The sequence below is a fragment of the Phaeobacter gallaeciensis genome, from assembly GCF_001678945.1.
GTDB classification, from domain to species: Bacteria; Pseudomonadota; Alphaproteobacteria; order Rhodobacterales; family Rhodobacteraceae; genus Phycobacter; species Phycobacter gallaeciensis_A.
Genome location: NZ_CP015124.1, coordinates 963,759 through 1,421,178 on the forward strand (window position 1 = coordinate 963,759; position 457,420 = coordinate 1,421,178).

Genomic DNA, 457,420 nt, shown 5'->3' on the forward strand with positions numbered 1-457,420 from the left:
GTCCTTTGGCGGCGCCGAGAAGAAGGCATCCAGCGCCTCCAGCAGCTCTTCGCACATGGCGTTGCGCTTGTCCGGGCGGTTCATCGTCAGGGTGGCGATGCTGTCATTGATGTCGATTTTGAGTATCTGATCGCTCATGCGCGAGATCCTTCAGCGTGGCGGCAGGCGCACAGCGCCATCCAGCCGGATGGTTGTTCCATTGAGAAATGGATTGGTGACGATCTGCTCGGCCAGAAGCGCGTATTCCTCGGGCGCGCCCAGCCGGGCAGGAAAGGGAATATTGGCAGTGATCTGCGCCGAAATCTCGGGCGGCAACCCTTCCATCATCGGGGTCTGAAACAGGCCCGGTGCGATGGCCATGACGCGGATGCCCGATTGCGCCAGCTCGCGCGCCGCAGGCAGGCACATGGAGGCAATCGCCCCCTTGGAAGCCGCATAGGCCGCCTGCCCCAGCTGGCCATCCTCGAAAGCAACCGAAGCGGTGTTGATGATCACCCCGCGCTCGCCATCCGCCAGCGGGTCCAGCTCGGCCATCAGGCGAGCAGCATGGCTCATCACATTATAGGTGCCAAAAAGGTTCACCCGCAGCGTCTTTTCAAACACATCGAACGACAGCTTGCCGCCACGACCAACGATGCGCGCCGCCATACCGACCCCGGCGCAGCTCACCGCGATACGGGGAGCGCTACCCAGCTGCTCTGCGATGCTGTCGAGGGCTGCACCGACGGCGGCCTCATCACTGACATCTACATGTAGGGCGATGCCGCCGATCTCATCCGCGACCGCCTTTGCCCGTTCGATATCGAAATCCAGAATGGCGACTTTCGCGCCTTTTGCGGCAAGATGCCGGGCCGTCGCCGCACCAAGGCCACTGCCGCCACCTGTGACCAGCGCCACATGTCCATCTATCTGCATAGTTCCTCCCCGAACTGGATAACTGATATGATAGTTATCCTGCATATCTTCTTTTCAATCGTTATACGAAATACCTATTTCGCGCCAACAAAATTTTCACAAACACTTAAGCTACTAATTTTGAATACGTTCTCAGGACCACCTCGGGTCTATCAGCACGAATCCATACTACTGCGCAGCTCGCACCGCTGTCAGGTTTGATCCTGTTTCGGCTCGGATTCGCCGTCCAAAACCTGCGCCAGACGGGTCAGCGCCGCGTCGATTTCGGGGATCTCCATGTGGCAACAGCCCAGAACGAGACCATTCAGCCCGGTCACCTCGGCGGCAAATCCCGAAAGCGGGCGCAATCCCAAACCGGCGCCCCGCGCCCGTTTGCAGATCTCCTGATCCTGCCAAGCGTCGTTCAGATGAAACACCAGCTGCATGCCCGCACCGTGGTCCGGCGCGCTGCCATAGGCGGAAAACTCCTGCTGCAGCCGCGCCAGCAAATGCTTGCGCCGCTCACCATAGATACGCCGCACCCGGCGCAGATGGCGGTAGAACTCGCCGCTGTGGATGAACTCAGCCAGGGCCTGCTGCGGCATGCCGCTGGCCCGGGTGCCAAAGCGCAGCAGGCTGTCGTGCAGCGGCGCAATCAGTGTCTCGGGCGCGACCACATAGCCGATCCGCAGCGCGTTCGAGAAGGTCTTGGAAAAACTGCCCAGGTAGATCGTCCGGTTCAGCCCATCGAACCCCGCCATTGCCGGAATGGGGCGCCCCGCATATCGGAACTCGCTGTCATAATCGTCCTCGATGATCCAGGCGCCGGTCCGTTTGGCCCAGTTGAGAAATTCCAGACGCCGCCCCGGCGCCATCGCTCCGCCCAGCGGATGCTGATGCGATGGCGTCAGTACCACCGCCTTCAGGTCGGCATCCTTTTCAGGAACACAGGCGCCAAGAGCATCGACGCGGAGGTAGTGCGAGCGCAACCCCTGCGACTGCACGATACGGTTCAGAGGCGGATACCCCGGATCCTCGATCCCGATGGCGCTGCCGCGTGGTGCCAACGTGCGCAAGCAGAGCTCAAGCGCATCCGTCGCCCCCGCAGTGATAATGATTTGCTCGGCGCCTGCCTCGATCCCCCGCCACTCTGCCACATAGGCCGCAATGGCCCGGCGCAGCGCCGCGTTGCCCCGGACCGCGCCACCATCCAGCATGGTTTCCGGCGCCACCCGGCAGATCCGCGATACGCAGCGCGCCCATTGCCGGTGCGGGAACAACCGCATGTCCGGCTCTCCACTGTTGAAGGGCAACAGGGCACGCGGCGTCTCCTTTGCAGGCTCCGGGGGTGCAGGATGCACCGGCTGCAGTTCGACCTGCCCCATGGCGCAGACGGTAAACCCCGACCCGCGTTTTCCCGCGATATAGCCTTCGGCTTCCAGCTGCTCATAGGCCGCCACCACGGTCGAACGCGACACCCCCAGCTCTACCGCGAAACTGCGGGTGGCCGGCAGCTGGCTGGCCTCCGGGATCTCTCCTGCCGCGATCCGCGTCCGCAGCGCCGTGCAGATCTGCTCGAACACTGGCACTGGCAGAGTGCGGTCAATGGAAAAGGTCGGCCCGGGTACCTGCTGCACGGTATTGGTCTCCACGTTCCGCCCAATACTGCCCCATTGCGTCAGTCCGGTCTACTGTCCCACCCACGCCGCAGATCCACAAAGGTTTCGTTATAGCAGGCGCCCCCGGCAATATCCGTGCGCAGGGCCGAGGGAATCAGCGCATTCGCCGTGCGGCCGCTGCGCGAGCTGGAAAGCCAGGTGCCCTTGGGGCTGTAGACCACGCCGGGCCGGGTGGCAGTTGTCACCTCCAGCGTAAAGGTCACCTCGCCCCGGGCATTCCAGACGGTGACGGGATCGCCATGGCTGAGCCCGCGTGCCTCGGCATCCTGCGGATGCACCTGCACCACCTCAGCCCCCGCCGACAGCGCATGATGGCCAAAGGTCGCGTTGGTCCGCTTGTCCGAACTGGGGGTGACCAGCACCAGCGGCAGATCCTGCGGGGCGGGGTCATAGCGCGGCACACCGCATCCGAACCGATCCTCAAGATCCTGATTGAACAGCTCAATCCGCCCAGACGGCGTCTGCGGCATCACCGAATGGCACAGCACCAGCTGACTGCCATCCCCTGCGGTCAGCGCGATGGCCTGGTCGCAGGACATCTCGCTGGGTGGCTTACCCCCGAACACCGGATGCGACGCGTCCATGGCCTGATCCATCAGGTCCTTGTCACTGTCGCGGAACTCGCGCTCCTGATACCCGAACCGGGCTGCCAATCGGCGAAAGATCTCGGTATTGGGCAGGCTTTCCCCCACCGGCGCGATCACCGGTTCGGCCCTTTGGATGTAGTTCTGCCCATAGGCGCCATAGATGTCATCATATTCGAAATGGCTGGCGGCAGGCAGGATCACGTCGCAATAAGCCATGGAATCCGTCATCACCACATCCGCGCCTGCTATGAACAGGTCCTCTTGTGTCAGGGCCTCGATCATCCGGTCTTGATCGGGGTGCGTTGCAACAGGGTTGTGGTTGTAGATCATCACGGCCCCGACCGGCACATCAAGGCTCCGGTCCAACATCTTTTCCGCCACATCGACGATATTGAAACACCGCGTGCCGGGCCGGATCAGATGATCCCCCTGCAGGCGGGCCGTGGTCTTTGGCGCGGCGACCCCGGATTTCGCGACCACCCCGGCACCGAGGCGCCCGTGATGGCCTGTCAGCGCATTCAGAGCCATCGCCGCCCGCAGCCCGGCACCGCCCGAGCGGGTCCGTTCGATCCCGTTGCCAAAGGAACTAGCCATCCGGCGGGACGCGACGATCCAGTCCACCAATTGGTGCAGCTCTTCCGCAGGCAGGCCGCAGATCTCAGCGACACGATCCGGGGTATAGGCGCGGGCCTCCTCCATATAGGAGTCAAACCCATGGGTCCATTTGCCGATGAAGGCCATATCCAGCGCATCGCGCCGCTCCAACTCGGCCGCCAGTCCCAGGGCAAGAACCACATCGGTCCCCGGTCGCAGTTGCAGGTGCATATCGCATTGCTCGGCCAGCTTGATCCGCTTGGGATCAATCACCACCACCCGCGCGCCGGATTTACGGGCCTCTTTGATCACGCGCATAAAATGCAGGTTGGAGACCGTGACGTTGTTGCCCCAGACAAGGACCAGATCGGACTGCACTGCCTGCTCCGGCGGCATGCCCGGCGCGCTGCCAAAGAGGCTGGCGTAGGCCTCTCCGCGCACACCGCCACAGAGCGGCCCACGATCCAGCAGCGTCGCCCCCATCCGGTAGAAGAACCGCCGGTCCATTGAGCCCCCGGCCAGTTCACCATGCGGCCCGGCATAGTTAAGCGGCAGAACCGATTGCGGCCCATGCGCCTCGATTGCCTGGTTGAAACCTGCATGGATCAGGTCCAGCGCCTCCTCCCAGGTGATCCGCTCATAAGACCCCGATCCCCTCGGGCCGGTCCGCTTCAAGGGGTGCCGCAGGCGGGCCGCGCCATGCACGAAATCCGGATAGCAGCGGGCCACCTTGTTGCAAATCACCCCGGCGGTGAAGGGGTTCGCTGTCGATCCCCGGACTTCGGAAATCCTGCCGTCCTCGACCTTGACGGTGAGGCTGCAGGTATCCGGGCAATCCAGTGGACAAACGCTTGGGCGAAAGGCGGTCAGGTCTTGATTGGTCATCTCGGCCTCTGAAAACAACACTCAAAGGGCGGATACACCGGCAACTGGGAGGGCGTTAAGCTCCAATTTGGGCAAAAATGACCAGACCAATCTGGTGAAAGCATGGGACTGGAGGGCCAAACTGGCCCGCTATCTGGCCACCACACGCGCTTTTGGCGCCTGCAAGAGGCGCCAAAAATCAGGTGACGAGGAAAAGAACCTACGGCAACAGGCAGACAGAAACGACGGAATTGGGCCGATCAGTGATCGAGGGCCAGAACCTTGTTTTCCATGCCTTTTTCATAGAAGCAATGCTGTGCTCGGCCAGACCCCTTGGCCGCATAAAGCGCGACATCCGATTCATTCAGGATTTCCGCAGCGGTAAAGGTGCCGCTGTGCCAAGCCGAAAGCGTAGTGCCCGCGCTCGCCGAAATCTTGCACATCTTACCGCCATAGGGAATCGGCACCTCCAATTCGGAGATCAGCCGTCTCGCCAGCCCTTCGATCTGGCGCAGATCGCGCAGGTCATTGAAGATCAGGACAAATTCATCGCCGCCAACACGCGCAACCGTATCGGACTGGCGGGTGCATTCTACCATGACACGGGCCACATGCTGCAACACCGCATCCCCGGCGGCGTGTCCCAGCGTGTCATTGACCTGTTTGAAGTAATCGAGATCCAGATGCATCAGGGCAAAATCCCGGCCGCCGCTGATCAACCGATCCAGAATGTGATCCATGGCGCGGCGGTTCTTGAGGCCCGTCAGCGTATCTGTGAAGGCCTGTTCCTCGGCCGCGATCTTGGCCCCTTGCAGACGCAGGTTCAGCTGGCGCGAGGCCTCCATCGCGGCGGACTTGGCCTCAACCAGATAAAGCATCTCGATGGTGAGATCGGTTGGAGAAAAATCCGCGCTGGTCAGATCATAATCCCGCACAGCTTCCAGAACCGAGATCCCGAAGGACAGGTTGATGATCGCGCCCTGCCCCTGTGGCAAAGGCACGAGAACGCCTTTCAGGCTGGTTTGCGGCGTGTCCCGAAAATGCAAATGCAATTTGGACCCGGCCGTATTGACCAGGTCCGCCATGGACCGAACCCGGCGCGGGCGCGACAGATCAAAGACACGGAAAAACCGGCGCCCCTCCCATTTCAGATCGGGTCGGAGCTTTCTGAGCGTGGGGCCGACGCGCTGGATATACCCCTTGGCATCCACGATCGCATACATCGGGCAGATCTGATCCGCGATGACGGCAAGCTGTTCATTGGTCATCATAGGGAATGCGCTCCCAGATCAAAGGCCCGCCCTTCGGCAAATTCTCTTTCCACCAGGGTGATGGAAATCACCTCTGCCCCGTCCTGCGCACCGCTTGAATCCAGAATAACGAGATCTCCGTAATCGTCGGCCATGGCCCGCAAAACACCCATCATGACATTTGAATAGCCGGGCAACCCCGGCTGGCAAACCAGTTCGAAATGGCCCGGTGACTGTTCCAATAATTCCAAGCCCGGCAGATAAAGATCGGATACGGCAAGACGGGCACGCCCCGGAAGGTCATCCAGAGAATGCAAAAACTCAACATAATTGACCCCGCCGAACCGCAGCAGGCGGCGCAGGGCTTCGACCTGAGGGTTGGACACCAGAAAGGTCCCCATATCCTCAAGCATCTCAGGCAGCGGACGCTCCAGCACCGTTTCCATAGCACTCAGCATCTTGTTCGACTGGTCATCCGTATAGGTCAGCATGGCCTCGAATTGTCGAAACCCAAGCCCAGCCACATCCATGATTTCATACCAGCGGTCCGCGCCATAGGTGCTGGTCACAAAAGCCTGGATCGCCCTGTTGATCAGACCATGCATATCTTGGCCCCTTTTCCTACCGTGTCCCATTAATGGGCCCTGTGTGTTAAAAAACGCCCAACATCGGCAAAATTCATCCAAACAGCACCACGTTCCGGGCACATCCACGTGCCTCCCCCGAAACAGACCGCAGCCTCTAGGTATCCCTTACCGACAGGACAAGCCCCCGGAGGTGGTCGTACGCACACAGCCCGGTAAACTCCCGGTGAAACGGCATAATCCGCACCAGGCTCACAGGACACGGGCACCTGATATCTTAGCGCCAAGAGCAGGCGCCGACGCGACATCATTTGCTTGAAAGAGTTCCGGCGCGGACCCTAGCGATGCCAACCCGCACCCGTCAAGCCAGATGGCATCTTGCTTGCATCCTTTCCTGCATCAGTCGCGGGGCGGCAGCAGTGCCCGCACCCGCGCAAGGGTTGCCGTGCTGACCGCGACCCCGGCCTGTTCTGCCCGCGCCCGTGCTGCGGCACGCCCATCGCCCGGCAGGCGCGCGCCTTCCTGCGCCCGGACCGAGGCCACAAGCGCACCCATGCGGTCTGCATAACCTCCACCCGAGGTCGCGCCCGGATCGATGGCAATGAAGAACTGTCCGGTGCGGGGCGGCCCGCCTACCGGCCCCGAAAACGGGCTGGCCTCACTGCCCAAAAGGGCTCCGGTCATCGCCGCCGCCATCATCTCGACCATCAGCGCGACGCCAACGCCCTTGTACCCCCCGGCAGGCACCATGGTGCCCTTCAGTCCCGCCTCCGGGTCCGTGGTCGGATTGCCCGTCGCATCTAGCACCCAGCCTTCGGGAACCGGTCTGCCTTCGCGGGCGTGTTTCATCACCTCGCTTTTGGCGATGGCGCTGGCGGATTGGTCGATCAGAACCATGACCTGCCCATCGGGGCCTGGTGCTGCGATAGAAAAGGGATTGGTGCCCAGAACCGGCTGAGCGCCACCTGATGGCGCGATCGAAGCCGGCGCATTGGTAAAGCCGATGCCCATCAGCCCCGCCTGCGCCAAGCGCTGCGTGTGGCAACCCAGAACGCCGCAATTGTAGGAATTGCGGATCGCAAGTACCGCAACACCCTGCTCCAGCGCCATCGGGATCAGATGTTCAAACCCAAGATCGATCGCGGCATGGGCAAACCCGGTGGCTGCATCCACAGTCACCACGCCGGGCCGGGATTTGGAGACCTGCGGCTGGGCCTGACCGTCCACCTTGCCGCATGTCACATGCTCGGCGTAGATCGGTACATAGGCCAGACCGTGGGAGGCAACCCCATCCGCTTCGGTCATGGCCGTAGCCCGGGCCAAAGGTGCGGCATTTTCACGGCTGGTCCCCGCCGCCATCAGCGCCCGGAGCGCCAGATCTTCGATCTCTGCCAGAGAGAGGGTTTCTGTCGCGCTCATCTGTCTCCGCTTTCTATCCGTTTCCGTTTGTCGTTCCGCATCAGTCGTTGTCCGTCAGCCCGGCGCCCGCACCGCGCAGGCGTGATGCCTCGCTTGCCGGGGCGTAGGTGCGGTGGGCAAAGGCCGACAGCTGCGCCCAGACGTCCTCTGCGACCTGGCCACGCTGAACGGGCGCAAGGGGGCGCCCCAGCTTTGCCTCCATATGACAACACAGCCAGGGCACATGATCGCGTAGCATCTGTTTCGTGGCGCCTATCACGCTGATCTGGCGTCCATCCGTCACCAGCCTCAGGTCCGGCCAGTCGAGGGCCACAGGACGGTCCAGCCGCTGCGCCGCCGCCGCCGCAAAGGGCAACAGCAGCAAGGGCAGATCCACCTCCTCCATCTCAAAGACCGCGCCGGTCTCCAGCTCAGCCGCCCGGTCGCTGAGCACGCTGCCCGCGATCACGGGACAAAGCCGCCCCGACACGGCACGCCAGCATCCCTCTGCCGCCATGGGGGCAAGCATGGCCACGGGGCGGCGATCATTGCGCTCCAACAGCCTGGCCAGCATGTCAGCACCGGGCAGCGCCACCTCAGTCAGGAACCGGCTGGCGGCGGCGGCCTCCTCGGCCAGCCCCCAGGGCAGTCCCGCGCCCCGCGCCGCGCGTTTGCACATGACTTCGATCTCGTTCAGCGACAGGTTCATGCGTCCGGCGTCTCCGGCGGGTCCGGATAGATCCAGAAATCTCCATCGCGCGCCGACAGCTCTTCGGGATAAGGCGCATTACCGAACATGCAGATCCGCACCCAGCGATCGGACCGCGGATCGAAATGCATCGCCCCGAAGAAAGACAGTTTGCAGCGCAGCATGTCGATCGGCAGAAGATCGCAGGCAATCGTATTGTCCCGGATTTCGGCATAGGGCGCCTCGGCGACGATCTGTACCCGCCGCACCGCGTGTCTGTGCTCTGAGTGGCGCAGCAGAAATTCCGCCACGCTCGCTTCCTCGGGCCAGCCTTCCATCGCGTGATACAGCGCCGCCACATCGCGCCCCGGGGCCAAAGGCTGCTCATAGGGGGCGATAGGCTCCTCGGCCCGTTCACCCAGGCGTGGTTCCAGTTTTTCCTCAGAAACATACCAGACGCGGGCAGTGGTTTCGGGAAGATCCCAGTCGATGGCCAGCGCCCAATCATGGGAGCGCTGCACGAGTTGCCGCAGACGTCCCAACGTCATAGCGCCAGCAATCCGCCGGGTTTCCCCCTCCCCACAGGCCATCGCGGAGGTCAGATCATCGACCAGCGCGCCATAGGGTTCCAGCATCAGCGACACCAACCATTCCTGCCCTTCGCAGGACAAAGATCGCTCTGCCCAGAGGTACAAACCATCCCAGGGGTGCGGGGCCGATAGAACATCGCTCTCCAGATGCCCGGCCAGATGGTCGATATCCGAGATCAGCACGGATCGCTTCCACGCCTGCCCCGGGTGCCCGGTCTGCCAGTGCGCCACGGAACGGCGGGCGCGGGCAAAAAGGTCACGAAACCGGGCCACCTCTTGCGGGCTGGCCTGCGGCAGGCTCCGCACCCGCTCCAGCGCGGTTTCCCGCGCGGTGATCCAGTTGTTGAACAGGACCGGGTGGTTCAGCAAAAAGGGCGCCATGCCAAGGCCGGTGGAATTGCCGATGCCCAGACGCCGGGCCAGCGCCGGATCCAGACGCGCCGCAGTCCCACCCGAGCGAGTACGGGCGCGGGCATCCGCCATGTGCTGCACCAGATCCCGAACAAAGGTCCGGGTCAGATACACTGACAGCATTTCGACCTGAAACGGTGCCGCGCATTCCGGCCTGTCCGCGATCATCTCGCGGTCGGCAGCGCCCAGTTTGCCCGAGCCATAGACTGCCGTGGTCCGCATCAGGTAGCCAACCGCCTCGATCTGCACCGGGTCGGGCTGGCAGCCTGCCGCCAGCGCCGAGACCACATGTTCCCAAAGGCGCACCGAGCGGTTCGCCCGCGACACCGACAGCTCGCGCTCACTCACCCGGCCCGCTTCTTGCAGCGGCACGTTCTGCGCCAGGCGGGCAATGTCGTCGGCGCCCGGAACACCATCGAACAAGGCAAAGGTCGCATCCCAGGCCTCGGCTATCACCCGGTCAGAGCGTTTTTCCGGCGGCAGGTCATGGGCAAAGGCCACAAGGGAATAGCTGCGTTCAGGGCCATGGGCGCTGTAGACCGCGTGTCCCGTCCCGTCGTCGCCAATCTCGAACACCGGCCTGTCAAAGCGCCAGCCCTCGGCCTGCATCCGACGGGTCAGAATCCGCATGAAGGACAGCCGCGACTGATGGAAAGATCCCAGCCGTGCAAGGCGCATCACGGTTTCAGGCGGACGCAGCCCAGCGGGTCGGTGATCCGATGCTTCCCTTTCCAAGCTGCCCTCCTTCTTTGCTTACCCTTATTTTCCAGTGTTTTCCTCTGACCCGGTGCAAATGACCTATGCCGGGCCGAACCCCTCGCTGAAAAAGCGGTACCAGTTGCCGCCCATGATCGCGGCGACCTCACCCGCGTTCATGCCAACAGCGCGCAAGCCGGTTTCGATATTGCCAAAATCGCGGTTGTCGCGGAACCAATCCGGCATCGGCGGAAATCCGGCGGCGTCAGCGGAGCCTTCGCCATAGTCGATCTCCTTGCTCCAGCGCCCGACGCGCATCCATTCCACCACGCTGTCCGGCTGATCCTGGCACAGGTCCGTGCCGATCCCCAAATGCTCCACTCCGAAACTATCGGCGGTGCGGGCGACCATGCTGCAGAAACTGTCCAGCGTGCAGTCGGATTTGTCCTTCAGATGATGCGGGTAGAGCGAAAAGCCAATCATGCCGCCGTTCTGCGTCACCGCCCGGATTACATCGTCACGCTTGTTGCGCAAGGCGGGCATCCAGCCGTGCGGGTTGGCGTGTGTGATGGCGATGGGACGCTGCGACAGATCTGCCGCTTCGATGGTGGAACGGTCGGCAGAATGGCTCATGTCGATCACCATGCCGACACGGTTCATCTCGCGGATCACCTGCCGCCCCATGCGGGTGATGCCGCTGTCCTCGGCCTCGTAACAGCCCGTCGCCAGCAGCGACTGGTTGTTATAGGTCAGCTGCATGAACCGAGCGCCGAGCGTGTGCAGGATTTCGACCAGACCGATGTCATCCTCAATCGGGGACGGGTTCTGAAACCCAAAGAAGATGGCGGTGCGCCCGCTGTCCCGCGCCCGATCGATATCGCTCGCCTGCGTGCCTTTGAGGATCAGATCCGGGTATTGCTCGAACCAGCGGTTCCATTGTTCAAAGTTCAGAACCGTTTCACGAAATCCTTCGTGATAGGCGATGGTGACATGCACCGCATCAACGCCACCTTCGCGCAGCTGGCGAAAGATCTTTTCGGACCAGTTGGCATATTGCAGCGCGTCGATCCGCATCAGGGCCGACCCCATGCAACACGGCGCAGTGCAGATAGGTCCATATGGCGTTTCTCCGAGTCCGATATTTGCCCTGGATGAAACTATGGACTCGGCATCCACTTTCACACAAACTCAAACAACTCAAACTCATTTCAGAAATTTTGAAAATGGCGCTGAAAATTGAGATGCTTCGATGCTTTGCCACGGTGGCCCATTCCGGCACGCTGACCGGGGCGGCACAGCAGTTGGGACGCACGCCATCAGCGGTTTCGATGACGCTGAAACAGCTGGAGGACCATCTGGGCGAGCCGTTGTTCGAGACCGGACGCAAGAACAAGCTGACCGCGCTTGGCGCCTTTGTGCTGGAACAGGCGGACCGGGAGTTGCAGCAATTCGACACCACGGTGCGCGCAATCGAAGGCTTTGCCAGCGCCAGAACCGGCAGGGTGCGCGTGGCAGCGGTACCCTCGGTGGCGGGCAGCATCCTGCCGCAGGCGATTTCCAGTTTCATCGCGCGGTTTCCCGGTGTCCAGATCGAGGTCTGGGATATGGAATCACGCGCCATCATCCGCGAGGTGAGCCGGGACCGGGTCGATATCGGCATTGCCACGGCCGGGTTGCCGGATTCAGATGCGATGCCCGCGCTGGATCCGCCAACGCATACCGGCCTTCATTGCAGCAACCTGATGTCAGATGCCTTTGGTCTGATCTGTCCCGACGGGCATCCGCTGGCAGCGCCCGGCGGGCCGGTGTCGTGGCGCGACATCGCCGAACAGTCCTTGATCGCCAATCCCCTGTCCGCCGGGATCCGGACCAAGGTCGCGCAGAGCCTGCACAGGGAAGCCCTGCTGCAAGGACACAATGTGACCTCTCTTCTGGCCATGGTGCGCGCCGGTCTGGGCATTACCATCCTGCCGGAAATGACCATGCTGTTGCTCGGCTCCTCTGGTCTGGTCTTTCGCCCGCTGGCCGATCCCGAAGCCCGGCGCCACATTCACCTGCTGCGCAAGGCCGACGCCCCGCTGCTGCCGGTGGCCCGCGAGCTGGAGCGGCAGATCCAGCTGACAGCCGCCCCGTTTCAAACGTGACCGCTGTCGTTCCACCGCCCCCTGCTCGCGAAGAGTTCATGACCCTGTAGGGTGGCTTTTCTTGACCGGGCAGAGTTTGGCGGGCATGCCCTATTGCACTCAGACAACAGAACACGGGTAGACCTGCGGTGGTACAGGCAACAGAAGCGCAGAACGGAAACGAGCTGACGGACCGGCTGGCGCAGGCCAGCATCCTGGTGGTGGATGACGAACCGGGCATGCGCAACTTCCTGGTCAAAACGCTCGCGCCCCACTGCCGAGAGGTCGCCGAGGCCGCGACGACCGAAGAAGCCGGAGAGCTGCTGGCCCAGCGGCATTTCGATGTGATGATCCTGGACAACATCATGCCCGGTCAAAAGGGCATCGACTGGCTGGCCCATCAGCGCAGCGCCGGCGGGTTTACCGATACCATCATGATCACCGCCTATGCGGATCTGGAAACCGCGATCGAGGCGATGCGCGCCGGGGCCGCGGATTTTGTTCTGAAGCCCTTCCGCTCGAACCAAATGCTGAATGCGGTACAACGCTGCATCCAGATGGCTCAGCTGCGGCGCGAGAACGCCCTTTTGCTGCACGAGCTGAACAGCGCCGACACCGGGCGCAGGTTGCGCAACCAACTGATCGGCAGCTCGGACGCGATAGCCGATGTGCGGCGGGTGCTGGATCAGGTCCGCGATGTCAGCACGCCGGTTCTGATCACCGGCGCCTCTGGCACCGGCAAGGAAGTCGCGGCGCGGCACCTGCACGCAGCCTCGGACCGGGCGGCGCATCCCTTCGTGCCGATCAACTGCGCTTCCATTCCGGCAGAGATGATAGAATTCGAACTCTTCGGCCATGCGCCCGGCGCTTTCCCCGGCGCGCAAGGTGGACGTGAGGGGCTGCTGCCCTCGGCACAGGGCGGAACCGTGTTCCTGGACGAGATCGCAGGTCTCAGCGCGTCGGCGCAGGCGGCATTGTTGCGGGTGCTGGAGGATGGCTTGGTCCGCCCTGTTGGCACCGAACGCAGCACCCAGCTGGATGTGCGCTTTGTCGTCTCGACCAGCAAATCGCTGAAGGACGAAGTCGCCGCCGGGCGTTTCCGCGAGGATCTGTTCTTTCGCCTCAATGTGATCGAAGCGGTGATGCCCCCGCTTAGCCAGCGCGGCACCGATGTGGTGGAACTGGCCGAGTTGTTCGTGCAGGAGATCGCCGAGCAGTTGACCCGCGCGCCCCTACAGATCGATCCCCGTACCCGCAGTGCCCTGCTGCGCCACAAGTGGCCGGGCAATATCCGTGAGCTGCGCAACTTCATCGAGCGCTCTTTGATCTTTGGCAGCTTTCCCCTGGAAACGCTGGCCCACCCGGCGGATGGCAGCGGCCAGATCGAACCGCTGGATCAGATCGAGCGGCGCGAGATCCTGCGCGCGTTGGAGGCTGTCGATGGCAACCGATCGGAAGCCGCCCGCAGGCTGGGCGTCTCGCGAAAGACCATCGACCGCAAATGCGCCTCCTGGGGATTGTAAGCCGGGAATCGTCCATCCCCTCGCGCTCTGGCGCCCTCTGCCGACACCGCTGCTGGCACCTGATCACGCATATTTTTACCGAATTGAACAACCGGACAAACTGGCGCAAATTTTACCCCCTGACTGGGAAACAATTTCCAAAATGTCCAAATTGTCCCGGGTCGCGACTATAGCGCTCTGACAAAACGTCAGCGTAAGTTACTGTTTTTTATATTTAAAACATTGACGCACCCCTTCACAACAGCCGAAGACTACCACGTCGCATGCGCTCGCATGCCCAGCTTCGGCAGCCGACCTCGGGGAGGAGAGAGACGCCAGCCGGTCAATAATTTGGAGGATAATCCATATGAGTTCCGCACCCAATCGGGGGCCGCTTTCCTTTCTGCTGAAGGAAAACATCGTCGCAGGCCCCGGCTTCAACCGCTGGCTGGTACCCCCGGCCTCGATCGCCATCCACCTGTGCATCGGCTCGGTCTACGCCTGGTCCGTATTCAACCCTGCTCTGACGCGCCAGCTGGGCGTTGTCAGCCCCGCTGCTGACGACTGGAGCCTGACCTCGGTGGTCTGGATCTTCTCGGTCGCCATCGTGTTCCTCGGCCTGGCTGCTGCCTTTGCCGGCAAATGGCTGGAAAAAGTTGGCCCGCGCATGGTCGGCACCGTTGCTGCCTTCTGCTGGGGCGGCGGTTTCCTCATCGGCTCGGCAGGGATCGCCAGCCATCAACTGTGGCTCGTTTACCTTGGTTATGGCGCCCTCGGCGGCTGCGGTCTGGGTCTTGGCTATGTTTCGCCGGTTTCGACCCTTCTGCGCTGGTTCCCGGACCGTCGCGGCATGGCAACCGGCATGGCCATCATGGGCTTTGGCGGCGGCGCGATGATCGCAGCCCCGGTCAAAGGCTGGCTGCTGTCCATCTATGCCAAGGCACCTGAATACCTTGGCACGCGCGAAGCCATCGACACCGTGATCGAAGGCGGCCGAGTATTTGCCCAGACCGCAAACGGCATGGTTGAGGTCGTCATCGCATCGGCGTCCCAGGCGGCAGCCCTGCCCGGCGGCGGCGAGGCTGGCGTCTATGTGGTTGGCACCGGCGACACCGGCGCATCCTCCACCTTCCTGACCCTTGGCATCGTCTATTTCATTGTGATGATCATCGCCTCCTTCAGCTATCGCGTTCCGGCAGAGGGCTGGAAACCTGAAGGTTGGGAGCCGAAACCGGCCGCTTCGGGTCTGATCACCAAGAACCACGTCCATATCGACCAGGCGCTGAAAACACCGCAGTTCTGGCAGCTGTGGGTGATGCTGTGCTTCAACGTGACGGCTGGCATCGGTGTGATCGGCGTCGCCAAGACGATGATGTCGGAAATCTACGGCACCACCATGCCGCTGATCGTGACCGCGGCTTTTGCCTCGACCTATGTTCTGATGATTTCGGTCTTCAACATGGTCGGCCGCTTCTTCTGGGCCTCGACCTCTGACTTCATCGGGCGCAAAAACACCTATCACGCCTTCTTCATCCTTGGCACGATCCTGTACCTGTCGATCCCCTATTTCGCGACCGCAGGCGCAGCAAACCCGTCGATGTTCTACCTGATCGGCTTTTACGTTGCGACGATGATCATCTTCTCGATGTATGGCGGCGGCTTTGCCACCATCCCGGCCTATCTGGCGGATATGTTCGGCACCATGCACGTGGGTGGCATTCACGGCCGGTTGCTGACCGCATGGTCCACCGCCGGTGTGCTGGGTCCGCTTGCGATCACGTCCTTGCGTCAGATGTCGGTGAACAATGCGATTACGGATCTTGCCGCCAAGGTAGATGCGCAGGCCTTTGAAACCGCCTTTGGCGCGCCGGTGTCGCAGCTGGACGCTCTGGTGTCCGCGAAGACGGTGACAATCGCCAAGCTGATGGAGATCGCGCCGCAGGGCATCGTCGATCCGACGCCGAGCCTTTACAATACGACCATGTATTGCATGGCGGGTCTGCTGGTAGTGGCCTTCTTTGCCAACCTCCTGATCCGGCCGGTGGGTTCGCACCACCACCACCCGGAAACCGGCGCAGCACCCTCGCCCGCCGAGTAACTCCAAAAAATCCCAGAACCTGAAGGGGGCCTGCAAGCGCAGGCTCCCTTTTTGCATTTATCGCCATGCACGGCCCGTGCGCCGGTCACGCCCGTAAGGTTCGCGTAAGCGGCACCACCCATATCGGGCGCCAACCCTGTACAAATATCGCAAGGAGCGTGTCATGCAGATCCTCAGGAAACTCGCCGTTCTGGTCACAGCCATCGGGCTGGCAACGCCGGTATTGGCCTCTTCCCCACCCAGCCAGGGCGCATTGCGCTTTGACGTTATTCGCAAGGGCAAGGACATCGGAGAGCTCAGCTACAGCTTCTCCGGCTCTGCCGCCAAATACTCCGTTCAGGTCGTCACCGATATCGCCGTCAAGATCCCGCTGATCCGCGTCAATGCCTATGCCTTCAAGCAGAACAGCGTCGAGACATGGGCAAATGGCAAGATGACCTCGATCCGCTCGGCCACCGATGATGACGGCGACGCGCATCAGATCAGCGAAAAGGGGCGCGGCCTGCTACCCGCCAGCCTGTGGAACGATGATATTCTGAAACGCCGCCAGTTGCTCAACACCATCGACGGCAGCGTCATGTCGGTGCGGGTAATTGATCTGGGCGTTCAGAATGTCCCCACCCGCAGCGGCCAGCTGCGCGCGCATCACTATCGCATTTCCGGCGATCTGGAACGCGACGTCTGGTATGATCAGAACGGAGACCTTGCGCATGTTTCCTTCAAGGCCGATGATGGGTCAACCGTGACCTACCTGCGCAAATAGGATCGCAGCCCATGCGGCTTCTCTATGTGGAAGACAACGAAAGGCTGGCGCGCAACACCTGTGCCAGCCTTGAAAGCAATGATTTCGTCGTCGACTGGGTGGCGACTGGCGCGGATGCGGTGCATTCCGCGCGCAGTTATTCCTATGACGCGATCATCCTCGATCTGGGCCTGCCGGACATGGACGGGCTGTCGGTGCTCGATGGGATCAAACAGGGTAATGCCGACACCCCGGTGATCATCTGCACCGCCCGTGATGCACTGGACGACCGGGTAAAGGGGCTCAACGCCGGTTCTGACGATTATCTGGTCAAACCCTTCGACAGCAGCGAGTTGATCGCCCGCATCCGCGCCGTCCTGCGCCGTCCGGGCGGCGCGCTGGGGTTGAAGCTGAGCCTTGGCAACATCCGCTTTGACACCAACGATCGTTCCGTTGAGATTGCTGGCCAGCCCGCCCGGTTTTCCCGTCGCGAGCTGGATTTGCTGGAGGTCTTCATGCGCCGCAAGGGACGTATCCTGTCCAAGGACAGCATCGAGAACGCGCTCTACGGATTTGATGCGCCGCCGACCCCGAACGCCATCGAAGTCGCGATTCACCGGCTGCGCAAGAAACTGCAGGATCTGGGCGCCGCAAGCACCGTCCACACGCTGCGGGGCATCGGCTACCTGATGGAAGACGACGGTCAATGAAGGCCCTTACCCAGTCTGCCCATGCCCCCCTTGGCGGACCGGGCTCACTGCAGCGCAAGCTGACGGTCAATATCGTCCTGGCGCTGCTGCTTGCCATCGCAATGTCCGTCACGATCCTGATCTCCGAGTTTTTCGAACATCTGGAAGAAAACCTCGAAGAGACGCTGCTGCGCGAAGCAAACGAGGTTCTGGTTCAGGCCGACCCGGAGGCGGAGAATTATGGCCTGCCGGTGCAATCGCTCCGGTTTCGCGGCGCCGAGGGCGCCTATCGCTATACGGTGTTTGGTCCGGAGATGGAGCTGCTCGCGGGCGGTGAGACCTCTCCGCAGATCAAGGCGCAGATTGCACCGCTGCCGCTTGGCACCGCTGCCGAGATTGACCTGCCGGGAGAGCGGCGCGGCATGGCGCTGTGCGGCATCAATGCAGGGCTGAAGATCTGCGTTCTCGCCTCGGCCTATGCCCCCATCGCCGATACCAGCATCCTTGATGCCATGTGGCACGAGGTAGAAGAGCAGATCATCTGGATCGTTCTTGGCGCGGTGCTGGTACTGTCATCGGCGCTGCTGGCGGCGCGGCTCTCCCTGCGGCCGCTGGATCGCGTCATGCAGCAGGCTGGCAGTATCGGCCCCGACGCCCCGGACCAGCGCCTTTCGCCCGAAGGGTTGCCGTCCGAGATCGTGCCCCTCGTCGCTGCCGTTAACAGCGCCTTTGCCCGGCTGGAAAAAGGCTACCGGTCGCAGCGCGAGTTTTCCTCCAATGTGGCGCATGAGGTCCGCACGCCTTTGGCGGTGCTGCACTCCAGCGTCGATACCATCGGTGACGCCGAGGTCCGCCAACGCCTCAAACAGGATCTGAAACAGCTAGAGCAGATCTTTGAACAGCTGATCGATCTGGCCCGCGCCGATGCGCTGGAACCTTCGACCTTTCAGGAGATTGTTCTGGACGATCTGGCGGTGCAGATCTCCTGCGCTCAGGCCCCGAACGCCATCCGCGCGGGCAAAAGCCTGGCCGTCACCGGCGCCAAGGGCGTCCGGATCCGCGGCAATGAGGGCCTTCTGGCCATCGCGCTGGACAATCTCGTGCGCAATGCGCTGATCTATTCGCCCGCCGGAACCGAGGTTGAAATCTGCGTCATGGCAAATCCACCCGGCATCGCGGTTCTGGATCGCGGTCCCGGAGTGCCCGAAACGGAACGCGAGGCGCTGTTCGAACGCTTCAACCGCGGCTCCGAGCCGGGCCGGGGCAAGGGCTCGGGAATTGGCCTGGCCATTGTGAAGGCCGTGGCCGAAGCCCATGGCGCCCGGGTCGACATTGCCGACCGGGATGGCGGTGGCAGCCGGTTCAGCATCGAATTTTCATAAAAAATCACAGATACTTGACCTGCTCCGCCCATGGTTCTGCGAACCTGTAAGCGGGCTGTAAGCCTGGCGGGCGATTTCCCTAGACAACAGGAAATCCAAGCGAGGCGCTCCATGCGAATTGAGTTTTTGACGCCGACCTCTCCCGGCCGTAAAGCCGCTGAGGCCCATATCCGTGACGTTTACGACACCACCTATGCGGCGCAGGTCAAAGGCTTTGCCCCGGTTCTGGCAGCAGCCTCCAACGCAGAAGGTAAGATCCTCTGCGCGGCAGGGATCCGCACGGCGCAGGACGGGTTTTTCTCCGACTGCTACCTGAATGGCGATTTCTGCGAGGTCCTGAAGGAACGCACCGGACGCGATATCCACGCCAGCCAGATCATGGAGGTCACGTCCCTGGCCTCGGTGTCGCCCTTTCCGGTGTTGCCCCTTCTCGACCGCATGATCGACTGGGGACGGCAGCAGGGCGTGGTCTGCGGCGTCTTCACCGCCACCCTGCCCCTGCGCCGCCTGCTGACGCGCACCGGGCTGGGCTATATCCCCCTTTGCGCCGCTGAGGCGGACCGCGTGGCGGACCCAGACAACTGGGGAAGCTATTACGACACCGATCCCTGGGTCTGCGCCTTTATCGAGACCGAGACGGATCTGGCGTTGTTGACGCCCGGCACCGCTGCGCCCGCATCGCTCCCGGGCCTTCAGGGAGGCGCAGCATAATGGACATGGTATTCGAGGCCCTGTGGAGTCACGCGGCAGAGCGCCCGCAAACGGTTGCCTTTTCCGGCGATGGCGACAGCCTGACCTGGGCCGATCTTGCCGCCGAAGTCACCGCGCTTGCGGCGCGGCTGGACGGTGCGCCGCGTACCGTTGGCATCGCCCTTCCGGGCGGCTGCGCCTATGTCGTGGCCGATCTGGCGCTAACCCTCACCGGCCGTCGGCAGGTGCCGCTGCCGTTTTTCTTTGCGCCCGAGCAGATTGCCCATGTGATCAAGGACGCCGGGATCGGCGCGCTGATCACCGCACCCGAAACCGCCGGGCAAAGCGCTTTGCCGGAGATCCCCCTGTCGCTCAGCCACACCGATGCCGCAGCACTACCAGCCCCGACCTCGGCAGCCTCCAAGGCAGAGCGGATCATCTACACCTCCGGCTCGTCCGGGCGCCCCAAGGGCGTTGTCATCGGAAGCAGCCAGTTGCAGGCCTCGCTGAATGCACTGCTGCCCGTGGTGGCCCCGACGCACACCGACCGCCACCTGTCGATCCTGCCCTTGGCGCAGCTTCTGGAACAGATCTGCGGCATATTCCTGCCCATTCTGGTGGGCGCGGAAACCCGGTTTGACTTCAACGCCACCCGCACTCTGTTCGGCGCCGAAATCGGACCATTGACCGCCGCCTTTGCCCGCGAAAGGCCCACCACCAGCCTGCTGGCGCCCGCGCTTCTGGGGCGCTGGGTTCAAGACCTCAGCAGCAAGGATGGCCGAGCTCCCAACTCGCTGCGCTTCGTGGCCGTTGGCGGCGCTGCCAGTTCGCCCGCGCTGCTGCACGCCGCCGAGGCTGTCGGCATCCCGGCGCACGAAGGCTACGGTCTGTCGGAATGCTGCGCCGTGGTGGCGATGAACCGCCCCGGACACAATGCCATCGGCACCGTCGGAGAGATTCTAGAAGGGCTCGACGTTCAGATCATCGACGACGAGATCACCGTCGCAGGCCCCACCGTGATGACTGGGTATCTTAATGGCGATCCGCCCCCTGCCCGCTGGCACACCGGCGATCTGGGCCGCATCGAAAACGGGCGTCTGATCGTGGACGGGCGCAAGGACGCGCTGATCGTCACCGGAGCCGGGCGCAACATCTCGCCCGAGTGGGTCGAGCAAAGGATCAACGCCGATCCCCGCGTCGTCAGCTCTGCCCTTGGCCTGCACCAGGACGGATCGCTGGTTCTCGTGGTCGTCGCCGCGGCTCCGATCAGCAGCGCAGACATCACCGCCGCACTGGAAGGGATCCCGCCCTATGCGCAGCCTGCGGCGGTAATCATGACCTCTCCGGCAGAGCCGGGCCTGCTCTTTGCGGCAGGCACCCCGAACCGCGGCGTCGCCGCCCGAATTATCAAGAACCGCCCGGCGCAGCCTCTTTCCCAGACAGCCGAAAGCCTTGCCTCATGACCCAGAAAAAGACCGTTCTCATCACCGGCGCGGGATCCGGCATCGGCCGGGCGCTGACGATGGAGGCCGCACGCCTCGGCCATGTGCCGCTGATCACCGGACGCAATCGGCACAAGCTGGAAGATACCGCCACGCTCGCAGGATTGCCTGAGAGCGCCATCCTGCCCGCAGACGTGACCCTTGCTGAGGATCGCGCAAGGCTGGTGGTGCAGGTCGGTGGGCGGCTTGATATCCTGATCAACAATGCCGGCTGCCTGACCGTCGGACGGCTGACGGATCTTGGCGACGCTCAGCTGCAGGCGATGACCGACACCAACCTGATGGCCCCGATCGCGCTGACCCGGGACCTGTTGCCCGCGCTACGCGCAGGTCAGGGACGCGTGGCAAACATCGGCTCTGTCTTCGGCGATATCGCCTACCCCTATTTCGCGGCCTATTCGGCGACGAAGTTCGGTCTGCGGGGCTTTTCTGACGCGCTGCGGCGCGAATTGTCTGGCAGCGGCGTTGGCGTCACCTACATCGCCCCGCGCGCCGCCCGCACCGCCGCCGAAAGCGAATTCGGCGCCCTAATCGAACCGCTGGACATGACGCTCGACAGCGCGGAACGGGTGGCTACAGAAGCCTGGGAGGCAATCCGCAAAGGCAAACGCGAGAGCTTTCCCCGCGGCAAAGAGCGGTTCTTTGTCAAAGTCCAGCGGCTGTTCCCGCAGCTGGTCGACCGCTCTGTCGGGGCTCAGGCCCGCGCCGAGAAAACCATCGCCGCCCTGGACAGCCTGCGCCGCGTCTAGACCCTTCTGATTTCAAGTAGAAAGACCAATCATGACCTATACTGTGATCCGCGCCGCGCGCACCGGCAGCCAGATCGACGCCCCCGCCATTGCCGCCGTCCGCGACCATCTGAGCCGCGACGGCTGGGCGCTGCTGCGGGGCTTTGACGTCGACATGGCCGCCTTCAGCGCCCTGACAGCCGAGCTGTGCAGCACCATCACCTTTGACCCCGCGCGGGAATTTTCCGAGCGCAACACCCAGATGGTGGATGCCGGGCTTGGCCCGATCGGGTTGCATATCGAAAACGGCAACACCCCGGTCTGCCCCGATATCGTTGCCTTCTACTCCGCCAAGGCCGCCTTTGAAGGCTCGCAAACCACGATCTGCGACGGGCGCGATGTGCTGGCCAGCATGTCGGAGGCGCAGCGCGCGCGCTGGAGCCAGCCGATGACCGTCTCGCGCAAGTTGCCGGAACTTTTGTGGAAACGCTACCTGGCCAATGAACACCCCGCAATCTCGGAGCCTGAAGAGGTGACCGAAGAGCATATCCTGCAATTCAAGGCAGCGATCCCGAACCAGGATTTCGACATGCACGAGGATGGCTCGCTCACCTATCATATCACGCTGAACCCGGTGCGGCCCTCGGCCCTGTCCGGCGCTGCGGGCTTTGCCAATGCGGTTCTGGGCCCGTCGCACAATTACGAGCCGCCTGTCTACCGGCTGGCAGATGGCAGCCTGGTCAGCGCCGAAGAGATCGAGGAGCTGCGCGAACTGGCCGAAGGCAGCACCACCGAGATCAACTGGCAGGACGGCGATATCGCTGTGCTCGACAATACCCGCATCATGCACGGGCGCCGGGCAATCAAGGATCAGGATCGCCAGCTGTTCATCGGCATGGGCCGGGTCTGATCATAGTCCCTCTGTGCCCTCACCCGTTGCCGGGAAACCGGCTGCGGGTCCGGTTGGCAAAGGCCACCAGCGACAGCATCACCGGCACCTCCACCAGCACACCGACCACGGTGGCCAGCGCGGCGCCGGAATTCAGCCCGAACAGCGAGATCGCAACCGCGACGGCCAGCTCAAAGAAATTCGAGGTCCCGATCAGCGCGCAAGGCGCGGCGATCCGATGCGGCACCTTCAGCGCGAAGGCCGCGCCATAGGCTAGCGCGAAGATCCCGTAGGACTGGATCAGAATGGGCACCGCGATCAGCGCGATAACCTCGGGCCGGTCCAGGATCACCTGCCCCTGCAGGCCGAACAGGATCGTCACCGTCGCGATCAACCCGATCACCGACCAGGGTTTAACGTGGGCCTGAAAGCCCTCAATCCGCGCCGCGCTGCCCAGCCTTTTCCGGGTCCAGATCCCGGCCAATAGCGGCAGCAGCACAAAGAGGACCACCGACAGAACCAGCGTTTCCCAGGGCACTTCGATATCTGTGACGCCCAGCAGGAAGGCGACGATGGGCGCAAAGGCAAAGACCATCACCACATCATTCAGCGACACCTGCAGCAGGGTGTAATTCTCATCCCCCCGCGTCAGCTGCGACCAGACAAAGACCATAGCCGTGCAGGGCGCCGCGCCCAGAAGAATCAGACCGGCAATGTACTGTTGCGCATCCTCGGGCGATACCAGATCGGCAAAGATGCCTTCGAAGAACAACAGCCCCAACAGCGCCATGGTGAAGGGTTTGATCAACCAGTTGACCACCAGCGTGATGCCCAGACCCCGCGGCTGTTTGAAAGCATCCTTCACCGCGGCGGGATCGACGCCGACCATCATCGGATAGACCATCGCCCAGATCAGCACTGCAACCACCAGATTGACCCGCGCCAGTTCCGCCGCCGCGATCATCTGCACCAGCGCCGGTGCGATATTGCCGATGACGATACCCGCCACCATGGCCAGCGCGACCCAGACGCTCAGATATCTTTCAAAGATGCTCATGGCATGACCTCCGCGCCTTCAACGTGCAGCTTGCCCGCGGCAAGCGCCGACAGCGCCACCATAAGTGCCGCCGTCCCCAGAACAAGCGCGAGCCCGCCAACCTGATAGGTCAGCCCGGACAAGAGCGTACCAGTCAGGCGGCCGCCCGCATTTGCCATGTAATAAAAACCCACATCCATCGTGACCCGCTCGGCCTTGGTGAAGGCCAGGATCAGGTAGGAATGCAGCGAAGAGTTCACCGCGAACAGCGCGCCAAAGGCCAGAAGGCCAAGGACAAGAACCGCCGTCAGCCAGGGCTGCGGCGTCGGCGACATCCAGACCGCAAGGGTCAGCGCCGCAGGCACGGTAAAAAGCGCCAGCGCCCAGCCGCGCGCGGCGCGGATCAAGGCGCCCTCGGGCCGTTTGGCTGCGCCCAGCAGCCACGGTGCAGCGGCTTGCACCGCACCATAGAGGATGATCCACACCGCCATGAATGTGCCGATCATGAAGAAGGCCGCGCGGTTACCCGCCTCGGATCCATCCGACAGCACCGCGTAAAAATAGATCGGGATGCCCACCACGAACCAGACATCGCGCGCGCCGAACAGGAACACCCGCGCCGCCGACAGCCAGTTCACATTGGCGGATTTCGAGAACACCTCGGAAAACTTCGCGCCCTTGCGCCCGGTCGGTAGTCCCGGTGGCATCAGCATCACGATGGCGGCAAAGACCAGCGCCAGAACCATGGCCATGGCCATGATCGACCAGCTAAACCCAAGCGTCGCCAGCAGCGCCGCACCGAGCAGGAAGCCCAGCCCCTTCACCGCGTTCTTCGATCCGGTCAGCACCGCCACCCAACGGAACAATCCGCCGTTTGCCGAGGGCGCCAAGAGCTTCACCGCCGATTTCGACGACATCTTGGCCAGATCCTTGGCCACGCCCGAAATCCCTTGCACACACATCACGAAGACAACCGAGGCACCAATGGCCCAGTCTGGATCAAGCTGCGTCAGCGCGCCCAGCGCCACGATCTGCAACGCCAGCCCGGCATAAAGCGTCGCCGCCAGTCCGAAGCGCGCCGCGATCCAGCCCGCCGAAAGGTTCGTCACCATCCCGGCGATCTCATAAAGGACAAAGAGATAGGCCAGCTGCACCGGAGAGAACCCCAGCGTGTGGAAATGCAACAGGACCAGCATCCGCAGCGCCCCATCGGTGAGCATGAAGGCCCAATAGGCCGCCGTCACCGCGATATAGGCCGACAGACCCTCGGGGCGATGGTTCACAGTGAGGCTCCGACCATCAGGGCCACATCGACAAGCCGCCAAGCGTAGCCCATTTCATTGTCATACCAGGCATAAACTTTCACCTGGGTGCCATTGATCACCATGGTCGAAGGCGCATCCACGATCGAAGAGCGCTTATCATTGGTGTAATCGGTCGAGACCAGCGGGCGGGTCTCATAGCCAAGGATGCCCTCCAGCTCCCCTTCGGCGGCGGCCTTGAACAGAGCGTTGACCTCTTCGGCGGTGGTTTCACGCTCCACCTCGAAAACGCAGTCGGTGAGCGAGGCATTCAGCAGCGGCACCCGCACCGCATGGCCATTGAGGCGCCCGGTCAGTTCAGGATAGATCAGGGTAATTGCCGTGGCGCTGCCGGTGGTTGTCGGGATCAGCGAATTCAGCGCCGAGCGCGCCCGGCGCAGATCCTTGGCGGGGCGGTCGACGATAGTCTGGGTATTGGTGACATCGTGGATTGTGGTGATGGAGCCGTGCCGGATACCCAGGTTTTCATGGATCACCTTGACCACCGGCGCCAGGCAGTTGGTGGTGCAGCTCGCCGCCGTCACGATGCGGTGGCGTGCCGGATCATAGGTGTCTTCATTGACGCCATAGACGATATTGGCCGTATCGCCATCCTTGACCGGGGCGGAGACCACGACCTTTTTCACGCCCGCGTCGAAATAGGGGGCAAGCTTGGCCTCTGTCTTGAACACACCGGTGCAGTCGATGACCACATCCACGCCGTCGAGCGGCAGTTTGGACAGATCGGAGGTGCCGATGAAGGGAAGACGCATGTCATTGATCGTCACGCTGTCTGCATCATGGGAAAACTCTGCATCCCAGCGTCCATGCACCGTGTCGAACTCCAGAAGATGTGCGTGCATTTCCGGATCACCCACCGCGTCGTTAATCCAGGCGATTTGCGCGCCCTGCTCCAGCAGCGGTTTCAGGGCAAGTTTTCCGATCCGGCCAAGGCCGTTCACAGCATATGTGGTCATTGGGTGTCTTCCTGTGCTTGGCTGGCGATATCATCCACCGCGTGTTGCAGGGCGATGCGGTCCAGTGTTTCGATGGGCAGCGCCGTAAAGGCCTCGATCCGGCGTTTCAGCGCGCCATAGGCCTGATGAAAGGCGAGGCTTTTTTCGGCATCGGTGCCCTCGGCCTTGACCGGGTCCGGCATGCCCCAGTGGCCACTGATCGGCTGACCGTCCCAGGCAGGGCATTCCTCATTGGCGGCCTGATTGCAGACGGTAAAAACGAAATCCATCTGCGGCGCATCCGGTCCCGTGAACTCGGCCGTATTCTTGGCCCGCAGATGCGCGGTGTCATGCCCCTTGGATTGCAGCACCTCCACCGCAAAGGGGTTCAGGTCTGACTGGGGCCGGGTTCCGGCGGAGTAGACGTTGAAGCGATCCGAAGCGCGATCGCGCAGGATGCTTTCGGCAAAGATCGAGCGGGCGGAATTTCCGGTGCAAATGAATAACACGTTGTATTTGCGCGCGGTCATGGCGGTGTGTCCTGTTTGGGGGGAAGTGGCGGCGGGCAGGCAAAGGTCCGGACGCCCGCGGCAACAATCGAGCATCAGATAGTCAAAGGTCTGTTGCACCGCTGACATATCGACGGTGTAGAGCAGCGAGGTCCCGGCCCGTTCCTGCGTCACCAACCCCGCCTGCATCAGCGCAGACAGATAGGTGGAAAGGGTGCTGGCCTTCAGATCCAGCGCCCCGGCGATTTCACCTGCGGGCATCCGGTCCGGATAGCGCCGCATCAGCAGCCGGAAAATGGCCAGTCGCTGTGGATGGCCTAGCGTGGTCAGGCGGGAGGGAATCTCTTTTTCCATATTTCATGAATATAGGAAATAAAGGGCGCATGACAGTGAATATTTTGTAACGGCCTGATGACACAGGCCTGATGACACAGGCCGAAACAAAAACCGCCCCCGGGATGGAGGCGGCTACAGGTTACAGAAGGGCCAGCGGGGTTATTCCCACTCCATCTCCTCATAGACCGTCTGCGCATTGCGCCCGGCCAGACTGTCGAATTGCTCAAGCCCGGCAAAAGCAGACTGATCAACCCCGGGCGCGTCCATGATATCACCGCCCTCTTCGATCAGGGCACCGATTTGGGAGCGCAGGTTCACAAGGTATTCGTAGGTGTCAGCGCGGGCCTGTTCCAGCGTGGTGGCATGGCCATGGCCGGGAACCACATGGGTCGGCTCATAGGCCGCCATCGCCTCAAAGGTCTCGATCCAGCTTTTGGCATTTGACTGCGGCCCGACGCCAAGGATCCGCTCCACATAAACAATATCCCCGGTGAACATCACATCCCGGTCCTTGAGCCAGACAAAACTGTCGCCCGGCGTATGGGCCTGCCCGTGATGGGTGATCTGGAAGGTCAGACCACCGACCGTGAGATCATGACCCGTTTCAAAGGTCACATCGGCATAGCGCGGCTCGGTGCCTGCCAGTTCATCCCCCAAAAGCTGCGAGAGCATCGTCATCTGCATAGACTGGCGGTCCTTGTGATCGGCCACCGCGGCCTCGGATGCGATCACGGTTGCGCCCTGCGCCTGCCAGTAACCATTGCCCAGCCAGCGGTGATCCTGCCCGCCGGTGTCGATCACATAGGTCACCGGCTGATCGGTGATCTGATCTATGGTGGCGTCAATCATCTCGGCGCCTTTCCACGAACCGCCGGGATCCATCAGCACCACCCCCTCGGAGGTGACCACCACGCCGAAGGTGGCATTGTTGCCAAGGTTTTCAGTGTTGCGTTGGCTTTTCGGGCCGACCAGCGCCCAGACATCATCGGTAACCTTCTGCACCTCCAGCACATCCGCGAAGGCGGCCAGCGGCAGGACTGACAGAACAAGGGTCAAGGTAAGTGATTTCATGTGCAGCCCTCCCGGCATCTGCGCGCGTTCCCGTCAGACCCTGCCAGAGTGGGCGAGCGTCAGACAGAGGACCATCCGACGCAGACAAAAAAACTGGCCCGGCATGTCCGCCCGGGCCAGTTCATAATTTCAGGGCTAATACTCAGTCGCCGTCGGACACCCCTGCCTGCCGCAGCCGTGCCCGGCGCGCGCGATAGCTTGGCAACAGCACCAGAAGCCCCGCCAGCACCAGAAGCGCCAGCGTCATCGGCCGGTCCAGCAGGAAGCCCAGCCCGTCATAAAGCTGCATCGCGCGGGCAAAGTTGTCCTCCAGCATCGAGCCAAGGATGAAGCCGATCAGCAAAGGTGCCAGCGGGTAGTCGGCGAACCGCAGCACCGTGGCGCAGATACCAAGACCGACAAGGATAAGCAGTTCGGTCGCATTGTTCTGCCCGATGTAGGCCCCCATCAAGGTGAAGAACAGGATGAAGGGGATCAGGTAGTTGCGCGGCACCGCCAGCACCTTGGCAATGTATGGAATCAGCGGCAGGTTCAGCACCAAGAGCACCAGATTGCCCACATACATGGAGATGATCACCGCCCAAAAGATCTGCGGCTCGTCGATCATCAGGCGCGGCCCGGGCGAGACATTGAGCGCGATGAGCGCACCCAAGAGGATCGCCGTGGTGCCCGATCCGGGAATGCCCAGCGTCAGCAGCGGCACGAAGGATCCGGTGCAGGCCGCGTTATTGGCGCTTTCCGGTGCGGCCAGCCCCTTGACCGAGCCCTTGCCGAACTGCTCCTGCTCCTCCTTGGGCGCAATATTGCGCTCCACCGCGTAGCCCAGGAAGGACGCAATCGTGGCCCCAGCCCCAGGCAATACCCCGATCAAAAACCCTTGGATCGATTGGCGACCGATCACCGGGGCAATCGCGCGCGCCTCGTCCCGCGTGATGCGCAGCTCCTTGATCTCGCTGCTGCCGCCCTCCGTCTTGGACCGGCTGGGATCCAGCACCAGATACAGCGCCTCCGGCAGGGCGAACATCGCCATGGCAAGCGTGATAAAGCCAAAGCCGGACTGCAGATCCATGATCCCCATGGTGAAACGCGGCATGTTGAACAACGCGCCCTCGCCCACGGTGGCCATGATCAGCCCCAACAACGTCATCAGCAGCGCCTTCACCACCTGCCCGGTTCCGGCAAAGGCCGCGATGGCCGACAGCCCCACCACCATCAGCGCAAAATACTCTGCGGAATGGAACAGCAGCGCCACGGTTGCCAGCGCGGGCGCAAAGATCATCAACAGCACCGCGCCGATGCTGCCTCCGCAGAAGGACGAGATCGCCGCCACCGTCAGCGCCTTGCCGGCCTTGCCCTGCCGCGCCAACGGATAGCCGTCAAACGAAGTCGCCACGGTCGAAGCAACCCCCGGCGCATTGATCAGGATCGACGAGGTCGAGCCGCCAAAGATCGCGCCATAATAGACCCCGGCCAGAAGGATCAGCGCCGCAGAAGGGTCGCCGATGGTGATCGCCACCGGGATCATGATGGAGATAATGCTCATCGGGCCTAGGCCCGGCAGCATGCCGATGAATGTGCCGATCAGACAGCCGCCGATCACCATCATCAGGTTCGTCAGGGAAAAGGCGCTGGAAAGGCCAATCATGATACCTTCGAACATATCAGCCTCCCACGCCAAAGAAGATCGGCCAGGGGCTGAGGAAGATCCCCAGAACCTCTTGCACCAGATACCAGACGCCGCCCGCCGCAAGCGCCGCAATGGGCAGCAGGACGTGCAGCTTGCGCTCACCCAGGATCACCGCGCCAAGGGTCAGGAAGCCCACCGTGGAGATCAGGAACCCGGCGGGCCGCAGCAAGAGCGCATAGGCCACCATCAGGGCCAGCAGCGCCAGCGCCTGCCCCAGCTTATAATCGCCAAGCCGCCGGTGATCGATATCGCCGACCTTGGGCCCGCTGTCGCCCTTTTGCGGGCTCAACACAATGATCAGGGCGCAGATTGCCGCCAGCACCGACAGGACCTTGGGAAAGGTGCTGGGCCAGATGGCATTGAATTTCATGAAGGGCGGAAGGCCTGCGTCCATGGTGAAATAGGCCGCATAGCCATAGGTGAGGCTGATCAGCAGGATGACCAGCGCGATCCATCGATCAAGCGCCATGCTCTCCTCCGGGTACGTCTTGGAAAATGGGATGGCGTCGCCTGCCGGGCAGATCTATCGATGCCCGACAGGCGACGCCGGTTTGGAAACACGGGATCAGAGGAACCCGAGTTCCTGCATCAGCGATTTGATGACCTCTTCCTGACCTTCCAGGAACTTTTCGAAGTCTTCGCCGCTGTTGTGGATGTTGACCCAGCCGTTGCGAGCCCGCACCTCTTCCCATTCGGGCGTGTCGTACATCTTGGCGATGGCTGCCTGATAGGCTGCTTTGCGCTCTTCCGGCAGGCCGGGGGCGCCGAAGAAACCGCGCCAGTTGACAAAGCTCGCGTCTATGCCCTGCTCCTTCATGGTCATAGCATCGGCATAGGCCGGTACGCGGTCATCTGCGGTAACACCGATGATCTTCACCTCGCCCGCGTTGGCCAGATCGATGGCCTCGGAGAACCCGGTGGAAAGCGCCTTGATCTCGCCCGACAGCAGCGCCGCCATGGCCATACCGCCTGCGTCATAGGGGATGTATTTGACCTCAGTCGGGTTCTCGCCCGCTGCCTTCATCACCATGGCCGCGACCAGATGATCCATTCCGCCCGGAACCGAGCCGCCGCCGATGGCAGTGCCGCGCGGGTCTGCCTTGTAGGCGGCGATCAGGTCGGCCATGGAATTGATCGGGCTGTCCTTGCCCACCACGATGGCGGCGTAGTCGCCGATGGTGCCAGCGACCATCGTGAGGTCACGGAAGTTATGTGGGAAGACCCCGGTCAGCGAGCGGATCACGATGGGGGTAGAGTTCACCATCAAGGTACCGTGGTTGCTGTCGGCGTTCTCGATCAGGTAGCCGATGGCCTTGCCGCCGCCACCACCCGACATGTTCTCGAACGATGCCGTGCCCACAAGACCTGCCTTGGTCAGCGCCTCGCCGGTGCCGCGCGCGGTGCCGTCCCAGCCACCGCCGGCGCCGCCGGGAATCAGGAAATGGATGCTGTCGACGGCCATGTCTTCGGCCATCGCGGGTGCGCCAAGGGCAAGGGTCGCGGTCGCCGCAGCCATCAGGGCCCGTCGGGTCAGGGTAAATGTCATGTGTTGTCCTCCCATTTGACAAGTGGCGGCCAAGCCGCTCATGACTGAATGAAGAACACGCAAAGCTGACACGGACCTGTCACAGACCTGTCAGCATGCGCCGGATCAAGGACAGGGATGGGATGCGATTTCTGCTGGTTGAGGACAACATGAGCCTGGCAGCTGCGGTCTGTGACCGGTTGCGGATGGATGGCCATGTTGTCGACCATGCGCCAGGCGCCCGGGACGCCGAGGCATTTTCCGCAACCACGGATTACGATCTGATTTTGTTGGATATTATGTTGCCGGACGGAGATGGCCGCAACTTCCTGAAAGCCCATCGCGCCCGCGAGGGAAAGACCCCGGTGATCGTGCTGACGGCGCGATCAGAAGTGTCGGACCGGGTCGGCGTGCTGGACCTTGGCGCTGACGATTACATCACCAAACCCTTTGATTTTTCCGAGTTGGAAGCCCGCTGCCGTGCGGTTCTGCGGCGTCAGGGCGGCAACAGTTCCAACCAGCAGCGATTCGCGAATCTGGTCTTTGATCCGCTGGCCGGCACGCTTGTGGTGGCCGGAACCCCGGTGCCGCTGCGCAACAAGGAACTGCGGCTGCTTGAGATCTTTCTGAGCGCCCCGGACCGAATCCACTCTAAGGCAAAGCTGGTGGATCGGCTGTTTTCCTATGACGAGGATGTCTCGGAGAATGCCATCGAGGTCTATGTCGCCCGGCTGCGCAAGCGCCTTGCCGGATCCGGCGCTGCCATCGTGACCGTCCGCGGGCTGGGCTATCGGATGTCGCTGGCATGACCCTGCCCCCGCCCCCCGCGCCAGTTCGCACCAGCGGTTCTTTGCGCCGCCGCTTGATCCTGCAGGTGGTGATGAGCGCGGCCTTTCTGGCTGCAATCCTGTTCTTCACTGTGCTGATCTTCACCCGCGACGTCTCCCAGCGCACCCATGACAGTATCCTGCTCGCCTCGGCCACCTCGATCATGGATTCGGTGCGGGTACAGTCCGGCGCGGTCACCCTCGACATTCCCTATGCGGCGCTGTCGATGTTGGGAAATGTCAGCGACGACAGGGTGTTTTACAGCGTACGTCAGGATGGCCAGCTGCTGACCGGATACGAAGACCTGCCGCAGACCGCCCAGCGCCCCGCCCCGGGAGATCCCGCCTTTGACACCGAAAGCTATCGCGGCAGCAGCCTGCGCATGGTGGCGCTGGTCCGGCGCCTGTCCCTGAACAGCGGGCCGGTCGATGTGGTCATCACCGTGGCCCAGACCCGTGAAGGACAGGCGGCGGAGCTGGGGCGGCTGACCCGCTGGGCCATGTTGATGGGCGCCGGATTTTTCCTGATCTCCGCCCTGCTTGGCGTCTGGGCCGCGCAATCCAGCATTCAGCCGCTGCACGCGCTCAGTGCCGTTGTCTCGCGCCGTGGTCCCAAGGACCTGCGCCCGGTCCGCCATGCGGTGCCCAGCGAAATGCTGCCACTAGTGCAATCGCTGAACCGGTTCATCGAACGCTTGCGCATCTCGCTCGCGCGCTCAGAAGACTTTATCGCCGAGGCCGCGCACCGGGTCCGCACGCCGCTGGCCACGGTGCGCGCGCAGGCCGAAATCACCCTGCGCCGAGTGGACAAGGCAGAAAACCGAGCCTCCTTGCGTGAGATGATCCGCGCTATCGACGAAAGCTCCCGCGCGGCGGGGCAGCTTTTAGATCATGCCATGGTGACCTTCCGCACCGACAGTCTGGAGCGTAAGGAGGTGGCCCTTGACACGCTGACCCATGACCTGGTCGACCGGCTGCGGCCCGTGGCGGATCTGAAGGATATCGACCTGCAGTTTGCCTGCGACGGGGTTGCGCCCCTCTGGGGCGATGCCATTCTGATCCAGAACGCAGTGCGCAATATTCTGGATAACGCCATCAAATACGCCCCTTCGGAAACCAATGTTGAGGTCACGGTGCGGCAGGGACCGCTGGACGCCATCGTCTCGGTCCAAGATCAGGCAGGTGGATTTCCCGAAGACACAGACACAGCCGCCCTGACCGAACGGTTTGTGCGCGGCAGCAATGCCGCCGGGACAATCGGCTCCGGCCTCGGGCTGACCATTGCCCGCGAAGTTGCCGAAGCCCATGGTGGTAAGCTGATCATCGCCCCTTCAGATACAGGAGCCGGAGCATGCGTTTCCTTGTCTTTTCCCTTGCGCTGATGGTGTCGGCCCTGGGGTTGGCCTTGCCCGCATCCAGTTTTGAAGTAGAGGAATTCCGCCGTTTTGGCCCCGAGGGCGCCCCGGCGCTGCGGGTATTGTCCACTACGGACATGGATGTTCTGGCGCCGCTGGTCGAGAGTTTTCTTGCGGACAGGCCGGGCACCGCCATCGAATACACCACCGTCAGCAGCGCTGTTTTGATGGAGGTGGTGACCACGGGTTCGGGCCCGCAGGCACGGTTTGATATCGCCGTCTCTTCTGCCATGGACCTGCAGACCAAACTGGCCAACGATGGCTACACCCGGCACCACAGGTCTGCTGCCACCGACGGCATGCCGGACTGGGCGAACTGGCGTGATCATGTCTTTGCCTTTTCGCAGGAGCCTGCGTCCCTGCTGTTGTCGCGCGCCGCCTTTAACGGGCTGGAGCTGCCCCGGACCCGACAGGATCTGATCCGCCTTCTACGACAGCACCCCGATCGATTCCGGGGCCGTATCGGCACCTATGACATCGCCACCAGCGGCCTTGGTTATCTGTTTGCCACCCAAGATGCGCGGACCTCGGATTCTTACTGGCGCCTGATGGAGATCTTTGGCGGGCTAGAGGTGCGGCTGTACTGCTGTTCGGGGCAGATGATCCGCGATGTCGCGCGCGGAGATCTCGCCATCGCCTATAATGTGCTGGGCAGCTACGCGCTGGCGCGCACGGACCTGACAGACAGTATCGTGATCATCGATCCGCAGGATTACACCAACATGATGCTGCGCACTGCCGTAATCCTAGAAAATGCCCAGCAGCCGGATCTGGCCGGAGCCTTTGTCGATCATTTGTTGCAGGCAGCCTGGGGTTCTGATCCCGATCCCGGCTACCCGTTTCACCGCTACCCGGTCGAAGCCAGCGATCACAGCGCGCCCCTGCGGCCGATCCAGCTGGGGCCTGGGCTGCTGGTGTTTCTGGATCGACTGAAGCGGGCGCGATTCCTGAACGAATGGCACAGCGCCGTCAGTCAGAAATAGCCTGCGCGCGCCGCGTCACATCCAGCGCGGATCATCCACCTCTAGCGGGAAATGCCGCGGCAGCAACCCGGCTTGAAACCAGTTGATGAAACTATAAATGGAATAAACCGGTACCCCGGTGACCTTGCGCAGGTCCCGCGCATAAGGGACCATATTGGTGCATTCCAGCACGATGGCGCCAACGTCCGGATAGCTTTGCATCATGCCAAGACCCGCATCGATCATGTCGAGACGGCAGGCCGCGAAGTCGATTGTCGGCTTGTCCCCCAGAAAATCGCGGGTCATGCAGCGCCCGCCATCGGTTCCCACCACCGGCGTGTCCGGCGGCGCCCCCGCAGCGGCCAGATGTTCCGGGCCCAGTGCCTCTTCGGAGATCGTCAGAACGCCACAGCGTTTCCCGGCGGGCAGCAGGCTTTGCACCATCGGCACCTGCATCAATGAGGATGTAGCCACCGGCACGCCAAGCGCCGATTTCACCTCCTCCTGTATCAGCGACAGGAAACCGCAGGTGGTGGTGATACCATCGCAGCCCGAGCGGATCAGGTCATGCCCCGCCTCGATAAAGCGCTCGGCCAGGTCGGATGGGTCATTGCGCACCACCCGGTCGGGACTGGCGCCTTCGACAACACGATACTGCACCGGAAAATCCCAGGTCAGCGCATTTCCGACATCGCCATGCACCCGTGGAAACTGCGTTTCCAGCATCAGGATCCCAACAGTCGCTCCGTAAACCGTCTTGCCACCGCGCTCCATATCCGTGCCCTCCCGCTTTGCGTTCTCAAACAGCCATAAATCGTAAAATTATCATAAATTCACGCGATAGCAGGCCCTCAAGTCAACAGATAAGCGTCGTTGAGATAACCCGTTGTGGCCTCTTCGATGCAGGTATGACCGCGCGGGGTCAATCTGACACGGCCAGGGTATAGGGCACCAGCGCGGTTTTCAGCCGGTCCAGAAATTCCTGACCGATCGCCGAAAGCGGTCGTGCGCTTGAGGTGATGACGGCCATTTCCATCAGGATTGCAGGCTGAAACCGGCGCGAGACAAAGCCGCCGTCCCGGTCGAAATCCAGCACGAAGGGATCAATGATGGCAACGCCCATGCCTTCTTTGACGAAACTCAGCAGGTTCTTGAACAGATGCGCATGGACCCGCGCCCGCAGCGGCACCCCCGCCTGCAGAAACGCTTCACGTGTGCGGCGGTGGGTCATGTGGTCCGGCCCCATCACGATAAACGGTTCGCCCTCCAGCAATTCGGGCGTGATTACCTCGTGCCGGGCCAGCGGGCTGGCCTCCGGCATGGCAATGCGGCATTCCACGGTGACCGGATGCACATCCAGCGCATCATACAGAAGCGGCATTTCGCAGATGCCGATCTCGAACAGGCCCGACAGCACCCATTCCTGTATCTTGGACGAATATTGCGACTGGAAGGAAATCGACAAATCCGGCCGGTCACGGGCGAATTCGGCGATCAGCCGCGGCATGAAACCAAAGGACATCGAATGCTGCGAGGCAACCTGCAGTTGGCCGACCTGCTTGTTCTGCAAATCGATCACCGCCTGGGTCACATGATCAAAGCCCCGCACCACGGTGTCGATTTCCCGGAACAGCAACGTTGCCTCGGGCGTGGGGGTCAGCCGCCCCTTGACCCGTTCGAACAGCTTGATCCCGGTTTGTCGCTCCAACTGGCTCAGCAAATTGGAAATGCCCGGCTGCGAAATCCCAAGGGTCGCCGCCGCGCCGGTGACGGTTCCGGTTTCCATCACTGCATGAAAAGCCTGCATCTGTCGGAATCTGAGGTTCATATCACAATCATATCATTTTTCCTGATACCCCTGCCAGATAATAGTATTTGAAATGATATAATTCCCTATGCATGGTTGGCCAAAACCAGCAGAGACGATGACAGAAATCATGACCACCTACAGTTTCGCAGAACGGCCCCCCGCATGAGCGCGCCGCAGACCATCGTGATCGGCGCGGGCATTGTCGGCGCCGCCACCGCCATCTGGCTGCGCCGCGCGGGCCATGAGGTGACACTCATTGACAAGGGCGAGCCGGGCATGGGCGCGTCCTATGGCAACGGCTGCATTCTGGCCAGCTGCGCCATTGTGCCGGTCACCACGCCCGGGCTGCTGCCCAAGGGGCCGAAATACCTGATGGACCCCAATTTCCCGCTGTTCATGCGCTGGTCCTATGCACCGAAACTGGTGCCCTGGCTTGTGAAATACCTGTCGCATGCCAACGATGGTGACACCCGCCGCATCGCCAAGGGGCTGACCAATGTCATCGGCGACAGCGTCGAACAGCATCAGGCCCTGACCCGTGGCACCCCCGCGGCCAAATGGGTGCAGGAAAGCGACTATTGCTTTGCCTATGAAAACCGCGCGGCCTTTGACGCGGATAAATACGTCTGGGATCTGCGCCGCGAGGCCGGGTTCGTGCCCGAGCTGATCGAAGGCGCCGAAGTACAGGAACGGGAACCGATCCTTGCGCCCGAGATGAAGTTGCTCGCGGTGATGAAAAATCACGGCTTTATCCTCAACCCCGGCAAATATGTTCAGGATCTGGTGAAGTTGCTGCAAGAGATGGGCGGACGCTTCGTACAGGCCGAGGTTAAGGATTTTGACCTGTCCGGTGGGCGCATCAGCGCCGTGGACACCGACAAGGGCCGCTTTGAATGCCGCGAGGCGGTGCTGGCCACCGGCGTCTGGTCCAAGCCACTGATGCAGAAACTGGGACTCAACGTGCCGCTGGAGGCGGAGCGCGGCTATCACATCGTCTTCAAGGGGCCCAGCCAGACCCCCAACAACCCGATGATGCTTGCCTCAGGGAAATTCGTTGCGACCGCGATGGATCAGGGGCTACGCTGCGCGGGTGTGGTGGAGTTCGGCGGCCTCAGCGAAGAAAAATCCAAGGCACCGCTGGCGCTCTTGCGCCGCAAGGTCAAGCAGTGCTTTCCGCAGATGGTCGCGGAGAGCGAGGAAGAATGGCTAGGCTATCGCCCCGCGCCCTCGGACAGCCTGCCGCTGATCGGCGAGGTCGGCAGCACCGGCGTCTATGCCGCCTTTGGCCATCACCACGTGGGTCTGACCGGCGGCGCCAAGACCGGCCGCATGGTCGCCGATATGATCGCAGGCCAGCCCAGCAATATCGACCTGCGCCCCTATGAACCGGACCGGTTCGCCTGAGGCGCCAAAATCATAAGAACCATAAAAAAGACCAACCAAAACAGGGAGATCAAAATGATCGCTAATTTCACAAAGACCGTTACCTATTCCGTCTCTGCCCTGGCCCTGTCGGCTGCGGCAGCCACGGCGGAAAAATGGGACATGCCGATGGCCTATGCCGCGACCAACTTCCATTCGGAAATGGGCGTCGTTTTTGCCGACAAGGTCCGCGACTATACTGGCGGCGAGATCGACATCACCGTGCATCCGGGCGGCTCGCTGTTCAAAGGCGGCGAGATCAAGCGCGCCGTGCAGACCGGGCAGGCCCCCATCGGCGAACGCTTCATGTCCGCCCATGCCAACGAGGCGCCGCTTCTGGGCTGGGACAACCTGCCCTTTGTCGCCACTACATACGCGGACAACGAAAAGCTGTGGGCCGCCGCCAAGGACAAGGTGAACGCCCAGCTGTCCGATCTCAACCTCGTGGCGCTTTACACCTGCCCCTGGCCCGGTCAGGGCTTCTACTTTAACAAGGAAGTCAGCTCTTCGGCCGATACTCAGGGGGTGAAGTTCCGCTCCTATAACACCGCCACCGCCACCTTTGCCGAAGAGCTGGGCATGATCCCGGTGCAGATCGAAGCGGCAGAGCTGTCGCAGGCGCTGGCCACCGGCGTTGCCGAGGCCTTCATCTCCTCCGGCTCCACCGGCTATGACCGCAAGGTCTGGGAGCATCTGAGCCATTACTACAAGGTCAACGCTTGGCTGCCGCGCAACTATGTCATCGTCAACAAGCAGGCTTGGGAAGGCCTTAGCGATGATATGCAGGCCGCTGTTCAGAAGGCCGCCGATGAAACCGGTGCCGCCTGCGCCGCCAAGTCCGAGGAACTGGCCAACTGGTATTTCGACCAGCTGAGCGAAAATGGCATGACCGTCACCGACGCCAGCCCCGAATTCCTGGGCGAGCTAAAGGCAATCGGCGCCAAGATGACCGAAGAATGGCTTGCCTCGGTCGGCGATGATGGCAAAGCCATTCTCGACGCCTATAACGGCAACTGATCCGTCCAAGCGGGCGCAATGGCTCCGCCCTGCCTGGTGCGGGCGGAGCCTAATCTTTTCTGACTTTCTGGGGGTGTCGATTTGCGCGACTGGCAACCGTTTCTGGGCCTGCCGCTCTGGCTGTGGCTGTTTGTAATTCCAACCCTTGTGGCACTGGCCTGCCTGCTGGTCCCCGGCCCCGCCGGGCGCATACTGCGCCCCCTCCAGCGGCTGGCGGACCGGATCTATCTGGGCTCTGGCGTTCTGGCGGCGGGTTTCATGCTGCTGATCCTTCTGCTGATCGTGGCGCAGATGGTCGCCCGCTGGAGCAACCTGACCTTTCCCGGCTCCACCGAATACGCCGGCTATGCCATGGCCGCGACATCCTTTCTGGCGCTGCCCCATGCATTGACGCGCGGCGCCCATATCCGGGTGTCGATCTTTCTCAACATCAGCCCCCGGATCGGTTTGGTGCTGGATGCCGTGGCGATGTGGATCGCGGCCATCACCGCAACATACTTCGCCCGCTACGCGATCAAGACCAACATCTTTTCCAAGATGCTGAATGACCGCACGCAGGGGCAGGACTTTGTGCCGGAATGGCTGCTGTCCTTTTTCGCCATGTTCGCGACCGCCCCCAGCAAATGGGGGGAGCTTTGGGCCAAGACCGGGTCCGAATGGGTCTATACCCCGGTGTGGCTGCCACAGCTGCCCATGTCCATCGGCACCGTCCTGCTGGCGCTGGCCTTGTGGGACTACCTGTGTCGCCTGCTGATCACCCGCCGGTCCAGCATCACCTCGGAGGCCGTGGAATGAGCGAGATCTACACCACAATCATCTTTCTCTTTGTGCTGTTTGCCCTGCTTGGCAGCTCGGTCTGGATCGGCCTCGCGCTGATGGGCGTGGCATGGGTCGGGATGGAGTTGTTCACCACCCGCCCCGCAGGCGACGCGATGATCACCACGATCTGGACCGGCGCCTCCAGCTGGACGCTGACAGCGCTGCCGCTCTTCATCTGGATGGGAGAGATCCTTTATCGCACCCGCCTTTCCGAGGATATGTTCCGTGGCCTTGCGCCCTGGATGCGCTGGCTACCGGGTGGCTTGCTGCACACCAATATCGCCGGCTGCACCATCTTTGCGGCTGTCTCGGGCTCCTCCGCCGCGACGCTGACCACCGTTGGCAAGATGTCGATCCCCGAGCTGCGCAAGCGAGGGTACCCTGAGTTCATGATCATCGGTACGCTGGCGGGCGCGGCAACGCTGGGCCTGATGATCCCGCCTTCGCTGACGCTGATCGTCTATGGCGTGTCGATCAATGAATCGATCACCAAGCTGTTCATGGCAGGGATCTTTCCGGGTCTGGTACTGGCCGGTTTGTTCATGGCTTATATCGTCGGCTGGCATTTTTTCTACAAAGGCGAACGCCCACAGGAAGAGCCGAAAATGACCCTTGGGCAGATGCTGGCCGAAAGCCGGTTCCTGATCCCGGTGCTGCTGCTGGTCGCAGTTGTCATCGGGTCGATGTACCTGGGCTATGCCACCGCGACCGAGGCCGCCGCGGTCGGTGTCCTTGGTTCGATGACGCTGGCATTGGCGCAGGGCTCGCTTACCTGGAACACCTTCTCGGCCTCGCTGATGGGCGCGACACGCACCTCGGCGATGATCGCACTGATCCTGATGGGCGCCTCCTTCCTGTCGCTGGCCATGGGGTTCACCGGACTGCCGCGGGCACTGGCTGGCTGGATCGATCAGATGAACCTGTCGCCCCTGGTGCTGATCATTGCATTGACACTGTTCTACGTAGTGCTGGGGATGTTCCTTGATGGTATTTCCTCGGTCGTGCTGACCATGGCCATTGTCGAGCCGATGATCCGTCAGGCCGGGATCGACGTGATCTGGTTCGGCATCTTCATCGTCGTGGTGGTGGAAATGGCGCAGGTGACACCGCCCATCGGCTTCAACCTTTTCGTGTTGCAAGGCATGACCCGGCACGAGATCTCCTACATCTCGAAGACTGCCATTCCCATGGTCGGCCTGATGCTGGTGATGGTGGTGATCCTTGTCGCCTGGCCCGAGCTGGCCACCTGGCTGCCGGAGAACATCCGCAGCACGCCGTCCGGCTAAGGGGCGGGCTGAGGGCATGCTGACTGCGCTTGCCTTTGTGGCCCGGCACGGCCGGGCCGCTTTGGTTCTGGGCCTTGTGGCAGGGCTTTTCCTGCCGGATCTGGCTCGGCTCCTGCGCCCTTGGCTGCCGCAGATGGTGGCGGGACTGTTGTTCCTGACCGCCTTCCGCATCGGTGCCCGCGCCGCCCTTGGCGGACTTTCCGAAGGGCTGTCCTCGCTGCGGGCGGTTCTGGTTCTGCAACTGATGCTACCTCTGGCGGCGCTGCTGCTCCTTTGGCTCACCGGTCTCGCCGGAACGCCCGCGGCAATTGCGCTGGTTCTGATGCTGAGCGCCCCGTCGGTCACTGGCGCCCCCAATATCACCCTCCTGCTGGGACACGCGCCAGAGCCTGCCTTTCGCGTTCTGGTGCTGGGCACGGCGCTGATGCCGCTGACGGTGATCCCGGTCTTCCTGCTGGTGCCCGATCTTGGCGGGCTGGAAGCTGTCCTGTGGGCCACACTGCGGCTCATCGGCACTATCGCTCTCACGGTCATTACCGCTTTTGCCCTGCGCCACTTGGTCCGCCCCGATCTGCGTCAGGAGCAGGTGCAGGCGCTGGACGGGATGACGACCCTGGCGCTTGCGGTCATCGTGGTGGGATTGATGGCGGCGCTGGGACCTACGCTGCGACAGGATCCCCTCTTGGTCGCCAAATGGATGACCTTCGCGCTGGCCGCCAATTTCGGCATGCAGCTGCTGACCTATGCCGTGCTGCGCCGCCGGGGCCACGAAGCGGTTGCCGCACCCTATGCCGTGGTCGCGGGCAACCGCAATTTTGCTCTGTTTCTGATCGCTCTACCCGCAAGCACCACCGATCCGCTGCTGATCTTTCTCGGCTGTTATCAGGTGCCGATGTATCTGACCGCTGTCGTGATGCACCGCGTCTATGCGCGCTCTCGACCCGAAAAAAAGGCCGGGTAACACATGGCCCGCTGTCAGCCTGGGAAAAGCTGCGCCATTTCCTTGTCGAACTTGGCCCAGCTCAGCACTGCCTTATTGCCCGCCAGACCGTGATAGTAGGACTTCCCGCTGGAGGTCGGCAGACCGGCCCAGATCTTGGCCAGATTGTTCATAAAGTCATGACGGCTCATATCCCCTGCCACGGTCGCGCTGAAGCCGGCCTCTTCGAGAAGCTGTTGCGCCAGCCGGTCTTGAAGCTGTGGAGAGAACCGGTCAGAGCGGTTGGCCCCCACATGTTTCACCAGCCGTTTCAGGGTGGCCGGAATGAACTGATAGCGGCCGATGGCATGCTGCTGACCAGGGGTGTCGTCGATCCATTTGTAAATTTCGCCGATGGTCATATGCGTCGGCAGTTTCGAAGGGCGGATCGTTGCGGCGTATTGCACCGCATCATATTGCGCCTTGCCTGCCTCGGCGCTGGCAATCAATTGCATCAGCCTGCGCGCAGCATCGCCACCGACAATGCTGCGGCGCGTTACATCCCGGAACATGCTGGTGCCGCTGCGCCCCCGGAAGAGGCTGGCCAGATTGGCCTGCACCGCCTCCATCTCAGCCTCCAGATCGGGCTGTGCCCGTGCCTCTGTGGTCGTGCGCGGAATGATCTCTGCCTTGGCAGGGATGGCCAGAACCGGACGCCTGTCTCCCCCGCCCTTCTGAAAGAACTGTTCACTGACGATTGAGAACTGTTCGCTCGCCCCCAAACCGGTGGCAAGAAAAGAGAACGACAGGGCTGTAAACGCCAGTGCAGAATTGCGATGGGCCATGGAAACCTTCTGTTTCGAGCGACAAGCAGCCCTCATCCTGACCGGACAGAATTGATATTTCCTTTAATTGCATTCGAGAAAATACGCGAACCGCCCCTAAAACGGACAGGCAAAGGCCACCGCCCCGGGTTAGCCCGCCTCTGACAGGACCTTCTGCATCAGCACCAGATCCAGCCATTGCCCCCATTTGCGCCCAACCTGTGGCATGCGGCCCACCTCGGCAAAGCCAAGCGAAGCATGAAAAGCTATGCCGCCGGGGTTGGCGCCACTGACACCGGCCACCAGCACATGGATGCCGTCGGCGCAGGCGACATCCTCAAGCCGCGCCATCAGCCGCCGCCCCAGCCCACGCCCCTGCGCAGCCGGAGCGAGCTGTATCGAATGTTCCGCCGTGTGCCGATACCCCGGCCCGCCGCGAAACGCGCCATAGGTCGCAAATCCAACCACCTGCCCGTCGATTTCGGCCACCAGATAACGCGGACCGCGTTCCCCGATGACGTCCCGAAGTGCAGCGGGGGTCTTTTCCTCGCAGGTAAAGGTGATCAGCGTATCCCGGATCATGTCATTGGCGATCCTTGCAATCGCCTCGGCATCCTCAAGGTCGGCCTGACGGATAAGCTCGGCCATCCTGTCTCCTCTGAGCTGTTCCAACCTGTTGTCGCCGCAGACCCTGCGCCCGCAGCATCGCATCCTAGGAGCAGCCATAGCAACGGACAAGATCAGGGCATACCGAGAAGGAAGATCGGGGGTTGATCGCAACATGCAATCGGTGGCGGGGAGACAGGGATTCGAACCCTGGGAACGCTCTCACGTTCAACGGTTTTCAAGACAGAGGAAGATTGCACCACTTCAAACACATAGGTCGGATTTTTCCCAAGACATTTGCAGAACATTTGGTGACCATGGGAAACGCATATGGAAGGTCACATTTACACTTGCGCCCTGTATGACACAGCATTCCTAATGTGCACAAAGCGCAGATAGCGACATCTGCAAAGTCGGCGCGACCAGTCATGTCATAAGCGCCCAACGGCCCAAAGCCGCCTTCCACCCTACAAGCAGGTGCCGCGCCGCAGCTTCATCAAACCGGCCATTCTTCCATGATGCAGCATTTTCGGAGGATGAAGGTCGGCAGAGCGGACATTGCGGACTTTCAGGGCTGTCAAATAAAGAGTCCGCTTTGGATTAAAGTTTTAAGTCTTACAGACTAATCGTCGCCACTGGCCCGGCGAAATTCCATAGCCAGCTTTGAATTGCCGCGTCATGTGCGACTGGTCACTGAAACCTGCCCGCACGGCAGCATCAACCAAGGATGCACCGGCTGCGATGTCGCCTCGCACCTGATCTAAACGACGCATTGTCAGGTACCGATATGGGCTTGTTCCAAACGCCTTTCTAAACTGGCGGGACAGTGAATATCGGTCCAGGCCAGTGACTTTTTCCAACTGTTCAGAATGAACAGCTTGATCAAGGTTGCCGTCCAAATACTCTTTCGCCCGATTGGTCGCCGTGAAGTCTATCAAAGACCGCGTGGTTCGCTGAGCGGATTCATCGTTGGCAAGCAAACCATCCGCCAGCAACACTGTCAGCTCGTCCATTGCCACTTTCTCCAGCAAAGTATCCATATCAGTAAAAGCGGCATGGATCGCTTGCATCAAACGCGGATCAGTCAGAACAGCTTTACGCAAAAACGGAAGTGCGCTTGCCTGCCGCCCCAGGGCGTCACGCACCAACGAAGGTTCAACATACAGCATTCGATAGTGAAATCCGGCTGCTGTTCCAGCCTCGCCCGTATGAAATTCGTCGGGGTGAAGGACGATCACCTGTCCAGCGACACTGTCAGTACGCGCACCACGATAGCTAAAGCTCTGGACGCCCTTGATTGTGTATCCGATCGAATAAGTATCATGGCGATGCGGAGCATATGCCTCTCCAGAGAAATACGCCTCAATCCTTTGGATGCCGGTTTGCCACGGCGCCGCCACCACCCAATCATTCGCGCACGATCGTTCAAGACCCGGTGTCAGGCCGTGTGATCTTACTTCGTCGGGTCGTCGGTTGCTTTGAATGAAAAGCCTCCTGATGGCTTCGAAAATTTACTCGCAACACTACCTGGAAGGAAATCATCAATGAAGTCAGTAAATCTCTCGGAAAAGTTGGCGCATTTTTCGACGCATTGGGAGCCTCATGTCGTCGCTGACTACAACGAAAACGAGGTTATGGTAGTCAAGTTTGTCGGTGAATATCCTTTCCACAAACATGACAGCACAGATGATTTTTTCTACGTCCTGGAAGGCGAGATGCAGATGGACATTGAGGGGGAACCATCGCACACGGTCCAGGCGGGCGAATTGTTCATTGTGCCGAAGGGCGTGGTTCATCGGCCACGGGCACACAGCGAAGTAAAAGTGCTGCTGATCGAACCCAAAGGGGAACCCAATTCCGGTGACTCGGATCGTGAAGCTGCGCCGAAGACCCGTATCTGATTTATTTTGGTGGCGGGTTAGCTGACGTTCATGCCCGCCGCAGCATCCGTAAAAAGGGCTCACACCGGACTTGCGGCGATGCGGCGGCGGCACCCCAGGTCGATGACCGCCTCGCCCCCACCGCCAGATGACGCTAGGCAGCCCTGAGCGGACATCGGTTCTCGACAGAGCGGAGGGCGACTTCCGGCATCTAGGTTTTTCAAACGGCAGAAAGCTGGCGGAGCCAATTGCACGCTTCTACGACACGCCTTCTGGTCACAAAATTGCCCTAACCTCTCGATAAGAGATGGGCACATCAAGTTTAGATTTGGAGATATTCATGCCCCACCTATAGAGGTGGTCGCGGAAATTCGGACCAGTCGTTAAGGTGGATCGCATGACGAAAGAAGTGATCCAGAATGAAGAAACGAAAGAACCATTCGCCTGAGTTCAAAGCTAAGGTCGCGCTTGAAGCGATCCGCGAGGAGATGACGCTGGCGGAACTTTCCAAGAAATACGGCGTGCATCCGACCCAGATCGGCACTTGGAAGCGGGCAGCGATAGAGAACATGACGACAGCATTTACGCGCCGGGGTCCGGCCCCTGGGCAGGTCAGTGCCGTCGACGTGGACAAGCTGCATTCGAAGATCGGCCAGTTGGTGGTGGAACGGGATTTTTTAGCCGAAGCCTCGCATCAGTTGCTCGGGACGCGAGGCAAGAAATGGTGAGCCGGGATCATCCGTTAAGCCTTCGTAAACAGTGCGAACTGTTGCAGTTGTCGCGGTCACGGCTTTACTATCGGCCCGTTGGCGAAAGCGCCGAGAACCTGCGGTTCATGGAAATCATCGACAAGCAATTTCTGGAAACGCCTTGGTACGGATCGCGTCAGATGGCCCGTTTTATGAAGCGTAACAATCATCGCTGTGGCCGACACCGCGTCCGGCGTTTGATGCGGCTTATGCGGTTGGTGCCAATCTACCAGGAACCCAATACCAGCAAGAAGCATCCACAGCATAGGATTTGGCCATACCTGCTGCGCAATATGGTGATTGATCGTCCCAACCAAGTCTGGTGCGCAGATATTACCTACATACCGATGCGGCGCGGGTTCTTATACCTTGTGGCCATCATGGATTGGTACAGCCGCAAGGTTTTGTCCTGGCGGCTGTCGAACAGCATGGATGCGAACTTTTGCGTCGAGGCTTTGAAAGAGGCCATTACCAAGTACGGTACGCCGGAAATCTTCAACAGCGATCAAGGCAGTCAGTTCACCAGCGGTGCGTGGATCGACGTGCTGACAGACGCAAAGATCAAGATCAGCATGGACGGGAAAGGCGCTTGGCGCGACAATCGCATGATCGAACGGCTGTGGAGGTCGTTGAAATACGAGTGCGTCTATCTGAACGCCTTTGAAACGGGATCAGAAATGCGGACTGGGATCGGCAAATGGCAGACCTATTACAACTCCGAGCGCCCGCATTCGACCCACGGCATATTGACCCCCAACGAGGCCTATGAAAGCAAAACAGAACCGATGAGAATGGCAGCCTAAATGAAACCCTGATCCACCTTAAAAAGGCTGCAAACTGGTCGAAAAAGCAGGACCACCTCTTATTTCGGTTCATTTCAGCTCTAGGCATTGCACTGTTTCTCACGACGTTCGCCAACGCGGAGACTATCGCACCTCGTGAGGCCGCTCAGAATATCGGAAGTTACGAAACGGTTGAAGGAGTGGTTTCTCAAGTGTCAAAAAGCCGTGGCGGGACGACCTTCATCAACTTCGGCGGACGATTTCCCAATCATGTGTTCTATGCGGTCATTTTCAAGAAATACGCGCATAAGTTCCAAAGCTTGGACAGATTGGTCGGGAAATCCGTAGCCATTAGTGGAACGATCGACCTCTACAAAGGCAAGCCCCAGATCATATTGTTTTCACCAGACCAGATCGTGCAACGATAAGACAGCGGAACGGTTGTCCGGCAAGTACCTGTCTTTAAGAGGCATTTCCTCCTGATCGTTTTGACGCTTCAACATCGGTGATGGCGTCTGTCAGCCCATAGCGGTCATTGCAGTGAGCCGAGCGACGCATGGGAAGCCAAACAGGTGCGAGATCTCAGTCCTCATGCTTGAAGTTGCACAGGCACAACAAAGAAGCTCGGCGCTGCCGAGGCCGCGGTTCATGTTCACCGTCAACTCGGTGTCTATGGACGTTTGAGCCTTCCTACAGGCAAAAAGCGCTTGGCTAGACAACTCAATGCCCGTATCTTCGAATTGCGACGAATTCTTTTTCTGAGTGTTTACGGTAACCTAGTTTGACAGGATTTTATACGCATGACAGTTGAGGTCACGCTTCAGGACCTGAATGGCCTGATTGAATACACATTTGCCGATGTAGATCTGAAATTCTTTGCCGGTGGCGGCGCCAGGTTTGATTTTGGTTTATCAGACACAAACTACCTGACTGGACAGGCCGAAACCACTCCGGCAACATTTCTGCCCGAGGGGGTCTTTCGCCTAACATATTACAGTGATGCCACGGGATCGGTCACAGCTGATTTCATTGGCGACTGGCCTGACCCTCTGACCTTGTCGCAAGCCGACGAAAACGTCGCCTGGGTCGAGAGCACAGCGAATATCGAGATCGAAGAAGTGACGGTCATTGTGCCGCACGCCTATCGCATAACCATCGATTTCAACGGCGAGGGACCGACGGTAAAAGATTTTGTCGAGAACTGGACCGAGCAGGATCTCACTGCCCTGAACCCTTTGGTGAATGGTGAGTTCGCAATCGAAGACGGCTGGTCCGGCACCAGCGGGCGCGACCGTTATAACGGCACGTCTCAGGCTGATATCATCGAAGGTCTGGGTGGCCGGGATATTCTGAAAGGCGGGCGCGGGAACGACGAAATTCTTGGTGGCAGTGGCAATGACAGGCTGTTCGGTCAAGCTGGCAAGGACACGTTGGAAGGAGGGGCTGGTAAGGATAAGCTATCTGGAGGCGGCGGCCGTGACGTGCTGAGCGGTGATGACGGGAATGACCGGCTGATTGGTGGTGGCGGCAACGACAGGCTTCAGGGCGGCGGCGACAGGGATGTCTTGTCCGGCGGCCGTGGATCGGATGTATTGCAAGGCGGTGAGGGCAACGACCGCTTGATTGGCGGGAGTGGCAATGACACGCTCTCTGGAAGCTTTGGCAATGACACACTGATAGACGGGCGTGGGGATGACTTCCTGCAGGGCGGCGGCGGCGCTGACTTGTTCATTTTCGAGAAGAACGTAGCGGGTGGCACCGATCTCATCACTATGCAGCGTTTCGGCGGCGATATCCTACGCCTGCAGGGATTTGGTGTCGATGTTGACACCTCAACGGCAAGCGCCGTTGAAATAGAAGCTGCAATGGCCACGCAAGGCATTCATGTCACCCGGGATTCCAGTAGTGGCAATTTCGAAATCGGCTTTGGCACAACCGGTGATGCCATCACCATCAGTTTCGACCAAACTGTGTTGCAGGGGCAGATCTGGGATTATTTCGAGTTCGTTTAAATCCACCAACTGGACACTCCAGATGTCCGGGTAGATCGGCCCCTAGGCAGAACACGGCCTGCGCTTTTCCCCGCAAGGGCTTTGGGCGCGCTTCTGATTGTTCTGAGCGCTCAGTATTTGCCGCCAGTTCCAATAAGTGCAATATATGTCCGCTCTCAGCCCAAAGCGGACATGGCCTTGATCCAGGAAAATTAGGAAAGCCGACATTCTTCGTTGGTGCCGACGAAGTAGCACGGACTAGGACAATTCGAGCATTCGCCGCAGGTGTAACCAATCCAGAGGCCAAGTTTCGGCGCGCAGCTTAACGGCCCGCTAAAATCCGCAAAGCGGGAAAGCAGCGAAACTTACGCTATCTTTCCCGTGTCGTTGTGGAACTAGTCGGAAAGCTGGTTCGCCACGCGGTTTGCTAGAAACTCTGGAAACATCATTGCAACTTGGCAACCCGATCTTCGAACCAGACCAAGGATCGCCGGTAAAGAGCAAAGTCGGCAGTATCCCATTCCTTTGCATGGGCGTCTGGACGGTCATTTATTAGTCCAGCATTCGACTCAAACTCTTTCTTATCTCCGAAAATAATCTCAAACAGGGGCCAGTTCTTGGAAATTAGTTCCATTAGTTCGAGCCACATTATTTTCTGAAAAAGACTATCAAGAGGGTACCCAGTTAAAATCTTTCTGCGCCCAGGCGCCATCGATTTCAAAATTACATCTGAAAGCCCCTCCAGCTTTTTGTTTTGTATGGCATTCATTCGTAGGAAGTTCAGCGCAATCCCCCGGAGCTTTCGTTCTATAAGGTTGCGTCTTTGCCCAAGTGCAGCGAGCTCCTCTGCCCATTCTGATAGAGAGTCCGCAGGTGCTGCTTGCCTGGGCAATAGAGCACTCTCCCCATCCTCTGAGAGTTCGAGAACTGAGCTGACCGCACTCTTAAACATACTTCCAGAGAATAAACCGTCGCCGTTGATCACTCCATACTTCCTGAGTGTTCTGCGGACAGCTTCTGGTATATCTTCCGGTTGTTCCTTCAAGATAAGCTCACTGGCACCTCTCATCTTTGGGTGCACCCGAAATAGATGGCTGACCGCAACTTCTGCAATTTGACAGCCTTCATTTCTTACGAATTGATCAACGAGAGGTTCAATGTCCAAGCGATCCAAGGACGTTGGTCTGTCGGACACCGGGATTTGACGGTGTATATAGGAGCAGCATTTTCTTGCCCAATAGGGCATGTTTCCGGTTTCTTCTGCTATCCAGTCAGCAGCCGCTTCGGAAAAGCTAATACCAGCGACCTTTCCAAGCCTGCGCAACATAGCGACAGTTGCTCCCTTCGGCATAGGACTCAGAAACTCTTCAGGAATAAAAGACAACGCGGCATTCTCAATTTTATTGATTTCGTCAACTTTGAACCAATGAGTGGAGACTCCGCCCACCAATAGAGAAAAGAATTTATTCTGCCTTTCACATTCTTGGTAAATTACCCGAAGGTTTCGCCAAAATTTGTTGAACTCACTTTCCCAATGCTTTGCGGTGGGGCTGCCCGGGGTAATATAATCGACCTCATCAAAAACGAGAAGAATAGTGTTTTGAGCCTTAAGTACAACCTCCTCTAGATTCTTTCTGGCTTCGGGCAGAGATATGTTTCGAGTTTCCGCGTTGATGTTGGCATAGCTTGAGCTGGAAAGCTGCATGGATCGCAATGTTTCGGAAATTGAAGAAAGTAGTTCGCAGGCCTTCAAGTCGAAAACGTCATCCTTCGAGCAGTCTATCATAACCGTAGAGCAGTCGAAGCTGCTAGGTATCTCTTTAAGCACACGGTTAATAATGGATGTCTTGCCAACCTTTCGGATCCCAAGACAAGAGCGAATCTGTCCCGTTTGCAACTTCCTCGCCAAATCAATGGCTTCATCTCGGCGCCCAAAAAAGTTGTTGTCGCCAGATACTGGTCCAGTTACGTCGAATGGGTCGTGAGAAAAAATCTGATGAGCGAGATTTCTTTCAATGTCACGCGCCTCCCCAAACCCATTCCTGGCATCTATCGGCAAGATGGAAATTCCCAACTCCCGTCCCCAGTTTTTGAGTTTAGAGTTTCCGTTTGGATCAAGATGCACTGCTAGGGCAAGAGTAGGTTCAAGGCGCCCGTTTGAGGTTGCAATCTCGGACTGGACGAACTTAATTGTTCTTTGCTGATGGTCGGCAAAGGTGGTTGCAATAATTAACACTTCGCGATCAATCGCCATTGTCTGCCGTAGCCGACGAGACGGTGTCAAATAGGCACACGCGTACTTACCGCCTTCAAATTCCCGGATGTAGTAGTGATTCTGCCTAAACAAGTCAGAGGCCGAAGTCAGAAAACTGGACAACAAATCTTCAAGTTTTGCATCTAGATTTTGCTCAGATGTGGTTTTTGGGGGGGGCGCCATAATTGGCCTCATCTTAGGGTCGTATAGTATTCAAAATACATGCCTATGAGCTGAAGGCAATTAGAAACGCGGCTTGACCGTTCTTCACGGAAGCTCAACCTGAAGAGGGAACGTTTTGGCCTATATGTACTCTGAAGAAATGCCTCAAAACTGAATGCTGTTCACTTAAGTGGGGCTCGAGTACACTTTTAGCTTCCTGAGATGTAGCGTCCATTCAAGTTGGGAACGGCAGCTAGGGGCTCCGGCGGCTGAATTGAAAGGTCTGCGGAATGGCCGCTTTGGGAGAACGGTCTGACTTTGCAAATGTCGCTATCTGCGCAAACCGGTCAAAACCACATGACCCCGCCCCACAGGGGACGAGGCCATGACTTCACCACCTCAAAACAGCCCGACACGCGGCTCGAAGTTCGAGATGATCAACTCGGCCGCATCCGTCGCCCCACCTGAGGAGACGGTGTATTTCAGCGCCACCTCTTCAAACCGGAAGGCCGCGAAGATCTCGCGGACCTCCGGCCGGTCGTTGATCGACAGGATGAACTTGCCGCGGATCCCGGCCAGCTGATCGGCCATCGCCTGGAAGTGATCACGCTCGAACATGCCTTTGCCGTAGTCGCTCTCCCCTCCCCAGTAAGGCGGATCGAGGTAGAACAAGGTCTGCGCACCATCATAGCGGGCGATCAGATCGGACCAGTCCAGGTTTTCGAAGATGACGCTTTCCAGCCGCTCGTGGGCGGCATCCAGAATCGGCTCCAGGCGAGACAAGCTGAAGCGGGCCGGACGGTCGGCAGCCACGCCAAAAACGCCGCCCGGCTTGCCGCCGAAGGCCTGCCGCTGAAGGTAGAGGAACCGGGCCGCGCGCTGCAGGTCGGTCAGGGTTGAAGGATCTGTCTTGCGCAGGCGTTCGAACTCCCGGCGGGAGGCGATCTGATAGCGCATCACCTGCAAGAGCTGCGGAAGGTGCTGTTGCAGGATCCGGAACAGGTTGGTGATTTCACCATTGAAGTCGTTTGCGACCTCGCATTGCGGGCGCCAGCTGCGCCGCAGGAAGACACCGCCCATGCCGACAAACGGCTCTGCATAGGTGGTGTGCTCGACGGATTCGATCCGCTCGATGATCTTTGCGCTCAGGGCTTTCTTGCCACCAAGCCAAGGGGCTACGGGCGCGGCAGGCCGCACCTTTGTCATTGTTATCATTTGTGATTCCAGAATATGTAGCGCCCACTCTCGCGAGAGTCGGGCGACATCTTCTGTAGGGTATGTCGGCGCAGCCTCTTTGAACGGATGGCTGCGTGGGAAAGGGTGTTACAGCACCCGATCCCCCCGCCCGACGGGCGGAAGGATCCATATCTATATCGGGGAGCAGGCCTTAGCGCCCTGCCCCGATCTCCTTCAGCTTGCCCATCACCAGGCGGCGCAAGACCGCCTCACTGGGCCGCAGCCGCGCGATCGCGTCGGGCACGGACTCTCGGGCATAGGTGACGGCCTGCTCGACCAGCACATCCTTTCCGGCGCCGGGTCCGTCCTCGATCGCGGCGCGGGCGCCGCTCATCAGGGCGCTGTGCAGGGCCTCGCGGTGGCGGGCCTCGATCTCAAGGCCAAAGCGTTGTTTGGCCACCTGCGCAGCGCCGCCGATCATAACGGTAAGGAGTAAGCTCAGGCCACTGATCAGCGCGGGCTGAAGCTGTTGCAGAATGTCATTCCAGTTCATGGGTTTGTCCTCTGTTTTGGAGTGGGAAAGAAACTGTCGGCGGATTAGTCCGCCAGCCAGGGCAGGAACTGCGCAAGGAAGGCGCGGATCCCGGTGGTTTCGATTTTGGGTTTGGGTTTCTCGGGATTGACCGGCGGCAAGGCCAGCAGAGTTGCATGCAGGGCCGCATGGGATTTCGGGCCGGGAATGCCATCCACCACCAGACTGGCAGCGCGCTGGAAGGCGCGCAGATCCGTGGTGCCATATTCCAGCAGCACCAGCTGCGCGCACAGGGTCCAGCGCTTGCGTTCAGAGAGATGATTGTATCCGCCATTGATCCGGCGGGTGACGGCCCGGACATCCCCCCGGTCGGCCAACGGGTTCAGGCCGCGTTCGGACCAGTACCAGAGCGGCCCCAGCCCCTCCCAGGGATCGAGGTTCACCGCATCCGGATCCGCCTCAAAATCTGGCGCGGTGGGATCGAGGCGGCGCACCCAGGCGGTAAAGGCGCGGTAATTGGCGCGCCCGGTGATCTGCATTCCGGTGCGCCCCCGGAACCGGTAGCCATCGCCATCACGTTCCGGCGTGTTGCCGAGATCCGTGCGAGTGTCATAGCGCGCCTGCGCAGGCGTCGGCCCCCAGATTTCCCGGTCATAGCGGAAGGCGCCGCATTCCAGCAGCACCTGCCCCAGCAGGTAGGCCAGCCGGTGCGGTTGGTTCAGGCCCAGATCGTATCCGTGCCGGTTCAACGCCAGCAGGAAGGACTGCGCATTGCGCGCCTGGTTGCTGCCCGGCGCGATCGGGCCGGTGATCCTCTGCAGGGTTTCAAAGGTGAGAATGTCAGGCATGGAAAGCCTCCAATGCAAAAGCCCCGCGCAAGGGCATCCTTGGCGGGGCGGTTTCAGGGTTCGGGGGATCAGGTCAGGGTTTGGCGCGGGTCAGCCATTTGGCCAGCAGCACCTCAGCGCCGCGCGGGCCGATGTAGGCGGCCAGTGCTACGATGCCTGTGCTGACCGTGGCGCTGGCGCCAAGGTAGCTGGCGATCGCCTCACCGATGATGGCCATCCCAAAGGCTACAGGGATTTCCCAGAGAAGTTCCGGGCCGAAGAAGCGCCGCTGCCCTTTGCGCACCTCGCCGGAATGCCACATCAGGCGCCCCAAGGAAGCGCCCACCAGCGTTGTTGCCGCGCCGCCGATCAGATTGGACAGCCAGTCCACCAGGCCGGTTTCATCCATCAGAAGTCCCCCGCCAGCTCGGCAGCGCCCGCAGGCACGGCGGGCCAGTTTGCATCATCGGCGAGATCCGCGCCGGAGGCGGCCACAGCGGGCCAGGCCAAGCGCATCTGCATGATCCAGGTGAGGCCGGCCACATAGGCGCTGTGCTGTTCAGGGGTGAGTTGATCCGCAGCTGCGGCCGCGGCCAGATTGATCTGCGCGGTCTCATTAACGACTGCAAGGATCCGGCGGCGGCACTCGGCCTTGGCCTCTCCCATGGACAGCGCCAGATCCTGTTCGGCTTTCTCTGCGGCGGTGGTGATGGTCATGGCAAAGGTCATGCCAGTTCCTCCTGGGGTTCTGGCTGCGGTGCAGGTTTACGGATGATGGGATCGGGCACGGCCCCGTCGATGACAGTCAGGACGGGCGCGGCGGCGGGCTGGATCGGCTCTGCCGTACCCGTGTCATAGATCCAGCGCAGCGACAGGTGCAGCTCGCCCCCGATGCGGGCGATCCGGCCCGCGAAGGGATGCTCACCTCCTGGTTCGGCAAAGCCACCTTCAGGGATTGCAGACAGGTCATAGGCCACGCCATCCACGGTGATCGTGTCGCCATTGACGCTAGCGGTGGTTTCAGGTTGGCCAGGCAGACCAGCGATGCAGGTGCAGGTAATTTGCATAAGGACTCTCCTTCAGAACCAGCGACCAATGGCACGCAGGTGCGCCACCGGAGACACGTCGGCAGCCGAACCGGTTTTTCGAATGACGTTGATCGTGGAGGCACCCGTAACATTTACGGAAGTGGCATGGACATCCAGCGCACGGTCGTAAACGCTCCCGGTCCCCGCCAGCGCAGATCCAGAGAAGTTGGGAAGATCAATGAAGGACGCAGGAAAGGTCCAGGCAAATGTCGCTGTCGAGTATGGCTCAGCAAACGTTCCGACACCAACCGAGAGGATAGAACCGGCATTGATCTCGCCCCAGCAGATCTGCGTCCCGTCCGCAAAGCGCACATATTCGCCATTCGCGTTGCTGCCGCGCTCGATGATTGCGCCGGTCGGAACGCCTCCGGATTGGGACACGGTGCCGAGGATGCTGTTCTGGTGGAAAAACTTCTGCCAGGAAGACCAACTTGAGCCGCTCCAATAGCGGATAAAAATGGAGTTGCTTGATTGCTCCATTGCAATCTGGTGAGCGCGCAATCCGCCCTCTAGCTGCACATGAATCCAGATACCATCAACACCTGCCGGAACTGTTCCGGGCGTGGTTGCAGTATCATACCGGTAGGTGCCGTTCGGCAGCGAGCTGTCGTCTATACTGATGCCCGCGCTCGGGGAAATTGCTTCTCCGCCAAGACCGAAGGCGCCGACCTTCAAAAGCTTGCCAGCGGCGGCGTCCGTCGCGTTACCCTGCACCGCCGCCCCGCCGAGGCTATCTGCCTCCAGCCCGGTAAACTTCCCCGCTGCGGGGGTATCCAGCCCCACGGTGGTGGCATTCAGCGCCCCGCCAATGATGGTGCTGCCCGTCTTCAAAAAGTCGATCAGCGCGATCAGCTCCGCCCGGTGGGTGGTGGCAAAGTGCTGGAACAGCGCTGACATCTTGGTGTCAAAATCCGCCTCCGCCGCCGATCGCTGCGGGATCGGCGGGAAGTCGGAGAACTCCGGATAGCTCATGGCTCTCGTGTCCTATTTCAGTGTTTTCATGATCAGGGGGAATGTGCTTTCGCCCGCCACATCCAGCGGCTGGCCGTGATCATCGAGGAACCCCAACCCCTCGATCCCGTAAGTTGGCCCCGTGCCCGAGGCATAAAAGGCCGTCGCAAGACCATCGATCTCGGCCATGATGTCCATCACGCGCGGCGCCTGGATCGTCGGCACCAGCAAGGCCACCTCGATCTTGCGGGTGGAGCCGCGCTTCACCAGGATCTCATCGCCAAAATCATCATAGCCCTTGCGGCTGTGACTGACGAAGGAGATGCGCGGCAGGTTCATCACCTGCCCCAGCAGATGGTTCCGGCCGAGAACGATGTGGCCAACCTTCGCCGTGGCCCCGACCGCCGCGATGGTGATGTCGATGCGGTGGCCGATGTAGCCGGGAAAGCCGTTCAAAACCTTCTGGCGGGTGTAGACAATGCCGCCGAAGAACCAGGTGTAGACGCTGACCACATGGCCGGTGTCGACCATCACGAAGGTCTGATCATAGATCCGGCTTGGACCATCCCAGACCTCGATCCGCACCGACCCGGCGGTAAGGCCGAAGAGCGCGATGGCATCGCAATCCTGCGTCGGGGTGATCGAGTAGGTGATCTGGTCCGGATGAGAGGCCGTGTTGGAGCGCCGCTGATCAAAGGCAGACCAGCGGTTGGTGGCCCGAAGATCGAACCACCAGCTGCCATCATCGGTCAGAGGATCATTGCCCAGGTTGCCATCCTGCATGCTCTGGTAGATCCGGTGCGAGGTGAGCGAGATCACCAGATCGCCCTTGGCGTAATTGGTGCCCGCCGCCCATTCCGGGTGATCATCCTCGGGGATATTGGAGGCGGTCAGCTCGACATCGGTGACCGCCATCGGCGCGATGATGTTGAAGTCCATCAGACCCGCACCTCCGGCTGCCCGGCTTCATCCCAGTCCTCCAGGAACTGCGCGATCTTGCGCACAAACAGCTCCATGCTCTGCCCCTGCACCCCAACCTGTTTGGCCAGGGCGTTGACGCTCTGCACCACGAAGCGGTTATCCAGCATCGCCACCGACTCCGCATGGCTATGAATGCGGGAGGCGCCAGTGCGTTCGATCTCCCAGCCGCGTTCCCCGACGATGCGCAAGCCGCCCGCATGGGCACCGCCCGCGGCAAACTGAGGAATGCCGCCCAGCCCCCGGATCTGCGCCCGCAGGCGTTCCAGCCGGTCGTTCCTGCCGCTGATCCGCTCATTATAGGCCGCGATCTTGGCTTCCAGACCGTCCGCGCCCTGGAAGGCCGCATTGAAGGCCGCCAGCCCCGCGCCGCCGCTGGTGTAATCCGCGCGATAGGCAATGGTGCCATCCTCCCGCTGGCGCAGGATGGCGTCCTCGCCTGTCCCCCGCAGCAGCTTGATCCCCGTGGAGGCCTGCAGATCCTCGATCTGGCCGATCAGCTCGGCGCCCCCTGCCCGTTTGACCTCTGTGCGATCCGCCAGCCCGGCGCCGCGGATCTGCAGGGAGGCAACCTTGGACTGCGCCAGCCGCTCTGCCGTGTCCAGCCGCACCGCCGCGCGCAGATCCCCCAGCATGGCGCGCAGGTTTTCCATCGGCTGCAGCAGATCCCCGGTGGCCGAGGTCAGATCGCTGAAGACGGTATCCGCCGTCAGGCGCACCGCGCCGCCAAAGCTGATCCGCCCGGCCTGCCCCCGCGCCCCGATCAGATCCTGCAGGCGGGTCAGCCGCTCCACGGTATCGCCGCCCTCCCGGGTCAGCGCCACGTTCACCCGGCGCGACAGGTTGGCGCTACGGGTCAGCACCATGGCGCGGGTGCCCGGATCCAGATCCCGGCCCAGCTGCAGCATCAGCTTGCGGCGCAGCTCTTCGGTATTGGTCAGAACAAGCTTCCGGGTCTGCCGGTCCAGATCCTCGCGCAGCACCAGGTCAAGGCTGGCTACATGCTGCGAGAGAGCATGGGTGGCAATCCAGCGATCCGCCGCCGTCAGATCATCGCGGCGGATGATGAAGTCCAGCGTGGTGCGGATCCCGCTGTCCGCCTGCTCTACCATCCGGCGTAGCCAGCGCGGCGCATCATCGGCCAGCGTGACCGCCACATCCAGCGCGCCGACCAGGTCGTCATAGCTGAAGGCCTCGGCCTGGCTGATGGCATCCTCCAGCGCCCCGAGGGAGGTTTCAAATGCGCTGACGGTGCCGTCCCAATCCGCTGCCAGATCCTGCACGCCCTGGCTCAGATCCGCGATCTGATCGCCGGTCAGCCCTTCAAGCTGCAGGAAGCTGCCAAGCGAGGTCAGAACCTCGATCTGCTGCTCATAAAGACCGGCCAGAACCTCATCATTGCCGCTTTCCAGATCCGCCACCCCAGCCGCAAACCGCAGCTGACCCTGCACCTCTGCCGCGATGCGCCGGTATTCCAGCGCAGATCCTGCACCGGCCCGGGCCGATTGCAGATAGGCGCGGGCCAGCTCCGGCAGGCTTTCCGTTGCCGAGAGATCCCCGCCGCGCACCGCTGCCAGCGCTGCATCAAGCCGCGCCCGCTGCGCCGCCTCTGCCTGCGCCGCGCTTGCGCCGGTCAGATCGCCGGTGATCAGACCATCCACCAGGTCGCGCAATCCGCTGCCCGCACGGCGCCAGCTTTCCGCCGTGGCGCGTTCTTCCGAGACCCGGGCGCGGGCCGCATCGATCTGCGCGCCAAGTTCGCCGCCGATCTCCCCCACCATGCCCGCCAGCTCGGCGGAATAGGCGCTGACCTGCGGCAGCACCTCGGCCATGGCGCCGGACATCTGCAGAAGGCCTGCATAAAGCTCGCGCCCGTGTTCCGTGGTGGTATCGATCCCCTCCACCAGCTCGCGGAAGCCGTCCCGGCTTGCGGGCATGGCCACGCCCAGCTCCCCGAACTCTTCGCGCAAACGCCGCAGGATCACCTCCGTGCGCTCGCCTTCGGAGTAGAAAGCCCCGAAGTAGGCCGAGACAGATCCCGCCATGGCCTCGGCGCCGCCAAAGAGATCAACCAGATTGGAGGCCGCATCGCCGCCCTTCAGCGAGACATCAAAGAGACCATGGCCGAGGAGATCCGCCGCATCGTTGACTGCAGTGAGGCTGCCCGACAGGCGCCCCAGCGTATCAAGCGCGGTTTCCCCGGCGCGGCTGAAGCGATCCGTGCCCAGGACCAGCTCGGCCATTTCCGCGCCGGTCTCTTCAATGCGCGCCTGCAGTTCCTCCTGGATCTTTTCCTGGCTCTTGCCATTGGTCCAGAGCGTGAAGCCTTCACTGGTAAAGCCCTCCAGCGCCTTGGTGCCAAGGTTCAGCGAGGCCGCCATATCCTTGACGCCATCGGTCAGCCCGGTGACGCTCTGATCCAGTGCCGCCTCGAAGTCTGCCTCCAGCGGTTTGTAATCGGTGCGGTTGGAGCGCAGGAACCCGCCCTTGTAGAAGTCGATCGAGGAGCCTTCAAAGCCATCGGCGCCAAAGCGCCCCCGGATCCCCGAGCCAGCGTATTTGCGGCTGAGACCCTTGGCGAGGAGCGCAATGCCGCCAAGCACAAGACCCGCTGCGGGCAGAGCCGCGCCAAGCGCGCCCCAGCCACTGGAGGCGCCGCTGGCCAGCCCGCCGAGGTTGGCAAAGCTGGAGCCAAGGCCACCGCCTGTCAGAACACCGCCGAGGCCGGATCCGATCCCGGCGGCAATACCGCCCCCGCCAACGAGACCGCCGACATTGCTCAAGATCCCCAGCGGGTTCACGCCACCGCCGCCACCGCCCAGCACGGCAGTGCCTGCGCTGGCCGCGCTGCCGGATCCCGTCACCGACAGCCCCAGCGCCACCTTCAGCGTGTTCTGCGCAAAGGAGGACGCCAGATCCGCAAGCCCACGTTTTGCCGCCTGTTTGATCCCGTCCCAGAGACCCTCAAAATCCCGCAGGCCATTCGCCACCCAGTCCCCGAAGGAGCGCGCAACGCCATCCACCGCAGAGGACAGCGGCCCGTTCAGCTCCGCGGACAGGTCCTTTGCCTTTTTCTTCGTCTTATCCAGCTTGCCCTTGGTGCCACCGCCCGATCCGTCATCCAGCGTATCGTTCAGATCCTCGAGGCTGTTCTTCAACGCATCGGCGCTGTCGTCGCCCGCATCCAGTTCCGCATTGGCGCTATCCATCTGCAGCGTCAGGGTCTTGAGCGCAGCCGTGGCCTTAGCCCAACCCTCGCGCATCAGCCCCTTGGCCTCTTTCTTCAGCGCCGCGCTGCTGTTTGCAGCCCGCACCGCCAGCGCGTCGTACCTTGCAACGCCCTCAAAGGCCCGGCCAGAGGCTTCATTCAGCGCATCAAAGGCGCCCGACATGCCCGGGATGTTCTTCACCCGAACCGCAAGCCCCGACAGGAAGGCAGACCAGTTTTCCGAGATCGTGCCCATCATGCGCAGAAAGCCTGCCTTGACGGCCTCCCAAACCGCGCCAAGCGCCGGGCCGATCGATCTGGCACTGGTCTTGATCCCCAGCCAGACGCCCGAGGCGAGATCGCCAAGCGCCTGTAGCGCCATGCCCCAGCCACCGGTCGCGGTGACCAGCTGGTGGAACTTCATCGCCAGGTACCCGGCGCCCACAACCAGCGCGCCGATCCCGGTGGTGATCACCGCACCGCGCAACAGCACCAGCCCCCGCGACAGGCCCTTGATGGCAACACTGCCTAGCGCCGCCCTTGTCGTGGTGGCCCCGAGCGCCATCTCCAGCGCCACCGTGGACTTTGCAGCCGCAAGGAACCGCACTGGCGCCAGCGCCACGGTGGAGAGCATCCCCGCCATCGCCACACCGAGCGGCGCGGTCAGCTTGAGGGTCAGGCCCAGACCCACCGCCAGTGGCCCCAGCGCAGCCGCGCCTGCTGTGCCAAGCGCAATCACCCGCTTGGTGCCCTCGCCCAGGCCGTTGAACCATTCCGCCACCGAAGCCGCGCCATCGCTCACCGTCTGCATCGCAGGCACCAGCGCGATGGTCAGCTGGTTGGCCAGACCACGCCCGGCGAGCCCCATCCGCGACATCGCATCATTGGCCGTCTCCAGCCGGTCCGCATCCACTTCGGAGATCGCCACGCCAAAGCGGCCCACATCCTCTGCGGCGAGTTTCAGAGTGGCGCCATCAATGCGGGTGAAGATCAGACCGGCCCGGCTGCCGAAGAGATCCGAGGCCACCGCTGCGCGCTCTGCCTGCGGCACATACTCCGCAAGCGCGCCCTGGATCCGGGCCAGACGCTCATCCAGCGGCAGGCGCTGCAAATCGGAGGCGTTCAGATGCAGCCGCTTCAGCGCCTTGGCCGCCGCGCCGGATCCGCCCGCCGCCTGGCTCAGCCGCTTGGTCAGCTGGATCGTCGCCTGCTGCACCTCCCCGATCGACACGCCAGACAGATCCGCTGCCCGGTCCAGCACCTGCATGGATTTGACAGTGGTGCCGAGGGATTGCGCCATCTTCGCCTGCGCATCCACCATCTGCAGGCTGGATTTGACCGCCACCGCAGCGGCGCCCGCCAGCGGCAGGGTCAGGCCCAGCGACATCCGCCGCCCGGCCTTCTCCATATTGGCGCCCATCCGCAGCATGCGCCGCTCGGTTTTGCCCATGGTGGACTGGGCCCGCTTGGCGCCGCTTTCAAAGGCAGCCGAATCCATGGACAGAACGCCCCGAAGAGCGCCAATAATCGCGGCCATCTCATGCCCCTCTCTGATTGTGGAAGTGCAGGCTCATCAGCGAGGCGCGCAGCTGCTCGACAGCCTGCGCATCGCTCTTCTTGTCCCGCTTGGTTTTGCCGGAGTGTTCCGCCCCCGCCTTCGTAAAGTCGGGGATGGTTTTTGGACTGTGGACCGCATGGCTGAACAGAACCGCCAGCTCCTGCTGCAGCACCCGCCGCGCCTGGACCTCATCGTTCTTGCCATCGATCACTGCCCGGGTGATCTGATCGTATTCCCGCAGGGTGACCGCGCCAAAATCATCGTGGTGCAGACCCAGCCTGCACCACGACCGATAGAGCGCCTGCCAGTCTACGCCCCTGCGGCCTGCCCGTTTCCCTCGCTGTTTCCCTCTGCGTCCTCATCTGGATCAGCGCCCGGATCTGCCTCTGCAGGGAAGGCAACCGCGATGGCCTCACCAAGAGAGGTCAACACCTTGCGCACGCCGCCTGCCCCATCGACCAGGGCAACGGCCTCGTCCCGCTCGCCGCCCGCGCCATCGTTCATCACGGCGGCCAGCACAGAGACAACAAAAGACGCGCCGCCCTTGCCGGTGATCAGATGATCCACCAGCGCATCAAAGGGCTGGCCGTCATTTTCCGCTTCCATCCGCATCAGCGCGGCGGTCGAGAACTTCAGCTTGTGGGTGGTCTTGCCCACCTTCATCTTCGCGTGATTGATCATACCGCTGCCGTCCCTTCTACCCAGTCAACCGCGCCGGTGGTGCGCAGCTTGAGATCGGTCATCAGATCGCCGTCCTGGTCGGTGGTGGGGATCGTCGGCACCACATAGGCCTTGTAGGCAAAGAGATCGCCCGTGCTCTGCCCCTCGCCCGGCGGGAGCGTCGCCCGGAAGAACACCGGTTTGCCTGCCGCGTTATAGGCTGCGGCCTGCTTGTAAAGCTCGGTCGAGTAAAAGCAGTTGAGGGTGATCTCCCCGCCATCCTTGAGGCCGAGGCCCCATTCCTTGAACCGGCCCGGGCTGTCCAGCGAGGTCCGGTCCCGGTATTCCTGGTCAACCTCCGGGATCCCGATCGTCTTGCAGCCCTTGATCACCGCAAAGTTCCCGTCCACCCCGTCGACGGACCATTCCATGTCAACGAGATCGCCCGGAATGACATTCTCTGCCATTGGCTTCTTCCTTCCATCATTTGTTGATTGAGCCGGTCACCCGGCCAGAGGTCAGGCGCGGTAGCGCACCTGAATGTCCAGCATCTGAAGCCGGATCACATCGCCGCCGGAGGGGGTCGTCCCATCCCGGCGGGATATCTCTTTGCAGCGGATCACAGACCCGCCGCGATAATCTGTCAGGGTCTGCGAGACCTGCCGTGCGAGCGCAAAAACCTGATCCGCGTCATCCGAGTAGACATTCACCTGAATGCGCGCGGTCTCGACATCAGCGCGGCTCTTCAGCGAATACCCCGTCGCATTGCTGATCCGCTGGATCGTGATACGCGGGAACGCCTCCCCGGGGCCAAAATCATCGAACCCGCCCCAGAGCGTCGGATGGCCAAGCGGCTCCAGCGCCGCATAGATATCGGCTTCCATCATGAGCCCGCCCGCGCTGCCTTGCGCCGCGCCCGCTCCACGGTCTTTTCGATCTCGGCCCAGGTCTCGCGCTTCAGGGTCTCCAGCATTTGGGCCTTGTTGGCGTCCCAGGCGGGCCGCATGAAGGGCCGCGCGGGCATCGCACCGACAAATCTGCCGGTCGAAGCCTGCACCCGTGGCCCGGTGCCGAACTCGTAAAGGTGGCCGTGTGGTGCATCGCTGCCATCCGGCTGCACCGGCCCCACATAAAGCACCACCTTGCTGCGCCCCCGGTCCCCGCGCGCCTCACGCGCCTGCCGGGCCGTCAGCTTGCTGGTGACCTTCACCGTGAAGGGCGACAACGCATCGGCCATCGTCGCAACCGGCTGCAGCGCCTTCTTCATCGCCCGCCGCTGCACGCCCTTGGCCGTGCCCCGCGCAAGCTGACCCAGCGCCCGCTCGATATCACCGGCACCTTCGATCTTCATTTTGACTGACATGTCTGAGATCCTTGCCCCATCAAAAAAAGGCTCAAAAAATTCAACCCGTTAATCTCAACGCAATTCGAACATTGTTAGGTAAGGAACATCCCTACTAAGCTGCAGCCCGTGATAATCTCCGCCCCTACTGAGCAACATCGCGGGCTGCACGCTTTGGGACGCAATCCCCCCAGCTACCGGATCTTCCAGGCGGTGATTTCAATCCACCGGCGCCGCCCGATTTCCTTGCTCCCGGTGATTTCCCAATCCGCGCCCTCAAAGCGCAGCCGGTTCGCGCCGAGGATCGCCGCAGACCGCGCTGAGTAGCGCACCGTAAAGCGCGCCTCTGCCTTCTGCTCGACCGCACCGGCCCGCCAGCGCTCCCCGTCCGACAGCGCCTGATAGCTGGCCGCAACCGGGAACAGCTCATTCCAGCCGGTCCTGGTCTTGTTGCCCGTGGGGGATTTGCTGGTTGCCGCCTCAAGGAAGGTCACCGTTCGATCCAGCCGCCGCCCCATCAGGCCACCTCGCAAGGGCGCTGATAGCGGGCCTGTTTCATCAGCAGGCGCACTCCAAACGACAGGCGCGGCGCCTCCTCCCCCTCGATCGAGATCCCGGCCTCAAACCATTCTTTCGCCAAAAGGAAGATCGCCTGCCGCGACCGGTTCACCACACTGTTGTCAGCACCACCGACCCGGGCCTGCACCCGCAGCAATTCGCCCGGCACCCCGTGCCCGGCCCAGCTGGCCCCAAGCACCAGCTGCGGCTCATCATGGGCCTGCTGAACCCATGCACCATCAAGCGGCTGATCGATCCAGCCGCCCGCGCCATCATCCACCGCCAGCGCCAACAGCTCCTGCACCGGCAAAACCGGGAACCACCAGCGCCGCCAGGCCCCGCGCACCACGACAAATTCAACAGCGCGCGGCGCCAGCGGGCGACCGGTGGCCGTGGCGACAACGGCTTCCGCCGATTGCAGCGCCAGCTGCAGCGCCCCGTCATCGTCCAAATCCTCCGCAGCAATGTGAACCGACCGCTTGAAGTCGGCCAGATCCACACCTGCCGGGATCTCCCCGGCCTCGATCACCCGCATCAGCCCGGCCCCTTACGCCTTGGCGCCCTGTTTCGGCGGCGCGCCGGCGGTCTTTTCCGCCGCACCGCCAGCTGCCGGATCTGCGGGTTGCGCAGGGGCGGTGATGGCCTCGGCTTCGCGTTCCATCAAAGCGGCCTCACGCGCGGCAAGCTCATCCTCGCGGGCCTGCAGTTCGGCAGCGCGCACCGCCAGATCCTGCGCATCAGCCTCCAGATCCGCCGCTTCACCTTTGGCGGGCTTGGGGCGATCCGGGTCATAGGGCATGCAGGTGCCCTTCGGCCAGTTGGCGATCACCGCCGGTTCGAACCCGGCAATGTCGCCCTTCACGTAGCGGCCATGGGTTTTGAGGAATTCCACGATTTCTTTTGCCATGTCAGCAATCCTTGATATCTGGAGAAAGAGAAAAGCCCCGGCGATCACCGCCAGGGCCGAAGCTGCATCCGCTTTGAAGCGGCCTTAGAGGGTCCAGCCTGCGCCGTTCAAACCCGCGATCGCGGCGTCATGGGCCGGTGCCATGTCATGCTCTGCAATGGCGCGCATCAGGGTCAGATCGTTCTGGTAGGCCGAGACCGTATCGCCCGCCTGGTTGACGTAAGAGGCTTCGGTGCTGGACGCCAAGGTGATCTGCTGGGAGTCACCGATCATGATTTCGCTGAAGTCGGCAAAATAGATTTCGGTCTCATCGCCGCCAACGCCAAGGTTATCAGGAACCTGCGAGGTGGTGCGGATGGGCGCGCCGTGCAGGGTGCCATTGTCATCGATCGACGGGAAGACCTTGAAGCCATTGGCCCAGCGAAGGCTGGCGAGGAAGTTCTTGGCGCTGGCCCGCATGATCCAGCCCGGATTGATCAGGCCGACATCGGCATCCTCCACCTTGCTGACGATCGCGCGGATCGCCGCCTCGACCGTCGCCGCATCCTTCACCGCGATGGTGGCCCAGTTGGCAACCGGCGCCCACTGGCGCAGGCCCTTCGGCAGATTGCCGGTGCCATCAAAACGCAGGAAGGCCAGATCGTTCTTCAGGCCCATTTCCTTGATGATATCATCCCGCACCATCAGCGCGATCGAGGCGCTGGTATGACGCAGGAGGGAATTGCCGATCGGCACCAGCGAGGTCAGCTTGCGGAACTTCTCCTCGACCTTGTCAAAGGTCGGCTCGCTTTCCACGATGGCCGCGTTTTCCCCGGCATAGGCCGCGCTGGAGGGCGTCGCCTGCCGCGCATTGCGCAGCTCGCCTGCGGGCATGTCATGCACCCGGGCGCCCGATGCGCGCACCGTCACCTTCGGGCGCAGCAGCTCGATCACCGCCTGCCCCTGTGGGCGCGGAAGGGTCACACCACCAGCGCTTTCGCTGGCCCCCGACAGGGCCGCAGAGATGGCGCTGTGCCCGTCCTGCTCCAGCCGCTCCACCGCCTTGTCCCGGTCTCCCTTGGCGTTGATCAGGGCATGGGCCATGAACCCGACCTCGATCCCCTCCTGCCCCGCGGCCTTGGCCTGTGCGGGCGCAGGGGCGCCGGTCCCGGCGCCCGGGTTGCTGCCGCCAGTGTTCAGCTCCGAGGTCGCGGTCTCAGCCTTTGCCTGCTCCACGGCTTCGGCGCGCTGAACGCGGGTCTGCAGCCCTTTGAACTCCGCCTCGGCAGCGTCAAATTCAGCCTGCGCCGCCTCGATCGCGCTGGCCTCTGCGTTACCCGCAGCCTCCAGATCCTCGATCGCCTGGGCGGTGGTTTCCATCTTTCCCGCTGCCGCTTTCAGCATGCGGCGCAGATCATTGATATCCATGGTGCTTGTCTCCTTTGTCACATGGAACAGGCTGCAATCACGCAGCCCAAAGACCCCGCCGCCTGCGCTGCGAGGTGATCACCGGCAAAACTGCCAATGAGAAGTCAGAGAGAGGCTTGCGCCTGTGCGGCCCGGGCCTTGGCCAGGTAGGCGCCCGACCGGCGCCGGGTCTGTGATTGCGGCTGCGGCGCGTAAACTTCCGCGATGCGGGTCAGGAACTCCGCAAGGGTTTCCTGACCATCGGCCAGACCGCGATCAATCGCGTCCTGCCCCCAGAACACATCGCCCCCGTCCGCATCGCTGTCCGTGCGGCTCATCCGTCCCGGCACATCGCCCGCAGCAATGCCGCGTCCCTCGGCAACATCCGCCAGGAACTCCGCCTCCATCTGGTCCAGCCGGATCTGCGACAGGCGCTGCCCCTCTTCACTGGACAGATCAGGCCGCTTGGCACCGGCATGGGCCGAGGTCTGGATAAAGACCTGATCGCCGCCCGATCCCGGCTGCATCGGCTGCGCGCCGGTCAGCATCGTGCCAACCGATCCAACCCAGCCCCCGGGCGTCAGGGTGATGTCGCTGCACTGGCTGGCCAGCCAATAGCCCGCCGAGGCCGCCAGCGGGTTCACCAGCGCATGCACCGGCTTGACCAGCACCGCCGCGCGGATCGCCTCGATCGCCGCCTGAATGCCGACCACCGATCCGCCGGGCGTATCAAACAGCAGCGCCGCCGCCTGCACCTCATCGCTGGCCATGATCGCAGCCATGGTTTCCGCAAGCCCGTGATAGGTGGACCAGCCGAGGAAACGCTCCAGCACCGCAGAATTCGGGGTCAGAATGCCGTTGACCGGCACGTAGGCAATGCCGCGGTGAATGGCGAAGCGCTGGCCCCGTTCAAACGTGATCCCCTCACCAGCCGCCTGGATCGACGGCAGCGCCGCAACCTCCTGTGCAGGAAGGTTGAGACCCAGCATCGGCAGGCCGATTTCGGAAATCGCCAGCGGCGCAGCGCCCATCAGGGCGGCAACAGTCGTGCGGCTCATTTGTCTTTCCCTTTCGTGTCCTTGCTATCGTCCCGCGTCATGTTCGGCGCCGGGTTCATCTTGTCCCCGCCCTTGGTCGGAGGCAGGCCAAGCTTCGCGCGCCCCTCGTCTGGCGTGTAGACCGGCCCGCCAACCGCCTTTGTGACGGCCTCGATCTGATCCTTGATCGTCGGCTGAAGCAGCGCGCCGAAGTCATGGCGCAGGAACAACCCGCGCTCCCGCTCGCCCCGTGTCAGGATCGACAACGCCAGCGTCTGCTCGGCCAATCCGGACCAATGCAGAAGGCAATCGGTCAGATAGTCGATCGCCTGCTGTTCGCCGTTCGCTTTCACGCCATATTCCAGCATCTGCAGCTTGGACGGCGGCATGCGGTAAATCGCGGCCAGCTGCTCGCGATCGAACTTGCGGCTGGCCAGCAGCTCCTGGTCCGCAGCCGTCAGGTCAAGGCTCTTGATGTCATCATCCGGCCCCAGAACCGGGATCCCATCGGACTGCGGATTGGTCAGATGCTCCTTCAGGCGCCGCGCATTGCGGCTGCGCGCCTCATCATCCTCATAGTGATCGCCCAGCTTCATGAAGGCCTTGGCATGGGCGCCCGAGACCGACCGCGCCGCCGATTCCTGCCCGGCAAAGGCAAGGCCAACCGATTCCGCCGCAACCTGCAGCGGGGACCGGCCTGCCCAGCCATCCAGCGCCAGGTAGCGCAGATGCACCATCGACCGGCTGGCCGCGCGCCGCTGTACCCCGGCCCCATCGGTGAAGTCATAGAACCGCGACCGGCCAGCCCTCAGCGGGGTGCAGGCGGTCTGGTCGATCAGCTCGATCATCTCCAACTCGCCGCCCCCATCGCGCGGCCCATAGGCAAAGCTGTTGCCGCGCAAGGCCCAGGCATAGACCAGGGCAAAGCGCATGATTTTCGCGGGCACGCCGTCCGAGGCCTCGACGTTCAGCAGATAGGCCGCCGGGTGATCACGCACCCGCACCTCCTGCCCGTCGCCTTTGCGCTCCCAGATCTTCAGCGGCACCTTGGAGAGATCCCCGGCGATGTTGTTGCAACAGGCAAAGACCGTGCCATGCTGCTCACCCCGCTGCGGCGTTACGCGCGGCAGCCGCTTGTTCACCGGGCCGCCCCTGCCACTCCAGCCGATTTCCGTAATCCAGGGCTGCGGGCTGGCCGTGCCCGAGGTCTCCGCCGCCGCAGCCATGACAGGCGGTTCAACGCGCTGCACAACGGTCTCATCCGAACCGCGCGCAATATCCCATCCAAAGAACCTCATACGACCTCGACTTCCCGCGCCTTGCGTTTCTCTTCCCCGACCTCGGCGCGCCCTAGCGCCATGATGGCGGCAACCGCCGCATCAATGCGGCCCGTTGATTTCTTCTTGTTCGGCTTTACGTTCTCGGCGGCATCCTCGTCCCGGTGGACGTTACCAACCTGCCAGCCCAGCACCGGATTGCCCCCGTGCCGGATCTTGTTCTGGGCGACCTTCTCTTCAAACCGCTTCATCGGGTTCGACATCGAGGCATAGCCCTGCCGGTGCTCGACCATCGGGAACCGTCGCTTGTCCAGCTTGTCCGCCAGGTACTTCATGCCCCATGGGTCATAAGCGACCTCCTGCAGATCAAACGCCTTGCGGATCCACTCCAGCCGGTTGACCAGCTGGTCGTCATCGATCGTCCCGCCCTTGTGAACCTCCAGCCAGCCCTGATCGCGCCAGCCGACATATTCCCGCTTCTCCGTCTGCGCCCGCTGAATGAACCCCTTCGGCCCCTCCGGAATGAAGGTATAGGTGATCAGGTAGATCAGCCCATCCACCGGCACCGCCACCACGATGGCGGTGGTGTCCACCTTGTTCGACAGATCCAGCCCCACCCAGGCCTTGCGCCCGTAGAGCATGGCCGGATCAAACGGCGCGCAGGCCATGCCCTGGTCCCAGACATCCCGCGCGATCCACGTCTCTGCGCCCTCGGTCCAGAGGTTCAGGTGGAACCGCTTGAAGTTCGGCATCCGGCCCGCAATGGCCAGCGCCTTTTTCAGCGTGTCCTGCATCGCCTCGACCTTCTTGCTCACCCCAAGGTTCGGATTGCCCATGGCCCAGAACTTCGGATCTGCCGGATCGCAATCGGCCGGCGGTTCCGCGATGAACCCGAAAAAGCTGTCATCCTCGACCGCGCCCCGCAAAACGCTTTCGCCATAGTCGCGCAGCTCGCCGCACAAGGACGCCCGGTCCTGCCCGGCGGTGGTGATCACCCAGTCAATCGGCTGATCCCGCGCGATCATGGATTCAACGATCGTGTCCGCCAGTTCCCGATCGGTCCAGCGGTGCATTTCATCCCGGGCCAGAAAGCTCGGGTTGATCCCGTCCGACGAATTGCCATCCCGGCTCAGACAGGCGATCAGCCCATCCGTGCGCGGCGTCTCGATCGAGGTCCGCCAGACCTTCATCACCTGACCAAGGAACGGCGATCGCTTGATCATCCGCTTCATTTCCTTGAACAGCAGCCCCGCCTGATCCTTCGTCGTGGCCGCGCAATATCCCTGCGGCGCTGCCTCGCCATCAAACAGCTGCGTGTAGAGCATCGGCACGCCCGTGTCGGTCGTCTTGCCGTTCTTCTTGCCCACCTGGTGATAGGTGGACCGGAACCGGCGCAGCCCGGTTTCCGCATGCTTCCAGCCGAACACCGACCCGTGCCGGAATTCCTGCCAGGGTTCCAGCTTCAGCGGCCTACCCGCCATCGGCCCGGTGGTGTGCTGCAGCATCCCGCCCCAGCGGATGATCCGGCTGGCCGCCTCGCAGTCAAAGACCAGCCCGCGATCGGCGCCGGTCTCCAGATCCATGAGGTGCCGCTCGCAAGCCATCCGCACCAGATCACCGGCGACGATATCGCCCTCCACCACCCCGATGGCATAGCGGGATACCGGGTGATCAATCGGTTCCATTCAGTTGCGCCATAACCTGGTCGAACAGATCACCCTGGCCACCGGCGCCGAGGCGCGCCTCATCGACCGGAGACAGACCGAACAGCGCCGCATCCCGGCGCATGCCCGCCATCGCCTCTTGCTGGATCCCCCAGGCAGCCCGCTTCTTCTGCTGGATCCCGTTGCGGGTCTTGGTCTCATAATAGAGGCCTTCGACCGCCAAGCAGGCCGAGGCCGCGATGAAGTTCGCAACGCACACGCAGTAGCTCGCAAACTGGTACTCATAGAGCGGCTCCAGCCGGTCTTTCTTCACCAGCTCCGGCGCCAGCTCATCCCAGACCTTGCGAGCCTCATCCTCCAGAAACTCCGGCGCCTCCGGCACATGCTTCTGAATGTCGCCTTTCATGGGAACCACGTTCTGCAGGTTCGGTTTCTTCCCCTTCATCCCGTTTTCTCCATCATCAAAGGGTGGGCTTTTTTCTCCAAATTCGCGCTTGTGAAAACAAAGGTTCCCCCGCCGGTTTGGGGCAGATTGGCCTTAGTTTTCAGATACCCCCCGGGGGGTGTGAAAGACTTCGCGCGCCGTCTTTCGACTGTGGCAGCGATGGCAAAGCGCCTGCCAGTTCGACCGATCCCAGAACACTCTGCGATCGCCCTTGTGCGGTTTGATGTGATCCACATCCGTTGCCGGTTCGATCGCGCCCAACTCAGCGCAATCCATGCATAGCGGGTGCCTGCGCAGGAAAGCCTTTGCCGCGGCTCTCCACTTGGCCGAGGCATAGAGCCTGCGCCCGGCGAGCGCCGCCTCCGAGGTCTGCGCCTTGGCCCGCCGCTCCTTCAGCTTGGCCTGCCGCGCCGCCTCGTGTTCCTCACAATGCGGCAGCCCAGGCAGTGCGAATTCCTCGCAGCCCGACGCCGCGCAGATCTTCAGCCGCGCCACAACATCACCTCACATTTCGGGAAGCACCAACGCAAAAGCGCCCGCCGGTTTCCCGTGGGCGCATTTCGTGATGATGCATATCTACTGGCATGCAGTTGAGGTAACGGTCAAGCCCCTTTGTGCAGCGTGTGGATCCTGCCGGTTCGAACCGGGCCAGCCATCCGATCCAAAACACTAGCCAGAGCAGCACGTACCGCCTTCACTGTCTCGCCATAAACAGACCAGCCATGCGCCTCCAGAACCTCGCGCAAGCTCCTGTCTTCAATGCAGACCATATCGACCAGCCGCCGGTTTGTGATCGAGACCCTAGAGCCGCGCTTTGACGGACGCACCCGCCGGACCTCAATCGCAGACCCGGTCCCGATGCGCCGCCGCAGCAGATCAATTTCATCGCGATCCCGCAGAACTGCGTCGATAAACTCACCGCCCTGGCCGCTGCCACCTGTCCGCAGCGCCTCCACAGATGAACACCGCACCCCGGCAGTCGCATGACGCTCTACAAGATCGCGATAGTGGCGCCCCATTGCGATTTGCCCAAGCGTGAAGGGCGCCGGCTTCTTCTTTCGCGCCGCCGCTGCCGCCATCACATCGAACACATCCGCATTGCGAATGGCCGAGCGGCCCCGATATCCGACCGGCTGCGCCTCATAATCATCCGCGCCAACCGGGCAAAGCCGCATAGGTTCAAACACCTGAAAGGCCCCGCGCGCAGGCGCCTCTGGGATCGCGTCACCACATTGGCGCGGAACAGCGCCCCGCGCCTTGATCGCCGCGATCCGCTCGGCCTCCCTTTGGAGACGGGCGACACCGGACGGCGAGACAATCACAACCTGTTCCGTCACTGCACCCCCTCCGAGACCAGACGAACAATCTGCCGACATTTCTCTGCAGCTCGGGCGCGACCCGCGCGGAGCCTCTCATCCTCATCGCTCGGGCTGCGCCCCCTGCCCTCGTTCTCTTCGATCATCGCGATCCGGCGCCGGGCATCCGCTGCCCTTTCCCGGATAAACCGCATATCGTGACCCTTGGGCCAGGCACGGCTTCGACGCACATGCACCAGGAGTTCCGGCCCAAAGTCCTCTGCCATGGCTGCCCGACCCAACTCACCGGCGAACACAGCCCGCAAGAGAGGCGATGCGTCATCGGTGGGAGGCTGGATGTCCGCCGCCCATTTCAGGATCTTGGCCGCGATCGGGAACCGATCCCTGTTCTTCCCGCCTGCCAGGTTGCCGACATGCTCAGCCAGGGCCTGCAGGTTCAGCTCTGTCATATAGGCCAGCTTTCCCCGCACTTCTTCCAGCATCACATCAAACTGCGCCACCGTCATGCCCGAAGGCTTGACCAGCCCCAAACGAACCAGCCGATCAATCAGATGCACCTGCACCCGCTTTTCGCCCGCCGCCTGCTCCTTCATGTCCATCTCTAAACCTCATTTCTCAGCAATTCCGAGTTATCCACAGCCACCGGCCTCAGACCGTCCGGCGACTGGCCTTCTGTTTTGTTATGTCTCTGTCTCTATCCCTGTCGTGCAGGACAGTCTGAGACTGTCCGAGACTGTCTTGAACTGTCCGCCGGACAGTCTCGGACAGTGTTGAGACAGTTATCGGAGGGAGCCGTTGCGCGCCTGACCGAGGTCGAACATATGCGTCGACCAGGACCGCATCGCGCGTTCAATCCAGCTGGCATTGCGGTATTCGCAGCCCTCCTGGACCAGCCATTCGTCCATCCAGCGAATGGCCGCATCGTTCTTTGCAAGCTCGGCATGGTAGCCCGCCACGGTGATCCTGAGCCGCTGCAACCGCTTGGCCGCATTCGCGGCCTCGTGCTTGGCACGATTGTCTTCCTTGCGAGACAGCGCCTCGGTCAGCGTGCGCAACACCATGGGGTGCATCAACCGCACCTCACCACCCTCGCAGATACAGGGCGTCCACTTGTGCAGCGGGCCATAGTCCAGCTTACACAGCGCCCGGAAGTGACCCGGATCGACCATCAGCAACTTGGCCAGCGTTTCCAGATCCTGCGGAACCGTGCCCACCGGCGTCTGGTCATAGGCGATGTTGATCAGGTCAAAATAGAGCGCGCGGCACTCGGGCGTGCCCTTCAAGCGCATGTCGGAGTTCAGCCAGCGCCGCCGCTCCCATGCCATGAAGTAATGGCTATCAAGCCGGTCCTCGGCCCCCAGCGGATACTCAGGAAGCTCATCGGCTTCGACCATGCGGAATGCACGCTCCTGGTTCATTCCATTACACTCCCGATAAAAAGCCCCACAGGAGTTACGCAGACAGCAGCCATCATCTTGACTCCCGTTGTGCGTCGCTATTTGACTCACCCATACGTTGAGTGATTTTAGCCAGTGGAGAGTTTGATGCCTGAACGACAGATTGCACAGCTGAAACAGCGCCTTGAATATCTCCAAGCGCAGAATGACGAGTTTGAAACGGCCTTAAACGTTGTACGGCCCCTCCTTGCCGGAAGGGTATCTCACGCAGAGCGCCAGCTACTTCGGCGGGCAATGGCAAAGAAAAAATCGCCGCTTCGAACGCAGATCTGGCGCTTTCTTCTGGGGGAGGAAGAGACGCTGAAGCAGGATCGTTTGGATCTGGGCAGATAGCTGCCAAAAGATGCGCCCCAACACCTTGCGCGGCGTCATACTCGTCATGAAACCGGACGCAGATTTCGGCAATCCATTCAAAAAATGGCACCAGTCCAGCGGGCTGAGGCGGATAGTTTCTGGTCATGCCGCCTCCCCGCTCAATACGCTCAGCTCATCATCGAAAGCGCCGATCATCTGCGGGCCATTGTCCACCGCATGGCTGCACGCCATCTTCCGGTACCGTCCGCTCCAGCCGCGATACCGGCAGATCTGAGAGCAGGAATGGATCGAGGCCCCGGTGAACGTGGTCATGTCCCGCAGGGTGCATTCCCCCGAGGTCTCCTCGATCAACCACCAAATCTGATAGGCGATCCGCGCAATGCGAGGTGAAGGGATCTGCGCCATCACGCCGCCCTCCTCATCTCATCCTGGAAAAACCCCGGCGCGCCGGGATCCGTCAGCATCACCAGCAACGCGATGTGGCTGGTAGGGGCTGTAACCGCGCCCCACCAGTTCAGCGCCGTCTGGAAGCTGACATCACAAAACAGCGCCACCTCGCGCGGGCTGTTGAACCGCTCGTGGAAATAGGCAGACCATAGATCCGCTGCGGTGGATTTCAGCGCATAGGGGTCAAACCGATTTGACCAAGACGCTGTATCGTCAGACGTGCCAAGCTGTTTGCATGGCACATCATTGCTCACAATCAGGGTTAGACGCGGGCGGCTCATGCTGCAGCCCCCTTACCCGAGGACGGCTGAACCATCGCAAACCAAGCTGTTTCGCACTTCAGGCCCCGTGCCTCGCACAAAACCTTTATGCTCAAGTACCAAGACGCAGGGAAAGCACCCCGCGCGATGGCGTTGCTTACGGCTGTTGGTCGAACGCTGACAGTGTCGGCGATTTCTTTTCGGCCGATCGCATCGGCTATCTGGGTGACATTCATCATGCTGGCAATATCCACGTTTTGTGGATTATCTCAAGTCCACATTTTGTGGTTTGCCTAGAATTCACAAAATGTGATCCAAAGAACCCATGAACATCGCCAACAAAACCTACCCCGAGATCGCTGATCGCCTGGTCGCCATTCGCAAAGCGTTCGCTCCCGACGCGAACCAAAAGGAATGGGCGACCAAGCACGGGTTCAATGCGACTCAGGTCAACAACTGGGAAAAAGGGCTACGGCGCATTCCCGTAGAAAACGCCGAAAAGCTCTGTGAGACCTACGGCGTGACTCTGGACTTCATATATCGTGGGAGAAGAGACGGCCTTTCAGAGACCGCCTCAAAGGTGCTCTGATTGCACCTGCCTATGTGTTTCACGACGTGATCCAAGGGAACGCCTAGCTCGTCTGCGATTTCAATCATCCTGTCCAATCTCTTGTCTACTGCCTTCATACGCTCTTTGCCCGAAAAGTGTTCCCGCTTTGTTCTCTTTTTTAACCCAGAAGTAGAACTTCCAACACATGCTGGTCAATCGGTCTTCTGAGGCCCCGCTAGCACCAGTATTTTCCTGCCCCGATGCATCCCTACCTCCAAAAATCCACTTTTTGTGATTTTATTATTGCAATATCCACTTTTTGTGAATTATCAATACATCCATCAACCGATGGAGGATTGAATGCAAGATTTTAAGAACACCGTGCTGCGGGACGCCCGCCGGATCGTGGGATCCCCGGCAGACTACATTGACGACCCTGACCAGTTCGCCGCAGCATGGGCGGCCATGAAAGCCGGGCGCGGCCAGGGGTTTGATCCTGCTCGCCTGCACCCCCAGCACCTTGTGGACCGGCCCGGCCCCGCGCCAGAACCGACAGAGCAGATCCTGGCCCGCGCGGGCCAGAAAGCCCGCGCTGTGATCGAGGCGAAAAGCCTGACGATCCGCCGCCATGTGGCCTGACCCGGCCCGGTCTGTCGCTCCTCCTGCTGTCACTCACGGCAAACATCGAACGACACAGGCAACTCAGCGCGGCCCACCCGCGCCCTCCCACTGACACAACCACCTAAGCGGCGCGGGCTGGAGGATTGCCTGCGCCGCTGATCAACAGAGTTTCCGCGCCCGGTCCCCGAAGGCGCGGATCAGCGCGGGCGGCGCAATCCTCCAAATCAAGTCGCCCGCGCATCAAAGACGAGGCCCCAATGCGAAACACCGCATCTCCACACCAACAACAAATCTATTCAGACATGCAGCAGCTAGCGAATACGCCCCTCTTCAGACGCGCCGCCCTGTTCAGGAAGGCAGGCGGCACTCTGACCCCGCCACACGCGGACTGCCGCTGGGATTATGATGCAAGCCACTGGTGGGCCTCTTTGCACGGCATGACGGCACATGGTGCCAGCCGGACCGATGCTATCCGCGGATGGCTACGCGCGGCCCGGCAAGGTTTTCGGGCCGACCCGTCCCGCCGCGCAACAGATGACCGCCCGGACTGCCCCTACAATGGGCAGGCTGCGCTTTGAACAGAACGACAGAAGCAGAACGCTGTACACCACCTGCCGCTGTACAGTCGAAAAGCACAAGGCCAGCCTCGGGAACACAGCCCTTTGGCCTACGGGCGTTGTGGCTGCATTTCGCCAATGATCTGGAAGTCAGACGACTGGCAAAACTCCATACGCGGATCCAGCGCAAACAGGATGCCCTGAACCAGCTCATAAATGAACGACAAAAAATCATGAACCGATGCATCCGCCGTATGCGCCGCGCCAATGGCAAGAACTAATGCATGCCGGATCCGCACGAACCACACGCAAAAGAATGACCCGGAGGAAAACAGATGGCTAACCTCACACCCTTAGCTGTCGGGGAAAAGTCAGCTGCAAAACTTCTGGACATGAAGGTGCCCGAGTTCCTCTCGCTCGTGGCGGATGGCGTGTTGCCCGGCCCTCGTAAGGTTGGCCCTTTTCAACGATGGGACACGGAAGAGCTCCGAGCCGTGATGCGCGGCGACCTCGTTGACGGTTTCGAGGATGTGAAATGGTGAGGAAGAAGTTCACTGCGACCAAAACGGTCAAGGGCCGAAAATACCAATATTTCCGCAAGGATGGGCAGTATGTGCGCCTGCCAGACGATCCGAACAGCGAAGAATATGATCGGGAATATTGGCGCCTGATGCGCGGCGGCGGCAGCCTGTCCCAGAAGTTCACCTTCGAAAAGCTGATCCTGAGTTACAAACAATCGCCCAAATGGGACCGCCTGGCCCCTCGCACCAGGGCGGATTACTCCAAAGTCCTTGAATATTTGTCAGACACAGTGGGCAGCAAGAACCCGACCAAGATGCGCCGATCCACCATCATCGAGGCGCAGATGGCAAACCGGCACCGGGCGCGTTTCGCGAACTACATTCCCCATATGCTGTCCATCTTGTTCGAACATGCCATTGACCTGGACTGGCAGCGCGACAATCCCGCAAAGGGTATTGCGAAGATCCAAACCGGCGAAGGGCACAAGCCCTGGCCTGCCTCGGCAATTGAACTCTACCGCGAACATGCAGACGGCCTTGAGCTGCTGATCTTCGAGTTGGCGCTGGGAACGGGACAGCGCGCCTCCGATCTCACACGCATGGAATGGAGCCATATTGAGGATGACGGGATCTGGGTAACCCAGGGCAAGACCAAAGCCCGGCTTTGGATCCCCTTTACGGCGCGCCTCGCAGCCGCTCTGGCAGCGCCCCGGCGCGACAGCGCGCGCCATATCCTTGCCAGCGATACCGGGCAGCCGCTGAAGTATGACCAACTGCAAAAGAAGGTGATGGCCGTTCGGAAATCTGCCGGGTTGACCGCATATTCGCTGCACGGTTTGCGTTACAGTGCTGCCGGTGAACTTGCAGAAGCAGGTTGCACGGACCAGCAAATCGCCGCGATCACAGGCCACAAAAGCCTGTCGATGGTGCAAAAGTATTCGAAAGGCGCGAGTCAGAAACGCCTGGCGAAAGAGGCCCAAAGCCTCCGGGAACAGAGCAAAAACAGATCGTGAACGCGGGAAACTTTTTGGGAAACCCTGAAATTCAGCCTGCGGAGCAGGCTAGTCAGGTGGCAGCTAACTATTTGATTTAGTGGCGGGGAGACAGGGATTCGAACCCTGGGAACGCTCTCACGTTCAACGGTTTTCAAGACCGCCGCATTCGACCACTCTGCCACCTCCCCGGTCCGCTGGCGGTTTAGGCCGCGCCAGCACATCGTGCAAGAGAAAATCGTGCCATCTTTTTCGAACAAGGAGCTGCGCCCGATGTAAACGCACGCGAAATAATGCCAATTGCCATGCTTTTGTGCCGCCCGCTTGGGGACAGGGTTTTCATGCAAGAAGACGCAGGCTATCATTTGCAAAATCAAACGATGACCGGGAACCCGGCAAGCAGCGCATCGCCGCTTTGAGCACAGGCAAGGGAAGAACCATGACACAGGCCAGAACTCGGGCCACGCCAATCGGAAAAACCGGCGCGCGGATCTGCGCGTCTGCTTTATGTCTGCTGATGCTGACCGCCTGTGAAGACGGCGCCGGGCTGCCGTTCCTGCAGCCCAAAGCCTCTGCGACCGACACAGCGCCGACATCCGCCAGCAGCACCAAACTGGTGGAGCGCGACGTGGAATCCCCGGATGTGTTTCAGGTGACCGAGGCCGGGCTTTGGGACGGGCGTCCCTCCCTTGGTGGTGTCTGGGTGGCCCACCCCGATGCGCAGGATCCGGAACGGGTCATCATCCGCAACAGCGCCAATGGAAAATTCGTAATCGGCGCCCTGTTCCGCCGCGAGCGTGAAATTCCCGGACCGCGCATTCAGGCCTCCTCGGATGCGGCTGCGGCTCTGGGCATGCTGGCAGGCGCCCCGGTCGAACTGAACGTCACCGCCCTGCGCCGCGAAACCGCACCGGAAGAGGTCGCTGCAGAACCGGCGGAGGATGCCGCAGATACCACGGCACAGAGCGAGGCACTGACGCCCGATGCGGTAGCAGAGGCACCGCTGGACCCGATCGCCGGGGCTGCAGCAGCTATCGATGCGCCCGCACCTGATGCAGCCCCAGCGGCTGCACCTGCAAAACCACAGCCCACGCCCGCGACGCCAAAAACACGCGTTTCGCCGCTTGAAAAACCTTACATCCAGATCGGCATTTTCAGCGTCGAGGCAAACGCCAATCGCACCGCAGGTCAGATGCGCAATGCAGGCATGATCCCGATCGTTTATGAGCAATCTTCCAACGGCAAACCCTTCTGGCGCGTTGTCGTCGGACCGGCACAGACCAAGAGCGAGCGCAGCCAGCTGCTGAAAAGCGTCAAACAGGCTGGCTTCTCGGATGCCTACGCGGTGACCAATTGACCTGCATGACGCTCCCAGCCCCGCGTCGCCTGCACACAGACCAACAAGGATGACACACCGGTGATCGATCTTGTCAAATCCGCACTGAAACTGACCGCCTGCGCCGGGCTTATGCTGAGCATTGCCTCTGTTCCGGCCTCGGCCTTTGATACAAAGGCCCGCGCCGCCTTCGTGCTAGATCAAAGCACCGATACGGTTCTGCTTTCGAAGAATGCCGAGGTGCCTTTGCCCCCGGCCTCCATGTCCAAGCTGATGACGCTTTATGTGGCCTTTGAAGCCCTGCGCGATGGGCGGCTGACGCTGGATGAACAGCTGCCGGTCAGCGAACACGCGATGAGCTATGGCGGCTCCACCATGTTCCTGGACACAACCGACCGTGTCCGGGTCGAGGATCTTCTGCGCGGCATCATCGTGCTGTCGGGCAACGATGCCTGCGCGGTGATCGCCGAGGCACTGAGCCCGGACGGAACCGAGGCCGGTTTCGCCCGTTACATGACCAAGCGCGCGCGCGAACTGGGCATGGCCAATGCCACCTTTGCCAATTCCAACGGTTGGCCCGCCGCCGGGCATCGCATGTCGATGCAGGATCTGGGCATTCTCGCTCAGCATCTGATCGAAGATTTTCCGCAGTATTACCCGCTGTTTTCGGAAAAGACCTTTGAATTTGATGGACGCGCGCCGTCGAACACCCGCAACCGCAATCCGCTGCTGACGCTGGGCATTGGCGCCGACGGTCTAAAAACAGGCCACACCAGCGAGGCGGGCTATGGCCTTGTTGGATCGGCCAAACAGGGCGACCGACGGGTGATCTTCGTGATCACGGGGCTGGCCAGCACCAAGGCGCGTGCAGAGGAGGCAGAGGCCCTCGTTAACTGGTCGTTTCGCCAATTTACCAAGAAAACCATCGCCAAAGCTGACACCCCTGTCGCCGAAGCCGAAGTATGGCGCGGCGCTGCACGATCGGTAGGCCTGGTGCCGGCCGAAGATCTGGAAATCCTGGTGCCCGCCCTGACCGGCAGTGAGATCAACGCCGAGGTGGTCTACACCGGCCCCATCGACGCGCCGGTCCGCAAGGGCGACAAACTGGCCGAGCTGGTCTTCCAGCCCGATGAGTTGCCCGAGGTGCGCTTGCCACTGGTGGCGGCGAATGACGTGCCCGCAGGTGGCTTTCCGGTGCGGGTCAAGACCGCCGCGCAGGTTCTGATCAAACGCTTTCTGAACGGCCCCGAGGACGCGCTGTGACACCCGGTCCCGAACGCGGATTGTTCATCACCTTCGAAGGCATCGACGGGTCCGGCAAATCCACCCAGTGTCGGCTGCTGGCCGAGACGCTTCAGGCGGAAGGGCGCGAGGTGGTGCTAACTCGCGAGCCCGGCGGCTCCCCCGGGGCCGAAGAGATCCGGCGGCTGGTGCTGGAGGGCGATCCCGACAAATGGTCGGCGGAGACCGAAATCCTGTTGTTCACAGCCGCGCGCCGGGATCATCTGGAGCGCACCATCGAACCGGCGCTCGTCGCTGGAAAGGTGGTGATCTGCGATCGGTTTGCCGACAGCACCCGCATGTATCAGGGGCTGTCGCGCGGCGATCTGCGCGCTACGGTGGACCAGCTGCATGACCTGATGATCGGCCGTGAACCGGATCTGACCATCCTGATTGACATGGACCCGGCCACCGGCCTCTCGCGCGCCAAGGGGCGTCAGGGCACTGAGGAACGGTTCGAGGATTTCGGCCTGTCCTTGCAGGAAAAGATGCGCGCCGGGTTTCTGGCACTGGCGCAGGAATTCCCCGACCGGTTCCGCGTTCTGGACGGCGACCGTGCTCTCGATACGGTCGCGCAGGACGTTCTGTCGCAGGCGCTGGCGGCCCTGTCCCCCGAAGGACACCCGGTATGAGCGCGCAGGACGAGCTGCCGCGGGCAGATCAGGCCGCAGGCGCGCCACACCCGCGGGAAACCCCGCAGATATTCGGCCAGAACAAGGCAGAGCAGGATTTTCTTACCGCCTTCAACTCGGACCGGTTGCATCACGGCTGGCTGTTGACCGGGCCGCAGGGCATTGGCAAGGCGACGTTGGCCTGGCGCATCGCGCGCTTTCTTCTCGCAACACCCCCTGCTGAGGATGGGCTGTTCGGCGCGCCGCCGCCAGCGACCACGCTCGACATCGCCCCGGATCACCCGGTATCGCACCGGATCCACGCCCTGGCCGAACCGGGGTTGGCCGCGATCACCCGCAGCTATAACGACAAGGGCAAGCTGCGCGATCAGATCGTTGTAGATGATATCCGTGCACTGAACCGGTTTTTCGGCCTGTCTGCCACTGATGGCGGGCGCCGGGTGGTGATCGTGGATGCCGCCGACGACATGAACCCCAGCGCCGCCAACGCCCTCTTGAAAATGCTGGAAGAGCCGCCCGCGCGGACCACCATGTTCCTCATTTCGCATCAGCCCTCGCGCCTGTTGCCGACGATCCGCTCGCGCTGCCGCACGCTGCGCCTTGGCCCCCTGTCGGCAGAAGATATGCAGGCCGCCCTCAGTCAATCCGGGGCCGAACTGCCAGAGAACGCCGATCATCTTGCGGCGCTGGCGGCCGGATCGGTCGGCGCGGCGCTGCGTCTTCTGAACCTTGGTGGGCTGAAGACATACGCCGAACTTGTACAGATCCTCGATTCTCTGCCCCGTCTGGACCGTCAGCGCGCCATGGCGCTGGCCGAAACCGCGGCCCAGCGTGGCGGCGCGGAAAAATTTGAGCTACTGCTGACCCTGACCGAGGTCGCCATGGCCCGGCTGGCCCGTACCGGCGCCACCGGACAGCCGCCCCAGCCAGAGGCCGCACCCGGTGAAACCGCCATGTTGCAGCGCCTCGCCCCTGATCCGCACAAAGGCCGGGCATGGGCCGACCTTTCTGCCGAAGCAACGGCACGCGCCCGCCACGGTCAGGCCGTGAACCTTGACCCCGCCGCGCTAGTCCTAGATACGGTTTTCAAGATGCAGGAAACCGCGTCGCGCTGATCCCGACTCGTCCGGGCTGGTCTGGGCAGGTCCGGGGCTGCGGCGCACAAGACGACGAAAGACAGGCATGAGCAGCACACCCCTTCCCCAGATCACCGACAGCCACTGCCATCTGGATTTTCCGGATTTCGCTGGCGAGCTGGATCAGGTGATCGCCCGTGCCACCGAAGCCGGGGTCACCCGGATGGTCACCATCTGCACCAAGATGAAGAATGAACCCTCGGTGCGCGCCATCGCCGAAACCCACGCGCCGGTGTTTTACGCCGCAGGCACCCACCCGATGAGCGCGGCTGATGAGCCGCTGGTCAGCGTGGATGAACTGGTGGCGCTGGCCAAACACCCCAAATTCGTCGGCATTGGCGAAACCGGGCTGGACTATCACTACACCGCGGACAGCGCCGAGATTCAGCAGGTCTCGCTGCGCAATCACATTGCCGCCGCCCGTGAAACCGGCCTGCCGCTGATCATCCACGCCCGCGCCGCGGATGACGACATGGCCCGCATCCTGTCCGAAGAAATGAAAAACGGCAGCTATTCCTGCGTGATGCATTGTTTCTCCTCCTCGGCGGAACTTGGCCGGGCGGCGCTGGATCTCGGGTTTTACCTGTCGATGTCCGGGATTGCCGCCTTCCCCAAAAGCCAGGCGCTGCGCGACATCTTTGCCGCCGCGCCCATCGATCGCATTCTGGTGGAAACCGACGCACCCTATCTGGCACCGCCGCCGCACCGGGGCAAACGCAATGAACCCGCTTATTCAGCACTGACCGCCAAAGTCGGCGCCGAGGCATTTGGCATGGACTACGCCGATTTCGCGGCCCAGACGCAGGAAAATTTCGACCGGTTGTTCTGGAAAGCAGCGCAATATCAGGCGGCCGCCTGATGGCTGAACTGCGCTTTACCATCCTCGGCAGCGGCTCTTCGGGCGGGGTGCCGCGCCTTGGCGGCCACTGGGGTGATTGCGACCCTGAGAACCCGCGCAACAGACGGCGGCGCTGCTCCATGCTGGTTGAGCGCGACGGCCCCGATGGCACCACCACGGTGCTGATCGATACTTCGCCGGATATGCGCAGCCAGCTGCTGGATGCAGAGGTCGGACGGCTGGACGCGGTCGTCTATACTCATTCCCACGCGGACCACGTGCATGGTATCGACGATCTGCGCATGATCGTCTTCAACATGCGCAAGCGGATCCCGGTCTACGCCGATGGCGATACCCAGAACGCCCTGCTGTCGCGCTTTGGCTATGCCTTTGTGCAACCCGAAGGATCGCCCTATCCGCCGATCCTGGATCTGCAAAGCATCAATGGCCCCTTTGTTATCGATGGCCCTGGCGGCGAAATCCCCTTCCGCCCCTTCGAGGTCGGGCATGGGTCGATCGACGCGCTGGGGTTCCGGATGGGCGGGCTGGTCTATCTTCCCGACGTGGTCGACATCCCCGACAGTGCCCTGCCCGAGCTGCAGGATATGGATTGCTGGGTTCTGGACGCCCTGCGCCGCACCCCACATCCCACGCATTTCAACATGACGCAGGCGCTGGAGTGGATCGAGCGGATGCAGCCCCGGCGCGCGGTGCTGACCAACATGCATATCGATATGGATTATGCCACGGTCGAGGCAGAAACCCCCGATCATATCTCTGCCGCCTATGATGGCATGGTGATCCGCAGTCCGATCTAGGGCCGCCCAACCGGGCGAGCGCCCATTAGGACTACGACTATATGCTGCAAAGCCTGATCGACGTCATTCTGCCCGTTTTCCTGGTGGTCGCTGCGGGCTATGCCGCAACGATGAAGGGATATTTCACGCACAGCCATATCGAAGGGCTGATGAAATTCACCCAGAGCTTTGCCATCCCCTGCTTGTTGTTCCGGGCGATTGCCAATCTGGATCTCTCTAGCAGTTTTAACCCGACATTGCTCGTCAGCTTTTACACCGGGGCGGGGATCTGTTTTCTGATCGGCCTCTTCGGTGCGCGGCTGATCTTCAAACGCGACTGGGAAGACTGCGTGGCCATCGGCTTCTGCTGCCTGTTCTCCAATTCGGTCTTGCTGGGCCTGCCGATCACCGAACGCGCCTTTGGTCCCGACAATCTGACCGGCAACTATGCGATCATCGCGTTCCATTCGCCCTTTTGCTATGGCATCGGCATCACCGTGATGGAGATCGTCAAGAACCGCGGCAGCGGCAGCATGAAGATGGCACGCTCGGTGCTGACTGCGATGTTCCGCAACGTGCTGATCCTCGGGATTGCACTGGGATTTGCCGCCAACCTGATCGGCGTCACCATCCCCGGTGCGATCGACGATGCCCTGCAGCTTCTGATACGCGCCGCGCTTCCGGCGGCGCTGTTCGCCCTTGGCGGCGTACTGGTGCAATACCGCCCCGAGGGTGATCTGCGCACTATCGCATTTGTCTGCGTGACCGCCCTGATGGTGCACCCGGCCATCGTCTGGTCCCTTGGCAGCACTCTTGGCCTGAAACAGGATCTGTTCCGCTCCGGTGTTCTCAATGCTGCGATGGCGCCGGGCTTTAACGCCTATATTTTTGCCAATATGTACGGCCGCGCCCGGCGCGTCGCCGCTTCCTCGGTATTGATTGCAACCGGGGCCTCGGTACTGACGGTGTGGTTCTGGCTCGTGGTCCTCACCTGAGGCACCACCCCTGCCCGCCTGGGCCTCGCGCAGGTTCAGCCGGGCAGTCGCACCGCCCAGAGCAGCGGCTCATCAAAGTTATACATGACCAGCTGTCCGTCCTCGGCCAGTTCCATCCGGTTGACCAGACCCAGCTGCTGTAGAAACTCGCGCTCTGCGATCATCGTTTGTTCGTCACAGAGCCCGCCGCCGATATCAAACGGCGTGAACATGAGGTTCTGCAGGTCCGGCCCATAGGTGGTGGTGAAGCTGCGGCAGGGGCTGGAGCCGTAGAGCGTGCCCTCGGCAAAATCGAACCGCATTTCGTCAAAGCCCGCAATGTCGATGCCCTTTACCCGCTGCACGATCCAGGCGCCATCGAAACTCTCTGCCGTGGGTGAAACCATGGGGACCCCTCCACTGGGTGCATTGGCGTGCTCCGAGGCATAAGAAAATCCCGCCAAACTCCAACCGCAAACCCCGGCACTGACTGCCAGGATCACGGCCAGAAAGGGACCTGAAATCCTCATGTGGCAGAGCCGGTTATCTGGAAAATCGGCATAATCTCACCTTGGTGCATATGCCCCCAGAGTCTGCGCAGTCTGTACGGTTTCACAAGAAAAAAATTCTTGCCGAAACGTTAACCGCGTGCGACCCTGAAAGAGGCAAGTGTGTAGTGTGCTATTTTTAAACAGTTTTTCAGTCCAGGAGCTGCCCAATGCCTCTTGATGGATCTGCCGCGAAAGAAATCAAACAACAGATGGCAATCGCCCGCAAACGCGAGCTGGCCTTTGGTTTGTGTTTTGGCAAGAAGATCGAAGACTCGGTCTTTCTCACCCACAAGACCAAAGCCGCCAAGGTGCTTGGCAAGCAGGCGAAATCCGATGGAGAGACGCCGCAATTCACCTTTGGACGGCTGAAACTGGACGGCAAGGAACTGACCCTCATTGTCGAAGGAAAGATCCCGCCGGGCATGGCCCGCAAGACCAAGAAAATGTTCATGGTCGTCGGGCTGAAATACAGCATCATCATTCAGGACCCAGACGGAAAGGTCGTCGAAGCGGAGAAAGATGAGGACGAAGAAGGCCCGGCTGCGAAAGAGGCCGCAAGCGGCGAGACGGCGACGGATACGGCAGAACCGGACGGCCCCGCGGCGCCCTCGGGCACGCCAGATCCGGCAGAGGAGAAATGGGCTGCAGCCGCGAAAAAGGTCGAAGCCAACCTCGTAAAGCTGCGTCAGATCGCCGGGATTGATCTTTCCCGGGTCGAGACGCTTTGGAAGGCGTTGCAGGCCAAGGCGGACACCGGCGCCTTTGCCACGGCGCTAGAGCATGTGGCCAAGCTGTCAGCGGAGATGAAGACCGCGGCCCAGGACGCCGCTGCGCGGGCCAAGCGGCAAACCCTGCTTGAGGCAAAGTGGCAGCAGGCAGAAGCCAAGCTGAAGCCGCTGATCGACGAGGTTCTCTCCTTCAAGACAACCCAATCCGAGAAAATTCAGGCGGTCTGGGCTCAGATCACCGCGAGGGTGGAAGCCACGCCGCCTGATTTCGAAGGCGCGCTGAAGGCGGTCGGTCCGCTGGCACAGGCCATTTCCAAGGCCCGTCAGGCCGCGGCCGAGGCACCTCAGGAAGAACCGGCCCCGCCAAGCGGAGGGGCCGAGGCGGCGGAAGGCGGCGACACGACAACGATCCCCCGCCCGGACGCACCGGAAAAGGAACCCGAACAAGCCGCACCGCCATCGGGCGAGGCCACCGGCGATACGGATGATGCCGATCTTGCGGAGCAGATTGCCCGTATCGAAGCCTCGCTGAAGGACCTGCGCGACGGCTCCGTGAAGACCTACAACACCATGATCCCTGAGGCGGTCAGCCAGACCCCGGACAAATGGAAAACCGCCCTGGAAAAGGTCGAAGCGCTGGCGAACGAAGCCAAGGCCAAACCCGAAAGCAGCAGCACGGCCAAGCTGGAGGCTGGCGAAAAGGCCCTTGCCGGGCTGAAAAAGGCAGTTGCCACCGACACCGAAGCCAAGACCGGTTTTGGCAAGGCGCTGGCGATCTTTGACCTACGGATGGTCCCTCTGACTAGCCATCCAAAGGCCGGGGCCCCGGAAATCGCACCCGAAATCGCCACGATCAACGACACCCGCACGGACGCCATCGCAAAGGCAAAGGCTCACGATCTGAAAACCGCGACTGAGGCGCTCACGGCTGCTGAGGCCGAGATCACCAAGGCCGAAGTGCTCGCCGATGACTTTGCCCATTTCATGGCGCTGGACCCCGACCGCAAGGAGCTGGCCGACGCTGCGCGTGGGGTGACGGTCGGCGATCCAGCGATCGACGATGCCGCCCGCGAGATGGAACGCCTTTACGATGCCGCGCAGCAGGACAAGGCCGCGAAGAAATTCAAGGATGGCATCAAGAAGCTGGATGAGATCGCCGCAGTTTACGCCAAAACTGCCCGGGTGCGGACGCTGCGGGAAAGCTATGAAGACGCCCGGCCCAAGGCCAAGACTTGGGTCGATTACTGGGCCACGCTTCCCGGCGCTGTAAAAAACCTGCTCACGGTCAAGCTGGCCGAGGCGAACGGCTATTACAACGATTCCGATGTCGCCACGAGCAAGGACTACGCCGAGTCACTCAAGACCCTTGGCAAGTTCTGGCACCTGCGCGCGTTTCTGGAAACCGAAATTCCGGTGGTGCAGCAATACGCGCCCAAGCTGACCGCCTTTGAGGCCAAGCTGAAGGAATTCAAGGACCACGATGGCGCCTCGGGCATTCAGGTGATCATCCTGAAAATGGAAAGCGATCTCGCCTCGGCCAAGGCGGAAGCGGCGCTTCACAAATACTCAACGGCCATATCCCTGCTTGATGCCACGGCCGGGGATTGGGCAGCGACCACTGCGCAGGCGGACGCCTGTAAGGCCTACAAGGAAAAGCGCCAGGTCGTTCAGGGCAAGATCGCACCGCTGAAGAACGTACCGCAAGCCGCAGGCATGCTGGCCGATGCCGAGGCGCTGCTGGCCGAAGCCGTGGCCCATGCGCTCAAGCTCGACTTCACCACGGCCAACACCTGTCTGGCGGACGCGGAAAAACGCATCGACAGCGCTAAGGCTGCGGCAGAGGCCTCGGTTGAACTCGACGGGCTGACCGATACCGCCGCGCTGGATAACCTGAAAAAGAAATGGGATCCGGCCTTCAAGGTCTTTACAGATATCCGGGACAAGGTGGTCGCGGCGGATACCGGCAATGATTTCACCGTGCTGATCGCCAAGGCTCAGGTGCCTGCCGCGGAGGCTGAAAAAGCCAAGAAGGCCAAGAAATATGACGATGCGCGCGCCCATCTGGACAGTACCATCGCCAATCTGAAACTGGCCATGGTGCTGGTCCATCAGCATCACGCCTATGAGGAACTGAAGGCCTCGCTGGCAACACGCGTGGCCGGACTAACGCCGCTGAACGATGCCAATTGCCTGCAGCCGCAACTGGATGACATCACCCGTCTGACCGGCGAAGCGGACGATCTGATCAAGCCCGAAGCCTATGATTACGATGGCGCCGAGGCCAAGCTGGCCACTGCACGCGCTATGGTCGACCAGGCCCGCGCGGAAGGTGAGCTCTATAAGACGATCAAGGCCGACAGGGCCAAGGCCACCGCGGTGATCGCCAAGATCACCACCGAGGGAGGCGATGTAGAAACACAGCTGGAGCATCGAAAGACCGAGATACAGGCGCTGATCGACGAAAGCATCCGGCTGCAAACCGCGCGGGATTTCAAAGGCGCCGCGGAGAAGGCCAAGGATGCAGCCGGTTGGGAAAAGGCCACCGACGCGGATCTGACGACGCTCAAAACCGTGCTGGGCTGGGAAGGTCCCTATTTCAAGGTGCCCCGTGCCACGCTGATCGGCCCGGGCAAGGAAGCCGGGGTGCATCAGATCGCCCGGGCGGATGCGGATTTTGCCAAATATGAGGCGATGAAGGCCGCGCATACCTACACGGCCGCGCGCGGGATGTTCGAAAAGGCCTATCAAAAGATCGAGGCCTGCAAGGTTCTTCTCGCAGCGGCGGCCCCCTACCCTCAGGCGGTAACCGATGCGCAGGCGGCGGTCGTTGCATTGGCCGCCGAAAGCAACGATGCCACCAAGGACCGGATCAAGGAGATGACAGACCGGCTGGCGGCAGCCAAGCTCGACACCACCCGGACCGACCTGACGGAAAACGATTATTCGCAAGCCGTGAAGGAGTTGAAGGCACTCACCGAGGCTGCCAAGGCGCTGCTGACCGCGATCACCGGATCATCCGAGTATGAAACCGCCCGGGCAGAGGCAAAGGCCAAGCTGGACGAGGCGCAGGCGCACAAGCAGGCCGACGCCATCGCCGCGCAGCTGACCCGGCTGACAGCTAAATATGACGCGCTGGTCAAACTGGCACCAAGTGACTACGCGACGGCAAAAACCATGGCAGAGGAAGTTGCAACCTCGGCCGAAGAGGCCCTGTCGACCGCCAAGACGCATGGCATCCTTGAAGTGGTGAATTCTACCATTGGCGGGGATGAGGACAGCGCCCCGTGGTGGCCGCAGGTGCAGGCGGCGAAACTGTCGATCAAAGTTGTTGGCAGCCGCGAAAACGCCGATGTTGCAGCGGTGCACCTGAAGACCGCAACCACGGAAATTGAAAACTGCCAGAAGGACGGGTTGGCGCCCAAGGTCGCCAAGGGGCATCTTCTCGCCGCGCTGGAAGCCTGCAACACGGCGGATGAGGTGATTTCGCAATATGCCTTCATCACGCAGGAAATCGCCCGCGCCCGCACGGCCCTGACCCCGGTCGAGGACCACGAAGAAGCCGCCTATGTCGCCGCCGAGGTCGCCGAGATTGAAAAGCTGCTGACCGGGGCACAGACCGCTGCCAGAGGTGGCCAGAACTATGCATCGGTCAGCGCCGATATCGAAAAGGCCATCGCCCTGACCAAAACCGCGTTGGAGCTGGCCAAGCAGCATAAGACGTACAAAGAGCTGCGCGCCGAACCGGAAGTGGAGCCCCGTCTGGCCGTGCTCGAAGGGCACGAACACCGCTACGCCATCAAACCCAGCATCGACACCATGCGCAAGAAACTGGCGGATGCCGCGGCGCAGGACGCAGGTAAACAGCCTGCAGATGCTATCAAGCTGCTGGAAGAGGCACGCGCCATTGGCACCAGCGCCTATGTCATGGCGCAGATGCGGGCCAATACGCCGCCAGACCCGGCAGACATCGAGAAAATCCTGGCACGCCCGGGTGGCACCGCCGAGCTGGATGCGATGATCGACAATCTGGAGCCGGAAGCCCAGCGCGCGGTGGTCAAGGTCGCCTTTAAGGCGCGCTTTGGCTGCGATATCAAGAACTTCAGCAACAAGAACTTGGCGCCAGCCACCGAAATCGCCGATGGCGATCTGAAAGGCCCCAATATCGTGGCCTTCTACAAGGCGATGCAGGACCTACCGCTGGACCACACGCTCAACAATGACTCTCTGAAGAAATTCGCCATCAACGAAGCCGACAAAGGCGGCTCCATGTATCAGGGCAACGAGAAACGGATCGTGATGCACGAAGGCGATGCGGGCCTGTCGCCCAACTATGCCTTCGGCAGCGATGACGCGGTCGGCAGTCTGGATGATGCCACCACTCCGGAAGAGCGCGCCGAGCTGGAAAAATGCAAGCCCGCGAACGAAGAGCCGGTGACCTTCTTCAACTGGAACACCCTGCATGAGGTTGGTCATGCCGTGGACGACAAACACGGGTTCATGAACAGCAACGGCAGCAAAAAGGATTTTGGCGGCTGGACAGAATACGGCATGGCGATTTCGGACATCGCCGAGAAATTTGCCAAGAAGTTCAAATATGACAAAGACTATATCACCGAATACATGGCCCATAACACAAGCGCCCATGCCCCGGACAAACCCGCGGACGAGACCTGTACGGACGAAGAATGGGAAACCCGGCGCGTTCAGGTTCAGGCGCATATCGATAGCGCCTCTGAGCCCGCAAAACCATGGTCCAGCATGACCTCTGCCAAGAAGCTCGCGATTGACGGTGTTGTGTATCAGGAGAGTTATACCAACAGCTGGACCTCCTATCTTCTTGGCGCACGCGCCAAGGGCATGACCGGCTACCAGTTCCGGGCGCCGGGCGAATGGTTTTCCGAACTTTATGCCGCTTATCACTCGGGCAAGCTGAAACCGAACCATCCGGCGATTGACTGGTTGTCCAAACTCTGACTGATCGAAAGGCTGCCGACCGATGTCCCTGTTTCATCCCGTCAATCTGCTCTGCCCGCAATGCGAGGCGCCCGTGTCCATGTCCGCCGTCGGCAGTGTCAACGCCGACCGTCGTCCCGACCTACGGGACGACATCCTGGAAAACCGGTTTCAGGACGCGGCCTGCCCCGCCTGCGGCGAGAGTTTTCGCCTGCAACCGCAGTTCAATTACCTCGACGCCGGGCGCGGGCAATGGATCGCTGCGATGCCTGCCAACCGGTTGCGCGATCATCTGGAGCTGGAGGATGAGGCCAATGATCTGTTTTCCACCAGCTATGGGTCGCAGGCCCCCGCTGCCGCGCAGGAGGTCGGCAAAGGGCTAACCGTGCGACTGACCTTTGGCTGGCCAGCGGTGCGGGAAAAATTGCTGCTGCGGCAACTGGAGTTGGACGATGTGATCGTCGAGATGATGAAGCTGCATATCCTGCGCAGCGTCGAAACCGCCCCCTTGGCTGAAGGCATTGAACTGCGGCTTGTCGATGTGGACGAAGAGACCGGCAGCTATGTCTTTGCCTGGCTGGAAACCGCATCGGAAAAATACATTGAATACCTGAACGTGCCATCAGAGCTGTATGTGGTGATCCACGACAACCCTGAGGGATGGGCCGCGATCCGCGGTCGGCTGGAGACAGGACCTTTCGTCGATATGCAGAAACTCTACATGGGTGAAGGCCGCCATACGGGCGATGAACGCCAGGCAGGCTAACACCGCGCAGCCGACACTCAGCGCAAACCGCGGCGGCGGGAGGCAAAAACGTTCCTCTTTTCCGGCAGACATCAGGCGATCTGCCCTGCCACTAGGTGCGGTTAAACCCATCCGTGCTCTGCCCATCGCGGCTGGAAAAGCAGGGATGGAAGGCGCTCTTCACCGTAGAATGCATCAAAATTTGGCTCAAAACCGACAACTTGTAACATGTTTCCGGCACTAGTGTTGCGTGGCAGCTACGGCTGTGTATGCTCCCAGACACATCCGAAATGACAGAAAGGTAAGTGGGCTTCATGCAGGATCTGACCCCGGCGACACTCGACAACAATGCAATCGAAAGCGCGGAGGATCTGTCGTCCATCGCTTTCAGTTTCATGGCATCAAAGGCGCTGTTCACCGGTCTGCATGTCGGTATCTTTTCACTGCTCGCGGACGGCCCCAAGACGGCCAAAGAACTGTCAGAGGCCGCAGATGTGCCGCTCAACCGCATCGTCACGCTGACAACCGCGCTGGCCAGCGTCGGGCTGCTGAGCAACACGGACGATGACAAGATCAAGAATTCCCCCGCCGCGCAGAATTTCCTTTCGAAAACATCGAAATACGATTTCGGGGATTATCTTCGCTATCAGATCGACCAGCAGATGTACCCCTTCCTGCTGCAGTTGAATGCGGTGATGAAAGGCGAACTCTCCGAGGATGCAATCGCCTCTTACCGGCACTGGATGGCGGATGAAGAACAGGCTTCGGTCTATTCCGAAAGCCAGCACGCCGGCTCTCTTGGCCCGGGGCGCACACTGGCCCGCACTGTGGACCTGTCCCATGCCAAGACCCTCTTGGACGTGGGCGGCGGCACCGGCGCGATGACCATCAGCCTGTGCAACGAATATGAGAACCTTGAGGCCACCATCATCGACTTCCCCAACGTGGCAGAAATCGGCTGGGGTTTTGTCTCCGAGGCCGGTCTGATCGACCGGGTGCGCTATATTCCAGGCAACGCCATCGAAATCCAGTGGCCAGGCAACCAGGACGCCATCCTGATGTCCTATCTGATGAGCGGCGTTCCCGGCGACGACGTCGAGGGCCTGCTGACGAAAGGCTTTGAGGCGCTCGCCCCCGGTGGCAAGCTGATGGTGCATGACTTCATGGTGGAAGAGAACCGCCGCGGACCCGCGCTGGCCGCACTCTGGCAGTTGCAGCACATGGCCTTTACCCCCGACGCCCGTTCGCTATCGGTGGGCTGGCTGACGGAAATGGGCAAAACGATCGGTTTCGAGGTCGAGACCGTCGACAACCTGATCCCGGCGATGACCAAACTGGTCGTCTTTTCCAAACCTGCCTGAGCCGGGGGAGCGGAGATGTCGACATTTCGCGTACACGAAGAGCCGCTTCAGCAGGAGTGGCTGGATGCCTATGGCCACCTGAACGAAGCCTACTATCTGGTCCCGTTCAGCAATGCGACCTGGAAACTGCAGGACCGTTTCGGGATCGGCACCGCATATTTCGAGGAAACGGGCTGCGCGCTATATACGCTTGAGACGCACCTGCGGTACGTGGGGGAAGTGCGCGCTCCGGCAACCCTGTCAATCGAGGCCGCGATCCTGGGCGTGGACAGCAAACGTTTGCAGATCGGGCACACCATGTGGTCGGCCGATCAGGAATGCGCGACGTTTGAATGCATGCTGCTGCACTACGATACACGCCAGCAACGGGCCACGGCCTTCCCCGAGGCGATCTATAACAGCCTTTTGGATGCGGTTCTCTCCCCGGCCCCGGAATGGGCCGGACGGGCAGTGCGCCAGTTGTGCGGAGCTGTCGCCGGTTGATACTGGCCCGGCCAACTAGCCTCCCAACACCTGCAATGACCATGGCCGCGGTTGCGCTTGGCCTCGCGAATGCGAGGCCAAGCCAATCTGTGTCCGAAAACCGGAGGCGATTTCGGTCACAGTACAGCCTCAAAGGCATCAAGGTGCGCATATGAGCCCTGAAGCAGGTTTTCATAGATATCCGCCAGGGCGGTGTCCTGCACGGCTTCGGCCGCTGCCGCGATATCGACGATGTCTTTCTCCTCGATCGCCACACCGACCTCCAGCGCGTCTTCTAGCGAGGTCAGCCCCTGCTCCAGAAGCGTGTCGTACATCTCCTGCAACTCGGGATTGGAGAATTCGCCAGCGGTGTCGAAAACGAAGGAATCGACATCGACGCCGATCTTCTCTGCATAGTCGACAAGCGCGTCAAAGTGCTGGTCTTCGGAGACCTCGATATTGGCGAAGATCTCCTCTCCATAAACATCGTAAAAGGCCTCGTAGAGATCGCCCGCAAGCTTCTCCTCTTCGATCATGAACTTCAGCTCTGCGATGGCCTCAGCGCTCAGCGTCACAGCAACAGAGGTATCATCGGTTGATACCGTTTCAACCTGCTGTGTCTCAGCTTCGTTGCGGTGCCATTTGCCACCGCCAATACCTGTATCAAGGCCGGTTTCGGCGGACAGTTTAACACCGTCGGTGCCTTCGAAACTCACTGTGTACTCGCGGTAGGAAACACTGTTCATGCTCATGTCTTTCTCCTGTGCCGGTTGCTGATCTCAAGGTGAACGAGGCCCGGCGCGCCCATTACATTCAGAAAAATACATATGTAAATTGGCTCGCGAATTGAAACTGGCCTGCCAGCAGACCGGCGTTGCGCCGCTGATTTGGCAGCGAAATTTTGCCGTGCACCCTCTGCAACGACTGCACTCGTGACGTCGTGCCGCAAGCCTTGGAAGCCGATTGGCAACCTCTGCATGCTGCCAGACATGCCAGCGCATGCGTTCTGACAACAGCCATTAGAATGCTCAGAGCACATTTCAAGATCGCATTGGAGAGATCGGAGCCAAGCCTCACTGCTGAGAGGCCCACTCACGTCGAGTACCTAGGCGATCGGGATCTTTGCGACCTCGGATTTGAACCATTCGCCAAAGGCAATGAGCCGCGGATCGGGGAAATCCGTATCCGGATAGACCAGCCACATCCCCCGTCCGGTGGTCAGGCGGGTCTCATTGAGGCGCACAAGATGCCCGGCAGCCACGTCGGCAGCGGTCAGGCTGACATCGGCCAGCGCAGCACCATGCCCGGCAAAGGCAAGGTCCACGACCCGCGCCCGGCTATCATAGGCAACCATGTCCTGTGGTGGCGACCCCGCATAACCCAAAAGGTTCAGCCAGGCCTGCCAATCGTCCTTGCGGCCCTCGATATAGGCCAGGGTCAGCTTGGCAATCTCATCGGCGGACAGTGGCAGACGCCGCCCCGAGACAACCGAGGGCGCCGCCACCGGCACCAGTTCATCACGGTGCAGTTCGACTGCGGTCAGCCCGGGCCACTCCCCGGTGCCATAGCGCATGCCACCATCAAGATCCGATTTACGAAAATCGGTATCCGTGGCGCTCATCTCCGGTTCGACCGTGATCTCCGGATACATGGCATGAAACCGCGACAGGCGCGGCAATACGATGCGATTGCCGTAAAAGGGCGTGACCGCCAGCCGCAATGTCCCGCTCATCGGGTTGCCCTGCAGTTCAATCGCAGCGGCCTCGATCGTGTCGAAGGCCTTGCCGATCCGGTCGGCAAACCGTTTGGCGGCGTCCGTCGGCTGAACGGCACGCCCACGCCGCCGGAACAGGCTCATGCCAAAGGCTTCTTCAAGCGATTTGACCTGATGGCTGATGGCGGCATTGGTCACGTTCAGCTCGGCCGCAGCCTCCTTGAAGCTTTCATGCCGCGCGGCAGCTTCGAAGGATCTGAGGGCATTGAGAACAGGAAGACGTCGAGGCATGGCACTATGGTCAAATTTTTCTCATCCATAGTGCTAGAATGTTTCATTTTTATCAACCGCGGGATTTTGATAGCCATGGTGCCGCAAAACTTTAAAGGCGCCCGCCCATCGGGCAAAGCCGATCAGCAGCCCCCTTGCCCCGCCGCCGCCAAGACAGCGCAGCGCGGCCTGTCATGGCAAGGACGGCCCGGCGCGCGCAAAAAGCGGCCCCGCCCTTATGGCGACCGCTGTGGAACCGATTGAGGACCAAGAACCATGTGTGGATTTGTTTGTTTCTGGAATATCAGCGACGCCGGACTGGCCGAGGAGATGATCGCCAAGATCGCCCATCGCGGCCCCGACGAGGTGCATGTCCTCCGGCATGCGGATACGCCTGAGACAGAGCCCCTTGCAACAGAGACCGCCTTCACCATGGCCCATTGCCGGTTGTCTATCATCGGCCCCGAGGACGGCGCCCAGCCCATCCACCAGACAGGTGACATGCTGGTTGCCAATGGCGAGATCTACAACCACGCCGATCTGCGGGCAATCTTAGGCGATGCGGCGTTTGAGACGGCTTCTGACAGTGAAACGATCCTGCACCTGTTCCGCTCCGGGCGCTCCCGCTGGGTCACCCAGCTGGATGGCATGTTCGCCTTTGTTCTGATTACCAAAGACCGCATCATTGCCGCGCGCGATCCACTGGGGATCAAACCGCTATACATGGCGCGGCTGGGCAATGGGCTGGTCTTCGCTTCCGAGCTGAAGGCCTTTGACGGCGTCCCGGTCGAGCAGGTCGAAGCGGTCCCGCCCGGGCATCTGTTCGACAGCCGCACCGGCTGGCGGCAATGGTACCGCACGCCTCAGGGCGCTGCCGCAGCGGGCCCGGATCTCGATATCGACGGCACTGCGCAGGAACTGCGTCTGGTACTGGAGGGAGCCGTTGCCAAATGGATGGTCGCGGATGTGGAGGTGGGCAGCTTCCTCTCCGGCGGGCTGGACAGCTCGATCATCGCGGCGCTTGCCCAGAAGGCGCGCAAGGCACAGGGGCTGGGTCCGCTCAAGACCTTTGCCGTCGGCACCAAGGGCAGCCCCGATCTGGTTGCCGCGCGCGCCGTGGCTGAACATATCGGATCAGACCATTACGAGACGGTCTTTACCGCGCAGGACGTGGCCGAAGCCCTGCCGCATGTCCTTTATCATCTGGAATCGGCTGATGTGGATCTGGTGCGCTCGGCCCTCCCTACCCTGTTCGCAGCACGGCTGGCCCGGGCCAGGCTCAAGGCGGTACTGACCGGCGAAGGCGCCGACGAATTGTTCGCCGGCTATACCTATCACCACGGCTACGTCGACGATCCCCGAGCACTGGCAGATGAGCTGACCCGGTCCCTTGGCACCATGCACAACATCAATCTGCAACGGGTCGACCGCGTCACCATGTCCGAGAGCCTCGAGGCCCGAACTCCGTTCCTGGATCGGGAGCTGATCGATTTTGCCCAGTCCATCCCCGCAGATCTGAAGATGCGCCGCACCGATCCTGCGGCTCCGGATGCAACCGGCGCAACGACGGAAAAGTGGATCCTGCGCAAAGCCTGCGAAGACCTGCTGCCGCCGGATCTGGTCTGGCGCAAGAAGGCGCAATTCGACGAAGGCTCCGGCACGGTCGATGCGCTGGAAGAGGCTCTTGCAGCGCTGATCGGCGGCCCCGTCACGCGGCAGTCAGAAGGCGCGCTGTATGAACGGCTGCTACGCGATGCCTATCGCAATCCCGAGCGGATCCTGGAGGCTGCTGGGTCCTGGGAGGCAGACCGGGTGGTCGCCTGAGGCACCGCCTGCCCGGTTTCCGGACCCGATTGCGCGCGCCTTGCAGCATCATCCACCTCAAGGCGCGCGCCATAGCAAATCGGTCTGGGCCGCCTCAGGAGCCGCCCGGCACCACGGTCAGGCCCAGCATGTTCCAACTCTGCATGCCACCGCGATAGTAGTAGATCTTCTCGGCCGGGAAGCCCGCCTCGATCATGCGGCGCGCGGCCGTCGGGGACTGGCCGCACCATGGCCCGTTGCAGAACAGGACCACCGACGGCACCTCGCCCTCGCAGATCCAGCCATCGAAATCCACCTCGCAGCCGAATTCCTCCAACCGGTCGGCAGCCTCGGTGTAAGGCACCGACATGGCACCCGGAATTGTGCCCTGCTCGTACTGCGGGCGAACGCGCCCATCGACAAGCAACGCCTCCCCGGATTTCAGGAACTCCAGCACCTCCAGCTCGCCAATGGTCGTCACCCCGGGTGCCGGTGTCATCGGCTGGATGCAGAAATTGGGACAGGGGCGCGAGGTCTTTGTCCAAGGTTCACCCAGACGCGCGTCGGGATCCTGATTGCGCTTGATCTCAACCGCGCCGCCAGGCGTTGTCACGGTCACGCTCATCATGTCCTTGGTGATGCCGACCTTATCCGCCAGTGCAGGCGCCGCGATGGCGGCTATACAAAGGCCCAATAGCATTCCACGCATGTCTGAATCCTCCCTCATCTCGTGTGCTTATCACATTCTAAAATTCGAATAACACACAGTCGAGGCATTTTTGATGCGTTCAGATCTCTCTCACTGCCTATGCCCGACGATCCTTGCAACGGCTATGATCCTTGCAGCGGCTATATGGAAGCTCCCCCAAGCGGCCCGCAAGCTTATGAAATCAATAATTTTTGCGCGCGGCGTATTCTTATGAATCGATTTCGCCACGGGCAAATCGCATATCGAGTTCGGACTGCGCGCCGGACGCTTTGCGCTGCGATGACGTCCCGTCGCCCCCGCGCACCAGCCAGATCAGCCCGGCGACCACCAGACCCAGGTCGGTCATCCAAAGCACGGGGCCAAAGATCATTCCGACCCCGTGACTATGGTCCCAGCCCACCATGTGCCCGTATTCTCGCGCCCTAACTGTCGCGGGCACGCCAAGCAGAACCGACAAATAGACCGGCGGGACCACGGGCCCCACCGGTTGTTTCAGTATCGGCCGATCCTGAAGGCGCCGCTTACATCTTGCCGCCGTAGACCGGGAAGAAACTATGTTCGCCGTAGTCCTTGATCTTCTCGATGGACTTAAGTGCATCCATATCTGTGTCGGAGATTTCGAAATCCACCGCCGCGTTGTTGGCCATGTGATCCGGGTTTCCGGTCTTCGGCAAAGGCAGCAGGCCCAGCTGCAGACAATAGCGAATGCCAAGCTGCGGGATGCTGACGCCGTATTTCTCGGCCATTGCGCCGACCTCGGTATTCTTGAACAGCTCACCATGACCGACAGGCGAATAGGCCTCGACAAGGATCCCTTTGCTCTTGGTGTGGTCGATCAGGTCAAAGGGCGTGTTGCTGATATGGGCCAGGATCTGGTTCAGCATCGGTTTGACGGTGGCGTTCTCGATCAGGTTGTCGAGATCTTCCTTCTGGAAATTGGACACACCGATGGCGCGCAGTTTTCCTGCTTCAAGCGCCTCTTCCAGCGCTTTCCACGCCGCCAGATTGCCTTCGAAGTACCGGTCGTCGCCTGCAAAATTTTCCCACGGCTGCGGGCTGTGGATGATCATCAGATCGATATAGTCCAACCCCATCGTGGCAAGAGAGCCGTCGATGGCTGCCTTGGCCTCGTCATAGGTCTTGATGCCGGCGTCCAGCTTGGTGGTCACGAAAATCTCGTCGCGGGCCACGCCGCAGTCACGGACTCCTTCGCCAACACCGCGTTCGTTGGCATAGGCCTGCGCGGTGTCGATGTGGCGATAGCCAAGGTTCACAGCCGCCTTGACCGCATCCGCAACTACCGCGTCGTCGATCATCCAGGTGCCAAGACCAAGTTTCGGAATCTCGACGCCATTGGAAAGAGTGTAAGTTTCTTGAAGGATCATTGGGGTTTTCCTTTGTCATAGTGTATCGCCAATGGCTCCCCTGCCGTCGATCGAGCGGCAGAAGTTCCAGTGCGTATCTGATGGGGTGGAACTTATGGCAGGCAGGCTCCTGCGATAATCCATGCAGAATTGAACCCACTGATGAGTTCAGATCATTAATGGCGGAACGCCAAGGCGGCGCTCACTGTGCCATGCGTCCTTGATGCCCGCGGCAACTATCGCCGATGCAAGACCCTTGGGCAGCGAGCAGGTCTAACCCGCCTGCTCGCCCCAAAGATCAGCCGTTGTAGTCTTCGTCGCTGACCTTCTCCATCCAGTCAACGGCGACACCATCGATGCTTTCCTGGATGGCGTGGTGGCTCATGGCGGTGTCAGGCGATGCGCCGTGCCAGTGTTTTTCACCAGCCGGGAACCAGACTACATCGCCTGCGCTAACCTCTTCGACGGGGCCGCCTTCGCGCTGCACACGTCCGCGGCCAAATGTGATGATGATGGTTTGCCCTGCCGGATGAGTGTGCCACGCGGTGCGGGCGCCGGGTTCGAACGTCACATGGGCACCGCTGACCCGCCCGGGGTCTTCGGCCTGAAACACCGGGTCGATCCGGACCGAGCCGGTGAACCAGTCTTCGGGGCCCGGTCTGGACGGCGCGCTGCCGGAACGGATGATTTTCATGGTTGATCTCCTTTCATGCGCGGTCAGCCGCGCAGTTTTTCAAATCGATAGGTCAGCGCCGGACCGCCGGGCTGCACATAGGCCAGCTCGACCGTCGCCATGGCAAAGGGTTCGACAAAACGCCCATTGCGCAGCCCCCCGGTTTCAAGCGGTTCAAACCCGATGTCCCGGATCAGCGTCCCCGCGATCTCCTTTGCCTCCGCATCATCACCATAGGTAAAGACCTGCGGCGAGGGCGTTTGTCCCTTGCGGTCAAACACAGGCCGGAAACTCTCGGACGGGATGGTGTTGAAACACGACACCCAGCGGGCTTTGGGCCGGGCCTTGGCCAGTTCTTCGGCGCCCGAGGACGTTGTGCCCACCACCAGCTCTGTGTTGCTGTCATTCAGCGGCACGCAGCAATTGAGCACGACCTTTCCCGCCAGATCTCCGGCCTGCTGCAGGGCATCGTCGATGCGTGACCAATGCACCGCAAGAAGCAGCACATCCGCTCCTGAGACCGCTTCGGCAACCGTGCCCGATGTTCCGCCGCAATCGCCTGCGAGACGCGCGAGCTTGGCAGTGCTGCGAGAATAGGAGAAACACACGTCATGACCACAGGCTGCCCAGAGTGCGCCAAGCTTGGCGCCCATAAGGCCGGAGCCGAGAATTCCGATCTTCATGCATCTCTCCTTCTGACTTTGCCGCCTTTCCCAAACCTTCATGCGGTCTTATTGCCCGCGATTTTCAAACACCTCTTTGGCAATGGGCATGGCCGAGAATACCTTTGGCCAGCCCGCGTAGAAGGCAAGGTGCGACAGCATGGCCCCAGCTTCCTCCTGCGAGAGACCATTGTCCATGGCGCGGTTCAGGTGAAAGGTCATCTGCTCGGGCTGACCTGCGGCGATCAAGGCGGCGACGGTCACAAGGCTGCGGTCGCGGGGGGCAAGATCCGGGCGCAGCCAGAGGTCCAGAAAAAGCACCTCGCGGGTGTTGTCGACAACACCGATACTGACGTCGCTATAAAGGCCACTGACAAGCTTTTCACGGGCGGCTTCGGCCTCTTCATTGAGCGGCAACAGATCCGGGGACACGGGCGGCAAGGCATCGATCGACACGCCGCGGGCGGCAAACACAGGCGCTGCGGCGTCGGACGCTGCGGTTGCATTGCCAAAACCAGTGTAGAAGGCCATGTGGGTGATCGTCTCGGACAACTCTGCCGGGGTCACGCCCGCGTCCAGTGCCAGCGCGACATAGCTGCCAAGATTTTCCGTTTCGTGACGTGTCACAAGCGCTGCGAATGTCAGCAGTGCACGGTCACGCGTCGACAGCGCCTCATTGGTCCATTCCGAGCCGAAGATCGTATCCGTGGCATAGGCTTCCAGCGCCGGGGAGACTTGCCCCACTGCATCGGGCAGCGTGGTTTTCACATCCTGGGCAAAGGCCGGGCTGGTCATCAGCGCAAAGGCAGAGGCGGCAATAGAGGTCTTCATCGGGATCTCCTGTTGGGTTGCTTCTGCCTAATGATGTGGCCCCTTTTCCCGAAAGCTTAATGCCCGTCCTGATCACCCCACTCATGATGCCATTTCATGAATGCCTAGCCTCATACCCTTCCTTTGGTCTCAGCCGCGTTCACGCAGAGCCTCCAGCACCACGCTGAACGCCGAGGACGGGCGTTGGCGGCTGGGGTAATAAAGGTGGAAGCCCGAAAAATAGGGAGAATAATCACCAAGGCACATCTGCAGCGCGCCACTGTCGAGACGCGACTGGGCAAGGCGTTCCGGGATGAGGGCAAGACCATGCCCATCCGTGGCCGCCTGCATCACTGGATTGACCGTGTTGAAACAGGCCTGACCTTTGACTTTGACGTTGATCTCGTTGCCGTCCTTGTCCTCAAACTCCCAGGCATAAAGCGCGCCGTGGGTGGAAAGACGCAGGTTGATACAGCGGTGATCGGACAGGTCCTGTGGCACCTGCGGTGTGCCCATTTCCTTGAAATACTCAGGGGCACCGACACAGACCATCCGCTCATCCGGGCCGATCCGCATGGCGATCATCCCCTCGCTGACCTGATCACCATAGCGCACCCCTGCATCGCATTGTGAAGCCGCCAGATCGGTATAGCCGTAGTCCATGACAAACTCGATATTCACCGAAGGATACTTCTTGAGCACCGGCGACAGCTTGGGCCACAGGATGCTTTCGATGGCGTATTCCACTGCCACGATCCGCACTGTCCCCGTTGGCTGATCCTGCGCGTCATTCAGCGCCTGCAGCCGGTTTTCGATCTTCTCGAAACAGGGGTTGAGCGTGGCAAGCAGGTCCTCTCCCTCGATGGTCGGGGCAACGCTGCGTGTGGTGCGGGTCAGAAGGCGCAAGCCCAGCCGCTGCTCCAGCCCCTTGATTGTATGGCTCAGCGCGGATTGCGACACGTTCAGCCGTGCCGCAGCCCGCGTGAAACTGCGCTCTTCCGCAACAGCAGCAAAGGCAATCAGGTCGTTGATGTTCTCGCGTATCATGAAAGGGGCCGGGATTTGTGTGTTGTTGCTCATGGTCGTTCTTCCACAATCTATGTCCGGCCTTCATGAAATCGATGATTAAGTTGCGCTTTAGTCCAGGTATTCCTGCTCCGTGACCTGGTCGCCCCAACTGACGGCCGAGCCCTCGACCACCGCCTGAATGGCGTAATGTGTCACCGATGTGCTGTCGCTCGCGCCGTGCCAGTGTTCAACACCGGGCGGGCACCAGACCACATCACCGGCCTTGATGACCTGCTTGTCCTGACCGCGCTCCTGGGTCCAGCCGGTGCCATGGGTAACGACCAGCATCTGCCCTGCCGGATGCGTATGCCAAGCAGAGCGGGCGCCGGGAAGAAACGTCACCTCGCCAGCGCTGACATTATTCATCTGGGGGCCGAATACAGGGGAGATATAGGCCGTACCGGTAAAGACCGTGCCGCTTCCAATTTGGCCGGGCCGGTCTTCGTGCCGGCTGATCTCCACGGATTGGGCAAAGGCGGTTGAGGCGGCGAGCATGAGCGCGGGGGCCGTGAGCATGAGTTTCATGGCATTTGTCCTTTTTGGTTGATCGCGTTGGATAGGACAAAAGGTAGAGAGCTCCGCCAGCCGGATCATGGGCCTGTTCTGCACAGCATTCATGATGGCTTCTCATGAATGCTGTGCAGCAGGCCGGGATTATCCAAGGCGGAGAATGGAGTATCTTGGTCCTGTACCTCGTAGCCAACCGTCCAAGGAGATCCCCATGTGTGAAGCCTGCAACCAAAAGGCCGAAATCCTGACCCGCGAGGGCGAAAGCCGCCGGTCCTTCCTTGGTGGCACCGCGGCCATGGCAACCGCCCCGCTCGCCGCTGCGGCCCTGTCCAGCGAGGCCAAGGCGCAGGAGGCCGCAAGCCCGCTTGGCGCCAGCAATGTACAAAGCTGGGCCGCCTTCGACACCAGCGGATCCTTTGCACCGCACACCATCCCTCGCCGTGCAGCCGGTCCAAAGGATGTGGTGGTCGAAATCCTGTACAGCTCGATCTGCCACTCGGACATCCACACCTACAAAGGCGACTGGGGGATGCCGACCTTTCCGCTGGTCCCTGGCCATGAAATGGTGGGCCGCGTCACCGGCGTCGGCGCCGAGGTGACCAAGTTCCGCGAAGGCGACATCGCAGGTGTAGGCACCATGGTCGACAGCTGCGGCGAATGTGCGAACTGTCTCGCTGATCGGGAACAAAATTGCCTGAATGGCACCACCTTCACCTACAACTCCCCAGACAAGATCTCGGGCGGGGTCACATATGGTGGTTACTCGAAGAAGATCGTCGTGAAAGAGGACTTTGCGCTTCGCATTCCGCCGGGAGTGGATCTCGCGGGTTTTGCGCCTCTGCTGTGCGCAGGTATCACGACTTTCTCGCCGCTCAACCACTGGGATTTGCAGCCCGGGCAGCGCTATGGCGTGATCGGCATGGGTGGTCTTGGCCACCTTGCGGTAAAGCTCGCCGCTGCAAAAGGTGCCGAGGTTGTCGTTTTCACCACATCCAAGGACAAGCTGGAGGACGCGAAATCCTTTGGTGCGTCCGAGGCTTATCTCTGGTCCGATGAAGACGCCATGCGCCGCCAGATGGGCAGTTTTGATCTTATGCTCTCCACGGTGCCGGTGGCCTACCCGATGCAACCATTCCTCAATATGCTCAAGCTCGACAAGACCCTGGTCAATGTTGGCGCGCTGTTCCCCATCGAAGGGGCGCATGGCATGATGATGGGGTTCGGCCGTCAAAGCCTGGCAGGTTCGATGACCGGTGGCATCGCCGAAACGCAGCGGGTCATTGATTTTGCCGCCCATCACGGCATCGCAGCGACCTATGAAATGATCACTCCTGATCAGATCGGCGCGGCTTGTGAAAAGGTCGTCAGAAAACAGGCCCGCTATCGCTATGTCATCGACATGACCAAGGCCTGATCATCATGGCCAAGGCGGGACACTCAATTACGCCTTGGTCGCATTTCAGGAAATCTGAGGAGGACAATGAACGTGAACTGGCTCAAAACTCCGGCTTTGGCACTGATGAGTGCGCTCGCGCTGTCCGCTCCCGTCGTGGCAGAAACATCTGGTACAGCGACACAGAAAGAAGGCACCATGACCAAAATCGAGTTCATATTTGGCGAAGACCGCCTCTCAGCAACGCTGGACGATACTGCTGCCGGACGGGATTTTGCGGCGATGCTGCCGCTTGAGCTGACCCTTACGGATTACCACGGGGTCGAAAAGGTCGCAGACTTGCCCCGCAAACTTGACACAACAGGCGCACCGGCAAGCTACAAGCCCGAAACCGGCGACATCACGTTATATGCGCCTTGGGGCAATCTGGCGATCTTCTACAAACCGTTCCAGAACTCCCGCGGCTTGGTGCGTCTCGGGGCGTTCGATGGCGATATCGCACCTTTGGTGCGTTCCGCCCCCTACACAGTCCGCTTAGAAATCGCCGACTGACACGATTGCCGGTCAGCAGGTTTCCAGCGGTCATCCAGTGGCACAGAAATGCGTCCCGACCGGCATGTCCTGCGCGGCATTTACTGTACTCCTTGTTCCTGTCCCGAGGACGCTGAACTGCAAGCGTCACCTAGTGAAACGGGGTGAGAAATCGAAGGTATAGGTACCCGGCGCCAGCGCCTTGGGAGCACGTGGGTACCGTGTTTTTTGCGCCGCCTGCAATGCGGCATGGTCCAGCGTCGAACTGCCTGAGCTGCGCACGACAGAGGCCCCGATCAGCCGTCCTTGGGTCGAAACTTTCAGGCGCACGCGGGCTTTGCCCTGATCGCCGCCACGCGGGCGCCGCATCTGGCGTTCAATCCTAGACAGGATGGCCGCACCCCAGCGGCGTTTCAGCTTGGCTTCCCGGGCAGCGTTTCCGGTGCTGGTCTCGTCGCCCCCATTGTCACCACGGGCGCTGCGCTGGCCGCTGCCTGCGGCCTGCTGGTTCACGGCCACCGAAGCCGCTGCCGGTTTTGCCTCTGCCGGAGCCTCAGCCGCTGGCGCCGGTTTGGGCGGCGGGGCTGGCGCAGGCGGTGCTGGAGCAACCGGCGGAGGCGCAGGCGGTGGGGGAGCAGGCGGCGGCGGTGGGGATGCGGGCTTTTCGGGTGCGGCCTCCGCCTGGGCCGCCGGGGCCAGCACGGCCGGAGCGGAGGTTGGAAGGTCCGGCACAGAGGACGGGCTGGCAGACGGGACGGGCTGCGGATTGGCGATTGGAACAGGCTGCACTACGGCCGACACCTGAGTGGTAATCTCCTGCGGGCGCCGCCATTTGGACACCTGCTGGGTCAGCTCAGCCGAGGCCGCCACCAACGTGATCTGACCGGTGCCGCCGCTGCCCTCTGCCTCTGTACCGCCATCTGAAAGCGCCACAAACGGCAGCGCGTGCAAAAGCGCCGCCGAGGCAAGACATGCCGGAAAGAGCGCGATACGGCTCATGATCCGGTTCCGGTCAATGTCACCGATGCGATGCCCGCCGCCCTGAGCCGGGCGATCAGCGCCGCGACTTCATGCGCCGGAACCTCGGCATCGGCCCGCAGGGTCAGCACCCCGATCTGCCCGGCTTGCGCCGTCACCGCAGCAATGGCGCCCTCGTCCTGCGCGCCCGCGAAATGCAGGCGGCCATCGGCGGCCATGAACAGCACGGCCTCGGGCGCCGAGGGATCACCGCTCTCCAGTTTCGGTGGCACCACCGCAAAGGGCGCGCGCGGGGCGATTTGCGAGGACAGGAGGAAGAAGATCAGCAGCAGAAACACCACGTTGATCATCGGCAGGATCGGCTCACCTGTCTCGCGCTTTTTCGGTGTGGAGAAATCCATGCCGCTCACTCCATGATCACAAGGCCGGTAAAGCCCGCATCAGTCAGAAGCACCGCAGCATCCATCAGCTGCTGGAGCGACGCTGTTTTGTCCGGTTGCAGTATGATGGCGTCCGACATCTCCTGCGTCAGCGAGATCAGCCGCGCCGCCAAGGCATCAGCTGCGACCGGAACTCCGTTCAGATGCAGCCCGTCCGCTGTGACCAGCACCAGCCGGGGCGGCCCCTGATAGACGGCTCCTGCCCCGCCCATAGTGAGCGGAACCACCCGGTCGCGGCCGAATTGCGAGGCCAGCATGAAGAACACCAACAGCAGGAACACCACGTCGATCATCGGCGCGAGGCTGATGCGCTTTTTCCGGCGCGGTGCTCCGAAGGCCAGTGTCATTGCGCGGCCTGCCGTTGTACCGGTCGGGCAGCGGCTGCGGTGAAGACGCGGGTGGCGGCATCCTCCATCCGGGCCTGTTCACGCTCGGCCAGCCCTTCGATCCAGGAGGCCAGCGCCGAGGCCGGGATCGCCACGGCCATGCCCGCAGCCGTGGTCAGCAGCGCCTCCCAGATGCCGCCAGCGAGCACGGAAGGATCCGCGCCACTGCCGCTTTCCTGCAGGGCCTGAAAGGCGCCGATCATGCCCAGAACGGTGCCCAAGAGGCCGACCAGAGGCGCAATCGCCGCGATCAGCTCCAGCGGGCGCAGACCATGACGCAAAGCGGCCAGCTCGGCCTTGGCGATGCGGGTGGTTTCCTTTTCTGCGGTTTCGGGACTGAACTCGGGCGTCAGCAGCGCCATCATCGCCGACCGGGTGACCCGGTCCAGCGGCGTGCGCCCGGGTGCGACAGGTACTGCCCCTCCGGCCCGCCATTGATCCAGCCATGTTTCGGATTGCGGCCTGCGCCAGACCCCGACCTGTGCCAGCCCGATCAGGCGCCACAGAAACAGGGCGAGTGTCAGAACCGACAGCGCGCCGATGACCCAGAGGGCGGGGCCGCCGCGGGCCATGAAATCGAAAAGAGGGGCAAAGGACATAGCAGCCTCCGTCAGTGGCCCGGAAGTCCCGGGTTGGTTTGCTCAGCGCCGCGGTCAAAACGCGCCGAATGGAAGTCTGCCGGACGGTCGTGACCCGGCCAGATGGTGCAGGCGCGGCCCGCCTGCGTCAACGCCGCTGTCGGCATATTCACGCGCTCAGGCATCGACCGCCCTCCGGGCGTTGGATGCCTTCCACTCCAGCGCGCCGGTGTGGACGGCCGTGTAGACAGCTTTGCCGATGGCTTCGCCGGTGGCCGTGTGCAGCCCGGCATAGGGATTTGCCCCGACAGGTGCAGCAACCGCGACGCAATCGGTGCCGGTGCCGGTTGCGGTTCCACCGCCCCCCGGCAGCTCAAACCCCGCATCCATCACGGCTGCGGTGCGGGCCTGAACCACGATGCTCAGCGCTTCGATCAGCCCGGCCTGCGTCAGCCCTTCGGAAAGGCGCAGCGCGACATTGATGGTGCCCCAGTCGCGGCGGGAGTAATCCACCCGGTTGCCGATCCGTTCACCGTTTGACAAGCCGACGGTGGCCACCGCTTGGGCCGAAATTCCCTCGACCGTGGCCAAGGCTTCGCAATAGTGCCGCACATCCCGTGAGGTGAGGAAAGCGACCGCGTCGCTGCCGCCGCTCTGTGCCAACTCGCCTGCGAACCATTCGGTGACATCCAGATCGCGCGGCAGGTCGCTGTTCCTGACCTCGCGCCACAGGATGCGGCGAGCGGTGACAAATCCGGGCCGGTTCACCGCCCAGCTCAGCACCTGCATCTCGGCGCCGAGATCAAACTCGATCCATGGGCGCTGCAGGGTGACCGCGCCCATCACAGCACCTCCAGCGGCTGGAATATCGGGCCCTGCGCTGTGGTCTCGTGCCAGACCGAGATGCCAAAGGCGCGCGCCATCAGATCGGGCGTCAGCACCTCGGCGGGCCGACCATCGGCCATGATACCGCCCTCGGCCAGCAGGATCAGCCGCGTACAGTGACGAGCAGCCAGTCCCAGATCGTGCAGGGACACCAGCGCCGCGCGCCCTTCGGCGGCGAGGCTGGCAAAGACCTCCATGGTGGAGATCTGATGCGAGGGATCCAGCCCGGCAGAGGGCTCATCCGCCATCAGGAGTGGCGTATCCTGAGCCAGCGCCCGGGCGATCAATGCGCGGGCCTGCTCGCCGCCTGACAGGCGCGATGCGGCGCGCTTGCGGAACGAGTCCAGCCCCATGCGAGAGATTGCCTGATCCACCAGAGCCTGATCGGCGGCTGGCAGTCGCCGCCCCTGCGGCAAATGCGGCAGACGGCCCAGCGCCACAAGTCGCTCCACCGGGATCGGCCAGGCGATCTCGCGCGATTGCGGCATCCAGGCCACTGTGTGGGCTCTTTCAGAAGCATTCATTGTGGCCAGCGAACTGCTGCCCGTAGCCGGGATGAGCCCCAGCGCGGCCCGCATCAGGCTGGTTTTCCCGGCGCCATTCGGACCCAGCAGGCCGACGAACTCACCCTTGCCAATCTCAAAGGACACATCGCGCAGCACCGGACGGTCGCGCAGGGTTACAGAAAGGTTCCGGACCGAAAGCACGCTCATGCCAGCCCCTTCCGCGTCTTGTAGATCAAGTGCAGGAACAGGGGTGCGCCAACCAGCGCGGTGACCACGCCCAGCTTGAGATCGCGGGTGGGCAGGATCAGCCGCACGGCAATATCCGCCAGTTGCAACATGATGGCGCCGCCAAGGGCCGAGGCCCAGAGCAGCCGCGAGGGCTGCCCGTCGACGAACGGACGCAGAATATGCGGCACCACAAGCCCGACAAAGCCGATGGCGCCCGCAACTGCCGTGGTGCCACCGGCAATGCTTGCAGTGCCGACGACCAGCAGCCAGCGCAGCTGCCTCAGGTTCACGCCCATGGTCTGGGCAGCATCCTCGCCCAGAGTCAGCGCATCCAGCCCGCGCCCCAGCGGCAGCAGGATCACCATCCCGGCCAGAACAAAGGGCAGCGCCAGCCAGACATGCTGCATCGAGCGGTCCGACAGCGACCCCATCATCCAGAAGACGATCTCATTAGCAGCAAAGGGATTGGGCGAGAGGTTCAGAACCAGCGAGGTCAGCGCCCCTGCCATTGCCGAAATGGCGATACCCGCAAGGATCAGCGTCAGTGATCCCCCATGCTGCCCGGCCAGCGCCATCACCAGAAACACACCGCCCAGAGCGCCAGCCAGCGCCGACAGCGGCAGGCCCAGCGTGGCGGTGGCAGCGAGGCCGGTGTTGATTGCCAATACCGCCCCCAGCGCCGCCGAGGAGGACACACCGATCAGCCCCGGCTCGGCCAGCGGGTTGCGCAGGTAGCCTTGCATCGCCGCGCCCGCCAGCCCCAGCCCGGCGCCGATGACCGCGGCCAGGATTGCCCGCGGCAGTCGGATTTCGCGCATCACAAGGCTGAGCGGGCCATAGCCATCGTCAAACAGGGCCGCCAGGCTTTCGCCCACACCGACATCTGCAGGCCCCACCGTCAGGGAGATCAGGAACAGTGCCAGCACCGCCGCCGAGAGGCACAGCATGAGCCGGGTCATTGGCGGGCCTCACGTTCCATGAAGGCGCGGCGCTCTGCCGCCAGTGTCTCTACCGCGCGCAACACATGCGGTGTCGGGCAGATCCAGTCGGCATTGCGGATTTCCCCGGCGCCGCTGCGCCCGGCCAGCATGCGCACCAGCGGATGTTTCAGGATTTCCTCGCTGCGGGAATTGCGCGGATAGGCGGTGGTGCCGACCAGCAGATCCGGCTCTGACAGCACCAGCAGCTCCAGCGGCAGCTGGCCGGAATGGGAATAGCCCAGTTCATCGGCGATGTTGCGAAATCCTGCCGCCTCCAGGATTTTCCCGGCCAGCGTCTGGCTGCCTGCAGTATATCCGTTGGCCGCATAAAGCGCGGCGCGCGGGCGGTTGTCCGGGGCATCCGCCCGCAGAAACTCCAGCTGCTGGTCAAAATCCGCCAGCAACCGGCGCGCGGCTTCCTGACGGCCCAGCGCCTCACCTACCTCAACGATGCGGGTTCGGACATCCTCCAGCGAAAAGGCTGGCCCGAATTCCGCCACCGGCACGGCAAGGCGGCGCAGCATATCCATCGTTGCAGGCGCCGAAGATGCGCCAGCGATCACCAGATCCGGCTTCAGCAGGTAGATTTCTTCCGCCAGCCCGTGATTGACCGGATAGGCCTGCGCCTCTTCGGCCATGGCCGAGGCCCGCGGATCCCGGGCGACGAAGGAAATCGAGATCAGCTGTCCCGGCGCGGCCAGCATCATCGCCATCTGATCCACGCAGAGATTCATCGTAACAACGCGCGACGGCCCGGCAAAGGCTCCGGTGGCGGCCCAGAAAAGGGCCAGGGCTATACCGGGCAGCCAGCGCATCGATCAGAAGGAGGCCCGGACGCCGATATAGGCGGCGCGGCCGCGTTTCGCGTAGCCCCAGACGTCCGAGTATTCCTCGTCAAACAGATTGGTGACACGTCCGGTCAGGACCACATTCGGGTTCAGCTCATACTGGGCCGAGACATCGACGGTGGTGTAATCCGGCAGCTCGGCCGTGGCATAGGTGCCAAAGAACTGGCTGTCCCAGTTGCCTGCCACATGGCGGACATCCGCAGTGATGGAGCCGCGACCATTGAAAGTGTCGAGCGTGGCGCTCAGCAGCAGTTCGTGTTCGGGGCGGCGCACCTCGACCGTACCATTGGGGTTGGTGGCATCCAGATAGGTGTAGGACAGACGGAGATCGAGGTTTTCAGTGGCCTCAAGGCTGGCCGCCAGTTCGACACCTTTGCGCTCGCTGTCTCCGGCCTGATTGCGGAAGGAGAAGGTGGTCGCATTCACCATATAGGCTTCGATCTCACCCGTCAGCGTCTCGTCGAAATAGGTTACATCAACCAGCCCGCGCCCCTGCAGGAACGGCACCTCGACACCCAGATCAAAGCTGCGGTTTTCTTCGGGCTGCAGGTTCTGATTGCCCAGATAGGTGGTGGCACCAAAGGTGCTGTTGGCAAAGAGCTCAAAATAGGTCGGGTTCACGATACCGGTGCCGGCCGAGCCATGCAGCCGTACACCGCTGCCCGCAAAGGTATAGGACGCACTGGCGTTCCAGCTGGTGGCATCTTCGAAGGCATTGTTGTTGTCGCGGCGCAAACCCAACTGCAGATCCAGACCATTGGCAAAGCTGCCACGGTATTCCAGCGCGATCGAATTGGTCTTGCGCGCAAAGGCCGGGTTGGAACGGCTGGAATCCTCTTCCCATTCCAGAATGGCGTTCAGCAGGTGATCTGTCAGCTCTACCGACTGGCCATCAAGGCCAAAGCTCAGCAGGTATTTCGCCGCTTCCGTCTTTGTCTCGGTCAGGGCGCCGCCGTTGTAGGATTGGTCAAAATCCGTACGCTCGTAAGACAGACGATGTTTCAGGCGTCCACCCAACGTGTCGAGCTCGGCAAAGATCTGAGCCAGCTGTTCATCGCGGTCGCTGAACTGGGTGGGATCATCCACCACATAGCTGGCCGCATCGGTGGCGGTGAAGGAGGTGCTGTCGCTGTCGAAACGCTCTTCCGAGGCACGCAGGTTGATGCCCAGCTTCAGCCGCTCGGTGACAAGGTAGTCGCCTTTCACCTGCGCGGTGTTGCGGCGGATGCCATCCTCTTCGCCGCCGCTGCCGGAGAAGTCGTAGCCATCGTCATTATCATGGGCGAGGTTGAGCGAAATGCCTCCGCGTTCGGTCCGGGACGACACCCGCGCCGAGGCCCGGTAGCCGTCCGAGCCGACTTCGGCGCTGCCACCGTATTCGGTGCCGATGCCGCCACTCTTGGTGATGATGTTGATCACACCCGCCGAGGCGTTGGATCCGTAGAACACCGATTGCGGACCGCGCAGCACCTCGATCCGCTCGATATTGGCGGTATCAAGGCCAGACAGGATATAGTCGCTGTCGCCGCCCGAGGCCTCGATGCCGTCGATCAGGATCAGCGTGTGGTTGGCTTCGGCGCCACGAATGCGGACCTGTGTAAAGCTGTCACCTGCACCGGTGACCATCAGACCAGGAACCGAGCGCAGCGCATCCTGAACCGTGGTGATGCCGCGCTGTTCGATCTCTTCGCTGGTCACGACCGAAACCGAGCGACCGTATTTCTGCGCCTCGACAGGGGTAAAACCACCGGAGACGATGAGTTCGCCCAGATCGATGATCTCCGCCTCCTGGGCGGTTGCCAGTGCCGGGGGGATGGCCATCAGGGTGGCGGCCAGGGACAAGCTTACCTTGTGCATCGTTTCAGTTCTCCCAGCCTGCACATTCGGTGCAGGAAAAGTGGCTGCCCATAAGCGGGCAACATGTACAAATCATCGGTCCTTGGAAGGCAGTGCTTCCACAGACAGTTCAATTGCCACCACTACGGAAGTCCGTTGTCCCCGGCGCGCCCCGCACCCGGACTGGGTGATCCTTCTGGCAGGTCTCCTGACTCGCGGGTCGCAGCTTTGCCGCGCCTTCCCGCCCCCTCTTGGGGCAGTGGCATATCGCAGCATTGCTCTCCGCTCACAGTTGCGGGGGCAGTCATGGTTTTGACGTCTTGTTCCGACGCCTTACCATGTTCCCTTTTACCCGGATGGTATTCCCAGCCGGACCAGAATGGCCGGACTTAGGCAAACTGGATTTACTCTGTCAAGAAGGAGTAGACGCCGCCAAGGATGGAGTTTTCAAACAATGCACCGCGCACACCAGCAACAATCGCCTGAAATCAACTGCTAAGTGATGGTTTCAATGCTGCAAACGCAATGCTGTGCCGCATCGACCGCAACCTTTGCGCAGGCGATATTCCACGCTACGGCATGGTTCCCCGTTCCGATCTCCACCGAATCCAATGGCTGGGGTCGTGGCTGTCCCCCCTGCCCCGCATCACGGACAGATTTCCCCTGGCAATGCCCCTGCGGTGGCAACGCGCCTCTTCCGCATCCCGGCGGAGCTATGGCGTTTCCATCTTCGCCCAAGCGTTCCAGTACGAGACCGCGCATGAACGCCCAGATCTTCGCAAAGGTCTGTCGCGGGCACAGGCTCAGTCCGGCGGCCGGTTACAGGCTCCGGTTCAAACACGACGGAAAACCAGCTTGCGCGGCAGTCTATTTCATTGATGCTGCACTGACGGGCAGCTTGCTCGACGCCTTCATTTCTTTCAATGATAGGTTGGACCGAATGCTGGTGACACCGGGTAGCCGCCTCAGAGTGCTGTCGACGAAACCACTGTAATCATCGAGATCACGGGCAACCACGATCAGCAGGAAATCATCCGCGCCGGTCGTGTTGTGGCAAGCCAGGATGTTCGGTGTCGTCTCAACGATGCGCTGAAATTCTGCCGTCGCGGCTTGATCATGCTCGGAACAGCGCAACTGGACGAAGGCCATAACGCCGAGGCCGAGCTTTCGACGGCTCAGATTGGCTTGATAACCTTCGATGATGCCGCTTTCTTCAAGACGTTTGAGCCGCCTCCAACAGGGGGTCTCGCTCATCCCCAGATGCTCGGACAACTTGGCATTGGTCATGCGGCCATCCTCCTGCAACAGGGTCAAGATCTCGGCATTGACGGCGTCGATGTCAGGCATGGGTAGATATCTTTCAATAATGACGATTCCATAGGGAATTCCACTCCAGATTTGCGCAATATGGGGAGGATTGGCAAAGGTATTTCCCTCATCCAGACTATGATCTCGTCCAAAATACTCTTCAGCGAAAGATCCTGCCATGAAAGCCGTCCTTTTCGAAAAATTCCAAAGCGCGCCAAAGCTGGTTACCGTGGACGACCCGACGCCAGAGCCGCATGGCGTTGTCCTCAGGGTTGCGGCCACCGGCGTCTGCCGCAGCGACTGGCATGGCTGGATGGGACACGACAGCGACATCGACTTGCCGCATGTGCCTGGCCACGAGTTAGCTGGCGTCGTCGAGGCCGTTGGGAATGACGTCACAAAATGGAAGGTCGGCGACAGGGTCACCGTGCCATTCATCTGTGGGTGCGGCAGCTGTTCCGAATGCCATTCCGGCAACCAGCAGGTCTGCCTGCAGCAGGAACAGCCGGGTTTTACCCACTGGGGATCCTTTGCGGAATACGTAGGCATTCATCAGGCCGATCTGAACCTTGTCGCCCTACCCGAGACCATGAATTTTGCCACTGCCGCGAGCCTTGGTTGCCGCTTTGCAACCTCATTTCGGGCGGTGGTAGATCAAGGGAAGGTCAGCGCAGGACAATGGGTGGCTGTGCATGGTTGCGGCGGCGTAGGCCTGTCCGCCGTGATGATCGCCTCGGCTTGTGGGGCCAACGTGATCGGCGTGGACCTTGATCCAGCTAAGTTGACGCTGGCGAAGGAGCTTGGCGCCGTGACGGTGCTAAACGGTAGGGAGGCCGACGTGCCGGAGGCCATCCGGGAGATCACCCGCGGAGGTGCCCACGTCTCTCTCGATGCACTTGGTCACCCGTCAACTATGACCAATTCAATCCTCTGCCTGCGGCCGCGGGGCAAGCATGTGCAAGTGGGTCTGATGCTGGGTGAGCACGCGGCACCGACCGTTCCAATGCCAAAGATCGTCGGGCAGGAAATCGAATTGCTTGGTTCACACGGGATGCAGGCACATCGCTACGGCGCGATGCTTGACCTCGTCGCCAGCGGCAAGCTGGATCCGGCACGACTGGTCGGAGAGCAGATCAGCCTTGCCGATGCCCCTCAGGCCTTGATGGAGATGGATAAATTCCGCTCCGTGGGTGCAACTGTCATAACCCGCTTTTGAGCCATGGAGAAAATCGCATTCATCGGAAATGACACCTTGGCCTGCGTTATCGCTGACGGTCAAAGGCGATATGCCAACGGAAAAATCGCCCGGCGCGTGACGCAGCCCAACATGACGCCCCATGTGGCTGAAAAGGTAATGACTGACGACCGAGGCGGCACGATGATGCCCCGTGCGATCACAGCATGCCATAGTCGTACCGTCGAACTGGGAAAGGGTGAATAATGTTTGAGCAGGTGGAAGAATACCCTGTAGATCCAATCATGATCGGGGCAGAGTATTTCGCTCAGGACCCGCGGCAGGACAAGCTGAACTTGACGGTTGGCATCTATCAGGACGCGCAGGGACAGACGCCGGTCTTGAAGGCCGTCAAGCAGGCAGAACAGCGGCTGGTCGAAAGCCAGACCAGCAAGTCCTACCTCGCGCTCACGGGCGATGTGGAGTATTGCGCGGTACTCGGCCACGAGATCATGGGCGACGCCTACAGCAGCGACTGGATCGCGGCGCAAACCTCCGGCGGTGCGGTTGCCCTGCGGGTGATCGCAGATCTTCTGGCTCAAATGCCCAAAAAACCCACGGTCTGGCTGCAATCTCCGACCTACGGCAACTATGTCCCGATTCTCTCCGCGGCGCAGGCGAACTTCCGATCCCTGCCCTATTACGATTCGATCCGCAGCGAGCTCACTTTTGACGAAATGCTCGACGGGCTCAGGGCCGCCAGCCCCGGCGATGTCTTCCTGATGCAAGGCGCCTGTCACAACCCGACCGGAGCGGATATGACATCAGAGCAAATCGCAGCTCTGCTCGACATCCTGGAAGAGCGCGGCATTGTGCCGTGGATCGACCTCGCCTACCTCGGGTTCGCCCGCAGTTTCGATGCAGACTGCGACCTCGCTCGACAAATTGCGAAACGGTTTCCCGAGTGCATTGTCTGCATCACCCTGTCCAAGTCGTTTGGCCTTTATCGTGATCGCGCCGGGGCACTTTTTGTCAAAACACGCACCCTAGATCGCAATCTCGTTAAACGGGCTGTCACCGCAATCGTCCGCTCGGGGGCATCACACGCGCCCGACCATGGCTGCTCTGTTGTTCGCACCATCCTGCAAGACCCCAAGCTCAAGGCGCTCTGGCAGGATGAACTCGAACAGATGCGGGATCGTGTGGCACAGATGCGAGAGACGATCGTCAAAGCGGAACAAGATACCTATGGCACAGGAACCCTCACGTTTCTCGGTCGGCAGAAGGGGATGTTCTCTTTGTTGCCGCTGACCAAATCCCAGGAAGTCGCGCTAACCCGCGACCATGGCATTCACGTCGTACAAGGCGGGCGCATCAATGTCGCACGGCTACGTGATCAGGACGTCCTGTGGCTGGTCCGTGCGGTCCAAAATGTCATGGCTGACTGAAACTCACTAGGAATGGTGTCGATTGTACCACGCCATCTTGGTCTGACGGTCACGCTGTATCTTCCTAGTGGTGCTGGTCGGACGCTTGCCGCGTCAATTGCAGGGACTATCGAAAGCGTGAACAGGACGGGCGCCAAACGGCGCCCGTCCAAAAGCAAGTTATGTTGTTCGCTTATCCCCAGAGGGTGAAGGTATCCCCGCTCAGGTCCCACTCTCCGGGCGACACCAGCACATCTTCCAGCAGGACGCTGCTTTCGTGGCTGGTACCCGCTTCTGCGGTAAGCAGTGTATCTGCTCCGCTCTGCGTGACGCTGACAGACAGGTCGCCAAGGCCCCATCCCTTGATTTCAAGCGTATCGCCGACCTCAAAATCGGTGACGACATCCGAACCGAAGTCGAATGTATCAACCCCGTTGCTGTAGAGATCGAACTGGAAATGATCGGCGCCGGATCCGCCGGTGATCACGTCGTTGCCATCGTCACCGAAGAGCTGATCCGCACCGCTTCCGCCAATCAGGCTGTCATCACCCGATCCGCCGAACAGGAGATCCCCAGACTCGCCCGCAACCAGCGTGTCATTGCCAGCATGGCCATAGAGCTGATCAACACCACCATCGCTGCCGACAATATAGTCATCGGTTGCAACACTATATCTGTCCCCGACGATGGAGAAGCTCCCGTCGAAAGTCCCGTCCTGCGGAAGAAACGAGCTGTGCAGGTGATAGTTCTGCAGCGTCACCGTGCTCTCATAGGAGGTGCCCGCCCCAAGGGTCAGGATCGTGTCGTTGCCCACGTGCTCGAGCGAGATCGTCACGGCAGCATCCGGACCAAAGCTGTTCAGCTGCAGCACATCGCCGTCATTGAACCCCTCGATCACGTCATGGCCGGAGCTGGTGCCTTCGCCGTTTGCGTCCGCAGGCACCACGTCAATGTAGTAGGTATCGGCCCCCTCGCCGCCACGCAGCGTGTCATTGCCCCATTCACCGAAAAGCAGATCCGAGCCGCTTCCGCCAATCAGGCTGTCATCGCCCAATCCGCCGAACAGGAGATCCCCAGATTCGCCTGCAACCAGCGTGTCATTGCCAGCATTGCCATAGAGCTGATCAACACCACCGTCGCTGCCGACAAGATAGTCATCGGTTGCAACACTATAGCTGTCCCCGACGATGGAGAAGCTCCCGTCGAACGTCCCGTCCTGCGGAAGAAACGAGCTGTGCAGGTGATAGTTCTGCAGCGTTACCGTGCTCTCATAGGAGGTGCCCGCCCCAAGGGTCAGGATCGTGTCGTTGCCCACGTGCTCAAGCGAGATCGTCACGGCAGCACCCGGACCAAAGCTGTTCAGCTGCAGCACATCGCCGTCATTGAACCCCTCGATCACATCCTGGCCGGAACTGGTGCCTTCGCCGTTTGCGTCCGCAGGCACCACGTCAATGTAGTAGGTATCGGCCCCCTCGCCGCCACGCAGCGTGTCATTGCCCCATTCACCGAAGAGCAGATCCGAGCCGCTTCCGCCAATCAGGCTGTCATCGCCCAATCCGCCGAACAGGAGATCCCCAGATTCGCCTGCAACCAGCGTGTCATTGCCAGCATTGCCATAGAGCTGATCAACACCACCATCGCTGCCGACAATATAGTCATCGGTTGCAACACTATAGCTGTCCCCGACGATGGAGAAGCTGCCGTCGAACGTCCCGTCCTGCGGCAGAAACGAGCTGTGCAGGTGATAGTTCTGCAGCGTTACCGTGCTCTCATAGGAGGTGCCCGCCCCAAGGGTCAGGATCGTGTCGTTGCCCACGTGCTCAAGCGAGATCGTCACGGCAGCACCCGGACCAAAGCTGTTCAGCTGCAGCACATCGCCGTCATTGAACCCCTCGATCACATCCTGGCCGGAACTGGTGCCTTCGCCGTTTGCGTCCGCAGGCACCACGTCAATGTAGTAGGTATCGGCCCCCTCGCCGCCACGCAGCGTGTCATTGCCCCATTCACCGAAGAGCAGATCCGAGCCGCTTCCGCCAATCAGGCTGTCATCGCCCAATCCGCCGAACAGGAGATCCCCAGATTCGCCCGCAACCAGCGTGTCATTGCCAGCATGGCCATAGAGCTGATCAACACCACCGTCGCTGCCGACAATATAGTCATCGGTTGCAACACTATAGCTGTCCCCGACGATGGAGAAGCTGCCATCGAACGTCCCGTCCTGCGGAAGAAACGAGCTGTGCAGGTGATAGTTCTGCAGCGTCACCGTGCTCTCATAGGAGGTGCCCGCCCCAAGGGTCAGGATCGTGTCGTTGCCCACGTGCTCGAGCGAGATCGTCACGGCAGCACTCGGACCAAAGCTGTTCAGCTGCAGCACATCGCCGTCATTGAACCCCTCGATCACGTCCTGGCCGGAGCTGGAGCCTTCGCCGTTTGCGTCCGCAGGCACCACGTCAATGTAGTAGGTATCGGCCCCCTCGCCGCCACGCAGCGTGTCATTGCCCCATTCACCGAAGAGCAGATCCGAGCCGCTTCCGCCGATCAGGCTGTCATCGCCCGATCCGCCGAACAGGAGATCCCCAGATTCGCCCGCAACCAGCGTGTCATTGCCAGCATGGCCATAGAGCTGATCAACACCACCATCGCTGCCGACAATATAGTCATCGGTTGCAACACTATAGCTGTCCCCGACGATGGAGAAGCTGCCATCGAACGTCCCGTCCTGCGGCAGAAACGAGCTGTGCAGGTGATAGTTCTGCAGCGTTACCGTGCTCTCATAGGAGGTGCCCGCCCCAAGGGTCAGGATCGTGTCGTTGCCCACGTGCTCAAGCGAGATCGTCACGGCAGCACCCGGACCAAAGCTGTTCAGCTGCAGCACATCGCCGTCAGAGAAATCCGTAATGACTTCGGCGCCAAACCCGTCGTAGTCCATACCGTTCCAGAGAAGATCCGCCTGGAAGGTGTCATTCCCGGCTCCGCCCGTCAGCGTATCGTTTCCTCCGGCGCCGTTAAGGGTATCGTCAAACAATGACCCTTGGACTAGGTTGTCACCTTCGTCTCCAAACGCTGTGCCGCCAGCAGAAGGTGCGTTTACGGTGTTGGGTGATGTCATTAGTATCTCCAGAATTTAACATTTTGCAATCCAGGGTTGAACAGCCCAAATATTAACAAATAGTTAAATCCCAAGCGCGTGCGTTAATATTCTCCGTTAGCGCTGCGCTCGATGCGATTAATTAAATGTAAAGTGAGGTTATCTTTGCATTAGGAATGCTCTGGTCAAGACGCGCATTGCGACAGTGTGTAACGCGTTCATTCATGTTGATCGCACAGGCGTTTTGTCTTTCCGCACTTGGTCAATGCAGCGGGATAAGTCAAAGCACTGCGCTTCGGGATGTCATGATCCCACATTGCAATGAGTACTGCCTCCCGCCGTTCTTCCGGTACCGTCAGGTTCGGCCTCCCTCTCGCGGCAATGGCGGGTCGGTAGCCTCCTTTCCCAGCAGGTCTTTCAAAACGACGTTGTCGAGCACTGTGTCTGCCTCATCTAACTGATCCAAATTGACTTTCACGGGCGTCCATCGCATCGCCAGATCCATCGACTTTTCACTTGATGCGTCCTGCGCAAAGCTGACCTTCAAGCCAAACGCACGTGTCCTTGCTCAGTGTCGCTGATCCGAAGGTCCGCTTCCAGAAAACCCAGCATGATCTATTGCGCCTGCAGCAGAACCTTCGCTGAACCTCGCATGCAGGTCGTGGATGGGCGGGCTGACGCAATCCGGCGAAAAAGTCTGCCCGGTTTTATCTGCGATCGGGCAGCCGCGCCGCCGCACGTCCGATCTGCCCCTGCAGCGGACATGCTACGATCTCTCATTAAGAAAAAGCAGCCGTCTTGTCGACAAAACCAATGAAATCGAGCTTCCTGGAAGTATTACAAAAACAACCCTAGGAAGTTCGAAAGCCCGCAGATTGCACGCATGTTCGCACTTCAGGACAAGGCTGCGGAACCGGCATTCCTTTCGAGAAGATCCTGCACCAGAGCATTCGGAAACCGCCGTCGCTGGGTGATGGCGAAAAAGGTTTCCTTGATCCGGGGATGTTCTTTGGCCTCGACAAGCCGACCCGAGGTCAATTCGTCTTTCACGACGATCGGTGCGACCAGCGCCAACCCGATGTTTTCCCGGGCCAGAAGACGCATCATCGCCATATCGTCGACCTCGGCGGCGATCTGCGGCCGCACGGATAACCGGCTGGCCATCGCGTCAAATGCGGTGCGTACGCTGCTGTCGGTGGTTGGTAGGATGAACGGTTGCTCGGCGAGCAAATCGCGGATCGGTCGATCCGGATCAAGCCGCTCGGGCGCGCCGACGATGCTGACCTCCTGCTCTCCGATCTGATGGGTTTCGTAAGGCGTCAGGCTGTCGTCGGGGGGTGGGCGGTTCATCAGCACCAGGTCCAGGTTGAGCGTTCCCAACCCCTCAAGCAGTTCGGTCGGACTGCCCGACCGCAGAATGACCTCGACGTCCAGACGTGACAGGATCGGCCTCAGGAAACCGATCTGAAAGTTGCGCGACAGGGTTGCAAGCGCGCCGACGCGCAGCGCCTTGCGATCCCGCACCGTGCCTTCAAGGGTCGCGACAAGTTCCTGTCCCGTCGAGAAAATTGCATCCGCGTGATCCAGCGCGATCCGCCCAGCTTCGGTCAGGTGCAATTGTCGCCCGCGCCGGTCGAACAGAGCGTGCCCAAGCCGTTCTTCCAATTGCTTGATCTGAACTGACAGAGCGGATTGCGAGAGGTTCAGCCGCTGCGCCGTACGCGTCAGGTTTCCGTCGTGCGCGACGGCCCAAAAGTAGCGGAGATGGTGATAGTTCAACGGCATTCGTTAGATTTTATAGAACGCAAAATGAAAAACAATGAATTTTTACTATCAGGCGGTCTCCCCTAAGCCATTGCGAAAGGTCGCTGACCGCGAATTTCAAAGGAGGCCGATGATGGCTTATCTGTTTTTTCCCCTTCTGAGCCCGCTCGTCCTGCTGGTGGCCGCGTTCTATGCGGCGCGCCATCCCGGGAAACGCCCCGGACGAGTGCCTGCCCTGACCGAGGCCGCTTCATTCGCCGCATTCGCGATGGCGGCCGTGGCTGCAACGCTCCTTGTGGTCAAAGGCTCCGGCACCTCGGCCCTGATCGGGTTATTCGGTGTTGGACTGTCGGTGCGGCTCGATGCGGTGAGCGCGGTGATGCTGGTTCTGGTCAGCTTCATCGGCTGGATCGTGCTGCGCTATTCCAGGACTTACATGGACGGTGAGGATCGGCAAGGCGCCTTCACGGGCTGGATGTCTGCGACATTGGCCGCCGTCCTGCTGCTGGTCATGTCCGGCAATCTCTTTCAGATGTTCGCGGCCTGGACGCTGACCAGCCTGTCGCTAAACCGGTTGCTGCTGTTTTATCCCGAACGCGCTACAGCACAGCGCGCCGCCCGAAAGAAAGCCATCGTCGCACGGTTGAGCGAGGGCGCGTTGGCCGGTGCCGTAATCCTGCTGATCGCTGCAACCGGGACCACTGATATCGAAACGCTTCTTACCAGCGCTGAGGCCGATTGGCTGACTATGGGAGCAGCTCTCCTGCTTGCCCTGTCGGCCGTATTGGCCTCGGCGCAATTCCCGATACACGGATGGCTGACCGAGGTGATGGAGGCGCCCACGCCGGTCTCTGCCCTGCTGCATGCGGGCGTCATCAATGCGGGCGGCTTCCTGTTGATCCGCTTTGCCGACGTGATGCTGCTGGCCCCGGGTGTCATGGCGCTCCTCGTCATGCTCGGAGGGTTCACCGCACTGTTTGGTGGTCTGGTGATGCTGACCCAACCGGCGGTCAAGACCTCGCTGGCCTGGTCGACCATCGCGCAGATGGCTTTCATGATCATGCAATGCGGCCTGGCGCTGTTCCCGCTGGCTCTCCTGCATATCGTGGCGCATTCGCTCTACAAGGCGCATGCCTTCCTCAGTTCCGGTGAGGCAGTGCGCAATGTCGCGGCAATCGCCCGCCCCGGACCAATTGCGGTTCCGAGCGCCCGCAACGTCGTGCAAGCCTTTGTCATTGCCATCGCGATCTATGGTCTGGTTGGCACGGTTATTGGGTTTGACGGCAAGTCGGTTCAGGCCATCGCCCTGGGCGTCATCCTGATCTTCGGTGTCGCCTACTTGCTGGCGCAGGGCTTTGCCGATGCGGCGCCGCGCGCGCTGACGCAGCGCATCGTTGTCTACGCGCTGGTGACGTCGGTGAGCTATTTCGCCCTTCAGGTTATCGCCCAGTCTCTGACCGCTGGCAGCCTGCCTCCGACCCCAAACCCCGGCCCGCTGGAATGGGCTCTGATCCTGCTCGCTCTGATCAGTTTCGGAGTGGTCGCTGTGGCACAGGCGACCTTCCCCCTGTGGGCATCGCACCCGGCCGCAACAGGTCTGCGCGTGCACCTGACCAACGGCCTTTATGCCAATGCAATCTTCGACAAGCTTCTGGACGGATGGTCCAAGCGGTCTGCAGCCTGAAAGGAACCGACCTCATGTTTGCCAAACTCGAGACCTACCCCGCCGCCCTGCTGGAGCTCGTCGCAGAGGCCAACACGACTGCCAAGGCGATCCCGCCGTTGTTCCCTCTATCTGCCAATGTCGCAGTGAACCCGTTTCTGGGTCAGAGCGATGAGCCGCTTGCAGTCACCGCCGCGCGTCTCGCGCGGGTCGGTGGCGCCCGGGCGATCCCACCACGTACGCATTGGGCAGGCAAAATCAACGCGGGCGAAATTTGCGACACAGATCTGAAGGAGGCATTGGCTTCGATCCAAGGCCAGTTCAACGTGCCAAGCCTGCAGGAGCTGAAAGCGTCTCTCAACGATGAGAGCCCCGCGCCCGAAGCCCTTCCTACCGTGGCAGAACTGGCAGCGGATGTCTCCGGCATCGACTGGCCCGGGCTAATTGACAACCGCATCGGCGTTTGGGCCGCCAGTCACTTCGATCAGGGGCAGGCTCTCTGGAAACAGGCAGGCAGCGGCGGCCCCTTCAGGGCTTGGCGCGACTTCGCCTCGCGCGATCTGACGCCCGAGATTCAGGGTCTTACGGGCTTTTGCACTTTTGTTGCTGACACCAACCGTTCGCATTGGCGCGCTATTGGCCGCGCTTCGGAAAGGCTTGGCGTCACCACTGCTGCTGCGCCCACCGCGTTCCACCGCTGGCTGATGACGCTGGGCGGATGGGCGCAATACGGGCGCTATCTGTTGTGGCAGGCGGAGCTGGAAGGCACAGCAGACAGCAGCGTGACCGAACTTCTGGCCATCCGGATGGTCTTCGACGAAGCTCTGTTCGACCTCTACGAAGACCAGATTGCAGCACGTTGGGCAGATGTGGTCGCGGCCCATCAGAGCCCAGTTACTCCGCCCCGGGATCTTGTCATCGATGCAGTGCTGCAGGACGCCGCAGAACGGGCCGAGCAGCGCGTGCTGGCCGACAGGCTGTCCTGCGGGACAGCGCGCAAGGGCGAGGCGCGCCCGGACGTGCAGGCGGCCTTCTGTATCGATGTGCGTTCGGAAGTCTTCCGCCGCGCATTGGAAGCGCAGGATGAAAGCATCGAGACGATCGGCTTTGCCGGTTTCTTTGGCCTGGCCAGCGCCCATAAGGCCGCCGGATCGGATGTGACCGAATTCCGCGGTCCGGTTCTCTTGCAGCCGGGGCTGAATTCACAGGCGGCCGAACCCGAAACGGCCAACCTGAGCCGCCGCTACGGCGCCAGGGCCAAACGCGCCTGGGGCCGCTTCAAGCTGGCCGCAGTGTCCTCCTTCGCCTTTGTCGAGGCATCGGGGCCGCTCTACGCGGGCAAGCTTGTTCGGGATGCTCTCGGTTTCGGCAATAAAACCACGGAAGACCCTGTGCCGGAGATGGACCCCGCGCTCAATCTCGAAACCCGTGTAGGAATGGCAAAATCGGTGCTGACCGCCATGTCTCTCACGGATGAATTTGCGCCGATCGTATTGCTGGTTGGCCACGGCGCCGATGTCACCAACAACCCTCATCAAAGCGCCCTGCAGTGTGGCGCTTGTGGCGGTCACGCCGGGGACGTGAATGCCCGCCTGCTGGCGAGCCTGTTGAATGATCAGGACGTCCGGACCGGGCTGCGTGACAGCGGGATCAATATCCCTTCGGATACGGCATTCCTGCCCGCGCTGCACCATACGACCACCGACAAAGTGACCCTGTTTGAACAGGATCTGCCGCCGGAAACGCCCATTGACCTCACCCAGCTGAAGGCCTGGCTTGCCGCCGCCGGAGCGCTCACCCGGGCGGAGCGTTCCCAGCGCCTGCCGCGCGCCGCAGGCGCAGCGCATGTCGCGCAGCGGGCCCGGGACTGGGCCGAAACCCGCCCCGAATGGGGCCTGGCCGGATGCCGTGCCTTTGTAGCCGCGCCGCGCCACCGCACCGATGGGGCAGACCTGTCCGGGCAGGCTTTCCTGCATAATTACGACTGGCGGCGGGATGATGGCTTTGGCGTGCTTGAATTGATCCTGACGGCGCCCGTCGTGGTCGCCAGTTGGATCAGCCTTCAGTATTACGGTTCAACCGTGGCGCAGGGCTTGTTCGGTGGCGGCAACAAACTGCTCCACAACGTAGTGGGCGGTATCGGCGTTCTGGAAGGCAACACGGGCGCCCTGCGCCCGGGTCTGCCGTGGCAGTCAGTGCATGACGGTGACGGCTTTCAACACGATCCGCTACGCTTGTCGGTAATCGTGGAGGCTCCGCGCGAAGCCATGTCCGAGATCCTGCGGCGCCATCCCGGCGTCCGGGCCTTGTTTGACAATGGCTGGCTGCACCTCATCGCAATGGATGACGAAGGCAAGCTGGCTTGGCGCTATTGCGGCGACTTGGAATGGTCACGCTTCAAGGATCAATCCGCCGACGCGCGCGCAATAGCAGCGGAATAGTCCGTTTCCCCCCGCCTGGAAATAGCTTTGGCGCACCTTCGTTCTGCTTCATGCAGAATGAAGGTGCCTCGCATTGGTTCTTATCGGTAATTTCAGGGGGCTAAGACGCTATAGGTACAGAGATGCAGCGGGCCAATAACCTCCCTGCACGCAATTTCATCCACTTTGCCCCGCTGAACAGCCCATCTGACATGTTCCAAGGCCGCATGTGCGACGAAGGGCGCTTTTTTGATGCCGCCACGCGGCGAATAGGCCCGGCTTCAACCGGCTGAAAGGCTGAGTTTGCAAATGACGCTGTATGCGCCAAAGTTACCCCGGCGCACGGATCCGGGTCGCCCCTCGTGCCGATGTCCGCATTGTCGCAGCTGAAGTTGCGCGGTTGCGATTTACACCGGTTCTGCTATCGACCTTTGATATGAAGGTAATGCACTCCATCTGGTGGCTCCGCACGCTGGCCGTGCTGCTGACGGTTGCCTTGGCAACGTCGGGTTTTGCGCATCGCTTTGCAACACCGGAACAGCAGGCTGCACTGGATTATGCCCAAACCTATGGGCTGGACATCTCGTCGATCTGTGGAGATTTCGAGGATGCCGACAGCACGCAAACCTGTGACGCCTGCCGACTGCATTCGGCTATCTCCCTGCCAGAGCCAGCTGTTGCCCTCATCCTTGCCGAATTGTCTTGTGATCCGGCAGATTGGGTGCCGCAGCCACCTGTTCTGAACGCCCTCACCGCCGAAGCAGCACGCCCGGCACGAGCGCCTCCGACCGTCTGAATTTTCCCGACCTATTGGTGAAAAATCCGGCCCGTGCGCCGGAGCAGACTCTGGAGACATCCATGAATATCGCTCCTATTGCGGCTCTTGCCGCCACCTGTGACGTCACTGCGCGCTCTACGGGAATAAGGTAGAAACGGCGTTCATGGGCGATCCCGCCGACAGGCTGGGGCGCTCCTGGATGGACCATTTCGGTCCCTGATCCTTGTTCTTTCTCAGTCTCATAACACGCGCGCTGCTGCTATTGGCGTTGCTCGGCTCGTCCACCGTGCCGGACGGGCTTATGCGCGCTCAAGGCCCCGAAGGCATGCGGTTGGTGCTTTGCACGCCCGACGGCACGCAGGAGGTCTGGCTGACCGATGCGGGCGAGATCATCCCTGCTGAGGATGATCAGCCTGCCCAGGACGATCACGGCGGGCCTCATTGCGTCCAAGTCAGCGTCGCCGGGACCGTGCCCTCTTCGAACGTCAGTCTTTTGATCCAAATGCCGCTTCGGCCTTTGGCGCTGCCAACAGGTTCGGCGCAACGTCCAGTTTCGCAAGATCTTTCAAATCAACATCGCAGCCGCGCGCCGCCTCTTCCCGTCTGATCCTTCAGCCGGGGCCCCGCGCCCCTTGTCCGTCAGTCAAAGACAAGGAAACCAACATGACTGCGATGATACACCCGTGGCCTGACCACAGGGCCTTCAGAATTGCCCCAAGACTCGCCCTGTTCCGGGGAATGAGGTCTGCCGAGATGCGCAGTATCCAGCGCAAATTCACAACCGAAAATTACCGTGATGGCGAAACACTGGCCTGCAAGGGCGTGGATGCGCCCTTCATGGGGATCGTCCGATCCGGCATGCTGCGCGAGGACAGGCCGACGCCGCAGGGGCGCACGCATCTGCTGGCCCTGACCTTTGCCAACGAAGCGCTGGCGCCGCAGGGCTGCGTCCGTGCCAAATGCACGCTGACCTCCGTCGGTGAGACCGAGGTCATGACCTGCGACCAACGCACATTCGAGGAACTGGCCAGCGCCATTCCCCGGCTGCAGCTGAACCTCTTGCATCTGATACAGGACCAGCTGGCACAGGCGCAGGACTGGCAGCTGCTGCTGGGGCGCAAGACTGCCAGCGAACGCGTGGCCTCGATGCTGGTCTCCTTCCATCAGCGCCACGGGCGACCGGACGAGATGCACCTGCCGATGAGCCGCGCTGATCTGGGACAGTTGACCGGCCTGACGCTGGAAACCGTCTCACGGCAGATGCGGGCGCTGGAAAAGGCGGGGCTGATTGCCATGCCGCTACCGACCCGTGTCCGCGTTCTGGATGCCGTAGCCCTTCACGAGCTGACCGGCGATGCGCCTGCACGCGTCGCCGCCTGACCTTTTCATGACACAGGGAGAAACCATGAAACTTGCACTGACAACCTGCCTCGCCACGCTGCTGACCACCGCCGCATGGGCCGAGATCACCATCACCGACCTGCGCGACCGCACCCTCACGCTCAACGCTCCGGCGGAACGCGTGCTGCTGGGGTTTTACTACGAGGATTACCTCGCTGTCGTCGGCGACGGCGCGGTGGACAAGCTGGTCGGCCTGTCGCGCGGGCCTTGGGCCGACTGGCGCCCGAAACAATGGGACGCCTACACGCAGGTCTTTCCGCAGCTGGCTGAGCTGCCCGATGTGGGCGACACAGAAAACAGCACCATGTCCATCGAAGCCGCTATCGCCGCAGACCCGGATCTGGTGGTCCTTGCGGGCTGGCAGTACGACGCGCTTGGTGAAAGCGCGGCGCAGTTCGATACGGCGGATATTCCCGTACTCGTACTCGATTTCAACGCCCAGACGCTTGAGGCGCACCTGGCCTCGACCCGCGCGCTGGGGATGGCGATGGGCACTGAGGAGCGCGCCCAGACGCTCGCGACGCTCTATGCCGAGATGACAGCAGACACTGCTGCGCGGGTAGAACAGTCAACTGAGGCACCAAAAGTTTATGTAGAACTGGCGCAGAAAGGGCCGGACGAGGTCGGAAACTCCTATGCAGGCGGCATGTGGGGCGGAGTTGTCGACCGGCTCAAGGGGCAGAACATCGCCAATGGCCAGATCGAGAACTGGGGGCCTCTTTCCCCGGAATACGTGCTGTCCCAAGCGCCCGAGGTGATCCTTCTCTCCGGCTCTGAATGGCTGAACCGTCCTGCCTCCGTGCCGTTGGGCTTTGGCGCGGACAAGGCGCTCGCGAATGAACGCATCGGTGCCTATCTCGGTCGCCCCGGCTGGTCAGACCTGCCCGCAGTCGAAAACGGCAAGGTCTACGGCATCTATCACGGCGGCTCGCGCACGCTGTCGGATTTTGCCTATTTTCGGTTCCTTGGAAAGGCGATGCACCCGGCGACCTTTGCCGATGTCGACCCGCAGGCCGAACTGGCGAAGTTCTACGGCGACTGGCTGCCGATCACGCCCGAGGGCACCTTCATGATGCAGGCAGAATGAGTATCGCGGTGAGGGAAGGGAGCGGTTTCGACCGCACCCGCATCACCCGGATGGGGGCGGTCTGTGCCGCCCTCACCATCCTGGCGGCCCTGATGGTGGTGGACCTTGTGACCGGTCCCGCCGGTCTGCCTTTGTCCGATGTCCTGAAGGGCCTGCGCGATGGCCCGGATGCAGAGAACCGCCGCCTCGCGACTATCCTGTGGCATCTTCGCATGCCGCAGACCCTGATGGCTGCGCTGGTGGGGGCTGCACTGGGGATCGCCGGACTGATGATGCAGACCATCCTCAACAACCCTCTGGCCAGCCCCTATACGCTTGGCTTTTCCGCCGCTGCCGGTTTCGGCGCAGCACTGGTGATCCTGTTCGGTACGGCACTGCCGGTGGCGATGTGGATCGGCGTACCGCTCGCGGCCTTTGCCGCCACGCTGGTCGCAGCTGGACTTGTCTACCTCGTCGCGCACCTGCGCGGCGCCTCGCCCGAGATGCTGGTGCTGGCGGGCATAGCGGTGCTTTTCCTGTTCCAGTCACTGCAATCGCTGCTGCAATTCATGGCAGCCCCCGAAGTGCTGCAACAGATCGTCTTCTGGCTGTTCGGCAGCCTGCTCAAGGCGACCTGGACGTCGGTGCAGGTTTTGTCCGCGATCCTTGCCGTGACCCTGCCATTGATTGCCCGTGAAGTCTGGAACCTGACCTCACTGCGCCTTGGCGAAGGCAATGCTGCAAGCCTTGGCCTGAACGTCGAAAGGTTGCGCCTGCGGGTGCTGGTGATAATCGCGCTTCTGACTGCCGGTGCCGTCAGCTTTACCGGCACCATCGGTTTTGTCGGCCTGATCGCCCCGCATGTCGGGCGCGCTCTGGTGGGCGAAGATCACCGTTTCGGCCTGCCGATGGCAGCGATCATGGGCGCTGTGGTGCTGGTCGCCGCCTCCGTACTGGGCAAGATCATCTCGCCCGGTGCGGTCATTCCGGTGGGCATCATCACCGCCATCGCAGGTATTCCGATGCTGCTTGCAATCATCCTGCTGAAAGGGCGCACATGAGTTTGGTTCTGGAGAATTTCACCGTTGATGCCGGGCGCCGCCGCTTGCTGCGGATTGAAAAGCTGGAGCTGCCCTCAACCGGGCTCGTTGCGGTAATTGGCCCAAACGGTGCAGGCAAATCCACGCTGCTGAAGGCTCTTGCCGGGGTTCAGCGCCACGGCGGCAGCAAGGCGCTGGACCAGAACTGGCCTGCGCCTGAACGCATCGGATTTATGCCACAGGATTTTACCGTGAAGGCAGCCATGAGCGTCGCGGAATGTGTGCTGCTTGGGCGGCGCGAAAGGCTCGGTTGGCGCATCACAGCGCGGGAGCGCGCCGAAGTTGCCCAGATGCTGGAGATGTTAAACCTGTCACACCTCGCCGATCATCGGATGGATCGTCTGTCAGGGGGCCAGCAACAGCGCGTTCTTCTGGCGCAACGCCTGATCCGCAATCCCCGCCTGCTGATCCTCGACGAACCCACCAGTGCGCTGGATCTGCACCACCAGCTCGAGGTGCTCGACCAATTGCAAAGGCTTGCACAGACCAGACTGGTGCTCGCTGCCTTGCACGACCTCACCTTGGCGGCGCGCTATGCAGATCAGACCGTCTTTCTGGAAACCGGCAGGCTGGCCGTGGCTGGACCAACCTCGCAGGTTCTGCGTTCGCCCTGCCTGGACCGGGCCTATCACATCGCCAGTGAGATTCTCCTCGATCGCGATGGCGGGTCGGTCTTCGTCGCGCACCAGGCTCGGTCGCCGAAATGTTGAAGTATTGTAGATCAGCGCTCCCAAGTGTGAGCCCAAGACGCCGAAGGTTTGATCTAGCAGGTTGTCAATCTCGACGCGGCAGATCACTCAGATACCGCATGTACCCGCCGCACTAGCCTTTACCCTGCCGCATCCTTTGGTCGCGCTTTGAAAATGCCTTAGGGGTCTCGCGAAAACAGCACTTTCTCCGCGTCCGAAAGCCCACCCCATACAGCACCCGCGAATTCACGCTTGCCTCATCAACGCACCACAGGCTCCCCAATATTTTCGTCAGTCGTGTTTCGCGCCAGATCCTTCAGGATGGGGCAATCCGGGCGGTGATCTCCCGCGCAGGCGTGCACCAATTGATCCAGCGTGTCACGCATCGACTGGAGCTGCGTGATCTTCTCGTCGATCTGGGCCAGATGCTCTTCGGCAATGCGCTTGACCTGTGCGCTTTCCCTGCCCTCGTCCTCGTATAGCGCCATCAGCGCCCGGCAGGTTTCAATGGTAAAGCCAAGCGCGCGGGCGCGGCCGAGGAAGGCCAGCTTGTGCAGGTCCTGTTCACGAAAGCTGCGATACCCGTTCTCGCTGCGCTGCGGGTGGATCAGGCCAATATCCTCGTAGTAGCGGATCGTTTTTGCGGGCAGTCCTGATCGCCGTGATACGTCACCGATATTCATTCCAGCCTCCTGTCATTCCGCCGGAACATGCGCGTTGCTTGCGCGGGCGCCGCTGGCCCCGGCTTTTTCATCCATGGCCGGTGCTACGCGGCGCAGGCGCAGCGCGTTGGTCAGGACAAAGACCGACGACAGTGCCATCGCACCTGCCGCCAGCATCGGAGACAACAGCACACCGAAGGCGGGATACAGTACGCCCGCCGCAACCGGTACCAGCGCAGTGTTGTAGCCGAAGGCCCAGAACAGGTTCTGGCGGATGTTGCGCATAGTGCGGCGAGAGACCTCGAAGGCGTTGACCACACCGCGCAGATCGCCCGACATTAGCACCACATCAGCGCTTTCGATGGCCACATCCGTGCCGGTACCGATGGCGATGCCGACATCGGCATGGGCCAGCGCAGGCGCGTCATTGATGCCATCCCCGACAAAGGCGATCTGGCGCCCCTGCCGCAATTCGTCCAGCGCCGCGACCTTGCCGTCGGGCAGAACCCCTGCGATCACGTGGTCGATGCCGGTTTCGCGGGCGATGGCCTCTGCTGTCTCGCGCTTGTCGCCGGTGATCATGGCAACTTTCAGCCCCTTTTCGCGCAGCGCAGCGATGGCCGCGCGGCTGGCCGGTTTCACCGGGTCGGCCACGCCGATCACTGCCGCAAGCCGCCCGTCAACTGCCGCGTAGAGCGCGGTACGCCCGCGTTTGGCAAGCTCGGCCTCCTGCGCCGCCAGCGCCGTCGTGTCGATGCCTTCACGTGTCATGAACCGGTCGGCGCCGACCAGCACCTGCGCCCCGTCCACCATGGCGCGCACGCCGTGGCCGGTGACCGAGGTGAAATCGCCCGCCTCAGCGCGTGGTGCGCCCTCGGCGCGGGCGGCGCGAACGATGGCTTCGGCGATCGGATGCTCCGAGCGCTCCTCCACTGCGGCGATTTTGGACAGCACCTCCGCCCGTTCAAAACCTGTCGCGAGAACAAGGTCGGTCAGTTCCGGACGGCCCTCGGTCACGGTGCCGGTCTTGTCCAGCGCCACGACCTCGACCGTGTCCAGCTGTTGCAGCGCGTCGCCCTTACGGAACAACACGCCCATCTCAGCGGCGCGGCCGGTGCCCACCATGATCGAGGTCGGCGTGGCCAGACCCATGGCACAGGGGCATGCGATGATCAGCACCGATACACCTGCGACCAACGCCAGCGTCAGCGCGGGCGACGGGCCAAAGATCAGCCAGACGAGGATGGTCAGGGTCGCGGCGGCCATCACCGCGGGCACGAACCACAGGGTGATCCGGTCAACCAGCCCCTGGATCGGCAGCTTGGCGCCCTGCGCCTCTTCGACCATGCGGATGATCTGGCTGAGGGTGGTATCACCGCCAACCCGCGTGGCGCGGAACTGCAGGCTGCCTGCGCCGTTCACGGTACCGCCGGTGACGGCATCACCAGCGGTCTTTTCCGCTGGAACCGGCTCGCCTGTCAGCATGCTTTCGTCGACGTGGCTGTTGCCCTCGATCACCTCGCCATCCACGGCAATGCGCTCGCCCGGGCGGACGACGATGATGTCGCCCTGCACCAGCTCATCGACAGAGACCTCGGTGCTCTCGCCGCCCCGCATCACGCGGGCGGTGCGCACCTGCAGCCCCAGCAGCTTCTGGATCGCGGCGCCGGTGCGCCCCTTGGCGCGCGCCTCAAGGAAGCGCCCCAGCAGGATCAGCACGACGATGACCGCTGCCGCCTCGAAATAGACCGCACGCACCGCGTCCGGCAAAAGCGCAGGCAGGAAGGTTGCAACAACGGAGTAAAGATAGGCCGCCCCGGTACCCACCGCGACAAGGCTGTTCATGTCCGGCGCGCCCTTCAGCAGCGCGGGGAAGCCTTTGAGATAGAAGATCCGACCCGGCCCGATCAGCACCAGCGTCGTCAGTGCGAATTGCAACAGCCAGCTGGTCTGCTGACCGATGGTGGCGTTGATCCAGTGGTGAAAGGCCGGAAACACATGGCCGCCCATCTCAACCACAAAGACCGGCAGCGCGAGGGCAGCGGCATAAGCCATGCGCCGGGCAAGGCTACGGGCTTCTTCCGCCTTGCGGGCGGTGCGATCCTCACCGCCCGCCGCCTTTGCCACGGTCGCGGGATAGCCGGCGTCCTTGCTGGCCGCGATCAGTTCGGCGGGAGTGACCGCGCCTTCGGCATAGCGCACGGTCGCGGTTTCAGATGCGAGATTTACATTGACGTCAAGCACGCCCGGCACAGCCTCCAGCGCCTTGTCGACGCGTCCGACGCAAGAGGCACAGGACATCGATTCCACGTTCAGCGTCACCGACGCCACCCGCGCCGGGTAACCAAGCTTGTCGAGCGCCGCAATGGCGTCTGCGATGCGATCCGGGTTGTCGGCGACCAGTCGTGCGGTTTCAGATGCAAGGTTGACCGAGACGTCATGGATGCCCTCAACCGCCGTTAGGCCGCGGTCCACGCGCCCAACGCAAGAGGCACAGGACATGCCTTCGACGGACAATGTAACAGGGGTTTGTTCGGGCATGACAGCCTCCTCGATTCTGTGTGGCTGTGCCTTACATGGTGGTTCTAGTCACTGGAAGGTCAAGGGCGCGTCAAAATTTTATCACAGGTCAGATCACGTCTTGACCTTCCCCTAACTGGAAGCCCCATCTCTCGCCCTGTAACCAAACCAGAGAGGGTTCGAAATGGAATTCAAGGTTCCGGACATGAGCTGCGGCCACTGCACTGCCGCCATCGAAAAATCCGTCAAGGCCGCCGATCCGGCCGCCACGATTGCCTGCGACCTCGGCGAACGCCTGGTGAAGATCGACAGCGCACTGTCGGCTGATCAGCTTGCCGCCGTGATCAAGGACGCGGGCTACGACTCGCAGCCCGCTGCCGCCTGATCCAGTCCCGCGTCGGCCCCCTCCGGCGCGGGATCCCCGTTATTCGGCGCGGTCCCGGGCTGTGCTCACCAGTTCGGAAAGCTGGTCCTTTTCAACAAACCCCGGCACCAGCGCATCCCCGACAACGAAGGACGGCGTTCCGTTGAAGCCAAGCGCCTGGGTCAGACGCATCGATGTGGCGATGTGTTCAGCCACTTCCGGCGCCTCCATGTCTTTCTTCAACTGCTCAAGATCCAGCCCGACCTCTTCGGCGACGCGCAGGACCGTGGCCTCCTGGGCGCGGCCCTTGATCGCCATCATCGCCCAGTGGAATTCTTCATATTTTCCCTGCGCCCGCGCCGCGAGCGCGGCCTTGGCGGCAAAGACCGAGCCGTCGCCAAGAATGGGCCATTCTCGGTAGACAAGTCGGATATTGGGATCTTCCTCGATCAACGCCCGGACCTCGGGTTTTACCCGGCGGCAATAGGGGCAGTTGTAGTCGAAGAACTCCACCACGGTTACATCCCCCTCCGGATTGCCGAGGACCGGCGCATTCGGATCGCGTTCAATCAAGTCGCGCTGGCTGCGCAGCACCTCTGCCTGGGTTTCTGCCTGTGCATCCGCCTGTTGTTTTTCCAGCAGAGCAACGGCCTCCATGACGATCTCGGGGTTCTCCCGTATCGTCTCCAGGACCAGCTCCCGGACGCGGGCCTCGTCGAGTTCCTGCGAGAGTGCGGGTATCGGCAGCAACGCGGCCATCGCCAGTGCAAGGATCGGTGCCTTAAGGGGCATGTCAGTTCTCTCCATTTTCCGCATTGGTTCGCGCTTTCTGAGCTTCCTTTACATGCTCCGGCCAGGTGGACCGGATATAGCCCAGCACGTTGCGGATCTGCTGATCCGTAAGGCTGTCGCCAAACCCCGACATGCCACTGTCGAACTCCATGCCCTGCTGGGCCATAAGGGCCTTGCCGCCTAGCTTGGTATAGTTGAACAGCAGGCTGTCCGAATGATGCCAGGTGTGCCCCGTTTCATCATGCGGGGGGGCCGGCAGACGCCCGTCGGGGCCGCGTGTGCGCCAGTCCGGCTGGCCTTCCAGCTGAGCCCCGTGACAGGCAGCGCAGGCTTCGGCGTAAAGGGCCTCGCCCTCGGCAATGTCCAGCCCCTCGGCGCCGGAGGCCACCGCCGGATCCTGTCCTTGCAGCATCCAAACGCCGCCAGCCACTGCCGCTGCCAGCACGGCGATGATGACTTGCACCCTCATGTGACCCGCGCCCGTGTCTTCATGTCCGAGGCCGCATGGGTGAGCATTTGGAAATGCATCAACCGGTCGACGGGATTGTCAGCGGCAAAGGTAGTGCGCGGTGCGACCACATCGTTCATTCGGCTGCTCCCCCATCAGCGTCGAGCAGATAGGTGGCGATGGCTTCACGGTCCTTTGGAGTCAGGAACCGGGTGCCTTCGCGGACCACCTCGGCCATGCTGCCGCCAAAGGCATCGCCCGATGGCGTCAGGCCCGTCTGCAACGCGTAGGACAGCGACGAGACTGTCCAGCCATTCTTGGCTAGATTACCGGCCCGGATCGAGGGTGCCTTGCTGCCGCCCGGAAGCGCGTCATTGCCGACAAAGGCTGCGTCAGGATCGCGGCCCCCCGCCAGATTGCGCGGCGTATGGCAGGCCCCGCAATGGGCCGCACCGCGAACCAGTTCCCTGCCCCGGTTCCAGGCCGCACTGCGCCCCGGCAGCGGTTCCGTCCCCGGGTCGTGGAAAAACGCGGCCCGCCAAAGCTTCAGTCCCCAGCGCTGATTGAAGGGAAAACCGATCGCATGATCCGGCGCGGCCTCAGGCACCGGTGCCACGGTCTGAAACGCTGCCCACAGATCGGCGATATCCTGATCGGAAAACTCTGCGTAGAAGGGGTAAGGAAAGGCCGGGAAATAGGGTTCCCCATCAGGTCCGATCCCCTGACGGATGGCTTTTGCAAAACTCTCGGCAGTCCAGCCGCCGATGCCATGTTCGGGATCGGTGGTCAGATTCGGCGGATAGAAGGTGCCGAAATCCGTCTTCAGCGGCGCCCCTCCCGCCAGCGGGGCGCCGCCCGCTTCGAAATTCGAATGACAGGCGATACAGCCGCTGGCACGTGCCAGGTAAGCACCCCGGTTAACGTCGCCCTCGGTCGTGATCGGCTTCGGAGCGCTGCCGACGGGCCATGCGATTACCGCGGTCAGGGCAACGGCAACACATGCCGCAGTCCCTCCAGACAAAAATGCGACCCGGCGCATGCTCAGTGGTCTTCCGCCCGGAACCGGGAATGACAGGCCGAGCAGACCCGTGTCGTCATCGCAAAGGCCGCATCCGCAGGCATCGCGGCGATATCTTCTGCGCGCATCATCCCGGCACTGCCACCCATCATGCCGGTGCCTGACCCCATCATGGATCCGTTGCCCATCATCGAACCCGATCCCATTCCGGAGCTATCCCCCATCATCGACCCTGCGCCCATGCCTCCGCCACCAGCGAGGCCATTCCCGGCAGCGCCCTCCAGGCCCTCGGCGTAGATTTCCAACTGCCGTGCCAGCGCCGCGAACCGATCCCAGTCTGACCAGACCGCATCCTTGGCCTCAGAAGGGGCACCGCCAGACCCTTTCGGGAAAAGATCGGTCAGGGCCTCGCCTGCGTGTTTCTGGAAAATCCGGGCTGTGTTGCGCATGGCAGCGGCATCATAGGTCCTCTCGCCGCGCATCATCGGGGTGACCGCCTTCACGGCATCCCCCATTGCCTCCATCGATTCCATCCGATCCCTGACGATACCCTTGGCATTGCCGTGCGCAAAGGCTGCGACTGCTGTGCCGGTGATGACGATTGCTGCCAGAATGGGTGTTGTCTTCATCGTATCAATACTCCGTTGATGCTGAATTTTGCTGCCCTTGGAGATCAAGAACCCAGGAGCATCACTCGATCCCGTTCGCACGTTGCAGTTCACGCACGTAGGCAATGACCATCTTAACATCACCTGGCGTGACCCCCTCGACCGGTGGCATATTGCCAAAGGGCCAATGATGGGCGCGCACCCCGTTCTGCGCAGCCAGGATAAAGGCCATGTCGGAATGGTGGCTGGGTTCATAGACCTTATGCACCAGCGGCGGCGCAACCCCGTTCTGCCCTGCTGCGTTTTCCCCGTGACAGTCGGCACATTTGGCTTCGAAGATGGATTTTCCAAGCTGGGCATTGCCTGAGAGTTCTGTCGGCAGCGCGACGGTCGCAATCGGTGCGCCGGGGGAAAGCGCGCCCGTGTCAGGCGACGCCATCGAATGCCCCACCGGTGCGGCCTCGGGTTGCAGGTATTGCCAGCCACCGACTCCGATGCCCCCAGCCAGAATGACGGCTACCACAACAGTCAACTTGTTCATTTCGTGTCTTTCTTTCGCTTTGCGTTGTGCAGATGAGTCCTAGCCTGAGGTCCGGCGTGCGCGCTACCGAGTGAATGAGACGTGCCTGTCCTCCGCCTGCTTTCAGGAAGTGAATATCGAAGACGCCCTGTGCGGCAAGCTGAGACGGCCGCGAGAAATGTATCGGTTTGTATCCTTGACCAGATCCGGCGGTGGGACGGCCTGACGAGCACAGCTTTTCGGGAGCATCATCACATCCATGCTGGCAAAAACCAATCTAGCGACCCTGACCGCAACCGGGTTCTATGACACGCGTGAGGATCAGCCTCAGCGGTCCTGCCTCCTAGATCTGCGCCCGGCCTGTGCTGTTTGAGCGTTTGACCTGATGGGTCAGGTTATTCCTCAAGCGTGGCCTTGCGACGGCGGAATTCATCCTCGTCGATTTCGCCCTTGGCGAGCCGTTCCCGCAGGATATCGAGCGCATCGGAGGACCGGGCGCCACCCGGGCGGCTGTCCCTCAGCCAATGCACGGCCAGCACGATCAGGGCGATGACAACGCCCCAGAAGACCAGCATCATCAGCCCGCCGAATACGCCATAGCCGCCGCCCCACATCATATGCCCGTCCCAGTGGCCTTCGGGATCTGCCATTGCTGTTGAGGCGAAAAGGCCCGCCGCAGCAGTCATACTCCAGAGTTTCAGGGTCATCTTTCTCTCCTTTCATCGGGTGTTTCTCCGGCAAGCGGGATCGTCACGATGGCGCGTAGCCCGCCTGTTTCACGGTTCCTGAGGGTGATGTCGCCGCCATGCGCCTGGATGATCGTCCGCGCAATCGACAGGCCCAGCCCATGCCCCCCGGTTTCCAGCGATCGCGACGCCTCAAGCCGGTAGAACGGATCAAAGACTTTCTCGGCCTCGTCCTCCGGAATGCCGGGGCCGTTGTCGTCAACCGTCAGGACAACAGTATCGCCCACGCGCTGCCAGCCCACCGAGGCGCCGCCGCCATAGCGATTGGCGTTTTCGATAAGATTGCGCAGCGCCCGCCGGATGGCATTGGGCCGCAAGCGCGCCTTTGTGTCAGGCCCGGCGCCAAGATCGAAACCGCCTGGTATGTCGGCGCGCAAGACCGAAAGAAAATCATGCAGTTTTATGGTTTCAGGGCGTTCGGATCCGGTCAGCCCTCGGGCAAAGGTCAGCGTTGCATCGACCATGCCCTGCATCTCCTGCAGCGAGGCCACAAGGCTGTCGCGGGTTTCTTCATCATCGACCATCTCCGCGCGGACCCGCAGGGCGGTCAGCGGTGAGCGTAGGTCGTGCCCGAGGGCCGCGAGCATCCGCGTGCGGTCCCCTACAAAGCGAGTCAGGCGGTCCTGCATCCGGTTGAAAGCACGGGTAAGATCGCGCACCTCGCTTGGGCCTGCGACGAGCAGTTCGGCCACATCTTCGCCGCGTCCAAGACTGTCGGCCGCACGGGCCAGCCGCCTGAGGGGGCCAGTCAGGCGCGCCATCACGAACCAGATCACCACGACCAGCAATACCGCCGCCGACAGGGCGAAGGTCAGCATCGAATAGAGCGGCCACTGGATCGGAGGCCGTTCAAAACGGGTGCCCACGTTCAGCCATTGACCGCCACGGATCGCGATAGAGAGGTTCATCTCGACCGCCGTCAGCTCACCCCGCATCATCGCCATATGCATGTCGGTCATTTCCGGCGACAGGTTGGGCAGCGGCATCAGCTGCCCTTCGATCTGGTGCAGCTCGACACGGATATCCCGGCTGAAACTGTCGTCCAACAGCGTGCGGATACGGGCTTCGACCAGGCCGCCGTCAGAGTGGTCCATGTGCTGGACCGACGCTATATCCGCCAATTCGAAACGCACCAGCGGCGAGTTCGCGGCCCGCAGGATCGAAGCATGCAGATCGCGAGGCGCTTCCTCGATCAGCCGCGCCACATTTGCCGCGCGCCCGGCGGCTTCAAAGCCAAGCGCGGCGCGGATCGCGAGGCTGCGTTCATCCGCGAACAGGAACAGGCTGAGCAGTAGCGCTGCGACCAGTGCCGCAACGACCAGCAGGGTCAGCTGCACCCGCAGCGACATCCGGCGGCGTAATATCACGCCTCCTCCTCCACATCCGTGGCCAGGCAGTACCCGCCGTTGCGCACCGTCTTGATGATCCGGGGGCGCAGGACATCGGGCTCGATCTTGCGCCGCAGGCGGCTGATCTGGTTGTCGATGGTGCGGTCCAGAGGGCCGGCAGTTCGCCCGGCGGTAAGATCGAGCAGCTGATCGCGGCTCAGCACCATGCGCGCCCGTTCCAGCAGGACAACCAGCAACCGGAATTCCGAACTGGTCAGCGGGATTTCATCTGCGTTGTCATCAATGAGGATCTGCCGGTCGGTGTCGAGCACCAGATGTTCGAACCGCACCCTGTGCCCCGCCAGCCGCCCGGCCAGAGGGTCCTGCCGCCTGCTCCGCCGAAGGACCGACTTGATCCGGGCCAACAGCTCGCGCGGATTGAATGGCTTTGCAAGGTAATCATCTGCGCCGATCTCAAGACCGGAGATACGGTCGCTCTCTTCGCCAAGCGCGGTCAGCATGATGACTGGTACGGTGCCGTCATCGGCCAGCCTCCGACAGGCCGACAGGCCGTCTTCGCCGGGCATCATCACGTCCAGCACGACAAGATCGAAATGCCCCGCCGCAAGCTGCACGTCCATATCGGCGGCGTCCTTGGCCGCTGTCGCCCGCATCCCGTTCTTTTCAAGGTAGCGCTTAACGCTTTCACGGATCTGCGCGTGATCGTCGACGACAAGGATATGCGGCTGGGGTCCCATGCTGTTGTCCTACCGGAAAGACCGTTTGAATTTCACCATCGCAATTGTAGCGGATTGTATCAGACAGTCGGCTTGCGACAGACCGTTACAATTCTGATGATGCGACGGCCTTCCATTCTGCGCAATCATCCCAAGGTGATGGGTATCGACCCGAACCACAGGAGGATTTCATGCCGACATTTGCAAAAACCGCAAGCATTCTCGCCGTTTCCCTGCTCACCGCCGGAGGCGCTCTGGCCGACAGCCGCCATCACGGAGGCAATACCGGCGGGGCACATATGGGGGATGAAAAGCCGCAGATGCAGGGCGATCACCACGAGATGATGATGAAACACATGATGCGCAAAATGATGCAGATCCACGGCGGCGGCGCCGAACGGCACGGCATGTCCCGGATGGACCGCGACATGATGCGGACCATGATGGGGGCGGACATGATGGATGGCATGCCTGGCAAAAAGATGCAGGCGGGCCTGAAAGACTATGACGCCGACGGTGATGGTACCCTGTCCCTTGACGAATTTTCGGTCTGGCACGCCGCGATGCTGCGCGAGACGATGGTAGACCGTTTCCAGCATCTGGATGCGGACGGGGATGGCGCCATCACCTCTGATGAAATGAGTGCTATCGCCAATCGGATGAAACGGATGCATGGGAACGGGATGAACGACGGCGGCATGCACGGGACAGGCATGGGTGGGCATCAGATGATGCAGGGCATGTCGGAACAAGAGTAATCCTGCATCGGCGCCTTTACCTTGGGTCCGGTCACATCGGCCGGGCCACTCCCCTATCGCTCGGGAACCGTTCGACGCACCCTCGGCACGACCGCCGTCTGAGTGAAAAGCCCGACGAAAAGATGCTCTGTCCCCTGAAAACTGGACCGTATGAAGCTGGAGTTTTCCGCTAAGTTTCCCCAGCTGGGAGAGGCGCGGAATCGCATGAAAGCATCTAAGTTCACGGAGGCGCAGAAGGCCTTCATCCTGAAGCAGGGCGAACAAGGCACGCCGGTTGCGGAGATCTGCCGCAAGGCGGGGATCAGCCAGGCGACATATTTCAACTGGAAGAAAAAATACGGGGGCCTTCTGCCGGATGAGATGCGTCGGCTGAAAGCGCTGGAGGATGAGAACACCCGGCTGAAGAGTTCGAAGGGACCGTGGCCCCAGTGGGGCCGCGTAAGCCCGTAGAACCGTGGCCGATCTGACGCTCGATCGGGAAATGCTTCAGGATGTCATTCGGCGAAAGCTCTGAAGCCTGGCCGTTTGCGCGAAATCGTCACTGGGATGTGCGTCGATTGGGGCGTGTCGATCCGGAGGGCCTGTGGGGCCATCTGCTTCGACACATCCAGCTCCCACTACGAGTCCCGGCGGACGGATCAGGCTGCCGTTGAACGGCGGATCAAAGAGATTGCAGAGACGCGTGTGCGCTATGGCTACAGGCGCGTTCACGTGCTTCTGAGACGGGAGGGCTGGGTAATCAACATGAAGAAGACACACAGGATTTACAACGCGTTGGGCCTGCGGCTCAGGAACAAGCACCCGAAGCGCCGGGTGAAGGCAAAGCTCAGAGAAGACCGTCAGGAAGCCGTCGGGCCGAACGATGTCTGGGCGATGCCTTGCCCGAAAGGCGATTGCGCAAGCGCAATCTGCCGGAAGGGACTTCGTTCACGACCAGCTCGCCCTGGACAGGAGGTTGCGTATCCTGACCATCGTCGACACGCATTCCCGGCTCTGCCCTGCGGCCGATCCGCGCTTCACCTATCGGGGCGAAGATGTTGTGCAGACGCTCGAACGGGTCTGCGGGCAGATCGGCTACCCCAAGACGATCAGAGTCGATAACGGCAGCGAGTTCATCTCGCGGGACCTCGATCTCTGGGCCTACGCCAACGACGTTACCCTCGACTTCTCACGGCCTGGAAAGCCCACGGACAATGGCTTCATTCAGGCGTTCAACAGCAAGCTCCGGGCGGAATGCCTGAACGCACACTGGTTCATGAGCCTTGCAGATGACCGCGAAAAGCTGGAGGATTGGCGTCGGCACTACAATGAGGATAGACCCCACAGCGCAATCGGATACAACGTCTCGATTGCCATGCATTATCCCGATGGCGTCACCAGCCCGTCATCGTGACAGAGCCGGAAAATCCAGCTTCTGGCGGTCCAAGGTTGGGGCTCAGAGCATAAGCGCATCATTCTGCGCTTGCAGTGTTAGTAATTTTGGGCTCAGAGCCGCCTTGCGGCGCTGCGGCAGCAGGGGCGCAGCGAAGGCGCGCCTCGTTCCCGTCCCCAGATGACGCCAGACAGCCCATTTTGTTGAAAAACTCTGCTTGCGTGAAGCCCTGAGCGCTGATTCAATTTCCACGTGGCAGGTGGACGTGAGCGGCGATGATGGGTTCCCGACAGCAAGCGCAGAGCGCTCTGTTCTACGAGTTCTCGATCGAGACACATGTCCCGGTCGGCCACATGCTCCGGGCGGTGGACCGGTTTGTCGATCTGGCCGGGATCCGGCAGCATCTGGCGCCGTTCGACAGCTCCACCGGGCGACCGTCGGTTGATCCCGAACTGATGATCCGGATGCTGCTTTTTTGGCTACATCATGGGTATCCGTTCGGAACGTCGGCTGTGCGAAGAGGTCCATCTCAACCTCGCCTACCGCTGGTTCTGCCGCCTCGATTTGACCGCCCCGGTGCCGGACCACTCGACCTTCTCCAAGAACCGACATGGGCCGTTTCAGAGACAGCAATCTGCTGTGCCATCTGTTCGAAACGGTGGTTGCCCGCTGCATCGCGGAGGGACTGGCAAGCGGCCAGCGCTTTGCGGCAGACGCCAGCATCATTCAAGCTGACGCGAACCGGCAGAACTCGACGCCCAAGGCGGATTGGCAGCCGGACAAGATCGATCCCAAGGAGGTGCCGCGGGCGGTCAGGGAATACCTGGCCACGCTCGATGATGCGGCGTTCGGTGTGGCCAGCCCGGTCGAGCCGAAGTACACCTCGCACTCCGATCCCGCGTCGCAATGGACCGGGGCAAGGGGTGGGCCAGCCTATTTTGCATATTCCAACAACTACTTGATCGATACCGACAACGGCGTGATCCTTGACATCGAGGCCACCCGTTCGATCCGCCAGGCCGAAGTCGGATCGGTGCGCACCATGATCGATCGTGTGAGCGATACCTTCGCCCTACAACCAGAACGCCTGATCGCCGACACTGCCTACGGCACGGGCGAGATGCTGGACTGGCTGGATCGCCAGCGCGGGATCGCACCTCATATCTCGGTATTTGACAAGTCGGCGCGCCGGGATGGAACATTCGAACGCACCGACTTCACCTATGATGCCGAGCAGGACACCTACACCTGTCCGGGCGGCAAGGAGTTGAAACAGAACCGTCGGGCCTTCACGATGGCCAGAGAGCAGAAGCCGGACGAGCATGGGATGCTGCGCTACCGAGCCAGCAAGGCCGACTGCGATGTCTGCGAACTGAAAGCACGCTGCTGCCCGAAGGCGCCTGCACGCAAGGTGCTCCGGTCGATCTACGAGCCATCCCGCGATCGGGCCCGTGCGATCGCTCAGACCACGGAATACGCGATCTTCTGCAAACTGAGGAAGAAGGTTGAGATGCTGTTCGCCCATCTGAAGCGGATCCTGGGACTGAACCGTCTTCGATTGCGGGGCCCTCTCGGCGCGCGCGACGAATTCCACCTCGCAGCCACCGCCCAGAACCTCCGGAAGCTCGCAAAGCTCCTGCCGCCACCACAAATCGCCTGCTGAAGAGAGGCGGGCCAACGCGCGCTCAATCTCGGGGGACACCCACAGCGGCTACCGGGCCGCGTTTTTCAACGGAATAAGCCCAATCACGACATTCATGCAGGATGCAGCGAAGGCGCTGCTACCTGCGCGAAAGATTTCCCGCAAGCGGACCTTCAAGCCTGCTCAATGGACCCAGGTGATGCTGCGTCCGGCTCAAAAGTCAGCGAAGCGCAGAAAGCGACATTTGCAAACTCGGCGGATCTGGCGACATGGCGAGCAATCCATGCCGCAGGCGCACAAGGAAGAGCTGACCTTCGCCGCAGGCGCAGCCGCCGACCACCTTCGAACGGCGGGAACGCGGACAAAGCGGTGATTTGAACTCAAGGCCCCTACTCCAGTTCCTTGGCTAGATACTGGATTTCCTCGCTTGAGCAAACAGAACCGCTGGCGAGGCGAACGACTGCTTCCGAAACAAGTTTGGGATCAACGTTTAGGGCTCTTTCGGAATTGGCTATTACGGAGAAGTCCTTTGGTTCACAGGAAAAAATACTCCTTCGCCCAAAGTCATCAATAAATTCTATGAAGCCCGCAAGGTTCAGAACTGTCGCAGATTTTTCAAGGTCGCCACTGCACATATTGTCAAAGACCTTCATCGGCCCGCTTCCGCGTGGGTTTTCTATGCAGAAGTGCATGTCAAAGATGCAGCGAGCGATCGCAAGAATTCTGCCTGCGTGTGTGTTTTCCGGGGCTGGCAACCAAGGCGGATATTCCATGTTTCAAACTATGACGACGCAATTTCTGGGAGGCAAGCACCGCTCCGGGCTCGACACCGGACCTGCGCCGCTGCGGCAAGGGGCGCGTAGCGATATCGCACCTGGTCCCCGCCATCAAATGCCAGCCAGCCCTTATGTATGTGCAAGGTCACAAAGCCCTTGAGGGATTTCACATAAGCTTGGTCTCCAATTTAGCACTTCCTTAGCAAACCTCACGGTAATGTTCCCTCGCGCCTTGGGAAACGGGGGGGCGCGGAAGCCGGATGGCTTAACGCATAGTCAGAAAGACGTCAGAGACGCCCTTCGGGGCATCAAACACGCGAGACGAAACGTCTCATATTGCTAAAGGAATAAAAGCTATGACCAGCATTCTGACGAACAACGGCGCAATGGTCGCTCTGCAGACTCTGAACTCCATCAACATGAACCTGGAGAGCACCCAGAACGCGATTTCCACCGGTAAGGACGTCGCAACTGCCAAGGACAACTCGGCCATCTGGGCGATCTCGAAAGTCATGGAATCGGACGTTGCAGGTTTCAACGCCGTGGGCGACTCGCTGGCTCTGGGTGAATCCACGGTGGCGGTGGCAACGGCCGGGGCCGAACAGATCACCGACCTTCTGAAGGAAATGAAGGAAAAAGTGGTCAATGCAACTGGGGAGAACGTGGACAACGGGAAACTCGAAGCTGAAGTCACCGAGCTGAAAAACCAGATCACCTCGATCATCACAGGGTCGCAGTTTAACGGTGCGAACCTGCTGAACACCGCTGGTGGCGACCTGACCGTTCTGTCCTCGCTGGACCGCGATTCCACGGGTACAGTCACCGCGTCGAACATCACCGTAAGCTCGGTCGATTTTGAAGCCAGCCTGGACCTGACAACCGTAGTGGTCGACACGGCCGCAAACGCTGAAGCTTCCATCGACGACATTGAGGCTCTGATTCAGACTGCGGTTGACGGCGCCGCCGCCCTGGGGGCTTCGGCAGCCCGCATCGAGAAGCAGTCCGAATTCGTCTCAAAGGTGTCCGACGCGATGAAGAGCGGCATCGGTGCGCTGGTAGATACTGATATGGAAGAAGCATCCGCCCGATTGAAGGCGTTGCAAACCCAGCAACAGCTGGGTGTACAGGCTCTGTCGATTGCCAACTCGGCGCCACAGACACTGCAGCAGCTGTTCCGTTAAGCGATCTGATCCGGGGCGCGCCAAGCGCGTCCCGGTATTTACCCCAGCCCCTCACCGATGACTTGGGCTGTTCATAGCAGCCCTTACCAGAGTTTAGGCGCTGGAATAGTTTCTGCCAGTCTTGCGGGGCGGCGCTCCAGCCCCAATCACGACATTCATTCAAGGCGCAGCGAAGGCACTGCTGCGTGCGCGAAAGGCTTCCTGAAGGCGGACCTTCAAGTCTGCTCAGTTGCCCCAGGGGATGCTGCGCCCGGCATCAAGGTCAGCGAAGCGCAGGAAGCGGATTTGCAAAGTATGTAATGAGTGCCATGCAGTAGGGCATAGCGACCGAAAACTACCGTTCAGCCAGAGGTCTACGCATCGGCTGTCTCGACCGACGTGGTCGCTTGAATTGACCACTTTAGAACGTCGTTTCAGATACCGGGCACGACCTATTCAGTGTTCCATCGCTCACTGCCCGGCGCGAATTGCCTCCCCGGGATGAACATCCGCGTTCAATTCTCCATCACGGATCACCGGATGTCCGTTGACAATAACATGTACGAAGCCTTTGGAGGCGAGGCTGTTCGTCCCAGCATCGTACCCTGCCATTCCATTCACTTCGTCTGGATCGAAGATAGTGATATCAGCGAATGTTCCCGCTTGAAGCCGACCACGTTTTGCCATTGACGGGGCGAAAGGCTCAAGGAATTCAGCTTGCAAATAGGCTGTTTTGGCGATGATCTGCGGCATGGTCAGGGTGCCATCGTCGATCGCGATCCTGAGGTATTTGCCAAACGTGCCTGCGCTGCGTGGGTGGCCAAGACCAGCTCCGAATGGTGCGTCAAAAGGCAATGAATGCCCGTCATCATCAACCAGAGGCATACCATCGCTGCCGATGATGATGTCCGGGTGCAAGATGGCGGCCATCATGTCGGGTTCTTTTATGTGCTCCATCACGAAGAAGCCGTCGGGACGTTCGGTGCGATATTTGTTGAAAGTCTCCTCGGTCAGCGTTTCCCCGGTTTCGACCCAAATCAAATCCGAATAGTCCATGCCGGTCCGTTCCTGCCACCCCGGAGAGAGGATCTCGGCGGCGATGAAGCTTGAACCTTTCACATAGGGAAAGGCTTCTCCCAGGATCGTCGCGCCATTCGCGTTGCCCCGGTCAACCATGGCAAGCGCGGCTTTTGTATCGGATAGGGCGTTTGTCGGAATGTGGTGCAATACCAGTGGCACGTCATATGCCATCGACAAGGCAATGAATTCTTGCTGCCCTAACACTCCACTAGGGGCGATGTTGCTAAGGTAGCGGGGATGCGTGGTTAGGAAACTGTGGTTGTCAGACGCAACGCGCGCCATCCGAGCGATGCCTTCACTGCGGGCGGATGGATAGTATCCGACCATGACGCCAATCCCGAGTCCACCATTATGAATTCCGTCGGTAACCAAATCATCGATCTGATCCAGTTGTTCATCCGTGGCTTGGTTGACGGACCATTGATTGCCAGTCTTACCCGCCTTTTGCAGAGCGTGGGTCATCATTGGGCTGCCGTGGGACTCTACGCCATCCATCAACAATAGACGGGCAGAAGCATGGCCAACCGACGCTCCATAATTCGCCAGCGAGATTCCGGCCTTGGCTTCATAGTAGTCCGAAAGCGGCAGGGCGCCCGCTTCAAGGTCCATTTGTGTCGTGCGACCGTCGAAGATGGAAACCTTCTCGCTGTAGGGGTCCTGGCCATGGGCATGAAAATCGATGAAACCCGGAGCGGCGATCAACCCGCTGGCGTCGATCATGTCAGCACCGCTGATCGCTTCTGGTGTGACGATGGCGATCTCTTCGCCAGAAATGCCGATATTGCGAACTTGGTCCAGCATCGTTTCGGGATCGACGACGCGCGCGCCGGTGATGACCAGATCGTAACGTTCCTCTGCTGAAACAATATTGGACATCACTCCGATGGCGACGGCCATGGTGATCGTACGTATCATATCAAATCTCCAAACTTGTAGAAAAATGGGCGGACTACCGACAGGCGAAGTCCAGCAAATCTGTATGTGAACGAGCAGCAGCCACCGTGTAGAATCCAAACACTGGACCGCACCCCAAAAGGGCGATGTGAGTTTTGTTCGCTTCAACATTGGACTGTGGTACTGAGGCGGACTTTGACCGAGATCAAACCGCTTGATCAGCAACAGGACCGATGTGGGATCCGGTCAGCTCGGCGCGCCATGTTCACTGCCACGCATGATCTCGGTTCGTTCCACCTTTCTTGACCTTTTTGCCTCAACAAGAATGCTAAACACCAGCTGCGTAAGGGCGCTGGCTGAATGGTTGCTTTGGGCAGTTCCTCTCCGCCCACAATGCTCATGTGCTTGCTGCAGTCTGTCCTAAAGGCAGCGTACGAAGCAGTTCGTACTTCACGCGATTAGCGCTGACCTGGCGATAAAAGGCGATCAGAAATGCCGTCGGCGCTTGCAGCCGACTCAATCCTAGGGTCGCGGCCACGATCGTGCCGACATCCGTTCGACCCTCAAGAACAAGCGCTCCGCCCAGCATGAAGACAAAGACCGTGCCCGCACCGTTGATGGCGCTCAGAATGAACTTCGTCGACAGCTTCCAGTGAAACATGGTGCGTCTGGTTTCATAGATACGGTCGAAGTCTTCCTTCACCGAAGTCACGACAGCGCGCAGCTCAGTCTCTGTCAGCTGGTCAGCCGCGCGCCGCAGGATCTTCACCCGCTTGGCTAGCAACATGTTCACCTTGCTCTGAGAGAAGACCACGATCCCGATCTGCGGAACCAGCATCGAAAGCGCTACGACACCCAGCACGGGTTGCGTTGATGCGATGAAGCCGATCACGCTGATCAAGGTCCCCAACTGCATCACCGGTTCCGAGATGGCGGACCCGGTGAACTTGCCAAGCTCTTCGGCTTCGGCCGAAATCGCGGTCGACAGTGCGCCGGTGCGAACACGACCGTTTATTCCTTGTTCACTGACGGCCCCATCCAGCAGTCTGCTGCGAAGTAGACGAATGACGTCCTCCCCAAGGATCTGAGATCGGTATCCCATAAGCCACTTCAGGCCAAGGCTGAGCAGGACCACGCCCATCATGCCGCCCCCGAGAATGAAGAGCTCCGACGTGTCAAAAGAGCCTTCGGTCAGAAGGTTCACGATGTCCTGCTGAAACTTGAGCGGCGCGGCCGCGAGTGCGGCTATGGACAGAGAAAGCAGGATCAGTACAATTTGGCGCGGACCGCTTACGCGCCAGATCGCGGAATAAAGCTGAAGCATCTTGCCCCCCTTTGCGTGGTCGACCAGAGACACAGTCGCGCCAAGGTCGGCATAGCACAACTCTGAAACATTCGCGTCCCTTCACCAACCGGCCTGTTTGTCCCCCTAGGCGCAATGTGGATTGTAGGGTGCGTTACTGGTGAGAACGGCCCACACTTGGCACAGCTGCCAAGCAAAGAGTTGCCAATTTGACGATAGGAACGGATTGGCAATGTCCATTTTCTGCACTTCGCTTAAGCGTGAGCGAAGTGCGGGATCACGGAAAACGGATATCCGAACCCGGCATGGAAGCAAACGAAGCGCCACGCTCTCTGCCTTGGCGGAATAGTCCTGTGGCGCCAAACGGCTTGTCTGAACTGGCCACGCCAACGAAATGCTTGTCCCAAGCAGTAGGCTCATTTCAGTTCGAACAGCCTCTCTGAAATCCGTTGTCACAATGCGCTTTCAGACGTTGGGTATCGTCGCTTGTCCAGCCCTTGGGTTCTGTAACCTGCACCCACGGGCCGATATAGTCCTGTGCATAGTAGGCATGGCCGTGCCCGGGCGGCGAGCCGAAGGACAGCGCCAGATCCAAAGCCAACTGAAACTGGGTCACTATAGGCATAAAGAAAAAGTGCTTGGACATATCATCCGCGGGCGGGTCACGCATCCATTGAGGTCGACGCCAAAGAGACGCCGGATCGTAGAAGACGACCGGATCACTGGAATACTGCAGAAAGACAATGCGCATAGGGCCCCAGGCGGAAGGTGACCCGGACGCATCGCTGGTGCGTGAAGCGTAGCGCACCAGCGAACCATCTCCGATCTGCGGTAAAACCCAGGAACTGCCCGGATTGCGATGTTTCTGGACGTAGTTCCAAAAATTCGAGGGAAACGGCGGACCTGCCCAGAAAGCCCCATCAATCGGGTCGTCCAGAAGCCGAAAAAGATTGGTTGCATGCATTGAGGACCAGGCACCGAGGCTGAGGCCATGCATGTAGAGCCGCGGACGGGCGCCCTCTGGAAGTGTTTTCCAGTACCGGTGAACAACCTCCTGAAGCGCAGTAGCTTGCTCGAGACCGGTGCTGGTCTCAAGGATCAGCGCCAGTGGCGACTGCAGATACGAATACTGTACGGCAACCGTGGCGATGTCACCGTTGTGCATGTATTCGACCGGATCATGCGACCCAGGGTCCATCCAACCGGTTCCGGTGGGGCTCGCCACGATCAGAACCTCACGCTCGAAGGCGCCCAGACGGCGCAGTTCAGCCAGTGCCAATTCCGCACGTTCGCGGGGCGTGGCCGCATTGGCACGGCCGACATACACCCGGATCGGATCGCGCGCTGGCCGTCCTGTGAATGCCGATATGTCTTCCGCATCAGGCCCCGACATAATGAAATCCCGGCCCGGCTTTCCGATTGCCGTCCAGTTGATCAAGGAGGCCGTACTTCCGGTTTTCCGCAGATCAGTCGGCGGTGGCGGGGCGTCATCGAACAGAGCCTGCGCCGCTTCATAGCTTTCATCAAGGACTGCGATGGTCCGGTCCAGAATGCCATCTCGTGTGACCACGAAGAGGATCAGTACGACTGCGATCAGACTGAACACATTCGCCCTTCGTGGCGGCATCACCCGATAGAAGCGCGCCCGGATCAGCCGAAACAGCGATGCGACGAGCCGCCCGAGCACAAAGGCGCAGACGAGTGTCGCGGCCGCAATGATCGAGATCCACGCGAGGTGCAAAGCGTCGGCTGGCTCCATCCCCATTTTCTGGCGGAGATCGTTCTGCCAAGTCAGGCTGGAAGCCAAAACCCACAGGAACATCACAACAATCGCCCCGGATACGATCCAGATCAGCACATTCGCCGGACCGCGCGACAAGCGCGGCAGGTCACCGGCGTTCCACATGAGTGCAGCGATCTGGCCGACCAGATATCCGAGCGCCGTGACCAACCCGCCAAGCACGCCCTGCAACTCAGGGCCACGTGGAATCAGGGACGGCGTCAGAGAGGCCGCGAAGAACAACAGGCCAAGCAGAAGGCAAGGAACTGAAATCGGGCCGAAGATTAGTGAAAGGATTCTCTTAGTCATCCAACTTTGTCCTTGGTGCCAACGCGCGGCTGCAGAACTGAGCTTTCGCAAAACCTAGCCAGTGTCGGTTGCATGCGAAACTGGGGCAGAGCCCATTCCGTCAACAGGCCCAGCTGCGTGTCTGCTGGCCGAAGCGCCAGTCGCACCAGGCTGTTCGATCCACAGGACATCAGAACCATCGCTTTGACCAGCTAAAGAGCGGCAAACACGCCGACGAGCAGTACATTGGCGAGGTCAATAAAAAACTTGGAAACGAGGGGCAGGACGATGAAGACCAAAGGAGCGGGCCCAAAATGCTTGGTGATGCGTTCAGGACGAGTAGACCCTTCTACCATCCATCCAGGTTTCGAGAACGCTGATGTTTTTGATAGCGTCGGGAGGTACATCGCGCGGATCCTTTTCGAGGATGACCATGTCGGCAAGCTTGCCCGGTTCAAGACTGCCGACCTCGTGATCGGAAAATAGTTGCCATGCGGCCTCGGAGGTGAGCGCCCGGATCGCAGATTCAACCGATATCGTCTCCTGCGGCGCCAGAATGTAATCCGGCTCTTTCCAGGTGCGCCGGGTGACGGCCATCTCAATCATGTGCAGCGGGTTCGGGTCGGTCACCATGAAATCCGAATGCAGAGTGAAACCAACCCCGGCTTCTTCGACGCTTCGGCATCGGTCTAGCAACTGCGCCTTTTCCTCCCCAAATACCTCGTCACGCATCGCGACGCCCCAGTAGTGAACGTGACCGATCAGAAAGCTCGCCGACACACCGAGCTGCTGCATCCGTTCGATCTGGTCGTCGTGAAGTATCGAGCAATGCTCGATCCGCGGACGGACCCGGGAGATGTCGACACCAGCATCAACAAGCGCCTGACAGGTGTCCAGCACATTATCGATCGCCGCATCGCCATTGCCGTGGATCGCAAGGTGCCAGCCCTTCCCGGCCCGCTCAAGCGCCATTGCGGTCAATTCATCAGGTTCCATATAGGCAAGGCCCCGGTCTTCGCTGTTCAGGTATGGTTCGCGCTGCAGTCCGGTGAACCCCTGGTTCGAGCCATCTGCCACCAGTTTGAAGCCCGCGATGCGGGCCATGGCATCCCCGTCCCCCTGATGGATACCCGCCTCGTCCCAGGCTTCGGTTCCCAAGGTATAGAAAGGATAGGCGCGGATACGCGCCTTAAGGCGCCCGGATTGCGCCGCTGCAGCCATCACCTGCGCGTCCGCAGGCGACTGCGCTAGCGCGCCAAGGCTGAGCTCCGAGACCGTCGTGAGGCCGACCGCGCCCCATTTTGCCAGCAGCCCAATCAGGCCTTCCACAGGATCGGCCTCCATCATGCCCGGGTAGTGCGAGGCAACCTGCAGGAACGCCACGTTGTTCTTCATGAAGCCGTTCAGGTTACCCTCAGCATCGCGGACAAACTCTCCGCCCGAAGGATTTTCGATGTCATTGGGGATCCCAGAGACTTCGAAGGCCTTGGAGTTGGCATAGGCCAGGTGCCCCGAGGCGTTTAAAACGAAAATCGGGTGCTCGGTTGAGATTGGATCCAGCTCGGCAAAGGTCAGCGCATCCGGTCCTTCCTGAACCGCAGGGTCGAAGTTGCGGAAAACCAGCCATTCACCCGCAGGCGTTTCCGCTGCGCGCTTTGCGATGTGGTCCAGCACTTCGGCGGCGGTCGTGAAGCGGGCCATGCCGACATAGTCCATGATGGAGTCCACCACGGAACCGGAAATGACATGGGCGTGAGCATCGATGAAGCCGGGCAAGACAGTCTTACCTTCAAGGTCGACGATCTTGGCATCCGCGCCAGCCACTGCGCGAACCTCACCGTCGGTTCCCACTGCCAGAATACGGTTGCCGCGAAGAGCAATCGCTTCGACCTCGGAGAAATCATCATCGACGGTAAGCACATTGCCGTTGGTAAAGACGGTGACTGACTGCGACTGCGCTCTGGCGCCCCTTCCCATAACGGCTGCCAACCCTACACCGGCGGCACTCGTCTTCATGAAATCCCGGCGCCCCATGCTGGTCCAGTTGATACCCCAGTTGCAGGACCAGCCTGTGCCACTCTCAGCCGCGGCTTTCAGCTTGCTGACGTTTCGGCTCACTTCAAACAACTTTCCAAAGGTGCCACTGCAGCACGGGCAACCAAACTTGTCATGGGTCATGGGCTCATTCCTTTTCGGTTCGTTCAAGTTGTTGGCATTGCAGGAAGGATAAGTCGGTCCTGCACAATATTGCAGCGGTTCAGCTGTGGTCTTGCGACGAGTTCCAAGGCTCCGAGGTGCCAGATATCACGACCCGATCTGCTGCAACCTGGTTCCAGCGCTCCGTTTAGACTAGCCAAAAGATGGCGGGATCGCGAAGGCTTTCGCCAACTGTAGGCATTCACGCCAACAATGCACATCTTCGACGGCGCAGCCATCGCGAGCCTACTTTGTGAACGGAATTTCGTCAGCACGGGCATGCGATGCGACGTGCGGCGTCCTGAACAAAGCGTCCCTAGAAAATGAGAAGGCAGCTTCATTGCGCTTATGCCCCATAAAAATCTTTCGCAGAATAGCAGTGTTCTCGATTGGTGGTTTTGACGCAAATCAACACCAATAGCTCAAAACACGTTCAAGCTGTTTTCCAAAGTACTTCATGTGATCGCCAGCGGGGCGCGGCATTTTCTCTTGTCTGCTCGAATGCCGCGATTTGTTGCACTCAGCTCAGGTAGCCTAATAGCAGGCGGCCAGAGGAATTTTCCCGCATGGCGCATTGTCCAATAAGAGGTTTGATTATGAGGATCGATATCTTCCGTACTGAGCAGGCGCGACATGCCGATGGCAGCTTTCACCCCGGATGGAAAAGGATGTCATTGACCGGACTCTTCGCCGCAATAACAGCGTTGATAATCCCCGGCAGTGTCCTTTCGCAGGACACAGATGACCTCGCCAAGCAACTTGCCAATCCGGTCGCAGATCTGATCAGCGTACCGCTTCAGTTCAATTACGATCGCTATGGCGGCCATACTGATCGGTATCTCCTGAACATCCAACCGGTCATCCCCTTTGATCTTGGGGATGACTTGAACCTGATAACGCGCACGATAATACCTGTCGTCTCTCTGGATGGGCCTGGCATCAACCAGAATGGCGTCGGCGACATTGTCCAGAGCTTCTTCTTGTCACCGAAGGTACCCACGGCGGGGGGCTGGATCTGGGGGGCCGGTCCGGTGTTCCTCTACCCCACTGGTGGGGACGGGGTGTCTGCCGACACCTTTGCTGCAGGCCCAACAGCCGTGGCTCTCCGCCAGCGGGGTCCCTGGACCTACGGCGGCCTTGCCAACCACCTCAGGTCGCTTGACGACAATCCAGGGACTAAGATCAACTCAACGTTTCTAAACCCATTCCTCTCTTACACGACGCCTACAGGGACCAGCTACGCTCTGCAGACCGAGGCAACTTACGACTGGGAGGTCAAAGAATGGTCAGTTCCAATCGGTGTTGTCGTGACACAGGTCTTCACGATTGGCTCGCAGCCCGTGTCCATAGGGGGCGGGGTCAGGTACTGGGCCGCATCACCCGGGAACGGCCCAGAAGGCTGGGGCGCCAGGTTCAACTTCACCTTCCTTTTTCCAAAGTAAAAAGCCCTTAATAGCTTTCCTATGCCTAGCAGGAATTACCGCGCAGGTGCTTGACGTGGTGGGCAAATTATTTGCTGGTGCTGGGAGGTATCTGGCAAATTGCACCGAACATGAACAGAATGAGACATCTTGATTGAAAGGAGTATGGCGGGTTTTATGGAAGGGCATTCTGCGCACGGATCTTCTGAAGCTTTGGTCTTCGCGCGAACCGCATCACCCTCGCCTGCTTGGGTGTAGCGCAAGGTCCTCTCATTGCATTAAGTGACTTGGATAATGTCGATGGCGCGTTTTCCAACACTGGCCACTGACCAGGTTAAAAGAGCAGACGCCTCGACAACTTTCTGACAGGGCATAAATTTATGGGACAGCGTAACACTAAATGCCCGCCCGGCCGCAGGAAGAGTAGAATAAATTGACCGCCTTAACTCGGAGCCGATCTGGAGCACTTGCCAAAAGACGTGTGGACTTCAGACCGATAGCGTCGGGCCAACAAGCACCGGATCAAAGTATTCTTGGACAGCTTCCAGCTTTCAGAGCCTTATGTCCTATGACACAGTGCAGGCAGACGGGGGATTTGACCCTAGCGGTTCAGCCACCGCTCTCAGACAACAAACAGGACGGAGAACAGATGACACGCCTGCTCATTGCTTTTGCAACAGCTATCTCGCTTGTGCTTCCGGCATTGCCAGCTTCCGCCCAAGGGGGTTCGATTGCACGGCAACTGGCGCGAACTGGACTAACACAAGATGACATCAACATCATGACGCGCGCGGGTAGCGAGCTTTATGCTTCCAAGAAGGCTGTCGTTGGTGTCGATACAATTTGGTCCAATCCCGATACCAGCGCCTTCGGATTGGTAGAAGTTGCTGATGTAGAAGGGAATTGCGTCACACTGGTCTACAAGTTTCAGACGAGTAAACAGCCGTCAATCCAGTCGGTCCGGTTGCGCCGCTGCCTCAATGACGGCCGCTGGGTTCTAACACCCTGAGTCATTGCAAAGGATCACAGGGCAGTCCTTCTCCACAGGAGTCGGCCCCTTTTCCAGGTCATGCTAACTGCGCCACAGCCAAGGGGGCGAGCTATGGAAGCTTCAGTTGACGTTCGCCTAGCGGATACAACCGTCCGGAGCCGCACACCTCGAAACCCGGTTGACCGCTCGCAGCCCAAACGCGACATTTATGCGAGGCGCAGCGAAGACCACGCTGCGGGCGCAAAATATCCGGCCAAGCACTCCCGAGAGCGGACCTTCAGATCAGCTGGATCGATCAAGACGACGCGGCGCGGTGCTTGAAGGTCAGCGAAGCGCAGGAAGCGCCCTTTGCAAACTCGGCCGTTTGGTGCAACCAGCCGAGGATATATGCTGCGGTGCAGCCCGCCATTCCTGCCGTTCGCTGCGACTGCAAAATTCCGGAACCGATCAACTCACGCGCCGCGGAAAAAGCGCACTTTTACTACAACTGCGTCAAAGACCGCTGTCGGACACCAGGCACCACCAATCGTTTTTCTGGCTGGTACAAACGTATGATTTGTTGTCAAACTTTGCGGAGGTCTTCTAGGGTTAGGATTCATAACCAGTAGATGACGGTTGCAGCGAGGGCGATGGCTGAGAGGAATACCTTGGGACAGCGGTCATAGCGTGTCGCCACACGCCGCCAGTCCTTGAGTCTGCCGAACATGATCTCGATGCGGTTGCGTCGTTTGTATCGGCGCTTGTCGTATTTGACCGGGGTCTTGCGTTGCTTTCTGCCGGGGATGCAGGCGCGTATCCCTTTGTCTTTCAACGCGTCCCTGAACCAGTCGGCGTCATAGCCACGATCCCCGAGCAACCAGTCGACCTTTGGCAGGCTGCTGAGCAGCGCCCGCGCGCCGATGTAGTCGCTGACCTGACCGGCGATGACGAACAGGTTGAGCGGCCGCCCTTGGCTATCGCAGATGGCATGCAGTTTGGTGTTCATGCCGCCCTTGGTCCGACCGATCAGGCGTCCACGCCCCCCTTTTTCGCGGCCAGGCTGGTCGCAGTGCGATGTGCCTTCAAATAGGTCGCGTCGATCATCACGGTCTTTTCCTCGCCGTGTTCGGCAGCCAGGCCGACCATCATCTGCGCGAAGATGCCTTTTTCGCTCCAACGCTTCCATCGGCTGTACAGCGTCTTGTGCGGACCATATTCCCGCGGCGCATCCCGCCAGCGCAACCCATTGCGATTGATGAAGATAATCCCACTCAACACCCGTCTGTCATCAACCCGTGGCTTGCCGTGCGACTTCGGGAAAAAGGGGCAAGTTTGGCCATCTGCTCGTCGGTCAGCCAGTAAAGGTCGCTCATGTCACCGCTCCGCTTTCCGAGCCGTGAATCACGTAGCGCGTTGAAAATCAATGCATCCTGACCCTAATGCGAAGATCCAACTGTGACCATTCTCTACTCATATATGCTTCGCAAAAAGCATCTACTTCAAATGTGGTTCTCCACCAGAAACTGCGATCCTGCGCCTTTTTTCCACCTTCCTTGGTGAAGGGGCGTTTTGAGACGAAGCGTTCGATTCCGGCGAAGAAACCGATCCGGCAACTTCCATGTCGCCTCCTCCCGAAAGGCTCGCATCGTTCGCTTTGTCTCTTAGATAGCTAAAAAAGTTGACAGCATCATCTGCTGGCAACGCACACCGAAAAGCCGGAATGAAATTGGGCGCTGCGCCCGCTTCGGGGACCATCTCGCCGAGAGAAAAATGAAAGATCCCCTGCTCGATCCTGACATCCATGACTGCATTTATAAAGACTGCGTTAGACTTCATCACCATCCTCAATTGAGATCACTAAGTTTCTTGGACGTCGTCGAGCGGCCTCATCCATCACGGAGAAAGTGTTGGAAGTAAATTTTGGCATACCATCGATACCTTTTCGAAATTGGCGCACTTCTTCGGTTTGCTTTGCTCGCACCAAACGAACAGACCTCTCAGGGTTGTCGCCTTCAAACATGAAATAGCAAAGAGGTTGCCCTCGCCTTAACTCAAGGCAACTATTCAAATCACAAAACTCAAATGCGAAATTCAATATTCGCGGCCAGTTTGTAATTTCAAACCTACCTGCGATCATCTGGCCCGGCCATGTGAATTTATCCAAAAAAGGCGGAAACTGTGTTAAGTAGCACTTTTCGTCACACAGGAATACATATGGCAGAAGAATTTGAAAAACGGGGCGCTTTGGGGAGCGCCACAAGTTCTGCGGCATAAATGTAATGAACCGGGAAATAACGTCTGGGTCAACACGTGTCCGCTGCTCATCGTAAAAAAGCTCGTAATTTTCCCCGTCCTTCTCAACCCCAATTTTGATGTCGAATGGTGCTTTGACGACAAAAAGACGTTTTTCAAGCTCGTTAACTGCGGGGCACGCCTGCACAGCGCGACCGGATAAGGCGGGACTTCTATCTTTTCGTTTTGCTTCTGGTGCTTCAAAAGCAAAATCTCCAAAAGGTGCATCTACAATCCAGCCGACGGTTAAAGGTTCCACCTTGGGCATGCCGTTAATTCGACCAATTGCCGTATATCGAATTTCCGGAAGAGTAGGCGCTGAACCCATTGTTCCCGTAAAAGGAGTTGCCCGAAGAGTAGCCGCTGAACCCATCGCTTCCATATATGGAGTTACCCGAAGAATACGAGGAATACCCGTCGCTTCCATACGTGGAATTGCCCGAAGAATACGAAGAATACCCATCATTCCCGTAAATGGAATTTCCGGAAGAGTATGCTGAATACCCATCGCTACAATATACTGAATTTCCTGAAGTGTAGCAGGACTGACCAAGTGCTGTTGTAGCAGGAAGCGCAACCACACATGTCATAGCAAGTGCGGTCGCGATTGTTCTCTTTTTTGTCATGAAACTGGCCTCTTGTCGCAATCGCTCTCATCTGACGCATTTTTCAAACGCATGCGCAACATGATCCAGATCGCTTTAATTTTAGCGTTTCCCGTTGGCGGGCGTTCCCAAGGCGCAGATAAGACAGTCACAGCCAAGCTTGCCAGCGGCAGCCAAAAAGTGCTTCGTCCGCAGTCTGTCAGTTCGACCGGCACCCGTTTTTGCGCTCGTGGCGAAAGTCCGGTTTGGTGAAGCCGCGGCTGGCGCGATCTGAACCGGCGAATGGCTGTTATGGGCCGTCCCCGACGCAGCAAGATCAGATCGCCACACCTACTTCGCTGCGTTACCACACGACAGCTCCAATCCCTATTAGCTTAGTCCACTGGATGTTTTGAAGATCACTATTCGTATAGTTCTTCGCGGTAGTCTGCAATTTCCTTACTGGCGCAGAGTGCCATTTTGACAGGCAGGCCCGCTGGATTGTAGGAGGGACCATGAAGAAGATCGCCGGATTTTTCTTGTTGTTTTGCATTGCTGCGATCGCACTGGTCTTTTTCGCCTGGTCCCAGCCGTCTCAAATAAAGCATTATACCGCCGAAGACCTTATAGGATTAACCTGCGCAGAGCTGAGCACACGGCATGACGACTTCATTTTCGCATATCATGATGCCGAAATTTCCAACCATAGGCGAACAGGTGGTTTTCACGATGATCTGGGCCTGCCGCAGGAAGAGACCTTGCCGTTTATCGTTCTCATAAGATGGTTCATGCAAGACAACGACATAATTGAGGCGGATCTCGTGCATTCTTCTTTTCCTTCGAAAACACTCCAAGGCACGAAATTCTACTATGAAATATCTGCTGCATGTGCCTCAGCTTCCCCGTTGAGGGCGGTTGACGTGATGCAGCAAGTGGCAACGAAACTCAATCTGATTGATCCGGCCGTGTCTCCATAAGAGACATTCCTATCAGATATGAGGGCCATGAACGGCATGATTTCTTTGAGGAAAGGATTGGCGCTTTGCGCCAGTTTTTGGGAGCCTATCTTATCGGCTTCGGGGCTTTGTTTCACAAACGGCGCGAGGGATTCCCTGTTTAAATTCAGTCGGGTAGCAACGGCGCATGAGCAGTTGCCCCCCTACGACGTACAAGACCAGGAACTGGCCTTCATACAACACGGCGCTGAGGCAGCGCGGTTCGCTATCGATCTGGTTTGATCCTGATATGGAATGGTATGCCCGGTCGACCGGCAAGCGCGGTCGTCAACACGAGCTCAGCGACGCAGAAATCCAGGTTTTTCTCACGATGAAGGTACTATTCGGCATGCCCCTTCGCCAGACGACCGGCTTCGTCGAAAGCTTGTTGCGGCTGGTACGCTTTGACTGGAAAGTACCGAACTTCAGCACTCTGGAGACTGTGCCGAATTTTGTGCCTGACGCGTTTTGTTAGGCCATCGGGAAGCGGTCTTCGAACATGATGGCGAACTGGCTTCTGACAGCGTGCCATTCGCGCACCGAACGCTTCCACTCGGACGATGTAGCATTGAGCGCGAGATAGATCAATTTCGCCGCCGCGTCGTCGCTTGGGAAATGGCCCCGGGTGCGGACGGCGCGCCGGATCTTCGAGTTCAGCGCCTCAATGGCGTTCGTGGTGTAAATCAGCCTGCGGACCTCAGGTGGGTAGTCGAGGAACGGGATTACCTCGTTCCAAGCACGCCGCCAACTCGGTGCGATCGCCGGATACCGTCTTGCCAGATTGCTTTCCTCGAACTCAGCCAGAGCCAGTTCTGCAGCATCGGCATCCACCGCCGTGTAGATCGCCTTGAGGGCGGCCGCGACGGCTTTGCGGTCTTTGTATGGCGAAGTTCATGGAATGGCGCAGGAGGTGGACGATACAGGTCTGAACTCGCGTCTGGGGGAAGGCCGCCTCGATGGCCTGCGGGAAGCCCTTCAGCCCATCCACGACGGCGATCAGGATGTCCTGGACGCCGCGATTGCGAAGATCGCTGAGAACCTTTGCCCAGAACTTTGCGCCCTCATTGGCCTGAAACCACAGACCCAGAACGTCCCGAGTGCCATCCGGAAGCACCGCGAGGGCCACGAAGACCGCCTTGTTCGAGACCGCCCCGTCACTGCGGATATTGACCCGGATCGCGTCCATGAAAACGATCGGATAGCAGGGTTCAAGGGGGCGGTTCTGCCAAGCGGTAACCTCCTCCATCACCGCGTCGGTGATCGCGGAAATCAGGCTGGGCGAGGCCTCGACGCCGTAGATTTCCTCGATATGGCCCTGGATCTCGCGGGTGGTCATGCCGCGGGCATACATACTGACGATCTTGCGATCGAACTCGGGAAAGCGGCGCTGATACTTGGCGATCAGCATCGGATCGAAGGTGCCGTTCCGGTCGCGGGGGATGTTCAGAACAACCTTGCCGCTGTCGGTGGTCACAGTCTTCTGGCTGCGCCCGTTGCGGCGATTGGGGGGCTGGTTCTGGCCCTCAGGCGGTTCCTCCCCGCGCTCTTCATCAAGATGGACGTCCATCTCCGTGCTCAGCGCACGTTCCGCCAGTGCCTTGGTCAGTTCCGCCAGGATGCCGGTCTTGCCAAACAGATCGCCAGGGGACCGGCCTTCCATCAGCCGGTCCAGCAGGTCTTTATCAATGCTCATACGTGGGTCTCCTCTGTGAGCAGTTACCACGTCAGCGCACAAAATTCAGGATAGTCCCAAGGTTCTCAGCGATCTGCGTAACCGAGGCGTCCAGGACATCCTCATCGCCGTCGTGGACGGGCTGAAGAGCTTCCACCAGGCTATCGAGGCTGCCTTTCCCCAGACGCGGGGTCAGACCTGTATCGTCCACCTCCTGCGCCATTCCATGAACTTGGCCAGCTACAAAGACCGCAAAGCCGTCGCGGCCGCCCTCAAGGCGATCTACACGGCCGTGGATGCCCATGCTGCAGAACTGGCTCTGGCTGAGTTCGAGGAAAGCGGTCTGGCCAAGCGATATCCGGCCATCGCACCGAGTTGGCGGCGTGCTTGGAACGAGGTAATCCCGTTCCTCGACTACCCGCCTGAGGTCCGCAGGCTGATCTACACCACGAACGCCATTGAGGCGCTGAACTCGAAGATCCGCCGAGCCGTAAGAACCCGAGGCCATTTCCCAAGCGACGACGCGGCGGCGAAATTGATCTATCTCACGCTCAATGCTACATCGTCCGAGTGGAAGCGTTCTGTGCGCGAATGGCACGCTGTCAGAAGCCAGTTCGCCATCATGTTCGAAGACCGCTTCCCGATGGCCTAACAAAACGCGTCAGGCACAAAATTCGGCACAGTCTCAACGTAGGACCAGCATACGGTCCCTTCTCAGGAGCGGGACCGTCTTCCCCATCAACGGCCGCCTGCGAGACGAGTGCCTCAACGAGCACCTGTTCGCCAACCTGCGCCACGCCCGGGAGCTGATCGCGTCTTGGCGTGACGATTACAATCACCATCGCCCCCACACGAGCCTCGACGAGCTCACTCCGTGGGAGTATCATCAACGGCCAATAGAGGACCAAACACTGAACAGAGCGAACTAACAACCGCGGACTCAAAGGGGAGCAGGTCACCTTGCCCGCACAATGACGGACCTAGCAAGGGCAACAACGAACCACTTCGCACACGAGACGTAGAATGCTCCGGTCACAACGAGCAGATACTAGGCTCGAAGCTAGCATGCAGCATTGCAGCGATAGGTACGCGGCCATGATGCGTCGGGTGGACCAGCAAATGACGGCAATCAGCCCAAACAAGACATTGGTGCTGAGTGCAGCGTGAGCCACGCTGCATACGCGAAGAGAAGGAACGGATTTCCCGAAAGCAGTCATTCAAGAGGAAACCTCGGCCATGGGAGATGGTGCAACCTAATTTTCGGGATGCTGCCGTTCAAAACCGACGCGACGTCTCGGAACAGGGCCAACAGGAGGTGCGAAAAACCTCATGGGCAGCACTTACGACACGCACTCCCCCAAAATACCGCAGGAAACATTGGCGGTAGAAAACCGCTCTCTCGGCAATTTCGGCTTGCGGGTGGAGCTCCCCTGCCGTCTGGAGACATAGAAACGGCAATATCTCGGTCCGGCTGTCAGAAGGGATTTGTCCTACCGATCGCCGTGTTCATATTGCAGTCGGGATCGTCTGAGGCGCTCATTCTTGGCTCGGCGCATTTCGTTTTCGTCATCCAGAATTTCACGCGCTGCACGGGTGGTTTTCTCCATCGCTGTTTCCTTGCGGCGAACACCGACGAGTTTCAGCGCCTCAGTATCAAGCTTGGTCATGGTCTTGCTCCGTTGAGATCGATTGTGCGGCAGGGCGGTATTGCGAAAAAATTCAGTCCGTTTTCTATCGGGTGGGCTATGGGATGGATGGAAACGGCTGCGCGGCCATGGCGCCAACTAGCGGTGGCTACCTAAGCAGCCGCAGGAACATCCGCCTGAAATCCAGCGGTGTCCACTGCCAGAAGGAATGCGGCGCGCGCAGCTCCGACAGGAGCAAGACAGTCCATGGCCGCATCGATCTGCTCGAGTGCGACGTCTCTGTTTCTGTCAGAAACAGGCCATGCTTTCTGCAGCCAAAAATGGGCTTGTTCGATTGTGGAGATTTTCCGCGTTCGCCCTTCGGACGGCAGGAAAATGGTCATGGGGGTGCCCCAAGAGAGTTCTATCAAGTGTATTCTTTCGGTACTTTGGGAAAAACCGCATCTGGAACATGATCACTGAAGATGCAGGAAGCGAGAGCATTGCAGAATGCTCCCGCTGAGTGCTTGAAACCTGTAAAGGTTTAGGCGAGTGCAAGATTGCTGGCGGACTCGCGTCCGTCGCGACCGGCCTCGACATCAAAGGTCACGGCTTGACCATCGTCCAAGTGCTGGATGCCAGAGCGTTCCAGAGCGGAAATATGGACAAAGATGTCTTTCGATCCGTGCTCGGGCGCGATAAAACCAAAACCTTTTTGAGAGTTGAACCATTTCACGGTGCCATTGGCCATCGTGTCGTCTCCTTGAAAAAATGCCATCCGCAACATGCGATAGCCCGGCCCAGTGTCGACATAAGAACAACTGGGGCCGCTAGGAAACAGAAGAACGTAGGAAGAAGCTTTGCCCAACCTACATGGGGGAGGTCCCCGGCAATTGCAAGGATTTTCAAGTGTTTTGCAATAAACCGCATGCCCGCGCCGGAGCCCAATCCCGTTGCGACGGCATGTTTCCGGTTCGATTGCATCGCCGATCAAGATCGGGTCTAAAGAACTTTAGCTGGCTCCGCAGGCAATCATAGCAAGGCTGAAGACAGCCGTATCATTTTGCATACCCATGGGTTTGTCCTCGTGGGACAGGTCAACACGACAGAGAGTTTACCCCATGCTGAGCACATCCAAGCCACCGCTCCTGGCCGTCCTTATTGACGCAGACAACATATCTGCCAAACACGCCGAGATCATGTTTGAGGAGATCGCATCCCTGGGAGAGGCGAGCATTCGCCGTATTTACGGCGATTTCTCGGGGTCCGGCGCTCAAGGCTGGACCAAGGAAAAGCTTGCCTCGTTGGCAATCGTGCCGCATCAGCAGTTTTCCAATACCACAGGCAAGAATGCCTCTGATATCGCGCTGGTCATCGATGCCATGGATATTCTTCATTCCGGTCGCTTCGACGGGTTTGTTCTGATCTCCTCGGACAGCGATTTCACGCGGCTGGCCAGCCGCATACGCGAGCAGGGATTGGATGTTTTCGGCATGGGGATGCGCAAGACCCCAACTGCGTTCGTGAAGGCCTGCAAACGGTTCATTTATGTTGAAAACCTCATCTCAGAGCCAACAAAGACAGCACCTAAGTCAACGGCCCCAAAAGAGGACAGCCAGGACGGTGCTCCGACGCATCTGGAAGATCCAAGCAAGCTTGTGAAGCGGGCAATGGATGCGATCAATCAGGACGATGAGTGGATTCCGCTTGGGCAGATCGGGCAATATCTCTCCACTGCTGCTCCTGATTTTGACACGCGCAGCTATGGAAAGCGAAAGCTCAGCGAGCTGATCGCCACATTGAAAACGCTCGAGACCAAACGCGGCGAAGGCAATCAGATTATGGTGCGTCGTCTCGACTAGGGGTTAAGCTCGCCTTTGCCTAACGTCGTTTGACCGCTTCCCGCTGTACGACCCGTCGTGCTGCACATGGCTCGAATGCGCCACGGCCAAGGTCTGCTTGTGAGTGCGGCGTCACAGCGGTGAGGACCTATTGAACTGGCCCGAAGGCCAGACTTTGCAAATGTCGCTATCTGCGCTTCGCTGACTTCTGCACTGATTGCAGCGTCGACCTGGTCAACTGAGCGGACCCGAAGGTCCGCTCTTGGGAAACCTCTCGCGCCTGCGGCAGAGCCTGCGCTGCGCCCTGCTGGAAGGTCGTCTTTGGGCTGGACAACTGCCCTTTAACTCGCAGGTTCTCCGACAGAATTTCTTAATCCTCGCTGGCTAAGCTCACCTTTGGGAAAACGATATCTGACCGCTCTGGCCCTATGCGTTGGGACTGAGCCGGGCGGAGTGTTGCGTTGCAGGTGCAACACACTGCTTCAGCAGTAATCTGGTACTTGGGGTGTTTGCGATGTCAACAAATCAAGAGGTTAGGTCAGATGCGCTATCACGGCTCATCGCCGAGCACGTGCGTGACAGTATTATCCTGATGGATGCCGTAGGTCGGGTTGTTTGGGTTAACCCAGCCTTTACCGAACTCAATGGTTACGCCTTGGAAGATGCGATGGGTAAAAAACCTTCGGAGTTGCTGTGCGGCTCCGCGACCACGCTGGAGAGCAGTAAGGCTCTTGCCAAGGTTACCTCGGAACGGAGTGTCATCCAGGTTGACGTTGTCACCTATAAACAGAGTGGGCAGACCTACGTAGCTGAAACCAAACGCATTCCAATTGTTGATCACGATGGAGAGCTGATTCATCTTGTTGATATTCAGCGAGATGTTAGCGAAGAGCGAACGCTCAAACAGGATAGCATTGACTTCAAAGCCTATCAGCGTGCGCTAGATCTGCAGGCGATTGTTTCGGTTACGGATGCACGGGGAAAAATTACCTTCGTAAATCCCAAATTTACTGAAATCAGCGGCTACAGCGCGGAAGAACTCATCGGTAAGACCCACCGTATCGTGAACTCCGGGTACCATGACAGATCACTCTTTGTGGAAATGTGGCGGACAATCCGAAGAGGAGAAACCTGGCATGGTGAGGTGTGTAACCGTAACAAGGCAGGAGATATCTATTGGGTCGACACCACCGTTGTACCAGTTCAAGGCCCAGACGGTAAAATTCTACGCTATGTGTCGACCCGGTATGACATAACCGACCGGAAACGGTCAGAACTTGAGCTTGAGCGCCTCGCCCTTACTGACGGCTTGACCGGACTAGCCAACCGCACCCGGTTATTGTCCATGCTGAAGGAACTGCTCGCTACAGAGGACGGTTGCGGCCTGATTGCACTGATCGACCTTGATCACTTCAAGGCGCTCAATGACAGCAAAGGTCATTTCATCGGCGATCTGCTTCTAAAAGAGACAGCCTCGCGCATGAAAGAATTCGTCGGCAAGTATGGGACTGTCGCACGGCTAGGCGGTGACGAGTTCGGCGCAATAATACATTGCGATGCCGTAGCACGCGCGCCGAAAGCCTTTATTGATACCATGCATAAGAAGCTGAGCGAACCTACATCGCTTGAAGGGGCTCCATATGTCCCTTCGTTTTCACTAGGGGTAGCTCAGTACCCGCAGGACGGGGCGTCCGCGGAAATGCTTTTGACCAATGCCGACATCGCGCTTTACGACGCGAAGCGAAACGGACGCGGTGCGTGGCGGTTTTTCGACTCTTCGGCACAAAAGCGCATTGATCATAGAGAGCGCCTTGAGGCCATTGTGGTGGATGCATTGGCGAACGAGGGCTTCACTATTGCATTGCAGCCGATCTGTAGTGTCACGAAACAGGAACATGTGGGTTTTGAGGTGCTGGCCAGATTGTTCCATGATGGGATATTCGTGCCGCCGGATCAGTTCATTCCGGTCGCCGAGGAACAGGGTCACATCCCTGCAATCGGTAGGCTGGTTCTTGAGAAGTCATTTGCCTTCTTTGGCGAAATGAAAAATCATGGCCTGCACCCCGGAAGGCTGGCTGTCAACGTATCACCTGCGCAGTTCCGCGAACCGGGATTCGCTGAAGAAGTTCAGGACCTGTTGTTTCGGTATTGCATTGCTCCGACGGACCTTGTTCTGGAGATCACAGAGACTGCACTAATCGGACGCTCCAAAGAACTCGTGGAGAAAACTCTGTGCCGATTGCGCGCAATGGGCATCAGCATATCTCTGGATGATTTTGGAACGGGGTTTTCGTCTCTTTCTCATTTGCGCGACTTTTCCGTTGATGAAATTAAGGTCGACAAAAGCTTCGTTCAGGATTTGGAAGCTTCGGCCGGAGACCGCGCACTTATCAAGGGCTTGGTAGAACTTGCGCATTGCCTGGATCTAAGCGTAGTGGCTGAAGGCGTGGAGACGCTGGCGCAATTCGAGTATGTCCGCGACCTTGGCGTCGATTTTGCACAGGGTTTCTTCCACGCTCGGCCACTCTCACCTCGCGAGGCGGAAGAGTTCTTATCCCAGTCACAAACCTCCAGCATGCTTCAGATCGGGTAAATGCTGTGCCAGCGGATTGCTAGAAAACTAGTAGAGCCGCCAGATCACCGTGCGAAGCAAAAAACGAGCGGATTAGTATAGCAGAGCGTCGGTCAACGGAGTGGAGACTCGGCAGCTCTTTGACTGCCGTTTCGCTATGCGCCCCTTGCCGCATCGCCGCAGGCCTGGTTGGAGCCCGAACCGGCCTAACCTGATTCGACACCTCTTCGGGGTTACTTGATCCGGCGTTTCATCAAGAAATAAATTGTTTAGCTTTTTGTGCTTGAATACATCATCGAACCTCTTTTCTGACAAAACTGGCTTCCCATGCACCTTATCCGTTCGTTCTTCGAGAAGGCTTTGAACAAAAAAGGCCTGAATCTGATTCACGACAACGATGTCCCGTTCGGTGTAGATTGGACGCTAGACATCGCGGCTTTAAGGGAGACTGAAAGGACGCGATTTGTCGCCCTTGATGTAGGGGCTAATACTGGTCAGACACTTCAAGCCTTAGCCAACCGGTTTCACAACAGACAGATATTTTGCTTCGAGCCCGTAAAGAATACCTTTGCCGCATTGCAGACCAAAGCGGCAGGTTATGAGGGCGTCGAGGTCTTTCACACGGCAATGAGTGATAAGGTCGGCACTATTGAAATGCTGGCCGAGGGAACAAGCGGGCTGAACAGGGTCTTGGAGGCGGATGTACCTGGCGGCTCCCAACAGCGTATCGAAACGGTGCATGCCACCACCGTAGATCAGTTCTTGGCGGAGCGGCAGTTGTCCAGGATCGGTTTGCTAAAGATTGACGTAGAGGGTTATGAGATGAACGTTCTGCGCGGCGCGCAGCGTGCTATTGCCAGCCGCAGCATTGATTTCATCCTGTGTGAATGCGAATTTCAGGACCGACCCGGCGAACCGCACGGTGACTTCTTTGAAATTTTTTCTCACCTTACCCAGCAAGGCTTGCGATTGGTCTCAGTATACACGGGCGGAGTGGATCAAAATGGCTGGCGCTTCGGCGACGTTCTATTCAGGCTTGAACAATCTGAAAATGGAGCATTCATGAATGCTCCGCGCAGCATTTTGGCCAAACGCTGATATCGCATTTTGTTCTCTGATCAGTTGATAACGACCTTCAACGCTCCGCGTCGGCGTATCCGATGACAAATTGATTTGGACAGCCGCAAAATTTCAAAGAAAAATCGGTTTAAGTTTCCAGATAGGTACAGCTGTTTTGCCAACGGCAAAATATATGGCGCTCGAGGGTCATCTGATCACGACTTGAACAGCCGCAAAGTCCGCATCCCCGCCGTTCGAAGGTGGTCGGCGGCTGCAACTGCGGCGAAGGTCCGCTCTTGGCAGTGCGCCTGCGGCACGGATCGCCTGCCATGTCGCCAGATCCGCCGAGTTTGTAAAGGTCACTTTCTGCGCTTCGCTGACATCCGTGCCAGGCACAAGCATTGCCTTGGCCACCTGGGCAGCCCGATGGTCCGCTCATGGGAGAACCTTTGCTCATGCAGCATGGCCTATGCCGCACCTTGCATGAATGTCGTGTTCGGGCTGGGCTGCGGCCGTACTATGTGTCTCACACGAAGGGCTTTGACGCGCCGGACTGGGCGGCGTTCTATACTCCAAACACCAGGTCTACTTCCTGCGCCTAGTCGGCCGGTCATGCCAGACGGCTGTAGGGGCAGTATAGCCGCGCTGTTCCCAATGTAGGCTGCCAATTTCGCCCAAGATAACGGTCTGGGTCTATGGCTCTGAGAGTGATCGAGAGCTCAGAAGCCCAAGTATTTGGATGGAACGGATGGGGTAAGCCAAACGCCGTTATCCGTTCTCCAGATGATGAGGCCATCTGCGTGCATGGCCGCAGTGTTGACCCGCAGGACGACCGGGCGGCCGTGGCGCGTGCCGACCTTCAACGCAGTGTCCTGATCGGGTGACAGGTGGACGTGCTGTCGGCGGCCAGGGATGAGGCCAGATGCAAAGATCGCATCAAGGTTAGCGCTTGCGGTACCGTGGAACAGTACGGTCGGGGGCTCGGAGGGCGTCAATTCCAGTTCGACAGGAATACTGTGACCTTGCGCCGCCCGGATGCGACGCCCGTCGCCGGACAGCGTGAAGCGCTGCTTGTCATTCTCCGCGACGATCTGGTGAAGAGCGTCGCGCGTGATCCGATGTCCTGCCTTTTTCAAGGCGCGCAGCAGGTCATCCACCTGGATCCAGCCGCCCCTGCCAAGTGTCAGCCCGACCAGGTCAGGTTCATGCCGGAGGATGCGTGATAAAAGCTTGCTCTGTCTCGACATGGTCTTTGTGGTACCTCATCTCACTTCATTCCAAGGTGGGGACGATTTCATCAATGCCCCTGTAAATATGTACGTTCTACAGAAAGGATCGCGGATCCGGGTGTGGGTTACTCGTCAACCGTCCTGTTCATGATCTCGGTCAGGAAGTCGTAGGTTTCTTCGGTGACCTTCAATGCATCCAAAGTCAGGAGATCAAAGAAAAGATACCATGCCAGGAAACCTGGATCTCTCCGCGCGGGCTTCGGATATGCGGCTCCTTTTCTGTGGATGAAGTGGGCGCAGAACTGTGTGCTCAATGACGAATTCCAGCCACCTCCATCGCTTCACCCCGTGTCAGCATTCGGGTCACATGCCTCAGGTTCAGCTCCGCACCTCGCCCAGCGATGTCCAACGTCTCGACGACGGCCTCGACCGAAGATTGCGTTAGTCCACGCCTCATGCCCTCCCGACGGGCAAAATCGGTTAGTTCAGCAACAGGAATCGCTGGCAGGCGCATAACCTCCAGGCGGCTCAGCAATGGAGCAGGCAAAGTCGCCAATGTGTTGGAAGTCAGCACCCAGCTAATCCAGGACATGTCGAACCCCACCTGGTAATAGGGGCACTGCCACGAGATCGCGGAAGATGGCTCCAAAAGAGATAACAACCCCTCGGTCAGGCCAAAGCTGGTCCCTTTGGTCGAGTTGGCAGTCCCGGCCTTTTCAACTTCGTCCACAACAACCACCGGGTTCGCAATCAGATGCTTCAGGATTGTCGTCAATGGGCGTCCCGGAAGTGCGCTGGCCCAGCCGCGCTGCGCCCCCACGATGCTAAACGACGCCTGCTCTGCCGTCGCCTCCACGCCACAGCGGGGCACACCAAGTGCTGTGCTCAACTGGCGGGCCCACATGCTTTTTCCGATCCCCGGCGGTCCGTCGAGGAGAACCGGAGGAAGGCGGAAGCCCGCGTCGCCATTGCGAAATGAGCGTCGCATCGACTTCCAGAGAAAATCTGTCGCGGGCGCCATCCAAGGCATGTTTTCGTGGATCCCGGCAGCGATTTCATCCGCCTGCTGCTCCGACCGGATCCGGATCAGCTCCGCACCGTTGCGCAAAACCTTCAGGGCCTTTAAGTCCTCGTACTTGAGATGGGAGAGACCTGCGAGCGCAGCCCGCGTTTCCACCACCCTACCAGCCCGGCGATCTATCCGCCCCTCAACTTCGCGCCCGAGCTCAACAAGGGCCAAATCGCTTTCCCAACGCAGGAGATCACTCGGAGCATCCGGATCGGGCGGCACGATCCCGCGCTCTGGAGCGCGGCGTACTTTCAGGAACCGTTCCAGGCGCCACCGAATTGCTCGCTTGTCTGCATTGGCATCATAAAACTCCGCCTCGATGAATTTGATCTTAGACATCATTGGTCCTTTCCCGACGCACCGCGCCGTTTGGTTCCCGAATGCAAGGAAGTGCGTTCAGGAAGTTTGGGGAAGAACCTGGCCAGGTATTGAGTTCAGTCCTGCTCAATACGGTCGCCTCGGTCAACAGGTGCCTTTGTTGCTCAAGGAAGTAGGGCCTCCTTCAGCAGGCAAATCGAGGACCTCACCTAAGCCATTGTTTACAAACAAAACCACCGGCTGCAGCGCAGCCGGTGGCAATTTATCTCGTGCGGGAATGGCAAAAAACCCCCATCAATGGCAGTTTATTAGTGGTCCCGACACTCTTGGTCACCCCACACTCAGCCGCACTTGGAATGGCCGCAGCTGCGGCAGGTCATGCAGCCCTCGACCATCTGCATCTCGAACTGGCCGCAGCTTGGGCAGGCCTTGCCGCGCGGGGTATTCAGAGTGACGACTTCCGCCTTTGGATCCGACTTCAACCCCATGCCCTCCCCTTCGAGGAACCCGGTTGCTACCATGTGGGTTTCGATCACCCCACCGATAGCGGCCAGGATCGATGGGATGTATTTGCCCTGCACCCATGCCCCGCCACGTGGATCGAAGACGGCTTTCAGCTCTTCCACCACGAAGGACACGTTGCCGCCGCGGCGGAACACGGCCGAGATCATCCGCGTCAGCGCCAGCGTCCAAGCGTAATGCTCCATGTTCTTGGAGTTGATGAAGACCTCGAACGGGCGACGGTGGCCTCCAATGATGATGTCGTTGATAGTCAGGTAGATCGCGTGCTCGCTGTCGGGCCATTTAAGCTTGTAGGTATGGCCTTCCAGGCTTTGCGGACGGTCCAGCGGCTCGGACATATAGACCACTTCTGCGCCGTTCTCCGTGTCGCTTTCGTGCGGTGCATCCGCAGTTTCACCCGGCGCAGTATCGGCGCTTTCGCTGACCGACAGGACCGATCCGGTGACATCATTGGGGCGGTAGGTGGTGCAGCCCTTGCAGCCCTGGTCCCAGGCCTGCATGTAGACATCCTTGAAGTCATCGAACGAGATGTCTTCCGGGCAATTGATGGTCTTGGAAATGGAACTGTCGATCCACTTCTGCGCCGCTGCCTGCATCTTGACGTGATCCGCAGGCGCCAGGGTCTGGGCGTTGACGAAATAGTCGGGCAGTTCCGCATCGGCGCCGAACTTGTCGCGGTACATCTTCACTGCGTAGTCCACAACTTCCTCTTCGGTGCGCGAGCCGTCCTTTTGCAGCACCTTGCGGGTATAGGCATAGGCAAAGACCGGCTCGATCCCCGAAGAGACATTACCTGCATAAAGGCTGATGGTGCCGGTGGGCGCGATCGAGGTCAGCAGCGCGTTGCGGATGCCATGTTCGCGGATCGCGTCGCGCACGTCCTCGTCCATGTTCATCATGTTGCCCGACGCCAGGTATTTCTCCGCATCGAACAGCGGGAAGGCGCCTTTCTCCTTGGCCAGGTCCACCGACGCCAGATAGGCGGCGCGGGCGATCTGGTGCAGCCACTCGTCGGTCTGACGCGCCGCCTCGTCCGAGCCATAGCGCAGGCCCAGCATCAGCAGCGCATCGGCCAGCCCGGTGACACCAAGGCCGATCCGGCGCTTGTTCTGGGCTTCGGCAGCCTGCGCGTCCAGCGGGAATTTGGAGACGTCGACGACGTTGTCCATCATCCGCACCGCCGTGGCGACCAGCTCCTGCATCGCATCAAGATTCAGCTCGGCATTGGCTTCAAACGGGTTCGACACCAGCCGCGCCATGTTGACGGAGCCCAGAAGGCAGGCCCCATAGGGCGGCAGGGGCTGCTCGCCGCAGGGGTTCGTGGCGCAGATTTCCTCGACGTAGGAGAGGTTGTTGGCCTTGTTGATCCGGTCGATGAAGATCACGCCCGGCTCGGCATAGTCATAGGTCGCCTGCATGATCTTGTTCCACAGATCGCGCGCCTCAACCGTGTGGTAGACCTTGTCGCCAAAGACCAGATCCCAGGAGCCGTCAGCCTTGACCGCATCCATGAAGTCATCGGTGACCAGAACGGACATGTTGAACATACGCAGCCGCGCCGGGTCGGATTTAGCGGTGATGAACTGTTCGATATCCGGGTGATCGCAGCGCATGGTCGCCATCATGGCGCCGCGGCGCGAGCCTGCGGACATGATGGTGCGGCACATGGCGTCCCAGACATCCATGAAGGACAAGGGACCTGATGCATCCGCTGCCACGCCCTTTACGTCGGCGCCGCGCGGGCGGATGGTCGAGAAGTCATAGCCGATGCCACCGCCCTGCTGCATGGTCAGGGCCGCTTCTTTCAGCATGTCGAAGATACCCGCCATGCTGTCGGGCACGGTGCCCATGACAAAACAGTTGAACAGGGTCACCTGACGCGCAGTCCCCGCCCCTGCGGTGATGCGGCCTGCGGGCAGGTATTTGAAATCTTCCAGCGCCTCGAAGAACTTTTCCTCCCAAACATCGGGCTTGTCCTCGGCCCGTGCCAGATCGCGCGCAATCCGGCGCCAGCTGTCTTCGACAGTGACGTCAATCGGGGTCCCATCCGCCTGTTTAAAGCGGTATTTCATGTCCCAGATCTGCTCGGCAATGGGGGCGGCAAAGCGGCTCATACAGCGAATCCCTCGTGGCTGGTCGTTACGGCGTGGCGCTCTCGATACTACACGGTTTAGAGAAGCCTCAACGCAAATTTACGATTTCGACATAGATTTTTGCCCTTGACCCTACCACATATTGACGCCTACCCCCAAACGAAACACTAGATGCTGTTGCCTGCGGGGAGAAACCTGTGGGCAGCCTGTGGATAACTGTGGGAGAATTTTCGAACGCCTCGCCCGGACCTGCACATGACAGCAGCGCAGGTGTCTCCCACGCAAAAGCGATTTGCAGTCGCTTGCCGTGCGCGGCAAAAGGCCTAGACTAACGAACCCTGTCACTATGACTGGGCACTTGGGGGACGACCTTGGAAAAACACATCAATCTGGTCAAACTTTCGGTCGGAACCGAAAGCGTGGAAACCCTTCAGGCCTGGCAGGAGCAGTACCGCCAGACGCTGCCCGAAGGCCTGCCCCGCCACGTGACCCGCATGTGGCCGAAACGCGAGGCCGAGCTGCTGAATGGCGGCTCGATCTTCTGGGTGATCAAGGGACTGATCCAATGCCGCCAGCGCATTCTGCGACTGGATGAAGTCACCGGCGAGGACGGAATTCGCCGCTGCGCTATCGTGCTGGACCGCGACCTGCATCGCACCAATACCGCGCCCAAACGTCCGTTTCAGGGCTGGCGCTATTTAAAACCCGAAGACAGCCCCGCGGACCTGCCCGAGGGGCGCGAAGAGGAACAGCCCCTGCCCGCCGAACTGTCGCAAGCGCTGGCGGAGATCGGCGTCCTGTAACGCGCCCTGCCGCGGAACCCGGCCCCCGCAAATGCGGGAGCCGCAGGCCGACTTGAGAGTTTATCCAATCATGTCCAACAGGGTATTCAGCGCGGCCTTTTCATCGGCGCTGTATTTTGCCTCGCGGCTACGCCACAGGGTGGCCTGGGATTTCAGCACCAGACCGTCGCTCAGCAGCTTCAGGTGGTTGGCCCTGAGGGTTTCCCCGGTCGAGGTGATATCAGCCACCATTTCAGCGGTCTCGTTCTTCACCGTGCCTTCGGTGGCACCCTGGCTGTCGACCAGCTGGTAATCGGCTACACCGGCCTCGGTCAGGAATTCACGCACCAGCCGGTGGTACTTCGTGGCGATCCGCAGCCGGTGTCCATGGGTCTGGCGAAACGCCGCCGCAACCGCGTCCAGATCATCAAGCGTATCCACGTCGATCCAGAACTGCGGCACCGCCAGCACCAGATCGGCAAACCCGAACCCCAGTGGCTCCAGCTCTTCGACCTGCTGTTCCCAGCGGGGCAGTTTTTCCTGCACCAGATCGGTGCCCGTCACCCCAAGGTGAATCCGCCCCGCCGCCAGTTCGCGCGGGATCTCTCCGGCGGAGAGCAGCACCAGTTCCATCCCCGGCACGCCTTCGATTGCCCCGGCATATTCACGCTCTGACCCGGTGCGCGACAGAGTCACGCCCCGTTTCGCAAACCAGTCAAAGGTCTTTTCCATCAGCCGCCCCTTGGACGGCACGCCAAGCTTCAGGCTCATGACTGCACCTCCTCGAGCATCAGCATCAGATCGGGGCGCAGTACCCCGCCCACCGCCGGGATTTCATCTCCCTGCCCCAACTGCCGGGTCAGCGCATCATAGCGTCCGCCACTGGCGACCGGCGGCAGTCCGGGTTTGGTTTCGGCATAAAAACCAAAGACGAAGCCGTCGTAATATTCCATCGAGGTGCGCCCGTAGGAGGCTTCGAAATCAAGGCTGTCGACATCGATCCCGCGCGCCTTCATCGCGGCACTGCGTGCCTCCAGCCGATCCAGCGCAGGCAGGATCTGCGGCAGGTCCACCGCGATATCGCGCATCTGCTCGATGGCATAGGGGATGGTTTCGCGCACTGCCATCAGCGCTTCCAGCGCCAACAGCTCATGCTCGGAAATCGGCGGCATGGCGGCGTCGGCGCGCAGCAATTCAACCCGCGCGTCAACCTCGGCGGCGCGGCGTTTGCCAATCGCCGGGGCGGATCCGCTCAAGGAACCTTCGGTGGACAACAGCTTCTTGCGGCTTTCCGGCACGGTGCCCCGCCCGGCATAGCGTTCCAGCAGGCTGCGGAACCGGCGCGGCCGCCAGATATGCCGCATCAGCGCGGATTTACGCTTGTCGGTGGTGTGGAGCCCCTCTACCGCGGCCATCAGGATACCGATATCGCCAGTCGCGGCGCGCAGCGGCAGGCCCCGGAGCTGCAAGGCGATCAGGGCAAAAACCTCGGCATCGGCCCCGGCGGGATCGGCGCGGTCAAAGACCTCATAGCCGACCTGCACATATTCATTGGCGCGGTCCGGGTCATGTTCCTGACGGCGAAACACCTCGCCCGAGTAGGTATAGCGGGCCGGATCGGCGCCTTGGCGCATATGCATCTGCACGACGGGCACGGTGAAATCGGGGCGCAGCATCTGTTCGCCGCGCAGCGCATCCGAGGTGATATAGGCGCGGGCGCGGATGTCCTCGCCGTAAAGATCCAGCAGCGTTTCCGCAGGCTGCAACAGCGGCGGCTCGACTGCCTGGGCACCGGCCGCCTCGAAATTCATCCGCAACCGTGCGGCGCGGGCCAATATTTCTGAACGTGTGGGCATCGGACTATCCCTGACTTTCGAGGATCTCGCGCACCTTCGCGACAAGATCCGTGCGCGGCACTTCGAACTGGCTGGGCCGTTCTTTCCATTCTTCCAGCGTGGCGTTTTCGGCAATCTTTGCCCCAAGGATTAGGTCCTTGATCTGCACCACACCGTTTTCCTTTTCGTCGCCGCCTTCGATCACGGCGACGGGGGAATGGCGTTTGTCCGCGTATTTCAGCTGGTTGCCGAAATTCTTGGGATTGCCCAGATAGACCTCGGCCCGGATGCCTGCGTTACGCAGTTCGGTTACCATCGCCTGATAATCGGCCATGCGGTCGCGGTCCATCACGGTGACCACCACGGGCCCGGTCGGCTGGGTGGCAAGACGTCCCTTTTCGCGCAGCGCCGCCAGCAGACGGTCGACACCGATGGAGACCCCAACGGCCGGCACTTCCTGCCCGGTGAACCGTTTCACCAGCCCGTCATAGCGTCCACCGCCCGCAACCGAGCCGAACTGCCGCTTGCGCCCTTTTTCATCAAGGATTTCAAAGGTCAGCTCGGCCTCGAACACCGGACCGGTGTAATAGCCAAGCCCCCGCACAACAGAGGGGTCGATCTCGATCCGGTCGGGGCCATAGCCTCCCGCCGCCAGCAGCGCGCCGATCTGTTCCAGCTCGGCAATGCCTTCGGCGCCGATCTTGCTGTCGCCCACGGCAGCGCGCAGGTTTTCCAGCGTTCCAGCGGTGTCGGCGGCCTTGGAGGTCAGGAAGGCCAGAACCGGCGCGGCCTGTTCTTCGCTAAGGCCAACACCGTCGATATAGGCACCGGAGGCATCAAGCCGTCCCTTGGTCAGCAGCTGGCGCACGCCCTCTTCGCCGACCTTATCGAACTTGTCGATGGTGCGCAGCACGTCATCGCGGGAGGCAGCGCCTTCCTCAAGTCCCATGGCCTCAAGCACACCGTTCAGGACCTTGCGGTTGTTGACCCGCACCAGATAATCGCCGCGCGGAATGCCGACGGTTTCCAGCGTGTCAGACAGCATGGCGCAGATTTCGGCGTCCGCTGCCATCGAAGCGGTGCCAACGGTATCGGCATCGCATTGGTAGAACTGGCGATAGCGGCCCGGTCCCGGCTTTTCGTTGCGCCAGACCGGCCCCATCGCGTAGCGGCGATAGGGGGTGGGCAGATCGTTGCGGTGCTGGGCATAAACCCGCGCCAGCGGCGCCGTCAGATCATAGCGCAGCGCCATCCAGTCGCCCTGGCCGCTCTCGTCGGTTTCCTGCCAGGCAAAGACACCCTCGTTCGGGCGGTCCACATCCGGCAGGAACTTGCCCAGCGCCTCCACCGTTTCCACGGCCGAGGATTCCAGCGCATCAAACCCGTATCGATGGTAAACCCCGGCGATCGCATGCAGCATCTCGGTGCGCTGGGTGACCTCGGCGCCGAAATAATCGCGGAAACCCTTGGGCGTGATGGCCTTGGGGCGGGGTTGTTTCTTGACTTTGGCCATTGTGGCCTCCTCACGGGTGTCGTTGGTCTGATACGTGCCGCGGGGTCTAGCCGATGCATGTAACAACGGCAAGGTAACGATACGCGCGAAGGCAATGTCGCGGCCTTTGCGCCTCAGCTGCGATTGAGTACGACAGCCTGTCAGATATTGGCAAAGTCTCCGCCACGCCCCTTGCCTGCGGCAAAGCGCGCCGCGCCGTCGCGCCCTTCGGCCACGAAGCTTGCGCGCGATTGCCATTCGCGTTTCAGTGCCGCCGCCAGTTCCCCCGGTGCCATACGGGCGGAGAGATGATCGGCCAGCATGCAGGCCTGCGGATAGCGCACCAGATCGGCGGCCAGCGCCTGCGCCACCTTCAGGGCGGCCCCCGGTGCGCAGACCCGACTTGCCAACCCCATCGACAGCGCTTCCGATGCCTGCACCGGGCGTCCGGTCAGGATCAGATCATTTGCGCGTCCCTGCCCCAGAATGCGCGGCAGGCGCACCGTGCCGCCATCGATCAGCGGCACCCCCCAGCGACGGCAGAATACGCCTGCGGTCGCGTCGTCGGCCATCACGCGCAGATCGCACCAGGCGGCCAGTTCCAGCCCCCCGGCGACGGCAGGTCCTTCGATGGCAGCGATCACCGGTTTGCGCAGCATCAGCCGCGAAGGTCCCATCGGTCCGGGCAGCGGATCGACCATGGGATCAGACCACCCTTCAGGAATATCCAGTCCGGCGATCCAGGTATCGGCGGCGCCCGATCCGGCGGACTTCAGATCAAACCCGGCGCAGAAATAACCGCCCTGCCCGGTCAGCACAGCAACCCGAGCGCCCGGATCTGCGTCAAACGCCAGAAACGCCTCGAACAGCGCGCGGGCCGTATCCGGATCCACCGCGTTGCGCACCTCGGGGCGGCAGATGGAGATGGTGGTGACACCATCCCGTGTTTCGCTGCTGACTGTCATGACCTGTCCTCCCTGTCGATCCTGTGCCTAGTCGATCCTGTGCCTGTCGGCCGTCTCCCGTCGGCCCACCGTGGTAGCAGGTTGGCGTTTCCCCCATGGACCGGCAAGCCCGGCGCGCGTATGACGTTGCGCAGCCAAGGAGACACATCATGCAGCACCTGGAAGAACAGATCGCGCATCTTACCCGCACCGTTGACGAGCTGAGCGATGTGATTGCCCGTCAGCAAACCGAACTGGACCGCCTGACCCACCGGGTTCAGATGCTGTTCGAGCGCGAGGCAACCCGGTCTCAGGAAGGCACCGGCGGGGTGATTTTCGGAGATGAACGGCCGCCGCATTACTGAGCTGCTATAGGATTGCAGGCAAGGCTGGAAAGCCCCTTCCCCGGCCACGGTCACCCGTTTCCGCCCCGCCGCTGCGGCGTTTCAGGCATGCGGCGCTAGCCTGCCTTGGAGAACCGGTCCTGCTCCGGATCAGAACTGGAGCGCATGCGCCGCAGCGATGACCACTTTGTTTCCAGCATCCAAGCCACGTCTTCCCCCGACATGGGGCGGGCGAAATGATACCCTTGCCCCATTTCGCATTTCACCGACTGCAAGAAGTCGAAATCCGCATCGGTTTCCACTCCTTCCGCCGTCACCTCCAGATCCAGCCCATGCGCCAGGGCCAGGATCCCCGATACGATTCGCTGGTTTTCGGGCCGATCCTTGATGTCGGAAATGAAGCTGCCATCGATCTTGATACTGTCGAACGGCAATTGCCGCAGGTTTGACAGCGACGAAAAACCTGCCCCGAAATCATCCAGCGCCACTGTGACGCCCAGTGCGTGCAGCTGTCTTAGGGTGGATTGCGCCATGGCAAAATCCGACATGATTGCGGTTTCCGTCAGCTCGATTTCCAACCGGCGGGGATCAAAGCCCGTTTCCTCGAACACCTCTTTCATCCGCTCGACCAGATGACCGTCGCGGAACTGGGTCGGCGATACATTCACCGCCAGCCGCACCCGCGGATCCCAACTGCGCGCCACAAGGCAGGCCTGGCGCAGGACGCTCCAGCCCAGCGGGGCAATCAGCCCGACATCCTCGGCGATTTCAATGAACAGATCAGGCGGCACCACGCCGCGGGTGGCGTGGGTCCAGCGCGCAAGCACCTCAAAGCCGCGCAGCCTGTCGGTGGCAATATCAAAGACGGGCTGAAAAAAGGGTGCGATTTCGTCATTCGCTACGGCCTCTTTCAGATCCAGCTCCAATGCGCGCCGCTCCCGCGCCTCCTGTTCCAACTCTGCGTCGAACCAGGCAAATTGCCCACGGCCGCCTTTCTTGGCCGAATAGAGCGCCTGATCCGCGTATTGCAGGGCGTCTGACGCCTTATGCCGGGGTGTCAGCAAGGCCAGTCCGACACTTGTGCCGACGGACAGCCGGATACCATCCACCAGAATCGGCTGTGAAATCGCAGTCAGCAAACGTCGGGCGACGCTTTCAGCGCGCGTCGCGGTGGTCTCTGGATCCAGCGCGATTGCAAATTCATCTCCGCCCAGACGCGCAACAAGATCATCCGCAGTGAGTTCTGCCCGCAGCCGCGCTGCACACTCCATCAGGACCAGATCGCCATAGGCATGTCCGTGGATGTCATTGACCGCCTTGAACCGATCAAGATCCAGCATCAGCACAACCCCGCCCGATGCCCCGTCTGCGCTGTCGAGCGTAGCCAGGTGATCGACGAACGCACGCCGGTTCGGCAGGCCCGTCAGGGGATCATGCCACGCGAACTGCTGCGCCTCTTTCTCGGCCCGGTCCCGTTCCCCTGCAACGCGGGCCAACTGGCGGGACCTTACGATCAGCGCAACAAACGACCCGAAGGCCAGGTTGAGCACCAGAATGGCGATCTCGTCCAGCTCCCAGTCCTCATGCGCGCGACTGTACTCGTAGAAGGTATCGAATGCATCGATTTCAACGCTGATCACAAAGGTTATCATCGTCCCTGCACAGATCAGCAGGTAGACCCAGTAGTCTTTCAATCTGGCGAAAAACGATGACACGAAGCAGCCCTAGTGCAAAAGGTTTCCCTTTGACTATGCCAGTTATCCTAAAAACACGTTCAGCAAGAAGAAGACGTTTATCTAAAGCTTTAACGGTTCCCTCCCCACATCCCGGCGCGGTGGTTTCCCGCCGGGTCTGGGGTTAGATTTCCTCGACGTCCAGAACACCTTCCAGCGACTTCAGCGCGCCCTTGATCTGCGGGTTGATCGGAAAGATCTGCCCCAGATCCATTTCCACATCGCCCGGAAGACCGGGATCCTGCAGATACATTAGCACCTCGCCCCGGCTGGCGTTGCGGGCGGCGGATTTTGCATCCTCCAGCACGCGGGCCACAGTGCCGATGGCGCTGGCATCGCTGACATAGACCCTGAGCGAGCTTTTCCCGGCATCGGCAATGGCCGCATCCACTGGCCCGACCGAGCGCACCAACAGTTTCAGCTGATCGCTTTCCATGGTCGCCTCGGCGGTGATCACCACCTTGGCACCGGTCTCAAGGAACTCGCGCGACTTTTCCAGAACTTCGGAGAACAGGGTCACCTCGTAGGCGCCGCTGGTATCGCTGAGCTGGGCAAAGGCAAACCGGTTGCCGCGCGCCGATTTGCGCTCCTGCCGCCCGGCGACAACCCCGGCCATCTTGGCCATGAAGGGACCGCGCTCGGCCTTGGCGGTGACCTCATCCAGGGTCATCACGTCCTTGCGTTTCAGGGCGGGCATATAGTCGTCCAGCGGGTGACCGGACAGGTAGAAACCGATCGCCTTGAATTCCTCGCCCAGCCGTTCGGCAGGCAGCCAGTCCGGAGTTCCTGCGAGGCGTGGTTCCGGCAGGTCATCCCCCGCCTCGCCGAATAGCGAAACCTGGTTGGAATTCTTCTGTTCGTGGATCGCGGCAGAATAATTGACCAGCCCCTCAAGGCTTTCGAACAGGCGGCGGCGGTTGCTGTCGAGCTGGTCAAAGGCTCCGGCCCGCACCAGCATTTCCAGCGGGCGCTTGCCGACCTTCTTCAGATTCACCCGGCGGGCAAAGTCGAAAATACTGACAAAGGGCCGTTCCGTGCCATCCTCGCGCCGCGCCGCTGTCACCAGCCGCATGACATCGACGCCGACGTTCTTGAGCGCGCCCAGCGCATAGACCAGTTCGCCGTTCACCACGTTGAACGTCGCCTCTGACCGGTTCACGCAGGGCGGCACGTAGGGCAGGCTCAGCCCCTTTCGAACCTCTTCGAAATAGATCGCCAGCTTATCCGTGAGGTGAATATCGCAGTTCATGACCCCGGCCATGAACTCCACCGGGTGGTTCGCCTTCAGCCAAGCCGTCTGGTAGGACACCACCGCATAAGCCGCCGCGTGGGATTTGTTGAAGCCGTAGTTGGCGAATTTCTCCAGAAGGTCGAAAACCTCCGAGGCTTTTTTCTTGTCGACGCCATTCTCCGCCGCACCCTTTTCGAATTTCGGGCGCTCGGCGTCCATCGCCTCCTTGATCTTCTTACCCATCGCGCGGCGCAACAGGTCCGCGCCGCCAAGCGAATAGCCCGCCATGACCTGGGCGATCTGCATCACCTGTTCCTGATAGACGATGATGCCTTGGGTTTCCTCAAGGATATGGTCGATCAGCGGATGTACCGAGGTGATCTTGCGCTGGCCGTTCTTCACCTCACAATAGGTTGGAATATTCTCCATCGGACCGGGACGATAGAGCGCCACCAGCGCAACGATATCCTCGATGCAGTTCGGCTTCATGCGCTTCAGCGCATCCATCATGCCGGTGGATTCCACCTGGAACACGGCAACCGTCTTGGCCGAGGAATAAAGCTTGTAAGAGGCCTCGTCATCAAGCGGGATGGCGTTGATCTCGTTCACCGCGCCTTCGGGCGGCTCATAAAGCTGGGTGCCATCGGCTGCGATGTGCAGATCGCGCCCGGACTGGTTGATAAGATCCACCGCGTTTTGAATTACGGTCAGCGTCTTCAGGCCCAGAAAGTCGAACTTCACCAGACCGGCCTGCTCCACCCATTTCATATTGAACTGGGTCGCAGGCATGTCCGACCGCGGATCCTGATAAAGCGGCACCAGCGCATCCAGTGGCCGGTCGCCAATCACCACCCCCGCCGCGTGGGTCGAGGCATTCCTGAGCAGACCTTCGACCTGTTGACCGTATGTCAGAAGCCGGTCCACCACAGGCTCATTGCGGGCTTCTTCCTTCAAGCGCGGTTCGTCCTGCAAGGCCTTTTCGATGGAGACAGGTTTCACCCCTTCCACCGGGATCATCTTGGACAGGCGGTCCACCTGGCCATAGGGCATCTGCAAGACGCGCCCGATATCGCGTACCGCCGCCTTGGACAGGAGCGCACCGAAGGTGATGATCTGGCCTACTTTGTCGCGGCCATATTTTTGCTGCACGTAGCGGATCGTCTCTTCACGCCGGTCCATACAAAAGTCGATGTCGAAGTCGGGCATAGAAACCCGTTCCGGATTCAAAAAGCGTTCGAAAAGCAGGCTGTAGCGCAAAGGGTCAAGGTCGGTGATGGTCAGCGCATAGGCCACCAACGAGCCCGCACCCGAGCCACGGCCAGGCCCGACAGGGATATTGTTATCCTTGGACCATTTGATGAAGTCCGCAACGATCAGGAAGTAGCCGGGGAAGCCCATGCCCTCGATGATGTCCAACTCGAAATCGAGCCGTTTCTGGTATTCCTCGACGCTAACCGCATGCGGGATCACCGCAAGCCGGTTCTGCAGGCCCTCGTTCGCTTGTCGCCTAAGTTCCTGCACCTCGTCATCGGCAAATTTCGGTAGGATCGGGTCGCGCCGATAGGCCATGAAAGCACAACGTTTGGCGATTTCCACCGTGTTCTCGACCGCCTCGGGCAGATCGGCAAACAGCGTGACCATCTCCTGCTGGCTTTTGAAATAATGCTGTGCGGTCAGGCGGCGGCGCGGCTCGGACTGGTCCACATAGGCGCCTTCCGCGATGCAGATCATGGCATCATGCGCCTCATACATCTCGGTCTTGGGGAAATAGACGTCATTGGTGGCGACCAGCGGCAGCTCCATCGCATAGGCCATTTCCACATGGCCGCGCTCGGTCAGCTTTTCCGCATCGGGCTGCCCGTCCTCGCCCGGATGGCGCTGCAATTCTACATACAGCCGATCCGGGTAGATCGCCTTCAACCGCTGCATCAGCGCTTCGGCCGCCGGGCGCTGTCCCTGCTGCAAAAGCTGTCCCACCGGCCCGTTCGGCCCGCCGGACAGACAGATCAGCCCCGCCGAATTGGCCTCCAGATCCTCCAGAGTGACCTGCGGCAGCTGCCCACCCTTGTCCACGTAAAGACAGGAGGACAGCTTCATCAGATGCTCGTAACCCTCCTCGTTCTGGGCCAGCAGAACGATGGGGGCCGGCGCCTTGGGGCGCTCTCCCGGTTCGGTCTTCTCGAAAGTCAGATCCACCTGACAGCCGATGATGGGCTGGATCCCGGCGCCGGACAGGGTGACCGAGAATTCCAACGCGGAAAACATCGCATTGGTATCCGTCACCGCAATGGCAGGCATATCGTTTGCCTTGCACAGATCCGGCAGCTTCTTCAGCCGCAGCGCCCCCTCCAGCAAAGAGTATTCGGTGTGGGTGCGCAGGTGAATGAATCGGGGAGCGTTGGTCATGGCTGCAAGCTATCCGATCCCACGCGCAGGAGAAAAGCGCATTCGTGCCGCGCCCGGCAGTTTGCGCGCTGCCGCCTGTCACCGCAGATTCTGTCTTTTCGCCTGAATAATGGGCTGTATTCTTCGCCTCTTTTTGAAAGTGTTTTCAACAGGCGCGGCAAGCCAGCGCACTCAAATCCCCGCTACCGCACTAATAACAAATGGAAATCATTCGACCGGACGATTTCACGGCCAAAAGCTTTTGCCGCCCGTAGTGTCGCTTTTTCTTGCCAGAATCCGCTTGGGCTTTCTAGGCTATGCTTAACAAGCATGCATATATCCCGCTGGCTCTTCTACGTCGCATCGAAGGGTTGGCAGTACGGGAAAACAGGGTAAGGCGACGGGTTTCACAAGATGACAATCACCTTTCATCTGAACGGTGAGGAGGTAACGCTGAGCGATGCGAATTCGTCGGCGACGCTGCTCGATTGGCTGCGCGAAGAGCGCGGCCTGACCGGCACCAAGGAAGGCTGCAACGAGGGCGACTGCGGCGCCTGCACGGTGATGGTGACCGATGAACAGGGCGCAAAGCCGCTGAATGCCTGCATTCTGTTCCTGCCACAGCTGAACGGCAAATCGGTGCGCACCGTCGAAGGCGCTGCCGGGCCGGACGGCAGCCTGCACCCGGTTCAGGATGCAATGATCAACCATCATGGCAGCCAGTGCGGGTTCTGCACCCCCGGCTTCGTCATGTCGATGGTCACCGCACACAAGAACGGCGCCCACGATTTCGACGACCAATTGGCCGGAAACCTGTGCCGCTGCACCGGCTATGCGCCCATCATCCGCGCGGCCAAGGCGGCAGCCGACCAGCCAGTGCCCGACTGGATCGCATCCGAGGCCCCACCTGCGGCCACAGCCCTTGATAACATGCCGACTTCATCCGACGATCTCGCCGCGCTCTTCGCCGCTAACCCCGAGGCAACGCTGGTGGCCGGGGCGACGGATGTCGGTCTCTGGGTGACCAAGGGCCTGCGCAATCTGGAGCATATGATTTTCCTAGACCGCTGCACCGACCTGAAACAGATCGAGATCAGCGAAGAGACCGTGCGCGTCGGCGCCATGGTCGACATGAACCGGATGCGGGCTGCCATCGCCCCGCTGCACCCGTCCTATGCCGAGATGATCCGCCGCTATGCCTCGCAGCAGGTGCGTGCAGCCGCCACGGTCGGCGGCAATATCGCCAATGGCTCCCCCATCGGGGACAACCCGCCCGCGCTCATCGCGCTTGGCGCCACGCTGCATCTTCGCAAGGGCGACACCCGGCGCGATCTGCCGCTTGAAGACTTCTTCCTTGAATACGGCAAACAGGACCGTCAGCCGGGCGAATTCGTCGAGGCGGTTTCTTTCCCGCGTCAGCCCGATACCCTGCGCGTCTATAAGCTCTCCAAACGCTTTGACCAGGACATCTCGGCCGTGCTCGGCGCTTTCAATGTCACGGTCGAAGATGGCATCGTGCGCGCGGCGCGCATCGCCTTTGGCGGCATGGCAGGCATTCCCAAGCGCGCGTCCAATGTTGAGGCCGCTCTTTCCGGGCAACCCTGGACACCGGCAACCATTGCCCTTGCCCAAGCGGAATTCGACAAGGACTTCACCCCGATGCGGGACATGCGCGCCTCGGATGAATACCGCCTCGACTGCGCCCGCAACATGCTGCAACGCTGTTTCGCGGATCTCGCGGGCGAAACCGTCAGCGTGCTGGAGGTGGGCCAATGAGCGTTGCAAAACCCCTGCCCCACGACGCCGCCCGCCTGCATGTGACCGGCGCCGCCCGCTATGTGGACGACACCCCGACGCCGCGCGGCACCCTACATTTGGCCTTCGGCTTGTCGCCCATCGCCAAGGGGCGCATCACCAAGATGGATCTGGAGCCCGCCCGCCAAAGCTCCGGCGTGGTCGCGGTGCTGAGCGCCGGTGATCTGCCCTTTGACAATGATGTCTCCCCGTCGAACCATGATGAGCCACTGCTGACATCCGGCGCGGTCAACTATGTCGGCCAGCCGGTGTTTCTGGTGGTGGCAACCAGCCACCGGGCCGCGCGCATCGCCGCCCGCAAGGCCGTGATCGACTACGCCGAGGAAACACCCCTGCTGACGCTGGAGGCCGCATTGGCCGCCGACAGCCGGTTCGAGGCAGGCCCGCGCATCTATCAAAAGGGCGATGCCGCCGCAGCCATCTCCGCCGCCCCTCGTATGGTCGAAGGCAGCTTTGATCTTGGCGGGCAGGAACATTTCTATCTCGAAGGACAGGCTGCGCTGGCCCAGCCACAAGAGGATGGCGGCATGCTGGTCAATTCATCGACCCAGCACCCGACCGAGATCCAGCACAAGGTGGCCGAGGCCATCGGCTTGCCGATGCATGCGGTGCGGGTGGAGACCCGGCGCATGGGTGGCGGATTTGGCGGCAAGGAAAGCCAGGGCAACGCGCTGGCCGTCGCCTGCGCCGTGGCCGCGCGCCACACCGGGCGCCCGTGCAAGATGCGTTATGACCGCGATGACGACATGGTCATCACCGGCAAACGTCACGCCTTCCGCATTTCCTACCGGGCGGGGTTTGACACGGACGGCCGCCTGTTGGGGGTGGAGTTCACCCATCTGGTGGATTGCGGCTGGGCGCAGGATCTGTCGCTGCCGGTGGCTGACCGCGCCATGCTGCACGCTGACAACGCCTATGCGATCCCCGCGATCCGCATCGAAAGTCATCGTCTCAAGACCAACCGGCAAAGCGCCACCGCCTATCGCGGCTTTGGCGGCCCTCAGGGCATGGTCGGGATCGAACGGGTGATGGATCATATCGCCCATGATTTGAAGCTGGACCCGGTCGAATTGCGGCAACGCAACTACTACGCCGCCCCCGGCACCGCCACGGGCGACAACACGACCCCCTATGGCATGGAGGTCAGCGATTTCGAATTGCACGAGATGACCGCGCAATTGCTGGTGAGCGCGGATTATGCCGCCCGCAAGGCAGAAATCGCTGCCTGGAACCAGGGGCAGACACACCTCAAACGGGGGCTTGCCTTCTCTCCGGTCAAATTCGGCATTTCCTTCACCCTGACCCACCTCAACCAGGCTGGGGCACTGGTTCATGTCTATCAGGATGGCTCGGTCCACCTGAACCACGGCGGCACCGAGATGGGACAAGGATTGTTCCAGAAGGTCGCGCAGGTAGCCGCCAGCCGGTTTGGCATCTCACTGGAGAAGGTGAAAATCACCGCCACCGACACCGCCAAAGTGCCCAATACCTCCGCCACGGCGGCCTCTTCCGGGTCTGACCTCAACGGGATGGCGGTCAAGGCCGCCTGCGACACCATCCGTGCTCGCATGGCCGAACATCTGGCTAACCTGCATCAGGCGGCGCCTGCGGATGTGATCTTTGCAGATGGCGTGGTTCGGATCGGCGACGCTCTGGAGCTCAGCTTCGTTGCGGCGGCGAAACTATGCTACGAGGGGCGGATCAGCCTGTCGTCGACCGGCTTCTACAAGACCCCAAAACTGGAGTGGGACCGAATCAAGGGACAGGGACGCCCCTTCTTCTACTTTGCCTATGGCGCCGCCCTGACCGAGGTTGTGGTGGACCGGCTGACTGGCGAAAACCGCATCCTGCGCGCCGATATCCTGCATGACGCAGGCGCCTCGCTGAACCCGGCGCTGGACATCGGCCAGGTCGAAGGCGGCTATGTGCAGGGCGCCGGATGGCTCACCACCGAGGAGTTGGTCTGGGACGACAAGGGCGCTCTGCGCACCCATGCGCCTTCGACCTACAAGATCCCCGCCTGCTCTGACCGCCCGGATGTCTTCTACGTGGCGCTTTTTGACGGGCAGAACCGCGAAGAAACCATCTACCGGTCCAAGGCGGTGGGCGAGCCGCCCTTCATGCTGGGGATTTCGGCTTGGCTGGCGCTGTCGGATGCGGTGTCCGCCTTTGGTGCGGCCTATCCTGCCCTTGATGCACCGGCCACCGCCGAAGAGATCTGGCGCGCGGCGCGGAGGACCAGTGATGGGGGTTGATCTGGACGGGCTCAAGGCCGCAGTAACGGCACACGGTCGTGTCACCCGCGTAGTGATCGCCGCCATCCGCGGCTCCTCCCCGCGCGAAGCGGGCGCCGCCATGCTGGTCTGGCGCACAGGGGACGGTTTTGCCCAGTCCGGCACCATCGGCGGAGGCGCGCTTGAATATGAAGCAGCGCAAAAGGCCGTCGTGCAGGACAGGGCATCGGTTCTCAGCACCCACGCGCTTGGCCCCGATCTGGGCCAGTGCTGCGGCGGATCGGTAACGCTGCTGAGCGAGGTCTATCAGGCGAATGACCTAGAACGCCTCGACACCGAGGTGATCGCGCGCCCTGCAGGACAGGACAGCCCGATGCCGCTCACGGTGCGGCGTCTGCTGACCCGGCAGCGCAATCAGGGCCAGCGCCCGGCCCCGCAGCTGATCGACGGCTGGATGATCGAAGCCAGGCACCGGCCAGAGCACCCGTTGTGGATCTGGGGCGCGGGCCATGTCGGGCGCGCGCTGGTCGATGTTTTGGCGCCCCTGCCCGATCACGACATCACCTGGGTCGACACCGCCCGAAACCGGTTTCCTGAGCATATTTCGGACACCATAACCCCCTTATGGGCTGAAAATCCGTCGCTTTTGGTGGCTCACGCGCCGTCAACTGCCCGACATCTGGTTCTGACCTATTCCCATGAGCTGGATCTGGCGCTATGCCACGCCCTGCTGAAACATGACTTTGCCTTTGCCGGGCTGATTGGCTCCGCGACCAAATGGGCGCGCTTCCGTTCCCGGCTTGCTGCCCTAGGCCACGCCCCCGCGCGGATCGACCGGATCACCTGCCCAATTGGGGATCCGGCCCTGGGCAAGCACCCGCAGGCAATCGCGGTCGGTGTGACGGCGCAGCTGCTGGCGCTGGATGCAAGAGGCAGCGCAGAACAGGAACTAAGAAAGGACCGGCACGCGTGACTGTACCCCTTCTGAGCCTCCAGGGCCTGACCAAGGCCTACCCAGGCGTCGTTGCCAACGATCAGGTGTCCTTCGACATCGGCGAAGGCGAGGTCCACGCCCTTCTGGGCGAAAACGGCGCCGGCAAATCCACCCTCGTGAAAATGATCTACGGGCTGGTGAAGCCGGACAGCGGCCAGATGCTGCTGCGCGGAGCGCCCTTTGCCCCGGCCGAACCGCGCGCCGCCCGCGCCGATGGCATCGCCATGGTATTTCAGCATTTTTCCCTGTTCGATGCGCTGAACGTGGCGGAAAACATCGCCCTTGGCATGGAAAACCCGCCGCCGCTGCGCGATCTGGCCAGCCGCATCCGCGAAGTCTCTGAAACCTATGGTTTGCCGCTCGATCCGTTCCGCACCGTGGGCGATCTCTCTGCCGGGGAACGCCAGCGGGTCGAGATCATCCGCTGCCTGCTGCAGGACCCGAAACTGCTGATCATGGACGAGCCAACCTCGGTGCTGACCCCGCAGGAGGTTGAGATCCTGTTCGAGACCCTGCAGAAACTGCGCAGCGAAGGCACCTCGATCCTTTATATCAGTCACAAGCTGGAAGAGATCCGCACCCTGTGCGATCACGCCACGATCCTGCGGCTGGGCAAGAATGTCGGCGAATGCACCCCTTCGGAAACATCGGCCCGCGACATGGCCGAGATGATGGTGGGCACCGCACTCAAGACCCCGGAACGCGCTGGCCGTGACCTCGGCGACGTGGCGATGGACATCAGCGGTTTGTCGGTTCCCGCACCTTCGGCCTTTGGCACCGCGCTGAAAAACGTACACCTCAGCGTGCGCAAGGGAGAGATCCTTGGCATCGGCGGCGTGGCCGGCAACGGGCAGGATGAACTCCTTGCAGTTCTGTCGGGTGAGACCCTGTCGGTTCCGGATGCTGTGAAACTTCACGGGAAGCCCATCGGCAAGCTGGGTCCGGTTGCGCGGCGCCGCCTTGGGCTGCTGTCGGCCCCCGAAGAACGCCTTGGCCATGCGGCAGCGCCGGACATGAGCCTCACGGAAAATGCCATGCTGACCGCCGCCGTACGCGAAGGTCTGGTCAGCCGTGGGTTCCTCAATTGGCCCGCTGCCAAGGCGTTTGCCAAACGCGTGATTTCCGAATTCGACGTGCGCACGCCGGGACCGGAAAACGCGGCGCGCTCCCTGTCCGGGGGCAACCTGCAGAAATTCGTCATCGGCCGCGAGGTGCTGCAACGCCCCGAGGTGCTGGTGGTGAACCAGCCCACTTGGGGCGTCGATGCCTCTGCCGCCGCCGCGATCCGGCAATCGCTGCTGGATCTGGCCGCAGGTGGCACCGCCGTCATCTGCATCAGTCAGGACCTGGACGAGCTGATGGAGATTTCCGACAGTTTCGCCGCTCTCAACGAAGGCCGCCTGAGCGCTCCGCGCCCGGCTGCGGGGCTGACGGTGGATGAAATCGGCCTGATGATGGGCGGCGCCCACGGCATGGAGGTGGCGCATGTCTGATCTCTGCCAGTATTTGACTATCAATGAAGGAGCCCACGCATGATCCGGCTTGAGAAACGGCCACAGCCGTCGCGCGCCTGGTCGATGGCCACGCCGCTGGTGGCGGTGCTGGCAACGATGATCGCGGGCGGGCTGTTGTTCGCAATCTTGGGCAAGGACCCGGTCGAGGCGATCCGCACCATCTTCTGGGAACCGCTGTTTGGCGAGTTCGCCTTCTACTACCGCCCGCAGTTGCTGATCAAAGGCGCGCCGCTGGTGCTGATCGCCATCGGCCTGTCCTTGGGCTTTCGCGCCGGGATCTGGAACATCGGCGCCGAAGGGCAGTACATCATGGGCGCGCTGTTCGGCGCCGGGATGGGGCTGGCCTTTTATCCTCACGAAGCCTGGTACATCTTCCCACTCATGGTCCTCGCAGGGGCCTTTGGCGGCTGGATCTGGGCGATGATTCCGGCCTTTCTGAAGGTTCGCTTCGGCACCAATGAAATTCTCGTCTCCTTGATGCTGGTCTATGTGGCCGAACAGTTCCTCGCCTCCATGTCGCTGGGATTGCTGAAAAACCCCGAAGGCTTTGGCTTTCCCGGCAGTCGCAACCTGCAACAATATGAAAGCGCCCATAACGCCGATCTGATCGCAGGCTCCGGCATGCACTGGGGTGTGGTTGCCGCGCTGATCGCGGTGATCTTTGCCTATGTCCTGCTGAACCGGCACATGCTGGGCTATCAGATCCGCCTGACCGGCGAAGCGCCGCGTGCCGCGCGTTTTGCCGGCGTGAACCCGGCGCGGCTGGTGCTGTTCTGCCTTGGCACCTCCGGCATGCTGGCCGGCCTTGCGGGCCTGTTCGAGGTCTCCGGCCCGTCGGGTCAGGTCTCGATCGATTTCAACGTGGGCTATGGGTTCACTGCCATTATCGTGGCCTTTCTTGGTCGCCTGCATCCCGTCGGGATCCTGCTGGCAGGAGGGCTGATGGCGCTGACGTATATTGGCGGCGATATCGCGCAATCGAACATGGGCCTGCCCTCGGCAGCGATCCAGGTCTTCCAGGGGATGCTTTTGTTCTTCCTCTTGGCCTTTGACCTGCTCACCAATTTCCGTATCGCAATCGGCAAGCCGGAGGTGGCGTAAGATGGATCTATCCGCAATCAACCCAGTCCTGCTGATCGCCTCCCTCATGGTGGCGGCTACGCCGCTGCTGCTGGCCGCCGTGGGTGAACTGGTGGTGGAAAAGGCAGGCGTTCTGAACCTCGGCGTCGAAGGCATGATGATCACCGGCGCCATCGCCGGCTTTGCCACCGCCGTCGAAAGCGGCTCGCCGCTCCTCGGCTTTGTCATCGCCGCAGTGGCGGGGGCGACGCTGTCCACCCTCTTCGCCATCCTCACCCAGTTTGCCAAGGCCAACCAGGTCGCATCGGGCCTGTCACTTACGCTCTTCGGGCTCGGAATCTCGGCGCTGATGGGACAAAGCTATGTCGGCATCAAACCGCCGCAGATGCAAGACATCCATATCCCGGTACTGAGCGATCTGCCCGTCGTTGGACCGATCCTGTTTGGCCATGACATCATCCTCTATTTCGGCATTGTCCTGACAGCGGTGGTCTGGGTGGTACTGAAATACACCCGTGTGGGTCTGATCCTGCGCGCGGTGGGGGAGAACCACGATGCGGCCCACGCGCTTGGCTACAAGGTGCTGCGCATCCGGGTGCTGGCGATCCTGTTCGGCGGCGCCTGCGCAGGCATGGGCGGTGCCTATATCAGCCTGATCCGGGTCCCCCAGTGGACCGAAGGCATGACCGCCGGCATCGGCTGGATCGCCCTTGCGCTGGTGGTCTTTGCCAGCTGGAAACCCTGGCGGGTGCTGCTGGGCGCCTATCTTTTCGGCGGTGTTACCGTGGTGCAGCTTAATCTTCAGGCAGCAGGCGTTGCCATCCCGGTCGAGTATCTGGCAATGTCGCCCTATCTGATCACCATTGTGGTGCTTGTCATTCTATCAGCGGATAAGAGCAGCGCACCCGCTGCCCTTGGCCGCAATTTCCATGCCTCCCGTTAGGATTTGACGGCAGGCCAAACACCCTGCCCGGGCATCCGGGCATATTATAAACAACACGGGGGATCCCTTTGATGAAACTGACGACACTTCTGACCAGCGCCGCCATGGCGCTTGGCCTTGCGACCGGCGCGATGGCCGAAGACAAGACCAAGGTAGGCTTTGTCTATGTCGGTCCCGTCGGCGACGGTGGCTGGACCTATGAGCACAATCAGGGCCGCCTGGCCGTAGAAGAGGAATTCGGCGACAAGGTCGAAACCGTCTATGTTGAAAACGTCGCCGAAGGCCCCGACGCCGAGCGCGTGATTACCCAGATGGCGCTGCAGGGCGCCGACCTGATCTTCACCACCTCCTTTGGCTACATGGATCCGACCATCAACGTCGCCAAGAAGTTCCCGAACGTGAAGTTCGAGCACGCCACCGGCTACAAGCGAGCCGACAACGTCTCGACCTATTCCGCACGTTTTTATGAAGGCCGCGCCGTTCAGGGCACCATCGCGGGCAACATGACCGAGAGCAACATCGTCGGCTACATCGGGTCCTACCCGATCCCCGAAGTGATCCGCGGCATCAACTCTGCCTATATCCACGCCAAGAAAGTGAACCCCGACGTCACCTTCAAGATCGTCTGGGCCTTCACCTGGTTCGACCCGGCCAAAGAAGCCGACGCCGCCAAGGTTCTGATCGAACAGGGCGCCGACGTGATCCTGCAGCACACCGACTCCACCGCGCCGCAGGCCGCTGCACAGGCCGCAGGCAACGTGATCACCTTTGGTCAGGCTTCCGACATGGCCGAGTATGCGCCGAAACCGCGCGTCTCCTCGATCATCGACAACTGGGCGCCCTATTACATCGCCCGTACCAAGGCCGTGATGGACGGCACCTGGACCTCGGTTGACACCTGGGACGGCATCGGCCCGGGCATGGTCGGCATCGGTGAAATCTCCGACGCGGTTCCCGCCGACGTAAAAGAAGCCGCGCTGGCGCTGAAAGCCTCGATCGCGGACGGTTCCTACCACCCGTTCACCGGCCCGCTGAACAAGCAGGACGGTTCGGCGTGGCTGGCAGAGGGTGAAACCGCCGATGACGGCACCCTGGCCGGCATGAACTTCTTTGTTGAAGGCATCGAAGGCGACATCCCGCAGTAAGCGCCTTGCCCAGACGAGTTACGGAAAGGCCCGCCAGATTGGCGGGCCTTTTCTTTTGGTGGCTGCAGTTCTCCTCTGCACAGCCACCCCGCAAATCTTGGGCGACCCCAACTTCTGCAGCAAAGCAACCTTTTGCAGACCACGACCAACTCTCCTAGTATTCTCATCGCACCAGCATCGGCGGGGCGCGAGACTGGGAGGCCTAGAAAAGGATGGAGTTTTTCGATTACGGCTATCTTTTGGCGGGCGACTGGCTCCCCTACTCCATCGCCCTTGCCGTGGTTGCTTGCGCAGCGTCAATACTCACGATCCGGCGTATGCCGAACCAGCCATGGCGCGCATTTTTCCTGTCCTGCCTGATCGCCTTTTGCGTGGCGTTCCTGCTCTCCGGAACCAGGTTCGGTTTTTCGGGCGGCGCCGAGGCGCTGTTCTGGAACGTACTGGGCGCAGGTCTGCTTGCTCAGATCTGGCTTCCGGTCTGTGCGGTCACTCACATTATCGCGCGACGGGATCGGATCAGACGCCGATAAGCTGGCGCATAGACAGCGCAGCCTCGACAGTAATCACTGGGGGCCTAGCGCTTCTTCGAGAACACCCGATAGGCCAACAGCACACGTGACGCAGCCGTCACGAAGCACAAGGCGCCGAACACCCAGGCCATCAGGGCAAAGGCCCCCGGAAACAGGCACAGCGCCACGAAGAACCCGATTGTCTCCGCCCCTTCCAGCAGCCCCCCGGTAAAGTAGAGCGTTTTGACGCCGCGCGCGGTGCTGGACATCTGGTGCCGCTCGGCCAGGACGGAATAACCAAGGAAGCTGGCACCGTTCACGTAGAAAGACATGAGCAGAAAGGCACCTGCCGCGCCATTGGCCCCAGGGTTCGCCAGCACGAATGCCAAGGGCACCGCTCCGTAGAACAGGAAATCGCAGGTGATATCGAGATAGCCGCCAAACCCCGTCGGCGCGCTGGCCCGCGCCACCGCCCCATCCAGCCCATCGGCAAGGCGTGACAGCAACAACGGCAGCAGCGCCCAGCCAAACATCCCGAGAGCAATCAGCGCAGCAGACAGAAGCCCAAGCGCCAGCCCTAATAGCGTCACCTGATTGGCACTGATCCCCCAGCGCGCAATGACCCTTCCCTGCGCGTTCAACGCAGGGTCGATCAACGGGCGGATACGGGCATCAAACATGGCTCTGTTGTGCCCTGCAAACGCTGCGCGCTCCAGTCACAATTGCGCGCGGCGGCGTTTTTGGCAGAAGCCTGTTGTTGCGTCATCTTCGCTCTTTTCCCTGTTCCCACGACGTGGCAGGTTGCCGCCATGACACGCATCCTGACCACCCCCGACCACGCCCCCGTCAGCCGCTTTGCCTTTGGCACCATGCAGTTCGGAGGCCGCGCTGACGCAGCGCAATCGGCCGAAATGTATGACGCCTGCCGCGCAGCCGGGATCACCCATTTCGACACCGCCTGGGTCTATAACGAGGGCGAAAGCGAGAAGATCCTCGGCCGCCTGATCAAGGGGGAGCGCGACAAGCTGCTGATCGCGACCAAGGTGGGCTATACCGGCGGCGCAGGCGCGGCCAACATGCGGGCGCAGTTCGAAACCTGCCGGGCGCGGTTGGATCTGGATATGGTGGATGTCCTTTACCTGCACCGGTTCGATCCCGAAACCGACCTAAACGAAACGCTGGAATGTTTTGCATCCCTGAAACAACAGGGGCTGATCCGTTACGTGGGCCTGTCGAATTTCGCCGCCTGGCAGGTGGTCAAGGCGCAGATGATCGGCGCCAAATATGATCTGTCGATTGATATCCTGCAGCCGATGTATTCGCTGGTCAAACGTCAGGCCGAGGTCGAGATCCTGCCCATGTGCGCCGATCAGGACATCGCAATCGCGCCCTACTCTCCGCTGGGCGGCGGGCTGCTGACCGGCAAATACGCCGCGGGCAGCGGCGAAGGCCGCCTGCAGGAAGATCCCCGCTACAACAGCCGCTATGGGCAGGACTGGATGCACCGCGCCGCTGCCGATCTTGCCACGCTTGCGCAGGAGCTTGGCACAGATCCGGCCACCCTCGCCGTGGCCTGGGTGGCGGCCCATTCCAGCGGTCCGATGCCGATCATCTCGGGGCGCACCGCAGAACAGCTTGCGCCGTCGCTTGCGGCGATGGATTTCGATATGAGCGCCGATCTTTATGCGCGGATTTCAGCGCTCAGCCCGCGCCCGGCGCCGGCGACAGATCGGCTGGAAGAACAGGACGAAGGTATTTCGGCATGAGTGATTTTATCGTCATCGGCGGCGGCATCGCAGGGATCAGCGCCGCCGCACGGCTGTCGGAGCTCGGCAGCGTCACGGTACTGGAGGCGGAAGAGGCGCTTGGCTATCACGCCTCGGGGCGCTCGGCTGCCATGTTCGAGGAAAGCTATGGCAACCCAGCCGTTGTCGCGCTCAACAAGGCCAGTTCCGACTACCATCACAACGCTAACGGCGGTTACCTGACACCGCGCGGTTTCATGCTGGTGGCAGGCCCCGGCGAAGAAGACGGTTTTGCGGCAGATATTGCAGAACTGGATCTGCACAAGATCCATATCGACGATGCCTATGCCCGGGTGCCGATCCTGAATCCGGCCTCCGTCACCATGGCCGCCCTGCACGAGGACGCGCAGGATCTGGATACCGATCGGATGATTCAGGATTTTGCCCGCGTGGTGCGAGGTGCAGGCGGACAGGTGATCACACGGGCCGAAGTCACCGCGATCCAGCATAGCGGGTCAGGCTGGCAGGTGACGGCAGGCGGTCGGGCCTATGAAGGCAAGCAACTAATCAATGCCGCCGGGGCCTGGGTTGATCGGATCGCCACCCTTGCCGGGGTTGCGCCCATCGGGATCACTCCCAAACGCCGCTCCATGGCGCGGCTGCCCGCGCCGGGCGGTCACGATGTCACCAAATGGCCGATGATGATGGGCGTCGGGGAATGCTGGTACGCCAAACCCGATGCGGGCAAGCTGTTGGTCTCCCCTGCGGATGCCGACCCGGTTGATCCGCATGACGCCTTTGCCGATGATATGGTGCTGGCCGAGGGGCTGGCGCGTTATGAGGAAAAGGTGACCGAACCCGTCACACGGGTCGAAAGCAACTGGGCCGGTCTGCGCAGTTTCGTGAGCGATGGCGCGCTGGTGCTGGGCGCGGACCCTGACCGCCCCGATTTCATCTGGTGCGCGGCGCAGGGCGGCTATGGCTTTCAGACCGCACCAGCCGCCTCGCGCCTGCTGCGCGACCTGGTCGGCGGCAAGACGCCCGAACTGGACCGCGATATCATCGCCGCCCTGTCACCGGAAAGGCTGCGCTGATGCCCGTTCGCTCTGTTCCCGGCACCGCCTCTGTCGCCGCTGCGCAGGATGGCAAGCTCTTCGCCCCTTCCGCTGAGCGCAATATCGATCCCCTGTGCGATCTCTTGGCCGACATCGCCCCTGAAACCGGCAGCGCGCTGGAGATCGCCAGCGGCACCGGTCAACATGTGGTGGCCTATGCCCGGCGCCTGCCCGGGTTGATCTGGCAACCGACCGAGGTGGACGCAGCCCGGCGCGCCAGCATCGATGCCTATGTCGCAGAGGCAGGCCTTGATAACCTGCGCCCCGCCGCAGAACTGGATGCGACGGCGCCGGGCTGGGCCGCAACGGTCGGGCCAGTCGATTTCATCATCCTGTCGAATCTTCTGCACCTCATCACCGAGGAAGACGCCAAGACCCTGATCCGCGAAGCCGCACGCGCGCTGGCCCCGGCCGGAAGGATCGCGATCTATGGCCCCTTCATGCGCGCTGGTGAGCTGACAAGCGAAGGCGATCAGAGGTTCCACGCCTCTCTGACGGACCATGATCCGCAGATCGGCTACAAGGACGATTTCGACACCATCGACTGGCTGCAGGAGGCGGGCCTTGATCTGGCCGAGGTGATCGAAATGCCAGCAAACAATCTGGCCCTGGTGGCGCAAAAACCGGATTTCTGACCCAGATCAAAGCCGCAGTACTGCAGCCACCCTACTCCTTCAGAAAAATGAATATGATGAAGGACAGATCATGGGCTGGCACGAGAAACTGGACGGAACCCGCAACGGGCTGCGCAATCTGAACCGGGCGATCCCCGAGACCGCGCAGGCCTTTGGCGCCCTTGGCAAGGCGGTGAAACAGGGTGGCACGCTGGAGTTCAAGCAGAAGGAATTCGTGGCGCTTGGCATCGCGGTCGCCCTGCGGTGTGAGGACTGTATCGGGCTGCACGTGGAAACCCTGATCAAGGCCGGCGCCACCCGCGAAGAAGTGGCCGACGTACTGGCGATGTCGATCCAGATGGGCGGCGGACCCGCGATGATGTACGCAGCCAAGGCGATGACCTGCTTTGACGAGCTGACCGCCGCCTGAGGCGTGGATCACCACATACAGAATGGCCTGTTCCATTCGAAAAACAGCGGCTAGGCTTCCGGAAAAGATCAACCGGGAGCCTGCCATGAAAGATCAACGTCACACCCCCACCTGGACCAGCTTTGAAGAGGCTGGGAAAGCAGACTGGGATGCGGTCATGGAGTATGAGGAGGCCTATAACGCCGCCCTGCCCGACCGTATTCTGGACGCGATCCGCTCGCTTGACGAGGACTGGACACCCTACCCGGTGAACCGCTTCCAGCATTGTCTTCAGGCCGCCACCCGCGCCCATGCCGATGGCGCCGATGACGAAATCGTCGTTGCGGCGCTGGTGCATGATGTGGGCGATATCCTGTCGCCCTATAACCACGGCGAACTGGCCGCCGCGATGATGAAACCCTATGTCAGCGAACGCACCTGGTGGATCCTGAAACACCACTGCGTCTTTCAGGGGTATTACTACAATCACCACCTTGGCGGCGACCGCCACGCACGCGACAAATACCGCGACAGCCCCTATTGGGAAGACTGCCGCAAGTTCTGTCACGACTATGATCAATGCGCCTTTGACCCAGATTACCCGACGAAACCGCTGGAATTCTTCGAACCGATCCTGCGCCGGGTGCTCGCGCGCGGCGAAGGCCACATGGAGCTGAACGAGACCAGCGACAGCTGATCCGGCTCAGCCGCCCATGATCCACAGGATGCCGCTCCAGATGATCGGCAGCAGCAGCGCGGTTGCGAGCGCGTTGAGGCCCATGGCAAGGCCGGAAAAGGCGCCAGCGGTCTCGTTCACCTGCAGCGCCCGAGCGGTACCGATCCCGTGGCTGGCGGTGCCAATCGCCAGCCCCCGCGCGCGCCAGTCGACCACGCCGGTCACGTCCAGAACCTTCGGTCCCAGCATGGCGCCAAGGATACCGGTCACGATCACCAGAACCGCGGTCAGCGACGGCAGGCCGCCCAGTTTCTCGGCAATGCCCATTGCCACGGGCGCCGTCACCGATTTCGGCGCCACCGATGCAAGAACCGCCTCGGAACTGCCTGCAAGCCAAGCCACCGCCACGGCGGACAGGATGGCGGTCAGCGATCCGGCAACAAGGCTCACCACGATAGCCAGAGCCGAACGGCGCACCCGGTACCATTGCCGATAGAGCGGCACCGCAAGGGCCACCGTGGCAGGCCCCAGCAGGAAGTGCACGAACTGGGCGCCCTCGAAATAACTGCCATAATCCGTCCCGGTCAGCATCAGCACAGCCACAACGATCAGCACCGCCCCCAGCACCGGGTTCAGCAATGGGTTCCTGCCGGTTTTCTCAAACAGGAAACTGGCCAGCTGAAAGGCAACCAGCGTCAGGGTGAGATGAAACAGCGGCGATGCGCTGAGATAGACCCAGGTGTCCTGCAGGTTATCCATCGGCCGACCCTGCCCCCAGCCACTGCATCAAAAGCCCGGTGACCGCGATGGTCGCCAAAGTCGAGACCACCAGCGCCAGCCCCAGCGGCAACAGCGCCTGTCCCAGCAGCTGGAAATGCAGGATTACCCCGGTCCCGGCCGGCACAAACAACAGCGACATTGAGCGCAACAGACCGTTTGCCGTCTGATCCAGCTGCGCGGGCACCCGGCCCAGCAACATCAGAATGACAAACAGAAACACCATGCCCAGCACCGGCCCCGGTATAGGCAGCGCCAAGGCGCCGGTGATGAACTCCCCAGCCAGCTGACACACCAGTATAAGCGTAAGGAAACCCAGCATCTTATCCCTCCTGCACCTGATGAGGTGACTGTGGCATCCCTCTGGCATCCAAACAAGCGGCGTGCCCTCTCACCGGGTCGGACAAGGCAGCAGGCCTACGGGGAATAGGAAATCCGGTAGACGGCACCGGCAAAATCATCCGACACCAGAATGGAGCCATCCGGGTGCTGGATGACATCCACCGGGCGACCATCATATTCACCGTCTTGGTTCAGCCAGCCTTCGGCAAAGGGTTCGATGGCCGCGTTCCCCTGCGCGTCGATGAAGGTCACCATCACCCGTGCGCCCACCCGCTCGGACCGGTTCCAGGATCCGTGCTGGGCCGAAAAGATCGCGTTGCGGTATTTTTCGGGAAACATGTCGCCGGTGTAGAAACTCATGCCCAGATCGGCCGCATGGGCGATGGTTTCGACGGCAGGCATGACAACCTCGACCGGAACCTCCTGCCCCGCATACTCGCGCGTCCGGGTTGATCCGCCACCGTACCAGGGAAAACCGAAATGCTGACCCTTCTCGGTCTGGCGGTTGATTTCGCCGGGTGGAATGTCGTCGCCCATGCCATCAACCTGATTGTCGGTCCACCACAGCTCTCCGGTTTCCGGGTGAAAGTCATGCCCAACGGAATTGCGCGCGCCATAGGTATAAACTTCGCGCCCACTGCCATCGCGGTTCATGCGGATGATCCCGCCAATCCCGGTTTCATTGTAAAGCGCCAGCTTTTCCGGCGGCGCCACGTTGTAGGGCTGACCCAGCGAGATATACAGCTTGTTGTCCGGCCCCAGTTTGATGACCCGCGCCGTGTGATAAGAGCTTTCCTCGGCCTCGGGAATCAGGCTGCCCTGCGGCACGATTGGCACCGCGACCATGTCAGCGTTCTGATCGAAGGCCTCGGCGCCCGCAATGCGCAAAACCCGGTTACGTTCGGCGATGAACAGATCACCGTCCGGAGAAACCTCCACGCCATTGGGGATATCAAGGCTCAGGGAGGGCGCGAAATCCTTTACCTCGTCAACAGCGCCGTCGCGGTCACGGTCCAGAACCGCCCAGACCTTGTGCCGCCTTGTGCCGACGAACAGGACTGTGCCACCAGGGGAAAGCGCCATGTGGCGGGCACCGGGAACCAGCGCATAGAGTTCGATCCTGAACCCCGTCGGCAGGCGGATGCCCTCCAGCACCCGTCGCAAAGCATCGGCATCTGCCGTGTCTTGGTCGATATAGGTGTGTTCGGCGGATCCGGTGATCCTGATCGCGTCCGGATCTCCGGGGGCAGACTGCGCAGATGCAGACGCAGCAAACATCAGGCACAAAGCTGCACTGCCAAAGACCTGTCTCATCCTCTTCTCCCTGAAGCCGCAAATTCGATCACCAACCCGCAGACGCCACAGCCATGCACGGCACCTCGCAAAGGGTAGTCGGAAAAAGAAGCAGGACAACCGGCAGCAAAGCGCGACCAGTCCGTCATTCCAACAAAAAAGCCCCAGCACGGTGGCCGGGGCTTTGCTGTTTTATCCGTTCACACGGATCTTTTCGTTCTTCGGATCATAGGGGCTGTCGCAGGTCACAACCGCATCCCACAGCTGGTCCAGCATCTTGACCTTCAGCTTGGTCCCTTCCACCGCGTATTCCGGTTTCACATAGCCCATGCCGATGCTCTTCTCGAAGGCCACCGAATAGCCGCCTGTGGTCAGGCGCCCGACGCGGATGCCATCCTCGGCATAAAGCGCCTCGCGACCCCAGGGATCGGTGTCGGCCGGACCGTCGATCAGAATGGTACAGCATTTGGAGCGGATGCCCTTGGCCACCATTTCGTCCTTGCCATAGAAATCCTTCTCCAGATCGACAAAGCGCGGCAGGTCTGCCTCAAGCGGGGTCGCGTCGCGGCCCAGCTCGTGCCCAAAGGCGCGGTAGCTCTTCTCCTGACGCAGCCAGTTCTGGGCGCGGGCGCCGACCAGCTTCATACCGTGCTTCTCGCCTGCCTTCTCCAGCAGATCGAACAGGTAGTTCTGCATCTCGATCGGGTGATGCAGCTCCCAGCCCAACTCGCCCGTATAAGCCACGCGGATCGCATTCACCGGGCACATGCCCAATTCGATCTGCTTGGCCGACAGCCAGGGGAAGCGTTTGTTGCTGAGAGCGGTCTCCGGATCAGCGTCCTTGATCACCTCTTTCAGCACATCGCGGGACTTCGGCCCGGCGATGGCGAAGACGCCCCACTGGGTGGTCACGTCCTGGATCTCGATATAGCCGAACTCCTCCATCTTGTCCTCGGCCGCTTTGCGCAGGTAATCCGCGTCATATTCGGTCCAGGCACCCGCAGAGACGAGGTAATAGTTGTTCTCGCCGTTGCGCACGATGGTGTATTCGGTGCGGGTGGTCCCGGCCGAGGTCAGCGCATAGGTCAGGTTGATACGGCCCACCTTGGGCAGCTTGTTGCAGGTGAACCAGTCGAGGAACTGAGTGGCACCGGGGCCCTTAACCACGTGTTTGGTGAAAGCGGTCGCGTCGATCAGGCCGACGCCTTCACGGATCGCCTTGGCCTCTTCGACCGCGTATTGCCACCAGCCACCACGGCGGAACGAACGTGCATCGTGATCAAAGTTCTCCGGCGCGTCCAGCGGACCGAAATAGTTCGGGCGTTCCCAGCCGTTGACCCAGCCGAATTGCGCACCGCGGGTCGCCTGGCGGTCATAGGCCGGCGAAGTTCGCAGGGGGCGGCAGGCCGGGCGCTCTTCGTCCGGGTGGTGCAGGATATAGACGTGCTCGTAAGCTTCCTCGTTCTTGCGCGCGGCGAACTCGGTCGTCATCCAGTTGGAGGAGTACCGCTTGGGGTCGAGCGACGCCATGTCGATCTCGGCCTCGCCATCGACCATCATCTGCGCCAGGTAATAGCCGGTGCCGCCCGCAGCGGTGATGCCGAAGGAGAAGCCTTCGGCCAGCCACATGTTGCGCAGACCGGGCGCCGGGCCGACCAGCGGGTTGCCATCGGGGGTGTAGCAGATCGGGCCGTTGAAATCGTCCTTGAGGCCAGATTCGGCACAGGAGGGCACGCGCTCTGCCATCGCCATGTACTGATCGGCGATCCGGTCCAGATCCAGCGGGAACAGGTCGGCACGGAAGCTGTCCGGCACACCATGCTCGAACCGCGCGGGCGCGCCATGTTCATAGATGCCGAGGATCCAGCCGCCACGCTCTTCACGCGCGTAGGATTCATTGTCGGCATCACGCACGACGGGGTGCTCCGGGTTGCCCGCTTCACGCCATTTGACCAGCTCGGGGTCCTTGTCCATGACGATGAAGGTGTGCTCGACCGGGATCGCGGGCATCTTGATGCCCAGCATCTTGGCGGTGCGCTGCGCGTGGTTGCCGGAGGCGGTCACCACGTGCTCGGCGGTGATCACCACCTGCTCGTCGCTCTCGACCAGGTTGCCGCCCTTCTCCACCATCTTGGTGCAGGTGACTTCCCAGTGAGTGCCATTCCAGTGGAAGGCATCGGCCTGCAGCTTGCGCACGATCTCCACACCGCGCTGGCGGGCGCCCTTGGCCATCGCCTGGGTCACATCGGCGGGGTTAATGTAACCGTCCTCAGTGTGGTAGATCGCGCCCTTCAGGTCGCCGGTCTCGATCAGCGGCCAGCGTTCCTTGATCTGCTCCGGGGTCAGCCATTCGTAATCGACGTCGCAGGTCTCGGCGGTCGAGGCATAGAGCATGTATTCATCCATACGCTCCTGCGTCTGCGCCATACGCAGATTGCCCACCACAGCAAACCCGGCGTTGAGCCCGGTTTCTTCTTCCAGCGTCTTGTAAAAATCCACCGAGTACTTGTGGATGTGGGTGGTCGCATAGGACATGTTGAACAGCGGCAACAGGCCGGCCGCGTGCCAGGTAGAGCCCGAGGTCAGCTCGTCCCGTTCGATCAGCATCACATCGTCCCAGCCCGCCTTGGCCAGATGATAGGCGATCGAGGTCCCGACGGCGCCACCGCCGACAACCAGTGCTTTGACTTGGGTTTTCATATCCCGCTTCTCCGGAAGAAATGACTAGGGTTTGGCAATGGTATGCCGGAATTCCTGAAATCACCGCGAAATCCATCCGACGCAAAAGTCGACAAAACCGACCTTTCGCGCCCTGCCGTGCGGAATCTTCGCTACGCGACAGAATCCCTGCCCCGCGCCTAACGCAAAAAGGCGGCGCAGGTTCACGCCCGCACCGCCCTTCAAGGGTCGTGATTTTAATCCCTTTGATCAATCGGAAATGATCTTACCCGGGTTCAGGATATTATCCGGATCCAGTGCTGCCTTGACCGCCGCCATATAGCGGGTCGCGGCGCCAAGTTCCTTGGTCAGATAGGGGCGTTTACCCTGCCCGATGCCATGTTCACCTGTGCAGGTGCCATCCATGGAAATCGCCAGATCGTTGAGCCAGCCGACGTATTCATCCGCCTTGGCGCGTTCCTCGGCGCTGTCCATGTCGATCAGCAGCAGCGCGTGAAAGTTGCCGTCGCCTACATGGCCGACCATGGGCGCCATCAGTCCCATTTCCTCTGCCTTTTCGCGGGCGGTAGAGACGCATTCGGCCAGCCGCGAGATCGGCACGCAGACATCGGTTGAAATCCCCTTGGCACCGGGGCGCAGGCCGAGGCAGGCCCAGTACATATCGTGGCGCGCCTGCCAGAGCTTGTTGCGCTCTTCCGCGGTGGAGGTCGCCTCGAAATCGAAACCGCCGAACTCTTCGGCGATGGAGCTGAACATCTCGGCCTGCTCCACTACGCCCGCTTCGGAGCCGTGGAATTCCAGCAGCAGCAGCGGCACTTCGGGCAGGTCCAACTTGGAATAGGTATTTGCGGCCTTGACGCTCATCGCGTCCAGCATTTCGATCCGGGCGACGGGAATGCCGTATTGGATGGTCATCATCACCGCGCGACAGGCATCATCCACCGAGCGGAAGGCGCAGCGGGCAGAGCGGATCGCCTCTGGGATGCCCTGCAGGCGCAGGGTGATTTCGGTGATCAGGCCAAGGGTACCTTCGGAGCCAACCATCAGCCGGGTCATATCGTATCCGGCCGAGGATTTCTTGGCCCGCTGGGCGGTACGGATCACCTCGCCGTCAGCCATGACGACCTCAAGCGCGAGCACGTTGTCTTTCATCGTGCCATAGCGCACCGCGTTGGTGCCCGAGGCCCGCGTCGCAGCCATCCCGCCAAGCGAAGCATTGGCGCCGGGGTCGATGGGAAAGAACAGACCCTGATCGCGCAGGAAGGTATTGAGCTGCTCGCGCGTCACCCCCGGCTGCACAACCACATCCAGATCCTCGGCATGCACGGCCAAAATCTTGTCCATACGCGCCATATCCACGGAAATGCCACCTGCAGGAGCGTTCACATGGCCCTCCAGCGAGGTGCCGGTGCCAAAGGGAATGACCGGCACGCCATATTCGGCGCAGGTCTTTACGATGGCGGCAACCTCTTCGGTCGAGGTCGGAAAGACAACCGCATCCGGCGCCTGGGTTTCGATCCAGGTGGTGGTGTGGCCATGCTGTTCACGGATGGCCTGCCCGGTCTGAAGCCGGTCACCGAATGTCTGTTTCAGAACGCCTATGGCGGCTTTGATCCCCGGCTCGTTCCGCGGCAGTGAAGTGGCTTGCACCATGGGTCGTCCTTTCTCCTCCAGGCTCGTGTTGTCACGTCAACACGAGCGGCAATATAGTCTCAACACCTGCAGACGCAAGTGGGGCTGAAGGGGCGCGGTGATGGACCATTCGCGCCCCGGTCCGCATTATTTACTCCCCCAGGGCAATGCCTTCGCGGCGGGGATCGGCAGCGCCTTTCAACCGTTCACCGATCTCAATCGCGTGCAGACCTGAATTCAGCCCCCGGACATTGACCTTATACCCCATGGCCGTGAGCGGTGCTTCCAATCCAACCGCTGCCGAGCCCTCTTCCAGATCATAGGTGCCGAACCGGTTCACGGCATGCGGCAGGGACACGGATTTTTGAACATCCATGCCCCAATCAGCCCAGGCAATGATCGAGGAAGCGACATAGCCGATGATCCGGCTGCCGCCGGGCGATCCGATGGCCAGCACCGGCGCGCCGTCCTTGGTCACGATGGTGGGCGCCATTGAGGAGCGCGGCCGTTTGCCCGGCTCCAACCGGTTGGCAATCGGCACCCCATCCCGGTGCGTGCGGAAGGAGAAATCGGTGAGCTCATTGTTGAGCAAGAAGCCGTTAGTCATCAGCCGCGAGCCAAAGCCGTTTTCGATGGTGGTGGTCATAGACAGCACGTTGCCATAGCGGTCCACGATCGAGATATGCGAGGTCGAAGGGAACTCGATCGACGCATCATCGGCCCATTGCGGCGTCAGCCCCGCGTGGTCGAATTCAGGCGCCCCCGGCGCCACCTCGGGCAAGGCATCGTCGCCTGCCAGCAGTTTCGCCCGCTCTGCCAGATAGGCGGAATCGACCAGCCCCCGCGTGGGCATCGGCACGAAATCACTATCCGCCATGTAGCGGCCCCGATCAGCAAAGGCGAGACGCGAGGCATCGCCGATCAACCGCCAGGCCTCGGGGCTTTCGGCGCCCAGCGCCGCCAGATCGTATTGCTCCAGCATGCCAAGGATCTGCCCCACGGTCAGCGCCCCGGAGGACGGCGGCCCCATGCCGCAGACCTCAAACGCGCGGTATTCGGCGCAGACCGCCGGGCGTTCCTTGACCTGGTAAAGCGCCAGATCGACAGCGGAGAGAACGCCGGGATTGCCCGGAGCACCGGTCACCGTGCGCACGATATCCGCTGCAACCGGCCCGGTGTAGAACCCATCCGCGCCTTCTGTTGCGAGGGTCCGCAGCACCTCGGCATAGGCCGGGTTGACCAGCCTGTCTCCCGCCTTCAGCGGCATGCCCCCGGGCAGGAAATACTCGGCGGTTGCGGAAAACCGCGACAGGCGCTCGGCGTCCCGTTTGATCAGCCCGGCCAGACGCGGCGACACCGCGAACCCGTCCTCGGCCAGCGAAATCCCCGCTTCGAAAAGCGACGGCCAGTTGGCCTTGCCCCAGCGGCGATGGGCTGCTTCCAACAACGCAGGCGTACCGGGAGTGCCGACAGAGCAGCCGCCGACAACAGCATCAAAGAATTTCAGCGGCGCGCCGCTGTCATCCTGAAACAGCCGTGGCGTGGCCGCCAGCGGCGCGGTTTCGCGCCCGTCCAGCGTCGTCATCTCGCCGGTTTCCGCGTCGTACCAGACCAGAAAGGCACCACCGCCCAGCCCCGAAGATTGCGGTTCGACCAGGCCCAGAACCACCTGTACCGCCACCATGGCATCCGCCGCGGTGCCTCCCGCGCGCAGCACGGCCGCCCCGGCCTCCACCGCGTGGGGATTGGCTGCGGCCACCATCCAGTTGTCCGCCTCGACCGGCAGACCGGCGTCTTTGAACTTGAGCGCAGAAGCCACCTGAGGCGACAGCGCCTCGGCCCCGCCTTTTGCAGCCGGTTCCGGCGCCACCGCATCTGCAGCCTGCTGCGCGCTCACCGTGCCTGCGGACATGCACAGGCACATCAAAAAGATCTTCTTCATAATCGCCTCCTCCAAAACAATGCCTTGCCTCAAAATGCAAACGCGGGCCAATAGCCCGCGTCGCAAAGATCAATCCTGTGTTACAGCATGGCCGGAACCACCTGATCCGGCGGGCGGTGACCATCCTCGAATGTCTTGATATTCAAGAGCACCTTCTCGCCCATCTCGATCCGCCCTTCGATGGTGGCCGAACCCATATGCGGCAGCAGCACCACATTAGGCAGCTCGCGCAGGCGAGGGTTGATGTCGGTGCCATGTTCATAGACATCCAGCCCAGCCCCGGCAATTTCGCCGGCGCGCAGCATCCGGGTCAACGCGTGTTCGTCGATCACCTCGCCGCGCGATGTATTGACGATCACCGCATCCGGTTTCATCAGCTTCAACCGCCGCGCGTTCATCAGGTGAAAGGTCGAGGGCGTGGACGGGCAATTGACCGAGATCACATCCATGCGCGCAACCATCTGATCGAGGCTCTCCCAGTAGGTGGCTTCCAGCTCTTCCTCGATCTCGGGGCGCAGGCGGCGGCGGTTGTGATAATGGATCTGCATGCCGAATGCCTTGGCCCGGCGGGCAACGGCCTGACCGATCCGGCCCATGCCCAGAATCCCCAGGCGACGGCCCGCCAGCCGCCCACCCAGCATCGCGGTCGGCGCCCAGCCGTCCCATTCGCCCTTTTGCATAAGAGCGAGACCTTCGGGAATCCGGCGTACCACCGCCATGATCAGCGCCATGGTCATATCCGCCGTATCATCGGTCAGCACGCCCGGCGTATTGGAGACTAGAATCCCGCGCTGCCGCGCCGTGGCCACGTCAATGTGATCGACACCGGCGCCATAATTCGCAATCAGTTTCAGCCGCGGCCCGGCCTGCGCCAGAAGTGCCGCGTCGATGGTGTCGGTCACCGTCGGAACCAGCACATCGGCCTCTTGCATCGCCTCGGCCATTTCGCTGCGCGTCATCGGTGTGTCATCGCTGCGCAGCCGCACGTTGAACAGCTCGCTCAGCCGTGTTTCGACCGGTTCCGGCAACCGTCGCGTAACGACAACAGTCAGACGTTCTCTTACCACTTGCGCTCTCCCATGGCTTTTCAGTTCCTGCACCTCCATGGCATCGTGGCGCAGGATGCAGGCAGGCACAAGAACCCTTCCGCCTCCTCGGTCCAAGTGACGCGACATTCGGGTCTTTCCCTCCAGATCATCTGATCCTATGACCTATGGACACGCGGACGCGACCGGACAAGAAACCGGGCTGACACGGCAGGCCAGCCCCCGGACCGGCGCCGGAACCGGCACAGAACGAGCAGGCGGTGAATATGACGGCTTTGAAATTGCGCCTTCTTGCGGTGGCCATTTGCGCGACTGTGGCAGCTGCGCATGGGGCAATGGCCAAGGACGCGCGTGGCCCGGTCACGAATCTACCCCTGCCCCGCTTCGTTTCGATGAAAGCCTCCGAGGCCAACATCCGGCGCGGCCCTTCGCTGACCCACCGGATCGACTGGGTGTTCAAACGGCGCGGCATGCCTCTGGAGGTGACCGCCGAATATGGCCACTGGCGCCGCGTGCGGGACCATGACAACGCCGGCGGCTGGGTGCACTACACGCTGATTTCAGGTGTACGCATGGCGCTGGTGCAGCAAGATCTGCTGACCGTGCACTCCAGACCGGACAAGGCAGCGCCTGTGACCGCCGCCTTTGAAATGGGCGTGGTTGCGCGTCTGGGAGAATGCACCATCGACTGGTGCGAAATCTCTGCTGGCGGCTACAGCGGCTGGACGCCAAAGACCACGATCTGGGGCGTTTACCCCGAGGAAATTCGCGAATAACCCCAGCGAACCTTGGGCGGGTCCAGATTGCTATTGGCTGCCCGCTTCCACGGGCCGGATCGTCAGTTGCGTTCCCCCGAGCCCGCGAAAGGCTTTCTGACGGCAGGAAAACACCAAGATCTGCAGTTCATCCGCCTGCATGGTCAGCGCATCAAAGATCTTCTCGATCCGCGCATCATCGGTATAGACGATCGCATCGTCCAGAATGACCGGCGCAGGATGGCCTGAACGGGCCAGCAACCGGGCAAAAGCCAGTCGCACCAGCAGGGCGATCTGCTCCTGCGTGCCCCCGGACAGGCTGTCAAAGGCTGCCGTCTCACCGCCGCGCTGCAATTCTTCGGGCAGCACCTTACCGGCATCCACCGACAGTTCCGCTTCTGGCCAGAGCATCCGCAACAGGGGGCGCAATTCCGCCATCACCGGCCCGACATAGTGCTCCTGCGCCTCAGATCTTGCACGTTCCAGCGCCGCATCAAGACGGCGCAGCACCGCAACTTCGAATTCAACCGCCGCAAGACGCTTCTGTGCCCGGTCCAATTGCCCCTCGGTGTCGGCAAGCTCCTCTTCGACTGCGGCGCTGGCATGGGTGGCGATCCGAGTTTCCAGCACCGCCAGATCCCGCGCCACCTCCTGCGCCCGCTGGCGTGCGGCATCCTGCGCCGATTGTGCCCGCTGCAGAATGGCACGGGTCTGCGCCGGGTCCGGTGCGGCCTGGCGCAGGGCGGTTTCGGTGGCCTTGGCCTGTGACAGGTTCTGCTGCAGGGCGGGCAGGTCTTCCGACAGGCGCTGCAGCGCCTCTGCCGCCTGTTCCTGCCCCTCGATGACAGCAAGAGCGCGGTCCAGCCGCTGCACCGCTGCATCTGCGCGTGCCGAGGCGTTCTCCATCGCCAGACGGGAGTCTGCTGCCGCGCTGCGAATGGCCTCCAGCGCGTTTTCCGCCGCCTCGGCCTCCTGCTCGGCGGCGCGGAAGGCAGCTTCGGCCTCTGCCCGGTCCGGCAAGGGAGTCGTGCTTTCGTCCTGCGCGCCTGCCCCCGGTGCTTGTGGAAGCGCCTCCAGCTGGTCGATCAGCGCCTTGATCCCATCCGGGGCGAGTACCTTCAACAGGGTCTGCGCCTCCTGCCGCTGCTGTTGCGCCTCCTGCCGTGCCTTGTGCCGCGTGCGGGCCTCCTCGACGCTGGTGCAACCGGCCTGCTCCAAGAGCTGCGTCAGCGCGGCCTGTGCCTGCTCCAGCGCCGCGGCACCACCAGCCTGACCGGGGTGAATGTCGATCTCTGCCACGCCCGGTACAACCAGCCGCCCACCGCCTGGAAGCGGCAACCGCTTCCCGTCCGGAACCCCGGCGCCATCCAAGTGGATGCCGCCCTCCTGACCCGCCTGGTAGTGCACGGTCACCGCAGTCGCGGTTGCCTCCTGCGCCCGCCGGGCCAGATTATGCGCCTCGCGCGCAGCCTCGATCCGGCGCAGCACCGCTTCATCAGGTCCGCAGGCGGCAGCCTTGGCCAGACTGTCGATCTGGTCGGCTTGCGCCCGCGCCTGTTTCAACCGGTCGCTCAGATCGCGGCGCAGCCCCTCTGCCTGCGCCACTGAAATCGCCTGCAGCACCGCGTCCAGAGCGGCCCGCGCCTTTTTCGCGCCCGCGCGGGCCTGTGTGGCCGCCTCGGTCAGATGCCGCTTTTTCTCTTCTTGCGCATCGAACGTGACGTGCGCCCGCGCTGCGACCTCTGATGTCTCGGCCACGGCTGCCTTTGCGGCGCTCGCCTCCTCCAGCCGCGCGGTCAGCTCCGCGATCTTGCGCTGATGGTTTTCCAGCACGGTTTCCGCCAGCTGCACCGCGTGGGAGGCCTGCGCCAGCTGCTCCTGATGCCGGTTGGCGGCCTCCATCGCAGCCTCTGCCGCCTCAAGCCGCGCCTGTAGTTCTGCGCGTTCCTCCGGGTCATTCAGCGCCGCCTGCTCCGCCTGAAGCGCGCGGCGCTGATCCAGGAGCTGCCGCAGCTCTTGCACCTGCGCACTCAGCTGATCCCGGCGCTGCACCAAGTCGGCGACCGCGCGTTCGGCCAGATCGAGCGCACCGCCTTTGCGGGCCCCGCGCGTGGTCACCAGTTGATCCAGCGCCTCGCGCACCTGCCGCCGGATCGCATCCATGCGCTGGCCGCCGGTCACCATCTCCACTTCACCCGCGACCGAAGACAAAAGGTCCCGCCGCGCAGACAGCGTTTCCCTGGCATCCTCGAACGAGGTCACCCCCTGCCGCACCCACAACAGTCCCGACGGGCCATCCTCCTTGGGCGGTTTGATCAGCGCCTTCAGCCAGGCCTCTGCCGCGTCGGCCTGATGCAGCAGCGTCCCCTCGCGCCAGATCCGCACCTCGCCTTTTCCAGAGGTCTTGAAGAACTGCTTGGCGATGCGATAGCGAGCGCCTTCATGGTCCACTTCGACTTCGACCCGGGGATCGCCACCCGCATGCGGCACCAGCCCGCGGATCTCCTTGTCCCAGGCCTTAGCGTCCTTGAAAAACAGCGCGTGAAGCGCATCAAAGATAGTGGATTTGCCTTGTTCGTTCGGGGCTGCCAGGACGTTCAGCCCCGGCCCGATACCGGTGATTTCCACCGGATCGGTGAAACGGCGCAGGTTCTCAAGCCGGATAGAGCAGAGTTTCATGCGCGCTCTCCCCCGTCGCCATCATCCTGCGTATAGGCAAAAAGGCGGTTGAGGGCCGCACTGGCCACCTTGCGATCCTGCTCGGCAAGGGCCGGATCCTCGGCCGCCTGCATCAGTTCCTGGGCCGCAACCCGCAGCGCCCCGCCCCGGGCGATAAGATCCAGATCCCCGGCCTGATGTTCGGTGCCCACTGCGGACAGATCCAGCTCCAGATGGCAGAATTCCGGCGCATAGCGCGCCACCGCCTGTTCCAGCGCCAGCCGCTGCGGTGGCGTCACCCAGCCCGACGCCCGGATCAACATGAGATGATACCGCCAATCCGCCCGCTCCGGCGGCAGCAAGCTCGTGACCGCCGCCTCGGGATCCGTTTCAGGCGTCAGGTCCAGCGCCACCTCCTGCCAATGGTACTGGCCGGTTTCAATGGGCTGCACCAGCGGCGCCTGCCCGGGACCTGCAAGCTCGACCAGCAGGCACTGGCCACGCCCGGCGTGTTTGAACCGGTCCGGTTCGGGGCTGCCGCTGTACTGCGTGCGCGGATTGACCTCGAACCGGCCATGCCAGTCGCCAAGCGCCAGATAATCCAGCCGCGCCGCCTGGGCCCGTTGCGGTGAGATCGTCTCGGCGCTGTCGCCGCCGCCCGCCGCACTGCTGCCAAATTCCAGCACACCACCATGAGCCAGTCCGATCCGCAGCTCGTTATCCCCGGTTTCGCATTCGTCCATCCAGGCGGTTAGGTCCTGCCCCGGAAACCGATGGCTACAGGGCGCGGGCAGCAACGTGACCCCGGGCGCCATCTGCACCGGCTCGGCCGTCATCAGCAGATGCACATTTTCCGGCAAATGGCTGCGCAGCGACGCCCATAGTGGTTCCGCCGCACCGCTGTCGTGGTTGCCCGGGATGATCCACCATTGCAGCTCCGGCGCCGCCGCCATGGCCGCAAGGGCCTGCCGCTGCACCCGCTCCGATGGTGTTTCTGTGTCGAACATGTCTCCGGCAATCAGCACATGCGTGGCGTCATGTGCCTGCGCCAGCTTTGCCAGCCGGGCCAGAATCTCCTGCCGCGCCTGCAGCAATGCCATCCGCGTTTCCTCTGCGAACCGCCCGAACCGTTTGCCTAAGTGCAAATCAGAGGTGTGCAGGAAACGAATGGACGGCATTGAGGTCTCCGGACCGGGGCAGTGTTCACTGTCATAGGTGGCAGAGCCGACCGACAGGGTCAACGCGGCTTTGCAGCTCTGCAGCCTGCGGGCCGGGTCCGCGATTCTAAGGCAGGCCAACGACAACCTCCGCACTAGGATTGGTGCAGACCGGCGTCCGAAAACCGGAAAAATGCCTCGCATTCGGGCGTTTCAGCCCAATATTCGCGGGAATTCGCGACCCCGCGTCAAACTGCGCCCTTGAAAATCCAAGCAGGCAATTGCGCCCCGGCGCCGCGTGTTTTACACGGGGGGCGATATGTACGGCAACGCGCCCGGGACATCACCAAAACCCGGGAGGTGAAGCGCCGCCGCCCAAAGTCAACAAAGCTTCCGATATCGCTGAAAGGTTGTGGAATATGACAGAAAATTCAAACCCCGACATTTTGTATACCATCGTAGACGAAGCGCCCGAGCTGGCCTCGGCGTCCTTCCTGCCGATCATCCGCAAGTTCGCCTCGGCTGCTGGTGTCTCTGTCGGAACCAAGGATATCTCGCTGGCCGGCCGCATCATCGCGACCTTCCCCGAAGGTCTGAGCGAAGAGCAGCGCCAGAGCGACGATCTGGCGGCCCTCGGTGAACTGGTCAAAACCCCCGACGCCAATGTCATCAAGCTGCCGAACATCTCCGCTTCGGTGCCGCAGCTGACCGCTGCCATCGCCGAACTGCAGGCGCAGGGCTATGACATCCCGAACTACCCTGAAGACCCGCAGAGTGACGCCGAAAAGGCGATCCGCACGCGCTACGATACCCTCAAAGGATCGGCCGTGAACCCGGTGCTGCGCGAAGGCAACTCGGACCGTCGTTCGGCCAAGGCGGTGAAGAACTACGCCCAGAACAACCCGCATTCGATGGGCACATGGTCGGCAGACAGCAAGACCAAAGTCTCCTCGATGCCGGGCAACGATTTCTACGCGAACGAAAAATCCGCGACCATCACCGCCGCACAGGCCGGTGACGCGAAAATCGAATTCGTCGCCAAGGACGGCTCTGTCACCGTGCTGAAAGACGGCTGGTCGCTGGGCGAAGGCACCGTGACCGACGCGACCTTCATGTCTGCCAAGGCACTGTCCTCCTTCCTGGCCGATGCCATTGAGGACACCAAGGCCGACGGCACCATGTTCTCGCTGCACATGAAGGCGACCATGATGAAGGTCTCGGACCCGATCATCTTTGGCCACGCTGTCAAAGCCTGGCTGGGTCCGGTCTGGGACAAGCACGGCGCGGCGATCGCAGCTGCCGGTGGTTCGCCGAACTCGGGTCTGGGCGCTGTTCTGGCCGCCATCGACACGCTGCCCAACGCGGCTGAGATCAAATCCGAGATCGCAGCGCTCGACCGTCCTTCCATGTACATGGTCGACAGCGACAAGGGCATCACCAACCTGCACGTGCCGTCGGATGTGATCATCGACGCCTCCATGCCCGCGGTCATCCGTGCTGGCGGCAAAGGCTGGGACGAAGCAGGCAACAAGGGCGACACCAACTGCGTGATCCCCGACAACTGCTATGCGACCGTCTATGATGAGACGATCAACTACTTCAAAGAAAACGGCGCGCTCGACGTGACCAAGGCGGGTTCTGTCGCCAACGTCGGCCTGATGGCGCAGAAAGCCGAAGAATACGGCAGCCACCCCACCACCTTTGAAGCCCCGGCAGACGGCACCATCCGTATCGTGCTGGCCAATGGCGAAACCCTGCACAGCCACGATGTGGAAGCCGGTGACATCTGGCGCGCATGCACCGTCAACAAGGCACCGATCGAGAACTGGATCCAACTGGCGATGGACCGTCAGCGCCTGACCGGCTCCGAAGCGATCTTCTGGCTGGACGCAAACCGCGCCCATGACGCCGAGCTGATCAAATACGTCAAACCGGCGCTGGAGGCTGCTGGCGTGGCCGACAAGTTCATGATCATGGCGCCGCGCGAAGCGACCCGTCAGTCGCTGGACACCATCACTGCGGGCAAGGACAGCATCGCCATCACCGGCAACGTGCTGCGCGACTACCTGACCGACCTGTTCCCGATCCTGGAACTGGGCACCTCGGCCAAGATGCTGTCGATCGTGAAGCTGATGAACGGCGGCGGGTTGTTCGAAACCGGCGCCGGTGGTTCGGCTCCGAAACACGTGCAGCAGCTGGTCGAAGAAAGCCACCTGCGCTGGGATTCGATGGGTGAATTCTGCGCATTGGGCGAGTCGCTGAACTTCCTTGCCGATGCCAAAGGCAACGCCAAAGCCGGCGTCCTGGGCAGCGCAGCCGAAGTGGCGACCCAGGGTATTCTGGACAACAACAAGTCGCCTTCGCGCAAAGTGGGTGAACCGGACAACCGCGACAGCCACTACTGGTTCGCACGCTACTGGGCCGAAGCCCTGGCCGCGCAGACCGAGGATGCGGATCTGGCAGCCGAGTTCAAGCCGATCGCCGAAGCTCTGGCTTCCAAGGAAGAGCAGATCCTGGCTGAATTCGCTGCTGCCCAGGGCAACCCGGCGGACATCGGCGGCTACTACCACCCCGATGCGGCGAAAAAAGCAGCCGTGATGCGCCCCAGCGCAACGCTGAACGCGATCATCGGCTAAGGGCCGGGACAGCGGGGGCGTCCGTCCCCGCTCAAAGGCACAGCAATACAAGAACGCCCGGCAGATCCTGCCGGGCGTTTTCTTTAGTCATTGTTCTGAGCCTTGCGCGCCACGTGAGCGGGAAAACCAGTTTATAAAGGCCCGGATCTCTCGCTCAGAGACAAGGATCGCGATCCCTTAGAAGTCCTGCCACTTGTCGATGGCGGCGTTTCCATCAGTTGCGGCGACGGGGGTCGGAGTGATCTCGTCCAGATCCCAATCATCTTCACCATGAGCCGTCGGTGCGATGGGCGCCGAAGGCTGCGGCATTGCGGTGATATTGCCACCGCCTGTGATCTTGAAGTGTGCGACCAGTTCGGCCAGCTTGGTGGCGTCGCTGTTCAGCATGTGACCCGCAGCGGTGGCCTCTTCCACCATGGCGGCGTTCTGCTGGGTCACCTGATCCAGCTGCACCACACCGGTGTTGATTTCCCCCAGACCGGTCGATTGCTCGGCCGCGCCCTCGGCGATATCGGTCACCAGTTTCGAGATGTGGTTGACCCGTTGCACAATATTCTGCAGCGCCTCGCCGGCCTTACCGACAAGATCCACACCGCGCTCTACCTGTTTCGAGCTGTCGCCGATCAGGGTCTTGATCTCCATCGCCGCATCCGAGGACCGCTGCGCCAGGGCGCGCACTTCGGAGGCAACCACGGCGAAACCACGGCCTGCTTCGCCGGCACGGGCAGCTTCGACCCCGGCGTTCAGCGCGAGCAGGTTGGTCTGGAAGGCGATATCGTCGATAACACTGATGATCTGGGCGATATGAGTCGAGGATTGCTCGATCTCGGTCATCGCCGAAACCGCGCTTTGCACCACGACGCCGCTGTTTTCGGCTTCCTGCTTGGCCTCATCCATGATGTTTTCGACGCTACGTGCGCCTTCGGCAGCGGATTTGACCGATGCGGTCAACTCATCCAGCGCAGCAGCAGTTTCTTCGAGCGTTGCGGCCTGACTTTCGGTGCGATGCGATAGATCATCCGAAGATTGGCTGATCTCAGCCGCGCCGTTGCGAATACTGGACGCGGATTCCACCACTTTCGACACCGTATCGCTGAGGTTTTCGACCGTCCGGTTGAAGTCGATACGCAGCTGCTCGTAGTCCTCGGGGAAGGCGCTGTCGATACGCACGGTCAGATCGCCATTCGCGAGAACCGACAGGCGGCTGGTCAAAGTCTGTACCACCTGCGCCTGAGCCTGGTCGCGCTCTTTCTGTTCTGCTTCCAGTTCTTTCTGGCGGATCAGAGAGGTACGGAACACGTCCAGCGTGCGCGCCATATCGCCGATCTCGCTGTGGCTCGCCAATCCCGGAATCTCGGCACTGGTGTCCCCCTCGGCCATGGACTGCATACGGTCTTTGATCCGTTCAACCGGCTTGATCACGCTGCGCGCCAGGAAGAAGGCTGCAACCCCCATGGCTGCCAGTCCGATCACCAGCGCGATCAGGGCAGAATTGCGCATGGCGGCAACATCCGCCTCGATATCGGCCACATAGGCGCCAGTGCCAACGATCCAGCCCCAGGGCTCAAACAGCTTCACATAGCCCATCTTTGCCTCAGGGATGTCCGAGTCAGGCTTGTTGAAGTGGAAAATGAGTGGGCCGTGGCCCGTCGAATCCGCGATCTTCTGGAATTCCTGAAACACAAGGACGCCATTGACGTCTTCGAACATGGTCTGATCCTTGCCGATCAGCTGCTTGGCGACCGGATGGGCGACCATGTAGTTCTGCCGGTTCAGCGCAAAGAAATATCCCGCCGTGCCAAAGCGCGGCGTCTCAACCGCAGCGATCCCGCGTTCCTGGGCCTCTTCCGGGGTCAGGGAACCTGCTTGAACCTGCGCCTCCAGATCGGCCAGCACGCTGACCATGGCATCGGTCAGGCTGTCGAGTTCTTTTTCCCGCATCTCGTAGGCGTTGTCGACAGCGCGGGTCAGGAGCACAAAGGTCAAAGCGGCGGCAAGAGCAACCCCCAATCCTGCCAGCGCATAGATACGGGCCGGCAATCGGTAGAGAAACGTAGGCATAGTAGACTGGTCCTTTAGTGACGCTCATTTACATGCAAGGTTAGAGATACTTCCCTAATTTTCTCTTAGATTAACGTCGGTGGTTTTAGCCAACGCGGCCCTGAAAGCGCACGAAATTCGGCCAAATACCTCAGGAAACCAGCCGGAAAACCATCCCAGGTTTTCACTATTCCGACACGGTACTCTGCCAAGAGAGTCTTGCGTAAGACACGAACACTGCAAGGAAAACACAAGCTATCGCGGTCAACAAAACTGAGACCGCCGCGCTCTGTCTCAGACCTGCGGCTCACAATCCGGGCAGACAGCAGCAATCAGAAAATCTGCGCATGCAAACTTTCTGGCCATTTGGACAAAATGACAGGGAATCAGAGGAGCACGGGTCATTTTGACCCCATGCTTGGCGTTTCCCTTATGACTCCCTGTCGCCGATTTTGATTAGAAATCTGTGGGTGCGCCGCCTTCGGCCTTGCGACGGGCCACGAAATCGCCCAGCTCTTCGCGGATCGCGTCGTCCATCGGCGGCGCCTCGAACTCGGCCAAAATGTCCTTATAGATCTTATGCGCCCGCTCCGGCGTCCAGACTGCACCTGCCGCCTCCCAGGCTTCATAGTTGCGCCAGTCGCTGAGGAACGGCTGATAGAATGCATCCGTATAGCGGTCCTGGGTGTGTTTCAGGCCAAAGAAGTGCCCGTCGTTGCCGACCTCCCGGATGGCATCCAGAGCAATCTCCTCGGGGCCGGTGGCGCAGATCTGCGGCTGCAAGTAGCGCTGGATCTGCTGCAGGACCTCGCAATCCATGATGAACTTTTCCGGGCTGGCGATCAGCCCGCCCTCCAGCCAGCCAGCGGCATGATAGACCATATTGGTGCCCGACTGCACCGCCGCCCAGAGGGAGTTCGAAGTTTCCCACATTGCCTGCCCATCCGGCACATTGGCCGCGCAGACCCCGGAAGAGCGCATCGGCAGACCATAGTAGCGCGCCATCTGGCCGGTCATCTGGGTGGCGCGCGTGTATTCCGGCGTGCCAAAGGCGGGAGCACCGGATTTCATGTCCACATTTGACGTGAAGGTGCCAATCGCACAGGGCGTGCCGGGCCGCACATATTGGAACAACGCAATGGCACAAAGCGATTCCGCCAGCGATTGCGCCACTGCACCCGACATGGTGACAGGCGCCATCGCCCCGGCCAGGGTAAAGGGCGTCACAACCACCGCCTGCCCCTTGCGGACCAACCGCAGACAGCCGTCGATCATCGGGAAGTCATGCTTCAGCGGCGAGGTCGAGTTGATGTTGGTGTACATATGCGGGCGGGACTCGAACTCTTCATGGCTCAGCCCCCCGGCGATCCGCACCATTTCCATCACGTCCTCAACCCGCTCCTTGCCCAGCGAGTAAGCGTGCATCACCTTGTCGGTCAGCGTCAGCTTGTCATAAAGCACATCAAGGTGGCGCACAGAGGCATGGATATCCACGGGCTCCACCGGATATCCACCGGCGAAATGGATGCAGTTGAAATACTGCGTCAGCTTCAGAAGGTTCCGGCACTGCTCCTGCGTGCCTGTGACTTTCTTGTTCAGCTCCAAATCCCAGTAGTTGGGCGGGGAGGAAACATTGCCGAACAGGATATGATTGCCGCCAATCGGGATCCTGCGCTCTGGATTGCGCGGGGTGATGTCAAAGCTGTCCGGCGCCTTGCCCACCATCTCCATCACGAACTCGCGGTCCATCCGCACCAGATCGCCTTCTACACGGCAGCCTGCTTCTTTGAAAATCTCCAGCGCCTCAGGGTTGAGGAAGACAATACCGATCTCTTCGAGGATGCGCATGGCGCCATCGTGGATGGCTTCAACACCTTCCGGGCTAAGCGGTTCAATGGGACGGTCAATGTTCACCGGGATCGACCAAGGCATCTGCGCCAGTGCCGCGTCTCCGCGCCGGGCCGCCGCGCCTGCTCTGCCGCCGCCGCGCCTGCGTCCCGCTGTTGCTCGTGCCATGATGACCTCCGTCCTGTTGAAGCGTCTGTGTTTTCTTGCGCCGTTCAACTGGCCCGAGAACGAGGCTTGCAACCTTTCCGTTCACGACATCCGCTGTCGTTTTTTCACTCCCCGGGGTGCATGGAGGCATTTTCTAGACACAAGTGAACAGTTCAGCCCAAATTTTTGGCTGCGCGGACAGATCCGCACAGCAACATCACGTCAGGATCGCAGGTTATTGCGCCGCTGGCTGGCCCGCGCGGTCAAGCCATTCGGGAATATGGCCAATGTCCGGCAAGACCGCATCGGCGTGAGGCGCCAGATCCTGATGGCTGGCCATTCCGGTGAGCACCCCAAGACGGCGCATGCCCGCCGCCGCCCCCGCCTGCAGGTCATGCAAGCTGTCGCCAACCATCGCGGTCCGTTCTGGGGCGACGCCGCAAGCCTTGCAGAAGGCCAAGAGCGGCGCGGCATCCGGTTTGGCACCATGGCCGCTGTCGAACCCGGCGACAAAGGTGAAGCGGTCCAGAACCCCTGCCCGCTCAAGCTGGCTCAGCGCCGACACTTCGGCATCATTGGTCATCACCCCCAGCACCTTGCCCCGCGCCAGCAGCCCGTCCAGGAAATCGGCAAGCGGCACGGCCTCGGCTAGCGCCGCATTGGCTGCACCTTCGGCCAGAAACCGCTCCAGCTCGGCCTCGCTCATGTGCGGCACATGGGGCGCCAGGGCCGCCGCCACCTCACCGTTGGTGCCCGCGATCACGAAACTGTCCGGATGGAAACACTCCCGCTTCAGATCGAACCGCAGCGTATCGGCCATGACGCCTGCGAGGGCCACATCCCCGCCCGCGAGGCTTTTCAGCACCCCGGCCGCCCAGCTGTTCCAGGTGGCAGCAAAATCAAAAAGGGTTCCGTCCTTGTCGAACAGAAAAGCATCTACCGGCATCACAAGATCCTGATCAGAATAGGGTCAGAGCACTGCATATCAGGTCCAGTGAACCTGCGCACCACCCGGAAGCGCCATCCGCGCGTGCATTGGCATCTCATAACTGAGGCCCAAGCTGTCGCAGAATTCCATCACCCAGGAATCGTCCATCGTTAAGAAATCGAGCACCGAGCCCAAAAACTCCGGATCGGTGGCGCGACTGCGCAAATCGTCCTCGCTGGCGCCGGTTGCGCCCATAAACACCGGGAACAACTCGTCATTTCCGGACAGCCAGGCAAGGGCCTGCAAGGCAATGGTTTCAGCTTGATCGGCGGAAAACTGCATATCGGCACCTTCCTGACACTTTGCGGCCATTTTAATGAAAATATGAAAGGGTTTATTAACCAGCAGAGGTGAAAACTTCTAGTCATAGAAACGCATGCCTCGAAAGGATTGCGCGTGCAGGGAACCATTCTGGTCATAGACGGTGTATCAACCAACCGCATCATGATGAAGGTGCAGCTTGCTGCCGCCTATTATGATGTCGTGCTGGCGACACAGGTCACCGGTGTACTTGAAATTGCCCGGGGTTGCCGCCCCGATCTGGTTCTGACCGCCAACTCCCTGCCCGATGGCAGCGCCGCAGATGTGAAACGGGAACTGACCCGCGACGACAGCCTGGCGGATGTGCCGGTGATCGCCGTCAGCCGCACGGATAACCCCATGCGGCGGCTTGAGGCGCTTTCGGCAGGGATCGACGACGTGCTGCCGCAACCGCTGGACGATGTGATCCTGCAGGCCCGGATCCGCAGCCTGCTGCGCACCCGCAGCGCCAATGAAGAACTGAACCTCCAGCGCGATGCCTCGCATGGCTTTGTCCTGCCCCTGACCGACCGTAGCTGCTCCCCCCACAACATCAAGGCAACGGTGGCGCTGGTGGCCGAGGATATCCAGACCGCGCGGAACTGGCAGGACCGTCTGTCCCACTACGTGCCGCATGACATCCGCACCCATCAGATCGGTGACATCCAACCGTTGATGAGCGATCCCGTCGCCGATGTTTTCATTATCGAGCTGAACGAAATGTCGTCGGGCGTCGGCCTGCGGCTTCTGGCCGATCTGAGAGCCCGAGCCACCACCCGTCAGTCGGTGGTCATCGCAGTGCCCAATCCGGCCGATGCGCATATCGCCGCCGAAGCGCTGGACCGCGGCGCCCATGATGTGCTGCAAAACGGGTTCAACGTCGAGGAACTGGCGCTGCGTCTTGGCACGCAGCTGCAATACAAGCACCGCCACGACCTGCTGCGCGACAGCGTCCGCAACGGGCTGCGCGCCGCTGTCGAAGATCCGATGACCGGGCTCTTCAACCGCCGCTATGCCAAACCGTTTCTGGACCGCACCGCCCGCAGCGCCGCCGAAAGCGGCGATAAATTCGCCCTGATGCTGGCCGACCTTGACCACTTCAAGCAGATCAACGACCGCTATGGCCACCCAGCCGGCGACGCGGTTCTGATCGAAGCCTCCCGCCGGCTGCAAAGCCACCTGCGTCCGGTGGACCTGCTGGCGCGGGTTGGCGGCGAGGAATTCATGATCGTCCTGCCCGGCGCCAATGAACAGGAAGCGAGCGAGGCCGCCGTTGCCCTATGCAACGCGATCAACAGCACTCCCTTTGATGTGCCAGAAATTGATGAACCGATCGCGGTGACGATCAGCATCGGCGCGGTCATTGGCGATGGTGCTGAGAAGGAGATGACAAATGTCACCTCTCTGATCGCCAAGGCAGATCAGGCGCTCTATGGCGCCAAGAACTCAGGCCGCAACCAGGTCACCCTGTCACGGCCCGACACAGCAGTCGCCTGAGCGCTCCTCACCGCTGCTATTAGTTTCCGGCACTGCCTACGTTGCGCAGCAGTATCAGGGTTTCCCGGACCTATGCGCCTTGTGCCATTCCGCATGTCGGCGCAGCATCTCCCGCATCCGCTCGGCATAGCGGGCACGTTCATCTGCAGTCATGGCCTCCACCTGTGCGATCCAGGCCCGCTGCACCGAGATCTGAAAGGCCCGCCGGTTGTCGGCCTGCTGCTCCAGGACCCTGGCCAGCTGCCCGGCATCAAAGGGATCCCCCCGCAAGATCGCGATGACCGCCTCGCCCTCGGCGCGGCGGCGGGCCCCATAGCTGCCATGATCCCCTTCGGCGCGACGGTGCAATTCTGTCCGGGTCTCCCGGTCCAGATCGCGAAATATCATCGACCCGACCGAGGGCGGACGCTTGCCCGGATGCGATCCGTCTTGCCAGCGCATGAAAGCCCCGATCGCGAGCCCTGCCACCGCAAGGTTGGCCGCCAGAGACACGGCCAGAAGCACCTTCAGCCAAAGCCGCATTCCAGTCCGGGCTTCACCCGCGCCGCCTCCGGTAGAGTTCGGGGTATGTCCGTCAGTGCTCATTCTGTCTCCTCACCCAGCATCACAGCCAGATCGTAACTGTCGTATGGCAGGGCTGTCGTGTCCACGGACAGCTGCGTGAACTCGGCCGGGTCCGGCAGAAAGGACGGCGGCGCCAGTCCGATCCACAGCCCGACAGCGCAGGCCGCTGCCATGCCACCCATGGCCGGCCATCCGCCAACCGCGGCGCGAAACTGGCGCCACATCCCGATTGCCGATGCAGCCAACGCCCCTGCCGGATTTTGCGCCGGGGGCACGGCCAAAGCCGCCGCCTGCCGGGCCTGAACATCCGCTGCATCCGCAAGAATGCGCGCACTCAGGTCATCCGGCAATGTCGGCTGGTCCCGCCGCGCCTCTTCGAACAGCGCCTCCAGCAGGTCGATATCTTTTTCGGTGTCAGCCATCGTGATACCCCAACTCTTCTCGGCGCCCGGCAAGCAGTGCCGCCAGCGCCCTCTTGCCCCGGGCGGTCAAACTTTCGACCGCCTCAACGCTAATATCCATAATTCCGGCGATCTCCGGATTTGCCAGCTCTTCCAGATGGCGCAGGATCACTGCCTGACGCTGCCGCTCGGGCAACTGCATCAGCGCCGCCTGCAGCGCATCGTGCCGGGCACCGTCCTGCATCGCCTCGGGCGCGCTTTGCGCCGGATCCGGCGGGTCGGGGACCGCGTCCAGGTCCAGATACCCGCCGCGCTGGCGACGTTTCAGATCGATACAGAGGTTCATCACCACCCGGTAGAGCCAGGTTGAGATCTTCGCCTCTCCGCGCCGCCAGTCCGGAGCGATCCGCCACAGGCGCATCATCGCCTCCTGTGTCACATCCTCTGCTTCGGCCCGGTTGCCCAGAACCCGCATGGCCACCCCGAATGCACGGGAGCCAAGCCGCTCGGTCAGCAGGGCTGCTGCGCGCTGGTCGCCCTTGGCAAAGAGCTCCAGCAGCACCTCGTCATCCGTCGACGCGCTCACCTGGGGCAGGCCTTCCAAGGAAGCCCTGCCCGCTGATGTATCCGTTCTTTGCAGCACGCCTGAAGGATCAGTTTTGCCCCATGCCTTGTTTCTGACCGCAATTCTTGCCGCCCTTGCCCCCGTGATGCATGCCACCACGGTTCATCCGGGCCTGGTCAAACTCTTCCTTTGACACAGCGCCATTGCCGTCCTTGTCCATCCGAGAGAACATATCACCACGCTTGGAGTGATCAGGCAACTCATCCTGGCTGAGCGCGCCATCGCCATCGCTGTCGAACCGCTCCATCATCCGGGCCGCACGCTGGGCTGCGCGCCGCGCGCCCTCGGCCTGCATTTCCTCGACCGACAGTTTGCCATCCCCATTCGCGTCGACCTGCGCGAACCGCGCCGCACGCTGGGCGGTCATTTCCTCGGGCGACACCGCGCCATTGCCATCGGCATCCAGTTCCTCGAACGACACTTTGGGGCCGTGACGACCGGGACCCGATTGAGCAAGAGCAGCCGTAGCTCCGGCCAGGCCGGCAACTGCAACGATAGCGGCGATGAACTGCGTATGTTTCATGTCATCTTCCCTTTGATTGGTAGCAGCCCTGTGCTGCCCGATGCATAGAAGAAACGCCGCAGCCCGATCTTTCCGTCGCAATAATGTGATTTACTTTTGCCTGCTATTTTTGCGGCATCCAGCCGCAGACCTTGTGCGCCCCCCTTTCCCTCGGGCAAGAAGCGCGCAAACATGCGTTTGCAACACAGGATATTTCATGACTGAGTCCCAAGCCGTGATGGCCCCCGACACCGATACCGAACGCGAGACAATGCCTGCCCTGCTGAAAGGCTGGCGTCAGAAATGCCCCGAATGCGGCAAAGGCAAACTGCTGCATTCCTACCTCAAGGTGAACGACAGCTGCAGCAATTGCGGCCTCGATCTGTCCGGCCACCGCGCCGATGACGGCCCCGCCTATCTGACCATTCTGGTGGTGGGCCATCTGATGGCACCGCTGTTGCATGTGGTTTATTTCGCCTGGCGGCCGGCACCTCTCGTAACGTTCACAGTTTTCTCGATTGGCTGTCTGGCTTCGTCGCTGTATCTTCTCCCCAGACTGAAGGGGGTTGTCGTCGCCTATCAATGGGCGCGGCGGATGCACGGGTTCGAAGACAGAACCTGAACCCTTTGGAAACAAAGGGGAGAGGCAGATGAGCAGCGCAGAGGTTCAGGGCGTAACAAGTCAGGACAAAACGGCAATCCGCAACGCGGCGACGGTGATCGCCGTACGTGATCGGATGGCCGATGACCCGCAGGTCCTGATGGGCCAGCGTGGCGCCAAGGCTGCCTTCATGCCGAACAAGTTCGTCTTTCCCGGCGGCGCGGTGGATCTGGCCGACAGTTCCGTGCCGCTGGCCGATCCTCTGCCCGCAGTCTGCCGCGACCGCCTGTCCGAACAGGCGCCGCACGATCTGCACCACGCACTGGCCATTGCCGCGATCCGCGAGCTGTGGGAGGAAACCGGGCTCTTGCTGGGTACGCCGGGGGACTGGAGCGATCCGGTTCCCGAAGATTGGCAGGCCTTTGCGCAAAGCGGCCATCTGCCTTCGGCGCGGGCATTGCAATTCGTGTTCCGGGCACTGACGCCGCCGGGCCGCCCCCGCCGGTTTGATGCGCGGTTCTTTCTGATCGATGCCGATGCCATTGTCGGCGATCTCGATGATTTCTCACAGGCCTCGGACGAGCTGTCGCATCTGCAGTGGATCCCGCTCAGCGAGGTCCGTACCTTCGATCTGCCCTTTATCACCGAAGTAGTTCTGGCCGAGGTGACTGGCCGCATCCGCGACACCAATCCGCCGGACAGCGTACCCTATTTCCGCAACGACGATGAAACCAGCCTGTTCCTGCGACTGAAGGGCTACCCGATGCCGGAAAGCTCCTGAACCCGCTCACCCCTCCGTGACGGCGGAAGGTCAGATCGCCAGCACCAACGCGAGGATCGACAGGATCAGCAGTCCCATGCCCGTGATTTCGCGGACGGTGATCTTTTCCCGGAAGAACAGGACCGAGGCCAGCAGCGACAGCACCAGTTCGATCTGTCCCAGCGCCTTGACGTAGGCAGCGTTTTGCAAGGTGAAGGCCCAGAACCAGCAGAACGAACCGCCCATACTGGTCAGACCAACCCAGACCGCAACCCGGCGCGCCTGCCAGACGCGGGTAATCTCACCCTTTTCCTTGAGCGCCAGCCAGATCAGCATCAGCACCGTCTGCAAGGAGACAACCGATGCCAGCGTCACACCGGCACGAAAGACCGGGTCCAGATCACTGAGTTGCAGTGATGCCCCGCGATAGCTGACGGCGGAAAAGGCGAAAAGCACACCAGAGCCAAGCCCCAGCAGTGAGGCCTTGTTGGTCAGATGCTGCCACCAGGCGCCCTTCACTTCCGGAGTTTTCGACAAGACGAGAACGGCCGAGAGCCCGATCAGGATCGCTGCCCAGCCCCAGGGGCTGATCCCGTCCCCCAGCACAACAAGGCCGACAAGGGCGGTCTGGATAACCTCGGTCTTCTTGAAGGTGATACCAACCGCGAAATTGCGCTGCTTGAACAGGGCTACCACACAGACCGTGGCGAGGATCTGCGCCGTGCCGCCGATGGTAGCAAAGACCCAGAACATGAGGCCTAGATGCGGCAGGCTCTGCCCTGTTGCCATCAGATAAGCCGCCAGTGCCGCCAGAATGATCGGCGCCGAATAGGCAAAACGGGCAAAGGTCGCCCCGCCCGGGGACAGGGTGACACTGCTCAGAACCTTTTGCAGCATGAAGCGTACGGTCTGAAAGCTCGCGGCGGCGATTGAAACGGGAATCCAGGTCAGCATGATCAGCTTATGAGCGCTTATTTCCCCTTTTGCCAGAGCGGATGCGGCACCGGATCCTTGGCACGCAGGAAATAGTCGCGAAAAATCTGCCGGTAGGAGGGGAACACATAGGCACGGTTGGCCGCCTGATAGAGCGCGCGGTGCCGATGATAGAGCCGCGGCAGTGCGTGCCAAGGCACCCCTGGATGCATGTGGTGCACGATATGCAGGTTGTTGTTTAGGAACAGCAGCGCCAGCGGCCCGCGATCCTCGATCACCACGGTGCGGCCACGGACCTCTTCATGGGCGCGGTGTTCCAGAAAGGTTCGGATCTTCAGCAGTGCCAATCCCAGATAGGCGGCAATGGCATAGGCCCAGACCGGCATCGGCGCACGCAGCACCAGCCAGACCACCAGCGCGCTACCCGCAACGTGCAGGAGCCAATCCGCAATCACCCGCCTGTCGCCCTGCCGGACGAGCTGCCAGTCCCCCGCCATGAAACAGATCTGCCCGATCAGCGGCCCCAGCAGCATCCGCCCCAGCAGGGTGTTGTTCATACGTAGAACGGCGCGTTTCCACGGTGCCAGTCCCCGCCAGATATCGGGGCACATGAAGTTGCTTTCGGGATCGTCGAACGGGTCGGTCAACCGCTCATCCTGATGATGCGCCAGATGGGTGTCGCGAAAGCGGCCGTAGGGGATCACCAGGTTGAGGGGCAGCGCCATCAGCGCCTCATTCAGCAGACGGTTGCGGAACGGATGCCCGTGCAAGGCCTCGTGACACAGCGAAGAGTGAAAGGCGATCAACACGCCCGCCAGTACCACGGCCAGCGCCATGCTGAGGGCCGCAAGCCAGAAAATCACCGCAAACCAGGCGGTATAGCAGATCAGGATCAGCACCAGCGTGCCCCATTCCACGCCGCGCGGCATCAGGCCAGAGGGCAGTATCGGCGCCTCCATACCCTGGCCGATTGCCTCGGACATTTGTGCGCGCACCTCAGACATGCGCCCGCCCCCAGGCGATCCCGGCCCAGATCCGCTCATAGATCAGGTAGGTGACGAACCCCAGCCCCGTGTTCACCAGGGCCATCGCCCCGCCGACCGTCGCCGATCCGGTTGCAAGCATGCCCACAACCGTCATCACGGTCAGGCCAATCACATTCCAGATCACCGCTTTCACGACAGAACGTCTGCGCGTTTCCATAGTACCTCCTACACTGTGCTGACTGGAGCTGGCAGGCGCTGCCGTCGGTCGCGCCCTGCTCTGCTTCTACGCTCAGACTAGGCCCGGTATCGGATGTTCGACATTCTGAATGTAATTAACAAACTTCATCACATGTGATATTTATCACCAATGGATACCAAAATTGACAAACGGGTTCGAGCGCAGCAATTCCGCGAACGCCTGAACCGGGCACTTGGTGAACGCGGGATGAGCCAAAGCGCCCTGGCCCGCCAGACCGGCGTGGACCGGTCCACCATTTCGCAGCTGCTCACCGATGACGGCGCCCGGCTGCCGAATGCGCATGTGGTGGGGTCCTGCGCCTCGGCGCTTGGCGTATCGGCGGATTGGCTGCTGAGCCTGTCGGACCGCCCCGAAAGCGCGGCAGAGCTGCTGGCCTCCAGCATGTCCGTCACCGAGGCCCCACGCGCCCTGGTGGATGAAAGGATTTTCGAATGGCATCGGGAGGCAGCGGGTTACAAGATCCGCCATGTGCCGGCCGCCCTGCCCGATCTGCTGAAAACCCGCGCCCTGCTGGAATGGGAATATGCGCCGCACCTGGGCCGCACTGCCGATCAGGCCATCGGCGCCTCCGAAGACCGCCTGTCCCTGATGCGGCAAGCCCAATCCGACTATGAAATCGCGATGCCGCTGTACGAGTTGGAAAGCTTTGCCAATGCCTGCGGCTATTACGAAGGTCTGCCGCTGGACATCCGGCTTGAGCAGCTGGATCATTTCGAGCGGCTCTGCACTCAACTCTACCCGCGACTGCGGATCTATCTCTTTGATGCAAAACGCCTGTTCGCATCGCCTGTGACCATTTTCGGGCCGCTGCTCTGCGTGTTTTATGCCGGAAGCCACTACATGGCATTCCGCGACCGCGAACGGATCGAGACCTTCACCAACCATTTCGACCAACTGATCCGCGAGGCGGATCTGACCGCCCGTCAGCTGCCCGAACGGCTGCGGGCCTGGAAAACCGGTATCCGCGATTAGGCACAGCTGCGCCCAGGCGCAGCTTCAGGCTCGGCCTGCGGCAGCAGGCCGAGCCACCTTCAGACCTTCGGGTCCGGGTTTTCGGTATGACCATCCACCGCGATCACCTGCCCCGACACCAGCCGCGCCGCGTCAGAGCCAAGGAAGACCGCCATATTGGCCACATCCGCGGCTGTCACCCAGGACCGCATCGAGGTGCCCGAAGCATATCCCTCATACACAGCGTCCCGGCTCATGCCCTTCAGCGCCGCTTCCCGCTCCAGCACCCCCTCCATGCGCGGTCCTTCCACCGCGCCGGGGCAGATCGCATTGGCGCGGATGCCAAAAGGCCCCAGTTCCATCGCGAGGGTCTTCATCAGGCCAATCACCGCCCATTTCGCCGCCGAATAGGGCGCCCGGTTCGGATAGCCATAGATCCCCGCCGTCGAGGAGGTCAGCACGATCGCCCCCCGCCCCGCCGATTTCATCAGCGGCGTGGCATGTTTGGCGGCAAGAAAAGCGCCTTCGAGATTGACGCTGACACAAGAGCGCCAGTCCTCAAGGTCGATATCCTCGACCAGCGCGGTCGGCCCGGCGATGCCTGCATTGGCGCAGAGCACATCGAGCCCACCAGCGTCGGCGATCTTGTCGAAGACCGCCCGCATCTCCGGCTCGGACGCGGCATTCGCCGCGTGGCAGTGCCAGCGATCCGGCAGCGCTTCCAGCGCTGCGGGGTCGAGATCGGTGACCCATACCTCGGCCCCGGCGGCATCAAAGGCCTCGCCCATGGCGCGGCCAATACCCGAGGCGCCGGCGGTGATCAGAACCCGCATCGTTACGCCCTAGCGCGGCGCGCCGATGGCACGGCCCAGCCCGTCGGGGGTTGGCAGCCCGGCATGCGCCTCGGCGAACTTCGCAAGGTTCTCTGCCAGATGCGGCGCGGGCGGCGCCGAACGGCGGGTTTTCAGATCCACATGCAGCAGCATGTGTTCCCCGGTCGCCAGCAGACGTTCACCTTCGTACATTTCATGCCACAGGTGCATCTTCTTGCCTTCGGCCATGATCACCCGCGTCCTGACCTGAATGGGATGGCCTGCATGCACCTCGTCGATGTGGCGGATGTGGGTCTCGGCGGTAAAGAAACTGCCGCCCGAGGCGATATAGTCGGCATCGCAGCCGATGATTGCCATCATTCGGTCGGTGGACTGGGCAAAGGCGTCCAGATAGCGGCTTTCGGTCATGTGACCATTGTAGTCTGTCCAATCCAACGGAACGGTGCGGTTCAGGGTCAGAACCGGCTGCGACAGGTCGGCGACGTCCTGCATGGTGCTGGCCAACCCCATGGCGCCTTCGCGCGCCTTATCATGGGTGTTCTGAAGCGCACCCGCGCCCCAGTTGGTATTGCCCAGCGCCCGCATCATGCCGACAAGGTTGTCGTCGCGGATCCGCTCCAACTCACGGATCGAGTATTTGCCCGATTGCGCATCGGACTGACCGGCGATCAGGTCGACCAGCTCGTCGTTGTATTCCGGCACATCCATCAACTTGGTCCAGGGCCAGGTGAGGCAGGGGCCGAATTGGGCCAGGAAGTGCTTCATGCCCGCTTCGCCACCCGCAACGCGATAGGTCTCGAACAGGCCCATCTGTGCCCAGCGGATCCCAAAGCCATAGCGGATCGCATTGTCGATCTCTTCGGTGGTGGCGATGCCGTCCTTGACCAGCCACAGCGCCTCGCGCCAGACCGCCTCCAGGAAGCGGTCCGCCACATGGGCGTCGATTTCCTTTTTCAGGTGCAGCGGGTACATACCGATTTCGGCGATGATCGCCTTGGCTTTGTCGATGACCTCGGGCGTATTGGCGTCGGTGGTGACCACTTCGACCAGCGGCATCAAGTAGACCGGGTTAAAGGGATGCGCGACCACGATCTGCGCCGCATTGTCAAACCCCTCCTGCAATTGCGAAGGCTTGTAGCCAGAGGTGGAGGAGCCGATCACCGCGCCCCGCGCCACATGCTGCTGAAGTTCGCCATAGACCTTCTGCTTCAGGTCCAGCCGCTCAGGCACGCTTTCCTGCACCCAGCTGGCGCCAGCAACCGCCTCGGCAATGGTGGGGTGGAAGGTCAGCGCACCTTCGGCAGGCAGGGCCACGTTGCCAAGCCCCGGCAAGGACCGACGGGCGTTATCCAGCACATCCGTGATCTTGCGCTCCGCCTCAGGGTCGGGATCAAAGACCCGTACGTTCCAGCCGTTCAGAAGGAACCGGGCGGCCCAGCCGCCGCCGATCACGCCGCCGCCAATGATTGCTGCTGTTTTCATGTTCTCATTTCCATTTGCATTTGGCTGTGCCTCTGCGCGGGCAACGCCTACGCTTTCACAGGGCGCGCCGTGCACGCCATCCCATCAGTTTAGTCTTGTGGAGCTGCGCAGCGCACCAGATCGGCCGCAAACCCGTTTTCATCAATGATCTGCAGCCGATCATCCGGCGTCACCAGGAGTATCTGCGCATCGCTGTACGCGTATCCGGCATCAAGGCATTGCAGTTTCAGAGCCCAGCTGTTGCCCACGCCGGTCTCGCTGACCGCCGCAATGTCACAGCTCCATTCCAGACCGAACAATCCTTCACGCCCGTACCAGTCAGGCGTCTGCTCTCCGACATCCCCGGCCCTGGCGCACCAGGCCGCATTGGGGGACCAGTAACCCTCCCAAAGCGGGGCATCCTCTGCGGCGGCGGCAGACAGTGCCGCGCCGCAAAAGACCATGGATGCCAGAGCCCGGCAGATCACTTCGCCACCGGCGCCCGTTTGGTCAAACCCAGTTGCTTGCGGACCTCCTCGGGGCCGATCACCCGGGCGCCCATGTTCTCGATGATGGTGCCTGCGCGTTCCACCAGCTGCCAGTTCTCGGCCAACACGCCCTTTTCCAGCCAGAGGTTATCCTCAAGCCCCACGCGTACATTGCCGCCCGCCAGAACCGAGGCCGCCACATAGGCCATCTGATCACGCCCCAGCGAAAACGCAGACCAGTCCCAGTCGTCCGGCACGTTATTCACCATCGCCATGAAGGTGTTGAGGTCGTTCGGCGCGCCCCAGGGAACCCCCATGCACAGCTGCACCAGAGCCGGGCTGTCCAAAATGCCCTCTTTCACCAGTTCCTTGGCGAACCACAGGTGGCCGGTGTCAAAGGCTTCGATCTCGGGCTTCACGCCCAGATCGGTCATCATCTGACCCATGGCGCGCAGCATGCCGGGGGTGTTGGTCATCACGTAGTCGGCTTCAGCAAAGTTCATTGTGCCGCAATCGAGAGTGCAGATTTCCGGCAGGCATTCGGCCACATGCGCCATGCGTTCGGTGGCGCCGATCATATCGGTGCCCGCGTCCTTGACCGGCAGCGGGTTTTCCACGTCGCCAAAGGTAATGTCGCCGCCCATACCGGCCGTCAGGTTCAGCACCACATCGGTGTCGCTGTCGCGGATGCGGTCGGTAACTTCGCGGTAAAGACCCAGATCGCGGCTCGGGGTGCCGGTTTCCGGATCGCGCACGTGGCAGTGGACCACGGCCGCGCCGGCCTTGGCTGCTGCGATGGCGCTGTCGGCGATCTGTTTGGGCGAGCGCGGCACGTGCGGGCTGCGGTCCTGGCTACCGCCAGAGCCGGTCACGGCACAGGTGATAAAGACGTCGCGGTTCATGGTCAGAGGCATGTTTTCGTTTTCCCCTCAATGTACAGGGTTTTGCCGTGGGTTATCCCCAGGCTCCTCCCCAGATTCCTGTTTGCGTTGACCTCTACTGTGCCTCAGCCTTCCGGGGAACAGTTTACGCAAAGCGAATCCGACTTGATGAAATCCGCGAAAAACATCCTGCAACCCGAGCATCGCCCGCTGAAATGCGCGGTTCTGGTGCTGGACGAATGCAACACGCTGTCCTTTGCGGCAGCGGTCGACCCGATGCGCGCGGCCAACCGGCTAGCCGGTCGCTGTGCCTTTGACTGGGACTATATCAGCGCAACGGATGAGCCGCCGATGCTGACCAGTGGGCTGACAGTGCCGACCACGCCTCTGTCCCGGCTCGAAGGCTGTGAGCTGATGATCGTGGTGGCCGGATTCCAGCTGGCGCGCCACGCCACCCCCAGCCTGCTGGCCGGGCTGCGCCGCATTGCGGGCACAGGTGCCACCATTGCAGGCATCGACGGCGGTCCCTGGCTGATGGCCGAAGCGGGCCTGCTGAACGATCACCCCGCGACCACCCATTGGGAGGATCTGGAGAATTTCTCGGCCCGTTTCCCGGATGTGGATTGCCGCAGCGACCGTTTTACCGTGTCCGACGGACGGATGACCTCGGGCGGCGCCACCCCCGCAATCGAGATGATGTTGCATATCATCAGCGCCCGTCATGGCGCCGGATTTGCCGCCCGCGTCGCTGGTCTGTTCCTTTATGACGGGGCTGCCAGCATGGCCCGCCCGCAAAGCCGCCTTGGCGGACACAAGCACAACGCGCTGACGGCCAAGGCGAATGCATTGATGGAAGCAGCGCTGGATGATCCAATGCCACTTGCGCGCATTGCAGAAAGCCTCGGCACCAGCCCGCGCAGCCTGCAGCAGCAATTCCGCCTGCGCCTTAATACCACGCCGCAGGACCATTACCTGCAACTGCGCCTGGCCGAGGCGCGGCGGCTAGTGACCGATACCGATCTTCCGCTAATGGATGTGGCCATGGCCACGGGCTTCACCTCGCAATCGAGCTTTGCCCGCGCCTTCCGGCTGGCGCATGGCAGCTCGGCCCGGGATCTGCGCCAGGAGCGGAACGAAACGCAATCCACGGCCTATTCCACCGCGGACCACGCCGCGCAGGATCACCGCCCCACCACCCACTGAGGGTGCGGCAAACGGGCCGACCTAGTCACACGACCGGGCTGAAGGATCGCGGGGCGCTCCCGCGCGTCACCGGCACATGAAACATGTACCGTTCCCCTTGGGCCAGGCTCGGCGCGGAAGCGCCGAGCCTGGCCCAAGGCCGCCAAGGGGTATCGGCATCAGCCGATGCACCTGCGGGCGCGGGAGCACTCTGTTTCGTGTGGTGAACGATCAGTAAGGCATCGGGTGGGCCCGGTGGGCCGCGTCGATCTCCTCCAGCACCTGCGCATCCAGCGTCACATCGACTGATTGCAGGGCATGCTCCAGCTGCGCAACGGTGGTCGCCCCGAAGATGGCCGAGGCCATGAAGGGCCGCGTGCGGCACCAGGCCAGCGCCATATGTACCGGATCCAGCCCGTGGCGCTTTGCGATCTCCAGATAGGCATCAACGGCGGCGTAGACCCGCGGCGAGTGGCGCCCGCCCAGCTCTGGGTTCAGCGTCTTGCGTGATCCTTCTGGCACCGCACCGCCCTGGTATTTCCCGGTCAGAAGTCCGGTTCCCAGCGGCGAAAACGCCATCAGCCCCACGTCTTCGTTGACGCTGAGTTCCGCCAGATCCGTATCATACATCCTGCACAGGAGCGAATATTCGTTCTGGATCGAAGCCACGCGCGGATAGCCCTTTTCCTCGGACAGGCGCAGCCATTGGGCTGTGCCCCAGGCGCTTTCGTTGGAAAGACCAAAGGCGCGAATATTGCCCTTGTCCACCTGCGCCTGCAGCGCCTCCAGGCAATCCAGCATATTGGCGAGGGTTTCCTCCCGGTTCTGGCCCGAGGGATCATAGCTCCAGTTCTTGCGGAACATATAGCTGCCCCGGTTGGGCCAGTGGAATTGGTAGAGATCAATGTAATCGGTCTTCAGCCGCTTCAGCGAGCCTTCGATGGTCGGCGCGATGGTCTTTGACGAGATCGCCTCTCCGTCGCGCACCACGGCAAGCCCCTCGCCCGAGTGTTTGGTGGCCAGGATGTAATCACTGCGGCGTCCGGTCTTTTCATTCCAGTTGCCGATGATCGCTTCACTGTGGCCGACGGTTTCCTTGCTGACCGGGTTCACCGGGTACATTTCGGCGGTGTCGACCAAGTTCACGCCCGCCGCCAGCGCCATGTCGATCTGAGTATGTGCGTCAGCCTCGCTGGTCTGGGTGCCAAAGGTCATGGTGCCAAGGCACAGCTCGGATACCGTCATTCCGGTGCGGCCCAGAGGGTTCATTTTCATATCGCGCGATCCCTGTCTCAAACGTTTCAAAAGACACTACTCCTGACCCAAAGGAGTGCAACCCTATGCCGTTGGTCGCTTTACCTGCTGCCTCCGAAAAAGGCACACTCTTAACGCGAACAGGTACCGCCCGACCCGAACGAAAATCACGTAAGGACCCGGAACAAGACCCTGAAACATAACCCGAATTGAAGGAGCACCCCATGACATTTCCACTGAAGAAAAGTTACAAGGAACTCATCGCCGAAGCGGACAGCGTGGTGAAACACGTGACGCTCGATGAAGCCCAGGCGCTCCTAAGCCAGGCACGCTCCCAATTCGTGGATCTGCGCGACATTCGCGAACTTTACCGCACCGGCGTGATCCCCGGCGCGTTTTCCTGCCCGCGTGGCATGCTGGAATTCTGGATCGACAAGGAAAGCCCCTACCACAAGGAGGTCTTTGACGAAGAAAAGCTGTTTGTCTTTTACTGCGACAATGGCTGGCGATCGGCTTTGGCTGCCAAGGCTGCGTTGGAAATGGGCCTTCCCGAGGTCCGGCATCTGGAGGGCGGCTTGGACGCTTGGATGGAAAGCGGCGGCGCCTTGTGTCCGGTTAAATGGTAACGCTGGCCTACCCGCACTGAGTGAAGAGAAGGCCTGCGCCCTTCTCTGGACGCCCCGGCACCTCCGAATGCCGGGGCGTCGTCATGTCTCCCTGCGCTTTCCTGCTGCCTGTCGCATCCGAGGGTCTTGCCGAGGGTGTGAAAATAGAACAGCCTGCGGCGGATCTAATCAGGGAGAGTCTCCATGCCACAGAACATCACCAAAGGCATCAAGGCCTTGCTTGCCGAAGCCAACGCCATGGTTGACACCATGTCCGTGGAGGACGCCAAAGAGAAAGCCCAGGACGAGTCTTACGTCTTTGTCGATCTGCGCGATATTCGTGAGCTGCAGCGCTCGGGCATGATCCCCGGCGCGTTTTCCTGCCCGCGCGGCATGCTTGAATTCTGGATCGACCCGGACAGCCCCTATCACAAGCCCATCTTCAACCAGGACAAAACCTATGTGTTTTACTGCGCCAGTGCCTGGCGTTCGGCGCTGAGCGCACGCGCGGCGATGGAGATGGGCCTGTCCCCGGTCATGCATCTGGAAGGCGGATTTACCAAATGGGCCGAAGAGGGCGGCGCCGTCGTCCCCCGCGAGAGCTGACCCACCGCCAGATATCACACGCCCTGAGCGGCAAAAGGCAAGCGACACGGCCCTCCCGTGCCGCTTTCCTTTTGCCCCATTCCCCCTCCTTCATGCCTTGCCCTTTCTGCTGCACTCCCGCCAAACAATATTGAGAACAAAAAGCGAACACTGTAATCTGACAACCATGTCGATTCACCCCATCCCTCCACAGCTGCCTACCGGACTAGCCTCTGGTTCCACCTCTGGCCAACGACAGCGAAAGGCCAGCGTCATCCTGCTCGGGGATATCGCCCTGCAGCGCGGTCGAGCGCATGAAGCCTGTGGTAGCGCCCGGTACAGTTTCGCGCTTTGGCTGGCCGGGGCGATGGCCGGGCCAGTGCTGTGGATCTCTCCGCCCCGGGACGCCGCAGAACTGAACCCCGACGGCATGGTGGATTTTGCGGATCCGTCCCGGTTTCTCTGGGTGACAGCCCCCCGACCCGAAGATGTTCTCTGGACCATGGAGGAAGCCCTGCGTAGCGGCGCCACCCCGCTTGTCATCGCGGCCCTGCCCGCCCCCCCGGCCATCACCCCGGTCCGGCGCCTGCATATGGCAGCTGCGGCGGGCGGGCCTCTGGCGATGGACGGAAACGCGCCGCTGGCGCTGCTGCTGACGCCCGGCGCGGGTGGCGCCCAGGGCATCGAAAGCCGCTGGACCATGCGCCCCGCGCATCAGTACCGCAATCGTATCTGGCAGTTGGACCGGCTGCGCGCCCGCGCCCTGCCCCCGCGCAGCTGGCAGCTGACACAACGGGCTCCGGGCAGCCCTTTGACGGAAACTGTCGCCCCTGACACGTCCGCTCCCTCCCCCGGACAGGACCAAGGCCAGAGCCGAGGCACGCCCCCAATGGAAGAAGCCGGGAAGCAAATCAAAAAAGTTAGCTGAATACGACATGATCTGACGAAAAGGGCTAGCAATCCCCATGCGCATTGGCACAGTCGGCAACACCATGCGCCTGATCCTTTCCTTTGCCGCCCTGTTCCTTTCTGTCATTCTGTTGCAGCTCTCTGCTGGCGGCGTCGGACCGCTGGATGCGATCTCGGGCCTGACGCTCGGCTTTGACAAGCAGGAAATCGGTCTACTGGGGTCTGCGCATTTTCTGGGCTTTTTCATCGGCTGCTGGTGGGCCCCACGGCTGATGGGCACGGTGGGCCATTCCCGCGCATTTGCCGTCTGCACCGCCCTCGGGGCGATGGGCCTGATCGGACACACCCTCACCGAAGCGCCGCTGGCCTGGGCCGCGATGCGCATCGCATCCGGGCTGTCGGTGGCTGGTTGTTACACGGTGATCGAAGCCTGGATGAACGCCAAGGTCACCAACGAAAGCCGTGGCCGGGCCATGGGCACCTACCGGCTGGCCGACCTGATCGCCTCCCTTGCGGCGCAGATGATGATCGCGGTACTGCCACCGGCCTCTTACGTCTCCTACAACCTTCTGGCCCTGCTCTGCTGCGCCGCGCTCTTGCCGCTGACCCTGACCCGCAACAGCCAGCCCGCAACCCCAGCCGCGCCGCGCCTGCGGCCCGGGCTGGCCTGGCGCTGTTCGCCACTGGCCGTTGTCGGCGTCATCGTCGCCGCGATCGGCGCCGCCTCGTTCCGGATGGTGGGGCCTATCTACGGCACCGAAGTTGGGTTGGAGCTGAACCAGGTCGCCTTTTTCCTTGCGGCCTTCGTGCTGGGCGGCGCACTGGCGCAATACCCGGTGGGCTGGCTTGCGGACAAATATGACCGCCGCTGGGTGCTGATCTGGCTGTCGGCAGCCGCCATTATGTCTTGCGGCCTGACGATCCTCATATCGGGTCAAAGCACCGAGGCCACCATGATGATGGCAGGGCTGTTTGGCTTCACCGCCTTCCCGGTGTTCTCGGTCTCATCGGCCCATGCCAATGACTTTGCCACATCAGACGAGCGGGTCGAACTCTCTGCCGCACTGATGTTCTTTTACGCGCTCGGCGCCATCGCTGCGCCTTATGTATCCTCCGCACTGATCAGCGGCTACGGACCCAAGGCGCTGTTTGCCTTTATCGCAGTTGGCCATTTTGGGCTGATCCTGTTCGGCCTGTCGCGCATGCGCTCGCGCCCGACCCCGGACGAACGCACCAACTACGTCTACGCCCCGCGCACTTCCTTTACCATCGGACGGTTGATGAAAGGCTCGCGCGAGAAACGCTAGATCCCACGAAAAAGGGCCGGAGAAATCCGGCCCTTTCATACAATGTGTGCAACCAGGCGATCTAGGCCAGCGGCGTCTCCACCTCATCAGCCGCTTCTTCTGCCGCCGATGCCTCGGCCTCCACCGTCTCTTTGGCAGGTCCAGATGACACCCCCAAAGCGCCGCTGGTGATCCCGGCCACCCCATCCTCCATGGACAGGCCCAGTTCTTCGCCCAGCTTCTTCAGGGCAGGCATCTGAACCGCCATGCCCATGATGGAATCGAGCGCCTGATTGACGACGGGCTTGTCGCCGCCACCCGCCTGTGCGGCCACGGAGCCTGCACCGCCTGCGCCAACACCCATGCCCCCGACCTGATGGATCTTGATCGAGTCGATCTTTTCAGCAGGTTTGACCATTTCCGCCACGATGGAGGGCATCGCTTCGATCCGGGCGAGATCGACCTTGAAGCGGATCTGAGCCTCAGACAGGACATTGTCTGCCTCAACGATGGCGCGCTTACCTTCCGCCTCGGCCAGCATGTCGTTCTTCTTGGCCTCGGCGCGGATGTTGAGTGCATCGGCTTCGGCCTGCGCCTCTTCACGGCGCGCTTCGGCGCGGTCGGCGGCGGCTTCCTTCTCCGCCTGGGCAGCCAGACGAATGCCGGTGGCCTGACGTTCCGCCTCGCGCGTGGCTTCGATCAGAACGATCTGCTTCTGACGCTCGGCCTCTGCCACCTGGCGGGCGGTTGCCACCGCTTCGGTTGCCTTGGTGGCTTCGGCACGGGCCAGATCCGCCGAGGCACGGGCGCGGCTTTCCTCTTCGGATTTCTGCGCGATGATGATCTGGCGCTCTTGCTCAGCGACCTCCAACTCCCGCTCCTTGGAGATTTCGGCCTCACGGATCTTACGCTCACGCTCAATGTCGGCAGCGCGAATGGCCTCTTCCCGCGCGATCCGGGCGCGTTCGGTTTCACGCACGCTGTCCTCGGTGCGGGCAGCGATCTCGGCCTCTTGCGCCACACGCAGGGTTTCCACCTTTTGCTTTTGCTCGATCCGGGCCTGTTCCTCGTCCTGTTCGATCAACAGCTTCTGACGCTCGGCCTCCATCGCGGCGCGGCGCACGGCGACATCCGCCTCTGCATCAATCTGGGCGCGTTCTTTCTTCGAGGTCGCAATCACCTCTGCCAGCCTGCGCATCCCCACCGCGTTAAAGGCGTTGTTTTCATCCAGCGCCTCGAACGGGGTTTGGTCGAGCGCAGTCAAGGAAACGGATTCCAGCGACAGACCGTTCTTGAGCAGATCCTCGGAAACCGCATTCTGCACTTCCTGAACGAAGTCAGCGCGGTTCTCATGCAGGCCATCCATGGTCATCTGGGCGGCCACGGCGCGCAAACCATCGATCAGCTTACCCTCGATCATTTCTCGCAGCTGCTCCACATCGAAGGTCCGGCTGCCAAGGGTCTGAGCCGCACGGGCGATCCCTTCTGTGGTGGCCATTACCGAGACGTAGAATTCCACACCCACATCGACGCGCATCCGGTCCTGGGTGATCAATGCCGCCTCGCCGTCGCGCTTCACCTCAAGGCGCAGGGTCTTCATGTTAACCGGGCTAACCTCATGCAACAGGGGCACAACGATCGTGCCACCATCCATGATCACCTTTTTGCCGCCAGCCCCTGTTTTCACAAGACTGATCTCGCGGGTAGAGCGCCGGTAGAGGCGACCAATAACAAGCCCGAACAGGGCAAGAAAAATAATTACGGTAACAACAACAATCAACAGAAACTCAAACTCCATTGAGAAACCTCCCTGTGGGACAAAAGTTAGAATTTTATCGTCAAGCTTATTCGGAGACGGCAACAAGCACGTAACTCCCCCTGCGCCGATCCCGGATCACCAGAACCTCGGTGCCCTGAGCGATGGTATCGCCATCTTTCAGAGGTTCGGCGCGCAAGTAGTGGGCATTGCCATAGCCATCCATGACTCGCACCTCAGCCGGGCGCCCCCTGGCGGCGGTGCCTTGGGTGACAATACCGCGGCGGCGGCCCAGATTGCGCTCGGACAGTGCCTCGGTTTCGGTCTGCGGCAAGACGCGCGCAAAGGCAGCCCCAAAAACCCGTGCGAACCAAAAGGCAAAGGCGCCTGCTGGAATGGCTGCGCCCCAAGCCGGGGCAAGCAGCCCAAAGAGCGAGGACAGCGCCACCTGCAAGCCCATACCCGAAAGGCCAAAGCCGAGCAAAATAGCCCCAAGCCAGATCACCGTCGGCATGCGGCCCAGCCCCAGCCAGGATGCCAGGCCTGTAGGGGGCGAAACACCTGCATCTGCAGGTGCATCAGGTGCCAGTTCCAGATCCAGTTCTGCATCTGGCAGGTCCAGATCCGCAGCATCAATGCCCTCAACCCCGCCCAGTTCCGCACCATCCAGATCAAGATCGAAGTCGCCGACATCGCCCGCATCGATATCCAGATCTGCATCACTGTCAGCGCCGATCAGGCTCCCGCCCAAGAGCAAGGCCACCAATTCCAGCACCATCAAGCCGGTCAGCAGCGCAAGCGCCAATGTGAACGGGGCAAAGGCTCCGTCGAGCAGAAATTGCAGCATGTAGAAACGGACCTCACAACTCAGGATACATAAAGTATGCAGTAGTATACAATAAATATGGGCAGGGTTATTGACCGTTTCAATCCCGCACCCTGTACAACCTGAGGGTACGATGGCCGGGGACCGTTTGATACTCAAGGAAAACCTTGAACATGTTTCGACTTCTGTTGGATTTCGCGCGAATGGCAAAGGCGGGGTTTCCGCCGCCCGCGCCATGCGATAGAGGGTCAGGCAAAGCGACATGTGGATGGATGGTATGGAACGCATTCTGATTACCTCGGCGATCCCTTACATCAATGGGATCAAACATCTGGGCAACCTCGTGGGCAGCCAGCTGCCTGCCGATCTTTACGCGCGCTATCAGCGTGGCCGCGGCAACGAGGTAATGTTCCTCTGCGCCACCGACGAGCATGGCACCCCGGCTGAGCTGGCCGCTGCCAAGGCAGGCAAGCCGGTCGCGGAATACTGCGCCGAGATGCACGAGGTTCAGGCCGAAATCGCCAAGGGGTTCTGCCTCAGCTTCGATCACTTCGGGCGCTCCTCCAGCCCGCAGAACCACGCGCTGACCCAGCATTTCGCGGGCAAGCTGGCCGAGGCCGGGCTGATCCGTGAAGTGGTGGAGAAACAAGTCTATTCCAACGCCGATGGCCGTTTCCTGCCCGACCGCTATATCGAGGGCACCTGCCCCAACTGCGGGTTCGAGAAGGCGCGCGGCGATCAGTGCGAGGAATGCACCAAGCAGCTCGATCCCACCGATCTGATCAATCCGCGCTCGGCCATCTCCGGCTCCACCGATCTGGAAGTGCGCGAGACCAAGCACTTGTACCTGTGCCAGTCCGCCATGAAGGACCAACTGGACGCCTGGATCGACAGCAAGGCCGACTGGCCCGTCCTGACGACCTCCATCGCCAAGAAATGGCTGCACGATGGCGACGGCTTGCAGGACCGCGGCATTACCCGTGATCTTGACTGGGGCATCCCGGTCAAGAAGGGCGACGAAGACTGGCCCGGCATGGAAGGTAAGGTCTTCTATGTCTGGTTCGATGCCCCCATCGAATACATCGCCTGCGCCAAGGAATGGGCCGATGCCCATGGCAAAACGGACGCCGACTGGGAACGCTGGTGGCGCACCGACAAAGGCGCCGAAGATGTGAAATACGTCCAGTTCATGGGCAAGGATAACGTCCCCTTCCACACCCTGTCCTTCCCGGCGACCATTCTGGGGTCGGGTGAGCCGTGGAAGCTGGTCGATCACCTGAAGTCGTTCAACTACCTCAACTATGACGGCGGTCAGTTCTCTACCAGCCAGGGGCGCGGCGTCTTCATGGATCAGGCGCTTGAAATCCTGCCCGCCGACTACTGGCGCTGGTGGCTGCTGTCCCATGCTCCGGAAAGCAGCGATTCCGAATTCACCTGGGAGAACTTCCAGCAATCGGTGAACAAGGATCTGGCGGATGTCCTCGGCAACTTCGTCTCCCGTATCACCAAATTCTGCCGTTCCAAGTTCGGCGAAGAGGTTCCGGCGGGCGGCGAATACGGTGAACAGGAAACGGCGCTGATCGAAGAGCTGACTACCCGCCTGCGCGCCTATGAGCAGCAGATGGGCGCGATGGAGGTGCGCAAATCGGCGCAGGAGCTGCGCGCGATCTGGGTTGCGGGCAACGAATACCTGCAATCGGCCGCGCCCTGGTCGGTGTTCAAGGAAGACCCCGAGCGCGCCGCTGCGCAGGTGCGTCTCGGCCTCAACCTGATCCGCTTCTATGCCGTGCTCAGCGCACCCTTCATCCCGCAGGCCAGCGCCAAGCTGATGGAAGCGCTGAATAGCTCGGACATGGGCTGGCCCACCGATGTTGCTGCGGCCCTTTCGGCCCTGCCCGCCGGGCACGGCTTCACCGTGCCGGAGGTTCTGTTCGCGAAGATCGCAGACGAGCAGCGCGAAGACTGGCAGGAACGGTTCTCGGGCACCCGCGACTAAGCAACGCCCAATCTATCAAATTTCAAAGGCCGCCAAATTGGCGGCCTTTTTATTGTGTCTGCTGCCACCTGAGCGACTCGGCCTAAGTTTAGCAAACATCAGACCGCGCGGCGCCATATTGCAGCCGGGCGGCAGACACGTGATAGCAACAGACCGCACAAAAACTGCGCCTTTCCCTGGATTTTAGAAACAATCCACACCAAGGCGAGCCGCCCGGCGCAAATTTCCGAGTAAAAAAGTCGGATTGACAAAGGTGAGTAAATAAATCAGGTATAACGCAATCCAGCCAACCTGATCTGTCAGGCCAGCCCGAACGAACCGAGACAACCACATTGCGTCATCATGTCGAACATCGCTCCTGGCCCCGCGCCCACCGCATCCGAACCTGACGATCAGGACAGCCTGTCCCAGATCTGGCTCGAAGTATTTGCGCGCTTGGGCAGCCTTTCGGGGTTCTGCCTGGAATGGCTGCTGGACCGGGCCGAATTTGACAGGGCGGATTTCAGAAATGGGCACTCATCATGAACCAGATTACATCTGAACCCGTGGCCACCACCGCCACGACGGAAGCATTCCCCACGTATCACGCCGAAGACCTGACGCGCGGCGGCATTCAGGCACGCATTCTGCTGAACGGCCAGATCTACAGCCTGCGCATCACCCGCGCCGGGAAGCTGATCCTCACGAAATAACCTCAGAGGCTCGCCACAGCCTACGCACGACCTGCGCCCCTCAATCTTCCGATCCAACCAAGCAAGGATAACCCCGATGAAATCGCTGTTTCTCACCGGAACCGCTCTCACAGCCCTCGCCATGGGCGGCTCTGCCGCAATGGCCGCACCAGTGGCCCCCGAAAAAGGCGCCGTTCTGACCACCTATGCCAATATCGCCCAGGCGACCTATCAGGACAGCCTGACCACCGCCCAGCGGCTGAAGGCGGCTGTTGATGCGCTGGTGGCGGAGCCCTCGGCCGAAGCTCTACAAGCCGCCCGCACCGCCTGGCTGGCCGCACGCGTGCCTTACCAGCAATCCGAAGCCTTCCGATTCGGCAATGCCATCGTCGACGACTGGGAAGGCAAGGTGAACGCCTGGCCGCTAGATGAAGGGCTGATCGACTACGTGGATGCCTCCTATGGCGGCCCTTCAGATGAGAACGCACTGGCCGCGCTGAACGTGATCGCGAATCCCGCATTTGAGCTGTCAGGCCAGACCATCGACACCAGCGACATCACCCCGGCACTGCTGGAAGACACCCTGCACGAGGCAGACGGCGTCGAGGCCAACGTGGCAACCGGCTATCACGCCATCGAATTCCTGCTTTGGGGCCAGGATCTGAATGGCACCGATCATGGCGCGGGCAACCGCCCATGGACCGATTACGCCAAGGGTGAGGCCTGCACCGGCGGCAACTGTGACCGGCGCGGCGCCTACCTGCAGGCCGCAACCGAACTGTTGGTCTCCGATCTGGACTGGATGGCCGCACAATGGGCCGAGGGTGGCGCCGCCCGCGCCGAATTGATGGCCGATGAAGGCGCAGGCATCGTCGCAATGCTGACCGGCATGGGATCGCTCTCCTACGGTGAACAGGCCGGTGAGCGGATGCGCCTTGGCCTGATGCTGAACGACCCCGAGGAAGAGCACGACTGCTTTTCCGACAACACCCACAACAGCCACTATTACGATGGGCTTGGCATTCAGAACGTCTATCTGGGCGAATACGTGCGGGTGAACGGTGAGCTCGTCTCCGGCGCCTCGCTCTCGGATCTTGTTGCCTCAGCCGATGCCGATCTGGACGCGGAACTGCGCGGCAAGCTGGCCGACACCATGCAGGCGCTTGGTCGGATCAAGACCGCAGCCGAGGCCGGTTTCTCCTATGACCAGATGCTGGAACAGGGCAATGCCGCAGGCGAAGCGCTGGTGATGGGCGGTGTGAACGGTCTGATCGACCAGACCCGTTCGATCGAACGCGCGGTTGCAACGTTGCAACTGACCGACGTCGAATTCGAAGGCTCCGACTCGCTCGACAATCCGGGCGCCGTCTTCCAATAACTCAAAAAATCTCCGGGCGGCCCAGCCGACAACCGCAGCCAGATACGCCGCCCGGTATCCAAATATCAGGACAGTACTATGAACAAGACTCTGGCTGCGGCGCTGGCTTTCGGCGCCCCTTTCGTGTTTTCCGCAACGGCGGCACAGGCCGAATTCACCTGGGAAGGTGAAATCGAAATCGGCAACGAGCAGATCATCTCTTCGGACGTGGCCGCGAACGAAATCCGCGACACCTACGCGACCATCACAGCCACCGGCACCTATACCTTCGACAATGGCGTTTCGCTGTTCTCGACCCTCACCGCCGAAAGCGTGACTGACGCCACTGCCGACCGCAGCTTTGACGACATCGGCCTCTACATCGAAGAGATCGGCCTCAGCTTTGGCACCGGCGAAGCAACCACCGTCTCCATTGGTAAACTCCACCCCGTGTTCGGCACCGCATGGGACGATGCAGCGGGTTTCTTTGGCGGCACCCTGGCCGAAGATTATGAACTCGCCGAACAGATCGGTGTCCTGGCTGATGTAGAGCTCAATGGCGCGGGCACCCTGTCCTTTGGCGTCTTCTATGCGGATGACACCGGTCTCAGCCGTTCGGCCTGGTTCGACCGGGGCCGTAATACCGCCGCTGCGGGCGGCGCAGGCAACACCGGCGAGCTGGACAACTTTGCCATCCAATGGGCGCATAGCGTCGGCGCAACCCGGTTCCATATTGGCGCCCGCCATCTGAGCGCAAGCGCTGGCGATGTGGATGACGAACAAGGCTTCGTCGCCGGCATCGGCCATTCCTTTGCAGACGGGTTTGATGTCTTCGCAGAGGTTGCCTCCTTCTCCAACTTTGGCGGCGGCGCGGATGACGCCACCTATGCCACGCTGAACGCGGCCTATGGTATTGGCCAATGGACCCTGTCCGGCACCCTAGCCCACCGTGATCTGGACAGCGCAGGCGACACCGATCTGATCTCGGTTGGCGCGGATTACGAATTCCAGAACGGCATGACCCTGTCCGGAGCTCTGGCCCAGGTCGAAGACACCGGCGTTGCCGACACGACGCTGGGTGTGAGCCTGATCATTCCGCTTGGCGGCTGAACGATCCCTCGGTTTTGACTGCTTTTCGCAACAGAACCCGACTGGGCCGCAGTTTCTGCGGCCCTTTTTCATGCGCCCTGCTGCCCCCATTGGACCAGCGACACTGTGCCAAGGACTATCTCCGATAAAAATAGTCAGCATTACCCCTTGCCACCTGACTATTTTTGTCAGATACCTGATGTCAGGAATCGAGATCCCCTTTGCCACCTCCAAGGGAGCCAGGCCATGATCGTCTGCCACTGCACACAGATCACCGATCACGACATTCACGCCGCCATCGACTGGATGCGCGCCGCAGATCCCCGGACGATCATCACCCCCGGCAAAATCTACCATGCGCTTGGCAAAGCCGCTGATTGTGGCGGATGCATGCCGCTCTTCCTCGACACGATGCGCGGCAATGCTAAGGTAAGTGTACCTGCGCAGTTGCAGAACCTACGCAAGCCACTCGGACAGGAGAACAGCCATGAAGGGCGACCCAATCGTCATCGACTACCTCAACAAGGCCTTGCGCCATGAACTGACCGCTGTCAGCCAGTACTGGCTTCACTTCCGCATGCAGGAAGACTGGGGGCTGGGCAGCATGGCCAAGAAAAGCCGCGAGGAAAGCATCGAAGAGATGCAGCACGCGGACAAGTTGATCGAACGGATCCTGTTCCTTGGCGGCCATCCCAACCTGCAGAAACTGGACCCCCTTCGCATTGGCCAGAACCCCAAGGAAACGCTGGAATGCGATCTTGCGGCCGAAATCAGCGCCCGCGCGCTCTACAAGGAAGCCCGCGAAGCCTGCGACACCGCAGGCGATTACGTAACCATGAAGCTGTTCGAAGCCTTGATGGCCGATGAAGAGGGCCATATCGACTTTCTTGAGACACAGCTGGACCTGCACGAGCGGATCGGTGCCGAAAACTATGCACAACTCAACGCCACCAAGATGGAAGAGGCTGAAGAGTAACCTCCTATTGGCTGCGGCGCTTGTCGCAGCCAACGCCGGACAGGCGCTGGATCTGACCAGCCTGCCCCTTGGCGATCCGCATCTGGATGTGATCCCCCGCACCACCGAGGACAGCCAGCGGATCCGCGCCGTGACGGCCCCTGCCACGGATTTTTCGGCTCCCGAAGCCTATGAAACCCATCCTGCTGGCGCGACGACAACACGCGCCCGCAGCGACGATGAGGCGTTTTCCCAGCACTCCGCCAACCTGTCTTTCGAGCAGGAGCTGGAATTCAAGCTGGGCAACGGGCTGTTTAAGAAGATCTGGGTGTTCTCGCCCTCCTCCACCCGCGCCTCTGACGGGCTTGGCCCCCTTTACAACGCCCGTTCCTGCCAGCGCTGCCATCTGAAGGACGGGCGCGGCCATGTGCCTGCGGGGCCGGATTACCGCTCTGCCGCTATGTTTCTGCGCGTCTCAGTTCCCGGTCCGGTGCCCGAGCAGGTTCAGGCAATCAAGGATTATATCGGCACGGCCCCCGACCCCACCTATGGGCAGCAGCTTCAGGATTTCTCGGCCCCAGGCATTTCCCCGGAATACCGGCTTGGCATCCGATATGAAGAAGAGACCGTCGATCTGAATGGTGGCGAAACCGCCACCCTGCGCAGACCGATCTACAGCGCCGAGGATCTGGGCTACGGCCCGCTGCACACCAACGCCATGCTGTCCCCCCGCGTGGCGCCGCCGATGATTGGCCTTGGCCTGCTTGAGGCGATCCCCACCGCCGATATCCTTGCCGCTGCCGATCCGGACGACGCCGACGGAGATGGCATTTCCGGTCGGGCCAATCTGGTCTGGTCCGAAGAGTTTCAGCAGATCATGCTGGGCCGCTTTGGCCTCAAGGCGGGCATGCCAACAGTGCACGAACAATCCGCTGCCGCCTTTTCCGGCGATATCGGCATTTCCACGCCGCTGTTTCCCGCCCCTTGGGGGGAATGCACCACGAGCCAAACAAAATGCCGCGCAGCCCCGCACGGAAATGATGACGCCCGCGGCACCGAGATCGATCAACCGAACATGGATCTGGTCACTTTCTACGCCCGCAATCTGGCCGTACCCGCCCGCCGCGACCTGGACGATGCGCAAGTGCTGCGCGGCAAGGAACTGTTCTACAACAGCGGCTGTGCCACCTGCCACCGACCCAAATTCGTGACCCATCGTCTGAAAAGTCGCCCCGAGCACAGTTTCCAGCTGATCTGGCCTTACAGCGACGTGCTGCTGCATGACATGGGCGAAGGCCTTGCCGATCACCGCCCCGAAGCCCGCGCCACCGGGCGGGAATGGCGCACCGCGCCGCTCTGGGGGATTGGCCTGACGCAGCAGGTATCGCCGCGCGCCACCTACCTGCATGATGGTCGCGCCCGCAGCCTGCTAGAGGCGATCCTGTGGCATGGCGGCGAGGCGCAAGATGCCCGCAACACCGTGGTCTACCTGTCACCCGAGGACCGCGCCGATCTTATCCGTTTTCTGGAGAGTCTATGACACGCCCCTCACTGTCCCGCCTGCTGGCACCCGCCCTTGCCCTCAGCCTTGCCCTGCCGCTCACCCTGACACCCGCCACCGCACAAGCCGGTGTGGTCGAGGAGGCTCTGGAACAGCATATCCTGCCGGGTTTCGAAACACTGGCGCAGGAGGCCCAGCAACTGAGCGCGACAGCCGCTAAGGTCTGCGACCCCGGGTCGGTCCAGTTGCAGCAGGCCTACGGCGAAGCCTTTGATGCCTGGGTCGCGGTCAGCCACCTGCGGTTCGGGCCGACCGAAAGGGATAACCGCGCCTTTGCGCTCGCCTTCTGGCCGGACAGCCGGGGCAAAACGCCAAAGGCGCTGCGGGCGCTGATCACTGCCGAGGATCCGATTGCCAAGGATGCGGCGGCCTATACCAGCGTATCGATTGCAGCGCGCGGCTTCTATGCGCTGGAATTCCTCCTTTACGACAAGGACATGCAGCAGCAGGGCAGCGCCGACTACCGCTGCCAGCTGACCCGCGCCATTGCAGAAGATATCGCCACCACAGCCGATGTGATCTGGACGGACTGGCGCGACAGCTATGCCGACAAGATCCGCCACCCCGGTGATCGCTATCGCTCAGAGGCCGAGGTCAAACAGGAACTGTTCAAGGCGCTGAATACCGGCCTGCAGATCCTGATCGACATGCGGCTGGGGCGGCCGCTGGGCACCTACGACAGGCCGCGCCCGAAACGCGCTGAGGCCTATCGGTCGGGCCGTTCCCAGCACCACGTGATCCTGGCGCTGGAGGCGCTGGCACCGCTGGCCCGCATCCTCAGCGACGGGGATGCCGACCTTACCGCAAAACTGGATGGGGCCTTTGACACTGCGATCAAACACGCCAAGCGCCTCGACGATCCGACCTTTGCAGGCGTTGCAGAGCCGGGCACGCGGCTGCGGATCGAGGCGGTGCAGCAGGACATCCGGAAGCTGCGCGAAACCATCGGTGAGGATCTCGGTCCCGCGCTTGGCGTCGAGGCCGGTTTCAACGCCCTGGACGGCGATTAACAGAAAGGACCCAAAGACATGCCCTCAAGACGTGGATTTCTGGCCGGGCTTCTGGCGGCAGGGATGGCCCCGGCGGCCAGCTGGGCCGATCTGGGCTCGCCCGCCTATCTGTCCGCAGGCAAGGCCGCCGATGGCAGCTTTTTCCTGGCGGGCCTTTCGGACCTTGGCACCCTCTTGTTCAGCCACCCCCTGCCCGGCCGCGGCCATGCTGCCACCGCCCACCCCACGCGGCCCATCGCGGTGGCCTTTGCCCGCCGCCCCGGCCGGTTTGCCGATGTGATTGACTGCCGCACCGGCGCGCAACTGGCCCGGCTGGGGCCTCCGGCAGGTCATCACTTTTACGGACACGGCGTCTTCACACCCGATGGCAGCCTGCTGCTGACCACCGAAAACCACTTCGAGGCCGGGCGCGGCATCATTGGTGTCTGGGATGGCACCGCCCCCTACCGCCGCATCGGCAGCTTTGCCTCGGGCGGGATCGGCCCGCATGACATGATGCTGCGCGCAGATGGTACGGGGCTGGTCGTCGCAAATGGCGGCATCGACACCCATCCCGACAGTGGCCGGGCCAAGCTGAACATCCCCACCATGCGACCCAACCTCAGCTATCTGGATTTCGACGGCCAGGTGACCGAACAGGTCGAGCTGGACGCCCAGCTGCACAAGAACTCGATCCGCCATCTCGCGATGCAGACGGATGGCACCGTTGCCTTTGCCATGCAATGGCAGGGCGATCTGGGTGCAGATGTGCCGATCGTCGGGCTGCACAAGCCCGGCAGTGCACCACGGCTGATGGCCGCCGATGACCCGCGCCTGCGCAACCTCAATGGATATGGCGGCTCCATTGCCTTTTCCACTGATGGTCAGCAAGTGGCTGTCACCTCGCCCCGCGGCGGCGTGGTGCAGGTCATGGACACCACAAGCGGCGCGCTCACCACGGAACATCATCTGCCCGATGTCTGCGGCCTGTCCCAATCGGCAGATGGGTTCATCGCAAGTTCAGGCAGCGGTGAGATCGTCGAGATCGCCAAGGGTCGCCTGTCGGTCCTGAACCAGGCCGAGCTGCGCTGGGACAACCACCTGATCCCTGTCATCTGACACTCCCCTGACATCTGAAACAACTCCCCCCGGTCCCGCATATCGCCGGGGCGGGCGAGATGAAGCCTGCGCGACAAGTGGATTTTTGTTCTCCGCGCAAAGCGAACTTTTTCGAAAACAAACGATGACAAAGCGAAAATAAATCGCTAGATGGGCTTTGAAAAGGAAAGCCCATGGATGCCACGACTCGTCAGAACGAAATCATAGAGCTGCTGAACACTCAGGATCGCGTCGAGGTCGAGGATCTGGCACAGCGGTTCGGCGTGTCGCTGCAGACCGTGCGCACCGATCTACGCGAGCTGTCGCAGCGCGGCGCGCTGTCGCGCGTGCATGGCGGCGCGGTGCGCGTCAGCTCAGCCGCCACCCGCGCCTACGCGGACCGGCGCAAGCTGAACGCGGCGGGGAAACTGGCGATGGCAGCCGAGGCCGCAGAACTCATCCCCGAAGACTGCTCGATCACGCTCAATATCGGCACTTCGACCGAGCAAGTGGCCCGTGCCCTATCCGGCCATCGCGGCCTGACAGTCATTTCCAACAACATAAACATTATCAATATGATGATGGGTGGCGAGGCGCGTGAGCTGATCCTGGTTGGCGGCGCGGTCCGGCAAAGCGACGGCGCCATCGTCGGCGAAGACGCCGTGGAATTCATTTCCCGCTACAAGGTCGATTTCGCCATTATCGGCGCCTCCGCCCTCGATGCGGATGGCGCCATCATGGACCACGACGGTCGCGAGGTCTCCGTCGCCCGCGCCATCCTGAAAAACGCACGTACCCGCGTTCTGGTCTGCGATCACAGCAAATTCGACCGCTCCGCGCCGGTGCGGATCTGCGATGTGGCGGATCTCGACGTAGTGATCACCGATGCGCCGGTGCCCAATGCCTTTGCCGAGGCAGCGCGCGCCGCGGGAACACGCATCATCGTGGCGGGAGACACCGCCAGCCAAAACGAAAGAAACGAAAATGACTGATCAAAAGATCACCGACCTGTTCATCATCGGCGGCGGCATCAACGGCTGCGGCATTGCCCGCGATGCGGCAGGCCGTGGCTTGTCGGTCAGCCTTGCAGAAATGAACGATCTGGCCTCGGCCACCTCCTCTGCCTCGACCAAACTGTTTCATGGCGGTCTGCGCTATCTGGAATATTTCGAATTCCGTCTGGTGCGCGAAGCGCTGATCGAGCGCGAGGTCTTGCTGAAGGCAATGCCCCATATTTCCTGGCCGATGCGCTTTGTGCTGCCTTTTCACAAGGAGATGCGGTTCGACAGTGAAACGCCGACCTCCCGCCTGCTGACGCGGATCATGCCCTGGATGAAAGGGCGCCGCCCGGCCTGGCTGATCCGCCTTGGGCTGTTTCTCTATGACACGCTGGGCAAGCGCGGCATCCTGCCCGGCACCCGCAAGCTGGACCTCAGCCGCGACGAAGCGGGGGCGCCGCTGAAGGACAAGTTCCAGACCGCCTTTGAATATTCGGACTGCTGGATCGAGGATGCCCGGCTTGTCGTGCTCAACGCCCGCGACGCGCAGGCGCGCGGCGCCGAAATCATGACTCGCACCAAAGTTCTGGCGGCTGAACGCGCCGAGGATCACTGGCTCATCCACCTGAAGGACAGTCTGACGGGGCAAGTGTTCACGCGCCGGTCGCGGATGCTGGTCAATGCGGCGGGTCCCTGGGTTGCGGAGGTATTGAACCAGAAACTGGGCCAGAACAGCCGCGAAGGCGTGCGTCTGGTACGCGGCAGCCATATCGTGGTTCCGAAACTCTTCGACCACGGGCGCTGCTATTTCTTTCAGGGCACCGACGGGCGGATCATCTTTGCCATCCCCTATGAGGAGGATTTCACTCTGATCGGCACCACCGACGCCGACCATCCCGACCCGGAGACGGCCCCCACCTGCACCCCCGAGGAACAGGACTACCTGATCCATTTTGCCTCGCAGTATTTCAAAAAGCCGCTGCACCGCGACGACATTCTGTGGACCTACTCCGGTGTGCGCCCGCTGTATGACGATGGCGCCAGCTCGGCGACGGCGGCGACGCGGGAATATGTGCTGTCACTGGACACGGGCAATGCACCGCTGCTGAACATCTTTGGCGGCAAGATCACCACCTACCGCAAACTGGCCGAGGCCGCGCTTGCCAAGATCTCCGAGGCCCTGCCCGGCGTCGGCGGCAACTGGACAGCAGGTGTGCCCCTGCCCGGCGGCAATTTCGCGGTCAAAGATGTGACCAAGCTGCAGGCGGATCTTGCAGCGGATTATTCCTTCCTGACGCCTTATTGGGCCCGGCGTCTGATCCGCGCTTATGGCACCGAAGCGCGGCTGATCCTGGGTGAAGCAAAATCCGCCGAGGCGCTGGGGCACACTTTTGGCGCCACCATCACCGAGCGGGAGTTGGACTGGGCGATTGCCAACGAATGGGTGCGTAGCGGCGATGATTTCCTGTGGCGCCGCACCAAACTGGGCCTGCGCCTGACCGAGGAAGAGCGCGCCGCCGTCGATACCTATATCAAGGACAAGGTTGCCGCGTAACGGCGGGGCAATCCAAACGCACCGGGCACGGTATTCCCTGCCCGGTGACACCTCTGCAGATGGTCTGGCCGTCTTAGAACTCCACCCCTTTCTGCGCCTTGATCCCGGCGCGGAAAGGATGCTTTATCTGGCCCATCTCGGTCACCAGATCCGCGATTTCGATCAGCTCTTCCTTGGCGTTGCGTCCGGTCAGAACCACATGAGTCATCGGCGGTTTCTGCTCGACCAGGAACTCCAGAACCTCATCCAGATCCAGATATTCATAGCGCAGCGCGATATTGATTTCATCGAGCAAAACCATTGTGTTGCGCTCATCCAGTATCATTTCCTTGGCCTTTTCCCAACCTGCGCGGGCCGCCGCGATATCGCGGGCCTTGTCCTGAGTCTCCCAGGTGAATCCTTCGCCCATCGCGTAGAACTGGCACAGATCGCCGAAATGCTGCTCGATCAGGGTGCGTTCGCCGGTCTGCCAGGCGCCCTTGATGAACTGCACCACAGCGGATGGCATGCCGTGGGCGATACAGCGCATGATCATGCCGAATCCCGAGCTGGACTTGCCCTTGCCGGGGCCGGTGTGGACGATGATCAGCCCCTTTTCACCGTCCTTATTGGCCATCATGCGGTCACGCGCCGCTTTCTTTTTCGCCATCTTGGACGCGTGCCGTGCCGCTTCTTCCTCGGAAATGCCGTTATCAGACTTTTCGGTCACCAAGTGCCCTCCTGCAGTTTGGCACCATGTCTTGACAAGGAAGCCCGCAATAGCGCAAGGGGATTTTGTTGGTTCCTGCGAATGCAGGCGAAGAGGGAATGTGACACGGCCATCTGGCCCAAGCACAGCCGCCCCCGCGACCGTGACCGGAGAGGTCTCCACGCCACTGGGTAACACCGGGAAGGCCGGAGAACCGCAAAGACCCCGCAGCAATGCGGCGGCCTTGAGATCCGCAAGCCGGGAGACCTGCCAACAGACTTAATCTACGGGCGGACGGGGTGTGCCGCGACCGGATGAGAGCCGATTCATCCATACGGCTCCCCTCTGGCCTCTCCCCGTCTGTCTGACAGGACGCAAGGAGACGCCCGCCAATGGCGAAGGATACGGCTGAACAGCCCCCCAAAGGCAGCCCAGAGGTCACCCTGACCATCTGCACCACCTGCAAGCGCGAAGGCGTTGATCCCGAAGCCACCCGGCCCGGCACCCTGTTGCTGCAGGCGCTGCGCGCCGCCGACCTGCCCGACGGGGTTTCGGTGCGCGGCGTCGAATGCCTGTCCGCCTGCAAGCGCGGGTGTTCCATGGTGCTGAGCGGCGGCACCGAGCGCTGGAGCTACATCTACGGCGATCTGGATCCCGATCAACACGTTGATGACATCCTGCAAGGTGCGGCTGCCTATGCCGCGACCGACGACGGTCTGGTGCCCTGGCGTGCGCGCCCGCAGGTCTTTCGCAAACAATCCATCGCCCGCATTCCCCCGGCGCCCCAGCCGGGTGACAGCCCATCCGAGGAGTAACCGATGAGCGATCTCAACAAAATTCCCGTCACCGTGGTGACCGGCTTTCTCGGCGCGGGCAAGACCACACTCATCCGCCATCTGATGCAAAACCCGCAGGGCAAACGTCTGGCCGTGCTGGTCAATGAATTCGGCACCGCGGGCGTGGACGGCGGCATCCTGAAATCCTGCGCCGATGAAAACTGCCCGGAAAACAATATCGTGGAGCTGGCGAACGGCTGCATCTGCTGCACCGTGGCGGACGATTTCATCCCCACGATCGAGGCCCTAATGGCCCTGCCGGAAACGCCCGAACATATCCTGATTGAAACCTCCGGGCTGGCGCTGCCGAAACCGCTGCTCAAAGCCTTTGACTGGCCCGCGATCCGCTCGCGCATCACCGTAGACGGGGTCATTGCGCTGGCCGACGCCGAAGCCGTCGCCGCAGGGCAATTCGCCCCGGATCTTGACGCCGTGCAGGCCCAGCGCGAAGCGGACGACAGTCTGGATCATGAAACCCCGCTGTCCGAAGTCTTCGAGGACCAGATCTCGTGTGCAGATATCGTGCTTCTGTCCAAGGCAGACCTTGCCGGGGAAGAAGGCCTTGCCAAGGCCCGTGCCGTAATCGAAGCCGAAGCCCCGCGCCAACTGCCGATCCTGCCGATGAGCGAAGGCGTGATCGATCCGCGTGTGGTGCTGGGGATCGGCGCGGCGGCGGAAGACGATCTGAATGCTCGCCCCAGTCATCACGATGGCCACCACGATCACGAGCATGATGATTTTGAAAGCATCGTCGTCGAAATGGGCGAAGTCTCCGACCCGCAGGACCTGCAGGACCGCCTCGTCAACATGGCCCGCAACCGCAAAATTCTGCGCGTCAAAGGCTATGTCGCGGTGGAAGGGAAACCGATGCGCATGCTGGTTCAGGCGGTGGGCGAACGGCTGCGCGCCCAATACGACCAACCCTGGGGCGCCCAGCCGCGCAAGACCCAACTGGTGGTGATTGCCGAACACGACGATATCGATGTGACCGGCATCCACGCGGATCTGGGAGCCTGAGAACACATGTGGGAACGCGGCACCACCCATAGGGACTTGTCCCGGCTGACAGGCCGGGACGCGCCCGACCTCCCCCCCGGGAGGGCGCATAACGCCCCCCCGAGGCCGGTCGCGCCCCTCACTGCGCTGTTGCGGAGCTGACCCATGCATGTCGTCTTCCGCGAAAGCCACGGGCTTGAAGCAACCGATAGGCCGTTTGACGTCGGGCAGGATCCGGCCGAGTTGATCGTTCTGTCCTTTTCCGACAGCGATCTGGGCGCCTTTGCCGCGGGCTGGCACCGGGCGGGCGGTAAGCTTCCCTCCTGTCGCCTTGCCAATCTGGTGGCGCTGAAACATCCCCTCTCGGTGGACACCTACGCCGAACAGACGCTGGAAGGCGCCAAGGGTGTTCTGGTGCGCCTCATTGGCGGCGAAAGCTACTGGCCCTACGGCCTTGCTACCCTTCAGGACCTGGCCCGTCGCAAGGGGATCGCCCTCGCCATCCTGCCCGCCGACGGGTGCGAGGATCCGCGGCTTGACGAACTCTCTACATTGCCGGTCTCGACCCTGCGGCGTCTTCAGGCGCTGTGCGATGCAGGCGGCGCGGTCGCATCCCAAGCGGCCCTGGCACAGCTTGCACTGGCAGCAGGCCTATACGCGGGCCCGGTTCCGGGGATGAAGACAACGCCCGACTATGGTTACTACGACCCTGATAGGGGCGTGATCGCGGACATCCCCCAAGAGGACAAGCCGCTGGTCCTGGTCAGTTTCTACCGCTCTTACCTGACTTCGGCAGACACCGCCCCGGTGGATGCGCTGATCGCCGAGCTGCGCGCGCGCGGCTATGCCGCCTATGGCACCTTTGCCGCCAGCCTCAAGGCCCCCGCAGCCGCCGATTGGCTGGGAGCGGAACTCCCCCGGCTTGCCCCCGCCGCCATCATCAACGCCACCGCCTTTTCGGCGCAAGGCTCAGACGGGCGCCCGTCGCCGCTGAGCACAACAGGCTGCCCGGTGTTCCAGGTGGCGCTCTCCACCGCGCGGCGCAAGGACTGGGCCGAGGCGGCGCGGGGCCTGTCGCCCGCTGACCTTGCCATGCATGTGGTCCTGCCCGAGGTGGATGGCCGTATCATGGCGGGCGTGGTCAGCTTCAAGGCCCCGGCCAAGAAGGACCCCGACCTCCAGTATTCGCGCTTTGCCCACCGTGCCGATCCGGCCCGCGTGCGCGCCGCCGTGGACCGGATCGAAGGCTGGCTGCGGCTGGCCAAGCTCCGAAACAGCGACAAACGCCTGGCGCTGGTGCTTTCCACCTACCCGGGGCGCGACTACAACATCGCCCATGCGGTGGGCCTTGATGCGCTGGCTTCCTGCGAACAGCTACTGGGCGCTCTGGCCGATCAGGGCTACAGCGTCACGGCTGAAAACAATCTTGGCACCCGCCTCCGAGAGCAGCGCATCTCCCTGCCCTGTGAAGACTACAAGGCAGCGCTGAAATCATTGCCCGAAGCCCTGCAAGCCGACCTTCAGGCGGCCTGGGGTGCCCCCGAAGACGACCCGGATCTGCAGGATGGTGCCTTTCACATGAAGGCCCTCACCGCAGGCAAGGCGATCATCGCCCTGCAACCCGAACGGGGCGAGGTCACGACCCGCGTCGATGACTATCACGATCTGGACCGCACCCCGCGCCATGCCTATGTGGCCTTCTATCTCTGGCTCCAGCAACAGGTGAACGCGGTCCTCCACATTGGCGCCCATGGCACGCTGGAATGGCTGCCCGGAAAGGCGGTCGCCCTGTCTGACACCTGCTGGCCCGAGGCGCTGATCGGTGCCCTGCCAGTGATCTATCCCTTCATCGTCAACGATCCCGGCGAGGCCGCACAAGCCAAACGGCGCATCGCCGGTGTGACCGTGGGCCACCTGCCGCCGCCACTGGCGCAGACCACCCTGCCAGACGGCATGGCACGGCTGGAAAGCCTCTTGGATGAGTATTCAACCGCCGATGGTCTGGACCCAGCCCGCCGCGACCGTCTGATCGAAGATATCCGCGCCGAGGCGCAAGGAACCGGTGTCGAGGCGGATCTGGGCCTTACCCCCGACTGCTCCGCTGCCGAGGCGATCACCCGCATCGATGCCTTTGTCTGCGACATCAAGGAAAGCCAGTACGGCGAGGGCCTGCACATCTTTGGCACCGGCCAGTGCGGACCACAGGAAATCACCGGGGTGATGGATGCGCTCTCGGGGCGGCTGGTGGCCCCCGGCCCTTCTGGCTCTCCCTTTCGCGGGCGCACGGACGTGATCCCCACCGGGCGCAACCTCTTTACCACCGATCCACGGGCGCTGCCCTCGCGGGCGGCGCATGCGCAGGGGGTCAAGCTGGCGGAAGAGCTGCTGCGCCGCCATCTTCAGGACCACGGCGACTGGCCACGGGGGCTGGTGATTGATCTATGGGGATCGGCGACCATGCGCACCGCGGGCGAGGAATTCGCCATGGCGCTACATCTGGCAGGCCTTGCGCCAAAATGGGATGAAGGCTCTGAACGGGTCTCGGGCTTTGAGGTTCTGCCGCTCTCCATGCTGAACCGTCCCCGCATCGATGTGACCCTGCGCGTCTCGGGCCTGTTCCGCGATGTCTTTCCCGGCCTTGCCCAGATGTTCGAGACCGCTGCCGCCGCTCTGGCGGAGCGGGGCGAGGCCAAGACCGACAACCCCTACCTGACAGAGGTGCCGCGCGTCTTTGGCCCGAAACCCGGCCAATACGGTCTCTCCATGGGCGCACATCTGGACGATTACTCGGACGAGGCCCGCGCCGCCGCGGGCGAGGCCTGGCTCAATGCCTCCTCCCATGCCATCGACGCCAAGGGCGAGATTGCCGAGGCCCGCACCGCGCTGGAAGACCGCCTGAAGGGCGCCGACAGTTTTGTGCATCTTCAGGACCTGCCGGAAACCGATCTTCTGGTCGCATCGGATTACGCTGCGCATGAGGCAGGCTTTGCCGCCGCCATGGCCCGTATCGGGCAAAAAGCGCCCGCACTATACCATATGGACGCCACCCGCCCTGATACACCGCAGGCACGCTCCCTAAGCGAGGAAATCGCCCGCGTCACCCGCGCCCGCGCCGCCAACCCGGATTGGGCGACTTCGATGATGCGCCATGGCTTTCGCGGTGGTGCCGAGATTGCAGCAACGCTCGATCACATGGCGGCCTTCGCCCATCTGGCGCAGGCAGTGCCGCCACACCTGTTTGACCTCTATTTCGAAGCCACCCTTGGCCGGGACGATCTGGTGGAGTTCCTGGAGCGGGAGAACCCCAACGCGCTGGCCGCCCTGCGCGACCGCTTCCGCGCCTTGGCTGAGGCCGACCTCTGGGTCACCCGGCGCAATTCGATCATCGCCGAGTTGGAGGGCGCACCATGAGCGCAGCCCCAAAAGTCTACGGATGGTGCCCCGGTGCCCTGCGCCCAATGATGTCGGGCGACGGGCTGGTGGTGCGCCTGCGCGCCCCCATGGGGAGGCTCACCCCCGAACAGGCGCGCGGCGTTGCTGAACTGTCCCGGCGACATGGCAATGGCCTTCTTGACCTGTCAGCCCGGGCCAACTTGCAGATGCGCGGCATCAAGGACGACAGCCACGCTGCGCTGCTCTCTGGCCTACGGGATCTTGGGCTTCTCGACACAGATGAGGCTGCCGAAGCACGGCGCAATGTGATGCTGACACCCTTCTGGACAGAAGGCGACGACAACGCAGTGATTGCCCGTAATTTGGCGGCGACCCTGACGGCGGCAACGGATCTGAGCTTGCCGGGAAAATTCGGTTTCGCGGTGGATTGTGGCACAGCGCCCGTCCTGCAAGACTCTGCCGCAGATATCCGTATCGAGCGCGATGCATCGGGCCTGATCCTGCGCCCCGATGGCGCCGAGCTTGGCCTGTCCGTGACACGGGAAACCGCCGTCCCCGAGGCACTGAACCTCGCCCGCTGGTTCCTTGACACTGGTGGTGCACCCGATGGGCGCGGGCGGATGAGGTTGCACCTTGCCAAAGGCACACCACTTCCATCAGGCTATAGCTTGGTCGCCAACGTGGCTTCTTCGGCTGCCAGGCCGGGCCAAACGGGCGCAGGCCAGTTGGTTGCGCTGGAATTTGGCCAAATGTTAGCGGGCACGCTCACATCACTTGCCGATCACGGCGCCCTGCGCCTCACGCCCTGGCGGATGCTGTTGATCGAAGGTGCCAGCAATATCGCTCCCCTGCCCGGCCTGATCCTGGACGCAGCGGATCCACGCCTGCGGGTGAGCGCCTGCACCGGGGGCCGCGGCTGCCTGCAGGCGCTTTCAGCGACCCGCGATCTGGCCCGCGATCTGGCGCCGCATGTGCCGGAAGACGCCCATCTGCATGTCTCCGGCTGCGCCAAGGGCTGCGCCCATCCCGGCACTGCGCCGCTGACCCTGACCGCCACTGCCAATGACACCTTCACCCTGATCCGCAACGGCTCTGCCGCCGATCAGCCGATCAAACACAGCCTGAGCGCCCGCGCCCTGCGCGCCGCTCCCGAACTTCTGACAGAGGGCAGCTGACATGCTCCACACCTATGAAACCAACGGCGCCAGGATCTACGCCGAAAGCTTTGCCACCATCCGCGCCGAGGCTGATTTGGGCCGCTTCACCCGCGATGAGGAAAGCGTCGCCGTACGCATGATCCATGCCGCCGGAATGGTGGGGCTCGAGGAGCATATCCGCTTTTCTCCCGGCATGGCCGAAACCGCCCGCGCGGCGCTGTCGGCGGGGGCGCCGATCCTTTGTGATGCCTATATGGTCAGCGAGGGCATCACCCGCCCGCGCCTTCCCGTGAGCAACGAAGTGATCTGCACCCTGCGCGATCCGAAGGTGCCGAACATGGCCAAGGAGATGGGCAACACCCGCTCCGCCGCCGCGCTGGAGCTGTGGCGCCCAAAACTCGACGGTGCCGTGGTCGCCATCGGCAATGCCCCGACCGCGCTGTTTCATCTACTCAACATGCTGAAGGATCCCGCCTGCCCGCGCCCGGCTGCCATAATCGGCTGCCCAGTGGGTTTTGTCGGCGCCATGGAATCCAAGGAGGCGCTGATGCAGGACCTTCCCGTGCCGTCGATGATCGTGAAGGGCCGCCTTGGCGGATCGGCCATCACCGTAGCAGCCGTCAACGCGCTGGCCAGCTGGAAAGAATAACCATGGGCAAAGTTATCTGTGCAGGCCTCGGCCCCGGCGATCCGGACCTGATGAGTGTTAAGTCGCACCGCGCCATCACCGGCGCGCGCCACATTGCCTATTTCCGCAAGGCAGGCCGCAAGGGGCAGGCCCGCACCATCGTCGAACATCTGCTGCCAGACACGGTGCAGGAACATGCGATGGAATATCCGGTAACAACGGAGATCCATTTCTCCGATCCCGAATACAATCGCCTGCTGTCGGACTTCTACGATCAATGGGCCAACCGGTTGGAAGAGATCGCCCGGACCGACGACGTCGTTGTCCTCTGCGAAGGCGATCCCTTCCTTTACGGCTCCTTCATGCATCTGCACAGCCGCCTTCAAGCCCGCGCCGAGGTGGACATCATCCCTGGCATCACTGGCATGTCCGGCTGCTGGACCGCCACCGATCAGCCGATCACCTGGGGCGACGATGTGCTGACCGTCGCCATGGCCACGCTCAGCGAGGATGAGCTGACCGAGCGCGCACGCGGAACCGACGCGCTGGTGGTGATGAAGATCGGCCGCAACCTGCCCAAACTGCGCCGCGCGCTGCGGGCGGCGGGCAAGCTCAACGATGCCTGGCTGGTGGAACGCGGCACCATGCCGACACAGAGCGTGCAAAAGCTGACAGAGGTGAGCGGCGAGGTGCCTTACTTCTCGATCGTGCTGGTACACGGACAGGGACGTCGGCCATGACGCAAGCGACAGAAACCGGATGGCTGGTCGTCGCGGGCCTTGGCCCGGGGGATGAGGCGCTGGTGACCCAAGAGGTGCGCGATGCCATCGACGCAGCAACAGATATCGTCGGCTATATCCCTTACGTGAAACGCATCGCGCCGCGCGACGGGCTGGTGCTTCATGCCTCGGATAACCGGGTCGAGGTGGACCGGGCCACCCATGCGCTTGAGATGGCTGCTGCGGGACGCCGCGTTGTCGTTGTGTCCTCTGGCGATCCCGGTGTCTTTGCCATGGCCTCCGCCGTGTTCGAGGCGCTTGAGGCTGGGCCGAATGACTGGCTGGAGCTTGATATCCGTGTCTTGCCCGGCATTACTGCCATGCTGGCTGCCGCCGCCCAGATCGGTGCGCCGCTCGGGCACGATTTCGCGGCGATCAACCTTTCCGACAATCTGAAACCCTGGTCGCTGATCGAATCCCGCCTGCGCGCGGCAGGTGAAGCGGGCTTTGCCATGGCCTTTTACAATCCACGCTCCAAGTCCCGTCCTCACCAGTTCGCCCGCGCGCTTGAGATCCTGCGCGCCGCCTGCGGAGAAGACACGCTGATCAGCTTTGCACGCGACGTCACCAAACCGACGCAGGAGACCAGCACCGTCGCGCTGAAAGACGCAAGGCCGGAAATGGCGGACATGCGCACCATGGTGATCGTCGGCAACCGCGACACGCGGGCCATCGGGCGGCACGTCTACACGCCCCGCTACGCAGAAGGTTCGGCCCCGTGATCCGGGCGGCCATACAACCACGCCATGACCGCAGGCACGGTTCCAAAGGTCAGGCGCTGCGGCACCTTCGGGCGGGCGATCATGATCACCGGCAGCCCCAAATCGCGCGCCGCCTGCAGCTTGGCTTCGGCACCAGAACCACCGGCGTTCTTGGAAACAATATGGGTAATACCATGGGCCTGCATCAGTGCCCGATCCCCCGCCACATCAAACGGGCCACGCGCGATTTCAACGGTCTTGTCCGGCAGCGGCAGCGGTGCCTCGGGCGGGTCCACCAGCCGCAGCAGATAGTGGTTTCCGGGTTTGCCGGAAAAGGCCGCGATATTCTGCTTACCAATCGCCAGAAACACCCGCGCGCCCTGATCCGGCAGCGCCGCGACCGCCTCTTCCAATCCGTCCACATGGATCCAGTGATCCCCGGGACCGGCCTGCCAAGGCGGGCGCTCCAGCGCACAAAGCCGGACACCGGCCTGCGAGCAAGCCTGCGCCGCATTGCTGCTCATCTGCGCGGCAAAAGAATGGGAGGCGTCTACGACATGCGTCACGCCTTCGTCCCGCAGGTAGGCCTCCAGCCCGTCGATGCCGCCAAAGCCCCCGACGCGCAGCGGCAGCGGCTGGGTGACGGGGCGTGCCGTGCGGCCCGCGTAGGAGAACACCGTATCCAGCCCGGCCTCGGCCAGGGCCTCGGCAAGGCGCGAAGCTTCGGTAGTGCCCCCAAGCAGCAGGATGCGCGTCATGTCTGATCCTCTTGTAAAACAATGGCTGACCATTGTCGGCCTCGGCGACGATGGACCGGCTGGGCTGGCGAATGCAAGCCGGAAGGCGCTGGACGAGGCCGAGGTGATTTTTGGCGGCCCCCGCCATCTGGATCTGGTGCAGGCAGGTAATCGCGGCCAGCCCTGGCCGGTTCCGTTTTCCATCGATCCGGTGCTTGCTGCGCGCGGTCAACGCGCCGTGGTGCTAGCCTCGGGCGATCCCTTCTGGCACGGCGCGGGTGGATCGCTGGTGGCGCATCTCAGCCCGGATGAATGGGTATCGCACCCCGCCCCCTCCTGCTTTGCTCTGGCGGCAAATACCTTGGGTTGGAAACTGGAGGAGACACTTTGCCTTGGCCTTCATGCTGCCCCCTTCGCTCGGCTGACCCCTGTGCTGGCCGCCGGAGCCCGGATCATCTGCACGCTTCGAGATGGCAGCAGCCCGGCAGCACTGGCCGATTGGCTTACCACGCAGGGATTCGGCCCAACAACGCTTAAGGTGATGGAGGCGCTGGGCGGGCCCTGCGCCCAAGTGCACAGCAGTCGCGCAGATACCTTTCACCTGACCGGCATCGCCGCCCCCGTGGTGGCCGCGCTTCAGGTGGCGGGCAGCACGGGCCTGCCCCGCGCCAGCGGCTTGCCCGACGATGTGTTCCAGAGCGACGGGCAGATCACCAAACGCCCGATCCGCGCCATGACCCTTTCGGCACTCGCACCGCGAGCCGGAGAGCTGCTCTGGGACATCGGTGGCGGCTCCGGATCTGTCTCGGTGGAATGGTGCCTTGCCGCGCCGTGCAACCGGGCGATCACGTTTGAGCCGCGGGAAGACCGCCTCATCAATATCCGAGCCAATGCCGAACGGTTCGGGATTGAACACCGCATGAAACCGGTTCTGGGCCGCGCGCCGGATGTGTTGGATGGACAGAAAAGACCCGATTGCGTTTTCATCGGCGGCGGTGGCTCACAGGCGTTGCTGGATCATCTGTGGCAAGTGTTGCCCGAGGGCACTCGGATCGTCGCCAATGGCGTGACACTAGAGACCGAGACCCTGCTGATGCAGGCCCATGCCACACGCGGCGGGAATCTGATGAAGGTGGAACTGGCCGAAGCCGGGCCGCTTGGCTCCATGCGCGGCTGGGAGCGCGCGCGTCCTGTCATCCAGTGGAGCGTCACGCGATGAAGGTCGCGGGTTTGGGATTTCGCAAAGCGGCGACCGTTGCCGACCTGCGCGCCGCCCTGGCGCTGACCGGGCATCAGCCCGATGCGCTCGTCTCACTCGCAGCGAAAGTGGAGAGCCCCGCCTTTCAGGCCCTCGCCGCCGAACTAAACCTGCCGGTGATCGCCCTGCCAGAAGAGGCGATTGCGGGCCTTGAAACGCCGACCATGTCGCCCCGTATCAAAACCCGGTTCGCAACCGGATCGCTGGCCGAAGCTGCTGCCCTCTGCGGCGCATGCCACGGCCGCACCACAGCAACCGCCCGCCTTCTCGTTCCCCGCGTTGTCACCGCAGATGGCCTTGCCACTGCGGCCATTGCAGAAAGACTGACCTCATGACCGTTCACTTCATTGGCGCCGGACCCGGTGCTGCCGACCTGATCACCCTGCGTGGCCGCGACCTGATCGCCGCCTGCCCCGTCTGCCTTTATGCCGGATCACTGGTGCCCGAGGCGCTGCTGCAGCACTGCCCGGAGGGCGCCAAGATCATCAACACGGCGTCCCTGTCGCTGGATGAGATTGTGGCCGAAATCGAGGCCGCACATGAGGCGGGGCAGGATGTGGCGCGGCTGCACTCCGGCGATCTGTCGGTCTGGTCCGCCATGGGCGAGCAACTGCGCCGTCTGCGCGATCTGGGTATTCCATATGACGTAACCCCCGGCGTGCCCGCCTTTGCCGCAGGCGCCGCTGCGCTGGGCGCCGAGCTGACCCTGCCGGGCGTTGCGCAATCGCTGGTGCTGACGCGCACCTCGGGGCGGGCCTCCTCGATGCCCGAAGGCGAAACGCTAGAGAATTTCGCCCGCACCGGCGCGACGCTTGCCATTCACCTCTCGGTGCATGTGCTAGACGATGTGGTGGCGCGGCTCTCTCCGGCCTATGGCGACGACTGCCCGGTCGCAGTGGTTTGGCGGGCGACATGGCAAGATCAGAAGATCATCAAGGCCACCCTAGGCACATTGATCGAGGCAACCGAGGGCGCGCGGGGCCGCACTGCACTGATCCTAGTGGGCCGCGCCCTCGGCGCCGAGGACTTCGACGAAAGCTGCCTTTACGCGCAAGATTACGACCGGCGCTACCGCCCGCAAAGCGCCGACAGCCAATGGGCCAGCTGGAGCGAAGGCGATGACTAAGGCAGGAAAAATGGATGGATTTCCTCCAGGGCTGATGATCTCGGCGCCTGCCTCCGGCACGGGCAAGACCACGGTGATGCTGGGCCTGTTGCGCGCCCTCGCGGAGGATAGCCTTGCGGTGCAGCCCTTCAAGAGCGGACCGGATTATATCGATCCGGCCTTTCACCTCGCCGCAGCTGGGCGAGCCTCGTTCAACCTCGATACATGGGCCATGGATGGCGGTCTGCTGGACGCCGTTGCGGGGCAGGCAAACGGCGCGCAGATCTGCGTCGGTGAAGGCTCCATGGGGCTTTATGATGGCGTTGCCACGCGCGGGCAAAGCGGCTTTGGCTCTTCGGCGGAAACCGCAAAACGCATGGGCTGGCCTGTCATTCTGGTCGTGGATGTAGGCGGTCAGGCGCAATCGGCAGCGGCCACGGCGCTGGGGTTTCGCGCCTATGATCCTGACCTACCCTTTGCCGGTGTGATCCTGAACCGGGTCGCCAGCCCGCGCCACGAAAGGCTGACCCGCCTCGGGATGGAGCGTGCGGGCATTCCCGTCCTTGGCTCCCTGCCCCGACGCGGCGATCTGACCCTGCCCGAGCGCCACCTCGGCCTGATCCAAGCGGTGGAGCACCCGGATCTTGAGGCCGCGATCGCGGGCTATGCCGCCTTCCTGCGTGAAAACGTGGATCTGGAGGCGATCAAATCCGCCGCCCGTGCCGGAGCTGCGCCCGCCTCAGCCCCCCTGCCGAATCCGCCTGCCCAGCGCATTGCACTGGCGCGGGATGCGGCGTTTTCCTTCACCTACCCGCATCTTCTGGAAGGCTGGCGCGCGGCTGGCGCCGAAATCATTCCCTTCTCCCCTCTCGCCGATGAAGCCCCGGCCCCGGATGCCGATCTGATCTGGCTGCCGGGGGGCTACCCCGAGCTGCACGGCGGCAGGCTGGCCGCTGCCGGGACCTTCCGCGCCGCCCTGCGCAAACACGCCGAAACCCGGCCGGTCCATGGCGAATGCGGCGGCTACATGGCACTGGGCGAGGCGCTGATCGACAAGGACGGCAACCGTCACCGCATGGCGGGGTTGCTGGGGCTCGTCACCTCATATGAAAAGCGGAAATTCCACCTTGGCTACCGCCGCGCCGTTCTGGAGGCCCCGATGCCGGGATTTGCCGCAGGCGGCGCCTTGCGCGGACATGAGTTCCACTATTCGACCATTCTGGATGAACCGGACGCCCCGCTGGCCCGGGTGATGGACGCAGACGGCAACCCGGTGCCGGAAACCGGCTCGATACGCGGCCATGTGACCGGCACCTTCTTCCACCTGATCACCGGAGAGCAATCATGAGCGGTTTTGTCAGTTTCGTCTCCTCCGGCCCCGGCGACCCCGAACTTCTGACCGTCAAGGCGGTGAAACTGCTTGGGGCAGCCGATGCGGTTCTGTTCGATGACCTTTCATCGGGGCCGATCCTGACCCATGCGCGCAAGGACGCCGATCTCGTCGGAGTGGGCAAACGTGCAGGGCGCCCCTCACCCCGGCAGGACCACGTCAGCCAGCTCTTGGTCGAATACGCTGCGACCGGGGCGCATGTAGTGCGGCTGAAATCCGGCGATTCCGGCGTCTTTGGCCGTCTGGAAGAGGAAATCACCGCGCTGCGGCAGGCAGGCATCGGGTTCGAGATCGTGCCCGGCGTGACCGCGGCCTCGGCAGCTGCTGCGGCCGCCAATATTCCGCTGACCCGGCGGCTGACCGCGCGACGACTGCAGTTCATCACCGGCCATGACGTAACCGGCGGCCTGCCCGAAGAGCTGAATATGGCCGCCCTCGCCGATCCCGAAGCCACGACCGTTGTCTACATGGGGAAACGCACCTTTGCAGCGCTCGCCGAACGGTTGCTGGTGGCCGGGCTGCCGCCCGAGACGCACGCGCTGATCGCGCTGGGTGTTTCGACCCCGGATCAGTCGCTGTCCTGCCACACGGTGGGAGAACTCCCCGAGGTTCTGCGCGCGATGGAGACCAAGGCACCGGTGCTGATCCTCTATGGTCCCCTGGCCGATGAGGACCTGCCCCGCTGATCGCCCATATGCCGCAATTGAAACACGGATGACGCGCCAGACACGTTGACAGCTTTGTAAGCGCTGTGTCATCTCTGAAAGACCAAAGGTTCCGACGGGTCCAAGACCCAAGGATGAAAAGGGAACACGGTGAGGTGTAGCCATCAGGCGCCAAATCCGTGACTGCCCCCGCAACTGTGAGCGGAGAGCCACCGGGCATAGCCACTGGTCCCTATCAGGACTGGGAAGGCCTCGGACCGGCATCGACCCGCGAGTCAGGAGACCTGCCGTTGGAAGACGTGGCCAGGATGGCCCAACCATAACCTATGTAATGCCGCCGGGTGAGGCGGCAAGGAGACAGAACATGCATATCGAACCCGGAATCGTAAACGGCGTCAAAATCGCCCTGTCCTATGCCACCGCCGCTGGCGCCATGGGCTTTGCTGCGAAAAAGACGATGGAAGATCTGGCCGCCTCCGGCATCGCATCCTTTGCGGCGCGTTCGGCCATTGCGACTGTCGGCGTCTTCACCTTCTTCGAAGTGCTGCCGCATTTCCCTGTGGGCGTTTCCGAGGTTCACTTCATCCTCGGCTCGACCCTGTTCCTGCTGCTGGGCGCTGCACCTGCTGCCTTCGGTCTGGCGATGGGACTTCTGATCCAGGGCGTGTTCTTTGCCCCGATTGATCTGCCGCAGTATTTCATCAACCTGACCACGCTGCTGGTGCCGCTGTTCGCGATGAAGGAACTGGCCAAGCGGATCATCGCTCCGAACACTGCCTATGTTGATCTGAAGTATTCTCAGGCGCTGGCGCTGTCGACCGCCTATCAGGCAGGCGTTGTCGGCTGGGTCGCTTTCTGGGCCTTCTACGGCCAGGGCATCGGCGCCGAAACCATGGCCTCGGTCTTTACCTTTGGTGCAGCTTACATGACCGTCATCCTGATCGAACCGCTGGCCGATCTGGCCGTTCTGGCCGCCGCCAAAAGCCTGCGCGGTCTGGAGCGCAGCGGTCTGGTCACGCCCCGCCTTTATGCGGCTGCGTAAGCCTTTCGCCGACATCTGAAGTGTCACATAGCGCGGCCCCGTTTCGGGGCCGTGTTTCTTTTCCAAAGGCGCCTGACATGATTGATCTCACCCTTGTTGGCATTGGCACCGGCAATCCCCAGCATCTAACCCTGCAGGCGGTAGAAGCCCTGAACGGGCTGGAGCTAATCCTCATCCCCAACAAGGGTGCCGGTAAGGACGATCTGGCCGGTCTGCGCCGGGACATCTGCAAACGGGTGATCAAATCGCCAGGGCCTGCGATCGTCGAATTCGACCTGCCGCAGCGCGATCCCGCGACACCAAGCTACCGACAGCGAGTGGACGACTGGCACGATGCCATTGCCGAGGTCTGGCAAAAGACCATCGACCAACACCTGCCCCGGGGCGGCAAGGTCGGCTTTCTGGTCTGGGGCGATCCATCCCTTTACGACAGCACCATGCGCATTGCGGCGCGGCTTCAGGCCCGTACCGAGGTTTCCCTGCGCGTCATTCCCGGCATCACCTCGATTCAGGCGCTGACGGCGAGCCATGCCATCCCCCTCAATGAGATCGGTGATCCCGTCACCATCACCACTGGCCGCCAGCTGCGCGAGGCGGGCTGGCCAGACAGTGCCGATACGCTGGTCATCATGCTGGACGGCGACTGCAGTTTTCAGTCCATCGACCCCGAAGGTGTTCAGATCTGGTGGGCAGCTTATGCCGGGATGGAGAATGAAATCTCCCTATCCGGCGCGCTGCACGAAGCCGGAGATGAGATCATCAAGGTCCGCGCGAAGGCGCGCGCGGAGCATGGCTGGATCATGGATATCTACATCCTGCGCCGCCCCGCGCGAAGGTAACCCCCGCCCTAGTCCAGCGCGCTGACGATGGCCTCGCAGGCCTGCACGGCATCCAGACCAAAGGCCGGGATCAGATAGTCAGGCCAGCTCGACAGCTTTACGATCACAACATCGGCGCTGCGATCGATAAAGATCAGCTGACCGAACACACCCCGGGCCATGAACACGCCGCGCCCGGGATCGTGCACCCACCAGAACCGCCGATAGGCGCCTTGCGGTGACAGCACGTCATAGGGCGCGCCGAATTTCGATGGATCCGCGCCTGTGCAGATACCATCGATCCAGGCCTCGGGCACGATCTGGTCATCGCCAACCCGGCCGCCATTCAGCACCATGTGCCCGAACCGGGCATAGTCCCGCAGGCTCGCGTTGAACCCCCCATCGGCCAGCGCGGTGCCCGCATCATCGACGGTAAAGAACCCATCCTGTTCACAGCCAAGTCTACGCCAGATCCGGTCGGACAGCAGCGCAGACAGATCCGTACCGCTGACCCGCTCCAGCGCCCAGGCAATGACATCGGTTTCAATCGACCGATAGGAGAAGCCGAGCCCATGCGCCCGCTCCTGCGGTAGGGAGAGGATCACGTCGCGTATGGTCGGCTTGATCTCCCCGTCCCGCACCGGGCGCCAACCCGAGGCGATATCGACCCGGGTCATGTCGCTGCCCGGCAGCCCATAACCCTCAGAGAACCGCACACCGGACAGCATGTCCAGCGCTTGATCCACCGTGCAACCCGCATAGCCGGTGCCCGCCAGTTCCGGCACGATCTCCTCCAGCGGGGCAGCCAGATCCAGCAGCCCCTCGCCGTGTAAGATCCCGGCGAGGATGCCGATCACGGATTTGGAGACCGACTGCCCCAGATGCGCCGCCTCGGCATGAAAATCATTGGCGTAGAACTCGGTGACGATGGCGCCACCGTGCAGCACCAAAAACCCGTCGGTGTAGCTTTGCCACAGCCAATCGCCGACCGACTGGCGGGTGCCTGCGCCGGTGGCAAAACAGACCTCTGACAGATCCTGCAGCGCAACTGGCAGCGGCGCAGCCGCAGCGGGACCGCTGCGCACATCCGCCGTGGGAAACAGGCGCCGCATGTTCTGGAAGGACCAGCGATTGAAGGGGGCCAGATCCCAGTTGTCCAGCGTCGGCCGTTTTTCCGGCGGCGGCGGAAATCCCTGCATGATGCCGATTTCCCGCGCCGTTTTCGGCTTCTGACTGTCTGCTGTCCGGTGCATTGGGCACGCTCCCGCATGGCAGCCCAGCGCCTGGACTGCGGTCAAAATTTCCGGTGATGGCCCCATGGGCCACCACCCTTCTGTTTGGCTGAGTTACTGCTTCAGGCGGGTCCAGACCTTGTTGTACATCGCCACGACATCCTGATCGCAGGGTTTGACGAAGTCCGGCACCGGGGCGCCTTCAGGCATCACGATCTCCGGCGCCTCCAGCATTTCGGCGTCCATGAATTCCTCTGACCCGATGACGCCGTTGGCATAGCGGGCAAAGTTGGAAGTCATCGCCGCGTTTTCCGGCTCCATCATGAAGTTCACGAACAGCATGGCGTTCTCCATGTTGGGGGCATCCGCCAGCACCGCGACGTTATCCATCCAGCCGGTGAAACCTTCCTTGGGATAGGCGTATTTCAACGTCGGGCGATCGGCTCGGGCGCGCATCGCGGCGCCGTTCCAGCTTTGCGACAGGTCGACATCCTTCGAGGTCAGCTTCTCGATCACCGCGTAATCCATGGTGCGCCAGTCTTCCTTGGCCTTGAGCAGCAGCGCCAGCAGCTCTTTCATCTGGGCGGGGTCGGAATTGCAGCGCGGATAATCGAGATAGCGCAGCCCGGCATTGATCACATCGTTCATGTCGTTGAGCATGTTGATGCGGCCCTTCAGCTCTTCGGGCGGGTTGAACACGATCTCAAGCGTGTCGATGTCGCCGCCGTATACCGCGCTGTCGACGGTAAAGCTGGTGGTGCCCCACTGATAGGGTACTGAGTATTTGCGGCCCGGATCCCAGTAGACATCGACCCAGTTCGGATCGAGGTTCTTGAAGTTCTCCATTCCGGAGGCGTTGATTTCGGCCAGCAGCCCCTCGCCCACCATGATGGCGACCATATAGTCGCCCGGGACCACGATGTCGTATCCGCTGCCGCCTTCCTTGACCTTGGCCAGCATGGTTTCGTTGCTGTCATAGCCGTCCAGCGTGACGTCAATGCCATACTGCTTTTCGAATTTCTCGATCATCTCGGGGTTGGTGTAATTGCCCCAGTTGTAGATGTTCAGCGTGCCTTCGGCGTTAGCTGCAGCCGCACTGAGGGCGATGACGGAGGTGAGCCCCGCCTTAAGGATCGTCAGTTTCATGGATCTTCCTCTTGTTGGTTGGTGGGTCCCGTCTGGTGCGGGCTTCTGGTTATTTTCGTTTGCGTTGCAGGGCGAAGGTCAGCGCGACCATGGCCACGGTCAGCAGGATCAGAATGGTGGAGACCGCGTTGACCTCGGGCGTCACGCCGCGCCGGATCTGGCCCAGGATGTAGATCGGCAGGGTGGTTTCCCCGGGACCGGCGATCAGCAGGGTGATGATCACGTCATCCAGCGAGACCACGAAGGCCAGCATTGCGCCCGCCAGAATGCCCGGCATCAGCAGCGGCAGGGTGACATGGCGGAAGGTCTGCCAGGGCGTTGCATAAAGATCGGCGGCGGCGGTCTCGAAGGTTTCGGACATATCGGCAAGACGGGCGCGCACCGGGATAAAGGCAAAGGGAATACAGAACACCGTATGCGCCAGAATGAGCCAGCCCAGCCCGGTGATCCCTGTCAGCTGCCGCAGGATCGAAAAGAACGACAGGGTGGCAATGGCGGTGACGATTTCCGGGATCATCAGCGGCTGATTGATCAGGGCAATCGCCGCTGCGCGCCCGCAATAATTACCGCCCCGCGTTGTCGCCAACGCCGCCATTGTCGCGATGACGGTAGAGATGACTGTGGCAGTCAGAGCTACCCGGATCGAAATCCAGGCCGCGTTGCGGATGTCGTCATTCTCCAGCGCCTTGGCGTACCACTTGAGGCTCGCCTCGGTCCAGACGACGACCGAGCGGTTGTCGTTGAAAGAGAACAGGATCAGCACGGCGATCGGCGCATAAAGCAGCAGTAGAACCAGCCATGAAAGCGCCGTGAACAGGGGCTGACGCCGCAACTCACGCGTCTCGCTGTTGCGCCACAGCATGCCAAGCCTCTTGCGGGGCAGATCAGCCATGGGCCTTCTCCTTCTCGGCGCCTGCCCGGAGTGATACCAGAAGCGCGATCAGCACTACCGACATCAGGATTAGCGCCGCCGCCGAGCCGAAGGGCCAGTTGCGCCCAGATCCGAACTGCATGGCAATCAGGTTGCCGATCATCAGCTTCTTGCCGCCGCCCAACAGCTCGGGCGTGATATAGGCGCCCAGCGCGGGGATCAGCACCAGCGCGCATCCGGCCACAATACCCGGGCGGCTGATCGGAATGACAATATGGCGGAACACCTGCACACGAGAGGCATAAAGATCGTGTCCCGCCTCCAGCAGGGAAAAGTCGAACTTCTCCAGCGAGGCATAGATCGGCAGGATCATGAAGGGCAGATAGCTGTAGACCAACCCGGCCAAGACCGCCCCATCGGTATAGAGCATCTCGATGGGCGCGCTGATCAGCCCCAGTTTCATCAGCGCAAGGTTCAAGAACCCTTCGTCGCGCACGATCAGCAGCATGGAATAGGTACGGATCAGAAGGTTGGTCCAGAACGGCAGGGTAATGGCAAAAAGCCAGAGGTTGCGCTGTTCGGGAGGGCGGGCCGCGATGAAATAGGCCACCGGAAAGCCGAGGATCAAAGTGCCGATCATCGCGCATAGCGCCAGCCCGAAAGAGCGGCCAAAGATCTGCAGATAGGCGCTGTTGAAACTCAGAGTGTCATCAAAAATGTCGCGCTCGAACAGGAACTGCACATAGGCATCGGTCGAGAACACCCATTCGACCCCGCCATAGGTTCCCGGCTCCAGCAAGGAATAGACCAGCGCGATCGACAGGGGCGCCAGACCAAACACACCGATGATCACGAGCGCCGGCAAGAGCAGGAACAACCTGACCCGCCGGACCGTCCGGCTACGAGCCGCAACGGCCTGCTGCAAATTCTGCGCCGTGGGCGAAGTATGTTGCATCCCCTGCCCCATCAGTCTGCCAGCACATGCAGCATGGAGGTCTCTGGGATCAGCCCGATCTCGCTGCCCGCCGGGCTGGGCTCTGCCACCTGCACCTGAATCTCGGTGCCGTTCTGAAGCCGCACCCGCATTTGCGAACCGGCTCCGAAATAACTGCTGTCGAGCACGGTTCCGCGCAGCACAGCCGCCGCATTGGACGCCGCGCAAACGGTAAGGGTTTCGGGGCGCAGCGCCACATAGACTACCCCAGGAGGCAAGCCGTCGCTGGCCGCATTGGCAAGTACAGGCTCCCCGCCGAAAAAACTGATCCGCGCCTGCGCCCCGTCATAACCAAGGAGGTCCGCCGCCACGATATTGGTATCCCCAATGAAATCCGCGACGAACCGGCTTTGCGGCGCGGTGTAGATCTGCTGTGGGGTGCCCACCTGCTGCACGCGTCCTGCGGACATGACCGCGATCTGATCGGACATCGCCAGCGCTTCGCCCTGATCATGGGTGACAAAGACAAAGGTGATGCCGGTTTCGCTTTGCAGGCGTTTCAGCTCGCTTTGCATGCCCTTGCGCAGCTTCAGATCCAGCGCCGACAGCGGCTCATCCAGCAGCAGCACCTTGGGACGCGGCGCGAGCGCGCGTGCCAGCGCCACCCGCTGCTGCTGCCCGCCAGACAGCTGATCGACGCGGCGCGATGCGAATTCACCCATCTGCACCAGATTCAGCATATCATCGATGGCGGCAGCGATTTCCGCCTTCGGGCGGTTCAGCATTTCCAACCCGAACCCGATATTGCGAGCCACGGTCATATGCGGAAACAGGGCGTAATTCTGGAACACCGTGTTCACTGGCCGCTTGTGCGGCGGCAGATGGCCGATCTCCTGCCCGTCCAGTGCGATCTCGCCTTCGCTGGGCAGTTCAAACCCGGCAATCAGCCGCAGCAGCGTGGTCTTGCCGCAGCCCGATGGTCCCAACAGGGTGAAAAAGCTGCCCTCCGGCACATCCAGCGACACGGTTTCAAGCGCCGTTACAGCAGAGGCGCCGATGCCGAACCGTTTCGTCACTTCTCTCACGTTGATCATAATCTGTTCCGGCACGTTCCTGTTGGCAGTCTGTCCGGTCAGACTAAAGCCCCAAATGCAATGGGGAAATACCTCTAGGAGGGGGTGTCGGCCCTACCCCCAAAGGGGTAGGAACACATCAGGTCACCGATTGCAGAAAGATCGAAAACAACGCCGATTGCGAGGAAATCCCCAATTTTCGGTAGATGTTCTTGCGGTGCACCTTCACCGTTGCGGGTGACAGATCCAGCAGCAACGCAATCGACTGGCTGGAATGCCCGCGCAGCAGATGCTGTACGATCTCAATTTCGCGGCAGGTCAATCCTTCGCAGACCTGCTCGATCATGCTCTCAAGGCTGACGCTGCCGCCCGCCGCCTCGCCGCTGCTCTGCGGACGCCGGTGAAAATGCTGCTCGCACAAGGCGGAGATCACCGGATGTATATTGCGCAGCCGTGCCAGATCCCGCTTGGAAAACCGCATCTCCCCCGTCAGCCGCCCGAGGGAGAGGAACAGGGTGCTCTCCGGCAGGGTGACAAACACCGCCATCTCGTCCTTCAGCCGCACGGACCGGTAATAGATGCTGAAATAATCGGTCTGGGAAAACCGATCCGGCGCCACCTGATCCAGCACCATGACCGGATCAAACTTGCCGCTGATATAACTCACCACAAAGGGATCCAGCAGCCAGGCCCGGTCCAGCCAGCGGTCCACCACGATCGAGCGCCGCTCCTGCCGCACATTGTCATAAATATGCTCGGGCAGCCTGCTGGGGCTGAGCCGACTGACAAAGGCCCCGCGAAACGGCGTTGCTGTGCGCATGAAATCCAACAACGCGGGCAGGAAATCCGGCGTTCCGATGGACCGGATCGCGCTGGCAAGTTCATCGGACGTGGCTGCGGATTGGGTCATCTCAACCGATCTGGCTCTTTGTGGCAGGTTTATCCGGGCAGCGTTTTACAGCCACTCCCAGCGTAGTCTGCCCTGTTATAGGGCGCCACGTCCACACTGACGATGAGACCTTCGGCCACTGCACCGGGCGCAGCCAGTGCGGTGCCGGGAATGCGCGCATAAAAACAGATCGATGCCGCGTTCCGGCGCACTTCCGTGCGCAATGCGGTCCCAAAAACGCTTGTACATGCGTGAAAATCTGCATACGAAACATGGTGTTGAAACGCGCTGTTTGAGGTTGGTCTGGGGGTCGCTCTGTTCAGGCCCCAAAGCCCGCTTCACACTCGGCGCCGGATGCGGGCGTGATGGAATGGTAGACATATCAGACTTAAAATCTGAAGGGCGTATGCCCGTGTGGGTTCGAGTCCCACCGCCCGCACCATTTGACTTTCGGAGGTAGACAGAAAACGTAACTTCTTGAACGGCATGGTGGTTATGCAGTTCGAAGTCCGATTTCGCGTGATACACTGATGGGGTCTGTAAAGGCCATTCGCAATGCCATTCTCTTGAGTTCGCAAAAACCTTTTTCCAAAATCTTCCAAAGGCTTGCCAATAAATCCATGGAAGGTTTGAACATTTCGTCGAATTCCACCTCTGGAGCAGCTTGATGGGCAAGCTTCTCTTCCAAGGTGGCGGTTTCAGACAGCACCGGTCGCGCTGTTCTGTACCATGGCCCAGGAAGGTCTCTCCTTCCGCGATGTCTTTCGCCAATATCAACTTGGCACATTGTGATGCCGCCGTGAGGCGGCATCCATGCCATCAACAAAGCCGCTGAACAGCCCGGACATCCAGAACCGCTACATCCCCCGCCCGGATAGGCATCCGGCCGGGGACCATGGGTGTCTTGCCCTGTCAGAGTATAAAATCGCCTTCGTCCAGCGAATGCCCGCGAAGGCCGAGGAGCGTAATCTCCGTGTCATCGAGGTCAATCTCGGTACGGAAACCCCGCTCGCTGATGGCACCTTCGATTTCATCGAAGCTTTCGAAGCCATACGCGCTGAGGTCGATCTTGTCCTTGCCTGAGCGGAAACCAACAATCAGGTCGTGACCGTCGTCCTCCGCGAAGACGAAGGTGTCCGCTCCCCGGCCGCCAAAGAGATAATCATTGCCCTTTCCTCCGTCGATCAGGTCATTCCCCCGGCCGCCCTTTATGAAGTCGCTGCCAGCTTCGCCCTTCAACGTATCGTTGCCTCTGCCACCGAAAACCTTATCGCGCTGCGCACCCGCCAACACTAGATCGTCACCCGCCCCGGCAAAAACCAAGTCCTTGCCGCCCTTCGCATCGATCAGGTCATTGTCCCGCCCCGTGCGCAAAAAATCGCGTCCATCATCAGCAATCACGAAGTCAACGTCGTTCGCCCCATCAGTTGGCAACAGGTCGACAGGCAGAAGAACGCCGTCTAGGACGTGAACGACACCGTTAGAAGCCTGAAGATCGGTCGCGATCAGGTTGGGGTTCGAAAGATCCGGATCGGCATCGACAAGACTGAGGCCGTCGAGCGTAAGTGTCCCGCCTTGCAGCGTCTCCACCTCTCCAGTGGCAATCACCTGGCTAGCTTGCAGGCTCTGGCCCGCTACGTGGTAGGTCAGAACGGTGGACAACAGCTCGATGGGGTCATTGCCTTCGTTCAGCAGGCGCAACGCATCGACCAAATGGCCGAAAGCGCCTGCTTCGTCACTTCCCTCATACCCGAGGGTCTGGGACAGACCGACAAACGCCGAGTCGGTCGGCGCGAACACTGTGAAATCCTGTGTGTCATCGTCCAGAACCCCTGCAAGATCGGCGGCAATCACGGAATCGCGCAGAATGTCGAAGTCTGCGCCGTTGCCGTCAAAGCCCTCCGCACCACTCGTTTCGAGCACGAGACCGGTAACGGTCGGGGCATCATTGTCGGGCAAATCAATAGGCAAGAGCACCCTGTCGATCACATGCACCACGCCATTGTCCGCCATGATGTCCGTCGCAATCAGCGAGGGATCAATCAGATCCGGTTCGTTGTCGCCCAGCGTCGGCAATTCGGAGGCATCGATAATGCCGCCCTGCAACGTCGTCACGGATCCGGCCGCTGCAATATCACCGGAGGACTGTGTCCCAACCGAAACATGGTAGGTCACCACGGCCTCAAGCGTGTCCGCACCCAGCGTGGTAAGGAATTCAGTCACCGCGAGGGTGTCGGCCGCATCCCCTGCGAAGCCAAGATCTGTGGCCAGTTGACCAAAGGCCGCATTCGTCGGCGCGAACACGGTGAGGTCTGCAGCCGCGTTGTTGAGGGTGTCGATATAGGCAGTCCCTTTCTCAGCATCGATGAACTCGATCACTGAGACAAGAATGCTGAAGGTCGTATCGCTTGATGCGATTCCTGCAATGGTGGTCATGGTCTCTCTCTCCCATTTACTCAGACGCACAGAAGGCCAGCATGCCTCCTGTCAGCCCTAGAGCTCGTTATCGCTAACTTCGGCGGGAGCGCCTCTTCGATCTCGCTTATGACGCCTTTCCAGTCCTGATGTCGGCGGTGGTGACACTCGCAGTCTGCAAGGCCACGCCCCCTCGGCTCCGAGCACTCTTGGGCGACTTCGGTCAAGGCGGTAGCCATTGCGGTGATTGTGCCACGAGATAAGCAGTTTCGGCAAAACGTGTCCGCTTTGGTTATGCACCCTTGGTTACGGCCACTCTCGGTGAGCGGATCAATTCGATCAACAAAACGTGATCATCAAACGTAGCCGACGATCTGGCAGCACGTCGAAGCTTCGATCTGAGAATCATCCTATTGGCATTGCGCCTTACGGAATTTCTGCAAACAAGGCGCCATGCGTTTCCTGCCCATCTGAGCACTGACCGCTTTCCGCTCCTTGCCGCCGCTCACACACGGCCAGACTAAATTGTCGCCTTTATGGCTGTTCCTCTGGATCAATGTCATGGATAAGCCTCAGATTGGTTCAAAGCGGATATCTAGGCGTCGAAACAACAAGAGGCGTGGCCGCCTGATCAGACGCACCAAGGGCGACACGAACACGAAACTGCACGCAGTTTGCGACAGCAAAGGACGCCCACTGAACCTGTTCGTGACAGCGTGCCGGGCTCATCAAATTTGGATTGGCGTCTTGGTGATCGCGGGCACAACGCCGATTGTTTCAGAGAAGCGTTGCAAGATAACGGGATCCGCACCTGCCCCCCAGGCAGGAAGCAACAACAGACTACAGCAAGATACGAAGAGCACCGCGACAAACAGCGCAACCACATAGAGATCATGTTCGGAAGACTGAAGGACTGGCGGCGCGTCACAAATAACTATGACCGTTGCCCGAATGTCTTTTTCTCGCCAATCGCCCTGGCCGCAACCGTCACATACTTCTGCAACTCAATGCATCCTGAACCCCGTCCAATCGGCTCAATCAGTGGTTGTCAGCGGGACGCTCGACACGCACCGATCACGATGTCTCCCCCTTGACACTCCTTGCGCACGTCTATGCTTCGGTTTGCACCCACATATCCTTACCCGGACACCCCACTCAAATAGATTGCGACAGGAATATGTCAGATATGTGTCAAATTTATGACTAAATGATTGACTCATTCTGGGAAGTCTGTCACCGTTTAGAAACTGTGACTAATTCTACGGAGGATTGCGGGGCTCACTAATTTGCTTGAGCCTTTCCGTATAATAATAATACAGGCGCAATCCCGTAAATCGAAGAAACTATCTCGGCCCTTCTTTTGCCGAGCGTTTACGGTGAATTAAAAAGTACAAGAAGAGATTACGGATCAATCTTCGGATCCGACTGCAATCACTCCAAATCTAAAATGCATGCGACACTTCGCGTAGCGCGGGAACGCCTTTATTTGGCGTTGAACGCTTTTAGTTGGCGTTGGAAGTACAATTCCTCGCCAAGGGGAGATGTATTATGTTTCGCGTACCCAAAGACAAGAACTATTTCAGCTATTCGAATACGAGTTATGCCCCCGCCGTAGGCACCAATCCTATCGGAAAACTCGGTCGAACGACGCCGACCCATCTCTATGCGCTGTGGGGCAAAAGGTGCTTCGACATCGTCGGCGCTTTCCTACTCCTGCCACTAGCTCTGCCCCTCATCCTGATTCTGGCGGCCTTCGTCGCCATCGACGGAAGCAAGCCGATCTACTCACACCGCCGCGTCGGCAGGAATGGCCGCGCCTTCCCCTGCTTTAAAATCCGCACAATGGTCGCCGACTCGGAGGCCCGCCTCAAGAAGCTTTTGCGCGAAGATCCGGCGGCAGCAGCCGAATGGAACAGGGATTTCAAACTGCGCAAAGACCCGCGGATCACGCGCCTGGGGCGGATATTGCGGAAGACGAGCCTCGACGAGCTGCCGCAGATCTGGAACGTAATCCGCGGGGATATGAGCCTCGTCGGGCCACGCCCGGTGACCAAGGATGAACTGCCGCTCTACCGGCATGTCATCGACAGCTACATGAGCGTACGTCCCGGCATGACTGGCTTGTGGCAGATTTCGGGTCGGAACGATATCAGCTACGAAGAACGGGTCGAACTCGACCATCTCTATTCTAAAAACCTGTCGCTTCTTGAGGATCTCAGGATCCTGTTCATGACCTTGCCGGCGGCTCTCCGGATGACGGGGGCCTGACCTTGAAAACGCTTAAGACACACAAGAGCGGGGCGGTGGAATGAAGATCGTCCATATCCTTACCCGCCTTCTTCGCGCCGGATCCGAGGAGAACACGCTGCTGACAGCCGCCCGCCATGTCGCGGCCGGGCATGAGGTGATCCTTATGCATGGCCGTGACGTCCTGCCCGAATTCGCACGGGCGCTTGCCCCGGGAGCAGAGCTTGTAGCGGTGCCCAACCTGGTACGAAACCTCAGCCCGGTTCAGGACCCGGCCGCTTTCCTCGAAATCCGTCGTCTGCTGAGGGAAATCCAGCCCGACGTGGTGCATACGCATCAGTCAAAGGCCGGCATCATCGGCCGGTTCGCCGCAGCATCGGCCCGTGTTCCGCTTGTCGTGCATGGCGTCCATATCCTGCCATTTCTCGGCGTCGGACCAGCCCAAAAGGCCGTCTATCTCGGGCTCGAACGGGCCACGGCGCGGATGACCGATGGCTTCATCCATGTCAGCGAGGGGATGCGGCGCGCCTGCCAAGACCACAAAGTCGGCGCAAGCCGACAGCACTTTGTAGTTCCCTCCGGATTCGAGCTCTCGCGGTTTCGGCAGGCCGTGCCACCAGAGGGCTGGCGCGATCTTCTCGGGCTCGGCTCAGACGCCCCTCGCCCGGTCGTTATCGCCATGCTCGCCGTGCTTGAACCGCGCAAACGGCACCTCGAACTCCTGCGGGAAATCGCGATTTTTCTCAAACAGTTACCGGAGCTGCACCTCGTCTTTGCAGGGGATGGGCATCTTTGGTCAGCGATTGAGGACACGATCAGGGAACTCGACCTTGAAAACCAGGTCACGCTGCTTGGATACCGCACCGATCCCGAACGGATCATCGCCATGGCCGATATCTGCATCCACACCGCCGAGCGCGAAGGATTGCCGCGAACGGTGCTGCAAACCCTGACAGTGGGGCGGCCGGTTGTCCTGTTCGATCTGCCCGGCATCGAAGAGATCATTACCCATGGCGTGAACGGTTTCATTGTCCCCCAGGAAGACTGGGAGGGTTTCCGTGAAAGGCTCGGACAGCTTGTCTCGTCTCCCGAGCGGCGGGCGGCGATGGCTGCCGAAGCCCGCGCCACGCCGCTGGACCGATGGGACGCGGATTTCATGGCGAGGCGGACGCTTGAAATTTACGAAGAGCTGCTGCCGCGCAGCCTGCTCAGGGAGGCCCCGGCATGAACCAGTTGCCTCACTCGCAGCGATCAAGGATTGCCACCGCGCCGGGACACGGGCTGATGCGTGGACTGAAGATCGAGTTTTTCGGCCTGCCCGGGTCGGGAAAGACGACTGTTGCGCGCGAAGTTCACGCGGCGCTGGCACGCAGACACCCTGACCTGATATTCGCACCAGACTTCTTCAGGGACGAAGCAGGCAAAACAACCCGGGCGACCGCGAAGCTGCGTTTGATACTATCCAACCTTGGCCATGACGGCGGCAGCCGCAACGCAGTAAGACAGACTCTGGCGATCCAGCAGCCGCATTTGCGAGACAAGCTCCGCGCCGTCTCCACTGTTGCCACGGTCATGGCGTTCTATGCCCGGCTCGAACGCCACGGCATGAGCGCGATCCTCGACCAGGGGTTGCTGCAAGCGCTCTGGTCGGTCCAACTGCGCGCCCTGAATGGCGACACCCAGTCGCTGATGGGTGACGGGTTATCTGGTGCGGTCACCGACAGCCGCATCTACGTATCGGTCGCAACCCCGGCAACGATTTGCGCCGACCGCCTTGCGGCCCGGCACTCCAAGCATTCGCGGCTGCAAGTCCGAGACGCCACCGACGCCGAACGCACGTGGGAGAGAGCGGAATTCCTGCGCCGGTCTATTCTCAACACCCTAACGGCAGTCGGCCACGCGCGCGGCATCGCGCCCCGGATCATCACCGTCGACGGCACCGCAAGGCCAGACGAGACAGCGCACCAGATCGTGACGCAGCTCCTGGCAGACGGGACCCGACGGGTGCCACGTCGGCGCATGAAAGAAAGGGGGCTGCATGCATAACAATAATCGGCGCAACACGACGCACAATTCCTCATCCTTTGACCAAAAAAAACCCAGTCATCGGGTTCTCGAAAAGCGCCCTGATGCAAAATCCTTCTCAGATTCTCGGAAACATGGCAATTGTATAGCCTTTTACTTTTGCCTTTGGGTTCGGAGAAATGTTGCTTGTTAAATAGGTGAAAAAATGTCGACAACTGCAAATCAGAAATATCTATATGACTTTGATGACCCGATAGACGCCTTTATTTGGAAAAATGCGTCGGATGACCGTTATGATTCCACCCCCGATGTCTACGTCGACGGTTTCCACAATTCTCCGGGCGAAACACTGGGCTTCGTCAACTTCTCGAATGCATTCGGGGACGGTGAAGACCAAATCCCGTTCGGACCGATAATTTCCTCTATTTGGACCGGCCTGGCAAACTGGAACTGGGACACCACCGGCGTTTGCAGTCTGACGGATAACAGCAGCGCGCACCGCTCCTCCGGCGGTCTTTTCTCCGGCACCGGTGTCATTGAGGTGATGCGGAGCCTGCAAAGCTGGTCTTATGGCATTGAGAGTTTCGGCTGGCTGTTCGGCAGCAATGGCAGCACCGACCGGAGCGTCCAATTGCATGAGGATGACGTTGCCCCAACCTATACGATGATCGAGCAAGCCGCCGCGGCTTATGTTCCTGCGGCTGAGAATGCCGCAGAGGTCACAACCAGCTTCCAGCAGAATGTCGGGGGATATCTGGGGACGATCGACACCTACATCCGGGAAAGCCGCGCGGACAGAAGCTATGACACCAAGCCCGTTGTCTATGTCGATGGCGCCGACAAGGCAGGCGGCGAGATGCAGGGGCTCATCCGGTTCTCGGAGATCTTCGGAAACGGGCCGGGGCAGATTCCACTTGGCGCGACGATCACCTCGGCGACCCTGACGCTTGTGCTGTCCAACGGCACCAGGGATTCGGTGGCATTCCACCTCATGGCGGGGGATTGGACCAGCCAGGCGGACATAACCTGGAACGGTTTCGGCAACGGCATTCAGACGGATGACGTGGAGGCATTTTCCTCCCCCGATGTTGTGCTCAGCCGTCTCAATAAGGGGACTGAGCTGATTGATGTGACGCAGAGTCTGCAAGCGTGGTCTGATGGGTTGGCCAACAATGGCTGGCTGATGACTGTCGGCGGCGACAACGGTTTGCGCTTCGGATCATCCGAGAGCGGCACCGCCCCGATCCTGTCGGTGACCTACTCTATCCCGACCGATCCGGTGCCGGGCATCACGGTCACCGAAAGCGACGGATCGACGATCGTCACCGAGGACGGAGAAGGAGACAGCCTGTCGGTTTCGCTGGAAACTGCGCCAACTGCGGACGTGACGATCACAGTCTCGACCTCGGGTCCCGACGATATCGGGTTCACGCCCCAAACCCTGACCTTCACCTCCGAAAACTGGCAGACACCGCAAACGATCCTGCTCAGCGCGATCGACGACACGATTACCGAAGGAACAGAGAATTTCACCCTGATCCTGACAACCTCAAGCCCCGACACCGACTATGATGGCAGGACGTCCAGCGTTTCGGTTGCGGTGATCGACAACGACGCCGTTGTGCAGCCCCTTTCCCCCGAAGTCGTCGCGATCCATAACACGACCGACTATTTCCCAGACGATCCCTCGGGTTACGGATCGGGCGATCCTTCGGGCATTGCCTATGTGCCCGAGCTCGACCTGCTGTTTATCGTGGATTCCGAGCATAACGAAAGCCCGTATTTCAGCTCCGTGAACCTCTTCGCGACGCGGCTGGACGGGACATATGTCGACGCCTTCTCCCTGATCAGCTACACCGATGAGCCGACGGGAGTGGCCTATAATCCGTTCAACAGCCTTCTTTACATCACCGACGACGACGCCAACAAAATCTTTATCACCGATCCAAACGACCCAACGGTCCTGCTCGGTCAAATCGACGTGGGCGCGCTCGACATCCAAGACGCCGAAGATCCGGTGATCGATCCTGCAACGGGCCACATCTTTTTGCTCAACGGGGCGAACCGGGAACTTGTCGAACTGTCCGCAACCGGCGACTTGATCGAACGGACCGTTCTGCCCAGCGAAATCGAAGATACCGAAGGTTTGGCCTACGATGCCGCGCAGGATGTCTTTTATATCTCAAGCGGCAGCACGCGCGGCACCATCTTTGAAGTTGATCGCGAGTGCAACATTCTCGCCTCGACCGATCCGCTGAACGATTACAGAAGCCCGATCACTGGCGGCAAGCCAAAGCTGAAGGGGCTCGAACTCGCGCCGAGCAGCGACCCGAATGACGGGGACAAGATGTCGCTTTATGCCGTCGATTACGGCTACGACCAGGAACCGGACGGGCGCCTGTTTGAAATCAACCTGCACAACGATTGGGCCATTGCATGACAGGCCAGCGGGTGACGGAGCAACCGGTGACTGGCCAAAGGGTGACTGGCACCAAAGCCGAAATCCCCCGTGTTTTCGGAGCGTGACGCGATGACGGGCGGACGAAAACTCACCGAAACGACGATTTCCGGCTTTGGCTGGACCTCGCTGGCGGTCGGCGCGCGGGCACTGCTGCAGGTGATCGCGATCATTTTCCTGGCGCGGCTGCTGGCGCCGGAACAGTTCGGCCTCTTCGCGGCGGCGATGGTCGTCGGTGGCTTTTGCGCGATCATTTCCGAACTCGGGGTCAGTCCAGCCATCGTTCAGCGCCCCGCGCTTGAGCCCCGACATATCCGCACAGGGTTCACGCTGTCGGTGGCGATGGGGCTGGTCGTGGGGCTGGTGGCCTATCTTCTGGCGGATGCGATCGCCAGATTCTTCCAGATGCCCGAACTGGCGGGGGTGGTGCGGATCATGGCCCTCGGCTTCCCGCTGCGCGGCATCGCGACGGTGGCTGAGGCGCTTGCCCTTCGCACTTTCCGCTTTCGCTGGCTCGCACTGATCGAGGCGGGGGCTTTCGGGATCGGCTTCATCGTGGTGGCGCCGATACTCACGCTGATGGACTTTGGGGTCTATGCGCTGGTCGGTGCGTACCTGACGCAGAATATCGTCCGGACGCTGATACTGCTTGTCGGCCAGCCGCATGAAAACCGGCTCATGCTTGAAACGCGTGCGGTTGGCGAGCTTCTCTATTTCGGCACGGGCTTCACCATCGCCAAATTCTGCAACTACGTCGCGTCCCAAGCCGACAACATGGTCGTCGGGCGCTGGCTTGGACCGGTGGCTCTTGGGCTCTACGGCCATGCCTATCAACTTATGGCCGCGCCCGCGATCTTGGTGGGGCAGGCTCTCGACCGGGTGCTGTTCCCGACCATGGCCAGCGTCCAGAGCCAGCCCGAACGTCTGGCCCGAGCCTACCGTGGCGGTATTTTCGCCTGTGCGACGGTGATGCTGCCTGCGGGTGTCGTCATTGCCATCCTCGCCCCCGAAATCGTGCACATCCTGCTGGGGCCGAACTGGGCGAGCGCGGCGGTGCCGCTGCGCTTCCTTGCCCTCGGGATGCTGTTCCGCACCAGTTCCAAGATCAGCGACTCCATCGTGCGCGCCACCGGCGCCGTATATGCCCGCGCCTGGCGCCAGGGTGTGTTCGCCATGGCGGTCTTTGTCGGTGCGCTGTCCGGGCAGCAGTGGGGGCTGATCGGCGTGGCGATCGGTGTCCTATGCGCCCTCGCCCTCAATTTCCTGATGATGGCGCAGCTTAGCCTGCGCCTGTCCGCCATGAGCTGGCGAACCTTCGGCCAGGCGCATCTGCCTGGCGCGCTTCTCGCGTTGATCCTCGGCGGGAGCAGCTTCACCATCGCAACCGGCCTGCGGGGCACCGGCGCGGGATCAGTTCCGGTCGTCGGCGGCACGGTCTTGGTTGCCGCGCTGCTGGTACCGCTTCTGATCTGGATGCGCCCGCAGCTCTTTCTCGGGCCGGATCGAGAGCGCCTGCTGCTCGCCCTCGCCAATGTCGGCCCCATGCGCATGCGGCGCGGCATCGCACTGCTTCAAAGGCGGGTATCGTGATGAAAGATGATCGTGAAAACTTGCTGCAACGCTCGAACTGGAACGGCGCGCCGACACCCGAAATCGGCCTGGCGGTAGTGCAGCGGCTTCTTGACCGCCTGCATGCTGCCGACCTGCAGTACTGCCACTGGAAAAGCAATGAACACCTCGATGCCGGGATGCGGGGCCTTACGGATTTGGACGTTCTGGTGGAACCGTGGCGCGGCGACGATTTGCAGCGCACCCTCGGCGAAAGCGGTTTCCGCCGGTTCCAGGCGACCGCGCTTACCGCCTATCCGGCGGTCGAGGATTATCTCGCCGTTGACGACGCGACCGGAACGCTGGTTCACCTTCACCTGCATCACCGCCTCACGCTTGGTCAGAAGCACCTCAAGGGCTACCGCCTGCCTTGGGAAGCGCAGGCCCTCGCGACGCGCAGGTTTGACCCCACTCACGGCGCCTATGTCACCGCCCCCGAACTGGAGCTTTTGCTGCTTCTCGTCCGCGACGCCCTCAAGCGCCGGATCAGAACAACCGTTGCCGCATGGATCCGTGTCAAAGGCGGGAACGATGATTTCGAACGCGAGTTCGCCTGGCTGGTCGAGCGCGCTGAAGCCGATGCGGTTGTCTCGCTCGCGACCGGTATGATCGGACCGAAGACCGAAGCGCCGCTGCGCCGTATCCTCACAGACGGTGCTCGACACTCCGACCGTGCGGCCTTTGCCAAGGCGGTGCGCGCCGCACTGCGCCCGCATCGGACCTACGGCGCCATCTCGGCAGCGCTGTTCATGAAGGTGCGGGAGGTCTTCTGGCTTCTCGGCGGATTAAGCCGCAGGCGGTTTCACTGGGCGATCCCGCTGCGCCGCACATCGCCACGGGGCGGTATCGTTGTCGCCTTTCTCGGCTCCGACGGAGCGGGCAAGTCGACGATGCGCGCCGACACGGTGTCCTGGCTTGGACAGAAACTCGACGTGGTTCCGATCTATTTCGGAAGCGGCGACGGTCCCGGTTCGCTGCTGCGACTGCCACTGCAGATCGCCCGGCGCCTTGTCGACCGACGCGCCGTGAGCGGCACGCCAAGCCAGCGCCGCAGCGGTTTGCGTGGGCGTCTCAGGGCCGTCGCGCTGATCCCCTGGGCGCTCAGCCTCAGCCTTGAGAAACGCGCGAAGCTGCGGCGGATGATCCGCGCCCGGAACCGTGGTCTGGTGGTCATCTGCGATCGCTACCCGCAAGACCAGTTCCAAGGCTTCAACGATGGCTGCCTGCTTGGCCGCTTTGCAAGCTCGTCCTCCCGCCTCGCCCAGGCGCTGGCACGGTGGGAAGCCCGCGCCTATGCTGACGCCCGGCTTTACCCACCTGACGTCGTGATCAAGCTCATCGCCTCGCCCGAGGTGGCATTGTCCCGCCGCCCCGAAATGAGCGCCGAGGAAATCGAAAACCGGATCAAAGTGGTCCGCGCCCTTCGTTTTCCTGACGAAACGCTGGTGGCGGAAATCGACGCCGACCAGCCTCTTGACGAGGTCGTGCAATCCGTCCGCCGCGTGATCTGGAAGGTCCTGTGATGAATACCACGCCAAACCGCCCTTCCGAAACACGGCCGCGGCCCCAGACCCGAACATGGCTTGCAGCCGTCCTCTCTCTCATGGCGCTGTTGCTGACGGCTCTCCCGGCCGTGGCCGAGGACTACCGGCTGGCGCCGGGTGACGTGCTGCACCTGCTTGTCGTGGGGGCGCCGGAACTGAATGTCGACGTGCCGATCGAAATGAGTGGCGCGGCCTGGTTCCCGCTGGTGGGACCGATCGCTGTAGGCGGGGGAACGCTTGACGACGTCCGCCGCAAGACCGCCGATGCCTATGCCGAGATGAGCCTGACCCGACGGGTCGCTCCTGGTGGCGGGTTGCCCCAGATCATCGAAACCAATCAGGTTCTTGTCACTGTGGCTTCTTACCGGCCGATCTATGTCTCGGGAGATGCCGGTGGCGCGCATGAAATCCCGTTCCGCGGCGGCATGACCCTGCACCACGTGATGACGCTGGCAAACAGCGGACCGCCACGCGATACTCAGCGACCGGCCTCCAGCGACGAAATTGCGGCCGCCGTGACCGCGCTGGCCAATGAATACGCCCGGATATGGCGCCTGAAAACCTTCCTCGGGACCGACACGCCTCAGGATTACCAACGCATCTTTGTGGCCCATATCCCCGCGATCGACAGCATCGTCGGCGTCGAGCAGTCTATCCTCGAAGAAACCCGCGTGGCCATCGAGACGCAGAAACAACACCTGCAGGACGAAATCGAAAGGGTTCGCAAGCGCATCGGCGTCCTGAGTGAGCAAAAGCAGAACGAGGACAACGGCGCGGCGATGGACGAGAAGGATCTCGAAGACATCCGCGCGCTGCAGGAAAAGGGGCTGGCGCCGATGTCGCGCGTTTCCGAGGTGCGCCGCGCCGCTCTGGTCACGGCGAGCCGGGCGTTGCAGATCGACGTCACCCTGGAAGAAGCCCGCGCCGAGGCGGCGAAGCTCTCAGCTGAAATCAGCGCCATCGACAGCGATGCGCGCATCACCGCCTGGAAGGACCTAGGCGAAGCCGTGGCCCGCGCCCAACAGCGGCAGGCCAACCTGGCGACCCTGACGGCAAGTGCCGGAGACCCGCTACGGCAGCTTTACGGGATCAAACCAACGGCCACGGTGACCCGAAACGGCGTGACGCTCGCCCGGGCTCAGACCAAGCCTGCGATGGCCCTGATGCCAGGGGATATCGTCGAACTTCACGTCCTGCCCCCCGGCATGGCCGTGGAGCCCGGAAAGCAGGGGATAGAAACGCAATGAAAGGGTCACAACAAACCGAAGATCCGCTCGACAACTACTGGCTCTACGAGGCGCCCACCGCCGAATCTTTCATCAGGCTGGTACGAAGGGTGCGCGGGGACGGAGAACAAGAAACTGAAGGCAGGGAAGCAATGGATGGCTCCGACTTACCAGACGATCCTCTCGAATTCGAATGGCAGGCAACTCCGCCGACCATCGCATCCTTTCTGGCGGCGGTTCGACGGCAAGCGAAGACACTGTTGATCTGCCTCGCTGCCGGTATTTTTCTGGCGCTGGCGATTATCGTCTTCTCCACGCCGATGTATGCAGCGCGTGTTTCGCTCTATCTCGGATCCGTCACCGGGGGCGATCTGCGCTCCGAATTGGGAACGGCGATCGACCTCGACACCAACGCCGAACTGATCCGCTCAGACGAAACCACCGCTGCCGTGATCCGCGAACTCGATCTTGCTACTCTGCCGGAATTCGCACCTGAGGCCAGCACCCTTGCGGCGCTGGTCGACACGCTGAGGCAATGGGCCGGACGCGCCAGTCCTGACGAACCCGCTGATCCGATGCCGATGGTAATCGGCAAGGTCAAGAAGGGTCTGAGTGTCTCTCGCAAGGGGAATACGCGGCTCATCGAACTGCGTTTTAGCTCGGTCTCGTCGGCGCTTTCGGCGGATATCGCCAATGCGTTTGCGCGCGCCCACCTGGCCGGGGCACTAGCCCGCGACGAAGAGGCAAAGGTGCAACGGATCGCCCAGCTGGAAACCCTTGCAGCACGCGCGCGGCAGAAGGCGGCCGAGGCCGACAGCAATGTCCGGTCGCTCCTGCGCGGAACCGGCAGGGTGGCCGCCGACCCACAGCAGATCGAACAGCAAACCTTCGCCCTGCGCCAGCAACTCTCGATGCTCGAGGCCAAGGCGGCAGCGCTGAAGACCAAGCTGTCGCTGATCGCGGCCTACGAACGCACTGGCGATACATCGGTCATCACCCTTGACAGCCAGGCTAGCCGACAGCTGCTTACCGAGCTCGCACAAGCCAGGGACCGGCTTGCCGGGATTCAGCAGCAGCCCGGCTCCCAGCCGCAATCCGTGTCTGCCATCACCGACAGCATCAAGACCCTCGAAGCCAGCCTCAGGCAAGAGGTTCGCCTCGCCGCCAGTGCAATCGAAGTGGAGCTTGAAACCACAGTGGCCGAACAGGAAAGCGTCAGCGACCAGATCAGTCAGCTGAACGCCTATGTCGCGAGCGAGACCTGGTCCGCGCTTCAGGCGGCGCGGCGTGACAAAATATTTTATAACGGCGCCTATCAGGAATACCTGAGCCAGCTTGAGACCACCCGCTACGCCCCGCAGAGCCATTCCGACCTACGCATCGTCGCCGATGCCGTGGCTCCAACCCTGCCCAGTTCGCCGAACAAGATGGTGGTGCTGGCGATCTCTCTTACCCTGAGTATCTTCGTGGGAGTGGGTCTCGCGGGGATTTCCGAATGGAAGCGCAATGAACGTGCGCGGGTCTGATTGGCCGTCAGGCAGCGGCGCAGGGCCCTTTCCGGCAGGGCGCCCCTTCGCGCTAGCGCGCCGATCGAGCGCAGCCCCTCTCCCTGCCTATGTGGCGTATCTTTATGTCGCGCTGCTTGCCGCCCCGGCGCTTGTCGGCCTTCCCGCCGGGGCGCCGCTGGCCCTTGGGGTGATGCTGGTCGGGCTACCGGTCTGGTTCGAGGCCGCCCGGGCCCGGCGCACGCCGTTCGATGTCGCGGCCACGCGCACCATCGCGATTGTTCTTGCCTGTGCCGGGTTTCTCATCGTCTGGTCGCTGCTGTCGACCTTCGGGGCCACCCAACCCTTACGGGCGAGCCGTTACCTGTCCACCCTCGTTTCCGGTTTCGCAATCTATCTCCTTGTCCGTAGCACGGTCACCCGGCAGCAAATCCTGCGTTACATTGACATCATTGCAGCTGCGCTGGCGGCGACCGCGCTGTTGAGCCTGATCGCTTATGACATCGCACCGCTGCACCAGATGGTTTTCAAAGGAACCGACCGCGCCGCAGGGATGTTCAAGAACCCAAATCAGTTCGGCATGGCGATCTCCACCACGATCCCGGCCCTCATGGCGCTGCTTCTGTCCGTGCGGCGGCGGCGCCCGTTCCGGATACTCTGCCTGTTCCTGATTTTGCTTGGGTTGCTGGCGTCGGGTTCCAAGACCAATCTGATGCTGGCCTGGGCGTCGATCCTGACGATGCTCTTGGCCTATGCCATCGTTGCATATTCCGGCGCCAGACGGATCGGCATGATGGCTCTATACCTTGTCGTCACCCTTGTGATGACGGGGCTTGGCATTCTCGCCCTCAACGTTCTCAACCCGCGCGCATTGGGGCTTCTGTCCCAGTTCCTCTACAGTCAGGAAGAGCTGGAATCCCTGATGACCCGGGGGTTCCTGTGGCGCTACAGTATCGACCAGTTTCTCGCCGATCCGTTCCTCGGCCAGGGAGCGAGCCAGCGCATCGATATTTTTTACCGTCAAGCCGACGTTTCCCACAGTCACAACCTGTTTCTGGACTACATGCGCACCCTTGGCGCGCCGGGCTTGCTGAGCGTCGCGATCATGATCGGCGCGGTGGTGACCCTCTGCCTGTGGTCAATCCTCGGAATGCTACGCGCGACACGGGGCACGACATCGGCCCGGATGATCTGCATCGGATTGTCGCTCAGCACCCTGGTCTATATCGCAGCGAACATGTCGAGCGATTCATTCGGCCCCTCGACAAGCCCCTATTTCTGGCTCTTCACCTACCTCGCTTTCGCTGCACGCCGACTTACAGGCTCATCGTCGCAAGATGATTTTGGCAGGTTCCCTGAAAGCGGGTCGAGTACCGAGCCTACGCTTCAGAAGCTCTTCGAAAACGACTGAGCACGGCCAAATTCTTCGCCCGATCAGCCTAGCGCGCCAGTCAGCTTGAACTTTCCTACAGCTGTCCCTGTACCGGGAGCAGGCCACGAGGTTTCGGGGGCGTAAAATCCAGGCCTGTGGTGAACGGAAGTTTTTCTATCATTCCCGCGCTCTCTCAATATCGAGCGCCTCCTGTTCGACCTTCTGGGGCAAATAGGAACGACCGAACAGCTTCCGGCCCTGTTCCATCATTCGGTCAACAATCTTCGCACGTTTCTCGGTTTCATCAATCTTGCGCGCGCGGCGGAAGATGCCGAGCATCAGCCTATCCGATTGTAGAATTCTCCCCAAGTTCCGACACCCAAAGGAGTGGCACAGTCCGCGACAGGTCCAGAGAGGAAAATGAGCACTTGGGGCGGCGCAGAAACGCGACAGGTCTACACGCAGCATTGCTGAAATGTGCTGCCCGGAGGACATTGCTCTGAGCCTCTACTACAGTTGGTGCAATGAATTCCTCTAGGCTGGGAAGAAACGCCTGGCGGGCAACGCGGCGCGGGCGGCGATGTAGAGTGAGACCACGGATCTGGGAAGGGAGGCGGGTGATCTGGAAGAGGTCGTTGCCCAGCAGGCACCGGAGCTGCGTCTTCTGAAAAAGCGTATGGGTAGCACGTCGAGTAGCAAAGGTCGCAGCCGACATGTCTCTGGCGGCTCCGGCCCCGCCCCTGCTGCCCGGTCCCCTTGGGTCCGCCACTCGTGCCGCCATAGGGAAACTTGGCAGAAGGCTGGGTCAGTTTACACGAATCGCGGCTTGATTTATCGTTAAGATATCACAATACATCTCGGCCCCCTCGTTTCTCGTCCGCCTCCAATCGCAGGCGGTAGCGGATACTTGCTGGCCTGATGCAATCACACTGTGAGCAGTGGGTAAAAACCAGATTGCACGCTCGAGATGAGGCTGGGTCGAGCTGGATGAAACACTCCAGGCTTGGGACATGCGACATGAGTTTTATTTCGTTATCCCAGTGGATTACGCTTTTGGGTGACAAAAGCCACTGTATCATTTTTCTGAATGAAAATGGTGACGCCGTGTCATTTGATGAGGCTTGCGCCGAAGAGCCGCTGTGGCAAGTGATGCTGAATTGGCGGAATATCCATCTCTGTGACCCACACCAGAAAGCGAAACTCTCGCGGCTTGTTCAAGCCTCCCTGGATTTCGGTGAGCAGGGGAGTACCCCTTTGCCGCCCCCGGTCAAGCTGGAAACAGAGACGGGCCGCGTCCTTTACATTGATGCTGTGCCGGTGCCCATTCAGTTGCGCGAACAGCTAAATGGGGCGCATGCGTTGCTCTATATCCGGGAAGTCGCGCACGCCTCTGACTATTTCAAAGAGTTCCTGCAGCAGGAGTATCACCTGACGCCTGCCGAAGCCTCGGTCACAATCCGGCTTGCAGCGGGTGCAAGCCTGAGAGCAGCGTCCAAACAGCTGAATATATCGATTTGGACTGCACGCAGTCATCTACGCTCTATCTTCCAGAAAACCAACACCCACCGACAGGCAGAACTGGTGGCATTGTTAGCCCATGCCGATTACTAACGCGTTCGGATCGCGCGAATAATTTGGCCAAGCAGAGCAGTAAACTCTAGCCTTGAAACCCAGATGTGCCTGCCGGTCAGATACTGCGGCGGCTACCGCGGCCTGCGTCTGACGAGAACGCATACCCCATTCGAGTTAGAAAAATGCCGCGGATACTCACTCGGGTGAGCGATGTTGGTCTCCCGGAATTATGCAAATCTTGCGGCCTGTATTCACAAAACTGGGAGGTTATCATGAAACTTGTCACACTTATTGCGGCCGGGGCACTGGCACTTGGCACCTCAAGCATGGCATTTGCAGATACCGGCGGCCAACCCAATGCAAACGCCTATCCTGACGGAACCAAAACCAATGGCCGTAAAGCTTTGTGCGTTCCGCCAGGATCCGTTTTCCGGACCACAGCCAAAGACCCGGGTCCCAACAACGATCCGTTTGGCAACGGCAAAACTCCAGGCACCGAAGTCGGTGATCAGTGCAATGTGGGCCAACCCAGCTGACATTTACGTTTGAGCCTTTTGAACAAGAGCCCCTTTGGGGGCTCTTGCTGTATCCGGCGGCTGGGTTGCCTTCTGCCGCTCCCGTTGCTCCATGCAGCGCGCCCACCCTGCGTAGTTTAGTACCTACTCGAATTTCAAGGCTGCGACCGGATCCATTTTGGATGCTTTGCGTGCCGGAAAATAACCAAATATCAAACCGACCACTGCTGAAACCGCCACCCCGCCAATGACGGATAGAGGGCTCAAAAAGACCGGCCAGCCAGCCAATTGCCCCACCAATACTGCAGCAGATGCACCGATCGCCAATCCAATCGCCCCACCGAAGACACAGAGCAAGACAGCCTCCATCAGAAATTGCAGCTGCACATGCCCTGGGCTGGCACCTATTGCGATCCTCAAGCCGATTTCGCGGGTGCGCTCTGTCACAGACACCAGCATGATATTCATGATGCCGATCCCCCCCACGATCAGCGATACCGATGCAATGCCCGACAACAGCCAGCCTAACGCTCTCTTGACGGCATTTTCAGCCGCCATCATTGAGGCCGGGTCCGAAACCAGAAAGTCGTTGGCCGCCCCCGAACCAATCCTGTGCCTTTGCCGCAGGAGAGCCGTCATTCTCTTTTCTGCCACCGGAACCGCAGAGGAAGAGACCGCTTTTGCGAGAATGTACTCAACTGAATTCCGGTGAACCGCGTTGGAGCTGCCGATCAGCCTTTGCTTTGCTGTGCGGATAGGTACAAAAACAACCTGATCCTGCGCTCGCCCCCAACCCGAGGTGCCCTTTTCTGACAGCACACCAATCACTTCAAAGGGAACCGACAGTACGCGAATGACCTGCCCTATCGGGTCCGTGTCGCCAAAAAGCTGCTCGGCCGTCAATTGCCCCAGCACCGCAACTTTTCCCGCTCCGGATTGTTCTTGCTGGGAAAAATAGCGCCCCTGTTTCAAGGGCCATTCGCGAATTGCGAAATAGCTGGAGGTGGTACCGTTCACCGTTGTCCAGGTGTTCCGGTTTTTATGAACCGCAAGCACGTTGCCGCGAAGCGCAGGAGCGGTCAAAGCGATCTGTGCAATATTGGCCGCAATGGCCTCCGCGTCCTCCTCTGTCAGCCGCGAGACCGCACCGCGGCCGGCCTGCCCCGCTCCACGGCTGTTTCTGGGCGGTTCGATCATCAGAACATTCGCGCCCAACGTTTTGATCTGCTCCGAAATCTGTCGCTGCGCCCCGGCTGCAAATGCGACCATAGAGACAACCGAAGCCACACCGACAATGACGCCAAGCATGGTCAGGAAACTGCGAAGCAGGTTCGCCTGAAGCGCCCGCAGAGCCACTTTGAAACTTTCCAGCACGATCATCTCAGCACCAGAACCCCTGATGCAGCATCCGCAGCCCAAAGACGGTTTGGCACGGTTTCATCCGAGATGATCTCACCATCTGCCATCCGCAGGATGCGTTGCGCATGCCGGGCGACCCGTTCGTCATGCGTCACAACCACAACAGCGTGACCTGCACGGTTGATTGTCTGGAAAAGGGCGAGGATCTGTCGGCCCTTTTGACTGTCCAAGGCCCCCGTTGGCTCATCAGCCAAGATCAGGCGCGGTTGGTTCACCAGGGCCCGCGCAATGGCAACGCGCTGCTGCTCTCCGCCAGAAAGCTGGTGCGGATAATGGCCCTGCCGTTTGGCCAACCCCACATCCTCCAGCGCCTTCACTGCCCGCCTTCGGCGCTCCCCGGCCCGGATACTGGCGTAGATCATCGGCAGTTCGACATTCTCGACCGCAGAATGACGCGGCAGCAGGTTGTACGACTGAAACACAAACCCAAAGATCCTGTTCCTGATTTCAGCCCTGCGTGCGTCCGTCAGACCGCTGGCCCGGCGCCCCAGAATGTCGAGCGTCCCGGCGTCTTGCCGGTCAAGCAGACCGAGCAGATTCATCAAAGTGGTTTTCCCGGATCCCGACGGCCCCATGATGGCCACGAATTCCCCCGCGGTGACCGAGATGGAACAGTTCTTCAAAGCATCGATAGATGTTCCGCCGCTGCTATAGCTCCGCCCAAGATGCGCTGCTTTGATCAGCGTGGTCACAGCCTCGCTCCGATCCAATTCCCAAACAGCGACCGTTCATGCGGCTGTTCAATTTCGGCACCGATAACTAGATCGCCTTCTTCGATCTCCTCCGAAGCGATAAGCGTATGGCTTGCATCGCTGTCCAACGGCACGACCGCCATCGGCTCAGGCTTGCCGAGTTCATCCAATCGCCAGATCACCGCAGTCGTTTCGGGTGTTCCCGAATAGGTGCTTGGGGTGTAACTCAGTGCGTTGGTCGGAACTTTGAGCCCAGGTTCAGACCTTTTGATCGTTATTTTGACAAATGCTGTCATCCCAGGAAGAAGCAATTCTTCGGGGTTTTCAGTCTCAAGGACCACGGTATAGGTCACAATGTTCTGGATCACCTTGGCGGATTTTCTGATTTCGGTCACAACACCTGAAAACATCCGATCCGGGAAAGCATCGACAGTGAACCCAGCCGCCTGTCCGATGCGGATACGGCCAATATCGGTTTCATCCACGCTGACATAGACCACCATATTCCGGAGAGCCTTGGCGATCGTAAACAGGGTCGGCGCCTCCAGAGCCGCCGCAACGGTCTGCCCTTCCTCGATGCTGCGGTTTATGATCACCCCATCTATCGGCGCGCGTATGGTGGTGCGCTCCAGTTCAACCTCAGCCAGCTTTAACGCGGCCTGCCGCTGTGGAACATTTGCACGCGCACCCGCAAGTTCGGCTTGGTTTCTCGCAAAATCAGCGCGCGCGGTCTCAATCCTCTGCTCGTTGACGGCCATCAGGGCTTCGGCCTCCCGCAGGGCTGCGGATGCAGTCAGCACTGATGTGCGCTCATTGTCGATGTCCGCCTCTGAAACGGTCCCAGAACGGTGCAACCCTTCTTTTCGATCAAGATTGGACTGTGCCAAGAGCCACTCTGCCTTGGCTTTATCCACCCGAGCCTGATGAACACTCCGCTCCAATCCAATCGCGTCGATTTCAACTTTCGACCGCCTCAACGCCGCTTTGCGAACCTCAACTGCGGACAAGGCAATGCTGACAGCAGCTTCAGCCTCGGCGACGCGCGCTTCAAATCCCTGTCGGTCAATCTGCGCCAGCGGCTGGCCGCTCTCTACGCTGTCATTAAAATCTGCAGTGACTTTGGCAATCCGCCCGGACACCTGAGAACTGATATCCACCGTAAAAAGGGCATCCACAGTACCGGTTGAAGACACAGTTTCCTCCAGCCGTCCAAATTCCACAGGGGCGGTCACATATGTGGGCTTTGCAGAAGGAGCGCTGAGATCCGATGCGAGGTACGCGAATGTTGCTCCTGCCACCAGCAAAACGGTAAGGAACCTGAGCATGATGGCCGATGGTGCCATTTTTTCGCAGAAATTTCAATTTTTATTGGAGCGCGGACTGGGCTAAGGCGCGCAGCAAACACACCACGCGATCGTCACCCGCTCCACGAACATACTGCACGATGCACGAATGGCAGCTCCGATGGGCTGCAACGCAGTATTAGGCGGGAAACTAAATGGCCGGTTTGGTTCGGCCATTCCTGCCCTAACTCTCTGCAGGACCCGACGTGGCAAAGTCCGATATCTGCGCTCGGCGATCTCCAGTCCCCCCTTGTCTGGAAAAACACGGCCTAGGCCCCATAAAAAGTCACGATGTCCGGCCGGGGTTCCTTCAATTTGGAAGGCGTTCACGTAACGGCCTCATCCTTCGCTCTGGCCCATCGATGTAAACGGCAGTTACAGGAAGGTGGCAATGAGAAAGGCACCGTTTTCCAATTTAAAATGCACTGCCCCCCCCTCTCAAGTCCATCGCCCAACAACTTCAAGACGTGCGAAGAAACTGAAACCTGACGAATTTTTCGTGAAGTTTCGGCAAGGAATACCACGCATCGATGCGGTCAGAGAGATCGGTGTGACTGAGCAAAGCTATTACCCCAAAGCGCAAAGTGTGACGGAATGGGTACGGCACAACTCAAGGGAGTGTTCACTGCGCCCGGGTTTGTTAGGCGCAAAAACCGGCTTTAAAAAGTTTGACCTGCTGGGCACACAGGGAGGCATGAGCGTGCATAGCCGACGTTGACGTTGATCGTGGAAAATGGCCGCTTCGAGCCCGATCTGGCGAACCGCTCAACGCTCCCTGGTCCGGTGTTTGATCGCTATCCGTGTTCGCTCTTGAAAAGTAATTCTCCACGCTACGTCTGCCTGAAGCAGAGCCGACGAACTCAGCCTGATGAGCTGCATAGTTTGTGCATTTTCAGTATGATACTGAGGTGTGCATTTTGTTGTGCAAAAACAAGCAACATCTCGACACCGGTAGGCTTCGGGACGGCTAGAATTTGCTTGCAGTTGCATGTTTTTTGTAGGCAGTTTTTACGATGATACACACAACGCAATTTGTGGCGACAACCGCCCCAGTTCACTCAGTGCAGGAAACTCCATGAAGCTCATCAAGCAACTTTTTGCGGGAGCGCTCCTTGTGTGCGGGGCTCTGTATCTTTGGGCTGCCTATGTGCCTGCGTCGCGCCCCTTGCTCGAACGCTGGGGCGTGCTGGATTTCATTGAACAGGTTGCGCCCCTTCCCTCGGACGAAGCGTCAGAAACGACTGCGAAACGTGGTCCGCGCGGGCCGGTTCGCGTGGTTGCGGGAGAGGTTTCGCAACAACCGATGAATGACCAGGTGCGCGCGATTGGGGACGGGCGGGCCATCCGGTCCGTTACCGTGCGTGCCGAAGCGACGGGGCGCATCGTGTCGACGGGGTTCGTGGCAGGCGGCTATGTCAACGCGGGGGATGAGCTTTATCACCTTGAAGACGCAGCCGAAAAGATCGCAGTCGAGCGGGCGCGATTGCAGGTGGAGGCTGCAAAAGAGGATGTCGACCGGCTCAAGCAGTTGCAGAAAACCGGCGCGGTAACAGCTGTGCGTTTCCGCGAGGCTGAACTGGAACTGCGCTCGGCCGAACTGGCGTTGGAGCAGGCCCGGTTTGACCTTGCACAGCGAACCATCGTCGCGCCGATCTCGGGATGGGCTGGTCTGTCGGAGATCGAGGTTGGCGACCGCATTTCCGTGCAGGATGTCCTGACGGTGATCACGGACCGCTCGCATATCCTGATCGATTTCCGGGTGCCTGAACGGGCGATCAGCCAATTGTCGCTTGGCATGCCGATGCAGGTCGTTCCCCTGGCGACCCCGGATCAGCAGCTTCTCGGGAAGATCAACGCGATCGACAATATCGTCGACCGGCACAGCCGCACCTTGCGGGTTCAGGGGCAGCTTGAAAACGAGGGCGATACGCTCAGGGCTGGGATGGCGTTCTCGGTCGCGCTTTCGTTTCCCGGCGAAATGGCCTTGGCAGTGGATCCGCTATCGGTGCAATGGTCTTCGGATGGGCCTTTCCTGTGGAAGATCGAAGACAGCAAGGCACAACGGGTCGCTGTGAAGATATTGCAGCGCAACAGTGGCTCTGTCCTGGTCGAAGGCGCGCTGAATGCCGGGGATGCCATCATCGTCGAAGGCGTTCAGAATATCCGGTCGGCGGCTGAGGTTGAAGCTGTCGAGGGCACAGAACCATCTGAGACCAACGGTTAAGGGAGTATCGTCGTGAGTATACTTGGCGAGACTCTGCATGGGCAGCATGGCACGGGCACCATCTTGTTCGTCAAACGGCCGGTACTGGCCTTTGTGCTCAACGCGCTGATCGTGATTGCCGGAGTGGCTGGCTTGTTCGGGGTCGAGATCCGCGAATTGCCGGATGTGGACCGCCCCGTGGTGACGGTGACGACCTATTTCCCGGGCGCGTCATCGGAAACCGTTGATCAGGAGGTCACAAGCCGGATTGAAGGCGCGGTTGGGCGGGTTTCGGGGATCAGGACGATCTCGTCGCAATCTCGCTATGGCCGCAGCCGGGTCACGCTGGAATTTGAGGATAGTGTAGATCTGGATGTTGCCGCGACGGATGCCCGTGATGCGGTTAGCCGGATCGCTAATACCCTGCCAGAGGATGCCGAGACCCCCGGCATCGTAAAGGCCGACGCCAACGCGCAGCCTGTGGTCCGGGTGGCGGTGACCTCGGACAGCCGCTCGCCACAGGAACTGACACAAATCGTGCATGACCGGGTGGAAGACCGGTTGATTTCGATACCGGGCGTTGCCGATTTGCAGATCTATGGGGATCGCGATCCGATATTCCGGGTTGATATCGACCAATGGGAGCTTGCCAGCCGGGGGCTCAGCCTTGCGGATTTGCGCCGTGCGCTTGCGGATGTGGCCTATGATGCTCCGGCGGGCGATCTGAGCGGTACGCGCCAGTCGATCAATGTCCGCACAACGGCTTCTGTTTCGACACCCGAAGCCTTTGAAGCCTTGGAAATCCGCGACAATGTCAAACTGGGGGATGTGGCACGCGTTACCCTTGGCCCCGCGCCGAATGAAACCATCCTGCGCGCCAATGGCCAGACAGGGCTCGGCATCGGGGTGATCCGTCAGGCAACCAGCAATACGCTGGAAATCTCGGCAGCCGTGCATCAGGTGGTTGCAGAGTTGAATGAAACCCTGCCGATAGGCGTGGATATATTCATCACCTCTGATGATGCGGTGTTCATCAATGGCTCGATCGAGGAGGTGCTCAAGACGCTGGGTCTGGCTATCGCAATTGTTGTTGCCGTGATCTTTCTCTTCCTGCGCAGCTTCCGAGCCACCCTCATTCCTGCACTGACACTTCCCGTCGCATTGGTCGGAACGCTGGCCGGGATCTATTTGGTGGGGTTCTCAGTCAACATCCTGACGCTTCTGGCGCTTGTTCTGGCAACGGGCATGGTGGTGGATGATGCCATCGTGGTTCTGGAAAACATCGTGCGGCGGCGCGCCGAGGGGATGGGCGCCCGCGCGGCTGCCGTTCTGGGGGTTCAGGAGGTGTTCTTTGCCGTAATCACCACGACGGCCACCCTCGCGGCTGTTTTCGTGCCCCTGTCGTTCCTTCCCGGACAGGCCGGGGGGCTTTTCCGCGAGTTCGGCTTTACACTGGCGATGTCCGTGACGCTGTCATCCGTTGTGGCGCTGACACTGTGCCCGGTGATGGCCAGCCGCCTGCTGGATGGCGTGCAGCTGAATAACAGCGGGCGCGGACCGATCACCTGGCTGGGCAACCGGCTCGCAGCGCTATACGGAGCCACATTGCGGATGGCCTTGGGCGCTCCGGCCATCGTGGTTCTGGCGTCGCTGCTGTTCGCGGCAACTGCGCTTATGGTTGGCTCTGGTATCAAACAGGAGCTGACCCCGCCTGAAGACAGATCGCTTGTGCTGATGTCCATCACGGCACCTCAGGGGGTGTCGCTCGATTATACCATGGCAAAAATGAACGAGATCGAGCGCTCGCTGTCTCCCCTTCGCGAAACCGGCGAGCTGCGCAATGTCTTCTCGATTACGGGCTATAGCGCCGACAATCGGGGGTTCATGGTTGCCACGCTTGCACCATGGGAGGCGCGCAGCCGCGGTCAGCAGGACATCGTCAACGACATTAACCGGGGGCTGTCTTCGATCATCGGAGTTCGGGTCTTCGTAATCCAGCGCAATTCCTTGGGAATTCGCGGCGCCGGACGCGGCTTGGCGTTTGCGATCACGGGCGACAACTATGACCAGCTGGCGGGCGTGGCCGAGCAACTGGTCCAGCGGATGCAGCAAAATCCCGACTTTGGCAGGGTTCGGCTTGAGTATGAAACGACGCAGCCACAGCTCTTTATCGAAATCGACCGCGCACGGGCATCGGACCTTGGCGTCGAAATCTCCGGGTTGGGGGATGCCTTGCGGGCCGTTCTGGACGGGCGAAGCGTGGGGTCGGTTTTCATCGATGACACCAGCTATGATATCCAGATGCTCTCGACCTCGATGCCGGTTGATGATCCTGGTGATCTGGAAAGCATCTTTGTACGTGCGTCCGATGGCCAGATGGTTCCCCTGTCGTCCTTTGTCCGGCTTGAGGAACGCGCCGTTGCTCCGGAACTCAGCCGCGAAGGAAAAAACCGCTCGGTCGAGATCGCGGCCAGCCTGACGCCGGAGCTTGCGCTGGGCGATGCCTTTGTCCAGGTGCAGGATCTGGCGGCGGATCTGATCACCGAAAACAACAGGGTCGTTCCGCTGGCCGAGGCCGCGACGCTGGATCAGACGAACTCGGGGATTGGCATTATTTTCGGCTTTGCGATCATCGTCGTTCTTTTGGTCCTTGCAGCGCAATTCGAAAGCTTCATTTCCGCCATCGTCGTCATGTCGACCGTGCCATTCGGTCTGGCTTGTGCTGCTTTTGCCCTTGCCCTGACCGGGCTCAGCCTGAATGTTTACAGCCAAATCGGCCTTGTCATGCTGGTCGGTATCATGGCCAAGAACGGCATCTTGATCGTCGAGTTCGCAAACCAGTTGCGGGATCGCGGTGCGGATGTACATCAAGCAATCTATGATGCCTCGACCATACGCCTGCGTCCGGTCATGATGACCATGACGTCAACGGTTCTCGGTGGGATACCGCTAATTTTTTCAACCGGGGCGGGCGCCGAGGCGCGCGAAGCCTTGGGGTGGGTGATCGTCGGTGGTTTGGGGCTCGCAACCCTGTCGACGCTTTTTCTGACCCCGGCGGCCTATTTGCTGCTGGCACGGTTCTCGCCCCCCAAGGCCGAGGAGGAGGCACGGTTGCATCGCGAACTGCGCGAAGCGAATGCCAATTGAAATCAAGGGCTGTGAAGCCAGCGATGGTCCGAGCTGATTGAGAGTGACGCTGGATTTTGTTGATGGGGTGGATGCTCCCTCCTTCTGTGATGCCAACAACAAAGCCGTTCGGAACATGAAACCTCCGTGCTAAATCTTCCGCAGCTTTCCGACCTTAAGAAGTCGAGGCATCAACTCCGCCGACTTCAGTGAATTCCAGCCCAGGCGAGAGCGTCAACCGTTGGCCAGCCCCCGGCGTACCGAGGAATTTAGACGCGACAGAATCTTTCCTGACTTGCTTACCTTTTCGAGAACTTCAGATCGCAATTTCTCGAGGGATGTTGAAACAGGAACCGAAGCAACTGAAACCCACACGATAATGCCGAGCGCTAGGGCGCCCCCCCCACTCGCCAAGATCTCAGTTTGGCAACCACGCCAGCTATTAACAGAAACGAACACAGCCCTGCCAATGCAGATAGCCGCAGCATAGCACCAATCGCTTCCCCAATATGCCATACATACCTGTTTTTAAATACTTTTCCCTCCACCCCACCACATGATGGAGCATATTGGCGCTCATAGGTTACCGTCAGTATTGCGTCCAGTACGCCCCGTGTGAGTTTTTCTGAGAAAAGAACGATGGACACACTGGCCGCAAAAGGCCATCAAACCGACCCCAATGGCTTTCCGTGAGGTGGAGGAAATTGGGGGCCCAGGTCAGATGACAGAATACAGAGCTTAGAGAGAAAGGCGGCAAACCATGTACCGACTGAACTCATCTGCGAAAGCTATATAGATTTTCAAGGCTAGCCGCCCGCACCGCACAGCTCAACCGACCAACGCGCGGCTGAGCTTCGCTGCCGCAGTCACGCCGTCAATAACGGTCAGTCCCGGGAGATCGCCCAGATGGCCGGTAACCGACACCGCGCCGGCGCATCCGATGATCACATTTACGGTGTCGGGCGGAAGCTGATGGGCGGCAGCGGTGAAAGCTGCTGCGGCTTCAGCGGGGCTATCTTCTAGCAGCAGCACCGGAACATTCGCGGCTCGGATCGTGCCGATATGCGAGGCATGCCCCTGCGCGTCGATATTGGCCTCGATCACCGGCACGGCAGCCTGCACCGTGGTGATCACCGCGGTCGGCCCGCCGATCAGCTCAGCCATGACATAGCTGGCCTGCCCAATCCCGAGCACCGGACAGGTGGCAAGCTGCCGGGCTTCGTCCAGTCCCGTATCGTCGAAACAGGCGATCACGATGGCCCGCGCCCCTGCATCCGAGGCCTTGCGGACCAGCTCCAGCAAGGGCGGCACCGCCCGCGCGCCATCTTCAGGCCCCTCGATGGCGGGCGGTCCACCGACCGAGGTCCAGCCTTCGAACCGGATGTCCGGCGCGGTGCGGCGGGCGGCGGCCAGGATGCTGGCGGTCATGGCTTCGGTGCTGTTGGGATTGATCACGATCACCGGCATTGCTCAGACCATCCCCTTGCCCGCATCGGATCCGCGATCCTTTTTGCGCGCCATCAGCCAGACGGTCAGAAAAAAGACCCCGATCACCACCAGCGAAAACCCCGTGGTCAAGGTGCCAAGAGCAAAGATCACTGGCGTGGTCACATTGGTGGTCATGCCAAAGATTTCCAGCGGCAGGGTGTTATAGCTGCCCGCCGTCATCAGGGTGCGGGCAAACTCGTCATAGCTGAGCGTGAAGCCGAACAAGGCCACCCCCAGTAGGGAAGGCGCGATGATCGGCAGGACCACATGCGCAAAGGTCTGCCAGGCAGTGGCGCCGAGATCGCGGGCAGCTTCCTCATAGCTTTTGTCAAAACGGTTGAAGACGGCGAACATGATCAACAGGCCAAAGGGCAGCGTCCAGGTCAGCTGGCTGCCATAGCCAGAACTCGCCCAATGCACCGGCAGCCCCAGCTGGTTGAAGATCAACCCGACCCCAAGGGATACCAGGATCGACGGGATCACCAGCGAAGTGACGGCGAGATAGAACAGCAGCCCGGAGCCCGCAAAGCGCTTACGAAAGGCAAGTCCACCCAGGACCGAGACCACAACGGTGGTCACCATGACCATCAGCCCCAGCGCAAAGGAACGGCGGAAGCTCCCCCAGATATCGCCGACGGCTTGTTCCTGAAACAGATCGCGGAACCAATACAGCGACACGCCGTTCATCGGGAATGTCAGCCCGCCTTGCGGCCCTTGAAAGCTGAGGATGCCAATGGTCAGGATTGGCCCGTAGAGGAAGAGCACGAAGAGACCGAAAAAGGCGGCGAGGATGTAAAAGGACCGGCTGCGCGTTTCCATCGATCAAAGCTCCTTGCGAATATCGACCAGCCGCAAGAGCAGCGCGATCACGATCAGAACGGTGCACAGCAGCACCACTGCCGTCGCCGAGGCCGAGGGGTATTGCAGCAGGCTGATGTCATTCGAGATCAACCGCCCGACGTTGGCGCGTTGCGATCCGGACATGAACCGCACGGTGATGAAGTCTCCCATCACCAGGGTTGAGACAAAGATCGTCCCGATCATGATCCCGGGTTTGCACAGGGGCACGATCACCGTCCACAGGGTCTGCAGACCGCTGGCACCGCAATCGCGGGCGGCCTCCAGCAGGGAGCGGTCGATGCGCATCATCGAATTGAAGATCGGCACCACCATGAACAGGGTGTAAAGGTGCACAAAGGCCAGAACGACGCTGAAATCACTGAACAGCAGCCACTCCAACGGCTCGTCTATGACGCCCCAGCTGATCAGCGCCGAGTTGGCCAGCCCGTTGCGGCCCAGGAAGGGAATCCAGCTGATCATCCGGATGATGTTCGAGGTCCAGAACGGGATCGTGCAGAGCAGGAACAGCCCGATCTGCCATTTCAGGCTGCGCACCTCGAAGGCCAGGAAATAGGCAACGGTAAAGCCGATCACCAGCGTCAGCGCCCAGGTCAGCAGGGCATATTTGAAGGTGTTGAAAAACACCGTGTAGGTGACCGGCGATCCGAACAGGAATTCGTAATTGTCGAACTGGAACGCCGGGTAGATCGAATATTCCGTCGCGCCCCAAAAGCTGACGATCACGATCATGATGATGGGCGCCACCAGAAAACCAAGCAGCACCAACGCCATCGGCGCGGCCTGGATCCATGCGATGATCTGTCTGCTCATATCCGGGGTCCGGTCCTTGATGAAATGCAGGAAGTGGTTGCGGGGGCAGAGGTGCCCCCGCAGGTGTTGCGTCAGGCCGCGATGAATTCGTTCCACTTGCGGACCATGTACTGGTTTTCCTCCATGACGGAGTTCCAGCAGGCCACTGCGCCCATGCGGTCATAAAAGGAGCCGCCGTCGCGCACTTCGCCCGCTCCGGCCAGCTTGTCTCCGAAGGGCGAGGTAATGATGTCGGTGCTTTCCTTGCCTTCGAACCAGTACCCCCACTCGTTTTCGGACATGAAGTTCTTGGAGGTCTCCGGCACCGCCGAATAATAGCCCTGACGCATCAGGAAGCCGCCGACCCAGCCGCTGAGATACCAGTTGATGTATTCATAGGCCGCATCCAGCTCCATGCCGGACAGGGAGGCCGACAGGCCGATGCCACCACCCCAGCTGCGATAGCCTTCTTTCAGGGGCTGATAGACGCAGTCGATCCCGCGCGAACGAACCGCGGTGATGGCCGGCGACCACATCGACTGGATCACCACCTCACCAGAGGCCATCAGGTTGACGCTTTCGTCGAAAGTTTTCCAGAAGGCGCGGAACTGGCCGTTCTTCTTTGCTTCGGTGAAGATCGCGATGGTCTTGTCGATCTCTTCGCGGGTCATATTGCCCTTGTCACCATAGCTGATCTCGCCCATCGCCTCGCAGACCATGGCCATGTCCATGATGCCGATCGAGGAAATGTCGAGGATCGACGCCTTGCCCTTGAACTCGGGGTTCAGCAGCTCGGACCAGCTTTCGATCGGGCGACCGATCAGGTCAGGGCGAATGCCCAGCGTGTCAGCATTGTAGATCGTCGGGATCAGCGTCATCCAGCCGGATTCGCTATCGACGAAATCGGTACCGCCCGGACCATCAACGAAACCGACGGTATGCGGCGCGGTGCCTTGCGCAATCTCGCTGTCGGGGGTCAGTTTGCCGTTGCGGAAAATGCCGACGATCTTGTCGTAATTGGTAATCTTGGAGGCATCCATGGCCTGAAGGTTGCCGGTCGGCCAGACCTTCTTGCAGACGAAATACTCGATATCGGCAATATCGAAACTGTCCGGCTGGGTGGCAGCGCGCTGGGTGACGCTGTCGGTATCCAGCGCGGTCATTTCCAGCGTGATACCGAGGTCCTCTTTGACCTTGGTCGCCACTTCATTGAGGTTGGACACGCCGGTGCCGAACTGGCGCAGGGTGATGTTCTTACTCTCCTGCCCCCAGACCATCGGCGCCGGAAGCGCAGAGGCCGCGAGCGCCGCGCCACCCGTTTTCAGCAGTGCCCGGCGGCTATAGCGAATTTTCGAAATTGTCGTCATGGTCGTTCCCTCTCTGTTATGCGTTTTGCGTTATTTGCGTTGTGGTGTTCAGGCGGAGAGCGGGTGCGCGACCCGGTCCTCCCAGTCGAGGCCGATGACCTCTCCCAGATCCTTCGGGGTTTGCAGGAAATCCGTGTCCAGCATCAGCGCCGTGACATCCTGACCGCCCGCGACCTCGGCCGTCAGCGCGACATGGGTTCCTTGGTATTCGATCCCGATGACCCGCCCGTCGATGCGCCCTGCCTGGGCGGCGGTAACCGTCATTTCATCCGTGCGCAGCGCAATATTGCCCTGCGGCAGATTCAACACGTTGTGCCCGCCCATGAAGCGCGCCACGAAAGCGGTCTTGGGGCGGTTGAAGACATCGCGCGCCGGGCCTGCCTGTTCGATGCGGGCATCGTTCATGACGATGATCTCATCGGCCAGCGCCAGCGCCTCGTCCTGACCGTGGGTGACATGGATGAAGCTGATGCCCAGTTCGCGCTGCAGCCGTTTCAGCTCGGCCCGCATGCGGATGCGCAGGAACGGATCCAGCGCCGAGAGCGGCTCATCCAGCAGCAACACCTGTGGACGGGTGATCAGGGCACGGGCCAGCGCGACACGTTGCTGTTGCCCGCCCGATAGCTGGTCCGGCTTGCGGTCTGTCAGCGCCGTCATCTCGACGAGCTCCAGCATCTCATCGGCGCGCTTGTCCCGGGTGGGTTTCTCAATGCCTGCCATGCGCAGGCTGAAAGAGACGTTGTCGCGCACGCTGAGATGGGGAAACAAGGCGTAGTTCTGGAACATCATCGCCGTGCCCCGCCGCGCCGGAGGCAGATGCGAAACATCCCGCCCCGCCAGCACAATCGAGCCATCGCTGACCGTTTCATGCCCCGCGATCATGCGCAGGGTCGAGGATTTCCCACAACCCGAAGGCCCCAAAAGGCAGGCATAGACCCCTGCCTTGAAACGATGCGCGATGGCATCGACCGCAACGGTTCCGCCGTAGCGTTTGGTCAGCGCAACAAGTTCAAGATCAGCGTGTCTGGTCATCTGCGTCCCCAGCGTTCAGTTGCAGCCAGAAAGGCCGAAGCCGGACGCATTGCGCAAAGCCTACCGGTCACGGAAAGGGCCGATTATCGCAATTGCCTGCAATCTGACCGCAGTTGTGCGGGCTTTGGTCAAATATTGCGCACAATATTGTATACAATTAATTCATATGCCGTATTCGATATGACTTCATCTTGTCATGGAATCCGCCAGCCCTCATGTCTGTGGCAGGAGCACCCCATGACGCGATTCGTAGACAAACCCGATTTTATCCAACCCGCTGTGAACGGCCCCTCGGCCCATCTCGTGGCCTCTCTCAGCCAGGCGATCCATGAGCATCGCCTTCTGCCTGGCACCAAACTGGGCGAGGATGAGCTGAGTGAGATCTACAATGTCTCGCGCACCGTGGTGCGCAGCGCGCTTCAGGCGCTGTCGCATGTGGAACTGGTCGAATTGAAACGCAACCGCGGCGCCTTTGTCTCGCAGCCAACCGTGCGCGAGGCGCGTGAAGTCTTCGAGGCGCGCGCCCTTCTGGAACCGCGCACCGCCCATTCGGCTGCAGAGCGCATGACGCCCGAGGACGTAGCCCGGCTGGAGGCGCATATCGCCGCCGAACACGAGGCCCTGGCCCAGGGCGAGGTCGGCAAGGCCCTGCGCCTGTCGGGGCATTTCCACATCGAGATTTCGCGCATTGCGGATCAATCCACCATCGCGGGCTTTATCGAGCGGCTGGTGGCCCGATCTTCACTGATCATCGCGCTGTACTGGAAGCGGCAAAGCGCCCTGTGTGAAAAACACGCCCATCACGCGCTGGTCGATGCCTTCCGGCGGGGGTACGGTCAGGACGCCGAAGAGCTGATGAAAAGCCATCTGCTCGATATCGTTTCGGGGCTCGACCTCAGCGAGACGCCCAAGCCGACCGGAAGCCTGAAAGAGATCCTGAAGGGCTGAGCCCCCACCCCGCATCCAGTATGGGAACGCGCCCTGTCATAAAACGGTTACCCCAGCCGACCATGTAGCCCGGACAGGTGAACTCTTGATTCCCGAAAGGCGACGGATGGCAGGCGGAATACAGGTCAATTCGATTGGCAAGGCCTACGCGGGCAAACCTGCCGTCGATGGCGTTTCCTTCGACATTGCCCAGCATGAATTCTTTGTCATCGTCGGGCAGTCCGGTTGCGGCAAAAGCACGCTTTTGCGGCTGATCGCCGGACTGGAAACCCCAGATCGGGGCGAAATCCGGCTGCACGGGGATCTGGTTGCCGGGGACGGGACCATGGTGCCACCGGAACAGCGCGGCACCGGTTTCGTGTTTCAGTCCTACGCGCTCTGGCCGCATATGACGGTGCGGGGCAATGTTGCCTTTCCGCTGGAAGCCGCAGGCATGTCCCGCAAACAAGCCGCCCGGTTGGCCGAGCCACATCTGGAAACGGTTTCCATGCAGGCGCTGGCAGATCGCAAGCCCGAAGCCCTGTCCGGCGGTCAACGGCAGCGGGTGGCGCTGGCGCGCTGCCTTGCCGGAGGCGCCAACACCGTTCTGATGGACGAACCGCTTGCCAATCTGGACCCGCACCTGCGCGGCACCATGGAGAAGGAACTGCTGCGGTTCCACCGCTCTTCGGGGGCCACCACCATCTACATCACCCATGATCAGCGCGAGGCCATGGCGCTGGCCGACCGGATGGCGGTGATGCAGGACGGGCGCTTCCTGCAGATCGGCACCCCGCAAGAGATCTACGACCGCCCGGCCTGCCCCGAGGTCGCGCGTTTCATCGGTCAGGGCGCGGTGGTGCCCGTCACCTATCAGAATGGCAGCGCCGAACTGGCCGGGTATCGCTTCCCTGCCTCCGCCCTGCCCGGCCATCCGAATGGCCCGGCGCAGGCCTTGTTGCGGCCCGAAGGGATCAAAATCCTGCCGGATGCAGGCAAGGACGGCTTGCAGGGCACGGTCCGCAGTATCCTTTACCGCGGCGGCATATGGGACGCAGAGGTTGAAATCGCCGGGGGCGCGCTGTTGTCGCTTACACATGGTACGGCGCTGCACATCGGCCAGCCCCTGTCGCTCGCCGTCGATCAAGCCTGGGTGCTGCCGCAAATGCAAACCCGTGGAGAGCTAGATGAGACGGCCTGAAGACTGGTTCGCGCCGGACAATGACCGGCTGGCCCATATCCAGCAGGTGATCAGGACAGCCCAGGCGATTGAGGCGCGGCGTTCCTTCGCCGGTCGCCTGATCGCCGCGGCCACCTATCACGACATCGGCTACGCACCCTCTCTGGCCACAACCGGGTTCCACCCCGTCGACGGCGCCGAAACTGCCCGCAAGGATGGGTTTCATGGCGCAATCGTCGACGCGGTGCTGCATCATTCCGGCGCGCGCGGGCTGGCCAGCCGCAGCAGACCCGATCTGATGCATATGTACGGCTCGGACTGCCGAATGACTGAAACCGCGCTCAGCCGCGCGCTGACCTTTTGCGACAACCGCTCCGGCCCCAGGGGCGAAAGCCTCAGCCTCGCCGCGCGGATTGCCGACATTCGGGTCCGCCACGCGGGCAACGCGGCCATTCTGGACACCACAGAAGCCTACCTTCCGGTTTTCGTAGCCATCGACGCCGAATTCGCCCCGCTGCTGGACTGATCGCCGGGGGGGGCGGTCAGATCCGCCAGGGCACCACGCCACGCGGAGCGTTCTTGCCGAGCCGGTCCAGCGCCACCATCAGCGCGACCGTCGCCACAATCGTGACGCTTGCCATGGCCGCCGCCAGGGTGGTGTAGCCGCCATCCTCGTAATTGTAGATCGCGGTGCCAATGGTTTCATTGCCCGAGGACCACAGCAAAGCCGAGACTGTCACTTCGTTATAGGCCGTCAGGAACACCAGGATCGCGCCTGAGGCCGCTGCCGGTGCGATAAGCGGCACAAAGATGCGGCGCATCCGGAACATATAGCCGCCCCCAGCGATGCGGGCGGCCTCTTCCAGCGCCGGATCAAGCTGCACGAAGGCGGCACTGACCGGCTTCAACCCGACGGAAAAGAACGCGCAAAGATACGCAAGAAAGATGATCCCGAGGGTGTTGTAGAGCGCGATGTTCAGAACCGGCAGCGGCTTCAGGAAGGCAAGGATGAAAGCGATCGAGATCACCAGCCCCGGAATGGCATAGGTCATCTCGGCCAGGGTAGCGATGCCCATCCCGGTACGCCGCGTGGCGCCCCTGCGCGAAGCCATGAACCGCGCCACGAAAATGCAGCCCACGGAAATCACAACGGCGGCGACACCTGCGCTGAGGGAGGAGTTCAGAAACGCCCGCGCCGTGACAGCCTGCCGGAACAGAACCTCGGTGAAATTGTCCAGCGTGATGGTCTCTGCATTCAGCGGCAGCCCGTAGGTGCGCACCAGAGCGGTCGCCAGCAGCGCCGAAACCGGCAGCACCAGCGTCGCAAAGACCAGCCCCGCCAGCGCGCCTTCGGTCCAGATCCGCAACCGGCGGAGCCGGATCTGCAGTGGCGGTTGCGGCGGCCCGATCAGCGTGTTGCGGGTACGGCGCAGCAAGAGCGTCTGAACGAGAATGACCGTCACCGCCAGCACCGCCAGCAAGGAGGCGATCACCGCAACATCGGTCAGGACCGAAGGTCCGAAGCTTGCAAGCCTCTGCCAGATCAGCACTGGCAGTGTGATGTAGCGGGCCGGAATGCCCAGCAGCGCCTGAATGCCGAAATTCCCCAACGCCGAGACAAAGGCCAGCGCATAGGCTGCGATCAGCGTCGGTGCCAGCAAGGGCAGAATGATCCGCCGCAACAGCCCCATACTGCGGGCCCCGGCGATCCGTGCGGCGTCACTCATCTCCCGCGGCAGGCTGCGCAGGGCGGCCAGCACTACCAAAAAAACCAGTGGCGTATGCTGCACGCCCAGAAGGAAGACGAGGCCCCCCTTGGAATAAAGCGGATGGGTCGCCCCCAGTTCGGGCGCCATGCCCAAACTGCGAAGGATCGGCGAGGACGGCCCCATCGCTTGTATCCAGGCAATCGCGGTCACATGCGGCGGCACCATCATCGGGATCAGCAGCAGGAAGGTGAACACCCCCTTCCAGCGGATATCGGTCAGCCCCATGACCAGCGCGATCCCCGTCCCAGCGATCAATGACAGGATAGACGACAAAAAGGCGCTTTCCAGAGAATGGAAGAAGGCGCGCAAGACCGAGCGGGACCCAAGGGCCTCCAGCAGCGGCGCAAGGCTGAGCATGCCGTCCTGCGTTATCCCGACACGCGCCAATAGGCTGAGGGGATAGACCAGAACCAACAAGGCAAAAAGCACCGCAGCGGCAAGGGCCAGCCCCTCTCCGCTGCGGAAATAATTCAATCGGGACAAGGGTTAGCCGCCGAAAATCTCGGTGAACTTCATCTTGCTCTCGGTGTCTTCAGCCAGTGCCTTGGCCGGGTCAAATTCGAGCAGCTTGATATCGGGCAGCGCCGGGAAACCTTCCGGCGGGGTAATGCCGGGATGCGCGGGCAGATACCCCATGTCCGATGCCATCTGCTGGCCTTCCTCGGAGATCAGGAAGTCGACAAAGGCCTTGGCCGCGTCGGGGTTCTTGGCAGTCGACAGGATCGCGGCCGGTTCGGTCACGGCCGACACGCCCTCCTCGGGGAAGACGAACTCAACCGGGGCACCGGCCAGCTTGTTGCGGATCGGCAGGAAATCGACAACAAAGCCATAAAGCTTCTCACCACCGGCGATGGCCTTGTAGGTGCCGCCATTGCCGCCCTTGGGATTGGCACCCTGTGCCGCGAGGCCTTCGTAAAAGTCCCAGCCAAGATCGGGGTTGCTGGTGATCGCGGCCATGTGAATGGTCGCCGCGCCGCTGGTCAGCGGCGAAGGCATCGCCAGCTTGTCCTTGGCTTCGGGTTTCAGAAGATCTGCATAAGAAGTCGGCACCATCTCGGCGCCGGTGTTGTAGACGATCCCGGTGGTGATCAGCTTGGTGGAGAAATAGTGCCCCTCGGGATCCATCAACGCCGGATCATAAGCGGATGTGTCCGCTTCGGGGTAGGCCATCAGGCGTCCTTCGGCCTCCAGCCCCTCCATGGTGACCATATCTGCGATCAGCAGCACATCGGGCTGCGGCGCGCCGGCCGCGAACTCTGCCCGCAGCTTGGCCATAATCTTGGTGGTTCCATCGCGGATCCAGTCGACCTCGATGTCGGGGTATTTGGCTTGAAATGCATCGACGGTCTGCTGGGCATCGGCGTTGGGCTGCGAGGTGTAGACAACCAGCTTGCCCGACACATCGGCGGCAAACGCAGACGTGGACAGCAAGGCGGCGGCGAGCGCGGAAAGAGCGAAACGCATGTGAGTCTCCGTAGAGTGGTTACGATTGCTCACCGGGCTAGCAGTGCCGTGTAACAACATTCCGACGGAAGGCCTGAAAAGCCGACAGCGCGCTTATTTCCGCAAACCCAAAGGCCCTGCCAATCAGATGGCCTGCATTGCTGCCAGCCCCATGCATGCGCACAGATGCCAACCAACGCCCGCGCCCGTCTCATTTGGTGAACAGCCCGCTTGGTTGATTTGCACGCAGGAAACGACCCGCTGCGATTACACTCCTCGACATGGGAACGCTCAGATCAATCAACTTAGGGGAGATAGTTGGTGCGGTCGAGAAGACTCGAACTTCCACTCCGGTTAAGGAACAGCGACCTCAACGCTCTCGATCAAAACTATCGTTTTCCAGCAAAAGCAAATACTTACGCAAACCCTCTTCAGGCTGCCAGAAATACCAGCGCCTCCTCAAACGTCAAGAACCAACGTCAAAATCGGATGTTTGGCTCGAATGTGTGACACAATGTGTGACAAGTTTCAGGGTTATTGATCCCATGTTCACGCTTGAGATTGGCGACTACAAATGTCCATGACGCCCAGCGCAAGAAGGTGCAACAGATGTCCGATGACTTCGACTTAGCCCCACTGGATCAGTTCCTAATGTCAGATGACAGCCCTGAGGACTGCATGATGCTGTCGGATCTTGATGGCTTTCTGCACGGTGTAGTTTGCAGCCCAGCGCCTATTCCTCGTGAAGAGTGGCTACGCAAGGCGCTTGGAGACGCCCCAGACAATCTTCCCAAGTGGGTAGTCGAGACCGTAGAACACTTGCACGGAAGCATAGCCAAAGACCTTGCCTCGCCCTCCCCAGAACCAAGCCCGATCTTCTGGGAAGGACCTGAGGGCCAAGTCATAGGGATGGACTGGTGCGAAGGATTTATGGATGCCGTAGCCCTCAGACCGAAGGCTTGGCTGAAGCTGACCGAAAGTCGTGAGCATGTTCACCTTATGACGCCGATCATGGCCCACCTATTCGATGATAGTGGACAGTCGCTCTTGGGCATCCCGGAGGAGCAGCTACCCCAAGCCCTAGATGAAGCCTCCAAGGCCATTCCTACGACTGTAGTCGAGGTTTATCAGTTCTGTCGGGCAATAGACCGCAGCTGAGAGGTTCCAGAGCACAGTATTAGGCAAAATAGGAACGTGAGTCAGAAAGGGCCATTACAGCCCTATCCTCAGGATCCATTATCCATATTGGGCAACTACAGGGTGAAGAAATATTTTGATTCAACTCATACCCAAAGGCAGATCATAAGTCTAACGCCTCAGGGGGAATAGATTCGTTCACAAGAATCTTTCAACTACACAATATACAATGATAAGAAATCATAAACTTAAGCATGCACTTGAGTCACCTCAAGATTCTACTAAAATAGACCAATATCCTATAAGGATGTCATATGGTTATTATTAATAAGCATGAGAGAACCTGTAGATATAGCTTTTAAGCCACCTTCTCCATTTTGGTGTAGTTGTCATCTTCAGATTCACCAATCCATATGAACATTGCTTCATTGCCTCGACCTCTACGACCTTTCTGAAACCTGTAGCCGATATTTTGTAGTTGCCCTTCCAAATCCTCCAATTCCTTCTTCACCCTATTGATATAAGTTCCAGTGCATTTCTGAACTTCTGATGCCCTCAAGTCCGCTCCAGTATTATCCTTTAGATAACGCAGAACCTTTCGAACTCTCCCCGATGGTTTCCGAATTCTCCCAAATCCATCACAATCAACCGTCTGGCTACCTTTCATTTGCAGTTGGAGTTCACCGAAGGTTTTCGGTTCAACCAACACATACGCCTTCATCTGACCTGCTTGTCTGCTCCCGTCGATCTGTCGAATGGCCCCCCTGCCGATCTGTTGCATCACATTTTCGACGAGGGAAGCATCTCGTACTTTGGCAAACGGCCCACGGAGGTCGCCATTGTTGGCCTGTTCCAAGCTTGCTTCAGTAACATCCTCCCCAGACAAGACGTGGTACTTCCGGACAGAGGCCAGCTTGGGAATGTGATTATCCCACAGGTACACGACGGCTTTACAGTCTTTGTAGCTGTTTGAGCCTATGCCGACATGATGATGACTGAGGTGAATTGTCTTCCCGTCTTTGTCTACGATCGCCGGTAGATCGACCTTGGCACCAGCCCCAAACCCAAAGAAGTCAGTCAGGCACCCGTCGAAAACACTCTTGGGAACAGAGAAGTAGATTTCATCCTCTGCAACCTGCTCTAACACCCATTCAACATAGCTGACGACTTCCGGTTTGATCTTTGCAGATTTCCACGTTTTGTAGCTACCCTTGATCTCTGGATCCGAGAGCCTGACCAACGTGAGCTGATCATACCTCGGAGCAACAAAGCTGTGCTTCACCAAGGGAATTTCCGTGAAGGTCCCCACAGCCTCGTAGGTCATCCCACCTGTTGCCGTGAGCACAACCGTATTTTCCATCGAGGGGATGCCCAGCGCACCAGATACGAAGGTTACTCGGCCATTGGCCTTGTGGGCCGCAAAAGCCCGCCCTTCGAGCATCGCAGCACAGAAGCTCTGGAAATCTCCAATCCGTTCCACATCTCCAAATGGGTTTACGACTTCCGAAAAGTCATATTTGGCAATGAGAGACAGATCATGGACGATGGGACCAGGGTCGATAGGCAAAAAACCGTCGCCGATATGCTGTTGCTGCACGAAGCCATCTAGCAGTTCGAATACACCTCGAAACTCATCGGCACGGATGCCTTCACGTCTAGCCCAATCACTGGCCTTGTAGATGCTGTCCGAAGATATTTGCACATCGTCGGAGCCGTAAAAAGCTTCGTCTACCACAACCAGATCACGGTCTTGGAGCTTGGCCAAGTTGTAGCTGCCAAACTGGTGGGTGCAGACAAACACTGGCTTTTTAAGCTGTTCTGATTTTTCCCCAGAGGCACCGCTGTAGAAGCGGCCCACATTTGCCTCCCCAAGTTCAACCTTCAGCTTATCGAACTGCTCCTTCACGCCTTTTACATAGGGCGTCAGAAAGCAGATCTTCTTATCGGGGTTTTCCTTTGCAAACCGGACGATGCCCCAGATCGCACCGGTGGTCTTACCGCATCCGACAGGCATAGAAATGTATCTTGGGCCGGGTTCTAACCCTATTCCCTTCCGATAGATTGCCTCTGCGACCACCACAGACGCTCTGAATTGGTAGTCGGTCTGGTAGGTCTCCTTTTGTTGTTCATAAAGCTTGATATCGAGCAATTTCAGCACTCCTTATGATTAGGAACGCACAACGCAAAAAAGACCCCAGAAGGGTCTAAGCCTGCTCTAGGGCAGAGGTACGCCATGCTAGATTTTGAGAAATTACGGGTTCACCAAGGATGCCCGCCATAGAAACAAAAGAGGGTCAGCCATACGGACCAACCCAATCATTTCATTGTCATGGGATATCACGCAATCGGCTATATTGCAAGGGTTTTCTGCGCAACAGTCTAACTCATAGATATTTCAATGGCCTTAACCCTTTCCATCATGCAAGCATGAGACATTAAAAAAGTGAATAAAATCAAAATCTTGTATTTCGGCCGTGTAGGAGCTCGGTGTGCTTCCACGAGATATCCAGCCTTTGAAGGTTCACCTACGAAAACGCCTCGATTTCAGTTGGGAGAATGCCCCGGGGTTGCCCAATACCTTGTGGTAGCTGTAGCTCTCTTTACTCGCCAACTGCTCTATCTCTCGACGGCGTCATTCGAAGGGGAGGCTTTGAAAGAATTCAGATGCATAGAGGCTACGCAGATCCGTGAAACCATTTATGTCTGAGACTGGCAGGAAATGCTGGGGCGCAGCGCCGTACCACACTTCGAAAGCTTCGCAGGGCAGGACCTGAACTTCCATATTCGATCTATTTGGCTCCTCTGGCGCCGTTAGAGTTAAGCTCACGACACTTCCGGGTTTTATTTCGGCTTTGTACGTGGTGGACCATTTTGAGACGATAGCCGGCTGAGCCAACCCATATACATACATCTGGCTTCCTCGGTGGCAGGTATGATCATTTCCGATCCGCATAGCATCGCCCACCAGAAGATCTTGCAGATGCACTGTCCCCCTGTAGTCGAGTCTCTCCTCCATACTCAGATTCACCTCGAATGCAGCTGCAGAGCTGGCAGCTCCCATCATGGCAACGACTAGGGCATACTTCATCGAGTCTTACACCGTCTTAGATCACTTTGTTCGAGCCTAATCGATTTCGGCTATCATTCAACCAACATCATCTGGTTGCAGTCCTTGTCCTGCCCTCAGAAAAATTTTTCATCAATAAGTAGAGCCTGCCCAACCTACTTTGATGCGGACAAATGCGTTAGTGCAGTCATTCCCAGGCACAAATCATCGGAATTATCAAAAAGCCGGGATGACGACGGCAGAGGCATGCCGACGGTACACCCTGAGTTCGCCGACTTTTTACAAGCTGGAGTCCCAATATGGTGGCAAGAGGGCAATGGGGGCAGATCCTTAGCGACAGTTTGTCACTCTATCGAGAGCTCTGTCCGCCACCCTCAGAAGTGGTGGTGCTCACCTTACTGTAGTGAGCTGTTGCATCTTCGAGGGAAGCAAAATGGATAAGCTGAACACTGTCACCCGGCCCCACGAACCGGCCATCTCCGATTGGCTTCAACGTGATTTGCCTCCCGTTGACCATGATGGTCACCAGCAATGCCCTTCTGACGATAGCCGATCCGATAAACACTGATCCGCTTATAAGCAAGGCGCACCCAATCACGGTCGCAGCCAAATTCACAACGCCACCGATGCCGATCACGCCGTTGATAAATGCCAGACACCCTCCCACGAAGAACAAGATCCAGCCGAAAAGACTCATAGAGTGGCCTCCTGAGCTTAAGCCTAAAGATGAATCCTGAACGCATCAACACTCCTAGGGTACGCAGTCTCTCTCCAGCCCCAACAGAGTAGAGCCTCCTGTGACTGGTCGCACGTTACCATCCCAAGGGCCACATCAGGGTCATTTTTGTTCCATTTGGTACCGAATCATCATATACTAGACCCTGTTGATACAAAAGGAGGCTGCCATGGCGACCCTAGGCTACAGACGAGTGAGCACCATAGACCAAAACCTTGATCGGCAGGATCTTGGGCAGGTTGATAAGACCTTCGAAGAGAAACTATCGGGCAAGTCAGCAGCTGGCCGCCCAGCGCTTCAAGAAATGATCGACTACGCCAGAGATGGGGACGTTGTAGTTGTCCATTCCATTGACCGACTGGCAAGGGACCTGCGAGACCTTCAGTCAATCATCGAAACCCTGAACAACAAGGGAGTGACGATCACCTTCAAGTCAGAGGGGCTGACCTTCTCGGCAAGTTCAGACGATGCGTTTGCCAAGCTCCAACTTCAGATGATGGGGGCCTTTGCTGAGTTCGAACGGAACATCATCCGCAAGAGGCAAGCCGAAGGTATCGCCAAGGCCAAAGCCAAAGGCGTCTACAAGGGAGGCAAGAAGCGGATCGACAGACAGAAGGTCAGGGACCTGAAGCAGGAGGGCCTCTCTACTTACAAGATTTCAGAGGCGCTGGGCATCAGTCGTATGTCAGTCCACCGGATACTGAACGAAGAAGCTTGATTGTGTAGGTACACGGAAGGTCCCAAATCAATCGTGGGACCCTCCAGAAAATTCCGAAACGGTTTGCCCTTGGCTGGTTTGCGCCTCAGAATCCAAGGAAAAACATAGTCGGTCTGATGGAAATTTCCTGTAATTATTCAATCAAAGATTGCGAAAATAAAATCTTGGAAATTTCCGCTTGGAGCATGTCATTGTACAGCGGGCCTAAGCTCTTTGACGTCTTGAACAGGAAGCTGTAAACCTCTTTAAGAACATCACTTTTGACAACGTCTTCTATCAATGCTTCGGCTCCCTTAAATTTTTCAACGGCAGCCGGATCGTAGTAGGCACTATTTAGCATGGCCGCAACATTTTCTTCAGCCACGGAGACCGAACTTTTCAATCCTTGCGCTACAAGAAAGAGAAGCAAGCTTACCGTTGCTCGCTCAACAACTATCTCGCCACGACCGCTTCCCTCATCTAATTTGTCGAGTATTTCACGCCCAGTGGCTGCGCTGATTCGATACATTTCGGGGCCGGACGTTTGGATCATTGACCGCAAAAGGGTACCAGAAAACCCACCACCTGAGCCATCAAAGCAAAGCGTGTGGAGAGCCTCTTCGAAATCGTCTTCACTTTCGCTCTGCTCATTTGAGACCACCTCGAACCCAAATAAACCGGAAAAAGACTTTACGTTTGATGCATCTATAAGATGCACGCCAGTTTTTGCAGCTATTTCCTTGGCTGACGCAGTAAAGCCACCTGTGCCCATCACACAGGAATCACTAGCGTCAACATTCTGCGCCCCTGTAAATGCTTCTTGAACTGCTTTATTGCCAATTGGGTTACTGTAGCGCTTGCACTGTACTGCAACCCTTTTTCCATCCCGCTCAGCTATAACATCGACGCCCTGATCCCCTGAGGCTTTTGAGACGGAAACATTCCAACCCTGTGATTCTATCTGGTTCGCACACCAGTGCTCAAAAGCAATCCCATCAAGCGGGATATCATCTTCAACTTTAAAATCAGACAGTTTCTCATCAATGTAGTGCACTAGTATAGCGGCAGGACTTACTGTGTAAAAATAGTCAAAATCCGTGCGGTCAAAAACATAATCTATAAACCCGTCAATCTCGTTAACCTCGTCACTTAAATCAACATCGCCATACTTGTTGACTCTTGAGCGCTGCAATGGAAGAAAGGTTGACCTCAGGTAATCTTCCCTCTTGCCAAGTTCAAGTGCAATACGCTCAAGATCGTTGTGCTTTTTCCTCATCGCAACATTCAGGATTGTATCGGCAACGTTGACTATTCCCAGTTTCTCGAAGGATCTCTCAGAGATTAGTCCTTTCCGAGCAGCATTACCAATCTCAATTACTCTTTCCCTCTGGGAGTGATCTGGAATCAGCTTCAAACCATGAACGCCACTAATTTGACCTAAAAACTCTTTCACTCGGTATCGTGCAGCATTTAGCTTGTCAGCCTCGACGAACGTACTCGGATCCCCTTGCAGAACCAAAGTCCAATACTCAGAAAATCTAGATGTATCCAGCGTTCCAATTGGAAAGCCTCCGCATTGCGCAACATAGAGACCTGCATGAGCATTCTTCGAAAAAATCGCATCGGCCAAGATTTCCACATCGGCCAATGTTATATTTATATCAAGCTCCGGAGCAGACATTGAATGTGAATCAGATTTGACATGCGTTGGCAAATCCTTACTCTTCTTATTTTTGAAAAACCCAAACACCAAATTTCTCCATTGTTTCAAAAGGCGAAGTTATCACAATGCAACTTTTCCAAACCACTGCCGCAACTGTTCCATTTTGTAGCCGTGACCGTAAGATGCGCCTACACCACCGACACTAGACCATCCACCAATCTGGTCGATCAACTCCAGAGGAGCTTCCACCTCTCTGAGCCGGTCCCTCATGGTATGTCTAAGGCTATGAGCAGTCAGACCACCAAATCTAGCCTTCAGCCACTTGTTTAAAGCATTGGATGCATGTGTTGCCCGACAGCCATCCTCATGGATGTAACGAGGATACAGCCACCCATCGCCAGACGTAGGGAGAGCCGCCCTCATGGCCTCCAGCCCGTAGCCCACCAGTGGCAAGGATCGTTCGCTACCGGTCGTTTTGAGGCGTCTCATGGGGTTTGGGCGTATGTGGATGACCTCTTGTTCAAGGTCGATGTCTTCAATCCTCAGACCAACGATCTCCCCCAGCCTGCAACCAGTCTCGCCAAGTATGGGCATCAGCAGGCGTATTGGGCTCTTGGATGCCAAAGCTTCTTCGTAGCCGGTTCGCAGTTGCTCCTTGGTGAAAGTGCCTCGCTTTTTCCTGTCCTGCCCCTCGTTCTTGATGATCAGGCGAGAGAAGGGATTCCGCTTTTCGATCTCAAGCTCTGAGAAGCCGTAGTTGATTACAGCAGAAATGCAGTCCAATCGACGCCTAATCGTTGCTGTCGAGTTCCCTTTACTTCGCAGTGCATTCACGAAGGCCTTTGCATCTTCCCTCGTGTAGCTGCCGATGGGTTGATCCCCCGACTGCTTGCAAAGTGTTTCGACCGCTAACTTGGTGGGCTTCGGGTCAATGCCCCGCAACTCAAGATACTCGGCAGAAACCTCTCCAAGGGTAAACCGCCTTGGTTGCATCGAAGCAATAGCAATACTTAAGTCGATCTTTTGACCTGACGCAAATGCCCCGTCCAGCAGAGACGTCAAACGCTCAGCCAATGCTTCCGCAGCGGAACGTTCACGCCCAAGACTGAGTCGAATGCTTGGCCCATAGTTTGGAACTGCCCTCGTCGGAGTTCTTCGGTTGTAATAGAAGACCCCACGACGCTCAATTGTGTACCGAATGTGTGCCAACAGATTTTACCTCTCGCCATAATTAACGAGGGAAAACATAAGCTTGCTTGGGATAGTTGGTGCGGTCGAGAAGACTCGAACTTCCACTCCGGTTAAGGAACAGCGACCTCAACGCTGCGCGTCTACCAATTCCGCCACGACCGCACTGCCTAGGCTTGGTGTAGGGGCGTATAGACGAGCCGCCTGGTGATGTGAAGAGGCAAAATGCCGAAATTGACATCTTGCCTCTTCGAAAATTTGTGACCGCTGAAGCGAGACTTCAACTGGCCCGCAATCGCCCGGTTGACTGCCCCTTTCCGCAGTGGGATCGGAGATCAGTTGTTCGAGAATGTTGGCAAGGCCGCCGCGGCGCCTGAGGCAGGTACGGGTTGCAGTTGGCCGGAACCACCGAGTTGCGCAGCCGCCGCCTTGATCAGACCAGCGCGCTCCGGTTGACCGGGCGAGAAGACCGCTTCGGCGCCATTTTCCAGAGCCGAGACAGCAACGCCGTACCAATCCTGCGCCGCAGGAACGGATTTGGCTGCACCGAACCCCTGCGACATGTGGTGGCCGATCAGCTCGGCGTAGGGGCGTTTGCCGATGGCGACCATGATCAGCGCCGATCCCATCGCGATATCCAGCTTGTCTCGGCGATAGCCCGAGAACATGCAGACGGCCGCCGTGTTGGCCAGCTGATCAATCGACATGTTGGATTGCAGCACGAACTTTTGCACATCTGCCATGACGGCCTGACTGTTGTCAGAGTCCAACCGCGCTAGGAAAGGCTGGATCGCCGGGGCAAAGGAATCGCACTGGCTGTCGACCTGCGCCGAAGTCACATTCGTCAGGGTCGCCACGATGGCTTCGCCGGAATTCATCGCATAGGAGCGCGCGATGCAGAACTGCTCTCCCAGCGCGAGGTCAGGGTCCGTCATCGTCGACACGGTCATATATCCGCCATTCGAATTGGTCAGCAGGCTGACCTTGCTGCAATGGCTTGCCAGAGAGGCCGTCTGTGCCGCCTGCGAAGGCGCGTTGAAGGTCGGGATCGCCCCGAGCGCCTGACCGCCGGCCGATGCCATCACCGTGCCGCCCTGCTGCGACGCAGCCGGAGGTGTTGCAGGCGCCGGGGCTGCGGGTACCGCCTGCCCTGCCCCCTGGCCCGAGGCCTGCATCGTATCATTCATGCGGCACACGCCCTGATGGCAGGAGAAGCTCGCCGTCGTGACACCGCGCGCCATGAAATCGTTGCGCTGGTACCCCTGCGGGGTCGAGGCAAAGACCATGACCGAACAATGCGAGGCGCCGCACCAGAAAGAGCTGCCCGAAACGGAAGTGTCGATCAGATAATCGTTCTTGCCGTCGCCGTTGATGTCCGCCAGCTGCATGAACCCGGAGCGCTGCAACAGTTGTTCGGCGCTCGGTTCGGCAGAGGCGGCGATTTCGTCGACAGCATCGCTGACCTCGATCGGCAGTCCGGCATAGCCGGTGCTGGCGCTGCGCACGCCTGCGGCCTCATCCCGCCAGGTGTGCAGCAAGCCGCGCACGCCGTTGGGGCCTTGCATCGCCTTGATTACCTGCGGGCCACCGATCTGGGCACGATTATAAGATGAGACCAGAAAATCCCGTTCATAGGCGGTCAGCTGACCGGTTGCCGGAAAACCCATATGGACCTGGTACTGGCTGATCGCAGTCCGGGACCGACGCCCCATGACGCCATCCGGCGTACCCGCCGGGAAGCCGAAGTAGTTGAGAGAAGCCTGCGTTTCACGGTTGTGCGCCCGCGTGGCCGAATAGCCTTGGCTGACGGTGCGGCGTTTCTTGTTGCGGTTCACCTCATTGACGATGGCGCCGCCGACAATGCCGCCCAGAAGAGCGGCCCCAAGATTATCAGCAGCAACGGGGCCAGAAGGGGCGGATAGAAACAGGGTCGCCGCAAGCGCGGTCTTGATCGGGGTACGGAACATGAAACAGGCCCTCTATTGAACAACAAAAAGAATCGTTGCAGATAGGATACCCTGAAAATGCTGATTTTCTGCAGATTTTTTCCTGCAGCATTGGACTTCCATTTTCCTAAAACTCCATCAGAGGTGCCCTGCAATGGTTGACTGGATCACATCCGACACCCCCGTCGATTATCAGGAAGCGACCGATTTCATGGAGGCACGCGCCGCAGCCATCGCGGCAGGCGAGGCAGATGAGTGCATCTGGCTGCTTGAACATCCGCCGCTTTACACCGCCGGAACCTCGGCGCGGGTGGAAGACCTGACCGACCCAGAGCGGTTTCCGGTCTACCCGTCAAAACGCGGCGGGCAATATACTTATCACGGCCCCGGTCAGCGGGTTGTCTATGTGATGCTGGACGTGGGTAAACGCGGCCATGATGTGCGCCGTTTTGTGCAGCAGCTGGAAGACTGGGTGATCCGCGCGCTGGCGGAGTTCAACCTGACCGGACACATCCGCTGCGGCCGTGTCGGCGTCTGGATCGAACGCCCGGACAAACCGCGGACCACGACCGGAGAAATCGCAGAAGACAAGATCGCCGCGATCGGGATCCGCCTGCGTAAATGGGTGAGTTTCCACGGAATTTCGATCAACGTGGAACCGGATCTGGAGCATTTCACCGGAATCGTGCCCTGCGGCATCACGGAGCATGGCGTCACAAGTCTGGTGGATATGGGCCTGCCCGTCACCATGGCCGATGTCGATGTCGCCCTGCGCCGCAGCTTCGATGAGGTCTTCGGGGCAGAGGCCGCCGCCAACGGGGCTTCCTGCTCCGCCTGAACCCAGGATTGCTGCCCCGGCGTGATCGAGCAAAAACACCCCAAATCAATGTGAGGTCGGCACAGTCACAGAACGTGATCGCTTTGCCACCTTATATTGACTGTCAGGGAAGCCGCGTCGGCAGACCAATGCAATGGAGATCCGCCCAATCCCACCAATGTGTTGTGTCCCCGCCCCCAGAAGGCTGGCCGAAGAACCAGAGGCAGGAGACGGGCATGGACGGCTATCTTAGGCACAGGCAAAACTCCTGACCAGCACCCGCTCGGTCCGCCCCCGAACAACGCCCAGTTTTCGGTCGAGTTAATATTCGCCGCCGCCCTTCAAAAAGATGCGGCAGCGATGTCGCTCAGCATTGCGTCAGCCGGTCAACCGGCGACCGCATCCCGGATCTTGGCCGCGTGTTCCTGGATCTGCTCCATGTCGCCCATTTTGCCCGGCGGGCGCAGCTTGTCGCCCTCCTTGCGCGGCAGTACGTGGAAATGCAGGTGGAACACCTCCTGCCCGCCTGCGGCCTCGTTGAACTGCTGGACGGTGACCCCGTCTGCGTCAAAAGCCTTGAGCACCGCGTGGCCCATTTTCTGCACGGTCTGCATGACGGCCGCCAGTTGCTCGGGGCTGGCATCCAGAACGTTGCGGCAGGGTGTTTTCGGGATAACCAGCAGATGCCCATCTGCCCGGGGCATGATATCCATGAAAGCGAGAGTATCATCATCTTCATAAACCCGCGCCGAGGGGATTTCCCCGCGCAGCAATTTTGCAAAGATATTGTCAGAATCATAGGCGGGCATCGGCTGTCTCTCCATCCTTAGCGGTCTCCCGGTTTTGCGCGCCGGGCTGGCGCAGGTCTAACATTGCCGATCCGCGATAGGAATGCCCCCCAGAAAAGCCACCCCCCGCGACAATTATTCTTGATCCAGATCAAACTCCGCCATTGAAGGCCCTTTAAGGGCGCTCTAAAACCAACATCGAGTCTAGGCCGCCCGGAAACCCTCCCAGTGGCCTTAAGTTTTGCAACAGGAGGCACCTTAAATGGCAGACGCAGCCATTCATGGTCACGGCCACGAAGACGAGCGCGGTTTTTTCACCCGCTGGTTCATGAGCACGAACCATAAGGATATCGGCATTCTCTACCTGATCGTTTCGGCGCTTGCAGGTTTCATTTCCGTCGCGTTCACCGTGTTCATGCGGCTTGAGCTGATGGACCCCGGCGTTCAGTACATGTGCATGGAGCACCTGGACAAAGGTCTCATCAGCGGCTTCTTGAGCACGATGGCGGCATCTGTTCCGGGCGAATGTACCCCGAACGGACACCTCTGGAACGTTCTGATCACCGCGCACGGCATCCTGATGATGTTCTTCGTGGTCATCCCGGCACTGTTCGGCGGTTTCGGCAACTACTTCATGCCGCTGCAGATCGGCGCGCCGGACATGGCGTTCCCGCGGATGAACAACCTCAGCTTCTGGCTCTACGTGGCTGGTACCTCGCTGGCGGTTGCCTCGGTGCTGGCACCGGGCGGCAACGACCAGATGGGTTCTGGCGTGGGCTGGGTTCTCTACCCGCCGCTGTCGGTCAATGAAGGCGGTTTCTCGATGGACCTGGCGATCTTCGCCGTCCACGTTTCGGGTGCCTCGTCGATCCTCGGCGCGATCAACATGATCACCACCTTCCTGAACATGCGTGCCCCTGGCATGACCCTGTTCAAGGTACCGCTGTTCTCCTGGTCGATCTTTGTCACCTCCTGGCTGATCCTGCTGTCCCTGCCGGTTCTGGCTGGCGCCATCACCATGCTGCTGATGGACCGTAACTTCGGCTTTACCTTCTTTGACCCCGCAGGCGGTGGTGACCCGATCCTGTACCAGCACATCCTGTGGTTCTTCGGCCACCCGGAAGTGTACATCGTGATCCTGCCGGGCTTTGGTATCATCTCCCACGTGATCGCGACCTTCTCGAAGAAGCCGGTCTTCGGTTACCTGCCGATGGTCTGGGCGATCATTGCGATCGGTGTTCTGGGCTTCGTCGTCTGGGCGCACCACATGTATACCGTTGGTATGTCGTTGAACCAGCAGGCCTACTTCATGCTGGCAACGATGGTCATCGCGGTTCCCACCGGGGTTAAGGTCTTCTCCTGGATCGCAACCATGTGGGGCGGCTCCATCGAGTTCAAAGCGCCCATGATGTTCGCTTTCGGCTTCCTGTTCCTGTTCACCGTTGGTGGTGTGACCGGTGTGGTTCTGTCGCAGGCTGCCGTGGACCGTGCCTATCACGACACTTACTACGTGGTTGCTCACTTCCACTACGTGATGTCGCTGGGTGCTGTCTTCGCGATCTTCGCAGGCATCTACTTCTACTTCGGCAAGATGACCGGCAAGCAGTACTCCGAGATCGGCGCTCAGATTCACTTCTGGATGTTCTTCATCGGTGCAAACCTGACCTTCTTCCCCCAGCACTTCCTGGGCCGTCAGGGCATGCCGCGTCGTTACATCGACTATCCCGAAGGCTTCGCCTACTGGAACAAGATCTCGTCCTACGGCGCGTTCCTGTCCTTCGCATCCTTCGTGTTCTTCTTCGGTGTCGTGATCTACTCGCTGCTGCGCGGCGCACGTATCACCCAGAACAACTACTGGAACGAATATGCCGATACGCTTGAGTGGACGCTGCCCTCGCCGCCGCCCGAGCACACCTTTGAAATCCTGCCCAAGCAGGAAGACTGGGATCGTTCCCACTCCCACTAAAAGGTGGATGGCACAGTAAAACAAAAGGCCCCGGGGCATCTGCTCCGGGGCCTTTTTTCGTAGTTTCAATCTTCTCTTTTGCGACAAAGCGCGCCTTGAAAACCTGCCCGCCGGGACCATAATTCAAAGCTCTATCCACTCCCTACATCCTACTCGTCTCATGCCCTACAACTGGACCCACGCCGACAGCGCCGCAGAAGGCGATGCCCCTCGAGAGTTGCACCTGTGGCCGCATCAATCCCTGCCCGTAGAAGGCTACGTGCGGTTTCTGGCCCTGACTGCCGTTCTGATTTCGGTGCCCCTGCTGCCGCTGCTTGGATCCTTCGTTCTTTGGGGGCTTTTGCCGTTTCTTTTGATCACCCTCTTCGGCATGAAATGGGCGCTGGACCGCAGCCGACGCGACCGGCAGATCCTGGAGGTCCTGACGCTGGGCCCCGAAGAGGCCCGGCTGGAGCGCACCGGCCCCCGCGGCGGACATCAAAGCTGGCATTGCAATCGCCATTGGACCACCGTCCAACTGCACGCCCATGATGGACCAGTGCCCAATTACGTGACCCTGCGCGGCGGTGGCCGGGAGGTCGAGATCGGCGCCTTCCTGTCCGAGGAGGAGCGCAAAGCGCTCTATGACGACCTGCAATCGGCACTGCGGGGCTGAGCCTGCTGAAATCGGGTTTTGACTTTCCCCGGTCCGCGGGCTACTCAGCCTGCATGTGTAAAACGACGCCTCTTTTCAGCACCGTTTATTATCCGCTGTTTCCATAACGGCGGCCGCATACACTTGTTTTGATGTTCACCCGCCGCGATCCGGCGGTCAGCAGCAGCATCAGACACTCCTCCGGTTTCGTGGCCCACCGGAGCGTTTCGATGACTTCAATGCCTCATATCCACACGGTTGGCCTGATCGGCTTTGGCCAATTCGGTAAGCTGATCGCCCGACACCTGTCGCCGCATGTACCGCTCGTGATTTGCGATCCAGCCCTGCCACCAGACGCCATCTCAGGACCGAACCAGCGCGCCGGCGATCTGGCCACGGCCGCTGGTTGCCCGTTGGTGATCCTCGCGGTGCCGGTTCATACCATCGGGAGCGTCTGTAGTGAGATCCGCCCATACCTTCAGCCCGACGCCATTGTCGCGGATGTCGGCTCGGTCAAGCTGGAGCCGGTACAAATCATGCAAAGCCGCCTGCCGGATCATGTCGACCTCGTGGGCACCCACCCGCTTTTTGGCCCGCAAAGCGCCCGCGCTGGCCTCGCTGGTCACAAGATTGCCCTTTGCAACATACGTGGCAGGTCTCACCTGCCCCTGGCGGCCTTTCTCAGAACGGTGTTGGGCCTACAGGTGATTCTGACCACCGCCGAGCAGCACGATATTGAGGCCGCCACCGTTCAGGGGCTGACGCACCTAATTGCCCGGACCCTGTCCGACATGGGCCCCCTGCCCGCCCGGATGACGACTGCCAGCTTTGACCGGCTGGTCGAAGCGGTGCAGATGGTTCAGGGGGATCCCCCTGCCGTCTTTGCCGCAATTGCAGAAGCCAATCCCTTTGCCGCAAAGGTACGCGAAGATTTCCTGCGCAAGGCCGGGGCCGTGGTCGGCGCTCTGGATGCCGAACTGCCATAAAAGCAAAAAGCCCGCAGCGATGCGGGCCTTTTTTTCGCACTCAATTTTTCATGGCGAGTGCCCGTTCCGGCAGCTGCCTCAGCAGCCGCCTTCAGAGCACAGCTCGTCCTTGACCATCGGGCCAACAAGGCCGAAATCGACTTGGCCGGTGTATTTGGACTTCAGAACACCCATGACCTTGCCCATATCCCGGATCGAGGCCGCACCGGTGTCGCTGACCGCGCTCTTGACCGCGCTGCGGATCTCTTCTTCGGTCAGCTGTTTGGGCAGGAATTCTTCGATGATGGTAATTTCCGCCAGTTCCCGCTCAGCCAGATCCAGACGACCGCCCTCTTCATAGGCGCGGGCGCTTTCGTTGCGCTGCTTGGTCATCTTGCCCAGGATCCCGAGGATTTCAGCATCGCCGATACTGCCTTCCTCACCATCACCGCGCGCGGCGATTTCCTTGTCCTTGATCGCGGCATTGATCAGGCGAAGCGTTGCCAGCCGTTCGGCTGCCTTGTCTTTCATGGCCTGCTTCAGGGCCTGATTGACCCGTGTACGCGTATCCATTTTTCTGTACCCATCCCCATGGCATCGGAATTCGGACGTTTATCCAATTGAAAGCCGCATTTCAAGCGCGCGCTCTGACGCCCTTTGCCTGCAGGCTTTGTCGCGCCTGTGCGCAGCGCTCTTGACCCGCTCTGAACCACCCCCTACAAGCCCTTGAATTTCACCTCATGGAGAGTCGTGTCATGGCCGATACCGCACCGTCCAAGCCAACCGCGTGCCTTGCGCTTGCTGATGGAACCGTCTTTTACGGAACCGGGTTCGGCGCAACAGGACGAACCGTGGCCGAGCTGTGTTTCAACACCGCGATGACCGGCTATCAGGAGATCATGACCGACCCGTCTTATGCCGGGCAAATCGTGACCTTTACCTTCCCGCATATCGGCAACACCGGCGTCACTCCCGAAGATGACGAAACCGGCGATCCGGTTGCGGCTGGCATGGTGGTGAAATGGGACCCGACGCTGGCCTCCAACTGGCGCGCCACCGAAGAGCTGAAAGCCTGGCTGACCCGCACCGGACGCATCGCCATCGGCGGCATCGACACCCGGCGCCTGACCCGCGCGATCCGCCAGCAGGGCGCTCCGCATGCGGCGCTGGCGCATGATCCGGAAGGCAACTTCGACGTCGAAGCACTGGTTGCAGCCGCCCGCGGCTGGTCCGGTCTGGAAGGTCTGGATCTGGCCAAGGACGTCACCTGCGCCCAAAGCTATCGCTGGGACGAAATGCGGTGGGCCTGGCCCGAAGGCTATACCCGTCAGGAGGCCCCCCAGCACAAAGTCGTCGCCGTCGACTATGGCGCTAAGCGCAACATCCTGCGCTGCTTGGCCTCTGCGGGCTGCGATGTGACCGTTCTGCCTGCAACGGCCACGGCCGAAGAGGTGCTCGCCCATAATCCTGACGGAGTGTTCCTGTCCAATGGCCCCGGCGATCCGGCGGCCACCGGCGCCTATGCCGTGCCGATGATCAAGACGATCCTCGACACCACCGATCTGCCCGTTTTTGGCATCTGCCTTGGACACCAGATGCTGGCGCTGGCGCTGGGTGGTAAGACGGTCAAGATGAACCACGGCCACCATGGGGCGAACCACCCGGTGAAAGAGCATTCCACCGGCAAGGTTGAGATTACCTCGATGAACCACGGGTTCGCAGTAGACGCGCAGTCCCTGCCCGAAGGCGTGGAAGAGACCCATATTTCGCTCTTTGACGGCTCCAACTGTGGCATCGCCATGACCGGGCGCCCTGTCTATTCTGTACAGCACCACCCGGAGGCAAGCCCCGGTCCGCAGGACAGTTTTTACCTTTTCGAACGTTTTGCGGAAGCCATGGCGACTCGCAAGGCTTCGTAAAAAGACCCCCAGGAAAACCCCAAGCTCAGCACTGTTAACCGCCCATTAACCATGGGCGGCAACCGTAGCCCCACCTTCCATCTGGGGTTGATTTGACATGGGCAAACACACACAGGGATTGCGACTTCCGGCAAGCGCGCTCATCCGGGCGCATCAGGCGCAGGTTCATTTCACCGCGCGTCAGAACCAAAAAAGTAGGAACCATTCCGCTTTCGGCGCCCCTCCGGCAAGGATCAAACCGCGCCAGCCGCCAGCGCCCAGCGCCGGACCACCGGCGGACGCAGCTATCCGTGCGCTAACGCTGCGGCAGCATGGAAAATCCCCGCCAGACAGCCAGCAGTCCATGTTGCCAAGGACCACGCGATCCTCTGGAAAAGGCGCGCGAACGTCCCAGGGGAACAAAGCCTCTGCCCCAGACGTTTTCCGCTATGTCGAGCTGGCAAACGCCCGCCCTGACCCAAACCTTCTACACAAAATGCCCCCGGCCTTCTGGCTGCGAAACTCTGCCGTGCCCTGGATGCGGCTGGGGGATTCCATCGTTGTGGCCATGGCCGATCTCAGCCAGGCCGACCGGGTTCAGGCACAACTGCGCAATGCCTTTGGCACCGTGATCCCGGTTCTTGCCCGCAAGGTGCAGGTGCAGGACCTTCTGACGCGCACCCTGCGGCACCGGATGGTCCGGAACGCCAGCGTCAGCGTGCCGTCCGAGATGAGCAGCCGCTTCCTCGCCCATGGCAGGCTCCATATGGCAATGGCGGTGTGGATGGGGATGGTGCTGAGCCTGACCATTCTGGTTCCGATGTTCGTTTTCAACGCCTTCAGCGCACTGGCCTTTGCGCTGCTCCTGCTGTTTACTGGCTTTCGGGTGATCGGTCTCGCAGGCTTTCTTGCAGAGCGTTACCGCCCGCCCCTGCCCCACCGCAGCCTTTTGCGTCCGGATCAATTGCCCCGCATCTCGGTCCTGGTGCCCTTGTTCCGTGAGGCAAAGATCAGCGGCGCGCTTTTGCACCGGCTCCGGAAACTGCGGTATCCGCGCCACCTTATGGAGGTTATCCTGGTGCTGGAAGAGGATGACGCCATCACCCTGCGGGCGGTGCAAAAGGCCCGGCTGCCCCATTGGATCCGGGTGATCAGGGTGCCCGCTTACGCGGACCTGAAGACCAAGCCCCGGGCGCTGAACTACGCGCTGAACCACTGCCAGGGTGAGATCATCGGCGTCTGGGATGCCGAAGATGCGCCGCAGCCCGATCAACTGCACCGGGTGGCTGCGGCCTTTGCCCATGCTCCTCCTGAACTGGCCTGTGTGCAAGGTGTCCTGGATTATTACAATCCTCGCGCCAGCTGGATCGCGCGCTGCTTTACGCTGGAATACGCCAGCTGGTTCCGCATTATCCTGCATGGAATTGCCCGCATGGGGCTGGTCGTTCCGCTTGGCGGCACCACCATGTTCATCCGGCGCGGCATTCTGGACCGGGTTGGCGGCTGGGACGCCCACAATGTGACCGAGGATGCCGACCTGGGCGTGCGCCTGTTCCGAGCCGGCTATCGCACCAAGATGCTGGCCTCCACCACCTATGAAGAGGCCAATTGCCGCCCCTGGCCCTGGATCAAGCAGAGATCACGCTGGCTCAAAGGTTTCATGGTGACCTATTGCGTCCACATGCGATCCCCGGCGCAGCTTCTTCGGGATCTTGGCTGGTCGCGGTTCATCGGCTTCCAGATCTTCTTTCTGTGCTCTGTCGGGCAATTTCTGCTCGCCCCATTCCTGTGGAGCTTCTGGCTCGTCGCCTTGGGGCTGCCTCATCCCAGCGCAGACACGGTTCCCGGAGGCTGGCTGGCGCTCGCCGTCGCAAGCATCGTAATTTTTGAGCTCCTGAACCAGATAACAGCTGTTGTCGCAGCCTTTGTAACCCGTCGGCGATGGCTGGCCCTGTGGGCACCTTGCCTTCTGTACTATTATCCTATGGGAGTCGTCGCCGCCTACAAGGGCCTCTATGAATTGGTTTTTCATCCGTTTTTCTGGGACAAGACCGATCACGGGTTCCACGCGCCGGACGATTATTATGACCCACAGACACGGAGCGCAATACAGGCCGAGGCCTGCAGCAGCGCACAGAGTTGACCTGCCTGCAAGAGACGCAACCTGACGCTCAGCCTTTGCTGCGGTCGCCAGCATCCTGTTTCAGACGGGTCATGAAGGCGATAGAAATATGATCTTTCAGGGCATCTGCCGCAGCATCCGCATCGCGCCTGCTGATCGCATCCACGATGCCCTTATGCTCGGACTGCGCGATCTTGCCGCGTCCCTTGGCCGCCAGCGAGGTGGTTGCCATCAGGGCCATTGTCCGGTGCACCAGATTGAGCTGCTGGACCAGATAGCGGTTGTGCGAGGCAAGGTGGATCTGTTCGTGAAAGCGCCGGTTCGCCTTGGCCAGCTCGGTCGGATCATCGACCAGCTGATCATCGGCCTTCACCATCTCCTGCAGGACACGGATCTCTTCTTCGGTGGCGTGCTGGGCTGCCAACCGCGCGGCCAGACCTTCCAGTTCGCGCCGCACCACATAGAGCTCGGCCATCTGGTTATGATCCAGCGAGGCCACGATCAGCGACCTGCCGTCCCGCTCCAGCAGCGATTGTGTCTCAAGCCGTTGCAGGGCCTCACGGATCGGCGTGCGGGAGACGCCAAAGCGTTCGGCCAGATCACTCTCCACCAGTCGGTCGCCGGGCCGGTAGACGCCTACGTCGATGGCCTCAAGGATCAGCGCATAGGCGTCTTTCTGGGTGCTGCGGTGCTGGTTCATGGTCTTTCCGTTGGATTTCATCCGGTCTTTTCTACAGTGCGGCCCCGGCCAATCAAGCCTCTTGCTCAATTTGCGCCGAAATCACGCAGGCCAGAAAAGCCGCGCTGCATTGCAAAACAGCCGCATCCAACTTAATCGAAGGGCATGGTCAAATCACATTTCTCTCATGTCCGTCACTGGGTCTTCGACCTCGACAACACGCTTTACCCGCCCTCGGCGCGGCTGTTCGATCAGATCGAGGTCAAGATGACCGATTATGTGATGGCCGAACTGGGCGTGGATCACGCCGAGGCCGACCGTCTGCGCAAACACTACTGGCGGGAACATGGCACCACCCTGGCCGGACTGATGCAAGAACACGGCATCGATCCCGATCCCTATCTGGTTGCGGTGCACGACATTTCCTTTGCGCCGCTGGATCCCGATGCCGAGCTTGCCGCCCGGATCAGGGATCTGCCGGGGCGGCGGATCGTCTATACCAACGGCAGCGCCCCCTACGCCGAGCGGGTTCTCGAAGCGCGCGGTCTGGCTGGGCTGTTTGACGGGATCTATGGCGTCGAACACGCCGATTACCGGCCAAAACCCGAACGGCAGGCATTCGACACCGTGTTTGCCAAGGCGGGCATTGCGCCACAAAGCGCCGCCATGTTCGAGGATGATCCCCGCAATCTGGCTGCACCGCACGCCATGGGCATGCGCACCGTCCATGTCGCGCCAGCCCCGCAAGACGGCGATCACATCCATCACCATACTGATGATCTGACAGGGTTCCTGAGCCGCCTGTTGTAGAACCGGCACCGCTCCCCCGTACCCTTTATCCACTCAATGGCTGCACCGGGTCGTCCGGCGCGGCAGAATGGCTGCTGAACCGCGGTAAATTTCGGCTCAGCTGAGCGGTTTTCCACGCGTAAGCAGACTGCGACGAAATCTCGCCTGCAATAGTCACCTTTCCTGACCTAAATGAAGCCGCAGTAATACATACAGGAAACGCGATATGACTGCTTATACCCTCCCCGAACGCCTGTCTCTCTGGCAGCGGCTGCTGTTTGCCATCCCCCTTCTGGGCCGGATCTGCAAAGAGGTCGCCTATGGCGCCAAGGAAAACATCTATTACGCGCTTGGCACCTTCGTCAGCCTCTGGGGTTGCTCGGTCGTCATGTTCGGCGTTCCCGGTCTTTATATACCAGCCCTGTGCCTTGTACCGGTGATGTTCACGCTCTTGATCCTGATCACGCGCGGATAAGGACCATATGCCGCTTGTCATTCCTCTGCCTTGGGGCATATCTCAGGGCAGACGGACGATGAAAGGCGGCAGCCATGGACCAGACTTGTGACATCCTGATTTCCGGCGGCGGTATTGCCGGACTGACGGCCGCCGCCACTTTTGGCTCTGCAGGATTCCGGGTGATCTGCGTCGATCCGGCCCCCCCGATCACCGAACGCGATGTCGATGGTTCAGACCTGCGCACCACCGCAGTTCTGCAACCCGCCCGCGACCTACTGGAACGCTGCGGCCTTTGGGCCCGGCTTGCCGGTCACGCCGCCCCCCTCCAGATCATGCGCATCGTCGATGCTGGTGGAGAGCACCCCGAACCGCGAGTGGTGCGGGATTTCAACGCCGCCGATATCTCGGACCAACCCTTTGGCTGGAACCTGCCCAACTGGTTGTTGCGCCGGGAGCTGGTCGCAGCGCTGGCTGATCTACCGAATGTAGATTTCCGCCCCGGCGTTGGCACCACGCAGCTGTTCACCCGCCTGAATGAAGCCCGCGTGACCCTGACCGACGGCAGCCAGCAAAAGGCGAAACTGGTTCTTGCTTGCGACGGGCGCAATTCCCCGATGCGCGAGGCCGCAGGCATTCCGGTCAAGACCACCCGATACGGGCAAAAGGCGTTGGCCTTTGCAGTGACCCATCCGGTCCCACATGAAAACGTCTCGACCGAAATCCACCGCTCGGGCGGGCCATTCACCCTGGTCCCCCTGCCCGACTATCAAGGCTTGCCGTCCTCAGCCGTAGTCTGGATGGAACGCGGTCCGCGGGCGAGCGAGTTGCTGCAGATGGAGACGGCAGAGTTCGAGGCTGCGATGACCCGGCGCAGCTGTGGCTTGCTGGGTGATCTGACGCTGGCCTCACGCCGCACCATCTGGCCGATCATCAGCCAGTCGGCTGAGCGGCTGAACGGCGAGCGGTTGGCGTTGATGGCAGAGGCGGCCCACGTGGTGCCGCCAATCGGCGCCCAAGGGCTGAACATGTCGCTGAGTGATCTGCGCTGTCTGCTGGAACTGGCCGAGGCCCGCCCCGAGGGATTGGGCGATGCTGCGATGCTGGAGGCCTACAACAAGGCCCGCCACAAGGACATCATGCTGCGCGTCAAAGGCATCGACCTGTTGAACCGCACCTCAATGCTGGCACCGCGCCCGCTGCGCGATCTACGTGCCTTTGGCCTCAATGCGCTCTATTCAATGGCGCCGGTGCGCCGGACCCTGATGCAGATGGGCCTTGGCGTAAAATAACCAGGCAAAGAACTTCGGGCGCATCATGGTGGATGCCGCGCCTGCCATAGTTGGCGGGCCTTTCCCGTTGCGGCTAACGTCGCAGTGCCCTGCTGCCATGTTGCAGGCGTCTGAGAACGCTTCGATTTTCATTTACTCAGCGAGCCTCCGTCTGGCTGGGTTCTTTGGGCACCACGGCATGTCGCTATCGCGATCGGCCTAGACGGCGCCCTGACCACGACCGTGCCTCATGATCGCACCGCCGAACTCATCTCAAAGGTGTACCGATCCGTCTTCACTCACGCGCGCGTGAGTTTTGCAAACAAGTTATTAAGCTACTGAAAAGTATTAGATTTTCCCTCTCCAACTTGTGAAGTAAGCGGAGCAGAAAAGAATCACATTGACATTTACGTACCGATCAGTACACCCTTCAGATCATTGACTGATCAGTTAACTCATAGGTTATCAGGGAGGAGGCGCATCATGACGGACCAGCCCCTAATTGCAGGCGCTGCCACCGCCCCAAAGCGCGTCAGGCACCCAAATGGAGCCGACAGGCGCAACAACGACGCCCGTGGAGGCACCAAGGACACCCCGAAGTCTCTATCCCTAAATCAAAAGATAAATTATCTTCGTTTCCCAAACAGGGAGAGTCGAATGCCAAGTGTAACAACGACATTTGTGGCGACGATGGCCAATGCCGCTGGTCTGACGATGTCGGACGACGGTGCTTTGCTCTCTGAAGGGGAAGTTGTTTATCGCTTTCGGCCGGGCGCGGATGGGATCATGCCCGAGGCCGAGTATTTCAACGCTCTGGACTGGATACGGAGCACCCAGGAAGATGAGGTCGCTCTCATTTCCACTTACGCAGAGACCATCCAGCTGGACGATCTCGGGGTGCTGGGGCTTGCGATCAAGACGGCACCTGATCTCCGTAGCTCCATGCGCCTTATCGAGCGCTATTTCCGGCTCATGACCGACACTGTCGATTATCTTTTTGATGAAACTCAGGACCCTGCTCGCCTGATCATCGAAGAGCGTTCCGTCACTCATCCCGTCCTGCAATTTCGCAATGAATGCGCATTGGCCAGCTTTGCTCACAAGATCCGCTGCCTGTTGGGACAGGATATCCAGTTTTCCTATGCATCCTTTCGTCACCCCTGCCGAGGCACGCCTGAACGCTATGCCGAGTATTTTGGCTGCGAGGTCCGGTTCGGCGCCGACCAGGACGCCCTTGCCCTGCCCTCCACCGCGCTGGATCTGCCGGTCCGGCTCGGAGACAAGGCGGTGTCCGACTTCCTGATCCGGCATTTGGATGAGGAAATGTGTGCCTTGCACAAGAACCCGCCGCTGATGACCGATCTGATGCGCCACCTGTCACAGGCCCTGAAACATGGCTTGCCGCAAGCGGGCGACATCGCGCGCGCCATGGGGATGAGCGAACGCACTCTCTACCGCCGCCTGTCCGAAGAGGGGCTGACTTATCGAGAGGCCCTGAAACAGGCCCAAACCCAACTTGCCCATGAACTGCTGACCACAAGCGACTTCTCGATCGCCGAGATCGCATTCCTCACCGGATTTTCCGAACAAAGTACTTTCAGCCGCGCCTTCAAACGCTGGGTTGGCCAGGCACCTGCCCAATACCGGCAGGCTGCAGCGACCCAATAACTGCAGCGTGGACACCCGGTTTGGCAGATAGGGTCATATGGCTGGCAGAACCTGCCAAGACCCCCGCACCCCGAACGCCGTACAAAACATGTAACGATACCTTGAGTGCACCCTGCGCCAGACGGCCAGTGCTTTTTTTAACTATTGAGCCCAGGAAGTGGAAACCACAAATGAAAGAAATGACTTCTCTTCTTGCACTGGCACTGGCCGCTGCCATGGCGGCCGGTCTTGTGCTTCTTCCCATTACGATGCCCCGGTCTTCCGGCGTCTATGGCGGCCAGTTTCAGGGGCAGCTCGCTTTTCTTGGTCACTCTCAAACACGATAGCATGGTCACGCAAATCAACCGTGAAAGCAGCATTCTTTCTCGATCCGTCCGGTGAAGCCCGTCTCTCGTCTCATCCGCTCCTGTGGGCCTCGCGGCTTTGCCTGCCCCAATTGAGCGCCGCGTCCAGCCCCTACCTGCCCCCTGAATTCGCCGCCGACGCCCGCCACCTGACAGGCGGGAATTTCGCAGGGGGCGGTCACATCCCGCTGACGGACCCCGGGCGTCAGCCGCTTCTGGCCAACTCCATGTTGCAGTTCGGCGGCGCAAGACGAAGCGCCCCATACAGAACCGTCCGCCAAGGCCGGTAGCGCGGCAAAGCGCTTACATCCTCTCCGCTCCGCAAGTGCACGATATTGGCAGAGATAAAGGGGGGGCCAGATTATTGGATGATTGCAGCCGTATTTCCGGTCCCGTTTTGAGAAATCCACGCGTCGTTCGCGTTTCCGCGCTGTGCGACGGCGGCCTGGTTCGTATTGCCGACAATGATGACCGTGAAACCATTCGCGTCACCGTCCTGTACCGCGGCAACTAGGTTTGCGTCCCCGGTGATGGATGTCGTGGCATCATTCCCGAAGCCAAGTTGCTTGAAGAAACCCGGCGTCAGACCTGGATCGCTGGCTGCAACACCCGTGAAGCTTGCAGGTGCGGCATTGTTCAGGTCGCCTTCAACAAGAAAGACAGCCGTGTTTTGCCCCTGTTGCAGAAGGTCTAGGAAATTGTTGTCTCCGAGAATGCGGAATTCCGCGGCATTGCCGCCCCCCAATCCTGACAAATAGTTCTGGTCCGCTGAGGCGATATTGCCAGTTCCTTCGACATAGAACTCCAGATCGTTGGTGCCTTCCTGCAGCCCGAGAATGTCGTTCCGATTGCTGAACCCCGTCAGCTCCACCCAGGCGCGGTTCGTGCCGATCTGCCCCACCCCGACCCGGTTTTCATCGCCAGCGACCGTGGACATGGTGATATCATTCTGCAAACCATCCTGGCGCAGCCCCACTTCGTTTGTGTCGCCGGTGATGGTGACGAAACCGACCGAATTGCGGCGTCCGCCCTGAAAGATGCCAAAGCGGTTGAAATCCCCAGAAACCGTCAGATCCATCTCATTGCCGTTTGCACCCATATTATCGTAGCCGATACGCTGGATGAGCGCGTTGTCGAGGGCGCGGGACAGCAAAGCAGGCCCGGTCAGCTGACCGCGACCGTTGTAGGATCCGGTGAACCTGGCGCGGATGATGTTCTCGGCGAATTGCGCGGCCGTTTCGGACCGCTGCTCGACCCGCAGCAGAGTGTTTTCAGTGCCGGTCTGTTCAATCTGGGCAATCTGACCAGGCATTCCGTCCAGCTGTTCCTGGATTACGGTGATGATCTGGTTGCCATCTCCCGACCCGGACTGTCCTTGCAGAATGAACAGGCGGTTGGCGCCAGATGGGATGGCTCCGGTTGCGGCCTGAAGTACCTCTCCCACAAGGTTGCTGTTGGAGTCTTGGGTGATGTCGACCTGGTTGAAAATCGTAGGTGTCTGCGAATTGCCGCTTTGCTCAAAGCCCCGTCCGATGGTGCCCACTTGGTTGTCCGCCCCCGTCTGGGTCACGATCAGGCTGTTATAATAACCCTCCTGCAGCGCGACATCCGTATCAAGGCCCAATTGGTTGCCACTTCCGACCTGATCGATCAGCGCCTCGTTTTCCAAACCGATCTGATCAATGAAAACCAGGTTGTCCTGCGCGGCAGCCGCCACAGGAAGAAGAACGCTGAGAAGAACGAGAATGCGCATTGTACGACGGGCTCCTACGGATCAGGGGCCGGGCGCGCTGGCGCCCGGCCTGATTGATTTTTTTGCGCCAATCCGACGCTGCGGCGTCACTGAGTGATGGTCGCCACGTTGCTGTCACCGACCTGGCTTAGCGATGCGGTATTGCTGCCACCGCCACCCTGGGTGATGTCGCCATCGTTCTGGTCACCATCGATGGTCACGTAGGACGTGTTGTCAGCACCGTCCTGATCGACCAGCAGCTCATTGAGATCACCGACGAAAAGCGCCACATCAACAAGGTTGGAAGATCCGTTCTGGTTGACCCCGAAATCGTTGCCATTTCCGTTGATGCCGCTGACAACCGACACAGTATTGTCATTGCCAAGCTGTGCGATGCCGAACGCATTGCCGTCACCATTTATGGCCAGCGTACCGATCGAGTTGCGGGCACCAACTTGGTTCACCCCATAGCCGTTGGAGTCACCGGTGATGTCCACATCCATATAGTTGCCGTAGCCGTTTTGGCGAAACTGTCCGCCACCATTGTATCCGGCACGCGCATCCGAGTTGACCGGCTGGGCACCGCTGTTGTTGTTGCCCAGGATGTCGATGTACATCGTATTGCCTTCATTCCCGTTGCCCGTCAGGTCCTGATAGACCGCGCGAATCTGGTTGTTGGCACCGTCCTGCAGGATGGCAATCGTCTGCCCCTCCGTATTGGCTCCTGAGGAACCATACTGCCACTGCTTGATATCACCGATCAGGTTACCGTCACCGCCTTGCTGGGTGATGGTCATGCTGTTGCCTCCTGCCCCGGCAAAGACACGCTGACGGATTCCCTGCACCGCGTTTCCATTGGTGGATTGGGTGACGCTCAGCACGTTGAAATTGCCTGCGGTCGTGGCGTTATTATTCGTCTGGTTCAGACCGGCCCCACCGCCAAAGGTCACAAGGCTTCCTTTGATGCCGATTTCGTTGCCATCGCCCGACTGGGTAATGGTCAGCGTGTTCTGGTCGCCAGATTGGATCATGTCCGCCTTGGTGGTGCCACCATCGACCGAGCCGAAAGCACTGTTGTTGTCGCCCGACTGGGTGACAAGAGCGTTGTTTGCATTTCCGGATTGGCTCAGCAGAGCTTCGTTGCCGCTACCGGCGAAGACAGCACCAGCCAGAAGGGAAAGCGCCGTTGAGGCCGCCAGAATTGTTTTCGTATTCCGCATTGCTGTGATCCTTATTTCAGGGGGTACTTCCCCGGTTGTCGTGTGGGGGCGGTGGTCCGCCCCAGTCGAAACATTTTACTGGACGATGCCGATGCTGTTGCCGGACCCTATCTGTGCGAAAACAGCAACATTCCTGTTGCCCGTCTGTGCAACGACGGCCTGGTTCATGCTGCCGTTGATAGTGCCGGTCAGCGTGTTGAAATCGCCATGCTGGCTGGCGGCGAAGAGGTTATCGTTAGCTTGGCTGACGCCATCGACACCAACCGTCAGCGACATCACATTGCCCATGCCCTTCTGGCTCAACTCGCCCGGCTGCAGGCCGTCCCAGGTCTGGTAGCCGGTCGCGGCTACGGCTGCCGTTAACGACACAGGCGCGCTGAAGCCACCTGCCTGATTGTTGCCGTCGCCAAAGATGGACGCCGTCACAACATTAGGGCTCGCCGGACTGGACAGGCCCTGCACAACGGACAGAAAATTAATGTCGCCCTCCGCGGCGCCGCCGATGCGAAGGGTTGCTTCACCAGCATTGAACTGGGTGACGTGCACATTGTTCTGATCCCCGACTATGCCCACATCAGCAAAGCCCCAGGCCTGCTGCATGATCGCGACGGTGTTGAAGTCACCACCGTTGGCGTCTCCGTCGATAGTGACGATGGCCTCGCCGCCCGTTCCGAACACGTCTTTCTGAAGGATCGACACGATATTGTCGTCCGAGGCGCCGATGATGTTCAAAACCGCCATGTTGTCATCGTTCCACTGGCGGATCCCGATGATGTTGGAGGCGCCGTCGATCACGCCCATCGCCACGAGGTTGTTATTGCCCGATTGGCTGGACTGGTTAACAGGACCACCCTGCGCGATACCGATCTCGTTGTTGTCGCCGTTGATGTCCAACGTGCCGACCGCGTTGCCGTTCCCCCGCTGCTCCACACCGATACCGGTGTTGTTGGCAGCGATGTCAACGTTGATCATGTTGCCAAGGCCGCGCTGGATGAAGGTGGCATCATTCGCCACATCCGCCACGCCCGAAAGCGCGGTGGTGCCGTTGCTATCGCCGGTCATCTGAACGGCCAGGCTATTGTCTTCGCCGAACTGCTGAACGGTATTGATCAGATTACCGGTACCGTCCTGGATCAAAGCCGCAGTATTGGCCAGATCCGGAACTCCGCCGGTTGCCTGCTGGAGTACAGTTCGCAGCGTGTTGTTATTGCCACCCGTCTGCAGAATGGTCAGGACGTTTTCACCCGTGCCGGTCCCGACGTCGCCTTTCTGAGACAGACGGATCACGGCGTTGCCGTCCGTCGTCTGCTCGATCGTAGCCAGGTTGTCGTCCCCAAGTTGCTGGACATAGCCAGCCGGATTGCCGCTGTTGCCGTTGTAGCCCACAAGGTTGCCGTCACCCGACTGCTTAACCGAAAGGTCGTTGTTGTCCCCGTCCTGCCGAAGCGGGATGTTGGCATAGTCGGTGAACGTCGCCGTTGTACCGGCCACGTTGTTCGTTCCGGCCCCCTGGTCGATCAATGCGGCGTTGCCACTGCCGTTCTGTACAATGGCCGCTTTGTTGCTGTCCGCCCAGGCCGCGGCGGCCACTGCCATGGCCGTGGAGGTCACCAGGATTGTCTTCAGATGTGTCATCTTACGCCCCCAATGCAATATTCAATGGTCAACAGCGTCATGTTGCGCACAATTCAATTGGGTCAAACTCCTGAAATTGATCGTTAAATTCACCTGAATGCTATAGAAATTATGTTGCAAACGGGATTGAGCCCCGCCGCGGATCTGCCGCGACGGGGTGTCGATTTACTGGATGATGCCGAGGTTGTTGTACGAACCGTTCTGGACAAAGTTGGCGGTGTTGTTGTTGCCATTTTGCGCCACGGCAGCCTGGTTGTTGGCCCCGATCACCGTTCCGACAAGCGCGTTGCCACTACCCCGTTGCAGGACTGCAAAGAGGTTGTCGTCTCCGGTGACTGTCACGGTCATCTCGTTGTTGCTGCCGTGTTGCCACAGGGACCCCGCAGACATCGGAAGGCCGGTGACACCATTGGCAGCCGCAAATGCGCTGCCGGCATTGCCGCTCAATGCACCACCATTATTGTTACGATCACCGGTTACACTCACATACATCTGGTTGCCATTGCCCCAGCGCTGATGGGTGTTCAGTGAGTTGTCGTCGCCGAGAATGTCGATCTCGGCAGTATGGTGGTCGCCCTCCACCCAGTGGTCCACAAAGTTGCGGTTGCCGTGTTCCATCACCCAGGCTTTGTTGGAGGACCCGCTGATGTCGACCTGCGCCCAGTTGTTGTCGACAGTCTGCGAGATACCAACGTTGTTATAGTTGCCCCCCAGCACAGCAAGCTGCACAGTGTTCGCATCGCCGACCTGGCTGATGCCCAACTCGTTGCTGCTGCCGGTGATGGACAGTGTGCCAACAGTGTTGTTCGTCCCGTCCTGCGTCACGCCGAACTGGTTGCTGTTCCCGGAAATGTCGAGTGCCAGAGCGTTGTTGCCCTTGTTGACGTTCCCGTTGTTCAAGTCTTCGAACCCTTGTTTGAGTTCGCTTGTGGACGCACCGCTGAGAGCCGCATATCCACCCAGCGCTCCACGACCGTTGTCGTCGCCGGAGATCGAGACAGTCATCGTGTTGCCCGGGATGCTCCCCCCTGTGACGGTCTGTTTGGCAAGCGCGATGGTGTTTCTGGTGCCGGACATGGTCAGCGTGGCCGAGTTGCCGGAACCGCCCTTGTGCTTGTCCTGGAAAACCTCCGTGATGACATTGTCGTCACCGGTCTGCTGCAGGATGGTCAATGCGTTGCCGGACGCACCGACCGCACCACCGAAGCGGTTTCGTTGAGTCACCTTGCCAACTACGTTGTCATTCGAGCTTTGGGTGATCGACGCCGTGTTGCCGTTGGGAGAGGAGGCATACTGCGCCAGCTGCTGGAAGCCGTTCAGACCGATGTCGTTGTTATCGCCGCTCTGCACGATGTCCAGATCGTTGTTGGAGTTGCTCTGTGCAATCTGACGGATGTTCTGGCTGGTCGAACCCGCCTCGTTGTCGTTACCCGCGCTTTGGGTAATCAGAGCACTGTTCGTGCCCGTCCCGGATCCGGACTGGATCTGATCCAAGTAGGCTTCGTTGCCACTGCCGGCGAAAGCCGCGGCGCTCATCGAAAGGGTAAGAGCAGTTGTCGTGATATAGGTCGTTTTCAGAAGTTTCATGATAGTACCTCCCCCCAGAGGTCAAAATGATTAACACACGTAAAATCGCGGGGCTGAGGAATGCATTCAGCCCCGCGCAACTCTTTGATTACTGAATGATGCCAGCGTTGTTGGTACCGCCAGTCTGCGAGAAGCTCGCGGTGTTGCTGCTGCCGACCTGAACAACGGCAGACTGGTTGCTGTTGCCATTCACGGTAGCGGTGATGCTGTTGTCAGCGCCCCACTGCAGGGTACCGAACAGGTTGTTGTTGCCGGTCACGGAGGCCAGGACAGTGTTGTCATTGCCCTGCTGCTGGATCAGGCCCGCCTCAAAGGAAACGTGGCTGCCAGCGGCCGCCAGCGCGGAACCAGCCAACAGCGGCGTGGTGCCGGTCAGACCATTGCCATCACCAAAGACGGAAACCGTTGCGCTGTTGTCGTTGCCATTCTGCAAGACACCGAAGGCGTTGTTGTCATTGGTTACGGTAACCGAAGCACCATTGGTATTGCCCATCTGGGAAATACCAACATTGTTGCCGTTACCTGCAATCGCGGCAACGTTGACGAGGTTGCTGTTACCGTGCTGAAGAACACCCAGCTGGTTGTTGTCGCCGGTGACTTCCAGGGTGCCAACATCGTTGTCTTTGCCCTGCTGGTAGGTCCCGACCAGGTTGCCGGTGCCGCCGATGATGACATTGGCGTTGGTGCGGGTCGCATTGAACTGGCGGAAGTGGGCCGCAACCGCACCCGAGCCATTGGCAAAACCGGTGAAGTCCCCGATGCCATTGCTGACGCCGTTCATGGTGATGGTCAGGGTATTGTCACCCGAACCGTTGTTGGACACTTTCTGCTGCACCAAATCAATGTTGTCGCTGGTGCCGGACATGGTGATCGTCGCCGTGTTGCGGTCGTTCACCTTGCCTTCCTGATTGATCGTGGTGATGTTGTTCGACGTTCCGTTCTGCTTCACCGTCAGGGTGTTGGGAACACCCGCAGAACCGGGGCCGCCATTGTGGAACTGCACCAGCTCGCCGATCACGTTGCTGCCACCGCCGGACTGAGTCACGGTTGCCACGTTCGAGGAAACGGCACCCGGGTTGGAGGCTTTGCCAACCTGAGACACGCCGGAGCCGATCAAGCCGATCTCGTTGTTGTCGCTCGACTGCGTGATGCTCAGCTGGTTATAGCCATCGGCAGCCGTAAAGCCGTCCTGGGTCATTTTCAGACCAGCAGAACCTGCCTTGTTGTTGTCGCCACCGCTCTGATCGACGATCGCGCTGTTCGCCACGTCCTGCTGATCCAGGTAGGCTTCATTGCTGTCCGCAAAAGCTGCAGTGCTCAGCGAAAGCGTCAGGGCTGTGGTGGTAATCAAGGATGTTTTGAGAAGTTTCATAATTTTCTCCGTTTTGAGCCGGGGTAAATGCCCCATCAAACGGCGGGACCCTCAGGAATGAGGCCCCCGCCAAAAAGCTTACTGAAGGATGCCAGCGTTATTGCTGCCGCCAGTTTGGGTGAAATTGGCTGTATTGCTGTTGCCCACCTGGGAAACCGCTGCCTGGTTGGCGCCGCCAACGACAGACGCAACGATGGCGTTGTTGTTGCCATCCTGAAGCGAGGCCATCAGGTTGTTCGAACCGATAACGGAGCCTAAGAAAGAGTTACCCGCGCCATCCTGGGTAAATACGCCTTCTGTCAGCCCGAGGGATGCGGCGTTGCCGCTGAAGGTTCCCGACAGGGCCGTGTTGTTGTTCGCGTCGCCGACCATGGCCAGGATGAAGTTGTTGCCAGTCCCGGTCTGATCCAGCTTGGCAACGTTGTCATCGCCATTCACGCTCATGGTGGCAACGTTAAAGCCGCCATTCTGATCAATCAGCAGCGCGTTGCGATCACTTCCGTTGGTCAGGATGGCAGTCGCCACATTGACGATCCCCACCTGTTTGACACCAACGTCGTTATCGTCGCCAACGATCGGTATAATGGTGATGATGTTGGCGTTGCCATCCTGGAAACCAGCGGTCTGGTTGCCGGAACCGACAACTGAGACGGATCCGACGGTATTGCCGTTACCGGACTGAGTGAAACCAAATTCGTTGCTGTCGCCTAGCGCAGCATAGTTCACCGAGTTGCCAATGCCGGACTGCAAAATGCTGGAATCCGTGGCCCCAACCGAGCCGGCATTGGGCAGGGTCAAGCCGCCGCGGCCGTTGTTGCTGCCGCTCTGGGACACAATAGCAATGTTCCCACCGAAACCAAACGGGCCTGTACCAGACTGGGCGATCGTGGAAATCCTGTTGAACGCACCATTCTGAGTCGCGATCGCTGTGTTGCTGCCACCATCCTGATCCACGAGCTTGATGAAGTTGCGGGTGCCGTCCTGTGTCAGGTTGGCCGAGTTACCCCAACCCACCTGGACAACGCCATTGTTACCCTGGTTCAGGTTCGAGTTTTCAAAAATCAGACCTGAGTTCTCGTTTTGATTAAGGTTCCCGCCGATCTGGTTTCGCGTGTAGCTGCTGCCGTTTGCAACATTTACGTTCTGCGAGACGGTCACACTGTTCTTAACAAGACCGGTTGAAGTCTGGCGCACGCCGCTCAGCAAGTTACCATCGCCGCTCAGCGGGCCGCTACGCGGAGCATTGCCGACCGAAGACTGGGTGATAGTCAGCTCATTCCCCACCGACAAGAAGCTCGTGGCAGTTTGCTCGATCACATTGACAAAGTTGGTCACGGAGCTTTGCGTTACCGTTGCGGAGTTGTCGTCGCCGGTCTGGGTCACACCGTTGCTGTTACCACCGCGCCGGACCCCGATGAAGTTATCATCACCAGACTGGACGATATCCAGAGAGTTGCCCTCGCCGTTCTGCACCATCGCATTGCCAGAGGCTGACGAAGAACCTTGCTGACCGCCTGCCTGGTTCGTGTTGCCCAGCGACTGATCGACGCTTGCGCTGTTGTCGGATCCGATCTGTTCCAGAAAGGCCTTGTTGTCATCAGCATGGGCTGCCGCGCTCATGCTCAGCGTCAACGCAGTCGTTGCCACCAGAAAACGTTTTGAAATTCGCATTTTGGTCTCCAATTACCGTTACCAGGTTCTTCCGCCAAAGAAGCCTTCGACTTCGGAACCGCCCCAGCGGGGCGTCCTGCATCAATTGCAGGCATGCCCCGACCCAACTGTTTAAAAGGGCCCACGCACCAAGAATTTAGATGTGGCTATGAAAGATATTCCTCTGTCCATTCACCCCTCGTGCGCCCCCACGCACCGTTAACTTTCTGTTAACAATTCTGCCGCCTCATTGAGACCTAAGAGATGATTTAAATCAAGCTTTCAGTAATCAAGTTGCAAATTTTTATATAATTTTAGCTAATCCGGACCGAACTCGTTCGCACCCCGCACCCATTCACCCCAAATCCGGACGATTGTTTTCAATTAAGTGTCAATTTCACGGGGGCCCCACCAACGAATCCAAGCGCAACGCGTGCGCTTTCGTAACGTCAACACAACCATTGCTAGAATTGCCCAATTCCCCGCAAAAACCCTGACGCGAGCCTTCATCATCGACAAGTGACAGATTCGCAACACACTTATGCGAATTATTTCAACTTGGACAATTCGTCATCGCCAAGTCACTATTTGCTGCGCTTTTAGAGGTGATGGGCGCTGGACACCCAGTCGGCGTGGTTGTTATCACCCGTGAGTCGGTCAATTAGCGACGCATCACGGCAGGTTTGTAGGATTGGTGGTTGATATGAAAAATTCCTTCATTGGCTTCACTGCATCAGCACTCTTATTTGCGGGAGCCGGTGTATCTGGAGAGTTGACCTATACTCCGATCAACCCGTCCTTCGGCGGCGCTCCCCTCAACTCATCCCACCTGCTGTCGACTGCGAATGCGCAGCGCGACGCGACAGCGCGGGATGCAGTAAGCAGCTCGACCACAGGAACCGGAACAACATCTCCGACCGGAACCACAAACGCCGATTTGTTCGTGCGCCAGCTCGAAGGTCGCTTGCTTTCCGCTCTCGCGGGCCAGGTGACCGAGGCGATCTTCGGAAGCAACCCATCCGATCAGGGCACAGTGACGTTCGGAACCACCGAAGTCACGTTTGAGCGTACGGTGGATTCCATCAGCCTCACAATTGTCGACTCCCTGGATGGCACCGTGACAGAAATCGTGGTCCCGCAACTGGTAACTGGAAGTTAAAATTAGGTTTGCTGATTGCCTGGCAGATCGGGCAGCCACAGCTACGAATTAGAACGAGGATAAACATGGTGTTTGGTAAAGAAGCAGGCCTGCGAGTGCTACTCCGTGCCATGGTGGTGGCTGGAACCGCTGCTCTCTCTGGCTGCGCCACGACACCAGGGCCATTTTTTGGGACCACCGATCCGACGATTGTGCAGCCGACACCGGTCAACATGAGCCTACGCACGCTGCCAGAACCGACACGCCGCATATCCGTCTCCGTTTACGATTTTCCTGACCTTACCGGACAATACAAAGAGCGCGAACTCGTCCAGACACTGTCCCGGGCCGTGTCCCAGGGCGGTTCTGCGGTTCTGATCAAAGCACTACAGGATGCCGGTGAACGCCGCTGGTTCACAGTTCTGGATCGCGCCGGCCTGCAGGACCTCGTCCGGGAGCGCCAGATCCTCACTGAAATGCGTCGGCAGTATCGCGGTGAGACAGAGATCGATCCGAATGCATTGGCGCCGCTGCTGCACTCCGGCATCATCCTGCAGGGTGGAATCGTGGGATACGACAGCAACACCCAAACAGGTGGCGCAGGCGCACGATACCTTGGCATCGGCGGCAATACCGAGTGGCAACTGGATACCGTGACCGTCAGCCTGCGGGCTGTCTCGACCGAAACTGGCGAAGTCCTCACCAGCGTGGTCACCCAGAAATCAATCGGCTCCTCCCTGATCCGGGGTAGCGTGTTCCGCTACATCGCGCTGGACGAGCTGCTTGAAATCGAAGCCGGCGTGACCGGGAACGAACCCCGCTTGATTGCCTTGCAACAGGCCATCGAAAAGGCTGTCTACGGCACCATCATCGAAGGGGCCGAGGTCGGGTTGTGGGCCTTCAAGGACAAGGGATCCCAGCAGCGCCTGATTGCGAAGTACCGTCAGGAGAAACTGGGGGAATACCTCGGCCAGACGCTCCCCCCGGTGCGTCCAGTGACGATCTCTGCCGCCCGGATTACCCAGACGCGGCCCAAGCCGCGACCAACACCGCCCGCCCCCAGCGTGCGTCAGTTGCCGCCTGCAGTCGATGAAGGTGGCCCGGTAACGCCGCCGCCGCCGGCAGACGGCGAGGTCATTGGTTAACCTCGTTCTGCCCGCTTAGGCACTTCACTTTCTGAAATAACAGGATCGTTTCAGATCCTGGGCCAGACAGCGGAGCAGGCATATGCCTTATCCGCTGTTTGCTGTACTGCCATCAAAGGCAAATTCTCACAGTAATAATTTGTTTAAATTTAAGATAAAAACATCCAAAAAGCCTCCTTCAAGCGCCTATAGCCCGCCTCAAACTCGCCCTTATTCTATCCTTTCCTGTGCCTGCCCCAGGTCGCTGACCGAAGGCCTCGCCGTCACAGGAGGATATGCAATGAAGACACCGTTCAAACCACCTCTGGTTGCACATTTCATTTGCCTGACAGCTTTCACGCTGAGCCTCAGCACCGAAACGGCAGCAGCTCAGGACAATGTCGTTTCACTCAGAACAGAACCGGCCAATACCCTGGAGGTCCTCGTCGAGCCAGAAAATACGATAACCCTGACCATCTCAGGAAATGACAACGGCGGATTTGGCCAAAGCTGGCCCGCGCTTCCCGCATTTGCCGCCGCAACTATTCAGCCGGGCGTATTGTCGCAAACAGGCTTCGGCAATCAAATCGACCTGTCTGTCCTCGGATCAGACAACCTTTTCGCCATTGCGCAGAATGGTTCCAATAACCGGGCCTTTGGTCAGATAACCGGCACCGGCAACACAGGGCTCGTCATGCAAACCGGACATGCAAATGTGGCCGTGTTTCATCAGCATGGAAACGGAAATAGTGTAGCGATCTCCCAATCATCATGGTAACGTATTGTTAACTTTTGGGGAGTTTTTGCTTTGATACGTTTACTTGATATTACCCCTATGACGGTCGTCGTGGCGCTTTCACTGACCTCCATGGCTGCTGCTGGCAGTGGAAACGTTGTTTATCTTGAGCAGGGCGACGGCACGAGCGCGGGCAACGAGCTATTTATTGACCAAAGTGACGCAACGAATTCGCTCGTCGCCGGTGCTCCAGACGGGCTGTCACCTGCCAGCCAGTATGGCACCTACAACAGCGGCGAGATCATTCTAGAAGGCGAAGGCGCAACTGTTTACTTCAGTCAAAACAATGCCTTAACCGGATCACCACTTGGCAATTCCGCGACCATCTTTGGCGGTGAATTGGCCTCCATCGTGTTGTCCCAAACCGGCTCCAGGAATACCGGTGAGATCTCAGTGACCGGCACCAATAACTCCGCGGGCCTTCTGCAGACCGGCAATGGCAACGATGGCAATGTCGACGTGTCCGGCTCCAACAATTCCGGCACCTTGGTTCAGACCGGCAATCAGAACAGTTTCAGCCTGTCTGTGGCCGGTGATTCGACAAATGTCACCTACACGCAGATTGGTAATGGACTGTCAGCGGTGAATGGAGCGGGGCCAACCGTCATTTCAAACGGCGGAACTGTTCTGATCACGCAGACGCGCTAGGCTGGCTGCGCCATGCGTCGACTGCTTTCGACCCTTGGACTTGCCTGCACCGTTTTGATGTCCGCGGGAACATCCACCGCCACAGCGCAATCCGCTGCAGCTGAGATTTCGATCATTCCCACCGCTCAAGGTGTGGAAATCGAAGGTCGCGTGATCGGACTGGACGAGGGTGAGGTGCAGGCTGCTCTGACAATCGTCAAATCCGACTCTGGCGGAACCTCCAACCTGACACAAAGCCGTGCAATCGGAATACACCGTGGGGAACGTCATGTCATAGGCAAGACGACCCTTTCGATACAGCCCGGCGGCAAGCTCTCGGTCGAGTTATCCGTAACGCGAGACGGAGCCGAAATCGCCACCGCGGTGTCCACATTCGGACCATAATTTCCAAGGAACAGGAATGGTAATGCTCAAATCGCTTTCTCTGGGTGCGCTTGCCGCGCTTGTAACGCTGATTGCGCCCCCGTCGTCTGCTCAAACTAAAGAACAGCTGCTTGAAGCTTTTTCCGGGAACTGGGTGGTCTTCGACACCGCATTCTCGACCAGTTCCACACCGTGTTCGCTCAGCCTGGAAAACAAGGTGGAACTCCACGGGGTAGTTGAGGAGTCTCAGTTGCGCCCCGTCGCCAATAGCCAAAACTGCGTTGTGCCGCTGAACAGCGTTTCAGCTTGGGACATCGAGCAGAACCAGCTTGTCCTCTACGCTCAGCAGGATGTTGTCGTTGCTCGGTTGGGCGGTAACCAATCCCGTGTCACAGGCGATCTGTCCGATTCTTTTGTCAGCCTCATTCTGGAACGACCAAACGGCGACGCCTATCAGGCCGCCTTCAGCCAGGCTGTGCGCCAACACCGTTGCATTTACCTTGGCTACACAAGCGACTGCGCAGAACGTTCCGATCTGGCAGCCCCTGTCATGAGCGAAGATGGGGGTGTCGTTGCCTCTCTGGGCCTTCTGGTCAACCTGAATGTCCGCGATCAGCCCAGACGGGATGCGCGGATCGTGGGTACACTGCCGCAGGGCGCATGCCTCAAGGTGAATTACTGCACTGTGGCCTCGGACGGTATCTGGTGCCGAGCCCGCTTCGGAGAAGCCAGCGGCTGGGTCAGCAAGACCGCACTGCGCCAGGAGAAATGGCCTGTCGCGACCTTCGTCAACGGCTGTGAAGCAGAATAATAGCTAAAGACAAGCGACCGTGTTCTCAGAAGGATGCGGTCGCCCCTCTGCAGCCTCGCAGCACTGCTCCGCACGCCGCCAGAGGCGCCAAACTGCAGGCATCAAAACACAACGCGTCCAGAACATCAGATCCGGGCGTCAGGCGCTATATGTCGCTTTCGGGTATTTTTTCTTCCAACGGCGGCAAACGTTGTTTGCGTTGCAGAAGTTTTTGGTAGCGGAGGAGGGACTTGAACCCCCGACACGCGGATTATGATTCCGCTGCTCTAACCAGCTGAGCTACTCCGCCACTCGCTGTGTGGAGGCGATTTACGGAATGGGGCCGGTGGGGTCAAGCAGGAAAATCGGCTCTGCAGGATTTTCTGGTCAAAAAAATGCGCCGTCTTAAAATTTTACAATATTTACAGCACCTTAAGCCATCAAACAAAATGACCGCGAAGACAGGCACTGTGAAACACATCGCAGCCTTGGCACCCGAGCGTTAGGCTGACTGGACGCCCCCTCCCCTACCTCACCCGCTGCGAAGCGAAACCCCGCGCTTTCTCCGCGTTTTTCAGAATCGCATGCCTCGCCGGGCTGCGGCGCAGTCACCGCGCAAGCGCCGCCTTCATCGCAGGGTCAGGGAAACAAGTCGGGGGCTGCCCCATGGCCTCCTGCCAGCGCCCGATGGAGCGGCGTGTCTTGTAACCGGCCAGCCCATCGGCGCCGCCAACATCATGCCCCTGCCCTATGAGCGTACGCTGCATGGCAGCCACATCCGACCGCAGCAGCCCCCCGACACTGCCCCAGCGGGCGTGAAAGTCACCGACACCGAACTGGATGCGGTCCCCCACGTGCCCCACGAAGAGAGCGTATAGATCGCTCATGTTGTAATCCTTCAGGACATAGAAGTTCGGTGTCACCACGAAAGCGGGGCCGTAACGTCCGGCGGGCATCAAAAGGTACCCCTGCTGGGACCGTTCATGCTCCGGGAAGGGGCGCCCGGAGACACGGGTGATCCCCATGGCCTCCCAATCGGAAATAAGGCGGCCCTGATCTGGGCCTTCCAGCGTGCAAGAGACGCTGCCTGGAACTGAAACCTCAAACCCCCAGTCGCGCCCAGTTTGCCAGCCATGCCGCTTCAGATAGGTCCCGATCGAGGCGATGGTGTCGGCCTCCGAACCCCAGATATCCGCGCGGCCGTCGCCGTCGCCGTCCACGGCATGTTGCAGAAAGTTCGTGGGCATGAACTGCGGCTGGCCAAGGGCGCCAGCCCAGCTGCTCTTCATTGCATGGGCGGGCACGTGACCTGCCTCCGCGATCTGCAGCGCCGCGATCAACTCGGCCGAGAAATAGTCCGCGCGCGTGCTCATGAAGCCCTTGGTGGCGAGGACCTGAAAGGCATCATGCGGAATGGCCGCCCGCCCATAGGCGCTTTCCCGCCCCCAGATTGCGAGGATGATCCGCCCGGGTACGCCGGTTTCGCGTTCAACCTTCGTCAGGCTGGATTTGTGGCGCCGGGCCATCTGGCGCCCGGTCGCCGTGGCGCCATCGACCGCGCCGCGACCGAAGTATTTCCCGGGCTTGCCGAACTCGGCCTGCCGCTGCGTTTTCGGCGTCTTGACCGGTGCGCCGGGGGGCACCAGATCGGGCAGCTTCCAGTTCAGTGTCACGCCATCAAATGCAGTGTTGAACGTCCGGCGCGAAACACCCGCACGCCGGGCCTGCGGCCAGACCTCCTGCCGCAACCAGGTCTGGAACTGGCGTTCAATTGCAGCGCGGTTCTGAGCCAGGGCCGAACCGGCGCCGCCCAGCAACAAAGAAACAAGCAGGAGAGCACGCAACACCATTGGGGACCTTCCGGGAAACAAACATCCTACTGATCCCACCCGATCACGGACCCCATGACAAGGGCTGAGCCTCAGCTCTCCGCGTTAGCCTCGGCCAGAACCCGCCGGGCCACCCGGAAGCACTCCAGCGCCTGCGGTACACCGCAATAAATCCCGATCACATGAATAATCGCCCGCAGTTCATCCTGTGTGACACCATTGTTCAGCGCGCCTCTGCAGTGAGTTTCCCACTCCTGCATCTTGCCCAGCGCGCCGATCATGGAAAGGTTCATCATCGACCGGGTCTTGGCATCGATGACATCATCGCCCCAGCCAAACCCCCAGCACCAGGCGGTCATCGCCTCCTGAAAGGGGCGGCTGAAATCATCCGCAGCGGCTAGATTGGCATCTACATATTCCGCGCCAAGGGTGGCGCGGCGCTGCTCAAGCCCCTTTAGAAACAGATCTTCGTCAAATGTGCTCATGCTGCGGCTCCGTGAATGCAGGATTTGGCGCCGGGTTCAGATAGCCCGGCGCAGCCAAGATGCCACTGATCTCAGCAGTATGGCCAGCATTGTCACATCAGAACGATGGATCAGGGCAGCGGAGCAGTCCGGAACAGACGGATCTTCAACCCGCCATGTGCGACCGGTGCCCCGAAGGGCAAAAAGGGCAGTTGGGTCGCCTTTGCCAGACCGGTTTCGCTGGTCACGATACCCACCTGCCAGCCGGAAAATCGCTCTTTCAGGACCTGCCCCAAAGCACCGTAAAGCGCGAAAAGCAGTTTCTTGTTGCCGATCCGCGCCCCATAAGGCGGGTTCACGATCACCAGCCCGGGCGCCCCCTCGGGCGGCATCAGATCGCTGACCGCAGCCTGCGAAAAGGACGTGCAGCCTGCAACACCCGCACGGGCGGCATTGGCAGTGGCCATCTCCACCGCGCCCGCATTCCGGTCGGATCCGTAGAACCGCAGCGGGGTCTCCTGCGAAACGACTGCGGCTTTCATCGCGGCAAAAGCATCCGCATCAAATGTCGCAAGTTGCTCAAAGGCAAAGCTGCGGCTGCGCCCGGGCGCCAGCCCCATGGCGATCTCGGCGGCCTCGATCACGAAGGTGCCGGAGCCGCACATCGGGTCCACTACTGTCTGGCTTCCGTCGAACCCGCATTCGCGCAGAAACAGCGCCGCCAGATTTTCCCGCATCGGCGCCTTGCCCACGGCCGATTTGTGGCCACGCTTGTGAAGCCCCTCGCCCGAAGTATCGACGCTGAACTGGCACAGGTTGTCCTCAATCCGGCATTTCAGCGTCACGCCTGCGCCGCTCATCTCATCACTGGCATTGGGCGGAATGATCGTGGCGCCCAGCTCTTCGGACAGGGCCCGTTCGATCCGCTGGGCGGCAGCGCCTGCGTGGTAGATTTTTGACTTCTTGTTGGTCGCCACCTCGACGCGGATCGGAACATCCGCGCGCAGTACATCCGCCCACGGAAATTTCCGGGCGCGTTTGTCCAGTTGCGCAAGGTGGAAGGCCCGGAAAGCACCGATCCGCGCCAGCACGCGCGCCGCGCCGCGCAGGTACAGGTTGGCGCGCCAGACCTCGGGCCAGCCGCCCTGCACCGTGACACCGCCGGGTACAGCCCGGGGATCGGAAAATTGCAGCTCGCGCGCCTCGGCCAGCAGGGCCTGTTCAAGCCCCGGCGCCGCGGTCAGAAAGATCTCGAATGTGGATTCATCTGTCATGGCACCTTCCTTAGCCGGAAACTCAGAACACCGCGACGGGAAAACGCGATTCTCCCAGCGCCCTCGCCATCCCCACAACAAGAGCCACCAATCCGGTTGATGCTGCGGTGCGGCAGCGGGTTTTCGCTGCGCCCGCATTGCAAACAGGTATCCTCAGATCAACTTTAATCACAACATTGTCAGACACTTACATCATTACTAATTTTTTAGTTTGACAATCCGCCGCACCCTATGAAACTCCTGTAGCAGTCAGGTGCGAGCAACGCACATCTGGCCTTACTGACTTTAGGGAGGAGAAAGATGCGGAAGTATCTTTTGTCCGCAGCAGCGGTTTGCGCCGTGGTTGCGGGCCAAGCAGCATATGCCGACGAGGCAGCTGCCAAGAAATGGATTGATGAAGAATTCCAGCCATCGGCCCTGTCCAAGGATGAACAACTGTCCGAGATGCAGTGGTTCATTCAGGCGGCAGAGCCTTACAAGGGCATGGAAATCAACGTGCTGTCCGAGGGCATCCCCACGCACAGCTATGAATCGGAAGTTCTGACAAAAGCCTTTGAAGAAATCACCGGCATCAAGGTGAACCACCAGATCCTGGGGGAAGGCGAAGTCGTTCAGGCGGTTCAGACCCAAATGCAGACCAAGCGGAACCTCTATGACGCCTACGTCAACGATTCCGACCTGATCGGCACCCACTCGCGTCTGCAGCTCGCTTATAACCTCAGCGACATGATGGAAGGCGATTTCAAGGCGGTGACCAACCCCGGTCTCGACCTCGACGACTTCATGGGCACCCAGTTCACCACCGGTCCCGATGGCGATCTGTACCAGCTGCCCGACCAACAGTTCGCGAACCTCTACTGGTTCCGCAAAGACTGGTTCGACCGTGAAGACCTGCAAGCGGCCTTCAAAGAGAAATACGGCTACGATCTGGGCGTCCCGGTTAACTGGTCCGCTTATGAGGACATCGCTGAATTCTTCTCGGAAGATGTGAAGAACATCGATGGCGTCGATATCTACGGCCACATGGACTACGGCAAACGCGCGCCTGACCTTGGCTGGCGGATGACCGACGCCTGGCTGTCGATGGCGGGCGCAGGCTCCAAAGGTGAGCCGAACGGTGTGCCGATCGACGAATGGGGCATCCGCATGGAAGCAGGCACCTGTAACCCGGTTGGCGCCAGCGTCACCCGCGGTGGTGCCGCGAACGGCCCGGCTGCGGTCTATGCGATCCGCAAATGGGACGAATGGCTGCGCAAATACGCGCCTCCAGGTGCGGCGTCTTATGACTTCTACCAGTCCCTGCCCACCCTGGCCCAAGGCAACGTGGCACAGCAGATCTTCTGGTACACCGCCTTCACCGCAGACATGGTGAAGCCGAAGTCCGAAGGCAACAACACCGTCGACGACAGCGGCACCCCGCTGTGGCGCATGGCGCCCTCTCCGCATGGCCCCTACTGGGAAGAAGGCCAGAAGGTCGGCTATCAGGACGTGGGTTCCTGGACCTTCCTCAACTCCACTCCGCTGGACCGCGCGCAGGCTGCATGGCTCTACGCTCAGTTCGTGGTGTCGAAAACCGTGGACGTGAAGAAATCCCACGTGGGTCTCACCTTCATCCGCGACAGCTCGGTCAACCACGAGAGCTTCTCTGAACGTGCCGAGAAACTCGGTGGTCTGGTGGAATTCTATCGTTCGCCCGACCGCGTGGCATGGTCGCCGACCGGTGTGAACGTTCCGGACTATCCCAAGCTGGCCCAGATCTGGTGGCAGCAGATCGGTGACGTAAACTCCGGCGCCTTCACGCCGCAGGAAGCGATGGATCGTCTTGCTCAGGAAATGGACATCACCATGAGCCGGATGCAGCGCGCTGACGAGCAGGCCAACATCTACGGCGGCTGTGGTCCGCGCCTGAACGAAGAGAAGGACGCGGAATGGTGGTACGCCAATGGCGGCGCCAAGCCGAAGCTGGAGAACGAGAAGCCTCAGGGCCAGACCGTCAACTATGACGAGCTGGTTGCCCGCTGGGCCAAGAACTAAGGGCTCCCTCCCCGCCGGGCGGCTCTCCGCCCGGCCGACCCACCCCGAAGCGGCCCATGTCCTGCTTCGGGGCATTTGCAAACCCCACGGAAGCGCGGATCGCGCTTTGGCTCTCTCGCCGACGCCCGCAGCGGCGCAGCGCAAGCGGGCCCATTCTCCGGAAAGACCAACCAAGATGGCTCTTGAACTTAAAAACGTGGTCAAGCGCGTCGGCGCGATTGAGCACATAAAAGACACGTCTCTGATACTGGAGAGCGGTCACTTCAACGTCCTTCTGGGCGCCACCGGGTCGGGCAAGACCTCATTGATCAAACTGATGGCCGGGTTGGACCCGATTTCCAGCGGCAGCGTGTGGATGGAAGGCCGGGACGTGACCCGCCTCAACACCCAGAAACGCAACATCAGCCTGGTGCACCAATTCTTTATCAACTACCCGCACATGACGGTTTTTGAAAACATCGCCTCCCCCTTGAAGGTCGCAGGCATGGCAAAATCCGAAATCGAAGGCCGGGTAGAAGACGCCGCGGATATCCTGCAGCTGCGCCCGATGCTGCACCGGCGCCCGCATGAACTCTCTGGCGGTCAGCAGCAACGCTGCGCCCTTGCCCGCGCGATTGCCAAGGAAAGCCAGGCGGTGTTCCTGGACGAACCGCTGGCGAACCTCGATTACAAACTGCGCGAAGAACTGCGCGACCAGCTACCAGAGCTTTTCGCCGGACGTGGTGCCGTTGTGGTCTATGCCACCTCGGAACCCGAAGAGGCGTTGCTGCTGGGCGGTAAGACCGCGCTGATGCGCGATGGCCGCGTTACCCAGTTCGGTCCCACCGCAGAGATCTACCGCGACCCGCAAAACGTGGCCGCGGCCCGGGTGTTCTCGGATCCGCCGATCAACACCGCCGAAATCACCAAACAGGGTAACATGGCCCGGCTGACCCCGGATGTGACCTGGGTTCTGGAGGGCGCTGCCGCAGATCTGGCGGATGGCACCTATACCGTCGCGATCCGCCCCTATCACGTGCTGCCCGTCGCCACCACGCAGGCCACGGTCCGCATCGCCGGACGCGTGCAGGTGACCGAGCTTTCGGGCTCCGAAAGCAGCGCCCATTTCGATCTGGGCCTTGGCAGCACTCAGGGCAGCTGGGTCTCCCTTTCGGCCGGGGTTCACCCCTACCAGGTCGGTGAAATGCATGATTTCTATATGGATCCATCCGCGTGCTATTTCTTTGCACCCGATGGCTCCCGCGTGGCGTGAGGCAAGACGATGGCAAAAATTACCCTTTCAAAACTACGCCACAGCTACCTTCCGGCGCCGACCTCCGCGTCCGACTACGCCCTGAAGGAGATCGATCTCGACTGGTCCGACGGCGGCGCCTATGCGCTGCTTGGTCCCTCGGGTTGTGGTAAATCCACCCTGCTGAACATCATATCAGGGCTTCTGGTGCCTTCCGAAGGTCAGATCCTGTTTGATGGGCAGGACGTCACCAAACTGCCCCCCGACCAGCGCAATATCGCGCAGGTTTTCCAGTTCCCGGTGATCTACGACACGATGACCGTTTACGACAACCTCGCCTTCCCGCTGCGCAATCGTGGCCGCGACGAGGCGACGGTGGAAAAACGCGTCATGGCGATTGCCGAGATGCTGGAAGTCACCGAGATGCTAGATCAGAAGGCCGCTGGTCTCTCCCCGGACAACAAACAGAAAATCTCCATGGGCCGTGGCTTGGTGCGCGAGGATGTGAACGTGGTCATGTTCGACGAACCGCTCACCGTGATCGACCCGCATCTGAAGTGGAAGCTGCGCTCGAAGCTGAAAGAGCTGCACCAGCGGGTCAAGGCAACGATGATCTACGTCACCCACGACCAGACCGAGGCACTGACCTTTGCCGATCAGGTGGTGGTGATGCAGCTTGGCGAAGTGGTGCAGATCGGCACGCCGGTTGAGCTGTTCGAACGCCCCGCGCATACGTTTGTCGGCCATTTCATCGGCTCGCCGGGCATGAACATCCTGCCCTGCACGTTTGAGGGTGAGGCAAAGATCGACGGCCAGCCAGTCGCCCTCGAAGGCCCCGTGCGCGGCACCCCTAATGGCAAGACCGAGATCGGCATCCGCCCGGAGTTCGTCTCGCTCTCAGACAGCGGCCTGCCCGCCACCGTCACCAAGGTGTCCGACATCGGCCGCCACACGGTGGTCGAATGCAACTGCCTTGGCCACAAGGTGAACGCCGTGATCGAGGAAGGCGCCGCCCCGCACAAAGGCGATGAAACCCACCTCGCCTTCCGCCAAGACCAGACCCGCCTTTACGTGGACGGCTGGCTCGCCACAGACCCGGAGTAACAGCAAATGAAAACCGAAAACCAAAAAGCATGGTTCTTTGTGCTGCCGGTCCTGTTGCTGGTGGCCTTCAACGCGCTCATCCCGATGATGACCGTCGTCAACTACTCGGTGCAGGAGACTTTCGGCGACAACGTCTTTTTCTGGCAAGGGCTCGACTGGTTCGAACAGATCCTGCGCTCCGACCGGTTCCACGCCGCCCTTGGACGACAGTTCCTCTTTACCTTCCTGATCCTGATCATCGAGGTGCCTTTGGGCATCGCGATTGCGCTGTCGATGCCACGCAAAGGGTTCTGGGTGCCGGTCTGCCTCGTGCTGATGGCGCTGCCGATGCTGATCCCCTGGAACGTGGTGGGCGCGATGTGGAACATCTTCACCCTCCCCGATATCGGCCTTCTGGGTTATTTCCTGAACCACACGCTTGGCATCAACTACGACATGACGCAGGATCCGGTCGCGGCCTGGGTGACCATCGTCACCATGGACGTCTGGCACTGGACCTCGCTGGTGGTGCTTCTGTCCTATGCGGGTCTCGTCTCGATCCCCGACGCATATTATCAGGCAGCCAAGATCGACGGCGCCTCTAACTGGGCGGTGTTCCGGTTCATCCAGCTGCCCAAGATGAAAACCGTCCTGACCATCGCGATCCTGCTCAGGTTCATGGACAGCTTCAACATCTACACCGAGCCTTTCGTTCTGACCGGCGGTGGCCCCGGCAACTCCACCACGCTCCTGTCGATCGATCTGGTGAAAATCGCGCTGGGTCAGTTCGACCTCGGCCCTGCCGCCGCGATGTCGCTCATCTACTTTGCAATCACGCTTCTGGTCAGCTGGCTGTTCTACACGCTGATGACCAAAGACGATCAGAATTAAGGGAGGGATCAGATGCAGAAACGTTCCATCGTCCCCATCGTCTATATCCTGTTCCTCATGCTGCCGATCTACTGGCTGGTGGCGATGAGCTTCAAGACAACCAATGAAATCCTCGCGGGCTTCTCGCTCTTTCCACAGACCTTCACGCTGGAGAACTACAAGGTCATCTTCACCGATCCGACCTGGTACTGGGGTTATATCAACTCGATCCTCTACGTGACAATCAACACGGTGATTTCGGTCGCGGTGGCCCTTCCGGCCGCCTATGCCTTCAGCCGCTACCGCTTTCTCGGAGACAAGCAGCTGTTCTTCTGGCTGCTCACCAACCGGATGGCCCCTGCAGCGGTCTTCGCTCTGCCCTTCTTCCAGCTCTATTCGGCTGTGGGGCTGTTCGACACCCATCTGGCGGTGGCGCTGGCGCACTGCCTGTTCAACATCCCGCTCGCGGTCTGGATTCTCGAAGGTTTCATGGGCGGCATTCCCAAGGAACTCGACGAGACCGCCTATGTGGATGGCTATTCCTTCCCGCGGTTCTTTGCCGTGATCTTCATCCCCTCGATCAAGGCCGGGGTCGGCGTTGCTGCCTTCTTCTGCTTCATGTTCTCGTGGGTGGAGCTGCTGTTGGCCAAAACCCTGACAGCCGTGGCGGCCAAACCCATCGCCGCCACCATGACCAAAACCGCCTCCAGCGCCGGCTATGAGCTGGGCCTTCTGGCGGCTGCGGGCACATTGACAATCATTCCGGGCGCCATCGTGATTTGGTTCGTCCGCAACTACATCGCAAAGGGTTTTGCGATGGGGAGGGTTTGACATGCTATCATGGATGGCCTGGACCTGGCCGACGGCGCTGGTCTTTATCGGTATCTTTTCTGCAATCGGCGTTCTCATCGCGCTTGAGATCCGCCACCCCGGCGGCGACCTGCGCAAGGGGGTCCTGGGGCTCGAAACCACTCGCGGCGACCGGCTGTTCATCAGCCTCCTCGGGACCGCCTATATCTTTCTGGCCTGGCTCGGTCTGATCGGCATGCCCCTGTGGATCCCGCTCGGCCTGTCTATCGCCTGGGGCGTCTTCTGCTTCTGGAAGGTGTGACGGTGGGCCCACCCGGCGGGTCAAGGAGGCCGAAGGCCCCGCCAAAGGCGGCTTATCCTTGACGCGCACGCCTTCAATACCCTTGAAAACGGCCTTGAGAGGCAGATCTGCCCCTCAAGGCCTTCTCAGCAAATCGGGCATTTTCTGCTGGTGTACAGAGGTCTCTGCACCGCGAGGTCGGGCAACCAGAAATCTGCGTACCTGGCCTCTGCTAAAAAAATAGTTTTCAACCCCTCCCCCTTTCCCCTAGCATAAGCGGAAGACCAAAATGGATCAGGCAACTGCGCGCATGCGAAAGAAACAGGACAAATCGCTCCTCACCGAAGTGGAACTGGAGTTCATGACCATGGTCTGGGAAACCGGCGGCGGCACCGTGCGCGATATTCTGGCCGAGCTGAACAAGGTGCAGGAACGCGCCTATACCTCGGTCGCAACGGTCCTGAAAATCATGGAGCAGAAGGGTTTTCTTACCAGTGAACGGGCCGACCGGTCGCTGGTCTACCGCCCCGCTGTTCCCAAGGCAGAGTACCAGAAAACATCTCTGAAAAACCTTTCGAGCAAACTCTTCAACGGAGCCCCGGCCGCCCTTGTTGCCCGGCTTGTCGATGATGAGGACGTGACCGACGAAATGCTCGAAGAGATGAGAGCGCTTCTGGAGGAAAGGCTGGGGGACAATGCAACCTGATGCTCTACTGAATGCCTATCTTGATCTGAACCTGCTGCTGTTTGCGGGCGCGGCGCTCTGGCTGGTCGCGCGAAAACTGCTGTCCCGCAGCGCTTTCGGCTCAACCTACCGTCCGCAATTGCAGCTGTTGAACACGGTGACGCTGCTGCTCGCGCTGTCTCCGCTGCTGGTATTGGCCCTGACCAGCCTGGTCTTTGCCCATCCGCCCAATCTGTCGGACCTTCTGGTTGCGCAATATCTGCAGGGTCATGTCGGGATGAGCGCAACCCGGTTCGAGGATCTTCTGGGCCTGCGCGAGAATCTGGTTCGCACCCTGACCAGCGATCGACCTCTCTGGGCACAGGCGACGCTGGCCGCTTTGGCCGTTGGCGCGGCCTTCTGCACGGCGCAATTGGCGGTGTCGGTCCTGCGCCTGCGGAGCAGCCTGCGGCAGGCCTTTGCCTGGAAGCGCATCGGCAGCGTGCGGCTGCTGTTGTCGGATCAGGCCCGCGTCGCCTATTCCACCCGCAGTCTTTTTACGCGCTACGTCGTTCTGCCGACCGCCCTGCTGGAGGATCCGCAGGATCTGCGCCTGACCGTCGCACATGAATTGCAGCACTTCCGGCAGCGCGACATCGAATGCGAATTTCTCCTCGATGCGCTGCGACCGCTGCTGTTCTGGAATCCCGCCTTTTACCTGTGGCGCCGCGAAGTGCGGCTGCTGCGTGAATTTGCCTGCGATCAGGCGATGATGGCACGGCCTCATTTCGATCTGCGCGCCTATTGCGAATGCCTGATCCGCGCCTGCGCCCATGCGGCCAAGGACCCGGTACTGTTTGCCCGCCGCAGCCCTGCGGTGGCCCTGGTGGATCGCCGCGAAACAGCTCGTGGCGCATCAGCGCTGGAGCGCCGCCTGCTCGCCGTGACCGCCGGCCAGAGCGCAAAAGCCAGCCCGCTGGGCTGGGCCGTCATCTCGGGCCTGATGGTTGCTGCGGTGATGACAACAGCGCTGTTGCTGCAACGCCCTGCCGACTGGAGCCATGATCGGATCATGCTCTCGACCATCGTGAACCTTGAACGGATGGCTAGCCGCGCGGCCACCACTCCGCAGACCGCCTCCGCCGCCCTGACAGGCAGCTTCACGACCGCTGGTTTTGGCACGGACCGCCCGTAAAAGGCAGGCACGTCCCTCCACCGCCTTTCCTCCCTGCTTGCCTCTGCAAGCGATTTCCGCGCGCGACCTGTCCTGGGTCTGCAGCGGATAATTGCGGCCAAACCTTTGCAGAACCCGCAAAAGATCCTATCAAGGCTTCAGGAGGAGCCAAACCGAATGAAGCTGAACCCCGTCGATATCTCGAAAACCGCCTCGGCCTCGTCGATCGTTTTCGAAGCCCTGCGCAAGGCCATCATCGAAGGTGACCTGAAAGAGGGCGAACCGCTGCGGCAGGATGAAATCGCCGGGCTGTTCAACACCAGCCGGATCCCCGTCCGCGAGGCAATCTCGCGGCTTGAGGAACAGGGACTGGTCAAGACCCAGCGGTACAAGGGCGCGGTTGTGTCTGGCCTTTCCCCGGAAGAGGCACAGGAGATTTTTGATCTGCGGGCGCTGATCGAACCCGAAGTGATCCGCCGCGCGGTCCCGCAGATGACGCCAGAGGTCCTGGAGCAGGCCCGCCAGTGTCTGGAAGCGTTTTCCGCATCGGACGATCCCCTGACCTGGGGCCAGCTGAACCGGGATTTCCATTCGCAGCTCTACGCTGCTAGCGGCCTGCAATATCATCTCGATGTGATCGACAATGCCATGGACCGGGTCGACAGATATTTGCGCGCGCAGCTGGTGCTATCCAACGGCATGCAGCGCGCCCATGAAGAGCATCTTGCCATTCTTGAGGCCTGCAGTACCGGCGATGCTGCCCTCGCTGCGGAACTGACCCGGGCGCATATCGCAGATGCCTGCACTTCGCTGGTGGAAAACATCGCCAACCTGCGCTGACGCCCAGCACACCAATGAACTGTCCAAAGTTTACCGGCAGTCATGGCCTCCGCAGTGCCCTTAAATTGCTCTGAACCTCGGCAAATAGGGCGTTTGCGCAGCATCACATCAGCCTATGAACCAATATTTTAACGCAAAACGGGAAAATATTTCCGCGGAACGGTGAATGATTGTAGAACTGCCGCACGGCGCGTCAGGGGGCAGAGCGCGCTATCCATTTCTTATTCCACTGTCTGACCTGGCCTCGGTCTGGAGAACGCTCGATTGAACGTGACACCCCGCAGAGTTGTCTTTCTGGGCGCCGGAGCGATCGGGTGTTTCCTCGGCGCGCATTGGGCAGCGGCCGTGCAGGCGGCGGGCGGGCGTATAGGCCTGATCGGACGCGACGCCACTTGGGCACAGATCGGTGCCGGACCGCTGCGACTGACCGGCGGCACGGCGGCGGACACTGACTTGTCGCTTCTGGACCTGCACGACAGCCCCGAGGCCTTGTCAGAGGCCGATCTTATCGTGCTGACGCTCAAATCCATCGGGCTGGAGCGGGCGATCGAAGAGATCCGCGCCTACGCCGCCGAAGGAACGCCAATCCTCTGCCTGCTGAACGGAGTGTCCGCGGTGGAGCAGCTGGGTGCCGCCCTTCCCGCTCATCCGGTCATCGCCGGTATGGTGCCCTTCAATGTAGTCTGGGCATCCGGCAACCACCTGCATCGGTCCAGCGCCGGGCAGCTGAAGTTGGAACGCACCCCAGTCAGCACTGCCCTTGCCGAGATCATCGCGCCCACCGGCGCCCCGGCAGAGCTGCAGGATGCGCTGAAGCCCATTCAATACGGCAAGCTGCTGTTGAACCTGATCAATCCGATCAATGCCCTCAGCGGCCTGCCACTTCATGCCATGCTCTGCCAATCGGGGTACCGCCGGATATACGCGGCCACGCTGCGCGAAGCGCTCCGGGTCTATGACGAAGCAGGGGTTACCTGGCAGACCGTCGGTCCCCTCTCCCCGCGGCTGGTGCAATGGTTGCTGCGTTTGCCCGACGCGCTGTTCAATAGGACATTGCTGCGGCTTCAGAAACTCGATCCGGCGTCGATGACCTCCATGGCCGTCGATCTGGCCGCGGGCAGGCCCACCGAAATCGATGCGATCACCGGCGAAATCCTGCGCTTGGCCGCAGCTGCCGACTGTCCGGCGCCCATCAACAGTGCCCTTTACGACCTGATCAAAGCCCAAGAGGCCGCGCCGACGCCACAGCAAGGCCATTCGGCAGCCGCCCTGGCCCAACTGCTGAGACTGTAAGATGACCCCGTCCGCACAAACACCCATGGTCTTTGGTCCGCTGAAAACACGGAACACGCCGAAACAGGCCCGCGCTGTCCAGCGGATCCACATCATTCTGACCGCTACGGCTGATCTCTTGTCAGATCATCCGGTGCAAACGATCACGACCACACAGATTGCCACTCATGCCGGGATCCCGGTCAGCTCCATTTACCGCTATTTCTCCGATGTGGAGCATGTGTTGCGCGAGCTCTACCTGCAAAGCGCGCAGGAACTGCGGGACAAGGTTCTGGAGACGCTGGAAAACACCGAAACAAGACCGGGCTGGCGCGACAGGTTGCATCACATCATCCTTACCCAGAGAGACTATGTACGGAACAATCCTTACTACCGTCTGCTGCTGATGTATTTCGTCTCGGCCCGTCCAGCAGTCGCTGCCCGAGACCGGGAACGTGAATACACCACCGAACTAATGGAAATGCGCTGGAAACGCGGTCAGGACGGGTTTCATGGGGGCGATCCAAAGGTGGTGGCCCAGACGGTACTGCAGATCGCGGTTGCCATGGAGGATATGATCGCGGCTCAGTCCAACCCAGAAAACGCTGATATCTACGCGCAGGAGTTTCTCACCCTGCTGGATTCCTATCTGGCGAATTACTTAGAGGACTAATCCCGGTCATCAGGCAATGCTGTCCGCCCGTCCCACTTGGCGGCCCGAAAAAATACAGCCGCCCAGAAACGTGCCCTCGAGCGCGTTATAGCCATGATAGCCACCGCCGCCGAACCCGGCGACCTCTCCCGCGGCGAAAAGGCCGGGAATGGTCTTGCCATTGGCATCGACCAGTTGCCCATTCAGATCGGTCTGAAGACCGCCCAGCGTCTTGCGAGTGATGATGCTGAGCCGGACCCCGATCAGCGGACCGTTGTCGGGATCCAGGATCCGGTGCGGCTTTGCCGTGCGCATCAGCCTGTCACCGCGATAATTGCGGGCCGCGTGGATCGCCATCATCTGGGCGTCTTTTGAGAACGGGTTGTCGATCTGCGCGTCCCGGGCAGTGATTTCGTCCCGTATTTTTCCGGCATCCAGCAGGCTGTTCCCTTGCAGTGCATTCATCCTGGCGATCAGATCCTCCAGCCGGTCAGCTACGACAAAATCCTCGCCGTGCTCCTTGAAGGCTTCCACGTTGGGGGTCGCCTTCTTGTTCAAAAGTCGCTGTTTTAGGACCTGTTTCCAGCTTTTGGAGGCAAGGTCCGGGTTCTGCTCTGATCCGGATAATGCAAATTCTTTCTTGATGATTTTCTGCGTGGTGATGAACCAGGAATAATCATAGCCCGTGGCCAGAATGGCCTTCAGCGTGCCAAGACTGTCGAAGCCCGGCATGGCAGGCGGCGCGAAACGCTTGCCGGTCGCATCGAACCACATTGAGGACGGTCCCGGCAGGATCCGGATGCCATGGTTCGGCCAGATCGGATCCCAGTTCTTCACGCCTTCGGTGTAATGCCACATGCGGTCGGCGTTGATCACATGGCCACCGGCCTGCTGGGTGATCGCGACCATACGGCCGTCCACATGGGCGGGAACGCCTGCGATCATGTGTTTTGGCGCGGCCCCCAGCCGGTCCGTCGGCCAGGCCTTGCGCACCAGTTCCAGGTTGCCACCGATCCCGCCCGAGGCCACCACCACGCTGGCTGCGCGCAATTCAAAATCGCCAATGACCTCGCGGTTGGTCTTCTGCCCGCGGGCGCTGGTGTCTTCGGCAAGAACCTCGCCGCTGATGCCCGTGCAGGCGCCGTTCTGCATCAGCAGATGCGAGCAGCGGTGGCGGAATTTAAGGGCAATACGCCCCGCCTTTTCATGCTCCCTGACCCGGCGCTCGAACGGCTCCTGCGTGCAGGGACCCACGCCCCAGGTCAGATGGAACCGCGGCACCGAATTGCCATGCCCCGAAGCAAAGGAGCCGCCCCGCTCGGCCCAGCCGACGATGGGAAACCAGCGCATGCCCATGTCATGCAGCCAGGGCCGCATCTCACCGGCCGCAAAATTGATATAGCTTTCGGCCCATTTGCGCGGCCAGAGGTCTTCGTCACGATCGAAACCGGCGCTGCCCATCCAGTCAGAATAGGCCAATTCGCGACTGTCACGGATCCCCATGCGGCGCTGTTCGGGGCTGTCGATCAGCATCAGCCCGCCCAGCGACCAGAAGGCCTGCCCGCCAAGAAAACCTTCGGGTTCCTGATCGACGATCATGACCGTCTTGCCCCGGTCCGCCAGTTCGGCGGCGGCCACCAGTCCGGCCAGCCCCGCCCCGACGATAATGACATCTGCCTGTTGCTCAGCGTGTTTCATCGTTTCCCCTCCCGACGCGCGGCAGGCTGCGCAACTCCTCAATTGCACCCGGATTCCCCGATCCCTGCCCCGCTGTGCCCCGCATTTGCGATTGAAACCCGAGACCTCGATCAGGCTAGCAGCTCAATCCGCGCCTGCCCAGAATAACCACAGGGCAGCCAACCCGCCCGATTTTGGCCTTTTTGACACAGGTCGCGACCGACGTATTCATGCTCTCGACGGCGGTCGTAAACACGGCATAAAATCCCGCCAAACGGGAACTCTAAACAGGTGAATAACTGGTGGGAAGCAAGGCAGAGTTGGTGCGGTTTTGGTTCGAGGAAATCTGGTACCGGAACAACGACCAAATACAGGACGAGATGTTTTCAACCGGTGCAAAGGCGAGTGGCCCGGTGTCCAATCTGGCAGACAAGGATTTCAGGTCCATCGATATCGTCTCGGCCCTGAAAGCGCGCCTTGAATGCACACCAGAGGTGTCCTTTTCCGTCTTCGAAGAGCTAGGCGACTGGGTAATTACCTGTTTCACGGTAGCTGTCACGAAACACCCCACACGCCCGCCTTTTGATTTTGACGGCCAGATGATGTTCCGGATTAAGGACGACAAGATCGCCGAAATTCACTCGAACCTCAATTATATCAAGATGTTCGAAGGCCTTGGCCAGATGCCGCAGGATACGTTGCTGATTTCCCTAACCGGGGCCGAAATGCAATGGAAATGACGCGTAGCGCGTCCTGACCTTCCGGGATCAGTCCTCTGGATCCGGAGAGTTCGGCGCCTCGTATGATCCACCCATGGCAGCGCGCGTCTGTGCGAAATCCAGCAGTTTGACCTCGATATTGGCATTGACCGACCCGTCTTCAAAGGCCCCGTGCAGATCACGCAGCCCGGCAGGCAGGCCGGTCAGCTGTTCGATGGCCTCATCCACATGGCTGACCGCGTGGATCTGGAACTGCCCGGCGCGCACTGCCTCCACCACCTCGGGTTTCAACATGAGGTTCTCCACATTGCTGCGCGGGATCAGAACCCCCTGACGGCCTGTCAGCCCCTCGGTACGGCAGACCTCGAAAAACCCTTCGATCTTCTCATTCACGCCGCCAATGGGTTGGACATCGCCCATCTGGTTCACCGATCCGGTCACCGCAAAGGACTGTGAGATTGGCACCTCGGCAAGGGCCGACATCAGGGCGCAGAGCTCTGCCAACGACGCGCTGTCGCCTTCGACGCCGCCATAACTTTGCTCGAAAACGAGGCTGGCCCAAAGCGACAGGGGTGCGTCCGGTACATAGCGCGCCGCCAGGTAGCCAGAGAGGATCAGCACCGCCTTGGAATGGATCGGGCCGCCCAGCTTGGCCTCGCGCTCAATATCAACAACACGTCCGGACCCTACGCGAACGCGGGCGGTGATCCGCACCGGCGCGCCAAAGCTTTCTTCGCCCAGCGCCGAAACGGTCAGCCCGTTGATCTGACCGATTTCACTGCCCCGGGTGGAAATCAGGATCTGCTCCCGCGCGATCATCTCGCGCATCCGGTCGCGGATCAGACCACGGCGTTCTTCGGCAGCAGTGATGGCGCCATTCACATGTTTTGCCGAAATGGCCTCAGCGCCCTCCTGGCGGGCGTAGTGATTGCCTTCACGCAGGATATCCCACAAGGTCTCGATCCGAAGGCTCAGCTTTTCCTGATCCGCCGAGGCGCGCGAGGCGGCATCGATCAGCGCCGCCACACCATCAGCGGTCACCGGGCGCAGCGCCTCTTCCTCCACCAGCGCCGCAAGCCGGCGGGCAAACAGCGCAATACTGTCCGCATCGCGCACCATGTCAGGCCCGAAATCAGCGGTCACGCGGAAGAACTTGTCAAAATCCGGATCGTATTCCGCCAGCAGCATGTGCAGCATACGATCCCCAACCAGCACAACCCGCACATCCAGCGGGATCGGTTCGGGTTTCATCGTGGTGGTCGAAATCAGCCCCAGCCGTTCACCCGGGGTGATCACATGGACCGCCTCTGTTTCCAAACAGCGTTTCAGCGCATCCCAAGCCAGGGGTTCCGCCAACACCCGGCGGGCGTCCAGCACCAGAAAGCCCCCGTTTGCCCGATGCAATGCCCCCGGTTTGATCTGGGTAAAATCGGTGACCAGCACACCCTGCATCGCCATGTAGTCGATCTGCCCCGTCAGATTGGCCAGCGTCGGCAGGCTTTCCTCAACCACCGGCGCCCGGTCCGCATCTCCCTCATGGGTCACCACAACATTGACATGATAGCGGTGAAACTGCGGATCCTCGCGCAAGGCAGCCAGCCCGGCGGGAAACGGCGCCTTGGAGCGCCCCAGGTCCAGTGACAAGAACAGATCCGCATGGGCCACCAGATCATCCCGCAGGGCCGTGAAATACGGACCAAGCTCGTCAATCTCGACAAAACCGCGACAGGCCCTGTCGACGGCGGCATCCACTGCGATCCGCGCCATTTCCGCATTGAGCCGGGTCAACGCATCGCGCTGTTCCCGCTCCAGTTCGGGCTGGTCCAGAAGGAAATCCTCCAGCTCGCTCTGAATTTCCGCAACCGCGTCGCGGATCTGTATCCGCTCTTCTTCGGGCAGCTTTTCGATCACCTCCGGTTTGACGATCTCATCGTCGCGTTTTGCGGCCAGGGAAAACCCCATCGGCGTACTCAGGATCGCGACATTCCTGGCTTCGGCCTTCTGACGCAGCGCATCAAAGGCCTCTTCGCGCCGCGCATTGTAATCCTGCTCCAGCGCCATCCGCTTGTTCTGGTAGTCTTCGGACACCAGCAGCGCCGGGATATGATTGGCCAACTCCTCAAGCAGCCGGGCCATCGCGTTGCGCAGCCGCACGCCCTGCCCGCGCGGCAGACAAATGGCGTTGGGCTGATCGGCGTCCTCAAAGTTCTGCACATAGACCCAGTCCTTTGGAATGGGGCGGCTGGCGGCCTCTTCCTCCAACACGCGCAGCACGGCGGATTTACGGCCACTGCCCCGTGGACCCTGCACATAAAGATTGAACCTGCGGTGTTTCATCTGCGCCGACAGGCGGATCGCCTCCATTCCCCGGCCCTGGCCCAGCGGCCCTTCAAGCGGCTCAAGATCGGCGGTGGTTGCAAACTCGAACTCCGTCGGATCGCAGACCCGTCTCAGTTCATCGGGCGACAGTGCCGTATCAGACATGCAAGCTCCTGATTTGGTTCAGCAAGGGTGTGGGAAAGGTGGCATACTTGCGATCACCCCGCCAGTGCCCAGACACAAGCCTTGGGTGAAAGCGCGGGCAGACACGATCCTTGAAGGGACCACCGGACGCGTTGCCTTAGCCCTATCTCAGGGCGTTTCTGCGGAGGTTGCCTTGGCCGCCGCATCCAGAAGGCGGACGACCTCTCCATCCGAGGTCTGCGAAAAATCGCTGTAGAAGCGCCCAATTGAACCGAAAGGAAAAGGCATTTTCAGACAGATCAGCTCATCCACTTCGTCGCGCAAACTCTCGGCGACATCGCGCGGCGCCACCGGCACCGCCAGCACCAGCCGCGCCGGTTTGCGCGCACGCACGGCCCGCAGCGAAGCCCGGACCGTGGCCCCGGTGGCGATGCCATCATCCACGACAATCGCCGTCCGCCCCCTAAGCGGCACCTGCTTGCGCCCTTTCAGATAGACGTCCCGGCGGCGCCTGATTTCCTCCAACCGGGGCTGTGACATCCGTTTGATATCCGCCGCCGCAAGGCCAAAGGATCTGGCGATTTCCCGGTTTGTGACAATCTTTGGCTCCGAGCCGTTCACCACTGCCGCCACAGCGAGTTCGGGTTGCTCAGGAGCGCCGATCTTGCGGACCATGATCAGATCCATCGGGGCATTCAGCGCGCGCGCAACTTCGGCCGCGACTGGAACGCCGCCGCGCGGCAGCGCAAGGATCACCGGGTCTTGATACCCTTTGCCAGACAGTTCGGCCGCAAGGGCCTGCCCCGCATCTGTTCGATCTTTGAAAAGCGTCATTGCAGCCGCCTCCTGTCGCATGCCCGTATCCACATTCGGTTCATAGCCAGCGAATGCGGATACAGGAATACTAGGGGCGGGCTGCGCTGTCCTTGATCGACCTCAATCCGCCTTGGCAGGTGCCACAGAGAGCTGCTCTGCCCCCTGCCACCATACCTCACAGTCCTGCACCGTGACCTGAGCGGAGAGGCCGATCCCGACCAGATGCGTGTCACCGGGCACGTCAGCCGGAGTAATGCTAACGTCCTGCCCAACCACCTGAATAAGCCAGCCCCGCCCCGGCCTGCCACGCACGAACCCCTTGATCCGGAACAAGCCGGGTGGGCGGGTCTCAACGATCAGGGCGAGTTCCTCCCGGCTGAGAACGATATCCGCGCTGTAATGCCAATGCATGTAATCCGGGTGTGGCCGTGTCCTCCGCTGCGGCTTGCTGCCAGGGTCCGGCTGCAACAGCAGCAGTTCGGCCACATGGTCTGCATCGCTCAGCAGAACCGGGGCCGACCGGCTGTCGGCGGCCAACCCAAGGGCCACCGCCGAAGGAATTTCGTCCACCTTGCTGACCAGCACCAGATCAGCGCAGGCCACCTGATCGCGGATCTGCGGGCCGATCAACGTATCGCTGGAAAGGCTCTGATAGCTGCCCGCATCGACCACGGTCACGATGCCGCCAAAACGCATCTCTGGCTCTGCCACGGCGGCATTGGCAATCTTTTGCGGATCAGCAATGCCGCTGGCCTCGACGATCAGGTGATCCGGGCGCGGATCGCGGTCGAGCACATCGGCAATCGCCATGAAAAGGTCCGCCCCCATGGTGCAGCAGACGCAGCCATTGGTCAGGGTCAGCGTATCCTCATCGGCGCTGTGCAGAAGTTCGGCATCGATATTGATGGCGCCGAAATCATTGACCAGAACCATCAGACGCTGGCCATGCGGTGCCGATAGAAGGCGGTTGATCAGCGTGGTCTTGCCCGCTCCGAGGTACCCCCCGATCACGGTCATTGGCAGGCGGCTGTCAATCATGGCGGGTCACAGCAGATGCACCTGACCGCCCGACACTGTGCCCAGAACCGGCACGTCCTTCAGCGCCACCGGGTCCACCGCGGTCGGGTCCTCCCCCAGCACTGCGAAATCGGCTTTCTTACCAGTCTCGATACTGCCGATCTCATCATCAAGGCGCAGAGTATAGGCCGCGCCAAGGGTGATCGCATGCAGGGCCTCTTCCACCGTGATCTGTTGCGCCGCGCCCAGGGTCCGGCCGCTCATGGTCTGGCGATTGACGGCGCACCATGCGGTGAACAGCGGCGCCAGCGGCGTTACCGGGGCATCGGAATGGATCGTCATATGCACACCTGCGTCCAGCGCGCTCCGGCAAGAATCCATCCGCAGGGCGCGATCCTCGCCAATGGTTGCCTCTGCGTGCTGATCCCCGAAGTACCAGATATGATTGGCAAAGATATTGGTGCAGATCCCCAGTTCCGCACAGCGTTCGAACTGATCACGCCCCATCATCTGGCAATGCTGCAGCACGTGGCGATGCCCCTGCCCCGGCGCCCGGCGCAGAGCCGCCTCGATGGCATCAATGGCGACCTCAGAAGCTTCGTCACCGTTGACGTGGATATGCATCTGCACGCCTTCACGCTGCATCACTTCGCACAGGGCGTAGATCTGATCGGGTGCAGTGTTCCAGATGCCATTGGGCTGTCCGCCCACATAGCCGGGCCATTTCACCCGCGCGGTCCAGCCCTGGATCGAACCATCGGTCATCAGCTTGACCGCCCCGAGGCGCAGCTTGTCGGTGGAGCGGGCGCGCAGATCCTTGGCCCGGGCGGCGATCTGTTCGGGCGTTGCCCCCATTGCACCCTGCGCAGGCACGATGCGGACCGGGAAATCCGGTGCGCCCGTCACCTCGAGCATGACATCCAGATCGCTGTCTTCCATGGTAGAGAAGAGATCTGCGATGGTGGTGACGCCCGCGCGTTTGGCGACCTCGCCATAGGTCCGGATCGATGGCGCCTGCTGGGCCAGGCTGCGGAAATCGATGCCAAGCCGACGCATCACCGGGAACATTGCTGCCATTTCCTGCAACTCGCCGGTCGGGCTGCCGTCAGGATCCTTTAGAACCCCTTCGGCATTTGTTTCCCGGCTGTATCCCGCCAGCTCCAGCGCCTTCGAGTTCACGCACATCAGGTGGAAATTGGAATAGATGATGGCAATCGGGCGGGTGGTGCTGATTTCATCCAGATGGTGCCGATTCAGCCGCTCGGTGGGCAGGAAAATCGGATCAAATCCCCAGCCGATCAGTGGCACGTCCTCACCCAGAGATCCGGCGTACTCCGTGAGGCCGAAAATCACCTCGCCAATGTCCGTCATGCCCGACCACATACGCCCGTCGGGGTCGATCCGGTCGTGATATCCGGCATAGGCATAGTTCCACATCGCCCCAGCCATCATATGAGCATGACCTTCGACAAAACCGGGCATCAGCACCGCATGACTGAGGCTGTCATCGCGTTCGACAGCGCCCCATTGCTGCGCGCAATCGGCATCGCCAACAGCCAGAATTTTACCGTCCTGCACCGCGACATGGGTCGCTACCGGAGTGTTCGGATCCTGAGTGATGATTTTTTTTGCTTTGAAAACAGTGATTTTTGACATGGAGCACCTTTGGGTTCCCCTTTGGGATATCCAAGCTTTGAACATTGGAAAAATGTAATTACTGTCGAGGTAACCCGCAAAAAATGCAGGAATTGATATGCGTTTCACGCTCAAACAACTTCGCTACTTCGATGCGGCGCTGCGGACCGGCTCCATCGCACGGGCCGCTGTCGAGATGAATATTTCGCAATCCTCGATCACCGCAGCCATCGACATGATCGAGCAAACGACGGGCACTGAACTCTTGCGGCGGCTGCCCGCGCGCGGGATCGTACCAACCAGCAGCGGGCTGGCCGTAGGCGAGCGGGTTCAGGAGTTTCTTGAACAATCCAGGATTTTTGAATCGGATCTGATGTCCCTGACCGGTGATCTGGCAGGGACCCTGCGAATGGGTTGTTATGCCCCGACCGCACCTTATGTGCTGCCGCCGATCCTGAAGCGGATTTCCGAAGACTACCCGTCGATCAGTATCGAGCTGAAAGAGGGCGACATGCAGTCGATTGCCGATCTGCTGAGTTCCGGCGCCATTGATGTGGCGCTGACCTACCGGCGCACCACGCCGGAGGCGCAGCCTTTCATTCCGATGTTCCGGGCCACACCGATTGCACTGATCCCCGACGAGTCACCCTTGGCCCAAAAGCCGGAGGTCGATCTTCAGGATCTGGCGGAACTGCCGATGATCCTTCTGGACCTACCGGGGACACGTGCCTATTTTTGCAGCCTTTTCGAAGCCCGTGGCTTGCGCCCGAATATTGCGCATACCACCAAAAGCTCGTCTGTCCTGCGGGGGCTTGTTGCAGCGAACTTTGGCTATGCGCTGATGAATATCTGCGGCCCTAACGACCGCGTCGGACAAAGCGGCTATGTCGCCCGCCCGATCAAGGGCGATCTGGAATCACCACAATATGGAGTGGCTTACACGCCTGCGTCACAAAAATCTGCCATCGTGAAATCGGTTCTGGCCTCCTGCCGCGAGGTGGCGGAGCGCGGGGATTTTGATGATTTACTGTTTTCTAACCCGCAGGAAACACCCTCCTCTGTTCACATCTTCCGCTAAAAAATGAGACTTTCACCCCTGCAAAAGACTGTTTTCTGAGACGAGTGAGCGAGACTAGCCTGATTGAAACAGCAAAAAAACGATCAGGGAGATCCAGATGAAACTCATGTCACGCCTCTTGGGCGCGGCCGCATTTGCCGCACTATCCTCTACCGCCCTGCCCGCATTTGCCGACGGTGGCACGCTGGTCATCGCCTCCAGTCAGGTGCCGCGACACCTGAACGGCGCGGTGCAATCGGGCATCGCAACCGCCGTGCCGTCGACGCAGATTTTTGCCTCGCCCATCCGTTATGACGAAAACTGGGAGCCGCAGCCCTATCTGGCGAAAAGTTGGGAAACCTCCGAGGACGGCCTGACCGTCACGCTGAACCTGGTCGACAATGCCACCTTTCACGACGGAGAGCCGATCACCTCGGAAGATGTGGCCTATTCCATCCTGACCACAAAGGAAAACCACCCTTTTAAATCCATGTTCGCACCGGTCGAAAGCATCGACACGCCAGATGCGCATACGGTTGTGATCAACCTCAGCAATCCGCACCCGGCGCTGCTGCTGGCGCTGTCGCCCGCGCTGGCTCCAGTCCTGCCCAAGCACGTGTTCGACGATGGGCAGGACATCAAATCCCACCCGATGAATTCCAAACCTGTCGGGTCCGGCCCCTTCATGCTGGAGGAATTCAAGGCAGGCGAGGCCATCGTTCTGAAGAAGAACCCAAATTTCTTCCTCGACGGGCGCCCCAAGCTGGATGAGATCATCGTCCGCATCATCAAGGATCCCTCGGCGCTGCTGATCGCGATGGAAAACGGCGAAGCGGATATGTACCCCTTCATGGCCGGCAGCCAGGAAATCCGCCGCCTTGAAAAAGCCGACCATCTGGGTGTCACCGCCGAAGGCTATGCTGCGGTTGGTCCGCTCAACTGGCTGGCCTTCAACACCGCCTCGCCCAAGCTGAGCGACGTGCGGGTGCGTCAGGCGATTGCCTATGCGGTGGATCGCGACTTCATCACCAAGGCGTTGCACAGGGGCGTTTCCACGCCGCAACGGGGTCCGATCATCGAAAGCTCGCCCTTCTTTGACGAGAGCATCCCCGCCTATGATGCCGATCTGGACAAGGCAAAGGCCCTGATGGCCGAAGCCGGGTTTGCTGACGGGATGGAACTGACCATTGATTTCATCCCCGGCCCCAAAGAACAGCAGCAGTCGATTGCCGAATACATGAAATCGCAGCTGAAAAAGATCGGCATTGCCGTCACCGTGCGCGCCGCGCCGGATTTCCCGACCTGGGCCGGCCGGGTTGGCGGCCATGACTTCGAACTGACGATGGATATCGTGTTCAACTGGGGCGACCCGGTGATCGGGGTGCACCGTACCTATCTCAGCGACAACATCCGCCAAGGCGTGATCTGGTCCAACACCCAGCAATACGCCAATGCAAAGGTCGATGAACTGCTGAACGCCGCCGCCATCGAAAGCGATCCGGCCAAGCGCAAAGAGCTTTATGCAGAGTTCCAGCAGATCGTCGCAAACGACCTGCCGGTCTACTGGATCAACGCGCTGCCCTATCACACGGCATATGACAAGAAACTGATGAACGTTCCTACTGGCATCTGGGGCACCATGCACCCGATGGACATGGTCTCCTGGGGCGAATGAGCCCGGGCCTGATCGGCTGAACCGGCGGGCGCCGACAAACAGAATACTGGCGCCCGCCCTCTTTCTTTCTGCCGGGGACATGTAATGAATGCTTCGTTTTTGATACGCCGGATTGGCTATGGGCTGGTCCTGATGCTGGGTGTGGTGGTCCTGAACTTCCTGCTGATCCGCCTGGCGCCGGGTGATCCGGCAGTGGTGATTGCCGGGGAAATGGGCGGCGCCACCGAAGAGATGCTGGAAAGCATCCGCGAAGAATACGGGCTGAACAAGCCGCTGATCACGCAGCTGGGCATCTATGTCGGCAACGTGGTGACAGGCGACCTTGGCGAAAGTTTCTTCTTCAATCAGCCTGTTGCCACCCTGATCGCCCAGCGCATCCTGCCGACCATCCTGTTGGTAGTCACGGCTCAGGTCCTGTCGATCATCATCGGGGTTTTCCTGGGGGTGATCGCAGCCCGCAAGCCCAATGGCGTGATGAGCGCCTTCGTCTCGGTCTTTGCCACCATCGGATATGCGGTACCGGTGTTCTGGACCGGCATCATGCTGATCATCCTCTTTGCCAGCGTTTTGCCGATCTTCCCTGTCGAAGGTATGCAATCGGTCAAGCTGCGCGATGCGGGGATCTTTGTGCAGGCGCTGGACGTGCTGCATCACCTCGCCCTTCCGGCCTTTACGCTCGCCATCATCTATCTGGCGCAATACGCCCGGCTGTCGCGTGCCTCGATGCTTGAGGTGCTGGGATCCGATTACATTCGCACCGCCAAGGCCAAGGGCGCCTCGCAGCGCTCGATCCTGTTCAAACATGCGCTGCGCAACGCGGCCCTGCCGATCCTGACGGTGGCCGGCCTGCAATTCGGCAACCTGATCTCGGGCGCGCTGCTGGTGGAGACCGTGTTCAACTGGCCCGGCATGGGGCGGCTGGCCTTCGATTCCATCCTGCGCCGCGATTACCCAACCATCATGGGGGTCCTGTTCTTTGCCAGCGCCATGGTGGTGATCGCCAATATCCTGACGGACATGAGCTACCGACTGGCCGATCCGCGACTGAGGGGGAAAAGCTGATGTCCGATAACACCGCAACCGACACGTCTGCGGCCTAGCATCAGGCCCAAAGCCCGGCACTGGAAGCCTGGCGGATGTTCCGCCGCAACATTCCGGCCTTGTTCGGGGTGGTGCTGCTGACCCTAATCATCGGCGCGACGCTATACGGCACCTTCTTTTACAGCGGCGATCCCTTCGACATCGTCTGGGCTCCGCATGAACCGCCCGGAGTGACGCCCGAGTTTCCCCTTGGCACCGACTATCTGGGCCGGGACATCATTGCGGGCATGCTGACCGGGGGCGGGCCGACCCTGGCGGTCGGGGCGGTTGCGGCTGCGATCACCATGGTGATCGGCATCGCGATGGGCGCCTTGGCCGGGTACTATGGCGGCTGGGTCGACAACCTCTTGATGCGCGTCACCGAGTTCTTTCAAGTGCTGCCTGCCCTTTTGTTTGCCATGGTGCTGGTAACGCTGCTGTCGCCCACCCTGTTCACCATCGCCTTTGCCATTGGAGTGGTTAGCTGGCCGCAGACCGCGCGCCTGACACGGGCCGAGTTCCTGAAGATCAAGAACCTTGAGTACGTCACCGCCGCCCGTGCGATCGGCGCCCGGGACAAACGCATCATCTGGACCGTGATCCTGCCCAATGCCCTGCCGCCGCTGATCGTCTCAGCCACGCTGACTGTGGGGGTCGCGATCCTGTTCGAAGCAGGGCTGAGCTTCCTTGGACTTGGCGATCCAAATGTCATGAGCTGGGGCCTGATGATCGGCGCCAACCGCGAATACATTCTGGACGCCTGGTGGCCGGTCACTTTCCCGGGGCTTGCGATCTTCTTTACCGTCTTTGCCGTCAGCCTGATCGGAGACGGGCTCAACGATGCCTTCAATCCAAAGCTGAGGGAACGATGAACCACCTTCTCGAAATCGAAGACCTGCGCGTCACCTTCAACACCCGCTATGGCGAAGTCACCGCGCTGGACAGCATTTCGATGCATGTCAGCGCCGGTGAAACCCTGGGCGTGGTGGGCGAAAGCGGCTGCGGCAAATCCATCACCGCCCTGTCGGTCATGGGGCTGATCCCAACCCCGCCCGGCCGCATCGCCGGTGGCGCGATCCGCCTCAATGGCGAGGATCTGACCCGTGCCTCTGAATCCCGGATGCGCGCAATGCGCGGCTCGGAAATGGCGATGATCTTTCAGGAGCCGATGACCTCGCTCAACCCGGTGTTCACTGTCGGGGATCAGATTGCCGAGGCCATCATGCTGCACCAGAACGTCAGTCGCGATCAGGCCCTGCGGGATGCGGTGGCGCTGCTGGACCGGGTCGGTATCCCGTCGCCCGATGCACGGGCGCGGGATTATCCGCACCAGCTGTCTGGCGGCATGCGCCAGCGGGTGATGATCGCCATGGCCGTAAGCTGCCGCCCAAAAGTGCTGATCGCGGATGAGCCGACAACCGCGCTGGATGTGACGGTGCAGGCGCAGATCTTTGACCTGCTTAACGAAATCCAGCGCGATTTCGGCTCCGCCATCATCCTGATCACCCACGACATGGGCGCAATCAGTGAAATGGCGGACCGGGTGGCGGTCATGTACGCCGGGCGGGTCATCGAGGAAGCCAGCGCCGACGATGTGCTGGACTATCCGCAACACCCCTATGCGCGCGGGCTGATCTCCTGCATCCCGGCCCTTGGCAAAGGCGATATGCCGGAGACCTTGGCGGAAATCCCCGGCGTGGTGCCGCCGCTGCATTTGCTGGGGGCGGGCTGCGCCTTTGCTGATCGCTGCGCCCATCGCACCGATCGCTGCACCCGTGAAAAGCCGCTTCTGGCCACCCATGGCCACCATCCCGCGGCCTGCCACGCGGTCGAGGAGAACCGGATATGACAACGCTTCTGGATGTACGGGATCTGAAGGTCCGCTTTGCCCTGCCGAAACCTTCGCTCTTTGCACCGCAACCCTTTCTGGAGGCGGTGCGGGGCGTGTCCTTCACGCTGGAGCGGGGCCGTGCCCTTGGCATTGTCGGCGAAAGCGGGTCAGGCAAGACCACCGCGGCCATGTCGACAATCCGGCTGGTGCCTGCGGCTGGAGGCGAGATTCTGTTCGACGGTGAAGACCTGCTGCAACTGGATGACGAGGCGATGCGCGCCCGTAGGCGTGATATCCAACTGATCTTTCAGGATCCCTATTCCTCGCTCAACCCGCGGGCACGGGTGGTGGATATCGTGCGCGAGCCGATGGACCTGATGAATATCGGCGATGCCGACAGCCGTCTGGCCCGGGTCAAGGAGCTGTTCGAACTGGTGGGCCTGCGCCCTGATCAGTTGAACCTATTCCCGCACCAGTTTTCGGGCGGGCAGCGGCAGCGGATTTCCATTGCACGGGCGCTGACCACCAATCCCCGGCTGCTGGTCTGTGACGAACCTGTCAGCGCCCTCGACGTCGCCATTCAGGCCCAGATACTGAACCTGCTGGCGCGGCTGAAACGGGAACTTGGTCTGTCCTACCTGTTCATCAGCCACGATCTGGGCGTGGTCCGGCACCTCTGCGATGATGTGGCTGTGATGTATCTGGGCCAGATCGTGGAGCAAGCCAGCCGGGAGGAGCTGTTCGACACTCCGAAACATCCCTACACGCAGGCCCTGCTGGCGGCGGCGCCCTCTCTGGCGCGGCGCAAGTCCAAAGGCTATGTGCGACCGCTGAAACTCTCCGGCGATCCGCCCAGCCCGATCAATCCGCCAAAAGGCTGCGCCTTTGTGGACCGCTGCCCGCTGGCGCAGGATCTGTGCCGACAGGAGCAACCTGTCCTGAAACCCAATGGGGCCAGCCAGGTCGCCTGCCATTTCGCATCCGAATAAAGCCCGCAGCCCCGTTGCGGGGCTGAGGAATGCTCTTTCCTATCCCGCAGCCGGGATCATGAAGCCATCAAAGAACTGGCTGAGCGCCTCATGGGCATCCAGTGGCAGAACCTGGGCCACGTGCTGATCCGGACGCACCAGCACCATGCAGCCCTGGCTCCGATCAATACCGCGCATGTCAAAGATATCCTGCCCCGATTTCAGATCCGGGCAGAAGACCTTCTCGTAATCGCGCAACCCGTAGCGTCCCTTCAAAGGCCGCAACAGTGACGGCATGTCCCCCGGCGTCAGGCTGCGGTGCTCCTGCTGCAGCACCGCGCGCACATCCAGAACGGAATCGATATCTGCCCCCTTTGCCGTGTAGCGCCGCAAAGGTGAGGCGGCATCGCCTTCCAGATACTGACACAGCGCATGCAAAGCGCCGCCTTCCTGCCCCCGATCATCGGTCGCGGCAAAGGCGAAGAGACGCCAGCGCCCATCGGCCCGCACCACATGGCCCAGCTGCAAGGGACGCGCATCCGCCAGCCGGATCACCGGCGCCGAATGGAACCGCATGCCCAGAGGAAACCCGCTGGCCAGTGCCTGATGGGTGTCCGCTCCGGTCAGAACCGAGGGCGCGTATTGGATCGCCGTGCCGGCAGTGAACCGCCCGTGCTGCACGAAATATTTCTGGAACTCCTCGGGATCGACCCCGCCCTCAGCATCGCCGGTCTTGGGCTTGGCGCTGAACATACGGGCGAATTCGCGGTCGAAATCAATCAGCATCTTTGCCACCCCCTGCCGTTCGGCAGAATAGCTTTGCAGGATTTCGGGCACCGCCTGCTTGCGCAGGACAGCGGCCAGTTTCCAGCCCAGATTGAACCCGTCGCGCATGGAGACGTTCATGCCCTGCCCCGCCTTGGGACTGTGCGTGTGGCAGGCATCCCCGGCAATGAAGACGCGCGGCAGCTGACTGTCGATGTTTTCGGCCGGAACGTCGTCGAACTTGTCGCACAGCCGCTGACCGATCTCATAGACCGACCACCATGCGGTTTCCTTCACCTCCAGCGTATAGGGATGCAGGATCCGCTGCGCCGCCGCGACCAGTTTGTCGAGGGTGATATTACGGCTGGCAACCCGCTCATCCTCTTTCAGCTTGTCCAACTCGATATAGAGCCGAACCATGTAGCCGCCCTCGCGCGGGATCACCAGAAGGTTGCCCTCTTCCGCCGAATGCACGGTAGCCTTCATGCGGATATCGGGAAAGTCGGTGACGGCAAGAACATCCATCACACCCCAGGCCTGATTGGCAGAATCGCCAGTCAGCTTGCGCCCGATCGCCTCGCGCACCCGGCTGCGCGCGCCATCGCAGCCCACCACGTATTTTGCCCGCAGCTCATGGGTTTCTCCCTCATGGCCGGGTTCCGTGCTCTCCAGCGTTACGGTCACCGGATACTCCGCATCTCCGGTCACCGTCAGATTCTTGATTCGCTGGTTGTACCAGGGCGCCATCGCCGTCGGCGCATTGGCCATAGTCTCCAGAAAGAAATCATGCACCCGCGCCTGATTGAGGATCACATGGGGGAATTCGGACAGCCCATCCTCGGTATCCTGAATGCGGCCACTGCGGGTGATGCTGCCGGGGTTTTCTGCATCCGGACGCCAGAACGAGGTTTCATTGACCCAGTAGGATTCCTTCAAAACCTTCTCGCTGAAGCCAAACGCCTCGAACATCTCCATCGAGCGGCAGGCAATCCCATCCGCCTGCCCCACCTGAATGGGGCCGGCGCGTTGTTCGACGATCCCGGTGCGGATGTCCGAAAACGCAGCCAGCTGGCTGGCAAGCACCAGCCCCGTGGGGCCGGTACCGACAATCAGAACATCCAGCGTGTCAGGCAGTGGCGCCGTATCCCCCCCGTTTTGGGTAAGGTCCGTGTGCACCGCGGGGTCGCCCGGGCGAAATCCGTTCAGGTGATATTGCATGCGCTTTCCTCCACGATCTCGGCACTTGATAAGTCCACTTACATTTTAGGGAGACTGTGTGTCAATTATTATATGTATACTTACTTTAATTCGTGAAACATGTCGAAATCCCAAGTATACACAGCAGAAAGCGCCCCGCCGGGGTCCCCCAACGGGCCGGATGCAGGCTCTAAATGTCCTTGAAGTGACGGATTACCAGCGCTTCAGCGCGTCTTCATCGGCGTCCTTGGCAGCGACCCATTCGGCCTCGCCATCCCGCAGGACCTCTTTCTTCCAAAACGGAGCCCGGGACTTCAGGTAATCCATCAGGAACTCGGCCGCCTCAAAGGCGTCCTTGCGGTGGCGAGCGGCGGTTGCGACCATCATGATACGCTCTCCGGGTTCCAGCCGCCCATAGCGGTGGATCACCAACGCATCCGCAAGATCCCAGCGCGTCATCGCCTCGGAGGCGATTTTTTCCAGCGCCTTCTGCGTCATGCCGGGATAATGCTCAATCTCCATCGCGGCCATGTCGCCGGTGTCTGCATCGCGCACGACGCCAGTGAATGTCACCACAGCCCCGGCCCCGGCCACTGCATCGGCAAAAGCTTCGGTGACCGACCCAAGATCAAAAGACGCTTCCTGCACCAGAACGCGCATCGCTTAGCCCCCCGTCATCGGCGGGAAAAAGGCTACTTCCCGAACACCCTCAAGCGGGGCATCAAAATCGGAAAGCTCCTGATCCAGCGCCACCCGCAGGGCCGAGATATCGGCAAAGGCCGCCGCATAGCGCGGCTCCCGTGCGCGCAATTCCTCGACCAGATCCGACACGGTTGCCGCCGTGGTTTCAACGCGCTCGCGCGGCAGGCCGATCCGTTCACGCACCCAGGCAAAATACAAGACATCCATCAGCGCGTCTCCTTCAGAAATGGCAGGGCCTTTTTCAGATAGTCGGCCCCGGTGATCAGGGTCAGCGCCGCTGCAATCCACAGCAGCCACAGCCCGATGCGGCCGGTCCAGACCATGCCTTCGAATTTCCATCTGAGGCCGGTTACATCTTCGACCTCTCCTGCAAGGATCTGCCCCAGCAGCTCATCATCCATCCCGAAGGAGGACATGACCAGATAGTGCTCGAACACCCCTTGGCAAAACAGGGTGGCGATGGCCGTCATCTGGGCCGTCGTCTTCCACTTGGCCAGTTTGGTGACCTTCAGCGTGCCAGCCGTATCCCCCAGGTATTCCCGCAGGCCAGAGACGAAAACCTCACGAAACAGGATGACCGTCGCGGGCAGCACCAGCCAAGGCGCCCAATGCTCGGCTGCATAGCCAACAAGGATCATCAGCGCGATCACCACCATCGCCTTGTCCGCAATCGGATCCAGCATCGCGCCGATCTTGGTCTCCTGCTTCCAGGCACGAGCCAGATAGCCGTCGAACCAATCGGTCACCGCTGCGCCGACAAACAGCAACAGCGCAAACCAATCCGCCAGCGGACGGCTGAAGTAGAGAAACATGATGGCAAGACCGGGTGCAGCCAGCAGCCGCACGATGGTCAGGATATTGGGCAAGGTCCACGTCATGGACGCACATTATCCGGCTGTTTCACAAGTGGAAAGCAGGCTTAATCAAATTTTGACGTGGTCCGGCAAAGACCGGCCGCGACCAATTGTGTCGCTGCAGATCCGCTGCGCCGGGAATGTGGTCCGATCACCCAACCGAGGTATCCAAAAGTGCGCCCTTCTTTTCACCGTGATGACTGGAATGATCGAACTTCCGGTGCACCTCGTTCAGGCGATTGCGGTCGTCAAAGATGTGGATGTTGATGACCCGCATCAGGTCTTCCTGAGCAAGCTTGAGGGCTTCCGCCTCGGTTTCGGCCAGCCCGGTGCCTTTGAGCTTGTCCAGTTCCTTGGCGATTTTCTCGCATTCCTTCTTGGCCTTGATCAGATGTTCCCCCTCATGCGCGAGGCAACAGGCATAAAAACGGTACCATTCGATCAGTGCCCGCGGTGACAGGCCGCTGACCGAGCGTTTCGGACATCGCACCGTGGTGTGCAGGATCAGCTTCAGCGTAGAAACCTTGGTCGTGACCTCGAACCAGCCGGTCTTATTGTCGATCTTTGCCTTGCCATCCGCCACATATTTGCCCTTGGCAGTCAGGCACTCCAGCTCCGTGGTGGTCAGAAAGGTAACCTTCTTGTTGTCGTTCGGGTCCTTGGGCCCCTTGCTCTTGATGCTTTTAGCAATGTCCGGCAGCGTCTTTCCGGACACAGAATAAGTGTCGTAGGCGACGGGCTTTACGGTCAGGGAAACAGCCATGGCTCCTCCGGGCGGCTAGGGACGCGCGCCCAGAATAGCATGTTTCCCCCCTACCCCAAAATCAGACGCCTAGCCTTGCGCGTGGAAGTGGTCGTAGATCCGTTCTGCCAGCGCCTCGGAAATGCCGTCCACCGCCTTGAGGTCAGCGAGATTGGCGCGGCTCACCGCCTTGGCGCTGCCGAAATGAGCCAGCAGTGCACGTTTCCGGCTGGCGCCGACACCAGCCACTTCATCCAGCGGTGTCGCCCCCATCGCCTTGGCCCGTTTGGCCCGATGGGTGCCGATGGCAAATCTGTGCGCCTCGTCCCGTAGACGCTGGATGAAATAAAGCACCGGATCGTTGCGCTGCAGGGCAAAGGCATTCTCACCCAGCCGGTGGAACTCTTCCTTGCCGTGGTCGCGATCCACCCCCTTGGCGACGCCGACCATGGGAATATCCTGCACGCCGTGTTCTGCCATGATCTCCGCCACCGCCGACACCTGCCCGGCGCCGCCGTCGATCAGCAGAAGATCCGGCCACAGCCCCTTTTCCCGGTCGGGATCCTCTTTAAGCAAGCGGGAGAACCGGCGATTCAGCACTTCTTTCATCATGCCAAAGTCATCACCCGGCACCAGGTCGTCGCCCTTGATGTTGAACTTGCGATAGGCATTCTTCATCAGCCCCTCGGGGCCCGCGACGATCATGCCACCGACCGCATGGGTGCCTTGGATATGCGAGTTGTCGTAGACCTCAATCCGATTTGGCGGACCGTCTAGGCCGAAGGCCTCCGCCAGCCCCTTAAGCAGCTTGGCCTGCGTCGCGCTTTCAGCCATGCGGCGGGCCAGGCTTTCGCGGGCATTGCGCACGGCACCAGCGACCAGTTCAGTCTTTTCACCGCGTTGCGGGACCATCACCTCGACCCGGCGCCCAGCCTTCTCGCTCAGCGCCTGCTCCATCAGATCGCCATTCTCGATATCATCAGACAAGATCAGCTGCCGCGGCGGCTCCTTGTTGCTGTAGAACTGGCCAAGGAAGGCCTCCATCACCTCGGCGGGGCTGTTGTCGGCATCGACGCGGGGATAGAAATCCTGATTGCCCCAGTTCTGGTTCGCCCGGATGAAGAAGACCTGAACGCAGGCCTGCCCCCCCTCCATGTGCAGACCGATGACATCCGCCTCGGCCACGCCGCGCGGATTGATACCTTGCGCCGTTTGCACCTGTGTCAGCGCCTTGATCCGGTCGCGCAGGGCGGCCGCGCGCTCGAACTCCATCGCTTCGGAGGCCGCCATCATCTGTTCCGCCAGTTCCTCCTGGATCTTGGTGGAGCGCCCGGACAGGAACCGCTCGGCATCACGGACGCTGGCGGCGTACTCTTCGGCGCTGATTTCCCCGGTACAGGGGGCCGAGCAGCGCTTGATCTGATATTGCAGACAGGGGCGCGTGCGGCTCTCGAACATTGCGTCCGAGCAGTTGCGCAGCAGGAACGCCTTTTGCAGCTGGTTCAGCGTTCGGTTCACCGCGCCTGCGCTGGCAAAGGGTCCGAAATAGCTCCCCTTTTCCTTACGGGCGCCCCGATGCTTCTTGATCTGCGGATAGGCGTGATCCTTGGACACCAGGATATTGGGAAAGCTTTTGTCATCGCGCAGCAGCACGTTGTACTTCGGCTTCAGCTGCTTGATCAGATTCTGCTCCAGCAACAGCGCCTCAGTTTCCGTCCGCGTGGTCAGGAACATCATCGAGGTGGTAAGCGCGATCATCCGTTCGATCCGCGGACTATTGCCCGGCCGGGTGTAATTCGACACCCGCGCCTTCAGATTGCGCGCCTTACCCACATAAAGGACCCGGCTGTCGGCATCGAGCATGCGATAAACGCCGGGCGAGGAATCCAGCGTTTTCACATAGTCTTGAATGACGGCATAACCGCTGCGCGGCGGTTCCGCGGGCGATGCATCTGATGTCTGATCAATCATGTCCTGACACATATGATTCTACGCATGTCGCTGCAATGTTTCCCAGCCTGTTTCAAGAGCGGACAAATCCACCACTCCTGTGGATAAGTGTGAAGATATCTTCGGGCTATCCAGCGATTTCCCTTGTTTTCGACCGGTTTTGGATGAATGCCTAAAATTTAGGCGGATATATAAGATCTTGATTTTGTTCTGAAAATTTTCCGACGCCTGACAAGGTTTTGAAAACAAAGACACTTTTGTAACGGGTTTGTGATCATCGCGCTGGTGGTGCAAAACTTTTCGCAAAGACCGGTCCGGCAGGGGCTATTCAAGCCCGACAACGTCCGGCGTTTCCCAGGCCAGATGCTGCCCGCCATCGACACAGATCAGCTGTCCGGTAACCGCTGGCGCCTCCAGAAGATAGCCTAGTGCGGCCGTGATATCGCCCAGATTGGCGCCCCGCTGCAGCACGGTTCTGGCCCGCTGATCGTTGAACTGCTGCGGGCTCTGGCGCGGTCCCTGCAGGGTTGGCCCCGGCCCGATGGCGTTGACCCGGATCCGGGGTGCCAGCCCCTGTGCCGCCGTCTGTGTCAGCGTCCAGAGGGCGGATTTTGCCAACGTGTAGCTGCTGAACTCAGGCGTCAGCCGCCGTACCCGCTGATCGATCATGTTGACCACCAGCCCCCAGGCCTGCGGCTCATTGTTCTCATCAAACGGCTGCTCGACCTCTTGTGCGGCCATCGCTTGCATCAGCACGAAGGGAGCACGCAGGTTGCTGCCGAAATGCCGGTCCCAGCTTTCCCGCGTCGCGGTTTCAAAACTGTCATGCTCGAAGATAGAGGCGTTGTTCACAAGGCAGGTGATCGGACCGCCCAATGCCTTGGCAGCCGCAGGCAGTAGTTCTACGGCTTCAGCCTCACACAGAAGATCAGCCTGCACCAGTTCAGCGCGCCGCCCCAAGCCCCGTATCGCATCGGCAGTGGCTTTCGCCTCAGCCTCAGAGGTCGCGTAATGGACGGCAACGTCGAACCCCTGCCGGGCCAGTTTCAGGGCCATCGCCTGCCCCAGACGTTTGCCCGCTCCTGTCACCAAAGCCCGCATGGATGCCTCCCTGATTGCCTGCCTGCTTCTGTGGTCAGAGCAGAACCCACAGATAGAGCACATAAAGCCCGGTCAAGAGACCACCCCACCGGCGCGTGATGTCCATCTTGAAAAAGACAAAAGGAAAGATCAGCAGCGAGGCCGCCAGCATCACCCAAAGGTCAAAGCGCAGGAATTCGGGATCGACCGAGATCGGCCCGACAAAGGTCGCAACACCGATGATGGCCAGCAGGTTGAACATGTTGGAGCCGATGACATTGCCCAGCGCGACATCCGCCTGCCGCCGCAGCGCCGCCATGACCGTGGTGGCCAGTTCCGGCAGGGAGGTTCCGATCGCCACCAACGTCAGACCAATGACGGTTTCGCTGATGCCATACATCCGCGCGATGATCGTGGCATTGTCTACCAGCAAATCCGCGCCCAGTGGCAGGCCGACCAACCCCAGAACGAGATAGACACCAATGCGCCAGAACGGCATGTCGGGGTCGGCTTCCTCGATGTCTTCCAGATCATCCGCTGCCTCCGCGTTCCCATTCCGGTTACGCCGGTGTGCCCGTGCCTCGCGGAATGCACCGCCCAGTACAATCGCCAGCGCCGCCAGCAGGATCAGCCCCGACCACAGGGTGAACACCCCGACAAAAGCCAACGCGATGAACAGCACCGAGGCGATGAGCATGTAAACATAGTTCTTCTGCGTCGCACATTTGCTGGTATCCAGCCGCATCAGGATCGCAGGCACGCCCAGAACTAGAAGGATATTGGCTGTATTGGATCCTACGACGTTGCCCATCGCAATGCCGTCGGCACCTTCCATAACCGCGCTGATGGCGATCAGAAGTTCCGGCGCCGAGGTACCAAAGGCCACGATGGTTAGACTGACGATCAGGGCCGGAACGCCAAGGCGCAGCGACAGGTTCACCGCCCCGCGCACCAATGCGTCCCCGGCCAGCAGCAGGATCACCAGGCCCAGTCCACAATACAACCAAGGCATCATCGCCGTGGTCCTCCTTTTCCGCAGGCGCAGGGCCCTTTGCCAATCCTAAAGCGTCCGCAGGACGGGCAACGCGCAGATTTCAGCTGCTTGTGCCCGGGCAGCCGGAGCTTTCCGAACATGGCCATAACCGCCATAACAACCAGGAAAATGGAAACGATTTTGAGCAGCACGTCAGAGGCCAAACCGCGCGAATTCCGCGCGTTCCTCAAGGCCACCCAGGGCATCCTGTGCCATCTGCATGCCGAACCGGCTCAGAAACGGGCGTTTCATGCCATAACGGCGGATCCGCACCTTGTCGCCGTAGCGCTGCTTCAGTTTCGGCAGCAGATGCGCGATCCCGTCAATCAGGCCCAGTTCGGTTGCCCGCCGGGCCAGCCAGACCTCGCCGGTGAACAGCGGTTCATCCTTGCTCAGCGCATCGCCGCGACGGCTGGTCACGTGATGGATGAAATTGGTGTGAATGTCGTTCAACAGTCTTTTCAGGCGCGCCACGTCTTCGGGGTTTTCAGGACGGAACGGATCCAGCATCGATTTGCTTTCGCCTGCCGTGTAGACCCGGCGCTCCACCCCCTGACGGGCCAGCAGTACATGGGCACCAAAGCCCGCGGAAATCACGCCGATCGAACCGACGACGGAACTGTCATCTGCCCAGATTTCATCCGCCGCGGCCGCCAGCCAATAACCGCCAGAGGCCGCCACATCCTCGACAAAGGCGATCACGGGGATCTCTTTTTCCTCGGCCAGGCGCCGGATGCGCGCGCCGATCAGCGAACTTTGCACCGGTGAGCCGCCCGGAGAATTGATCTCCAGCGCGACGGCAGCGGGCTTGCCCTTGCTAAAGGCACGCTCCAGCACAGGGGCCAACGCCGCATCGCTCAGACTGCCGCGTCCCGGCATTCCGATCGCGCCGGACAGGCGGACCACAGAGACAAGAGGCGGCTTTTTGACAAAGGGTATGCGCAGGATCATGGCGCCGATGTAGAATGCCCCCCGCCCCGAAACAAGGTCCCCGGGGCAGGGAAACGACCGCAAAGGGAAAAAGCACCTGTGCGCAGGCAATTTTGCAACGCACCACCCCGGGCAAACGTCCGAATGTTGCGGCCCGCCTGCCTGCGCTGTATCGCCCAGCGATCAAGACCGGATGCGCCAGCCGGTTTTGAAAATCCACCAGATCACCGCAAGGCACAGGCAGGTAAAACCACCGATGGCCAAGAGGCTGGTCCCGACCGGGACATCTGCGGTGCCAAAGAAGGACCAGCGGAAGCCCGAGATCAGATAGACCACCGGATTGAACATGGTGATCTTTTGCCAGATCGGCGGCAACATCGAGATCGAGTAGAAAGATCCGCCAAGAAACACCAGCGGAGTCACGATCAGCAACGGCACAAGTTGCAGCTGTTCAAAGTTTTTCGCCCAGATCCCGATGATGAAGCCCAACAGCGCAAAGCTGAGGCACGTCAGCAGCAGGAACAGCACCATGGCAAAAGGGTGCGCGATGGACAGATCTACGAACAGCGAGGCCGTGCACAGGATCACCACCCCAATGAACAGCGCCTTGGTCGCGGCCGCCCCGACATAGCCGAGGACAATCTCAAGGAAATTGATCGGCGCCGACAACAGCTCGTAAACCGTGCCGATGAATTTGGGGAAATAGATCCCAAAGGAGGCATTCGAAATGCTCTGCGTGATCACGCTCAGCATGATCAGCCCCGGCACGATGAAGGCGCCATAGGCGATGCCCTCGACCTCGTCGATGCGGCTACCAATGGCGGCGCCAAAGACCACGAAATAAAGCGAGGTCGACAGGACCGGCGACAGGAAGCTTTGCATCAGCGTGCGAAAGAAGCGCGCCATTTCAAAGCGATATATTGATGCAACCGCCGTCCAGTTCATGACTCTTCTCCCGCGACAAGACCGACAAAGATATCCTCAAGGCTGGATTGGCGTGTCACCACATCTGACAGCACCAGCCCGGCCGCAGCCACATCGTTGAGCAGCGCGGTGATGCCGGTCCGCTCGCCCCTTGTGTCGTAGCTGTAGATGAGTGACCGCCCGTCCGCGCCCAGTTCCAGCCCATGCGCTGCCAACGCCTCGGGCACTTCGGTGATCGGCGATGTCAGCTGCACTTCCAGCTGCTTGCGGCCCATCTGCGCCATCAGATCAGCCTTCTCCTGCACCAGCAGGATCTGCCCCTTGGTGATCACCCCGATCCGGTCGGCAATGGCTTCGGCCTCTTCGATGTAATGGGTGGTCAGGATAATGGTGACGCCATCGGCCTTCAGCTCGCGCACCACCTCCCACATGTCCTTGCGCAGTTCCACATCGACACCGGCGGTGGGCTCATCCAGGAACAGCACGCGCGGCTCGTGGCTTAGCGCCTTGGCGATCAGCACCCGGCGTTTCATGCCGCCCGACAGTTCCTTGATCTGGCTCTTGCGCTTGTCCCAGAGGGATAGCTTCTTCAGGATCTCCTCCAGCAGCGCGTCATTCTTGGGCTTGCCGAACAGGCCGCGTGAAAACCGCACCGCGTTCCAGACCGTTTCAAACGGTTCCAGATTGATTTCCTGCGGCACCAGCCCGATCAGCCGACGCGCCGCGCGGAATTCCTGCAGGATATCATGCCCAGCGACGGTGACGCTGCCTGATGTGGGCGTGGTGATACCGCAGACGGTTGAAATCAGGGTTGTCTTGCCCGCGCCATTCGGCCCGAGCAAGGCAAGGATTTCGCCCTCTTCAATCTCCAGAGAGGCCCCTTTCAGCGCCTCGAACCCACCTTCGTAGGTCTTGCGCAGATCGCGTATAGACAGGATCGCTGACATGGCCTCTCCCCATATTTTCGTTGAGCGCAGGCTATCCAGCCACTGATCCAGCCACCAGTGGTCAGGCGCGCAGTTGCATGTGCGCCAGCGCAGAGAGAAAGGCTACGGTCAGGCGCCGATCAGCCGCCCCTTAGCCGCCCGTCATTTTCTTGAACCAGCCTTTTTTGCCTTCACCCTCTTCGCCGCCATCCTCGGCGCCGTCTTCCCCAGCGTTTTCCGCTTCGGGCGCCAGATGAGTCTGCAGGTTGACGAAGAACTGATCGGCCATCTTCTTGGCAAAGCCGTCGATGATCCGGCTGCCCAGTTGCGCCAGCTTGCCTCCGACCTTGGCTTCGACCTCATAGCTCAGCATGGTGCCGCCATCAGAGGGTTCCAGGCTCACCTTTGCGCCGCCCTTGGCAAATCCGGCCGCGCCGCCCTTGCCTTCACCGGCGATGGTCAGCTTTTCGCCTGGAACCAGATCCGACAGGGTCACCTGCCCCTTGAAGGTCGCCTTGACCGGGCCGACCTTCTGGGTAACCGAAGCCTCGAAGCCTTCCTCCGGGGAGCCCGTTACCTCGGTGGCGCCAGGCACGCAGGCTTTCAGCACCTCGGGGTTCAGCAGCGCGGCGTAGACCTCGGTCGGCGGGGCGGCAATTTCCTTCTGATCACTCATCTGCATGGCGGGTCCTCCGTTATGGCCGGGTGTCGGCAGTCTCTTATCCCTTACAGACCTAGCCGCCACCCTGCCGTCTGCCAAGACGGAAGCGTCACGCGGGTGCAAAGGGCACCCCCTGATCACTCCTCTTCGACCGACGCGACCTCAGGTGTCAGATGTTCGACAACCCGGGCGATCACACTGTCATCCCGCAGGATCTTGCCATGTCCCAGCCCCGCGGTCACATGCAACCGCGCCCCCGGCCAGCTGTCCGCCAAGGCACGCCCTTCCGAGGTCGGCACCACACGGTCCGCATTGTCATGCACAATCAGGGACGGTTGCGCCAATCCGCGGGCAAGATCGGTGCCGCGCAGCGCATCGAATGGAAGACCATAGCGTTTTTCCAGCAGGGTCTGCGCGCCTTTTGCCACCTTCGGCCCAAAGCCCAAAAGCCGGGCGATCTTACCCAGATAGGCCGCCAGATCCGTCGGCGGCGCCAATAGCGCAACCCGTCGCACCCGGAGTCCCCGCGACAGTGCAGCCACCGTGGCTGCCGCGCCATTGGAGTGGGCGATAATCCCGGCCAACGGCCCCAGATGCGCCGCGACCTCCTCGGTTACCCACAGCATTTCCGGCAACGAACTGCGACGCCCCGGAGCTGCCCCGTGGCCCGGCGCGTCAAAGGCCACGACCCGGAACCCGGCCTTGACCAGTGGCGCCGCGAAACCGCCGAGCTGCCCGGCCCGGCCCGACATGCCATGTACCAACAGGATGGTCGGCAGAGGCGCCTCATCCAGGACACCATGGCCACGTGGCGTCGCGCGCCATTCATAAAGTGGAATCTCGACACCCGATTGCAGCCGCAGGGGCCGCGCAGCCGCTGCCAGCAGCCAGTCCCGCTCCCGTTTCGGCAACTTTTGCCGTCTTGGCCGGGTGAACAGCGTCGCCAGCACGAAAGAGGCCGCCGCCGGAGAAATAGCCTCCAACATGCCCGATGCCCGCTGGAGCATCGCCAGGGAGGGCGATGGGCGGCGTTTGAGCGTTGCATTCGATGTGACACTGACCATGGCAGGTCCTCCTGATGTCGGGGCGCGGCGGCTGCAGCCCGGGATTTCGTGGGGTCTGCGTAGTTGCCGCAATAGTTAGTTCCTATTTAGAACTCATTATCAGTTCTATTTGAGAACCTTGTCAATCCATGCTAGAACTGCCTCATGAAATGGCATGACATGAAAGAAGCCGCCTGCCCGGTGGCGCGGGCGATGGGGGTGGTGGGCGACCGCTGGACCCTTTTGATTTTGCGGGAATGTTTCCTGGGTGTGCGCCGGTTCGACGACTTCCAGAAAAGCCTAGGGATCACTCGGCATCTGCTCGCCGAACGGCTGAAACGGCTTGAGGCGATGGGCCTGCTGGAGCGCCGCCCCTATCAGGAACGCCCCCTGCGTCACGAATACCGACTAACCGAATCGGGCAAGGCCTTTGCCCCGGTGATGCTCGCCTTACAGGACTGGGCGCGCAGCAATCTTCCCAGCGAGGCCCCCTCTCCCCTCTCCTTTATCCTCAGGGACGGCGGCGAGGAGATCGAACCGGTGGTGACCGACCGGCACACCGGACAGGAGTTAAACCACCGGACGGTTCTGATGCGCTATAGCGACGAGGCAAAATCCAGCGACTGAGACACTGCACAGGAGCTGTGCAAAGGGAGCAGGCTGCTTTGGTCGGCGTTTATCTTGACGTCAAGATTTCCGCAATATATCTCGACAACGAGACAAAAAGGAGATCCGTCATGAAAATCATTCTCTTCGGCGCCACCGGCGATGTCGGAAGCGCGACCTTGCGCGAAGCCGTGAGCCGCGGCCACCATGTTACGGCCGTGGCCCGGGACACCAGCCGCCTTGGCCCCCTGCCCACCGGCGTCAACGCCCTGTCGCTCGACCTTCTCGGCAAGCCCGACGCGGCAGCGGATGCCGCAGCCGGACATGATCTGGTAATCAGCGCCCTGCGCCCCGCTGCAGGGCACGAAGATGAGTTAGTTCCCCTCACCCGCGCCGCGCTGAACGCGGCTGCATCAGCGGGGATCCCCGCGCTGATCACTGGCGGCGCGGCGCTCCTGAAACTGGCTGATGGCAGTGGCCACACGGTTCTGAGTGCCCCCGATTTCCTGCCGGACGCAGTGCGCCCCATCGCGCAGGCCTGCGCCGATCAGGACGCGCTTCTGGAACAGGACACAGCAGCCACCTGGACCTGCCTGCGCCCGCCCGCGATGCTGTTGCCTGGGCCACGGACCGGCCACTATGAATTTGGTACCGATACGCTGGTCACCGACGCAGAGGGCCAGTCGCAGATCACCTATGCGGATTTCGCGGTGGCGATGCTGGATCTGGCCGAAGCGCCTCAGGTCGCTCGCCGTCGCCTGACCGCGGCCTGGACGGCTCCCGCACCAGCCATGCAGCCCGGCTGACGCCAAACCGCACTCTATTGCGCCGCCGCGCCGTGCCCCCCCAGGGCATGGCGCCCGGCCGTTACCGGTTGCCCTTCGGGATTTCCTCCTGCCGGGTCCAGTCGTATGTGCCCTCATCACGCTCCCAGACCGCCTGTTTCCAGCCCTTTTCCTCGGAACGTTCCTTGAAAGCGATACCTTCCGGAGAATGGCGAGTGATGCCATCGAATACCGTCGCCAGCCGCTGGGTCTGCATCAAACCGGTCTGCTCGATCGCCTGGTTGATCACCATTTTCTGCATGGCCAGCTGATTGATCGGAACCGTGGCCATGCGGGCCGCCATCTCCTCTACCGCATCGTCCAGCTGCTCTGCTGGCACCGCCTTCAGCACCAGTCCCATATCGGCTGCCTCGCGCCCCGAAATCTTGTCACCGGTGAACAGCATCCGCTTGGCCCGCTCGGCGCCAAGTCGATAGACCCACATCGCCGTGGTCGGGCAGCCCCAGACACGGGCGGGCATGTATCCGATCTGCGCATCCTCGGCCATGATCGTCATATCCGCGCACAGCGCGATATCCGATCCGCCCGCGACCGCAAAACCGTGCACCTTGCAGACCACAGGCTTCACCGCACGCCACATCGACATAAAATGCTGGGTGTTTTCCCACATGAACCGGTAGTCCTTGATGGGATCCCACGGCATCGGCTGGGTGGCCTCACCCGACCCGTTGCCCTCAGCATAAAAGGTCAGATCATAGCCAGCGCAAAAGGCATCCCCCGCGCCGGACAGCACCATGACGTGCACGCCCGGATCCGCATCTGCGCGCGCGACGGCCGCCGCAAGATCCCGCGGCATCTGGTCGTCGATGGCGTTCATGGTCTCCGGCCGGTTCAGCGTGATGCGCGCGATCCGGCCGTCTTTTTCATAGGCAACTGTCGTCATTTCTTCCTCCCTCAATTCCCGAGGGAGGAAAGCACGCCCGGAGGCTAAGACCTAGCCGGGCGAACGCGACGTCAGTAGGGCAGGCCCACATAATTTTCGGCGAGCGAAGCCTGCGCCGCATCCGAAGAGAACAGGTAATCAAGGTCGGTACACTGCAGGCGCTGATCCACTTCCTGCGCATCCGGGAAGAGATGCAACAGGTTGGTCATCCACCAGCTGAACCGTTCTGCCTTCCAGACCCGGGCCAGTGCCTTTTCCGAGTAGCCATCCAGCCCGGCGCTGTCGCCATTGAGGTAGTGATCCATAAAGCCATGGTAGAGATAGTAGATATCCGACGCCGCCGAATTCAGCCCCTTGGCCCCGGTGGGCGGCACGATATGCGCCGCATCCCCGGCCAGGAACAGATTGCCATAGCGCATCGGCTCGGCCACGAAACTGCGCAGCGGCGCGATGGATTTCTCGATCGACGGGCCGGTTTCCAGCCCAGCGGCCACATCCTCAGGCAGGCGGCTCTTCAGCTCTGCCCAGAAAGCATCATCCGACCAGTCCTCGGGCTTATCCGTCAGTGGCACCTGAATGTAATAGCGGCTCAGCACCTGGCTGCGCATCGAGCAAAGCGCAAAGCCACGCTCGTGACGGGCATAGATCAGCTCGGGCGAGACGGGCTTGGTTTCCGACAGAATGCCCAGCCAGCCAAAGGGATAGACCTTTTCGTATTCCTTCAACACATCGCCGGGAATAGATTTGCGGCTGACCCCGTGGAACCCGTCGGCGCCGACGATGAAATCGCAGTCAATCCGGTGCTCGGATCCGTCTTTTTCGTAGGTGATATAGGGGCTTTCGGACTTCAGATCATGCGGCTGCACATTGGCGGCCTCGTGAATGACCACCCCGTCCATGGCATCGCGGGCGGCATATAGATCACGCGTCACCTCGGTCTGGCCATAGACCATGACCGTGGCGCCATCTGCATATTTTTCCAGATCGATACGGTCGTTGCGCCCCTGATGGGCGATATAGAAACCTTCGTGCACCTCGCCTTCGGCATCCATGCGCGCTCCGCAACCGGCTTCGCGCATCAGATTGACGAAACCATGCTCCAGCACACCTGCCCGGATCCGGCTCAACACATAGTCGCGGGATTGCCGTTCCAGTACGATGCTATCGATCCCCTTGCGGTGCAACAGCTGCGACAACAGCAGGCCCGAAGGACCGCCTCCGATGATTGCGACTTGGGTTTTCTGCACGGTCATAAGCGCGTCTCCGTTTCATGGTGACGGGCAATATGACGCGGGGTCCGGGTTTTGCGAATGGACCATGCGCGCAAGTTCTTGTACATTTCGCACATGACCAGCGCTCTTCAGATCCGCAGCTACAACCTGTTCGGGGAAACCGATGAACTGGCGGACGTGCTGCATGTGGAGACGATCCGCTCCCGCTCCGAGCAGCATGATTGGCAGCTGTCACCGCACCGGCACGCCCGGCTGCATCAGGTGCTGTTCATGACCAGTGGCGGCGGCGTGGTGGACCTGGACGGCGGCGCCCATACCCTGCCCGCCCCCTGTTTCGTCAATATACCGCGCGGGGTTGTTCACGGTTACACGTTCGAACCAGAGACCAGCGGCTGGGTTGTCACCCTGCCCTCAGACCTTGTTGATCACTGCATCCGCAGCGGCGAAGGCGTGCGCGGCCCGCTGGATCATGCCTGCGTTTTGCCGCTGCCGCCCGACCTGCGCAGCATGGCCGAAACGCTTTATCAGGAATACCACGGCCAGAATTTTGCCCGCGCTCAGCTGCTGCGTTCGCTCGCCGGAACCCTGACCGCCCTTGTCGCCCGCCATATTCACACAGCTGAGGGCGGCGACCGTCAGAATGGTGGCAACCCGATCTTTTCCCGCTTTGAAACCCTCGTAGAGCAACATTTCCGCAGCCGCCGCCCGCTGGCGGAGTATGCACGCGATCTCGCCGTCTCCCCGACCCATCTGAACCGGATCGTGCATCAGGTCACGGGCCAGTCCGCATCGCATCTGGTGAATGAACGCATGCTGCGCGAAGCCCGGCGGATGCTGCTTTACACGTCGCTCAGCGCGGCGCAGATCGCCTATGATCTTGGGTTCAGCGATCCCGCCCATTTCAGCCGCGTCTTCACCAAGGGCACCGGCATGCCGCCGCGCGCCTTTCGCAAACAATTGGGCGACAGCGCCTGACACCGATCAGCGCTTGCTGCCCCCGGCGCCTGGCAGCAAACCATTCAGGATCATTGCAAGATACTGTTCGGCAATTTCTTCGTGGGGAACCGGCCGGTCAGTGCGGTTCCAGAAAGGGATCCAGTTCAGCGCGCCAAACACCCCGGCCGCCACAAGACGCGGATCGCAATGGCGGATGACGCCTTCGCGAATACCCTTCTCAATCAGCATCCGCAGCTGAAAATCCACCCGCGCTTTACCCTCATGCAGGGCCTCGCGCCGCTCGGGCGACAGGCTGTGCGCCCGCACCATGGCCAGGCTGGCACCAAGATCGGTGGACACCCACTCGCAATAGCCGCGGATCAGTCGCGAAATCCGCTCAGCCACTGGCAGGCTGTCATCTCGGCTGATCTCCATCACCTCGCCCAGGAATTCCAGGCTCAGCTGGTGGCAACCGAACAGGATGTCCTCCTTGCTTTGCACATAATAGTAGATCGTGCGCTTGGTGATGTTGAGCGCGGCGGCGATATCCTCAAGCGAGGTCTGCTCATAACCCTGATCGTTGAACAGGCGCGCACCGGCCATCAGCACTGCGCGGCGTTTGATCTCGCGCTGCGCACTGCGGCTGTCTGCCGTTTTCGTCCAGGTTTTATTGCCCATCGCCGCTCTTCCCCCGGCCTGCCCCACGCGAGGCCTGATCTATTGACGCCCGGTAATTACACTCATCAGTTACACTCTTCTTGACAGTTTGCCCAGCCCGAACCGAAAGTAACCCGGAAGTGTAATTCCGACTCGCGCAAGGGAGAGAGCCAATGTCTGCACATGTGATGGTTGCCGGGGTGGGTATGACCAAATTCGCCAAACCCGGCCAGAATGAACCCTATACCGAAATGGGCGCTGCCGCCGTGCGCGATGCGCTGCAGGACGCGGGCCTGCCCTATGACGCCGTGCAGCAGGCCTATGCGGGCTATGTCTATGGGGACAGCACCTGTGGCCAGGCGGCGCTCTACAAGGTTGGCATGACCGGAATTCCGGTGATGAACGTCAACAACAACTGCTCGACCGGTTCGACTGCCCTGTTCATGGCGCGTCAGGCGGTGGAATCGGGTGTTGTCGATGTGGCGCTGGCGCTTGGCTTTGAACATATGAAACCCGGCGCACTGACCTCGCACTGGGATGACCGGCCCAGCCCGTTCGATGCCTTTGACGCGGAAACCGACGATCTGGTCGGCCAGCCCGAGATCCCGCTGGCGCTGCGCTATTTCGGCGGTGCGGGCAAGTCGCACATGGAGAAATACGGCTCTTCCATGCTGGACCTCGCGCGCATCCGCGCCAAGGCGAGCCGCCATGCGGTGAACAACCCGCTGGCCCTGTTCCGAAATGAGCTGTCGCCCGAGGATGTGCTAGAAAGCCCCACCATCTGGGGAGGCGTGATGACCCGCCTCATGGCCTGCCCGCCCACCTGCGGCGCGGCGGCGGCGGTCGTGGTCAGCGAGGCCTATGCCAAGAAACACGGGCTGAACACCAACGTGCGCATCGCGGGCCAGGCGATGACCACCGATTACGCCAGCACCTTTGACGCCCACGACATGATGAAGGTCGTCGGCTACGACATGACGGCAGCCGCCTCGAAACAGGTGCAGGAGCAAACCGGCATCGGCATTGAAGACGTCGACGTGGTCGAACTGCACGACTGTTTCGCCCATAACGAGATGATCACTTACGAAGGCCTTGGCCTCTGCCCCGAAGGCGGCGCATCCAAGTTCATCGCCGATGGCGACAACACCTATGGCGGCAAATATGTGACCAACCCCTCGGGCGGGCTTTTGTCCAAGGGACATCCCCTTGGCGCGACCGGCCTTGCGCAATGTTACGAGCTGACCCGCCAGCTGCGCGGCACCGCAGGCAGCACGCAGGTCGAAGGCGCCCGCACGGCGCTGCAGCACAACCTCGGCCTTGGCGGCGCCTGCGTCGTCACCATGTATCAGGCGCAGTGAGGCGGCGATGATCGACACCTCTTACATCGGCCACGTGACCGATCCCTATGCGGTCACGGTGGAGAAAGGCCGGTTGCGGGATTTTGCCCGCGCAACCGGCCAGAGCGACCGCGTCTATCTGGATGAGGAGGCCGCGAAGGCGGCGGGCTATCGTGGACTGCTGGCGCCGCCCACCTACCTGTTCTCGCTGGATCTGGACCGCGAAGATCCGTTCTATTTCATCACGCTCTTGAAGATCGACATCGCAAAGGTCCTTCATGGTGAGCAGGCCTTTACCTATGGCGCGCCGATGTGCGCCGGGGATACCATTACCCTGGTGAGCAAGGTCACTGACATCTACGCCAAGAAAGGCGGCGCCATGGAGTTCGTGCATCTGAAAACCTCGGCTACCAACCAGCTCGGCGAAGACGCAGGCAGCATGACCCGCACCGTGATCGTGAGGCATCCGCAATGACCATGCCAACCTATGCAGAGATCAATGTGGGCGATCAGCTGCCGCCCCTCACCACCAAGGAAATCACCCGCACCACGCTGGCGTTGTTTGCCGGCGCCTCGGGCGATCACAACCCGATCCATATCGACATCGACTTCGCCAAACGCGCAGGAATGCCGGACGTCTTTGCCCATGGCATGCTGAACATGGCCTATTTGGGGCGCCTGCTGACGGGATGGGTGCCGCAATCGGCCTTGCGCGAATTCACCACCCGGTTCGTGGCGATCACTCAGGTTCACGCGGTGATCACCTGCACCGGCAAGGTGGTGGAGAAACGCGACGGCAATCTGGTGGCGCTTGAGATTGAGGCCGCCGATCAGAACGGTGAGGTCAAACTGTCCGGGACCGCCCTGATTGAGCTGCCATAACGACAAAGGACACTGAAGAGATGAGCAAACTTGCAGGCAAGACCGCCTATGTCACTGGCGCCGGACGCGGTATCGGCCGTTCCATCGCGCTGAAACTGGCCGAGGACGGCGCCAATGTGGTGCTGAACGATCTGGACGCGGAACCCGCAAACGCCGTCGTTGCCGAAATCGAAGCGATGGGCCGCAAGGCGCTGGCCATTCCCGGATCAGTCACGGCGGCAGGCTTTGCCGATGATTTTATCCAGGCCGGGATCGACAAGTTCGGCAGCATCGACATCATCGTCAACAATGCCGGCTACACCTGGGACAGCTTCATCGGCAAGATGAGCGACGAACAGTTCGATGCCATGATCGACGTGCATCTGAAGGCGCCCTTCCAGATCCTGCGCGCGGCGTCGCCCTTTATCACGCAAGCCGCAGCAGCCGAGGCTGCCGAGGGCCGCGAGGTCTTCCGCAAGGTGGTAAATATCTCGTCGATTTCGGGCACCGGTGGCAATCCCGGACAGGCGAACTATTCCGCCGCGAAATCCGGCGTCATCGGCCTGACCAAGACGATGGCCAAGGAATGGGGCCGCTTCAAGGTCAACGTCAACGCGGTGGCCTTTGGCATGATCTCCACCCGCCTGACCGAGGCCACGGACGAAAAGAAATCGATCGAGGTCGAGGGCAACAAGATCGGCATCGGCATCCCCAAGAAACTGGTGCAGGGCATGGAGATGATGATCCCCGTGGGCCGTGCGGGTACGCCCGAAGAGGCCGCCGGCGGCGTCTACCTCTTCTGCATCCCCGAAAGCAACTACGTCTCGGGCCAGACCCTGATCGTGGGCGGTGGCCTGTCCGGCACCTGACCCACGCGACATTCAGAAACAGCGCACTGGCCCGCCCCACACCGGGGCGGGTGTTACTACGGGAGACGACATAAATGCTGGAAGGCACCCGCATCATTGAGGTCGAAGGCCTCGGCCCCGGCCCATTCGCGGCGATGACATTGGCCGACATGGGCGCCGATGTGATCTGCATCCACCGCAAAGGCGGCGGTGTCACCCCCGGCATGCCGGAGCGTTCGGTACTGGACCGCGGCAAGCGATCGATCGAGCTGGATCTGAAGGCCCCCGAAGACATCAAGACCTTCATGGCGCTGGTGGAAAGTGCCGACGGTCTGATCGAAGGCTTCCGCCCCGGCGTGATGGAAAAACTCGGCATCGGCCCCGAGGCCTGCCATGCGGTGAACCCGGCCCTCGTCTTTGGCCGCATGACCGGCTGGGGCCAGGACAGTACCCTGTCCCATGCAGCGGGGCATGACCTCAACTACATCTCCCTGTCTGGCGCGCTTTGGTACGGGTCAAATCCCGGCGATTCACCGCTGACACCAGCCACGCTAGTCGGCGATATCGGCGGCGGCGCCATGTATCTGGTGGCGGGTATGCTGGCCGGAATCCTGCGCGCCTGCACCAGCGGCGAAGGCTGCGTCGTCGATGCGGCGATCTATGACGGCTCGGCCCATATGATGAACCTCCTGATGAGCATCCGTCAGGCCGGGAACTTTGGCGATGCGCGCGGGCAGAACCTGCTTGATGGCCCGCACTGGAGCCGCACCTACGCCTGCGCCGATGGTGGTTTCATGTCGGTGCAATGTCTTGAGCCGAAGTTTTACGTCCAGTTCCTGTCATTGCTGGATCTTGCGGAGGATGCCGATTTCCAGCGTCAGTTTGACAAATCACTCTGGCCCGCGCTGACCGGGCGTCTGGCCGGGATCTTTGCCAGCCAGCCCCGCGATCACTGGGCAGGTATTTTTGAGGGCACCGATGCCTGCGTCGCGCCTGTCCTCAGCCCCGGCGAGGCGCTGACCCATCCTATGAACACCCGCGGCACCTGGGTGGAGGCACATGGCGCGCTTCAGGCCGCCCCTGCCCCGCGGTTCTCGGACGCAGCCGACTGGACCCCGCCTGCCAGCCCGGCACGGGGACAACACGCAGATGAAATTCTGGCCGAGCTTGGCCGAAAGAAGGATTGACCCCATGACAGCGCATAGCTCCCCCTGGATGACGGACGAACTGGCGATGCTGCAGGACAGCTGCCGCAGTTTTTTCACCGCCGAGATGACCCCGCACGAGGAACGCTGGCAGAAGCAGGGCCATATCGACCGGGAGTTCTGGAACAAGGCCGGGGAATTCGGCCTCCTCTGCGCATCGGTCCCCGAGGAATACGGCGGCATGGGCGGCGATTTCCGGCACGAGGCGGTAATCACCACCGAACAGTTCCGCGCCGCCGGGTTTTCCGGCTTTGGCAATTCCGTCCATAGCCAGATCTGCGCGGGATATATCCTTGATTATGGCACCGAAGATCAGAAACAGCGCTGGCTGCCCAAGATGGCCAGCGGCGAAATGGTCTGCGCCATCGCCATGACCGAACCCGGCACCGGGTCGGACCTGCAGAACATCAAGACAAACGCCCTGCGCGACGGCAACGATTACGTGCTGAACGGCTCCAAAACCTTCATCACCAATGGTCAGCAGGCGGATCTGATCATCGTTGTCTGCAAAACCGATACCACGCAGGGCGCCAAGGGGATCTCGCTTCTGGTGGTGGAAACCGAGGGCGCCGAAGGATTTGCACGGGGTCGCAACCTCGAGAAACTGGGCCTCAAGAGTCAGGACACATCAGAGCTGTTCTTTGACGAGGTGCGCGTGCCGCCCGAGAACCTTCTTGGCGGGATCGAGGGACAGGGGTTCTATCAGTTAATGAAGGCGCTGCCGCAGGAACGGTTGGTGATCGCGCTTGGCGCCGCCGCCGTGATCGAGAAGGCGCTGGAGGATACCATCGCCTATACCTCAGAGCGGCGTGCCTTTGGTCAGGCGCTGATCGAGATGCAGAACACCCGATTCAAGCTGGCCGAGGCCAAGACCATCGCCCATATCGCCCGCGTGTTCCTGGATGACTGCGTCGCCAAGCACCTGCGCGGAGAGCTGGACGCCGCCACCGCGTCAATGGCGAAATGGTGGGTCACCCAGATGCAATGCGATGTGGTTGACGAATGCCTGCAGCTGCACGGCGGCTACGGCTACATGCTGGAGTACCCAATCGCCAATATGTACGCCGATGCCCGTGTGCAAAAGATCTACGGCGGGTCGAACGAGATCATGAAAGAGCTGATTGCCCGCACCCTGACCGAATAAGGCCGAACGGCGCGGCTCAGCCGTCCTTCTGGGCGGCTGCGGCCTTCTTCATGCGGGCCAGCAACTCTGCCTTGGTTTCGCGCTTGCTGTAGGGGTTCTTGTCGGTGCCCTTGGCGTTATGCTCGCTGTGGCGGGGTTCGTTGCGGCCCGGTTTCTGGCCGCCTTGCTTGCTGTAATCCATTACTCTCGCTCACATATTGACTGGCTGAACGCGACGCACGATCAGGCTTCGCGGACCGTATCGATCATCAGCTGCACATTGTCCGGGTCGGCGTCCGGGGTGATCCCGTGCCCAAGGTTGAAGATATGCGGCCCGCCGCGCAGGGCGTTGACGATGCGGCGGGTGTCATCGATCAGATCCTGACCACCGGTCACCATGTGACGCGAGGCAAGGTTGCCCTGCACGCAACCATCGACCTGCACATATTCAGCGACCCATTCCGGGGTCACCGAATTATCCACCGCTACGCAATCGACACCTGTTGCCTTGGCAAAACCGATATACTTGTCGCCCGCCTCACGCGGGAAACCGATGACGGGAATACCGGGATGACGCTCTTTCAGCGCTGCGGTGATCTGGCGGCAGGGTTCCAGCGCGTACTTCTGGAAATCCTCGCCTTTCAGCGATCCGGCCCAGCTGTCGAAGATCTTCACCACTTCGGCGCCCGCCTCGATTTGTTTCGACAGGTAATCGATGGTGGCCTCGGTGATGCGGGTCAGAAGCGCCTCGAACAGCGGACGGTTTTCTGCCTTCAACGCATGGGCAGGCCCCTGATCCGGGGTGCCGCGTCCGGCGATCATATAGGTCGCCACGGTCCAGGGCGCCCCGGCAAACCCAATCAGAGCCGTCTCGCTGGGCAATTCCTGTTTCAAAATGCGCAAGGTGTCGTAGATCGGGTTCAGCGTCTCGTGGATGTCGCTGACCGGGCCAAGCTTGGCAAAATCCGCATCGGTGGTGATGGTCGACAGGCGCGGCCCTTCGCCGGTGACGAACCACAAATCCGCGCCCAGCGCCTGCGGCACCAGCAGGATATCGGCAAACAGGATCGCCGCATCAAACCCGTAGCGGCGGATCGGTTGCAGGGTGACCTCGGCTGCCAGTTCGGAATTGTAGCACAGCGACAGGAAATCCCCGGCCTGGGCCCGCGTCGCGCGGTATTCCGGCAGATAGCGGCCCGCCTGACGCATCATCCAGATCGGCGGCACATGCTGTTTTTCGCCTGCCAATGCGCGCAGCAGTTTCTTCTGTTCGGCCATGGGATCCCTCGCTTCTCTCTTGGGTACTGAGGTCTAGGCTGAGCGGCAAATTGTCAAGGGTGGTGAGGCCGATGCTTGTCACGGCATAATGTCGCGAATAAAGGTTCTGACATGACACAGAACCTGCCCTCCCCCGCTTCGCCCCTGAAGATCGGCACCCGTGGCTCGCCGCTGGCCCTGGCTCAAGCCCATGAGACGCGCGACCGTCTGGCCGCCGCGTTCGAGCTGCCGCAGGAGGCCTTCGAGATCGTCGTCATCAAAACCACCGGTGACAATCAGGCGCTGATCGCAGCAGACCGCCCGCTGAAGGAGATCGGCAACAAGGGCCTGTTCACCAAGGAAATCGAAGAAGCGATGCTGACCGGCGCCATCGACATCGCGGTGCATTCGATGAAGGACATGCCAGTGGCGCAACCTGTGGGTCTGGTGCTGGATTGCTACCTGCCGCGCGAAGACGTGCGCGATGCTTTCATCTCCCCGAGCCTGTCCTCGATCACCGAACTGGCGCCGGGCTCTGTCGTGGGCACCTCCTCGCTGCGCCGCCGCGCGCAATTGCTGAACCGCCGTCCCGATCTGAAAGTGGTGGAGTTCCGCGGCAACGTGCAGACCCGCCTGAAGAAACTAGACGACGGCGTGGCCGAATGCACCTTCCTGGCGATGGCCGGGTTGAACCGTCTGGCGATGGAGAACGTGCCCGCAACCGGCATCGACACGGACGACATGCTGCCCGCCGTGGCGCAGGGCGCCATTGGCATCGAACGGCGCGCAGACGACAGCCGCGCCGGTGATATGCTGGCGGCCATCCACGATGGGGTCACCGCACAGCGTCTGGCCGCCGAACGCGCCTTTCTGGCCGCGCTGGACGGGTCTTGCGAAACGCCCATCGCGGGCCTTGCGGAGCTTGATGGCACCACCCTGCGCCTGCGCGGCGAAGTGCTGCGTCCCGATGGCTCCGAAGCCCTTCAGGATGCGCAGACCTGCGCGATCGAGGACGGACCGGAGCTGGGCCGTGAAATGGCGGCAAAACTGCTGGAGCAGGCCGGGGAAGGTTTCTTCGACTGGCGCGGCTGACCGCCCCGCCCCGGACCTGACGCCACGGTTTTCTTGACCTGTTTGCGCTTCTGCTGGAAGCCTGAGGCTTGGGAGGACTACACGCATGACACCGGGAAAAACATATCTCAGCTCTGACGAAATTCGCCCTTTGGCGGAACGATCGGATCCTATGGGACTGTGGTTGCTACTGCACTGCTGGGGCACGATTGCCCTGGCGATCGCGCTCTTCGCGCTCTGGCCCAATGTTCTGACCTTTGTACTCGCCGTGATGGTGATCGGCTCGCGCCAGCTGGGGCTGGCGATCCTGATGCACGAGGCAGCCCATAACGCGCTGTTCAAGACCCGCCGCTGGAATGAGCTTGCCGGGGACTGGCTCTGCGGTCGCCCCATTCTCGCGGATCTGGGCGCCTATCGGCATTACCATCTGACCCATCACCGGTTCACCCAGACGGACAAGGACCCCGATCTGGTCCTGTCGTCGAAATTCCCCACCTCCCGCGCCTCGCTGCGGCGCAAGTTCACCCGCGATCTGACCGGGCAGACCGGCATCAAACAGCTTTTGGGCCAGATCGCCATGTCCCTGCAGCTGGCCGGAGATGACGACGCGATCAAGGCAGCGAACTCCGATTTCGCCCAAAGCTTCAAGGCGCCGCGCCTTTGGGGGGCACTGCCGGTATTTTTCGGCATTGCCCTGCTCATCAGTCTGATTGGCGACTGGTGGTGGGGGCTTGCCTTCTGGCTGCTGCCCTATCTCACTTGGTTCCAGTTCGTGCTGCGGGTGCGCAACATCGCCGAGCATGGCGCCACCGAGCAATCCGAAAACCCGCTGCAGAACGTGCGCACCACCCGCGCAGGCCCGCTCGCCCGGCTTCTGGTGGCGCCCTATTGGGTGAACTACCATCTGGAGCATCACATGGTAATGCACGTTCCCTGCTGGCAGCTCAGACGCATGCACGCCCTGTTGCTGAAAAAGGGGCTGGGGGAGCAGATGCGCATCGCGAAAGGGTATGGTCAGGCCTTGGCCGAGGCAGGCTGGCGGCGAGCCTGATCCTGCGCCCTACTGTTCCAGCTGGCCGGACCAGCGCAACCAGCTTTCGGGACTGTCGTGGAACACATTGAGGTCCACGTCGCCATCGATCCCCGGCACCCGCCCGGTGCCGGTGTATTGCCAGAGCCGCCAGAAGGCGCTGGGATAGGTCTGGCGCGGATGCCCGGCGACAGAACGCAGCCAGAACTCCGTGCCGCGCAGTCGACCGATGCCGGTTTCGGCAAAGAAATCCACCGTGGTGTAGATGACCGGGCGGCGGCCATAGTGAGCCTCCAAAATATCCAGAAACTTACGCGCCTCAGAGCGGATATGCGCACCATCGGGGCGATGCCTGCAGGTCTTTGAGTGGTGGTTCCACTCCATATCCAGAACATGGGGCAGCGCCTTTGCATCACGCGGCACGTTGCGGATGAACCACCGCGCCTGCTCCCGCGCAGGGCGACAGAAGTAGAAATAGTGATAGGCCCCGCGCGGCATCCCTGCCCGTGCAGCGCCGCGCCAGTTGTCGCCGAACTCCGGATCCAGCAGATCCCCGCCCTCGGTCGCCTTGAGATAGGCAAAGGAGACGCCTGCCGCCTTGGCCGTGTCCCAGTCGATGTCGCCCTGCCAGCGCGACACATCAATTCCGTGAATGGCATAGGAGTAGGGCGTGCGTCCCTCCCATGAATGCGGATCGCTGTCCTCGAACCGGGGATAGGTCACCAGCCGGGCCAGCTGTGCATCGGACGGAAGCTGGGTCGGCGCCGGGCGCTCCGGCTCGGGCCGGGTGCCGCAAGCAGCCAGTGCCATAAGGCAAAGGGCCGACATCAAAAAGAACCGCATCATCCCTCCGCACACAAACAAACACAGTCTTTTGCCCCGCCTCTGGCTCGCGCGGACTACATCCTCGGATTTTTTCGCAGAAACCGATATGCCCGGAGCCAGTTTGCTGCGCCGCTCAGACCCATTTGGCCAGCGGTGGCAGGCTCATCAGAACCGCATTAGCATCGTGCCCGGTTTCCAAACCAAACTTTGTCCCCCGGTCATAGACCAGATTATACTCGGCATAGAGGCCACGATGCACAAGCTGCGCCTCCTTGTCCTTGTCATCAAAAGGCTGAACCCGGCGCTTTTCCACCAGCGGCAGATAGGCTGGCAGGAAGGCGCGGCCAATGTCCTGGGTCAGGGCGAAATCCGCTTCCCAGTCACCAGTGCAGCGATCATCCATGAAGATGCCGCCAACCCCGCGCGCACGGTGGCGATGCGGGATGTAGAAATACTCATCCGCCCATTCCTTCAGGCGCGGATAAAGATCGGCGCCATGCGGGTCGAGATGCTTTTTCTGCTGGGCGTGGAAATGCGCGGTATCTTCGGCATACTCGATGCAAGGGTTGAGGTCCGAGCCGCCGCCGAACCACCAGGCATGCGGGGTCCAGAACATGCGGGTGTTCATGTGAACCGCAGGCACATGCGGGTTCTGCATATGCGCAACCAGCGAAATGCCCGAGGCCCAGAACCGCGGGTCATCCTTCATGCCCGGAATGCCCTTGCGCGCCGCCATGGCGTTCTGCGCCCGCTCGCCCAGCGTGCCGTAGACCTCCGAGATATTGACGCCAACCTTTTCAAAGACACGGCCGCCCCGCATCACGCTCATCAGCCCGCCGCCCGCGTCCGACCCGTCATCCGCGGTGCGCTTCGTCTCGCTCACCTCGAATCGGCCCGGCGCCTGATCCGAGAAGGGGCCGGTGTCATGGCTCGCCTCAAGCGCCTCGAAGGCCGCGACGATCTCATCGCGCAGGGTGCGGAACCAGGCGGCGGCGCGGGCTTTTTCGTCTTTCATTTCAGCAGTCATCTCAGAGCGTCTTTCGGTACTTGTGGGACGCCGCGCTGCGTGAGCGCAAGCAAGCCCCGGAATTCATCAGTGAACAGGAGCGGCAACGGAATCCAGCAGCGTGCGACCACCATCGACCGTCACGATCTGGCCCGTCATGAAACTGGCCGCGTCCGAGGCAAGGAACTGCGCCGTTTCGGTCAGCTCGGTCGGTGCGGCGATGCGGCCCAGCGGTGTGTGATCTTCGATATCCTGACGATAGGCGCGGTTGTCCTTGAGCGTGCCCCTGAGCGACGCGCTCATCACCGAGCCAAAGGCAATGGAATTCACCCGGACCCCATGCGGCGCATAAGAGACAGAGAGCGACCGGGTCAGCTGATCCAGCGCCGCCGAAGCCACCGAATAGGCCATCAGATCGGGGTGGGTCCGCCGCGCCGCGATCGACGACAGGTTGATGATGGCCCCGCGCGCAGCGCCCGGCTCGCGCCCCTCGCCCTGCTTGATCATCCGCCGCGCCGCCTGCTGCGATAGACGCAGTGTCGGCAACAGGTTCTCGGTCAGCAGCAGTTCCAGCGACTCATCCTTCGGGTCCAGCGGGTCACTAGGGACCACCTGACGGGCGCCGTTGACGAGGATATCCACGTCTTCGAAGGCATCGATGGTCGCCGACAACAGATTGGCAATAGTCAGCCTTTCGCGCAGATCCCCGGCGAAGTAGCGGATGTTGCTTTCGTCGGCCTGCTCTCCCAGTTCGGCGATCAGGGCCGCCTCGTTGGTGTCGGCAAACATGACGTTGGCACCGGCATCCGCGAACTGCTTGCCAATGGCCAGACCAATCCCGCTTGAGGCGCCGGTCACGATGGCAGTTTTGCCGGAAATCGAAAAGGACATTCGGGCACTCCAGAATGTTGCGTCGCGTAGTGAAAACTGAGCCGGAGCCTAGACCGGACCATTCGGTTTGAAAACCTGCAATACGGGGTGACCTTACCGCCCTAACGCCGCTGCCGTTTGGGGCGGCTGGCGTGCAGCACCTTGAACCGGTTGTCGCCGGCAGCTTCCTCGACCGCGGCAAACCGCTCTGACAGGGTGATCTCATAGGGCAGATGCCGGTTGGCAACCATCCACAGATGCCCCGAGGCGGTCAGCATCTCGGCAGCGCGGGAAATGAAGGCCTTCCCCAGCTCCGGCTCAGCGCTGCGGCCGCTATGAAACGGCGGGTTCATCACCACCGCGTTCATCTGCCCCGGCGCCTTCCAATTGCGCACATCGGCCCAGTGGAACTGCGCCCGGTCATCGGCAACGTTGCCCCGCGCGCAGGACAGCGCGTCATGATTGGCCTCGACCAGGTGTAGCTCTTCGATTTCAGGGTGGCTCAGCATTTGCCGGGACAGATACCCCCAGCCTGCGCCGAGATCAGCAACGGCACGGCCAAGTTTTGCAGGCAGGGCGTCGACCAGTAGTTTCGAGGCCGGATCGATTCCGTCAGCGGAAAACACTCCCGGCACGGTCACGAAGCCCTCAACCTCAACGCCGTCTGCGGGCGGCAACCAGTCGGACAGCGCATCACCGCCGCCATCGAACCAGAAGACCTTGCCATGCGCCTTGGACACCGGTTCGGACGGGGACATGCGTTTGCGCAGTTCCTTCAGGATGGAATCGATCCCGTCCGTCTTGGCCCCATCTACCAGCACCGGACCGTCCGTCAGGGCCGAAGCCTGCGCCACCGCCATCCGCGACTGCGCCTTGGCGCGGGACAGGAACACCACGGCAGCGGCAAACCGCATGTCATCCGGCAATTCGGGGCGACAATCGTACCCTTGCGCGGCAAAGGCATCGTATTCACCGCGCATCGGCTGGATCAGCACCAGCTGATCCTTTGGCAGGCACGACAGATCGTGCTCCGCGCGCGGGTGGAAAACGGCGATACGGCCCTCTGCAGGCACCGCAAAGCCGCCCGTCTCAAGAGCGAGCGACAGGCGAACGGACATAGCGGGACCTCTTCAGTCTTCTTTTTCCATGGTGCATTGCAGCGGATGCTGATGGCGACGGGCAAAATCCATCACCTGCGCGACCTTTGTCTCGGCGATCTCGTGGCTGAAAACACCAACCACGGCCAGACCTTTTTTGTGCACGGTCAGCATGATTTCAAACGCCTGCGCGTGTGTCATGCCAAAGAACCGTTCCAGCACCATGACCACGAATTCCATCGGGGTGTAGTCATCGTTGAGCAGCAGAACCTTGTAGCGCGGCGGTCGCTGGGTTTTCGGCCGGGTCTTGGTCAGGACACCAAGATCGCTGTCGTCGTCCGAGTTGTCCGTCATCATCACTGGCTGAAGCAGCATAGCGTCTCTATTCCGGTCGTGCTTGGATTGGTTTCATCGCATATATAGCGTTTTGACCGCGCAGGAAAAGAGAGTGTATGGCCTCAGTGACACGCAATTTGACGACAATCGGTTTTGATGCCGATGACACCCTCTGGCACAACGAGCGCTTTTTTCGTGTCACGCAAGAGCGTTTTGCCGAGTTGTTGCAGGATCATACGCCGCAGGACATGGGTCCCGATGCGCTAGCCGCGCGGCTGCTGGAGGCGGAAAAGCGCAACCTCGGACGCTATGGCTACGGCGTGAAGGGCTTCACCCTGTCGATGATCGAAACCGCCATAGATGTCACCGAATCACAGGTCCCGGCCAGCGTCATCAAAGAGCTGATCGTCGCCGGACAGATGATGCTGTCCTATCCGATCGACCTGCTGCCCCATGCCCGTGAGGCCGTGGAGAAACTGGCTGGTGACTACCGTATCGTATTGATCACAAAGGGTGATCTTCTGGATCAGGAGCGCAAACTGGCGCAATCGGGGCTGGGCGATCTGTTCGATGGGGTCGAAATCGTTTCGGAAAAAACCGCCCCGATCTACCACGATATCTTCGAGCGGCACGGGACCGGCGCGGCACAGGCAATGATGGTGGGAAACTCCATGCGCTCGGACGTGGTACCGATGATCAAGGCCGGAGGCTGGGGCACCTATGTGCCGCACGGGCTGATCTGGGAGGTTGAGCACGCCGAGGCACCTGAGCGGCACCCTCGGTATCACGAGATTTCGGACCTTGGCTGCCTTCAGGATCTGATCCGGGAAATCGGATAGAACTCAACCCGCAAGCCACACAGCTCGACGCGCCAAAAACCTGTTGCCGAAACGCATCGCCTAGACTGATTTTTCAGCGCTGCAAAGCGGGCCAGACGCCCAATTTTCCACCTTTTTGGTCAACACTTTTTTAACCAAACGCACATCTAGGCAACGCACTCAAAGCCGCTACAACATGTCGGTATATGTACCTGCCGCAGCTGCAGAACCGGTCACGGAAATGGTTTATTCCAGCGCCATCACATGCTACCGTTTTGTTAAAGAAGTAGAACAGTCAGCCGGAAAACCGGCGGCGAGAGGCAGAAAATGGCAGATATCGTGCAGGTCAGGTGTATTCCGCTGACCCACGCCCTGCGGGCATTCGCCCGGCAGATGGCTTGGGCCTTGGGTGTTGTTCTAACAGTCGCGTTGGTGGGCCTTCCGCCTACCCAGGCAACCGCCGCCCCCTATGCGGCAATGGTCGTGGATGCCCGGACCGGCGAGGTGCTGCACTCGCGCAACGCCGACACACGCCTGCACCCGGCTTCGCTTACCAAGATGATGACGCTCTACATCGCGTTTGAAGCAGTCCGGAACGGTGAAATATCGCTGGATAACAAGGTTCGCATCAGCAGCAACGCTGCCTCCGAGCCGCCCTCCAAGCTCGGACTTCGCTCGGGGCAGCGCATCGCATTTCGATATCTGATCCGTGCCGCCGCAGTGAAATCAGCCAATGACGCCGCGACCGCCATCGGCGAAACTCTGGCCGGATCCGAAGCCGCCTTTGCCCGCCGCATGACCCGCACCGCAAAGGCGCTTGGCATGTCCCGCACGACCTTCAAGAACGCCCATGGTCTGACCGAAAGCGGCCATATGTCCACCGCCCGGGACATGACCACCCTGGGACGTCACATGCTTTATGACTACCCCGAGTATTATAACCTGTTTTCGCGCACCTCCACCGACGCCGGCGTGCGCGTCGTGCCCAACACAAACCGCCGCCTTCTGGCGGCCTACAAGGGCGCTGACGGGATCAAGACGGGTTATACCCGCGCCGCCGGTTTCAACCTCGTGGCTTCGGCCAAGCGCGGCAACGAGCGAGTGATCGCTACCGTGTTCGGCGGTAAATCCTCGACCTCGCGCAACGCCAAGGTCGCAGAGCTTTTGGACCTCGGCTTCCGCCGTGCCCCGGCGCACGCGAAACTGCGCAAACCGGCGATGCCCGCCTATGTGGGCAACCAGAACATCCAGGTGGCTGATGGCGCCGCAGGCAAGACCATCCGCGTCAGCGGCCGGGTCCAAACCAGCCTGCGTCCGCGCCTGCGCCCCGCAACCGAGCCTGCCGAAGATACAGCGCCGGTGCTGGTCGCCGAAGCCAGCCAGACCACAGAAGAAACCGCTGCGGATACCGTGGCATCGACGCCCAAGCTCGACCCCGAGATCCTGCAGGCCAGCGTCGAAGCCGCAATCACCGAAGCCAAAGTGGTTCCCGCCTCTGCCGAGAAACCGACCGTTGGCACGGCTGTAAAGACCTTCTTCAAGGGCCTGCGCCCCGTCGCCCGCCCGGCCAGATTGGCAAAGGCAGAGACCGCCGCCGAGCCGGAACCGGTTGTTGTCACCCGTCTTTCGACCTCCGGGGGGCGCTACTGGGGTATCAACGTGGGCCGCTACACCAACCGGTATGAAGCGGAAAAGGTCCTGCTGCGCACGGCCCTGTCGGAAATGGAAACGCTCAATGGCTCGCTGCGCAAGGTGTCCAAATCCAGATTGGGGTTTGAAGCCAACTTCCTTGGCATGAGCAAGGAAAGCGCGGAACTGGCTTGTCGGCGCCTACAGGCCCGCAACGTGACCTGCGATACATTGGGACCCGCCTCCTGACCCCCTTGCCCATGCAAGGGACAAGGCACCAGACCACCAGAAACGAAAAAGGCCCCGGACGACGGGGCCTTTTCTTTTGTGTGATCCTGCACAGCGCCACGGGTCAGGGTTTCGGGTGATCATCCCATTCATCGCTCAGGATGCGCCGAGCATCGCCTTCGGGATCGTCATACTGGTTCGACCGCACGGTGTAGATAAAGGCGACAAGCGCCGCCCCGCCCAGGATCAGCGAAATTGGGATCAGGTAGGACAGGACGCTCATCTTGCGGACTTTCTCAGCTCAGGATTTCAGGCGCAACGCGTTCAGCGATACGGTGATCGAAGAGCTGGACATCGCCAGCGCCGCGATCAGGGGCGTTGCCAGCCCCGCCACAGCCAAAGGCACCGCGATCACGTTGTAAAGGGTGGCAAGGCGGAAATTCTCGCGGATCCGGCGGATCGCCTTTTGCGCCACGGTGCAGGCATCGGCGATGGGTTCCAGATCTTGCCCCAATAGCACGATATCCGAGGCCACGCGCGCCGCATCGAGCGCCGAGGCAGGTGAGATCGACACATGCGCCGCCGCGAGGGCCGCAGTGTCGTTCAGACCGTCGCCGACCATCAGCACCTTGCGCCCCTGCCCTGCAAGCATGCGGATGCGCCCAGCCTTATCCTCTGGCAGCGCCTCGGCCACCCATTTTTCGATGCCAAGCCGCTTCGCCAGCGCCTCCACCGCGCCGGTGGTATCGCCCGAAATCAGTAACACGTCCTTACCCGCCGCCTGCAGCGCACGCACCGCTTCGGCCGCGCCGGGACGCAGCGCATCAGTGAACAGGAAACCGCGCGGATTGCCATCGCCGGTATCAAGCCAGGCAGCCGTCTGACTGCCCTGCGCGGCGCCGACCCAGGCCGCCCGGCCCAGCCGCACGCGGCGGCCTTGGAAAATGCCTTCAGTGCCGTAGCCCGGCACCTCTTTCAGCTCAGAAACCTCAGCCGGAGTGATCCCGGCCTCCCGCGCGGCACGTGCCAGCGCCACCGACAGCGGATGCGCTGAGGGCGCGGCCAGTGCCAGCGCGATTTCCAGATCGGATTGCGCCATCTCGTCCAGATTGACCAACTGGGGTGTGCCAGCCGTCAGGGTCCCGGTCTTGTCAAAGACAACGGTATCCACGCCTGCAAGCCGTTCCAACGCAGTGGAATGCTTGATCAGCATGCCCTTCTTGAACAGCCGTCCCGAGGCCGCCGTGGTCACCGCAGGCACCGCAAGGCCCAGCGCACAGGGACAGGTGATGATCAGAACCGCCGCAGCGATGTTCAGCGCCGTGCGCACATCAAAGGTGTAAAGATACCAGCCCACAAAGGCGAGCGCTGACAGGATGTGCACCCCGGGCGCATAGAGTTTGGCGGCCTTGTCGGCCAGCGATGTATAACGCGAGCGGCCCGACTCGGCGATCGCCACCAGATCGGCCATGCGATGCAGAGAGGTATCCTCCCCCACCGCCGTTGCGCGAATGGTCAGTGGCCCGGTCAGGTTCACCTCACCCGCCGAAACCCCGGTGCCGGGACCAGCAAAGACTGGCAGCGTTTCCCCTGTCAGCAGGGACCGGTCCAGTTCCGAATGCCCATCGGTCACTTCCCCGTCCACCGGCATACGCCCGCCGGGACGCACCAAGATCAGATCGCCGATGGCCAGATCGGCGACAGGGACCTCATATTCCTGACCGTCCAGAAGCCGGATCGCCCGGGGCACCTCAAGCGCTGCAAGCTCCTGCGCTGCCGACCGCGCCACGGCACGGGTGCGATAGTCCAGATAACGGCCTGCCAACAGGAAAAAGGTCAGCGTCAGCGCTGCATCGAAATAGGCATGTTCCCCCGACAGCGAGGTTTCCCAAAGCGAGGTCACCAGCGCCAGAACCAGAGCGAGGACAATGGGCACATCCATATTGAGGCGCCCGACCTTCAGTGCGCTCCAGGCGTTCTTGAAGAAAGGCTGCGCCGAGAAAATGATCGCCGGAAAGGTGATCGCCGCCGAAATCCAGTGGAACATGTCCCGCGTCGCGTCCGAAGCTCCGGACCAGACAGAGATCGACAGCAACATGACGTTCATCGAGGCAAAGCCCGCAACCGCCAGCCGCATCAGTAGATCCCGGCCTGCGGTATCGTTCTGGGTTGCCGCAAGGGCGGTCACATCCAGCTCATGCGCCTCATACCCCAGATTTTCGAGCACCGGGATCAGATCGGCGGCGTGTACATCTGGCTCCGCTTCGATCAGAGCCCGTTTCAGGGTCAGGTTAACCCGCGCCGATTTTACGCCCGGATGGGCGTTCAGCCCGCGCTCGACCGCGGAAATGCAGCCCTGACAGTGGATTGACGGCAGGGACAAGGCCAGCCGTGCGTCTGTCGGAGCCTGTTCCACAGCTCCAGACGGCGCCGCAACGCAGCCCGGGCACACTGCCATCTGAGGACGCATCGGAGCCGTCATCTGCGTTACCCTTTTGCCACGTGCAGGATGACCCGCTGAGTGAACTCAGTGCCGTTCTGGGCCCGCGCCACCATCCGGATATTCCAGTTCCCAGCACCCAGTTTGGCAGGCGCGACATAGGCCTGGCCGTTGAACTGGAAGTCAGGGTTCTGGTCGTCCTTCACGTGGGTTGCCCGGCCCAAAGTGGCCGTCAGTTTGGCCACTTCGACCGGGTTGCCATCCCGGTCGGTGATCTCAAGCTTTACCTGACCGTCCTGAGCCGAGGCATAGACCGACCAGCCCAGCGCCTCTTGGGCGGTGCGACGGGCATCGAACTCCTGGCTGGCGGTGTAGGAGTTCTTCACCTCCAGACCAGGAAAGGTTTTCACAGCATTGACCGCCAGCGCAATATTGACGCCGATGATGACCGTGAAAGCGCCGCCGAACACCATCAGCGCATGGCGACCAGTGAACTCACGCTGGGGTTTGTCTGCCGCCATGGTTCAGTTTCCTTTCCCGTTGAAGGTCGTATCCTTGTAGGCACGCTCGCCGCTGTTTAGGTCTTCGACCCAGATCCGGACCGGGGTCGACTCGGCTCCGGACGCAGGCGCTCCCTTAGGGGTAACAATATAAACCCGTTGCAGGAAGGCGGTGTCGGCAGGCACCTGAACCGAGGCATAGGGCGTGCCTTCCAGCTGGATCCGCATTTCCGGCTCACCCTTGATCGACAGCTCGAACTGGCGCGGCTCCCCATGCTTGTTGCGCAGGCGCACATCATAGGTGTTGCGGACGGAGCCATCCGACAGGGTAACGAAGGTCGGGTTGCGGACCGGTGCGACGGTCAGATCGATGTCCGGGCGGATGAACAGAGCAAACACCAGCGCAAAGCCAACAACAGCCCAGAGCGAGGTATACATGATCGTGCGTGGACGCAGGATATGTTTCCAGACGCTGCGCGGTGGCTGACCAGCGCGTTCGTTTGCCTCGTCCGACAGCGCCATATAGTCGATGAGGCCCCGCGGCTTGCCGATCTTGGCCATGACATCGTCACAGGCGTCGATGCACAGGGCGCAGGTGATGCACTCCAGTTGCTGGCCATCCCGGATGTCGATACCCATCGGACAGACGTTGACGCAGGCCATGCAGTCGATGCAATCGCCCATTTCCTGCGACTCGGCAGATTTGCGATGCTTGCCGCGCGGCTCACCCCGCCACTCACGATAGCCGACGGTCAGCGTGTCCTCATCCATCATCGCCGCCTGAATACGCGGCCAGGGGCAGGCGTAGATGCAGATCTGTTCGCGCGCAAAGCCACCAAAGAAGAAGGTGGTCAGGGTCAGCACCAACATGGTGGTATAGGCGATGGGGTGCGCCTGCAGCGTCACCAGATCGTGCAGCAGTGTCGGGGCATCGGAGAAATAGAAGATCCAGGCACCGCCGGTTGCCAGACCGATCAGGAACCAAGCCGCCCATTTGGTGACACGCAGCCGCGCCTTGCGGAAATCCATCTTTTTCTGACGGTGCAGACGCAGGCGGGCGTTCCGGTCACCCTCGATCCAGCGTTCCACAAGAATGAACAGGTCCGTCCAGACCGTTTGCGGGCAGGCATAGCCACACCAGACCCGGCCCAGCGCCGAGGTGAACAGGAAGAGGCCCAGCCCCGCCATGATCAGAAGACCGGCCACGAAATAGAATTCATGCGGCCAGATTTCGATCCAGAAGAAATAGAAGCGGCGGTTGGCAAGATCCAGCAGCACCGCCTGATCGGGCAACGACGGCCCCCGGTCCCAGCGGATCCACGGCGTGATGTAGTAGATGCCCAGCATCACGGCCATCAGATACCATTTGAGATTGCGGAACATGCCCGATACGCGCCTTGGGAAAATCGGCTCCCTGGCGGCATAAAGGCTTGGGGCGGGATCGGAATCGCTCACGGACTCACTCCACTGAATTTGCTCTTTGTCTTGCGTTCTCACAGATGCGGCGCAGCACAGCTTTGACGTGGATCAAAAAGGATATCGGACAAATATCTTTGCCAGCGTCCTGCCACCCTTTGATCACGTCAAAAAAACCGGCCACCAACTACCGTGATAGGTTGACGACATACGTCTGAAACGGTTGTCAGCGACCTTATATGGATGCGCAACGCGACCTTTTTGCACGTCTCCGCATCTGCAAACGTCTCTGTGACCAAGGGATCATAGGCGCGCAACCGGGATCGGCGGGCTCACAGGCGCAGCTTCACAAAATTGTGTTGTCCCGCCCGTCAGTTATCGCCGGTGTCATCCTCCGCCACAGCATTCGGAACCTGCCGGTGCTTCCTGAGCCAGGCGATGAATTTGCGGGCCTGCGACCGCAACACGCCGGGCCGGGTCACGATGTGATAACCGCGCGTGTCGTCCTCTGTGAACAGGTCCACCAGCCGCCCTGCCCTGATGTCCTCTTCGACAAAGGCGCGCACGCTGACCGCCGCGCCCTGCCCGCCGCGCACCGCCTCCATCAGAAGATTTCCAGGCAGCCGGACCCGGGGGCCACGTAGGGCGTCGACGACACCACGGGAGACAAGCCATTTGGCCGCCTCCGTGGTTCCCAATTCCTCAAGCCAGGGAAAATCGAGCAGGTCCTGCGGCGAAGACACGCTACGCCCATCAAGTAGATCCGGCGCCGCAACCACGGACATCGGCGATTGCAGCAACATCTCAGCCGCCAACCCGGACCAATCGCCAGAACCATAACGCAGCGCAATGTCGATCCCGCCCGGCGTCAGTTCGACCAGTTCGCCACTTGGGTCCAGCACCATATCCACCTCAGGATGCAGGGCGCGGAACTCTGCAAGGCGCGGCATGAGCCACTGTGCCGCAAACATCGGCGTGCAACTGACATGTAACGGCCGCTGCGCGCCAGAAACGGTCAGGTCCTGAACCGCTGTCTGAATCGCACTGAACCCCAGTTGCAGTCCGCGCGCCAGATGCTCCCCCTCGCGCGTCAGCCGCAGCGCCCGGCCACTGCGGTCCAGAAGCGCCACGCCCATATGGCGTTCCAGTGCCCTGAGCTGTTGGCTAATGGCAGCGTGGCTGACATTCAGCGCCGCCCCTGCCTTCACCACATTCGACGTTTCGGCAAAGGCAGAAAAGGCTCTGAGCGCAGCTAGAGGCGGCAGGCTAAACCACTCCATATGTAATCCTGACTTACATAGTGACTTTTTTCCTGAGTCGCATGAAACGCGTTTTGGCGCAACAGTACCGGACATGTTCAAACTCAGGAGGCATCGAAATGCTGACCGACATCTACGCACGCACCGTATTCACCGCGACCCGCCTAGACTGCGCCCCCCTGCGGGATATGCCACCCGCCAAACCGCTGCCCCAGCCACGGAGCCGCCTTGGCCGGATCAAAGCCTGGCTTACACGGCGCATCAGCCAACCAGCGCGGCGCACCCGCTGCATCGACCCGCAGAAAATCTAGGAAGAAAAAGCGTCGGCTTTTCAGGAAACGCGCGAACAGATCGAAAAGCCGACGCCTGTACCCGCCTAACCAGCACGTCGGTACCGGCGGGATGCGAAGGACCCGGCAGGAAAGCATCACCCTGATGCCTATCGCCCTGCAGGGCCTGTTTCTCTTTGAAACGATATAAGCACGCGACAGCCCAACGCGATTTGACACGGATCAAGTCACGCAAACTATAGGCGCCAAATTGGACAGAAACTGCCGCCCGGCTGCGCGTCTCTGACTGGGCCCGCCGCAGGTCGCCCTGGAATTCTTGCCGGAATTCCAAACCGGTGCTATCGGCTTTGGATGTCAGATCGCTCTTCCAGCCCGCTTCCTGCCGCGCCATCGCTTGTTCTAGCCAGCGCGGGCGTGCTGTTTGCTTCGCTCTGCTTCGGCGCGCTGCCGTTCTTTGCCCGCAGCCTGACCGAACAGGGCATGCCGCCCCACATCATCGCCTTTTACCGTTTCACCCTGGCGGCAGTGGTCCTCTCGCCGCTGCTGTTCCTGCACCGGGACAAAGCCCGCGCAATCCTGTGGGGGATGGCGGCCGGGGCACTGATGGGGCTTGGCTGGATTGGATATGTCAGCGCCCTGCGCAGCGCGCCGGTCTCCGTGGTCGGGGTTCTTTACATGACCTACCCGGTGTTCACGCTGCTGATCGCCTGGGTGCTGTTTCGTGACAGACCGCCCCTGCGCGCCGTCTGGGCCGCCGGTCTGATCGTGGTTGCCGCGACAATCGCCAGCGGCCCGGGTGCGGTCCCTGCTGCCGCGCTGCCCGCCTTGGCGATTTCTCTGGCGGCGCCCTTGGGGTTTGGATTTGGCATCACCGTGCTAGTCTACCGGCTGACCGTTCTTCCGCCTTTGGCCCGGATCGCGGCGGTCTCGTTAGGATCCGTTCTGGGCCTCTTACCGCTGGTGATGACGACGGATGCGGCTGCAATGGTCCCCAACAGCGGCGAAGGCTGGCTTTTGTTGCTGGGGATCAGCCTCGGCACGGCGCTGGTGCCGCAGTTGGTCTATTCCGTCTGCAGCCCGATGATCGGCGCCGCGCGCACAGCTGTCATTGGCAGCATCGAACTGCCAACCATGTTCGCGGTAGGTGTCATCGCCTTTGGAGAGCGGATCTCTCTGGCGCAGGCCATCGCGTGCGCCCTGATCCTTGCGGCGATCATGCTGAGCAGCCAGACTAGGCGCACGGTCGCCCCCCACAGGGCAGGCCCCTGAACCGGCAAGACCAAGCAGCCCGGGCAAAGGTAAAATGAAAAGGGCCACCCGTTGGGCAGCCCTTTTACGTGTTCCGATATTTGCTGTGGAACCCAGTCTTATTCGCCGCCACCCAGCTGGTGTACATAGGCGGTAACCGCGCGGATCTCGGCCTCGCTGAGGCGGAGGTTCCAGGCCGGCATCACACCGTAACGCGCATTGGTCACGGTCTCCGTCAGCGTGTCGTAATCGCCGCCATAGAGCCAGATCGCATCGGCCAGGTTCGGAGCGCCCTGAGCGCGATCACCGGTGCCGTCTTCCATGTGGCAGGACGAACAGTTGTCTTCAAAAACAACAGCGCCTGCTTCGACTTTGGAGGCATCCTGCGCTTCGCCCGACAGGGACATGACGTAGTTCACGACCTGATCGATCTCTTCGGCTTCGAGCAGCTCATCCCGGCCAAAGGCAGGCATCGCGGAGTAGCGCGCATCGTCGCTGTCCTCGTTGCGGATGCCGTGGGCCACGGTCGCGTGGATGTCTTCCACCGAACCACCCCAAAGCCAGTCGTCGTCCAGCAGGTTGGGATAACCCTTGGCACCTGCAGCGCCAGATCCGTGACACTGGGCACACCAGGTCTTGAACACGGCGGAGCCAGCCGACACCGCATAGGCATTCAGATCCGGGTCCGCCGAAATCTCGGTCAGGTCGGTTTCGACCAGCTTGGCATTGGTCGGGGCGTTTGCCTCTTCCACGGCCGCGATTTCACTGGCCACATCTGCACGGGTCGACCAGCCCAGCACCCCGGCCGTGGCCGAGTTGATCATCGGCCATGCCGGATAGGCGATGGTGTAACCAATGCCCCAGATGATGCAGAGGTAGAAGGTGTAGAGCCACCAGCGCGGCATCGGATTGTCGAACTCTTCGATCCCGTCCCATTGATGGCCGGTTGTCTTCGGATCGCTATCGAACTTTTGTGGTTTCTTACTCATGTCCGCGCCTCCTTGGCTTTACCCTTTGCTGGGGCGGGTTTGTCGTCATGCCGGAAGGGGATATCTGCCGTGTCGCGGTAGACCCGGTTGCTGCCTGGGCGGAACACCCAGACAACGACCCCGATGAAAAAAGCGAACAGCATCAACAGCATCCAGCTGTCTGCGAACTGCCGCAGGAGTGTGTATTCTTCCATCTGTCCCTCCCGCTTAGCGGCTTGCATCCGGGGTGAAGGTCGAGAAGTCGACCAGAGTCCCCAGCATCTGCAGATAGGCGATCAGAGCGTCAGCTTCGGAAACACCCGGCTGGCCATCAAAGTTACGCACATTGATGTCTTCGCCATAGCGCTCCATCAGGCCGTCGTAATCGCTGTCGGGATCCGCTTGCGCCATGAAGTCGGCTTGCGCGGCTTCGACCATCTCGTCGGTGTAGGGCACGCCCAGGATCGCATTGGTGGCCATGATGTCACCGATGTATTTGCCGTCCAGCATGGTCCGCTCAAGGAAGCCATATTTGGGCATCACCGATTCCGGCACCACCGACTGCGGATTGCGCAGGTGGTCCACGTGCCACTCATCCGAGTAGCGGCCACCGACACGGGCCAGATCCGGCCCGGTCCGCTTGGACCCCCACTGGAACGGGTGATCGTACATCGATTCCGCCGCCAGCGAGTAGTGACCATAGCGTTCGACCTCGTCCCGCATGGGGCGGATCATCTGGCTGTGGCAGACGTAGCAGCCTTCACGGATGTAGACTTCGCGACCAGCCATCTCCAGCGGGGTGTAGGGACGCATGCCCTCCACCTCTTCGATGGTGTTTTCCAGCCAGAACAGCGGTGCGATCTGCACCAGACCACCGATGGTCACAACCAGGAAGCTGCACACCAGAAGGAGGGTCGCGTTGGTCTCGAGGATTTTATGTTTGTCGAGAATTGCCATTGTCCGGCCCTCCTTATTCAGCCGGGACCGAGACCGACAGGCTGGCTTCTTTGGCCGGCGCCCGACGGACGGTCATGATGAGGTTGTAGCACATGATGATCGCACCGGTGAGGTACATGACCCCGCCTAGACCGCGCACCACATACATCGGAAGCTTTGCAGCCACGGTGTCGGCAAAGGAGTTCACCAGGAAGCCATTCGCATCCACTTCGCGCCACATCAGGCCTTCCATGATGCCGGTCACCCACATGGAGGCGGCATAGAGAACGATACCGATGGTGGCGAGCCAGAAGTGCCAGGACACCATCTGCAGCGAGTAGAGACGCTCACGTTTCCACAGAACCGGCACCAGGAAGTAGAGGGCACCGAAGGTGATCATGCCATTCCAGCCAAGAGCGCCGGAGTGTACGTGACCGATGGTCCAGTCGGTGTAGTGCGACAGCGAGTTCACGGCGCGGATCGACATCATCGGACCTTCGAAGGTGGACATGCCGTAGAAGCCGACCGAGATCACCATCATGCGGATGACGGGGTCGGTGCGCAGCTTGTCCCAGGCACCCGACAGGGTCATCAGACCGTTGATCATACCACCCCAGGACGGCATCCACAGCACGATCGAGAACACCATGCCAAGGGTCGAGGCCCAGTCAGGCAGCGCGGTGTAGTGCAGGTGGTGCGGACCAGCCCAGATGTAGATGAAGATCAGCGCCCAGAAGTGGATGATCGACAGTTTGTAGCTGAACACGGGACGTTCGGCCTGTTTCGGGATGAAATAGTACATCATCCCGAGGAAGCCAGCGGTCAGGAAGAAGCCCACCGCGTTGTGGCCATACCACCACTGCACCATCGCATCCTGCACGCCGGGCCAGACGATGACCGATTTGGACCCCCAGATGGAGACCGGGATAGTCAGGTTGTTGACCACGTGCAGCATCGCGACGGTCACGATGAAGGCCAGGTAGAACCAGTTGGCGACGTAGATATGCGGCTCTTTCCGCTTGATCAGCGTGCCCAGGAATACAGCAAGATAGGCGACCCATACGATGGTCAGCCACAGGTCAACATACCATTCCGGCTCGGCGTATTCCTTGGACTGGGTCCCGCCCAGGACATAGCCGGTTGCGGCCAGAACGATGAACAGCTGATAGCCCCAGAACACGAACCACGCCAAGTTGCCGCCCCAAAGCCGCGCCGCGGAGGTGCGCTGAACGACATAGAAAGAGGTTGCCAGAAGCGCGTTGCCCCCGAAGGCGAAGATCACCGCCGAGGTGTGCAGCGGACGCAGACGGCCAAAGTTGGCAAAGCCCTGCGCCCAGTCGAAGTTCAGAACCGGAAAGGCCAGCTGGAAGGCAATAAACGTGCCCGCCAGAAAACCAACAACGCCCCAAAAGGCGGTGGCAATGACCCCGTAGCGCACGACGCTATCGAAATATTCGTGCTCCAGATTGCCGGTGGCCGGTACCGGCTCATCCGTCTTGCGAAGTGTGTAGAGGAAAAGCCCACCAGCCACGAGCATCACGATGATCGCGTGCACCTGGTAAGCCAGATCGCGCGCATAGTTGATCCCGATCATCGCAAAGAGCGTGACCAGACCAAGCGCTATCAGCTTGAGATAATTAGACATCTTGCGTCCCTTTAACATGTACCGCGCGATTCTTCCGCCACGCGGGACCTTTTTAGACCGAGTTTGTGATGCAGAACGCGCCGCTTCCATGCATTGATCTGCATCAAGACAATTGCCAAACAAGTGTGACACATCATTTATGGCACAGCCATTGAAACGCGGTCCCTTCTGGGGATTTTGCGCTATTTCCACCAAGGGATGACAATGACCTACAAAACCTTCTTATCCGTTCTGACTAACCAGAACACCGCCGCAGCTCCGCTGGCTCAGGCCGCCGCTCTGGCAGAGCATTTTTCCGGCCATACCGAGGTTCTGTGCCTTGGCGTGGACCGGACCCAAACGGGGTACTACTACGCCGGTGCCAATGCCATGATCATCCAGGAAGCCATGGTACGGGCGCAGGAAGAAGCAGCAGAGGTCCAAACCCACGCCGCAGAGGTCATGGAGCGTAGTGGCACGCCCTTTTCGACCGATATCGCCATCGCGCCGGTGGCCGATCTGGGCCGCCACGTGGCGCATCATGCGCGATTCTCGGATCTGGTGGTGCTCGGCAAACCCTACGGCGAAGGCATCGGCGTAGAGGCAGAGCCCGTGGTTGAAGCGGCCCTGTTTGAAGGACGCACCCCGGTTCTGGTGGTGCCGGATGACGCCGAGCCGATCACCCAGCCGAAAACCGTGCTGCTGGCTTGGAACGAAAGCATCGAGGCTATGACCGCGATCCGCAAAGCGCTGCCCTTCCTCGAAGGCGCCGAGGTGGCCCGCATCGTCGTCATCGACCCGCCGCAGCACAGCCCGGAACGGTCCGATCCCGGCGGGATGCTGGCGCAGATGCTCTCGCGCCATGGCGTAAAATGCGAAATCGACGTGCTCAGCAAGACGATGCCACGGGTTTCGGACATCCTGAACCGTCATGCCACCGATACCGGTGCGGATATGATCGTGATGGGCGCCTATGGCCACTCCCGTTTCCGCGAGGCGATTCTGGGCGGCGCGACCCGCAACATGCTGGAAAAAGCGACCGTTCCAGTCTTTATGGCCCACTGATTTCACTGCCTGACCACGCGTGGCTGGCAAAGAAACGACGCAAACAAAAGGCGCCCGATCAGGGGCGCCTTTTTACATTCTGTCGCAGGGCTGGCTCAGCGTGCTTTTCGGACCAACCCTATGACAAACAATAGAATCACCGCGCCGATGGTGGCGTGGATCACCGAAGCCAGCACCCCGCCACCAACGGCAAAACCAAGAGCCGGGAAAATCGCCCCCGCCAGAAAGGCGCCAACGATCCCCACGATGATATTGCCAATGACGCCAAACCCGCGCCCCTGCATGATCTTGCCCGACAGCCAACCTGCCAAGGCGCCGATGATCAGCATTCCGATCAGACTTTCGAAGTGCATATGATTTCTCCCCTGTTTCAGGCAGCTTAGCTGCGAAGCCCTGCGAGGTCACGCCCGCACGTAATGCATGCCCTGGAACCGTGCCCGCATCGCGCGGGTGCGCGGTGCCACGGCTGCGGGATCGTTCCCGATCAGCCCCTGCGCGATCAGCGCCGCCAGTTCCGGCGCATCCGCAGGCGTGACACCCCGGCGCACCAATTCGGGCGTTCCGATGCGCAGACCGTTCATGTCACCCGGCACCTCGGCAATTGGCAGGCCGATCCCACAGGCCAGGAACCCGGCTTTCCGCAGGGTTTTGGATGCTGCCTGCCCACCACCGAAACCAGCGGCTTCAACCGCGAACTGATGCGATTGGGTTGCCTTTCCTGCGCCTTTGAACACCGGCAGTCCAAGCTTTTCCAATTCATCCGCCAGCGCCTGCGCCAGGTCGATCATAGCCTTTGCGTAGGCGGGGCCATAGTCGATCCAATCCAGAAGGCTGACCGCCAGCGCCGCCGTCTTGGCCGCGTCAAAATTGGCCGTCATCCCCGGAAAGGCGATGGCATCAAGCCGCTCAGCAACCGCCGCGTCATTGCTGACAATCAGCCCCCCGGCCGGTCCGCCAAGGCTCTTGTAAGTGCTCATCGTCATCAGATGGGCGCCCTCCTGTAGTGGATTGGCCCAGGCGCCGCCCGCGATGATACCGCATTGATGCGCCGCGTCGAACAGCACCTTTGCGCCGACCTCATCTGCGATGGCGCGGACCTCTGCCACCGGGTGCGGAAAGAGGTTCAGGCTGCCTCCGATGGTGATCAGGCTTGGCTGCACCTCATGCGCCATACGGCGCAAGCCATCCAGATCCACGGTGTAGCCATCCGCGTGCACTGGCGCCGGATGTGTTTTCAACCCGTAAAGCCCCGCACAGCCCGCCTCATGGTGCGTCACATGTCCACCCACGGTGGCGGGCGGCGCGATGATACTGTCCCCCGGCTGCGTCAGAGCCATGAAACCATAGAGATTGGCGAGCGCGCCGGAGCCGACCCGAACCTCGGCATAGGCCGCCTGAAACACCTCGGCGGCCAATTCGGCGGCGATCACCTCGATCTCCTCAATGGCCTCCAGCCCCATTTCATATTTGTCGCCAGGATAGCCCAGCGACGGCCGACTGCCGAGCCCGGATGACAACACCGCCTCGGCAGCCGGGTTCATCACGTTGGTGGCTGGGTTGAGGTTGAAACACTCTTCATCGTGGATTTCCGCATTGCGTCGGATCAGCGCATCGATCCGCCCCGACAGCCTCTCGGTCGTTGCAGCGGCAGTCTGCTGTGCAATCTCCTGCACATGAGCCTCGCAGGCCGCTGGCACCCAAGGGCGCTGTGCAAGGCGTTGTTTTGCCGGATCAGTCATGTGGATCATCCCTGTTGCGGATCTATTGCGTTGCCTCAGTGAAGCCGCCGTGCCCCCTTGTGCGCAAACCAGTTTTGCGAAAAATTAGGGTTAGAAAAACTAGGCCTTTTTTCATGAGCGTCTCTCCGCCCCGTCCCAGATCCCTGCCCCTGACCGCCTTGCGCGCCTTCGAGGCTGCTGCCCGGCTCGGTAGTTTTGCCGCCGCAGCGCAGGAGCTTGGCGTCACGCCAGGGGCGGTATCGGCGCATATCAAGACGCTGGAAGATGCGCTTGGGGCGCCGCTGTTTCATCGCCGGGCCAAGGCAGTGGAGCTGACCGCGCCGGGCGCGCGTGCCCTGCCCGAATTTACCGCCGCCTTTGATCAGCTGGCCAGGGCGGTGCAAACCCTGCGGGATGAAGCAGCCCCGGCGGTAGTGCATATCGCAACCCTACCCTCGGTCGCGCAGTTCTGGTTGTCCCCACGTTTGCCCGCCCTGCGGCAGGCCATGCCCGAGGTTGCCATTTCGGTCACCGCGCTGGAAACACCGCCCAACCTGAAACGCACGCCTTATGATCTGTGCCTGTTCTTCGACCCGTCGCAGGGGCAGCCAGTGGAACGAGATGTCATATTTCCAGTCTGTGCCCCCAATCTGGCCGCACAGCTTTCGCGGCCCGAGGATCTGCGAAATGTGCCCTGCCTGACTGACACCACATGGGACCGGGACTGGATGCATTGGCTGGCTGCAGTGGATCTCAGTGAGAAGGTGACGCCACGGGGACCGGTCTATTCGCTCTATGCCCTCGCGGTAGAGGAAACCCTGAACGGTGCCGGGGTGCTGATCGGCCACGCCGCCCTTTTGGCGCCTTTGCTGCAATCAGGACGGCTGGTTGCGCCCTTTGCCACCAAGGTTACACTGCCGGATGCCCTGCGCCTGTGGCGCCTGCCCGGCCGGGGCTCGGCAGCTGCAGTCAATCAGGTGGCGGAGTGGCTGAAAAGCAGCGCTGGAGAAGAGATCTTGCAAAGCTGACACGAAAAAGGGGCGGACAGATCTGCACCTGTTTCGCCCCTGTCCAATATGCACGCGTTGATTGCGCACAGCGTGGATCTCAGCCGAGGAAACCACCGTCACTATCGTCGCCCGCTTCTTCCAGCAGGCGCCCCATGTCGGGCACGGTCACGTGCCGCTTGCCTTCGAGCTCGATCACGCCGTCCTTTTTCAGCGCCGACATCTGGCGGCTGACGGTTTCAAGGGTCAGGCCAAGGTAGTCTGCCATTGCCTCCCGCGTGAGCGGCAGATCAAACACCATCCGATCCTTCGCTCCTGCGGGAGTCAGAGACGCATCCCGGCGGGCAATGATCGATAGCAGGCTGGCGATCTTTTCCCGGGCAGTCTTGCGGCCCAGTACCAGCATCCATTCCCGCGCGGCGTCCAGTTCATCCAGCGTCATTTCAAGCAGGCGGTGCGCGATATGTGGCGTACGCGCCATCAGTTCTTCAAAGGGTTTCTTGCGGAAACAGCACATCACCACTTCGGTTGTGGCGACCACGTTATAGGCCGCGCCATCGCGCCCGGGGCGTCCGACAAAATCGCTGGGCAGGAGAAGACCGACCATCTGGGTACGACCATCTTCCATTGTCTGGGTCAGGGTCGCGATGCCGGAAACCACCGAACCGACAAAATTCATCGAGTCGCCGGACCAGATAATCGGGCGCCCCGCCTCATAGGTCCGGTAGTATTTGATGGCATCCAACTCTTCCAATTCATCCGAATCGCAGCGCGCACAGACCGCGCGATGCCTGATCGGGCAATCACCACAGTTGAAAGATGAAATCGTGGGGGCTGTCATGGCGTGTCCCGCTTGATCTGGGTCAAAGTCTAGTTACTCGTACACGATTTACGATAGTCCGATGAAACAGAAATCACAATTGGCAAGCCTCGGATTATTCGATGCTAAAGTGCCGCGCTATACCAGCTACCCCACGGCGCCGCACTTTGCAGGCGGCGTAAATGCCAGTGTTTTCTCAGGCTGGCTAAGGGATATCGCGCCTGGCAGTCAGATCTCGCTTTATGTGCATGTGCCTTTCTGCCGCAGGCTGTGCTGGTTCTGCGCCTGCCGCACACAGGGAACCCAGTCGGACGCCCCGGTCAGGGCCTATCTCGACACGCTCAAGGCCGAAATCGCGCTGCTGAAATCGCACCTCCCCGAAGGTGTCAGCCTGTCCCGGCTGCATTGGGGCGGTGGCACACCGACGCTGCTATCAGCCGATATGATTCGTGAACTGGCCGCCGCGCAGGCCGATCTAGCGCCATGGGCCCTTGGCACCAAGTTTTCGGTCGAGATTGATCCAAACGAATGCGACGCGGCGCGGCTGGATGCCCTGGCCGAGGCAGGCATGAACCGGGCCTCGATCGGGGTGCAGGATTTCGACGCCACCATCCAGAACGCAATCGGGCGGCTGCAAAGCTATGAGTTGACGCATGAAACCTTCGAAATGCTGCGCGCGCGGGGGATCCACAGTATCAATGCTGACATCCTGTTCGGGCTGCCACATCAGACGCCGGAGCGGATCACCGACAGCGCGCAGAAACTGTTGTCCCTCTCACCGGATCGGGTCGCCCTGTTTGGATATGCGCATGTGCCCTGGATGGCGCGGCGCCAGACCATGATTCCTACTGATACCCTGCCGACGCCCGAAAATCGGCTGGATCTTTTTGATACCGCCCGGCGCCTGTTCCTGTGGGACGGCTACCGCGAGATTGGCATCGATCATTTTGCAAGGCCGGACGACAGTCTGATCAAGGCTCAGACCTCTGGGCGGCTCAAACGGAATTTCCAGGGCTATACCGAGGATCCCGCCGACGTTCTGATCGGCATCGGCGCCTCGGCAATCTCGCGGTTCCCGCAGGGCTACGCCCAGAACGCCCCCGGCACCGCGGACCACGCAAAGGCGATAGCGACAGGTCAGTTTGCAACCGCGCGCGGACATGTCTTTCAGGGAGAAGACAAGTTGCGGGGTCGCATGATCGAATCGCTGATGTGCGATTTCAGGATCAGCGCCGAAGATATTCTTGGCAAGTTTCAGATTTCGGCGCAATGGCTCCGGGATGTGCTGGAGCAAACAGCCCGCGCCTTTCCGAACATGGTGGAACTGTCGCAGGAAGGGCTGTCGATCCCGGAGCGCGCCCGCCCCCTGACCCGGATGATCGCACGTAGTCTGGACGCCTATGAGGTGAACCAGGCCGGGCACAGCTCCGCGATCTGATATCCCGTTTGATATCGCGCCGACGCCTCAAAAGGCCGCGCTGCCTGCCGCTGGCGAGTCAGCCGCTCAGCGCGTCGCCGCAAGAAGCTGGCGTGTGTACTCCTCCCGGGGGTTTTCAAACAGCGCGTCTGCCTCTCCGGCCTCCACCACGTCGCCCTGCTTCATCACAATCATTTTGTGCGACATGGCGCGCACGACGTTCAGATCGTGGGAAATAAACAGATAGGCCAGCCCATAGCGCGTCTGCAGATCGCGCAGCAGATCGACTATCTGCACCTGAACCGTCATGTCCAGCGCCGATGTCGGCTCATCCAGTACCACCAGCCGCGGCCGCAGCACCATGGCACGGGCAATGGCGATGCGTTGCCGCTGTCCGCCCGAAAACTCGTGCGGGTAGCGGTCCATCGCCGCCGGGTCCAGCCCGACCTCCAGCATCACCTCAGCCACCAACTCGCGGGTGTTGCGATGCTGATCGACCTTATGGATTGCCAGACCTTCGGAAATAATCTGTGCGCAGGTCATCCGGGGGCTGAGAGAACCGAATGGATCCTGAAACACGATCTGCATGTCCTTGCGCAGGCGCCGCAGATCCCGCGTTGACCATTGTCGAAGGTCATCGCCGCGAAATCGCACCTCACCCTCCGACGCAATCAGCCGCATGATGGCCAGTGCGAGGGTCGTCTTGCCAGAGCCGCTTTCCCCGACAATGCCAAGGGTTTCCCCTGCCCGGACGGAAATGGAGGTCGGATTGACAGCCTTCACATGGCCAACGGTACGCTTCAGCAAGCCCTTCTGGATCGGGAACCAGACCTTGAGATCCGAGGTGCGGACCAATTCCTCGGCGCCTTCGGGCACGGCGGCAGGTTGCCCGGAGGGCTCGGCCGCCAGCAATTTCTGCGTATAGGGATGCTGCGGGTTCGCAAAAATATCCTCGGCAGGACCGCTTTCGACGATCTCGCCGTCCTTCATCACGCAGACTCGGTCGGCAATGCGCCGCACGATGGCCAGATCATGGGTGATGAACAACAACCCCATGCCTTCGCTTTCCTTCAGCTCGGCCAGAAGTTCGAGAATCTGGGCCTGAATAGTGACATCCAGCGCCGTGGTCGGCTCATCCGCGATCAGGATCTCGGGCTTGTTGGCCAGCGCCATGGCGATCATCACCCGTTGCCGCTGCCCACCGGACAGCTCGTGCGGATAGGCGCCAAGACGGGTTTCCGGATCGCGGATACCGACCTTGATCAGCAGTTCCAGAATGCGGTCCCGCGCCGCCTGCCCCACCAGCCCCTGATGCAGGGCCAGCGATTCCGACAGTTGCTTTTCGATGGTATGCAACGGGTTGAGCGAGGTCATCGGCTCCTGAAAGATAAAGCTGATGTCGTTGCCACGCAGTTTCATCAGGTGCTTTTCGTCGGCGCCGACCATCTCTTCGCCGTTGTAGAGCACCGATCCGGTCACCGTGGCGCTATCACCGAGCAAGGACACGGTGGATAGAGCCGACACGGATTTTCCGGACCCGGATTCCCCCACCAGCGCCACTGTTTCGCCGCGCCCAACCGCAAAGGACACGCCTTTGACCGCTTCGGTCTCCTTGCCGTCTTGGCGGAAAGAAACACGCAGGCCTTTCACCTCCAGTATCGCAGTCATGAGAAGGTCTTTCTTGGGTCGAAGGCGTCGCGGATGCCTTCAAAGATAAAGACAAGAAGCGACAGCATGATTGCGAAGGTGAAGAAGGCGGTGAAGGCCAGCCAGGGCGCTTCAAGGTTCTGTTTCGCCTGCAGGGTCAACTCGCCCAGCGAAGGCGCCGAGGACGGCAGGCCAAAGCCGAGGAAATCGAGCCCCGCCAGCGAAGAGATAGTGCCGGTCACGATGAAGGGCATCATCGTCAGGGTCGCCACCATGGCATTCGGCAGCATGTGGCGGAACATAATGGTCATGTTGCCAACACCCAGCGCCTTGGCCGCGCGCACGTACTCCAGATTGCGCGCCCGCAGGAATTCAGCGCGCACCACCCCGACCAGCGCTGTCCAGCCAAAGAGGATCATCAGGAAGACCAGCAGCCAGAAACTGCGCCCCAGGATCGCGAACATGATGATGATCACATAAAGCGTTGGGGTCGAGCTCCAGATCTCGATAAAGCGCTGGAACAGAAGATCCAGCCAGCCGCCAAAATAGCCCTGCACGGCGCCTGCCGCGATGCCGAGAACGGTCGCCGCACCTGTCACGATCAGGGTAAAGACGATGGACAGGCGGAAGCCGTGGATGACCCGCGCCAGCACGTCCCGCTTGGTATCATCGGTGCCTAAGAGGTTCTGCCCGTTTGGCGGCAGCGGCGCGGCACCGGGCCGGTCCACCGTGGTGTTAAAGCTGTAGGGAATCGGCGGCCAGATGGTCCAGCCTTCGTGGAAATCTTCCCCTGCAAAGGTGCCAGCCGCGATCTGTTCCATGATCCCTTCAGGGTCATCAAAACAGTCCAGATTGCCGCCCGAGCGGATCAGGCATTCGACCTCGGGGTCCTTGTACACCGCCTCGGTCCTGAAATCGCCGCCAAAGGCGGTTTCGGGATAGAACTTGAAGATCGGCATGTGCAATTCGCCGCGATAACTGACCAGAATCGGTTTGTCGTTGGCGATGAACTCGGCAAACAACGACAGCACGAACAGCACCGAAAAGATCCAGAACGACCAGAAAGCCCGCTTGTTGCGGCGGAAATTGTTCCAGCGGCGCTGGTTGAGTGGGGACAATGCCATGGCTCAGCCCTCTCTCTTTTCAAAGTCGATGCGTGGGTCGACCAGCACATACATGATGTCCGACACGATCCCCACGACGAGGCTCATCAGGCCAAAGATGAACAGCGTGCCAAAGATCACCGGATAATCACGCGCCACGGCGGCCTCAAACCCGAGACGCCCCAGCCCGTCGAGCGAGAAGATCGTTTCGATGATCAGGCTGCCTGAGAAGAAGACGCCGATGAACACCGCCGGGAAGCCCGCGATCACGATCAGCATGGCATTGCGGAACACATGGCCATACAGAACCCGTCGTTCGCTCAGCCCCTTGGCCCGGGCTGTCATCACGTATTGTTTCTTGATCTCATCCAGGAAGGAGTTCTTGGTCAGCAGCGTCAGCGTCGCAAAAGCCCCGATGGTGGAGGCGATGACCGGCAGCGCGATGTGCCAGAAGTAATCCCCAATCTTGGCCAGCAGGCTTAGCTCCTCCCAGTTGTCCGAGGTCAGCCCCCGCAGCGGAAAGATCTGCCAATAAGAGCCACCGGCAAAGAGCACCAGCAATAGGATCGCGAACAGGAACGAGGGGATCGCATAGGCCGCGATAATCATGCCACTGGTCCAAGTATCGAAACGCGACCCGTCGCTCAGCGCCTTGCGGATGCCCATCGGGATCGAGATCATATAGGCGATCAAGGTCGACCACAGGCCCAGCGAAATCGACACCGGCATTTTCTCCATCACCAGTTCGGTGACATCGATCTTGCGGAAATAACTTTCGCCGAAATCGAACCGAAGATAGTTGCCGATCATCTGGATGAACCGCTCCAATGGCGGCTTGTCTAGACCGAATTGCGCGTTCAACTCTTCGATCAGCTCCGGCGGCAGGCCCTGACGACCCGCATAGTTGTCATTCGATCCAAGGGTTTCCGTGGCCCCCGCATCGCCGCCACCACCGGCAAAGCCTTCGAACACATCACCACTGCCCTGCATCTGGGCAATGATCTGTTCCACCGGCCCGCCCGGCACAAATTGCACCAGGGCAAAGTTGATCACCATGATCCCGAACAGGGTCGGGATCACCAGCAGGAAACGCCGCAGAATATAGGCTGCCATGGGACGGGCCTACCGCAACGCGCCAGAGGCCTTGAGAGCGGCCTCCTTTTCGGCGTTCACCCACCACAGATCCATCGTGCCCGGCGCATAGGGCGGCAGGTTTTCGGGGTATTCATACATGCTCCAGTAGGCGATCCAGTTCACGTCCAGATACCAAGTGGGAACCATGAACCGTTTAGCCCGCAGCACCCGGTCCAGCGCGCGGGCGCTGGCGTGGAGTTCCTCCTCGGTGGTGGCCTTGACGATATTGTCGATCAGCGCGTCCACTGCCGGATCGGCCAGCCCTGCGGGATTGAACACCGAATATTGGTGCGCCTCCGATCCGAATTGCTGATAAAGACCCGTCGAAGGTTCCAGCGACTTCGGATAGGCAAAGCTCACCATATCGAAATCCTTTTCCCGGCGACGGCTGGTGTATTGCGCGAAATCCACCCGGTTCAGCTTGGCATCGATCCCCATGGTGATGAGGTTCGCGACATAGGGCTGTACGATGCGTTCCAGCGTCGGGCTATCGAGCAGGAATTCGATCTGCATGACCTCGCCCGCCGCATTGCGGCGCACCCCGTCATCGCCAACGGCCCAGCCTGCCTCATCCAGCAGTTTCATCGCCCGGCGCAGATTGCGGCGGTCCGATGGACGTCCCGGTTTCGAAGCGTGTGCCATCACTGGTTCAGTGGTCAGGATGGTGGGGTCGATCTGGTCGCCCAGCGCCTCGAGCACTTCTTTTTCGCGCCCTTCTGGCAGGCCCTTGGCCTCTAGCGCACTGTCCTGCCAGAAGGAGGAGCGGTGCCGGAACAACCCGTATTGCAAGCTTTCGTTGGTCCATTCGAAGTTGAAGGCCAGTTGCACCGCTTCGCGCACGCGGATGTCCTGGAACACGGGACGCAGCAGGTTCATTACAAAACCATTGGCAGCAGGTACGTTACCGTCGGGGATTTCGTCCTTGATGACATCGCCGCGCGCAACCGCGTCAAACTCATAGGCGGTCGCCCAGCTTTTGGAACTGTTCTCGGGGCGCAGGGTGTAGACACCGGCCTTGAACCCTTCCATCGCCGCGATGGCATCGCCGAAATACTCGATCCGGATACTGTCGTAGTTGTGGCGGCCGACATTCACATTGAGATCGGCGCCCCAGTAATCCGGATTGCGGCTGTAGACGATACGCTGATTGATGTCGAAGCTGTCGAGAACATATGGCCCCGACCCGATTCCCGGATCCAGACGCGGCTCATCAAGACGGCGGTTTTCGGGATCGGCTTCGAACCAGGCCTTGGAGAAGACGGGCGTGCCTGCGACCTGCGAAATCATCGCGCGGCGCGGGAAATCGGGCGAGAAGTAGAATTTGACCCGGTGCGGGCCAAGCGCCTCGGCCTTGGGGATGCGTTTGCGCACTGCTTCGGCATAGGATTGCAGCCCCTGATCCAGCAGGATGTTATGGGAAAAGACCACGTCATCGGCGGTCACAGGCGATCCATCCGAAAACCGCGCTTCGGGGCGCAGGTTGAAGATCACCCAATCCTGGCTTTCGGGGTATTCCAGACTTTCCGCAATCAGCCCGTAATAGGAGCCCGGTTCGTCATAGGATTCGATCAACAGGCTTTCCAGATGGTAGGAGGACAGCGCCCCGCCCCGCCCCTTGCGGGTAAAGGGGTTCATGCTGTCAAAGGTACCGACGGCGGAAAAGGACAGTTCCCCGCCCTTGGGCGCCTCCGGGTTCACATAGTCGAAATGCGCGAATCCTGCGGGGTATTTCAGTTCACCGAATTCCGCGAACCCATGGCTTTTGATGATTGTCTCTTCGGCGCGGGCCGTTCCTGCCAGCACGGCGACCAGTGCCAGCATCGTCGCGCCCAGCACCAGCACGCTCTGCATCAGAAAACCAAGCTGCGCTGGCAGCCCCCCGCGCATGGTCTGCGTTCGGGCTGTTATCTGTTGTGATCTCATCTGCCTTAACCTCCGCTGTCCGGTGTTCAAGCGATCCGGATTTCTACCGTATTTCAAGCTAATGGCAGGCAGGCGCAACATTCAAGTTGTGATGCGGTCACTTTCGGGTTGGGCCAGGGCAATTTCCCATCCTTTTGCGGCACATATTCTCCGACAGGCCCCACAAAAAGCGAAAGGCCGCTGAGGATCAGCGGCCTTTCAAAACTCAAATCCGGTTCTGTACCAGCCGGAGCGACGGTTTAGTCGTCGAGGCTGTCCAGATAAGCGATCAGGTTCACGCGGTCCTTGACCTTTTTCAGGCCAGAGAAGCTCATCGTGGTGCCCGGCGCGTAGTCGGACGGTTTGATCAGGAATTCATTGAGGTTCTCAGCGGTCCATGCGCCTTCCATACCGGACAGGGCACCGGAGTAACCAAATCCTTCGGCGCTTGCCTTGGGACGGTCAACCACACCGTAGAGATAAGGACCGGTCGCATTGGCGCCAGCCTCAAGCTTGTGGCACGCGGAGCATTTCTTGAAAACCTTGGCGCCTTTGCCAACGTCAGCGGAGGCCATCAGCTCTTCAAAGCTGACTTCTTCCACTTCTTCTTCTGCACCACCTGCCTCTGCCACTTCAATCACGTAAGAAGCCTCGCCATGGGCCTCCACATGATACAGTTCCTCTGCGGCCCATTTGCCCAGGAGGAACACGAGGAACGCGCCGCAGAAGCCTGCAGTCGCTTTGGTAAGGGTCATCGTGTCAAACATGATCGCGAGTCCATTTCAGCTGTCTGGGAGGGTGTCTAAGGCTTCCCCTCTCAAGTGGCAAGGTGTAGACAGCGCGACGAAACGCCCGATTGTCCAAGTTTTGCAGGAAAGTCGCACTCATGACCGGAAAAATCGCCATTCAGGGGGAGCTTGGCTCTTACAGCCACGAAGCCTGCCGCAACGCGCGGCACGACATGGAAGTGTTACCCTGCCGCAATTTTGAGGACACGATCGCAGCAGTGACAAGCGGTCAGGCGGACCTCGCAATGCTGCCGGTGGAGAATTCGACCTATGGTCGGGTGGCCGATATTCACCGTCTGCTGCCGCACAGCGGCTTGCATATTGTCGACGAGGCATTTGTGCGGGTGCATATCAATCTTCTGGGCGTGCCCGGTGCCCGGCTGGAAGATATCCGCGAGGCGAAATCGCATCTGGTTCTTCTACCGCAATGCGGACAATTCCTGCGTAAACATGACATCACCGGCCGGGTCAGCCCCGACAACGCACGGGCCGCCCGCGATGTGGCGGAGGCAGGCGACAAACACGTTGCCGCCCTCGCCAGCGAGCTGGCCGGAGAGATCTACGGTCTGGATGTGCTGGCCCGCCATATCGAAGACAACGGCGACAACACCACGCGGTTCCTGATCATGTCACGCGAGCCAGATTACAGCCGTCGCGGTGCCCATGGCATGATCACCAGCTTCGTGTTCCAGGTGCGCAACATCCCCGCCGCGCTCTACAAGGCGATGGGTGGCTTTGCCACCAATGGAATCAACATGACCAAGCTGGAAAGCTATATGGTCGACGGCTCCTTCACGGCCACTCAGTTCTATGCCGATATCGAAGGCCATCCTGAGGATGAGAACGTACAGCTGGCGATGGACGAGCTGGCCTATTTTACCACCAACGTCGAGATCCTGGGCGTCTATCCCGCTGACAATGGCCGCTACTAACCTGTAATTCTGCGGGCATTAAGACAGCCCACGCCTTTCGGCGGGCTGGACCTGTATTTTAGGGAAAGGTGAGAGGTTGGACATCGACCCAAGCGGGGCTCGTTGTGGCTGCTTCCTTCCGGACCTGACCAGGTTGGCGAGGCGCTTGCCCGCGCCAACCTCTCGAATCCCGATATAGGCGGCTGCCGCAGCAATGACAAGGGGGCCTCCCCGATCCACCGCTCCGCAGTTCAGAGGGCAAGCATCAGTTTCAGAAAGCCTTTTGGTGTCATGCCGCAGTTGCGCACCTGCCCCTCCGGCAATTCATCCAGATACTGCACCGCCTCCGGGCTGGTATAGGCGGCAGCCTCGGCGTTGTTGAGCTCGGCAAACCGCCACGGATACTCTTCCTGCGCCAGTGGATCCTCAGGCAGGCGGCCCGCAACGTAGTCCCGGATCACATCCCGGATTCGCACCGGCGGCAGCGGGATGCTCTCGGCGTCTTTGACCATCTGAAAATTACCACCACCGCTGACCCGGTAACTGTTGACCACGACGGCAAAACGCTGCGCAGGGGCCACAGGCCGCCCATGCACGCGAAGACGTCGAATGCGCCCTGCCGCCGGGTTGATCCGCACGCCAGAGGAGGAAAACCGCGGCGGTGCCGAGAGATCTATTTCGTATTGCAGGCCAAAAAGAACGTCAAAATTATGCCCGGCACGGCTGGGATCAACCAGTTCCTGTTCGGTACTGCCTGGGCGGACTTGTTTGAACACACCCGCAGACATTTCCAGCCAGTCCAGCACTTGCGCGCCGGTCGCAACCACCAGCCTAAGCTCATTCGGGAAGATGTGAAGATCAGCGACGTTGCGCATACACAGATCGCCACGCCCGATGTCGGTATAATGCCCCGGCCCGGAGCGGCCACCGAATTTACCCGGCGCCGCCGCGGACAAGAGCGGCAGTTTGCCAACCTCAGTGCCTTCCAGCAGCGGCCTGACCGCTGCCGCCTGCGCTGCTGCTGCAAGTTCCAGCCCAAGATCGGGCCCAAAGAAAGTAAAGAAGGAGTGCAAAGGCACGTCACTGAAGCCAACTGGCTGACGCATCCGTTCGCGCGTTGAATCATGCGCGGGGCCAAGCGCGCGGGTCAGTTCAGCGTCCTCCTCGACCAGAGACATCAGATCGCCATTCTCTGCCCTGCTGCAGATGGGTTTGAGGCGGGCGTCCCAATTCTCCAGCCGCCACCCCTCCGGGCCGTGCGACACCTGCAGATCGATCTGCCCCAAGTGTGAGCCATGCGCACCCGGCATGACCACCGGCTTGGTGAAACTGTGCTCGGGATCTGGAAGGGTCTTGTGGGTGTGCCCGCCGATCACCGCATCGATTCCCGCCGTGGCCGCGATGGGAAGCAAGGCATTCTCCATGCCCGGCACCCTCTCCAGCCCTCCGACACCAGTATGCGCCAATGCGATCACGATATCGCATCCTTCCCGCCGCAGCGCGCTGGCAGCGGCGGCAGCCGCCTGCACCATGTCCGCAACCACGACCTGACCTTCCAGAAGATGCGCATCCCATGTTACCGTCTGCGGCGGCAGCACCGACAGGATCCCGATCCGCAGCGGCGGCGCACCAGCGCAGGCAGGCACCTCCCGCTCCAGAATGGTGGTGCGGGCGAAAGGTAGCTCCCGTCCCTCCTCCACGGCTGTCATATTCGAGCAAATCACCGGACAGGGTGCCTGCTCCAGCACCTGCTCAAGCGTCTCCAGACCGAAGTTGAAGTCGTGATTTCCAAGCCCGATGGCATCGTATTGCAACACGTTGAAGGCCTGCATCAGCGGATGCGGCACGATCGGGTCGTCAGAGGAAATCTCACCAATCGGCGCCCCTTGCAGCCCATCACCATTGTCCAAGAGCAGCACCGTGCCCCCTGCCTCCCGGACCTCTTGCCGCGCCTCTGCGATCAGGGACGCGACGCGGGACAGGCCGATGCTGGGGTCCGGCCGGTCGGCATAATAGTCGTAGCTGAGCAGATTGCTGTGCAGATCGGTGGTTGCCAACAAGCGCAGCACCCCCTTCCCCAATGGCAAGGATTGATCCGGTCCTGTCATATTGCTCTACCCGCAGCCTGCACGGCGTCTTCCGATCTACGTTTTTTTCTCACGTTCTGACACGAACGCGTTAACCCTTTGAAACAGCGTTTCCTTGATTTGCAAAGTCACCATTTTTGAGGATGTTAACGATTGTGGCGCTGATGCCGAAAATTTGACCGGTCTAACGCCAATATCCAGCGGCAGACCGGTGACCCGGCGTTAAACATCCGCTCACAACCATAAAAATGCATCGACCGCGCTACCCGAACAGGCTGGTCATTGCGCGGTTTTGCCGCCATCAATGCAGGAAATCGGGCCTTAACGCCGGATCCCCTGCCAAAAGAAGGACAACGATATGAAACGGGCCGAAGAGGTGACATTTGGCGGCAAGGGTGGCCTGGACCGCAGCGCGCATCTGCGTGCGGATGCCGAAGCGCTAGACGCTGCCTGGGGGGCACAGAATGCACAGGTGCTGATGATGTGGCGCGGTAAACCTCTTTGCCAGCGGTCAGATCCAGAGCGCGGACCGGACGCTCTTGCCTGGATCTCCACCACGCATCCGGTGGCAGCAGAGTGCCGCGACGCCGCTCTGTTTCTCGGCCTCCTGCCAGATCAAAGCCCAGCCTTCGCCTGCGACATCAGCAGTTGGCAGCCCGATGCGCTGGACGAGATGGCGCTGGCCAGTTTTGCCGATGTAACGGAGCAGCAGCACCCGGACCTGCCCTCCGGTTATGCTTTCGCCGAGCTGCGCAGGGTGATGACCCGGCTGACCCCGCTGGAGGCCGAGCTGGCCGCCACCGCCAAGGCGCTGTTTTCCTGGCATGGCTCGCATGGGTTCTGTGCCCGCTGTGGCCACCCCAGTGATATGGTTCAGGCAGGCTGGCAAAGAAATTGCCCCAGCTGCAAGGCGAGCCATTTCCCCCGCACCGATCCGGTTGTGATCATGCTGATCACCCATGGGGACGAAGTCCTGATGGGCCGCTCACCCGGCTGGCCAGAAGGTATGTACTCCCTGCTGGCCGGTTTCGTTGAACCCGGCGAAACGCTGGAGGCCGCCGTGCGGCGTGAAGTTCTGGAAGAATCCGGCGTGAAGGTCGGAGAGGTGGAGTACCTGTCCAGCCAGCCCTGGCCCTTTCCCATGTCGCTGATGTTCGGCTGCCACGGGATCGCGCTGGATCGCGAGCTGACCATCGACCCACATGAAATCGAGGACGCGATCTGGGTCAGCAAGCAGGACATGATGACCGCCTTTGCCGGAGAGCACCCGATCCTGAAGCCTGCCCGAAAAGGAGCAATTGCACATTTTCTGTTGCAGAACTGGCTTGCGGATACGCTGGATTAAAGGGAATATCGCGGCCACGCTGAGAATTGATCAATCAAAACAGGCAAGCAGGCGTCAGAGTCATGGATTTCACGAGTAAAGAAGATATCGATTCACCGATCGCCGACGTGTTTGAAGCCCTGTCGGACTTTGAAAGCTTTGAACGCTCGGCCATCCGGCGCGGCATCGACGTGCAACGGATCGGCGATATCAGCACGCCTGAAAACGGCCTCGCCTGGGATGCCAAATTCAGCTTTCGCGGCAAGGCGCGCGAGCTGCGCATTGCTCTCAAATCCTATGACCCCGTCACCCGCATTCTGCTGTCCGGCGACAGCAGCGGGCTGAACGGCGAAACCGAGATCGAACTGATGGCGCTGTCGCCGCGGCGCACCCGTGTAACAATTTCGCTCAACCTGACGGCCAAGACCCTGTCGGGGCGGTTGCTGCTGCAATCCTTCAAACTGGCGCGCGGTTCGCTCAATAAAAAATTCAAAGCGCGCGCGGCAGATTTCGCCCGGCTGACCGAAGAACGGTTGAACCGCACGGCCTGAGGGCACCGCATCCGCCTGCACAAATCAGCTAGCTTACCTGGCTTGCTGGTGTTGGCGCGGATTTCTCCGACTTTCACACAAGCGAATTGACGACTCGCCCTTCGACCCGCTACCCATTTCACAGATGGTTTCCGCGATCCGCCTTTGGCGGGTCCGGGATGAAAAGGGAACGTGGTGCGATCCGGCCTCTCTCGGCCAGAACAATTCCACGACTGCCCCCGCAACTGTAGGCGGAGAGCGACCCCGGAAGATCCACTGGGCGCAAGGCGACAGCCTGCGGCCGGGAAGGACCGGAGAAGCCCAGACCCGCAAGTCAGGAGACCTGCCATCGCACAACTCGAAACCGGGCGGGGTGTCCGGAGCGGGTGAGATGGCTCCTGCAGCGCGGCCCGTTCTGGCCGACAAGCATCCGGCCACATGTCTCTCCCCCTCTTTATGCCCCTGCCTTAGCGCGGAGGGCGCGATGATCTGGACGACAAAAACGCATGAACTTGCGGCAACAACCTGTCAACACACCGGGGCAAGCTGCCCGGCACTGGAACGGATGCTGGTGGCCCTGTGCGGGGCGCTCGATACCGCGCGGGATATGACCGAAGAGGATTTTGAAATCACCGGCGACAGCCTGCTCGATGGCTGCACCCGCCATTGCCCGGCGCGCTTTTTTGCCTCGCACGACAGGATCCGGGTGTTCTGCGAAGTGGACACCGCAGCAGAGCGCAGCGGTCTGGACCGTTTTGCCGACGCGCTGCTGTCCAGCGATGCAAAAGCGCAGCCCGCAGATCACCTGCCACATCGCCCCTGCTCCTTTGGAGAAGCCATCCCGCTCAGCGCGGCGTAGCGGCAGACCCAGCAAACAACAGGAGGGGCGTCGGTTTTATTCGGTGAATGCCGCGCCCTGTGAAGAAGGAAGCGGGATGACAGCCGGGCCCGCTCCGGCGGGCCGCCTTGGTCTCAGCGGCTGCGGGCCCAGGCCATCTGTGCCTCGGTCTCGACCGCGCAGGGGCGAGACATGCGCAGCCGGTTCAGCGCCGCCTCTGGCGCAACACCGCATTCGATCAACAGGCGCAGCACCACCATGCCGGAGCGCCCGCAGCCGCCCCGGCAATGCACCAGAACGCGGCCGCCACCGTTCAGCGCCTGGCGCGCCGAGGCGCTGACCCCGGGCCAGGCTTCGTTCACCTCCGGGCCGGGCACACCAAAATCCGCCACCGGCAGATGCACCCAGCGGCTTCCCATGCTCTGTAGATCAACCCCCAGCGTCGCGGCCCCGACAGAGACATGCTCGGCTTCGGTGGTCATGGAAATGACCAGACCGGGCTGCCAGTCGTGGATCAGCTCAAGATCCCCCTTGTAGTCGCCCCCGGCACCGGGCAGCGGGCAGATAGCAAGAATGCCATTGGCGGCGGACACCGCGTAGATCGTAAAGGGCTGCCCGGCCTGCAAGCCTGCCCCATCTGAACTCATCCCAGTCATCACACACTCTCCACCACATACAGGGAAAAACTCTGCCACCTGCCCTGCCGGACGGTCAACAGCGGTGGACGAAGCCCGCGGGCTTCCCTACCCTATGAGGCGGTCCCAATCCCATTCCGAATCCGGCACGAGACAGCATGAGCGACACCCCAACATCCGATCCTGAAACCCAAACCGCTGAGGTTCAGCACGCGGAGCAGCCGTCTGGCCAGTATCAGGTCCTCGCCCGCAAGTACCGGCCCGAAACCTTTGCGGATCTGGTTGGCCAGGACGCCATGGTGCGTACGCTGAAAAACGCCTTTGCCGCGAACCGGATCGCCCAGGCTTTCATCATGACCGGTATTCGCGGCACGGGTAAGACCACCACCGCCCGGATCATTGCCAAGGGGATGAACTGTATCGGCACCGATGGCACCGGCGGCCCCACCACCGAACCCTGCGGTCAGTGCGAGCATTGCCTCGCGATCATGGAAGGCCGCCACGTGGACGTGATGGAGATGGACGCCGCCAGCCGCACCGGCGTCGGCGACATCCGCGAAATCATCGATTCGGTGCAATACCGCGCGGCCTCAGCCCGCTATAAGATCTACATCATCGACGAGGTTCACATGCTGTCGACCAGCGCGTTCAACGCGCTGCTGAAAACGCTGGAGGAACCCCCCGCCCATGTGAAGTTCATCTTTGCCACCACCGAGATCCGCAAGGTTCCGGTGACGGTCCTGTCGCGCTGCCAGCGGTTCGATCTGCGCCGGATTGAGCCCGAGGTCATGATCGCCCTCCTGCGCAAGATCGCAACTGCCGAAAACGCCCAGATTGCCGAGGATGCGCTCGCTCTCATCACCCGCGCCGCCGAAGGTTCGGCCCGCGATGCAACCTCGCTGCTGGATCAGGCGATTTCCCACGGCGCGGGCGAGACCACCGCCGATCAGGTCCGCGCCATGCTGGGCCTTGCCGACCGGGGCCGGGTGCTGGATCTGATGGATATGATCCTGCGCGGCGATGCGGCTGCGGCGCTCAGCGAGCTCTCCTCGCAATATGCCGAAGGCGCCGATCCGCTGGCTGTTCTGCGCGATCTGGCCGAAATCACCCATTGGGTGTCGGTGGTAAAGATTACGCCAGACGCGGCAGAGGATCCGACCATCAGCCCGGATGAGCGCGCCCGCGGTCAACAGATGGCCGAAGCGCTGCCGATGCGGGTGTTGACCCGCATGTGGCAGATGCTGCTCAAGGCGCTGGAAGAGGTCGCCGCCGCCCCCAACGCCATGATGGCTGCCGAGATGGCGGTGATCCGCCTGACGCACGTGGCCGATCTGCCCAGTCCCGAGGAGTTGATCCGCAAGCTGCAGGATATGCCGCCCCCGCCGCCCGGCGGTGGTGGCGGAATGCCCATGCAAAGCATGGGCGCGCCTGCCGCGGGCGGGACATCGACTATCACCTCTGCTCCGCCGCAAGGCGCACCGGGCGGTGGACCGTCCGGCGGCATGACCATGTCGCACAGCCAAAGGCAGGGACAAGCCACTGCGCTGGCACCGGCCGCAGAAAAGGCCCTCGCCCGCTACCCGACCTTCGAGCATGTGGTGGAACTGATCCGCACCAACCGTGATGTGAAACTGCTGGTCGAGGTGGAAACAGGCGTGCGCCTCGTCGCTTACCAGCCGGGCCGGATCGAATTCACACCGCATGCGAATGCGCCCCGAGACCTTGCTGCGCGCCTTGGCACCGCCTTGCAAAACTGGACCGGCAGCCGCTGGGTCGTCACCATCGCACCCGACGGCGAGGCCCCGACGATCGCCGAAATCCGCGATGCCGCCGAAAACGCGCTGCGCACCAAGGCCAGCGAACACCCACTGGTACAGGCGGTGATCGACAGTTTCCCCAAGGCCCGGATCACCCGCATCCGTACCGCCGAGGAAATGGCCGCCGAGGTCGAGGCCGAAGCCCTGCCCGAGGTAGAAGACGAATGGGATCCGTTCGAAGACGGGTAGCGACTGGCCTGACGGTCCTCTTGTTCACCCTGCCAACAACCGCCTTCGCCAAAACCTGCCTTGCCACCGGCGATCTTTCCGACAGCGCGTGGGATGTGCTTTGGCGGATGTCGGCCACGCCTGCTGTATTGGCCCTCTTCGCTCTTGCCGGATTCGCGCTGTACAGCAGAAAGCGCGCCTCCTTTGCAATCGCAGGCGTTCTTTGGGGCATGCTGGCGTTCGCGATTGCCGTGGATAATCATGAGCTTTTCTTTGATGATAAGAGTGCCTTGGGCATAATCGAAGACTGCACTGCCTCCCCCCACTTGTTCATCGCGCTTGCAATTGCGATATGTTCGGGGATGACTTACGGCGCCCTGCGCCCCCGCACTTAGGAGAAACACCATGCTCAAAGGCCTCGGCGGTCTTGGCGATATGGCCAAGATGATGAAATCGGCACAGGAACTGCAAACCAAGATGGCGCAGATGCAGGAAGACCTGCACAACGTCATGGTCACCGGCGAAGCAGGCGCGGGCCTGGTCAAGGCCACCGCCTCGGCCAAGGGCGACCTCAAGGCGCTGGATATCGACCCGTCCATCTTCAATGGCGATGACAAGGAAATGGTCGAGGACCTGATCCTGGCCGCCATCAAGGACGCACAGTCCAAGGCAGCCGAAAAAGCGCAGGAAGAGATGACCAACCTCACGGAAAGCATGGGCCTTCCCAAGGATATCAAGCTGCCTTTCTGATCCGGAGGCGCAACTGAAAAGTTCCGAAAAGGCGGCCTTGGCCGCCTTTTTCATGTCTCACGGGCATACGCCCTTTGCCCAATCTGGCGCGCAGGCGCTGCCCAGACAAACCCTGAACATCCGTCGCCTCTCCCCTTGCCATTGCCCGCCGTGATGCGTCTATATGGGCTGACACTCCAAAGGCCGCCTCCATGCAAGACCGCTCTACCAGCGACATCGAAACCCTCATCGATCTGATGGCAAAACTGCCCGGCATGGGGCCGCGTTCGGCCCGGCGGGCGGTGTTGCACCTGATCCGCAAACGCGCGCTTTTGCTGACACCGCTGTCGGACATGATGACCCGCGTCGCCACCACCGCCCGCGAATGCCTCAACTGCGGCAACGTGGGGACCGAGGATATCTGCGAGATCTGCGACAGTGAAGCCCGCGCCAATGGCGAGATCTGCGTCGTCGAAAGCGTCTCGGATCTCTGGGCGATGGAGCGCGCAGGCGTTTTCAAGGGACGCTATCACGTGCTTGGCGGCACCCTCTCGGCGCTGGATGCCATCGGTCCCGAAGACCTGCGCATTCCCCGATTGGTCGACCGGGTCGGCAGCGAGGCAGTGAGCGAGGTGATCTTGGCGCTGAATGCCACCATCGACGGGCAGACCACGGCCCATTACATCGCCGACCAGCTGAGCGGTCAGGTGAAACTTACCTCGCTCGCGCAGGGTGTACCCATCGGCGGCGAGCTGGATTACCTCGACGACGGTACCATCAGCGCCGCGCTGAAGGCCCGGAAGGAACTCTGACCGCGAAACGGGGGAAGGACGCCATGCCAACAGCCCTGCACCGCCCGGTTCTGACGGCTGCCAGCCTATACTTCGCGGCCGTGTTCTTCTGCGGATTTGTTCTGGGCAGCCTGCGGATCTTCGTGCTGCTGCCCCTGATGGATGAACTCTGGGCGGTCTGCCTTGAACTGCCCATCATGCTCACCCTCAGCTGGCTGATCGCCCGGCACCTGACCCGGAATCGCAAGGATCTGTATCCTGCCGCCGCGCGCCTGTGGATGGGAATCTGGGCCTTCGGGCTGCTGATGGTCGCGGAATATGTACTCGCCACCAACCTGATGGGCGCGCGCCCCAGCAGCTACTTCAGCCACTGGGCCACCCCTGCCGGGGCGATCGGGTTGGCAGGGCAAATCGCATTTGCCCTGATCCCGTTTGTGCAACGGATAACCCGTTCTTAGCTGAAGAAGGTCTGGAAGGCGGCAATCGCGCCGTTGAGGCCCTCATCGGTGACATCCTTGTGCAGCACCAGCCGGATCGGCCCGCTGTCCCCTGCCCCGATCACCACGCCTGCCTTGGCCAGATGCGCCTGCAGGGCTGCGTTCTGCCCCTCTGCCGGGGTGAAGAACACCATGTTCGTGGCTTGCGTGACCTCTCCGGCGCCCAGAGCGCGCAAGGCATCTGCCAGCGTAGCGGCCCGGGCGTGATCCTCGGCCAGACGGTCGACGTTCTGCTCCAGCGCCATCAGACCTGCCGCAGCCAGCACCCCGGACTGGCGCATGCCGCCGCCCAGCATCTTGCGCCAGCGCCGGGCGCGGGCAATCAGATCGGACGGACCGACCAAAACCGATCCCGCAGGCGCGCCCAAACCCTTGGACAGGCAGATCGACACGGTATCGAACAGCACCGCCAGATGCGGTGCAGAGCAGCCCAGCTCGGTGATGGCGTTGAAAAAACGCGCCCCGTCCAGATGCAGCGACAGCCCCGCAGCCCGGCCCGCATCGGTCATCGCGCGCATGTCCTCCAGCGAAATGGCCTGTCCGTTGTGGGTGTTCTCCAAGGACAGCAGGCGGCTGATCGGCATATGGGAATCATCCGGTTTGACCGCTGCCGCGATCGCTGCGGGATCAAGTCCACCGCCGGGCTGCACCTCCAGCGGGTAGAGCGCGCTGCCGCCCAGCACCGAAGCGCCGGCCGCCTCGTATTTGAAGACGTGGTAGTCGCGGCCGGTGATGATTTCCTCTCCGCGGCCGCAATGAGACAGGAGCGCGGTCAGGTTGCTCTGGGTGCCGGTCGGCAGGAACAGGCCCGCTTCCTTGCCCAGACGCTCGGCCAGGGTGGCCTCCAGCTGGTTGACCTGCGGATCCTCGCCATAGACATCATCGCCCACCTCGGCCGCCGCCATCGCCTGACGCATCGCGTCGTCGGGGCGGGTGACTGTGTCGCTGCGCAGATCGCACAGCACCCCTGCACCGGTTTCGGTCTGCGTCATTCCTGCATATTGGCTCATGATGATCTCTCCAGTCGATTTTGCGCAACGCTAGCCGCAAGAGGTCGGCACGAAAACCCCCAAGTCGCGGGTAGATAACAACCTTCTGTGTCCCGCCCCTGCCCTGATCCGGCAAAGTGACCCCACGGTCAAATTGACAGCCGCCCCCGGCGAACGTTTGACTTAGAACAGCATCAGCGATCAGGGAGGGGTACTGGTGACACTCATAAAGGCCGAAAGCGCCGCAATCGTCGCCGAAGTCCATGTCACACCGGGTCAGGAAGTGGCCGCAGGCACGGTGTTGCTGGCCACCGAACTGATGAAAATGCGCCATGAAATCCGCGCCGAGCAGAGCGGGATTGTCACTGCCGTTCATGTGACCGCCGGACAAGAGCTGCAGGGCGGTGAAACGCTGATTACATTGGAACCCGGCAGCGTGTCCGTTGAGGAGGTCGCAACCGACGATACCGCCCGTCCTGATCTGGAGGAATATGCGGCCCGCATGGCGCTGCTGGACGATGCCGCCCGCCCCGAGGCCGTCGCCAAACGTCACGCGCTGGGAGGCCGCACCGCAAGGGAGAACATCAACGATCTGTTCGATGCAGGCAGTTTCACCGAATATGGCGCCCTTGCTGTGGCGGCCCAACGCGGCAAGCGGGCGCTGCCCGATCTGCAGGCGCGCACGCAGGGCGACGGTATCATCTGCGGAATCGGCACGGTTTCTGGGCGTACGGTGGCTGCCATGGCGGTAGATTACATGGTTCTGGCAGGCACACAGGGTTTCAACCACCACCGTAAGATGGACCGCCTGATCGAGGTCGCCAGCCGCGACCGGCTGCCCATCGTCCTCTTTGCCGAAGGCGGCGGCGGGAGACCCAACGACGGCGACACCGCCCTGATCATGGCCGCTTGGTTGAATGTCACCTCCTTCCGCCATTTCGCCGCCTACAAGGGGCCAAAGATCGGCATCGTGTCGGGCTATTGTTTCGCCGGAAACGCGGCGCTTTATGGGGTTTGCGACGTGCGGATCGCCACCCGCAATAGCTGGACCGGAATGGGCGGCCCGGCGATGATCGAAGGCGGCGGGCTGGGTGTTGTCGCCCCAAAGGAGATCGGCCCCAGCGACGTTCAGGCGAGCACCGGGCTGATCGATATTCTGACCGAGGATGAAACCGAAGCCGTAGAGGCCGCGAAACGGCTGCTGGGCCTTGAGGCCGCACAGACGCCGCCGCCCGATGCCCCGAAAGAAACCCCGGACCTGCGCAGTATCGTACCCGTGGACCGCACCCGCGCCTATGACATGCGCGCAGCCATCGACGGGCTGGCCGACAGCGGCACATTTCAGGAGCTTCGCCGCGGGTTTGGCGCGGGCATGATCACCGGCTTTGCCCGGATCAGGGGGCGTGCGGTGGGGCTGCTGGCGAACAACCCGCTGCACCTTGGCGGCGCCATCGATGCCGAGGCCGGTGACAAGGGCGCGCGTTTCCTGCAGCTCTGCGATGCCTGGGGCCTGCCGGTCATCACCCTATGCGACACGCCGGGCTTCATGGTTGGCCCCGAGGTCGAGAAAACCGGACAGGTGGCGCATATCTCCCGGCTGTTTCTGGCCGGAGCCCATTTCAGCCAGCCGCTGGTGACGCTGATCCTGCGCAAGGCCTATGGTCTGGGCGCGATGGCGATGGCGGGCGGCGGGCTGGATCGTCCGCATTTCTGCTGTGCCTGGCCCACCGGAGAGGTCGGCGCCATGGGGTTGGAGGGCGCGGTCAGGCTGGGACACCGCGACCATCTGGTGGCCATCGAAGACCCGGCAGAGCGGGAAGCAGAATATCAGCGCCTCGTCGCTGCCCTTTATGAGCGGGGAAAAGCGTTGAATGCCGCCAGCCTCTTAGAATTCGACGCGGTCATCGACCCGGCAGAGACCCGCACCGCGCTGCACCGCGCACTGGAAAGCGCAGGTCCCGCGACCCCCGGTCCCCGCTACGCCGACGCCTGGTAGGGCCGCCAGAAAAGAAAAAGCCACGCCCGGATCAGGGCATGGCTTTCTTGTTCGGTGGACCGTCTTGGCCCTGGTGTCTCAGCGCTTCAGAAGCGGGGATCGTTCCCGTCTTCGTCCTCATCGTCCTCGTCACCGCCCGAGGGCAGGTTGAAGAAGCTGTCCGCATCGGGTAGCGGTTCTTCGGACGGGGTGCTTTCGGCGGAGCCGCCACCCAGAGTGAAGGTTTCCAGACCTTCGATGGCCGAGGGGATCTTCGGCTCGGCATCCATCTCCAGCGATTGCTCGGTCGACACCAGCTTGCGGCGTTCGTCGTCGCTCATCACGCCGCCTTCGGCAGCCCGTTTTGCGGCGGCTTTTTGCACGGCAGAGTCCAGTTCGGACTGTTTGCACAGGCCCAGCGCAACCGGGTCGATCGGCTGCATGTTGGCGATGTTCCAGTGAGTGCGCTCGCGGATCGACTGGATGGTCGGCTTGGTGGTGCCCACCAGTTTGGCAATCTGACCGTCAGACAGTTCCGGGTGGAACTTCACCAGCCACAGGATCGAGTTCGGACGGTCCTGACGCTTGGACAGCGGCGTGTAGCGCGGTCCGCGGCGTTTTTCCTCGCCAGCAGCGGCCGGGTTGAACTTGAGCTTCAGCTTGTGCAGCGGATTGGCCTCGGCCTTGTCGATCTCATCCTGCGTCAGCTGGTTGTTTGCAACCGGATCAAAGCCTTTGACGCCGGCGGCGACGTCACCGTCGGCAATGCCCTGGATCTCCAGCTCGTGCATGCCAACGAAATCGGCGATCTGCTTGAAGCTGATCGTGGTATTGTCCACCAGCCACACGGCGGTCGCTTTGGTCATCAACGGTTTTGCCATGCGCTTATCTCCTTAAAACACGTTTGCCCCACGAACATCTACGTACATCTTTCCCGTCGCCTGAATTAGGCTGCCCCGAGGTCTGGGGCGGGTTTCCGTTGTCGGGGAACTTCAGTCCTATATAGTCGCCTTGTTTTCATAAGGAAAGAGGCGATGCGCAGGTTCTTGCTGGCAATTGCAACCGTGATTTCCGGGCTGGCGTCGCAGCCCGGTCACGCCGACAGCGACCGGTCGCGGGAGGTCGCGGGCGAATTCGATTACTACGTCCTCAGCCTCAGCTGGTCACCGAACTGGTGCGCCATCGAAGGCGATGCCAGGGGATCGGATCAATGCGATAGCCGCCATGATCACGGCTGGACCCTGCATGGGCTGTGGCCGCAGTATCACCGGGGCTGGCCGGATTTCTGCAACACCGCCGAGGCCCCGCCAAGCCGCCGCCAGACCGCCGAGATGGCCGATATCATGGGGTCTCCGGGCCTTGCCTGGCATCAATGGAAGAAACACGGCAGCTGTTCCGGCCTGTCCCCTGCCCAGTATTTTTCCCTCTCGCGCGAGGCTTATGGACAGATCACCCGTCCGGCCATCTTCCGCAAGCTGGACAAACTGGTGAAACTGCCCGCATCGCTGGTCGAGGAAGCCTTTCTGAAGGAAAATCCACAGCTGAGCCGGGACAGCCTGACCATCACCTGCCGCGATGGTCACATCCAAGAGGCCCGCATCTGCCTGTCGCGCAGCCTTGATCCGGTGCCCTGCGGCCGGGACGTGATCCGCGACTGCACTCTGAAGGATGCACTATTTGCCCCGGTGCGCTGAACCTAATGGAGGCCTGGCTTCCTCCTCCATCTCCCCAAACTCCCCCTGCCCCACTGCCCGACAGGCGGCTTGACCGCGAAAAGAGGAGGCAGGCGCCACTGGGCAGCTTTCCCTCACGCGACATTGATTGGCTTGTGCAGCGCATTTTGGCCGATTTTGTGCTAGTATTGTTCCACGTGCCGCGCACGGCCCTGCCTAAACGGCACTTCCATTTAAATCCGCGAGGAGGAAGAGGAGGAACAAGCGCATGGCAAAGACAATCGGTAATCCGCTCAGTTGGCTCTTGCAGGGGGCAGAAACCACCGGACAGCATTTCGGCAAGACGGTGGGAGAAATGGGCAGCAGCGACGTCACGGAGCTGCCTCAGGCGCGCAGGCTTTCGATGGACGACCTCATCCATTCACTGGCCGCAGGTCTTGAAGATTTTGCCGCCTGCCGCAGCGATGCGATGTTCCTGGTGCTGTTCTACCCGGTGATTGGCATCGCATTGATCGTGATGAGCCTGTCGATGAATCTGCTGCCGCTGATCGTGCCAATGATCATGGGGTTTGCAATCCTCGGGCCCATTGCCGCGGTCGGGCTGTATGAAATGTCCTCGCGCCGCGAAGCCGGGTTTAAGCCGCGCTGGATGGATGCCTTTGGTGTTATCCGCTCGCCTGCCTTCGGCGCCATTCTGGTGCTGGGCTTTTATCTGGCAGCACTGTTCATCATCTGGTTGGTCGCGGCGGACATGATCTATATCCGCACCCTGGGACCAGAGCCGCCGACCTCGATGCTCGGCTTCGCCACCGCTGTAGTGACCACCCGCGAAGGCTGGATCATGGCAATTGCAGGCGGCGCGTTAGGGGCCGTCTTTGCCTTTGCCGCGCTGGCGATGAGCCTGGTCTCTTTCCCGCTGCTGCTGGACCGCCACGTGGGCCTGCCGGTGGCGGTGGCCACCTCGATCAAGGTGCTGCGCAAGAACCCGGTGATCTGCATTACCTGGGGCGTGATCGTCGGTAGCATGCTGGTAATCGGTGCGATCCCGTTCCTGGTCGGGTTGATCATCGTGGTGCCGGTGCTGGGGCACGCTACCTGGCATCTGTACCGGCGCGCGGTGAAATAAAGCGAAGCACACAGAAAAAGGGCCGACGCAACTGTCGGCCCTTCTTGCGTGCAGGTAAGTGGCCTTAGCCCACCTTCAGAACGATCTTGCCAATATGGCCGGAACTTTCCATCCGCGCGTGTGCGGCTGCCGCCTCCTCCAGCGCAAATTCGCTGTCCATCACCGGCGCCATCTTGCCTGCCTCGACCAGCGGCCAGACCGCCTCGGCCAGATCCTGCGCAATGCGGGCCTTGGCCAGATCGCTCTGCGGGCGCAGGGTCGAGCCCGTCACCGTCAGGCGGCGCGCCATGATCTGGGCAAAGTTCAGCTCGGCCTTAGGGCCTGAAAGAAAGGCGATATGTACCAGACGGCCATCATCGGCCAGCGCCCGGATATTGCGGGGAATATAGTCGCCGCCCACCATGTCGAGGATGAGATCGGCGCCGCCCTCAGCGCGAAGAACTTTCACAAAATCCTCGTCGCGGTAATTGATCGCACGCTCGGCCCCCAGATCGAGACAGGCCTGACATTTGGCATCGGACCCGGCAGTGGTGAACACCCGCGCGCCCAAGGCCGAGGCCAGCTGAATCGCTGTCGTTCCGATCCCGGATGAGCCGCCGTGCACCAGAAAACGTTCGCCCGCCTTTAGCCCTCCCCGGGTAAAGACGTTTGACCAGACCGTGAAACAGGTTTCCGGCAGGCAGGCCGCGCGTTTCAGCGACATGCCCTTGGGGATTGGCAGACAATGGGCGGCCGGTGTGACCACGTATTCGGCATAGCCGCCGCCGGGCAGCAGGCCACAGACCTTGTCCCCCACCGCGTATTCGGTGACGCCCGCACCGATGGCGACCACCTCGCCCGAAGCCTCGAGCCCCGGCAGATCGCTGGCACCGGCAGGCGGATCATAAGCCCCCGCCCGCTGCAGCGCGTCCGGCCGATTGACGCCCGCATAGGCTACCTTCAGCAGCAGCTGGCCATGGCCCGGCTGCGGAACGGGCCGGTCTGTCAGCGTCAGAACCTCGGGGCCTCCGGGTTGCGAGATTTCAATCGCGCGCATCGTTTCCGGCAATGTCTCCGTCATGCAAAGATCCTTTCCCTTGCGTGGTGCGTTTTACGCTTTGAATAACACCTTGGGTGCGGGGCACAAACCCCGGCAGGAGGCTTGCATTGCGCCCGGATGTACTGAAACGGCGAATGGACGTGGCGTTTGATCAGCGGCCAGTCCTACGGCCTGGCAGATCCGTGGGCGTCGACGGGCGCCGGATCTGATCCGCCAGCCAGGACGGGCCGGCCAGAAGGGGCTTCAGCAAAGGGTTCTTCTGCACATCGGCCTTCAGCTTTTCGAACTGCATCACGTTGTCGATGCGCCGATCCAGAAAGTCCCATGTGGCCTGATGGCCCGGGCTGTCGTCCCCCAGCCAGAACAAAACGGTCGAGGAGTAAACCCCGGACAACGTGGCCCGTTTGCTGTACCAGTTGATGTCCTCGGAGGTATCGCCCAGCGCGGTCCAGATCGCATCCACCGTGCCCCAGATCGCCTTGGCCCCGTCGGCGGCATAGACCGGCAGCGAGAACAGCGTCACGCCCCGGCGCACCGCTTCCTTGTCGTCAGAGGCTTCAAGGCGGAACCGGACGGCGGCGGCGATCTTGTCCCGGAACCGCAGCCCCGTCAGATCCGCCGTCTTTAGCCGTTCCAGCATCTGCGCATCGCCGCGCCGGTGATAGGCCAGCGCCAGATCCACCGCCCCACGCGGGCACAGGGCGCGTGCCAGAACCGGGTCCATGCCGCAATCCTCGACTGCAGCAGCAAAGGTGGCTTCGGTCCAGCCGTCAAAGGCGACATGAATGAGCGCCGCATCCAGAAGCGCGTCGATCGATCCGGTGTCGGCGGCCGGTTGCTCTGTGGCTGTTTGCTCAGTCATGATGCATCTCCTCGTCAACAAATGCGCCTTTAAGGGCCTGCGTCGCTGCGCGATCTGCCCTTTTGCTCAGTACTAGACAAGTTAGACCGGCTTTGCTATACGGCCACCTCCTGCAAATCCTTGCAACCCAACTTAGAAAGGTGGTGAAAACCACATGCAGGTTAGTGTTCGTGACAACAATGTCGATCAGGCGCTCCGTGCCCTGAAGAAAAAGCTGCAGCGCGAAGGCG

General features: G+C 60.9%; 417 protein-coding genes, 4 tRNA genes, 1 other RNA gene, 8 pseudogenes and 4 riboswitches (2 of these 434 only partly in view). Of the genes and pseudogenes, 200 read left to right on the top strand and 230 right to left on the bottom strand.

Annotated elements, in window-relative coordinates; translation table 11 throughout:
• From JL2886_RS04600 to JL2886_RS04645, 10 genes are all read right to left on the bottom strand, one after another.
• Positions 1 to 138, bottom strand: partial view of a crotonase/enoyl-CoA hydratase family protein gene (locus JL2886_RS04600; RefSeq protein WP_065270939.1) — the 5' end (the start) only. It extends 630 nt beyond the left edge of the window; 138 of the gene's 768 nt are visible here — the first part of the coding sequence; its start codon is at positions 136 to 138; the stop codon falls past the left edge of the window.
• 12 nt (positions 139 to 150) lie between these two features.
• Positions 151 to 915, bottom strand: a complete 765-nt coding sequence (locus JL2886_RS04605) for an SDR family NAD(P)-dependent oxidoreductase (protein WP_065270940.1) — start codon at positions 913 to 915, stop codon at positions 151 to 153.
• 191 nt (positions 916 to 1,106) lie between these two features.
• Positions 1,107 to 2,531 carry a PLP-dependent aminotransferase family protein gene (locus tag JL2886_RS04610; protein ID WP_116560369.1) on the bottom strand — a complete coding sequence of 475 codons (1,425 nt, stop codon included), beginning with the start codon at positions 2,529 to 2,531 and terminating at the stop codon, positions 1,107 to 1,109.
• Between the two features lie 41 nt (positions 2,532 to 2,572).
• Positions 2,573 to 4,639, bottom strand: a complete 2,067-nt coding sequence (locus tag JL2886_RS04615) for a molybdopterin-dependent oxidoreductase (RefSeq protein ID WP_065270941.1) — start codon at positions 4,637 to 4,639, stop codon at positions 2,573 to 2,575.
• A 239-nt stretch (positions 4,640 to 4,878) separates the two neighbouring features.
• Positions 4,879 to 5,889 (bottom strand): GGDEF domain-containing protein, encoded by a 1,011-nt coding sequence (locus JL2886_RS04620; protein WP_065270942.1) that lies wholly within the window; start codon positions 5,887 to 5,889, stop codon positions 4,879 to 4,881.
• Positions 5,886 to 6,473, bottom strand: coding sequence for a heme NO-binding domain-containing protein (locus JL2886_RS04625; protein ID WP_065270943.1), 588 nt, complete (start codon positions 6,471 to 6,473; stop codon positions 5,886 to 5,888). Before JL2886_RS04625 ends, JL2886_RS04620 begins: the two co-directional genes overlap by 4 nt.
• A gap of 378 nt (positions 6,474 to 6,851) precedes the next feature.
• Entirely contained in the window at positions 6,852 to 7,871 is a 1,020-nt protein-coding gene (locus JL2886_RS04630; RefSeq protein ID WP_065270944.1) for an Ldh family oxidoreductase, read from the bottom strand.
• A gap of 40 nt (positions 7,872 to 7,911) precedes the next feature.
• Positions 7,912 to 8,559: a DUF3726 domain-containing protein gene (locus JL2886_RS04635; protein WP_065270945.1), complete on the bottom strand. Its 648-nt coding sequence runs from the start codon at positions 8,557 to 8,559 to the stop codon at positions 7,912 to 7,914.
• On the bottom strand, positions 8,556 to 10,217 hold the full coding sequence (locus tag JL2886_RS04640) for a hypothetical protein (protein ID WP_065270946.1): 1,662 nt from the start codon (positions 10,215 to 10,217) through the stop codon (positions 8,556 to 8,558). The genes JL2886_RS04635 and JL2886_RS04640 overlap by 4 nt, the downstream gene beginning before the upstream one ends.
• Before the next feature lie 120 nt (positions 10,218 to 10,337).
• Complete coding sequence (locus JL2886_RS04645; protein ID WP_065273531.1) at positions 10,338 to 11,309, bottom strand: membrane dipeptidase; 972 nt, start codon at positions 11,307 to 11,309, stop codon at positions 10,338 to 10,340.
• Positions 11,310 to 11,458: 149 nt separating this feature from the next.
• On the opposite strand from JL2886_RS04645, the gene JL2886_RS04650 reads away from it, so the two are divergent.
• The 10 genes from JL2886_RS04650 to JL2886_RS04695 all read left to right on the top strand — a co-directional run bounded on the left by JL2886_RS04650 (position 11,459) and on the right by JL2886_RS04695 (position 22,601).
• Entirely contained in the window at positions 11,459 to 12,379 is a 921-nt protein-coding gene (locus JL2886_RS04650; RefSeq protein ID WP_065270947.1) for a LysR family transcriptional regulator, read from the top strand.
• Between the two features lie 128 nt (positions 12,380 to 12,507).
• Complete coding sequence (locus JL2886_RS04655; RefSeq protein WP_065270948.1) at positions 12,508 to 13,881, top strand: sigma-54-dependent transcriptional regulator; 1,374 nt, start codon at positions 12,508 to 12,510, stop codon at positions 13,879 to 13,881.
• Positions 13,882 to 14,227: 346 nt separating this feature from the next.
• Positions 14,228 to 15,958: an OFA family MFS transporter gene (locus JL2886_RS04660; RefSeq protein ID WP_065270949.1), complete on the top strand. Its 1,731-nt coding sequence runs from the start codon at positions 14,228 to 14,230 to the stop codon at positions 15,956 to 15,958.
• Between the two features lie 163 nt (positions 15,959 to 16,121).
• Positions 16,122 to 16,721 (top strand): DUF6134 family protein, encoded by a 600-nt coding sequence (locus tag JL2886_RS04665; protein ID WP_065270950.1) that lies wholly within the window; start codon positions 16,122 to 16,124, stop codon positions 16,719 to 16,721.
• A gap of 11 nt (positions 16,722 to 16,732) precedes the next feature.
• A complete protein-coding gene (locus tag JL2886_RS04670; protein ID WP_065270951.1) occupies positions 16,733 to 17,410 on the top strand; it encodes a response regulator transcription factor in 678 nt (225 codons plus the stop codon).
• Positions 17,407 to 18,771, top strand: coding sequence for a sensor histidine kinase (locus JL2886_RS04675; protein WP_065270952.1), 1,365 nt, complete (start codon positions 17,407 to 17,409; stop codon positions 18,769 to 18,771). Before JL2886_RS04670 ends, JL2886_RS04675 begins: the two co-directional genes overlap by 4 nt.
• Before the next feature lie 111 nt (positions 18,772 to 18,882).
• Positions 18,883 to 19,482 (top strand): thermostable hemolysin, encoded by a 600-nt coding sequence (locus JL2886_RS04680; protein ID WP_065270953.1) that lies wholly within the window; start codon positions 18,883 to 18,885, stop codon positions 19,480 to 19,482.
• The gene (locus JL2886_RS04685; RefSeq protein WP_065270954.1) at positions 19,482 to 20,924 is read left to right on the top strand and encodes an AMP-binding protein; all 1,443 of its coding nucleotides are present in this window, start codon (positions 19,482 to 19,484) and stop codon (positions 20,922 to 20,924) included. Before JL2886_RS04680 ends, JL2886_RS04685 begins: the two co-directional genes overlap by 1 nt.
• The gene (locus tag JL2886_RS04690) at positions 20,921 to 21,712 is read left to right on the top strand and encodes an SDR family NAD(P)-dependent oxidoreductase (RefSeq protein ID WP_065270955.1); all 792 of its coding nucleotides are present in this window, start codon (positions 20,921 to 20,923) and stop codon (positions 21,710 to 21,712) included. Before JL2886_RS04685 ends, JL2886_RS04690 begins: the two co-directional genes overlap by 4 nt.
• 31 nt (positions 21,713 to 21,743) lie before the next feature.
• The gene (locus tag JL2886_RS04695; protein WP_082995997.1) at positions 21,744 to 22,601 is read left to right on the top strand and encodes a TauD/TfdA family dioxygenase; all 858 of its coding nucleotides are present in this window, start codon (positions 21,744 to 21,746) and stop codon (positions 22,599 to 22,601) included.
• 19 nt (positions 22,602 to 22,620) lie between these two features.
• Here JL2886_RS04695 and arsB read toward each other — a convergent pair whose 3' ends face one another.
• The 8 genes from arsB to JL2886_RS04735 all read right to left on the bottom strand — a co-directional run bounded on the left by arsB (position 22,621) and on the right by JL2886_RS04735 (position 31,022).
• Entirely contained in the window at positions 22,621 to 23,637 is a 1,017-nt protein-coding gene (gene arsB, locus JL2886_RS04700; protein WP_065270956.1) for an ACR3 family arsenite efflux transporter, read from the bottom strand.
• Positions 23,634 to 24,899 carry an organoarsenical effux MFS transporter ArsJ gene (gene arsJ, locus JL2886_RS04705; RefSeq protein WP_065270957.1) on the bottom strand — a complete coding sequence of 422 codons (1,266 nt, stop codon included), beginning with the start codon at positions 24,897 to 24,899 and terminating at the stop codon, positions 23,634 to 23,636. The genes arsB and arsJ overlap by 4 nt, the downstream gene beginning before the upstream one ends.
• Positions 24,896 to 25,894 carry an ArsJ-associated glyceraldehyde-3-phosphate dehydrogenase gene (locus JL2886_RS04710; RefSeq protein ID WP_065270958.1) on the bottom strand — a complete coding sequence of 333 codons (999 nt, stop codon included), beginning with the start codon at positions 25,892 to 25,894 and terminating at the stop codon, positions 24,896 to 24,898. The genes arsJ and JL2886_RS04710 overlap by 4 nt, the downstream gene beginning before the upstream one ends.
• On the bottom strand, positions 25,891 to 26,736 hold the full coding sequence (locus JL2886_RS04715; RefSeq protein ID WP_065270959.1) for a helix-turn-helix domain-containing protein: 846 nt from the start codon (positions 26,734 to 26,736) through the stop codon (positions 25,891 to 25,893). The genes JL2886_RS04710 and JL2886_RS04715 overlap by 4 nt, the downstream gene beginning before the upstream one ends.
• Positions 26,737 to 26,877: 141 nt before the next feature.
• Positions 26,878 to 27,789 (bottom strand): MBL fold metallo-hydrolase, encoded by a 912-nt coding sequence (locus JL2886_RS04720; protein WP_065270960.1) that lies wholly within the window; start codon positions 27,787 to 27,789, stop codon positions 26,878 to 26,880.
• 142 nt (positions 27,790 to 27,931) lie between these two features.
• The gene (locus tag JL2886_RS04725) at positions 27,932 to 29,449 is read right to left on the bottom strand and encodes a tripartite tricarboxylate transporter permease (protein WP_065270961.1); all 1,518 of its coding nucleotides are present in this window, start codon (positions 29,447 to 29,449) and stop codon (positions 27,932 to 27,934) included.
• 1 nt (position 29,450) lies between these two features.
• A complete protein-coding gene (locus JL2886_RS04730; RefSeq protein WP_065270962.1) occupies positions 29,451 to 29,945 on the bottom strand; it encodes a tripartite tricarboxylate transporter TctB family protein in 495 nt (164 codons plus the stop codon).
• A 96-nt stretch (positions 29,946 to 30,041) separates the two neighbouring features.
• On the bottom strand, positions 30,042 to 31,022 hold the full coding sequence (locus tag JL2886_RS04735) for a Bug family tripartite tricarboxylate transporter substrate binding protein (RefSeq protein WP_065270963.1): 981 nt from the start codon (positions 31,020 to 31,022) through the stop codon (positions 30,042 to 30,044).
• 122 nt (positions 31,023 to 31,144) lie between these two features.
• On the opposite strand from JL2886_RS04735, the gene JL2886_RS04740 reads away from it, so the two are divergent.
• Genes JL2886_RS04740 through JL2886_RS04750 form a run of 3 tightly spaced genes read left to right on the top strand, consistent with a single transcriptional unit; the run spans position 31,145 to position 34,226 of the window.
• Positions 31,145 to 31,810 (top strand): response regulator transcription factor, encoded by a 666-nt coding sequence (locus tag JL2886_RS04740; RefSeq protein ID WP_065273533.1) that lies wholly within the window; start codon positions 31,145 to 31,147, stop codon positions 31,808 to 31,810.
• Positions 31,807 to 33,210, top strand: a complete 1,404-nt coding sequence (locus JL2886_RS04745; protein ID WP_065270964.1) for a sensor histidine kinase — start codon at positions 31,807 to 31,809, stop codon at positions 33,208 to 33,210. The genes JL2886_RS04740 and JL2886_RS04745 overlap by 4 nt, the downstream gene beginning before the upstream one ends.
• On the top strand, positions 33,180 to 34,226 hold the full coding sequence (locus JL2886_RS04750) for an ABC transporter substrate-binding protein (protein WP_065270965.1): 1,047 nt from the start codon (positions 33,180 to 33,182) through the stop codon (positions 34,224 to 34,226). Before JL2886_RS04745 ends, JL2886_RS04750 begins: the two co-directional genes overlap by 31 nt.
• A gap of 15 nt (positions 34,227 to 34,241) precedes the next feature.
• Here the strand turns inward: JL2886_RS04750 and JL2886_RS04755 are convergent, their stop codons facing one another.
• Positions 34,242 to 34,979: an aspartate/glutamate racemase family protein gene (locus tag JL2886_RS04755; protein WP_065270966.1), complete on the bottom strand. Its 738-nt coding sequence runs from the start codon at positions 34,977 to 34,979 to the stop codon at positions 34,242 to 34,244.
• Positions 34,980 to 35,127: 148 nt separating this feature from the next.
• Positions 35,128 to 36,033, bottom strand: a complete 906-nt coding sequence (locus JL2886_RS04760) for a LysR family transcriptional regulator (RefSeq protein WP_065270967.1) — start codon at positions 36,031 to 36,033, stop codon at positions 35,128 to 35,130.
• 144 nt (positions 36,034 to 36,177) lie between these two features.
• Here JL2886_RS04760 and JL2886_RS04765 point away from each other — a divergent pair, with 144 nt between their 5' ends.
• The 5 genes from JL2886_RS04765 (at position 36,178) to JL2886_RS04785 (ending at position 41,520) form a co-directional block, all read left to right on the top strand.
• Positions 36,178 to 37,419 carry an NAD(P)/FAD-dependent oxidoreductase gene (locus JL2886_RS04765; RefSeq protein ID WP_065270968.1) on the top strand — a complete coding sequence of 414 codons (1,242 nt, stop codon included), beginning with the start codon at positions 36,178 to 36,180 and terminating at the stop codon, positions 37,417 to 37,419.
• A gap of 54 nt (positions 37,420 to 37,473) precedes the next feature.
• Positions 37,474 to 38,454 carry a TRAP transporter substrate-binding protein gene (locus JL2886_RS04770; RefSeq protein WP_065270969.1) on the top strand — a complete coding sequence of 327 codons (981 nt, stop codon included), beginning with the start codon at positions 37,474 to 37,476 and terminating at the stop codon, positions 38,452 to 38,454.
• Positions 38,455 to 38,535: 81 nt separating this feature from the next.
• Positions 38,536 to 39,249, top strand: coding sequence for a TRAP transporter small permease (locus JL2886_RS04775; RefSeq protein ID WP_065270970.1), 714 nt, complete (start codon positions 38,536 to 38,538; stop codon positions 39,247 to 39,249).
• A complete protein-coding gene (locus JL2886_RS04780; protein WP_065270971.1) occupies positions 39,246 to 40,559 on the top strand; it encodes a TRAP transporter large permease in 1,314 nt (437 codons plus the stop codon). Before JL2886_RS04775 ends, JL2886_RS04780 begins: the two co-directional genes overlap by 4 nt.
• A gap of 16 nt (positions 40,560 to 40,575) precedes the next feature.
• On the top strand, positions 40,576 to 41,520 hold the full coding sequence (locus JL2886_RS04785; protein ID WP_065270972.1) for a hypothetical protein: 945 nt from the start codon (positions 40,576 to 40,578) through the stop codon (positions 41,518 to 41,520).
• Positions 41,521 to 41,534: 14 nt separating this feature from the next.
• Here the strand turns inward: JL2886_RS04785 and JL2886_RS04790 are convergent, their stop codons facing one another.
• From JL2886_RS04790 to JL2886_RS04800, 3 genes are all read right to left on the bottom strand, one after another.
• Entirely contained in the window at positions 41,535 to 42,323 is a 789-nt protein-coding gene (locus JL2886_RS04790) for a hypothetical protein (RefSeq protein WP_065270973.1), read from the bottom strand.
• Between the two features lie 129 nt (positions 42,324 to 42,452).
• A complete protein-coding gene (locus JL2886_RS04795) occupies positions 42,453 to 42,950 on the bottom strand; it encodes a GNAT family N-acetyltransferase (protein ID WP_065270974.1) in 498 nt (165 codons plus the stop codon).
• 566 nt (positions 42,951 to 43,516) lie between these two features.
• Entirely contained in the window at positions 43,517 to 44,308 is a 792-nt protein-coding gene (locus JL2886_RS04800) for an AraC family transcriptional regulator (protein ID WP_237028421.1), read from the bottom strand.
• A 144-nt stretch (positions 44,309 to 44,452) separates the two neighbouring features.
• On the opposite strand from JL2886_RS04800, the gene JL2886_RS04805 reads away from it, so the two are divergent.
• From JL2886_RS04805 to JL2886_RS19820, 3 genes are all read left to right on the top strand, one after another.
• Entirely contained in the window at positions 44,453 to 44,809 is a 357-nt protein-coding gene (locus tag JL2886_RS04805; protein ID WP_065270976.1) for a cupin domain-containing protein, read from the top strand.
• A 398-nt stretch (positions 44,810 to 45,207) separates the two neighbouring features.
• A protein-coding gene (locus JL2886_RS04815; protein ID WP_237028413.1) for an IS3 family transposase occupies positions 45,208 to 46,340 on the top strand; the annotation gives its coding sequence in 2 pieces (ribosomal slippage) (positions 45,208 to 45,460 and positions 45,460 to 46,340; 1,134 coding nt in all).
• A 779-nt stretch (positions 46,341 to 47,119) separates the two neighbouring features.
• Complete coding sequence (locus tag JL2886_RS19820; protein WP_065270978.1) at positions 47,120 to 48,331, top strand: calcium-binding protein; 1,212 nt, start codon at positions 47,120 to 47,122, stop codon at positions 48,329 to 48,331.
• Positions 48,332 to 48,755: 424 nt separating this feature from the next.
• On the opposite strand, the gene JL2886_RS04830 is transcribed toward JL2886_RS19820, so the two are convergent.
• The 30 genes from JL2886_RS04830 to JL2886_RS04975 all read right to left on the bottom strand — a co-directional run bounded on the left by JL2886_RS04830 (position 48,756) and on the right by JL2886_RS04975 (position 74,136).
• Positions 48,756 to 50,747 carry an ATP-binding protein gene (locus JL2886_RS04830; protein WP_133245398.1) on the bottom strand — a complete coding sequence of 664 codons (1,992 nt, stop codon included), beginning with the start codon at positions 50,745 to 50,747 and terminating at the stop codon, positions 48,756 to 48,758.
• Positions 50,748 to 51,125: 378 nt separating this feature from the next.
• The gene (locus JL2886_RS04835) at positions 51,126 to 51,932 is read right to left on the bottom strand and encodes a DNA adenine methylase (protein WP_065270980.1); all 807 of its coding nucleotides are present in this window, start codon (positions 51,930 to 51,932) and stop codon (positions 51,126 to 51,128) included.
• Positions 51,933 to 52,113: 181 nt separating this feature from the next.
• On the bottom strand, positions 52,114 to 52,455 hold the full coding sequence (locus JL2886_RS04840; RefSeq protein ID WP_065270981.1) for a hypothetical protein: 342 nt from the start codon (positions 52,453 to 52,455) through the stop codon (positions 52,114 to 52,116).
• Positions 52,456 to 52,499: 44 nt separating this feature from the next.
• On the bottom strand, positions 52,500 to 53,282 hold the full coding sequence (locus tag JL2886_RS19550; protein ID WP_065270982.1) for a glycoside hydrolase family 19 protein: 783 nt from the start codon (positions 53,280 to 53,282) through the stop codon (positions 52,500 to 52,502).
• Positions 53,283 to 53,355: 73 nt separating this feature from the next.
• Positions 53,356 to 53,670 (bottom strand): phage holin family protein, encoded by a 315-nt coding sequence (locus JL2886_RS04850; RefSeq protein ID WP_065270983.1) that lies wholly within the window; start codon positions 53,668 to 53,670, stop codon positions 53,356 to 53,358.
• On the bottom strand, positions 53,670 to 53,990 hold the full coding sequence (locus JL2886_RS04855) for a hypothetical protein (protein WP_065270984.1): 321 nt from the start codon (positions 53,988 to 53,990) through the stop codon (positions 53,670 to 53,672). Before JL2886_RS04855 ends, JL2886_RS04850 begins: the two co-directional genes overlap by 1 nt.
• Complete coding sequence (locus JL2886_RS04860) at positions 53,987 to 54,328, bottom strand: hypothetical protein (RefSeq protein ID WP_065270985.1); 342 nt, start codon at positions 54,326 to 54,328, stop codon at positions 53,987 to 53,989. The genes JL2886_RS04855 and JL2886_RS04860 overlap by 4 nt, the downstream gene beginning before the upstream one ends.
• A 12-nt stretch (positions 54,329 to 54,340) precedes the next feature.
• The gene (locus JL2886_RS04865; protein WP_065270986.1) at positions 54,341 to 55,321 is read right to left on the bottom strand and encodes a hypothetical protein; all 981 of its coding nucleotides are present in this window, start codon (positions 55,319 to 55,321) and stop codon (positions 54,341 to 54,343) included.
• A gap of 12 nt (positions 55,322 to 55,333) precedes the next feature.
• Positions 55,334 to 56,239, bottom strand: coding sequence for a hypothetical protein (locus JL2886_RS04870; protein ID WP_065270987.1), 906 nt, complete (start codon positions 56,237 to 56,239; stop codon positions 55,334 to 55,336).
• The gene (locus JL2886_RS04875) at positions 56,239 to 61,023 is read right to left on the bottom strand and encodes a hypothetical protein (RefSeq protein ID WP_065270988.1); all 4,785 of its coding nucleotides are present in this window, start codon (positions 61,021 to 61,023) and stop codon (positions 56,239 to 56,241) included. The genes JL2886_RS04870 and JL2886_RS04875 overlap by 1 nt, the downstream gene beginning before the upstream one ends.
• 1 nt (position 61,024) lies before the next feature.
• Positions 61,025 to 61,255 (bottom strand): hypothetical protein, encoded by a 231-nt coding sequence (locus JL2886_RS04880; protein ID WP_065270989.1) that lies wholly within the window; start codon positions 61,253 to 61,255, stop codon positions 61,025 to 61,027.
• Positions 61,256 to 61,353: 98 nt separating this feature from the next.
• The gene (locus JL2886_RS04885) at positions 61,354 to 61,725 is read right to left on the bottom strand and encodes a hypothetical protein (protein ID WP_065270990.1); all 372 of its coding nucleotides are present in this window, start codon (positions 61,723 to 61,725) and stop codon (positions 61,354 to 61,356) included.
• Positions 61,722 to 62,171: a hypothetical protein gene (locus tag JL2886_RS04890; protein WP_065270991.1), complete on the bottom strand. Its 450-nt coding sequence runs from the start codon at positions 62,169 to 62,171 to the stop codon at positions 61,722 to 61,724. Before JL2886_RS04890 ends, JL2886_RS04885 begins: the two co-directional genes overlap by 4 nt.
• Before the next feature lie 51 nt (positions 62,172 to 62,222).
• Positions 62,223 to 62,591 (bottom strand): tail completion protein gp17, encoded by a 369-nt coding sequence (gene gp17, locus JL2886_RS04895; protein WP_065270992.1) that lies wholly within the window; start codon positions 62,589 to 62,591, stop codon positions 62,223 to 62,225.
• Positions 62,588 to 63,067, bottom strand: a complete 480-nt coding sequence (locus tag JL2886_RS04900) for an HK97-gp10 family putative phage morphogenesis protein (RefSeq protein WP_065270993.1) — start codon at positions 63,065 to 63,067, stop codon at positions 62,588 to 62,590. Before JL2886_RS04900 ends, gp17 begins: the two co-directional genes overlap by 4 nt.
• Before the next feature lie 173 nt (positions 63,068 to 63,240).
• Positions 63,241 to 63,564, bottom strand: coding sequence for a head-tail adaptor protein (locus tag JL2886_RS04905; protein WP_065270994.1), 324 nt, complete (start codon positions 63,562 to 63,564; stop codon positions 63,241 to 63,243).
• On the bottom strand, positions 63,564 to 64,139 hold the full coding sequence (locus tag JL2886_RS04910) for a hypothetical protein (protein ID WP_065270995.1): 576 nt from the start codon (positions 64,137 to 64,139) through the stop codon (positions 63,564 to 63,566). The genes JL2886_RS04905 and JL2886_RS04910 overlap by 1 nt, the downstream gene beginning before the upstream one ends.
• 12 nt (positions 64,140 to 64,151) lie before the next feature.
• Complete coding sequence (locus JL2886_RS04915; RefSeq protein WP_065270996.1) at positions 64,152 to 64,511, bottom strand: hypothetical protein; 360 nt, start codon at positions 64,509 to 64,511, stop codon at positions 64,152 to 64,154.
• Positions 64,512 to 64,595: 84 nt separating this feature from the next.
• Positions 64,596 to 65,918 (bottom strand): phage major capsid protein, encoded by a 1,323-nt coding sequence (locus JL2886_RS04920; RefSeq protein ID WP_065270997.1) that lies wholly within the window; start codon positions 65,916 to 65,918, stop codon positions 64,596 to 64,598.
• A 104-nt stretch (positions 65,919 to 66,022) separates the two neighbouring features.
• Positions 66,023 to 66,955, bottom strand: coding sequence for a S49 family peptidase (locus JL2886_RS04925; RefSeq protein WP_065270998.1), 933 nt, complete (start codon positions 66,953 to 66,955; stop codon positions 66,023 to 66,025).
• Positions 66,952 to 68,232, bottom strand: a complete 1,281-nt coding sequence (locus JL2886_RS04930; protein ID WP_065270999.1) for a phage portal protein — start codon at positions 68,230 to 68,232, stop codon at positions 66,952 to 66,954. Before JL2886_RS04930 ends, JL2886_RS04925 begins: the two co-directional genes overlap by 4 nt.
• On the bottom strand, positions 68,229 to 69,896 hold the full coding sequence (locus JL2886_RS04935) for a terminase large subunit (RefSeq protein WP_065271000.1): 1,668 nt from the start codon (positions 69,894 to 69,896) through the stop codon (positions 68,229 to 68,231). Before JL2886_RS04935 ends, JL2886_RS04930 begins: the two co-directional genes overlap by 4 nt.
• Positions 69,883 to 70,320 (bottom strand): P27 family phage terminase small subunit, encoded by a 438-nt coding sequence (locus JL2886_RS04940; RefSeq protein WP_065271001.1) that lies wholly within the window; start codon positions 70,318 to 70,320, stop codon positions 69,883 to 69,885. Before JL2886_RS04940 ends, JL2886_RS04935 begins: the two co-directional genes overlap by 14 nt.
• A 93-nt stretch (positions 70,321 to 70,413) precedes the next feature.
• The gene (locus tag JL2886_RS04945; RefSeq protein ID WP_065271002.1) at positions 70,414 to 70,815 is read right to left on the bottom strand and encodes an HNH endonuclease signature motif containing protein; all 402 of its coding nucleotides are present in this window, start codon (positions 70,813 to 70,815) and stop codon (positions 70,414 to 70,416) included.
• Between the two features lie 107 nt (positions 70,816 to 70,922).
• Entirely contained in the window at positions 70,923 to 71,657 is a 735-nt protein-coding gene (locus JL2886_RS04950) for a hypothetical protein (RefSeq protein ID WP_082996000.1), read from the bottom strand.
• Positions 71,654 to 72,235 carry a hypothetical protein gene (locus JL2886_RS04955; protein ID WP_065271003.1) on the bottom strand — a complete coding sequence of 194 codons (582 nt, stop codon included), beginning with the start codon at positions 72,233 to 72,235 and terminating at the stop codon, positions 71,654 to 71,656. Before JL2886_RS04955 ends, JL2886_RS04950 begins: the two co-directional genes overlap by 4 nt.
• 180 nt (positions 72,236 to 72,415) lie before the next feature.
• The gene (locus tag JL2886_RS04960) at positions 72,416 to 73,054 is read right to left on the bottom strand and encodes a hypothetical protein (RefSeq protein ID WP_237028422.1); all 639 of its coding nucleotides are present in this window, start codon (positions 73,052 to 73,054) and stop codon (positions 72,416 to 72,418) included.
• A gap of 52 nt (positions 73,055 to 73,106) precedes the next feature.
• Positions 73,107 to 73,553, bottom strand: a complete 447-nt coding sequence (locus JL2886_RS19330) for a hypothetical protein (protein WP_133245399.1) — start codon at positions 73,551 to 73,553, stop codon at positions 73,107 to 73,109.
• Positions 73,550 to 73,813 (bottom strand): hypothetical protein, encoded by a 264-nt coding sequence (locus tag JL2886_RS04970; protein ID WP_237028423.1) that lies wholly within the window; start codon positions 73,811 to 73,813, stop codon positions 73,550 to 73,552. Before JL2886_RS04970 ends, JL2886_RS19330 begins: the two co-directional genes overlap by 4 nt.
• The gene (locus JL2886_RS04975) at positions 73,813 to 74,136 is read right to left on the bottom strand and encodes a hypothetical protein (protein WP_065271006.1); all 324 of its coding nucleotides are present in this window, start codon (positions 74,134 to 74,136) and stop codon (positions 73,813 to 73,815) included. Before JL2886_RS04975 ends, JL2886_RS04970 begins: the two co-directional genes overlap by 1 nt.
• 304 nt (positions 74,137 to 74,440) lie before the next feature.
• On the opposite strand from JL2886_RS04975, the gene JL2886_RS04985 reads away from it, so the two are divergent.
• From JL2886_RS04985 to JL2886_RS05005, 4 genes are all read left to right on the top strand, one after another.
• Entirely contained in the window at positions 74,441 to 74,704 is a 264-nt protein-coding gene (locus JL2886_RS04985; protein ID WP_065271008.1) for a helix-turn-helix domain-containing protein, read from the top strand.
• A 321-nt stretch (positions 74,705 to 75,025) separates the two neighbouring features.
• Entirely contained in the window at positions 75,026 to 75,304 is a 279-nt protein-coding gene (locus JL2886_RS04990) for a hypothetical protein (protein WP_065271009.1), read from the top strand.
• Between the two features lie 874 nt (positions 75,305 to 76,178).
• Entirely contained in the window at positions 76,179 to 76,385 is a 207-nt protein-coding gene (locus JL2886_RS05000; RefSeq protein ID WP_065271011.1) for a hypothetical protein, read from the top strand.
• Positions 76,379 to 77,377 carry a tyrosine-type recombinase/integrase gene (locus tag JL2886_RS05005; protein WP_065271012.1) on the top strand — a complete coding sequence of 333 codons (999 nt, stop codon included), beginning with the start codon at positions 76,379 to 76,381 and terminating at the stop codon, positions 77,375 to 77,377. Before JL2886_RS05000 ends, JL2886_RS05005 begins: the two co-directional genes overlap by 7 nt.
• Before the next feature lie 80 nt (positions 77,378 to 77,457).
• Here the strand turns inward: JL2886_RS05005 and JL2886_RS05010 are convergent.
• Positions 77,458 to 77,547: transfer RNA gene (locus JL2886_RS05010), tRNA-Ser, on the bottom strand.
• A gap of 248 nt (positions 77,548 to 77,795) precedes the next feature.
• On the opposite strand from JL2886_RS05010, the gene JL2886_RS05015 reads away from it, so the two are divergent.
• The 7 genes from JL2886_RS05015 to JL2886_RS05045 all read left to right on the top strand — a co-directional run bounded on the left by JL2886_RS05015 (position 77,796) and on the right by JL2886_RS05045 (position 84,371).
• Positions 77,796 to 78,713, top strand: a complete 918-nt coding sequence (locus tag JL2886_RS05015) for an SPOR domain-containing protein (protein WP_065271013.1) — start codon at positions 77,796 to 77,798, stop codon at positions 78,711 to 78,713.
• A 111-nt stretch (positions 78,714 to 78,824) separates the two neighbouring features.
• Positions 78,825 to 79,955, top strand: a complete 1,131-nt coding sequence (locus JL2886_RS05020) for a D-alanyl-D-alanine carboxypeptidase family protein (protein WP_065273536.1) — start codon at positions 78,825 to 78,827, stop codon at positions 79,953 to 79,955.
• Positions 79,952 to 80,605 carry a dTMP kinase gene (tmk, locus tag JL2886_RS05025; RefSeq protein ID WP_065271014.1) on the top strand — a complete coding sequence of 218 codons (654 nt, stop codon included), beginning with the start codon at positions 79,952 to 79,954 and terminating at the stop codon, positions 80,603 to 80,605. Before JL2886_RS05020 ends, tmk begins: the two co-directional genes overlap by 4 nt.
• Positions 80,602 to 81,720 (top strand): DNA polymerase III subunit delta', encoded by a 1,119-nt coding sequence (locus tag JL2886_RS05030; protein WP_065271015.1) that lies wholly within the window; start codon positions 80,602 to 80,604, stop codon positions 81,718 to 81,720. Before tmk ends, JL2886_RS05030 begins: the two co-directional genes overlap by 4 nt.
• Positions 81,721 to 81,787: 67 nt before the next feature.
• On the top strand, positions 81,788 to 82,600 hold the full coding sequence (locus JL2886_RS05035; protein WP_065271016.1) for a TatD family hydrolase: 813 nt from the start codon (positions 81,788 to 81,790) through the stop codon (positions 82,598 to 82,600).
• Positions 82,600 to 83,397 carry an MBL fold metallo-hydrolase gene (locus tag JL2886_RS05040; protein WP_065271017.1) on the top strand — a complete coding sequence of 266 codons (798 nt, stop codon included), beginning with the start codon at positions 82,600 to 82,602 and terminating at the stop codon, positions 83,395 to 83,397. Before JL2886_RS05035 ends, JL2886_RS05040 begins: the two co-directional genes overlap by 1 nt.
• A 41-nt stretch (positions 83,398 to 83,438) precedes the next feature.
• On the top strand, positions 83,439 to 84,371 hold the full coding sequence (locus JL2886_RS05045) for an AEC family transporter (protein WP_065271018.1): 933 nt from the start codon (positions 83,439 to 83,441) through the stop codon (positions 84,369 to 84,371).
• Positions 84,372 to 84,406: 35 nt separating this feature from the next.
• Here JL2886_RS05045 and JL2886_RS05050 read toward each other — a convergent pair whose 3' ends face one another.
• Positions 84,407 to 84,757, bottom strand: coding sequence for an META domain-containing protein (locus tag JL2886_RS05050; RefSeq protein WP_065271019.1), 351 nt, complete (start codon positions 84,755 to 84,757; stop codon positions 84,407 to 84,409).
• Positions 84,758 to 85,068: 311 nt separating this feature from the next.
• Here JL2886_RS05050 and JL2886_RS05055 point away from each other — a divergent pair, with 311 nt between their 5' ends.
• The 4 genes from JL2886_RS05055 (at position 85,069) to JL2886_RS05070 (ending at position 93,171) form a co-directional block, all read left to right on the top strand.
• Positions 85,069 to 90,603: a hypothetical protein gene (locus JL2886_RS05055; protein WP_065271020.1), complete on the top strand. Its 5,535-nt coding sequence runs from the start codon at positions 85,069 to 85,071 to the stop codon at positions 90,601 to 90,603.
• 22 nt (positions 90,604 to 90,625) lie between these two features.
• Complete coding sequence (locus tag JL2886_RS05060) at positions 90,626 to 91,348, top strand: CpXC domain-containing protein (RefSeq protein ID WP_065271021.1); 723 nt, start codon at positions 90,626 to 90,628, stop codon at positions 91,346 to 91,348.
• A 293-nt stretch (positions 91,349 to 91,641) separates the two neighbouring features.
• Entirely contained in the window at positions 91,642 to 92,688 is a 1,047-nt protein-coding gene (locus JL2886_RS05065; RefSeq protein WP_065271022.1) for a methyltransferase, read from the top strand.
• A gap of 15 nt (positions 92,689 to 92,703) precedes the next feature.
• Positions 92,704 to 93,171 carry a thioesterase family protein gene (locus JL2886_RS05070; RefSeq protein WP_065271023.1) on the top strand — a complete coding sequence of 156 codons (468 nt, stop codon included), beginning with the start codon at positions 92,704 to 92,706 and terminating at the stop codon, positions 93,169 to 93,171.
• 116 nt (positions 93,172 to 93,287) lie between these two features.
• Here JL2886_RS05070 and JL2886_RS05075 read toward each other — a convergent pair whose 3' ends face one another.
• Both JL2886_RS05075 and JL2886_RS05080 read right to left on the bottom strand, forming a co-directional pair.
• On the bottom strand, positions 93,288 to 93,902 hold the full coding sequence (locus JL2886_RS05075; protein WP_065271024.1) for a DUF2202 domain-containing protein: 615 nt from the start codon (positions 93,900 to 93,902) through the stop codon (positions 93,288 to 93,290).
• A gap of 353 nt (positions 93,903 to 94,255) precedes the next feature.
• Complete coding sequence (locus JL2886_RS05080) at positions 94,256 to 95,155, bottom strand: LysR substrate-binding domain-containing protein (RefSeq protein ID WP_065271025.1); 900 nt, start codon at positions 95,153 to 95,155, stop codon at positions 94,256 to 94,258.
• A gap of 255 nt (positions 95,156 to 95,410) precedes the next feature.
• Here JL2886_RS05080 and asnB point away from each other — a divergent pair, with 255 nt between their 5' ends.
• The gene (gene asnB, locus JL2886_RS05085; RefSeq protein WP_082996002.1) at positions 95,411 to 96,958 is read left to right on the top strand and encodes an asparagine synthase (glutamine-hydrolyzing); all 1,548 of its coding nucleotides are present in this window, start codon (positions 95,411 to 95,413) and stop codon (positions 96,956 to 96,958) included.
• Between the two features lie 94 nt (positions 96,959 to 97,052).
• On the opposite strand, the gene JL2886_RS05090 is transcribed toward asnB, so the two are convergent.
• The 8 genes from JL2886_RS05090 to JL2886_RS05120 all read right to left on the bottom strand — a co-directional run bounded on the left by JL2886_RS05090 (position 97,053) and on the right by JL2886_RS05120 (position 102,748).
• Entirely contained in the window at positions 97,053 to 97,646 is a 594-nt protein-coding gene (locus JL2886_RS05090; RefSeq protein WP_065273538.1) for a rhodanese-like domain-containing protein, read from the bottom strand.
• 208 nt (positions 97,647 to 97,854) lie between these two features.
• Positions 97,855 to 98,049 (bottom strand): hypothetical protein, encoded by a 195-nt coding sequence (locus JL2886_RS19335; RefSeq protein ID WP_133245400.1) that lies wholly within the window; start codon positions 98,047 to 98,049, stop codon positions 97,855 to 97,857.
• Positions 98,050 to 98,167: 118 nt separating this feature from the next.
• On the bottom strand, positions 98,168 to 99,031 hold the full coding sequence (locus tag JL2886_RS05095; protein ID WP_065271026.1) for an aldo/keto reductase: 864 nt from the start codon (positions 99,029 to 99,031) through the stop codon (positions 98,168 to 98,170).
• 277 nt (positions 99,032 to 99,308) lie between these two features.
• Entirely contained in the window at positions 99,309 to 99,704 is a 396-nt protein-coding gene (locus JL2886_RS05100) for a cupin domain-containing protein (protein WP_065271027.1), read from the bottom strand.
• Between the two features lie 23 nt (positions 99,705 to 99,727).
• Complete coding sequence (locus tag JL2886_RS05105) at positions 99,728 to 100,366, bottom strand: NADPH-dependent F420 reductase (protein ID WP_065271028.1); 639 nt, start codon at positions 100,364 to 100,366, stop codon at positions 99,728 to 99,730.
• Between the two features lie 48 nt (positions 100,367 to 100,414).
• Positions 100,415 to 101,176, bottom strand: a complete 762-nt coding sequence (locus JL2886_RS05110) for a carboxymuconolactone decarboxylase family protein (protein ID WP_065271029.1) — start codon at positions 101,174 to 101,176, stop codon at positions 100,415 to 100,417.
• Between the two features lie 129 nt (positions 101,177 to 101,305).
• On the bottom strand, positions 101,306 to 102,235 hold the full coding sequence (locus JL2886_RS05115; protein WP_237028424.1) for a LysR family transcriptional regulator: 930 nt from the start codon (positions 102,233 to 102,235) through the stop codon (positions 101,306 to 101,308).
• Positions 102,236 to 102,292: 57 nt separating this feature from the next.
• Positions 102,293 to 102,748: a cupin domain-containing protein gene (locus JL2886_RS05120; protein WP_065271030.1), complete on the bottom strand. Its 456-nt coding sequence runs from the start codon at positions 102,746 to 102,748 to the stop codon at positions 102,293 to 102,295.
• A gap of 196 nt (positions 102,749 to 102,944) precedes the next feature.
• Here JL2886_RS05120 and JL2886_RS05125 point away from each other — a divergent pair, with 196 nt between their 5' ends.
• Entirely contained in the window at positions 102,945 to 104,147 is a 1,203-nt protein-coding gene (locus JL2886_RS05125; RefSeq protein WP_082996003.1) for an NAD(P)-dependent alcohol dehydrogenase, read from the top strand.
• A gap of 66 nt (positions 104,148 to 104,213) precedes the next feature.
• A complete protein-coding gene (locus tag JL2886_RS05130; RefSeq protein WP_065271031.1) occupies positions 104,214 to 104,678 on the top strand; it encodes a cyclophilin-like fold protein in 465 nt (154 codons plus the stop codon).
• 126 nt (positions 104,679 to 104,804) lie between these two features.
• Here the strand turns inward: JL2886_RS05130 and JL2886_RS19800 are convergent, their stop codons facing one another.
• The 11 genes from JL2886_RS19800 to JL2886_RS05180 form a co-directional block, all read right to left on the bottom strand.
• Positions 104,805 to 105,656, bottom strand: a complete 852-nt coding sequence (locus JL2886_RS19800; RefSeq protein WP_065271032.1) for an energy transducer TonB family protein — start codon at positions 105,654 to 105,656, stop codon at positions 104,805 to 104,807.
• A complete protein-coding gene (locus tag JL2886_RS05140; protein WP_065271033.1) occupies positions 105,653 to 106,036 on the bottom strand; it encodes a biopolymer transporter ExbD in 384 nt (127 codons plus the stop codon). The genes JL2886_RS19800 and JL2886_RS05140 overlap by 4 nt, the downstream gene beginning before the upstream one ends.
• 5 nt (positions 106,037 to 106,041) lie before the next feature.
• Positions 106,042 to 106,422, bottom strand: coding sequence for an ExbD/TolR family protein (locus JL2886_RS05145; RefSeq protein ID WP_065271034.1), 381 nt, complete (start codon positions 106,420 to 106,422; stop codon positions 106,042 to 106,044).
• The gene (locus JL2886_RS05150; RefSeq protein ID WP_065271035.1) at positions 106,419 to 107,060 is read right to left on the bottom strand and encodes a MotA/TolQ/ExbB proton channel family protein; all 642 of its coding nucleotides are present in this window, start codon (positions 107,058 to 107,060) and stop codon (positions 106,419 to 106,421) included. Before JL2886_RS05150 ends, JL2886_RS05145 begins: the two co-directional genes overlap by 4 nt.
• An 11-nt stretch (positions 107,061 to 107,071) precedes the next feature.
• On the bottom strand, positions 107,072 to 107,224 hold the full coding sequence (locus tag JL2886_RS19340; protein WP_156767913.1) for a hypothetical protein: 153 nt from the start codon (positions 107,222 to 107,224) through the stop codon (positions 107,072 to 107,074).
• Positions 107,217 to 107,882: an adenosylcobinamide amidohydrolase gene (locus JL2886_RS05155; RefSeq protein ID WP_065271036.1), complete on the bottom strand. Its 666-nt coding sequence runs from the start codon at positions 107,880 to 107,882 to the stop codon at positions 107,217 to 107,219. The genes JL2886_RS19340 and JL2886_RS05155 overlap by 8 nt, the downstream gene beginning before the upstream one ends.
• On the bottom strand, positions 107,882 to 108,637 hold the full coding sequence (locus tag JL2886_RS05160; RefSeq protein ID WP_065271037.1) for an ABC transporter ATP-binding protein: 756 nt from the start codon (positions 108,635 to 108,637) through the stop codon (positions 107,882 to 107,884). The genes JL2886_RS05155 and JL2886_RS05160 overlap by 1 nt, the downstream gene beginning before the upstream one ends.
• The gene (locus tag JL2886_RS05165; RefSeq protein ID WP_065271038.1) at positions 108,634 to 109,617 is read right to left on the bottom strand and encodes a FecCD family ABC transporter permease; all 984 of its coding nucleotides are present in this window, start codon (positions 109,615 to 109,617) and stop codon (positions 108,634 to 108,636) included. Before JL2886_RS05165 ends, JL2886_RS05160 begins: the two co-directional genes overlap by 4 nt.
• Positions 109,614 to 110,453: an ABC transporter substrate-binding protein gene (locus JL2886_RS05170; RefSeq protein ID WP_065271039.1), complete on the bottom strand. Its 840-nt coding sequence runs from the start codon at positions 110,451 to 110,453 to the stop codon at positions 109,614 to 109,616. The genes JL2886_RS05165 and JL2886_RS05170 overlap by 4 nt, the downstream gene beginning before the upstream one ends.
• A 3-nt stretch (positions 110,454 to 110,456) precedes the next feature.
• Entirely contained in the window at positions 110,457 to 112,343 is a 1,887-nt protein-coding gene (locus JL2886_RS05175; RefSeq protein ID WP_065271040.1) for a TonB-dependent receptor plug domain-containing protein, read from the bottom strand.
• 159 nt (positions 112,344 to 112,502) lie between these two features.
• Positions 112,503 to 112,716, bottom strand: a riboswitch (cobalamin riboswitch).
• Positions 112,717 to 113,189: 473 nt separating this feature from the next.
• Positions 113,190 to 113,810, bottom strand: a complete 621-nt coding sequence (locus JL2886_RS05180; protein ID WP_237028425.1) for an Lrp/AsnC family transcriptional regulator — start codon at positions 113,808 to 113,810, stop codon at positions 113,190 to 113,192.
• Between JL2886_RS05180 and JL2886_RS05185 the strand changes: the two genes are divergently transcribed.
• Positions 113,809 to 114,846 (top strand): zinc-dependent alcohol dehydrogenase family protein, encoded by a 1,038-nt coding sequence (locus JL2886_RS05185; RefSeq protein ID WP_065271042.1) that lies wholly within the window; start codon positions 113,809 to 113,811, stop codon positions 114,844 to 114,846. The two genes, JL2886_RS05180 and JL2886_RS05185, sit on opposite strands and share 2 nt — an antisense overlap.
• 224 nt (positions 114,847 to 115,070) lie before the next feature.
• Positions 115,071 to 116,252 carry an aromatic amino acid transaminase gene (locus tag JL2886_RS05195; protein ID WP_065271044.1) on the top strand — a complete coding sequence of 394 codons (1,182 nt, stop codon included), beginning with the start codon at positions 115,071 to 115,073 and terminating at the stop codon, positions 116,250 to 116,252.
• A 172-nt stretch (positions 116,253 to 116,424) separates the two neighbouring features.
• On the opposite strand, the gene JL2886_RS19805 is transcribed toward JL2886_RS05195, so the two are convergent.
• Both JL2886_RS19805 and JL2886_RS05205 read right to left on the bottom strand, forming a co-directional pair.
• Positions 116,425 to 119,340, bottom strand: a complete 2,916-nt coding sequence (locus JL2886_RS19805; RefSeq protein WP_261340601.1) for a beta strand repeat-containing protein — start codon at positions 119,338 to 119,340, stop codon at positions 116,425 to 116,427.
• An 873-nt stretch (positions 119,341 to 120,213) separates the two neighbouring features.
• Complete coding sequence (locus JL2886_RS05205) at positions 120,214 to 121,104, bottom strand: LysR family transcriptional regulator (RefSeq protein ID WP_065271046.1); 891 nt, start codon at positions 121,102 to 121,104, stop codon at positions 120,214 to 120,216.
• A 112-nt stretch (positions 121,105 to 121,216) separates the two neighbouring features.
• On the opposite strand from JL2886_RS05205, the gene JL2886_RS05210 reads away from it, so the two are divergent.
• The 8 genes from JL2886_RS05210 (at position 121,217) to JL2886_RS05245 (ending at position 130,221) form a co-directional block, all read left to right on the top strand.
• Complete coding sequence (locus JL2886_RS05210) at positions 121,217 to 122,767, top strand: proton-conducting transporter membrane subunit (RefSeq protein ID WP_065273541.1); 1,551 nt, start codon at positions 121,217 to 121,219, stop codon at positions 122,765 to 122,767.
• A gap of 14 nt (positions 122,768 to 122,781) precedes the next feature.
• Positions 122,782 to 125,187, top strand: a complete 2,406-nt coding sequence (locus tag JL2886_RS05215; RefSeq protein ID WP_065273542.1) for a YbcC family protein — start codon at positions 122,782 to 122,784, stop codon at positions 125,185 to 125,187.
• Positions 125,188 to 125,485: 298 nt separating this feature from the next.
• Entirely contained in the window at positions 125,486 to 125,962 is a 477-nt protein-coding gene (locus JL2886_RS05220; protein WP_237028426.1) for a polyketide synthase, read from the top strand.
• Between the two features lie 205 nt (positions 125,963 to 126,167).
• Positions 126,168 to 126,551, top strand: coding sequence for a DUF2946 family protein (locus JL2886_RS19375; protein WP_133245403.1), 384 nt, complete (start codon positions 126,168 to 126,170; stop codon positions 126,549 to 126,551).
• Between the two features lie 146 nt (positions 126,552 to 126,697).
• A complete protein-coding gene (locus JL2886_RS05230; RefSeq protein ID WP_065273543.1) occupies positions 126,698 to 127,324 on the top strand; it encodes a Crp/Fnr family transcriptional regulator in 627 nt (208 codons plus the stop codon).
• Positions 127,325 to 127,349: 25 nt separating this feature from the next.
• Positions 127,350 to 128,432 carry an ABC transporter substrate-binding protein gene (locus JL2886_RS05235; protein ID WP_065273544.1) on the top strand — a complete coding sequence of 361 codons (1,083 nt, stop codon included), beginning with the start codon at positions 127,350 to 127,352 and terminating at the stop codon, positions 128,430 to 128,432.
• A complete protein-coding gene (locus JL2886_RS05240) occupies positions 128,429 to 129,472 on the top strand; it encodes a FecCD family ABC transporter permease (RefSeq protein WP_065271049.1) in 1,044 nt (347 codons plus the stop codon). Before JL2886_RS05235 ends, JL2886_RS05240 begins: the two co-directional genes overlap by 4 nt.
• The gene (locus tag JL2886_RS05245; RefSeq protein ID WP_065271050.1) at positions 129,469 to 130,221 is read left to right on the top strand and encodes an ABC transporter ATP-binding protein; all 753 of its coding nucleotides are present in this window, start codon (positions 129,469 to 129,471) and stop codon (positions 130,219 to 130,221) included. The genes JL2886_RS05240 and JL2886_RS05245 overlap by 4 nt, the downstream gene beginning before the upstream one ends.
• A gap of 239 nt (positions 130,222 to 130,460) precedes the next feature.
• Here the strand turns inward: JL2886_RS05245 and cueR are convergent, their stop codons facing one another.
• Both cueR and JL2886_RS05255 read right to left on the bottom strand, forming a co-directional pair.
• The gene (cueR, locus tag JL2886_RS05250) at positions 130,461 to 130,883 is read right to left on the bottom strand and encodes a Cu(I)-responsive transcriptional regulator (RefSeq protein WP_065271051.1); all 423 of its coding nucleotides are present in this window, start codon (positions 130,881 to 130,883) and stop codon (positions 130,461 to 130,463) included.
• A gap of 12 nt (positions 130,884 to 130,895) precedes the next feature.
• On the bottom strand, positions 130,896 to 133,403 hold the full coding sequence (locus tag JL2886_RS05255) for a heavy metal translocating P-type ATPase (protein ID WP_065271052.1): 2,508 nt from the start codon (positions 133,401 to 133,403) through the stop codon (positions 130,896 to 130,898).
• Between the two features lie 163 nt (positions 133,404 to 133,566).
• On the opposite strand from JL2886_RS05255, the gene JL2886_RS05260 reads away from it, so the two are divergent.
• Positions 133,567 to 133,767, top strand: coding sequence for a heavy-metal-associated domain-containing protein (locus JL2886_RS05260; RefSeq protein ID WP_065271053.1), 201 nt, complete (start codon positions 133,567 to 133,569; stop codon positions 133,765 to 133,767).
• A gap of 39 nt (positions 133,768 to 133,806) precedes the next feature.
• Here JL2886_RS05260 and JL2886_RS05265 read toward each other — a convergent pair whose 3' ends face one another.
• The 9 genes from JL2886_RS05265 to JL2886_RS05300 all read right to left on the bottom strand — a co-directional run bounded on the left by JL2886_RS05265 (position 133,807) and on the right by JL2886_RS05300 (position 139,964).
• Positions 133,807 to 134,538, bottom strand: a complete 732-nt coding sequence (locus tag JL2886_RS05265) for a DsbA family protein (RefSeq protein ID WP_065271054.1) — start codon at positions 134,536 to 134,538, stop codon at positions 133,807 to 133,809.
• Between the two features lies 1 nt (position 134,539).
• A complete protein-coding gene (locus JL2886_RS05270; protein ID WP_065271055.1) occupies positions 134,540 to 135,007 on the bottom strand; it encodes a c-type cytochrome in 468 nt (155 codons plus the stop codon).
• Positions 135,004 to 135,126 (bottom strand): hypothetical protein, encoded by a 123-nt coding sequence (locus tag JL2886_RS19765; protein WP_257784215.1) that lies wholly within the window; start codon positions 135,124 to 135,126, stop codon positions 135,004 to 135,006. The genes JL2886_RS05270 and JL2886_RS19765 overlap by 4 nt, the downstream gene beginning before the upstream one ends.
• Positions 135,123 to 136,025, bottom strand: a complete 903-nt coding sequence (locus JL2886_RS05275) for a c-type cytochrome (protein WP_065271056.1) — start codon at positions 136,023 to 136,025, stop codon at positions 135,123 to 135,125. The genes JL2886_RS19765 and JL2886_RS05275 overlap by 4 nt, the downstream gene beginning before the upstream one ends.
• 2 nt (positions 136,026 to 136,027) lie before the next feature.
• Entirely contained in the window at positions 136,028 to 136,633 is a 606-nt protein-coding gene (locus tag JL2886_RS05280; protein WP_065271057.1) for a c-type cytochrome, read from the bottom strand.
• Positions 136,634 to 136,694: 61 nt separating this feature from the next.
• A complete protein-coding gene (locus JL2886_RS05285; RefSeq protein ID WP_065271058.1) occupies positions 136,695 to 137,153 on the bottom strand; it encodes a c-type cytochrome in 459 nt (152 codons plus the stop codon).
• Positions 137,154 to 137,527: 374 nt separating this feature from the next.
• Positions 137,528 to 137,839 carry an SHOCT domain-containing protein gene (locus tag JL2886_RS19380; RefSeq protein WP_237028427.1) on the bottom strand — a complete coding sequence of 104 codons (312 nt, stop codon included), beginning with the start codon at positions 137,837 to 137,839 and terminating at the stop codon, positions 137,528 to 137,530.
• Positions 137,836 to 139,245, bottom strand: a complete 1,410-nt coding sequence (locus JL2886_RS19385; RefSeq protein WP_335645299.1) for an ATP-binding protein — start codon at positions 139,243 to 139,245, stop codon at positions 137,836 to 137,838. Before JL2886_RS19385 ends, JL2886_RS19380 begins: the two co-directional genes overlap by 4 nt.
• Positions 139,242 to 139,964, bottom strand: a complete 723-nt coding sequence (locus JL2886_RS05300; RefSeq protein ID WP_065271060.1) for a response regulator — start codon at positions 139,962 to 139,964, stop codon at positions 139,242 to 139,244. The genes JL2886_RS19385 and JL2886_RS05300 overlap by 4 nt, the downstream gene beginning before the upstream one ends.
• 170 nt (positions 139,965 to 140,134) lie before the next feature.
• Here JL2886_RS05300 and JL2886_RS19680 point away from each other — a divergent pair, with 170 nt between their 5' ends.
• The 4 genes and pseudogenes from JL2886_RS19680 (at position 140,135) to JL2886_RS05325 (ending at position 144,088) form a co-directional block, all read left to right on the top strand.
• A complete protein-coding gene (locus tag JL2886_RS19680; RefSeq protein ID WP_065271061.1) occupies positions 140,135 to 140,701 on the top strand; it encodes a hypothetical protein in 567 nt (188 codons plus the stop codon).
• A gap of 204 nt (positions 140,702 to 140,905) precedes the next feature.
• Positions 140,906 to 142,094 (top strand): annotated as a pseudogene (locus JL2886_RS19390) (IS3 family transposase).
• A gap of 254 nt (positions 142,095 to 142,348) precedes the next feature.
• Positions 142,349 to 143,736, top strand: a pseudogene (locus tag JL2886_RS05320) (transposase).
• 94 nt (positions 143,737 to 143,830) lie between these two features.
• A complete protein-coding gene (locus tag JL2886_RS05325; RefSeq protein WP_065271062.1) occupies positions 143,831 to 144,088 on the top strand; it encodes a hypothetical protein in 258 nt (85 codons plus the stop codon).
• A 16-nt stretch (positions 144,089 to 144,104) separates the two neighbouring features.
• On the opposite strand, the gene JL2886_RS05330 is transcribed toward JL2886_RS05325, so the two are convergent.
• On the bottom strand, positions 144,105 to 144,368 hold the full coding sequence (locus JL2886_RS05330; protein ID WP_133245404.1) for a hypothetical protein: 264 nt from the start codon (positions 144,366 to 144,368) through the stop codon (positions 144,105 to 144,107).
• 479 nt (positions 144,369 to 144,847) lie between these two features.
• On the opposite strand from JL2886_RS05330, the gene JL2886_RS05335 reads away from it, so the two are divergent.
• Positions 144,848 to 145,672: a flagellin gene (locus JL2886_RS05335; RefSeq protein ID WP_065271064.1), complete on the top strand. Its 825-nt coding sequence runs from the start codon at positions 144,848 to 144,850 to the stop codon at positions 145,670 to 145,672.
• 450 nt (positions 145,673 to 146,122) lie between these two features.
• On the opposite strand, the gene JL2886_RS05340 is transcribed toward JL2886_RS05335, so the two are convergent.
• The 4 genes from JL2886_RS05340 to JL2886_RS05360 all read right to left on the bottom strand — a co-directional run bounded on the left by JL2886_RS05340 (position 146,123) and on the right by JL2886_RS05360 (position 153,114).
• The gene (locus JL2886_RS05340) at positions 146,123 to 147,646 is read right to left on the bottom strand and encodes an amidohydrolase family protein (protein ID WP_165832713.1); all 1,524 of its coding nucleotides are present in this window, start codon (positions 147,644 to 147,646) and stop codon (positions 146,123 to 146,125) included.
• A 376-nt stretch (positions 147,647 to 148,022) separates the two neighbouring features.
• Positions 148,023 to 148,949: an ABC transporter transmembrane domain-containing protein gene (locus JL2886_RS05345; RefSeq protein ID WP_065273546.1), complete on the bottom strand. Its 927-nt coding sequence runs from the start codon at positions 148,947 to 148,949 to the stop codon at positions 148,023 to 148,025.
• A gap of 400 nt (positions 148,950 to 149,349) precedes the next feature.
• The gene (locus JL2886_RS05350; RefSeq protein WP_065271066.1) at positions 149,350 to 151,017 is read right to left on the bottom strand and encodes an alpha/beta hydrolase; all 1,668 of its coding nucleotides are present in this window, start codon (positions 151,015 to 151,017) and stop codon (positions 149,350 to 149,352) included.
• Between the two features lie 309 nt (positions 151,018 to 151,326).
• On the bottom strand, positions 151,327 to 153,114 hold the full coding sequence (locus JL2886_RS05360) for an amidohydrolase (protein WP_237028428.1): 1,788 nt from the start codon (positions 153,112 to 153,114) through the stop codon (positions 151,327 to 151,329).
• A 674-nt stretch (positions 153,115 to 153,788) separates the two neighbouring features.
• Between JL2886_RS05360 and JL2886_RS19685 the strand changes: the two genes are divergently transcribed.
• Together JL2886_RS19685 and JL2886_RS05370 are read left to right on the top strand one after the other, a co-directional pair.
• Positions 153,789 to 154,634: a transporter gene (locus JL2886_RS19685; RefSeq protein WP_237028429.1), complete on the top strand. Its 846-nt coding sequence runs from the start codon at positions 153,789 to 153,791 to the stop codon at positions 154,632 to 154,634.
• A 628-nt stretch (positions 154,635 to 155,262) separates the two neighbouring features.
• Positions 155,263 to 155,622, top strand: a complete 360-nt coding sequence (locus JL2886_RS05370; protein ID WP_133245406.1) for a hypothetical protein — start codon at positions 155,263 to 155,265, stop codon at positions 155,620 to 155,622.
• A 577-nt stretch (positions 155,623 to 156,199) separates the two neighbouring features.
• Here JL2886_RS05370 and JL2886_RS19165 read toward each other — a convergent pair.
• From JL2886_RS19165 to JL2886_RS19400, 3 genes and pseudogenes are all read right to left on the bottom strand, one after another.
• A pseudogene (locus JL2886_RS19165) lies at positions 156,200 to 156,956 on the bottom strand (IS5 family transposase).
• Between the two features lie 121 nt (positions 156,957 to 157,077).
• Positions 157,078 to 157,419, bottom strand: a complete 342-nt coding sequence (locus JL2886_RS19395; RefSeq protein ID WP_133245377.1) for a hypothetical protein — start codon at positions 157,417 to 157,419, stop codon at positions 157,078 to 157,080.
• Positions 157,409 to 158,452, bottom strand: a complete 1,044-nt coding sequence (locus JL2886_RS19400; protein WP_133245376.1) for a hypothetical protein — start codon at positions 158,450 to 158,452, stop codon at positions 157,409 to 157,411. The genes JL2886_RS19395 and JL2886_RS19400 overlap by 11 nt, the downstream gene beginning before the upstream one ends.
• A 522-nt stretch (positions 158,453 to 158,974) precedes the next feature.
• Here JL2886_RS19400 and JL2886_RS05390 point away from each other — a divergent pair.
• A complete protein-coding gene (locus tag JL2886_RS05390; RefSeq protein WP_065271072.1) occupies positions 158,975 to 159,436 on the top strand; it encodes a hypothetical protein in 462 nt (153 codons plus the stop codon).
• 166 nt (positions 159,437 to 159,602) lie between these two features.
• Positions 159,603 to 159,890: pseudogene (locus JL2886_RS05400) on the top strand (transposase); the annotation flags it as partial.
• Between the two features lie 35 nt (positions 159,891 to 159,925).
• On the opposite strand, the pseudogene JL2886_RS05405 reads toward JL2886_RS05400, so the two are convergent.
• Positions 159,926 to 161,147 (bottom strand): annotated as a pseudogene (locus tag JL2886_RS05405) (IS256 family transposase).
• A gap of 58 nt (positions 161,148 to 161,205) precedes the next feature.
• Between JL2886_RS05405 and JL2886_RS05410 the strand changes: the two are divergent.
• Together JL2886_RS05410 and JL2886_RS19170 are read left to right on the top strand one after the other, a co-directional pair.
• Positions 161,206 to 161,778: pseudogene (locus JL2886_RS05410) on the top strand (IS256 family transposase); the annotation flags it as partial.
• Positions 161,779 to 161,854: 76 nt separating this feature from the next.
• Positions 161,855 to 162,055 (top strand): annotated as a pseudogene (locus JL2886_RS19170) (integrase core domain-containing protein); the annotation flags it as partial.
• Positions 162,056 to 162,616: 561 nt separating this feature from the next.
• Here the strand turns inward: JL2886_RS19170 and JL2886_RS19405 are convergent.
• The 3 genes from JL2886_RS19405 to JL2886_RS05420 form a co-directional block, all read right to left on the bottom strand.
• A complete protein-coding gene (locus JL2886_RS19405) occupies positions 162,617 to 162,793 on the bottom strand; it encodes a hypothetical protein (RefSeq protein WP_156767914.1) in 177 nt (58 codons plus the stop codon).
• Positions 162,794 to 162,924: 131 nt separating this feature from the next.
• Positions 162,925 to 163,155 (bottom strand): DUF982 domain-containing protein, encoded by a 231-nt coding sequence (locus JL2886_RS05415; protein WP_116560341.1) that lies wholly within the window; start codon positions 163,153 to 163,155, stop codon positions 162,925 to 162,927.
• A gap of 140 nt (positions 163,156 to 163,295) precedes the next feature.
• On the bottom strand, positions 163,296 to 163,502 hold the full coding sequence (locus tag JL2886_RS05420; RefSeq protein WP_065273549.1) for a cold-shock protein: 207 nt from the start codon (positions 163,500 to 163,502) through the stop codon (positions 163,296 to 163,298).
• Positions 163,503 to 163,872: 370 nt separating this feature from the next.
• Here JL2886_RS05420 and JL2886_RS05425 point away from each other — a divergent pair, with 370 nt between their 5' ends.
• The 3 genes from JL2886_RS05425 (at position 163,873) to JL2886_RS05435 (ending at position 168,262) form a co-directional block, all read left to right on the top strand.
• Positions 163,873 to 164,613: an NYN domain-containing protein gene (locus JL2886_RS05425; protein WP_065271075.1), complete on the top strand. Its 741-nt coding sequence runs from the start codon at positions 163,873 to 163,875 to the stop codon at positions 164,611 to 164,613.
• 493 nt (positions 164,614 to 165,106) lie between these two features.
• Positions 165,107 to 167,185, top strand: a complete 2,079-nt coding sequence (locus JL2886_RS05430; RefSeq protein ID WP_082996009.1) for a putative bifunctional diguanylate cyclase/phosphodiesterase — start codon at positions 165,107 to 165,109, stop codon at positions 167,183 to 167,185.
• Positions 167,186 to 167,491: 306 nt separating this feature from the next.
• On the top strand, positions 167,492 to 168,262 hold the full coding sequence (locus JL2886_RS05435) for an FkbM family methyltransferase (RefSeq protein WP_065271076.1): 771 nt from the start codon (positions 167,492 to 167,494) through the stop codon (positions 168,260 to 168,262).
• 680 nt (positions 168,263 to 168,942) lie between these two features.
• Here JL2886_RS05435 and JL2886_RS05440 read toward each other — a convergent pair.
• The 3 genes from JL2886_RS05440 to JL2886_RS05455 form a co-directional block, all read right to left on the bottom strand.
• Positions 168,943 to 169,470 (bottom strand): RNA 2'-phosphotransferase, encoded by a 528-nt coding sequence (locus JL2886_RS05440; protein WP_065271077.1) that lies wholly within the window; start codon positions 169,468 to 169,470, stop codon positions 168,943 to 168,945.
• A 292-nt stretch (positions 169,471 to 169,762) separates the two neighbouring features.
• Positions 169,763 to 170,860 (bottom strand): AAA family ATPase, encoded by a 1,098-nt coding sequence (locus JL2886_RS05450; RefSeq protein ID WP_065273551.1) that lies wholly within the window; start codon positions 170,858 to 170,860, stop codon positions 169,763 to 169,765.
• A 320-nt stretch (positions 170,861 to 171,180) separates the two neighbouring features.
• A complete protein-coding gene (locus JL2886_RS05455; RefSeq protein ID WP_065271079.1) occupies positions 171,181 to 173,475 on the bottom strand; it encodes an adenosylcobalamin-dependent ribonucleoside-diphosphate reductase in 2,295 nt (764 codons plus the stop codon).
• A 350-nt stretch (positions 173,476 to 173,825) separates the two neighbouring features.
• On the opposite strand from JL2886_RS05455, the gene JL2886_RS05460 reads away from it, so the two are divergent.
• Complete coding sequence (locus tag JL2886_RS05460) at positions 173,826 to 174,257, top strand: DUF1489 family protein (RefSeq protein ID WP_065271080.1); 432 nt, start codon at positions 173,826 to 173,828, stop codon at positions 174,255 to 174,257.
• A 60-nt stretch (positions 174,258 to 174,317) separates the two neighbouring features.
• On the opposite strand, the gene hisG is transcribed toward JL2886_RS05460, so the two are convergent.
• The 4 genes from hisG to JL2886_RS05480 all read right to left on the bottom strand — a co-directional run bounded on the left by hisG (position 174,318) and on the right by JL2886_RS05480 (position 178,528).
• A complete protein-coding gene (gene hisG / locus JL2886_RS05465; RefSeq protein ID WP_065271081.1) occupies positions 174,318 to 175,007 on the bottom strand; it encodes an ATP phosphoribosyltransferase in 690 nt (229 codons plus the stop codon).
• Positions 175,004 to 176,092: an ATP phosphoribosyltransferase regulatory subunit gene (locus JL2886_RS05470; protein ID WP_065271082.1), complete on the bottom strand. Its 1,089-nt coding sequence runs from the start codon at positions 176,090 to 176,092 to the stop codon at positions 175,004 to 175,006. Before JL2886_RS05470 ends, hisG begins: the two co-directional genes overlap by 4 nt.
• Before the next feature lie 4 nt (positions 176,093 to 176,096).
• Entirely contained in the window at positions 176,097 to 177,584 is a 1,488-nt protein-coding gene (gene hisS, locus JL2886_RS05475) for a histidine--tRNA ligase (RefSeq protein ID WP_065271083.1), read from the bottom strand.
• 140 nt (positions 177,585 to 177,724) lie between these two features.
• Complete coding sequence (locus JL2886_RS05480) at positions 177,725 to 178,528, bottom strand: crotonase/enoyl-CoA hydratase family protein (RefSeq protein WP_065271084.1); 804 nt, start codon at positions 178,526 to 178,528, stop codon at positions 177,725 to 177,727.
• 149 nt (positions 178,529 to 178,677) lie between these two features.
• Here JL2886_RS05480 and JL2886_RS05485 point away from each other — a divergent pair, with 149 nt between their 5' ends.
• The gene (locus JL2886_RS05485; RefSeq protein ID WP_065271085.1) at positions 178,678 to 178,872 is read left to right on the top strand and encodes a SlyX family protein; all 195 of its coding nucleotides are present in this window, start codon (positions 178,678 to 178,680) and stop codon (positions 178,870 to 178,872) included.
• A 95-nt stretch (positions 178,873 to 178,967) separates the two neighbouring features.
• Here JL2886_RS05485 and JL2886_RS05490 read toward each other — a convergent pair whose 3' ends face one another.
• Positions 178,968 to 180,566, bottom strand: coding sequence for a putative bifunctional diguanylate cyclase/phosphodiesterase (locus tag JL2886_RS05490; protein ID WP_133245375.1), 1,599 nt, complete (start codon positions 180,564 to 180,566; stop codon positions 178,968 to 178,970).
• A gap of 142 nt (positions 180,567 to 180,708) precedes the next feature.
• Positions 180,709 to 184,221 carry a DNA polymerase III subunit alpha gene (gene dnaE / locus JL2886_RS05495; RefSeq protein ID WP_065271087.1) on the bottom strand — a complete coding sequence of 1,171 codons (3,513 nt, stop codon included), beginning with the start codon at positions 184,219 to 184,221 and terminating at the stop codon, positions 180,709 to 180,711.
• A gap of 393 nt (positions 184,222 to 184,614) precedes the next feature.
• Between dnaE and xdhA the strand changes: the two genes are divergently transcribed.
• The 8 genes from xdhA (at position 184,615) to JL2886_RS05535 (ending at position 194,455) form a co-directional block, all read left to right on the top strand.
• On the top strand, positions 184,615 to 185,976 hold the full coding sequence (gene xdhA / locus JL2886_RS05500) for a xanthine dehydrogenase small subunit (protein WP_065271088.1): 1,362 nt from the start codon (positions 184,615 to 184,617) through the stop codon (positions 185,974 to 185,976).
• Positions 185,973 to 188,270, top strand: coding sequence for a xanthine dehydrogenase molybdopterin binding subunit (gene xdhB / locus JL2886_RS05505; protein ID WP_065271089.1), 2,298 nt, complete (start codon positions 185,973 to 185,975; stop codon positions 188,268 to 188,270). Before xdhA ends, xdhB begins: the two co-directional genes overlap by 4 nt.
• Positions 188,260 to 189,222: a xanthine dehydrogenase accessory protein XdhC gene (gene xdhC, locus JL2886_RS05510; RefSeq protein ID WP_065271090.1), complete on the top strand. Its 963-nt coding sequence runs from the start codon at positions 188,260 to 188,262 to the stop codon at positions 189,220 to 189,222. Before xdhB ends, xdhC begins: the two co-directional genes overlap by 11 nt.
• Positions 189,219 to 190,736, top strand: a complete 1,518-nt coding sequence (locus JL2886_RS05515; RefSeq protein ID WP_065271091.1) for an ABC transporter ATP-binding protein — start codon at positions 189,219 to 189,221, stop codon at positions 190,734 to 190,736. The genes xdhC and JL2886_RS05515 overlap by 4 nt, the downstream gene beginning before the upstream one ends.
• Before the next feature lie 39 nt (positions 190,737 to 190,775).
• On the top strand, positions 190,776 to 191,858 hold the full coding sequence (locus JL2886_RS05520) for an ABC transporter permease (protein ID WP_065271092.1): 1,083 nt from the start codon (positions 190,776 to 190,778) through the stop codon (positions 191,856 to 191,858).
• 1 nt (position 191,859) lies between these two features.
• A complete protein-coding gene (locus tag JL2886_RS05525) occupies positions 191,860 to 192,780 on the top strand; it encodes an ABC transporter permease (protein WP_065271093.1) in 921 nt (306 codons plus the stop codon).
• A 71-nt stretch (positions 192,781 to 192,851) separates the two neighbouring features.
• Positions 192,852 to 193,925: a BMP family ABC transporter substrate-binding protein gene (locus JL2886_RS05530; protein WP_065271094.1), complete on the top strand. Its 1,074-nt coding sequence runs from the start codon at positions 192,852 to 192,854 to the stop codon at positions 193,923 to 193,925.
• Positions 193,926 to 194,137: 212 nt separating this feature from the next.
• On the top strand, positions 194,138 to 194,455 hold the full coding sequence (locus JL2886_RS05535; RefSeq protein ID WP_065271095.1) for a hypothetical protein: 318 nt from the start codon (positions 194,138 to 194,140) through the stop codon (positions 194,453 to 194,455).
• Between the two features lie 44 nt (positions 194,456 to 194,499).
• Here the strand turns inward: JL2886_RS05535 and JL2886_RS05540 are convergent, their stop codons facing one another.
• Positions 194,500 to 195,114, bottom strand: coding sequence for a CDP-alcohol phosphatidyltransferase family protein (locus JL2886_RS05540; protein ID WP_065271096.1), 615 nt, complete (start codon positions 195,112 to 195,114; stop codon positions 194,500 to 194,502).
• Positions 195,115 to 195,243: 129 nt separating this feature from the next.
• Between JL2886_RS05540 and JL2886_RS05545 the strand changes: the two genes are divergently transcribed.
• The 5 genes from JL2886_RS05545 (at position 195,244) to JL2886_RS05565 (ending at position 199,014) form a co-directional block, all read left to right on the top strand.
• Complete coding sequence (locus JL2886_RS05545) at positions 195,244 to 196,200, top strand: aldo/keto reductase (RefSeq protein ID WP_065271097.1); 957 nt, start codon at positions 195,244 to 195,246, stop codon at positions 196,198 to 196,200.
• Positions 196,197 to 197,273, top strand: a complete 1,077-nt coding sequence (locus tag JL2886_RS05550) for an NAD(P)/FAD-dependent oxidoreductase (protein ID WP_065271098.1) — start codon at positions 196,197 to 196,199, stop codon at positions 197,271 to 197,273. The genes JL2886_RS05545 and JL2886_RS05550 overlap by 4 nt, the downstream gene beginning before the upstream one ends.
• Positions 197,273 to 197,929, top strand: coding sequence for a DUF938 domain-containing protein (locus JL2886_RS05555; protein ID WP_065271099.1), 657 nt, complete (start codon positions 197,273 to 197,275; stop codon positions 197,927 to 197,929). The genes JL2886_RS05550 and JL2886_RS05555 overlap by 1 nt, the downstream gene beginning before the upstream one ends.
• A 70-nt stretch (positions 197,930 to 197,999) precedes the next feature.
• Positions 198,000 to 198,338, top strand: coding sequence for a carboxymuconolactone decarboxylase family protein (locus tag JL2886_RS05560; RefSeq protein ID WP_065271100.1), 339 nt, complete (start codon positions 198,000 to 198,002; stop codon positions 198,336 to 198,338).
• Positions 198,339 to 198,423: 85 nt separating this feature from the next.
• The gene (locus tag JL2886_RS05565) at positions 198,424 to 199,014 is read left to right on the top strand and encodes an HD domain-containing protein (RefSeq protein WP_065271101.1); all 591 of its coding nucleotides are present in this window, start codon (positions 198,424 to 198,426) and stop codon (positions 199,012 to 199,014) included.
• 6 nt (positions 199,015 to 199,020) lie between these two features.
• Here the strand turns inward: JL2886_RS05565 and JL2886_RS05570 are convergent, their stop codons facing one another.
• The 7 genes from JL2886_RS05570 to JL2886_RS05600 all read right to left on the bottom strand — a co-directional run bounded on the left by JL2886_RS05570 (position 199,021) and on the right by JL2886_RS05600 (position 208,725).
• A complete protein-coding gene (locus tag JL2886_RS05570) occupies positions 199,021 to 199,752 on the bottom strand; it encodes an LrgB family protein (RefSeq protein ID WP_065271102.1) in 732 nt (243 codons plus the stop codon).
• Positions 199,745 to 200,092 (bottom strand): CidA/LrgA family protein, encoded by a 348-nt coding sequence (locus JL2886_RS05575; RefSeq protein WP_065271103.1) that lies wholly within the window; start codon positions 200,090 to 200,092, stop codon positions 199,745 to 199,747. The genes JL2886_RS05570 and JL2886_RS05575 overlap by 8 nt, the downstream gene beginning before the upstream one ends.
• Before the next feature lie 95 nt (positions 200,093 to 200,187).
• Positions 200,188 to 201,426: a PQQ-dependent sugar dehydrogenase gene (locus JL2886_RS05580; RefSeq protein ID WP_065271104.1), complete on the bottom strand. Its 1,239-nt coding sequence runs from the start codon at positions 201,424 to 201,426 to the stop codon at positions 200,188 to 200,190.
• A gap of 171 nt (positions 201,427 to 201,597) precedes the next feature.
• On the bottom strand, positions 201,598 to 204,105 hold the full coding sequence (locus JL2886_RS05585; protein ID WP_065271105.1) for a GcvT family protein: 2,508 nt from the start codon (positions 204,103 to 204,105) through the stop codon (positions 201,598 to 201,600).
• 228 nt (positions 204,106 to 204,333) lie between these two features.
• Positions 204,334 to 205,737, bottom strand: coding sequence for an FAD-binding oxidoreductase (locus JL2886_RS05590; protein ID WP_065271106.1), 1,404 nt, complete (start codon positions 205,735 to 205,737; stop codon positions 204,334 to 204,336).
• Between the two features lie 130 nt (positions 205,738 to 205,867).
• The gene (gene ggt, locus JL2886_RS05595; RefSeq protein ID WP_165832682.1) at positions 205,868 to 207,658 is read right to left on the bottom strand and encodes a gamma-glutamyltransferase; all 1,791 of its coding nucleotides are present in this window, start codon (positions 207,656 to 207,658) and stop codon (positions 205,868 to 205,870) included.
• An 80-nt stretch (positions 207,659 to 207,738) separates the two neighbouring features.
• Complete coding sequence (locus tag JL2886_RS05600) at positions 207,739 to 208,725, bottom strand: 2-hydroxyacid dehydrogenase (protein WP_065273552.1); 987 nt, start codon at positions 208,723 to 208,725, stop codon at positions 207,739 to 207,741.
• 245 nt (positions 208,726 to 208,970) lie between these two features.
• Between JL2886_RS05600 and JL2886_RS05605 the strand changes: the two genes are divergently transcribed.
• Positions 208,971 to 209,480, top strand: a complete 510-nt coding sequence (locus JL2886_RS05605; protein WP_116560339.1) for an SH3 domain-containing protein — start codon at positions 208,971 to 208,973, stop codon at positions 209,478 to 209,480.
• 30 nt (positions 209,481 to 209,510) lie between these two features.
• On the opposite strand, the gene JL2886_RS05610 is transcribed toward JL2886_RS05605, so the two are convergent.
• Both JL2886_RS05610 and JL2886_RS05615 read right to left on the bottom strand, forming a co-directional pair.
• Positions 209,511 to 212,138 carry an AAA family ATPase gene (locus JL2886_RS05610; protein ID WP_065271109.1) on the bottom strand — a complete coding sequence of 876 codons (2,628 nt, stop codon included), beginning with the start codon at positions 212,136 to 212,138 and terminating at the stop codon, positions 209,511 to 209,513.
• A complete protein-coding gene (locus JL2886_RS05615; protein ID WP_065271110.1) occupies positions 212,135 to 213,295 on the bottom strand; it encodes a metallophosphoesterase family protein in 1,161 nt (386 codons plus the stop codon). The genes JL2886_RS05610 and JL2886_RS05615 overlap by 4 nt, the downstream gene beginning before the upstream one ends.
• A 398-nt stretch (positions 213,296 to 213,693) precedes the next feature.
• On the opposite strand from JL2886_RS05615, the gene JL2886_RS05620 reads away from it, so the two are divergent.
• Complete coding sequence (locus JL2886_RS05620; protein ID WP_065271111.1) at positions 213,694 to 215,910, top strand: NADP-dependent isocitrate dehydrogenase; 2,217 nt, start codon at positions 213,694 to 213,696, stop codon at positions 215,908 to 215,910.
• A gap of 177 nt (positions 215,911 to 216,087) precedes the next feature.
• On the opposite strand, the gene JL2886_RS05625 is transcribed toward JL2886_RS05620, so the two are convergent.
• From JL2886_RS05625 to JL2886_RS05640, 4 genes are all read right to left on the bottom strand, one after another.
• Positions 216,088 to 217,971: a methyl-accepting chemotaxis protein gene (locus JL2886_RS05625; protein ID WP_065271112.1), complete on the bottom strand. Its 1,884-nt coding sequence runs from the start codon at positions 217,969 to 217,971 to the stop codon at positions 216,088 to 216,090.
• Positions 217,972 to 218,406: 435 nt separating this feature from the next.
• Positions 218,407 to 219,966 (bottom strand): trimethylamine methyltransferase family protein, encoded by a 1,560-nt coding sequence (locus tag JL2886_RS05630; RefSeq protein ID WP_065271113.1) that lies wholly within the window; start codon positions 219,964 to 219,966, stop codon positions 218,407 to 218,409.
• 214 nt (positions 219,967 to 220,180) lie between these two features.
• Complete coding sequence (locus JL2886_RS05635) at positions 220,181 to 220,891, bottom strand: HAD family hydrolase (protein ID WP_065271114.1); 711 nt, start codon at positions 220,889 to 220,891, stop codon at positions 220,181 to 220,183.
• A gap of 39 nt (positions 220,892 to 220,930) precedes the next feature.
• A complete protein-coding gene (locus JL2886_RS05640) occupies positions 220,931 to 221,215 on the bottom strand; it encodes a DUF3572 domain-containing protein (RefSeq protein WP_065273553.1) in 285 nt (94 codons plus the stop codon).
• A 114-nt stretch (positions 221,216 to 221,329) separates the two neighbouring features.
• Here JL2886_RS05640 and JL2886_RS05645 point away from each other — a divergent pair, with 114 nt between their 5' ends.
• Complete coding sequence (locus tag JL2886_RS05645) at positions 221,330 to 222,730, top strand: diguanylate cyclase (RefSeq protein ID WP_065273554.1); 1,401 nt, start codon at positions 221,330 to 221,332, stop codon at positions 222,728 to 222,730.
• Positions 222,731 to 222,784: 54 nt separating this feature from the next.
• On the opposite strand, the gene JL2886_RS05650 is transcribed toward JL2886_RS05645, so the two are convergent.
• The 4 genes from JL2886_RS05650 to JL2886_RS05665 all read right to left on the bottom strand — a co-directional run bounded on the left by JL2886_RS05650 (position 222,785) and on the right by JL2886_RS05665 (position 224,843).
• Positions 222,785 to 223,315 carry a periplasmic heavy metal sensor gene (locus JL2886_RS05650; RefSeq protein ID WP_065271115.1) on the bottom strand — a complete coding sequence of 177 codons (531 nt, stop codon included), beginning with the start codon at positions 223,313 to 223,315 and terminating at the stop codon, positions 222,785 to 222,787.
• Positions 223,312 to 223,716 carry a hypothetical protein gene (locus JL2886_RS05655; protein WP_065271116.1) on the bottom strand — a complete coding sequence of 135 codons (405 nt, stop codon included), beginning with the start codon at positions 223,714 to 223,716 and terminating at the stop codon, positions 223,312 to 223,314. The genes JL2886_RS05650 and JL2886_RS05655 overlap by 4 nt, the downstream gene beginning before the upstream one ends.
• Positions 223,709 to 224,281, bottom strand: coding sequence for an RNA polymerase sigma factor (locus JL2886_RS05660; RefSeq protein WP_237028430.1), 573 nt, complete (start codon positions 224,279 to 224,281; stop codon positions 223,709 to 223,711). The genes JL2886_RS05655 and JL2886_RS05660 overlap by 8 nt, the downstream gene beginning before the upstream one ends.
• A 67-nt stretch (positions 224,282 to 224,348) precedes the next feature.
• Positions 224,349 to 224,843 carry an EF-hand domain-containing protein gene (locus JL2886_RS05665; RefSeq protein ID WP_065271118.1) on the bottom strand — a complete coding sequence of 165 codons (495 nt, stop codon included), beginning with the start codon at positions 224,841 to 224,843 and terminating at the stop codon, positions 224,349 to 224,351.
• Between the two features lie 196 nt (positions 224,844 to 225,039).
• Here JL2886_RS05665 and JL2886_RS05670 point away from each other — a divergent pair, with 196 nt between their 5' ends.
• Together JL2886_RS05670 and JL2886_RS05675 are read left to right on the top strand one after the other, a co-directional pair.
• Positions 225,040 to 225,444 (top strand): DUF983 domain-containing protein, encoded by a 405-nt coding sequence (locus tag JL2886_RS05670; RefSeq protein WP_065271119.1) that lies wholly within the window; start codon positions 225,040 to 225,042, stop codon positions 225,442 to 225,444.
• A gap of 28 nt (positions 225,445 to 225,472) precedes the next feature.
• Positions 225,473 to 226,204 carry an NUDIX hydrolase gene (locus JL2886_RS05675; protein ID WP_065271120.1) on the top strand — a complete coding sequence of 244 codons (732 nt, stop codon included), beginning with the start codon at positions 225,473 to 225,475 and terminating at the stop codon, positions 226,202 to 226,204.
• 30 nt (positions 226,205 to 226,234) lie between these two features.
• On the opposite strand, the gene JL2886_RS05680 is transcribed toward JL2886_RS05675, so the two are convergent.
• From JL2886_RS05680 to JL2886_RS05690, 3 genes are read right to left on the bottom strand one after another with little or no spacing between them, the layout of a single operon-like run.
• Complete coding sequence (locus tag JL2886_RS05680; RefSeq protein WP_065271121.1) at positions 226,235 to 227,137, bottom strand: EamA family transporter; 903 nt, start codon at positions 227,135 to 227,137, stop codon at positions 226,235 to 226,237.
• Between the two features lie 17 nt (positions 227,138 to 227,154).
• Positions 227,155 to 228,075: a fatty acid desaturase gene (locus JL2886_RS05685; protein ID WP_197492353.1), complete on the bottom strand. Its 921-nt coding sequence runs from the start codon at positions 228,073 to 228,075 to the stop codon at positions 227,155 to 227,157.
• Between the two features lie 37 nt (positions 228,076 to 228,112).
• The gene (locus tag JL2886_RS05690; RefSeq protein ID WP_065271122.1) at positions 228,113 to 228,319 is read right to left on the bottom strand and encodes a DUF2061 domain-containing protein; all 207 of its coding nucleotides are present in this window, start codon (positions 228,317 to 228,319) and stop codon (positions 228,113 to 228,115) included.
• A 150-nt stretch (positions 228,320 to 228,469) separates the two neighbouring features.
• Here JL2886_RS05690 and JL2886_RS05695 point away from each other — a divergent pair, with 150 nt between their 5' ends.
• The gene (locus JL2886_RS05695) at positions 228,470 to 229,333 is read left to right on the top strand and encodes a helix-turn-helix domain-containing protein (protein ID WP_065271123.1); all 864 of its coding nucleotides are present in this window, start codon (positions 228,470 to 228,472) and stop codon (positions 229,331 to 229,333) included.
• Between the two features lie 59 nt (positions 229,334 to 229,392).
• On the opposite strand, the gene JL2886_RS05700 is transcribed toward JL2886_RS05695, so the two are convergent.
• The 4 genes from JL2886_RS05700 to JL2886_RS05715 all read right to left on the bottom strand — a co-directional run bounded on the left by JL2886_RS05700 (position 229,393) and on the right by JL2886_RS05715 (position 233,008).
• On the bottom strand, positions 229,393 to 230,145 hold the full coding sequence (locus JL2886_RS05700) for an SDR family oxidoreductase (protein WP_065271124.1): 753 nt from the start codon (positions 230,143 to 230,145) through the stop codon (positions 229,393 to 229,395).
• A 9-nt stretch (positions 230,146 to 230,154) separates the two neighbouring features.
• Positions 230,155 to 231,627, bottom strand: coding sequence for a carnitine 3-dehydrogenase (locus JL2886_RS05705; RefSeq protein ID WP_065271125.1), 1,473 nt, complete (start codon positions 231,625 to 231,627; stop codon positions 230,155 to 230,157).
• Positions 231,628 to 231,716: 89 nt separating this feature from the next.
• On the bottom strand, positions 231,717 to 232,070 hold the full coding sequence (locus JL2886_RS05710; RefSeq protein WP_133245374.1) for a hypothetical protein: 354 nt from the start codon (positions 232,068 to 232,070) through the stop codon (positions 231,717 to 231,719).
• A 20-nt stretch (positions 232,071 to 232,090) separates the two neighbouring features.
• Complete coding sequence (locus JL2886_RS05715; RefSeq protein ID WP_065271127.1) at positions 232,091 to 233,008, bottom strand: 3-keto-5-aminohexanoate cleavage protein; 918 nt, start codon at positions 233,006 to 233,008, stop codon at positions 232,091 to 232,093.
• 135 nt (positions 233,009 to 233,143) lie between these two features.
• On the opposite strand from JL2886_RS05715, the gene JL2886_RS05720 reads away from it, so the two are divergent.
• Positions 233,144 to 234,178 carry a GlxA family transcriptional regulator gene (locus JL2886_RS05720; protein ID WP_065271128.1) on the top strand — a complete coding sequence of 345 codons (1,035 nt, stop codon included), beginning with the start codon at positions 233,144 to 233,146 and terminating at the stop codon, positions 234,176 to 234,178.
• Positions 234,179 to 234,388: 210 nt separating this feature from the next.
• On the opposite strand, the gene JL2886_RS05725 is transcribed toward JL2886_RS05720, so the two are convergent.
• Complete coding sequence (locus tag JL2886_RS05725) at positions 234,389 to 235,432, bottom strand: aldo/keto reductase (protein WP_065271129.1); 1,044 nt, start codon at positions 235,430 to 235,432, stop codon at positions 234,389 to 234,391.
• 203 nt (positions 235,433 to 235,635) lie between these two features.
• On the opposite strand from JL2886_RS05725, the gene JL2886_RS05730 reads away from it, so the two are divergent.
• The 4 genes from JL2886_RS05730 (at position 235,636) to JL2886_RS05745 (ending at position 238,817) form a co-directional block, all read left to right on the top strand.
• A complete protein-coding gene (locus JL2886_RS05730; protein WP_065271130.1) occupies positions 235,636 to 236,037 on the top strand; it encodes a rhodanese-like domain-containing protein in 402 nt (133 codons plus the stop codon).
• Positions 236,038 to 236,220: 183 nt separating this feature from the next.
• Complete coding sequence (locus JL2886_RS05735) at positions 236,221 to 236,622, top strand: rhodanese-like domain-containing protein (protein ID WP_065271131.1); 402 nt, start codon at positions 236,221 to 236,223, stop codon at positions 236,620 to 236,622.
• Between the two features lie 166 nt (positions 236,623 to 236,788).
• Positions 236,789 to 237,529, top strand: a complete 741-nt coding sequence (locus JL2886_RS05740; protein ID WP_197492337.1) for an ImuA family protein — start codon at positions 236,789 to 236,791, stop codon at positions 237,527 to 237,529.
• A gap of 64 nt (positions 237,530 to 237,593) precedes the next feature.
• Positions 237,594 to 238,817 (top strand): MFS transporter, encoded by a 1,224-nt coding sequence (locus JL2886_RS05745; RefSeq protein WP_065273556.1) that lies wholly within the window; start codon positions 237,594 to 237,596, stop codon positions 238,815 to 238,817.
• A gap of 61 nt (positions 238,818 to 238,878) precedes the next feature.
• On the opposite strand, the gene JL2886_RS05750 is transcribed toward JL2886_RS05745, so the two are convergent.
• Positions 238,879 to 240,594 carry a flotillin family protein gene (locus JL2886_RS05750; protein WP_065271133.1) on the bottom strand — a complete coding sequence of 572 codons (1,716 nt, stop codon included), beginning with the start codon at positions 240,592 to 240,594 and terminating at the stop codon, positions 238,879 to 238,881.
• Positions 240,595 to 240,640: 46 nt separating this feature from the next.
• A complete protein-coding gene (locus JL2886_RS05755; protein ID WP_065271134.1) occupies positions 240,641 to 241,399 on the bottom strand; it encodes an OB-fold-containig protein in 759 nt (252 codons plus the stop codon).
• A 256-nt stretch (positions 241,400 to 241,655) separates the two neighbouring features.
• Between JL2886_RS05755 and metG the strand changes: the two genes are divergently transcribed.
• From metG to glpD, 11 genes are all read left to right on the top strand, one after another.
• The gene (metG, locus tag JL2886_RS05760) at positions 241,656 to 243,374 is read left to right on the top strand and encodes a methionine--tRNA ligase (protein WP_082996150.1); all 1,719 of its coding nucleotides are present in this window, start codon (positions 241,656 to 241,658) and stop codon (positions 243,372 to 243,374) included.
• Between the two features lie 521 nt (positions 243,375 to 243,895).
• On the top strand, positions 243,896 to 244,066 hold the full coding sequence (hemP, locus tag JL2886_RS05770) for a hemin uptake protein HemP (protein ID WP_065271136.1): 171 nt from the start codon (positions 243,896 to 243,898) through the stop codon (positions 244,064 to 244,066).
• Positions 244,067 to 244,142: 76 nt separating this feature from the next.
• Entirely contained in the window at positions 244,143 to 245,423 is a 1,281-nt protein-coding gene (locus tag JL2886_RS05775) for an imelysin family protein (RefSeq protein ID WP_065271137.1), read from the top strand.
• A gap of 78 nt (positions 245,424 to 245,501) precedes the next feature.
• Entirely contained in the window at positions 245,502 to 246,512 is a 1,011-nt protein-coding gene (locus JL2886_RS05780) for a porin (RefSeq protein WP_065271138.1), read from the top strand.
• 225 nt (positions 246,513 to 246,737) lie between these two features.
• Positions 246,738 to 247,031, top strand: coding sequence for a (2Fe-2S)-binding protein (locus JL2886_RS19175; protein ID WP_082996010.1), 294 nt, complete (start codon positions 246,738 to 246,740; stop codon positions 247,029 to 247,031).
• A complete protein-coding gene (bfr, locus tag JL2886_RS05785; protein ID WP_065271139.1) occupies positions 246,979 to 247,467 on the top strand; it encodes a bacterioferritin in 489 nt (162 codons plus the stop codon). Before JL2886_RS19175 ends, bfr begins: the two co-directional genes overlap by 53 nt.
• On the top strand, positions 247,424 to 248,986 hold the full coding sequence (locus JL2886_RS05790; protein ID WP_197492338.1) for a di-heme oxidoredictase family protein: 1,563 nt from the start codon (positions 247,424 to 247,426) through the stop codon (positions 248,984 to 248,986). Before bfr ends, JL2886_RS05790 begins: the two co-directional genes overlap by 44 nt.
• Positions 248,983 to 250,017, top strand: coding sequence for an imelysin family protein (locus JL2886_RS05795; protein WP_065271140.1), 1,035 nt, complete (start codon positions 248,983 to 248,985; stop codon positions 250,015 to 250,017). Before JL2886_RS05790 ends, JL2886_RS05795 begins: the two co-directional genes overlap by 4 nt.
• Positions 250,018 to 250,035: 18 nt before the next feature.
• On the top strand, positions 250,036 to 251,115 hold the full coding sequence (locus tag JL2886_RS05800) for a DUF1513 domain-containing protein (protein ID WP_065271141.1): 1,080 nt from the start codon (positions 250,036 to 250,038) through the stop codon (positions 251,113 to 251,115).
• A gap of 173 nt (positions 251,116 to 251,288) precedes the next feature.
• Positions 251,289 to 252,086 (top strand): DeoR/GlpR family DNA-binding transcription regulator, encoded by a 798-nt coding sequence (locus JL2886_RS05805; protein ID WP_065271142.1) that lies wholly within the window; start codon positions 251,289 to 251,291, stop codon positions 252,084 to 252,086.
• On the top strand, positions 252,079 to 253,647 hold the full coding sequence (glpD, locus tag JL2886_RS05810) for a glycerol-3-phosphate dehydrogenase (RefSeq protein WP_065271143.1): 1,569 nt from the start codon (positions 252,079 to 252,081) through the stop codon (positions 253,645 to 253,647). The genes JL2886_RS05805 and glpD overlap by 8 nt, the downstream gene beginning before the upstream one ends.
• Before the next feature lie 73 nt (positions 253,648 to 253,720).
• Here the strand turns inward: glpD and cobO are convergent, their stop codons facing one another.
• Positions 253,721 to 254,356 (bottom strand): cob(I)yrinic acid a,c-diamide adenosyltransferase, encoded by a 636-nt coding sequence (gene cobO / locus JL2886_RS05815; protein ID WP_065273559.1) that lies wholly within the window; start codon positions 254,354 to 254,356, stop codon positions 253,721 to 253,723.
• A 52-nt stretch (positions 254,357 to 254,408) separates the two neighbouring features.
• A riboswitch (cobalamin riboswitch) is annotated at positions 254,409 to 254,625 on the top strand.
• Between the two features lie 102 nt (positions 254,626 to 254,727).
• On the opposite strand from cobO, the gene JL2886_RS05820 reads away from it, so the two are divergent.
• From JL2886_RS05820 to cobJ, 7 genes are all read left to right on the top strand, one after another.
• Complete coding sequence (locus JL2886_RS05820) at positions 254,728 to 255,150, top strand: DUF1636 family protein (protein ID WP_065271144.1); 423 nt, start codon at positions 254,728 to 254,730, stop codon at positions 255,148 to 255,150.
• 3 nt (positions 255,151 to 255,153) lie between these two features.
• Positions 255,154 to 256,188 (top strand): cobalamin biosynthesis protein CobW, encoded by a 1,035-nt coding sequence (gene cobW / locus JL2886_RS05825; protein ID WP_065271145.1) that lies wholly within the window; start codon positions 255,154 to 255,156, stop codon positions 256,186 to 256,188.
• Positions 256,189 to 256,332: 144 nt separating this feature from the next.
• A complete protein-coding gene (gene cobN / locus JL2886_RS05830) occupies positions 256,333 to 259,578 on the top strand; it encodes a cobaltochelatase subunit CobN (RefSeq protein ID WP_065271146.1) in 3,246 nt (1,081 codons plus the stop codon).
• Entirely contained in the window at positions 259,575 to 260,735 is a 1,161-nt protein-coding gene (gene cobG / locus JL2886_RS05835; protein WP_065271147.1) for a precorrin-3B synthase, read from the top strand. Before cobN ends, cobG begins: the two co-directional genes overlap by 4 nt.
• A 1-nt stretch (position 260,736) precedes the next feature.
• On the top strand, positions 260,737 to 261,366 hold the full coding sequence (locus tag JL2886_RS05840; RefSeq protein ID WP_065271148.1) for a precorrin-8X methylmutase: 630 nt from the start codon (positions 260,737 to 260,739) through the stop codon (positions 261,364 to 261,366).
• Between the two features lie 2 nt (positions 261,367 to 261,368).
• Complete coding sequence (gene cobI / locus JL2886_RS05845; protein WP_065271149.1) at positions 261,369 to 262,085, top strand: precorrin-2 C(20)-methyltransferase; 717 nt, start codon at positions 261,369 to 261,371, stop codon at positions 262,083 to 262,085.
• On the top strand, positions 262,082 to 262,846 hold the full coding sequence (gene cobJ, locus JL2886_RS05850) for a precorrin-3B C(17)-methyltransferase (RefSeq protein WP_065271150.1): 765 nt from the start codon (positions 262,082 to 262,084) through the stop codon (positions 262,844 to 262,846). Before cobI ends, cobJ begins: the two co-directional genes overlap by 4 nt.
• Here cobJ and JL2886_RS05855 read toward each other — a convergent pair.
• The gene (locus JL2886_RS05855; RefSeq protein WP_065271151.1) at positions 262,822 to 263,583 is read right to left on the bottom strand and encodes a cobalt-precorrin-6A reductase; all 762 of its coding nucleotides are present in this window, start codon (positions 263,581 to 263,583) and stop codon (positions 262,822 to 262,824) included. The two genes, cobJ and JL2886_RS05855, sit on opposite strands and share 25 nt — an antisense overlap.
• Here JL2886_RS05855 and JL2886_RS05860 point away from each other — a divergent pair.
• The 7 genes from JL2886_RS05860 (at position 263,582) to cobF (ending at position 269,861) form a co-directional block, all read left to right on the top strand.
• Complete coding sequence (locus JL2886_RS05860) at positions 263,582 to 264,781, top strand: bifunctional cobalt-precorrin-7 (C(5))-methyltransferase/cobalt-precorrin-6B (C(15))-methyltransferase (RefSeq protein WP_065271152.1); 1,200 nt, start codon at positions 263,582 to 263,584, stop codon at positions 264,779 to 264,781. The two genes, JL2886_RS05855 and JL2886_RS05860, sit on opposite strands and share 2 nt — an antisense overlap.
• Entirely contained in the window at positions 264,778 to 265,155 is a 378-nt protein-coding gene (locus JL2886_RS05865) for a cobalamin biosynthesis protein (RefSeq protein WP_065271153.1), read from the top strand. Before JL2886_RS05860 ends, JL2886_RS05865 begins: the two co-directional genes overlap by 4 nt.
• Positions 265,152 to 265,946: a precorrin-4 C(11)-methyltransferase gene (cobM, locus tag JL2886_RS05870; RefSeq protein ID WP_065271154.1), complete on the top strand. Its 795-nt coding sequence runs from the start codon at positions 265,152 to 265,154 to the stop codon at positions 265,944 to 265,946. The genes JL2886_RS05865 and cobM overlap by 4 nt, the downstream gene beginning before the upstream one ends.
• A gap of 10 nt (positions 265,947 to 265,956) precedes the next feature.
• Complete coding sequence (locus JL2886_RS05875; protein WP_065271155.1) at positions 265,957 to 267,273, top strand: cobyrinate a,c-diamide synthase; 1,317 nt, start codon at positions 265,957 to 265,959, stop codon at positions 267,271 to 267,273.
• On the top strand, positions 267,270 to 268,001 hold the full coding sequence (gene cobA, locus JL2886_RS05880) for a uroporphyrinogen-III C-methyltransferase (protein ID WP_065271156.1): 732 nt from the start codon (positions 267,270 to 267,272) through the stop codon (positions 267,999 to 268,001). Before JL2886_RS05875 ends, cobA begins: the two co-directional genes overlap by 4 nt.
• 69 nt (positions 268,002 to 268,070) lie before the next feature.
• Positions 268,071 to 268,287: riboswitch (cobalamin riboswitch) on the top strand.
• Between the two features lie 57 nt (positions 268,288 to 268,344).
• A complete protein-coding gene (locus JL2886_RS05885) occupies positions 268,345 to 269,022 on the top strand; it encodes an energy-coupling factor ABC transporter permease (RefSeq protein ID WP_065271157.1) in 678 nt (225 codons plus the stop codon).
• Between the two features lie 77 nt (positions 269,023 to 269,099).
• A complete protein-coding gene (gene cobF, locus JL2886_RS05890; protein ID WP_065271158.1) occupies positions 269,100 to 269,861 on the top strand; it encodes a precorrin-6A synthase (deacetylating) in 762 nt (253 codons plus the stop codon).
• Between the two features lie 8 nt (positions 269,862 to 269,869).
• Here the strand turns inward: cobF and JL2886_RS05895 are convergent, their stop codons facing one another.
• The 6 genes from JL2886_RS05895 to JL2886_RS05920 form a co-directional block, all read right to left on the bottom strand.
• Complete coding sequence (locus JL2886_RS05895; RefSeq protein ID WP_065271159.1) at positions 269,870 to 271,093, bottom strand: serine hydrolase domain-containing protein; 1,224 nt, start codon at positions 271,091 to 271,093, stop codon at positions 269,870 to 269,872.
• Between the two features lie 93 nt (positions 271,094 to 271,186).
• Positions 271,187 to 272,218 carry an extracellular solute-binding protein gene (locus JL2886_RS05900; RefSeq protein ID WP_065271160.1) on the bottom strand — a complete coding sequence of 344 codons (1,032 nt, stop codon included), beginning with the start codon at positions 272,216 to 272,218 and terminating at the stop codon, positions 271,187 to 271,189.
• A gap of 49 nt (positions 272,219 to 272,267) precedes the next feature.
• On the bottom strand, positions 272,268 to 273,080 hold the full coding sequence (locus JL2886_RS05905) for an ABC transporter permease (protein WP_065273561.1): 813 nt from the start codon (positions 273,078 to 273,080) through the stop codon (positions 272,268 to 272,270).
• 22 nt (positions 273,081 to 273,102) lie between these two features.
• Positions 273,103 to 274,044 carry an ABC transporter permease gene (locus JL2886_RS05910; RefSeq protein ID WP_065273560.1) on the bottom strand — a complete coding sequence of 314 codons (942 nt, stop codon included), beginning with the start codon at positions 274,042 to 274,044 and terminating at the stop codon, positions 273,103 to 273,105.
• 11 nt (positions 274,045 to 274,055) lie between these two features.
• Entirely contained in the window at positions 274,056 to 275,117 is a 1,062-nt protein-coding gene (locus JL2886_RS05915) for an ABC transporter ATP-binding protein (RefSeq protein WP_116560345.1), read from the bottom strand.
• 118 nt (positions 275,118 to 275,235) lie between these two features.
• Complete coding sequence (locus JL2886_RS05920) at positions 275,236 to 276,006, bottom strand: helix-turn-helix transcriptional regulator (RefSeq protein ID WP_065271161.1); 771 nt, start codon at positions 276,004 to 276,006, stop codon at positions 275,236 to 275,238.
• 335 nt (positions 276,007 to 276,341) lie between these two features.
• Here JL2886_RS05920 and JL2886_RS05925 point away from each other — a divergent pair.
• A tRNA-Leu gene (locus JL2886_RS05925) sits at positions 276,342 to 276,427 on the top strand.
• Between the two features lie 51 nt (positions 276,428 to 276,478).
• On the opposite strand, the gene JL2886_RS19410 is transcribed toward JL2886_RS05925, so the two are convergent.
• Positions 276,479 to 276,805, bottom strand: a complete 327-nt coding sequence (locus JL2886_RS19410; RefSeq protein WP_133245373.1) for a hypothetical protein — start codon at positions 276,803 to 276,805, stop codon at positions 276,479 to 276,481.
• 92 nt (positions 276,806 to 276,897) lie between these two features.
• The gene (locus JL2886_RS05930) at positions 276,898 to 278,421 is read right to left on the bottom strand and encodes a fasciclin domain-containing protein (protein WP_065271162.1); all 1,524 of its coding nucleotides are present in this window, start codon (positions 278,419 to 278,421) and stop codon (positions 276,898 to 276,900) included.
• Between the two features lie 597 nt (positions 278,422 to 279,018).
• Here JL2886_RS05930 and JL2886_RS19180 point away from each other — a divergent pair.
• From JL2886_RS19180 to JL2886_RS05980, 10 genes and pseudogenes are all read left to right on the top strand, one after another.
• A pseudogene (locus JL2886_RS19180) lies at positions 279,019 to 279,398 on the top strand (transposase); the annotation flags it as partial.
• Between the two features lie 550 nt (positions 279,399 to 279,948).
• Positions 279,949 to 280,668: a sugar transferase gene (locus tag JL2886_RS05940; protein ID WP_065271164.1), complete on the top strand. Its 720-nt coding sequence runs from the start codon at positions 279,949 to 279,951 to the stop codon at positions 280,666 to 280,668.
• A gap of 40 nt (positions 280,669 to 280,708) precedes the next feature.
• Positions 280,709 to 281,875, top strand: coding sequence for a glycosyltransferase (locus JL2886_RS05945; protein ID WP_065271165.1), 1,167 nt, complete (start codon positions 280,709 to 280,711; stop codon positions 281,873 to 281,875).
• Positions 281,872 to 282,693 (top strand): AAA family ATPase, encoded by an 822-nt coding sequence (locus JL2886_RS05950; protein WP_082996015.1) that lies wholly within the window; start codon positions 281,872 to 281,874, stop codon positions 282,691 to 282,693. Before JL2886_RS05945 ends, JL2886_RS05950 begins: the two co-directional genes overlap by 4 nt.
• A 184-nt stretch (positions 282,694 to 282,877) precedes the next feature.
• The gene (locus JL2886_RS05955; protein WP_065271167.1) at positions 282,878 to 285,112 is read left to right on the top strand and encodes a DNRLRE domain-containing protein; all 2,235 of its coding nucleotides are present in this window, start codon (positions 282,878 to 282,880) and stop codon (positions 285,110 to 285,112) included.
• Positions 285,113 to 285,202: 90 nt separating this feature from the next.
• Positions 285,203 to 286,720, top strand: a complete 1,518-nt coding sequence (locus JL2886_RS05960) for a lipopolysaccharide biosynthesis protein (RefSeq protein ID WP_065271168.1) — start codon at positions 285,203 to 285,205, stop codon at positions 286,718 to 286,720.
• Entirely contained in the window at positions 286,717 to 288,261 is a 1,545-nt protein-coding gene (locus JL2886_RS05965) for a hypothetical protein (RefSeq protein WP_133245372.1), read from the top strand. Before JL2886_RS05960 ends, JL2886_RS05965 begins: the two co-directional genes overlap by 4 nt.
• Positions 288,262 to 288,341: 80 nt before the next feature.
• Positions 288,342 to 289,529 (top strand): polysaccharide biosynthesis/export family protein, encoded by a 1,188-nt coding sequence (locus JL2886_RS05970; protein ID WP_065271170.1) that lies wholly within the window; start codon positions 288,342 to 288,344, stop codon positions 289,527 to 289,529.
• Positions 289,526 to 291,034, top strand: coding sequence for a GumC family protein (locus JL2886_RS05975; protein ID WP_065271171.1), 1,509 nt, complete (start codon positions 289,526 to 289,528; stop codon positions 291,032 to 291,034). The genes JL2886_RS05970 and JL2886_RS05975 overlap by 4 nt, the downstream gene beginning before the upstream one ends.
• 91 nt (positions 291,035 to 291,125) lie before the next feature.
• Entirely contained in the window at positions 291,126 to 292,424 is a 1,299-nt protein-coding gene (locus JL2886_RS05980; RefSeq protein WP_133245371.1) for an O-antigen ligase family protein, read from the top strand.
• Positions 292,425 to 292,562: 138 nt separating this feature from the next.
• Here the strand turns inward: JL2886_RS05980 and JL2886_RS19415 are convergent, their stop codons facing one another.
• Positions 292,563 to 292,724 (bottom strand): hypothetical protein, encoded by a 162-nt coding sequence (locus tag JL2886_RS19415; RefSeq protein WP_156767915.1) that lies wholly within the window; start codon positions 292,722 to 292,724, stop codon positions 292,563 to 292,565.
• A gap of 678 nt (positions 292,725 to 293,402) precedes the next feature.
• Between JL2886_RS19415 and JL2886_RS05985 the strand changes: the two genes are divergently transcribed.
• On the top strand, positions 293,403 to 293,996 hold the full coding sequence (locus JL2886_RS05985; protein WP_197492340.1) for a helix-turn-helix transcriptional regulator: 594 nt from the start codon (positions 293,403 to 293,405) through the stop codon (positions 293,994 to 293,996).
• Between the two features lie 233 nt (positions 293,997 to 294,229).
• Positions 294,230 to 294,493, top strand: coding sequence for a hypothetical protein (locus JL2886_RS05990; protein WP_065271174.1), 264 nt, complete (start codon positions 294,230 to 294,232; stop codon positions 294,491 to 294,493).
• A 123-nt stretch (positions 294,494 to 294,616) separates the two neighbouring features.
• Here JL2886_RS05990 and JL2886_RS05995 read toward each other — a convergent pair whose 3' ends face one another.
• The 3 genes from JL2886_RS05995 to JL2886_RS06005 are packed head-to-tail and all read right to left on the bottom strand — an operon-like array spanning position 294,617 to position 297,926.
• A complete protein-coding gene (locus tag JL2886_RS05995) occupies positions 294,617 to 295,852 on the bottom strand; it encodes an ABC transporter permease (protein ID WP_065271175.1) in 1,236 nt (411 codons plus the stop codon).
• Positions 295,849 to 296,583 (bottom strand): ABC transporter ATP-binding protein, encoded by a 735-nt coding sequence (locus JL2886_RS06000; protein WP_237028431.1) that lies wholly within the window; start codon positions 296,581 to 296,583, stop codon positions 295,849 to 295,851. The genes JL2886_RS05995 and JL2886_RS06000 overlap by 4 nt, the downstream gene beginning before the upstream one ends.
• The gene (locus tag JL2886_RS06005; protein WP_082996018.1) at positions 296,580 to 297,926 is read right to left on the bottom strand and encodes an efflux RND transporter periplasmic adaptor subunit; all 1,347 of its coding nucleotides are present in this window, start codon (positions 297,924 to 297,926) and stop codon (positions 296,580 to 296,582) included. The genes JL2886_RS06000 and JL2886_RS06005 overlap by 4 nt, the downstream gene beginning before the upstream one ends.
• Before the next feature lie 1,075 nt (positions 297,927 to 299,001).
• Between JL2886_RS06005 and JL2886_RS06010 the strand changes: the two genes are divergently transcribed.
• Positions 299,002 to 300,150, top strand: a complete 1,149-nt coding sequence (locus JL2886_RS06010; protein ID WP_065271177.1) for an efflux RND transporter periplasmic adaptor subunit — start codon at positions 299,002 to 299,004, stop codon at positions 300,148 to 300,150.
• A 12-nt stretch (positions 300,151 to 300,162) separates the two neighbouring features.
• Entirely contained in the window at positions 300,163 to 303,276 is a 3,114-nt protein-coding gene (locus JL2886_RS06015) for an efflux RND transporter permease subunit (RefSeq protein ID WP_065271178.1), read from the top strand.
• Positions 303,277 to 304,083: 807 nt separating this feature from the next.
• On the opposite strand, the gene JL2886_RS06020 is transcribed toward JL2886_RS06015, so the two are convergent.
• The 5 genes from JL2886_RS06020 to JL2886_RS06040 form a co-directional block, all read right to left on the bottom strand.
• Positions 304,084 to 304,722: an aspartate/glutamate racemase family protein gene (locus JL2886_RS06020; protein WP_065271179.1), complete on the bottom strand. Its 639-nt coding sequence runs from the start codon at positions 304,720 to 304,722 to the stop codon at positions 304,084 to 304,086.
• A 3-nt stretch (positions 304,723 to 304,725) separates the two neighbouring features.
• Complete coding sequence (locus JL2886_RS06025) at positions 304,726 to 305,562, bottom strand: ABC transporter permease (RefSeq protein WP_065271180.1); 837 nt, start codon at positions 305,560 to 305,562, stop codon at positions 304,726 to 304,728.
• Between the two features lie 3 nt (positions 305,563 to 305,565).
• Entirely contained in the window at positions 305,566 to 306,414 is an 849-nt protein-coding gene (locus JL2886_RS06030; RefSeq protein ID WP_065271181.1) for an ABC transporter permease, read from the bottom strand.
• Positions 306,415 to 306,485: 71 nt separating this feature from the next.
• A complete protein-coding gene (locus tag JL2886_RS06035) occupies positions 306,486 to 307,751 on the bottom strand; it encodes an ABC transporter substrate-binding protein (protein ID WP_116560343.1) in 1,266 nt (421 codons plus the stop codon).
• 57 nt (positions 307,752 to 307,808) lie between these two features.
• Entirely contained in the window at positions 307,809 to 308,792 is a 984-nt protein-coding gene (locus tag JL2886_RS06040; protein ID WP_065271183.1) for an ABC transporter ATP-binding protein, read from the bottom strand.
• 237 nt (positions 308,793 to 309,029) lie between these two features.
• On the opposite strand from JL2886_RS06040, the gene JL2886_RS06045 reads away from it, so the two are divergent.
• The 3 genes from JL2886_RS06045 (at position 309,030) to JL2886_RS06055 (ending at position 311,425) form a co-directional block, all read left to right on the top strand.
• Positions 309,030 to 309,740 (top strand): GntR family transcriptional regulator, encoded by a 711-nt coding sequence (locus tag JL2886_RS06045; protein ID WP_082996019.1) that lies wholly within the window; start codon positions 309,030 to 309,032, stop codon positions 309,738 to 309,740.
• A gap of 106 nt (positions 309,741 to 309,846) precedes the next feature.
• Positions 309,847 to 310,920, top strand: a complete 1,074-nt coding sequence (locus tag JL2886_RS06050; RefSeq protein ID WP_065271184.1) for an ABC transporter ATP-binding protein — start codon at positions 309,847 to 309,849, stop codon at positions 310,918 to 310,920.
• A complete protein-coding gene (locus JL2886_RS06055; RefSeq protein ID WP_065271185.1) occupies positions 310,907 to 311,425 on the top strand; it encodes an HD domain-containing protein in 519 nt (172 codons plus the stop codon). The genes JL2886_RS06050 and JL2886_RS06055 overlap by 14 nt, the downstream gene beginning before the upstream one ends.
• 16 nt (positions 311,426 to 311,441) lie before the next feature.
• On the opposite strand, the gene JL2886_RS06060 is transcribed toward JL2886_RS06055, so the two are convergent.
• Both JL2886_RS06060 and JL2886_RS06065 read right to left on the bottom strand, forming a co-directional pair.
• Entirely contained in the window at positions 311,442 to 313,151 is a 1,710-nt protein-coding gene (locus JL2886_RS06060; RefSeq protein WP_065271186.1) for an ABC transporter permease, read from the bottom strand.
• 3 nt (positions 313,152 to 313,154) lie between these two features.
• Positions 313,155 to 314,132 (bottom strand): ABC transporter substrate-binding protein, encoded by a 978-nt coding sequence (locus JL2886_RS06065; protein WP_065271187.1) that lies wholly within the window; start codon positions 314,130 to 314,132, stop codon positions 313,155 to 313,157.
• Between the two features lie 588 nt (positions 314,133 to 314,720).
• Here JL2886_RS06065 and JL2886_RS06070 point away from each other — a divergent pair.
• Positions 314,721 to 315,269, top strand: a complete 549-nt coding sequence (locus JL2886_RS06070) for a YecA family protein (protein ID WP_133245370.1) — start codon at positions 314,721 to 314,723, stop codon at positions 315,267 to 315,269.
• A 337-nt stretch (positions 315,270 to 315,606) separates the two neighbouring features.
• On the opposite strand, the gene JL2886_RS06075 is transcribed toward JL2886_RS06070, so the two are convergent.
• Complete coding sequence (locus tag JL2886_RS06075) at positions 315,607 to 317,397, bottom strand: DEAD/DEAH box helicase (RefSeq protein WP_133245369.1); 1,791 nt, start codon at positions 317,395 to 317,397, stop codon at positions 315,607 to 315,609.
• Between the two features lie 1,267 nt (positions 317,398 to 318,664).
• A complete protein-coding gene (locus tag JL2886_RS06085; protein ID WP_065271191.1) occupies positions 318,665 to 319,012 on the bottom strand; it encodes a hypothetical protein in 348 nt (115 codons plus the stop codon).
• Between the two features lie 208 nt (positions 319,013 to 319,220).
• Between JL2886_RS06085 and JL2886_RS06090 the strand changes: the two genes are divergently transcribed.
• Positions 319,221 to 319,769: a recombinase family protein gene (locus JL2886_RS06090; protein WP_065271192.1), complete on the top strand. Its 549-nt coding sequence runs from the start codon at positions 319,221 to 319,223 to the stop codon at positions 319,767 to 319,769.
• Positions 319,770 to 319,902: 133 nt separating this feature from the next.
• Here the strand turns inward: JL2886_RS06090 and JL2886_RS06095 are convergent, their stop codons facing one another.
• The 4 genes from JL2886_RS06095 to JL2886_RS06110 all read right to left on the bottom strand — a co-directional run bounded on the left by JL2886_RS06095 (position 319,903) and on the right by JL2886_RS06110 (position 324,566).
• The gene (locus tag JL2886_RS06095) at positions 319,903 to 321,498 is read right to left on the bottom strand and encodes a restriction endonuclease (protein WP_133245368.1); all 1,596 of its coding nucleotides are present in this window, start codon (positions 321,496 to 321,498) and stop codon (positions 319,903 to 319,905) included.
• Between the two features lie 33 nt (positions 321,499 to 321,531).
• Positions 321,532 to 322,485: a site-specific integrase gene (locus JL2886_RS06100; RefSeq protein WP_133245367.1), complete on the bottom strand. Its 954-nt coding sequence runs from the start codon at positions 322,483 to 322,485 to the stop codon at positions 321,532 to 321,534.
• A gap of 192 nt (positions 322,486 to 322,677) precedes the next feature.
• Positions 322,678 to 322,764, bottom strand: a tRNA-Leu gene (locus JL2886_RS06105).
• Positions 322,765 to 322,934: 170 nt separating this feature from the next.
• Positions 322,935 to 324,566 carry a peptidoglycan-binding domain-containing protein gene (locus JL2886_RS06110; RefSeq protein ID WP_065271195.1) on the bottom strand — a complete coding sequence of 544 codons (1,632 nt, stop codon included), beginning with the start codon at positions 324,564 to 324,566 and terminating at the stop codon, positions 322,935 to 322,937.
• A 133-nt stretch (positions 324,567 to 324,699) separates the two neighbouring features.
• On the opposite strand from JL2886_RS06110, the gene lipB reads away from it, so the two are divergent.
• A complete protein-coding gene (gene lipB, locus JL2886_RS06115; RefSeq protein WP_065271196.1) occupies positions 324,700 to 325,383 on the top strand; it encodes a lipoyl(octanoyl) transferase LipB in 684 nt (227 codons plus the stop codon).
• A 365-nt stretch (positions 325,384 to 325,748) separates the two neighbouring features.
• Here lipB and JL2886_RS06120 read toward each other — a convergent pair whose 3' ends face one another.
• Entirely contained in the window at positions 325,749 to 326,171 is a 423-nt protein-coding gene (locus JL2886_RS06120; protein WP_065271197.1) for an HIT family protein, read from the bottom strand.
• A gap of 241 nt (positions 326,172 to 326,412) precedes the next feature.
• Here JL2886_RS06120 and JL2886_RS06125 point away from each other — a divergent pair, with 241 nt between their 5' ends.
• From JL2886_RS06125 to JL2886_RS06135, 3 genes are all read left to right on the top strand, one after another.
• Positions 326,413 to 328,116, top strand: a complete 1,704-nt coding sequence (locus JL2886_RS06125; RefSeq protein WP_065271198.1) for a cytochrome c oxidase subunit I — start codon at positions 326,413 to 326,415, stop codon at positions 328,114 to 328,116.
• A 160-nt stretch (positions 328,117 to 328,276) separates the two neighbouring features.
• Positions 328,277 to 328,771, top strand: a complete 495-nt coding sequence (locus tag JL2886_RS06130; protein WP_065271199.1) for a DUF2244 domain-containing protein — start codon at positions 328,277 to 328,279, stop codon at positions 328,769 to 328,771.
• A 209-nt stretch (positions 328,772 to 328,980) separates the two neighbouring features.
• Entirely contained in the window at positions 328,981 to 329,736 is a 756-nt protein-coding gene (locus tag JL2886_RS06135) for a prephenate dehydrogenase (protein ID WP_065273564.1), read from the top strand.
• Positions 329,737 to 329,814: 78 nt separating this feature from the next.
• Here the strand turns inward: JL2886_RS06135 and JL2886_RS06140 are convergent, their stop codons facing one another.
• The gene (locus JL2886_RS06140; RefSeq protein WP_065271200.1) at positions 329,815 to 330,288 is read right to left on the bottom strand and encodes a GatB/YqeY domain-containing protein; all 474 of its coding nucleotides are present in this window, start codon (positions 330,286 to 330,288) and stop codon (positions 329,815 to 329,817) included.
• 182 nt (positions 330,289 to 330,470) lie between these two features.
• Between JL2886_RS06140 and carA the strand changes: the two genes are divergently transcribed.
• Entirely contained in the window at positions 330,471 to 331,634 is a 1,164-nt protein-coding gene (gene carA, locus JL2886_RS06145; protein ID WP_065271201.1) for a glutamine-hydrolyzing carbamoyl-phosphate synthase small subunit, read from the top strand.
• A 343-nt stretch (positions 331,635 to 331,977) separates the two neighbouring features.
• Positions 331,978 to 333,756: a glycosyltransferase gene (locus tag JL2886_RS06150; RefSeq protein WP_237028432.1), complete on the top strand. Its 1,779-nt coding sequence runs from the start codon at positions 331,978 to 331,980 to the stop codon at positions 333,754 to 333,756.
• Between the two features lie 28 nt (positions 333,757 to 333,784).
• Here JL2886_RS06150 and JL2886_RS06155 read toward each other — a convergent pair whose 3' ends face one another.
• Complete coding sequence (locus JL2886_RS06155) at positions 333,785 to 334,435, bottom strand: GntR family transcriptional regulator (RefSeq protein WP_065273565.1); 651 nt, start codon at positions 334,433 to 334,435, stop codon at positions 333,785 to 333,787.
• A 144-nt stretch (positions 334,436 to 334,579) separates the two neighbouring features.
• Between JL2886_RS06155 and JL2886_RS06160 the strand changes: the two genes are divergently transcribed.
• From JL2886_RS06160 to JL2886_RS06175, 4 genes are all read left to right on the top strand, one after another.
• Positions 334,580 to 335,224: a pyrimidine 5'-nucleotidase gene (locus JL2886_RS06160; RefSeq protein WP_065271203.1), complete on the top strand. Its 645-nt coding sequence runs from the start codon at positions 334,580 to 334,582 to the stop codon at positions 335,222 to 335,224.
• A gap of 205 nt (positions 335,225 to 335,429) precedes the next feature.
• Positions 335,430 to 335,678: a hypothetical protein gene (locus tag JL2886_RS06165; RefSeq protein WP_065271204.1), complete on the top strand. Its 249-nt coding sequence runs from the start codon at positions 335,430 to 335,432 to the stop codon at positions 335,676 to 335,678.
• Between the two features lie 74 nt (positions 335,679 to 335,752).
• On the top strand, positions 335,753 to 336,949 hold the full coding sequence (locus JL2886_RS06170) for a UbiH/UbiF family hydroxylase (protein ID WP_065271205.1): 1,197 nt from the start codon (positions 335,753 to 335,755) through the stop codon (positions 336,947 to 336,949).
• A gap of 462 nt (positions 336,950 to 337,411) precedes the next feature.
• Positions 337,412 to 338,596 (top strand): helix-turn-helix domain-containing protein, encoded by a 1,185-nt coding sequence (locus JL2886_RS06175; RefSeq protein WP_237028433.1) that lies wholly within the window; start codon positions 337,412 to 337,414, stop codon positions 338,594 to 338,596.
• A 705-nt stretch (positions 338,597 to 339,301) separates the two neighbouring features.
• Here JL2886_RS06175 and JL2886_RS06180 read toward each other — a convergent pair.
• From JL2886_RS06180 to JL2886_RS06205, 6 genes are all read right to left on the bottom strand, one after another.
• On the bottom strand, positions 339,302 to 340,693 hold the full coding sequence (locus JL2886_RS06180; RefSeq protein WP_065271207.1) for a hypothetical protein: 1,392 nt from the start codon (positions 340,691 to 340,693) through the stop codon (positions 339,302 to 339,304).
• A gap of 86 nt (positions 340,694 to 340,779) precedes the next feature.
• Positions 340,780 to 341,892 (bottom strand): hypothetical protein, encoded by a 1,113-nt coding sequence (locus JL2886_RS06185; RefSeq protein WP_065271208.1) that lies wholly within the window; start codon positions 341,890 to 341,892, stop codon positions 340,780 to 340,782.
• Positions 341,893 to 341,967: 75 nt separating this feature from the next.
• Complete coding sequence (locus JL2886_RS06190; protein ID WP_065271209.1) at positions 341,968 to 343,527, bottom strand: beta strand repeat-containing protein; 1,560 nt, start codon at positions 343,525 to 343,527, stop codon at positions 341,968 to 341,970.
• 165 nt (positions 343,528 to 343,692) lie between these two features.
• On the bottom strand, positions 343,693 to 345,114 hold the full coding sequence (locus JL2886_RS06195) for a hypothetical protein (RefSeq protein WP_065271210.1): 1,422 nt from the start codon (positions 345,112 to 345,114) through the stop codon (positions 343,693 to 343,695).
• An 88-nt stretch (positions 345,115 to 345,202) separates the two neighbouring features.
• The gene (locus JL2886_RS06200; protein ID WP_065271211.1) at positions 345,203 to 346,486 is read right to left on the bottom strand and encodes a beta strand repeat-containing protein; all 1,284 of its coding nucleotides are present in this window, start codon (positions 346,484 to 346,486) and stop codon (positions 345,203 to 345,205) included.
• A 78-nt stretch (positions 346,487 to 346,564) separates the two neighbouring features.
• The gene (locus tag JL2886_RS06205; RefSeq protein ID WP_082996020.1) at positions 346,565 to 348,157 is read right to left on the bottom strand and encodes a beta strand repeat-containing protein; all 1,593 of its coding nucleotides are present in this window, start codon (positions 348,155 to 348,157) and stop codon (positions 346,565 to 346,567) included.
• Between the two features lie 682 nt (positions 348,158 to 348,839).
• Here JL2886_RS06205 and JL2886_RS06210 point away from each other — a divergent pair.
• From JL2886_RS06210 to JL2886_RS06230, 6 genes are all read left to right on the top strand, one after another.
• Positions 348,840 to 349,295, top strand: a complete 456-nt coding sequence (locus JL2886_RS06210) for a curli assembly protein CsgF (RefSeq protein WP_065271213.1) — start codon at positions 348,840 to 348,842, stop codon at positions 349,293 to 349,295.
• A 68-nt stretch (positions 349,296 to 349,363) separates the two neighbouring features.
• Positions 349,364 to 350,419, top strand: a complete 1,056-nt coding sequence (locus JL2886_RS06215) for a CsgG/HfaB family protein (RefSeq protein WP_197492341.1) — start codon at positions 349,364 to 349,366, stop codon at positions 350,417 to 350,419.
• Positions 350,420 to 350,501: 82 nt separating this feature from the next.
• Positions 350,502 to 351,176: a hypothetical protein gene (locus JL2886_RS19185; RefSeq protein WP_082996022.1), complete on the top strand. Its 675-nt coding sequence runs from the start codon at positions 350,502 to 350,504 to the stop codon at positions 351,174 to 351,176.
• 30 nt (positions 351,177 to 351,206) lie between these two features.
• A complete protein-coding gene (locus tag JL2886_RS06220) occupies positions 351,207 to 351,842 on the top strand; it encodes a hypothetical protein (RefSeq protein ID WP_133245366.1) in 636 nt (211 codons plus the stop codon).
• A 12-nt stretch (positions 351,843 to 351,854) separates the two neighbouring features.
• Positions 351,855 to 352,226, top strand: coding sequence for a curli-like amyloid fiber formation chaperone CsgH (gene csgH, locus JL2886_RS06225; RefSeq protein WP_133245365.1), 372 nt, complete (start codon positions 351,855 to 351,857; stop codon positions 352,224 to 352,226).
• 16 nt (positions 352,227 to 352,242) lie between these two features.
• Positions 352,243 to 353,016, top strand: coding sequence for an SH3 domain-containing protein (locus JL2886_RS06230; RefSeq protein WP_082996023.1), 774 nt, complete (start codon positions 352,243 to 352,245; stop codon positions 353,014 to 353,016).
• Positions 353,017 to 353,228: 212 nt separating this feature from the next.
• Here the strand turns inward: JL2886_RS06230 and JL2886_RS06235 are convergent.
• The 4 genes from JL2886_RS06235 to JL2886_RS06250 all read right to left on the bottom strand — a co-directional run bounded on the left by JL2886_RS06235 (position 353,229) and on the right by JL2886_RS06250 (position 356,562).
• Positions 353,229 to 353,305 (bottom strand) — tRNA-Met (locus JL2886_RS06235).
• 298 nt (positions 353,306 to 353,603) lie between these two features.
• Positions 353,604 to 354,845 carry a lytic murein transglycosylase gene (locus JL2886_RS06240; RefSeq protein ID WP_065271218.1) on the bottom strand — a complete coding sequence of 414 codons (1,242 nt, stop codon included), beginning with the start codon at positions 354,843 to 354,845 and terminating at the stop codon, positions 353,604 to 353,606.
• A 71-nt stretch (positions 354,846 to 354,916) separates the two neighbouring features.
• Positions 354,917 to 355,309, bottom strand: a complete 393-nt coding sequence (locus JL2886_RS06245) for a carboxymuconolactone decarboxylase family protein (protein WP_065271219.1) — start codon at positions 355,307 to 355,309, stop codon at positions 354,917 to 354,919.
• 110 nt (positions 355,310 to 355,419) lie between these two features.
• Positions 355,420 to 356,562, bottom strand: a complete 1,143-nt coding sequence (locus tag JL2886_RS06250; protein WP_065271220.1) for a THUMP domain-containing class I SAM-dependent RNA methyltransferase — start codon at positions 356,560 to 356,562, stop codon at positions 355,420 to 355,422.
• A gap of 300 nt (positions 356,563 to 356,862) precedes the next feature.
• Here JL2886_RS06250 and JL2886_RS06255 point away from each other — a divergent pair, with 300 nt between their 5' ends.
• From JL2886_RS06255 to JL2886_RS06305, 11 genes are all read left to right on the top strand, one after another.
• Positions 356,863 to 358,596: an ABC transporter substrate-binding protein gene (locus tag JL2886_RS06255; protein ID WP_065271221.1), complete on the top strand. Its 1,734-nt coding sequence runs from the start codon at positions 356,863 to 356,865 to the stop codon at positions 358,594 to 358,596.
• 175 nt (positions 358,597 to 358,771) lie between these two features.
• On the top strand, positions 358,772 to 359,848 hold the full coding sequence (locus tag JL2886_RS06260; protein ID WP_065271222.1) for an ABC transporter ATP-binding protein: 1,077 nt from the start codon (positions 358,772 to 358,774) through the stop codon (positions 359,846 to 359,848).
• A 9-nt stretch (positions 359,849 to 359,857) separates the two neighbouring features.
• Positions 359,858 to 360,931, top strand: a complete 1,074-nt coding sequence (locus JL2886_RS06265; protein ID WP_065271223.1) for an ABC transporter ATP-binding protein — start codon at positions 359,858 to 359,860, stop codon at positions 360,929 to 360,931.
• Between the two features lie 6 nt (positions 360,932 to 360,937).
• Positions 360,938 to 361,801: a carbohydrate ABC transporter permease gene (locus JL2886_RS06270; RefSeq protein ID WP_065271224.1), complete on the top strand. Its 864-nt coding sequence runs from the start codon at positions 360,938 to 360,940 to the stop codon at positions 361,799 to 361,801.
• Between the two features lie 12 nt (positions 361,802 to 361,813).
• Positions 361,814 to 362,611 carry a carbohydrate ABC transporter permease gene (locus JL2886_RS06275; protein ID WP_065271225.1) on the top strand — a complete coding sequence of 266 codons (798 nt, stop codon included), beginning with the start codon at positions 361,814 to 361,816 and terminating at the stop codon, positions 362,609 to 362,611.
• A gap of 1 nt (position 362,612) precedes the next feature.
• Positions 362,613 to 362,891, top strand: coding sequence for a DUF2160 domain-containing protein (locus JL2886_RS06280; RefSeq protein WP_065271226.1), 279 nt, complete (start codon positions 362,613 to 362,615; stop codon positions 362,889 to 362,891).
• A 289-nt stretch (positions 362,892 to 363,180) separates the two neighbouring features.
• Positions 363,181 to 363,576, top strand: coding sequence for a BlaI/MecI/CopY family transcriptional regulator (locus tag JL2886_RS06285; protein ID WP_065273566.1), 396 nt, complete (start codon positions 363,181 to 363,183; stop codon positions 363,574 to 363,576).
• Positions 363,566 to 364,729: a M56 family metallopeptidase gene (locus JL2886_RS06290; protein WP_065271227.1), complete on the top strand. Its 1,164-nt coding sequence runs from the start codon at positions 363,566 to 363,568 to the stop codon at positions 364,727 to 364,729. The genes JL2886_RS06285 and JL2886_RS06290 overlap by 11 nt, the downstream gene beginning before the upstream one ends.
• A 156-nt stretch (positions 364,730 to 364,885) precedes the next feature.
• Positions 364,886 to 365,548: a GntR family transcriptional regulator gene (locus JL2886_RS06295; RefSeq protein ID WP_065271228.1), complete on the top strand. Its 663-nt coding sequence runs from the start codon at positions 364,886 to 364,888 to the stop codon at positions 365,546 to 365,548.
• A 270-nt stretch (positions 365,549 to 365,818) separates the two neighbouring features.
• On the top strand, positions 365,819 to 366,841 hold the full coding sequence (locus tag JL2886_RS06300) for a 2-dehydropantoate 2-reductase (RefSeq protein ID WP_165832676.1): 1,023 nt from the start codon (positions 365,819 to 365,821) through the stop codon (positions 366,839 to 366,841).
• A 1-nt stretch (position 366,842) separates the two neighbouring features.
• Positions 366,843 to 367,493 (top strand): TetR/AcrR family transcriptional regulator, encoded by a 651-nt coding sequence (locus JL2886_RS06305; RefSeq protein WP_065271230.1) that lies wholly within the window; start codon positions 366,843 to 366,845, stop codon positions 367,491 to 367,493.
• Positions 367,494 to 367,502: 9 nt separating this feature from the next.
• On the opposite strand, the gene JL2886_RS06310 is transcribed toward JL2886_RS06305, so the two are convergent.
• On the bottom strand, positions 367,503 to 369,170 hold the full coding sequence (locus tag JL2886_RS06310) for an FAD-binding dehydrogenase (RefSeq protein WP_065271231.1): 1,668 nt from the start codon (positions 369,168 to 369,170) through the stop codon (positions 367,503 to 367,505).
• A gap of 281 nt (positions 369,171 to 369,451) precedes the next feature.
• Here JL2886_RS06310 and JL2886_RS06315 point away from each other — a divergent pair, with 281 nt between their 5' ends.
• Positions 369,452 to 369,889 (top strand): nuclear transport factor 2 family protein, encoded by a 438-nt coding sequence (locus JL2886_RS06315; protein WP_065271232.1) that lies wholly within the window; start codon positions 369,452 to 369,454, stop codon positions 369,887 to 369,889.
• 27 nt (positions 369,890 to 369,916) lie between these two features.
• Here the strand turns inward: JL2886_RS06315 and JL2886_RS06320 are convergent, their stop codons facing one another.
• The 4 genes from JL2886_RS06320 to JL2886_RS06335 form a co-directional block, all read right to left on the bottom strand.
• Complete coding sequence (locus JL2886_RS06320; RefSeq protein WP_065271233.1) at positions 369,917 to 372,352, bottom strand: Lon protease family protein; 2,436 nt, start codon at positions 372,350 to 372,352, stop codon at positions 369,917 to 369,919.
• 147 nt (positions 372,353 to 372,499) lie between these two features.
• Positions 372,500 to 373,165 carry a phosphoribosyltransferase gene (locus JL2886_RS06325; RefSeq protein WP_065273567.1) on the bottom strand — a complete coding sequence of 222 codons (666 nt, stop codon included), beginning with the start codon at positions 373,163 to 373,165 and terminating at the stop codon, positions 372,500 to 372,502.
• Positions 373,166 to 373,267: 102 nt separating this feature from the next.
• Positions 373,268 to 374,185 (bottom strand): CobW family GTP-binding protein, encoded by a 918-nt coding sequence (locus JL2886_RS06330; protein WP_065271234.1) that lies wholly within the window; start codon positions 374,183 to 374,185, stop codon positions 373,268 to 373,270.
• Positions 374,186 to 374,191: 6 nt separating this feature from the next.
• The gene (locus JL2886_RS06335) at positions 374,192 to 375,820 is read right to left on the bottom strand and encodes an amidohydrolase (RefSeq protein ID WP_065271235.1); all 1,629 of its coding nucleotides are present in this window, start codon (positions 375,818 to 375,820) and stop codon (positions 374,192 to 374,194) included.
• A gap of 97 nt (positions 375,821 to 375,917) precedes the next feature.
• On the opposite strand from JL2886_RS06335, the gene JL2886_RS06340 reads away from it, so the two are divergent.
• The 6 genes from JL2886_RS06340 (at position 375,918) to JL2886_RS06365 (ending at position 382,431) form a co-directional block, all read left to right on the top strand.
• A complete protein-coding gene (locus JL2886_RS06340) occupies positions 375,918 to 376,877 on the top strand; it encodes a LysR family transcriptional regulator (protein WP_065271236.1) in 960 nt (319 codons plus the stop codon).
• A 97-nt stretch (positions 376,878 to 376,974) separates the two neighbouring features.
• Complete coding sequence (locus JL2886_RS06345; protein ID WP_065271237.1) at positions 376,975 to 378,531, top strand: ABC transporter substrate-binding protein; 1,557 nt, start codon at positions 376,975 to 376,977, stop codon at positions 378,529 to 378,531.
• An 84-nt stretch (positions 378,532 to 378,615) separates the two neighbouring features.
• Positions 378,616 to 379,593 carry an ABC transporter permease gene (locus tag JL2886_RS06350; RefSeq protein WP_065271238.1) on the top strand — a complete coding sequence of 326 codons (978 nt, stop codon included), beginning with the start codon at positions 378,616 to 378,618 and terminating at the stop codon, positions 379,591 to 379,593.
• 59 nt (positions 379,594 to 379,652) lie between these two features.
• Positions 379,653 to 380,483 (top strand): ABC transporter permease, encoded by an 831-nt coding sequence (locus JL2886_RS06355; RefSeq protein WP_279305880.1) that lies wholly within the window; start codon positions 379,653 to 379,655, stop codon positions 380,481 to 380,483.
• Positions 380,480 to 381,460: an ABC transporter ATP-binding protein gene (locus JL2886_RS06360; RefSeq protein ID WP_065271240.1), complete on the top strand. Its 981-nt coding sequence runs from the start codon at positions 380,480 to 380,482 to the stop codon at positions 381,458 to 381,460. Before JL2886_RS06355 ends, JL2886_RS06360 begins: the two co-directional genes overlap by 4 nt.
• Positions 381,457 to 382,431 (top strand): ABC transporter ATP-binding protein, encoded by a 975-nt coding sequence (locus JL2886_RS06365; protein WP_065271241.1) that lies wholly within the window; start codon positions 381,457 to 381,459, stop codon positions 382,429 to 382,431. The genes JL2886_RS06360 and JL2886_RS06365 overlap by 4 nt, the downstream gene beginning before the upstream one ends.
• A gap of 39 nt (positions 382,432 to 382,470) precedes the next feature.
• Here the strand turns inward: JL2886_RS06365 and JL2886_RS06370 are convergent, their stop codons facing one another.
• The 13 genes from JL2886_RS06370 to JL2886_RS06430 all read right to left on the bottom strand — a co-directional run bounded on the left by JL2886_RS06370 (position 382,471) and on the right by JL2886_RS06430 (position 395,238).
• Positions 382,471 to 384,393 (bottom strand): FAD-binding monooxygenase, encoded by a 1,923-nt coding sequence (locus JL2886_RS06370; protein ID WP_065271242.1) that lies wholly within the window; start codon positions 384,391 to 384,393, stop codon positions 382,471 to 382,473.
• Positions 384,394 to 384,585: 192 nt separating this feature from the next.
• The gene (locus JL2886_RS06375) at positions 384,586 to 385,032 is read right to left on the bottom strand and encodes a molybdenum cofactor biosynthesis protein MoaE (protein ID WP_065271243.1); all 447 of its coding nucleotides are present in this window, start codon (positions 385,030 to 385,032) and stop codon (positions 384,586 to 384,588) included.
• Positions 385,033 to 385,035: 3 nt separating this feature from the next.
• Positions 385,036 to 385,281, bottom strand: a complete 246-nt coding sequence (moaD, locus tag JL2886_RS06380) for a molybdopterin converting factor subunit 1 (protein ID WP_065271244.1) — start codon at positions 385,279 to 385,281, stop codon at positions 385,036 to 385,038.
• Entirely contained in the window at positions 385,281 to 385,952 is a 672-nt protein-coding gene (gene pgsA, locus JL2886_RS06385; RefSeq protein ID WP_065271245.1) for a CDP-diacylglycerol--glycerol-3-phosphate 3-phosphatidyltransferase, read from the bottom strand. The genes moaD and pgsA overlap by 1 nt, the downstream gene beginning before the upstream one ends.
• Before the next feature lie 127 nt (positions 385,953 to 386,079).
• Positions 386,080 to 386,691: a DUF922 domain-containing protein gene (locus JL2886_RS06390; protein ID WP_065271246.1), complete on the bottom strand. Its 612-nt coding sequence runs from the start codon at positions 386,689 to 386,691 to the stop codon at positions 386,080 to 386,082.
• A 69-nt stretch (positions 386,692 to 386,760) separates the two neighbouring features.
• A complete protein-coding gene (gene uvrC / locus JL2886_RS06395) occupies positions 386,761 to 388,641 on the bottom strand; it encodes an excinuclease ABC subunit UvrC (RefSeq protein ID WP_065273568.1) in 1,881 nt (626 codons plus the stop codon).
• Positions 388,642 to 388,944: 303 nt separating this feature from the next.
• Positions 388,945 to 389,784, bottom strand: a complete 840-nt coding sequence (locus tag JL2886_RS06400) for an SDR family oxidoreductase (RefSeq protein WP_082996025.1) — start codon at positions 389,782 to 389,784, stop codon at positions 388,945 to 388,947.
• Positions 389,756 to 390,715, bottom strand: coding sequence for a calcium/sodium antiporter (locus JL2886_RS06405; RefSeq protein WP_065271248.1), 960 nt, complete (start codon positions 390,713 to 390,715; stop codon positions 389,756 to 389,758). Before JL2886_RS06405 ends, JL2886_RS06400 begins: the two co-directional genes overlap by 29 nt.
• 171 nt (positions 390,716 to 390,886) lie before the next feature.
• Positions 390,887 to 391,684: a S49 family peptidase gene (locus JL2886_RS06410; RefSeq protein WP_065271249.1), complete on the bottom strand. Its 798-nt coding sequence runs from the start codon at positions 391,682 to 391,684 to the stop codon at positions 390,887 to 390,889.
• A gap of 162 nt (positions 391,685 to 391,846) precedes the next feature.
• Positions 391,847 to 392,608, bottom strand: a complete 762-nt coding sequence (locus JL2886_RS06415) for an ABC transporter permease (protein WP_065271250.1) — start codon at positions 392,606 to 392,608, stop codon at positions 391,847 to 391,849.
• Entirely contained in the window at positions 392,605 to 393,534 is a 930-nt protein-coding gene (locus JL2886_RS06420) for an ABC transporter ATP-binding protein (protein WP_065271251.1), read from the bottom strand. The genes JL2886_RS06415 and JL2886_RS06420 overlap by 4 nt, the downstream gene beginning before the upstream one ends.
• A gap of 130 nt (positions 393,535 to 393,664) precedes the next feature.
• Positions 393,665 to 394,195: a CoxG family protein gene (locus JL2886_RS06425; RefSeq protein WP_065271252.1), complete on the bottom strand. Its 531-nt coding sequence runs from the start codon at positions 394,193 to 394,195 to the stop codon at positions 393,665 to 393,667.
• A 116-nt stretch (positions 394,196 to 394,311) separates the two neighbouring features.
• Positions 394,312 to 395,238, bottom strand: a complete 927-nt coding sequence (locus JL2886_RS06430; protein ID WP_082996027.1) for an alpha/beta hydrolase — start codon at positions 395,236 to 395,238, stop codon at positions 394,312 to 394,314.
• A gap of 144 nt (positions 395,239 to 395,382) precedes the next feature.
• Here JL2886_RS06430 and JL2886_RS06435 point away from each other — a divergent pair, with 144 nt between their 5' ends.
• A complete protein-coding gene (locus JL2886_RS06435; protein ID WP_065271254.1) occupies positions 395,383 to 395,844 on the top strand; it encodes a winged helix-turn-helix transcriptional regulator in 462 nt (153 codons plus the stop codon).
• A 110-nt stretch (positions 395,845 to 395,954) separates the two neighbouring features.
• A complete protein-coding gene (locus tag JL2886_RS06440) occupies positions 395,955 to 396,629 on the top strand; it encodes an NAD(P)-dependent oxidoreductase (protein ID WP_065271255.1) in 675 nt (224 codons plus the stop codon).
• A gap of 61 nt (positions 396,630 to 396,690) precedes the next feature.
• Here JL2886_RS06440 and JL2886_RS06445 read toward each other — a convergent pair whose 3' ends face one another.
• Positions 396,691 to 397,551 carry a crotonase/enoyl-CoA hydratase family protein gene (locus tag JL2886_RS06445; protein WP_065271256.1) on the bottom strand — a complete coding sequence of 287 codons (861 nt, stop codon included), beginning with the start codon at positions 397,549 to 397,551 and terminating at the stop codon, positions 396,691 to 396,693.
• Positions 397,552 to 397,622: 71 nt separating this feature from the next.
• Positions 397,623 to 398,804: a 4-hydroxybenzoate 3-monooxygenase gene (pobA, locus tag JL2886_RS06450; RefSeq protein WP_065271257.1), complete on the bottom strand. Its 1,182-nt coding sequence runs from the start codon at positions 398,802 to 398,804 to the stop codon at positions 397,623 to 397,625.
• Positions 398,805 to 398,897: 93 nt separating this feature from the next.
• On the opposite strand from pobA, the gene JL2886_RS06455 reads away from it, so the two are divergent.
• Positions 398,898 to 399,758 (top strand): helix-turn-helix domain-containing protein, encoded by an 861-nt coding sequence (locus JL2886_RS06455; protein ID WP_065273569.1) that lies wholly within the window; start codon positions 398,898 to 398,900, stop codon positions 399,756 to 399,758.
• 6 nt (positions 399,759 to 399,764) lie between these two features.
• Here the strand turns inward: JL2886_RS06455 and JL2886_RS06460 are convergent, their stop codons facing one another.
• Positions 399,765 to 400,397 (bottom strand): TetR/AcrR family transcriptional regulator, encoded by a 633-nt coding sequence (locus tag JL2886_RS06460; protein ID WP_065271258.1) that lies wholly within the window; start codon positions 400,395 to 400,397, stop codon positions 399,765 to 399,767.
• Between the two features lie 152 nt (positions 400,398 to 400,549).
• Between JL2886_RS06460 and JL2886_RS06465 the strand changes: the two genes are divergently transcribed.
• The 6 genes from JL2886_RS06465 (at position 400,550) to JL2886_RS06490 (ending at position 405,771) form a co-directional block, all read left to right on the top strand.
• Positions 400,550 to 401,734: a lipid-transfer protein gene (locus JL2886_RS06465; protein WP_065271259.1), complete on the top strand. Its 1,185-nt coding sequence runs from the start codon at positions 400,550 to 400,552 to the stop codon at positions 401,732 to 401,734.
• A 7-nt stretch (positions 401,735 to 401,741) separates the two neighbouring features.
• On the top strand, positions 401,742 to 402,188 hold the full coding sequence (locus JL2886_RS06470) for a MaoC family dehydratase N-terminal domain-containing protein (RefSeq protein ID WP_065271260.1): 447 nt from the start codon (positions 401,742 to 401,744) through the stop codon (positions 402,186 to 402,188).
• Positions 402,185 to 402,595 carry a MaoC family dehydratase gene (locus JL2886_RS06475; RefSeq protein WP_065271261.1) on the top strand — a complete coding sequence of 137 codons (411 nt, stop codon included), beginning with the start codon at positions 402,185 to 402,187 and terminating at the stop codon, positions 402,593 to 402,595. Before JL2886_RS06470 ends, JL2886_RS06475 begins: the two co-directional genes overlap by 4 nt.
• Before the next feature lie 20 nt (positions 402,596 to 402,615).
• Complete coding sequence (locus tag JL2886_RS06480; RefSeq protein ID WP_065271262.1) at positions 402,616 to 403,443, top strand: SDR family NAD(P)-dependent oxidoreductase; 828 nt, start codon at positions 402,616 to 402,618, stop codon at positions 403,441 to 403,443.
• Between the two features lie 74 nt (positions 403,444 to 403,517).
• Positions 403,518 to 404,609 carry a CaiB/BaiF CoA transferase family protein gene (locus tag JL2886_RS06485; protein ID WP_065271263.1) on the top strand — a complete coding sequence of 364 codons (1,092 nt, stop codon included), beginning with the start codon at positions 403,518 to 403,520 and terminating at the stop codon, positions 404,607 to 404,609.
• A gap of 4 nt (positions 404,610 to 404,613) precedes the next feature.
• Positions 404,614 to 405,771, top strand: coding sequence for an acyl-CoA dehydrogenase family protein (locus JL2886_RS06490; RefSeq protein WP_065271264.1), 1,158 nt, complete (start codon positions 404,614 to 404,616; stop codon positions 405,769 to 405,771).
• A 16-nt stretch (positions 405,772 to 405,787) separates the two neighbouring features.
• On the opposite strand, the gene JL2886_RS19580 is transcribed toward JL2886_RS06490, so the two are convergent.
• Together JL2886_RS19580 and hemE are read right to left on the bottom strand one after the other, a co-directional pair.
• Complete coding sequence (locus tag JL2886_RS19580; protein ID WP_165832675.1) at positions 405,788 to 405,952, bottom strand: hypothetical protein; 165 nt, start codon at positions 405,950 to 405,952, stop codon at positions 405,788 to 405,790.
• A gap of 41 nt (positions 405,953 to 405,993) precedes the next feature.
• On the bottom strand, positions 405,994 to 407,028 hold the full coding sequence (gene hemE / locus JL2886_RS06495; protein ID WP_065271265.1) for a uroporphyrinogen decarboxylase: 1,035 nt from the start codon (positions 407,026 to 407,028) through the stop codon (positions 405,994 to 405,996).
• Positions 407,029 to 407,139: 111 nt separating this feature from the next.
• Between hemE and hemC the strand changes: the two genes are divergently transcribed.
• Both hemC and JL2886_RS06505 read left to right on the top strand, forming a co-directional pair.
• Positions 407,140 to 408,099, top strand: coding sequence for a hydroxymethylbilane synthase (gene hemC / locus JL2886_RS06500; RefSeq protein ID WP_065271266.1), 960 nt, complete (start codon positions 407,140 to 407,142; stop codon positions 408,097 to 408,099).
• Between the two features lie 85 nt (positions 408,100 to 408,184).
• On the top strand, positions 408,185 to 409,129 hold the full coding sequence (locus JL2886_RS06505; RefSeq protein WP_065271267.1) for a fatty acid desaturase family protein: 945 nt from the start codon (positions 408,185 to 408,187) through the stop codon (positions 409,127 to 409,129).
• Between the two features lie 9 nt (positions 409,130 to 409,138).
• Here the strand turns inward: JL2886_RS06505 and JL2886_RS06510 are convergent, their stop codons facing one another.
• The 5 genes from JL2886_RS06510 to clpS form a co-directional block, all read right to left on the bottom strand.
• On the bottom strand, positions 409,139 to 409,951 hold the full coding sequence (locus JL2886_RS06510; RefSeq protein WP_065273570.1) for a GH25 family lysozyme: 813 nt from the start codon (positions 409,949 to 409,951) through the stop codon (positions 409,139 to 409,141).
• A 115-nt stretch (positions 409,952 to 410,066) separates the two neighbouring features.
• Positions 410,067 to 410,960: an oxygen-dependent coproporphyrinogen oxidase gene (gene hemF / locus JL2886_RS06515; RefSeq protein WP_065271268.1), complete on the bottom strand. Its 894-nt coding sequence runs from the start codon at positions 410,958 to 410,960 to the stop codon at positions 410,067 to 410,069.
• A gap of 66 nt (positions 410,961 to 411,026) precedes the next feature.
• Positions 411,027 to 411,830, bottom strand: coding sequence for an SDR family NAD(P)-dependent oxidoreductase (locus tag JL2886_RS06520; protein WP_065271269.1), 804 nt, complete (start codon positions 411,828 to 411,830; stop codon positions 411,027 to 411,029).
• Positions 411,831 to 411,931: 101 nt separating this feature from the next.
• A complete protein-coding gene (locus JL2886_RS06525) occupies positions 411,932 to 412,927 on the bottom strand; it encodes a class I SAM-dependent methyltransferase (RefSeq protein WP_065271270.1) in 996 nt (331 codons plus the stop codon).
• 12 nt (positions 412,928 to 412,939) lie between these two features.
• Positions 412,940 to 413,281, bottom strand: a complete 342-nt coding sequence (gene clpS, locus JL2886_RS06530) for an ATP-dependent Clp protease adapter ClpS (RefSeq protein WP_065271271.1) — start codon at positions 413,279 to 413,281, stop codon at positions 412,940 to 412,942.
• 86 nt (positions 413,282 to 413,367) lie between these two features.
• Here clpS and JL2886_RS06535 point away from each other — a divergent pair, with 86 nt between their 5' ends.
• Complete coding sequence (locus JL2886_RS06535) at positions 413,368 to 414,081, top strand: HAD family hydrolase (protein WP_065273571.1); 714 nt, start codon at positions 413,368 to 413,370, stop codon at positions 414,079 to 414,081.
• A gap of 306 nt (positions 414,082 to 414,387) precedes the next feature.
• Entirely contained in the window at positions 414,388 to 415,938 is a 1,551-nt protein-coding gene (locus tag JL2886_RS06540; RefSeq protein WP_065271272.1) for a D-alanyl-D-alanine carboxypeptidase family protein, read from the top strand.
• Positions 415,939 to 416,041: 103 nt separating this feature from the next.
• Here JL2886_RS06540 and ccoS read toward each other — a convergent pair whose 3' ends face one another.
• From ccoS to JL2886_RS06565, 5 genes are all read right to left on the bottom strand, one after another.
• On the bottom strand, positions 416,042 to 416,200 hold the full coding sequence (ccoS, locus tag JL2886_RS06545; protein WP_065271273.1) for a cbb3-type cytochrome oxidase assembly protein CcoS: 159 nt from the start codon (positions 416,198 to 416,200) through the stop codon (positions 416,042 to 416,044).
• 18 nt (positions 416,201 to 416,218) lie between these two features.
• Positions 416,219 to 418,399: a heavy metal translocating P-type ATPase gene (locus JL2886_RS06550; RefSeq protein WP_065271274.1), complete on the bottom strand. Its 2,181-nt coding sequence runs from the start codon at positions 418,397 to 418,399 to the stop codon at positions 416,219 to 416,221.
• A 5-nt stretch (positions 418,400 to 418,404) separates the two neighbouring features.
• Positions 418,405 to 418,878 (bottom strand): FixH family protein, encoded by a 474-nt coding sequence (locus JL2886_RS06555; protein WP_065271275.1) that lies wholly within the window; start codon positions 418,876 to 418,878, stop codon positions 418,405 to 418,407.
• Positions 418,879 to 418,881: 3 nt separating this feature from the next.
• On the bottom strand, positions 418,882 to 420,312 hold the full coding sequence (gene ccoG, locus JL2886_RS06560; protein ID WP_065271276.1) for a cytochrome c oxidase accessory protein CcoG: 1,431 nt from the start codon (positions 420,310 to 420,312) through the stop codon (positions 418,882 to 418,884).
• Between the two features lie 332 nt (positions 420,313 to 420,644).
• Positions 420,645 to 421,553, bottom strand: coding sequence for a LysR family transcriptional regulator (locus tag JL2886_RS06565; protein WP_065271277.1), 909 nt, complete (start codon positions 421,551 to 421,553; stop codon positions 420,645 to 420,647).
• Positions 421,554 to 421,651: 98 nt separating this feature from the next.
• Between JL2886_RS06565 and JL2886_RS06570 the strand changes: the two genes are divergently transcribed.
• Positions 421,652 to 421,843, top strand: coding sequence for a hypothetical protein (locus JL2886_RS06570; RefSeq protein WP_065271278.1), 192 nt, complete (start codon positions 421,652 to 421,654; stop codon positions 421,841 to 421,843).
• A gap of 330 nt (positions 421,844 to 422,173) precedes the next feature.
• Positions 422,174 to 423,091 (top strand): DMT family transporter, encoded by a 918-nt coding sequence (locus JL2886_RS06575; RefSeq protein ID WP_065271279.1) that lies wholly within the window; start codon positions 422,174 to 422,176, stop codon positions 423,089 to 423,091.
• Between the two features lie 98 nt (positions 423,092 to 423,189).
• Here JL2886_RS06575 and ccoP read toward each other — a convergent pair whose 3' ends face one another.
• From ccoP to ccoN, 4 genes are read right to left on the bottom strand one after another with little or no spacing between them, the layout of a single operon-like run.
• Positions 423,190 to 424,059 (bottom strand): cytochrome-c oxidase, cbb3-type subunit III, encoded by an 870-nt coding sequence (gene ccoP, locus JL2886_RS06580; RefSeq protein ID WP_065271280.1) that lies wholly within the window; start codon positions 424,057 to 424,059, stop codon positions 423,190 to 423,192.
• On the bottom strand, positions 424,056 to 424,253 hold the full coding sequence (locus JL2886_RS06585; protein ID WP_065271281.1) for a CcoQ/FixQ family Cbb3-type cytochrome c oxidase assembly chaperone: 198 nt from the start codon (positions 424,251 to 424,253) through the stop codon (positions 424,056 to 424,058). The genes ccoP and JL2886_RS06585 overlap by 4 nt, the downstream gene beginning before the upstream one ends.
• Positions 424,254 to 424,266: 13 nt before the next feature.
• On the bottom strand, positions 424,267 to 424,995 hold the full coding sequence (ccoO, locus tag JL2886_RS06590) for a cytochrome-c oxidase, cbb3-type subunit II (RefSeq protein ID WP_065271282.1): 729 nt from the start codon (positions 424,993 to 424,995) through the stop codon (positions 424,267 to 424,269).
• A 13-nt stretch (positions 424,996 to 425,008) separates the two neighbouring features.
• Positions 425,009 to 426,619 (bottom strand): cytochrome-c oxidase, cbb3-type subunit I, encoded by a 1,611-nt coding sequence (gene ccoN / locus JL2886_RS06595; protein WP_065271283.1) that lies wholly within the window; start codon positions 426,617 to 426,619, stop codon positions 425,009 to 425,011.
• Between the two features lie 204 nt (positions 426,620 to 426,823).
• Here ccoN and JL2886_RS06600 point away from each other — a divergent pair, with 204 nt between their 5' ends.
• The gene (locus JL2886_RS06600) at positions 426,824 to 427,663 is read left to right on the top strand and encodes a universal stress protein (RefSeq protein WP_065273572.1); all 840 of its coding nucleotides are present in this window, start codon (positions 426,824 to 426,826) and stop codon (positions 427,661 to 427,663) included.
• 95 nt (positions 427,664 to 427,758) lie between these two features.
• Here JL2886_RS06600 and JL2886_RS06605 read toward each other — a convergent pair whose 3' ends face one another.
• Entirely contained in the window at positions 427,759 to 428,016 is a 258-nt protein-coding gene (locus JL2886_RS06605; RefSeq protein ID WP_065271284.1) for a GlsB/YeaQ/YmgE family stress response membrane protein, read from the bottom strand.
• Between the two features lie 48 nt (positions 428,017 to 428,064).
• Positions 428,065 to 429,402 carry a serine hydroxymethyltransferase gene (glyA, locus tag JL2886_RS06610; RefSeq protein ID WP_065273573.1) on the bottom strand — a complete coding sequence of 446 codons (1,338 nt, stop codon included), beginning with the start codon at positions 429,400 to 429,402 and terminating at the stop codon, positions 428,065 to 428,067.
• Between the two features lie 113 nt (positions 429,403 to 429,515).
• Between glyA and JL2886_RS06615 the strand changes: the two genes are divergently transcribed.
• Entirely contained in the window at positions 429,516 to 430,409 is an 894-nt protein-coding gene (locus JL2886_RS06615; RefSeq protein WP_065271285.1) for a LysR family transcriptional regulator, read from the top strand.
• A 79-nt stretch (positions 430,410 to 430,488) separates the two neighbouring features.
• Here JL2886_RS06615 and fnrL read toward each other — a convergent pair whose 3' ends face one another.
• The gene (fnrL, locus tag JL2886_RS06620) at positions 430,489 to 431,229 is read right to left on the bottom strand and encodes a transcriptional regulator FnrL (protein ID WP_065271286.1); all 741 of its coding nucleotides are present in this window, start codon (positions 431,227 to 431,229) and stop codon (positions 430,489 to 430,491) included.
• A 61-nt stretch (positions 431,230 to 431,290) separates the two neighbouring features.
• On the opposite strand from fnrL, the gene hemN reads away from it, so the two are divergent.
• Positions 431,291 to 432,646: an oxygen-independent coproporphyrinogen III oxidase gene (hemN, locus tag JL2886_RS06625; RefSeq protein WP_065271287.1), complete on the top strand. Its 1,356-nt coding sequence runs from the start codon at positions 431,291 to 431,293 to the stop codon at positions 432,644 to 432,646.
• A 66-nt stretch (positions 432,647 to 432,712) separates the two neighbouring features.
• Here the strand turns inward: hemN and JL2886_RS06630 are convergent, their stop codons facing one another.
• The 5 genes from JL2886_RS06630 to JL2886_RS06650 form a co-directional block, all read right to left on the bottom strand.
• A complete protein-coding gene (locus tag JL2886_RS06630) occupies positions 432,713 to 434,293 on the bottom strand; it encodes an ABC transporter ATP-binding protein (RefSeq protein ID WP_065271288.1) in 1,581 nt (526 codons plus the stop codon).
• Entirely contained in the window at positions 434,290 to 435,396 is a 1,107-nt protein-coding gene (locus tag JL2886_RS06635) for an ABC transporter permease (RefSeq protein ID WP_065271289.1), read from the bottom strand. The genes JL2886_RS06630 and JL2886_RS06635 overlap by 4 nt, the downstream gene beginning before the upstream one ends.
• A gap of 3 nt (positions 435,397 to 435,399) precedes the next feature.
• Positions 435,400 to 436,488, bottom strand: coding sequence for a microcin C ABC transporter permease YejB (locus tag JL2886_RS06640; RefSeq protein WP_065271290.1), 1,089 nt, complete (start codon positions 436,486 to 436,488; stop codon positions 435,400 to 435,402).
• 9 nt (positions 436,489 to 436,497) lie between these two features.
• Positions 436,498 to 438,396, bottom strand: a complete 1,899-nt coding sequence (locus tag JL2886_RS06645; RefSeq protein ID WP_065271291.1) for an extracellular solute-binding protein — start codon at positions 438,394 to 438,396, stop codon at positions 436,498 to 436,500.
• A 275-nt stretch (positions 438,397 to 438,671) separates the two neighbouring features.
• Positions 438,672 to 439,178 carry a c-type cytochrome gene (locus JL2886_RS06650; RefSeq protein WP_065271292.1) on the bottom strand — a complete coding sequence of 169 codons (507 nt, stop codon included), beginning with the start codon at positions 439,176 to 439,178 and terminating at the stop codon, positions 438,672 to 438,674.
• A 119-nt stretch (positions 439,179 to 439,297) separates the two neighbouring features.
• Here JL2886_RS06650 and JL2886_RS06655 point away from each other — a divergent pair, with 119 nt between their 5' ends.
• Positions 439,298 to 440,131: a prephenate dehydratase gene (locus JL2886_RS06655; protein ID WP_065271293.1), complete on the top strand. Its 834-nt coding sequence runs from the start codon at positions 439,298 to 439,300 to the stop codon at positions 440,129 to 440,131.
• Between the two features lie 66 nt (positions 440,132 to 440,197).
• Here JL2886_RS06655 and ffs read toward each other — a convergent pair.
• Both ffs and JL2886_RS06665 read right to left on the bottom strand, forming a co-directional pair.
• An RNA gene (gene ffs, locus JL2886_RS06660) (signal recognition particle sRNA small type) lies at positions 440,198 to 440,296 on the bottom strand.
• Between the two features lie 65 nt (positions 440,297 to 440,361).
• On the bottom strand, positions 440,362 to 442,218 hold the full coding sequence (locus JL2886_RS06665; protein ID WP_065271294.1) for a 5'-nucleotidase C-terminal domain-containing protein: 1,857 nt from the start codon (positions 442,216 to 442,218) through the stop codon (positions 440,362 to 440,364).
• A 337-nt stretch (positions 442,219 to 442,555) separates the two neighbouring features.
• On the opposite strand from JL2886_RS06665, the gene nudC reads away from it, so the two are divergent.
• The 3 genes from nudC (at position 442,556) to JL2886_RS06680 (ending at position 444,910) form a co-directional block, all read left to right on the top strand.
• Positions 442,556 to 443,542: an NAD(+) diphosphatase gene (gene nudC / locus JL2886_RS06670; protein WP_065271295.1), complete on the top strand. Its 987-nt coding sequence runs from the start codon at positions 442,556 to 442,558 to the stop codon at positions 443,540 to 443,542.
• A 62-nt stretch (positions 443,543 to 443,604) separates the two neighbouring features.
• Complete coding sequence (locus tag JL2886_RS06675) at positions 443,605 to 444,072, top strand: SRPBCC family protein (RefSeq protein WP_065271296.1); 468 nt, start codon at positions 443,605 to 443,607, stop codon at positions 444,070 to 444,072.
• Positions 444,073 to 444,180: 108 nt separating this feature from the next.
• Positions 444,181 to 444,417, top strand: a riboswitch (cobalamin riboswitch).
• A 118-nt stretch (positions 444,418 to 444,535) separates the two neighbouring features.
• Positions 444,536 to 444,910: a hypothetical protein gene (locus JL2886_RS06680; protein ID WP_065271297.1), complete on the top strand. Its 375-nt coding sequence runs from the start codon at positions 444,536 to 444,538 to the stop codon at positions 444,908 to 444,910.
• Positions 444,911 to 445,023: 113 nt separating this feature from the next.
• On the opposite strand, the gene JL2886_RS06685 is transcribed toward JL2886_RS06680, so the two are convergent.
• Entirely contained in the window at positions 445,024 to 445,545 is a 522-nt protein-coding gene (locus JL2886_RS06685) for a protein-tyrosine phosphatase family protein (RefSeq protein ID WP_065271298.1), read from the bottom strand.
• 137 nt (positions 445,546 to 445,682) lie between these two features.
• Here JL2886_RS06685 and JL2886_RS06690 point away from each other — a divergent pair, with 137 nt between their 5' ends.
• From JL2886_RS06690 to JL2886_RS06710, 5 genes are all read left to right on the top strand, one after another.
• Positions 445,683 to 447,530, top strand: coding sequence for a DNA polymerase III subunit gamma/tau (locus tag JL2886_RS06690; RefSeq protein ID WP_065271299.1), 1,848 nt, complete (start codon positions 445,683 to 445,685; stop codon positions 447,528 to 447,530).
• Positions 447,531 to 447,550: 20 nt separating this feature from the next.
• Positions 447,551 to 447,904, top strand: a complete 354-nt coding sequence (locus JL2886_RS06695; protein WP_237028434.1) for a hypothetical protein — start codon at positions 447,551 to 447,553, stop codon at positions 447,902 to 447,904.
• 10 nt (positions 447,905 to 447,914) lie between these two features.
• Positions 447,915 to 448,259 carry a YbaB/EbfC family nucleoid-associated protein gene (locus JL2886_RS06700; RefSeq protein WP_065271301.1) on the top strand — a complete coding sequence of 115 codons (345 nt, stop codon included), beginning with the start codon at positions 447,915 to 447,917 and terminating at the stop codon, positions 448,257 to 448,259.
• A gap of 191 nt (positions 448,260 to 448,450) precedes the next feature.
• Positions 448,451 to 449,050: a recombination mediator RecR gene (recR, locus tag JL2886_RS06705; RefSeq protein WP_065271302.1), complete on the top strand. Its 600-nt coding sequence runs from the start codon at positions 448,451 to 448,453 to the stop codon at positions 449,048 to 449,050.
• A gap of 23 nt (positions 449,051 to 449,073) precedes the next feature.
• Positions 449,074 to 449,487: a hypothetical protein gene (locus JL2886_RS06710; protein ID WP_065271303.1), complete on the top strand. Its 414-nt coding sequence runs from the start codon at positions 449,074 to 449,076 to the stop codon at positions 449,485 to 449,487.
• On the opposite strand, the gene ltaE is transcribed toward JL2886_RS06710, so the two are convergent.
• Positions 449,484 to 450,536 carry a low-specificity L-threonine aldolase gene (gene ltaE, locus JL2886_RS06715; protein WP_082996028.1) on the bottom strand — a complete coding sequence of 351 codons (1,053 nt, stop codon included), beginning with the start codon at positions 450,534 to 450,536 and terminating at the stop codon, positions 449,484 to 449,486. The genes JL2886_RS06710 and ltaE overlap by 4 nt on opposite strands.
• A gap of 196 nt (positions 450,537 to 450,732) precedes the next feature.
• Here ltaE and JL2886_RS06720 point away from each other — a divergent pair, with 196 nt between their 5' ends.
• Positions 450,733 to 452,511 carry a carboxyl transferase domain-containing protein gene (locus JL2886_RS06720; protein WP_065271305.1) on the top strand — a complete coding sequence of 593 codons (1,779 nt, stop codon included), beginning with the start codon at positions 450,733 to 450,735 and terminating at the stop codon, positions 452,509 to 452,511.
• 86 nt (positions 452,512 to 452,597) lie between these two features.
• On the opposite strand, the gene JL2886_RS06725 is transcribed toward JL2886_RS06720, so the two are convergent.
• On the bottom strand, positions 452,598 to 453,371 hold the full coding sequence (locus JL2886_RS06725) for a DUF1013 domain-containing protein (protein ID WP_065271306.1): 774 nt from the start codon (positions 453,369 to 453,371) through the stop codon (positions 452,598 to 452,600).
• A 153-nt stretch (positions 453,372 to 453,524) separates the two neighbouring features.
• Between JL2886_RS06725 and JL2886_RS06730 the strand changes: the two genes are divergently transcribed.
• Positions 453,525 to 454,184 (top strand): ribonuclease T2 family protein, encoded by a 660-nt coding sequence (locus JL2886_RS06730; RefSeq protein ID WP_065271307.1) that lies wholly within the window; start codon positions 453,525 to 453,527, stop codon positions 454,182 to 454,184.
• Between the two features lie 247 nt (positions 454,185 to 454,431).
• Entirely contained in the window at positions 454,432 to 455,289 is an 858-nt protein-coding gene (locus JL2886_RS06735; protein ID WP_065271308.1) for a DUF2189 domain-containing protein, read from the top strand.
• Between the two features lie 64 nt (positions 455,290 to 455,353).
• On the opposite strand, the gene JL2886_RS06740 is transcribed toward JL2886_RS06735, so the two are convergent.
• Both JL2886_RS06740 and JL2886_RS06745 read right to left on the bottom strand, forming a co-directional pair.
• Positions 455,354 to 456,337 (bottom strand): NAD(P)H-quinone oxidoreductase, encoded by a 984-nt coding sequence (locus JL2886_RS06740; protein WP_065273574.1) that lies wholly within the window; start codon positions 456,335 to 456,337, stop codon positions 455,354 to 455,356.
• A 142-nt stretch (positions 456,338 to 456,479) separates the two neighbouring features.
• Entirely contained in the window at positions 456,480 to 457,190 is a 711-nt protein-coding gene (locus tag JL2886_RS06745; RefSeq protein WP_065271309.1) for a COQ9 family protein, read from the bottom strand.
• Between the two features lie 154 nt (positions 457,191 to 457,344).
• Here JL2886_RS06745 and rpsU point away from each other — a divergent pair, with 154 nt between their 5' ends.
• Positions 457,345 to 457,420 carry the 5' portion of a 30S ribosomal protein S21 gene (gene rpsU / locus JL2886_RS19195; RefSeq protein ID WP_005614280.1) on the top strand. It continues 131 nt past the right edge of the window, so only the first 76 of its 207 coding nucleotides appear in the window; its start codon is at positions 457,345 to 457,347; its stop codon lies off the right edge, out of view.

Excerpts from the sequence above, each read along its gene's own strand:
- JL2886_RS04605 (WP_065270940.1), bottom strand. The coding sequence starts at position 915 with ATGCAGATAGATGGACATGTGGCGCTGGTCACAGGTGGCGGCAGTGGC.
- JL2886_RS04615 (WP_065270941.1), bottom strand. The coding sequence starts at position 4,639 with ATGACCAATCAAGACCTGACCGCCTTTCGCCCAAGCGTTTGTCCACTG.
- JL2886_RS04620 (WP_065270942.1), bottom strand. The coding sequence starts at position 5,889 with ATGATGACCAATGAACAGCTTGCCGTCATCGCGGATCAGATCTGCCCG.
- JL2886_RS04625 (WP_065270943.1), bottom strand. The coding sequence starts at position 6,473 with ATGCATGGTCTGATCAACAGGGCGATCCAGGCTTTTGTGACCAGCACC.
- JL2886_RS04630 (WP_065270944.1), bottom strand. The coding sequence starts at position 7,871 with ATGAGCGCGACAGAAACCCTCTCTCTGGCAGAGATCGAAGATCTGGCG.
- JL2886_RS04635 (WP_065270945.1), bottom strand. The coding sequence starts at position 8,559 with ATGAACCTGTCGCTGAACGAGATCGAAGTCATGTGCAAACGCGCGGCG.
- JL2886_RS04640 (WP_065270946.1), bottom strand. The coding sequence starts at position 10,217 with ATGCGCCTTGCACGGCTGGGATCTTTCCATCAGTCGCGGCTGTCCTTC.
- JL2886_RS04645 (WP_065273531.1), bottom strand. The coding sequence starts at position 11,309 with ATGCGGATCGACGCGCTGCAATATGCCAACTGGTCCGAAAAGATCTTT.
- JL2886_RS04650 (WP_065270947.1), top strand. The coding sequence starts at position 11,459 with ATGGCGCTGAAAATTGAGATGCTTCGATGCTTTGCCACGGTGGCCCAT.
- JL2886_RS04660 (WP_065270949.1), top strand. The coding sequence starts at position 14,228 with ATGAGTTCCGCACCCAATCGGGGGCCGCTTTCCTTTCTGCTGAAGGAA.
- JL2886_RS04665 (WP_065270950.1), top strand. The coding sequence starts at position 16,122 with ATGCAGATCCTCAGGAAACTCGCCGTTCTGGTCACAGCCATCGGGCTG.
- JL2886_RS04670 (WP_065270951.1), top strand. The coding sequence starts at position 16,733 with ATGCGGCTTCTCTATGTGGAAGACAACGAAAGGCTGGCGCGCAACACC.
- JL2886_RS04675 (WP_065270952.1), top strand. The coding sequence starts at position 17,407 with ATGAAGGCCCTTACCCAGTCTGCCCATGCCCCCCTTGGCGGACCGGGC.
- JL2886_RS04680 (WP_065270953.1), top strand. The coding sequence starts at position 18,883 with ATGCGAATTGAGTTTTTGACGCCGACCTCTCCCGGCCGTAAAGCCGCT.
- JL2886_RS04685 (WP_065270954.1), top strand. The coding sequence starts at position 19,482 with ATGGACATGGTATTCGAGGCCCTGTGGAGTCACGCGGCAGAGCGCCCG.
- JL2886_RS04690 (WP_065270955.1), top strand. The coding sequence starts at position 20,921 with ATGACCCAGAAAAAGACCGTTCTCATCACCGGCGCGGGATCCGGCATC.
- JL2886_RS04695 (WP_082995997.1), top strand. The coding sequence starts at position 21,744 with ATGACCTATACTGTGATCCGCGCCGCGCGCACCGGCAGCCAGATCGAC.
- arsB (WP_065270956.1), bottom strand. The coding sequence starts at position 23,637 with ATGAGCATCTTTGAAAGATATCTGAGCGTCTGGGTCGCGCTGGCCATG.
- JL2886_RS04710 (WP_065270958.1), bottom strand. The coding sequence starts at position 25,894 with ATGACCACATATGCTGTGAACGGCCTTGGCCGGATCGGAAAACTTGCC.
- JL2886_RS04715 (WP_065270959.1), bottom strand. The coding sequence starts at position 26,736 with ATGGAAAAAGAGATTCCCTCCCGCCTGACCACGCTAGGCCATCCACAG.
- JL2886_RS04720 (WP_065270960.1), bottom strand. The coding sequence starts at position 27,789 with ATGAAATCACTTACCTTGACCCTTGTTCTGTCAGTCCTGCCGCTGGCC.
- JL2886_RS04725 (WP_065270961.1), bottom strand. The coding sequence starts at position 29,449 with ATGTTCGAAGGTATCATGATTGGCCTTTCCAGCGCCTTTTCCCTGACG.
- JL2886_RS04730 (WP_065270962.1), bottom strand. The coding sequence starts at position 29,945 with ATGGCGCTTGATCGATGGATCGCGCTGGTCATCCTGCTGATCAGCCTC.
- JL2886_RS04735 (WP_065270963.1), bottom strand. The coding sequence starts at position 31,022 with ATGACATTTACCCTGACCCGACGGGCCCTGATGGCTGCGGCGACCGCG.
- JL2886_RS04740 (WP_065273533.1), top strand. The coding sequence starts at position 31,145 with ATGCGATTTCTGCTGGTTGAGGACAACATGAGCCTGGCAGCTGCGGTC.
- JL2886_RS04745 (WP_065270964.1), top strand. The coding sequence starts at position 31,807 with ATGACCCTGCCCCCGCCCCCCGCGCCAGTTCGCACCAGCGGTTCTTTG.
- JL2886_RS04750 (WP_065270965.1), top strand. The coding sequence starts at position 33,180 with ATGCGTTTCCTTGTCTTTTCCCTTGCGCTGATGGTGTCGGCCCTGGGG.
- JL2886_RS04755 (WP_065270966.1), bottom strand. The coding sequence starts at position 34,979 with ATGGAGCGCGGTGGCAAGACGGTTTACGGAGCGACTGTTGGGATCCTG.
- JL2886_RS04760 (WP_065270967.1), bottom strand. The coding sequence starts at position 36,033 with ATGAACCTCAGATTCCGACAGATGCAGGCTTTTCATGCAGTGATGGAA.
- JL2886_RS04765 (WP_065270968.1), top strand. The coding sequence starts at position 36,178 with ATGAGCGCGCCGCAGACCATCGTGATCGGCGCGGGCATTGTCGGCGCC.
- JL2886_RS04770 (WP_065270969.1), top strand. The coding sequence starts at position 37,474 with ATGATCGCTAATTTCACAAAGACCGTTACCTATTCCGTCTCTGCCCTG.
- JL2886_RS04780 (WP_065270971.1), top strand. The coding sequence starts at position 39,246 with ATGAGCGAGATCTACACCACAATCATCTTTCTCTTTGTGCTGTTTGCC.
- JL2886_RS04785 (WP_065270972.1), top strand. The coding sequence starts at position 40,576 with ATGCTGACTGCGCTTGCCTTTGTGGCCCGGCACGGCCGGGCCGCTTTG.
- JL2886_RS04790 (WP_065270973.1), bottom strand. The coding sequence starts at position 42,323 with ATGGCCCATCGCAATTCTGCACTGGCGTTTACAGCCCTGTCGTTCTCT.
- JL2886_RS04795 (WP_065270974.1), bottom strand. The coding sequence starts at position 42,950 with ATGGCCGAGCTTATCCGTCAGGCCGACCTTGAGGATGCCGAGGCGATT.
- JL2886_RS04805 (WP_065270976.1), top strand. The coding sequence starts at position 44,453 with ATGAAGTCAGTAAATCTCTCGGAAAAGTTGGCGCATTTTTCGACGCAT.
- JL2886_RS19820 (WP_065270978.1), top strand. The coding sequence starts at position 47,120 with ATGACAGTTGAGGTCACGCTTCAGGACCTGAATGGCCTGATTGAATAC.
- JL2886_RS04830 (WP_133245398.1), bottom strand. The coding sequence starts at position 50,747 with ATGGCGCCCCCCCCAAAAACCACATCTGAGCAAAATCTAGATGCAAAA.
- JL2886_RS04835 (WP_065270980.1), bottom strand. The coding sequence starts at position 51,932 with ATGACAAAGGTGCGGCCTGCCGCGCCCGTAGCCCCTTGGCTTGGTGGC.
- JL2886_RS04840 (WP_065270981.1), bottom strand. The coding sequence starts at position 52,455 with ATGAACTGGAATGACATTCTGCAACAGCTTCAGCCCGCGCTGATCAGT.
- JL2886_RS19550 (WP_065270982.1), bottom strand. The coding sequence starts at position 53,282 with ATGCCTGACATTCTCACCTTTGAAACCCTGCAGAGGATCACCGGCCCG.
- JL2886_RS04850 (WP_065270983.1), bottom strand. The coding sequence starts at position 53,670 with ATGGATGAAACCGGCCTGGTGGACTGGCTGTCCAATCTGATCGGCGGC.
- JL2886_RS04855 (WP_065270984.1), bottom strand. The coding sequence starts at position 53,990 with ATGACCTTTGCCATGACCATCACCACCGCCGCAGAGAAAGCCGAACAG.
- JL2886_RS04860 (WP_065270985.1), bottom strand. The coding sequence starts at position 54,328 with ATGCAAATTACCTGCACCTGCATCGCTGGTCTGCCTGGCCAACCTGAA.
- JL2886_RS04865 (WP_065270986.1), bottom strand. The coding sequence starts at position 55,321 with ATGAGCTATCCGGAGTTCTCCGACTTCCCGCCGATCCCGCAGCGATCG.
- JL2886_RS04870 (WP_065270987.1), bottom strand. The coding sequence starts at position 56,239 with ATGGACTTCAACATCATCGCGCCGATGGCGGTCACCGATGTCGAGCTG.
- JL2886_RS04875 (WP_065270988.1), bottom strand. The coding sequence starts at position 61,023 with ATGGCCGCGATTATTGGCGCTCTTCGGGGCGTTCTGTCCATGGATTCG.
- JL2886_RS04885 (WP_065270990.1), bottom strand. The coding sequence starts at position 61,725 with ATGATCAATCACGCGAAGATGAAGGTGGGCAAGACCACCCACAAGCTG.
- JL2886_RS04890 (WP_065270991.1), bottom strand. The coding sequence starts at position 62,171 with ATGGCAGAGAATGTCATTCCGGGCGATCTCGTTGACATGGAATGGTCC.
- gp17 (WP_065270992.1), bottom strand. The coding sequence starts at position 62,591 with ATGATGGAAGCCGATATCTATGCGGCGCTGGAGCCGCTTGGCCATCCG.
- JL2886_RS04900 (WP_065270993.1), bottom strand. The coding sequence starts at position 63,067 with ATGTCAGTCAAAATGAAGATCGAAGGTGCCGGTGATATCGAGCGGGCG.
- JL2886_RS04905 (WP_065270994.1), bottom strand. The coding sequence starts at position 63,564 with ATGGGGCGGCGGCTGGATCGAACGGTGACCTTCCTTGAGGCGGCAACC.
- JL2886_RS04910 (WP_065270995.1), bottom strand. The coding sequence starts at position 64,139 with ATGCGGGTGATCGAGGCCGGGGAGATCCCGGCAGGTGTGGATCTGGCC.
- JL2886_RS04915 (WP_065270996.1), bottom strand. The coding sequence starts at position 64,511 with ATGGCAAAAGAAATCGTGGAATTCCTCAAAACCCATGGCCGCTACGTG.
- JL2886_RS04920 (WP_065270997.1), bottom strand. The coding sequence starts at position 65,918 with ATGGATATCAATGATCTGCGCCGCATGCTGAAAGCGGCAGCGGGAAAG.
- JL2886_RS04925 (WP_065270998.1), bottom strand. The coding sequence starts at position 66,955 with ATGAGCCGCACGACTGTTGCCGCCCTGATGGGCGCTGCGCCGCTGGCG.
- JL2886_RS04930 (WP_065270999.1), bottom strand. The coding sequence starts at position 68,232 with ATGAGGTTCTTTGGATGGGATATTGCGCGCGGTTCGGATGAGACCGTT.
- JL2886_RS04935 (WP_065271000.1), bottom strand. The coding sequence starts at position 69,896 with ATGGAACCGATTGATCACCCGGTATCCCGCTATGCCATCGGGGTGGTG.
- JL2886_RS04940 (WP_065271001.1), bottom strand. The coding sequence starts at position 70,320 with ATGAAGGGGAAGAAACCGAACCTGCAGAACGTGGTTCCCATGAAAGGC.
- JL2886_RS04955 (WP_065271003.1), bottom strand. The coding sequence starts at position 72,235 with ATGGACATGAAGGAGCAGGCGGCGGGCGAAAAGCGGGTGCAGGTGCAT.
- JL2886_RS04960 (WP_237028422.1), bottom strand. The coding sequence starts at position 73,054 with ATGAACCAGGAGCGTGCATTCCGCATGGTCGAAGCCGATGAGCTTCCT.
- JL2886_RS19330 (WP_133245399.1), bottom strand. The coding sequence starts at position 73,553 with ATGACCAGAAACTATCCGCCTCAGCCCGCTGGACTGGTGCCATTTTTT.
- JL2886_RS04970 (WP_237028423.1), bottom strand. The coding sequence starts at position 73,813 with ATGGCGCAGATCCCTTCACCTCGCATTGCGCGGATCGCCTATCAGATT.
- JL2886_RS04975 (WP_065271006.1), bottom strand. The coding sequence starts at position 74,136 with ATGAGCCGCCCGCGTCTAACCCTGATTGTGAGCAATGATGTGCCATGC.
- JL2886_RS04985 (WP_065271008.1), top strand. The coding sequence starts at position 74,441 with ATGAACATCGCCAACAAAACCTACCCCGAGATCGCTGATCGCCTGGTC.
- JL2886_RS04990 (WP_065271009.1), top strand. The coding sequence starts at position 75,026 with ATGCAAGATTTTAAGAACACCGTGCTGCGGGACGCCCGCCGGATCGTG.
- JL2886_RS05000 (WP_065271011.1), top strand. The coding sequence starts at position 76,179 with ATGGCTAACCTCACACCCTTAGCTGTCGGGGAAAAGTCAGCTGCAAAA.
- JL2886_RS05005 (WP_065271012.1), top strand. The coding sequence starts at position 76,379 with ATGGTGAGGAAGAAGTTCACTGCGACCAAAACGGTCAAGGGCCGAAAA.
- JL2886_RS05015 (WP_065271013.1), top strand. The coding sequence starts at position 77,796 with ATGACACAGGCCAGAACTCGGGCCACGCCAATCGGAAAAACCGGCGCG.
- JL2886_RS05020 (WP_065273536.1), top strand. The coding sequence starts at position 78,825 with ATGCTGAGCATTGCCTCTGTTCCGGCCTCGGCCTTTGATACAAAGGCC.
- JL2886_RS05030 (WP_065271015.1), top strand. The coding sequence starts at position 80,602 with ATGAGCGCGCAGGACGAGCTGCCGCGGGCAGATCAGGCCGCAGGCGCG.
- JL2886_RS05035 (WP_065271016.1), top strand. The coding sequence starts at position 81,788 with ATGAGCAGCACACCCCTTCCCCAGATCACCGACAGCCACTGCCATCTG.
- JL2886_RS05040 (WP_065271017.1), top strand. The coding sequence starts at position 82,600 with ATGGCTGAACTGCGCTTTACCATCCTCGGCAGCGGCTCTTCGGGCGGG.
- JL2886_RS05045 (WP_065271018.1), top strand. The coding sequence starts at position 83,439 with ATGCTGCAAAGCCTGATCGACGTCATTCTGCCCGTTTTCCTGGTGGTC.
- JL2886_RS05050 (WP_065271019.1), bottom strand. The coding sequence starts at position 84,757 with ATGGTTTCACCCACGGCAGAGAGTTTCGATGGCGCCTGGATCGTGCAG.
- JL2886_RS05055 (WP_065271020.1), top strand. The coding sequence starts at position 85,069 with ATGCCTCTTGATGGATCTGCCGCGAAAGAAATCAAACAACAGATGGCA.
- JL2886_RS05060 (WP_065271021.1), top strand. The coding sequence starts at position 90,626 with ATGTCCCTGTTTCATCCCGTCAATCTGCTCTGCCCGCAATGCGAGGCG.
- JL2886_RS05065 (WP_065271022.1), top strand. The coding sequence starts at position 91,642 with ATGCAGGATCTGACCCCGGCGACACTCGACAACAATGCAATCGAAAGC.
- JL2886_RS05070 (WP_065271023.1), top strand. The coding sequence starts at position 92,704 with ATGTCGACATTTCGCGTACACGAAGAGCCGCTTCAGCAGGAGTGGCTG.
- JL2886_RS05075 (WP_065271024.1), bottom strand. The coding sequence starts at position 93,902 with ATGAGCATGAACAGTGTTTCCTACCGCGAGTACACAGTGAGTTTCGAA.
- JL2886_RS05080 (WP_065271025.1), bottom strand. The coding sequence starts at position 95,155 with ATGCCTCGACGTCTTCCTGTTCTCAATGCCCTCAGATCCTTCGAAGCT.
- asnB (WP_082996002.1), top strand. The coding sequence starts at position 95,411 with ATGTGTGGATTTGTTTGTTTCTGGAATATCAGCGACGCCGGACTGGCC.
- JL2886_RS05090 (WP_065273538.1), bottom strand. The coding sequence starts at position 97,646 with ATGCGTGGAATGCTATTGGGCCTTTGTATAGCCGCCATCGCGGCGCCT.
- JL2886_RS19335 (WP_133245400.1), bottom strand. The coding sequence starts at position 98,049 with ATGGTGGGCTGGGACCATAGTCACGGGGTCGGAATGATCTTTGGCCCC.
- JL2886_RS05095 (WP_065271026.1), bottom strand. The coding sequence starts at position 99,031 with ATGATCCTTCAAGAAACTTACACTCTTTCCAATGGCGTCGAGATTCCG.
- JL2886_RS05100 (WP_065271027.1), bottom strand. The coding sequence starts at position 99,704 with ATGAAAATCATCCGTTCCGGCAGCGCGCCGTCCAGACCGGGCCCCGAA.
- JL2886_RS05105 (WP_065271028.1), bottom strand. The coding sequence starts at position 100,366 with ATGAAGATCGGAATTCTCGGCTCCGGCCTTATGGGCGCCAAGCTTGGC.
- JL2886_RS05110 (WP_065271029.1), bottom strand. The coding sequence starts at position 101,176 with ATGAAGACCTCTATTGCCGCCTCTGCCTTTGCGCTGATGACCAGCCCG.
- JL2886_RS05115 (WP_237028424.1), bottom strand. The coding sequence starts at position 102,235 with ATGAGCAACAACACACAAATCCCGGCCCCTTTCATGATACGCGAGAAC.
- JL2886_RS05120 (WP_065271030.1), bottom strand. The coding sequence starts at position 102,748 with ATGAAACTCATGCTCACGGCCCCCGCGCTCATGCTCGCCGCCTCAACC.
- JL2886_RS05125 (WP_082996003.1), top strand. The coding sequence starts at position 102,945 with ATGTGTGAAGCCTGCAACCAAAAGGCCGAAATCCTGACCCGCGAGGGC.
- JL2886_RS05130 (WP_065271031.1), top strand. The coding sequence starts at position 104,214 with ATGAACGTGAACTGGCTCAAAACTCCGGCTTTGGCACTGATGAGTGCG.
- JL2886_RS19800 (WP_065271032.1), bottom strand. The coding sequence starts at position 105,656 with ATGAGCCGTATCGCGCTCTTTCCGGCATGTCTTGCCTCGGCGGCGCTT.
- JL2886_RS05140 (WP_065271033.1), bottom strand. The coding sequence starts at position 106,036 with ATGGATTTCTCCACACCGAAAAAGCGCGAGACAGGTGAGCCGATCCTG.
- JL2886_RS05145 (WP_065271034.1), bottom strand. The coding sequence starts at position 106,422 with ATGACACTGGCCTTCGGAGCACCGCGCCGGAAAAAGCGCATCAGCCTC.
- JL2886_RS05150 (WP_065271035.1), bottom strand. The coding sequence starts at position 107,060 with ATGTCCTTTGCCCCTCTTTTCGATTTCATGGCCCGCGGCGGCCCCGCC.
- JL2886_RS19340 (WP_156767913.1), bottom strand. The coding sequence starts at position 107,224 with ATGCCTGAGCGCGTGAATATGCCGACAGCGGCGTTGACGCAGGCGGGC.
- JL2886_RS05155 (WP_065271036.1), bottom strand. The coding sequence starts at position 107,882 with ATGGGCGCGGTCACCCTGCAGCGCCCATGGATCGAGTTTGATCTCGGC.
- JL2886_RS05160 (WP_065271037.1), bottom strand. The coding sequence starts at position 108,637 with ATGAGCGTGCTTTCGGTCCGGAACCTTTCTGTAACCCTGCGCGACCGT.
- JL2886_RS05165 (WP_065271038.1), bottom strand. The coding sequence starts at position 109,617 with ATGACCCGGCTCATGCTGTGCCTCTCGGCGGCGGTGCTGGCACTGTTC.
- JL2886_RS05170 (WP_065271039.1), bottom strand. The coding sequence starts at position 110,453 with ATGCGCTGGCTGCCCGGTATAGCCCTGGCCCTTTTCTGGGCCGCCACC.
- JL2886_RS05175 (WP_065271040.1), bottom strand. The coding sequence starts at position 112,343 with ATGCACAAGGTAAGCTTGTCCCTGGCCGCCACCCTGATGGCCATCCCC.
- JL2886_RS05185 (WP_065271042.1), top strand. The coding sequence starts at position 113,809 with ATGAAAGCCGTCCTTTTCGAAAAATTCCAAAGCGCGCCAAAGCTGGTT.
- JL2886_RS05180 (WP_237028425.1), bottom strand. The coding sequence starts at position 113,810 with ATGGCAGGATCTTTCGCTGAAGAGTATTTTGGACGAGATCATAGTCTG.
- JL2886_RS05195 (WP_065271044.1), top strand. The coding sequence starts at position 115,071 with ATGTTTGAGCAGGTGGAAGAATACCCTGTAGATCCAATCATGATCGGG.
- JL2886_RS19805 (WP_261340601.1), bottom strand. The coding sequence starts at position 119,340 with ATGACATCACCCAACACCGTAAACGCACCTTCTGCTGGCGGCACAGCG.
- JL2886_RS05205 (WP_065271046.1), bottom strand. The coding sequence starts at position 121,104 with ATGCCGTTGAACTATCACCATCTCCGCTACTTTTGGGCCGTCGCGCAC.
- JL2886_RS05210 (WP_065273541.1), top strand. The coding sequence starts at position 121,217 with ATGGCTTATCTGTTTTTTCCCCTTCTGAGCCCGCTCGTCCTGCTGGTG.
- JL2886_RS05215 (WP_065273542.1), top strand. The coding sequence starts at position 122,782 with ATGTTTGCCAAACTCGAGACCTACCCCGCCGCCCTGCTGGAGCTCGTC.
- JL2886_RS05220 (WP_237028426.1), top strand. The coding sequence starts at position 125,486 with ATGCGCCAAAGTTACCCCGGCGCACGGATCCGGGTCGCCCCTCGTGCC.
- JL2886_RS05230 (WP_065273543.1), top strand. The coding sequence starts at position 126,698 with ATGCGCAGTATCCAGCGCAAATTCACAACCGAAAATTACCGTGATGGC.
- JL2886_RS05235 (WP_065273544.1), top strand. The coding sequence starts at position 127,350 with ATGAAACTTGCACTGACAACCTGCCTCGCCACGCTGCTGACCACCGCC.
- JL2886_RS05240 (WP_065271049.1), top strand. The coding sequence starts at position 128,429 with ATGAGTATCGCGGTGAGGGAAGGGAGCGGTTTCGACCGCACCCGCATC.
- JL2886_RS05245 (WP_065271050.1), top strand. The coding sequence starts at position 129,469 with ATGAGTTTGGTTCTGGAGAATTTCACCGTTGATGCCGGGCGCCGCCGC.
- cueR (WP_065271051.1), bottom strand. The coding sequence starts at position 130,883 with ATGAATATCGGTGACGTATCACGGCGATCAGGACTGCCCGCAAAAACG.
- JL2886_RS05255 (WP_065271052.1), bottom strand. The coding sequence starts at position 133,403 with ATGCCCGAACAAACCCCTGTTACATTGTCCGTCGAAGGCATGTCCTGT.
- JL2886_RS05260 (WP_065271053.1), top strand. The coding sequence starts at position 133,567 with ATGGAATTCAAGGTTCCGGACATGAGCTGCGGCCACTGCACTGCCGCC.
- JL2886_RS05265 (WP_065271054.1), bottom strand. The coding sequence starts at position 134,538 with ATGCCCCTTAAGGCACCGATCCTTGCACTGGCGATGGCCGCGTTGCTG.
- JL2886_RS05270 (WP_065271055.1), bottom strand. The coding sequence starts at position 135,007 with ATGAGGGTGCAAGTCATCATCGCCGTGCTGGCAGCGGCAGTGGCTGGC.
- JL2886_RS19765 (WP_257784215.1), bottom strand. The coding sequence starts at position 135,126 with ATGAACGATGTGGTCGCACCGCGCACTACCTTTGCCGCTGACAATCCC.
- JL2886_RS05275 (WP_065271056.1), bottom strand. The coding sequence starts at position 136,025 with ATGCGCCGGGTCGCATTTTTGTCTGGAGGGACTGCGGCATGTGTTGCC.
- JL2886_RS05280 (WP_065271057.1), bottom strand. The coding sequence starts at position 136,633 with ATGAAGACAACACCCATTCTGGCAGCAATCGTCATCACCGGCACAGCA.
- JL2886_RS05285 (WP_065271058.1), bottom strand. The coding sequence starts at position 137,153 with ATGAACAAGTTGACTGTTGTGGTAGCCGTCATTCTGGCTGGGGGCATC.
- JL2886_RS19380 (WP_237028427.1), bottom strand. The coding sequence starts at position 137,839 with ATGACCCTGAAACTCTGGAGTATGACTGCTGCGGCGGGCCTTTTCGCC.
- JL2886_RS05300 (WP_065271060.1), bottom strand. The coding sequence starts at position 139,964 with ATGGGACCCCAGCCGCATATCCTTGTCGTCGACGATCACGCGCAGATC.
- JL2886_RS19680 (WP_065271061.1), top strand. The coding sequence starts at position 140,135 with ATGCCGACATTTGCAAAAACCGCAAGCATTCTCGCCGTTTCCCTGCTC.
- JL2886_RS05325 (WP_065271062.1), top strand. The coding sequence starts at position 143,831 with ATGCAGGATGCAGCGAAGGCGCTGCTACCTGCGCGAAAGATTTCCCGC.
- JL2886_RS05330 (WP_133245404.1), bottom strand. The coding sequence starts at position 144,368 with ATGAAGGTCTTTGACAATATGTGCAGTGGCGACCTTGAAAAATCTGCG.
- JL2886_RS05335 (WP_065271064.1), top strand. The coding sequence starts at position 144,848 with ATGACCAGCATTCTGACGAACAACGGCGCAATGGTCGCTCTGCAGACT.
- JL2886_RS05340 (WP_165832713.1), bottom strand. The coding sequence starts at position 147,646 with ATGATACGTACGATCACCATGGCCGTCGCCATCGGAGTGATGTCCAAT.
- JL2886_RS05345 (WP_065273546.1), bottom strand. The coding sequence starts at position 148,949 with ATGCTTCAGCTTTATTCCGCGATCTGGCGCGTAAGCGGTCCGCGCCAA.
- JL2886_RS05350 (WP_065271066.1), bottom strand. The coding sequence starts at position 151,017 with ATGACTAAGAGAATCCTTTCACTAATCTTCGGCCCGATTTCAGTTCCT.
- JL2886_RS19685 (WP_237028429.1), top strand. The coding sequence starts at position 153,789 with ATGAGGATCGATATCTTCCGTACTGAGCAGGCGCGACATGCCGATGGC.
- JL2886_RS05370 (WP_133245406.1), top strand. The coding sequence starts at position 155,263 with ATGACACGCCTGCTCATTGCTTTTGCAACAGCTATCTCGCTTGTGCTT.
- JL2886_RS19395 (WP_133245377.1), bottom strand. The coding sequence starts at position 157,419 with ATGAAGTCTAACGCAGTCTTTATAAATGCAGTCATGGATGTCAGGATC.
- JL2886_RS05390 (WP_065271072.1), top strand. The coding sequence starts at position 158,975 with ATGAAGAAGATCGCCGGATTTTTCTTGTTGTTTTGCATTGCTGCGATC.
- JL2886_RS19405 (WP_156767914.1), bottom strand. The coding sequence starts at position 162,793 with ATGACCAAGCTTGATACTGAGGCGCTGAAACTCGTCGGTGTTCGCCGC.
- JL2886_RS05415 (WP_116560341.1), bottom strand. The coding sequence starts at position 163,155 with ATGACCATTTTCCTGCCGTCCGAAGGGCGAACGCGGAAAATCTCCACA.
- JL2886_RS05420 (WP_065273549.1), bottom strand. The coding sequence starts at position 163,502 with ATGGCCAATGGCACCGTGAAATGGTTCAACTCTCAAAAAGGTTTTGGT.
- JL2886_RS05425 (WP_065271075.1), top strand. The coding sequence starts at position 163,873 with ATGCTGAGCACATCCAAGCCACCGCTCCTGGCCGTCCTTATTGACGCA.
- JL2886_RS05430 (WP_082996009.1), top strand. The coding sequence starts at position 165,107 with ATGTCAACAAATCAAGAGGTTAGGTCAGATGCGCTATCACGGCTCATC.
- JL2886_RS05435 (WP_065271076.1), top strand. The coding sequence starts at position 167,492 with ATGCACCTTATCCGTTCGTTCTTCGAGAAGGCTTTGAACAAAAAAGGC.
- JL2886_RS05440 (WP_065271077.1), bottom strand. The coding sequence starts at position 169,470 with ATGTCGAGACAGAGCAAGCTTTTATCACGCATCCTCCGGCATGAACCT.
- JL2886_RS05450 (WP_065273551.1), bottom strand. The coding sequence starts at position 170,860 with ATGTCTAAGATCAAATTCATCGAGGCGGAGTTTTATGATGCCAATGCA.
- JL2886_RS05455 (WP_065271079.1), bottom strand. The coding sequence starts at position 173,475 with ATGAGCCGCTTTGCCGCCCCCATTGCCGAGCAGATCTGGGACATGAAA.
- hisG (WP_065271081.1), bottom strand. The coding sequence starts at position 175,007 with ATGAGCCTGAAGCTTGGCGTGCCGTCCAAGGGGCGGCTGATGGAAAAG.
- JL2886_RS05470 (WP_065271082.1), bottom strand. The coding sequence starts at position 176,092 with ATGCCCACACGTTCAGAAATATTGGCCCGCGCCGCACGGTTGCGGATG.
- hisS (WP_065271083.1), bottom strand. The coding sequence starts at position 177,584 with ATGGCCAAAGTCAAGAAACAACCCCGCCCCAAGGCCATCACGCCCAAG.
- JL2886_RS05480 (WP_065271084.1), bottom strand. The coding sequence starts at position 178,528 with ATGACAGTCAGCAGCGAAACACGGGATGGTGTCACCACCATCTCCATC.
- JL2886_RS05485 (WP_065271085.1), top strand. The coding sequence starts at position 178,678 with ATGCAGCACCTGGAAGAACAGATCGCGCATCTTACCCGCACCGTTGAC.
- dnaE (WP_065271087.1), bottom strand. The coding sequence starts at position 184,221 with ATGACCAACGCTCCCCGATTCATTCACCTGCGCACCCACACCGAATAC.
- xdhA (WP_065271088.1), top strand. The coding sequence starts at position 184,615 with ATGACAATCACCTTTCATCTGAACGGTGAGGAGGTAACGCTGAGCGAT.
- xdhB (WP_065271089.1), top strand. The coding sequence starts at position 185,973 with ATGAGCGTTGCAAAACCCCTGCCCCACGACGCCGCCCGCCTGCATGTG.
- xdhC (WP_065271090.1), top strand. The coding sequence starts at position 188,260 with ATGGGGGTTGATCTGGACGGGCTCAAGGCCGCAGTAACGGCACACGGT.
- JL2886_RS05520 (WP_065271092.1), top strand. The coding sequence starts at position 190,776 with ATGATCCGGCTTGAGAAACGGCCACAGCCGTCGCGCGCCTGGTCGATG.
- JL2886_RS05525 (WP_065271093.1), top strand. The coding sequence starts at position 191,860 with ATGGATCTATCCGCAATCAACCCAGTCCTGCTGATCGCCTCCCTCATG.
- JL2886_RS05530 (WP_065271094.1), top strand. The coding sequence starts at position 192,852 with ATGAAACTGACGACACTTCTGACCAGCGCCGCCATGGCGCTTGGCCTT.
- JL2886_RS05535 (WP_065271095.1), top strand. The coding sequence starts at position 194,138 with ATGGAGTTTTTCGATTACGGCTATCTTTTGGCGGGCGACTGGCTCCCC.
- JL2886_RS05540 (WP_065271096.1), bottom strand. The coding sequence starts at position 195,114 with ATGTTTGATGCCCGTATCCGCCCGTTGATCGACCCTGCGTTGAACGCG.
- JL2886_RS05545 (WP_065271097.1), top strand. The coding sequence starts at position 195,244 with ATGACACGCATCCTGACCACCCCCGACCACGCCCCCGTCAGCCGCTTT.
- JL2886_RS05550 (WP_065271098.1), top strand. The coding sequence starts at position 196,197 with ATGAGTGATTTTATCGTCATCGGCGGCGGCATCGCAGGGATCAGCGCC.
- JL2886_RS05555 (WP_065271099.1), top strand. The coding sequence starts at position 197,273 with ATGCCCGTTCGCTCTGTTCCCGGCACCGCCTCTGTCGCCGCTGCGCAG.
- JL2886_RS05560 (WP_065271100.1), top strand. The coding sequence starts at position 198,000 with ATGGGCTGGCACGAGAAACTGGACGGAACCCGCAACGGGCTGCGCAAT.
- JL2886_RS05565 (WP_065271101.1), top strand. The coding sequence starts at position 198,424 with ATGAAAGATCAACGTCACACCCCCACCTGGACCAGCTTTGAAGAGGCT.
- JL2886_RS05570 (WP_065271102.1), bottom strand. The coding sequence starts at position 199,752 with ATGGATAACCTGCAGGACACCTGGGTCTATCTCAGCGCATCGCCGCTG.
- JL2886_RS05575 (WP_065271103.1), bottom strand. The coding sequence starts at position 200,092 with ATGCTGGGTTTCCTTACGCTTATACTGGTGTGTCAGCTGGCTGGGGAG.
- JL2886_RS05580 (WP_065271104.1), bottom strand. The coding sequence starts at position 201,426 with ATGAGACAGGTCTTTGGCAGTGCAGCTTTGTGCCTGATGTTTGCTGCG.
- JL2886_RS05585 (WP_065271105.1), bottom strand. The coding sequence starts at position 204,105 with ATGAAAACCCAAGTCAAAGCACTGGTTGTCGGCGGTGGCGCCGTCGGG.
- JL2886_RS05590 (WP_065271106.1), bottom strand. The coding sequence starts at position 205,737 with ATGGTGCAAGCCACTTCACTGCCGCGGAACGAGCCGGGGATCAAAGCC.
- ggt (WP_165832682.1), bottom strand. The coding sequence starts at position 207,658 with ATGAAGAAGATCTTTTTGATGTGCCTGTGCATGTCCGCAGGCACGGTG.
- JL2886_RS05605 (WP_116560339.1), top strand. The coding sequence starts at position 208,971 with ATGACGGCTTTGAAATTGCGCCTTCTTGCGGTGGCCATTTGCGCGACT.
- JL2886_RS05610 (WP_065271109.1), bottom strand. The coding sequence starts at position 212,138 with ATGAAACTCTGCTCTATCCGGCTTGAGAACCTGCGCCGTTTCACCGAT.
- JL2886_RS05615 (WP_065271110.1), bottom strand. The coding sequence starts at position 213,295 with ATGCCGTCCATTCGTTTCCTGCACACCTCTGATTTGCACTTAGGCAAA.
- JL2886_RS05620 (WP_065271111.1), top strand. The coding sequence starts at position 213,694 with ATGACAGAAAATTCAAACCCCGACATTTTGTATACCATCGTAGACGAA.
- JL2886_RS05625 (WP_065271112.1), bottom strand. The coding sequence starts at position 217,971 with ATGCCTACGTTTCTCTACCGATTGCCGGCCCGTATCTATGCGCTGGCA.
- JL2886_RS05630 (WP_065271113.1), bottom strand. The coding sequence starts at position 219,966 with ATGGCACGAGCAACAGCGGGACGCAGGCGCGGCGGCGGCAGAGCAGGC.
- JL2886_RS05635 (WP_065271114.1), bottom strand. The coding sequence starts at position 220,891 with ATGCCGGTAGATGCTTTTCTGTTCGACAAGGACGGAACCCTTTTTGAT.
- JL2886_RS05640 (WP_065273553.1), bottom strand. The coding sequence starts at position 221,215 with ATGCAGTTTTCCGCCGATCAAGCTGAAACCATTGCCTTGCAGGCCCTT.
- JL2886_RS05650 (WP_065271115.1), bottom strand. The coding sequence starts at position 223,315 with ATGAGCACTGACGGACATACCCCGAACTCTACCGGAGGCGGCGCGGGT.
- JL2886_RS05655 (WP_065271116.1), bottom strand. The coding sequence starts at position 223,716 with ATGGCTGACACCGAAAAAGATATCGACCTGCTGGAGGCGCTGTTCGAA.
- JL2886_RS05665 (WP_065271118.1), bottom strand. The coding sequence starts at position 224,843 with ATGAAACATACGCAGTTCATCGCCGCTATCGTTGCAGTTGCCGGCCTG.
- JL2886_RS05670 (WP_065271119.1), top strand. The coding sequence starts at position 225,040 with ATGACTGAGTCCCAAGCCGTGATGGCCCCCGACACCGATACCGAACGC.
- JL2886_RS05675 (WP_065271120.1), top strand. The coding sequence starts at position 225,473 with ATGAGCAGCGCAGAGGTTCAGGGCGTAACAAGTCAGGACAAAACGGCA.
- JL2886_RS05680 (WP_065271121.1), bottom strand. The coding sequence starts at position 227,137 with ATGCTGACCTGGATTCCCGTTTCAATCGCCGCCGCGAGCTTTCAGACC.
- JL2886_RS05685 (WP_197492353.1), bottom strand. The coding sequence starts at position 228,075 with ATGGAGGCGCCGATACTGCCCTCTGGCCTGATGCCGCGCGGCGTGGAA.
- JL2886_RS05690 (WP_065271122.1), bottom strand. The coding sequence starts at position 228,319 with ATGGAAACGCGCAGACGTTCTGTCGTGAAAGCGGTGATCTGGAATGTG.
- JL2886_RS05695 (WP_065271123.1), top strand. The coding sequence starts at position 228,470 with ATGGATACCAAAATTGACAAACGGGTTCGAGCGCAGCAATTCCGCGAA.
- JL2886_RS05700 (WP_065271124.1), bottom strand. The coding sequence starts at position 230,145 with ATGCGGGTTCTGATCACCGCCGGCGCCTCGGGTATTGGCCGCGCCATG.
- JL2886_RS05705 (WP_065271125.1), bottom strand. The coding sequence starts at position 231,627 with ATGAAAACAGCAGCAATCATTGGCGGCGGCGTGATCGGCGGCGGCTGG.
- JL2886_RS05710 (WP_133245374.1), bottom strand. The coding sequence starts at position 232,070 with ATGGTCTTTTGCGGCGCGGCACTGTCTGCCGCCGCCGCAGAGGATGCC.
- JL2886_RS05715 (WP_065271127.1), bottom strand. The coding sequence starts at position 233,008 with ATGCCTCTGACCATGAACCGCGACGTCTTTATCACCTGTGCCGTGACC.
- JL2886_RS05720 (WP_065271128.1), top strand. The coding sequence starts at position 233,144 with ATGAAATCCGCGAAAAACATCCTGCAACCCGAGCATCGCCCGCTGAAA.
- JL2886_RS05725 (WP_065271129.1), bottom strand. The coding sequence starts at position 235,432 with ATGAAAATGAACCCTCTGGGCCGCACCGGAATGACGGTATCCGAGCTG.
- JL2886_RS05730 (WP_065271130.1), top strand. The coding sequence starts at position 235,636 with ATGACATTTCCACTGAAGAAAAGTTACAAGGAACTCATCGCCGAAGCG.
- JL2886_RS05735 (WP_065271131.1), top strand. The coding sequence starts at position 236,221 with ATGCCACAGAACATCACCAAAGGCATCAAGGCCTTGCTTGCCGAAGCC.
- JL2886_RS05740 (WP_197492337.1), top strand. The coding sequence starts at position 236,789 with ATGTCGATTCACCCCATCCCTCCACAGCTGCCTACCGGACTAGCCTCT.
- JL2886_RS05745 (WP_065273556.1), top strand. The coding sequence starts at position 237,594 with ATGCGCCTGATCCTTTCCTTTGCCGCCCTGTTCCTTTCTGTCATTCTG.
- JL2886_RS05750 (WP_065271133.1), bottom strand. The coding sequence starts at position 240,594 with ATGGAGTTTGAGTTTCTGTTGATTGTTGTTGTTACCGTAATTATTTTT.
- JL2886_RS05755 (WP_065271134.1), bottom strand. The coding sequence starts at position 241,399 with ATGCTGCAATTTCTGCTCGACGGAGCCTTTGCCCCGTTCACATTGGCG.
- metG (WP_082996150.1), top strand. The coding sequence starts at position 241,656 with ATGGAACGCATTCTGATTACCTCGGCGATCCCTTACATCAATGGGATC.
- hemP (WP_065271136.1), top strand. The coding sequence starts at position 243,896 with ATGAACCAGATTACATCTGAACCCGTGGCCACCACCGCCACGACGGAA.
- JL2886_RS05775 (WP_065271137.1), top strand. The coding sequence starts at position 244,143 with ATGAAATCGCTGTTTCTCACCGGAACCGCTCTCACAGCCCTCGCCATG.
- JL2886_RS05780 (WP_065271138.1), top strand. The coding sequence starts at position 245,502 with ATGAACAAGACTCTGGCTGCGGCGCTGGCTTTCGGCGCCCCTTTCGTG.
- JL2886_RS19175 (WP_082996010.1), top strand. The coding sequence starts at position 246,738 with ATGATCGTCTGCCACTGCACACAGATCACCGATCACGACATTCACGCC.
- bfr (WP_065271139.1), top strand. The coding sequence starts at position 246,979 with ATGAAGGGCGACCCAATCGTCATCGACTACCTCAACAAGGCCTTGCGC.
- JL2886_RS05790 (WP_197492338.1), top strand. The coding sequence starts at position 247,424 with ATGCACAACTCAACGCCACCAAGATGGAAGAGGCTGAAGAGTAACCTC.
- JL2886_RS05795 (WP_065271140.1), top strand. The coding sequence starts at position 248,983 with ATGACACGCCCCTCACTGTCCCGCCTGCTGGCACCCGCCCTTGCCCTC.
- JL2886_RS05800 (WP_065271141.1), top strand. The coding sequence starts at position 250,036 with ATGCCCTCAAGACGTGGATTTCTGGCCGGGCTTCTGGCGGCAGGGATG.
- JL2886_RS05805 (WP_065271142.1), top strand. The coding sequence starts at position 251,289 with ATGGATGCCACGACTCGTCAGAACGAAATCATAGAGCTGCTGAACACT.
- glpD (WP_065271143.1), top strand. The coding sequence starts at position 252,079 with ATGACTGATCAAAAGATCACCGACCTGTTCATCATCGGCGGCGGCATC.
- JL2886_RS05820 (WP_065271144.1), top strand. The coding sequence starts at position 254,728 with ATGGCGAAGGATACGGCTGAACAGCCCCCCAAAGGCAGCCCAGAGGTC.
- cobW (WP_065271145.1), top strand. The coding sequence starts at position 255,154 with ATGAGCGATCTCAACAAAATTCCCGTCACCGTGGTGACCGGCTTTCTC.
- cobN (WP_065271146.1), top strand. The coding sequence starts at position 256,333 with ATGCATGTCGTCTTCCGCGAAAGCCACGGGCTTGAAGCAACCGATAGG.
- cobG (WP_065271147.1), top strand. The coding sequence starts at position 259,575 with ATGAGCGCAGCCCCAAAAGTCTACGGATGGTGCCCCGGTGCCCTGCGC.
- JL2886_RS05840 (WP_065271148.1), top strand. The coding sequence starts at position 260,737 with ATGCTCCACACCTATGAAACCAACGGCGCCAGGATCTACGCCGAAAGC.
- cobI (WP_065271149.1), top strand. The coding sequence starts at position 261,369 with ATGGGCAAAGTTATCTGTGCAGGCCTCGGCCCCGGCGATCCGGACCTG.
- cobJ (WP_065271150.1), top strand. The coding sequence starts at position 262,082 with ATGACGCAAGCGACAGAAACCGGATGGCTGGTCGTCGCGGGCCTTGGC.
- JL2886_RS05860 (WP_065271152.1), top strand. The coding sequence starts at position 263,582 with ATGTCTGATCCTCTTGTAAAACAATGGCTGACCATTGTCGGCCTCGGC.
- JL2886_RS05855 (WP_065271151.1), bottom strand. The coding sequence starts at position 263,583 with ATGACGCGCATCCTGCTGCTTGGGGGCACTACCGAAGCTTCGCGCCTT.
- JL2886_RS05865 (WP_065271153.1), top strand. The coding sequence starts at position 264,778 with ATGAAGGTCGCGGGTTTGGGATTTCGCAAAGCGGCGACCGTTGCCGAC.
- cobM (WP_065271154.1), top strand. The coding sequence starts at position 265,152 with ATGACCGTTCACTTCATTGGCGCCGGACCCGGTGCTGCCGACCTGATC.
- JL2886_RS05875 (WP_065271155.1), top strand. The coding sequence starts at position 265,957 with ATGGATGGATTTCCTCCAGGGCTGATGATCTCGGCGCCTGCCTCCGGC.
- cobA (WP_065271156.1), top strand. The coding sequence starts at position 267,270 with ATGAGCGGTTTTGTCAGTTTCGTCTCCTCCGGCCCCGGCGACCCCGAA.
- JL2886_RS05885 (WP_065271157.1), top strand. The coding sequence starts at position 268,345 with ATGCATATCGAACCCGGAATCGTAAACGGCGTCAAAATCGCCCTGTCC.
- cobF (WP_065271158.1), top strand. The coding sequence starts at position 269,100 with ATGATTGATCTCACCCTTGTTGGCATTGGCACCGGCAATCCCCAGCAT.
- JL2886_RS05895 (WP_065271159.1), bottom strand. The coding sequence starts at position 271,093 with ATGCACCGGACAGCAGACAGTCAGAAGCCGAAAACGGCGCGGGAAATC.
- JL2886_RS05900 (WP_065271160.1), bottom strand. The coding sequence starts at position 272,218 with ATGAAACTGACGATCCTTAAGGCGGGGCTCACCTCCGTCATCGCCCTC.
- JL2886_RS05905 (WP_065273561.1), bottom strand. The coding sequence starts at position 273,080 with ATGCTGTGGCGCAACAGCGAGACGCGTGAGTTGCGGCGTCAGCCCCTG.
- JL2886_RS05910 (WP_065273560.1), bottom strand. The coding sequence starts at position 274,044 with ATGCAACATACTTCGCCCACGGCGCAGAATTTGCAGCAGGCCGTTGCG.
- JL2886_RS05915 (WP_116560345.1), bottom strand. The coding sequence starts at position 275,117 with ATGATCAACGTGAGAGAAGTGACGAAACGGTTCGGCATCGGCGCCTCT.
- JL2886_RS05920 (WP_065271161.1), bottom strand. The coding sequence starts at position 276,006 with ATGACCCAATCCGCAGCCACGTCCGATGAACTTGCCAGCGCGATCCGG.
- JL2886_RS19410 (WP_133245373.1), bottom strand. The coding sequence starts at position 276,805 with ATGGCATGGATGCCGCCTCACGGCGGCATCACAATGTGCCAAGTTGAT.
- JL2886_RS05930 (WP_065271162.1), bottom strand. The coding sequence starts at position 278,421 with ATGACCACCATTGCAGGAATCGCATCAAGCGATACGACCTTCAGCATT.
- JL2886_RS05940 (WP_065271164.1), top strand. The coding sequence starts at position 279,949 with ATGTTTCGCGTACCCAAAGACAAGAACTATTTCAGCTATTCGAATACG.
- JL2886_RS05945 (WP_065271165.1), top strand. The coding sequence starts at position 280,709 with ATGAAGATCGTCCATATCCTTACCCGCCTTCTTCGCGCCGGATCCGAG.
- JL2886_RS05950 (WP_082996015.1), top strand. The coding sequence starts at position 281,872 with ATGAACCAGTTGCCTCACTCGCAGCGATCAAGGATTGCCACCGCGCCG.
- JL2886_RS05955 (WP_065271167.1), top strand. The coding sequence starts at position 282,878 with ATGTCGACAACTGCAAATCAGAAATATCTATATGACTTTGATGACCCG.
- JL2886_RS05960 (WP_065271168.1), top strand. The coding sequence starts at position 285,203 with ATGACGGGCGGACGAAAACTCACCGAAACGACGATTTCCGGCTTTGGC.
- JL2886_RS05970 (WP_065271170.1), top strand. The coding sequence starts at position 288,342 with ATGGCGCTGTTGCTGACGGCTCTCCCGGCCGTGGCCGAGGACTACCGG.
- JL2886_RS05975 (WP_065271171.1), top strand. The coding sequence starts at position 289,526 with ATGAAAGGGTCACAACAAACCGAAGATCCGCTCGACAACTACTGGCTC.
- JL2886_RS19415 (WP_156767915.1), bottom strand. The coding sequence starts at position 292,724 with ATGCTCGGCATCTTCCGCCGCGCGCGCAAGATTGATGAAACCGAGAAA.
- JL2886_RS05985 (WP_197492340.1), top strand. The coding sequence starts at position 293,403 with ATGAGTTTTATTTCGTTATCCCAGTGGATTACGCTTTTGGGTGACAAA.
- JL2886_RS05990 (WP_065271174.1), top strand. The coding sequence starts at position 294,230 with ATGAAACTTGTCACACTTATTGCGGCCGGGGCACTGGCACTTGGCACC.
- JL2886_RS05995 (WP_065271175.1), bottom strand. The coding sequence starts at position 295,852 with ATGATCGTGCTGGAAAGTTTCAAAGTGGCTCTGCGGGCGCTTCAGGCG.
- JL2886_RS06005 (WP_082996018.1), bottom strand. The coding sequence starts at position 297,926 with ATGGCACCATCGGCCATCATGCTCAGGTTCCTTACCGTTTTGCTGGTG.
- JL2886_RS06010 (WP_065271177.1), top strand. The coding sequence starts at position 299,002 with ATGAAGCTCATCAAGCAACTTTTTGCGGGAGCGCTCCTTGTGTGCGGG.
- JL2886_RS06020 (WP_065271179.1), bottom strand. The coding sequence starts at position 304,722 with ATGCCGGTGATCGTGATCAATCCCAACAGCACCGAAGCCATGACCGCC.
- JL2886_RS06025 (WP_065271180.1), bottom strand. The coding sequence starts at position 305,562 with ATGGAAACGCGCAGCCGGTCCTTTTACATCCTCGCCGCCTTTTTCGGT.
- JL2886_RS06030 (WP_065271181.1), bottom strand. The coding sequence starts at position 306,414 with ATGAGCAGACAGATCATCGCATGGATCCAGGCCGCGCCGATGGCGTTG.
- JL2886_RS06040 (WP_065271183.1), bottom strand. The coding sequence starts at position 308,792 with ATGACCAGACACGCTGATCTTGAACTTGTTGCGCTGACCAAACGCTAC.
- JL2886_RS06045 (WP_082996019.1), top strand. The coding sequence starts at position 309,030 with ATGACGCGATTCGTAGACAAACCCGATTTTATCCAACCCGCTGTGAAC.
- JL2886_RS06050 (WP_065271184.1), top strand. The coding sequence starts at position 309,847 with ATGGCAGGCGGAATACAGGTCAATTCGATTGGCAAGGCCTACGCGGGC.
- JL2886_RS06055 (WP_065271185.1), top strand. The coding sequence starts at position 310,907 with ATGAGACGGCCTGAAGACTGGTTCGCGCCGGACAATGACCGGCTGGCC.
- JL2886_RS06065 (WP_065271187.1), bottom strand. The coding sequence starts at position 314,132 with ATGCGTTTCGCTCTTTCCGCGCTCGCCGCCGCCTTGCTGTCCACGTCT.
- JL2886_RS06070 (WP_133245370.1), top strand. The coding sequence starts at position 314,721 with ATGTCCGATGACTTCGACTTAGCCCCACTGGATCAGTTCCTAATGTCA.
- JL2886_RS06085 (WP_065271191.1), bottom strand. The coding sequence starts at position 319,012 with ATGAGTCTTTTCGGCTGGATCTTGTTCTTCGTGGGAGGGTGTCTGGCA.
- JL2886_RS06090 (WP_065271192.1), top strand. The coding sequence starts at position 319,221 with ATGGCGACCCTAGGCTACAGACGAGTGAGCACCATAGACCAAAACCTT.
- JL2886_RS06110 (WP_065271195.1), bottom strand. The coding sequence starts at position 324,566 with ATGTTCCGTACCCCGATCAAGACCGCGCTTGCGGCGACCCTGTTTCTA.
- lipB (WP_065271196.1), top strand. The coding sequence starts at position 324,700 with ATGGTTGACTGGATCACATCCGACACCCCCGTCGATTATCAGGAAGCG.
- JL2886_RS06120 (WP_065271197.1), bottom strand. The coding sequence starts at position 326,171 with ATGCCCGCCTATGATTCTGACAATATCTTTGCAAAATTGCTGCGCGGG.
- JL2886_RS06125 (WP_065271198.1), top strand. The coding sequence starts at position 326,413 with ATGGCAGACGCAGCCATTCATGGTCACGGCCACGAAGACGAGCGCGGT.
- JL2886_RS06130 (WP_065271199.1), top strand. The coding sequence starts at position 328,277 with ATGCCCTACAACTGGACCCACGCCGACAGCGCCGCAGAAGGCGATGCC.
- JL2886_RS06135 (WP_065273564.1), top strand. The coding sequence starts at position 328,981 with ATGACTTCAATGCCTCATATCCACACGGTTGGCCTGATCGGCTTTGGC.
- JL2886_RS06140 (WP_065271200.1), bottom strand. The coding sequence starts at position 330,288 with ATGGATACGCGTACACGGGTCAATCAGGCCCTGAAGCAGGCCATGAAA.
- carA (WP_065271201.1), top strand. The coding sequence starts at position 330,471 with ATGGCCGATACCGCACCGTCCAAGCCAACCGCGTGCCTTGCGCTTGCT.
- JL2886_RS06150 (WP_237028432.1), top strand. The coding sequence starts at position 331,978 with ATGTTGCCAAGGACCACGCGATCCTCTGGAAAAGGCGCGCGAACGTCC.
- JL2886_RS06155 (WP_065273565.1), bottom strand. The coding sequence starts at position 334,435 with ATGAACCAGCACCGCAGCACCCAGAAAGACGCCTATGCGCTGATCCTT.
- JL2886_RS06160 (WP_065271203.1), top strand. The coding sequence starts at position 334,580 with ATGGTCAAATCACATTTCTCTCATGTCCGTCACTGGGTCTTCGACCTC.
- JL2886_RS06165 (WP_065271204.1), top strand. The coding sequence starts at position 335,430 with ATGACTGCTTATACCCTCCCCGAACGCCTGTCTCTCTGGCAGCGGCTG.
- JL2886_RS06170 (WP_065271205.1), top strand. The coding sequence starts at position 335,753 with ATGGACCAGACTTGTGACATCCTGATTTCCGGCGGCGGTATTGCCGGA.
- JL2886_RS06175 (WP_237028433.1), top strand. The coding sequence starts at position 337,412 with ATGACGGACCAGCCCCTAATTGCAGGCGCTGCCACCGCCCCAAAGCGC.
- JL2886_RS06180 (WP_065271207.1), bottom strand. The coding sequence starts at position 340,693 with ATGCGCATTCTCGTTCTTCTCAGCGTTCTTCTTCCTGTGGCGGCTGCC.
- JL2886_RS06185 (WP_065271208.1), bottom strand. The coding sequence starts at position 341,892 with ATGCGGAATACGAAAACAATTCTGGCGGCCTCAACGGCGCTTTCCCTT.
- JL2886_RS06190 (WP_065271209.1), bottom strand. The coding sequence starts at position 343,527 with ATGACACATCTGAAGACAATCCTGGTGACCTCCACGGCCATGGCAGTG.
- JL2886_RS06195 (WP_065271210.1), bottom strand. The coding sequence starts at position 345,114 with ATGAAACTTCTGAAAACGACCTATATCACGACAACTGCTCTTACCCTT.
- JL2886_RS06200 (WP_065271211.1), bottom strand. The coding sequence starts at position 346,486 with ATGAAACTTCTCAAAACATCCTTGATTACCACCACAGCCCTGACGCTT.
- JL2886_RS06205 (WP_082996020.1), bottom strand. The coding sequence starts at position 348,157 with ATGCGAATTTCAAAACGTTTTCTGGTGGCAACGACTGCGTTGACGCTG.
- JL2886_RS06210 (WP_065271213.1), top strand. The coding sequence starts at position 348,840 with ATGAAAAATTCCTTCATTGGCTTCACTGCATCAGCACTCTTATTTGCG.
- JL2886_RS19185 (WP_082996022.1), top strand. The coding sequence starts at position 350,502 with ATGCCTTATCCGCTGTTTGCTGTACTGCCATCAAAGGCAAATTCTCAC.
- csgH (WP_133245365.1), top strand. The coding sequence starts at position 351,855 with ATGCGTCGACTGCTTTCGACCCTTGGACTTGCCTGCACCGTTTTGATG.
- JL2886_RS06230 (WP_082996023.1), top strand. The coding sequence starts at position 352,243 with ATGGTAATGCTCAAATCGCTTTCTCTGGGTGCGCTTGCCGCGCTTGTA.
- JL2886_RS06240 (WP_065271218.1), bottom strand. The coding sequence starts at position 354,845 with ATGGTGTTGCGTGCTCTCCTGCTTGTTTCTTTGTTGCTGGGCGGCGCC.
- JL2886_RS06245 (WP_065271219.1), bottom strand. The coding sequence starts at position 355,309 with ATGAGCACATTTGACGAAGATCTGTTTCTAAAGGGGCTTGAGCAGCGC.
- JL2886_RS06250 (WP_065271220.1), bottom strand. The coding sequence starts at position 356,562 with ATGACAGATGAATCCACATTCGAGATCTTTCTGACCGCGGCGCCGGGG.
- JL2886_RS06255 (WP_065271221.1), top strand. The coding sequence starts at position 356,863 with ATGCGGAAGTATCTTTTGTCCGCAGCAGCGGTTTGCGCCGTGGTTGCG.
- JL2886_RS06260 (WP_065271222.1), top strand. The coding sequence starts at position 358,772 with ATGGCTCTTGAACTTAAAAACGTGGTCAAGCGCGTCGGCGCGATTGAG.
- JL2886_RS06265 (WP_065271223.1), top strand. The coding sequence starts at position 359,858 with ATGGCAAAAATTACCCTTTCAAAACTACGCCACAGCTACCTTCCGGCG.
- JL2886_RS06270 (WP_065271224.1), top strand. The coding sequence starts at position 360,938 with ATGAAAACCGAAAACCAAAAAGCATGGTTCTTTGTGCTGCCGGTCCTG.
- JL2886_RS06275 (WP_065271225.1), top strand. The coding sequence starts at position 361,814 with ATGCAGAAACGTTCCATCGTCCCCATCGTCTATATCCTGTTCCTCATG.
- JL2886_RS06280 (WP_065271226.1), top strand. The coding sequence starts at position 362,613 with ATGCTATCATGGATGGCCTGGACCTGGCCGACGGCGCTGGTCTTTATC.
- JL2886_RS06285 (WP_065273566.1), top strand. The coding sequence starts at position 363,181 with ATGCGAAAGAAACAGGACAAATCGCTCCTCACCGAAGTGGAACTGGAG.
- JL2886_RS06290 (WP_065271227.1), top strand. The coding sequence starts at position 363,566 with ATGCAACCTGATGCTCTACTGAATGCCTATCTTGATCTGAACCTGCTG.
- JL2886_RS06295 (WP_065271228.1), top strand. The coding sequence starts at position 364,886 with ATGAAGCTGAACCCCGTCGATATCTCGAAAACCGCCTCGGCCTCGTCG.
- JL2886_RS06305 (WP_065271230.1), top strand. The coding sequence starts at position 366,843 with ATGACCCCGTCCGCACAAACACCCATGGTCTTTGGTCCGCTGAAAACA.
- JL2886_RS06310 (WP_065271231.1), bottom strand. The coding sequence starts at position 369,170 with ATGAAACACGCTGAGCAACAGGCAGATGTCATTATCGTCGGGGCGGGG.
- JL2886_RS06320 (WP_065271233.1), bottom strand. The coding sequence starts at position 372,352 with ATGTCTGATACGGCACTGTCGCCCGATGAACTGAGACGGGTCTGCGAT.
- JL2886_RS06325 (WP_065273567.1), bottom strand. The coding sequence starts at position 373,165 with ATGACGCTTTTCAAAGATCGAACAGATGCGGGGCAGGCCCTTGCGGCC.
- JL2886_RS06330 (WP_065271234.1), bottom strand. The coding sequence starts at position 374,185 with ATGATTGACAGCCGCCTGCCAATGACCGTGATCGGGGGGTACCTCGGA.
- JL2886_RS06335 (WP_065271235.1), bottom strand. The coding sequence starts at position 375,820 with ATGTCAAAAATCACTGTTTTCAAAGCAAAAAAAATCATCACTCAGGAT.
- JL2886_RS06340 (WP_065271236.1), top strand. The coding sequence starts at position 375,918 with ATGCGTTTCACGCTCAAACAACTTCGCTACTTCGATGCGGCGCTGCGG.
- JL2886_RS06345 (WP_065271237.1), top strand. The coding sequence starts at position 376,975 with ATGAAACTCATGTCACGCCTCTTGGGCGCGGCCGCATTTGCCGCACTA.
- JL2886_RS06350 (WP_065271238.1), top strand. The coding sequence starts at position 378,616 with ATGAATGCTTCGTTTTTGATACGCCGGATTGGCTATGGGCTGGTCCTG.
- JL2886_RS06360 (WP_065271240.1), top strand. The coding sequence starts at position 380,480 with ATGAACCACCTTCTCGAAATCGAAGACCTGCGCGTCACCTTCAACACC.
- JL2886_RS06365 (WP_065271241.1), top strand. The coding sequence starts at position 381,457 with ATGACAACGCTTCTGGATGTACGGGATCTGAAGGTCCGCTTTGCCCTG.
- JL2886_RS06370 (WP_065271242.1), bottom strand. The coding sequence starts at position 384,393 with ATGCAATATCACCTGAACGGATTTCGCCCGGGCGACCCCGCGGTGCAC.
- JL2886_RS06375 (WP_065271243.1), bottom strand. The coding sequence starts at position 385,032 with ATGCGCGTTCTGGTGCAGGAAGCGTCTTTTGATCTTGGGTCGGTCACC.
- moaD (WP_065271244.1), bottom strand. The coding sequence starts at position 385,281 with ATGGATGTCTTGTATTTTGCCTGGGTGCGTGAACGGATCGGCCTGCCG.
- pgsA (WP_065271245.1), bottom strand. The coding sequence starts at position 385,952 with ATGACGTGGACCTTGCCCAATATCCTGACCATCGTGCGGCTGCTGGCT.
- JL2886_RS06390 (WP_065271246.1), bottom strand. The coding sequence starts at position 386,691 with ATGGCTGTTTCCCTGACCGTAAAGCCCGTCGCCTACGACACTTATTCT.
- uvrC (WP_065273568.1), bottom strand. The coding sequence starts at position 388,641 with ATGATTGATCAGACATCAGATGCATCGCCCGCGGAACCGCCGCGCAGC.
- JL2886_RS06400 (WP_082996025.1), bottom strand. The coding sequence starts at position 389,784 with ATGTGCTCTATCTGTGGGTTCTGCTCTGACCACAGAAGCAGGCAGGCA.
- JL2886_RS06405 (WP_065271248.1), bottom strand. The coding sequence starts at position 390,715 with ATGATGCCTTGGTTGTATTGTGGACTGGGCCTGGTGATCCTGCTGCTG.
- JL2886_RS06410 (WP_065271249.1), bottom strand. The coding sequence starts at position 391,684 with ATGATCCTGCGCATACCCTTTGTCAAAAAGCCGCCTCTTGTCTCTGTG.
- JL2886_RS06415 (WP_065271250.1), bottom strand. The coding sequence starts at position 392,608 with ATGAACTGGACGGCGGTTGCATCAATATATCGCTTTGAAATGGCGCGC.
- JL2886_RS06420 (WP_065271251.1), bottom strand. The coding sequence starts at position 393,534 with ATGTCAGCGATCCTGTCTATACGCGATCTGCGCAAGACCTACGAAGGT.
- JL2886_RS06425 (WP_065271252.1), bottom strand. The coding sequence starts at position 394,195 with ATGCAGATGAGTGATCAGAAGGAAATTGCCGCCCCGCCGACCGAGGTC.
- JL2886_RS06430 (WP_082996027.1), bottom strand. The coding sequence starts at position 395,238 with ATGGTCAGTGTCACATCGAATGCAACGCTCAAACGCCGCCCATCGCCC.
- JL2886_RS06435 (WP_065271254.1), top strand. The coding sequence starts at position 395,383 with ATGAAATGGCATGACATGAAAGAAGCCGCCTGCCCGGTGGCGCGGGCG.
- JL2886_RS06440 (WP_065271255.1), top strand. The coding sequence starts at position 395,955 with ATGAAAATCATTCTCTTCGGCGCCACCGGCGATGTCGGAAGCGCGACC.
- JL2886_RS06445 (WP_065271256.1), bottom strand. The coding sequence starts at position 397,551 with ATGACGACAGTTGCCTATGAAAAAGACGGCCGGATCGCGCGCATCACG.
- pobA (WP_065271257.1), bottom strand. The coding sequence starts at position 398,804 with ATGACCGTGCAGAAAACCCAAGTCGCAATCATCGGAGGCGGTCCTTCG.
- JL2886_RS06455 (WP_065273569.1), top strand. The coding sequence starts at position 398,898 with ATGACCAGCGCTCTTCAGATCCGCAGCTACAACCTGTTCGGGGAAACC.
- JL2886_RS06460 (WP_065271258.1), bottom strand. The coding sequence starts at position 400,397 with ATGGGCAATAAAACCTGGACGAAAACGGCAGACAGCCGCAGTGCGCAG.
- JL2886_RS06465 (WP_065271259.1), top strand. The coding sequence starts at position 400,550 with ATGTCTGCACATGTGATGGTTGCCGGGGTGGGTATGACCAAATTCGCC.
- JL2886_RS06470 (WP_065271260.1), top strand. The coding sequence starts at position 401,742 with ATGATCGACACCTCTTACATCGGCCACGTGACCGATCCCTATGCGGTC.
- JL2886_RS06475 (WP_065271261.1), top strand. The coding sequence starts at position 402,185 with ATGACCATGCCAACCTATGCAGAGATCAATGTGGGCGATCAGCTGCCG.
- JL2886_RS06480 (WP_065271262.1), top strand. The coding sequence starts at position 402,616 with ATGAGCAAACTTGCAGGCAAGACCGCCTATGTCACTGGCGCCGGACGC.
- JL2886_RS06485 (WP_065271263.1), top strand. The coding sequence starts at position 403,518 with ATGCTGGAAGGCACCCGCATCATTGAGGTCGAAGGCCTCGGCCCCGGC.
- JL2886_RS06490 (WP_065271264.1), top strand. The coding sequence starts at position 404,614 with ATGACAGCGCATAGCTCCCCCTGGATGACGGACGAACTGGCGATGCTG.
- JL2886_RS19580 (WP_165832675.1), bottom strand. The coding sequence starts at position 405,952 with ATGGATTACAGCAAGCAAGGCGGCCAGAAACCGGGCCGCAACGAACCC.
- hemE (WP_065271265.1), bottom strand. The coding sequence starts at position 407,028 with ATGGCCGAACAGAAGAAACTGCTGCGCGCATTGGCAGGCGAAAAACAG.
- hemC (WP_065271266.1), top strand. The coding sequence starts at position 407,140 with ATGACACAGAACCTGCCCTCCCCCGCTTCGCCCCTGAAGATCGGCACC.
- JL2886_RS06505 (WP_065271267.1), top strand. The coding sequence starts at position 408,185 with ATGACACCGGGAAAAACATATCTCAGCTCTGACGAAATTCGCCCTTTG.
- JL2886_RS06510 (WP_065273570.1), bottom strand. The coding sequence starts at position 409,951 with ATGCGGTTCTTTTTGATGTCGGCCCTTTGCCTTATGGCACTGGCTGCT.
- hemF (WP_065271268.1), bottom strand. The coding sequence starts at position 410,960 with ATGACTGCTGAAATGAAAGACGAAAAAGCCCGCGCCGCCGCCTGGTTC.
- JL2886_RS06520 (WP_065271269.1), bottom strand. The coding sequence starts at position 411,830 with ATGTCCTTTTCGATTTCCGGCAAAACTGCCATCGTGACCGGCGCCTCA.
- JL2886_RS06525 (WP_065271270.1), bottom strand. The coding sequence starts at position 412,927 with ATGTCCGTTCGCCTGTCGCTCGCTCTTGAGACGGGCGGCTTTGCGGTG.
- clpS (WP_065271271.1), bottom strand. The coding sequence starts at position 413,281 with ATGCTGCTTCAGCCAGTGATGATGACGGACAACTCGGACGACGACAGC.
- JL2886_RS06540 (WP_065271272.1), top strand. The coding sequence starts at position 414,388 with ATGGCAGATATCGTGCAGGTCAGGTGTATTCCGCTGACCCACGCCCTG.
- ccoS (WP_065271273.1), bottom strand. The coding sequence starts at position 416,200 with ATGAGCGTCCTGTCCTACCTGATCCCAATTTCGCTGATCCTGGGCGGG.
- JL2886_RS06550 (WP_065271274.1), bottom strand. The coding sequence starts at position 418,399 with ATGACGGCTCCGATGCGTCCTCAGATGGCAGTGTGCCCGGGCTGCGTT.
- JL2886_RS06555 (WP_065271275.1), bottom strand. The coding sequence starts at position 418,878 with ATGGCGGCAGACAAACCCCAGCGTGAGTTCACTGGTCGCCATGCGCTG.
- JL2886_RS06565 (WP_065271277.1), bottom strand. The coding sequence starts at position 421,553 with ATGGAGTGGTTTAGCCTGCCGCCTCTAGCTGCGCTCAGAGCCTTTTCT.
- JL2886_RS06570 (WP_065271278.1), top strand. The coding sequence starts at position 421,652 with ATGCTGACCGACATCTACGCACGCACCGTATTCACCGCGACCCGCCTA.
- JL2886_RS06575 (WP_065271279.1), top strand. The coding sequence starts at position 422,174 with ATGTCAGATCGCTCTTCCAGCCCGCTTCCTGCCGCGCCATCGCTTGTT.
- ccoP (WP_065271280.1), bottom strand. The coding sequence starts at position 424,059 with ATGAGTAAGAAACCACAAAAGTTCGATAGCGATCCGAAGACAACCGGC.
- JL2886_RS06585 (WP_065271281.1), bottom strand. The coding sequence starts at position 424,253 with ATGGAAGAATACACACTCCTGCGGCAGTTCGCAGACAGCTGGATGCTG.
- ccoO (WP_065271282.1), bottom strand. The coding sequence starts at position 424,995 with ATGGCAATTCTCGACAAACATAAAATCCTCGAGACCAACGCGACCCTC.
- ccoN (WP_065271283.1), bottom strand. The coding sequence starts at position 426,619 with ATGTCTAATTATCTCAAGCTGATAGCGCTTGGTCTGGTCACGCTCTTT.
- JL2886_RS06600 (WP_065273572.1), top strand. The coding sequence starts at position 426,824 with ATGACCTACAAAACCTTCTTATCCGTTCTGACTAACCAGAACACCGCC.
- JL2886_RS06605 (WP_065271284.1), bottom strand. The coding sequence starts at position 428,016 with ATGCACTTCGAAAGTCTGATCGGAATGCTGATCATCGGCGCCTTGGCA.
- glyA (WP_065273573.1), bottom strand. The coding sequence starts at position 429,402 with ATGACTGATCCGGCAAAACAACGCCTTGCACAGCGCCCTTGGGTGCCA.
- JL2886_RS06615 (WP_065271285.1), top strand. The coding sequence starts at position 429,516 with ATGAGCGTCTCTCCGCCCCGTCCCAGATCCCTGCCCCTGACCGCCTTG.
- fnrL (WP_065271286.1), bottom strand. The coding sequence starts at position 431,229 with ATGACAGCCCCCACGATTTCATCTTTCAACTGTGGTGATTGCCCGATC.
- hemN (WP_065271287.1), top strand. The coding sequence starts at position 431,291 with ATGAAACAGAAATCACAATTGGCAAGCCTCGGATTATTCGATGCTAAA.
- JL2886_RS06630 (WP_065271288.1), bottom strand. The coding sequence starts at position 434,293 with ATGACTGCGATACTGGAGGTGAAAGGCCTGCGTGTTTCTTTCCGCCAA.
- JL2886_RS06635 (WP_065271289.1), bottom strand. The coding sequence starts at position 435,396 with ATGGCATTGTCCCCACTCAACCAGCGCCGCTGGAACAATTTCCGCCGC.
- JL2886_RS06640 (WP_065271290.1), bottom strand. The coding sequence starts at position 436,488 with ATGGCAGCCTATATTCTGCGGCGTTTCCTGCTGGTGATCCCGACCCTG.
- JL2886_RS06645 (WP_065271291.1), bottom strand. The coding sequence starts at position 438,396 with ATGCGCGGGGGGCTGCCAGCGCAGCTTGGTTTTCTGATGCAGAGCGTG.
- JL2886_RS06650 (WP_065271292.1), bottom strand. The coding sequence starts at position 439,178 with ATGTTTGACACGATGACCCTTACCAAAGCGACTGCAGGCTTCTGCGGC.
- JL2886_RS06655 (WP_065271293.1), top strand. The coding sequence starts at position 439,298 with ATGACCGGAAAAATCGCCATTCAGGGGGAGCTTGGCTCTTACAGCCAC.
- JL2886_RS06665 (WP_065271294.1), bottom strand. The coding sequence starts at position 442,218 with ATGACAGGACCGGATCAATCCTTGCCATTGGGGAAGGGGGTGCTGCGC.
- nudC (WP_065271295.1), top strand. The coding sequence starts at position 442,556 with ATGAAACGGGCCGAAGAGGTGACATTTGGCGGCAAGGGTGGCCTGGAC.
- JL2886_RS06675 (WP_065271296.1), top strand. The coding sequence starts at position 443,605 with ATGGATTTCACGAGTAAAGAAGATATCGATTCACCGATCGCCGACGTG.
- JL2886_RS06680 (WP_065271297.1), top strand. The coding sequence starts at position 444,536 with ATGATCTGGACGACAAAAACGCATGAACTTGCGGCAACAACCTGTCAA.
- JL2886_RS06685 (WP_065271298.1), bottom strand. The coding sequence starts at position 445,545 with ATGACTGGGATGAGTTCAGATGGGGCAGGCTTGCAGGCCGGGCAGCCC.
- JL2886_RS06690 (WP_065271299.1), top strand. The coding sequence starts at position 445,683 with ATGAGCGACACCCCAACATCCGATCCTGAAACCCAAACCGCTGAGGTT.
- JL2886_RS06700 (WP_065271301.1), top strand. The coding sequence starts at position 447,915 with ATGCTCAAAGGCCTCGGCGGTCTTGGCGATATGGCCAAGATGATGAAA.
- recR (WP_065271302.1), top strand. The coding sequence starts at position 448,451 with ATGCAAGACCGCTCTACCAGCGACATCGAAACCCTCATCGATCTGATG.
- JL2886_RS06710 (WP_065271303.1), top strand. The coding sequence starts at position 449,074 with ATGCCAACAGCCCTGCACCGCCCGGTTCTGACGGCTGCCAGCCTATAC.
- ltaE (WP_082996028.1), bottom strand. The coding sequence starts at position 450,536 with ATGAGCCAATATGCAGGAATGACGCAGACCGAAACCGGTGCAGGGGTG.
- JL2886_RS06725 (WP_065271306.1), bottom strand. The coding sequence starts at position 453,371 with ATGGCAAAACCGTTGATGACCAAAGCGACCGCCGTGTGGCTGGTGGAC.
- JL2886_RS06730 (WP_065271307.1), top strand. The coding sequence starts at position 453,525 with ATGCGCAGGTTCTTGCTGGCAATTGCAACCGTGATTTCCGGGCTGGCG.
- JL2886_RS06735 (WP_065271308.1), top strand. The coding sequence starts at position 454,432 with ATGGCAAAGACAATCGGTAATCCGCTCAGTTGGCTCTTGCAGGGGGCA.
- JL2886_RS06745 (WP_065271309.1), bottom strand. The coding sequence starts at position 457,190 with ATGACTGAGCAAACAGCCACAGAGCAACCGGCCGCCGACACCGGATCG.